At 40.8% G+C, this 461,373-nt stretch carries 413 protein-coding genes, 9 tRNA genes, 3 rRNA genes and 1 other RNA gene (1 of these 426 only partly in view); 219 read left to right on the top strand and 207 right to left on the bottom strand.

Going from position 1 to position 461,373, the window contains the following annotated elements:
- The first annotated feature begins 443 nt into the window (after nucleotides 1–443).
- The 6 genes from PQO01_RS10975 to PQO01_RS11000 all read left to right on the top strand — a co-directional run bounded on the left by PQO01_RS10975 (nucleotide 444) and on the right by PQO01_RS11000 (nucleotide 8,096).
- Nucleotides 444–1,403 carry a hypothetical protein gene (locus PQO01_RS10975; RefSeq protein ID WP_274314073.1) on the top strand — a complete coding sequence of 320 codons (960 nt, stop codon included), beginning with the start codon at nucleotides 444–446 and terminating at the stop codon, nucleotides 1,401–1,403.
- 3 nt (nucleotides 1,404–1,406) lie between these two features.
- The gene (cls, locus tag PQO01_RS10980) at nucleotides 1,407–2,810 is read left to right on the top strand and encodes a cardiolipin synthase (RefSeq protein WP_274314074.1); all 1,404 of its coding nucleotides are present in this window, start codon (nucleotides 1,407–1,409) and stop codon (nucleotides 2,808–2,810) included.
- Nucleotides 2,811–3,066: 256 nt separating this feature from the next.
- Complete coding sequence (locus PQO01_RS10985; protein WP_274314075.1) at nucleotides 3,067–4,896, top strand: vWA domain-containing protein; 1,830 nt, start codon at nucleotides 3,067–3,069, stop codon at nucleotides 4,894–4,896.
- Between the two features lie 149 nt (nucleotides 4,897–5,045).
- A complete protein-coding gene (locus PQO01_RS10990) occupies nucleotides 5,046–5,777 on the top strand; it encodes a glutathione peroxidase (protein ID WP_274314076.1) in 732 nt (243 codons plus the stop codon).
- 57 nt (nucleotides 5,778–5,834) lie between these two features.
- Nucleotides 5,835–7,217 carry a dihydrolipoyl dehydrogenase gene (locus PQO01_RS10995; protein ID WP_274314077.1) on the top strand — a complete coding sequence of 461 codons (1,383 nt, stop codon included), beginning with the start codon at nucleotides 5,835–5,837 and terminating at the stop codon, nucleotides 7,215–7,217.
- Nucleotides 7,218–8,096 (top strand): hydrogen peroxide-inducible genes activator, encoded by an 879-nt coding sequence (locus PQO01_RS11000; RefSeq protein ID WP_274314078.1) that lies wholly within the window; start codon nucleotides 7,218–7,220, stop codon nucleotides 8,094–8,096.
- Nucleotides 8,097–8,139: 43 nt separating this feature from the next.
- On the opposite strand, the gene PQO01_RS11005 is transcribed toward PQO01_RS11000, so the two are convergent.
- Together PQO01_RS11005 and PQO01_RS11010 are read right to left on the bottom strand one after the other, a co-directional pair.
- Nucleotides 8,140–8,727, bottom strand: a complete 588-nt coding sequence (locus PQO01_RS11005; protein ID WP_274314079.1) for a DUF1826 domain-containing protein — start codon at nucleotides 8,725–8,727, stop codon at nucleotides 8,140–8,142.
- Between the two features lie 19 nt (nucleotides 8,728–8,746).
- On the bottom strand, nucleotides 8,747–9,976 hold the full coding sequence (locus PQO01_RS11010) for a GTP-binding protein (RefSeq protein ID WP_274314080.1): 1,230 nt from the start codon (nucleotides 9,974–9,976) through the stop codon (nucleotides 8,747–8,749).
- Nucleotides 9,977–10,159: 183 nt separating this feature from the next.
- Between PQO01_RS11010 and PQO01_RS11015 the strand changes: the two genes are divergently transcribed.
- The 11 genes from PQO01_RS11015 to nadA all read left to right on the top strand — a co-directional run bounded on the left by PQO01_RS11015 (nucleotide 10,160) and on the right by nadA (nucleotide 21,727).
- A complete protein-coding gene (locus PQO01_RS11015; protein ID WP_274314081.1) occupies nucleotides 10,160–10,297 on the top strand; it encodes a hypothetical protein in 138 nt (45 codons plus the stop codon).
- Nucleotides 10,298–10,381: 84 nt separating this feature from the next.
- Entirely contained in the window at nucleotides 10,382–12,127 is a 1,746-nt protein-coding gene (locus PQO01_RS11020; protein ID WP_274314082.1) for a right-handed parallel beta-helix repeat-containing protein, read from the top strand.
- Nucleotides 12,128–12,130: 3 nt separating this feature from the next.
- Nucleotides 12,131–12,778 carry a hypothetical protein gene (locus PQO01_RS11025; protein WP_274314083.1) on the top strand — a complete coding sequence of 216 codons (648 nt, stop codon included), beginning with the start codon at nucleotides 12,131–12,133 and terminating at the stop codon, nucleotides 12,776–12,778.
- Between the two features lie 145 nt (nucleotides 12,779–12,923).
- Entirely contained in the window at nucleotides 12,924–14,477 is a 1,554-nt protein-coding gene (locus tag PQO01_RS11030) for a VRR-NUC domain-containing protein (RefSeq protein WP_337994450.1), read from the top strand.
- A complete protein-coding gene (locus PQO01_RS11035; protein WP_274314085.1) occupies nucleotides 14,461–15,525 on the top strand; it encodes a DEAD/DEAH box helicase in 1,065 nt (354 codons plus the stop codon). Before PQO01_RS11030 ends, PQO01_RS11035 begins: the two co-directional genes overlap by 17 nt.
- Nucleotides 15,526–15,572: 47 nt before the next feature.
- On the top strand, nucleotides 15,573–16,742 hold the full coding sequence (locus PQO01_RS11040) for a helicase C-terminal domain-containing protein (protein WP_274314086.1): 1,170 nt from the start codon (nucleotides 15,573–15,575) through the stop codon (nucleotides 16,740–16,742).
- Entirely contained in the window at nucleotides 16,729–16,878 is a 150-nt protein-coding gene (locus PQO01_RS11045) for a DUF2256 domain-containing protein (protein WP_274314087.1), read from the top strand. Before PQO01_RS11040 ends, PQO01_RS11045 begins: the two co-directional genes overlap by 14 nt.
- Before the next feature lie 53 nt (nucleotides 16,879–16,931).
- A complete protein-coding gene (locus PQO01_RS11050; RefSeq protein WP_274314088.1) occupies nucleotides 16,932–17,342 on the top strand; it encodes a globin domain-containing protein in 411 nt (136 codons plus the stop codon).
- A 12-nt stretch (nucleotides 17,343–17,354) separates the two neighbouring features.
- Nucleotides 17,355–18,029, top strand: coding sequence for an RluA family pseudouridine synthase (locus PQO01_RS11055; RefSeq protein WP_274314089.1), 675 nt, complete (start codon nucleotides 17,355–17,357; stop codon nucleotides 18,027–18,029).
- Between the two features lie 218 nt (nucleotides 18,030–18,247).
- Complete coding sequence (locus PQO01_RS11060; protein ID WP_274314090.1) at nucleotides 18,248–20,695, top strand: glycogen/starch/alpha-glucan phosphorylase; 2,448 nt, start codon at nucleotides 18,248–18,250, stop codon at nucleotides 20,693–20,695.
- Between the two features lie 9 nt (nucleotides 20,696–20,704).
- Nucleotides 20,705–21,727: a quinolinate synthase NadA gene (nadA, locus tag PQO01_RS11065; protein WP_274314091.1), complete on the top strand. Its 1,023-nt coding sequence runs from the start codon at nucleotides 20,705–20,707 to the stop codon at nucleotides 21,725–21,727.
- Between the two features lie 106 nt (nucleotides 21,728–21,833).
- Here the strand turns inward: nadA and PQO01_RS11070 are convergent, their stop codons facing one another.
- A complete protein-coding gene (locus PQO01_RS11070; RefSeq protein ID WP_274314092.1) occupies nucleotides 21,834–23,876 on the bottom strand; it encodes a ComEC/Rec2 family competence protein in 2,043 nt (680 codons plus the stop codon).
- A gap of 86 nt (nucleotides 23,877–23,962) precedes the next feature.
- On the opposite strand from PQO01_RS11070, the gene PQO01_RS11075 reads away from it, so the two are divergent.
- The 5 genes from PQO01_RS11075 to PQO01_RS11095 all read left to right on the top strand — a co-directional run bounded on the left by PQO01_RS11075 (nucleotide 23,963) and on the right by PQO01_RS11095 (nucleotide 30,398).
- Complete coding sequence (locus PQO01_RS11075; RefSeq protein ID WP_274314093.1) at nucleotides 23,963–25,369, top strand: hypothetical protein; 1,407 nt, start codon at nucleotides 23,963–23,965, stop codon at nucleotides 25,367–25,369.
- Between the two features lie 3 nt (nucleotides 25,370–25,372).
- Nucleotides 25,373–26,764: a DEAD/DEAH box helicase family protein gene (locus PQO01_RS11080; RefSeq protein ID WP_274314094.1), complete on the top strand. Its 1,392-nt coding sequence runs from the start codon at nucleotides 25,373–25,375 to the stop codon at nucleotides 26,762–26,764.
- On the top strand, nucleotides 26,742–27,959 hold the full coding sequence (locus tag PQO01_RS11085; RefSeq protein WP_274314095.1) for a DUF790 family protein: 1,218 nt from the start codon (nucleotides 26,742–26,744) through the stop codon (nucleotides 27,957–27,959). Before PQO01_RS11080 ends, PQO01_RS11085 begins: the two co-directional genes overlap by 23 nt.
- A 31-nt stretch (nucleotides 27,960–27,990) precedes the next feature.
- Nucleotides 27,991–28,608: a c-type cytochrome gene (locus tag PQO01_RS11090; RefSeq protein ID WP_274314096.1), complete on the top strand. Its 618-nt coding sequence runs from the start codon at nucleotides 27,991–27,993 to the stop codon at nucleotides 28,606–28,608.
- A 125-nt stretch (nucleotides 28,609–28,733) separates the two neighbouring features.
- The gene (locus PQO01_RS11095; RefSeq protein WP_274314097.1) at nucleotides 28,734–30,398 is read left to right on the top strand and encodes an IS1182 family transposase; all 1,665 of its coding nucleotides are present in this window, start codon (nucleotides 28,734–28,736) and stop codon (nucleotides 30,396–30,398) included.
- Here the strand turns inward: PQO01_RS11095 and asnB (PQO01_RS11100) are convergent.
- The 5 genes from asnB (PQO01_RS11100) to PQO01_RS11120 form a co-directional block, all read right to left on the bottom strand.
- Nucleotides 30,377–32,308, bottom strand: a complete 1,932-nt coding sequence (asnB, locus tag PQO01_RS11100) for an asparagine synthase (glutamine-hydrolyzing) (RefSeq protein ID WP_274314098.1) — start codon at nucleotides 32,306–32,308, stop codon at nucleotides 30,377–30,379. The genes PQO01_RS11095 and asnB (PQO01_RS11100) overlap by 22 nt on opposite strands.
- Nucleotides 32,309–32,461: 153 nt before the next feature.
- Nucleotides 32,462–33,397, bottom strand: a complete 936-nt coding sequence (locus PQO01_RS11105; RefSeq protein ID WP_274314099.1) for a CsgG/HfaB family protein — start codon at nucleotides 33,395–33,397, stop codon at nucleotides 32,462–32,464.
- A gap of 13 nt (nucleotides 33,398–33,410) precedes the next feature.
- The gene (locus PQO01_RS11110; protein ID WP_274314100.1) at nucleotides 33,411–34,076 is read right to left on the bottom strand and encodes a lipoate--protein ligase family protein; all 666 of its coding nucleotides are present in this window, start codon (nucleotides 34,074–34,076) and stop codon (nucleotides 33,411–33,413) included.
- Entirely contained in the window at nucleotides 34,076–34,612 is a 537-nt protein-coding gene (locus PQO01_RS11115; RefSeq protein WP_274314101.1) for a twin-arginine translocation signal domain-containing protein, read from the bottom strand. Before PQO01_RS11115 ends, PQO01_RS11110 begins: the two co-directional genes overlap by 1 nt.
- Before the next feature lie 94 nt (nucleotides 34,613–34,706).
- Nucleotides 34,707–35,462 carry a hypothetical protein gene (locus PQO01_RS11120; RefSeq protein WP_274314102.1) on the bottom strand — a complete coding sequence of 252 codons (756 nt, stop codon included), beginning with the start codon at nucleotides 35,460–35,462 and terminating at the stop codon, nucleotides 34,707–34,709.
- Nucleotides 35,463–35,570: 108 nt separating this feature from the next.
- Here PQO01_RS11120 and PQO01_RS11125 point away from each other — a divergent pair, with 108 nt between their 5' ends.
- Nucleotides 35,571–36,356, top strand: a complete 786-nt coding sequence (locus PQO01_RS11125; RefSeq protein ID WP_274314103.1) for an alpha/beta hydrolase — start codon at nucleotides 35,571–35,573, stop codon at nucleotides 36,354–36,356.
- Between the two features lie 3 nt (nucleotides 36,357–36,359).
- On the opposite strand, the gene PQO01_RS11130 is transcribed toward PQO01_RS11125, so the two are convergent.
- The 9 genes from PQO01_RS11130 to PQO01_RS11170 all read right to left on the bottom strand — a co-directional run bounded on the left by PQO01_RS11130 (nucleotide 36,360) and on the right by PQO01_RS11170 (nucleotide 45,995).
- Entirely contained in the window at nucleotides 36,360–37,562 is a 1,203-nt protein-coding gene (locus tag PQO01_RS11130; protein ID WP_274314104.1) for a carbohydrate ABC transporter permease, read from the bottom strand.
- Entirely contained in the window at nucleotides 37,559–38,398 is an 840-nt protein-coding gene (locus tag PQO01_RS11135) for a carbohydrate ABC transporter permease (protein WP_274314105.1), read from the bottom strand. Before PQO01_RS11135 ends, PQO01_RS11130 begins: the two co-directional genes overlap by 4 nt.
- A gap of 119 nt (nucleotides 38,399–38,517) precedes the next feature.
- Complete coding sequence (locus PQO01_RS11140) at nucleotides 38,518–39,816, bottom strand: ABC transporter substrate-binding protein (RefSeq protein ID WP_274314106.1); 1,299 nt, start codon at nucleotides 39,814–39,816, stop codon at nucleotides 38,518–38,520.
- Nucleotides 39,817–39,944: 128 nt separating this feature from the next.
- Nucleotides 39,945–41,141: a hypothetical protein gene (locus PQO01_RS11145; protein WP_274314107.1), complete on the bottom strand. Its 1,197-nt coding sequence runs from the start codon at nucleotides 41,139–41,141 to the stop codon at nucleotides 39,945–39,947.
- A gap of 127 nt (nucleotides 41,142–41,268) precedes the next feature.
- Nucleotides 41,269–41,340 (bottom strand) — tRNA-Gly (locus tag PQO01_RS11150).
- Nucleotides 41,341–41,478: 138 nt separating this feature from the next.
- Nucleotides 41,479–41,919 carry a hypothetical protein gene (locus tag PQO01_RS11155; RefSeq protein ID WP_274314108.1) on the bottom strand — a complete coding sequence of 147 codons (441 nt, stop codon included), beginning with the start codon at nucleotides 41,917–41,919 and terminating at the stop codon, nucleotides 41,479–41,481.
- 97 nt (nucleotides 41,920–42,016) lie between these two features.
- Nucleotides 42,017–43,057, bottom strand: a complete 1,041-nt coding sequence (arsB, locus tag PQO01_RS11160; RefSeq protein WP_274314109.1) for an ACR3 family arsenite efflux transporter — start codon at nucleotides 43,055–43,057, stop codon at nucleotides 42,017–42,019.
- A gap of 160 nt (nucleotides 43,058–43,217) precedes the next feature.
- Nucleotides 43,218–43,826 (bottom strand): BamJ family beta-barrel-assembly machinery protein, encoded by a 609-nt coding sequence (locus PQO01_RS11165; RefSeq protein WP_274314110.1) that lies wholly within the window; start codon nucleotides 43,824–43,826, stop codon nucleotides 43,218–43,220.
- Nucleotides 43,827–43,922: 96 nt separating this feature from the next.
- Entirely contained in the window at nucleotides 43,923–45,995 is a 2,073-nt protein-coding gene (locus PQO01_RS11170; protein ID WP_274314111.1) for an ornithine cyclodeaminase, nickel-pincer nucleotide-dependent, read from the bottom strand.
- Between the two features lie 138 nt (nucleotides 45,996–46,133).
- On the opposite strand from PQO01_RS11170, the gene PQO01_RS11175 reads away from it, so the two are divergent.
- The 6 genes from PQO01_RS11175 to PQO01_RS11200 all read left to right on the top strand — a co-directional run bounded on the left by PQO01_RS11175 (nucleotide 46,134) and on the right by PQO01_RS11200 (nucleotide 53,393).
- A complete protein-coding gene (locus tag PQO01_RS11175; RefSeq protein WP_274314112.1) occupies nucleotides 46,134–49,712 on the top strand; it encodes a proline dehydrogenase family protein in 3,579 nt (1,192 codons plus the stop codon).
- A 97-nt stretch (nucleotides 49,713–49,809) separates the two neighbouring features.
- Entirely contained in the window at nucleotides 49,810–51,573 is a 1,764-nt protein-coding gene (gene sppA, locus PQO01_RS11180; protein ID WP_274314113.1) for a signal peptide peptidase SppA, read from the top strand.
- 99 nt (nucleotides 51,574–51,672) lie between these two features.
- Nucleotides 51,673–51,749 (top strand) — tRNA-Asp (locus PQO01_RS11185).
- A gap of 34 nt (nucleotides 51,750–51,783) precedes the next feature.
- Nucleotides 51,784–51,860, top strand: a tRNA-Asp gene (locus PQO01_RS11190).
- A gap of 14 nt (nucleotides 51,861–51,874) precedes the next feature.
- A tRNA-Met gene (locus tag PQO01_RS11195) sits at nucleotides 51,875–51,947 on the top strand.
- A 162-nt stretch (nucleotides 51,948–52,109) separates the two neighbouring features.
- Nucleotides 52,110–53,393: an O-acetylhomoserine aminocarboxypropyltransferase/cysteine synthase family protein gene (locus tag PQO01_RS11200; RefSeq protein WP_274314114.1), complete on the top strand. Its 1,284-nt coding sequence runs from the start codon at nucleotides 52,110–52,112 to the stop codon at nucleotides 53,391–53,393.
- A 105-nt stretch (nucleotides 53,394–53,498) separates the two neighbouring features.
- On the opposite strand, the gene PQO01_RS11205 is transcribed toward PQO01_RS11200, so the two are convergent.
- The 7 genes from PQO01_RS11205 to PQO01_RS11235 form a co-directional block, all read right to left on the bottom strand.
- Nucleotides 53,499–55,259: a PAS domain-containing sensor histidine kinase gene (locus PQO01_RS11205; RefSeq protein ID WP_274314115.1), complete on the bottom strand. Its 1,761-nt coding sequence runs from the start codon at nucleotides 55,257–55,259 to the stop codon at nucleotides 53,499–53,501.
- Complete coding sequence (locus PQO01_RS11210) at nucleotides 55,259–55,951, bottom strand: response regulator (protein WP_274314116.1); 693 nt, start codon at nucleotides 55,949–55,951, stop codon at nucleotides 55,259–55,261. Before PQO01_RS11210 ends, PQO01_RS11205 begins: the two co-directional genes overlap by 1 nt.
- Nucleotides 55,952–55,953: 2 nt before the next feature.
- Nucleotides 55,954–56,637: a phosphate signaling complex protein PhoU gene (phoU, locus tag PQO01_RS11215; RefSeq protein WP_274314117.1), complete on the bottom strand. Its 684-nt coding sequence runs from the start codon at nucleotides 56,635–56,637 to the stop codon at nucleotides 55,954–55,956.
- Nucleotides 56,638–56,655: 18 nt separating this feature from the next.
- The gene (gene pstB, locus PQO01_RS11220) at nucleotides 56,656–57,417 is read right to left on the bottom strand and encodes a phosphate ABC transporter ATP-binding protein PstB (protein ID WP_274314118.1); all 762 of its coding nucleotides are present in this window, start codon (nucleotides 57,415–57,417) and stop codon (nucleotides 56,656–56,658) included.
- A gap of 33 nt (nucleotides 57,418–57,450) precedes the next feature.
- On the bottom strand, nucleotides 57,451–59,103 hold the full coding sequence (gene pstA, locus PQO01_RS11225) for a phosphate ABC transporter permease PstA (protein ID WP_274314119.1): 1,653 nt from the start codon (nucleotides 59,101–59,103) through the stop codon (nucleotides 57,451–57,453).
- 5 nt (nucleotides 59,104–59,108) lie between these two features.
- Nucleotides 59,109–61,328 carry an ABC transporter permease subunit gene (locus PQO01_RS11230; RefSeq protein WP_274314120.1) on the bottom strand — a complete coding sequence of 740 codons (2,220 nt, stop codon included), beginning with the start codon at nucleotides 61,326–61,328 and terminating at the stop codon, nucleotides 59,109–59,111.
- 83 nt (nucleotides 61,329–61,411) lie between these two features.
- Nucleotides 61,412–62,371 (bottom strand): PstS family phosphate ABC transporter substrate-binding protein, encoded by a 960-nt coding sequence (locus PQO01_RS11235; protein ID WP_274314121.1) that lies wholly within the window; start codon nucleotides 62,369–62,371, stop codon nucleotides 61,412–61,414.
- A gap of 422 nt (nucleotides 62,372–62,793) precedes the next feature.
- Here PQO01_RS11235 and PQO01_RS11240 point away from each other — a divergent pair, with 422 nt between their 5' ends.
- Nucleotides 62,794–63,615: a mechanosensitive ion channel family protein gene (locus tag PQO01_RS11240; protein ID WP_274314122.1), complete on the top strand. Its 822-nt coding sequence runs from the start codon at nucleotides 62,794–62,796 to the stop codon at nucleotides 63,613–63,615.
- Between the two features lie 246 nt (nucleotides 63,616–63,861).
- Nucleotides 63,862–65,478: a prolyl oligopeptidase family serine peptidase gene (locus PQO01_RS11245; RefSeq protein ID WP_274314123.1), complete on the top strand. Its 1,617-nt coding sequence runs from the start codon at nucleotides 63,862–63,864 to the stop codon at nucleotides 65,476–65,478.
- Nucleotides 65,479–65,803: 325 nt separating this feature from the next.
- Here the strand turns inward: PQO01_RS11245 and PQO01_RS11250 are convergent, their stop codons facing one another.
- The 13 genes from PQO01_RS11250 to creD form a co-directional block, all read right to left on the bottom strand.
- Entirely contained in the window at nucleotides 65,804–67,102 is a 1,299-nt protein-coding gene (locus PQO01_RS11250; protein WP_274316140.1) for a sulfatase family protein, read from the bottom strand.
- A gap of 110 nt (nucleotides 67,103–67,212) precedes the next feature.
- Nucleotides 67,213–69,261, bottom strand: a complete 2,049-nt coding sequence (locus tag PQO01_RS11255) for a right-handed parallel beta-helix repeat-containing protein (RefSeq protein WP_274314124.1) — start codon at nucleotides 69,259–69,261, stop codon at nucleotides 67,213–67,215.
- Between the two features lie 131 nt (nucleotides 69,262–69,392).
- Entirely contained in the window at nucleotides 69,393–69,701 is a 309-nt protein-coding gene (locus tag PQO01_RS11260) for a hypothetical protein (RefSeq protein WP_274314125.1), read from the bottom strand.
- 45 nt (nucleotides 69,702–69,746) lie between these two features.
- Nucleotides 69,747–70,226, bottom strand: coding sequence for a DUF1559 family PulG-like putative transporter (locus tag PQO01_RS11265; protein ID WP_274314126.1), 480 nt, complete (start codon nucleotides 70,224–70,226; stop codon nucleotides 69,747–69,749).
- 36 nt (nucleotides 70,227–70,262) lie between these two features.
- Nucleotides 70,263–72,848, bottom strand: a complete 2,586-nt coding sequence (locus PQO01_RS11270) for a DUF7133 domain-containing protein (RefSeq protein ID WP_274314127.1) — start codon at nucleotides 72,846–72,848, stop codon at nucleotides 70,263–70,265.
- 11 nt (nucleotides 72,849–72,859) lie between these two features.
- Nucleotides 72,860–73,846, bottom strand: a complete 987-nt coding sequence (locus tag PQO01_RS11275) for a ThuA domain-containing protein (protein WP_274314128.1) — start codon at nucleotides 73,844–73,846, stop codon at nucleotides 72,860–72,862.
- A 166-nt stretch (nucleotides 73,847–74,012) separates the two neighbouring features.
- Nucleotides 74,013–74,846 (bottom strand): DUF1559 family PulG-like putative transporter, encoded by an 834-nt coding sequence (locus PQO01_RS11280; protein ID WP_274314129.1) that lies wholly within the window; start codon nucleotides 74,844–74,846, stop codon nucleotides 74,013–74,015.
- A 477-nt stretch (nucleotides 74,847–75,323) separates the two neighbouring features.
- Nucleotides 75,324–76,778: a two-component system sensor histidine kinase CreC gene (creC, locus tag PQO01_RS11285; RefSeq protein ID WP_274314130.1), complete on the bottom strand. Its 1,455-nt coding sequence runs from the start codon at nucleotides 76,776–76,778 to the stop codon at nucleotides 75,324–75,326.
- Nucleotides 76,775–77,458, bottom strand: a complete 684-nt coding sequence (creB, locus tag PQO01_RS11290) for a two-component system response regulator CreB (RefSeq protein ID WP_274314131.1) — start codon at nucleotides 77,456–77,458, stop codon at nucleotides 76,775–76,777. The genes creC and creB overlap by 4 nt, the downstream gene beginning before the upstream one ends.
- Before the next feature lie 63 nt (nucleotides 77,459–77,521).
- Nucleotides 77,522–78,034 (bottom strand): hypothetical protein, encoded by a 513-nt coding sequence (locus tag PQO01_RS11295; protein ID WP_274314132.1) that lies wholly within the window; start codon nucleotides 78,032–78,034, stop codon nucleotides 77,522–77,524.
- Complete coding sequence (locus PQO01_RS11300; RefSeq protein WP_274314133.1) at nucleotides 78,015–78,794, bottom strand: archaeosortase/exosortase family protein; 780 nt, start codon at nucleotides 78,792–78,794, stop codon at nucleotides 78,015–78,017. The genes PQO01_RS11295 and PQO01_RS11300 overlap by 20 nt, the downstream gene beginning before the upstream one ends.
- Complete coding sequence (locus PQO01_RS11305; protein ID WP_274314134.1) at nucleotides 78,794–81,412, bottom strand: VIT domain-containing protein; 2,619 nt, start codon at nucleotides 81,410–81,412, stop codon at nucleotides 78,794–78,796. Before PQO01_RS11305 ends, PQO01_RS11300 begins: the two co-directional genes overlap by 1 nt.
- Nucleotides 81,409–82,722 carry a cell envelope integrity protein CreD gene (gene creD / locus PQO01_RS11310; RefSeq protein WP_274314135.1) on the bottom strand — a complete coding sequence of 438 codons (1,314 nt, stop codon included), beginning with the start codon at nucleotides 82,720–82,722 and terminating at the stop codon, nucleotides 81,409–81,411. Before creD ends, PQO01_RS11305 begins: the two co-directional genes overlap by 4 nt.
- Nucleotides 82,723–82,994: 272 nt before the next feature.
- On the opposite strand from creD, the gene PQO01_RS11315 reads away from it, so the two are divergent.
- The 4 genes from PQO01_RS11315 to PQO01_RS21640 all read left to right on the top strand — a co-directional run bounded on the left by PQO01_RS11315 (nucleotide 82,995) and on the right by PQO01_RS21640 (nucleotide 84,286).
- Nucleotides 82,995–83,375 carry a YchJ family protein gene (locus PQO01_RS11315; RefSeq protein WP_274314136.1) on the top strand — a complete coding sequence of 127 codons (381 nt, stop codon included), beginning with the start codon at nucleotides 82,995–82,997 and terminating at the stop codon, nucleotides 83,373–83,375.
- A 99-nt stretch (nucleotides 83,376–83,474) separates the two neighbouring features.
- Nucleotides 83,475–83,702, top strand: a complete 228-nt coding sequence (locus tag PQO01_RS11320; protein ID WP_274314137.1) for an AbrB/MazE/SpoVT family DNA-binding domain-containing protein — start codon at nucleotides 83,475–83,477, stop codon at nucleotides 83,700–83,702.
- On the top strand, nucleotides 83,699–84,088 hold the full coding sequence (locus PQO01_RS11325; RefSeq protein ID WP_274314138.1) for a type II toxin-antitoxin system death-on-curing family toxin: 390 nt from the start codon (nucleotides 83,699–83,701) through the stop codon (nucleotides 84,086–84,088). Before PQO01_RS11320 ends, PQO01_RS11325 begins: the two co-directional genes overlap by 4 nt.
- 54 nt (nucleotides 84,089–84,142) lie before the next feature.
- Nucleotides 84,143–84,286, top strand: a complete 144-nt coding sequence (locus PQO01_RS21640; RefSeq protein ID WP_420792927.1) for a YchJ family metal-binding protein — start codon at nucleotides 84,143–84,145, stop codon at nucleotides 84,284–84,286.
- A gap of 3 nt (nucleotides 84,287–84,289) precedes the next feature.
- On the opposite strand, the gene PQO01_RS11330 is transcribed toward PQO01_RS21640, so the two are convergent.
- Nucleotides 84,290–84,883, bottom strand: a complete 594-nt coding sequence (locus PQO01_RS11330) for a hypothetical protein (protein WP_274314139.1) — start codon at nucleotides 84,881–84,883, stop codon at nucleotides 84,290–84,292.
- 489 nt (nucleotides 84,884–85,372) lie between these two features.
- Here PQO01_RS11330 and PQO01_RS11335 point away from each other — a divergent pair, with 489 nt between their 5' ends.
- A complete protein-coding gene (locus PQO01_RS11335) occupies nucleotides 85,373–85,831 on the top strand; it encodes a DMT family transporter (RefSeq protein WP_274314140.1) in 459 nt (152 codons plus the stop codon).
- A 99-nt stretch (nucleotides 85,832–85,930) separates the two neighbouring features.
- On the opposite strand, the gene ribD is transcribed toward PQO01_RS11335, so the two are convergent.
- Complete coding sequence (gene ribD / locus PQO01_RS11340) at nucleotides 85,931–86,959, bottom strand: bifunctional diaminohydroxyphosphoribosylaminopyrimidine deaminase/5-amino-6-(5-phosphoribosylamino)uracil reductase RibD (RefSeq protein ID WP_274314141.1); 1,029 nt, start codon at nucleotides 86,957–86,959, stop codon at nucleotides 85,931–85,933.
- An 87-nt stretch (nucleotides 86,960–87,046) separates the two neighbouring features.
- On the opposite strand from ribD, the gene PQO01_RS11345 reads away from it, so the two are divergent.
- The 3 genes from PQO01_RS11345 to PQO01_RS11355 all read left to right on the top strand — a co-directional run bounded on the left by PQO01_RS11345 (nucleotide 87,047) and on the right by PQO01_RS11355 (nucleotide 89,983).
- Complete coding sequence (locus PQO01_RS11345) at nucleotides 87,047–88,165, top strand: cysteine desulfurase family protein (RefSeq protein WP_274314142.1); 1,119 nt, start codon at nucleotides 87,047–87,049, stop codon at nucleotides 88,163–88,165.
- A 617-nt stretch (nucleotides 88,166–88,782) separates the two neighbouring features.
- On the top strand, nucleotides 88,783–89,559 hold the full coding sequence (locus PQO01_RS11350) for a type II secretion system protein (RefSeq protein ID WP_274314143.1): 777 nt from the start codon (nucleotides 88,783–88,785) through the stop codon (nucleotides 89,557–89,559).
- Between the two features lie 253 nt (nucleotides 89,560–89,812).
- Entirely contained in the window at nucleotides 89,813–89,983 is a 171-nt protein-coding gene (locus PQO01_RS11355; RefSeq protein WP_274314144.1) for a hypothetical protein, read from the top strand.
- A gap of 244 nt (nucleotides 89,984–90,227) precedes the next feature.
- Here PQO01_RS11355 and PQO01_RS11360 read toward each other — a convergent pair whose 3' ends face one another.
- From PQO01_RS11360 to PQO01_RS11380, 5 genes are all read right to left on the bottom strand, one after another.
- Entirely contained in the window at nucleotides 90,228–90,869 is a 642-nt protein-coding gene (locus PQO01_RS11360; protein ID WP_274314145.1) for a fumarylacetoacetate hydrolase family protein, read from the bottom strand.
- Nucleotides 90,870–90,931: 62 nt separating this feature from the next.
- Complete coding sequence (locus tag PQO01_RS11365; RefSeq protein WP_274314146.1) at nucleotides 90,932–91,519, bottom strand: hypothetical protein; 588 nt, start codon at nucleotides 91,517–91,519, stop codon at nucleotides 90,932–90,934.
- Nucleotides 91,520–91,739: 220 nt separating this feature from the next.
- Complete coding sequence (locus tag PQO01_RS11370; RefSeq protein WP_274314147.1) at nucleotides 91,740–92,165, bottom strand: RNA methyltransferase; 426 nt, start codon at nucleotides 92,163–92,165, stop codon at nucleotides 91,740–91,742.
- A 43-nt stretch (nucleotides 92,166–92,208) separates the two neighbouring features.
- Nucleotides 92,209–94,362 carry a protein kinase domain-containing protein gene (locus tag PQO01_RS11375; protein WP_274314148.1) on the bottom strand — a complete coding sequence of 718 codons (2,154 nt, stop codon included), beginning with the start codon at nucleotides 94,360–94,362 and terminating at the stop codon, nucleotides 92,209–92,211.
- Nucleotides 94,363–94,367: 5 nt separating this feature from the next.
- Nucleotides 94,368–94,958 carry an RNA polymerase sigma factor gene (locus PQO01_RS11380; protein ID WP_274314149.1) on the bottom strand — a complete coding sequence of 197 codons (591 nt, stop codon included), beginning with the start codon at nucleotides 94,956–94,958 and terminating at the stop codon, nucleotides 94,368–94,370.
- Nucleotides 94,959–95,110: 152 nt separating this feature from the next.
- Between PQO01_RS11380 and PQO01_RS11385 the strand changes: the two genes are divergently transcribed.
- The 3 genes from PQO01_RS11385 (at nucleotide 95,111) to PQO01_RS11395 (ending at nucleotide 98,814) form a co-directional block, all read left to right on the top strand.
- On the top strand, nucleotides 95,111–95,761 hold the full coding sequence (locus PQO01_RS11385) for a type II secretion system protein (protein ID WP_274314150.1): 651 nt from the start codon (nucleotides 95,111–95,113) through the stop codon (nucleotides 95,759–95,761).
- Between the two features lie 71 nt (nucleotides 95,762–95,832).
- Entirely contained in the window at nucleotides 95,833–96,480 is a 648-nt protein-coding gene (locus PQO01_RS11390; protein ID WP_274314151.1) for a type II secretion system protein, read from the top strand.
- A gap of 84 nt (nucleotides 96,481–96,564) precedes the next feature.
- Nucleotides 96,565–98,814 (top strand): glycosyl hydrolase family 95 catalytic domain-containing protein, encoded by a 2,250-nt coding sequence (locus PQO01_RS11395; protein ID WP_274314152.1) that lies wholly within the window; start codon nucleotides 96,565–96,567, stop codon nucleotides 98,812–98,814.
- A gap of 140 nt (nucleotides 98,815–98,954) precedes the next feature.
- Here PQO01_RS11395 and PQO01_RS11400 read toward each other — a convergent pair whose 3' ends face one another.
- Nucleotides 98,955–99,737 carry an endonuclease/exonuclease/phosphatase family protein gene (locus tag PQO01_RS11400; protein ID WP_274314153.1) on the bottom strand — a complete coding sequence of 261 codons (783 nt, stop codon included), beginning with the start codon at nucleotides 99,735–99,737 and terminating at the stop codon, nucleotides 98,955–98,957.
- A gap of 276 nt (nucleotides 99,738–100,013) precedes the next feature.
- Nucleotides 100,014–101,072 carry a glycoside hydrolase family 5 protein gene (locus tag PQO01_RS11405; RefSeq protein WP_274314154.1) on the bottom strand — a complete coding sequence of 353 codons (1,059 nt, stop codon included), beginning with the start codon at nucleotides 101,070–101,072 and terminating at the stop codon, nucleotides 100,014–100,016.
- A gap of 154 nt (nucleotides 101,073–101,226) precedes the next feature.
- Between PQO01_RS11405 and PQO01_RS11410 the strand changes: the two genes are divergently transcribed.
- The 12 genes from PQO01_RS11410 (at nucleotide 101,227) to PQO01_RS11465 (ending at nucleotide 116,774) form a co-directional block, all read left to right on the top strand.
- The gene (locus PQO01_RS11410; RefSeq protein WP_274314155.1) at nucleotides 101,227–102,567 is read left to right on the top strand and encodes a sulfatase-like hydrolase/transferase; all 1,341 of its coding nucleotides are present in this window, start codon (nucleotides 101,227–101,229) and stop codon (nucleotides 102,565–102,567) included.
- Between the two features lie 74 nt (nucleotides 102,568–102,641).
- On the top strand, nucleotides 102,642–104,045 hold the full coding sequence (locus tag PQO01_RS11415) for a sulfatase-like hydrolase/transferase (protein ID WP_274314156.1): 1,404 nt from the start codon (nucleotides 102,642–102,644) through the stop codon (nucleotides 104,043–104,045).
- A gap of 196 nt (nucleotides 104,046–104,241) precedes the next feature.
- Entirely contained in the window at nucleotides 104,242–104,976 is a 735-nt protein-coding gene (locus PQO01_RS11420) for a type II secretion system protein (RefSeq protein WP_274314157.1), read from the top strand.
- Between the two features lie 12 nt (nucleotides 104,977–104,988).
- Nucleotides 104,989–106,437, top strand: a complete 1,449-nt coding sequence (locus tag PQO01_RS11425; protein ID WP_274314158.1) for a sulfatase — start codon at nucleotides 104,989–104,991, stop codon at nucleotides 106,435–106,437.
- 214 nt (nucleotides 106,438–106,651) lie between these two features.
- On the top strand, nucleotides 106,652–107,242 hold the full coding sequence (locus PQO01_RS11430; RefSeq protein WP_274314159.1) for a sulfatase-like hydrolase/transferase: 591 nt from the start codon (nucleotides 106,652–106,654) through the stop codon (nucleotides 107,240–107,242).
- 158 nt (nucleotides 107,243–107,400) lie between these two features.
- Nucleotides 107,401–108,567: an IS256 family transposase gene (locus tag PQO01_RS11435; RefSeq protein ID WP_274312071.1), complete on the top strand. Its 1,167-nt coding sequence runs from the start codon at nucleotides 107,401–107,403 to the stop codon at nucleotides 108,565–108,567.
- Between the two features lie 62 nt (nucleotides 108,568–108,629).
- Nucleotides 108,630–109,619 (top strand): sulfatase-like hydrolase/transferase, encoded by a 990-nt coding sequence (locus PQO01_RS11440; protein ID WP_274314160.1) that lies wholly within the window; start codon nucleotides 108,630–108,632, stop codon nucleotides 109,617–109,619.
- Nucleotides 109,620–109,735: 116 nt separating this feature from the next.
- A complete protein-coding gene (locus PQO01_RS11445) occupies nucleotides 109,736–111,646 on the top strand; it encodes a serine/threonine protein kinase (protein ID WP_274314161.1) in 1,911 nt (636 codons plus the stop codon).
- Between the two features lie 64 nt (nucleotides 111,647–111,710).
- A complete protein-coding gene (locus PQO01_RS11450) occupies nucleotides 111,711–112,391 on the top strand; it encodes a DUF1559 family PulG-like putative transporter (protein WP_274314162.1) in 681 nt (226 codons plus the stop codon).
- 12 nt (nucleotides 112,392–112,403) lie between these two features.
- Nucleotides 112,404–113,894 (top strand): sulfatase-like hydrolase/transferase, encoded by a 1,491-nt coding sequence (locus PQO01_RS11455; protein WP_274314163.1) that lies wholly within the window; start codon nucleotides 112,404–112,406, stop codon nucleotides 113,892–113,894.
- The gene (locus PQO01_RS11460; protein WP_274314164.1) at nucleotides 113,894–115,234 is read left to right on the top strand and encodes a sulfatase family protein; all 1,341 of its coding nucleotides are present in this window, start codon (nucleotides 113,894–113,896) and stop codon (nucleotides 115,232–115,234) included. Before PQO01_RS11455 ends, PQO01_RS11460 begins: the two co-directional genes overlap by 1 nt.
- Before the next feature lie 142 nt (nucleotides 115,235–115,376).
- The gene (locus PQO01_RS11465) at nucleotides 115,377–116,774 is read left to right on the top strand and encodes a sulfatase family protein (RefSeq protein WP_274314165.1); all 1,398 of its coding nucleotides are present in this window, start codon (nucleotides 115,377–115,379) and stop codon (nucleotides 116,772–116,774) included.
- A gap of 251 nt (nucleotides 116,775–117,025) precedes the next feature.
- Here PQO01_RS11465 and PQO01_RS11470 read toward each other — a convergent pair whose 3' ends face one another.
- The 3 genes from PQO01_RS11470 to PQO01_RS11480 all read right to left on the bottom strand — a co-directional run bounded on the left by PQO01_RS11470 (nucleotide 117,026) and on the right by PQO01_RS11480 (nucleotide 119,422).
- Nucleotides 117,026–117,634, bottom strand: a complete 609-nt coding sequence (locus tag PQO01_RS11470; protein WP_274314166.1) for an RNA polymerase sigma factor — start codon at nucleotides 117,632–117,634, stop codon at nucleotides 117,026–117,028.
- A gap of 89 nt (nucleotides 117,635–117,723) precedes the next feature.
- Entirely contained in the window at nucleotides 117,724–117,858 is a 135-nt protein-coding gene (locus PQO01_RS11475; RefSeq protein ID WP_274314167.1) for a hypothetical protein, read from the bottom strand.
- A 52-nt stretch (nucleotides 117,859–117,910) separates the two neighbouring features.
- Nucleotides 117,911–119,422: a DUF1254 domain-containing protein gene (locus PQO01_RS11480; protein WP_274314168.1), complete on the bottom strand. Its 1,512-nt coding sequence runs from the start codon at nucleotides 119,420–119,422 to the stop codon at nucleotides 117,911–117,913.
- Between the two features lie 324 nt (nucleotides 119,423–119,746).
- On the opposite strand from PQO01_RS11480, the gene PQO01_RS11485 reads away from it, so the two are divergent.
- Nucleotides 119,747–120,205 (top strand): YehS family protein, encoded by a 459-nt coding sequence (locus tag PQO01_RS11485; RefSeq protein WP_274314169.1) that lies wholly within the window; start codon nucleotides 119,747–119,749, stop codon nucleotides 120,203–120,205.
- 76 nt (nucleotides 120,206–120,281) lie between these two features.
- On the opposite strand, the gene guaA is transcribed toward PQO01_RS11485, so the two are convergent.
- The 4 genes from guaA to PQO01_RS11505 form a co-directional block, all read right to left on the bottom strand.
- Nucleotides 120,282–122,087 (bottom strand): glutamine-hydrolyzing GMP synthase, encoded by a 1,806-nt coding sequence (gene guaA, locus PQO01_RS11490; RefSeq protein WP_420792928.1) that lies wholly within the window; start codon nucleotides 122,085–122,087, stop codon nucleotides 120,282–120,284.
- 98 nt (nucleotides 122,088–122,185) lie between these two features.
- Nucleotides 122,186–123,181, bottom strand: coding sequence for an agmatine deiminase family protein (locus tag PQO01_RS11495; RefSeq protein ID WP_274314171.1), 996 nt, complete (start codon nucleotides 123,179–123,181; stop codon nucleotides 122,186–122,188).
- The gene (locus PQO01_RS11500; RefSeq protein WP_274314172.1) at nucleotides 123,178–124,038 is read right to left on the bottom strand and encodes a carbon-nitrogen hydrolase; all 861 of its coding nucleotides are present in this window, start codon (nucleotides 124,036–124,038) and stop codon (nucleotides 123,178–123,180) included. Before PQO01_RS11500 ends, PQO01_RS11495 begins: the two co-directional genes overlap by 4 nt.
- Nucleotides 124,039–124,048: 10 nt before the next feature.
- Entirely contained in the window at nucleotides 124,049–124,588 is a 540-nt protein-coding gene (locus PQO01_RS11505; RefSeq protein WP_274314173.1) for a hypothetical protein, read from the bottom strand.
- 181 nt (nucleotides 124,589–124,769) lie between these two features.
- Here PQO01_RS11505 and nusA point away from each other — a divergent pair, with 181 nt between their 5' ends.
- From nusA to PQO01_RS11550, 9 genes are all read left to right on the top strand, one after another.
- On the top strand, nucleotides 124,770–126,011 hold the full coding sequence (nusA, locus tag PQO01_RS11510) for a transcription termination factor NusA (RefSeq protein WP_274314174.1): 1,242 nt from the start codon (nucleotides 124,770–124,772) through the stop codon (nucleotides 126,009–126,011).
- 15 nt (nucleotides 126,012–126,026) lie between these two features.
- Nucleotides 126,027–128,081, top strand: a complete 2,055-nt coding sequence (gene infB, locus PQO01_RS11515) for a translation initiation factor IF-2 (protein ID WP_274314175.1) — start codon at nucleotides 126,027–126,029, stop codon at nucleotides 128,079–128,081.
- A 53-nt stretch (nucleotides 128,082–128,134) separates the two neighbouring features.
- Complete coding sequence (locus tag PQO01_RS11520; protein ID WP_274314176.1) at nucleotides 128,135–128,635, top strand: thioredoxin-like domain-containing protein; 501 nt, start codon at nucleotides 128,135–128,137, stop codon at nucleotides 128,633–128,635.
- A complete protein-coding gene (locus tag PQO01_RS11525) occupies nucleotides 128,635–129,282 on the top strand; it encodes a peptidylprolyl isomerase (RefSeq protein WP_274314177.1) in 648 nt (215 codons plus the stop codon). The genes PQO01_RS11520 and PQO01_RS11525 overlap by 1 nt, the downstream gene beginning before the upstream one ends.
- Nucleotides 129,283–129,292: 10 nt before the next feature.
- The gene (locus PQO01_RS11530) at nucleotides 129,293–129,820 is read left to right on the top strand and encodes a peptidylprolyl isomerase (RefSeq protein WP_274314178.1); all 528 of its coding nucleotides are present in this window, start codon (nucleotides 129,293–129,295) and stop codon (nucleotides 129,818–129,820) included.
- Nucleotides 129,821–130,681: a metallophosphoesterase gene (locus PQO01_RS11535; RefSeq protein ID WP_274314179.1), complete on the top strand. Its 861-nt coding sequence runs from the start codon at nucleotides 129,821–129,823 to the stop codon at nucleotides 130,679–130,681.
- A gap of 1 nt (nucleotide 130,682) precedes the next feature.
- Nucleotides 130,683–131,819: a C39 family peptidase gene (locus PQO01_RS11540; protein ID WP_274314180.1), complete on the top strand. Its 1,137-nt coding sequence runs from the start codon at nucleotides 130,683–130,685 to the stop codon at nucleotides 131,817–131,819.
- 110 nt (nucleotides 131,820–131,929) lie between these two features.
- A complete protein-coding gene (locus PQO01_RS11545) occupies nucleotides 131,930–133,771 on the top strand; it encodes an MlaA family lipoprotein (RefSeq protein WP_274314181.1) in 1,842 nt (613 codons plus the stop codon).
- A gap of 148 nt (nucleotides 133,772–133,919) precedes the next feature.
- Entirely contained in the window at nucleotides 133,920–134,702 is a 783-nt protein-coding gene (locus PQO01_RS11550) for a YiiX/YebB-like N1pC/P60 family cysteine hydrolase (RefSeq protein WP_274314182.1), read from the top strand.
- Nucleotides 134,703–134,706: 4 nt separating this feature from the next.
- Here the strand turns inward: PQO01_RS11550 and PQO01_RS11555 are convergent, their stop codons facing one another.
- The 13 genes from PQO01_RS11555 to PQO01_RS11615 all read right to left on the bottom strand — a co-directional run bounded on the left by PQO01_RS11555 (nucleotide 134,707) and on the right by PQO01_RS11615 (nucleotide 148,707).
- Nucleotides 134,707–135,657 carry a hypothetical protein gene (locus PQO01_RS11555; RefSeq protein ID WP_274314183.1) on the bottom strand — a complete coding sequence of 317 codons (951 nt, stop codon included), beginning with the start codon at nucleotides 135,655–135,657 and terminating at the stop codon, nucleotides 134,707–134,709.
- Nucleotides 135,658–135,663: 6 nt separating this feature from the next.
- The gene (locus PQO01_RS11560; RefSeq protein ID WP_274314184.1) at nucleotides 135,664–136,953 is read right to left on the bottom strand and encodes an AAA family ATPase; all 1,290 of its coding nucleotides are present in this window, start codon (nucleotides 136,951–136,953) and stop codon (nucleotides 135,664–135,666) included.
- Nucleotides 136,953–138,782, bottom strand: a complete 1,830-nt coding sequence (locus tag PQO01_RS11565; RefSeq protein WP_274314185.1) for a hypothetical protein — start codon at nucleotides 138,780–138,782, stop codon at nucleotides 136,953–136,955. The genes PQO01_RS11560 and PQO01_RS11565 overlap by 1 nt, the downstream gene beginning before the upstream one ends.
- A gap of 15 nt (nucleotides 138,783–138,797) precedes the next feature.
- Nucleotides 138,798–139,388, bottom strand: coding sequence for a pyridoxamine 5'-phosphate oxidase (pdxH, locus tag PQO01_RS11570; protein WP_274314186.1), 591 nt, complete (start codon nucleotides 139,386–139,388; stop codon nucleotides 138,798–138,800).
- Nucleotides 139,389–139,426: 38 nt separating this feature from the next.
- Entirely contained in the window at nucleotides 139,427–140,413 is a 987-nt protein-coding gene (gene hemB / locus PQO01_RS11575) for a porphobilinogen synthase (protein WP_274314187.1), read from the bottom strand.
- 16 nt (nucleotides 140,414–140,429) lie between these two features.
- Nucleotides 140,430–140,885 (bottom strand): deoxycytidylate deaminase, encoded by a 456-nt coding sequence (locus PQO01_RS11580; protein WP_274314188.1) that lies wholly within the window; start codon nucleotides 140,883–140,885, stop codon nucleotides 140,430–140,432.
- A gap of 10 nt (nucleotides 140,886–140,895) precedes the next feature.
- Nucleotides 140,896–141,336: a DciA family protein gene (locus PQO01_RS11585; RefSeq protein WP_274314189.1), complete on the bottom strand. Its 441-nt coding sequence runs from the start codon at nucleotides 141,334–141,336 to the stop codon at nucleotides 140,896–140,898.
- 80 nt (nucleotides 141,337–141,416) lie between these two features.
- Entirely contained in the window at nucleotides 141,417–142,886 is a 1,470-nt protein-coding gene (locus PQO01_RS11590; protein ID WP_274314190.1) for an ATP-binding cassette domain-containing protein, read from the bottom strand.
- A complete protein-coding gene (pckA, locus tag PQO01_RS11595; RefSeq protein ID WP_274314191.1) occupies nucleotides 142,873–144,384 on the bottom strand; it encodes a phosphoenolpyruvate carboxykinase (ATP) in 1,512 nt (503 codons plus the stop codon). Before pckA ends, PQO01_RS11590 begins: the two co-directional genes overlap by 14 nt.
- Before the next feature lie 298 nt (nucleotides 144,385–144,682).
- Nucleotides 144,683–145,525 carry a sugar phosphate isomerase/epimerase family protein gene (locus PQO01_RS11600; RefSeq protein ID WP_274314192.1) on the bottom strand — a complete coding sequence of 281 codons (843 nt, stop codon included), beginning with the start codon at nucleotides 145,523–145,525 and terminating at the stop codon, nucleotides 144,683–144,685.
- Nucleotides 145,526–145,671: 146 nt separating this feature from the next.
- Nucleotides 145,672–146,490, bottom strand: coding sequence for a ThuA domain-containing protein (locus tag PQO01_RS11605; protein ID WP_274314193.1), 819 nt, complete (start codon nucleotides 146,488–146,490; stop codon nucleotides 145,672–145,674).
- A gap of 96 nt (nucleotides 146,491–146,586) precedes the next feature.
- Nucleotides 146,587–147,936, bottom strand: a complete 1,350-nt coding sequence (gene gdhA / locus PQO01_RS11610) for an NADP-specific glutamate dehydrogenase (RefSeq protein ID WP_274314194.1) — start codon at nucleotides 147,934–147,936, stop codon at nucleotides 146,587–146,589.
- Between the two features lie 180 nt (nucleotides 147,937–148,116).
- Nucleotides 148,117–148,707, bottom strand: a complete 591-nt coding sequence (locus PQO01_RS11615; protein ID WP_274314195.1) for a type 2 periplasmic-binding domain-containing protein — start codon at nucleotides 148,705–148,707, stop codon at nucleotides 148,117–148,119.
- Between the two features lie 199 nt (nucleotides 148,708–148,906).
- Here PQO01_RS11615 and PQO01_RS11620 point away from each other — a divergent pair, with 199 nt between their 5' ends.
- The gene (locus PQO01_RS11620) at nucleotides 148,907–150,661 is read left to right on the top strand and encodes a PhoX family protein (protein ID WP_274314196.1); all 1,755 of its coding nucleotides are present in this window, start codon (nucleotides 148,907–148,909) and stop codon (nucleotides 150,659–150,661) included.
- A gap of 16 nt (nucleotides 150,662–150,677) precedes the next feature.
- Here the strand turns inward: PQO01_RS11620 and PQO01_RS11625 are convergent, their stop codons facing one another.
- The 3 genes from PQO01_RS11625 to PQO01_RS11635 all read right to left on the bottom strand — a co-directional run bounded on the left by PQO01_RS11625 (nucleotide 150,678) and on the right by PQO01_RS11635 (nucleotide 155,325).
- Complete coding sequence (locus tag PQO01_RS11625; RefSeq protein ID WP_274314197.1) at nucleotides 150,678–151,562, bottom strand: TIM barrel protein; 885 nt, start codon at nucleotides 151,560–151,562, stop codon at nucleotides 150,678–150,680.
- A complete protein-coding gene (locus tag PQO01_RS11630; protein ID WP_274314198.1) occupies nucleotides 151,559–153,103 on the bottom strand; it encodes a sulfatase family protein in 1,545 nt (514 codons plus the stop codon). Before PQO01_RS11630 ends, PQO01_RS11625 begins: the two co-directional genes overlap by 4 nt.
- A 62-nt stretch (nucleotides 153,104–153,165) precedes the next feature.
- Nucleotides 153,166–155,325 (bottom strand): serine/threonine-protein kinase, encoded by a 2,160-nt coding sequence (locus PQO01_RS11635; RefSeq protein WP_274314199.1) that lies wholly within the window; start codon nucleotides 155,323–155,325, stop codon nucleotides 153,166–153,168.
- Between the two features lie 202 nt (nucleotides 155,326–155,527).
- On the opposite strand from PQO01_RS11635, the gene PQO01_RS11640 reads away from it, so the two are divergent.
- Complete coding sequence (locus PQO01_RS11640) at nucleotides 155,528–155,815, top strand: hypothetical protein (protein WP_274314200.1); 288 nt, start codon at nucleotides 155,528–155,530, stop codon at nucleotides 155,813–155,815.
- A 42-nt stretch (nucleotides 155,816–155,857) separates the two neighbouring features.
- Here the strand turns inward: PQO01_RS11640 and PQO01_RS11645 are convergent, their stop codons facing one another.
- From PQO01_RS11645 to PQO01_RS11660, 4 genes are read right to left on the bottom strand one after another with little or no spacing between them, the layout of a single operon-like run.
- The gene (locus tag PQO01_RS11645; RefSeq protein WP_274314201.1) at nucleotides 155,858–156,676 is read right to left on the bottom strand and encodes a DUF2797 domain-containing protein; all 819 of its coding nucleotides are present in this window, start codon (nucleotides 156,674–156,676) and stop codon (nucleotides 155,858–155,860) included.
- Nucleotides 156,677–156,691: 15 nt separating this feature from the next.
- Nucleotides 156,692–157,489, bottom strand: coding sequence for an ATP-dependent sacrificial sulfur transferase LarE (gene larE, locus PQO01_RS11650; protein WP_274314202.1), 798 nt, complete (start codon nucleotides 157,487–157,489; stop codon nucleotides 156,692–156,694).
- Nucleotides 157,482–158,816, bottom strand: coding sequence for a tRNA (N(6)-L-threonylcarbamoyladenosine(37)-C(2))-methylthiotransferase MtaB (gene mtaB / locus PQO01_RS11655; RefSeq protein ID WP_337994451.1), 1,335 nt, complete (start codon nucleotides 158,814–158,816; stop codon nucleotides 157,482–157,484). Before mtaB ends, larE begins: the two co-directional genes overlap by 8 nt.
- Nucleotides 158,792–160,267 carry a leucyl aminopeptidase gene (locus PQO01_RS11660; RefSeq protein ID WP_274314204.1) on the bottom strand — a complete coding sequence of 492 codons (1,476 nt, stop codon included), beginning with the start codon at nucleotides 160,265–160,267 and terminating at the stop codon, nucleotides 158,792–158,794. Before PQO01_RS11660 ends, mtaB begins: the two co-directional genes overlap by 25 nt.
- A gap of 284 nt (nucleotides 160,268–160,551) precedes the next feature.
- Here PQO01_RS11660 and PQO01_RS11665 point away from each other — a divergent pair, with 284 nt between their 5' ends.
- The 11 genes from PQO01_RS11665 to PQO01_RS11715 all read left to right on the top strand — a co-directional run bounded on the left by PQO01_RS11665 (nucleotide 160,552) and on the right by PQO01_RS11715 (nucleotide 170,540).
- Nucleotides 160,552–161,214 carry an HAD family hydrolase gene (locus PQO01_RS11665; RefSeq protein WP_274314205.1) on the top strand — a complete coding sequence of 221 codons (663 nt, stop codon included), beginning with the start codon at nucleotides 160,552–160,554 and terminating at the stop codon, nucleotides 161,212–161,214.
- A 3-nt stretch (nucleotides 161,215–161,217) separates the two neighbouring features.
- Nucleotides 161,218–162,621: an aspartate kinase gene (locus PQO01_RS11670; protein WP_274314206.1), complete on the top strand. Its 1,404-nt coding sequence runs from the start codon at nucleotides 161,218–161,220 to the stop codon at nucleotides 162,619–162,621.
- Nucleotides 162,622–162,624: 3 nt separating this feature from the next.
- The gene (gene hemG / locus PQO01_RS11675; protein WP_274314207.1) at nucleotides 162,625–163,992 is read left to right on the top strand and encodes a protoporphyrinogen oxidase; all 1,368 of its coding nucleotides are present in this window, start codon (nucleotides 162,625–162,627) and stop codon (nucleotides 163,990–163,992) included.
- A complete protein-coding gene (gene ccsA / locus PQO01_RS11680; RefSeq protein WP_274314208.1) occupies nucleotides 163,985–164,794 on the top strand; it encodes a cytochrome c biogenesis protein CcsA in 810 nt (269 codons plus the stop codon). The genes hemG and ccsA overlap by 8 nt, the downstream gene beginning before the upstream one ends.
- Nucleotides 164,791–166,035 (top strand): glutamyl-tRNA reductase, encoded by a 1,245-nt coding sequence (hemA, locus tag PQO01_RS11685; RefSeq protein WP_274314209.1) that lies wholly within the window; start codon nucleotides 164,791–164,793, stop codon nucleotides 166,033–166,035. Before ccsA ends, hemA begins: the two co-directional genes overlap by 4 nt.
- Nucleotides 166,036–166,050: 15 nt before the next feature.
- On the top strand, nucleotides 166,051–166,974 hold the full coding sequence (hemC, locus tag PQO01_RS11690; RefSeq protein WP_274314210.1) for a hydroxymethylbilane synthase: 924 nt from the start codon (nucleotides 166,051–166,053) through the stop codon (nucleotides 166,972–166,974).
- A 15-nt stretch (nucleotides 166,975–166,989) separates the two neighbouring features.
- Entirely contained in the window at nucleotides 166,990–167,919 is a 930-nt protein-coding gene (locus PQO01_RS11695) for an NAD(P)-dependent oxidoreductase (RefSeq protein ID WP_274314211.1), read from the top strand.
- A 62-nt stretch (nucleotides 167,920–167,981) separates the two neighbouring features.
- Entirely contained in the window at nucleotides 167,982–168,629 is a 648-nt protein-coding gene (locus tag PQO01_RS11700; protein WP_274314212.1) for a MotA/TolQ/ExbB proton channel family protein, read from the top strand.
- Entirely contained in the window at nucleotides 168,629–169,096 is a 468-nt protein-coding gene (locus PQO01_RS11705; protein WP_274314213.1) for an ExbD/TolR family protein, read from the top strand. Before PQO01_RS11700 ends, PQO01_RS11705 begins: the two co-directional genes overlap by 1 nt.
- Nucleotides 169,089–169,862 (top strand): hypothetical protein, encoded by a 774-nt coding sequence (locus PQO01_RS11710; protein ID WP_274314214.1) that lies wholly within the window; start codon nucleotides 169,089–169,091, stop codon nucleotides 169,860–169,862. Before PQO01_RS11705 ends, PQO01_RS11710 begins: the two co-directional genes overlap by 8 nt.
- Nucleotides 169,863–169,928: 66 nt before the next feature.
- A complete protein-coding gene (locus tag PQO01_RS11715; RefSeq protein ID WP_274314215.1) occupies nucleotides 169,929–170,540 on the top strand; it encodes a hypothetical protein in 612 nt (203 codons plus the stop codon).
- A gap of 60 nt (nucleotides 170,541–170,600) precedes the next feature.
- On the opposite strand, the gene mnmG is transcribed toward PQO01_RS11715, so the two are convergent.
- The 3 genes from mnmG to PQO01_RS11730 form a co-directional block, all read right to left on the bottom strand.
- Entirely contained in the window at nucleotides 170,601–172,424 is a 1,824-nt protein-coding gene (gene mnmG, locus PQO01_RS11720; RefSeq protein WP_274314216.1) for a tRNA uridine-5-carboxymethylaminomethyl(34) synthesis enzyme MnmG, read from the bottom strand.
- A 154-nt stretch (nucleotides 172,425–172,578) separates the two neighbouring features.
- Nucleotides 172,579–174,300 carry an apolipoprotein N-acyltransferase gene (gene lnt, locus PQO01_RS11725; protein WP_274314217.1) on the bottom strand — a complete coding sequence of 574 codons (1,722 nt, stop codon included), beginning with the start codon at nucleotides 174,298–174,300 and terminating at the stop codon, nucleotides 172,579–172,581.
- A 56-nt stretch (nucleotides 174,301–174,356) separates the two neighbouring features.
- Nucleotides 174,357–176,021 (bottom strand): ABC1 kinase family protein, encoded by a 1,665-nt coding sequence (locus PQO01_RS11730; RefSeq protein ID WP_274314218.1) that lies wholly within the window; start codon nucleotides 176,019–176,021, stop codon nucleotides 174,357–174,359.
- A gap of 261 nt (nucleotides 176,022–176,282) precedes the next feature.
- Here PQO01_RS11730 and PQO01_RS11735 point away from each other — a divergent pair, with 261 nt between their 5' ends.
- Genes PQO01_RS11735 through PQO01_RS11760 form a run of 6 tightly spaced genes read left to right on the top strand, consistent with a single transcriptional unit; the run spans nucleotide 176,283 to nucleotide 182,900 of the window.
- On the top strand, nucleotides 176,283–176,957 hold the full coding sequence (locus PQO01_RS11735; RefSeq protein WP_274314219.1) for an RDD family protein: 675 nt from the start codon (nucleotides 176,283–176,285) through the stop codon (nucleotides 176,955–176,957).
- Nucleotides 176,954–177,919 carry a stage II sporulation protein M gene (locus PQO01_RS11740; protein ID WP_274314220.1) on the top strand — a complete coding sequence of 322 codons (966 nt, stop codon included), beginning with the start codon at nucleotides 176,954–176,956 and terminating at the stop codon, nucleotides 177,917–177,919. Before PQO01_RS11735 ends, PQO01_RS11740 begins: the two co-directional genes overlap by 4 nt.
- Complete coding sequence (locus tag PQO01_RS11745) at nucleotides 177,906–179,420, top strand: hypothetical protein (RefSeq protein WP_274314221.1); 1,515 nt, start codon at nucleotides 177,906–177,908, stop codon at nucleotides 179,418–179,420. The genes PQO01_RS11740 and PQO01_RS11745 overlap by 14 nt, the downstream gene beginning before the upstream one ends.
- Nucleotides 179,417–180,514 (top strand): hypothetical protein, encoded by a 1,098-nt coding sequence (locus tag PQO01_RS11750; RefSeq protein WP_274314222.1) that lies wholly within the window; start codon nucleotides 179,417–179,419, stop codon nucleotides 180,512–180,514. The genes PQO01_RS11745 and PQO01_RS11750 overlap by 4 nt, the downstream gene beginning before the upstream one ends.
- Entirely contained in the window at nucleotides 180,514–181,578 is a 1,065-nt protein-coding gene (locus PQO01_RS11755) for an AAA family ATPase (protein WP_274314223.1), read from the top strand. Before PQO01_RS11750 ends, PQO01_RS11755 begins: the two co-directional genes overlap by 1 nt.
- Complete coding sequence (locus PQO01_RS11760) at nucleotides 181,575–182,900, top strand: DUF58 domain-containing protein (RefSeq protein WP_274314224.1); 1,326 nt, start codon at nucleotides 181,575–181,577, stop codon at nucleotides 182,898–182,900. Before PQO01_RS11755 ends, PQO01_RS11760 begins: the two co-directional genes overlap by 4 nt.
- Here the strand turns inward: PQO01_RS11760 and PQO01_RS11765 are convergent.
- Both PQO01_RS11765 and holA read right to left on the bottom strand, forming a co-directional pair.
- The gene (locus PQO01_RS11765) at nucleotides 182,895–185,582 is read right to left on the bottom strand and encodes a hypothetical protein (protein WP_274314225.1); all 2,688 of its coding nucleotides are present in this window, start codon (nucleotides 185,580–185,582) and stop codon (nucleotides 182,895–182,897) included. The two genes, PQO01_RS11760 and PQO01_RS11765, sit on opposite strands and share 6 nt — an antisense overlap.
- 117 nt (nucleotides 185,583–185,699) lie before the next feature.
- Complete coding sequence (holA, locus tag PQO01_RS11770) at nucleotides 185,700–186,797, bottom strand: DNA polymerase III subunit delta (protein ID WP_274314226.1); 1,098 nt, start codon at nucleotides 186,795–186,797, stop codon at nucleotides 185,700–185,702.
- A gap of 180 nt (nucleotides 186,798–186,977) precedes the next feature.
- Here holA and pheA point away from each other — a divergent pair, with 180 nt between their 5' ends.
- A complete protein-coding gene (gene pheA, locus PQO01_RS11775) occupies nucleotides 186,978–188,060 on the top strand; it encodes a prephenate dehydratase (protein WP_274314227.1) in 1,083 nt (360 codons plus the stop codon).
- Nucleotides 188,061–188,071: 11 nt separating this feature from the next.
- Nucleotides 188,072–190,900, top strand: a complete 2,829-nt coding sequence (locus tag PQO01_RS11780; protein WP_274314228.1) for a metallophosphoesterase family protein — start codon at nucleotides 188,072–188,074, stop codon at nucleotides 190,898–190,900.
- Here PQO01_RS11780 and PQO01_RS11785 read toward each other — a convergent pair whose 3' ends face one another.
- A complete protein-coding gene (locus tag PQO01_RS11785; RefSeq protein ID WP_274314229.1) occupies nucleotides 190,901–191,596 on the bottom strand; it encodes an SDR family NAD(P)-dependent oxidoreductase in 696 nt (231 codons plus the stop codon).
- Nucleotides 191,593–192,168 carry a nitroreductase family protein gene (locus PQO01_RS11790; protein ID WP_274314230.1) on the bottom strand — a complete coding sequence of 192 codons (576 nt, stop codon included), beginning with the start codon at nucleotides 192,166–192,168 and terminating at the stop codon, nucleotides 191,593–191,595. Before PQO01_RS11790 ends, PQO01_RS11785 begins: the two co-directional genes overlap by 4 nt.
- 246 nt (nucleotides 192,169–192,414) lie before the next feature.
- On the opposite strand from PQO01_RS11790, the gene PQO01_RS11795 reads away from it, so the two are divergent.
- From PQO01_RS11795 to PQO01_RS11805, 3 genes are all read left to right on the top strand, one after another.
- Nucleotides 192,415–192,840: an Hsp20/alpha crystallin family protein gene (locus PQO01_RS11795; RefSeq protein WP_274314231.1), complete on the top strand. Its 426-nt coding sequence runs from the start codon at nucleotides 192,415–192,417 to the stop codon at nucleotides 192,838–192,840.
- Entirely contained in the window at nucleotides 192,840–193,163 is a 324-nt protein-coding gene (locus PQO01_RS11800) for an Hsp20/alpha crystallin family protein (RefSeq protein ID WP_274314232.1), read from the top strand. The genes PQO01_RS11795 and PQO01_RS11800 overlap by 1 nt, the downstream gene beginning before the upstream one ends.
- 98 nt (nucleotides 193,164–193,261) lie before the next feature.
- Complete coding sequence (locus PQO01_RS11805) at nucleotides 193,262–194,647, top strand: DegQ family serine endoprotease (protein ID WP_274314233.1); 1,386 nt, start codon at nucleotides 193,262–193,264, stop codon at nucleotides 194,645–194,647.
- Nucleotides 194,648–194,733: 86 nt separating this feature from the next.
- Here the strand turns inward: PQO01_RS11805 and PQO01_RS11810 are convergent, their stop codons facing one another.
- On the bottom strand, nucleotides 194,734–195,429 hold the full coding sequence (locus PQO01_RS11810; RefSeq protein WP_274314234.1) for a type II secretion system protein: 696 nt from the start codon (nucleotides 195,427–195,429) through the stop codon (nucleotides 194,734–194,736).
- Nucleotides 195,430–195,673: 244 nt separating this feature from the next.
- Here PQO01_RS11810 and PQO01_RS11815 point away from each other — a divergent pair, with 244 nt between their 5' ends.
- From PQO01_RS11815 to PQO01_RS11855, 9 genes are all read left to right on the top strand, one after another.
- Nucleotides 195,674–196,654: an AAA family ATPase gene (locus tag PQO01_RS11815; protein ID WP_274314235.1), complete on the top strand. Its 981-nt coding sequence runs from the start codon at nucleotides 195,674–195,676 to the stop codon at nucleotides 196,652–196,654.
- Between the two features lie 4 nt (nucleotides 196,655–196,658).
- A complete protein-coding gene (locus PQO01_RS11820) occupies nucleotides 196,659–197,525 on the top strand; it encodes a DUF58 domain-containing protein (RefSeq protein ID WP_274314236.1) in 867 nt (288 codons plus the stop codon).
- Complete coding sequence (locus tag PQO01_RS11825; protein WP_274314237.1) at nucleotides 197,522–198,280, top strand: hypothetical protein; 759 nt, start codon at nucleotides 197,522–197,524, stop codon at nucleotides 198,278–198,280. The genes PQO01_RS11820 and PQO01_RS11825 overlap by 4 nt, the downstream gene beginning before the upstream one ends.
- Nucleotides 198,277–199,200: a vWA domain-containing protein gene (locus PQO01_RS11830; protein ID WP_274314238.1), complete on the top strand. Its 924-nt coding sequence runs from the start codon at nucleotides 198,277–198,279 to the stop codon at nucleotides 199,198–199,200. Before PQO01_RS11825 ends, PQO01_RS11830 begins: the two co-directional genes overlap by 4 nt.
- Nucleotides 199,201–199,205: 5 nt before the next feature.
- Nucleotides 199,206–200,189, top strand: coding sequence for a vWA domain-containing protein (locus tag PQO01_RS11835; RefSeq protein WP_274314239.1), 984 nt, complete (start codon nucleotides 199,206–199,208; stop codon nucleotides 200,187–200,189).
- A complete protein-coding gene (locus tag PQO01_RS11840; RefSeq protein WP_274314240.1) occupies nucleotides 200,189–200,935 on the top strand; it encodes a hypothetical protein in 747 nt (248 codons plus the stop codon). Before PQO01_RS11835 ends, PQO01_RS11840 begins: the two co-directional genes overlap by 1 nt.
- A gap of 18 nt (nucleotides 200,936–200,953) precedes the next feature.
- A complete protein-coding gene (locus tag PQO01_RS11845) occupies nucleotides 200,954–204,634 on the top strand; it encodes a thioredoxin family protein (protein WP_274314241.1) in 3,681 nt (1,226 codons plus the stop codon).
- A 308-nt stretch (nucleotides 204,635–204,942) separates the two neighbouring features.
- Nucleotides 204,943–207,234 carry a catalase/peroxidase HPI gene (gene katG, locus PQO01_RS11850; RefSeq protein ID WP_420792929.1) on the top strand — a complete coding sequence of 764 codons (2,292 nt, stop codon included), beginning with the start codon at nucleotides 204,943–204,945 and terminating at the stop codon, nucleotides 207,232–207,234.
- 159 nt (nucleotides 207,235–207,393) lie between these two features.
- Nucleotides 207,394–208,749, top strand: coding sequence for a sulfatase (locus tag PQO01_RS11855; protein ID WP_274314243.1), 1,356 nt, complete (start codon nucleotides 207,394–207,396; stop codon nucleotides 208,747–208,749).
- A 4-nt stretch (nucleotides 208,750–208,753) separates the two neighbouring features.
- On the opposite strand, the gene PQO01_RS11860 is transcribed toward PQO01_RS11855, so the two are convergent.
- From PQO01_RS11860 to PQO01_RS11870, 3 genes are read right to left on the bottom strand one after another with little or no spacing between them, the layout of a single operon-like run.
- On the bottom strand, nucleotides 208,754–209,146 hold the full coding sequence (locus PQO01_RS11860; RefSeq protein WP_274314244.1) for a YbaN family protein: 393 nt from the start codon (nucleotides 209,144–209,146) through the stop codon (nucleotides 208,754–208,756).
- Nucleotides 209,147–209,193: 47 nt separating this feature from the next.
- Nucleotides 209,194–210,960, bottom strand: coding sequence for a trypsin-like peptidase domain-containing protein (locus PQO01_RS11865; protein WP_274314245.1), 1,767 nt, complete (start codon nucleotides 210,958–210,960; stop codon nucleotides 209,194–209,196).
- Complete coding sequence (locus PQO01_RS11870) at nucleotides 210,957–212,312, bottom strand: PDZ domain-containing protein (RefSeq protein WP_274314246.1); 1,356 nt, start codon at nucleotides 212,310–212,312, stop codon at nucleotides 210,957–210,959. Before PQO01_RS11870 ends, PQO01_RS11865 begins: the two co-directional genes overlap by 4 nt.
- Before the next feature lie 78 nt (nucleotides 212,313–212,390).
- Between PQO01_RS11870 and PQO01_RS11875 the strand changes: the two genes are divergently transcribed.
- The gene (locus tag PQO01_RS11875) at nucleotides 212,391–212,867 is read left to right on the top strand and encodes a thermonuclease family protein (protein ID WP_274314247.1); all 477 of its coding nucleotides are present in this window, start codon (nucleotides 212,391–212,393) and stop codon (nucleotides 212,865–212,867) included.
- On the opposite strand, the gene PQO01_RS11880 is transcribed toward PQO01_RS11875, so the two are convergent.
- The 5 genes from PQO01_RS11880 to PQO01_RS11900 form a co-directional block, all read right to left on the bottom strand.
- Nucleotides 212,864–213,355, bottom strand: a complete 492-nt coding sequence (locus tag PQO01_RS11880; RefSeq protein WP_274314248.1) for a hypothetical protein — start codon at nucleotides 213,353–213,355, stop codon at nucleotides 212,864–212,866. The two genes, PQO01_RS11875 and PQO01_RS11880, sit on opposite strands and share 4 nt — an antisense overlap.
- An 11-nt stretch (nucleotides 213,356–213,366) precedes the next feature.
- The gene (locus PQO01_RS11885; protein WP_274314249.1) at nucleotides 213,367–214,671 is read right to left on the bottom strand and encodes an RsmB/NOP family class I SAM-dependent RNA methyltransferase; all 1,305 of its coding nucleotides are present in this window, start codon (nucleotides 214,669–214,671) and stop codon (nucleotides 213,367–213,369) included.
- Nucleotides 214,672–214,692: 21 nt separating this feature from the next.
- Complete coding sequence (lpxK, locus tag PQO01_RS11890; RefSeq protein ID WP_274314250.1) at nucleotides 214,693–215,865, bottom strand: tetraacyldisaccharide 4'-kinase; 1,173 nt, start codon at nucleotides 215,863–215,865, stop codon at nucleotides 214,693–214,695.
- Between the two features lie 31 nt (nucleotides 215,866–215,896).
- The gene (gene ndk, locus PQO01_RS11895; protein ID WP_274314251.1) at nucleotides 215,897–216,382 is read right to left on the bottom strand and encodes a nucleoside-diphosphate kinase; all 486 of its coding nucleotides are present in this window, start codon (nucleotides 216,380–216,382) and stop codon (nucleotides 215,897–215,899) included.
- Between the two features lie 119 nt (nucleotides 216,383–216,501).
- Complete coding sequence (locus tag PQO01_RS11900) at nucleotides 216,502–217,368, bottom strand: esterase/lipase family protein (RefSeq protein WP_274314252.1); 867 nt, start codon at nucleotides 217,366–217,368, stop codon at nucleotides 216,502–216,504.
- Nucleotides 217,369–217,533: 165 nt separating this feature from the next.
- On the opposite strand from PQO01_RS11900, the gene folK reads away from it, so the two are divergent.
- The 9 genes from folK to PQO01_RS11945 all read left to right on the top strand — a co-directional run bounded on the left by folK (nucleotide 217,534) and on the right by PQO01_RS11945 (nucleotide 226,308).
- On the top strand, nucleotides 217,534–218,001 hold the full coding sequence (gene folK / locus PQO01_RS11905; RefSeq protein WP_274314253.1) for a 2-amino-4-hydroxy-6-hydroxymethyldihydropteridine diphosphokinase: 468 nt from the start codon (nucleotides 217,534–217,536) through the stop codon (nucleotides 217,999–218,001).
- Nucleotides 217,998–218,684 carry a DOMON domain-containing protein gene (locus PQO01_RS11910; RefSeq protein WP_274314254.1) on the top strand — a complete coding sequence of 229 codons (687 nt, stop codon included), beginning with the start codon at nucleotides 217,998–218,000 and terminating at the stop codon, nucleotides 218,682–218,684. The genes folK and PQO01_RS11910 overlap by 4 nt, the downstream gene beginning before the upstream one ends.
- Nucleotides 218,681–220,078: a HAMP domain-containing sensor histidine kinase gene (locus tag PQO01_RS11915; protein ID WP_274314255.1), complete on the top strand. Its 1,398-nt coding sequence runs from the start codon at nucleotides 218,681–218,683 to the stop codon at nucleotides 220,076–220,078. The genes PQO01_RS11910 and PQO01_RS11915 overlap by 4 nt, the downstream gene beginning before the upstream one ends.
- Nucleotides 220,079–220,080: 2 nt before the next feature.
- Nucleotides 220,081–220,551, top strand: coding sequence for a T6SS immunity protein Tdi1 domain-containing protein (locus PQO01_RS11920; protein ID WP_274314256.1), 471 nt, complete (start codon nucleotides 220,081–220,083; stop codon nucleotides 220,549–220,551).
- Between the two features lie 119 nt (nucleotides 220,552–220,670).
- Nucleotides 220,671–222,011, top strand: a complete 1,341-nt coding sequence (locus PQO01_RS11925; protein WP_274314257.1) for a P-loop NTPase — start codon at nucleotides 220,671–220,673, stop codon at nucleotides 222,009–222,011.
- Nucleotides 222,001–222,678 (top strand): hypothetical protein, encoded by a 678-nt coding sequence (locus tag PQO01_RS11930; RefSeq protein WP_274314258.1) that lies wholly within the window; start codon nucleotides 222,001–222,003, stop codon nucleotides 222,676–222,678. The genes PQO01_RS11925 and PQO01_RS11930 overlap by 11 nt, the downstream gene beginning before the upstream one ends.
- A gap of 14 nt (nucleotides 222,679–222,692) precedes the next feature.
- Nucleotides 222,693–223,802, top strand: a complete 1,110-nt coding sequence (gene ispG, locus PQO01_RS11935; protein WP_274314259.1) for a (E)-4-hydroxy-3-methylbut-2-enyl-diphosphate synthase — start codon at nucleotides 222,693–222,695, stop codon at nucleotides 223,800–223,802.
- Nucleotides 223,802–225,151: a lipopolysaccharide core heptose(II) kinase RfaY gene (locus tag PQO01_RS11940; RefSeq protein ID WP_274314260.1), complete on the top strand. Its 1,350-nt coding sequence runs from the start codon at nucleotides 223,802–223,804 to the stop codon at nucleotides 225,149–225,151. Before ispG ends, PQO01_RS11940 begins: the two co-directional genes overlap by 1 nt.
- A complete protein-coding gene (locus PQO01_RS11945) occupies nucleotides 225,151–226,308 on the top strand; it encodes a class I SAM-dependent methyltransferase (RefSeq protein WP_274314261.1) in 1,158 nt (385 codons plus the stop codon). The genes PQO01_RS11940 and PQO01_RS11945 overlap by 1 nt, the downstream gene beginning before the upstream one ends.
- Here PQO01_RS11945 and PQO01_RS11950 read toward each other — a convergent pair.
- The 7 genes from PQO01_RS11950 to PQO01_RS11980 form a co-directional block, all read right to left on the bottom strand.
- Nucleotides 226,305–229,400 (bottom strand): AsmA family protein, encoded by a 3,096-nt coding sequence (locus PQO01_RS11950; protein WP_274314262.1) that lies wholly within the window; start codon nucleotides 229,398–229,400, stop codon nucleotides 226,305–226,307. The genes PQO01_RS11945 and PQO01_RS11950 overlap by 4 nt on opposite strands.
- Nucleotides 229,401–229,468: 68 nt before the next feature.
- The gene (locus PQO01_RS11955; RefSeq protein ID WP_274314263.1) at nucleotides 229,469–229,735 is read right to left on the bottom strand and encodes an HPr family phosphocarrier protein; all 267 of its coding nucleotides are present in this window, start codon (nucleotides 229,733–229,735) and stop codon (nucleotides 229,469–229,471) included.
- Between the two features lie 132 nt (nucleotides 229,736–229,867).
- Nucleotides 229,868–231,949 (bottom strand): ATP-dependent zinc metalloprotease FtsH, encoded by a 2,082-nt coding sequence (ftsH, locus tag PQO01_RS11960; protein WP_274314264.1) that lies wholly within the window; start codon nucleotides 231,947–231,949, stop codon nucleotides 229,868–229,870.
- Between the two features lie 9 nt (nucleotides 231,950–231,958).
- Complete coding sequence (locus PQO01_RS11965) at nucleotides 231,959–232,465, bottom strand: FHA domain-containing protein (protein ID WP_274314265.1); 507 nt, start codon at nucleotides 232,463–232,465, stop codon at nucleotides 231,959–231,961.
- Nucleotides 232,466–232,553: 88 nt separating this feature from the next.
- Nucleotides 232,554–234,842: a tetratricopeptide repeat protein gene (locus PQO01_RS11970; protein WP_274314266.1), complete on the bottom strand. Its 2,289-nt coding sequence runs from the start codon at nucleotides 234,840–234,842 to the stop codon at nucleotides 232,554–232,556.
- A complete protein-coding gene (locus PQO01_RS11975; protein WP_274314267.1) occupies nucleotides 234,839–235,255 on the bottom strand; it encodes an ExbD/TolR family protein in 417 nt (138 codons plus the stop codon). The genes PQO01_RS11970 and PQO01_RS11975 overlap by 4 nt, the downstream gene beginning before the upstream one ends.
- A 3-nt stretch (nucleotides 235,256–235,258) precedes the next feature.
- Nucleotides 235,259–235,933, bottom strand: coding sequence for a MotA/TolQ/ExbB proton channel family protein (locus PQO01_RS11980; RefSeq protein WP_274314268.1), 675 nt, complete (start codon nucleotides 235,931–235,933; stop codon nucleotides 235,259–235,261).
- A gap of 112 nt (nucleotides 235,934–236,045) precedes the next feature.
- Between PQO01_RS11980 and dapF the strand changes: the two genes are divergently transcribed.
- Nucleotides 236,046–236,885, top strand: coding sequence for a diaminopimelate epimerase (dapF, locus tag PQO01_RS11985; RefSeq protein WP_274314269.1), 840 nt, complete (start codon nucleotides 236,046–236,048; stop codon nucleotides 236,883–236,885).
- Complete coding sequence (cmoA, locus tag PQO01_RS11990; protein WP_274314270.1) at nucleotides 236,885–237,598, top strand: carboxy-S-adenosyl-L-methionine synthase CmoA; 714 nt, start codon at nucleotides 236,885–236,887, stop codon at nucleotides 237,596–237,598. Before dapF ends, cmoA begins: the two co-directional genes overlap by 1 nt.
- A gap of 1 nt (nucleotide 237,599) precedes the next feature.
- Here cmoA and PQO01_RS11995 read toward each other — a convergent pair whose 3' ends face one another.
- The 31 genes from PQO01_RS11995 to PQO01_RS12145 all read right to left on the bottom strand — a co-directional run bounded on the left by PQO01_RS11995 (nucleotide 237,600) and on the right by PQO01_RS12145 (nucleotide 270,027).
- A complete protein-coding gene (locus PQO01_RS11995) occupies nucleotides 237,600–238,295 on the bottom strand; it encodes a lipopolysaccharide kinase InaA family protein (RefSeq protein ID WP_274314271.1) in 696 nt (231 codons plus the stop codon).
- Between the two features lie 74 nt (nucleotides 238,296–238,369).
- Nucleotides 238,370–238,693, bottom strand: a complete 324-nt coding sequence (locus tag PQO01_RS12000; protein WP_274314272.1) for a DUF3392 family protein — start codon at nucleotides 238,691–238,693, stop codon at nucleotides 238,370–238,372.
- 139 nt (nucleotides 238,694–238,832) lie between these two features.
- Nucleotides 238,833–240,380 carry a sulfatase-like hydrolase/transferase gene (locus tag PQO01_RS12005; RefSeq protein ID WP_274314273.1) on the bottom strand — a complete coding sequence of 516 codons (1,548 nt, stop codon included), beginning with the start codon at nucleotides 240,378–240,380 and terminating at the stop codon, nucleotides 238,833–238,835.
- A 118-nt stretch (nucleotides 240,381–240,498) separates the two neighbouring features.
- Nucleotides 240,499–241,077 (bottom strand): type II secretion system protein, encoded by a 579-nt coding sequence (locus PQO01_RS12010; protein ID WP_274314274.1) that lies wholly within the window; start codon nucleotides 241,075–241,077, stop codon nucleotides 240,499–240,501.
- A 92-nt stretch (nucleotides 241,078–241,169) separates the two neighbouring features.
- Complete coding sequence (locus PQO01_RS12015) at nucleotides 241,170–241,811, bottom strand: hypothetical protein (protein ID WP_274314275.1); 642 nt, start codon at nucleotides 241,809–241,811, stop codon at nucleotides 241,170–241,172.
- 6 nt (nucleotides 241,812–241,817) lie between these two features.
- The gene (locus PQO01_RS12020) at nucleotides 241,818–242,381 is read right to left on the bottom strand and encodes a cytochrome C oxidase subunit IV family protein (RefSeq protein ID WP_274314276.1); all 564 of its coding nucleotides are present in this window, start codon (nucleotides 242,379–242,381) and stop codon (nucleotides 241,818–241,820) included.
- 11 nt (nucleotides 242,382–242,392) lie between these two features.
- Entirely contained in the window at nucleotides 242,393–243,052 is a 660-nt protein-coding gene (locus PQO01_RS12025; RefSeq protein WP_274314277.1) for a cytochrome c oxidase subunit 3 family protein, read from the bottom strand.
- Between the two features lie 14 nt (nucleotides 243,053–243,066).
- Entirely contained in the window at nucleotides 243,067–244,686 is a 1,620-nt protein-coding gene (locus PQO01_RS12030; RefSeq protein WP_274314278.1) for a cytochrome c oxidase subunit I, read from the bottom strand.
- Nucleotides 244,687–244,695: 9 nt separating this feature from the next.
- Nucleotides 244,696–245,895 (bottom strand): cytochrome c oxidase subunit II, encoded by a 1,200-nt coding sequence (gene coxB / locus PQO01_RS12035; protein ID WP_274314279.1) that lies wholly within the window; start codon nucleotides 245,893–245,895, stop codon nucleotides 244,696–244,698.
- Nucleotides 245,892–246,749, bottom strand: a complete 858-nt coding sequence (locus PQO01_RS12040) for an SCO family protein (RefSeq protein WP_274314280.1) — start codon at nucleotides 246,747–246,749, stop codon at nucleotides 245,892–245,894. Before PQO01_RS12040 ends, coxB begins: the two co-directional genes overlap by 4 nt.
- Complete coding sequence (locus PQO01_RS12045; RefSeq protein ID WP_274314281.1) at nucleotides 246,749–247,012, bottom strand: hypothetical protein; 264 nt, start codon at nucleotides 247,010–247,012, stop codon at nucleotides 246,749–246,751. The genes PQO01_RS12040 and PQO01_RS12045 overlap by 1 nt, the downstream gene beginning before the upstream one ends.
- A gap of 9 nt (nucleotides 247,013–247,021) precedes the next feature.
- Nucleotides 247,022–248,584, bottom strand: a complete 1,563-nt coding sequence (locus PQO01_RS12050) for a hypothetical protein (RefSeq protein ID WP_274314282.1) — start codon at nucleotides 248,582–248,584, stop codon at nucleotides 247,022–247,024.
- Nucleotides 248,584–249,228, bottom strand: coding sequence for a c-type cytochrome (locus PQO01_RS12055; protein WP_274314283.1), 645 nt, complete (start codon nucleotides 249,226–249,228; stop codon nucleotides 248,584–248,586). The genes PQO01_RS12050 and PQO01_RS12055 overlap by 1 nt, the downstream gene beginning before the upstream one ends.
- Entirely contained in the window at nucleotides 249,206–249,751 is a 546-nt protein-coding gene (locus PQO01_RS12060; RefSeq protein ID WP_274314284.1) for a DUF3341 domain-containing protein, read from the bottom strand. The genes PQO01_RS12055 and PQO01_RS12060 overlap by 23 nt, the downstream gene beginning before the upstream one ends.
- Nucleotides 249,751–251,139 carry an NrfD/PsrC family molybdoenzyme membrane anchor subunit gene (gene nrfD / locus PQO01_RS12065; RefSeq protein WP_274314285.1) on the bottom strand — a complete coding sequence of 463 codons (1,389 nt, stop codon included), beginning with the start codon at nucleotides 251,137–251,139 and terminating at the stop codon, nucleotides 249,751–249,753. The genes PQO01_RS12060 and nrfD overlap by 1 nt, the downstream gene beginning before the upstream one ends.
- Before the next feature lie 12 nt (nucleotides 251,140–251,151).
- The gene (locus PQO01_RS12070; protein ID WP_274314286.1) at nucleotides 251,152–254,298 is read right to left on the bottom strand and encodes a TAT-variant-translocated molybdopterin oxidoreductase; all 3,147 of its coding nucleotides are present in this window, start codon (nucleotides 254,296–254,298) and stop codon (nucleotides 251,152–251,154) included.
- Entirely contained in the window at nucleotides 254,286–255,035 is a 750-nt protein-coding gene (locus PQO01_RS12075; protein WP_274314287.1) for a cytochrome c3 family protein, read from the bottom strand. Before PQO01_RS12075 ends, PQO01_RS12070 begins: the two co-directional genes overlap by 13 nt.
- Before the next feature lie 364 nt (nucleotides 255,036–255,399).
- Nucleotides 255,400–256,524 carry an ISL3 family transposase gene (locus PQO01_RS12080; protein ID WP_274312489.1) on the bottom strand — a complete coding sequence of 375 codons (1,125 nt, stop codon included), beginning with the start codon at nucleotides 256,522–256,524 and terminating at the stop codon, nucleotides 255,400–255,402.
- Nucleotides 256,473–256,616, bottom strand: coding sequence for a hypothetical protein (locus PQO01_RS12085; protein ID WP_274312490.1), 144 nt, complete (start codon nucleotides 256,614–256,616; stop codon nucleotides 256,473–256,475). Before PQO01_RS12085 ends, PQO01_RS12080 begins: the two co-directional genes overlap by 52 nt.
- A 189-nt stretch (nucleotides 256,617–256,805) precedes the next feature.
- Nucleotides 256,806–257,051 (bottom strand): hypothetical protein, encoded by a 246-nt coding sequence (locus PQO01_RS12090; RefSeq protein ID WP_274314288.1) that lies wholly within the window; start codon nucleotides 257,049–257,051, stop codon nucleotides 256,806–256,808.
- A gap of 5 nt (nucleotides 257,052–257,056) precedes the next feature.
- A complete protein-coding gene (gene floA, locus PQO01_RS12095; RefSeq protein WP_274314289.1) occupies nucleotides 257,057–258,082 on the bottom strand; it encodes a flotillin-like protein FloA in 1,026 nt (341 codons plus the stop codon).
- Between the two features lie 187 nt (nucleotides 258,083–258,269).
- Nucleotides 258,270–259,373, bottom strand: a complete 1,104-nt coding sequence (gene ychF, locus PQO01_RS12100; RefSeq protein ID WP_274314290.1) for a redox-regulated ATPase YchF — start codon at nucleotides 259,371–259,373, stop codon at nucleotides 258,270–258,272.
- 97 nt (nucleotides 259,374–259,470) lie between these two features.
- Nucleotides 259,471–260,322 (bottom strand): M48 family metallopeptidase, encoded by an 852-nt coding sequence (locus PQO01_RS12105; protein ID WP_274314291.1) that lies wholly within the window; start codon nucleotides 260,320–260,322, stop codon nucleotides 259,471–259,473.
- On the bottom strand, nucleotides 260,312–261,055 hold the full coding sequence (gene tsaA / locus PQO01_RS12110; RefSeq protein WP_274314292.1) for a tRNA (N6-threonylcarbamoyladenosine(37)-N6)-methyltransferase TrmO: 744 nt from the start codon (nucleotides 261,053–261,055) through the stop codon (nucleotides 260,312–260,314). The genes PQO01_RS12105 and tsaA overlap by 11 nt, the downstream gene beginning before the upstream one ends.
- A complete protein-coding gene (locus tag PQO01_RS12115) occupies nucleotides 261,012–261,950 on the bottom strand; it encodes an RsmD family RNA methyltransferase (RefSeq protein ID WP_274314293.1) in 939 nt (312 codons plus the stop codon). The genes tsaA and PQO01_RS12115 overlap by 44 nt, the downstream gene beginning before the upstream one ends.
- Before the next feature lie 75 nt (nucleotides 261,951–262,025).
- The gene (locus PQO01_RS12120) at nucleotides 262,026–264,248 is read right to left on the bottom strand and encodes a BatD family protein (protein ID WP_274314294.1); all 2,223 of its coding nucleotides are present in this window, start codon (nucleotides 264,246–264,248) and stop codon (nucleotides 262,026–262,028) included.
- A gap of 2 nt (nucleotides 264,249–264,250) precedes the next feature.
- Nucleotides 264,251–266,212: a VWA domain-containing protein gene (locus tag PQO01_RS21710; RefSeq protein WP_274314295.1), complete on the bottom strand. Its 1,962-nt coding sequence runs from the start codon at nucleotides 266,210–266,212 to the stop codon at nucleotides 264,251–264,253.
- Nucleotides 266,212–267,258 (bottom strand): VWA domain-containing protein, encoded by a 1,047-nt coding sequence (locus PQO01_RS12130; protein ID WP_274314296.1) that lies wholly within the window; start codon nucleotides 267,256–267,258, stop codon nucleotides 266,212–266,214. The genes PQO01_RS21710 and PQO01_RS12130 overlap by 1 nt, the downstream gene beginning before the upstream one ends.
- A complete protein-coding gene (locus tag PQO01_RS12135) occupies nucleotides 267,255–268,145 on the bottom strand; it encodes a hypothetical protein (protein WP_274314297.1) in 891 nt (296 codons plus the stop codon). The genes PQO01_RS12130 and PQO01_RS12135 overlap by 4 nt, the downstream gene beginning before the upstream one ends.
- Complete coding sequence (locus PQO01_RS12140; protein WP_274314298.1) at nucleotides 268,142–269,005, bottom strand: DUF58 domain-containing protein; 864 nt, start codon at nucleotides 269,003–269,005, stop codon at nucleotides 268,142–268,144. Before PQO01_RS12140 ends, PQO01_RS12135 begins: the two co-directional genes overlap by 4 nt.
- 2 nt (nucleotides 269,006–269,007) lie before the next feature.
- Nucleotides 269,008–270,027 carry an AAA family ATPase gene (locus PQO01_RS12145; protein WP_274314299.1) on the bottom strand — a complete coding sequence of 340 codons (1,020 nt, stop codon included), beginning with the start codon at nucleotides 270,025–270,027 and terminating at the stop codon, nucleotides 269,008–269,010.
- Between the two features lie 154 nt (nucleotides 270,028–270,181).
- On the opposite strand from PQO01_RS12145, the gene PQO01_RS12150 reads away from it, so the two are divergent.
- On the top strand, nucleotides 270,182–271,192 hold the full coding sequence (locus tag PQO01_RS12150) for a serine/threonine protein kinase (protein ID WP_274314300.1): 1,011 nt from the start codon (nucleotides 270,182–270,184) through the stop codon (nucleotides 271,190–271,192).
- Here PQO01_RS12150 and moaC read toward each other — a convergent pair whose 3' ends face one another.
- Genes moaC through PQO01_RS12170 form a run of 4 tightly spaced genes read right to left on the bottom strand, consistent with a single transcriptional unit; the run spans nucleotide 271,193 to nucleotide 273,473 of the window.
- Nucleotides 271,193–271,645, bottom strand: coding sequence for a cyclic pyranopterin monophosphate synthase MoaC (gene moaC, locus PQO01_RS12155; protein ID WP_274314301.1), 453 nt, complete (start codon nucleotides 271,643–271,645; stop codon nucleotides 271,193–271,195).
- Complete coding sequence (locus PQO01_RS12160; protein ID WP_274314302.1) at nucleotides 271,646–272,098, bottom strand: molybdenum cofactor biosynthesis protein MoaE; 453 nt, start codon at nucleotides 272,096–272,098, stop codon at nucleotides 271,646–271,648.
- Entirely contained in the window at nucleotides 272,099–272,341 is a 243-nt protein-coding gene (locus PQO01_RS12165; protein ID WP_274314303.1) for a MoaD/ThiS family protein, read from the bottom strand.
- A 1-nt stretch (nucleotide 272,342) separates the two neighbouring features.
- Complete coding sequence (locus PQO01_RS12170; protein ID WP_274314304.1) at nucleotides 272,343–273,473, bottom strand: molybdopterin-guanine dinucleotide biosynthesis protein MobB; 1,131 nt, start codon at nucleotides 273,471–273,473, stop codon at nucleotides 272,343–272,345.
- Nucleotides 273,474–273,696: 223 nt separating this feature from the next.
- On the opposite strand from PQO01_RS12170, the gene purK reads away from it, so the two are divergent.
- The 3 genes from purK to PQO01_RS12185 are packed head-to-tail and all read left to right on the top strand — an operon-like array spanning nucleotide 273,697 to nucleotide 276,293.
- Nucleotides 273,697–274,815, top strand: coding sequence for a 5-(carboxyamino)imidazole ribonucleotide synthase (gene purK, locus PQO01_RS12175; RefSeq protein WP_274314305.1), 1,119 nt, complete (start codon nucleotides 273,697–273,699; stop codon nucleotides 274,813–274,815).
- Between the two features lie 3 nt (nucleotides 274,816–274,818).
- Entirely contained in the window at nucleotides 274,819–275,319 is a 501-nt protein-coding gene (gene purE, locus PQO01_RS12180; protein WP_337994452.1) for a 5-(carboxyamino)imidazole ribonucleotide mutase, read from the top strand.
- Nucleotides 275,320–275,324: 5 nt separating this feature from the next.
- Nucleotides 275,325–276,293, top strand: coding sequence for an L-threonylcarbamoyladenylate synthase (locus PQO01_RS12185; RefSeq protein WP_274314306.1), 969 nt, complete (start codon nucleotides 275,325–275,327; stop codon nucleotides 276,291–276,293).
- Between the two features lie 22 nt (nucleotides 276,294–276,315).
- Here PQO01_RS12185 and PQO01_RS12190 read toward each other — a convergent pair whose 3' ends face one another.
- Nucleotides 276,316–276,861 carry a hypothetical protein gene (locus PQO01_RS12190; RefSeq protein WP_274314307.1) on the bottom strand — a complete coding sequence of 182 codons (546 nt, stop codon included), beginning with the start codon at nucleotides 276,859–276,861 and terminating at the stop codon, nucleotides 276,316–276,318.
- Nucleotides 276,862–277,132: 271 nt separating this feature from the next.
- Here PQO01_RS12190 and PQO01_RS12195 point away from each other — a divergent pair, with 271 nt between their 5' ends.
- A complete protein-coding gene (locus PQO01_RS12195) occupies nucleotides 277,133–278,572 on the top strand; it encodes a mannose-1-phosphate guanylyltransferase/mannose-6-phosphate isomerase (RefSeq protein ID WP_274314308.1) in 1,440 nt (479 codons plus the stop codon).
- Between the two features lie 685 nt (nucleotides 278,573–279,257).
- On the opposite strand, the gene PQO01_RS12200 is transcribed toward PQO01_RS12195, so the two are convergent.
- Nucleotides 279,258–279,506 carry a ferredoxin gene (locus PQO01_RS12200; protein ID WP_274314309.1) on the bottom strand — a complete coding sequence of 83 codons (249 nt, stop codon included), beginning with the start codon at nucleotides 279,504–279,506 and terminating at the stop codon, nucleotides 279,258–279,260.
- 265 nt (nucleotides 279,507–279,771) lie between these two features.
- On the opposite strand from PQO01_RS12200, the gene PQO01_RS12205 reads away from it, so the two are divergent.
- From PQO01_RS12205 to asnB (PQO01_RS12370), 34 genes are all read left to right on the top strand, one after another.
- The gene (locus PQO01_RS12205; protein WP_274314310.1) at nucleotides 279,772–280,272 is read left to right on the top strand and encodes a hypothetical protein; all 501 of its coding nucleotides are present in this window, start codon (nucleotides 279,772–279,774) and stop codon (nucleotides 280,270–280,272) included.
- Between the two features lie 476 nt (nucleotides 280,273–280,748).
- Nucleotides 280,749–281,948 (top strand): type II toxin-antitoxin system HipA family toxin, encoded by a 1,200-nt coding sequence (locus PQO01_RS12210; protein WP_274314311.1) that lies wholly within the window; start codon nucleotides 280,749–280,751, stop codon nucleotides 281,946–281,948.
- Between the two features lie 2 nt (nucleotides 281,949–281,950).
- Nucleotides 281,951–282,202 (top strand): helix-turn-helix domain-containing protein, encoded by a 252-nt coding sequence (locus tag PQO01_RS12215; protein ID WP_274314312.1) that lies wholly within the window; start codon nucleotides 281,951–281,953, stop codon nucleotides 282,200–282,202.
- A 691-nt stretch (nucleotides 282,203–282,893) separates the two neighbouring features.
- The gene (locus PQO01_RS12220; protein ID WP_274314313.1) at nucleotides 282,894–283,481 is read left to right on the top strand and encodes a helix-turn-helix domain-containing protein; all 588 of its coding nucleotides are present in this window, start codon (nucleotides 282,894–282,896) and stop codon (nucleotides 283,479–283,481) included.
- Between the two features lie 58 nt (nucleotides 283,482–283,539).
- A complete protein-coding gene (gene lhgO / locus PQO01_RS12225) occupies nucleotides 283,540–284,757 on the top strand; it encodes an L-2-hydroxyglutarate oxidase (RefSeq protein ID WP_274314314.1) in 1,218 nt (405 codons plus the stop codon).
- 1 nt (nucleotide 284,758) lies between these two features.
- A complete protein-coding gene (locus PQO01_RS12230; RefSeq protein WP_274314315.1) occupies nucleotides 284,759–285,316 on the top strand; it encodes an SIS domain-containing protein in 558 nt (185 codons plus the stop codon).
- Nucleotides 285,309–286,295 (top strand): GDP-mannose 4,6-dehydratase, encoded by a 987-nt coding sequence (locus tag PQO01_RS12235; RefSeq protein WP_274314316.1) that lies wholly within the window; start codon nucleotides 285,309–285,311, stop codon nucleotides 286,293–286,295. The genes PQO01_RS12230 and PQO01_RS12235 overlap by 8 nt, the downstream gene beginning before the upstream one ends.
- A gap of 8 nt (nucleotides 286,296–286,303) precedes the next feature.
- Nucleotides 286,304–287,242: an NAD-dependent epimerase/dehydratase family protein gene (locus PQO01_RS12240; RefSeq protein WP_274314317.1), complete on the top strand. Its 939-nt coding sequence runs from the start codon at nucleotides 286,304–286,306 to the stop codon at nucleotides 287,240–287,242.
- Nucleotides 287,242–287,946, top strand: coding sequence for a nucleotidyltransferase family protein (locus PQO01_RS12245; RefSeq protein WP_274314318.1), 705 nt, complete (start codon nucleotides 287,242–287,244; stop codon nucleotides 287,944–287,946). The genes PQO01_RS12240 and PQO01_RS12245 overlap by 1 nt, the downstream gene beginning before the upstream one ends.
- The gene (locus tag PQO01_RS12250; protein ID WP_274314319.1) at nucleotides 287,939–288,751 is read left to right on the top strand and encodes a transketolase; all 813 of its coding nucleotides are present in this window, start codon (nucleotides 287,939–287,941) and stop codon (nucleotides 288,749–288,751) included. Before PQO01_RS12245 ends, PQO01_RS12250 begins: the two co-directional genes overlap by 8 nt.
- Complete coding sequence (locus PQO01_RS12255) at nucleotides 288,748–289,665, top strand: transketolase family protein (RefSeq protein WP_274314320.1); 918 nt, start codon at nucleotides 288,748–288,750, stop codon at nucleotides 289,663–289,665. Before PQO01_RS12250 ends, PQO01_RS12255 begins: the two co-directional genes overlap by 4 nt.
- Complete coding sequence (locus PQO01_RS12260) at nucleotides 289,662–290,246, top strand: hypothetical protein (protein WP_274314321.1); 585 nt, start codon at nucleotides 289,662–289,664, stop codon at nucleotides 290,244–290,246. Before PQO01_RS12255 ends, PQO01_RS12260 begins: the two co-directional genes overlap by 4 nt.
- Complete coding sequence (locus PQO01_RS12265; protein ID WP_274314322.1) at nucleotides 290,243–291,187, top strand: phosphotransferase; 945 nt, start codon at nucleotides 290,243–290,245, stop codon at nucleotides 291,185–291,187. Before PQO01_RS12260 ends, PQO01_RS12265 begins: the two co-directional genes overlap by 4 nt.
- Before the next feature lie 2 nt (nucleotides 291,188–291,189).
- Entirely contained in the window at nucleotides 291,190–291,852 is a 663-nt protein-coding gene (locus PQO01_RS12270) for a class I SAM-dependent methyltransferase (RefSeq protein ID WP_274314323.1), read from the top strand.
- Between the two features lie 7 nt (nucleotides 291,853–291,859).
- Nucleotides 291,860–292,597, top strand: coding sequence for a formyltransferase family protein (locus tag PQO01_RS12275; RefSeq protein ID WP_274314324.1), 738 nt, complete (start codon nucleotides 291,860–291,862; stop codon nucleotides 292,595–292,597).
- A gap of 1 nt (nucleotide 292,598) precedes the next feature.
- Nucleotides 292,599–293,291 carry a class I SAM-dependent methyltransferase gene (locus PQO01_RS12280; protein ID WP_274314325.1) on the top strand — a complete coding sequence of 231 codons (693 nt, stop codon included), beginning with the start codon at nucleotides 292,599–292,601 and terminating at the stop codon, nucleotides 293,289–293,291.
- Nucleotides 293,288–294,376: a DegT/DnrJ/EryC1/StrS family aminotransferase gene (locus PQO01_RS12285; RefSeq protein ID WP_274314326.1), complete on the top strand. Its 1,089-nt coding sequence runs from the start codon at nucleotides 293,288–293,290 to the stop codon at nucleotides 294,374–294,376. The genes PQO01_RS12280 and PQO01_RS12285 overlap by 4 nt, the downstream gene beginning before the upstream one ends.
- Nucleotides 294,354–294,806: a WbuC family cupin fold metalloprotein gene (locus PQO01_RS12290; RefSeq protein WP_274314327.1), complete on the top strand. Its 453-nt coding sequence runs from the start codon at nucleotides 294,354–294,356 to the stop codon at nucleotides 294,804–294,806. The genes PQO01_RS12285 and PQO01_RS12290 overlap by 23 nt, the downstream gene beginning before the upstream one ends.
- Nucleotides 294,803–295,843 (top strand): zinc-binding dehydrogenase, encoded by a 1,041-nt coding sequence (locus tag PQO01_RS12295; RefSeq protein ID WP_274314328.1) that lies wholly within the window; start codon nucleotides 294,803–294,805, stop codon nucleotides 295,841–295,843. The genes PQO01_RS12290 and PQO01_RS12295 overlap by 4 nt, the downstream gene beginning before the upstream one ends.
- Before the next feature lie 10 nt (nucleotides 295,844–295,853).
- Entirely contained in the window at nucleotides 295,854–297,314 is a 1,461-nt protein-coding gene (locus PQO01_RS12300; protein WP_274314329.1) for a PfkB family carbohydrate kinase, read from the top strand.
- Complete coding sequence (locus tag PQO01_RS12305) at nucleotides 297,311–298,675, top strand: lipopolysaccharide biosynthesis protein (protein WP_274314330.1); 1,365 nt, start codon at nucleotides 297,311–297,313, stop codon at nucleotides 298,673–298,675. Before PQO01_RS12300 ends, PQO01_RS12305 begins: the two co-directional genes overlap by 4 nt.
- 37 nt (nucleotides 298,676–298,712) lie before the next feature.
- A complete protein-coding gene (locus PQO01_RS12310; RefSeq protein ID WP_274314331.1) occupies nucleotides 298,713–299,636 on the top strand; it encodes a glycosyltransferase family 2 protein in 924 nt (307 codons plus the stop codon).
- Between the two features lie 16 nt (nucleotides 299,637–299,652).
- Nucleotides 299,653–300,588, top strand: coding sequence for an NAD-dependent epimerase/dehydratase family protein (locus PQO01_RS12315; protein WP_274314332.1), 936 nt, complete (start codon nucleotides 299,653–299,655; stop codon nucleotides 300,586–300,588).
- Nucleotides 300,581–301,288: a nucleotidyltransferase family protein gene (locus PQO01_RS12320; protein WP_274314333.1), complete on the top strand. Its 708-nt coding sequence runs from the start codon at nucleotides 300,581–300,583 to the stop codon at nucleotides 301,286–301,288. The genes PQO01_RS12315 and PQO01_RS12320 overlap by 8 nt, the downstream gene beginning before the upstream one ends.
- Before the next feature lie 9 nt (nucleotides 301,289–301,297).
- Nucleotides 301,298–302,254: an NAD-dependent epimerase/dehydratase family protein gene (locus tag PQO01_RS12325; protein WP_274314334.1), complete on the top strand. Its 957-nt coding sequence runs from the start codon at nucleotides 301,298–301,300 to the stop codon at nucleotides 302,252–302,254.
- Nucleotides 302,255–302,315: 61 nt separating this feature from the next.
- Nucleotides 302,316–303,527 (top strand): class I SAM-dependent methyltransferase, encoded by a 1,212-nt coding sequence (locus PQO01_RS12330; RefSeq protein ID WP_274314335.1) that lies wholly within the window; start codon nucleotides 302,316–302,318, stop codon nucleotides 303,525–303,527.
- A complete protein-coding gene (locus PQO01_RS12335; protein ID WP_274314336.1) occupies nucleotides 303,527–304,462 on the top strand; it encodes an NAD-dependent epimerase/dehydratase family protein in 936 nt (311 codons plus the stop codon). The genes PQO01_RS12330 and PQO01_RS12335 overlap by 1 nt, the downstream gene beginning before the upstream one ends.
- Nucleotides 304,459–305,448 carry a GHMP family kinase ATP-binding protein gene (locus tag PQO01_RS12340; RefSeq protein WP_274314337.1) on the top strand — a complete coding sequence of 330 codons (990 nt, stop codon included), beginning with the start codon at nucleotides 304,459–304,461 and terminating at the stop codon, nucleotides 305,446–305,448. Before PQO01_RS12335 ends, PQO01_RS12340 begins: the two co-directional genes overlap by 4 nt.
- Nucleotides 305,438–306,643 carry a glycosyltransferase family protein gene (locus PQO01_RS12345; protein WP_274314338.1) on the top strand — a complete coding sequence of 402 codons (1,206 nt, stop codon included), beginning with the start codon at nucleotides 305,438–305,440 and terminating at the stop codon, nucleotides 306,641–306,643. Before PQO01_RS12340 ends, PQO01_RS12345 begins: the two co-directional genes overlap by 11 nt.
- Nucleotides 306,640–307,803 (top strand): glycosyltransferase, encoded by a 1,164-nt coding sequence (locus tag PQO01_RS12350; RefSeq protein WP_274314339.1) that lies wholly within the window; start codon nucleotides 306,640–306,642, stop codon nucleotides 307,801–307,803. Before PQO01_RS12345 ends, PQO01_RS12350 begins: the two co-directional genes overlap by 4 nt.
- The gene (locus tag PQO01_RS12355) at nucleotides 307,796–308,638 is read left to right on the top strand and encodes a class I SAM-dependent methyltransferase (protein WP_274314340.1); all 843 of its coding nucleotides are present in this window, start codon (nucleotides 307,796–307,798) and stop codon (nucleotides 308,636–308,638) included. The genes PQO01_RS12350 and PQO01_RS12355 overlap by 8 nt, the downstream gene beginning before the upstream one ends.
- The gene (locus tag PQO01_RS12360; protein ID WP_274314341.1) at nucleotides 308,635–309,441 is read left to right on the top strand and encodes a class I SAM-dependent methyltransferase; all 807 of its coding nucleotides are present in this window, start codon (nucleotides 308,635–308,637) and stop codon (nucleotides 309,439–309,441) included. Before PQO01_RS12355 ends, PQO01_RS12360 begins: the two co-directional genes overlap by 4 nt.
- Nucleotides 309,438–310,505, top strand: coding sequence for a glycosyltransferase (locus PQO01_RS12365; RefSeq protein WP_274314342.1), 1,068 nt, complete (start codon nucleotides 309,438–309,440; stop codon nucleotides 310,503–310,505). The genes PQO01_RS12360 and PQO01_RS12365 overlap by 4 nt, the downstream gene beginning before the upstream one ends.
- Nucleotides 310,506–310,507: 2 nt before the next feature.
- The gene (asnB, locus tag PQO01_RS12370) at nucleotides 310,508–312,358 is read left to right on the top strand and encodes an asparagine synthase (glutamine-hydrolyzing) (protein ID WP_274314343.1); all 1,851 of its coding nucleotides are present in this window, start codon (nucleotides 310,508–310,510) and stop codon (nucleotides 312,356–312,358) included.
- Here the strand turns inward: asnB (PQO01_RS12370) and PQO01_RS12375 are convergent.
- From PQO01_RS12375 to pdhA, 20 genes are all read right to left on the bottom strand, one after another.
- The gene (locus tag PQO01_RS12375) at nucleotides 312,301–313,371 is read right to left on the bottom strand and encodes a hypothetical protein (protein WP_274314344.1); all 1,071 of its coding nucleotides are present in this window, start codon (nucleotides 313,369–313,371) and stop codon (nucleotides 312,301–312,303) included. The genes asnB (PQO01_RS12370) and PQO01_RS12375 overlap by 58 nt on opposite strands.
- 329 nt (nucleotides 313,372–313,700) lie before the next feature.
- Entirely contained in the window at nucleotides 313,701–314,072 is a 372-nt protein-coding gene (locus tag PQO01_RS21655) for a GtrA family protein (protein ID WP_420792920.1), read from the bottom strand.
- Nucleotides 314,069–314,995 carry a glycosyltransferase gene (locus tag PQO01_RS12380; RefSeq protein ID WP_274314345.1) on the bottom strand — a complete coding sequence of 309 codons (927 nt, stop codon included), beginning with the start codon at nucleotides 314,993–314,995 and terminating at the stop codon, nucleotides 314,069–314,071. The genes PQO01_RS21655 and PQO01_RS12380 overlap by 4 nt, the downstream gene beginning before the upstream one ends.
- A gap of 318 nt (nucleotides 314,996–315,313) precedes the next feature.
- Complete coding sequence (locus PQO01_RS12385; protein ID WP_274314346.1) at nucleotides 315,314–315,781, bottom strand: type II secretion system protein; 468 nt, start codon at nucleotides 315,779–315,781, stop codon at nucleotides 315,314–315,316.
- Nucleotides 315,782–316,091: 310 nt separating this feature from the next.
- Nucleotides 316,092–316,601 (bottom strand): type II secretion system protein, encoded by a 510-nt coding sequence (locus PQO01_RS21550; RefSeq protein ID WP_337994453.1) that lies wholly within the window; start codon nucleotides 316,599–316,601, stop codon nucleotides 316,092–316,094.
- Between the two features lie 747 nt (nucleotides 316,602–317,348).
- Nucleotides 317,349–319,229 carry an O-antigen ligase family protein gene (locus PQO01_RS12395; protein ID WP_274314347.1) on the bottom strand — a complete coding sequence of 627 codons (1,881 nt, stop codon included), beginning with the start codon at nucleotides 319,227–319,229 and terminating at the stop codon, nucleotides 317,349–317,351.
- Nucleotides 319,222–320,805 (bottom strand): glycosyltransferase family protein, encoded by a 1,584-nt coding sequence (locus PQO01_RS12400; protein WP_274314348.1) that lies wholly within the window; start codon nucleotides 320,803–320,805, stop codon nucleotides 319,222–319,224. Before PQO01_RS12400 ends, PQO01_RS12395 begins: the two co-directional genes overlap by 8 nt.
- Nucleotides 320,806–322,128, bottom strand: a complete 1,323-nt coding sequence (locus PQO01_RS12405; protein ID WP_274314349.1) for a hypothetical protein — start codon at nucleotides 322,126–322,128, stop codon at nucleotides 320,806–320,808.
- Complete coding sequence (locus PQO01_RS12410) at nucleotides 322,125–323,564, bottom strand: ABC transporter ATP-binding protein (protein WP_274314350.1); 1,440 nt, start codon at nucleotides 323,562–323,564, stop codon at nucleotides 322,125–322,127. Before PQO01_RS12410 ends, PQO01_RS12405 begins: the two co-directional genes overlap by 4 nt.
- Nucleotides 323,557–325,455, bottom strand: coding sequence for a heavy metal translocating P-type ATPase (locus tag PQO01_RS12415; protein WP_274314351.1), 1,899 nt, complete (start codon nucleotides 325,453–325,455; stop codon nucleotides 323,557–323,559). Before PQO01_RS12415 ends, PQO01_RS12410 begins: the two co-directional genes overlap by 8 nt.
- Nucleotides 325,456–325,457: 2 nt before the next feature.
- Nucleotides 325,458–326,474, bottom strand: coding sequence for a protease modulator HflK (gene hflK / locus PQO01_RS12420; protein WP_274314352.1), 1,017 nt, complete (start codon nucleotides 326,472–326,474; stop codon nucleotides 325,458–325,460).
- Between the two features lies 1 nt (nucleotide 326,475).
- Entirely contained in the window at nucleotides 326,476–327,357 is an 882-nt protein-coding gene (locus PQO01_RS12425; RefSeq protein ID WP_274314353.1) for an SPFH domain-containing protein, read from the bottom strand.
- A gap of 4 nt (nucleotides 327,358–327,361) precedes the next feature.
- Complete coding sequence (locus PQO01_RS12430; protein ID WP_274314354.1) at nucleotides 327,362–329,209, bottom strand: SPFH domain-containing protein; 1,848 nt, start codon at nucleotides 329,207–329,209, stop codon at nucleotides 327,362–327,364.
- Nucleotides 329,209–330,159, bottom strand: a complete 951-nt coding sequence (locus PQO01_RS12435; protein WP_274314355.1) for a hypothetical protein — start codon at nucleotides 330,157–330,159, stop codon at nucleotides 329,209–329,211. Before PQO01_RS12435 ends, PQO01_RS12430 begins: the two co-directional genes overlap by 1 nt.
- A gap of 109 nt (nucleotides 330,160–330,268) precedes the next feature.
- Nucleotides 330,269–330,658: a type II toxin-antitoxin system VapC family toxin gene (locus tag PQO01_RS12440; protein WP_274314356.1), complete on the bottom strand. Its 390-nt coding sequence runs from the start codon at nucleotides 330,656–330,658 to the stop codon at nucleotides 330,269–330,271.
- Nucleotides 330,642–330,881, bottom strand: a complete 240-nt coding sequence (locus tag PQO01_RS12445) for a type II toxin-antitoxin system Phd/YefM family antitoxin (RefSeq protein ID WP_274314357.1) — start codon at nucleotides 330,879–330,881, stop codon at nucleotides 330,642–330,644. The genes PQO01_RS12440 and PQO01_RS12445 overlap by 17 nt, the downstream gene beginning before the upstream one ends.
- 130 nt (nucleotides 330,882–331,011) lie before the next feature.
- Complete coding sequence (lpdA, locus tag PQO01_RS12450; RefSeq protein ID WP_274314358.1) at nucleotides 331,012–332,412, bottom strand: dihydrolipoyl dehydrogenase; 1,401 nt, start codon at nucleotides 332,410–332,412, stop codon at nucleotides 331,012–331,014.
- A 10-nt stretch (nucleotides 332,413–332,422) separates the two neighbouring features.
- On the bottom strand, nucleotides 332,423–333,751 hold the full coding sequence (locus PQO01_RS12455; RefSeq protein WP_274314359.1) for a dihydrolipoamide acetyltransferase family protein: 1,329 nt from the start codon (nucleotides 333,749–333,751) through the stop codon (nucleotides 332,423–332,425).
- 9 nt (nucleotides 333,752–333,760) lie between these two features.
- Nucleotides 333,761–334,738, bottom strand: coding sequence for a pyruvate dehydrogenase complex E1 component subunit beta (locus PQO01_RS12460; protein WP_274314360.1), 978 nt, complete (start codon nucleotides 334,736–334,738; stop codon nucleotides 333,761–333,763).
- 8 nt (nucleotides 334,739–334,746) lie between these two features.
- Nucleotides 334,747–335,709 carry a pyruvate dehydrogenase (acetyl-transferring) E1 component subunit alpha gene (gene pdhA / locus PQO01_RS12465; protein ID WP_274314361.1) on the bottom strand — a complete coding sequence of 321 codons (963 nt, stop codon included), beginning with the start codon at nucleotides 335,707–335,709 and terminating at the stop codon, nucleotides 334,747–334,749.
- 232 nt (nucleotides 335,710–335,941) lie between these two features.
- On the opposite strand from pdhA, the gene PQO01_RS12470 reads away from it, so the two are divergent.
- Together PQO01_RS12470 and PQO01_RS12475 are read left to right on the top strand one after the other, a co-directional pair.
- Nucleotides 335,942–336,499 (top strand): Maf family protein, encoded by a 558-nt coding sequence (locus PQO01_RS12470; RefSeq protein ID WP_274314362.1) that lies wholly within the window; start codon nucleotides 335,942–335,944, stop codon nucleotides 336,497–336,499.
- The gene (locus PQO01_RS12475; RefSeq protein ID WP_274314363.1) at nucleotides 336,499–337,497 is read left to right on the top strand and encodes a hypothetical protein; all 999 of its coding nucleotides are present in this window, start codon (nucleotides 336,499–336,501) and stop codon (nucleotides 337,495–337,497) included. Before PQO01_RS12470 ends, PQO01_RS12475 begins: the two co-directional genes overlap by 1 nt.
- On the opposite strand, the gene PQO01_RS12480 is transcribed toward PQO01_RS12475, so the two are convergent.
- Complete coding sequence (locus PQO01_RS12480) at nucleotides 337,498–338,199, bottom strand: type II secretion system protein (protein WP_274314364.1); 702 nt, start codon at nucleotides 338,197–338,199, stop codon at nucleotides 337,498–337,500.
- A 208-nt stretch (nucleotides 338,200–338,407) separates the two neighbouring features.
- Here PQO01_RS12480 and PQO01_RS12485 point away from each other — a divergent pair, with 208 nt between their 5' ends.
- Entirely contained in the window at nucleotides 338,408–339,628 is a 1,221-nt protein-coding gene (locus tag PQO01_RS12485) for a putative porin (protein WP_274314365.1), read from the top strand.
- A 63-nt stretch (nucleotides 339,629–339,691) separates the two neighbouring features.
- Here PQO01_RS12485 and PQO01_RS12490 read toward each other — a convergent pair whose 3' ends face one another.
- Nucleotides 339,692–340,468 carry a TatD family hydrolase gene (locus tag PQO01_RS12490; RefSeq protein WP_274314366.1) on the bottom strand — a complete coding sequence of 259 codons (777 nt, stop codon included), beginning with the start codon at nucleotides 340,466–340,468 and terminating at the stop codon, nucleotides 339,692–339,694.
- Between the two features lie 110 nt (nucleotides 340,469–340,578).
- Here PQO01_RS12490 and PQO01_RS12495 point away from each other — a divergent pair, with 110 nt between their 5' ends.
- The 4 genes from PQO01_RS12495 (at nucleotide 340,579) to PQO01_RS12510 (ending at nucleotide 342,596) form a co-directional block, all read left to right on the top strand.
- Complete coding sequence (locus tag PQO01_RS12495) at nucleotides 340,579–341,133, top strand: heme-binding beta-barrel domain-containing protein (RefSeq protein WP_274314367.1); 555 nt, start codon at nucleotides 340,579–340,581, stop codon at nucleotides 341,131–341,133.
- Nucleotides 341,134–341,559 (top strand): group II truncated hemoglobin, encoded by a 426-nt coding sequence (locus PQO01_RS12500; protein ID WP_274314368.1) that lies wholly within the window; start codon nucleotides 341,134–341,136, stop codon nucleotides 341,557–341,559.
- 93 nt (nucleotides 341,560–341,652) lie between these two features.
- Nucleotides 341,653–341,979: a thioredoxin gene (gene trxA / locus PQO01_RS12505; RefSeq protein WP_274314369.1), complete on the top strand. Its 327-nt coding sequence runs from the start codon at nucleotides 341,653–341,655 to the stop codon at nucleotides 341,977–341,979.
- Between the two features lie 74 nt (nucleotides 341,980–342,053).
- The gene (locus PQO01_RS12510; RefSeq protein WP_274314370.1) at nucleotides 342,054–342,596 is read left to right on the top strand and encodes a DJ-1 family glyoxalase III; all 543 of its coding nucleotides are present in this window, start codon (nucleotides 342,054–342,056) and stop codon (nucleotides 342,594–342,596) included.
- Between the two features lie 5 nt (nucleotides 342,597–342,601).
- Here PQO01_RS12510 and PQO01_RS12515 read toward each other — a convergent pair whose 3' ends face one another.
- The 6 genes from PQO01_RS12515 to PQO01_RS12540 all read right to left on the bottom strand — a co-directional run bounded on the left by PQO01_RS12515 (nucleotide 342,602) and on the right by PQO01_RS12540 (nucleotide 349,335).
- Nucleotides 342,602–344,764 (bottom strand): response regulator, encoded by a 2,163-nt coding sequence (locus PQO01_RS12515; protein WP_274314371.1) that lies wholly within the window; start codon nucleotides 344,762–344,764, stop codon nucleotides 342,602–342,604.
- Entirely contained in the window at nucleotides 344,757–345,944 is a 1,188-nt protein-coding gene (locus PQO01_RS12520) for an ABC transporter substrate-binding protein (protein ID WP_274314372.1), read from the bottom strand. Before PQO01_RS12520 ends, PQO01_RS12515 begins: the two co-directional genes overlap by 8 nt.
- Nucleotides 345,945–346,070: 126 nt before the next feature.
- Nucleotides 346,071–346,556 carry a DoxX family protein gene (locus PQO01_RS12525; RefSeq protein ID WP_274314373.1) on the bottom strand — a complete coding sequence of 162 codons (486 nt, stop codon included), beginning with the start codon at nucleotides 346,554–346,556 and terminating at the stop codon, nucleotides 346,071–346,073.
- An 8-nt stretch (nucleotides 346,557–346,564) separates the two neighbouring features.
- The gene (locus PQO01_RS12530) at nucleotides 346,565–346,942 is read right to left on the bottom strand and encodes an MGMT family protein (RefSeq protein WP_274314374.1); all 378 of its coding nucleotides are present in this window, start codon (nucleotides 346,940–346,942) and stop codon (nucleotides 346,565–346,567) included.
- Complete coding sequence (gene ggt / locus PQO01_RS12535) at nucleotides 346,942–348,648, bottom strand: gamma-glutamyltransferase (protein ID WP_274314375.1); 1,707 nt, start codon at nucleotides 348,646–348,648, stop codon at nucleotides 346,942–346,944. The genes PQO01_RS12530 and ggt overlap by 1 nt, the downstream gene beginning before the upstream one ends.
- Before the next feature lie 3 nt (nucleotides 348,649–348,651).
- Entirely contained in the window at nucleotides 348,652–349,335 is a 684-nt protein-coding gene (locus PQO01_RS12540; protein ID WP_274314376.1) for a phytochelatin synthase family protein, read from the bottom strand.
- A gap of 137 nt (nucleotides 349,336–349,472) precedes the next feature.
- Here PQO01_RS12540 and PQO01_RS12545 point away from each other — a divergent pair, with 137 nt between their 5' ends.
- Entirely contained in the window at nucleotides 349,473–349,685 is a 213-nt protein-coding gene (locus PQO01_RS12545) for a DUF1653 domain-containing protein (RefSeq protein ID WP_274314377.1), read from the top strand.
- Between the two features lie 41 nt (nucleotides 349,686–349,726).
- On the opposite strand, the gene PQO01_RS12550 is transcribed toward PQO01_RS12545, so the two are convergent.
- From PQO01_RS12550 to thrC, 7 genes are all read right to left on the bottom strand, one after another.
- On the bottom strand, nucleotides 349,727–350,176 hold the full coding sequence (locus PQO01_RS12550; RefSeq protein ID WP_274314378.1) for a hypothetical protein: 450 nt from the start codon (nucleotides 350,174–350,176) through the stop codon (nucleotides 349,727–349,729).
- A 19-nt stretch (nucleotides 350,177–350,195) separates the two neighbouring features.
- A complete protein-coding gene (locus PQO01_RS12555) occupies nucleotides 350,196–353,339 on the bottom strand; it encodes an efflux RND transporter permease subunit (protein WP_274314379.1) in 3,144 nt (1,047 codons plus the stop codon).
- Nucleotides 353,340–353,351: 12 nt separating this feature from the next.
- Nucleotides 353,352–355,073 carry an HlyD family efflux transporter periplasmic adaptor subunit gene (locus PQO01_RS12560; protein WP_274314380.1) on the bottom strand — a complete coding sequence of 574 codons (1,722 nt, stop codon included), beginning with the start codon at nucleotides 355,071–355,073 and terminating at the stop codon, nucleotides 353,352–353,354.
- Nucleotides 355,070–356,431, bottom strand: coding sequence for a TolC family protein (locus PQO01_RS12565; RefSeq protein ID WP_274314381.1), 1,362 nt, complete (start codon nucleotides 356,429–356,431; stop codon nucleotides 355,070–355,072). Before PQO01_RS12565 ends, PQO01_RS12560 begins: the two co-directional genes overlap by 4 nt.
- A 102-nt stretch (nucleotides 356,432–356,533) precedes the next feature.
- A complete protein-coding gene (locus PQO01_RS12570) occupies nucleotides 356,534–356,968 on the bottom strand; it encodes a hypothetical protein (protein ID WP_274314382.1) in 435 nt (144 codons plus the stop codon).
- A gap of 126 nt (nucleotides 356,969–357,094) precedes the next feature.
- Complete coding sequence (locus PQO01_RS12575) at nucleotides 357,095–358,390, bottom strand: homoserine dehydrogenase (protein WP_274314383.1); 1,296 nt, start codon at nucleotides 358,388–358,390, stop codon at nucleotides 357,095–357,097.
- Nucleotides 358,391–359,761: a threonine synthase gene (thrC, locus tag PQO01_RS12580; protein WP_274314384.1), complete on the bottom strand. Its 1,371-nt coding sequence runs from the start codon at nucleotides 359,759–359,761 to the stop codon at nucleotides 358,391–358,393.
- Between the two features lie 425 nt (nucleotides 359,762–360,186).
- Here thrC and PQO01_RS12585 point away from each other — a divergent pair, with 425 nt between their 5' ends.
- Nucleotides 360,187–361,242, top strand: a complete 1,056-nt coding sequence (locus PQO01_RS12585) for a protein kinase domain-containing protein (protein WP_274316142.1) — start codon at nucleotides 360,187–360,189, stop codon at nucleotides 361,240–361,242.
- A gap of 127 nt (nucleotides 361,243–361,369) precedes the next feature.
- On the opposite strand, the gene PQO01_RS12590 is transcribed toward PQO01_RS12585, so the two are convergent.
- The 8 genes from PQO01_RS12590 to PQO01_RS12625 all read right to left on the bottom strand — a co-directional run bounded on the left by PQO01_RS12590 (nucleotide 361,370) and on the right by PQO01_RS12625 (nucleotide 372,528).
- Nucleotides 361,370–363,580: an NADP-dependent isocitrate dehydrogenase gene (locus PQO01_RS12590; RefSeq protein ID WP_274314385.1), complete on the bottom strand. Its 2,211-nt coding sequence runs from the start codon at nucleotides 363,578–363,580 to the stop codon at nucleotides 361,370–361,372.
- 20 nt (nucleotides 363,581–363,600) lie between these two features.
- A complete protein-coding gene (dapB, locus tag PQO01_RS12595; protein WP_274314386.1) occupies nucleotides 363,601–364,329 on the bottom strand; it encodes a 4-hydroxy-tetrahydrodipicolinate reductase in 729 nt (242 codons plus the stop codon).
- A 256-nt stretch (nucleotides 364,330–364,585) separates the two neighbouring features.
- Nucleotides 364,586–366,157, bottom strand: a complete 1,572-nt coding sequence (locus tag PQO01_RS12600; RefSeq protein WP_274314387.1) for a prenyltransferase/squalene oxidase repeat-containing protein — start codon at nucleotides 366,155–366,157, stop codon at nucleotides 364,586–364,588.
- Between the two features lie 626 nt (nucleotides 366,158–366,783).
- Entirely contained in the window at nucleotides 366,784–367,260 is a 477-nt protein-coding gene (locus PQO01_RS12605) for an RDD family protein (protein WP_274314388.1), read from the bottom strand.
- A 202-nt stretch (nucleotides 367,261–367,462) separates the two neighbouring features.
- Nucleotides 367,463–367,840 carry a hypothetical protein gene (locus PQO01_RS12610; protein WP_274314389.1) on the bottom strand — a complete coding sequence of 126 codons (378 nt, stop codon included), beginning with the start codon at nucleotides 367,838–367,840 and terminating at the stop codon, nucleotides 367,463–367,465.
- A 217-nt stretch (nucleotides 367,841–368,057) separates the two neighbouring features.
- Complete coding sequence (locus PQO01_RS12615; RefSeq protein WP_274314390.1) at nucleotides 368,058–369,143, bottom strand: type IV pilus twitching motility protein PilT; 1,086 nt, start codon at nucleotides 369,141–369,143, stop codon at nucleotides 368,058–368,060.
- Nucleotides 369,144–369,271: 128 nt separating this feature from the next.
- Complete coding sequence (gene rplU / locus PQO01_RS12620; protein WP_274314391.1) at nucleotides 369,272–369,577, bottom strand: 50S ribosomal protein L21; 306 nt, start codon at nucleotides 369,575–369,577, stop codon at nucleotides 369,272–369,274.
- Nucleotides 369,578–369,720: 143 nt separating this feature from the next.
- Nucleotides 369,721–372,528: an alpha-L-rhamnosidase C-terminal domain-containing protein gene (locus PQO01_RS12625; RefSeq protein WP_274314392.1), complete on the bottom strand. Its 2,808-nt coding sequence runs from the start codon at nucleotides 372,526–372,528 to the stop codon at nucleotides 369,721–369,723.
- 211 nt (nucleotides 372,529–372,739) lie between these two features.
- On the opposite strand from PQO01_RS12625, the gene PQO01_RS12630 reads away from it, so the two are divergent.
- The 24 genes from PQO01_RS12630 to PQO01_RS12745 all read left to right on the top strand — a co-directional run bounded on the left by PQO01_RS12630 (nucleotide 372,740) and on the right by PQO01_RS12745 (nucleotide 394,660).
- Complete coding sequence (locus PQO01_RS12630; protein WP_274314394.1) at nucleotides 372,740–374,419, top strand: 30S ribosomal protein S1; 1,680 nt, start codon at nucleotides 372,740–372,742, stop codon at nucleotides 374,417–374,419.
- 74 nt (nucleotides 374,420–374,493) lie between these two features.
- Nucleotides 374,494–374,569: transfer RNA gene (locus PQO01_RS12635), tRNA-Thr, on the top strand.
- Between the two features lie 33 nt (nucleotides 374,570–374,602).
- Entirely contained in the window at nucleotides 374,603–375,799 is a 1,197-nt protein-coding gene (gene tuf, locus PQO01_RS12640; RefSeq protein WP_274314395.1) for an elongation factor Tu, read from the top strand.
- A gap of 11 nt (nucleotides 375,800–375,810) precedes the next feature.
- Nucleotides 375,811–375,963 (top strand): 50S ribosomal protein L33, encoded by a 153-nt coding sequence (gene rpmG / locus PQO01_RS12645; RefSeq protein ID WP_274153595.1) that lies wholly within the window; start codon nucleotides 375,811–375,813, stop codon nucleotides 375,961–375,963.
- Between the two features lie 13 nt (nucleotides 375,964–375,976).
- A tRNA-Trp gene (locus PQO01_RS12650) sits at nucleotides 375,977–376,052 on the top strand.
- 28 nt (nucleotides 376,053–376,080) lie between these two features.
- Complete coding sequence (gene secE, locus PQO01_RS12655) at nucleotides 376,081–376,269, top strand: preprotein translocase subunit SecE (RefSeq protein ID WP_274314396.1); 189 nt, start codon at nucleotides 376,081–376,083, stop codon at nucleotides 376,267–376,269.
- A 48-nt stretch (nucleotides 376,270–376,317) separates the two neighbouring features.
- Nucleotides 376,318–376,881 carry a transcription termination/antitermination protein NusG gene (gene nusG / locus PQO01_RS12660; RefSeq protein WP_274314397.1) on the top strand — a complete coding sequence of 188 codons (564 nt, stop codon included), beginning with the start codon at nucleotides 376,318–376,320 and terminating at the stop codon, nucleotides 376,879–376,881.
- A gap of 37 nt (nucleotides 376,882–376,918) precedes the next feature.
- Nucleotides 376,919–377,344, top strand: coding sequence for a 50S ribosomal protein L11 (gene rplK, locus PQO01_RS12665; protein WP_274314399.1), 426 nt, complete (start codon nucleotides 376,919–376,921; stop codon nucleotides 377,342–377,344).
- Nucleotides 377,338–378,030 carry a 50S ribosomal protein L1 gene (rplA, locus tag PQO01_RS12670; RefSeq protein ID WP_420792930.1) on the top strand — a complete coding sequence of 231 codons (693 nt, stop codon included), beginning with the start codon at nucleotides 377,338–377,340 and terminating at the stop codon, nucleotides 378,028–378,030. Before rplK ends, rplA begins: the two co-directional genes overlap by 7 nt.
- A gap of 2 nt (nucleotides 378,031–378,032) precedes the next feature.
- A complete protein-coding gene (rplJ, locus tag PQO01_RS12675; RefSeq protein WP_274314401.1) occupies nucleotides 378,033–378,548 on the top strand; it encodes a 50S ribosomal protein L10 in 516 nt (171 codons plus the stop codon).
- A 12-nt stretch (nucleotides 378,549–378,560) separates the two neighbouring features.
- The gene (rplL, locus tag PQO01_RS12680; protein ID WP_274314403.1) at nucleotides 378,561–378,959 is read left to right on the top strand and encodes a 50S ribosomal protein L7/L12; all 399 of its coding nucleotides are present in this window, start codon (nucleotides 378,561–378,563) and stop codon (nucleotides 378,957–378,959) included.
- A 103-nt stretch (nucleotides 378,960–379,062) separates the two neighbouring features.
- Nucleotides 379,063–382,854, top strand: a complete 3,792-nt coding sequence (rpoB, locus tag PQO01_RS12685; protein ID WP_274314406.1) for a DNA-directed RNA polymerase subunit beta — start codon at nucleotides 379,063–379,065, stop codon at nucleotides 382,852–382,854.
- 8 nt (nucleotides 382,855–382,862) lie between these two features.
- Nucleotides 382,863–387,134 (top strand): DNA-directed RNA polymerase subunit beta', encoded by a 4,272-nt coding sequence (gene rpoC, locus PQO01_RS12690; protein ID WP_274314408.1) that lies wholly within the window; start codon nucleotides 382,863–382,865, stop codon nucleotides 387,132–387,134.
- Nucleotides 387,135–387,231: 97 nt separating this feature from the next.
- A complete protein-coding gene (gene rpsL / locus PQO01_RS12695) occupies nucleotides 387,232–387,609 on the top strand; it encodes a 30S ribosomal protein S12 (RefSeq protein ID WP_007279811.1) in 378 nt (125 codons plus the stop codon).
- 5 nt (nucleotides 387,610–387,614) lie between these two features.
- Complete coding sequence (rpsG, locus tag PQO01_RS12700) at nucleotides 387,615–388,085, top strand: 30S ribosomal protein S7 (protein WP_274314410.1); 471 nt, start codon at nucleotides 387,615–387,617, stop codon at nucleotides 388,083–388,085.
- A gap of 41 nt (nucleotides 388,086–388,126) precedes the next feature.
- On the top strand, nucleotides 388,127–390,184 hold the full coding sequence (fusA, locus tag PQO01_RS12705; RefSeq protein ID WP_274314411.1) for an elongation factor G: 2,058 nt from the start codon (nucleotides 388,127–388,129) through the stop codon (nucleotides 390,182–390,184).
- Nucleotides 390,185–390,222: 38 nt separating this feature from the next.
- Entirely contained in the window at nucleotides 390,223–390,531 is a 309-nt protein-coding gene (gene rpsJ, locus PQO01_RS12710; RefSeq protein WP_007279815.1) for a 30S ribosomal protein S10, read from the top strand.
- Nucleotides 390,532–390,543: 12 nt separating this feature from the next.
- Complete coding sequence (gene rplC, locus PQO01_RS12715) at nucleotides 390,544–391,176, top strand: 50S ribosomal protein L3 (RefSeq protein WP_274314412.1); 633 nt, start codon at nucleotides 390,544–390,546, stop codon at nucleotides 391,174–391,176.
- 15 nt (nucleotides 391,177–391,191) lie between these two features.
- Nucleotides 391,192–391,839 (top strand): 50S ribosomal protein L4, encoded by a 648-nt coding sequence (rplD, locus tag PQO01_RS12720; RefSeq protein WP_274314413.1) that lies wholly within the window; start codon nucleotides 391,192–391,194, stop codon nucleotides 391,837–391,839.
- A gap of 1 nt (nucleotide 391,840) precedes the next feature.
- Nucleotides 391,841–392,122, top strand: coding sequence for a 50S ribosomal protein L23 (gene rplW, locus PQO01_RS12725; RefSeq protein WP_274314414.1), 282 nt, complete (start codon nucleotides 391,841–391,843; stop codon nucleotides 392,120–392,122).
- A 13-nt stretch (nucleotides 392,123–392,135) separates the two neighbouring features.
- Nucleotides 392,136–392,963, top strand: coding sequence for a 50S ribosomal protein L2 (gene rplB / locus PQO01_RS12730; protein ID WP_274314415.1), 828 nt, complete (start codon nucleotides 392,136–392,138; stop codon nucleotides 392,961–392,963).
- Nucleotides 392,964–392,966: 3 nt separating this feature from the next.
- The gene (rpsS, locus tag PQO01_RS12735; protein WP_274314417.1) at nucleotides 392,967–393,236 is read left to right on the top strand and encodes a 30S ribosomal protein S19; all 270 of its coding nucleotides are present in this window, start codon (nucleotides 392,967–392,969) and stop codon (nucleotides 393,234–393,236) included.
- A gap of 229 nt (nucleotides 393,237–393,465) precedes the next feature.
- Entirely contained in the window at nucleotides 393,466–394,194 is a 729-nt protein-coding gene (locus PQO01_RS12740) for a DUF3050 domain-containing protein (RefSeq protein WP_274314418.1), read from the top strand.
- A gap of 103 nt (nucleotides 394,195–394,297) precedes the next feature.
- On the top strand, nucleotides 394,298–394,660 hold the full coding sequence (locus PQO01_RS12745) for a hypothetical protein (RefSeq protein WP_274314419.1): 363 nt from the start codon (nucleotides 394,298–394,300) through the stop codon (nucleotides 394,658–394,660).
- Nucleotides 394,661–394,709: 49 nt separating this feature from the next.
- Here the strand turns inward: PQO01_RS12745 and PQO01_RS12750 are convergent, their stop codons facing one another.
- The 5 genes from PQO01_RS12750 to PQO01_RS12770 all read right to left on the bottom strand — a co-directional run bounded on the left by PQO01_RS12750 (nucleotide 394,710) and on the right by PQO01_RS12770 (nucleotide 396,965).
- Entirely contained in the window at nucleotides 394,710–395,114 is a 405-nt protein-coding gene (locus PQO01_RS12750) for a (deoxy)nucleoside triphosphate pyrophosphohydrolase (protein WP_274314420.1), read from the bottom strand.
- 90 nt (nucleotides 395,115–395,204) lie between these two features.
- Nucleotides 395,205–395,492, bottom strand: coding sequence for a BolA family protein (locus PQO01_RS12755; RefSeq protein WP_274314422.1), 288 nt, complete (start codon nucleotides 395,490–395,492; stop codon nucleotides 395,205–395,207).
- Nucleotides 395,431–396,225 carry a 16S rRNA (cytidine(1402)-2'-O)-methyltransferase gene (rsmI, locus tag PQO01_RS12760; RefSeq protein ID WP_274314424.1) on the bottom strand — a complete coding sequence of 265 codons (795 nt, stop codon included), beginning with the start codon at nucleotides 396,223–396,225 and terminating at the stop codon, nucleotides 395,431–395,433. Before rsmI ends, PQO01_RS12755 begins: the two co-directional genes overlap by 62 nt.
- A gap of 31 nt (nucleotides 396,226–396,256) precedes the next feature.
- Nucleotides 396,257–396,622, bottom strand: an RNA gene (gene rnpB, locus PQO01_RS12765) — RNase P RNA component class A.
- 55 nt (nucleotides 396,623–396,677) lie between these two features.
- Nucleotides 396,678–396,965, bottom strand: coding sequence for an Rdx family protein (locus tag PQO01_RS12770; RefSeq protein ID WP_274314425.1), 288 nt, complete (start codon nucleotides 396,963–396,965; stop codon nucleotides 396,678–396,680).
- 379 nt (nucleotides 396,966–397,344) lie between these two features.
- Here PQO01_RS12770 and PQO01_RS12775 point away from each other — a divergent pair, with 379 nt between their 5' ends.
- The 13 genes from PQO01_RS12775 to PQO01_RS12835 all read left to right on the top strand — a co-directional run bounded on the left by PQO01_RS12775 (nucleotide 397,345) and on the right by PQO01_RS12835 (nucleotide 410,710).
- Nucleotides 397,345–397,551: a hypothetical protein gene (locus tag PQO01_RS12775; RefSeq protein ID WP_274314426.1), complete on the top strand. Its 207-nt coding sequence runs from the start codon at nucleotides 397,345–397,347 to the stop codon at nucleotides 397,549–397,551.
- Nucleotides 397,552–397,642: 91 nt separating this feature from the next.
- Complete coding sequence (locus PQO01_RS12780; protein WP_274314428.1) at nucleotides 397,643–397,981, top strand: DUF2288 family protein; 339 nt, start codon at nucleotides 397,643–397,645, stop codon at nucleotides 397,979–397,981.
- A 158-nt stretch (nucleotides 397,982–398,139) separates the two neighbouring features.
- Complete coding sequence (locus tag PQO01_RS12785) at nucleotides 398,140–400,401, top strand: GspE/PulE family protein (RefSeq protein ID WP_274314429.1); 2,262 nt, start codon at nucleotides 398,140–398,142, stop codon at nucleotides 400,399–400,401.
- A gap of 2 nt (nucleotides 400,402–400,403) precedes the next feature.
- Nucleotides 400,404–401,084, top strand: a complete 681-nt coding sequence (gene queC, locus PQO01_RS12790) for a 7-cyano-7-deazaguanine synthase QueC (RefSeq protein ID WP_274314430.1) — start codon at nucleotides 400,404–400,406, stop codon at nucleotides 401,082–401,084.
- 65 nt (nucleotides 401,085–401,149) lie between these two features.
- A tRNA-His gene (locus tag PQO01_RS12795) sits at nucleotides 401,150–401,225 on the top strand.
- 11 nt (nucleotides 401,226–401,236) lie between these two features.
- Nucleotides 401,237–401,312 (top strand) — tRNA-His (locus PQO01_RS12800).
- A 27-nt stretch (nucleotides 401,313–401,339) separates the two neighbouring features.
- On the top strand, nucleotides 401,340–401,903 hold the full coding sequence (locus tag PQO01_RS12805) for a response regulator (protein WP_274314431.1): 564 nt from the start codon (nucleotides 401,340–401,342) through the stop codon (nucleotides 401,901–401,903).
- Nucleotides 401,900–403,786 (top strand): ABC-F family ATP-binding cassette domain-containing protein, encoded by a 1,887-nt coding sequence (locus PQO01_RS12810; protein ID WP_274314432.1) that lies wholly within the window; start codon nucleotides 401,900–401,902, stop codon nucleotides 403,784–403,786. Before PQO01_RS12805 ends, PQO01_RS12810 begins: the two co-directional genes overlap by 4 nt.
- 170 nt (nucleotides 403,787–403,956) lie before the next feature.
- A tRNA-Leu gene (locus PQO01_RS12815) sits at nucleotides 403,957–404,038 on the top strand.
- Nucleotides 404,039–404,497: 459 nt separating this feature from the next.
- Nucleotides 404,498–406,051 (top strand): outer membrane protein assembly factor BamB family protein, encoded by a 1,554-nt coding sequence (locus PQO01_RS12820; protein ID WP_274314433.1) that lies wholly within the window; start codon nucleotides 404,498–404,500, stop codon nucleotides 406,049–406,051.
- Nucleotides 406,041–407,645, top strand: a complete 1,605-nt coding sequence (locus PQO01_RS12825; protein ID WP_274314434.1) for a sulfatase family protein — start codon at nucleotides 406,041–406,043, stop codon at nucleotides 407,643–407,645. The genes PQO01_RS12820 and PQO01_RS12825 overlap by 11 nt, the downstream gene beginning before the upstream one ends.
- Entirely contained in the window at nucleotides 407,645–409,414 is a 1,770-nt protein-coding gene (locus tag PQO01_RS12830; RefSeq protein WP_274314435.1) for a sulfatase-like hydrolase/transferase, read from the top strand. Before PQO01_RS12825 ends, PQO01_RS12830 begins: the two co-directional genes overlap by 1 nt.
- Nucleotides 409,415–409,417: 3 nt before the next feature.
- On the top strand, nucleotides 409,418–410,710 hold the full coding sequence (locus tag PQO01_RS12835; RefSeq protein WP_274314436.1) for a sulfatase-like hydrolase/transferase: 1,293 nt from the start codon (nucleotides 409,418–409,420) through the stop codon (nucleotides 410,708–410,710).
- 472 nt (nucleotides 410,711–411,182) lie between these two features.
- Here PQO01_RS12835 and PQO01_RS12840 read toward each other — a convergent pair whose 3' ends face one another.
- The 6 genes from PQO01_RS12840 to PQO01_RS12865 form a co-directional block, all read right to left on the bottom strand.
- Nucleotides 411,183–411,878, bottom strand: a complete 696-nt coding sequence (locus PQO01_RS12840) for a YqjF family protein (protein ID WP_274314438.1) — start codon at nucleotides 411,876–411,878, stop codon at nucleotides 411,183–411,185.
- A gap of 96 nt (nucleotides 411,879–411,974) precedes the next feature.
- Nucleotides 411,975–412,280, bottom strand: a complete 306-nt coding sequence (locus tag PQO01_RS12845; RefSeq protein WP_274314440.1) for a type II toxin-antitoxin system RelE/ParE family toxin — start codon at nucleotides 412,278–412,280, stop codon at nucleotides 411,975–411,977.
- Complete coding sequence (locus PQO01_RS12850; protein WP_274314442.1) at nucleotides 412,268–412,456, bottom strand: hypothetical protein; 189 nt, start codon at nucleotides 412,454–412,456, stop codon at nucleotides 412,268–412,270. Before PQO01_RS12850 ends, PQO01_RS12845 begins: the two co-directional genes overlap by 13 nt.
- Nucleotides 412,457–412,598: 142 nt before the next feature.
- Nucleotides 412,599–412,862 carry a type II toxin-antitoxin system RelE family toxin gene (locus tag PQO01_RS12855; protein WP_274314444.1) on the bottom strand — a complete coding sequence of 88 codons (264 nt, stop codon included), beginning with the start codon at nucleotides 412,860–412,862 and terminating at the stop codon, nucleotides 412,599–412,601.
- A complete protein-coding gene (locus PQO01_RS12860; RefSeq protein WP_274314446.1) occupies nucleotides 412,855–413,082 on the bottom strand; it encodes a DUF6290 family protein in 228 nt (75 codons plus the stop codon). Before PQO01_RS12860 ends, PQO01_RS12855 begins: the two co-directional genes overlap by 8 nt.
- A 131-nt stretch (nucleotides 413,083–413,213) precedes the next feature.
- Nucleotides 413,214–413,861 (bottom strand): hypothetical protein, encoded by a 648-nt coding sequence (locus tag PQO01_RS12865; protein ID WP_274314448.1) that lies wholly within the window; start codon nucleotides 413,859–413,861, stop codon nucleotides 413,214–413,216.
- Between the two features lie 1,351 nt (nucleotides 413,862–415,212).
- Between PQO01_RS12865 and PQO01_RS12870 the strand changes: the two genes are divergently transcribed.
- From PQO01_RS12870 to PQO01_RS12885, 4 genes are all read left to right on the top strand, one after another.
- Entirely contained in the window at nucleotides 415,213–416,034 is an 822-nt protein-coding gene (locus tag PQO01_RS12870; protein WP_274314450.1) for an LOG family protein, read from the top strand.
- A 162-nt stretch (nucleotides 416,035–416,196) separates the two neighbouring features.
- On the top strand, nucleotides 416,197–417,264 hold the full coding sequence (gene prfA / locus PQO01_RS12875; RefSeq protein ID WP_420792931.1) for a peptide chain release factor 1: 1,068 nt from the start codon (nucleotides 416,197–416,199) through the stop codon (nucleotides 417,262–417,264).
- 21 nt (nucleotides 417,265–417,285) lie between these two features.
- Complete coding sequence (locus tag PQO01_RS12880; RefSeq protein WP_274314453.1) at nucleotides 417,286–419,229, top strand: ABC-F family ATP-binding cassette domain-containing protein; 1,944 nt, start codon at nucleotides 417,286–417,288, stop codon at nucleotides 419,227–419,229.
- Nucleotides 419,226–420,179 carry an AEC family transporter gene (locus PQO01_RS12885; protein ID WP_274314454.1) on the top strand — a complete coding sequence of 318 codons (954 nt, stop codon included), beginning with the start codon at nucleotides 419,226–419,228 and terminating at the stop codon, nucleotides 420,177–420,179. The genes PQO01_RS12880 and PQO01_RS12885 overlap by 4 nt, the downstream gene beginning before the upstream one ends.
- On the opposite strand, the gene PQO01_RS12890 is transcribed toward PQO01_RS12885, so the two are convergent.
- Both PQO01_RS12890 and PQO01_RS12895 read right to left on the bottom strand, forming a co-directional pair.
- On the bottom strand, nucleotides 420,180–421,139 hold the full coding sequence (locus PQO01_RS12890) for an NAD-dependent epimerase/dehydratase family protein (RefSeq protein WP_274314456.1): 960 nt from the start codon (nucleotides 421,137–421,139) through the stop codon (nucleotides 420,180–420,182).
- A 44-nt stretch (nucleotides 421,140–421,183) separates the two neighbouring features.
- Nucleotides 421,184–421,543 carry an arsenate reductase family protein gene (locus PQO01_RS12895; protein ID WP_274314458.1) on the bottom strand — a complete coding sequence of 120 codons (360 nt, stop codon included), beginning with the start codon at nucleotides 421,541–421,543 and terminating at the stop codon, nucleotides 421,184–421,186.
- A 380-nt stretch (nucleotides 421,544–421,923) separates the two neighbouring features.
- Here PQO01_RS12895 and rpsP point away from each other — a divergent pair, with 380 nt between their 5' ends.
- From rpsP to bioA, 6 genes are read left to right on the top strand one after another with little or no spacing between them, the layout of a single operon-like run.
- Nucleotides 421,924–422,262 carry a 30S ribosomal protein S16 gene (rpsP, locus tag PQO01_RS21555; protein ID WP_337994455.1) on the top strand — a complete coding sequence of 113 codons (339 nt, stop codon included), beginning with the start codon at nucleotides 421,924–421,926 and terminating at the stop codon, nucleotides 422,260–422,262.
- Complete coding sequence (locus PQO01_RS12905; protein WP_274314460.1) at nucleotides 422,262–422,579, top strand: KH domain-containing protein; 318 nt, start codon at nucleotides 422,262–422,264, stop codon at nucleotides 422,577–422,579. Before rpsP ends, PQO01_RS12905 begins: the two co-directional genes overlap by 1 nt.
- A 5-nt stretch (nucleotides 422,580–422,584) precedes the next feature.
- Nucleotides 422,585–423,268 (top strand): tRNA (guanosine(37)-N1)-methyltransferase TrmD, encoded by a 684-nt coding sequence (gene trmD / locus PQO01_RS12910; protein ID WP_420792932.1) that lies wholly within the window; start codon nucleotides 422,585–422,587, stop codon nucleotides 423,266–423,268.
- 10 nt (nucleotides 423,269–423,278) lie between these two features.
- Entirely contained in the window at nucleotides 423,279–423,611 is a 333-nt protein-coding gene (rplS, locus tag PQO01_RS12915; protein WP_274316144.1) for a 50S ribosomal protein L19, read from the top strand.
- Nucleotides 423,612–423,641: 30 nt separating this feature from the next.
- Nucleotides 423,642–424,271, top strand: coding sequence for a ribonuclease HII (locus PQO01_RS12920; RefSeq protein ID WP_420792933.1), 630 nt, complete (start codon nucleotides 423,642–423,644; stop codon nucleotides 424,269–424,271).
- Nucleotides 424,258–425,583 (top strand): adenosylmethionine--8-amino-7-oxononanoate transaminase, encoded by a 1,326-nt coding sequence (gene bioA, locus PQO01_RS12925; protein WP_274314463.1) that lies wholly within the window; start codon nucleotides 424,258–424,260, stop codon nucleotides 425,581–425,583. The genes PQO01_RS12920 and bioA overlap by 14 nt, the downstream gene beginning before the upstream one ends.
- On the opposite strand, the gene PQO01_RS12930 is transcribed toward bioA, so the two are convergent.
- From PQO01_RS12930 to PQO01_RS12950, 5 genes are read right to left on the bottom strand one after another with little or no spacing between them, the layout of a single operon-like run.
- Nucleotides 425,558–425,680 (bottom strand): hypothetical protein, encoded by a 123-nt coding sequence (locus PQO01_RS12930; RefSeq protein ID WP_274314464.1) that lies wholly within the window; start codon nucleotides 425,678–425,680, stop codon nucleotides 425,558–425,560. The two genes, bioA and PQO01_RS12930, sit on opposite strands and share 26 nt — an antisense overlap.
- Nucleotides 425,680–426,624: an NAD-dependent epimerase/dehydratase family protein gene (locus tag PQO01_RS12935; protein WP_274314466.1), complete on the bottom strand. Its 945-nt coding sequence runs from the start codon at nucleotides 426,622–426,624 to the stop codon at nucleotides 425,680–425,682. The genes PQO01_RS12930 and PQO01_RS12935 overlap by 1 nt, the downstream gene beginning before the upstream one ends.
- Nucleotides 426,625–426,636: 12 nt before the next feature.
- The gene (locus PQO01_RS12940) at nucleotides 426,637–427,548 is read right to left on the bottom strand and encodes a hypothetical protein (protein ID WP_274314468.1); all 912 of its coding nucleotides are present in this window, start codon (nucleotides 427,546–427,548) and stop codon (nucleotides 426,637–426,639) included.
- Between the two features lie 9 nt (nucleotides 427,549–427,557).
- Nucleotides 427,558–428,124, bottom strand: a complete 567-nt coding sequence (gene pgsA, locus PQO01_RS12945) for a CDP-diacylglycerol--glycerol-3-phosphate 3-phosphatidyltransferase (protein WP_274314469.1) — start codon at nucleotides 428,122–428,124, stop codon at nucleotides 427,558–427,560.
- Nucleotides 428,121–429,002 carry a formyl transferase gene (locus tag PQO01_RS12950; protein WP_274314471.1) on the bottom strand — a complete coding sequence of 294 codons (882 nt, stop codon included), beginning with the start codon at nucleotides 429,000–429,002 and terminating at the stop codon, nucleotides 428,121–428,123. The genes pgsA and PQO01_RS12950 overlap by 4 nt, the downstream gene beginning before the upstream one ends.
- 118 nt (nucleotides 429,003–429,120) lie before the next feature.
- Between PQO01_RS12950 and PQO01_RS12955 the strand changes: the two genes are divergently transcribed.
- The gene (locus PQO01_RS12955) at nucleotides 429,121–429,684 is read left to right on the top strand and encodes a hypothetical protein (protein ID WP_274314472.1); all 564 of its coding nucleotides are present in this window, start codon (nucleotides 429,121–429,123) and stop codon (nucleotides 429,682–429,684) included.
- Nucleotides 429,685–430,467: 783 nt separating this feature from the next.
- Here the strand turns inward: PQO01_RS12955 and PQO01_RS12965 are convergent.
- Nucleotides 430,468–431,661 carry an ISL3 family transposase gene (locus PQO01_RS12965; RefSeq protein WP_274313025.1) on the bottom strand — a complete coding sequence of 398 codons (1,194 nt, stop codon included), beginning with the start codon at nucleotides 431,659–431,661 and terminating at the stop codon, nucleotides 430,468–430,470.
- 300 nt (nucleotides 431,662–431,961) lie between these two features.
- Here PQO01_RS12965 and PQO01_RS12970 point away from each other — a divergent pair, with 300 nt between their 5' ends.
- From PQO01_RS12970 to PQO01_RS12990, 5 genes are all read left to right on the top strand, one after another.
- Complete coding sequence (locus tag PQO01_RS12970; protein ID WP_274314473.1) at nucleotides 431,962–432,864, top strand: LysR family transcriptional regulator; 903 nt, start codon at nucleotides 431,962–431,964, stop codon at nucleotides 432,862–432,864.
- A complete protein-coding gene (gene rnhA / locus PQO01_RS12975) occupies nucleotides 432,861–433,328 on the top strand; it encodes a ribonuclease HI (protein ID WP_274314474.1) in 468 nt (155 codons plus the stop codon). The genes PQO01_RS12970 and rnhA overlap by 4 nt, the downstream gene beginning before the upstream one ends.
- A 2-nt stretch (nucleotides 433,329–433,330) precedes the next feature.
- On the top strand, nucleotides 433,331–434,578 hold the full coding sequence (locus tag PQO01_RS12980; protein WP_274314476.1) for a S41 family peptidase: 1,248 nt from the start codon (nucleotides 433,331–433,333) through the stop codon (nucleotides 434,576–434,578).
- A gap of 455 nt (nucleotides 434,579–435,033) precedes the next feature.
- Complete coding sequence (locus PQO01_RS12985; protein WP_274314477.1) at nucleotides 435,034–435,945, top strand: PTS sugar transporter subunit IIA; 912 nt, start codon at nucleotides 435,034–435,036, stop codon at nucleotides 435,943–435,945.
- Complete coding sequence (locus PQO01_RS12990; protein WP_274314478.1) at nucleotides 435,946–437,328, top strand: ArsB/NhaD family transporter; 1,383 nt, start codon at nucleotides 435,946–435,948, stop codon at nucleotides 437,326–437,328.
- Here PQO01_RS12990 and PQO01_RS12995 read toward each other — a convergent pair.
- The 3 genes from PQO01_RS12995 to PQO01_RS13005 are packed head-to-tail and all read right to left on the bottom strand — an operon-like array spanning nucleotide 437,297 to nucleotide 440,596.
- Complete coding sequence (locus PQO01_RS12995; RefSeq protein WP_274314480.1) at nucleotides 437,297–438,838, bottom strand: formylglycine-generating enzyme family protein; 1,542 nt, start codon at nucleotides 438,836–438,838, stop codon at nucleotides 437,297–437,299. The genes PQO01_RS12990 and PQO01_RS12995 overlap by 32 nt on opposite strands.
- A 2-nt stretch (nucleotides 438,839–438,840) precedes the next feature.
- Nucleotides 438,841–439,917, bottom strand: coding sequence for an LptF/LptG family permease (locus PQO01_RS13000; protein WP_274314481.1), 1,077 nt, complete (start codon nucleotides 439,915–439,917; stop codon nucleotides 438,841–438,843).
- Between the two features lie 7 nt (nucleotides 439,918–439,924).
- On the bottom strand, nucleotides 439,925–440,596 hold the full coding sequence (locus tag PQO01_RS13005; protein WP_274314482.1) for an RDD family protein: 672 nt from the start codon (nucleotides 440,594–440,596) through the stop codon (nucleotides 439,925–439,927).
- A gap of 94 nt (nucleotides 440,597–440,690) precedes the next feature.
- Here PQO01_RS13005 and PQO01_RS13010 point away from each other — a divergent pair, with 94 nt between their 5' ends.
- Nucleotides 440,691–441,299, top strand: a complete 609-nt coding sequence (locus PQO01_RS13010; RefSeq protein WP_274314483.1) for a hypothetical protein — start codon at nucleotides 440,691–440,693, stop codon at nucleotides 441,297–441,299.
- A complete protein-coding gene (gene pyrF / locus PQO01_RS13015; RefSeq protein WP_274314484.1) occupies nucleotides 441,292–441,978 on the top strand; it encodes an orotidine-5'-phosphate decarboxylase in 687 nt (228 codons plus the stop codon). The genes PQO01_RS13010 and pyrF overlap by 8 nt, the downstream gene beginning before the upstream one ends.
- A 3-nt stretch (nucleotides 441,979–441,981) precedes the next feature.
- On the opposite strand, the gene PQO01_RS13020 is transcribed toward pyrF, so the two are convergent.
- The 5 genes from PQO01_RS13020 to recN form a co-directional block, all read right to left on the bottom strand.
- On the bottom strand, nucleotides 441,982–442,749 hold the full coding sequence (locus PQO01_RS13020; RefSeq protein ID WP_274314485.1) for a lipopolysaccharide kinase InaA family protein: 768 nt from the start codon (nucleotides 442,747–442,749) through the stop codon (nucleotides 441,982–441,984).
- Entirely contained in the window at nucleotides 442,742–443,518 is a 777-nt protein-coding gene (gene mazG / locus PQO01_RS13025; RefSeq protein ID WP_274314487.1) for a nucleoside triphosphate pyrophosphohydrolase, read from the bottom strand. The genes PQO01_RS13020 and mazG overlap by 8 nt, the downstream gene beginning before the upstream one ends.
- On the bottom strand, nucleotides 443,515–443,901 hold the full coding sequence (locus PQO01_RS13030) for a hypothetical protein (RefSeq protein ID WP_274314489.1): 387 nt from the start codon (nucleotides 443,899–443,901) through the stop codon (nucleotides 443,515–443,517). The genes mazG and PQO01_RS13030 overlap by 4 nt, the downstream gene beginning before the upstream one ends.
- A gap of 2 nt (nucleotides 443,902–443,903) precedes the next feature.
- Complete coding sequence (locus tag PQO01_RS13035) at nucleotides 443,904–444,836, bottom strand: DUF362 domain-containing protein (RefSeq protein WP_274314491.1); 933 nt, start codon at nucleotides 444,834–444,836, stop codon at nucleotides 443,904–443,906.
- 97 nt (nucleotides 444,837–444,933) lie between these two features.
- Complete coding sequence (recN, locus tag PQO01_RS13040; protein WP_274314493.1) at nucleotides 444,934–446,607, bottom strand: DNA repair protein RecN; 1,674 nt, start codon at nucleotides 446,605–446,607, stop codon at nucleotides 444,934–444,936.
- A gap of 178 nt (nucleotides 446,608–446,785) precedes the next feature.
- Between recN and lpoB the strand changes: the two genes are divergently transcribed.
- On the top strand, nucleotides 446,786–447,379 hold the full coding sequence (lpoB, locus tag PQO01_RS13045; protein ID WP_274314495.1) for a penicillin-binding protein activator LpoB: 594 nt from the start codon (nucleotides 446,786–446,788) through the stop codon (nucleotides 447,377–447,379).
- Nucleotides 447,380–447,472: 93 nt separating this feature from the next.
- Nucleotides 447,473–448,702, top strand: coding sequence for a COG3014 family protein (locus PQO01_RS13050; protein WP_274314496.1), 1,230 nt, complete (start codon nucleotides 447,473–447,475; stop codon nucleotides 448,700–448,702).
- Here the strand turns inward: PQO01_RS13050 and PQO01_RS13055 are convergent.
- From PQO01_RS13055 to pyk, 3 genes are all read right to left on the bottom strand, one after another.
- On the bottom strand, nucleotides 448,681–449,919 hold the full coding sequence (locus PQO01_RS13055; RefSeq protein WP_274314498.1) for a glycosyltransferase family 4 protein: 1,239 nt from the start codon (nucleotides 449,917–449,919) through the stop codon (nucleotides 448,681–448,683). The genes PQO01_RS13050 and PQO01_RS13055 overlap by 22 nt on opposite strands.
- Nucleotides 449,916–450,731, bottom strand: a complete 816-nt coding sequence (locus PQO01_RS13060; protein WP_274314499.1) for an ion transporter — start codon at nucleotides 450,729–450,731, stop codon at nucleotides 449,916–449,918. Before PQO01_RS13060 ends, PQO01_RS13055 begins: the two co-directional genes overlap by 4 nt.
- A 128-nt stretch (nucleotides 450,732–450,859) precedes the next feature.
- Nucleotides 450,860–452,317: a pyruvate kinase gene (pyk, locus tag PQO01_RS13065; RefSeq protein WP_274314501.1), complete on the bottom strand. Its 1,458-nt coding sequence runs from the start codon at nucleotides 452,315–452,317 to the stop codon at nucleotides 450,860–450,862.
- An 859-nt stretch (nucleotides 452,318–453,176) separates the two neighbouring features.
- Between pyk and PQO01_RS13070 the strand changes: the two genes are divergently transcribed.
- The 5 genes from PQO01_RS13070 to PQO01_RS13090 all read left to right on the top strand — a co-directional run bounded on the left by PQO01_RS13070 (nucleotide 453,177) and on the right by PQO01_RS13090 (nucleotide 460,026).
- Nucleotides 453,177–454,692 (top strand): 16S ribosomal RNA (locus PQO01_RS13070).
- Between the two features lie 323 nt (nucleotides 454,693–455,015).
- Nucleotides 455,016–457,932, top strand: a 23S ribosomal RNA gene (locus tag PQO01_RS13075).
- 128 nt (nucleotides 457,933–458,060) lie between these two features.
- Nucleotides 458,061–458,175, top strand: a 5S ribosomal RNA gene (gene rrf / locus PQO01_RS13080).
- The 16S, 23S and 5S rRNA genes sit together here, the layout of an rRNA operon.
- Before the next feature lie 394 nt (nucleotides 458,176–458,569).
- Entirely contained in the window at nucleotides 458,570–459,442 is an 873-nt protein-coding gene (locus PQO01_RS13085; protein ID WP_274314502.1) for a hypothetical protein, read from the top strand.
- Nucleotides 459,443–459,612: 170 nt separating this feature from the next.
- A complete protein-coding gene (locus tag PQO01_RS13090) occupies nucleotides 459,613–460,026 on the top strand; it encodes a hypothetical protein (protein WP_274314503.1) in 414 nt (137 codons plus the stop codon).
- 277 nt (nucleotides 460,027–460,303) lie between these two features.
- Here PQO01_RS13090 and PQO01_RS13095 read toward each other — a convergent pair whose 3' ends face one another.
- Nucleotides 460,304–461,373 carry the 3' portion of a Y-family DNA polymerase gene (locus PQO01_RS13095; protein ID WP_274314504.1) on the bottom strand. Its footprint extends 178 nt past the window's final position, so the window shows 1,070 of its 1,248 coding nt (coding positions 179–1,248); the start codon falls outside the window, past its right edge — the gene reads right to left on this strand; it ends in the stop codon at nucleotides 460,304–460,306.

Consider the following 461,373-nt stretch of genomic DNA (forward strand, 5'->3'; position numbering starts at 1 on the left):
TGAGTAAGAACCGCTACTGTTTCCGGAAAAAGTTATACTTATTAATCGAAGCTACCTAAATAAAGAAATCCGAAAAAAGTTATCATATACTTTTATTGGATTTTGAGTTCAAATAGCTAGAAAGACTACAGGAATGTCAGAAAAAAGTTATAGTAAAAAAATCACGGATAGTCACAAAACACTCATAGTCAATACGATAGAAAAACAGGGCCCTATAAACACTTGTTTATTAGACACTTACAGATATAACAAAAAAGTTATACTTTAAGGAATAAAGTCAGAAAAAAGTTACACTTAGTCAAAAAAAAGTTATACTTTAAAGAAAAAATCAGAAGAAGGTTATATTTAAATATTTAATCACCTTTAAATCAAAGGTTTACAGATCACTAAAAAGGCTATAATAAAGATAGCTATAAAAAATAAAGTAAAAGCAGGCTGCTATTATGATGAAATCAATAATTTGTTTTGCTTTAATGATCGGAGTGTCATTATTTGCAAAAGAGGAAGGCTACAAGTTAAAATACGAAGAACTCCCAGTTCCAGAGAAGAAGTATGCCGAGATTAATGGAAAGAAAATTGAACTAAAGCCTGAACCCTTAGTTAAACGATATTCTTTAGGAATGTCGAACTATACTGAGTTAGCTGAGTTGATAAATATGTCATTAACGGAGAAGGGCAAAGCAACATATATAAGCAGAATGAATTCAGTCTTAGTAATAGACCAGATAGAAGGTCATAATAGAGTTATTAGGATATTAAACGAGAGTCAGGAAGAAGCTTATAATATTCATATTCAGGTAGATTATAGAAACACTAAAAATCTGGAGAAGAAGGGGATCGTTATTAATACTGGTCCCATTATCATAAAAGATGGAGATATTAAAACTCCTAGAGATATAAGAATTGATGGTGGAGTCCACAAACGCACTTCTGATGAAAGTCAAAAAATAACACTTACAACTATGAGCGGATACGCAGCAAAGTTATGGGCCGTAGAGACAGCACATTACACGAGTTCCTTAAATCAATATGTTTGGATCAATCATAGAACAAGAAGACCAGTACAAATAAATGAACACCTTCGTGGAACAACTAATGTCGGGACAGAACTCTACATAAAACCTAAATATCGTGGTAATGGAATTATAGAAGTCGAATTGGTGCCAATGATTAGAGTTAAAAAACCAGGCGGTGGATATGAGAAGTTTGAAGTGAAAACTCTAAATACCAAAGTAACTGCATATCAGGGACGACCAGTAAATTTAGGCGGTGTAAGCCAGTCCACCAATAATTTCTTTGCAAGCTTATTTAATCCGACGGGAGTTGTTAAAGGCGATGGCACAAATTATTTAGATTTCACCTTAACGGCTTGGGCGAAGAAAGTAGGACCTCCAGGCAAATAAATAATGCTCGAAAACCTGAATCACATAATAGTAGTTGGGATTACCTATATACTAGGAACTTTATTAGCGGGAGAGGTCTTATATAAAGGGCGCACCAGCCAAGGTAAAACGGCTTGGATCTTGAGTTTATTGCTTATGCCTCTTTTAGCAGTTCCAGCCTACTTGTTATTTGGTTCACGGAAGTTTCATGGTTACGTAACTGAGCACAAAGAAGGGCAGGAGCCCTTAGATGAGTTATGGAGAAATGCATGTCAGGCAATGGAAAAAAATAAGGCAGTAATTAATGAATTATGTCTTTATGATAAAATATCTAAATTCTTCTTTACTAGTGGTAACCAAATAGAATTACTAAAGAATGGAAAGCAAAAATACACTTGTTTATTTAAAGATTTAGAAAATGCAGAAGAGAGTATATGCATCGAATATTATATCATTCGCAATGATAAAATAGGGCAAAAACTCCAAAAACTTCTCATTGAAAAAGCTAAGCAAGGTTTAGAAGTCTACTTAATTTGTGACTACATAGGTTCCTTGAGTATAAAAAAATCCTACATGAAAGAGTTACAAGACGCTGGAGTGAAAGCGCATTTTTTTAGAACCACTAAGTACGGTAGAAGAGGGCAAATTAACTTTCGCAATCATCGCAAATTAGTGATTATTGATAGTCAGATTATTTATACTGGAGGAATGAATTTAGCAGAAGATTATGAAAGCGAGTTTTGGAGAGATACACACTTACGCATCAAAGGTCCCATGGGACCATCTCTACAATTCACTTATCTTCTGGACTATCAATGGGCGAAAGAGAAAACAGACCCTTTACCACAGTTAGATTTCACAAAACATCAAATTTTTGAACCTTCTTACGAAGCTTTAGCTATCGCAAGTGGCCCAGCGGACGATAGAGAAACTTGTCTGCTTTATTACCTAAATTTAATTAATCAAGCGCAAGAGAGTTTGGATTTGGTGAGTCCATTTTTCGCTCCAGATGACGCCATTATAGCGGCGCTTATTTCCGCAAATTTACGCGGTGTAAGGGTAAGGCTTATCATTCCAAGACGATCAGATAATCATTACCTAGTGGACTTATCAGCTCACGAATACGCCAGCTCTTTGGCAAGGAAAGGTATAGAGGTGTATTTTTATGAAAAGGGGATGATTCATAAGAAAGCCTTGATTGTCGATAAAAACTTAGTCAGCATAGGCACGGCAAATCTGGATAATCGTTCCTTCAGAATAAATTTTGAAATTAGCATATTGGTGAATTCTTCAGAGTTTGCTCAAGAAAACTTACAGTTATTTGAAGAAGATATACAAAACTCTAGCCAAATAAGTGGTTATGAAAAGCAAGCAGTCATTCCTAAATTTTTAGCTAAAGTCAGTCAACTATTTGCCCCATTACAATAAAATAATACTTAATGTATTATTGACTTATTTCATCAGGATTTAAGTAAAGAAAAGGCCAAAATAAGGATTTTACTTCCTTTTATGAATGAATATTTAAGACAAGTAAGGAGTTCTCATTTTGCCAAACACTTTTAAAAAACAGTTAATTAACTTAGCAAACTCCACAAATAATAAGTGATGGATGAAGATAGCTTGTTAACAATCTCGAACTTAAATTGTAGTATATAGAGAATGCAAAACTAAACAGAGGTCAATTATGTTCCGTAAGTCTATATATTCCACAAGCTTAATATTTACAATACTCGCCTCACCAAGTCTGTATTCAGCAAAAATGTTGAGTTCCAAGAATGATACGGCGAATTCGACCGTTGTTAACGCAGTAAAAAGTAAAGCAGATGCATCATCATTTTGGGGAGTCTCATATTTAGTCAGTAGCGATGGTGCAAAAGACCAAGACCTTGTGTCCACCCCAGATGCTTTAAAAGGTCTAAGTGCGTACATAAAATCAAGTGATAATTTTTATAATGCGGCTTTTCTTCTACACCACCGAGCAAATACTGATTTAAATTCAGCACTAGCAAACAGTGAGAATCCAAATTTAGAAGCTTTAGCCGCGGCAAGAATGGCGATGACTGCAGCGGTGCAGTACTACGATTCCCTGATTGAAAGAAATAACTTGAACATTAGTGAAAATGTTGAGGAAGTACCATCAATTAAAGGTTCCAAGAAAAAATCTAAGAAGGGTAAAAAAGGGAAGAAGAACAAATCGACAAATACAGATAGTGGCAGTGCTGTGTCTTTAGACGAAGAATTATTATTGAAATTTGTAAATAGTAAAAATTCTAAAACACAATTCCTAGCTATCCAAGCTGCGGCCTTCGCAAAAGTATCTGGGCTGACCGAAGCGATTAATGGCTTGACACTAAAATCACTAGAATCTCAGTGTGCACGTTTATTTTTCAAAGCTCGCGTAAATGCTTCTTTAGATCAACAAGAAGTCTTAAGTCTCACAAAATTAGCCATGAAAAAGCGATCTTCAGAGAAAGCATTTGTGAACTTTTCTTTGGATACACCGGCCATTTCTTTTATATGTCAGGCCATTGCTGAAGTAAAAGATGAAAATTTATTAAATGTTTTACATACGAGCCTAAACCACTCAGATTTAAGAGGGCAGGTTGATGCAGCTAAAGCGATTGCCAAAATAGCTTCTGCAGAAAGTTTAAGCGCAGTGAGTCAAAAAATTGCCAAAGCACCATGGCCTGTCTTAGTTCACTTATGTTATTACTCGGCCAAAAATCCCAACGCCAAACTTCTTCCCAACTTGATTCAGCGTCTAGCCAAAGAAAAAGGACGTATGAGAATTAATTTAAATTATGCTATAAGCATAATCGCGGGGGGGCAACATGCTTCATCCTATAAAGATTGGGTGACTTGGTATAAATCCAACAAGGGCTTTACCGTTGATCAAGCGGCTTCAACTGAGTTTCGTGATAAGTACATGGTGCAAGTAATGGATGGTGGACCAAATGGTTATTTCTACAGTCTACCCATTTATAGTGATCGCCTCTGTTATGTTGTCGATACCTCAGCATCTATGAAAGGCCCCCGTATTGAATCCTTAGACGAAAATATGGCAATGTCTGTTGAGCAATTACTCAATAAGGCAAAATATAATATCGTAGATTTTGGTGGCGATGTAGAGATCATGGAATCTCGTGGATTAACTGATGACCTGAAAAAAGGTTCAGCACGTGTTAAAGAGTGGGATATGAGCTTAGGAACGCGAAGCTTTTGTGCAATCCGTCAGAGCCTCCTCTTTCCAGGCGTCGACTCAATTTATTTCCTTTCCGATGGTGCACCCGCACGTGATTCGGTGAAAAAATGGGAGGGTATTACCGAAGGAGTTATGATGCTCACCCGTTATATGCCCATAGCCGTTCACTGTATTGACTTTGACCCGAAGGCAGGTAATCAAGCCTACATGATCAACCTTGCCAAGTATAATGAAGGTCGTCACGAATCCATTGAGGTGGGGCCCGGAGCTCCAGATGGTGGTGGAGCGAAGAAAAAGAAGAAAAAGAAATAATTTTTCATAAAAAGGAGTTCTTCGAGCTCCTTTTTATTTGGTTTCTATCATAAGTAAAACTTATTATACTGATATTTATAATAAATTTTATATCACATCCATATGAGTGCATATTCAGACATCTTAAACAACAGAAAAGGAATATACAGATGTTAGCAAATAAAGAAACGCAAAATGTACCTACAGTGACTTTCCGTACCAGAGTAAACAATGATTGGAAAGATCTGACGACTGAAGAAATTTTCAAAAATAAAACGGTGGTAGTTTTTGCTCTACCAGGAGCGTTCACCCCTACTTGTTCATCAACGCACTTACCACGTTATAATCAATTAGCACCAGTTCTTAAAGCCAATGGGGTAGACGATATTTACTGCCTATCAGTTAATGATGCCTTTGTCATGAATGCTTGGGCAGCTGATCAAGATTCAGCCAACATTAAACTTATTCCCGACGGTAATGGTGAATTCTCTGAAGGCATGGGCTTACTTGTTGATAAAAATGATCTAGGCTTCGGCAAGCGTTCTTGGAGATACTCGATGCTCGTCAAAGATGGTGTCATTGAAAAAATGTTCATTGAACCAGACAAGCCGGGTGACCCCTTTGAAGTGAGTGATGCCGACACCATGCTCAATTACATCAACCCCAAGGCAGAGCTTCCAAAGCTTGTAAGTATGATTTCTAAACCAGGCTGCAGTCACTGTCAACGAGCACGTGAAGTTCTTGAAGAGCAGGGCATGCCTTACGAAGAAATTAAACTAGGGCAGGGTGGTATGAGCCTTACAACTCTTAAAGCAGTAAGTGGCAATGCCACTACACCGCAAGTTTTCATCGACGGCCAAGTCATTGGTGGTGCAGATGAACTCGTTAAATACCTAAATTAGTAAGTAATACATTATTGACTCCCTGCTAAGGCAGGGAGTTTTTTAAAGGAGAAAAAGATGAGTCATTATGATGTGATTATAATTGGAGCAGGAACAGCTGGGCTCAATGCTCGCCGTGCAGCTAAAGCCAATGGGGCTACAAAAGTTGTGCTCATTGATGGAGGGCCCCTAGGAACAACTTGTGCTCGTGTGGGCTGCATGCCCAGTAAGCTGCTTATTTCTGCGGCTAACGCAAATTATGGCGTTAAGAAAGCACGAGTATTCGGAATCGAAACTCAAGACCCCGTGGTCAATGATCAAGCTGTTTTAGAGCGTGTACGCTTCGAACGGGATCGCTTTGTGGGCTTTGTTATGGAAGGGATTGATAATGTTCCGCAAGAAGAGCTCATACGCGAGTACGCTGAATTTATCGATGACCATACAGTACAACTCTCTGGTGGACGTCAATTGACCGCAGACAAATTTGTTTTAGCCGTAGGTTCTCGCCCTCGACACATGCCTTTACTCGACGGTGCGGAAGATCTAGTTTTAAGTAGTGATCATATTTTTGAGATAAAAAGCATACCGAAAAAAGTAGCCGTGTTTGGTCCAGGTGTTATTGGTCTTGAACTAGGTCAGGCCTTGAGTCGTTTGGGTGCCGATGTTCGACTCTTTGGACGAAGTGGTTCCATTGGTGGTATTCAAGATCCCGAGATCCGCGAATACGCTACCAAAACCTTTGCCGAAGAATTTTATACCGATACTAAGGCAACAATTCATTCTGTGCGCAAAGAAAATGGTCAGGCGGTCATCGAATACGATCATAAAGAGCAAGGAAAAATTGAAGAAAGCTTCGATTTCATTCTGACGGCTTCCGGCCGAGTCAGCAATACCGATCGTTTGAAATTAGAGAATACTAGCGTGCAAGTTAATGAGCGTGGAACACCCATCTATAATAACCGCACGATGCAATGTGGTGAGAGCCACTTCTTCATTGCGGGAGATGCGAATGATGATATTCCACTGCTCCACGAAGCTTCGGATGAAGGTAAAATTGCCGGGAAGAATGCCGGGACTTACCCGAAAGTAGATCCCGGCCATCGTCGCACTCATTTGGGTATCGTTTTCTCTGAACCAGAAATAGCTTCTATAGGGCAAGGTTATAAAAGCTTCAAGGATTTAGTGATTGGTCGTGTAAGTTTTGAAGGGCAGGGGCGCTCGCGAGTAATGGCAAAAAATAAAGGGCTCATGCACCTCTACGCCGAAAAGGGTGATAGACGTTTGCGAGGAGCGCAAATTTTTGGACCATCAGCTGAACATCTTGGCCACCTTATTTCTTGGGTTGTTCAACAAGAACTTACTGTAGATCAAATTCTCGAACTTCCCTTCTATCATCCTGTGGTTGAAGAAGGTCTGAGAACGGCTTTACAGGATCTTCAGAAAAATCTTGATGAGGCCTAAATGACCATCAAGGACTTAGAGTACTTTGCGATTCTCGCAAAAGAAAAACACTTCGGGCAAGCATCAATACTTGCCGGGGTGAGTCAGCCCGCGCTCTCAATCCAGATTAAAAAACTGGAGGCGGAGCTCGGTGTTTGTCTTTTTGAACGCTCAAATAAACAAGTCGTTTTGAGTTCAGAGGGGGAAACGCTTTTACAAAGAGCCGAATTGATTTTACAGCAAGTTTGCGATTTTCGCACTTGCGCCAAATCATTTGCCGACCCCTACCAAGGACAATTGATCTTGGGAGCTTTCCCCACTTTGGCACCTTACCTCTTCCCACAAGTTTTGGATGAACTCAATCATTCCTATCCTGAAATGAAGTTTTTTATCAAAGAAGAAAAGACAGAGCAGCTCTTAGCGATGCTAAAGCAGGGGAAAGTTGATGCCGCTTTTATTGCTTTACCTCATGAGGATAAATCTCTGGACTCAGAATTTATTTTTTCCGAGGAATTTCTTTTTGCGGCTCCCGCAAATTACTCCGAAAAACTTCCTTCAGAATTATCTAATCAAGATCTCAAGGGGCGAGAATTAATGCTCTTAGACGAAGGTCATTGCTTCCGTGATCAAGCATTAGAATTTTGTAGTTTGAACCACCTGCAAGAAAGAAATGACTTCCGAGCGAGTAGTCTAGAAACCCTTCGCCAAATGGTGGCCGCAGGTCTGGGACTTACACTCATGCCAAAATGTGCTGAAGATGATAGTGGAAAAATCCAATACATCCCTTTTACGGCTCCAGCACCGCAAAGAGATATCGCACTCTTTTGGCGTAAAACTTCTCCTAAAGCAGAAATTTTTCGTGAAATTGCCGATGAATTAAAGAGCGTCCTAAAGAACTAATTATATGACTTTAGCTAAAGTTGGTTTTGTAATTAGATTAAATTTAGTAGTCCATAACAAATACTAGTCGATGGATACCTAGTTTTGAAATTTGAGGTGAGCGGTGTAGAACCTTAGATCTCTTTCCTGGATACAATGAACCTTTGAGTAGGATTGTATCACCTGTTTTCACATGATGGACTTCACAGTTATTTTTAGTCAACTTATATTCAGTTCCAGGACCAATTAAGGTGGTAATAGACCGCATGTGAAGGCTGTCGATATGAAATTTACGACAACTATCGGAATAGATTAGATCCATACGGCATTTCAGATAATTAGTTTTAAACCTTTCAAACATTGTTTCAGCTAGCACCTTTAATTGATGACAGCTTGAAAAGTCATTATAACCTAAGCTCAAAAATGTATTAATAGCAAAAGCATTTACTTCATTGGCACTACGAGCTGTATAGCGGTAACTCTGATCTGTCCGATCTGTCCGATCTGTCCGATCTGTGGGGTTCACAGGGGCATATGCTTCCTTATTGAAGGTAGCTTTACTAGTTACTTCTGTGATATTTTTTTTTGAAAATTTCACCGTATCATGAAGAATTTCATAACCCTTCGACCAAGTATCAATTGTTTTTATCATGTGAGTATTTTCCTTTTAATTATTCCGTAGTTGCCAGTTCAACTCGTTCTTCTTCACTAGTGATCATTTCTAGATTGAACGGACTCTTGAAAGTTTCCCAATATTTTGGACCCTTTGTAAACTCATCATCATTTAACAGGCATGAATTAAGTTTTTGAGTGACGGTCTCTTTATCGAGTTCAATTCCGATAAAAACAATTTCCTGTTTGCGGTCGCCATAGGGGCCTTCGAAAGTTTCTTTCATGTAGTCTGAATATTCGCCAGCAAGCTCGGGTTCTTCTTTGATAACGGCGGCCAACCATTTTCCCTCAACATTATAACTCAGCAATTCGCCAGCTTGCTGTACGCTTATGGCATAATCGTTGACATTAGCCAACCAAAAGGAGCCTTTTGAACGAATGATTCCACTCAATTTATCATTGACTAGATCAAAGAATCTTTGCGGATGGAAAGGACGTTTAGCTGTGTAGCAGAAGGATGAAATATTATATTCGTCCGATTCACTATCCTCTTCACCAATGAGCGTTTTCAACCATAGTGGTGATTTTGAGGCTTTTTCAAAATCAAAGAGTCCTGTATGGATAATCTCTTTAAGTTCAACTTTGCTGTAGTTAGTTTTAATTATTTTTGCATCGGAATTGAGAGAGCGGATAATCTGTTCATTTTGAAATATTTGTTCTTCAGAACAGTCATTGACTTTATTTAAAATGATCACGTTGGCGAACTCAATTTGATCAACCAATAAAGCGGAAATAGGGCGTTGATCGTCTTCATTAAGAAATTCATCGCGATCGGTGAGAATATCGATAGATTTGAAGTCTTTGGAAAAATTATAACTATCTACAACCGTCACCATTGTGTCTAACTGGGCTATGTCCTTAAGAGAGAAACCACTTTCGTCTTCAAAGTCAAAAGTTTCTGCCACTGGCATAGGCTCAGAAATTCCTGTGGACTCGATAATGAGGTAATCAAAGCGATTTTCTTTGGCCAAGTGTTGAACCTCCTCCAGGAGGTCTTCCCGCAGCGTGCAACAGATACAGCCATTTGACATTTCAACGAGCTTTTCATCTTTCTGAGAAAGCGTATCACCATTATTTTTGATTAGCTGAGCATCTATATTAATCTCGGACATATCGTTGACAATGAGTGCAACTTTGAGCCCTTCTTTGTTATTTAAAATGTGATTCAGTAAAGTCGTTTTACCGGAACCTAAAAATCCGGATAAAACCGTTACAGGTAATTTTTTCATTTTTATTATTCCTCAAAGTAATATGCTTGCAGTTGTTATTGATAATTCATTATCAATAACAAAACCCGTCTTGACGAATAGTCAAATCATTATTGATAATTCATTATCAATAATACATAGGAAGGGAAGAAAGGTCTTCAGGTCTGGGACTTACACTCATGCCAAAATGTGCTGAAGAAGATTGTGGGAAAAATTCAATACATCCCTTTTGCGACTCCCGCACCGCACAGAGATATCGCACTCTTTTGGCGTAAAACTTCTCCTAAAGCAGAAATCTTTCGTGAAATTGCCGATGAGCTTCGACCAAAATTAAGTAATTAATCGCTTAGCTAATTTTGTAACAAAGGATCTTTGTCTGCGCTTAAGCTTGATATAAATCATCAATGCAATTAATCAGGAGCGCTCATGAAAATCATCCAATCCTTAAGTCTCTGTCTCGTAGTTTTATGCTATTTTTCGACTCATGCCATTAGTGCAAGCAAAGGTCCGCTTGATCAAGCTAAGACATATTACGTAGCCCAGACTGGGAAAGATAGCAATGAGGGCAGTCAAAGATCTCCATTTCAGTCAATACAGCAGGCGGCTAAAATTGCCAAAGCTGGCGATACCGTACTTATAGGCCAAGGGGTTTATAGAGAAATTCTATCTCCCCGTAACTCAGGGATCGAGTCGAAGCCCATAAGTTTTAAAGCTCTAGGAGATGGTGAAGTTGTTATTTCGGGCAATCAAATTTTACAGAACTGGCAGCCCCTGAGTGATGGCAGTTGGAAAACTAAAATGGATTGGGATTTAGGAAATGAAAACCAGCTATTTTGTCAGGGTAAAATGATGATTTTGGCTCGCTGGCCAAATGATCGAGATGGAAAATTGATGACTGCTGATGGAGCACAAATAGAAGAGGGGAGTACTAATACGCAGATAAAAAATCAATCTTTTCCCGACCAATTCAATTCAAAAGATCTTAAGGGTGCCACTCTTTGGTCCGTGGCGGGTTCGCGTTGGTCTGCTTGGACACGCGTGGTGACGGGATATAATCAAAAAGAAAAGGCAATAGCTATTCCCGAGCTCAAAGGCTTTTGGTTTGGCGAAATTCACTCACCTGCGAGTAAAAAGGGTGGTGAGTTCTACATATCAGGAAAGCGAGCTTTATTAGATAGTCCGGGGGAGTGGTATTATGATCGCAAGGCTCAAGAAATCTATTTCATGCCCCCGCGAGGAAAGGACCCAAATCAACTTAAAATTGAAACTAAAAAGCGCCTATACGGCATAGATTTTCACAATAAAAAACATATCAATTTTGAGGGGATAAAACTCTTTGCTACTGCAGTACGTACGCAAAACATAGAGCATTGTCACTTTTCAAAGATCACCTTGCTTCACCCTACCCATACGGCATACATAAAATCAATGTTTTATCCTATCTCAGGAATAACGCTTTCAGGTCGTCATAATAGCATCAGCAACAGTGAATTGTCGTATTCACTCGATGGAGGTATAAAAGTACAGGGTGACGACAATCAGGTGGTGAATTGTTATATTCATGATTTTAATTATTTTGGTGCCAATGGTCGAGGTATTGAACTTAATGGCGATCGAAATTTAATCAGTCATAATACCCTAAGTCGAGCGGGGCGTTCCAGCATGAAACTCGCTGGTCAAGAAAACCTCATTCAACATAACGACATCTCTCATATGGGACTCATGACTCATGATACAGGTTGTATACATCTCGGTGGTCAAGATGGGCAAAACACCATAATCCGCTACAATATCTTACGTGATACGGGAGGCGAAGAAAACAATACAAATGCCATGTATTTCGATAATTTTTGCCAGAACTTTATTGTGCATGATAATATCAGCTGGAATGTGCCCACCTCACTTCGTTTGAACCGCCCCTCAAATAATATTATGATTTTTAATAATACTTTTGCGGGCATGATCAATAACCTCTATGGCCCCTGGGAACGTCAGAGAGATCAATGGGGAACTATGTTAGTGAATAATGTTGCTTTAAAAGAAACAAAACGAAGAGGTCATAGTACCGAAATTTTGGTTAAAGAAGAAGTCCCCCTAGTGAGTAATTATAAGAATCATAAGGCTACTATTGGCGATTTTTTAAATACCGAGACCCTACAACTCGTGAAGTAGCCATTGATTCAAGAGTCAATTATATCAAAAGGCACAGCAATTGATGGTATAGCGAGTTCTCGAAAGATGAATATTGGAGCTTTAGATTATTCACAAGCACTTTTTAAAGCAGGGCACGACTTTAAGAAGCCACCACGAAAAGTGCATTACCAAAACGCAGATCATATTCATAATCGCAATCATATTATCAATGGCGGTTTCTCAAAAAATGAAAAAAATTGGTTGCCGATCAATGCAAAGCCTGTGAGGTATAAGCTTCATCCGGGTTTTAATAAAAACCCAGGTGCCGCTGAACGTGATTCAATACATGGAGTTAGTGTAACACTCGAAAAATCCGAGTCAGGTATAAAACAGACGATAAAAACGCTCAAACCCAATACAAAATACTACTTCAGTGCCTATGTCAGGCATGGTGAATTATCTGATACACTCTTTTCAGTCCTCAATTCCAAAGCAGAGAAAATAAGCGCTAAACATAGTAGTTCATTCGCTATGAAGAAGGGCTGGCGTTTAGTGATAGTTCCCTTCACAAGTCCGAAGAATGCTCAGGTTACAGTAAGTATTCAAAATACTAAGGACAAAGAAGTGCATGTTGATAATGTCGGCGTCATTCCCGCCATGTTTATTGACTTGAGTAATATTTCGATATAGTCAAAAGCTCTGATATTCGAGATGAAAAAATACATAGATTCAGTTAGAGATGGATCGAAATCATAGATTCAGTTATGAGACAAAAATAGCTACGAGTTTTTAAGATATAAGACTTTTTTTTTCTTACTTTGGCTCATTTTATAATATGCAGAATGTACAATTACCTAACTTTTATTATCTGGATAACTTTACCCAGCTAATTGATCATGTTTTTGATAATCATAAAAGTATTTTGAGGCCCTCAGACTTAGAGGATCATAATTCTTTTTGTTTGCTTAGTCGTAATGCAAAGGCTCTCTATGTCAGGTTTTTAATGCGCAAGGGAACATGCTTTCGTCTTGAGAAAATTTCTTATTCAGAGATTCCCAACTTGATTGATTGCCTCAGTGAATTGGAGCTTTTTAATTTCATTTCTTGGGATTCTACGGTCACAGAAAAAATTAAGCTCTTCTCAAAGGCGGAATTAAGAATACTTTTTCCCAGAGAATTTAATTCAAAATTATCGCGATTTGAGTTAGAGGAAGCTATGCTAATGACTATCTCTGATATTCCTGAAAAAGTCCTTAAAATAAAGAAAGATTTTAAGGTTTTTAACCTACTATATTTTGGAAACCTTCATCAAGATCTAAGCGAGTTTATTCTAAATGATCTTGGAATTTACCGATACGAAAAATATGATCTAAGTCATGGCTTTATAAATTCTATTAGTGAACTTGAAGAGTTTTTAAACTTTTACTCGGTGATTGCTGAATATGATCGTCATAAAGCATTAGAATTTTTCAATAATTATTCAATTATAAAAAGTACTAATGCTGTCTTGAAAAGGCGCTTGGATAAATTTCATTTTTCATTTGCTCGGCAATTGGAACGACAAAAGTTTTTTGAAGAAGCTTTGGAAATTTATTCCTTGAGTAAACGTTCAGGAGAACGTCAAGCAAGAGTTCTTGGAACCCTCAAAAAGTATGATCAACTAGAAACTAAATGTTTGCAAATGTTGGATTTCTCGAAAAATGATCAGGAAAAGGAATTTGCGCAATTTTTTTTGAGTAAGAATTCAAAATTCCTGTCTAAAACCTATGATAAACTTCAAGTATATATACCACCTACAGAGCTCTTAGAGCTCGATAAAACTGACTTATCAGTAGAACGTGCTGCATGTGAATATTACACTCAATTTGGTCACTGTTATCATGCCGAAAACTTGTGGGCTAACGCATTATTTGGATTGTTTTTTTGGCAAGTGATTTTTGCTAATGTACCCGGTGCTTTTAGTCACCCATTTCAACATCGTCCTCATGATTTATATGAACCTGATTTTTATGAAAATCGTAAAACACAAATTACGGAGCTTATGGAAAAACCTTTTACATGGGCTAAAGCAGAAAAAGTTTACCAATCAAAATTTGGTTTGAGCAACCCCTTTGTTAATTGGGGTGCGATTAACAAAGATTACCTTAGGCTAGCACTTGAGAACTTTAATCAAGAACAAATTAAAAGTATTTTTATAGAACTACTCAAAGATCTAAGAAATAAGAAAAAAGGTTTTCCAGATCTCATCTATTTTCCACATCAAGGTGGCGTCGAATTAATTGAAATAAAAGCGCCTGGCGATCGTTTACAAAAACATCAAAATACTTGGTTGAAGTTTTTTGAAGAGAATAAAATTAAAGCGAGAGTGGTAAATGTCTCCTGGAATTAAGATAAAAATCTCAGTTCGAGATCTTGTTAATTTTGCAGCTCGAAAGGGTGATTTAGTGCAAAGGTATCAGAAAAACCCTACGCATTTGGAGGGTATAAAAGGGCACCAACATGTGCAATCTTTAAGGTCTGAGGATTGGGACAAAGAATTAACTTTGAAGCATACTTTTGAATTCCAACCGTATTCTGTCACACTCCATGGTCGAGCTGATCTAGTTAATCAAAAAAACTTTATTGTAGAAGAAATTAAAACAACTTATAATCTCGATATCCCCCAACATAAATTTTCATGTGATTTAGCTCAGGCAAAAGTGTATGCATATATGCTTTGGCAAGATCGTCAAAAAGTTACCACAGTCGTTAATTACTACCACTTAGAAGAAGCTTCGGAAAATAAACGCTTTCATAGCTTCTCATCAATCGAGCTTTTAAATGAAATTAATCAATATCTCAAAATTTATTTAGAATTTTATTCAAAGTATAAAGAGTGTGAAAAAGCCTATTTGAACGAACTGAATTCTGTATCTTTTCCCCATGTGGAATTTCGCCCCTCACAACGTGAAATTGCCAAGGAAGTTTATCGTAATATTCGCGATGGTAAGCAACTTATGTTCGAAGCGCCCACAGGAACGGGAAAAAGTTTGAGTACCTTATTCCCCGCTTGTAAGGCCTTGGGAAAAAAGAAGTCTCGGCAAATTCTCTATTTATCGGCAAAAACCACTGCTCAACAAAGCGCAATAGATGCACTCAAACAAATTACAAAAGATAATTTCTCTTGTCTTCAAATTTCCGCTAGAGACAAGGTTTCTACTTGTTCCGAGGAGGAAGTCAAAAAAGGCTACTTCGATCGCTTACCTCAGGCTCGCTTAGCTGCACTCGACCTTGGCCTGTTAGATCAGCATGGACTTAGTAAAATTGCGCATCAATTTCAAGTATGCCCCTTTGAATTATCACTCGAAATGATGCCATGGCAGAAAATTATTATTGCAGATTTTAATTATTTTTTTGACCCCATGGTAAGTTTTGCTTATTTAGAAAATTCAAGATAGACCTTTTGATAGATGAAGGTCATAACCTTTTGGAAAGGGTTAGGAGTATGTTTTCAGTAAGTTTAGATACGGCTTTTTTAGAAAAAATCAGTAAATTGCTCAAGACAAAAAAAGCTAAATCCGCATGTCGTAAAATAGTTATTTCAATTCAAAGAAAATTCGATGAACTGTCTTTAGGAGAGCATTTGGCGACGTTTGAATTTGTACCCCAATTAATAAGTAATTTCTTAGAATCCTGTTCACAAGAATTGGAAAAGGATCAACAAAATCTTCCCGGCCTTGAAAGTAAAGATGAACTTCAAAATGAGCTTAAGGACCTTTATAGCTTCTTGAAAGTTTATGAAAGTAGTACGCAAGAAGACATTTTTTACATAGACAAGTATCATTTGTCGCGCAACCCTAAACTGAAGCTATACTTATGCTGCTCTCAAGTTCATCGACATCTAGCTTCGAAGTGGAAAACGCTTAATTCACTTTGTGTATTTTCTGCCACTCTCAGCCCTGAGTTTTATTATCAGAAAAGCCTTGCATTACAGCAAGCAAAGTTTTATAAGTTACCTCCTGTTTTCCCGCGAGAAAATCAGCTAAGCCTAGCCTTGAATTACATAGATACTCGCTGGCAAAACCGTCATTCAAGTTTAGGGATTTTATGTGAAAGTATCTTACAAATATACAAAGCATATCCAGGTAAGCATATAGTTTATTTTCCATCATATAAATATTTAGAAATGGCAAAAGAGGTTTTGTATAATCAAGTGCCATGTATCTATCAAGAAAAGTCTGAAGAATCAAGAGAATTCTTTTTAAAAGGTTTTTTTACTGACAAAATCCCTGTGTTAGGTTTAGCTATTTTAGGAGGAGCATTTGCCGAGGGAATTGACTTCAAAGGTGAAGCTCTAAAATCCTGTATAATTATTGGTACAGGTATGGCCCAACCATCGTTTAAAATGAAACAATTAAATCACAGATTATCCAATGATGGTTTTGATGCATTTCTGTTTAATTTTTTAATTCCAGGAATCACTCGTCTCATTCAAACTGCGGGAAGATTAATTCGTACGGAATCTGATAAGGGTATATTAGTCCTTATTGATCCACGTTTTATGCAACAACAGTACCTACAATATTTACCTCACTTTTGGCAGATCAATCAGCTCAATTCTCTTGAGGAGTCATTAAAATTAATTGAAGAGTTTAAAAAAAATGAAAAAAACTGATCTGCCTCAGAAAATTTGCCCTGTCTGTAATCGCCCCTTTACATGGCGTAAAAAGTGGGCGAAAAATTGGTCAGAAGTCAAATACTGCTCAAAACTATGTTCTAGTAATCGCTATACTTTGAAGAGAAAAAACTGACTTGTCTTTTTTTATCGATCAATTAATTTCAGTAAAAAATCAAGGTAATAAAAATGAATGGCCCCCCACAAGTCGATCCCCCCAATCCCGAAATTTATCAGCTCATGGGCGAAGAAAATATGTTTCGCTTACTTCACGATGTTTACGATGAATTTGCCAAGTCCGAAATTAAAGACATGTTCCCGACGGAGGCAGATGAATTAGCAGAAGCAGCCGACAAATCCGCCTGCTTTTTTGTGGGCCTTTGTGGTGGTCCACCGCTTTATCATCAGCGTTATGGCAACCCCATGTTACGACGCCGTCATTTCCCTTTCCCCATTGATATGAACTCTCGTGATGTGTGGTTAGCCTGCTTTTTAAAAGTGTTAAAAAATCACCAAGACTACAACTTCCCTGAGCAGCATCTTGATAGTTTCATTGGCTTTATCGCCGGTTTTTCTCCCTGGATGGTCAACAAAGAGTAGGGTTTTTATATAATGATCACTGATCTTGAACAGCGTATCATATATGAAAAAGATGGTCTATTAGTTGTCGACAAACCCTATGACCTTCCTTCAACGGGGAGACAGCTCGATGATGACGATTGTCTCCAGTATTGGCTAATACAACGTCACGGCTCTATGGTTTGGGCCGTTCACCAACTCGATGCTGATACGAGTGGCGTGAACTTGTTTGTCACGGAGAAGAAACTCGTCAAATATTATAAAGGGCTGCTAGAGCAAACTCAAGCCGACAAACAATACCTTGCACTTGTTCATGGTATTCCAACTTGGGGAAAATGTGAAGAGCGTAGTCGCATAGGCAAACTTGATGAGCGCAATTTAGGTATTCATCCCGAGGGAAAAACAGCTCATAGTCAATTTGAAGCTTTAGGAAGTGCAAACGATTTTAGCCTCATCAAAGCAAAGATATTCACCGGGCGTACACATCAGATTCGTATTCATTTGAGTCACTTAGGTCATCCACTTGTAGGTGAAGAATGGTACTGTGATCCACCTTGCACCACACATAAACGTCAGGCACTCCACTGTTATAAAATTCACTTGCCTCAAACAGGGCAGACTTTCATGGCTTCTTTAGCAGAAGACCTAAAGCAATGGGCTCAGAATCAAGGCTTAAATAAGTACATAGTAGCTTTTTTAGGGTTATGAGTAAAACTCATACCTTGGTGCGGAACTCGCAAAGAGTTGCGGTGCTTGAGCAGGTATAACTTTAAGTGAATTCACTTAGTGTTGTGAGTCATCATTAACTTCATTAGAAATTAACCCATTTCAGTGTCACAGCAAAGCTTCTGAGTTTTGTATTTATTTTCAGAGTCCTCTATCTTAAAGTCGGTGAAAATTTAGACAAAAGACGAGGATACCTGATTATGGCTAGCAAAGTAACAAAAACTGCCGTTAAAAAATTTAAAGAAGCTTTCCAAAAACGTGTGGATATGACTCTTGCAAAAGATTTGTCAGAATGCAATAAGCACGATCTTTATATGGCTCTAGCTTATACTGTGCGCGACCTTCAGGTCGAAGCGTGGAAAAAAACGAATCATAAATTGTCTAGTGCAGATGCCCCCAAGAGAATGTATTACATCTCACTCGAATTCCTCATGGGCCGTACTCTTGGTAATAGTTTAATCAACTGTGGTTTTTTTGACCAAGCTGATAGTGCTCTCAAAGAACTTGGCGTTGAACTCGAAGACTTACTCGATGAAGAAATGGATGCAGGACTCGGTAATGGCGGCCTTGGTCGCTTAGCTGCTTGCTTCCTCGATTCTATTGCTAGCTTAGATCTACCAGGTTTTGGCTCAGGTATTCGTTATGATTATGGTATTTTCCGTCAAAAAATCGATCATGGTCATCAATTAGAAGAGCCAGATAACTGGTTGCGTTTTGGTAATCCATGGGAAGTGGTTCGCCCAGAGCGCAAGCGCGTCGTTAAATTTTATGGTCATGTCGAGTGCTACAAAGATCACGATGGTAAGCAGTGGTGCACTTGGGTAGACACGGAAGATGTCTTGGCAATGCCTTACGACACACCGATCCCGGGGTTCTCTATGGGCACAGTTAATACTTTGCGTCTTTGGTCAGCTCGTTCCATCTTTGGTTTCAACCTCACAGATTTTAACCAAGGTGATTTCATTAACGCCAATATTCAAAAGTCACTTACCGAAAACATTACCAAAGTTCTTTATCCCAATGATAATAACTACGAGGGTAAAGAATTGCGCTTGAAGCAGCAGTACTTCCTCGCATCTGCGACCCTCGCAGATATGATTGAAGATTTCAAAGAGCTCGGCCTGCCCATGAGTGATCTTCCCAAGAAAGCTGTCTGTCAGCTGAATGATACTCACCCAGCCATTGCAGTGCCAGAGCTTATGCGCCTACTCATGGATGATGAAGGCTTAACTTGGGATGAAGCATGGGGCATCTCGCGTCAGGTTTTTGCCTACACAAATCACACTTTACTTGCCGAAGCACTAGAGAAATGGTCTGTAGATTTAATAGAGAATCTCCTCCCGCGTCACATGCAGATTATTTACGAGATCAATTATCACTTCTTGCGTGAAGTAGCGCAAAAATATCCTGGGGATAACGATCGCCAACGCGATATGTCCATCATCCAAGAGGGTGGAGAAAAAATGGTGCGCATGGCTTATCTAGCGATCGTTGGGAGCTTCTCGGTTAATGGTGTTGCAGCAATGCACACGGAGCTTTTGAAGCACGATTTAGTGAGAGAATTCTATGACCTCTACCCTGAGAAATTTAATAATAAAACTAATGGTATCACGCCTCGTCGCTGGTTGCGCAAATGTAACCCAGAACTCTCTGAATTGATCACTTCAAAGATTGGTGATAAGTGGGTGACGGATCTTGATGAATTGCAAAAACTCATTCCTTTTGCCAAAGATAAGGCCTTCCGCAAAGAAATTTCCAAGATTAAGAAGAACAACAAAATTCGCTTGGCTGAATACGTCAAAAATCTCACTGGCGACGAACTCGATGTGAATTCGATTTTCGATATCCAGGTGAAACGACTTCACGAGTACAAACGCCAGCTCCTCAATATTCTGCATGCGATTCATTTGTATCAAAAAATCAAGGCTAATCCCAAGGGACATTACACGCCGCGTACAATCATTATTGCCGGTAAAGCAGCTCCGGGTTATTACATGGCCAAGCTCATTATCAAGATGGTGAATTCAGTGTCGGCAATTGTCAATAATGACCCAGAAGTTAACAAGTTCCTCAAAGTGCTTTTTCTTCCCAACTACAGCGTTAGTATGGCTGAAGTATTGGTGCCAGCAACGGATCTTTCGGAGCAAATCTCTACTGCAGGTAAAGAAGCTTCTGGTACGGGCAATATGAAATTTGCACTCAATGGAGCTTTAACTATCGGTACTCTTGACGGTGCCAATGTCGAAATTAAAGACGCAGTAGGCGATGATAATATCTACATTTTTGGACTCGATGTTGATGGGGTAACTAGCCTCAATCAAAATGGTTATAATCCCCATGATTACATGCCTCAGGGTTCACACTTGAAAAATGCCCTCGATCTGATTTCTTCAGGGTTTTTCTGTCCAGAGGATCCCGAGCTCTTCCGTCCTTTAGTTGACTCACTCACCATTGGTGGAGATCACTATAAATTGGCGGCTGATTTCGAAAGCTATTCTGATTCCCAAGAACTTGTGTCTAATGATTTCATTAAGGAAGACGATTGGGCAAAACGTGCTATTCTCAACATTGCAAATATGGGCGGCTTTTCATCCGACCGCACAATTAAACAATACGCAGAAGAAATTTGGGATATAAAACCCTACTAAGAGAGTAACATGATAACATCAGATCAACTGCATGAGAAACTCAAAAATGTGACGGTTGCGGGTTCTACCTGTAGCTACACAGAAGAGTACTGCGACAAGATCGCTCCTATGATTAATGAGATTAACCGTCTCAAAAAAGAAACGAACACAGTGATTCTCGCTCACTCCTACGTCAATCCAGAGATTGTCTACGGAGTGTCCGACTACACAGGTGATTCCTACCAGCTTAGTCGCAATGCCCTCGAGAGTGGTGCAGACAATATTATTTTTGTCGCCGTAAAATTCATGGCGGAGACCGCAAAAATCCTCAACCCCGAGAAAAATGTCTACGTACCTGCGGCCCTAAATGGCTGCAGTTTAGCCGACTCCATCACTGGTGCGGACGTACGTAAACTCAAGCAAGAAAACCCAGATTATACCTTTGTTTGCTACATCAATACCACTGCAGATGTCAAAGCTCAGTGCGATGTATGTGTGACATCCGGCAATGTCTACAATATTATTGAAGACCTACCAACAGACAAGATTTTCTTTGTGCCCGATAAATTAATGGGCCTCAATATCATCGACGAAATGAAGCGTCGTGGCGTTGAAAAAGATATTAAACTCTGGGATGGCGTTTGTTATGTTCACGAAGAATACGATCCGGATATGATTGATTATATTCGCGGTGAATTTGATGGCGTAAAAGTTTTGGCTCACCCCGAGTGTAGCCCAGGTGTTTTACATCACTCTGACTTCGTTGGTTCAACCGCTCAGCTTCTCAAATTTATGGAGACTTCGGCTGCAGATGATTTCCTCATGCTCACGGAATGCGGACTTTCAGCTCGACTTCAAGTCGAGATGCCAGAGAAGAATTTTGTTGGTTCTTGTTCAGTATGTAAATACATGAAGGCCAACACACTCGAGAATGTTTTGGAATGCTTAAAGAATCCTAAAGCTCAGAACGAGATCCACCTGAGTCAAGAGGATATCGATGGTTCGCGTCGTTGTATCGATGCCATGTTCCACTACGCTGAAAAGCGCAATTAACTATTGCCATAGGGGCGGTAAACTACTGCCGTAGGGGCAGTGATGAACTTTTATCGCAACAAACTCGCTAGTTAAATTAAGGCAGGTGCTATGGTACCTGCCTTTTTTATTGGAGTGGAATGCGTTCAATTTGTGGGTAGTTACTCATCACTAAACTGCGCTCAATTACTTGGGCACCCTTGTGAATTCGAATGTTTACACGACCTAAATCATTATTATCAATGTGAATAAGAAATTGTCGCCATTGGAAACTGCTATCATCAATTTTTTGCACTTTACTCTGGAGCGGAGGATCATAATAAAGCGGGCAATTTAGCTCAAAACTTTGTTGGTGGAGGTATTGTTGAAACTGCGTCGGACGAGAACGGGCTTTTAGAAAGCTAATGGAATGGAGCCTCTGCTTATTAATTAAACTCAGGGCTCCTAAGGACGAACTTTTGCGATTATCGCAAATGACTAAATCAATTTTCTTGAGCGCGCGTTGGTCGAGTTCTTTCGTAAAAAAGCTGGATGCCTGGAAATCGCTACAATTGATTAGAAGGGAATCCCCTTTATCAAAAATAGCGATAGAGACTTGTTCTTGCCCCGCGGAACGAAAAATAATAAGCTCTTCATCCCGGACTTTAAATTGCAGTAAAATAATCAGGCTTAGAATGAGGAGGCTAAGGGCATAAATTTGCCGCTTCATTTTTATTCTGAGTCGTAAAATGAATAAAAAAGCCAGAGAATACAGGGCACAATTAATGCCGGATAAGCTCCCCAGTTTTAAAGAGAATTGAGCACTTAAACTTGCGAGGCCCGCAAAAAATGATGTGAAGGTATCGAGTAGGGGAGTGAGGAAGGGAAATAAACAGCAAATCAGTGCACTTGTTATTAAGGGGGCCGCCAAGAAAATGCATAGGAGATTAACTGCCAAAGAGAAGGGATTGCTATTGGCCGAGAGATAAATATTCATTCCCAAAGAACTCAAATATGCCACCAGAGTAATCCCAAAGGCCTTGATCACTTTGTTTTTTATATGGTGCTTGTGGAAGGAGAATCGTGCACCCCAATAAATTTTTTCATCGAGGATACGACAAAACTCATCTAGATTTTTTATACTCATGAGCAAGGCAAAAATGACGAGAAAAGAAAATTGAAAGCCAGCGAGTAAAATTTGATTGGGATTAATCAGTAAAATGATAAAACCAGCACAATACAGACTATTGAGGCTGATGCTATTTTTCTTTAAACACAAGCCAATGGACCAAATGCTAATCATAATCCAAGCCCGCATAGCGGAAGCAGGAATGCCAGTCATAACCAAATAGGGAATGAGTAAGATTGGCAACAGTGATAAGCGCCACCACACAGGAATAAAAAACAAGCGTAGGGTATACAGCAGAATGAAAGCAACAATGCCCACATGCAGACCCGACACGGCAAAAATATGCATTAACCCTGAACGTCGCAAGGTATCTTTTTGGGTACTATTGAGTTCCTGTTTGAGTCCAAATAACATTGCGGTCAAAACTTGGTAATTGCCTTCATGATCTAAATGTTTCTCTAGTCGACTGAGTAGCTTATCACGTAAAATAAGACAAGATTTTTGTAGGGATGGTGCACTTTCAATCTGTATCTCATCTGGAGAAGAGGGGATGAATTTCCAATAAATCCCCTTGGAATGCAAATGATTTATATAGGCCTGTTCGGAAGATAGCTGACTGCGTAGAGGAACTAAAGAACCGTAAGCGATGATTTGATCATTAAAGTGAAAAGCCCGATCGCGGGGTTTTTGAAAGAGTACTTTAAAATCCTTTAAATGATGTTTTTGGTGATTGATGAATGAACTCACCTGTAGTTCAATACTTTGCCTCTTAGTATGTCCATTAATGATTTGGCTATCGCAGACTTTTGCAGTCAGCTTTCCTCCCATAGCCTTGAAATTACTTGGCTCTCGCTCTTGAAAAAAATGCCCCCATAAGGAGCCAAGAAGTAGGAAAAATATCTGCGCATATAAACGCTTCCATAAAAAAAAGCAGAGAAAAATGAGCAAGAGGCTCAATTGAACCAAAAGACTAGCTTCATGCCAGGAGATAAAAATCATAAGCCCAGCAATAAATGACCAGAAAACCCGTTCCAAGGGGTATGCGTGGCAGTCAATAGACATTTTTGTACCTCTCCTCATTCAATCGGTACAGAAATTTTAGCCTGTCCGATATATATTTCTGCTCTTAAAATAATACTGGGAAGTTTATGAAAAAAATCTTTTGCCTACTAATATCATGTATTTTTGTGCAAAGTGTTTCTGCTGGGACGATAAAATTTCGTTCTGAGCTGGAGGACAAAATTTATCACTACGGTGTGCAACTCGCTTATCATAAGGCTAATACCAATCCAAATGCGAAAGATTTACAGAGTCTTTTGGCCTTTGTGCACTTTATGCGACCCGACTTAGGAGTCTCCCAAAGTATCAAAAAGTCACTGGTCTTTGGCAAGCCACTCTCAGTAAAAGGACGAGACACGACTAAATATTTTGCAGAAAAACTATTGGCTCGATCTCTAGAATTAAAAAATGATAAAGAGATGCGTGAATTTCTCTATATTTATGCACAAATGGCGGAGAAATATACTCAGTTAGATGAGTCAGTTCACTTAGTCATGGATGATGCCCGTGGCTCGGGTTTTAATTTGAATTTAGCACACCTATTTAAAGTAGCTGGCTCGCCAGAAATTTATGATGTCGAAGCCGAAGCCGCTCAATTAGCTTTAGAGGCCGAACGCCAACGCAAAGAGGATGCGGAACATAGACGCATCAGTGGCAGTGAAGATGCTGGCGGAGATATAGAAGAAGACGATTTTAAATCACTCCTACAAAATCACAAAATGACCATTGCCTATTCAGAGGTTTCAGCCATTAGCGCACTCAACGAAATGATCCACGCTATGTATTGGTTGGGAGTTAGCTTTGAGTACGAGGGTATGCGCTTATCGCATTTGGGCGAAATGAAAGCGACCAATGGAGCGGTTTTCTATAAGAGTGTTTTACCTCGCCCAGAGAAAGAAACTTATACTTTAGCCAACAAATCTATTCGTGATATCCTTGAGCACATGATGGAGAACTTGAACCTTCAGTATACTTTTGAAGGCAATACTGTAAAAATTTCCGATGCGCCCCCACCCTTGTTTCCCGAGTGGGGAACTGGTGGAGTTCCCGCTTATGTCTTACAGCAAAAGTTGCGCAATTATAACCGCAGCGAGATTGAGAAATATAAAGGTAAGGAATTTAAAATTAATGGTTATATTCAGAATATGGGAACGGGTAGCAGTCGCAACTATATGATGACGCTTGATTCGGATTTGATCATCATGCAAATCCCTCTCTACAATGTCGACCTCGCTAATTGGAGTGATTTAAACGACAAGTTAAAAACTTGGAAATCCGAGAGTAAAAAGACTAAGAAAGAATCCATGACCAAAAATCGTCGAGACAAGCCAAAAGGAGAATTCGAACGCACGGCTTACGGTACGGATAATGTTTACGTGACGGCCTATGTCACTGCAGAGGGCATTAAGGGCGGTAAACTTTACCTCTCTAACGCCAAAAAAGTGAGCGTCAAAGGCCTAGGTCGTCGAATTACCTTGGATGAAGATAACGATTAATGAATGAGTGATGAACAAGCTATTGTTCTCAGCTTTGATGCAGGAACAATTTTAGTCGATCGACTGGGGGATGAACACCTAGAGCTCTTAAAGGGCTTGCTAACTTACGATGAACGTGTGCGGACTTACCGAGCATTAGCCATGAATTATGCAAAAATTGTCATGGCTTTGCACCGTGCTAAAGTCCCTTTTGTTGATGAAGCTAAAGACTATGAAAAACAAAATTTTGTCTTACAAAATGGTATGAGCCCACGAGCTCACCAAGCTTCTGCTTTCGAGGCTTGGCGCAAAGTCAATTGTCGCGGCTTAGTTGTTTTGCCCACGGGTGCAGGCAAATCATTCTTAGCCTTCATGGGTATTCAGCATTGCCAAAGACCGAGCTTGATTTTGGTTCCCACGATTGATTTAATGCATCAGTGGCAACGCGGTCTCAATGAAGCCTTCGGCTGTACAGTGGGAATGCTTGGCGGTGGTGAAAAAGACGTTCAGCCTATTACCGTGAGTACCTATGATTCGGCACTTCTAATGATGGAATGGCTCGGAGATCGCTTTGGCTTATTGATTTTTGATGAATGTCATCATTTGCCTGGAGATCGCATGCGCCAAGCCGCCTTGATGTCACTGGCACCCTTCCGCATGGGCTTAACTGCTACACCAGAGCGTAGTCACACGGGCTTAAGCGAATATGGCGGATTAACGGGCCCACTCTGTTTTAGAATGGAAATTGGCGAACTCAAAGGCGAAATTTTATCCCCCTATGAGACGCGTCGAGTTGAGCTTGATTTAGATGAAGATGAAGAATTTCTTTATCACGAAGAACGTCAAATTTATTTAGATTTTCTCAAACGCTGCGGAATTAGTTTCTCTAATGGCGATGGCTGGGCACGCTTTATTATGGCTTGTGCCCGTAGTGACGAAGGGCGTCGAGCTTTAAAAGCCTTCTATGCACAGAAAAAAATCGCTAATTGCGGCCGTGCCAAATTTCGCCAAATCTGGCAAATCTTTAAAGATCATTGCGGAGAACGAGTTTTAATTTTCACCGCAGATAATGATACTGCCTATGAAATTGGCCGTCGTTTTTTACTACCCGTTTTGACGCATCATACCAAATCGGCAGAGCGCAAAAAAATGCTCGAGCGTTTTCGTTCGGGGCAACATCCCATCTTAGCCACTTCCAAAGTACTAAATGAGGGCGTCGATGTACCAGAAGCTAGTGTGGGCATTGTCGTTTCTGGTAGTGGAAGCACTCGTGAACACGTTCAGCGACTGGGGCGAATTTTGCGTAAATCGCAAGGTAAACAAGCGGTACTCTACGAATTAATAAGTCGCAACACGAGTGAATTTAACGTATCAGAACGGAGGAGACAGCACAGTGCTTACGAAGGATCTCGTTAAATTTTCTCGACGCAAAGATCGCATATATCCCCATTCCATAAAAACTGATCAGCAAGCCTTACTTGATTTGGCGCAAGATTTAGTTACAATTTATGCTCACGGAGAAGGGAAAAATCGTCAGGAATTGGAAGAGGAATCATCCATTCTTATCAATAGCTTTTCAACGCCCTTGATTGCGCGTGGGCTCAATCGCCTCTGTCTCGATCGCTGCGAATTTACACAATGCCTAGAAGTGGACTTTGCCTCGGCTCGTGAGCAAATTTTTGATTTGAGTGCTCAGCATTTAAAAGAAGCAAACAAATATGATTTTGATGGCTTTCGTGAACATCTAGAGCGGCAAGTACCCAATGATCTGCAAGCCCTTGTTCACGAGGACTTGTACGGAGATTTGCCCCATAGTGATCTCTTGCTCAAATTTAAGAGCCTACGTCCAGTCGATCTCTTACACCGCTATAACTTGGCCCAAGTTCAGTATCACATGTTATTTGCGGGTGATTTGAGCCTGAATTTAAAAAAAGTAGAAGCGGCTGACTTACGCAAAATCTTTAAATACTTGAAGTTTTTCCGACTCTTAGCTCGTATCGAGAGTAAGACAAAGGGCGCTTTGAAAATCACTATCGATGGTCCCTTAAGCCTATTTGAAAACACGCGTAAATATGGACTTCAATTAGCCAATTTTATTCCCGCCTTTGTGGATTGTGCGAATTGGCAATTCGAGGCAAAAATCGACTTGCCACGTTTCAAAAATAAAGTCCTTAAACTCTCGCACAAAGAGGGTTTAAAGAGTCACTACAAAAACTTTTCTGCCTATGTCCCCGAGGAAATACGTCTTTTCCACAAAAGCTTTGCAGACAAGGCAAAAGACTGGCAAATCGTGGGGGACACCCCTTTTGTGGAAATGGGCGAAGAGGGTAAGCAGGAAATTATTTTTCCCGACCTCAGTTTTGCGAAGGACGCAAAACGGGTACACATGGAACTTTTTCACCGTTGGCATGCCGGCGCCCTACGTCGCCGTTTGGATCAGCTTCACACTAAGCCCGATTGCCAGCTACTCATTGGCATTGACCGCAGCTTAGTGCGTTCCTCGAGTTTTAAAGAAGAAGTCGAATCCCACCCCTATTTTGAAAAGCACGGCTTTTTATTTAACGATTTTCCTTCGGTGACAAAAGTAAACTCTTTGTTAAAAGGCTTTTGATGATTCACTGTATACAAAAACTTTTCCGCCAATGAATACCCAGCTTTTTACTTTCATCCTCTTAGTAAGTTTCTTAGTCTCCTGTCAGCGTCAGGTTCCACCCAGTCCTCAGGCGCAAGCGACTTTGAATCAATGCATGCTCTGCCATGATAATAAGGAAATGCAGCGTGGGCCAATTTTGGATGGCCTTCAAGAAGACTACATGCTGAGGCAAATTAGTAAATTCAAATCGGGTCAGCGCGGTGCGCATAAATATGATCATCAGGGTGAGTTAATGGCGACGGCTATTAAGGACTTAGATGCCACTGAAGTCGACGAGGCGGTAGCACTAATGGCACGATTAAAACCTAGGAATTATCTGCGTACAGTCAAGGGCGATATCAAAAGTGGTCAGCAGATCTACCAAAGCCAATGCATCAGCTGTCATGGTGAGCAAGCAGAAGGCTTGAAGCAATTCAAAACGGCAAGTTTAGCCATTTTAGAAGATTGGTACCTCTTGAGTCAATTGCGCAATTATAAATCGGGACGAAGGGGCTACCACGAGCTCGATAGCGATGGTCAGGCAATGCGGGCTATTGTGACTCCTCTCAGTGATCAGCAACTAAAAAATGTTGTGGAATACATCTCCTACATCACACTAGAAGATTAGCTTATTTAGTGACATATTTCTTTCTCGTATGTAGTTCACGATTTAGAGGCTGTGTGAAAAACAAACACAACTTTAATACTAATATATACATGGTATTTTATATTAGTATTAATTAGGAGAACAAAATGAACTTGATACAAGGTGATGATCGGAGAGAAAGTATTTTCTTTCCTCAATGTTTAGATGATTATATTGATTCAAATAGTGAAGTTCGTATAATTGATCAGTTTGTTGACTCTCTCAATTTAATGGAATGTGGTTTTGTATTTCCAAAAGAAGATCCTCTTGGACGAGGTCGAGCAGCTTATGACCCTGCTGATTTATTGAAGCTTTTTATTTATGGTTATTTCAATGGTATTCGTTCTGGCCGTAAACTTGAGAAAAACTGCCATATTAATCTCGAAGTCATTTGGTTGCTTAAGCGCTTGAAGCCAGACTTTAAAACTATCTGCGATTTTCGCAAAAATAACCGCAAAGCCTTTAAGCAAGCAACGACTAAATTCACCTTGTTATGTCAGAAGCTAAAGCTCATTGCGGGTGAAACCATTGCAGTAGATGGAACAATAATTAAAGCGTCAAATAATATTTCTAAAAGTTGGAGTTCAAAAAAGCTGGAGAAGAATTTAAAACAAACTGAAGTTCTGATTGAGCAGTACCTTAATGACCTTGAGGGATTAGATGATGATCCAGCTCCAGAGTCAGGACAACGAAAAGAAGCCCTTAAGCACAAGCTTGATTATGAACAGACAAAGGAAATTCAACTAAATGAAATTAAAAGTGTCTTGGATAAATCTTCTAAGAGTCACCTTTCCTTGACTGACCCAGACAGTAAAACAATAAGTAAACAGGGTAAATCATGCGTGGGTTATAACGTCCAAACTTCCGTAGACAGTTTACATAAACTCATCGTTTGTTGTGAAGTCACCGATAGAATTAACGATTTAGGGCTTCTCACTCCCATGGCTCAAGAAACAAAAAATCTCTTGGAATTGCAAGAACTATGTGACCTTACTGCGGACTCTGGTTACTATACTTTAGATGATTTGAAAGATTGTGAAGATATGGGGATGATTCCTTATTTACCGACAGTTAAAAAGTCATCGAATGTCCAACAAGGTCTATATGGTAAAGGCGCTTTTCTTTACAACTCCAAAGAAGATACATATCTCTGTCCCAATAAAATAACCTTAAAGAAAATCCGGACTACTGAGCAACGAGGAAAACGATTCCATCAATATACCCATAAGAGTGCCTGTGGAAATTGTCCTTTAAAACTCCGCTGTACAAAAGCAAAACAACGGGTGCTATCACGCTGGGAACATGAACAATATCAAGAGCGAGCAACAAAAAGAATTCTCGAAAACAAAGAAATGATGGCAACACGTAAAGGAACAGTGGAGCATCCATATGGGACTATCAAAACTCAGTTTCTTAGCAATGGTTTTTTAGTTCGCGGTAAGGAAATGGTTCAGGCTGAATGTTCTCTTGCACATTTGGCTTACAACTTGAAGCGAGTTTTAAACATTATGAAATTTGATGACTTGATTACAATCCTTGGCTACAGGACGGGACTATACTTCAAAAATGTCGCTATAAATGGGTTAATACGCCTTTGCACAAAGCCTATAGAGCTGAAATATAATAAAGGTAGACCACGATCATTGTGGTATACAAAATTTAAGAGGCTTCACCATGAAAGCTTGTTTTTCACACAGCCTCTTTATCGTGTGGGAGAAACATTCAGGCTAAAGCTTGTACTACGAACTTATTATGATTTTTTCAAATCCTGATGCCATTGAATGAACATGAGGGCGGCCCATAATTTGTGCTGATGATTCGCACTCTTATTGAGGTGCTGCTTAAAAGTCTCTTGTAATTCTTGATGGTAGAAAAAGTCAAAGCTAGCGGAGCTATGAATCAGGTCCTGGGCCCAATCTTTGAGTTCACCACGCAACCATTCGGCAATGGGGATGGCAAAGCCTTGCTTAGGACTCTCTAAATCATAATCAGGCAAGTGACGCCCTAGGAGTGATTTAAGCACGCGTTTTTTCATGTTTTTCTCAGGACCAATCAAGCTATCCATATTCATTGTCCAAGAATGTTCGACAATGCGATGATCGAGTAGGGGAGAGCGTAATTCTAGGCTTGTGGACATGGAAGCACGATCGGCCTTTTGTAAAATATCATCACTGAGGTACATCATTAAGTCGGCAAACATAAATTGACGAATGGGGTTGAGAAAATCGGGCCATTCATCTTCATCAGAAAAGAGGTGAATACCATCTTGACCGTTAGCTACAATATCACTGGGGTGATGCCATAGCGAATGGAGATCGCGATAAAGCTTTCTAGGTTTATTGCGACGTAGAGCCTTGGCAAATTTAGCCGCTTTATCGGCAAAGAGGTGAGGCGCTTTTTTACCTTTGAATTTATAGGCCATCGTCGCGAGCTGATTCAAACTTGAAGGTCGTAAAAAATCGACTCCATGACAGATAGCTTTATTGACAAAATCGGGATACTTCTTGCGCATCTCAAGAATCCTTTCTCCCCATAAATAACGCTCATATCCACAGAAGACTTCATCGCCACCATCACCACCAATGGCAACAGTAACTTGTTTGCGAGCGAGTTGTGAAATGAGGGTGGTGGGCAAAATCGAGGAATCGGCAAAGGGTTCATCACAGATGTGCGGGAGTCGCGGAATGAGTTCTAGGGCATCTTTGGCTTGAACCATGAAAGTCGTGTGATCGGCACCAATCGCTTTAGCAGTTGCTTCCGCCTGCGCAGTTTCATTGTACTGGCTCTCATCAAAGCCAATGGAGAAAGTTTTGAGGGCTTGCGGATGAATTTTTGCGGCCATCGCACAAACGAGTGAAGAGTCAATGCCGCCAGAGAGGAAAGCTCCCACAGGAACGTCGGCATTGAGGCGTAGACGAATACTTTCTTCCAAAAGGCTCTCAGTCTTTTCCACGTTTTCGGCAAAACTGAGTGTTGAAGGTTCATTAACGACAATTTTATGGGGGTCCCACCAAGCTTTAATATTTTTTACAGTGAAGCTTTTGAGTGAAAAAGAAAGGATGTGACCAGGACGTAATTTATAGCAATTTTTGAAGATCGAGTAAGGTGCGGGTACGTAGCCAAATTGCATATACATATGCAGGGCATCGTGGGCGACTTCGGCGTTGAAACTCGGAGCCTTTTTGAGGCTTTTGAGTTCAGAGGCAAACAGAAAGTGATGATGAGAAAAAGCGTAAAACAAGGGTTTTTTTCCGAGGTGATCACGGAATAACTTGAGCTCGTGATTAGCGCGGTCCCATACAGCTGCGACAAACATGCCGTTAAAATGGGTTAGTGCTTCTTCAACACCCCAGTAACTAATAGCGGCTAATATTGTTTCTGTATCAGAATTCCCCTGATAGGGGTAAGGTGTCTTAATTTTCCCACGAATTTCATCTGAGTTAAAGATTTCACCATTGAAAGAAATAACATAACGGCCACAGGCACTATGCATGGGTTGAGCCCCTGCAGGGCTTAATTCAATGATGGAGAGGCGGGTATGACCTAAGGCCATATGGTCATCAAACCAAGTGCCCTCTGCATCGGGACCACGGTGATCGAGCTGGGTGACCATTTCACCCAGAGCATCTTTATCTTCAATACTTATTCCACCTTTACTAAGGAAGCCCGCTATCCCACACATGACAATGTCCTAATACTTTGACAAAATTTACTCTTTGTCAAAAATTTTACACGAAAAGGGCTAGCGGAAGTAGAGCTAAATAGAGCTAATGACACTAAAAAGTGGTAATTTCTTTAAAAATTAAGCAGGAGAAGCCCCTGTCATGGTCGCTAATTACTTCTTTGCGGGGACTTCGGGGATGACTTTCCGTAGAATTTGCCCTTGTTTAAAGCTTCCGCTGACGATCTTTGCGTAGCTAAATTTTTCTTTTACTTCAGTAACTTTAATGCGTCCAATGAGTTGGCTATCTGAGTAGCCTAAAATATCTCCCGTTTCGGGATCTATGAGGGGTGAGCCTTGAAAAAAGGCCGAGTACTCACTCCCCAATTCGATGGCACGATTTTCACCGCCAGAAATAATTAACTTATCGCCTTCGGAGCGAATAACTCGTGGGTACCATTTTTTGTCGGCAATCGTTTTATTTATTTCTATAAGTGCTTCTTGCATAAGTTCTTTACAGGCCTTCCCCAGGGGGGTTCGATAAAAAGAGCCACTGCCAAAACTCATGTTTTTATACTGCCCGGCAACATCAAGAGAAGTGGCATGTGCCTTACCCTCAACTTGCTTAGAAGCAATAATTTCGCCACTCTCAACCTCGATGATATAGAGTGTGACTGTGACTACGGCAATGTGGGTACTAGTAGACAGTCCCCAGTTGCTAAAAAAGGCGGAGGCACCAGTTTTTGCGACATGTGCAAAGTCCGTTACTGAACCTTTGAGTAGGTACTGAACATTTTTAAGGCGCCCACGTGCTACTTTGCCTTCGGGTCGAAAGAGCTTGTCTTGCTGAATATTGAGCTCGCCAATGACGGCATCAATATTTTCACGGGTGAGAACTTTATAGCGTTTGGATTGTACGAGTTCATCAATTAGTGAGTCGCGTATGCCCTCTCCCACATTCCAGCGATAACGGAAATGGCTCTTATCGCCAAATTCGAGTACGGCAATGGTAGGGATTTTTTTATCAATAACATCAGGAGGGAGGCGTTTTGAATTTGTTTGGCATGAGCAAAAAAATAAAACGAGGCTGAGTACAGATAAAACTTTCACGGCGAGCTCCTAATTAATCTTCGTCTTGGGGACCAAGGTACCACTTTTTTTCATAGAGAAAAGTCTCTAGATCACTGATGAAATCGGCAATAGTAAAATCGATATGATTTTCCAATGGCGATAAAAAATCTTCGTGTTTGCGGTCTTCGCGGTAAGCAGGCTGTTTTGAAGGTGGCGTTAGGTACTTAACAATTTTTTCCATGGAATCATTTTGTAGTAAAATCACGCAAGAGTAAACACTCCACTCACGAGGCATGTAGAGCGATGCTCCTAGGAACTTTTTCCCCTGATATGAGAGGTCGTAGTTTTCACGAATTTCTGTCGCCAGACCATAAGTTTCATAGAGAAAAGCTTGGATGGCTTTGGAGCTATGACGCAGGTAACGGTCGATATTGAGCTCTTTTTCTCGTTCATAGCGAATGGCCACGCAAGCACAGCCCTCATCTAAAACGACGCAACCACCGCCACCCATGCGTTTAAAAACTGGGATGGCGTCTTTTTTGGTGTTGTCCAAATGGATTTCTTTGTGGGCTTTTTGTGAGCGACCCAATACAACCACGGGGTGCTTGGGTTGCCAGACCCTAATGGGACGAGCATCTGTATCCAAGACACTTTCTCCCAAGGGTTCTTCGGAGAGAAAGTCTGAATTTTCAGATAATAATGGACGAAACTTCTCCATTAATCCTCAATTTTTGCGTAGTTGACGAAAATGCCATGGGGCTTACAGCAAGCGCGAACGCGAACCCAACCATCTAGGGGCTCAGGAGTTTGAATATAAGCACGGAATTCCGTACCCTCATCGCCATAGAATTCGTCGTATTTTGCAGGTTCAGGAAAAGCAACCGTATGAACATTATTGAGGCGATCAGTAATTTCGACCCATGTCCAGTAGTGACCATTTTTGTGAGGGTGGACTTTATCATTACTACCAAAGCTGATGATAAACTCTTTTTTGTTACCGGCAATTTTTATGATGGGCTTATGTTTATCCATCGCTGTTTCACTGCGTTTTTGACCATCGTAATCTTCGCCATTGAAGCCGTAGTAATCAAAACCTTTTTCGGGCTTGGTTAAAAAGCTTGAGTTTTCTGAGTAGGCAAAAGGGTCTTCGTCTTTGTAAAAATCCTCGGGCTCTTCATTAGATTCACAGGATGCCAAGAGGGCAGTTCCGGAAGCTACGAGTGCTGATTTGATAAAGGTTCTACGGTTGTTCATTTTTAACTCCATTAAGTAGATGACACCGAGCAAGATAAATCACATAAGCAAATGCTCAACGTCTCAAAACTGTTAATTGACTGAGAGCGGAAAATTATTCTTCTTCTTCATCAAATTCTTTTTCGAGTAAATAAGCGCGTAAGGCTGCAAAACCAGCTGCAATGAGGATGCTAAATCCTGTGGCAAAGTAATGAAAGAAAGCAATATCTTTAATTTTTTTTGCTTGAAAATGCTCAAGACAAAGAACATGAAAATCATGAGTAAGATCTCCTTTCCCTTGCATATAATTAGCAAGAAAAGCCGCGTCATTTCTTAGGCTATAGGCAAAATCTATATTTTGATTAAAGATAAAAAAAGCACAGGCAATATATAGGCAGCTTTCAATGTTGTTAACTGACTGACTACCTGTTAAGCCACGGTAGAGAAAAATGGCGGCAAAGGCAATTTCAGTACCATGACCCATGTAGACACGCATGATATCTGCCCCTTCGTTTCTACTAGTAAAAATAAACAGAATGAGAAATCCTATATTACAGATGAGAGGAATGATATTTTTTCTTAGGTAATAAATCCCATAGATGAGCACAGCGTAAGTAAGATAAATAATCTCAATTTTTCTCTGCATATACATAGCGACGCCTCCACCATAGGTGAAGTCAAAAGCGGGAATCGAGGGATAGCCGTATATCCAACCAAAAATAGAGTGACCGAGTTCGTGGATGAGTATAGTGAGGTAGGAAAAGATGAAGCGTGTGAACTGAAAGTTAAAGGCTAAAACACCTAAGATTATCCCCAATACCAAACGGATGATTAACTCTTTATTTTCCTCTTTCATCTTTCTATATCCCATAATTATCCAATTGTGATAAGATAAGGAAAGAATTTTAATTGGAAAAGGTCAAATTAAAAATTAAGGACGTATATTCTTGAGAATTGCGACTTAGGTGAGGTAATCAAATTGAAAAAAACGACAAAAAGACGAATTACTGTTTACATCGCGCTCTATTTTCTGGTGGGTTTACTTCTTTACTGTTTTCAAACGAGTCTCATTTATTACCCCGTCAAGAAAGTTGAGCATAGCTTTTTTGACTTGGTCTTGCGAGATGGTGATGTGGAAATTTCTATCCTGCACGTCAATCGAGATAAAGAAAAGGCTATCATTTACTTTGGTGGCAATGGTGAGAGTGTGGTGGCGCGAGCCTATGAATTATTTCTACAATTCCCTGAGCATACGATTTATTTAATGGAGTACCGAGGTTATGGCGCGAGTACGGGAAGTCCTAGTGAAAAGTCATTTTACAAAGATGCCTTAGCTTTACATGATGCGGTGTCCGCAAATCATCAAAATTTATCTGTCATTGGACGTAGCTTGGGCACAGGAGTGACCACTTATTTAGCCTATCATCGCCAAGTCGATAAAATGGTTTTGATCACCCCATATGATAGTATTCAAAGCATTGCCCAGAGACGTTTTCCCATTTACCCCATGTCAATTTTATTGACGGAGAAATACCCTTCCGTCGATCGCGTGCCCGCATTGGAAATTCCCACACTCATACTCCTAGCCGACAATGATGAAGTCATCCCCATGTCTCATTCGCAAAAGCTAATTGCGGCCTTCGCAAAAGTGAAATCGCAAGTAGCAGTCATCAAAAATTCTGGGCATAATGACCTCTCTGAAAGACAGGAATTTCAAAAGACTTTAAAAGCTTTTTTATCCCCCAGCCTGAAACCTGAAAGCTGAGTTTTAATGCAAATGCAGGTCGGCTAAAGAAGATTTGATGCGGCGGTAGAGTAGGGCAAAGAGGGTGAGGGTTGGCAAGATGGTGAAGGTTGCACCAGCCATGATGACGGCGAGGGGTTCGCCTAAACTTGCACCCATGAGTTGACTAAGGGCTAAAGGTAAGGTTTGTTTGTCGGGGCTCTGAAGCACGATGAGGGGGAGGAGATGCTCATTCCAAGACATGATGAAATCCAAGAGGGCAAAGCTAAGTAAAGCTGAACTAATGAGCGGGAGAGCGTGGACAAAAGTTCTGAGTTCACTAGCGCCCTCGAGACGGCAGATATCTAAGAGGTCATCGGGGACTTGTTTCCAAATTTGTGTAAAAAAGAGCAAGCCGATGGCATTGAGGGCCCCTGGTAAAACAATTCCCGCGTGAGAGTTACTGAGGCCAATGAAGTTGATCCATTCAAAGAGCGGTAGAATCAAGGATTGCTTGGGGATGAGAATAACTAAGATGGCTAAAGTGAAGAAAAATTTCTTGCCCTTGAAGTCAATTTTGGCAAAGACATATCCCGCTGTGGCACTCAAAGTAACGGCACCAAAGCAGTGCAATAAAGCCACTAGGAGTGAATTCGTAAAGACTTTGCGAAAGTCGAAGTATTGGTATTGAGCGAGATGATCGTATTCCGCTTGATAGCGAGCTTTTTCTTGCTCATTAGTCTCTGCCTGGATTTTCCTTTCTAGCTTTTCTAAATGACGCGAATTCGATTTGAGCAAAATATCGAAGTACTGAAAATCTAGATTGCTAATAATCGACCAAAATGATTCTTCTTCTTGAACAGGGACCTTATTTTTCCTTGGTGTCTGAGCGACTTGATCAAGTGTTATTAAGTCTTGTTCAAGATCCCTGAGGGCTTGTGCCTGTTCAGGCTTGGGGGACCTTTGCTGTAGGGCCTCGAGCTCTTTGATTTGAGCACGAATTTTGCGTTTTTCGCGAAATGATTGAGCGCGGTTTTTGACTTTCTTATCATCTTGTATGGCGACTTGCCGAGCTTGGATAAAACTCTTGCTCTGGGGGAGTAATTGACTGGATTGATAGATCTCTTGATTCGTTTTGAAGCTCGAGAAAAACATCCAAATAAAGGGGTAGATGAATACCAATGCAACGCACGTAAGGATCATGGCGGATAAGTAGCTTTTGGCGCGCTTGTGTCTTTTCCAACTCATTGTAGCTCATCCTTTTTTTGTCGCCAAAAGAGCAACCAAATTAAGGAAGCGAGAAAGGGTACGACTGACATACTAATGGCTGCAGCACGGTTAAATTGTTGAAAAGTGAAGCCGGTTTGATAGACGTAGGAAATGAGCAATAAGCCAGCATCATCAGTACCACCGGAGCCTCCGAGCAAACGATAGGAGCCCGCAAACATCGCAATGGAATCCACCATTAAATAAATTATGGCAAACAAGATAACATGAGAGCAAGAGGGGATACGCAAGTGAATGAGTCTCTTAAAAAAACTAGCGCCCTCGAGTTCGATGGCTTCTTCCAAGTTTTTGGGAATGGCTTGCAAAGAACAGAGGAAAAATAAAGTGATAAAGCCGGTCCAACGCCACACGGATTGGAAAATGAGCGCAAACATAATGAAGCGCGGGTCTTTTTGCCAGTTGATATAATCGGGCAAGGATTCGGCCCAAGGAGAATTTAAAGACTTGAGTAGGGCAATGAGCGGGGCGGCAATAAATTGATTGAGAATGCCATTTTCTCCGTGAAAAAAGAGTAAAAATAGAATGGAGAGAACTATGGGAGGGGTGATGCCTGGAACAATGAGAATAAAACTAAATACGGGGCGCAAGAGCTTGTGGCAGGCCAGGAGTAAATGAGCGAGAAAAAAGGAGAAAGGGATGATAATGCCAATTGCCCCAAGTGTGTATACGGTGGTGTTTTTTAGAGCTTTGTGATAAGTCGGATCTTTGATTAAGTCATAGTAGTGCGCTAAACCAATAAAGCTCTCATCACTCATTTGCTGATTGCTGAGGCTAGGATCAGAAGTGAAACTCATCATTAAGCCCTGGCATAAAGGGATGAGCCAGAAGAGGACGAGAAAGATAAAAAAAGGAAATAGCAGCACGGCTGTGCTGCTATTATAGGGTGAATGGGCTTTGTGCAATGCGGGACTAAAGATTACTTATCTTGAGGGCCTTTATCATCAGGACCTTTACCGCCACCCATAGAAGCACCGCTATCGAGTGCACCTTTGAGTTCTTTTAAAGCTTCTTCTGCAGTCTGATAACCCATGAGAACAGAAGCAAAGTATTTTTCACGCATGAGAAAAACGGCCATGCCACGCTTGGCATTCATATTAATCTTGGGAAGTTCTGACGACACACTGAGAATTGTGGCTCCCAATGACTCATTAGCAAAATAAGAATTAGTGGCGAGTAAGCGTGCATCGGTCCACGCTGGCTTGTAGGCCGGGAAACTATTGCGATTGACAAAGCGAGCCACGTTGGCTTCCTTATCAGTCATAACCCATTCCATGAAACCCCATGATTTATCAACGTTTTTACTGCCTTTATAAATCATCAGTCCTTGACCGGCAAAAGTCGCTGATTTATAAGCTTTTTTCGTTTTCTTGTCAGTCCAAGCTGGAAGTGTGGCAATGCCCCATTTCCCTTCGAGTGAGGGGCAAAATGATTGAATCATATCGAGACCATACCAATCAGCACCAATAATGGCGAGGACCTCGTTATTCTCTACGTCACCAGAAAAGAAAACAGGATCAAAAATAGTTCCGCGGTCAGGAAGGCCACCGATTTTATCTTTTTGCATCTTGGCGAGGATCTCGAGTGTGTCGACAGCTAGGTCAAAGTCAGGAAAAGCATTGCCTTTTTTGTCGAAGAGACGACCGCCACGCTGACGGAGTAAAACTTCAAAATAGCTTGGGTCTAAAGGAATGAATTTCTGACCTTCCGCTGCGAGATCGGCACCTAAAGTTTGGAAGTCATCCCAAGTTTGGATGTCGTCTGCAGAGATGCCAAATTCTTCGAAGAGGTCTTTGCGATAGAAAATGACATAGGCACTAATGGATTGGGGTAGGCCATAGATGGCTTGGCCTTGACTGAATAGGTCGAGGCGCTGAGGGTGGAAGTCCTTGGCGATATCAGCTTTTTTAACGCGATCAGCGAGGTCGAGGAAAGGCGCAGGACCACGGAGGAACATGCTATAAACGATTTCGTCTAATTGAACGATATCGGGAGTGCCAATTCCGGTTTTCATGGCGACGCTGAGTTTATCCGGCATTTCCATGAAGCCGAAAGCAGAGATTTCGGCGCTAAAATTGGGATCAATTTTTTTGTAGCGGGCAACCATCTCTTCGTAGTACTGCTTATCTTGTACAGAACTGATCCAGATTTTCACGGGTTCAGCGGCAGTACTGATGAAACTAAAGAGTAGGGCACTGAGAATAATAATGTTTTTCATAGGGGTCTCCAAAAGCTTAGGTAAAATTATCTGCTTAATAGTATGGGATTAAGCAGGGTTTATCAAGTGTAAATTTGAGCTTGGAGAAATAAAGCCGCTCAGAGACTCATCATTTCAAGAAATAAGTCTTATTCAGCGGGGGCACCAATTAAAAATACTAAGGCGCAGATAGCTGCTAATCCCGCAAACATCAGGGCTTTCTTGGACTCTTTGTTCTTTTTAGCTAAGAGCGTCGCTAAACAACTCTGTAGTAAATAAAACAATGCAAAGGCCCGTGAGGCATAGACAATGATCAAATTGACATTGGTTTCCCAAGTTAGCACAATGGTGATCAGCAGAATGAAGGCATAGGCATAAGAAAGAGGAACTCGATGATGAGTGATTTCGCCTATTAGACCGCCAGCTCCGGCATTATCAGCTACGGCGGCACTAAACTGACTACCGATAGCTGCGATCACGAGCAAGGTGGGCAATACCACTGCCACTGGCGTGGTGATTTCGATGATGGCGGTTACATCGGCTCCCATATCTTTGTGAAATAGTACGGTGGCTAAAGAGATGAATAGAACATAGATGATACTAGCCGTAATTTGCGCATATCGCATCGTTTTGACTCGCTCAGCAGGACTGTGCTGATCGCCCAAGTAACGCGAAGTCTCAAATCCTTGAACAACAATTAGGAGCCCGAGGAGGATGCGGATGTCATTGGAATTAATTGAAGAGGAAATTTCTGGTAGAGCCCAAGAACCTTGTGAAGCCAATTTGATATTGTAGTAAGCTAGGGCGAATAAAAGTGAACCAATCATGCCTAAATTGAGCGCTACGGCGTACTTCTCCATTTTTTCGAGCATACCGAGTCCTCGCCAAATGCCAATGAACCCAATCGTTAATAGCAAAGCCGTGGTGATCCAATTGGCCATGAGCGGGTGGGTAATCCCAAAAGATTTAAGTAAGAAAGCCGCGAGTAATTGCAGGTAATAGGTCACGGAAATGAAATAGGCCCCAGCTAAAATGATACGAGATAAAAAGGCAATTTGCTGGGGGTGGCCAGTCTCATTTTCGATGGGTTCGAAATTTAAAATATTATAACGCATCACACTGCCGACACCATAGGCAATAACCAAGAGTATGGCCATACAAAAGACTGCATTCACTCCAACGACGCCACCGAGAAGAGGGGCACTGACCAAGAATCCACTTCCCATGATCGATGCCAAGGGGGTGACCATGGCTTGCCATGAAGAAGATTTCTTAAGCTTGGGGGAAAACGCCAAGTAGGCGCCTAAGCATAAGGCAATGATAATGATGAGCGAGTTGATAAGCATAAGTTCTATAGACTGATTATTTTGATGCCTATTATAATGACTCAAAATGTGAATTAAAAATACTTTAAATCAAGCAAAGGGCATGTGGGAATAAAAAAAGCCCGAAACCTAAGTTTCGGGCTTGAAGAGCGAGTGATGAGACTCGAACTCACAACATTCACCTTGGCAAGGTGATGCTCTACCATTGAGCTACACTCGCGTTGTGTGGCATTGATAATACACATAGTTTTATTTTGATCAAATGACTTTTTACAAAAAAAACAAAGTTTTTCTACAGGGAGCTGAATCCCACATTCGCCTGTATCAGCTTATGCAGGCAGATAAACTGAATAGACCTTTATGTATCTTTATGTTTATTAGCCATTTGTAAGTATTCCTCGCTCATCCCTGGTGTAAGGAGCTCGAGCATGAAGTGATTATCAATCCAAAATTCTACGACTCGGAAAGAACCGCGACGGAACTCGGCGGCATGCCAATCATTTTCTTTGGCAATGGCTAAAATCTCTGGAGTCGAGAGCTGGCAAGAGATTGCCGCGTGGACCGCATTGAATCTTTCGGTGTTGTCATGTTGGAAATGACAAGGCTTAGAAGCATCGCCAGGACGAAGCGTTGTTTCCGCAGGGTAAATTTCTAAAGCCGAACCAAAGTCATCGCCAAACCATAATATGAAGGCATTCGGCGTCGGAGAAAAATCAGTGATCTTACCCGAAAAGATTTTTTGCAGGATCTCAACAGTTCGCTGGGGATTAATTGTGGGGAGAGAAATATGGTGAATCATGTCGAACCTCGATAAGTATGTTGTGAATTAAATTTACAGTAGAGGAGTCACAAATTCTACTGTACGGAAAGAAACTTGCTTTGTAGAGAAGTTTTTCTTATGAGGCTTGTGTAAACTTCCACTTATTAGCAATTTTGACTAGGCTGAGCATAATGGGGACCTCTATGAGGACGCCCACCACTGTGGCAAGAGCAGCTCCAGAATTGAGGCCGAAGAGGGCGATCGCCACGGCCACAGCGAGTTCAAAGAAGTTACTAGCACCAATCATGGCTGCAGGCGAGAGAATACAATGTTCAAGTTTGAGTTTTTTACCGATGAACCAAGAGGTGAAAAAGATAAAATAGGTTTGGATAGTCAAGGGAATAGCAATGATGAGGATACTTAAAGGAGACTCAACAATCTTGTTGCCCTGAAAAGCAAAGAGAAGAACTAGAGTCATGATGAGGGCGATAATTGAGAATGGTTTGAGTTTCTTTAAAAAGGTATCTTTAAACCATGTTTCCCCATATTTTTTTATCAAAATCCGGTTGGAAAGAAAACCTGTAATGAGTGGAACTAGTACAAAAATAATGACACTCATAGTTAAAGTATCCATGGGGATTTCTACTTGATTTACCCCCAGCAAAAACTTAACTATAGGAATGAATGCAATAAGTAAAATGAGGTCATTTACCGATACTTGTACCAAAGTATAAGAAGGGTCCCCATCAGTTAAGTAGGACCACACAAAAACCATCGCGGTACAAGGGGCCGCACCTAATAAAACGGCGCCTGCAAAATACTCCTGAGCTTGTTCAGGGTTCAAAAAGCCTTTAAAAATATTATCAAAAAACAGCCATGCAAAAAAGGCCATAGAAAAGGGCTTGAGCCCCCAGTTAATAAATAAAGTTAGAATCAGACCTTTTGGTTTTTTGCCCGCATTTTTGATAGAACTAAAATCAATTTGTACCATCATTGGGTAGATCATAAACCAAATTAATATGGCGATGGGAATATTGACCTTTGCATAACTTAGCTCACCCAAAGGCTTGATTTCGTCCCCCATGAAGCGGCCAAGTAAAATCCCGACAACTATGCCGAGGCCGACCCATACGCTGAGATACCTTTCAAAGAGGCCTAAATTTTTTGTTTTATCCATAAGCTAGAAATCTCTTTTTTAGTCGACATAGTTAGGTGATTCGTTAATAGCTAGAAACTTAATGGGTCATAAGCTGAAATCAAAAAAGTTAAAAGGGAAGTGGAGCAAAAAAAAGAGCGTCGTTCAAGGAACGACGCTCTTAGTAGTTATGTGACGGAGATTACTTTACAGCAATAAGCTCGATGTCAAAAACTAAAGTTTCGCAAGGACCGATTTTAGGCGGGCTACCAGCTGTACCGTATGCGAGTTCGTAAGGGATGAAAAGTTCCCATTTGTCACCAGCTTTCATGAGCTGAAGAGCTTCCTGCCAGCCTTGGATAACGCCATTCACTGGGAATGAAACGGTTTCGCCACGTTGGTATGAGCTATCGAAAACTTCACCATTTGTAAGGCGACCTTCGTAGTGAGTTTCCACTGTGCATGAAGCTGAAGGAGTTTTCCCTTCGCCACTTTTAACAACGCGGTACTGAAGACCACTTGCAGTTGTGATGATGCCATCTTTTTTAGCGTTTTCAGCAAGAAATTCTTGGCCCGCAGCAGCGAGTTCTTTAGATTGCTCAGCTTGTTTAGCTTGCATGCGCTCTTGGAGTGCACCGAAAATAGCTTGTTCGTCAGCCGCAGTGAAAGGGCTTTCTTTACCTTCAGAAGCTTCGAGGAGGCTAGCTCCGAGTGCTTTGAAATCGAGTTCATCTGCAAGGCCTTGGCCCTTGAGATTATCAAAAATTTGACGGCCAATCATAGCAGACAATTTTTCTTGGTCTGTGCTCATAATAATTCCTTTTGTTTGAGATGGCTTGAGTATAAGGGGAAAAGTTGAGCTTTCAAGTTAAAAAACTGGCGACAAAAACTGCTAGAAATGAATGGTTTAAATATTTAATTCAGAACTGAGGAACTGCAAAAAAAGGCCAACATCGGTGACAATTCCCCGTGCTTCAAGACTGCCACGATCGCACAGTTTACTGACCACCGCGGGGTTAATATCTACACAAATGAGTTGCACTCCAGAGGGAGTCATATTGCCGACGCCGATGGAATGCAGCATGGAGGAGAGCATCAGAATCATCTGACAATCTTTGATGGCTTCGGAGTAACGTTCTTGAGCGACGAGCAAATCCATAATTGTATCGGGAAGTGGGCCATCATCGCGGATGGATCCTGCCAAGACATAATTGACCCCGTGTTGCACACAGGCGTGCATGATCCCTGCTTTTATGAGACCTTGATGGACAGCTGCTTCAATAGAGCCAGCTAAACGGACTCGATTGATGGCTCGTAAATGATGTTGGTGGCCTCCTGCAACTGGAGAACCTCTTTGTAGATCAACACCGAGGGAAGTCTCGAATAATTGATATTCAATATCGTGAACCGCGAGGGCATTACCACTTAACAAAACGTCGATGAAATCAGCACGGATCATTTTTTCAAGGTAATTAGCTGCCCCCGTGTGGACGACGACGGGACCTGCAACCACGGCTATTTTTCCGCCTGCGGTTTTGATTTTCCTGATCTCTTGAGCAATTTCTTTGATTTGACCTTCGGCACGGCGCTCGCTAGAAACTGAACTGCTCATAAAGCTAAAAGCCTCGGCATCATCGCTTTGTTGAGGCGACTCAACCTGGAGTCCCTTTTCACCAATTAAAACCAAATCGCCTTGATCAAGATCACGGATAATCTTGCAAGTAATACTTTGCTGAGCTGGATTAAAGACTATGACTCCATCCATACGGCGATTTTGCAGGTGTAGATTTTTAGAATTTATATAGACTTGCGTGGGGTAAATACTGGTGGTGTAAAAACCTTCTGGTGCGACGCCATCTTTGGGTGCAGGGAAAAACATGGCTTCCTCTCGATCTTCGGTGCATTCCCAACCGCGATCAATCAAAGCTTTCCGGGTATTTTCTAGACGTGTGGAATCGGGGGAGCAGAGTTTGAGCTCGGCATGAGATTTTTGATCCTGACGTAGGGCCGGAGTAAAGTTGGATAAGTTGAAGCTGAGCCCATTGAGTTCGATAAAATTTAAGCTATCCGCCAGTTGCCCCGAATCGAGTAAATGCCCAGAGAATTTTAGTGTCTCGCTGCGGATGGGAGATGATAAACTTTCTTTTTGCGGAGCTCGCACAATGCTTTCTTGCTCGAGTTTCATGGTGAGGCATTTTACACCGCCACCCGCTTTCATGAATTCACTTACTGGGCATAGCTTGATTTGGTAGCCTCTAGCCTCGAGATCTTTTTGCAGAGTCAGACTCATGGCATTGGTGAAAATAAGTCTGTTCACATTGAAGAGGTTACAGCTGAATTGACAGGCATCCTCTTCACTCACCAAAATACGTTTTTTGGGAGGGATACGGCGTTCAATTTCATTTATAGAGTATGAATCGAAAGCATTAGGAAAGTAGATGACTTCACCTCCCTCGAGCGGAGCAAAACAGGTGTCCAGATGATAGAATCGGGGGTCGATTAATCGCAGTGGAACGACGTCGACTTCTAGGTCTTGGAGGATAGACTTTTGAACTTCTAGACCGGAGCGCACGCCATAACCGGTCCACAAGAGGCGCTCATTAGCTTGGAATAAGGCATCACCTTCTCCTTCAAAACTGCATGCGGAACCATAGTCAATGACTTCATAATTGAGCTGGCAAAATGTCTCTTGAAAAATCTTTTCTTCGACTTGGCGTTCCTGCATGCGAAAGCGGGAGAGCAGGACTTTAGTGCCAAGGCTCAAGCCACCATTAGCGGTAAAAACTAAATCGGGCATATTTTCTTGGGGAGCGAGGCAATGAATATCCAGTTGTTCAGCGAGTTGCTCATATAGCCTGTCCCATTGCTGACGAGCTAGGCCTTTGTTAACCAAGCCGATTTGCCCTTTCATCCAAGGATTTATTTCGTAATCCACTCCAAAATAATCTGGAGGACACATAAGAATTCTTTGTTTTTTCATAAGAATTGAACTCCTGCCGTTGTCTTTAATATACATCAAGTTCTGCTTAAAGAGAAAATTATTGTGTGGCCTTAGGATTCCCTTTCCTAGCTTTAGGGTATTTATTAACTAAGAGTTTTGAATTCATCGGGTGAAAAAATGTCTCAAGTCATTAAAGAAATCCGCGAGTTTTTGCGGGCCTTAGAAGCTAAGCGCCAATTAAATACTTTAGAGCGTGGTCACGAAGCCATTCATTTAGCTAAACTCATCCTCAGAGCGGCTCATCAAGTTCAAAAAGCCGATGAAAAGCAGCGCGATACGGAGTTGGCAAAAATGTTTGATGATCAAGCAGGGAAGTCTTTTAGTACGGCCATGCATGATCAATGTTTTCGCAGCGAGAATGCGCTGCGAATTGCCCAGCAAATAAGTTATTTATTAGCTAAATATGGGACGCCGAAATTTTTAGATTTATGGACTCAATTTCAAATCAATATCTTTCGTTTGAGCCCTTTATTTATTCAAGTAAGGCTCATTCCTCTCATAAAAAATATCCTCCGCAAAAAGACCGCAAAAGTTATTTTTCCAGGAGAAGATCAGCGTCTTTATGGACATCTAAACTCAAGGGCAAAGCAGGGGGTGAAAAGCAATGTCAATCGCCTTGGAGAAGCGATCTTAGGTGAGCAAGAAGCAGAAAGGCGTATGCAAACTTATCTAGCGGATTTAAAAGCACAAAAAATTAATTATATGTCGATAAAAATATCGACTCTGTATTCGCAAATCAATACCCTCTCAAGAGAGCAGAGTTTAGAGATTCTAGCCGAGCGTTTGCGGCGACTTTATCGAGCTGCACAAAAATACGTCCTAAATGGGTCAGCCTGTTTTATAAATTTGGATATGGAGGAATATCGCGATGTAGATATGACCTGCGAAGTCTTTAAAACAGTTTTAAATGAAGAGGAATTTTGGTCTTTACGAGCAGGGATAGTCCTTCAGGCTTATTTACCAGATTCCTATGATTTGCTGCTAGATTTAATTGCCTTTGCCAAGCAGCGCATTGAAGGGGGTGGGGTGCCCTTAAAATTGCGTATCGTCAAAGGAGCGAATTTGGCAATGGAAAAATTGGAGGCCTCGCACGGCAGTAGTGTGGCGGCTCCTTTTGAGGACAAGCTATCAGTAGATGCGCATTACAAAAAAATGCTTGAGTTCGCCTTAAAAAAGGAAAATGCAGTGGCTTTAAATATCGGTATTGCCTCACATAACCTATTTGAACTTGCTTATGCTTTTTTATTAATGCATGAAAATGCCGTAGAGCAGTACTGTGAATTTGAAATGCTAGAAGGGATGGCGCCACATATTCACCAGATCATTCAACAATTGAGTCGGAAAACGGTGCTTTATTGTCCCGTTGCGCGTGAAACTGAATTCAATAATGCGATTGCCTACCTCATTCGACGTTTGGATGAACAAAGTGCTGAGGAAAATTTTCTGCGACACTCCTTTAAACTCCACGAAGATGAGGCCTCTTTTGAGCAACAAGGCCAATATTTTCTTCAGGGCCTCAACAAACTTGATCTGATTTCATCTACTTCGCGAAGAAATCAGATTCCCGAACTTAAAAAAAGCTCCGTACAAGATTCATTTGTCAATGAGATGAATAGCGACTTTATCTTGCGTGAAAATGTGGAGCACTTGGAAAAGGCCTATGCAGATTTAGAGAGCGAGCTAAATTCTAAAACTAGCTTGAAAAGCTTGCCCCTCATCATTGGGGGTGAGGAAGTTTTCGGAGCAAGGAAGCAATTGGGGCTTATGCCAGACACAGGACAAGCCTTCTATCAATATAGCTTAGCAGATTTGCAGCAGGTCGAAATGTGTTTACAGACTGCGGTAACAGAGTACCAGCGTATCAATAATGATGATTGGCTACAAAGATCTGAGAGATTATTACTGGTGGCTCAAAAGCTCCGCGAAAATCGTTTTAAATTCACGGCATTGATGATGTGCGAAGTGGGCAAAAGTGCAAGGGAAGCGGATGCAGAAGTATCTGAAGCCATAGATTTTTGTGAATACTACGCACGCTCAATGCTTACTTGGCAAAAATTGAAGAACTTATCTTGGAGTGGTTTAGGAACGGTTTTAGTTTGTTCGCCCTGGAATTTTCCCTTGGCGATTTCTACTGGAGGAATTGCGGCAGCACTAGTCACTGGCAATACTTGTATTTATAAGCCCGCCCCCGAGAGCGTTTTTGTGGCTTATGAATTAGTGAAAATTTTTCATCAGGCAGGCTTTAGTACTAAAGAATTGCAGTTCCTAACTTGCGAGGATGAGCCTGTGGGCTCAGCTCTAGTGAAAGATGATCGTTTAAATGGGCTCGTGCTTACGGGAGCGACTGAGACGGCGCAGACCTTTATGAAAATGCGCCCCACGCTGAATTTGATGGCGGAGACTGGGGGTAAAAATGCGATGATCATCACTGAATTGAGTGATCGTGATCTAGCGATAAAACACTTAGTTGATTCGGCTTTTGCTTATGCTGGGCAAAAATGTTCGGCCTGTTCCGTGGTACTTGTGCATGAATCTCTTTATCGAGACGAAAAATTTCTTGAGACTTTGAAAGATGCGGCTCAGTCACGGTTTGTGGGCTTAGCTCGGAATTTTCAATCCTTTATAACGCCTCTTATCAAAGAGCCTCGAGGCAAATTACTTCGTGCGATGACTCATTTGGAAAAAGGCGAAACTTGGTTGCTTGAACCTCATATAGATCCTCAAAATCCCCATTTAATGTCTCCGGGGATAAAGCTGGGGATCCAAGCCAATTCCGAGAGCTTTAGGACAGAATTTTTTGGTCCCATTTTATCAATCATGTCTTACGATAAACTGGAAGATGCTATTGAGCTTTTGAACAGCAGCACTTATGGATTAACAGGGGGTATTCATAGTCTTGATGAAAGGGAGCAGAAATTATTTTTAGCCAAAATTGAAGTGGGCAATGCCTATGTTTGTCGTGGTATAACTGGTGCCATGGTGCAACGCCAAGCGTTTGGGGGCTATAAGAATTCCGCTTTTGGTAGAGGTCTCAAAGCGGGTGGGCCAAATTACCTCCTGCAGTTTTGCCGGATTAGCGAAACAATAAGCCCTTCGTCGGCTGCTGACTCAGTCCTTCAGCCTGAACTGAGGTCAGGCTTGGAGAAATATCTAAGTAGAGATGATTGGTGCATATGCTTACATTCAATAAAATCATATGAACGAGCTTATGAAGATGAGTTTAGTCAGCCTCACGATTATCAAGAGCTCCTTGGGCAGGCGAATATATTGCGTTACCGCCCCCTCGAGCGACTTCATTTTATCGTCCAAGAAAATGATACTCGCCTTGAGCTTTGCCAGATTTTGACTGCGCTGCGAGTGGCGCGAGTCAAGCAAGTCGTAGTTTTTGCGACATCCGCAAGCATGGAGAGTTTGGAATTAAGCGAACTGCAAAAAACATTTGCTTTTGAACTGTGTTTATTAGAAGAAGGCAATTTAAGTCAGCTATTCCAAGTAGGTGATATGGGTCGCATTCGTGTTATTCATCAGCTTCCAAAAATTTGTCAGGATGAAGCTGCCGAGAAATTCATTCATTTGCAGCCCATGCCCGTTTATTCGGAAGGGCGTCTGGAGTTAGTGAATTATTTCCATTCTCAGTCCTTGAGTATTGATTATCATCGCTATGGGAATGTGGACCAAGGCTTTTCTTTGGATTAGTAAACGCTCTGCTTCATGTGCAGTGGCCTGAACCTTGTAATTCCCTCTTATTAGTATTATTTTCATTTGAATTTAGACTATAATTTTGAGGTGTATTATGAGATTTTTATTAGCGCTATTGTTCTTCTGCGTTCCGGCTTTTTCCAAAGATTTAATTGCAGTTTACCGCCTAGGTCATGTGATGGGTGAGACTTTGCCAGAGCCGGGGATCAATGAAATCCTCGACCCCGAGAAAGTTCGTCCGCTCAATTTTATGCAGATCCTTTCTTGCTTAAATTATTGTGTCAGTAAGGAGGAAGTGAAAGCCGTGGTGCTTTACTCCGAGGGCATGCGTTTGGGCATGGCACAAAAGCAAGAATTATTACGCCGTATTCACGAGATTAAAAAAGCGGGTAAAGAAGTTTACCTCTATGCCTTTAACTTAGATGAATCGACTTTGCCTCTAGCACAAAGCACAAAAATAAGTTTATTCCCTGAGGGAGATGTCAGTTTTCGCGGCTTGGCCATGCAACAGCTCTACTTCAAAGGCTTGCTCGATAAGTTGGGACTAGAAGCGGATATTATTCACATAGGTGATTACAAGAGTGCAGGCGAACCCTTTTATTTAACGGCTCCTAGTGCGGAGGCCGCAAAGCAACAAAAAGATTTAGGCGAAGGGCTTTTTCTTGAAGTCACCAAAGAATGCGCCAAGGGCGGACGAAAAGATCAAGCGGCATACCATGCGTTAATTGACGAGGGTTTATTTTTGAGTCAGCAAGCACTCGAGCACAAGTTGGTAGATAAGCTCGAGTATCACAATGAATTCGTGAAGCGCTTAAAAGGCACTCATGCTAAAGCTGATTTTAAATTAAATTATGGTATGCCAAAAAGTTTTGAGCCACCAAAAATTAATAATATGATGGATGCTCTATCTTTTTTTCAAAAATTGAGTGCGCCCAAAAAGAAATCTAATAACGATATTTTGGCGCTCGTGAATTTAGATGGCACTATTGATGCTCGTATGGGTGAACAATTGCGTCGTTATATTATGCGAGCTTCGCAAAATGATCAAGTGAAAGCGATGGTCTTGCGCATTAACTCTCCTGGGGGTTCGGCTCTGGCGAGTGAGATGATTTGTCAGGCAACTGAAGAATTTAAGAAAACGGGAAAAACATTCGTGGTCTCCATGGGCAATGTTGCCGCTAGTGGCGGTTATTACTCGGCGGTCTTTGGTGAGCCAATATTTGCGGAGTCCGCAACGATCACAGGTTCAATAGGTGTTTTAGGTGGGAAGCTAGTGATGTCAAAAATGCTCGACAAGATCGGTATTAGCACTCACGAGTTCAAGATTGGTAAATATAGCGATATCAATAGCTCCACAAGCTTTTTTAACGAAGAGCAGAGAAATAAAATTACCGAATCCATGAATCACGTTTATGCGGTGTTTAAGGATCGTATTAATCAAGGACGTAAAAGTAAACTCACGGGTGACCTGGAAGCTATGGCAGGTGGACGTGTTTACACGGGGCTACAAGCCAAAGAGCTTGGCCTCGTGGATAAGATTGGCGGTTTGCGTGAGGCAATTAATGAAGCTAAGAAGCAAGCAGGGCTCAAACGCTATAGTTTAGAAACTTTCCCCAAGCAATTAACTTTTGAAGAAATGCTTATGGAGAGCTTTCGCCCCCAAGAAAAAGAGGATGAATTCGTGAGTTATGAGCCAATGATGAAAAAATCATTGAATTCTGAATGGCTCACGGAACTGATGCTCAATATGAAAATTCATCAGCCAAAATTGACCCATGAAATTCATAAGTTCTTCCAATATCTGACTTTGCTTCAAGGAGAAAGTACCCTTGTTTTAGACCCGCGTTGGGCTCGATAAGTCTACTCAAAAAAAATCTTTTAATTTTTTCTGTGAAGACGTTTGCATATGAACAAAGTTTGTGTATTCTCTAAGCACGCTAAACGAAATGTTTGAAGCGGGGTTGTAGCTCAATTGGTTAGAGCGCTGGCCTGTCACGCCAGAGGTTGCGAGTTCAAGTCTCGTCAACCTCGCCACTTCAAGCATTTCATATAGCAACTTTTTTCGAGTGGGGTTGTAGCTCAATTGGTTAGAGCGCTGGCCTGTCACGCCAGAGGTTGCGAGTTCAAGTCTCGTCAACCTCGCCACTCTTAAAACTCATGGTGGAATAGCTCAGTTGGTAGAGCAGCGGAATCATAATCCGCCTGTCGTGGGTTCAAGTCCCTCTTCCACTACTAAGGTCAAAACTTCGGTTTTGACCTTTTTTAGTGCTTAAATTTGTACTTGGATTTGTGTAGCACATTTTTTGAATTATATAGCGAAACATTTCCCTTTAATTTGCAAGCTTTTTCTCCGGGAAGTAGAGTTTGAAGTTTAAAATTAATGAGGATAATTAGATGCAAGACCAAAGTAAAGCTCTCCATAGTTCTTTTAAATTCGACCCAAGTACAAATGCAGTAACCGTACCTATTTATCAGACTTCGAGTTATGCCTTTAATTCTAGCGAGCATGCAGCGAATTTATTTTCTTTGAGTGAGTTCGGCAATATTTATACTCGCCTCATGAATCCTACAACGGATGTGTTCGAAAAGAGAATGGCGGATATAGAAGGAGGAACGGCTGCTTTGGCCTGTGCGAGTGGTATGTCGGCTATTTTCCTCGCGGTGACAACTTTAGCCTCTGCAGGTGATCATATAATCTCATCTGCCTCTCTATATGGAGGTACTGAAACGCTTTTCCGCCATACATTCAAGAAGTTTGGAATTGAAGTGACTTTTTTAGAAGATTTAAGTCCAGAGAATATTCAGGCTTCGATTAAAGAAAACACCAAGCTTGTCTTTGCCGAATCCATTGGCAATCCTCAGGGTGATGTGATTGATTTTGAGAAAATTGCGGAATGCGCACATCAAAGTGGCATAGCCTTTATGGTGGATAATACTTTTGCTCCAGTCTTTTTTAAGCCTTTTGAATACGGTGTTGATATTTCTGTGTATTCCTGTACGAAGTGGATCGGCGGTCATGGCACCAGCATTGGGGGGCTGATTATCGATAGTGGCAATTTTAATTGGGGACAGGGTAGGTATATGGACTTTACTACGCCAGACAAAAGCTATCATGGTCTAGTGTATTGGGAAGCTCTTGGTGATGTGCCAGGTATGGGAAATGTGGCTTACATTATAAAGGCGCGTGTAGAAGGGATGCGCAATATAGGCATGTGCCCCAGTCCCTATAATTCTTTTCAGCTCATTCAGGGCTTGGAGACTTTGCCTTTGAGATTGGAAAGGCATGCCGAGAATGCTATTAAATTGGCTGAGTATTTAGTAAATCACGAGAAAGTGAGTTGGGTTAACTTCACTGGCTTGGATAATCACCCTTCCCATCAGCAAGCAAAAAAATATTTCTCAAAAGGTCATTTTGGTTCTGTCTTTGGCTTCGGTATAAAAGGAGGCATAGAGGCGGCAAAAACTTTTATTGATTCAGTAGAGATGGCCTATCATTTGGCTAATGTGGGAGACTCGCGCACTTTAGTAATACATCCGGCTTCGACGACTCATCAGCAATTGAGTGAAGAGAATCTATTAACAATTGGTATCAAGCCTGATTTCGTCCGCGTTTCAGTAGGGATTGAAAATATTGATGATATTATCGCCGACTTTGATCAGGCTTTAACAAAAATATAATTACGAAATTCTTTTGGATCAGGTTTTTATAAGCGCTGTATTTAGCGGATGAATTTTGAATAATTTTGCGTATTCTGTAAAGAGACGATCTGGAAATTACGTAACTTACTTAGGGATGACTAAGGTAAAGGAAGTGCCTTGGCCAAGAGTGGAATCAACGACAATTGAGCCTTGGTGCAATTGGATAATATGCTTCACAATAGATAAGCCTAGACCCGAACCACCGGTATTGCGATCACGTGATTCATCAATGCGAAAGAAGCGCTGGAAAATGCGTTCATGAAATTGATTTGGTATGCCCGGCCCATTATCAGAAACTTTAATTCTCAGCTCTTTGTCCTTGCGAGTCATCGTAAGCTTAACTTTGGCATTCTCGGGATCACAATAACGAATCGCATTTTCCAATAGATTGCGTATGGCGAGTTCAATAAGACCGTGATTTAGCTTTACTTCATGAGCAAAGATATCGGTTTCTAAATCCACATTGCGCTCTTTAATTTCTTCGGAGACCAAGTCAATGGTGTTATTGAGGGTATTTAAAATATCTTTTTTCTCATAGCCAAAGCGTTTGATTTTCTCTTGAGTTTCCAAGCGTGATAAGGTTAGGAGATCTTGGATGATGTTATTGAGGCGATGGGTGTTTCTTTGAATGATATTAAAGAAATAACGCGCTTGGTCGGGGTCATCTAAGCTTTCTTCAAAGGCTTCTAAGAAGCCGAGTGTTACGGTGATAGGCGTTTTTAGTTCGTGGGAAACATTCGAGACAAAATCTTTTCGAAGTTTTTCGAGTTGGCGAATTCTCGTTATATCATTGATAACAATGATTAGGCCATTCTCTTCCTCATGTTGATTGAGCGAAATTCGCACGAGTTTCACATTTAGATTGAGTTCTTCGCCTTGGCGAATGACCTGGATTTCCGTTTCAGAGAATTCATCTTCGGATTTGATGAAATCATTTGAGAGACGACTCAAGTCAGAATTTTTGTAGGCCGCCATCAAAAAAGCGCCTTTGGGTTTTGAGAGGGCTTTAACGTGAAAGAGCTTGAAGCTGCGCTCATTAGCATTGATGATGCTATTTTCGTGATCGACGAGAATGAGACCTGCAGGAATAGTATTGAAAAACCCTTCCCAGTGTTGGATCTCGGTGTTTAATTGTTCATGATTTTCTTTCGCGTGACGTAAAAAGGAATCTTGGGTTTGTCGGATTTTCATCAACTCCACAATACCAGTGTAATTGGGGTGGGAATCGCCATTTTCATCAATGAAACCATCTTGGATAGCCTGTACCTGAACGGCAATGGGGGCAGCAATAATCCACACATAAAAAATGAGAATAATTGAGCTTATGATAAGTGCTTTCCAAAGCGCAGGTACTAGGGATTTTAGGTAAGGGTTATCTAATTGCAGAGCCTTATCAATAATTAAGAAAGTTGGTTCAGTCGGGAGTTCGGGGCTGAGGTAAGGTAAGTAGCAACGAATAAAGTGTTTGCCAGTGCTATAATCGGTATTGGTGTATACAAAGGTATCTGGATTTAAGGTAAGTTTATCTAAAGTGTTAATATCCGAGAATTGGTGTATGGAAGGGATACTGGAATGAAGCATGAGCCCATGATTATTAACAACATAAACAAAGGCATCATGTTCTTTGGCGAGTGTGCTAATGATTTCGTCACTCGACAGAGGGGATTCGCTGATTTGACTATTGAGAACTAACTTTGCCGCATGGTTCAGCATGGGATCAACATAGTTGATTTCTTTTTTATTTTCTCTTAAGTAAAAAGCATAAAAGAAAATAAACAAGAGGCTGAAGCTTATAAATGCAAGGCGCCAAGTGCTCCAAGTCAATACAGTGCTTTTATTAAACATTAGGCTTTGATTCTATAACCGACGCCACGAATTGTTTCGATAAGTTCTGCTTGATCACCGAGTTTACGACGTAAGGCAAGGATGTGAACATCCACCGTACGCCCCGTGATAATCACATCATCGCCCCGTATCTCTTCGAGAATGCGCTCGCGTGTGTAGACACGGCCGGGTTTGCGACAGAGAAAATAGAGGAGGTTATATTCTACCGTCGTCAGTTGCATGGTCTCATCATTGAGAGTGGCGGAGAAATCGGCACGGTTCATAATGATGCCCGAATGACTAATGATCTCATCTTGATTATCATCTTGACGAATTTTTTCAGATCGACGTAAGATGGCACTGACTTTAGCAATTAAAATTTTCGGACTAAAGGGTTTAGGAATGTAGTCATCGGCACCTAAGCGCAGGCCAATAATTTGGTCGGTTTCATCGCTTCGAGCCGATAACATGATAACGGGGATGTGCATTGTACTTTTGTCATTTTTGAGTTTATAACAAATGTCATTACCATCCATTCCAGGTAGCATACCATCAAGAATGACGAGATTGGGTGCATGCTTTTCCACCATACTAATGGCATCATTGCCGTTGCCTGTGCAGATCACATCGTAACCTTCTTTACCTAGAGTAAATTGAAGGAGTTCACGAATGTCTTTTTCGTCATCTACAACAAGTATGGATTTGGACCCCAAAATTAATCTTCCTCTTCGTCCACTACCATTAAGTCAGGGTTGTGACGTACAATTGAGCCCGACACTTTATAATATATATCCTCACAGATATTTGTGAAGTAATCCGCGGTACGTTCTAAGGTTCTTGTCATTGAAAAAAAGAACATGAGCTGAGTTAAGTTACCATCGTTTTTACTGATGCGATCAGTAAGCTGTGTGATGAGTTCTTTATTGAGCTTATCAACTTCGAGGTCGAGGTTACAGACTTCGATGACAGTTGCGATATTATCATTGTAACAGCAGTCAATAGTAAGGTTCATCATGTGAAGAACCTTGGGGAACATTTCATTGAAGAGTTCTGGTACTTCTACAGGGCCTGCCTTTATGATTTTTTTGAGGTAGCGACAGATATTGACTGATAGATCACCAATGCGTTCGAGGTCATTGTTTATTTTAAGGATACTAATGACTTCACGTAAATCAGAGGCGACTGGTTGATAGAGTGCTAAAATTTTAAGGCAATCCTCTTCAATGTTGATTTCTTCTTCGTCGATAGCATCATCGTGTTTAATAACTTGATTAGCTAAACCCTTATCTTGATCCACAAGGGCTTTATAAGTCATGTTTAAGCTAGAATTGACATCACCCGCAAGCTCTAAGAGGCGATTTTTGAGGATGGTAACTTCGCGTTCCATATGAGTTTTCATAAAATGACTCCTTAGTAATTATCCGAAACGACCACTGATGTAGTCTTCGGTTTGCTTATTGCTGGGATTAGAGAAAATATTTTCAGTTTGATCGAATTCAATGAGCTTACCCATGTAGAAGAATGCCGTTTTATCGGAAACACGGGCGGCTTGGTGCATGTTGTGAGTTACGATAACGATAGTAAAATCTTTTTTAAGTTCGTGGATGAGTTCCTCGATTTTTGTAGTGGCTAGGGGGTCGAGTGCTGAACAGGGTTCATCCATCAAGATGATTTCAGGTTGGCAGGCAATCGTACGAGCAATACAAAGACGCTGTTTTTGACCACCAGATAGACCTAGGGCATTTTTGTCGAGACGGTCTTTAACTTCTTCCCAAAGAGCCGCAGATTTCAAACTGCGCTCAACAATCTCGTCAAGTTCAGCTTTATTATTGCGACCGGCAATACGCAGACCGTAAACGACGTTTTCGTAAATTGATTTGGGGAAGGGATTGGAGTGCTGGAAAACCATACCGACACGACGACGAAGGCCAATGACGTCAGTATCTTTACTATAAATACTCTTGTCACTTATAGTGATATCGCCGCGGTGAGAAATGCCTTCAACAAGGTCATTCATACGGTTCATGTTACGAAGAAGTGTGGATTTACCACAACCAGAAGGACCGATGTATGCAACAACTTGCTTTTCGGGAATATCCATGTTGACGTCAAAGAGAACTTGATTCGTTCCGTAGAGGAAGTCGAAGTTTTTGATCTGAATCAGTTTATCGTTACTCATATTTGTACCTGTGATTTTAAAAACTTATAACTTTTAGAAAGCGCCAGTTGCGTACTTTTTACGGAGACGCTGACGAATAATGATACCTGCGAGGTTAAGTGAGGTAACCGTGAGGATAAGGAAAAGGGTAGTAGCGTAAACCATGGGTTTAGCTGCTTCTGAGTCAGGTGACTGGAAACCCAAGTCGTAGATGTGGAAGCCCAAGTGCATGAATTTTTGATCAAGATGGATAAAGGGTGCCGTCATATCAATCGGTAGGGCGTGAACCACTTTAATTACACCCACAAGCATGAGTGGGGCAACCTCACCAGCACCACGAGCCATGGCTAAGATCATACCAGTAATAATTCCCGGCATAGAGGAAGGCAGGATAATAGTCCAAATACTTTGCCACTTAGTCGCACCACAGCCCATAGCTCCTTCACGAAGTCCGTTTGGAACCGAAGCTAGAGCTTCTTCTGTGGATACAATAACAACTGGCAAGGTCATGAGTGCTAGTGTAAGTGAGGCCCAAATAAGACCACCTGTACCGAAAACGGGTTCGTTGGTGGCGGCTTTCCAGTCAGAGAAGAAAAAGTCATCAATTCCCACGCCAACAGTATAGATCAGGAAACCTAAGCCGAAGGCACCGAAAACGATAGAGGGAACACCAGCGAGGTTATTTATGGCAATGCGAACTGCGCGAGTGAGAAGGTTGTCTTTGGCGTATTCGTGTAAGTAAATTGCCGCAATAACACCGAAGAAAGTAACGGGAATACACATAATCAGTGTCATGACCAATGTACCGATGATAGCGGGAAAGATACCACCTTCAGTGTTGGCCTCACGTGGCCATGAACTAACGTATTCCCAGATATTGTCACAAAAGAGAGCAAATTTTCCACCAGTGCTTAGACGGTTAGGGAAGTTGTAGCGAATGATATTACCAACACTTAAGTCGTAGCTCATGCCAGACTCACTGATTTTTACCACCAGTGTATCTTTATTTTGTTCTTCAAGTAATTTATTTTTTGCCGCAGAGTACTCATCTGCCAGCTTTTGAATACGGGCAATTTCTTTTTCCTCGAGGCTGGTGTCAAGGCCATCGCGTTTTTTAACGAAAAGATCAAGTTGGTAGTCTTTAAGTTCAATATCAAGATCGTGTAGTTCGTCTTGAATATCGCGACCTTGATCACGTTTATCATTAACGTAATCGAGGGCTTTCTCAAGAGCTGAGTTGAACTCAGGTGATTCAGGGAGGTATTCTTTGTCGTCAATGATCAGCTTTACAGGTAGAACCATGGCGCGGGAGTCTGTTTCACGCTCGATAAGCATAACATTTTTGTTGAGCTCGTTTTCAATTGTTAGTTGTTCTTCAAGAACGAAAACAAAGGAACCTCCGTAAGCATGGCGGTTTGCCGTGTAGAATTGAACAGAAACAGGCGCTTTTTCTTCACTTTTTCCGGGGACTTTTTTCTCGACGCGTTTCATTTCGATACCAAGGTAACGATTGCTCGATTTACCACCAGTGTCCTGGATGGCGAGTTCCTGGGGAACGGATACGGTTACAACGTTTTTGGGCCAGAAAACCCGCATGCCGTAGAAGGTGATTAGACCAAGGATAATGATAGTCATGGCCAAACCTAGGGCAAGACCCAAGGCGGTTATCCATACGCGGCTTTCGCCTACAGTAGTTTGTTTATTCATTTAGATTAAACCTTGTACTTGTCACGGAGGCGCTGACGCATGATTTCCGCTACTGTGTTAATAATGAAAGTCATAAGGAAGAGAAGTAGGGCGCCCATAAAGAGTGCTCTGAAAAGGGTTCCGTCTTTTGGTGCTTCCGGCATTTCTGTTGCTAGGTTAACTGCTAGAGTACGCATACCGTTGAAGGGATTGGCTTCCATTATGGGCGTACCACCGCAGCAAAAGAGAACAATCATCGTTTCGCCAACCGCACGACCTAGACCGATCATACAAGCTGAGAAGATACCAGCAGAGGCTGTGGGGAGAACAACCTTAGTGGCTGTTTGCCAGCGACTCGCACCCAAGGCGAGTGAGCCTGAAGTGAGGTTTTTGGGGACATTGGAGAGAGCGTCTTCAGCAATTGTGAAAATGATTGGAATAACTGCAAAGCCCATGGAGAAACCAACGACAATAGCATTTTTAGATTCATATTTCATATTGGCGCTGTGGTGCCACCAGCTTTTGAAGCTACCGTCAAAGAGGATGTTCTCAAGACCCGGCCCCATTTTCCATCCCAGGATGGCACCTATAACCATGATGGGAGCAAGCCAGAAGAATTCGTGTCCGGGACGCGATTTAAAACTATGGCCATGTGCTAGGCTCGATTGAAATTTAGCAAAAAGTAGTGTGACAAGTGGTATGGTTATTATGCACATGATGACTGAAGGGAAAGTGTCCTCCAAACGAGGAGCTAACCAGATAGCGCCAAAGAAACCGATAATTACTGAAGGTAATGAGGCCATGATTTCCATGGCAGGTTTGACGATCTTTTTTAGGTCGGGGTGGAGGAATTGCGAAGTATAAAGAGCGGCAAGGAGTGCCAAAGGCATAGCAAAAAGCATGGCGTAGAAAGTAGCTTTTAATGAACCGTAAACTAAGGGCATCATAGAAAGTTTCATTTCAGCTTCGTCAGTACCGCCTGTTGATTCCCATTTGTACTCCGCTTCAGGTGCGCCTTCATAATGTATTTTACCGAAGAAGGTCTTCCAGCTTGCTTCCGGGTGGGGGTCATTCAGATCGAACTGGTGAAGAACTGACTGATCATCTATAACGAAAATGTTGTCGTATTTTTGTGAGATGAAACTGCTTTTAATATTGTTTTCAAGAGTGTGTTCCCAACGTTTGTGCTCTGTGGTGAAGTTGTAGAGTCTTAGGGTTTTGTTGGAGCTTATTAGGAAGCTTTTGTTACGAACACTGCCGCTGTAGGAGAAGTCTTCTCCCATAGGCATTGATTCCAGTTCGTGCTTAGTTTGATGAAAGAGGAGAGGAGTTTTTGGGTTTTCCTTGTAATAGGTGAGACCCGCAACTGTACCTTTGGCATCAATTGTGATGAGTGATTGATCACCAAGTATAGGCGCCACGAGTTTATTTTCGCTTTCTCCAAGGCTTTTAGTTTGAACGAGCTCAGGATCACCGCCATTGCAGGTGAAAATGATTAGGTCACCCTTTGTGTTAGTGATAGCAACACGGTCTGCCTGGTTAGATACGAGAAGACGACTCATTGTACCGGGGTAGTCAAGTTGGTAAGAGTCTTCGATTTCAAGATCGCCCGCATTTCCGAATAGGTCCATGCTCTGAGAGAGGTATGCGATATGTGTTGAGTTTTTACCGTCTTTTTCTATGAGTGCGGAACAAAGTTTTTGCTCTTCTTGAGCGCCGTAGGAGATTTGTGTGATTTTGCCTTCAATACCAAAATCGAAGGGGCCGAGTGCCTCGGGAGAGGGAGTAGCAACCCATTCGCCGTTTTGTTCTTCACGGGAGAAGTTGAGCGCGATAATGTAAAAGTTACCTTTACTGGTTCCGACAATAAACTGTTGTTTTGATTGATTGTAGGTTGCCGCAGTAACGGTTTCGCCTTCCGAAAGACTTAGGAAATCTTTTAATTTATGTGAACCGGAGACTGAGTCGTCTTTGAGTTTGAGGAAAGTAAGTTCTTCGGCGTTGATAACTGCCGGAGCTGAAGACCATTCGTCGATGGCGAAAGAGAGAATGTTCGGAGTATCGAGTTTAAGTGTTTTAACTGCTGTGACTTTAGCACTTTTACTTAGAGGATAGACTTCGTAGACAATATATAGTAATAGGCACATAACGGCGGCAATAATACCTATGCCGCAGAATTTAATTGCCCCGTTCATGAACTTGTCAATGAGTAGGGTCTTTTTTGATGAGCGCATCAAATCGGACATGTTCTTTTTCTTTACCTTCTTTTTGCAACAAGAGATGAGAACCCGAAGGTGCTCATCTCCCGTTAATTCAGTTTGTCAGGTGCTTACTGGAGCTGCTTAAGGAATTGCTCAGCAGCTTTAGCAGGCAAAGGATAGTAACCATCTTTAGCTACGATTTCCTGACCTTCTTTTGAAAGTACGAACTTTAGGAATTCGAGAGTGATTTTATCCAGTTTCTGACCGGGCTTTTTGTTAACGTAGATGAATAGAGTGCGGGCGAGAGGATACTTGCCAGAGAGACAGTTGTCAAGTGTGGCATCGTAGTATTTACTTCCTTCTTTAGCGAGGGGAAGAACACGTACTTCTGAAGTTTTGTAACCGATACCAGAGTAACCAATACCGCTGAGTTCTTTAGCGATAGAGCTAACAACAGAGCTTGAACCAGGCATCTCTTTAACTGTAGCTTTGTAGTCGCCTTTTTTGAGAGCTGTTTTCTTGAAGAAACCGTAAGTACCGGAAGCAGAGTTACGGCCGTACATTGAGACTGGCGTGTTTCCCCAGTTACCGTCAAGACCAAGCTGGCCCCAAGTTGTGATGTTAGAACCACCGAACTTATAAGTAGAAGAGAAAAGACCGTCAATTTGCTTGAAGTTTAAGCCTTTGATGGGGTTGTCTTTGTGAACGAAAACTGCGAGTGCGTCGATAGCGGCACCAACTGCAACTGGCTTGTAGCCATATTTCTTTTCGAAGGCATCCATTTCAGAAGACTTCATAGCGCGGCTCATGGGAGCGAGCTGAGAAAGACCTTGAGTCAATGCTGGAGGTGCAGTAGAAGAACCTTTGCCTTCAACTTCAAATTTTACGTTTGGGTATTTGCGCTGGAAGCTTTCGCTCCAGAGAGCCATCATATTGTTAAGTGTGTCAGAACCAACTGAGTTGATTTTGCCGGAGAGTGAGCTAACCGGCTGATATTCTTTAAGGTTCTTGTCAACAGTTGAAGCAGTGGCAGTCGCCATTGTGATAGCAGCCGCTGTGAAAGCGATTGTTTTTTTAAGGAGTTTCATATTCGTTCCTGTATTTTGTATTAGTTAGTTTTTGTTTATGATGCTCACAGTTTACTGGATTTGAAAACTTTATCAAAAGTCGATTGGTTTAAGACCAATTAAACTTATGTTAACCTAGTGTTAAGATGGTGGTCGTGTAAGTTTAAAGTATTTGTTATAAGTCACTTAAGTATTAAATAATCTGGTAAAATCTATCCTCTTTTCTAGTGATTCAGGTGTTCTTTTATTTGCTAAAAACAAAGGGGATCATGTTTTGCGCTCTTCGCAGAGCCTATGTAAGCCCCATTTGACGTCATGAACTCTTTCATTTAGTAAGACCAAACACAAATAGCGGGATTTTATTACGATAATAAAATTAGGCGCAGTATAGTTTGTTCTATATAGAAAGAGAATTGAAACTGTAATGAAGGTTTAATGCACTTATGGCTGAATATGTTCACATCCCGATTATTTTATTTTTAGCATGCCTGCTTTCACATTTATGTAAGCGTGGCTTTACGGCTTTAATTGACCGTGGAGTGAAAACGCTAAAAATTGAATCAACAAATTACTATTTCATTAGAAATGGGGTGAGTTTTGTCATCTACATGGTTGCCTTTGCAATCATTTTTAAAAGAACTCCGGGCTTGTCGGGTTTAGGAACAACCATCTTTGCTTCGGCAGGTATTATTGCTGCGGCAGTTGGCTTCGCGGGTAAAGAGGCAATGTCGAACATCGTCAGTGGCATTTTCATCATTATGTTTAAACCCTTTCGAGTGGGGGATTTCCTCGAATTGGATCCACAAACACGCGGAAAAGTCGAGGATATCACCATGCGTCACACGGTCTTAGCAGACATCAATAACCGCCGTATTCTTATTCCGAATTCAGTGATTAGTGCCAATGCAGTGGTGAATTTCGATATTTCAGATGAAAAGATTCGCTACAACTTCAAAGTTTCAGTAGCCTATGAATCTGACTTTGAATTAGCCATGAAAATCATTAAGGATTATCTCGAAAATCGAGATGAGGTGCTGAGCTTACAAGAGCCTCAAGCCGATGGCACGATTCCACCTAAAGTGAATGTTTTTGTTTCAGAGCTAGGTGAATCGGGCATTTTATTAAGAGCTGACTTTTGGACGGAAGACTTTGGCAAAGCTTTAGAAGTCTCCCGAGACTTAAACAAATACGTGCTCTTGAGTTTTAGGGAAAACGACATCGAAATCCCTTATCCACATCGAACGGTCCTAAATAAGCAAGCTTAAACAAATCTTCTTTTCCACAGTTAATAAGCCAAATTTATTTCTTTTTTTTGGGCTTAGGTGGTTTTGTTAAGCTGAGTTCTTCAATGGTGTAGGGTTTAGTTCTACGTTTTGACCAGCCTCTAATTTTTGCGGTTTCCGCAATACTTAGAATTAAGCCCGGCAGTTGATTTATTTATAGAGATTGAATTGAGCGCTATAATTTATTAAGGTATAAGTTTTAATAAGTTTATTTTTAAGGATTTAGTTATGATGATACACAAAAATTATGTTCAGGTTTTGATTTTTTTGTTTTTTCTAACTGACTTCTCAAGAGCTATATACGGTAAAGAACCTTCGTTATTAACAGGTACCTTTAGTGACACGCTTACATTTAATAATGATTTGAGTATGAAGTTCACGGCTCGAGTACCCATGAAACTTCCGAGGGGAAAAATACTTGGCCTCATACTTGTTTTTCATCCACATGGTGGAAACGAAAGCTCGATGATTAATTGGCCAACAAAAACATTTTTGGAACGACAGAAAGTCCTAGATGAATATGTCATTATTGGACTGAAATCGAGCGGTCCCCAAGCCTATAAAGAATATTTAGGAGATTGGGAAGTTGCTGACCATGAGCCATCATATAAAGTCTTTCAGTGGGCTATGAAAAACTACCCAATTGATCCGCGTCGAGTACACATAATGGGTTGGTCTAGAGGTGGTTTCATGGTTACACGTTTTATATGGGATAATCTAAAAGATTTTGCTTCTGTCACTGCATATGCAGGTGCCTATAGTTCAGATTGGACTAAAACGTCCCTTGGAGGGTATCCAAAACAAGATTGGGTCAAACTAAAATGGAAAGACGGTGTAGTCAATGGTGAATGGACAGGGAAAAGATTTGATTATGATATGAGCTTTTTGGATAAGTCATTTAGGAATCATTTACTAAAATACGGTATTCAAAATAAAATTATTATATTGGACTATTTTCCTGAGTTTTACCACGTTCATGGTAGTAGTGACTATGTAATTGACGTAAATCTTTCACGTTGTTACACTGATGAATTGGCGAGTAAAGGAATTAGTTATATTTACCGCGAACTTAAAGATGTAAACCACGCAGGAGTTTTCCAAGGAGAGCCTGTTAATATGCTCGTCAATGATGACGTTTTTAGCAGGATTCATGCTACGCGAAATAAAATCATTCCACTTAATAAAGTTGAATTGGGTAGACTACATTTCATGAAGGCAAATATAAGTGAGATGGATCTTGTTAAAGCTCAAAAATACATTAAAGAAGCCGCTCGTATTGGTGGGCCTCTTGCGGGTGAGGCGCTGATTAAGGCTTTTGACTCCAAAAATGAGAAGGTTAGAATAGCTGCTTTAACGAGCGCTTATTCGACGATTTATGGAGCCGCTTTTATCGAAAAACTTGGAGAAATTATTACGGATAAAGATTCGGTGTGGAGTAAGGATTTCAGGTTTAATGCCTGCCATGTTTTGGGACGTTATGTAAAATGGCGTCAGTTCAATGCCAAAGAAATTTTGATAAATTCAGTTTTAGATAGATCTCTAAGTCAGTACATAAGGTTTCAGTTGATTACGGCATTATCGAAGACATATGAAATGATGACCTTAGGGAACATGTATGACGACCGGGAGGTCGTAGAGACACTAATCAAGCTTCTAGATGATTCAGATCAGGGAGTGCGCGGATATGCTCATATGATTCTTGTGAAAGGTACAGATGGGAAAGGCAGGTTTGGCTATAATGCAGCTGCAAATTCATCTCAGCGTCAGGGAGCTATAAAGCTATGGCAAGATTGGGCCAAGAAAGTTACAGTACCTTTACTTTCCAAAGACTCTGTAAAAAAGTGAAGGTTTATAAAATTTGAATAAGATTCATTCTTTTCAGAACCTAGCAAAAAATGTCTCCCCTTCCAAATCCTCACCACAAAGAGATGAAAGGGGAGACAAAGAGATTTACTTTTTAATTGGTATTTTTTATGCTTAAACTTAGCCAATTTACGATAGTAAACGTTTTAAGTTTTGATCAAACTATCATTTTCGCGGTCTCCGTAATAGCCGCCATTATGGTTAAAGCAACATATGTCTGTTGTGGGTACAGCTGTCCATGTAATCTTTTGAATATTAAGAATTCTGTACCCCAGCTCTAAGTACTAATTAATTATACAGGATTGCCTTATTCACCTCTTGGCCGAGCGTTTTTCTCGATATCAGATTTGAGCTCATCATAGGCCTTCTGGAGTTGGGCAACAACCTCAGGGTATTCTTCAGCCAGATTGACTTTTTCTGAAACATCCGCTGAGAGCTCGTAGAGTTGTACAGGAGCCTTACTTCGGGGGTCACTTTTCTTGAGCGGTCTCTTTTTTGCTTCGGCAGCATTAAAAGGGTAATATTTCCACTTTCCACTGCGTACGCAGCCCTCGTTGTAGAGGAGAACATAGTTATCATATGGTGTCTTCGCGTTTGGTAGAGCTTTCATCAACGGAAGTATATCCTTACCGTCGATCTTGCGATCAGTCGGAACTTTACCTCCTACTATTCCGGCAACAGTTGGCAGGATATCCAAAGTTGTTGCCATCTCGTTACAGGTTTTACCGGCCGGGATAGATTTGGGCCATCGCATGATACACGGTACGCGAATTCCACCTTCATAAGGAGTTCCTTTCATGCCACGCAGGCCACCAGTTGAACCACGGTTTGGGCCGTTATCACTTGTGAAGATCACTAGCGTATTCTCATCCAGTCCAAGCTCCTTTAATGTCTTGAGTATTTCACCAGCAGACCAGTCGATCTCCTCCATAACTTTAGCATAGAGGTCTTTTAGTTCGTTCTTACTATTGGTCAGGTCGGGCTCAAAATCTTTTGATACCGCAATAGGGTTGTGAGGCATGCTGTGTGGCAGGTAGACGAAGAACGGCTCATCTTTGTGCTTACGAATAAATTTTATTGTTTCCTCTGTATAGCGCTTGGTCAAGGTCTTTTGGTTAACGGGAAATTCAATAACTTCCCTGTCACGCATCAGCGGTACTTTGTTCTTGTTATTCTTCTTGCTATAGTTATCGAGCTTCTCCTTTGTCCATCCTTCACGAAGAAGGATGTCTTCGGCCTTAGCCAAATGAGTGTCATAGGTCATATCATTGCTGTAGGGGAGACCATAGTAATAGTCAAAACCCTGATCGATCGGGAGGTATCCCTTGCGGTGTCCAAGATGCCATTTACCGATACAGGCTGTTGCGTAGCCTTCAGCCTTTAGCATCTCGGCTATCGTTGTCTCTGAAGGATGAATACCTCCGCTTTCGTTTGGCCATGAAACTTTTGGCATACTGATGCGTTGATAGTGGCAGCCGGTCATAAGTGCGGCGCGGGAACCGGAGCATTGGGCACAGTTTACGTAGAACTCGGTAAACTTTATTCCTTCGTAAGACATTCGGTCTAGGTGCGGAGTTTTGCCATGCTTAAGCCCAAAGCTACCAATGTCGCCTCAACCCTGGTCATCAGTGAAAATGAGAACGATATTTGGCTTGGAACTATCAGCAAATATTGATGTTACACATAAAATTAAGATTGTGATAAATGTTAGTTTTTTCATAATGTTCTCCTTTTTATATCTGGACCGATTTTCATGCCATCAAGGTGCTTTGTCTTATCACTTTTAGATTTAACCACACCGTTCACTATCTCGATTAGGTCTTCCTTAGTCTTAATGACTTCATTATTTTGAACTGTTCCGTGCTTTGTGACATTGTCATCAATCTGCCACTTTCGAGAGTTCACCAGAACATTGTCGACAACTACATTATGGCGAGGCTCATTTGGAGCATCCTGCTTTAGCGTAAGCAAATACGGAAAGCGGCTTTTCCAAGGCTCTTCTTTATAGGGAACCGCAGCAAGGCGCTTCCACATAATACCATTTGGCTTCTTTAACCATGGACGCTTTTTGAGCGCCCAGCCTGTTCCGCGTGAATCGAATCGAATCGATCTATTATATGCATTAATGAAAAGGTTGCCTTTTACCGTAAGGTTTCTGCCGCCACCAAGCAGGAAACCGGTTTCAGTCTCACTGATATTGTTGGTAATGGTTACCCCCGATGACATATCATCCATATAAATGGCTTGGTTGTGCAGCTTTTTAGACCCACCAAGGTCTTTGATATAATTTCCATGAATGAGGTTCCCGCCATAAGTCCAGTCCCGGCCGCAATAGATCGCGCCAGCATCCGAGGTATCCAGACAAACCCGCTCGATTCTATTGTACATGATATGAATATCATTCCCTCTGAAAAGAATGGCTGCGTGCGGAGCATCATGAATGTGATTATGCTCAGCAGTCAGCCCCACGCCAGTGCAACGCACCGCGGGGTTGTACGTTTTATTCAACCTGCCGAAGTGGTGGATCGTGGAGTTTCGGACATAATGATCGGCAGTTTTCAGCGTTTTGCGGTCTCCTCCAGCAATAAGGACTCCGCTACCGCCAAACATAGACAGTTCGCATGCATTCACACCGCACTTCCTGCCACCGCTGATGCTGATTGCATGACTTGCACCAAAGCGCATGAGACAATCATCTAAAACCACCTCGGTAGAATTCTGGATATCTACGAAAGTAGCCTTGCCATAATCAAAGCTTATTCCCTTAATCACGATATTTTTTGAGTTCTCAATTTTAATGAATGGGGCGCTCAGTGTGGGGATGATCAGTTCTTTTCTTTCAGATGCAGGCAAATAGATGAAAAGTTTGTTGCATTTATAATCGACTACGTACTCGCTCGGCTGATCAAGCTCCTCAATCAGGTTGATCGCGTAGTAGAATCCCCCGGTCATGCCCTTAAGGCCATACTGGGTATTTGAGTCCATCGTGATTGTTTTATTTTCCGTATCAATCTTACGTACCCGAACGATTTCATCAAACCACTTCTCAGCAAAGTAAGCGTTTAAGTATATGCCTTCGCTGTCATCCCAAACCTCGGGTCTGTTTTCGACATACTTAAACGTACCCACGTTGTCGTTCTCTAATTCTTTATCGCCAGTTCTGCTGCTTACCATCCCCCCCATGTCCAGTACTTGCCCTACCTTGGCGTACCCGTTATTTGGCCACCTTGAGAGCTGAAAAGGCTTGCCGCCGACAAATACCTCCGGCCATCCGGCGTAACCTCGAAACCTTTTTTTCCATGATTTAGCGGTGATACCAAACTTGGATAGATCGATCGAAACGACTTTGTCTCGACTGCTCTCCGATAGCCGTTTCAATACCTGAGGATCGGAAACCGGCTTCAAGTTCTCGCTAGTGACCTTTACTCCTCCGGAGAAGTAGACCTCTTCTCCAGGGCACGCCATGATCTGAAGATTCGATACCTTGTTCAGGGAAATACTACGTTCAAAATTATAGGTTCCCGCCCGGAGAATAATTCGTCCAGTCTTCTTGTCTTCTCCAAGTTTCCCAACCTTCACCAAGGCGTCCTGCAAACTTCCAAATGGTGATGCTTTGCTCCCGTTCGCAGAAGTCTTTCCGTCGGGTGAGACGTACAATGTATAGTCCGCCTTGATGAGGCTGCTATCCGGTCCTTTCCTGGCTTCCGCAGCTATTACCCCAGAAAGTGCAGTGGCAACTAACGCTACTGTAAAAATATTTTTCATCTGTTATCACCATATTTTTTTCTATTCTTTGTGAACATCTCGTGATTTGATCAAAATTCTCATTCTTTTTTAGTCAAAGCAATGGCACTTCTGAATGGCACTTTGTGTCTTCATGAGTATAAATTTATCAACTAGTCTTCAACTGCGTTCCACGCAGTATAGATGATGTATTGATTCGGGTAGTTATTACCATCAAAAAACCTTTCTGGATGACTCAAAGTACTGGGAAAGGACTGAGGGCTGACATGTCCGTCGCCATGTAGGTAATTAAGCTTATAGCTTTTTGGGTCATGTGGGAAAAACCCTTTAATTCCACCAAGCAGTCCGTGGGTACTATCTGCATTAGTAGGGCCATATTTCTCGGTGATGTAGCCTAGAGAGAAAGTTCCCTGAGTGCCACCATTACCAAGTTGGTTCCATTGATTTTGAAATTCAGTCATGCTGATGAAGCGTGAAGGTTTGTTTATGTCTGTGACCTTAAGAGACTAAGCTACCTTAGGGGTACTAGCATCTGAGTCATGATTGGTAAAAGCCATCACACCAAGAACTGAAAGGTCATTGCTGTAGTGTCTAGCTACACTGTAAGATTTAAGGACGCGTTTTTCATCAAAATATTGTATATTTGCGGGACATTGGTAGAGCTCATAAGCTTTGTTTAAATTATCATCTTGCTGAAAGCTACTGGCTAACATATCCGCTTCAGTTAAGTTACGACCATCATAAACTCCTAAAAGATCATCCCATGAAACATTATCATTCTCATCTTTTCCTGCTGGAAAGTATCCATTGTTATCTCCCTGATATAGGATAAACGCAAAGCCGATTTGCTTTTGCTGGTTCATGCAGACTGCAGTTCTTGATACTTGTCTCGCTTTTTTTAAGCTTGGAACAAGCAGGGTGAAAAGAATGGCTATAATTGCAATGACCACTAAGAGTTCAATTATGGTGAATGTTTTTTTATTCATGAAAGTTCTCCGCTTATTTATTAGGAAAAAGGTGGCTTACTTTTTCTTATTTTTGGGCTTAGGTGGCTTTGTTAAACTGAGTTCTTCAATGGTGTAGGGTTTAGTTCTACGTTTTGACCAGCCTCTGATTTTTGCGGTTTCCGCAATAGTGACGGGTTCCCCAGTATTGCCAAAGGAACGACGTACATATGTTGAGATGGCAGCTACCCATTCGTCATCATTATTTCCCATGGCAGCCATGGGGCCTGGGTAAGTTTTACCGTCAATGGGACCAGTTAAACCTTTGAGGAGGATTTCTACAAAAGCACGAGGACTCTTATCATTAATTCTTGCTGAGCCAGCTAAGGGTGGAGCCATAGTTTGAGTGCCCCCAGGGATACTTAAACCTTTGGCATCAGCGCCATGACAGCCAATGCAAACACTTCTGTAGATGTTTTGTCCCATCTCATAAAGTTTTAATTCATCAGCCTTGAGGGGACGAAGCGCCGCGCTATTGGCGAATTTGGCTTCTCCAGGCCAGGTTAGGCAAGTCGTGAGAGGGGACAATTCCAAGCTACTTAGCCCAGAATTTTCAATTGTAGCGAGAGATTCTGGTTTCTGTTTGAGTTTAATCAAAGGCAGATTAACGGGTCTCATTTTTGTGCCGATGTGGGAGTTGCCAACACTTAATCCCTTGATCATAGATTGTGCGAATGCGCCTTTGGATTTAGCCAATAAGTTGAGGTAGTCTTCGGCACCTTTGGCTTTGCCCTCGCTCATTACATAGAGACTCAAGTACTGGGGAAGTAATTGGATAGAGGAGTTGAACTTTGGATCATTACTAATTTTCGTCAAGAGCGTGAAGGCTTCGTTGGGCGTTAGAGTGATCAACACGGATTTAGAAACAACTTCGTCCTGAAAGTTTTTAGCAATTGTATTTAAAACCTGCTCGACTATGTCTTCTTTTGTTTGGGCTAAGCTCAAGGTCATGAGTTTCTGAACAGTCACTGCAATGGTGTCATTTCCAGATGCCTGAGTGAGTTGATGAACAAATTTAGGACTTGCCTCTGGGATTAAGGAATCGCAAGCACGCAGTGCGGATAAGCGAACATCTTCACTAGAGTCATTCATCATCGTAAGGGCTAATTCTGGCGTCCAAGCGTCTAGACCTTCTAAGGCCCAAATACTGTGAACTCGGCCAAATTCATTTCGACAGCGTTTGAGGTTTTTCTTGAGTAAAGAAATAGCATCTGGCGCATTTCTAAGAATGAGAAGTTTTTGAGCCTCATCTCGCCACCAGCCATTAGGATTCGAAAGTGCTACAATAAGTTCCGCCGTTGATGCTTGGGAGAATTTTGGGAGTTGACTAGGCTTTATGTTTTTGTTGACTAAGCGATAAATACGACCTTTGCCAGTGAATTTATCCAGCCCTCTTCGTTCAATTTCCTTTCTAAGGTAGGAGCCTTCGCGTGTCCAGTTACCTTGCTGAATAATGCCGCGGTACATATCAGCGAACCAAAGAGTTCCATCTGGAGCGGTATAAGCATTGACGGGACGGAATAAAGGGTCGCGTGAGGCAATGAACTCTGCCTCTTCTTTTTCTAAGATATTTTCTACGTACTGATAGCCATTTTTGTATTCGACTTTAGAGGCACGAATCAGACGACCTACCGGCTCACAGGCCCAGTAAGTGTTTTCCAGTTCTTTGCCTAAGCGGTCACCCCTAAAAAAAGTTTGACCACAAACGGCAGTGAATTTATGCAGGGTAGCTTCTTCAACACGATTGATGCCGCGACCTCCTTGAGTGTCGAGCGTACCGCACACAGGAAAAACTTCTAAATATTTTTTACTTTCTCGAGCCGAACTGAAAATATGTGGATGCTTACGAGCAAATTGACTATCTTGTAAATAATGAGATTTGACGATATCAGAAATTACCGGAACCGTATTGGTTGTATTGAAGCGTTCTCCACGGTTATTTGTTGTGTGGCCCCATTGACCACGGAAAGGAACTTTACCTTCAATGAGTTTACCATCTTTGTAGCGAAAGCGTAGGGATGATTTAGAACAGTAGATCCAGTTGTCTAAAGTCCATTGCAAGCCATTTATATCGTGTTCAACATTTCTTTCTAGGCGACCAAATTCGATATTCATTTTTTCTTTTTTGTCTGCTACGCCATCGCCATTTGTGTCTTCACAAATCCATAAATTCGGCGGCTCACCGATGACTACTTTTTTATCCAAAACCAGTATGGCTCTCGGCAAGGTCAAGTTATCGAGATATACCGTTCTTTTATCCATTTTGCCATCGCCGTTGCTGTCGACCAATTTAATGACTCGTGATCTGGGTGTTTTTTCGTCAGTGGCATCTAGATTAAGCATATAGGTTAACATCTCTGCAACATAGAGTTCACCGTCAGATCCCCAGGCCATGCACACCGGTTCTTCAACCATGGGTTCAGAGGCGACGAGTTCAATTTTATAGTTGCTGGGGACTTCGATTTGTTTTAAAGATTCCTGCGCTTCTAAGTGAACGGGGACGGGATCTTTTATGATATTATCGCGACTCACGCTGCCTAGGTCTGCCATGGCTGAAAATGAACTGGTCATGAGGAGGGGAGTGATAAGTTTTGAAAGTTTCATTTACTCACCTTTTATTTGAGGGGTTTAGGAGTGTCATCTGCTTCCAGGTCACCTAGGGTGTACTGCAAGCCAGAGATGTAATGTTCAACGATTTTTGGATTCCAATAAGTGGATTCATTATGTCCAAAAGTTGTATAAAAAATGCGACCCTCGCCAAATTTTTTGTTCCAGGAGGTCGGGTACTCACGACTTAGATCGAGGTCGACTCTTGGTCCTCTTTTTCCATTGGAATCTTTTTCGCCGGGGACAGTTTTGATGCTACCACTAGGGTTGTGAGTATTTACTTTTTCATTTACATCGATTCGAGTAAGTGTATTGAAGCCACCTTCTTTGTAAGGACCCTTGTGGAGGTAAAGTTCGTCTTTGATGGCAAAGTTTTCACCTTGGAAGCATTTGTTAATTGGGTTGCTGTGATCGCAAACGTCAATCTTCCAAGTACCTGTTTTACCCCATGGATGACAATCAAAATGGCCACCCCACATTTCTGAGTACTCGGGCCACTTATCCTTACCGCCATCAGTGGCTGCATGGATGCCAAAAAGACCACCACCGTTTTCAACGAAGTTGATGAAGGCTTTTTTATTTTCATCTTTTCTAAAGGCATGTTCGAGCCCAGTGGCATTGAGAATACAGATGGCATCGAAGTCTTTTAGGTATTCGTCAGTCCATTCTTCGGGATTGTTATTAATTGTCACTGTAAAAATCTTCAGTTTTTCTTCAATAAGTTTGAGCATTTCTTCTCCGATGAGGCGAGAGTTATGCTTAAAGCCGTGGCTTTGACTATAGACAAGGATTTTTCTTTGCTGCTTTGGAGTTTGAGCTTTAACTGCCATTATAGCATCTTCGACTTTTCCCAATTCTTCAGCACTAGGAGGTACCAGAACTTTAGGTGGCTTAGGCGCTTTCTTTACTTTCTTTTTAGTAGTTTTTTCCTGTGCGTTTGCGAAGATCGCAAAAATTAAAAAAAATGGGATCAGTAAACTGCGTTTAAACTTCATAGTGAGGGCCTGCTTTTTTTATTACTACAAATGATGATTGAATTCATGTTATACTATCGTAAAAAAAAGTCTGATCTAACATTGTGGAGAGGAAAAAAGTTATAATTAATTGAGTTTAATAAATAAAGCCCCGAAATGATCAGGGCTTTTACCTAGGTGTGTGGTTTTAGTAAAGAGAGTTCCAGTCGGATTCAATGAGGTCGCCACTAGTGGTCCAAGTCCCCTCGTAAAAGTTAGCCGAGTTCTCCCCAAGACTATCGGGAATAGATCTGAAAGAAACATGACCATCCCCGTGTAGGACATTAAGCTTGAAGCTTTTTGTACCATGTACGTAAAAGCCTTTAACTCCACCCCTATCTCGACTATGTACTGGTAAGTTTACTGGCGAATAAGATTTACTGAAATCACCGCCACCACTTACGCTCAAGCCTCCGGCAAAGCCAAGGAGATTTCCGTAACTCTGCGCTTCAGTGAGTACGATAAAATTACTGGGGCGAGCGATCTTGGTATATTTAATTGACCAGCCAAACTTGGCGTCAGATGGCCCAGCCCAGCCAGCTATACCGCGAACGGCTTTGTCATGTGTGACATCGGTTTTAGTATGTTCATCATTAATGGTGTATGATTTAAGTACACCAACGTCACGTTCTTGGATATTGGCAGGGCATAAGTAGAGATCGTTATTATAACGCGGATCACTTGTTCTGAAGTTCAAATATTCTTTTTCTTCTTGAGTAATTTCTCTGCCATCGTAATCCCCTAACTGATCATCCCAGGAAACTTGCTCATCAGTACTACTACCGTATATAGGGTAGCGACGTTCATTATCATCATGATAGAGAGCAAAGGCAATGCCGATTTGTTTTTGTTGACTAGAGCAAGCTGCTAACCTAGCAGTGGCTCTAGCTTTAGCTAATGAGGGTAACAATAAGCTGAGAAGTATGGCTATGATGGCCATGACAAGCGCCATTTCAATAAGTGTGATTTTTTTTCTATTCATGAACTATCCTAAAGTGCAAGTTGTTGTAATGCATCTGTATGTAAATCGAATGGCTCGAGGTATTCTAACAAATTTTTCACTGATTTTATTTATCCATAAACGACATATAAATGTCTAATAACGACGATTCATCATATAAATAAGCTTGAGAGTGCATATCTATTCCGGACAAAAATGGCTGTAAGAGGGGGGATGAAGGATTTTTTGGTATATAGCAGCTAAAGGTACCTTATTTTTGTTAAATAAGTAAGACCTCATTGCAGGGCTTTAGCCCGATATAAACTATCCTGTGGCGTGAGCCACAGGATAAACGTTAAGTATTAAGCAGGGCACGCTGGTGAGTCCGGCATAAAGTATCAGACCCAAACGGGGCCTTAGTGAGGCATATTGGCTTGTGTCATCCACCTCATGGTGGACATTACATTCTTTCGGGCGTATGCCCTTATTAAACGAATGTGGGGAATTAATTCAGGCAGCTTAACGAGCAATGGGGAGTGAGATTTGTATTTGGGTTCCTAGTTGATCACCTTTGGAAGTGATGGTGATATCGCCGTGGTGATGGGAGAGGATTTCACGGACAATGGCGAGCCCGAGACCGGAGCTCTTGCGGCCATTATTGGGGCGGGGAAGTGAATAGAAGCGATCAAAAATTTTATCTAAGGCATAATCGGGGATGCCTTGCCCAGGATCGGTAATGGTGAGTTCGAATTGATGGGCATTTTTGGTGGCACTTATTTCGATTATGCTTTCCTCTGGGGAGAATTCTACGGCGTTTTTGACGAGGTTATTGATGGCCACTTGGAGCAAGAAATCATTTCCTAGCACGGGGGCTTTGGAAATAGTGTTGCGATAACGGAATTGATGATGTGGGTAGCGTTCACGACTCTCTGCGAGGATATGTTTAGCGAGGGCACAGAGGTCGATTTCGTTTCTCTCCATGTCTTGTGCTTGGTTTTCGAGGCGACTTAGGAAAAGAATATTTTCGATCATCTTATTCATACGTGTGGTTTCTTTGCGCAAGTTGGAGCAGAGTTTTGCGGCTTGCTCGGGGCTGGCTTCATCCAGTAATTCGAGAGCACCATGCATCGCAGCTAGGGGACTTTTGAGTTCGTGGCTCAAGGTTTGCATATAGCTTTCGACATAGGCCGTACCATCGAGCTTTTTGAGCATTTCTTGCATGGTGTTGGCGAGGATCTTGATCTCGCCATAGGGCGTGGCAGGCAAATTGGGGCGTTGGCCCATGCCGATTTCGTCGGCAAATTCAGTTAAGGCCTCAATGGGTCGCACAATCCGTCGAGTAAAGTAAAAGCACAGTAGAATCAAAAGAGCCAGGGTTAAGAAGGCGGTGCGGACAATCTTTTTACGTGCCAAATTGAGGTAAAGACTGAGGCGCTTGACGGGTTTGACGAGGGTGATGGTGCCCGAAAGTCTTTGCTGATCATCGTAAATGGGCAAAGTGACGTGTAGTACGGAAGTGGATGGATCGTCCTTGTCGGAGCGCGTGGAGCGTGCGCCATAGTCACCAGCTAGAGCTAAACTGATATTGCGCCAATGATTATAAGATTTTCCTAGTTCACCTGGTGATTGACTATGGTAGGTGATATCTCCATCTTTGTCAGTGAGGTAGAGTTGGGTATCGGTACCCCATTTTTCAATGGCATAGATTTTTGCTTTAGGAGTTTGTTTTAAGATGGAGTCTTTTTGTGCGAAGCTAGTTTTCAGAGCCGAGAGCGCCATGGGGTCATCTTCAGTTCGCAGGGCATAGATGAAGGAACGCAGGGTGAAAACTTGATCGTACATGAGTTCTTCACTAGCTTCTAGGTAGTGACGGCGAGAATTGGTATTGAGTGAATCGGTAAAAAGATAAATAGCGAGGGCGGAAATAATTCCGAAAGTCAAAATGATGCGTTGCTTAATGGTGAGTCGCGTCATTGAGGATCCTCTAAGGAGTAGCCGAAGCCACGATGAGTAATGATGAGGTCTTTGCCAATAGTTTTTTTCAGTTTGGCGCGCAGGCTTTTAACGTGAGCATCGACAGTGCGTTCCATGGCAGAATTAGGGTCTTGCCAAGCACGTTCGAGTAATTGGCGACGGCTAAAAACGCGTCCGGGTTGAGCTGCTAAGGCCTCGATCAAATGAAATTCATGAGCAGATAAAGTCAGCTTATCTTCGCCATAATAAGCGGAAAAACTCTGTGAGTCAATTTTTAGTTTTTGGCAAGTTTGAGCTTGGATTTCGCAATCAAAAGAATTTTGCGTTCTTCGCAAAACACTTTTGATTCGGGCGGCGAGTTCGCGGGGACTAAAGGGTTTGGTCACATAATCATCGGCACCAATTTCGAGGCCGACAATGCGGTCCACGTCATCTGAACGAGCCGTGAGCATGATGACGGGGATATTTTGCGAAGTGCGCAATTGGCGACAAAAATCAAAGCCATTGCCATCGGGGAGGCCAATATCGAGGATGATGAGATTGATGGCTCCTTGTGCTAAGAATTCTTCTGCTTTTGCCAAAGTTGAGGCCCAGCAATGTTGGAAGCCTTCTATATCGAGTGCCATGCGAATATTATCCGCAATGGAGGGTTCGTCTTCAACTATTAAAATTTTTGCCATATTGTACTCCTTCTTTAGAAAATAAGTGTTTTAAATTTTTTACCAAGTGATACAGCCTCGGCTTTAGCTTTTGCTAGCAGGAATTTCTTGGATTTTTGTAATGGAGAGCCAAGGACCTTGTGTTTGTTTGAATAAAGCTTTCCAATACCAAGAGGAGGCATCGCTAAGTGTTTTATCTTCGCTATCAATAATGATCTCTGAAACGAGATAAAATTTGCCTTTCCAATGAGCATTGAATTGCGACCATAAACGACCTTGTATATCTTTTTGGAGGGGCAAATAGGTGACTTTTGCGCCATTGGATTTGAGGCAAACTGAAGCGGAATGCAATTTACGACTGGGGCGAGTGACGTAGCGCAGGATATATTCCTTTTCGCCATCGTGAAAACGCCCGACTTTCCCAGGGAAATGGCGTAGAAAAACTTTGTCTTGTTCGCCCATGGGAATTTCTTGTAATGCCTTACCTTCGAGTTCTTGGGGCCAATCAAAATCTTCTGCAGGCATGCAATGGGGAGGCTGATACCCAGAGCTGATGAGGGCAATGAAGAGGCAGAGACTAAGATAGATTTTTTGCATGACTCATCCTTTTTTGTAGGTAGATTAAACTGAATGCGAAGAGGGCAAAGATAAAGAGTCCTAAAGCATTGTGGGCGAAGTGCGGGAGCTCAAGTGGGGTATTTTCCAAGTAAAATAAGGCGGTATTGCGGATGATATTGGCGGCAATAATGATGAGAAAACCAAGGCTAAAGAAGCGAAAGAATTCTTTGCTAGCAAGTTTTTCATGAATAGAAATTATACTGATCAGTAGTAGTCCAGCCCACAAAATATTGATGCCGCTACAAGGGGCATCGACAATAGTTTGTCGACCTTGCCATTCCAAGACAGTGCCATGTGCAGAAACGTGTATACCACCAATTTTTAAGATGAGTGCACTTGCTTGAGTTGCGAATAAACGCAATGGGTAGCCCAAGAAAAACTGCACGCTGGCCATGATGGGTAAAGTTAAGGCTAAAAGAGCAAGGCTTGGCCAATGCCAAGTTTGCTTGAAGATGCAAGAAATAAAGAGGTTGAGATTAATGATGAGGATAAAGCTGATGGCAATAGCAGGGAGGCCATAAAATAAGGCAATGAGGCTGAGTAAATTCAAGGCTAGACTCAGCTTCAGGCTCTGCTGATTAAGTCGTAAATTGGCGGTCTTTTCTCTGAGGCAGAAAAAAACTAAGATGAGCAAGGCGAAGAGGCAGTGACCATCGCTTTCTTGAAAGCGATGGAATAACCACAACAAACTGGGCCAATTGGCGAGTAAGCAAAGCAAAATGGCATGAGAGAGTTTCATTAATACTGTTTCAGCAGGCTAGCTTTTTTAGTGTAGGAATAATAGATGAGCAATAGGCAGAGTATAATGATTAAGGCCCAAGTCTCGGGTTCGGGTACGCTTGGCACGGATGCGGAATCAACGGGTTCAAGTCCGGCGGCATCATACTGAGCTTGGGTCTCCAGAACAACCGCACCAGAGAGGGGCGTGACCAATTGATAACGGGCGGCTTTTGCGGCCATGACATCATAATTTGATTGATCCGAGAAATAACATTGCAGGGCTTCGTCCGCTACCATGAGTCGACAGAGGTGAGAAGATGCCTGATACTCATTTTTGTTGAAGGATTCGGCATCGACATACTCACGTTTGAAGTGAGGCCATTGAGTCGGATTGAGCATACGATCAAATAAATCGATGAGTTCAGTGCGATTGCTAGCAGCTAAATTTGAGTAATGAGGAGAGTTTTTTATTTCTTGCAAAACTTTGTTGGCACCCTCGCTAAATTGAAAGTTATAGATGGGGACGAGACCGCGTCGTTTTTGGTATTGATTTAGCTTTTTACTGGTACTCAATTGGTAGGGTTGGGGACCGTGCAACCAAATAATGGAGTGATGCTGATCCGTGAGTTCTATGACTTGATCGAGGGCATAAAGATTGTCGCGTCCCCCTTCGAAATCAAAGTCGATAAATTGTTCAATACTTTTGATTTCTGTGAGCTCATCTTCGGCAAGGAAAATGCGAAAATTGGGATGCTTGAGAAGTTTTTTTAAGCTGGGGATCAGAGTGTCTTTTTCTTTACTCATACTTGATGAAGCATCGATGAGGACGAGGAATTTTTCTCTTGGGAAAGGGGAGTCATAATGGATTGTTGAGCGGATGATTTTACTCTCGTCGTGATGATCTAAGCCCCAAAATTGATCGATGTCACGTCGGGGTAACTCGGCGCGAAATAGCTGCGTCATTTGCGTATGACTGAGTTTTCCACGTAGAGAAAAATCTTGCTTTTGACTCTGCTCTAAACTCAAGTTTTTGATTGTGGGGCTAGAAATACTCTGCTTGGCTTCTAGCCAGATATCATGATTTAAGTTCTTAGCTAAATGAAAATTGGAAGCCAGGATTTGCGGAGGATAAAAGTATGCTTTCTTTTTGTCTTGACTCAAGGGCATGGGGCTAGTGATTCCCAGTCGAATTTTCATGCGCTCTTGAGGAAGCACGGGAAAGCATTCCACAAAAATACGGTTTTTGGCACTCCAGGTCACGAGTACGGGATCGCGGTTTTGCCTGACAATATTTTTATAAGCACTAATGACTTTTGAATTTTTTGCAAAGGCCGCTTCGCGTTCTTCTCCATTGACCCAAAGTGTGAGCCGACTGAGCACGGCTTGATCTGGGAGTAGGATTTCCATGCGAGCTTCGCGATTTTGAAATTGGTGTTGATTTTCGAATTCCATGATCCATTCGCTATAAGCAATTGCGGGATCCGCATCGAGTTTACTATCGAATTGAGAACTGACGAGGAAGAGTACATCTTGTTTTGCGCCAATTTCTTGGTCACCGATGTCGTTATCTCGACGCCAGCGACGGCTCATTTCACGACTATGACTTCGTCCCATTACAGAGATCTTTTTGATTTGATGGACCATTTCTCCCGTGACCTGGAAATAGAGTTTCTGGAGCACGATTTTTGGAATGTGATTATTGACGGGAAAATCGCCGACGGCCGCAGTGCCAGATCCAAAGCCACGTTGTGCTTTTTTGAGAATATGTTCACTTGAACCCCAACTTCGGATGAAGGAAGCTGCTTGGGCTTCTTCCTTAGGATTAGTCGCCTTGAGGTATTGGCTAATGCCATATTCGGTGATTGCCGTAGAGGTTTTACTGATGATTAGGAGCACAAGAAGAAGGGCAATGGCCTTGAGAAAAGCGCTGAGTTTGGAGGACTTGATTTGGTGCATTTGATAATAACGTTTTCGCAGGCGGTAAACTCCAGAGAAGCTAAAGAGTGGCGAAAGGCTCAAAAATCCCATGCCCATAAAAAGAATTGCCAAGGCACTCAATGGTGAGAGAGGGACAAAGTAGAGGCAATAATAAAATGAGGCTGCTAAAGCTGCATTTTGCAGAGTGATAATTTTGGGATTATAAGCTTTTTTGCTTTTTAATTGAAGGTAAACAATGAGATTATTCAGCGGAGGAAGTGAACAAAGAATAACATGAAGGAAGTCGGGCAAGGGATCAAAAAAACTATCGCTAAAAGGGCGGTAAATTAGTTCAATAATAATGGCGGCGAGGGGTAAGAGCACGGTGAAGAAAATATAGTAACAAGTCTTGCCAGAAGTGAAGTCGCCGGGTCCTAATGAGGCCTTGGTTCTCTTTGCATCAGGTTTAGTTTTTTGCGGATCAGAATAAATCATTTTCCCCGATTTCATGTCCAATGATAAAGCCATATCCTGACTAACTTTGGTGAGCGCAACTTCTAGGGCTTCGAGTGAGATCTCTTCACTAGAGGGCTCCAATAGAGCCTCAATGATATTCCGTAAATCAGCTTGGCGGGCTTCATCGCGACAGAGTTCATGCGATGTAATAAATTCATGGAGGCGCCTTAAAGCCTCGGAACTAAATTTTATGGGCTCTTTCATGCTTCAATCTCCGCTCTTTTGTATGACTTTAAATCTCTGGTGAAGTACATGACGACCGCAAGGGTGATGATTAAACCGATGCTTCCCATGAGTAGGGCGTAGTCCTCGAGTTGAATGGTGCCATATAAGTAGGCATAAAGAGCTCCCGTTGTCAGGGCAATACTGAGGGAGTTTTTCCAGTTACTCAATATGCTTAATGAGTAGAAACTGATCATCAGGGTCGAAGTGCACGAGGCAATTAAGTAAGCATACATGAAGCTGATGTGCTCGGAGATGGAGAGCAGGAGTACGTAAAACATCAGTGAGGCAAAGCCAAAAAGAATGTACTGCAGAGGATGAATGACTTGCTGGCTCAGGCGCTCGCATATAAAGATGGCGGCAAAAGTGAAGCATAAAAATAGCAAGGTATACTTAACCAAGCGGTGAACTTGGCTGTAGCTACCATTGATTTGAATGAGTCTTACGGTACAATGTTCAGCACTCATACTTTGTTCATGATCACGCCAAGAACTGATGAAATTACGTTGTAAATCATGGATCTCCCAATGGGAATCAAATCCATGATCACTGATTTCATATGAGTCAGGTAAGTACTTGCCCTCAAAGCCAGGGTGAGGCCAAGATGATTGCAATTGCACGATTGTTTTCCGTCCATTAGGCGTGAAACTCAATTGCTGACTCCCATTAAATTGTAAGTTGGTGTTCATATTCAAAAGGGCTTGTTGGGGATCCAAAGCAAGGGGAAAATGAAAGCCGTCTTTTAAGCCATTATTTACTGGGATGCTCGGACGAGCATTAATTTGTTTGTCATCAAAATTGAGTGTGATGCTTCGGCTGAGTCCCTTGAGGTCACTGATCCCAAAACTGAGAATAGCTTTGTCGAAGAGGAGTTTTTGCGCAGGGCTGATCTCTTTGAGTGCTTGCAGATCATAAGTGAAGCTGTAGTCGACTTCACTCTTGTAAACGATGGTGCTGAAAATGGATTTTTTACGTTCTTCGGGATGAATCTGCCCCTGAATATCGAGTTCCTCGGGATTGAGATGTAGGTACTGAATGCCTTTCTCGGATTCAAAGGGAATGCTTAGGATAGGGCCATTGATACTTTGAGACCCCCCCCATTTTTGGTGGATAGTATTGATAACTTCTTCACTGCGTTGTTCTCGTTCGGCAATGAGTTCTAAGATGAGGGATTTGGGGATATAGAGGAGCGAAATAATGATGGCGATTATCGCAATTTTGAGTATTAATGAATCCTTGAGAAAATTCAATAATTTGGGGAATTGATTTAGGTAGTTCGGTTCATCACTCATGGCGTCCTCATTGCTTATTTTTAAAATCTTTTATATGATCTTCGAGAGGGACTCTGTCCCCTCGAGCTCCCCAGCAAGGAAATGCCTTTCCTTGACCAGGCGACTCAAGGCTTCGCCCAACTTCAACATATCAATTACTAAAAGTGAGAAATGTGAACTTTATGTGAAAGCTAGATGAACTTTGTGAATTCTTGAGGAAATCTCTTTAATCACTCGCGAAAAGTGGAGTTTCGTTTAGATTGCAATGAGTTAAGAATTTATGAGAGATTATTATGTGCCCATGCGGAAGTGGTCAAATTTATGAGAGTTGCTGTTGGCTTTATCATCAGGGTGCCTACCCCGAATCGGCAGAACAATTAATGCGTTCGCGTTATTGCGCCTTTGTGAAACATAATGTGGATTACCTTTTGCGAACTCAGCATCAGAATTTATCGGGCCCCAATGATCGTCAGGAGATCTTGGACACTTTTCAAAACTGTCAGTGGTTGGAACTCAAAATTCTTTCAAAGAGCAAGGGAGAGAAGAGCGATACGGAAGGTGAAGTGGAGTTTCTTGCGACTTACGCAAATGAAGGCCAAATCTTTGAACATCGTGAAAAATCACATTTCAAAAAAAATGGCCCTCAGTGGCTCTATCATTCGATAATTGCCTAAGCGAGCTTAGGCTGATCTTCGCAAAGATTTTAAGATGAAGTGTTTGCAATTGCAGACAATTTGTGTTATTATTTATGTAATAACATAAGAGGTTTGTAAATGACGACAAGTTTGAAATTAAGAAAAGTAGGAAATTCTACAGGTATGGTTTTTCCTAAAGAATTTTTGCAGCGCCTTCGAGTAGAAAATGGTGACGAACTCTTCTTGATTGAAACACAAAATGGAATCGAGCTCAGTCCTTATGATCCAGATTTTGGACAAGAAATGGATTTGGCAGATCAAATTATGAAAAAGCGCCGCAACGTGCTTAAGAAGCTTGGTGAATGATTGAGCCAAAGTGGCTAAGTGAACGCTTAGTTATATACATTCATAAAGAACAATTACTTGAGCATGGTGGATTACCTGGAGTTCGCGATAAAGGGATGTTTCTTTCAGCCTTAAATAAGGCTAAAAACCTTTTCTTATACGAGGCCCCCACTATCCCGCAATTAGCTGCCGCTTATGCAATTGGCTTTTGTAAAAAGCACCCATTTGTTGATGGCAATAAACGTGTCGCCTTAGTGCTCTGTGAATATTTTCTAGTGTCCAATAATTTTCACTTAAATGCTAGTGATGAAGATGTCTATAAGGTTTTTATGGAGTTAGCATCCAGTAAGATTTCAGACGAAGTTTTTTCAGCATGGATTAGCCAGAATACTCAAGAAATCAACTGACTCCATGGCTATGTGCCCTATGGGCAAGCGGAGGTGGGATAGCCGACACGTTTAATTAAGGTCGCCAAAAACGATTCAGTGGGCGAAGTGGAGTTTATTGCGACTTACGCAAATGAAGGCCAAATCTTTGAACATCGTGAAAAATCACATTTCAAAAAAATTGGCCCTCAGTGGCTCTATCATTCGATAGTAAAATAAATCTTATTTAGAAAGAGTATCTTCTTTTTTAGTTTCGGCTTTTTCCTCGCGACGTTCTTCTTGTCTCTCTAACCAACGCTCACGGCGTTCTTCTTTAGTGAGACGATCTCTGCCTTTCGTTTCTTTTATACCTGTTTGAGCATTTGCCATTTTCTCCTGCCCATTTGTGTTCTTGGCTTCTTGGTGGTCGGCTTTTTTATCGGCGTGATTCTCGTGATCGTGACCCGTTTTTTCGTTATGTTTCTCTAGGTGAAAACCCTTCTCATGATCATGACCAGTTTTTTCGTTGTGGTGGGCAATGCCATCGCCTTTTTCATGTTCGTGCCCAGTTTTTTCGGCGTGCTTAGTCGTTTTTTCAGCACTCTTGTCGGTGGATTTTTCCTTGGCGGCTTTATCCGTGGATTTCTCTTTGGTAGATTTTTCTTTACTTGCTTTCTCTTTTGTCGACTTTTCTTTGCTAGAAGATTTTTTTGATTTGGTGGTTTTCGAACTCGTCGTTTTTTTGCTGCTTCCGCCCTTTTTACCGCCGCCTTTTTTAGCTGCACTGAGGTGGAAAGTCATTCCGAAAATGATTAATAAAACTAGAATTTTTTTCATTATTTACTCCGATGTTAATTTAGAAAGCTTACAAACTAAATCGCAAGAAGAGAAGAGAAACTTTCACGAAAGATAAAAAAAGTATTTAAGTACTTAGTGCGTAGTGCAATAATTATTGCTCGCCAAGTCGCCAAGCAAGTTTTTTATCTGAGTTAGGAACTCCTGTGGATGCTTTCTTTCATCTTAGCTGCAAAAAGTACATGGAATGCGGAGTTTACATCTGAGCTTTACGTAGAGGCTCTAGTTCAATAATATTTGGATCACTTCCTTTGCGTCTTCGCGAGAAAAATTATTTGCGGAATCAATTATAGCTTAATGCTTTTCTGATATGTTTTTATCTCTTGGCAAGTCGCCAAGGAACTAAGTTTTTTATCTGAGTGGATCTGCAAGACTAGATCTACGGATTAATATTTTTTATTTGCCTGTGTGGCAGTTCCTTGATGTGTTGAGCTCTCCATGTAGTATGAAGAAATAGAAAAGGACTTTTTTGTGAATCAGTTAGGTATTATCATTTTTATGTTTTTTGTGGGCAGCCTCATTGCTCTGCAAGGCTCTGTTAACTCAGCTTTAGGCAAGTACTTGGATCATCCGCTGCATGCGGCGATTGTTTCCTTTAGCATTGGGATCATTGTTTTATTGATGGCGAGTGTTTTGCTAAAGGCGGGCTTACCGAATCCATCGAAAGTTTTTGCGGCCCCCAAAACGATTTTAATTGGTGGCGCCTTGGGAGCAGTTTTTGTAACTTCAGTGATTCTTTCAGTACCTAAAGTAGGCGTGGCCAATGTGGTGATGGCGGCCTTGTGTGGTCAGATTATTCTTTCGATTTTACTGGATCATTTCGGCGCTTTCGGAACTGAAGTACGGTCAATTGATTTAAAGAGAATTATTGGAGCGAGCCTAGTCATTATTGGTGTGGTTTTAGTTTCACTCCCTAAAAGCCCTAGTTAGGTTAGGCATTAGTGGGGAGGGGGAATTTACATAGGACTTATGTATCCTTGCCTCCGGCGGTCGGGGAGCCCCCGAAGCCAGACTAAAACTTAATGAAAGTTATTTATACTTTGGCTTGGCGATGACGAGAATATCCTTGCCGCAAACTTTTGTTTTCACGGAGTCCAAATCAATGGCTTCGTCAAGGGAAAGTGGATTGGGACCACTTACGGAACTACGGCTGGACTCACCGCCAAGAATTTTGGGAGCGATGAAGAATTGAACTTCGTCCACAATGCCAGCTGAAAGGGCGGAAGATGCGAGCCATCCACCGCCTTCTAGAAGTAGGGAAGTGATTTCTCGTGAGCCAATTTCTTCAAGGAAGGCATTCCATTCTTCTTCACTCTGTGCATGACAAAATTCGGCTTTGTTATCTTGGGAGAGGACTTTGTAATCGCCCTCGAGTTTATTCCGTGTCCAGATAAAAGGCAGTGGGTGTCGAGGGTTTTCTATTTCACGGACATTAAGAGAAGGATTATCTTGGCGAATGGTTTCGGCTCCCACCATGATGGCATCACATCCTTGACGTAGTTTTTGAACTTCAAAACGAGCTTCGGGACCAGTGATCCATTGGGATTGACCACTCTCGGTAGCAATTTTGCCATCGAGTGTTTGTGCCATTTTGAGAATGACATAGGGCTTTTGTTCATCGATCCATTTAAAGAAGAAGCGATTAATTTCTAGGCATTCTTCTTCTAAGATGGGGCCTTCGATTTCTACGCCTGCTTGCAGGAGGTAATTAAATCCTCGTCCGGCGTGCTCTGGATTCGTATCGGTGCAGCCATAAACGACCTTCGAGATACCAGCTTCCATGATCCATTCGGTACAGGGTTCGGTACGGCCATAAGTGCAGCAGGGCTCCAAAGTGACGTAAATGGTGGAACCATAGAGCTCGTCTTCACGACCAGCTTCACGAGCTTTGGCAATGGCATCTTTTTCAGCGTGATGAGTGCCAGCTTTTTTGTGCCAGCCATCGGCAATGACTTCACCATCTTTGACGATGACGGCCCCGACATGTGGGTTGGGAGAAGTATGGCCCCAAGCTTTTAGGGCATTATCAATTGCGAGTTGCATCCACTTTTCGTGCATGGGAATTCCTTTGAGATATCAGTTTGGCCTTGCGTGGCAATGAACTACGCATAAGTTAAGGGGATTTTAAAACTTAGAAAGTGGAAAATGATGATTTACCTCGATAACAATGCCACGACCCCCTTGGATCCAAGGGTGAAAGAGCGTATGAAACCTTTTTTAGAAGAGGAATTCGGCAATGCTGCTAGTAATCACGCTTTTGGTTGGAAGGCAAAAGACGCTATTACGTGGGCTCGAGGTAAAGTGGCATCCTTATTAAATGTAAAGATTGATGAGATCTATTTTACTTCTGGTGCAACAGAGAGCAATCATTTAGTTATTCAGGGTGTCGTTTTGCATTGTTTATTTCGCGGAGAAATAGATCAATGCCATATCATTACTTCCAATGTTGAGCATAAATGCGTTTTAGGTGCTTTTGAACGAGCTCAGCAATTGGGTGCCCAAGTCACCATTTTAGAAGCTGATTCAGAGGGTTGCATAAGTGCCGAGCAAGTTGAGCAAGCTTTGCGTCCCGAGACGCGTTTAGTGAGCCTGATGTATGCAAATAATGAAGTGGGGAGTATTAATCCCATTGCCGAAATCGCACGTTTATGTCGTGAAAATTCGGTACTATTTCATACTGATGCGGCTCAAGCGGTGGGCAAACTTGATCTAGAACTTGAGCATGTGGATTATTTGTCTTTGTCAGCGCATAAATTTAATGGGCCTAAGGGTGTGGGCGCTTTGTATTGTTGCACGCGTGCCAAGGAGAAATTAGAAGTTTTGATGCCTGGAGGAGGACAAGAAGATGGCTTGCGTTCGGGGACGGTAAATGTCGCTGCAGTTGTGGGCTTAGGTGCCGCTGCGGAGATCGCAAAAAATAAGTCTCACCGCAAAGAAATTGCTGTATTGACGGAGAAATTACTTTGCGGCATTCGCAAACATTGCCCCGATGTTCAGCTCAATGGACCCAAAGAAAATCGCCTCTTGGGTAATTTAAACCTGACATTCCCAAACGTCGAAGTAGATGATTTGGAAATGGAATTAGACGAGATCGCTTATTCCAATAGTTCGGCCTGCAGCTCAGGACAAAAGCAAGGGAGCTATGTATTAAAAGCCTTGGGCTTAAGTGATGACTTAGCCAAAAGAAGTCTACGCTTGGGTGTGGGTACTTTTACTCAGGAAAAAGATATAGACAATGCGCTCAAATTATTTGAGAACCTGTAAACATAAGAAAAATTCACTTTAGCTGTCAATGATAGTATATCGTAAGATTTTTTATATATAACTGAAGTCATTTTTTTTGATTTTTCTGTGCTCATAGATATTTTCTTCTTTGTCCACTATGCAGATGTAAGACATCGATTTGTGCAAGTCAATTCCACAATGATATTTTTTACTGATGTACATTTTTATGGCAATCTCATGTTTATGTTAGTGGTATAACAATTTAGGTTACTGCCTTTTTTGTTTTCAAGTTTTAGATCTAATTTTAGAATCAGGCCATCGGGCTACGCATACTATCAGTTAATAATGTCGGTGCTTTGCACCAGTATAAAATAGCGTACCCCCTAAGGTATATGGTGAGAGAATAAAAGAAAACAAGGGCTCATGCATGTGAGTCCGACAGATTATTTCGGACTCACATGTGTGAGGCCTATTAGTTGAGAGGTCACCTTAGTGTGGCTATCACCACACACTAAAGTCTGTCGGACCAAAGGCCCTTTTCTTTAACAAACTATGTAGGTTTCACAGGCTTATCTAATTAAGCGCCTTTGTTTTTGTCACTTTGTAAATTTTATCCTGTTTTTTTGATATCGTTAAGAAAAACAAAGTGGCTCAAAATGAGTGTATTAAATAAAAAATTCAGTTTAATAGAGGTCTTAGTTGTCGTTGCAATTATAGGTATTTTAGCATCTTTATTCATGCCGGCTTTAAGCAAAGCGCGCGAGTCCGCCCGCACCATTCAATGTGTCAATAATATTAAGCAACATATGACCGGTGCAATGATGTTTACAGGCGATAATGACAACGAATTTTGGCCTCGCAGGGCCTATCACAAGAAATCCGAAGATCCGGCCGAGGGAGGAACTCCTCGTACTTGGGATCGCTATGATTCGGGAATATTTTACGACACCCATGATTTAGATGCCGCTAAGGTGGCATCTGGAAGTAAGTCTTGGGGCTCTTATAAAGTACGCATATGGGATTACTTACCCTCTGATGAAGTTCAAATGTGCCCGAGTCATGATCACGCAGATGCAGATGATAAGCACCGTTATCAGTATTCCTATGGCTTTTCAGGGGCTTATGATGGGGTGAAGCTATCGGCTTTTATCCCTTCTGCATCTGAACTAGGAACGATAACGGATATTGATTACACGACCCATACGGAAGTCATTGCTCGGGCAGGGCAAATTTATGCTCGGCATAAGGCTAAACTCAATATTGCTTTTTTAGATGGACATGTAGAAGCAATGAATGCTTTACCCTTTTTTGATATGAGTGCGCAGTGGAATATTCTAGGTTACAGTGAACCAGGTAATGGAGTAGAGACGGGAGGTAATACGGGCACGAATGCTTCTTGGAGTACTCAACATGGTGACCCAGTTATAGAATGATTAGAACTTTAGTTACATAAATTTTATGAAGCTTTTTTTGTTGATTCCTGTTAATTTTACTAGGTAGGTGGTCATACACTTATTACTAATCAATACACAAGGGAATCCAATGCGCTTTTTACTGATCTTATTTTTCACATTTTGCATCTTAGCTGAAGAACTTAAAGCCAGCCAAAGGTCTGAGTGATGGCTCAAAAGGAGATTGGACTAAAGCCCAAAATGTCTAAGAAATGAGTGAAGAAGAACTAATGAATTGAAGAGGAATCCCATCGATGATATTGCGAAGATCGCAAAAGCCAAAGTTCCACTGTTCTTTGTAATCCACAAAGATGATATGATTGTTCCCAACGCAGAGAATAGCGATGTTTTGGTGACGAAATACCGTGCCGCTGGCGGTGAAGCTCAGGTTCATGTTAACAGGTGAATCCAAGCTTAAGGGTCATCACTTCAAAATCGAAAAAATTGACGAAGCCGTAGAATTTATCTTAGGGAATTCAAAGTAGTTGGCAGCCATCGCCGACCTTTTTTGAGGTATCAATTATTGGCTGACCTCTAGTCTGAATCCGAGTAAATATTATCCACGAGATTTCACAAAATATGGTATAGGAGTCTGAGTCAATCAGGGTCATCTGTGGATGAATTAATTATACGGAAGGTTTCTGTTTTTTTCAGTGACTTTCTGTGGTTGAATTATTCTCTTTTAATACCATTGGCCAGGTCGCTCTTAGTATGAGCTCTGTATCATTATAAAGCTTGCCTTCAAATGCATCTCCTTCTGATATCTTTCCGACACCCTTCGGTGTTCCTGTCATAATGATATCGCCGTCTTCCAAAGTCATGAAAGTTTTGATTTCTTCCAGAATTTCCTGTGGTTTATAGATCATGAGTTCCACTCCGCCAGATTGAATGACTTCACCATTTTTTCTAATTTCCAAAGTGAGTTTTTCGGGACTTTTATCAAAGTGGATAAATTCAGAAAAAATTGCTGAATTATCGAAAGCCTTGGCACGTTCCCAGGGAAGCTGTTTAGCTTTGAGCTCTGATTGCAACTTGCGTTTGGTGAGATCGAGCCCCAGACCGACCCCAGTGATATTCCCCTTTTGAATTAAGAAGCATATTTCACCTTCGTAATGTAGATCATCATCCTTTAAAAGGATATGATCAGAAATGGCAGAGTTGGGTTTTACAAAAATGACGGGGCTCGACGGCATTTCATTATTGAGTTCTTTGATATGATCCACATAGTTCCTGCCAATGCAGACGACTTTACTGGGAGTGATTTCTTGTGAGTCAAAAAGGATAGAATTCATGTTTTAGCCTAAATACTTATAATGATTATAAGTTAAGCTAAGAAAATTCTTTTACTAAATAATTATTTAAGCGAACTGGTGGAAATTACATTTTCCTTTATGCCATCGGGTAGTTTATCGACCTGCTCAAAGAGGGGGTTTTTCATTTCGATTTTTCCCATGTAGGAACCGAGCATGATGTGGAAGCAGTCGTTCTGAACGGAATAGGGGTTTTCTTTGGCAGTGAAGTAGCAGGTGTAACGCGTCCAATCTTTTTCAAAGGACGTTAGTTTGAATCGCAAGCCAAGATTTACTTGCATTTGGCGTTTTGCGACTTCCGCAGCACGAGTTTTTTTATCGAGTCCTTGGACGGTGTTCACCGTGTGCATATAGACCATGCCTTCACCAGCACATTTCATATCAATAGAGAACTTGTAGATTTCCCCAGCGACAGGCTCGACGAAGGTTGCAAAGGAAAAGTAAGGCGGTGAAGAGGAATGATTGAGTTCAGTTTTAAAGATTTTTCGCTTGAATGAATACTTATAATCTTTGTATTCTTGACCAATTCCCATCCACCATTCAGTTTTGTGTTTTTTGAACTCTGGGTCTTTGATAAGGATGTCGGCCGAGAGAAGCGGAGCAAAGAAGAGGATGATAAGTAGAAAACGCATGTGGAAGTCCTTGTTTTTCTATATTAAGGTCCGCTCAGGTCTAATAGTTGACAGTTAAGTGATAAAGTGAATTGGCCGTCTCCGACGACCGCAATACAGTATGTTGTTCTACATCCAGAGCTAATCATATACAGCACCTTCACCGCTGGATTTTAAAAGGTATATTTTATTAAAGAGCTTACAGACAACACCCTCGTAGAGGGCGAACAAGCTTTTATTGTTATTGCGGTAATTCACCACCCAGTTTGGCGATGCGATCGTACATGAGGATGGAGCCAGCAACGGCGACGTTGAGGCTGAAGTTCCCCGGGAGTTGGACAATTCCATGGCAGCGTTTGAGAACTTTTTGCGAGAGGCCTGCTTGTTCATTTCCGAGTAGGTAACAGGCTTGGTTGGGGTGTTCAAAGTCCGCAAGCATGGTGGCTTTTTCATCTAGTTCGACGGCAATAATGCGTGTGGCCGTGGGCTGATTATCATAGAATTCATCAAAATTTTTGTAGTGATAAAGAGGGATCTTTTTCCAGGTCTTGGTAACGTCACTCATTTGGCTTTTGTATTTTTTATCTATGGTGAAGATATAACTCGCCCCCATGATGTAGGCGCTACGCCAGAGAGTACCAATATTGAGGCCATTGACATTGTTCATGATACCGATTCCGAAGAATCCTTGATTTTTATATTTATGTGATTTAACTGCCATGATTATAGTAAGTAATTTTGATGTTTTTATTGAGTTTACTGATTTTATCTTGTGAGTAAACACCGCGGGGTAAGCTTAATTCTTTGAGTGTTTTGATATCGTTCAAACGGTGAAGTGAGGAACAAAACTCATTGATGATTAACTTTCTCAGGGGATATTTATAAACGGCCTCATAATTACCTATTTTGGTTCCTCTAATATTGAGTTCTTCGATATTTAGATCCCAGATTTCATTCAAATGGTTCACGGGTGTAAAGGAGATGTTGAGCTTTTTAAGGGGGGATCCCCAGAGGATGCTGAGGTTTCTAAAATTTGTCCAGCTCATGTTCAAGTCAGAAATTGGCCAGTGACGGATCTCTTCGTAAGGGGCACAACTGCTACCTGCTAAGGAAACTTTATAAGTATCGTCTTCTAGCTTTGCTGCATCTAATTTAAAGCTTTGCCCCTGATTTCTCTTTGACATGGATTCACGAGCATATTTAATACTGGTTTCTATGGAGAATTTTTGGGCTATGCTAGAGTTAATATGCCAAGCGACATAAGTTTTATCGGGATCATAGCCGGAATAAAGAAGCTCTTGGGTCAAAGCAAGTGTCTCTTTCCAGGTATATTTCTTCAATCGACCACTAGCATCGACAAATTTGAGGCAGTTATCACGAATCCACTTCACATCGTTAGAGCCTTTATATTGCTTGAGGTAAGCAAGGGTATTGTGCATTTGAAAGGCACCCATTTCCATGAGAGCAGCATGATATAGGGCTTCCTGGTGAGAAGGGTTGAGTTGTAGTACCATACGAACGGTTGCAGTTGCGTTGAGGTAATTTTTATTTTTCCGAAAGTTGATAAAAGCTTTTGTCATCAGTTCATCTGCGGCTTTAATCTTTAACTCAGAACTAAACTGTTTTTCTGTCTGAAGATCCTCAATTAATTCCAGTGCTTTGAGACGGGAGGCTTCTGTTTCTCTCTGAGCACTGAGGGCGACATTTTCGGATTCCAGTGATTTTAGTGCCATAGCTTCTGCATGTGCCTGTGCGGCTTGTGCAATTTGCTTTTCGTCTTGTAGTTTGTGAATGAAAAAAGTCGTGAGTAACATAGTGATGATCAGTGCTGAAATACTGAGGACAAAGGGAACTTTATTGCGGATAATGAGAAGTTTAACTTCTTTTAAAAAACCTGCTTCTTCTGCTGACGTCGCAAAGCCCTGTAGGTAAGAACGGATATCATCGGAAAGTTTTTTCACACTCGCATAGCGTTCAGAACGTTTGTTTCTCATGGCTTTCATGACGACGGCATTGAGAGCACTGGAGATATGACTTTTCGTCGCGCGTTTGATTGGCGCGATGAAATCTCCATTGATTGTCTGTTTTAGAAGTATATCTACATTTGATCCACTAAAAGGCTCTTTCTCTGTGAGTAAGAAATAAAGCAAGGCACCTAAACTGAAGACATCTGTACCTTGACTACGAGAACCAAAGCGTCGACTAATTTGTTCCGGAGCCATATAACCTGGGGTTCCCTTGATTTTATTATTGTAGCTTAGATTGAGCACTTTGGGAGACATTTCCTGAGTGGATAAATCTTCTGAAATGGTGTCATTATCACTTAAGTCCCGAGCCAAGCCCCAGTCACAAACGAGTACTTGACCAAAATCATCGACTTGTATATTTGAGGGTTTGATATCTAGATGGAGGATATTTTTTGAGTGGGCAAATGAGAGAGCATCACAAACTTTAAGGAAGATCTCGAGTTTATCATTGAGAGATAAAGTCCTGTTGGATTTTTTGATAAGTTCATAGAGGTTGTGACCGCTCAGCTTTTTCATAGTAAAAAATATTTGCCCCTCTTCAACACCGATGTCATAGAGTGGAATAATATTGGGATGCTCTAATTTAGCTGAGATGCGCACTTCACTAATGAAGTTATCCACTTTAGTTTCATCACTTAAAGGGTAGGCGCGAGCGAGCTCACGATCGGTAAATGAATCAAAGGAGCTGACAATTTTTTTCATGCCTCCAGAGCCAATTTCCTCTCCATCCTTATAGCGATGTTTAGCATCGCTGATTTTCTCCAAGAGCTCATCGGATTTATCGGTGAAGGCCTGTTCAAAAGCCATCTTTTTAAACGATTCGTCGAAATCAATCATGTGATTTATGCGAGTTCATCATCTAGGAAGCGTATTTCACGGTTTAAACGCTTAAGGACACGCTGACGATAAACGTGGACACTATTTTTCTGAAGATCGAGTTCGCTACTAATTTCTGTAACATTTTTACCTTGGCTAAAGAGCATAAAAACTTGTTTGTACGAGTCCGAGAGTTCGGGCTCAATGCGTTCCCATGCCAGAGTAAAAATGTGCTTTTTCCACTCAACATCTTCGATGTCCTCCGAACCCTGGTTCGAGTCAGTTTCTAGAGCTCCTTGCTCACTGGCTTTTTGGATTTTATTTTGATAACGTTTATGAGTTCTGAAGTGACCGAGACATTGATTTTTTGTGACGGTGTAGATCCAGTTGCGAAATTTTCCTTGACCAGGGACATATTCAAAACGGGGTAAACTTTTCCAAATTTCGATGAGCGATTTTTGCACGAGATCATCTCGGTCAGACTCTTGTACACCCATGCGAATCAAGACACTATAAATATATGCCTTATATAAATCCGTGAACTCTTCCCAAGATTGATCATTGTGTTGCTCACGAATTTTGGCTATGAGTGTTTGTCTGGTGTTGTATTTATCCATGCTTATTACTTAAGAGATTTGTTTAGCTTATGTTAACACTTAGGAGTAAAAATAACAAAGCTGTTTTTAAAGCAATTAATTTTAAAATAGCAGTCAAGTCTACTTTTGTATCGGTTCTAACTAGCTATAAGTTAATAAACGTAGGTGGCATAATGAAAAGAAAATTCACATTAATAGAGCTCTTGGTTGTAGTGGCTATCATCGGAATCTTAGCCTCTTTTTTATTACCAGCTTTAGGTAAAGCTAGGAAAAGGAGTCAAAGTACAGTCTGTAAAAGCAATACCAAGCAATTGGGTACGGCAATGTTTATGTACCAAGGTGATGCGGACGGTTATTTCATTCACTATAATGGAATGCAAAGTGGCTGGCATACTTGGAAATGGCAACTGGCTCAATATGTGAATGATACGAGTAGTTCTACATGGTGGAATCATCAATACACTCAGGTTTTTGCGTGCCCAGAATATTTAAATCAGAACAATAGCCGACAAGGAATCGCGTATAGTTCTATTGAATTAGGAGGAGCTCCTTTTGGTGGTATAGTTCGTCCCGCTAAGTTGACAGAAATTACGAATGCAAGTGATACCTTAATGTTAGGAGATTCCACAACTGATTATACATATGTCGACAATATGTTACTTCCCCCTTATAATCCATGGGGAATTGATAATGTCTCATTAGGAAGGCATGAATATAAAAGTAATATTCAGTGGGTTGATGGCCATATATCTAGTGAATCTCAGGTTTCATTATTATCTGGAGGAAATGGAGATGTCACTTATTATTGGTTAGTGGAAAAATAGTTCATAATTGAGTCAAGTTTCCTTTATGGTCGGTTCTAACTACATATAAATTAATTTACTTAGGTAAAAAAATGATAAATAAATTCACATTAATCGAACTACTAGTAGTGCTAGCTATCATTGGTATTTTGGCTTCGCTACTTTTGCCGGTTTTGGGAAAAACTCGGGAACGTAGTCGTGAGGCCGTTTGTGTTTCTAATTTGAAGCAACAGGGCTTTGCCATGCAGATGTATGTAGATGATAATGACGGTTATTTTATTGAGAGTGATGGTGCTTCTAGTGGTGGCAGTAGCTTTCACGGGTGGCGTTGGCCTTTGGCTCAATACATACAAAATACTACAGGTAAAACGATGAACCAAACGACTTTGTCTGATGCTTTTTATTGTCCTCTATATGAGTTCAAAAATAATCAAAAAACAGGACATGGCTACAATATTCGTCAGCTAGGTGGTTACTTTAATACGATAGGGAATATTACTGAATTGGATGTCCCATCTGAAACTCAAGTTATAGCGGATGGAACTGATACGGACACTTACACTGACAAATTTACGCTACCCATTGGCTTATTCGGATCTGATGCGGATGTGGGCGATCGTCATCGAGGTGGAATTAATAATCTGTGGGCTGATGGCCATGTTTCTTACATGCAAAAATATGCAATACTCGCGGGGAAAAATAGTTTACCTCATTATTTTTGGATTCGAGTAAAACAATAGTTCACAAAAAAACATTAAAGCCGATCAACTCTGGTGTTTGGGAGGCAATTAGTTAATTAAAGAATAACTAATTGAGTAATCACTATGAAATATATTTTGGCATTTTTGTCTTTCCTTTCCCTAAATCTTTTAGCGGATAATTCCAACTTCGACATGAAGTGGAGCAAAGTTCCTAGCTCCTATATTGAGGGGGCGATTCTCGGCAATGGTGAGCAGGGGACAATGATCTGGGCGCGACCCGAGGAGAGCCTCCATTTTGACGTGGGTGATACGCGAATTTATGATGATCAGGGACGTTTGCCGATAGGTAAGTTTGTCCTGCAAACCAAGGGGAAACGCACAGCTTTTAATATGAGTTTATCCATGACTAAGGGGGAAGCTCATGGGCTAGTAAAAACGGCTAAAGGCTCTGTGAAGTTTTCTGCTCTGACAGTGTCGGGCAAAAATTTAAATCTTGTAAAATTCACTGTCCTTGGTGATGAAGATATTAAAATAAATCTTTTTTCCATTCCAGCAATTACCACGGCTAAATTGAGGAACGAGATCAAGGCAGTGACGGGTAAGCCAACTCATACAATTCTTGATTACAGTAACCCCAAGTATGCCGATGCGATAAAACAGACTATCAATAAACTGAAGCCAAAAGCTGAAATCAATAGAGCAATAAATGCTATTCAATCCCGCTTGGTTCCTTTGAAGCAAGGCAAGGCCTATTCACTGACTTGGGAGTTCAAGAAAGTAGCAGAACAGCAATATCTATTGGCATGGCGTACGGATTATACGAGAGAAAATTTGAAAGCTGCGGAACAGCAAAAATGGGCCGAAGAAAATGTAAAAAAATTGCAGAAATCACTACAGAAACCTTATGCACATTATTTTGCGATTAACGCAAAGTGGTGGAATGCATATTTCCAGAGATCCAATATTTCTCTACCCGACAAAAAGCTTGAAGCTTACTATAAATGGCAGCTCTACAAAGTCGCGGCAGCAACCCATCAGGGCAAGCTTCCCATTGATCTTATGGGGCCTTGGTTTAGAGCGACAAATTGGCCAAAAATTTGGGCGAATCTCAATGTTCAATTAACCTACCTTCCTATGGCAGTGGCTAATCAAAAAGAAATTGGCGATACGCTTTTTGCCTTTATTGATAATAATCCCCATTTATTCATAGAAGCGGCAAAAAACCATAAAGCGGACTCGGCAACACATGCGCGTGCTATTAGCCCATATACACCAGGTGGATTTAGTTGGGAATACGGTAATTTTCTTTGGACACTGCACAATTATTGGCATTTTCTACGCGTTTATCCCGATGACAAACGCATGGTAGAGAAGTTTTATCCCATGCTCAAACGCGGTGCTAATTTTGTTCTGCACAATTGTCGTGAAGATGAAAATGGTGTTTTGCATACACCTAAGGATATTTCTCCCGAATACGAAATGAATCGCATTTTCCCAAAAGTTGAAGACACAACCTATAACCTCGAGTTCCTACGCTGGGCTCTGCGTACGATTATTTTTATTGAAGAAAATCAAAATTTGCAGGATCCGCAAATTAGCAAGTACAAAAGTGCTCTTGAAAAACTAGCGCCAGTTTTATTGGAAGATGAGAGTGGGATAATGATTGGCCAAGGCGTGAAGCTCGAAAAAGCTCATCGTCATTACTCCCATTTAGTAGGGCTCTACCCCATCAAGCAAATGAATCTCAATGATCCTGATAAGTACAAGTTGGCGCAAAAAGCAGTCGATTACTGGATAAACCTACCCATTATCAATAATTGGTCCTACAAAGGCTATAGTCGTACCGGTGCAGCATCTATGTACTCCATGCTCGGACAGGGAGATAAGGCCTATGAGCAAATGCAAATTCTTTTGGATACCTATGGCTCGGCCAATACCATGTACATTGAATCTGGCCCAGTTATCGAAACGCCTATTTCCGCAGCAGCATCCATACACGAAATGCTTTTCCAGTGTAGTTCTCAGGACTGGAAAGTGGATGAGCTCAAGTTCTTCACGGGCGTTCCCAGTAAATGGGCAGATGTGACTTTCCAGAATTTAAAAGCAGAGGGGGGCTACACCTTAAGCGCCAGTCGTAGAGATGGAAAACTGACGGCAGTGAAAATTGAAGCATCCCGTGAAGGAGAGTTGATTGTCCATGGAGTGCCAAGTCTCAAGAGTTCAGTGCAAGGCGATCTTACAGCTGATAGCAAGGGCCAGATTCGAATCAAAACTAAAGCGGGCGAAGTCCTCAGCTTCGGTGAGCAAAGATCTTTCAGCAAAGCCGTCAAAGGCCCTGATGGAAAAGATGGTTTCCACTTCGGACTTAATTAAACATATTCATCCACAGATGATCACGATTTACTCAGATTTTAACAATGCTAATTTAGCTCTGTGCCAATCTGGGGGATCTGTGGATATTCCCGAAGCTTTATAAATCCGCCTATTGGCTATTATTCAGTTGTTCTAAGGAATTACTTTTTACTAACTTTGAAATTAATTTCTGCCCACACGGGCTTGTGGTCAGATAGGGGAGGATTTAATTCAATAATTTCTGCTTTGGTGGCTTTGGCACTGTCTGATTTATAAAAAATATGATCAATCACACCTTCCTTTAAACCGGATTTAGGATTATTGGGGTTCCAAGTAAATGCTTTCTCAAGATTCATGTTTAAGTCTGTCCAGCAAGCTTGGAAACCAGCTTGCTGCAAGCGTGTGAGTGCTGGACTCTCGAGCTTGTCGTTAAAATCACCCAAGACAATAATGTTTTTCTTTTTTTCTTTACTTAGGTATTTTTCACGAAGCATATCGATATGACTTTTTAAGTTTTGTGCCTGACAGACATGCAGTGAATATAGCCTTAATTTGACGCCACGTATTTCAGTGTCGGCGTAAACGGCAGAAGCAGGGTTCCATGAACGCTCACCTTGTAGAGGAACTTCATTTTGATTCTTTAATGGAGTGCGACTGAGAATGGATTTATATTTATCCTTATGATTGGCGGATGAGATTTTTCCCACATAAACATATTTCATGCCTAAAACTTTACCCACACGGGCAGTCCAGTCCCCATCCGGGACTTCATTAAAGCCAATCATGTCCAAATTATAAGGCTTGAACATGGCACCGATTTGCTCAGGGCTCCCCGAAAGTCCATATAATACATTATAAGCGGCAACACGTACTTGCGCATTGAGTGATTGTGAAGATAAAAAGCCTGTCGTCAGTATAAAAAAAAGTAGGGGTAGTTTTTTCATTAGCGTACCTTGTGTTGATGATTTAATCTTAGATACGGAGCTAGATGTTTTTTTTATACACATTAGCTTCGTAAACTTGGTGTTTTTCTGTTTTTAAGGAACGCAATGAGTTTTGTCAGTTAAGTACTTATCACGATTAGGTAGATGACGCCCTCACTTGTTTCTATGTGTGCTTCGCACACGAGGGAGCTCTGCCCCTCGAGCTCCCCGTAAGGACCTGCCGGCCCTTAACCCGGCGAATTGGGTACTTCGCACCCATCTTACTCATTAAGAATTTTATTCTTTATCGTGCAGTAATTTATAGACTAGTTTTCCTGTTTCAGTGATGTTATCGCCTTTAGGGTCGAGGGCCTCGTCAGTCGTCTCACGACTAGAGAACATACTATAGGATGAAGTTCCTGGAGCATAGTTCCAGTAAGTCCATGAGATCTTGTGTTTATTGATGACCTCAAGCCATTTCTCTGTAGACTCCATGTCGTTTGGACTGCCTAAATCCCAGGAACAAGCGGCCCATTCCGTAATGAAAACGGGGACTTTTGAGGCAATGTAATCCAATTTTTCGGGGAATTTATGACCACCCGCGTAGAAGTGAAAAACATAAGCCGTGTTGTGATCTTTAATGGGATCATTGATAACGATGTTCACATCTTTACCTTTGGCAATACCGAAAGAAGACCAGTCGGGTGTTCCCATAAGAACAAGTGACTTGGGAGCCTCTTTTCTGACAAGCGGAATAATTTCATCTGCATAGGCTTTAACTTCTGGCCAGGTGATTCTTTTCTTGGGGTCTTTATAAGTCTTACCAAACTCGTTGGGCTCATTGGCAATTTCCCAGATTAGGTTGGGGTACTCACCGTATTTTTGAGTGTAGTAAGCAAAGAATTTTTTGGCATCTTTTAGATAGAAGTTGGGATCGCCCGGATGATGGATGTGCCAGTCTAAAATGACGTAGACGCCATTTTCGATACAGCTATCAATGATCGATTCGATCATCACGTCGAAATCAGCAGGGTTTAATTCTTTATTGTCTAGGTAACCGCCTTCATAGACATAAACGGAAAGGCGAACGACATCAACCCCCCATGTCACAGCGGCCTGTTTAATCGCATTACCATCTTTATAGAAATCGCCGTACCACTGCAGGCCGTGAGTCGCCACGCCGCGGAGTTGGATTTGTTCGCCATGCTCATTCATGAGCTTGTTGCCCCGAACCTGAATCCAGCCATTTTTAGCAACGGGACTATTTTTGGGTGCATTTACACTGCTACATGAACTGACTATGGTCATGATGATAGATGCAGTGAGTATGGTGAAAAGTTGTTTGAATGGTTTCATGTCATTATCCTTTGAAATCTTTTTATGTATAATGGCTACAATTGTGCAATAGTTGATTGCTGGCGGAGATTTAGTTATAAAAAAATTGCTAATCTTGTCAGATTAAGTTCTCGATGAAGTAATGAGGAGGTAAATTTATATAAGGATGACTTACATGAAATATTTATTACTTCTTTTACTTTCCTGCACCTTGGCTGCAGAAGTGCAAAAACCGAACCTAATTGTTATTATGGCGGATGACCTAGGCTATGCCGACGTGGGGTTCAATGGCAGTAAGCATATTGCAACGCCACATTTAGATGCTTTGGCAGCAAGTGGTGTAGTGTGTACTAATGCCTATACAACTTATTCAGTTTGTGGTCCTAGTAGGGCGGGTTTTATGGTGGGGCGCTATCAGCAAAGATTTGGCTTTGAACGCAATCCAAAGTATGACGTCAATGATCCACTAGCAGGTGTGCCTTTAGATGAAATGACAATTGCGGAGTCACTTTCTCAAGTGGGTTATAAATGTGGCGTCATAGGCAAATGGCATCTCGGTGCGCATGAACAATTTCACCCTTTGAGACGAGGCTTTGATGAATTTTATGGACATTTGGGGGGTGGGCATAAATATTTTCCGAGTGACATCGGAAATAAAACTGATCTTGAAGCAAAGAGTGAACCCGAGAGCTATGTCACTTTAATCAATCGCAATTATCAGCAAGAAAAGACCGAAAAATATCTAACTCACGAATTTTCTGATGAAGCGATACAGTTTGTAGAAAAAAATAAATCAGAGCCATTTTTCTTGTTCCTTTCCTACAATGCACCACATGGTCCCTTGCAGGCTCCACAAGAATATATCGATCGATTTAAACAGATCAAAAATATAAAACGTAGAACTTATGCCGCTATGGTTAGTGCAATGGATGATGGTGTGGGTCGATTGATGCATAAGATCGAAGAGCTCAATCTGAAAGAAAAAACTCTTATCTTTTTTCTGTCTGATAATGGTGGCCCTGAAAACAAAAACTTTTCTTATAATGGCGATCTAAGAGGAGCGAAAAGTTCGCCCTATGAAGGTGGTTTTCGAGTGCCCTTTCTCGTTTCATTGCCCGGGTCACTTCCCAGTGGAGTGAAATACCCAGAGGCAGTGAGTTCTTTGGATATTTTTGCAACAATTAATGCCTTGAGTCAATCGCCAACTAAAAATAAATTGGATGGAGTCAATCTCTTGCCCTATTTGAATAAGACTAACGCGAAGGCTCCCCATAAAAGTATTTATTTGAGAAAGTTCGATCAAGGAGCTTACGTGATTAGGCAAGGAGATTTTAAGTTAGTGATTCCTGGACGTGGTAAAGAAATGGAGCTCTATAATTTAGAAAATGATATTTCAGAAAAGCATGATATCGCTCAAAAACATCCCGAAACCGTTCAGTACCTCAAAAAGGCCTTAGATCAATGGGACTCCGAACTGATTGACCCAGTTTTTAAAGGCTTGAAAGTTCATAAATAGTTTCTTTAATGTATACCTGATGTCATAGAGTGTTTTTAGCTTGCGTATTACTGAGAAACAAGCGAAGGAACTTTATGAAGCAGTTAATCTCATTAGTATTTATTTCATTTTTTGCGGGGGCCGTAGATAGGCCCAATATTATCCTGATTTTTGCCGATGATATGCATTATGGTGCACTAGGCGTGACTGGCTCAGTGATGACCAAGGCTAAGACCCCAGCAATTGATTCAATTTTCAGTGAGGGAGTTCATTTTCCTAATGGCTATGCGAGTCATGCGACTTGTGCGCCGAGCCGTGCGGGTTTATTGACAGGTAGATATCAGGCGCGTTTTGATTTAGAAACCCTGCCGGGTGGAACGGAATCTCGTAAGAAAGTTGGCTATGGGGTGAAAACTTCGGAGATAATGATTCCGGCTTTGATGAAAAAGGGTGGGTATAAGACCTGTGCCATAGGTAAATGGCACTTGGGTTCGAGTGAAGAATTTCAGCCCAATGCGCGTGGTTTTGATCATTGGTTTGGCTATCGTGGTTCCTGTGGCTTTTATCAGTTTAAGAGTCAGGTTCAAGCAGCAAAAAAAGGTAAAGAACTCACCCCTGTCTCCGCCGATGAAAAACCCATTCTCGATGTGGTCCGCAATGGTGAACCGGTAAGAGTTGAGGGGTATTTGACCGATCACTTTGCGAATGAAGCTGCTCATTGGATTAAGGCGAATAAAGACGGTCCTTTCTTTATGTATTTTGCTCCGTATAATGTGCACGCACCAGATACAGTACCCAACAAATACATTCCTAAAGATGGAACGGCCCACGATGGCGTCATAGCCGCTCTCGATGCTTCGGTACAGATGATTTTAGATGCTCTTGATGAGGCCAGGATCTCTGACAACACGCTCGTTGTTTTTAGTAATGATAATGGCGGTAAAAAAGATTATAATCGAACTTTTAAGGGTAATAAAGCCACCTTTTATGAAGGCGGGATTCGTGTGCCATTTGCTATGCGCTGGCCAAAGGGGATTGAAGCTGATGCGAAATACGATGGTGTGGTATCTACCCTCGATTTATTGCCAACTTTTGCGGCTCTCGCAAAAGTAGAACTACCAAATGATCGGGTTTATGATGGGCAAGATATACTTTCCGTTATTGCGAATCCCGCAAAAAATCAACGAGAGGCACACTTTTGGCGCAATGGGTCTTGGCGTTCGGCGCGAGTCGGAGATTGGAAGCTGGTGTGGCAATCAGATAAGAAAAAACAAAAGGCACTCCTAAATAAATTAGGGATTAAACACGTGAAGGGACGTGGTGTGACTTACGCAGAGCGAGCAGATGAACTTTTCTTGGAACCAGAACTCTATAACTTAGCGAATGATTCTAAAGAGGAGCGCAATCTAGCGCAAAGCAATCCTGAAAAACTTCAAGAGATGGTGAAGCTCTATAAGGAATGGGAAGCAACAATTCCGAAATGGAGGGAATCAAATTAGTCAGTTTGTTTTAAGCAATGCAAATTTACCTATCTCCTAGAGACTAAATCATGGCTTCGCAAATAGCCAATTTGTGTGTAAAAAACCTAGCGGCCAGTTATAATAAAAAAAAATCGAAAAAAAAATAAAAAAATTCTCTAATTATTGTCATATTACATTTACGGTGAAGTAATGAGTTGGTAAAAAAGAGAGCATTATGAGAGCTAAAAAAACATTTTCTTTGATAGAACTACTGGTAGTGGTGGCTATTATTGGAATTCTAGTTTCGATAATTTTACCAACTCTAAAGAAGGCAAGGTCTCAAGCAAGAACAGCTAGCTGCGTTAATAATTTGAAGCAAGTGTACCTTGGGGATCAACTCTGGTCTGATGATAATGAAGGCTACATTCTTTATGCGGCTAGAAATGATAATAATTACACATTTGATGATGTTTTAGGTGATTACCTTGGTAGAGAACTAGCTCATTCCTTAAAAAATGATAATGGTCTTGCAATAGGGGCTGTACCAGAGGGTTCTAATAGATATTTTTTATGTCCCGAAGATGATTTAGTTAATAATAGTTATTTGCGAAAAACATACTCGAGAAATTGTGGTCCAAGTTATTTTGATGGAGTTTCTTTTCGGGTAGATGATGAGGAAGAACTCATGGAAAAGCAAGTCGGTTTTACAGATATCGAGCAGGCATCTGGAGTTATTTTAACAACAGAATATCCTATGTCATCTAATCGCCTTGGGCGTATTACTTCAGGAACGAGGATTCGCAAGCCCTCTCAACAATATGCAGGAGGAAAATACGGCCTCCACGGGGCGAATAAATTCGTCTATGGATTTGTTGATGGACATGTTCAAAATCTTTCTTTGTATTCGACTGCCGGCACTGGTGATGTCGATTCTCCCAAGGGCATGTGGACTCGCGATAGTAACGATTAGGAGTTAAGATTTATGAAGCTTAAATTAATATTTTTAATATATTTCGTGGTTCTGCTTAATGTGTCTTCGAAACCTAATGTATTATTCATCATTGCCGATGATTTAATGAAGCAGGTGAGCCTTTATGGGCACAATGAAATAAAGACCCCCGAACTTAATAAATTGGCAGAGACATCCACTTTATTTGATAGGGCTTATTGTCAATACCCGCTTTGCGGACCCTCTCGGGCATCAATGATGCTGAGTAAATACCCCGATAAAACGGGGATAACTTTTAATCAGGCTGGGAAGAACTCAAAAGTTCACGCAAAGGCTCAGGCAATGTCACTCATGACGATGCCTGCTTACTTCAAATCGCATAATTACCTAAGTGTAGGTGGAGGAAAGCTCTATCATAACAATGTACAAGAAGTGGATATTGATTTCGATGAGATTTTAGCTAATTCAGGGCATGACGGAGAAAAGGTAAAAATAAAACAGGTAAATGTCAAAAAAACACAAACTTTGATAGCTGAGATATCTGAAGAAGATCCCTTCAAGCACAAAGATGGCGTCCTCGTGAAAAATGCTATCAATTGGCTCAAGTCTTATGAGAATAAGGGGTCGACAAAACCTTTTTTTATGGCACTTGGATTCAAAAAACCTCACTCACCCTTTTCATGTCCTGAGCAGTTTTGGGATCAGTATGAAGCAGAAGAGATAAAATTAACTGAGGTGCCGAAACCCAATGATATATTGGAAGAGTATTCTTTGTCAGGAGTAAATAGTTTATTAAAAGTTCATCCGGATACAGCCCAGTTCGATGCCTATAATTTACCTATGGAAAAGAAGTTGGAGATCGTTCATGCGTATTCAGCCTGCGTTACTTATATTGACTTTCTGGTGGGTGAAGTCATTACAGGGTTAAAAGCGGCAAATCTTTACGACAATACTATTATTGTTTTCACCTCTGATCATGGCTATAAACTGGGAGAATATGATCGCTGGGCCAAAAATACTCTCCATGAGAAAGACTCAGTAGTGCCACTTTTGATTCACTACCCAGGACAAAGCTCACGGGTGACTAGTAAGGCTGTCGTTGGCTTGGTAGATATATTTCCCACGCTCACAGACTTGTGTTCCCTGCCTACACCAAAAAATATCGATGGCCGTAGTTTTATGAGAAGTTTAAAAGATCCCAATGTTGCGCACCGCGACTATGTACGAACAGTTCTCCCTCGAACTGGTGGAGAAAGCAAAGATAAAGTTTCGGGTGTAAGTATTTTTCATCGTGAGGGGTATCGCTATCATCATTGGTGGCGCGGGGATTATAAACACGTTCCTAAAGCTGAAGAACTGATGGGGATAGAATTATACGATCATTATAAAAATAGTAATAGCGCTTTATCGATTAAAAATATTTACAAGGAAAGTCCTGAATTGACGCAAAAGTTACAAGACTTGACTTTGAAAAACGATTGAAGGTTAAAATGATAAGAACGAAAATCCTCATTCCATATCTAATCGCAAAAGATAAAAATGATCAAGAATCAAATTTAAGGACTTTTTGTCATTCCTTACATTAAGCTTGCGTATTACTTAGAAATTGACAAGGCTTTAGTAAAGAGGCTTTGAATTATAATAAGAAATACAGGGTCCCAGACAATGTCTGACCAGGTAAGTATAAGGAAATAAGATGAAGTGGATAATTAGTTTTTTGGTTGTGACTTTGAGCCTAGCCGCTCAGAAGAAAATGAATGTCGTTCTATTGACTGTGGACGATATGAATGCGGATTCACTGGGAGCGTTTGCTTGTCCAGTAGAAGGGACTTCACCACAATTTGATGCCTTTGCCGCGGATGCGATGCGCTTTAATTATGCTCATGTGCATGCGACTAGTTGCATTCCGTCACGTAATATTATCAGTAGTGGTAAATATCTCTACAATAGTGGCCTAGAGGGTTTCTATCAGCTGCCGGAGGATGAGGTTACTTTTAGGACTTTGCCCGAAGTTCTTCAGGATAATGGTTATTTCACTATGATTCGCGGCAAGGCACATCACTCTTACCCTTACGTGCCTTACAAACGAGCTTTTGACATCATTTTCGATGATGAATTGAAAGCCAAAAAACTTAATATTCGTCAGCCTAAGACCTTCTATGATTATACAAAGAAAGGTGTGGAAGCAGCGAAGAAAGCGGGAAAGCCCTTTTTCTATTCAATGGATATCCACGATCCGCACACTCCTTATTATGGGCTGATCGGTAGTGTCCCAAATTTTCTGTAAATTCTGCTATAGCTCTACTTTAAGAGTTATGAATAGCTTCCGAGACTTCGCGAGAATGGGAACTTTCTCGTCGGAGCGAAATTGAGGAAGTTGTTTGTAACTCGGGGTAAAGAAGATGCAGAGTGGTGTTGCACCAAAACAACCCACAAGGAATTATTATGCACCACTCTACACACGAGAACAGTAGTGTCTTATTAGAAATGATCCACCAAGTCACAGAAAACGGCGAAAGCGGAATGCTTGAAGCTATGAGAGTATTACTAAATGAAGCGATGAAAGTAGAGAGAAGTAATTCTCTTGATGCTGCTCCATATGAACGCAATGAAAATCGCTTAGGTTATGCTAATGGCTATAAAAACAAAACCGTAAACACTCGACTTGGAGCAATGAAGCTCAACATTCCTCAAGTCAGAGGTGAAATCGATTTTTATCCAAGTTCTTTAGAAAAAGGCTTACGAAGTGAGCGAGCTTTGATGACAGCTATGGCCGAGAGTTATATTCAGGGAACTTCGACAAGAAAAGTCACGAAACTTCTAGAGAAAATGTGTGGTCTTTCCGTGAGTAAATCACAGGTGTCACGAGTTGTATCTGAGCTAGATGAAAGCTTAGAAAAGTGGCGTAACCGTCCTTTAGGGAAATATCATTACCTTTTGGTGGATGCGAGATACGAAAAAGTTAGAGTAGATAAGACTGTTCGAGATTGTGCTTTGTTAATTGCTTATGGGATAGATGAATCAGGAAAACGCTCAGTTTTAGGTACAAGTGTCTCTTTAAGTGAAGCTGAGGTTCATTGGAGAAACTTTTTCCTATCATTGAATGCTCGAGGACTTCATGGTCTTAAGATGATCACGAGCGACAGTCATTCGGGACTGAAAGCCGCTTTAACAACTGTCTTTGGGTCAATCCCATGGCAGAGGTGTCAATTTCATTTACAGCAGAATGCGGGGGCTTATGTGCCTAAGAAAGCGATGCGTTCAGAAGTTGCACAAGACATTCGAGATATCTTTAATACCCCTTCAAAACAGGACGCCGAAAGACTTTTAAAGCTTACTTGCTTAAAGTATGAAAACAGTGCTTCTCAATTATCTGAATGGATGGAATCCGCACTTCCTGAAGGCTTTTCTGTATTTGATTTAGATCGTTCTTGTTGGACAAAACTGAGAACCACCAATATGATTGAAAGACAGAATCGAGAAATTCTAAGGCGAACTAGAACCGTGTCTATTTTCCCAAATGAAGCTTCACTGCTTAGATTAGCGTCCGCTATTCTTATGGAATTAGATGAAACCTGGATAGCTACAAAAAGAGTTTATCTGTCTGTTTAACTAAAATTGGTCAACACCAATTTACAGAAACAACGGGACTCTATCGGCTGATCAAAAAGCAATTGACTCCAGGCTTAAATAAAGAGGATCAAAGCAATGCCCCGAGTCGTATTTTCAAACCTGAAGAAATTGTGATTCCAGCTTTTTTGCCACAAACCGATAAAGTTCGCCTCGAAATGGCGGCCTATTATTCTACGGTCCGTCGTGCGGATGACTCTATCGGCAATGTTATTCAGGCGCTTAAAGATAGTGGCGTCTATGATGAGACAATCATCGTTTTCCTCTCCGATCATGGTATCCCCGAGCCCTTTGGTAAAACGACGAATTATTATAATGGCTCGCATACACCTTTAACTGTGCGTTGGCCGGGTCGAACAAAAGCGGGTTCAGTGGATAATGATCACATGATTGGATCTGTAGATATTTTTCCTTCGGTGTTAGAGATCTTGGGGATAGAGCAAGAAAAGGGCTTAGATGGGCGTTCTTTCGCCTCAATTCTCAAGGGTGAAAAGCAGGGGGCGCGCGATTATGTGGTGACTATGTATGAGGAGAATGTGGGTGGAAATCGCCAGCCGACTCGATCAATTATCACTAAGGAATATGGTTACATCTACAACCTTTGGTCGGATGGTGAGCGCAAATTTGCCTCAGCAACAAAAGGAACACTCGCTTACAAAGAGATGGCACGCTTAGCCGCAGAGGGAGATATTCATTGGCAGAAAAGGCTAAATATGTATAATCATCGTCAGTCCGAGGAACTCTATAATTATCATGTGGATCCCCATGCTTTAAAAGACTTGAGTAAAAACCCAGAGTATGCAGAAAAAATAAAGGAATTGCGTGCTACACTCGCAAAATCGATGGAGCATACCGGAGATCCTTTGTTAAAATTATTTAAGGAAAGGGATAATGAGTCGCTTATTCAAGATCATTTAGCAAAAGTGGACGCGGAATCAAATACTCGCAAGCGCAATGCTGTGTATTCCCGCAGTGGTAAAGCGAAGGATGATAAAAAGAAAAAAGCTAAAAGCCCAAAGCAAAAGAAAAAATAGTTATCAATCTGAGAGTTGGATTCAAGACTAGTATTTACAGTGAAAAACTGGCAAAGTAAAAAGAAACTAATTAGAATGGGTAAGCGCGAGTTTACCCATTTTTATTTAAGGCAAGTATGACTGAAGATTCTAAAACTATATTTGATGAGATGATTCCAGATTTGGCGTCTGGAGTTTTGGAAATGGATGAAACCATAGCCGACGTCTACCCCCTCTGTGACGAAATTGCGGAAATCGCAAAACGTTATGAGAATGGCGATCCAATTGGTGAGGGGGGTATGAAAAATATCGTTGATTCAGTCGATAAAATCACTGGTCGTCATGTCGCCATGGCAAGTCTTAAAGGGAGTGAGGATCCCGATCTCATGGAGCATTTTTTCAAGGAAGCGCGATTAACGGCAAGGCTTGAACATCCCAATATTGTGCCTCTTTATGATATGGGTTATGGTGAATCGGGCGAGCCTTATTTTACCATGAAAAAACTTGGTGGGAGGAACCTTACTGAGCTCATTGCGGACTTCGCAAAAGAGAGCGACTATAAATCATTGTTGCCACGCATAGTTGATATAATGATTAAAATTTGTGATGCCATGGCCTTCGCTCATTCCCGTGGGGTTATTCACTTGGATCTCAAACCCGATAATATTCGCATTGGCGACTTTGGTGAAGTTTTAATTTGTGATTGGGGTTTAGCAAAAACTCTCGGCGATGCGGATTATGACCTTGAAGAAGATTTACTTCCAGAAAACTTTAACACAGAAACCTTGAGTGGCGTCGTTAAAGGGACGCCGGGTTATATGGCTCCTGAGCAGATTGAGCCCAAGAGAGGGGAGAAAGATCAAAGGACAGATGTCTATGCTCTCGGTGCCATCCTCTATGAAATGCTTTGTTTTGAAGTCCCTAATAAAGCTGAAACGGTGAGAGAAAGTTTACAAATCACCCTTGATGGTAAACGTAAGGCTCCTAGTCAATTCAAATCCATGGTTCCATCTAGCTTAGAGGCGGTAAGTTTAAAAGCTTTGGGTCTGGAACAAGATGAGCGTTATTCGACAGTACAAGAATTTAGAGATGATCTCTTTAAATGGTTGGGAGGATTTGCTACTAGTGCGGAAGAAGTGGGTTTATTAGGTGCGCTCAAATTATTTGTTTTGCGCCATAAAGTGGCGAGTGTTTTTACGGGTGTTTTTATTGTAGTAGCCCTCCTTTTTACCCTTCGTTTGAGTCAAGAAAAACAAGTCGCGGTGGAAGCCCTCTCTCTTTATCAAAAAGAGCAGAAGCAAAAAGAAATTTTTGGTAAGGAAGCCGCTCCACGTTTGGTGGGCTTGGCCTCTGGAGCACTTAAAAGAAACGATTTTGAAACGGCGGAAGAAATGATTGCCTTAGCGGTAGAAGCAGACCCCAAATTTGATCATGCTTGGGATACTAAGGCAAGGATAGATTTTATTCGGAGTGATTTAGCGGAATCTAGGCGATCGTTAGCAAAATCTTCTTCAGAGCCTGAACACCAAGGGGTGCGTGACTTAGAAACTTTTTTTCAAAATCGAGATCTCAAATTAGGTAATGAATTAACACTTACAGATTATAAAGAATTGGCGAAAAGGGAAAGCTCGAAGTATGATGTTGTCAGTGCGATTACTGCCAATATCGAATCTTTTGAACTAGAAGATCAGGTTCTTTTGGCAGGACTTCTCTTGAGAATGAAAAATGGTGGTAAAGAATTTAAATTTAATTGCGAAGTGAAAGGGGATGAGTTTCATGTGGACCTGTCCGATAATAAGGGCTTGCGCAATATTGATATATTGAGCTTCTTGCCTGTGACGCATCTGAATTTAAGTCGTAATCGTGAACTTAAAATACATGAACTAGGCAAAAGTCCCCTCATAGAAATCAATTTATCGCGAACTAATTTTAGTGACTGGAATACGCTGTTTAAAATTCCGTCTCTGGAAAAGGTTTTAATAAGCAAAGGCATGAAGGCAAACTTGCCTAATGTTCCCCAAAATATCAAATTAGAAATAATTCAATAAATCCTGTCATCCTCTTTATTCAGCTCTCGTATGACTGAATATAAAGAAAAACTGAGGACACAAAATGAAAAAGTTCACGCTTATAGAAATTCTAGTGGTGGTGGCGATTATTGGGGTTTTAGCATCATTGCTTTTGCCGACATTAGGTAAAGCTCGCGAGAGTGCACGCCGAGCTCAATGTATAAATAATCAGAAAAATCATGGGACGGCTCTATTTATGTATTTTGATGACAATGAGCAGTACCATCCTTCTGATAAAATATATCATGCATCTGCGAGTGGAAATACTCGACGCGGCAGTAATTGGTTTGGCAAAGCGGGAACACAAAATACTTCTATCACGGTAGCCATGCGCCCATTGAATCAGTATTTGCAGAAAGTGAGTGAAACTGGTGAAATGCCTGTAGCAAAATGTCCTTCTGAAGGGACGGAAGAATATGCCAAATGGGGCTCATCTTATTACCGTAATAAAGATGCCGCGATGGTGGATAGTTCCGATGGGGACTCACCCTCTTTGAAAATCACTGATATCATCAATCCATCTAAACTAGTTTTACATGGTGAGTTGGGCGGTATTTGGACAATTCCAAATGCCAATCGCGCTACGAAAGAGCAATTTTATAATCATACTGAATTGGGTGATACGCGATGGGTCTTACAGTTTTCTGATGGGCATATAGCGAACACTTACGTTATTCCTGGAGACAAGGGGTCAGCAGGAAATTACCTTTGGTTTAACGAATAATAGGACGATTTTATGAGAAATTTTTACTTTGTAATATTTTTGGCACTTAGTATTTGTCTAGGTGCAGAAGAGCGACCCAATATAGTGCTGATCATGGCGGATGATATGGGGAAAGAAACACTTGGGGCTCATGGTGGACTGGATTACAAAACTCCCGTGCTCGATAAGATTGGCTCTGAAGGTTTAACTTTTGATCATTGCTATTCACTGCCTATTTGTACCCCTTCGAGAGTGAAAATTATGACCGGCAAATATGGCTTCCGTAATTATCGCCAGTTTGGCTTACTACCAACAAGTGAAGTGACCTTTGGCAATGCTTTACAAAAAGCGGGTTATGCCACCTGTATCACAGGTAAGTGGCAGCTTGGCGGAGATCATGATCAACTTAAAAATTTTGGTTGGGATGAATATTGCTTAACTAATGGGGTGAAACCCAAAAATCCTCAAGATAAACCTTTGATACAAGGTAGGGAGCGTTATTGGAGAACAGCAAATGTAATTGCCAATGGCAAATACTATCAGCCAAGTTGTCATTTCTATGGCCCCGACATGGTGAATGAGTATGCCTGTAATTTTATTAAGCGTGAAAAAGATAAGCCTTTTTTCCTTTACTACCCGATGATTCTACCGCATTCTCCTTGGGGGCCTACACCACATTCCAAAGATGGGGATAAGAGTGGTGCCAAGGTCTCTGAAGTGCATTTTTTCAAGGATAATATTGAGTATATCGATCACCTCGTTGGCAATGTGGTAAAAGCTTTAGAAGAGAGTGGCCAGCGGGAAAATACTTTATTGATATTTACTGGTGACAATGGTTCTGGTTACCCTGTACCTGTGACTAAGACAAATGAAGATATGCGTCGTATTGTCTCCTTAAAAGGTTGGGGAGATTATGAGGAAATCATTGTTGAGGCTGGCGAGCAATCGCCAAAAAGTTCAAAAGGTATTCAGGAGGGGCCAATCACAAATACGACTTATGGTGTCGTCCCTGGGCGTAAAAACCTTATGCTTCGTGATGGTACGGGGGTTCCTTGTGTGATGGAGTGGCCTAAGTATAATAAAATTTATGATCAGCATCGCTTAGATGACCTTATCGATTTCTCAGATTTCTTTGCGACTTTCGCAGAGCTTGCTGGAGTAGAAAAAGAATTCCCCAGTGATGGAGTTTCCTTTGCTTCTCGTCTAAAGAACGATGAGAAAAATTCTCGTGAATTTGTTTTCTGTCATTACTGGAAATCGGGGCGAGATCCCTTAGGTGCTCGTGATGCTATCCATAATGGTAAATATAAAATTTATAACAATGGCGACTTTTTTGATTTGGAAAAAGATTCAGATGAGAAGAATGCTATCGCCGTGAGCGAGATGAATGAAGGTCAATTGGCGGAGCGAGGAAAATTGATGAATCAGTATTATGAATTGCGTGGAATGAATTTGCCTGTTAAGCAAGTTTCTGATCAAAAAGCACCACCAAAGAAAAAGAAAAATAACAAGAAGAAAAAATAATGAAGTACTTACTGATCATATTCTTTCTAGTTTTCAGTCTGGCAGCAGCCTCTAAGCCCAATATCATTCTTATTTTTGCCGATGACATGGGCTGGGGTGACGTGGGCTATCACGGAGTCAAAGATGCTCAGACCCCCGCCATTGATTCAATCGCCAAGGAAGGTGTATGGTTCGAGCAGGGCTATGCGGCTGCATCGGTTTGTGGCCCCTCTCGTGCAGGGATTATGACCGGACGTTATCAGCAACTTTTTGGCGTGGTGACTAACGGTGATGCCGATAAGGGAATCCCCAAAAGCCAGAAAAATTTAGCTGAACTTCTCAAGCCTGCGGGATATAGAGCGGGAGCTTTTGGTAAATGGCATTTGGGGAGTCAAAAGGGTCAGTTCCCCAATGCCCGTGGTTTCGATACTTTTTATGGTTTCCATTTTGGAGCGCATGATTATTATCGAGCCGACAAGAAGCTCAATAAAAAGAAAAAGGGCTATGCTCCTATCTACTTCAATCAAGATATTGTGGATTACAAAGAAGGTGATTACCTGACCATAAAGATAACTGATTATGCTGTAGATTTTATCGACGAAAATAAAGAGCAGCCTTTCTTTATGTACGTGGCTTATAATTCGGTTCACTCACCCTGGCAGGTTCCCGATGAATACCTAGAGAGAATCCCCGAGTCAGTGCCGGAATATCGTCGATTGTTCTTAGCGATGGTTTTGGCCATGGACGATGGAGTGGGTAGAATTAAGAATAAGCTCAAGGACTTGGGTCTAGATGAAAATACAATCATTGTTTTTACGACGGATAATGGAAGTCCCAAGATTGGCAACAAAAAGCCAAATGAAGGTAAATACAGCATGTCGCAAAGTCATAATCTTCGTGGCTATAAAGGCGATACGTATGAAGGTGGTATTCGCGTTCCTTTCTGCATGAGCTGGCCTAAAGGTATTGAAGCGGGCATGAAGTATAGTCACCCAGTTATTGCCTACGATCTTGCGCCAACTTTTTTAAGTGCTGCGGGTTTGGGATACAGTAGCGATCAGTTCAGCGGGAAAAACCTTATACCTTATGTGAATGGTGAAAAAGCTGAACGTCCGCATGAGAGTTTGTTCTGGCACCGTCATAGTGGACTAGAGGATTTTGCTGTACGTCACGGCGATTGGAAAATCACCTATAATGACCAAGAGGGAGCCAATAAGGACTTTGTAAAAAAAGCGAATATAAAACTTTTCAATCTTGCAGAAGATCCCTATGAAAAAAATGATTTAGCAAAATCAATGCCCGAAAAACTTCAGCAAGTCAAAAAACTTTACGACGAATGGCATGACACTCATCAAAAGTAATTAGATCGCTCATTTTATTTACGCTAGCTTTAATCTATGAACTGAATATTAAGTAATTTATATAAAAACTTATTTGATCGTCATATAATGATTATTGATAACGTAGTGTATGGAAAGATAATTTTACTAAGGATAAGATCTCATGAGAAAGTTTGCTTTACAGTGCATCTGTTTTGTGTTTGCGTCATTAACTATTCAGGCAGCTAAACCCAATATAATTGTGATTTTGGCGGATGATTTGGGCTATGGTGATGTGAGCTATCACGGAACTTTGAAAGAAACTACGACACCGCATATTGATTCAATTGCACATAATGGGGCATGGTTTCAAAATGGCTATTCAGCAGCACCGGTCTGCGGACCATCACGTGCGGGCTTGTTGTCGGGACGTTATCAGCAACGTTTTGGGTACTACGACAATATTGGCCCCTTTACATTAAATAAAGATGTAGAAGCTGGCTTGCCCTTAACTCAAAAATTAATCCCTGAGATCTTGGTAGAAGAAGGTTATGCAACGGGTATGGTGGGTAAGTGGCACGATGGTGATCAGCATAAATTTTGGCCTTATAATCGTGGTTTTCAGGAGTTTTATGGCTTTAATAATGGAGCGATAAATAACTGGGTGCTTAAGGGAGAGAATCACACAGTCGAAGAATGGGGTGCAGTTCATCGCGGTAATAAACGCGTAGATAATAGTGGCGAGTACATGACGGAAGCTTTTGGTCGTGAAGCAGTTGAATTCATAGATCGTCACAAGGATGAGCCATTTTTTCTTTATCTATCATTCAACGCAGTGCATGGTCCACTTCAAGCTCCTGAGTCTTACACGAATCAGTTTAAGCATATCAAACCTGAGCTTCGTAGCCTATGTTTAGCCATGCTCAAATCGATGGATGATAATATAGGCTTAGTCTTAGAAAAGCTTCGCAAAGAAGGGCTCGAAGAGAATACGATCATAATCTTTACTTCCGATAATGGCGGTAAGTTAAAAGGGAATCATTCCTACAATGGTTCGTATCGAGGTGAAAAAAACACGGTATTTGATGGCGGTTTACACGTGCCCTATGCGATTCAGTGGAAAGCCAAAATCCCTGCGCACGAAGAGGCACTCGAGGCTCCGGTTCACTCTATTGATTTGGCGCATACAATTTTTGCGGCTGCGGGTATTGAAATTAAGCAAGAATACAAATTAGATGGGCTCAATTTACTTCCCTACTTAAAGAATCAATCAGACTTAGAAGAGCGCAACCTTTACTGGGCGAATAATGCTAATGTGGCAATTCGTGATGCAAAATGGAAGCTAGTTAAACAAGGTGGCAAAACATATCTCTTTAATGTGGAGAAAGATCCTTATGAATCAAATAACCTCGTCACTCAATACCCTGAGAAAGCTCAGGATATGCAGAAAAAACATGATGCATGGCAGGCCAATAATGCGCCCCAACTCTTTGGTTGGAATCCCAATAACTGTAAGTACAACGCAGGTTACCGTGGAAGAAAGGGTGGCGAGCACGGTAAGGACAAGAAGCGTAAGAAGTAAGATGAGGATGAATGCTATTTAAGCTGATTTCTACATTTTTCAGTCTGGCCCCGAGGGAACCTCGGCTGCCGGAGGCAAGATAAAGTTGTAATAATATGGGGCTCTGCCCCAAACCCCGCAAAGACTTGCCAGCCTTTGATCCGGCAGATGGTTTAGAGATTAAGTGGGGGTGCTTTGCACACGAGAGGGCCGCTGTCCGCCTCGAGATCCCCTAGCAAGGACGTGCCAGTCCTTGACCAGGCATTCAAGTTTTAGCTCAACTCTCTCTTAAGACGAGAAACTTCGTCTTTCAGCTTGGTCATAACCCGTTTTTTGTATACCGCAATGGTATTGGCGGGGATGTCGAGTTCTTCGCCTAATGCTTTGGGTAAGGATCCCGATGCTAAGCGTTTGAAGATGGTGATGATCTTTTCAGAAAAATGGGGGGATATATTATCGAGCGCCATATTATAGATGTAGTTTTCCCATTCCTTTTCGGCAATTTCTTCGATTTGATGTTCGCTGATTTGATTGCCTAAGTCCCAGAGTTCAGAGTTGCCCGCTTTATCTTGTAATTCTTTACTGCGACTTTGCTTTCGGCAAAAATCACGGACGGTATTTTTGGTGACTAAATAGAGCCAAGAGCGAAAGCGTGAGGTCTTATCGTAATCGAATTCGGGAAGTTTATTCCATAATTTTAGGAGTACAGATTGAGTAATTTCTTCTGCGTCGTGATGAGCAATGTTGAGGCGCCTAGCAATAATGTAAATAAAATGACGGTAATAAAAGACAAATTCTTCCCAAGACTTTTCGTCGTGCTGCAGGCGCACACGTTCCAAGAGCGTGGCGCGGGTCATGTGCTGTGGCTTATCTTCGCTCATTAGTGATCCTAAGTTGTTTTTACTACTACGTTGCTATCTTGCGTTAATTTACAAAGAGCTGAAACACTTGCTACGTTTAGGGTTCTTATTTAGTAAGTGGCTCGCGTAAGGTAGTAGTAAAAAGGTAAAAGACTTAGAAGCAGTAATAATACTAAAGTGATGATAAGAAGGCTTGAGTTTTTACTTCTTTTTTCAGTATGGGGTAATTGAACGATCGTTTTCATAAATCTCTCCTGTTTCGTGTAATGTAAACAGGAGAGGCTGCAAAAGCAAGCTTTATTCTACAAGAGTGGGCTCACCAGGGTACCACTTCTTTTCAAACCAAGGCTCAAGAGGACCATAGAGGCGGAAAAGCATATTCCAGCCTTTGCCTGGGACGGTTTGAATCCAGTTATTCTCCTTACCTTTAGGAGCTTTGGGACCGATATAGATATCGTATGATCCATCCGAGTTCTTGATAATACCTTTTTTGTTATTATCTAAACCGGGGAATTGCTGATCCGTTTGTAGCATGGAGCGAGTTTGATTATCATAGAGCGTGAAGGCCCAAAAATCTTTCATGGGAGGGTTTGGTGGGACGTGTACTTTGTAAGTTTTGTTTCCGTCAAAAGCATTGCCATCTGAATCAAGGTAGGCAACAGCATACTTTGAGCCTTTTCCGATGATCACAGCAGCCATAGCAGGAGTAATGCCAGTGGCGTAAAAGTGGAAAGCAGCACGTGCTTCGAGAAGGTGGGCACCATCAACTAAAAACTCATGGCTACCACCGACGAAGGGGTTGGTCCAGCACTTGCTCTTACCAGGGAATAGGAGGAAGCCTTTGTCACGAGGTTGAGAGATTAAAGTTCGTGCCGTTACAGAGCCGACTTTAGCAGCTTCAGTTAATAAGTTTGTCATGCGCTCATCGGGATTGAAGGCTTTGCCTTTGACGATACCGATGGAGGCAAATTGGCCAAGAATCTCAGGATTTTGTCCATGGCTGGGTTCAGCTTGAACAACTTTATCGATTTCATGGTAGATATCAAAGTCCATACGGTGAGTCGTGTTGGTGTATTTTCCCGACATATTTACAAAATTCATTTTTGGTGGATTATTCTTTTGTGAAAGTGGATAAACACGGAATGTTTTCTTGGTCATTTCCACGGCTGGTTTGGTGGAGCCATCGACTTGGAAACCACGCCAAATCACCCAGTTTCCGTAAGTATTAGTTTTAACTATATGGTAACCGTCGGGTATCTTACCGTCATATCCTGGAGGAATGACAAGGAATTTGCCTCCTTTGCCTTTATCAGGACCGAGGCGTCCGAAGTCAGCTACATACTTAAACCAGTGATCGTCGATGATCCCTAGGACATCTGGTGGCGTTTCAATAACCATGGGTTCATCTTTTAATTCCAACCACATAGAGTTGTAAATCGAAGTCGTATTTGGAGTGAGCCAAAAAGCTTTTGAATCCATAAGGTCTTCAAAAATTTGTACGGTTGTATTGGCGGGTCCAATATCTAGGTGGCCTTGGCGCATGGCTGACATTGAGGCAACTTGGATGCCACTAAGGAAGGCATCTACGCCTCGGTGGAAATCTAGGTTATCATATATTTTCTGAACAGTTTCTTTTGTGGGGACACCATCAACTGATTCAAGAGTTCCAATTTGAGTTTCCATATGGTCGGGTGTGATAATCCCAGCAGGAGTTTTTGTGGTCATTTTCATTTTTGGTGGAGTCGTGCTCGAGCAGGATGCTAAGAGGCTTAGCGCTACTGTAGGTAAAAGAGATTTATAGAACTGCATATGTTTCCTCACTTTATTAATTCAATATCATTAAGTTTAAATTTGTTTTTGTCGAATGGTTCCAATTTCGTGGTGAAATTAATATCAATTAACCACCTTTTTCCTGAGCTAGTGTTTTGAGGGATGTCATTTTCATCAATTTTTTATCCCTAAATATTTAGTGCTTTAAAATACGGCTTTAGTTTTTTTTAAACAAGTTTTGTCTTCATGCGAGCCAATGAATTTAAGCAAGTTATAAGGTTTCTTTAAGCATTTTTTTTGATTTGCAATGTGGAAGATAGCTTTAGAGGCTTTAGGCTGAGGGCAATTAATCAGGAAATTGCTATGACCCATAACGATATTTTACGACGATTGCGCTTTACGCTAAATATTAATAATGAAGCCATTATTGATTTAGTGACGAAAGGAGGCGGGGCCTTATCTATGGATAAGTTAGATAAGTATTTAAAGCGTGAAGATGAAGAAGGCTATGAAGAATGCTCAGCAAAGGATTGCGCGGCTTTTTTGGATGGAGTCATATTGTGGAAGCGTGGGCCACAGGAAGGTGGTGGGCCAAAGAAAAAAATGGATTTTGATAATAATATGATTCTTCGCAAGCTACGTATTGCCTTTGAGTTAAAGGATGTGGATATGTTGGCCATTTTAGACTTAGCGGGGATGCCCATTTCTAAGTCAGAATTGAGTGCCTTTTTTCGTGCGCCAAAGCATCGCAATTACATGCAGGTACAAAGTCAGTTGTTGCGCCGCTTTATGGTGGGTTTAGACAAATACTTACGTCAGTAGCACTTTTTAGCTAGGATTGGAACATAAAAAAAGCAGCCCGAAGAAGCTGCTTTTTTTGTCTAAAGAGGGGCGATGTTTATTCCCACTCAATAGTTCCTGGAGGCTTGTTAGTTACATCGTAAAAAACACCTTCAAGCTCAGCTTTTTTGCGGATTTCGCTAATCATTTCAGTGAGTTGATTTTGCGGAATGCGCGAAAAGCTTGCGGTCATCGCTTCGGTAGAATTGATGGGGCGTAGAACGAGTGATTCACCATTGAGAGTGCGACCAACAGGAAGTAAAGCCACAGGCATTTGCCAAATATCTTCGTAGAGACCTTTGTCGAAAAGGTAGTCGGTCACTACTTGATCTGCTTCGCGTAAACGATCTAGGCGAGATTTATTAGTGTCGCATTTATGGAGTAAGATCTCACCACTCCAATCGTCACCACCAGCATTATAGATAACGCGGTTGACTTCAGGGAAGCGGTTAGTTAGTGAAGTTGAAATTTCTTCGAGAGTTTCCCAGTCAGCTTCACCACTGATGAGGCATGGGTGAGCGTAAGTACGAGCATCGCCTTGAACACCAACAGATTTAACTGGAAGGATGCGACCAGCAACATTGTATTTCTCTAGGAAAGTATTGATACGCCCTTCGGCTTCTGAGTAATCTTCGCTTCCTTCTGTGTCTGAACAGAGGAGACGTACACCAAGCCCAGGTCCAGGGAATGGATGGCGCCAAACGAGTTTGTGTGGGAGGCCAAGTAGTTCGCCGAGCTCGCGGACTTCATCTTTATAAAGTTCAGCAAGGGGCTCAATGACTTTACCTTGATTAATGAGCTCTTGAATGCGGTCAACGCGATTGTGGTGAGTTTTGATGAGGTGTGAGTTTTCTGTCCCACCAGATTCAATTGTGTCTGGGTAGATCGTACCTTGGCCTAGGAGCCAGCTGTCATCAACGAGATCAGAGGCTTCAACCGCTTCACATTTCACATCGAGGAAAGTATCGCCAATGATAACACGCTTAGCTTGGGGTTCACTAACGCCCGCAAGATTTTTGAGGAAAGTATCGCCAGCATCTACCACGTGGAAGTTTGAAAAGCCAGCTTGTTTGAGTTCTTCTTTAACCCAAGCAGATTCATCTTTACGCATGAGACCATTATCAACGTGAAGGCCATAAACATTTTCATCGCCAAGGGCTTTGTTGAGCAGTGCGAAAGCGACGTTAGAATCGACGCCACCACTTACGAGGAGAAAGACTTTTTTACCAGCAAATTCATGACGAATGTTATCAATGCTCTGCTGCATGAAGGCTTTGATGTCCCATTCGAAACTGCAATCACATTGTTTGAGGAAGTTTTTCATTAGTGTAAGACCATTTTCAGAGTGGGTGACCTCTGGGTGGAATTGTAAACCAAAAATTTTCTTCTCGAGGTTTTGAACTGATGCTACTGGGCAGTCAGGAGTTGAGGCGGTGATTTGGAAGCCTTCTGGTATATCTGCAACGGAATCGCCGTGACTCATCCACATAACTTCTGAGTCAGAGAGCCCCTCATAAAGGGGCGATTCGAAAGATTTTGCGACTCGCGCAATGCCGTATTCTTTGACTTCGCCTGGCTTAACTTGACCACCGAGAGTTTGGCAGATGAGTTGATGGCCGTAGCAAATGCCTAAGATAGGTCCATTGAAATTGAGTATATCTTTGTTAAAAGCAGGAGAGTTGTCAGCATAAACACTTGAAGGGCCGCCAGAAAAAATGAGACCCTTATATGAACTGAGGGAACTGAGCTCAGCAGTAGGGGAAACGATTTCTGAGTAAACACCCATTCGACGTACGCGGTTGGCAATAAGGTGAGCGTATTGCCCGCCAAAATCCAAGACACCGATTTTATCCATTGTCGTTATTCCAGGTAGTTAAAATTAAGAAAGTGTGGAAAGTAGTGCGCATGCCCTTAAATACAAGTGATTTATAGGTCTGAATCGAGGCAAAAATAGAATGCTTCTTAAGTGCTGATTTCCTGCTGGCTGAGGCAGTGCAGAGCACCGCCTTCAAGTAGGAATAAACGGCAATCTATTGGAATGATTGTCTTGTTCGGAAAGCAAGCTTGGATGATTTCTTGGGCGCGTAGATCACTTTTCTCTTGGGAAAAGGCAGGTACGAATACGGCTTCGTTTGAGATTAGGAAGTTAGCGTAGGAGGCAGGAAGGATCTCGCCCTCGTAGAAAATGGGCTCAGGTAGAGGCAGTTCGACGATGTCGAGAGCTTTTCCACTAGGGAGGCGGAAGTTTTTGAGTTGTTCAAGGTTTTTGTTGAGTTGACTAAAGTTGGGGTTGCGATGATCGCAAGTGCAGGTCAAAACTCCGTTTGGTGAGAAAAAGCGCGTGATGTTATCGATATGCCCGTCGGTATCGTCGTTGATAAGGCCATCCTCTAAGATAATGAAATCGTCGAGTCCAAAATATTTGTGGATGGCGTTTGTTAATTCTTGGTGTTCATGGTCTGCGTTGCGATTGGTGTTGTAGAGGACGCTCTTGGTAGTTACCCCTAAGCCTTCGCCATTGACATCGATAGCGCCACCCTCAAAAATAAAATTGCTGTCGTGGCATTGCTGTGAAGTTAATCGAGAGAGTTTTTTTGCGACGGCATTGTCTTTTGCGAAGTCCGCAAATTTTCCTCCCCAAGCATTGAATTTCCAGTTAATGATTTCTACTTTTCCATTGGGAGTTTTGACAAAAATGGGGCCAAAATCACGGCACCAGATATCGTCAGTTTCTATGTCGATGAGCTCGAGATTTTTGCAGCTGTCCAAATATTCCATGGCTTGTTTTTGGAAAGCTTTCGCGCACAAGAGTTTAACTTTGGTGTAGTTCGAGAGTGCATAAATGAAGTCAGCAAAGCCAAGAAAAACTTGAGGTCTTGAATGAGGCCAGATTTCTGGCGAACTTGGCCAGGCGAGGTAGATGGCGGATTGCGGATGCCATTCTGCGGGCATTCTCATTTTTCGATACAACGCAATTTGAGTTGATCATAGGCATCGATGCGACGGTCGCGTAAGAATGGCCAAATTTGGCGATGTTCGCGAAGTTTGTCAAGGTCGATATCCGCTAAGAGTATCTCTTCTTTGTCTATGCTTGCTTTAGCAATGCTTTGTCCATAGAAATCGCTAATGAAGGATTGACCCCAGAATTCGATTGGCTTTTCAGTTCCAATGCGATTGACGGCGGCGTAGTAGCAGGCGTTGGCAACGGCATGGCCTGCTTGTACTTGGTGCCATGCGTGAGATTGTGCTTGGCCGAGTTCTTCTTTTTCATCTGGTAGCCAACCAATGGCGGTTGGGACAAGGATGATCTCAGCTCCTGCTAGGCAAGCTAGGCGTGAGGTTTCGGGGAACCATTGATCCCAGCAGATGATAACAGATATTTTGCCATATTTTGTTTCGAAAACAGGTACGCCGAGGTCGCCGGGAGTGAAGTAGAATTTTTCTTCAAAATAGGGGTCTTGGGGGATGTGGAGTTTTCGGTATTTGCCAAGATAGCTGCCGTCGGCATCGATGAGCACAGTGCTGTTATAATAGACGCCGTTTAGAGCTTCTTCGAAAAAGGATAGGGCGAGAACGACTTCTTGTGATTTGGCGATTTCTTGGAAGTCTTCCAAGAAGGTATCGTCAATTTTCTTTGCGTAGGCGAAGTTGTCGGTGTTTTGCTCACGACAAAAGTAGTTACTCAAGAATAGTTCTTGAGTACAGATGATGTGGGCTCCTTCTTTTGCGGCATCCGCAATAAGTTGGAGGTGTTGCGCTTTGTTGATTTCAGGTGAGCCGTAATCGCGGCTTTGTAAGAGGGCTAATTTAGGCATAATGATTTACTTAGCAGCGGAGTTTTGGGCCGGTTTCAATCTGGATTTTTTCTTTGTCTATGATACGAATATGAAGCTCGCCAATGAGTTGTGAAGAAGGAGCGAAAAAGCAAGCTTTTATTTGCTCTTCAAATTCATAGGGATCGGTACATGGATGAAGTTCGTTTTGTTCGTCGAGAATCAGGTAGGAAGAGTTTTTGAAATCTGCTTCAAAACAGTTGTCATCTAATGGTTTTTGAAGGCGTTTTTTTGAAGCCTCACTGAGTGGGGTTTGATCTACAATTTGGGCAAATTTTTTGAGCGATTTAAGTAAGGGGGCTTGCTCATCGGTTACAGTGATGAAGTCGGCGCAATGACTTGGGATTAATTGTGCAGGCATCTGTCCGCTACTAAGTTCGGCCCAGGTGTAACGGTCAAAGGCGATAATGAGTTTTTGTTCACTTAGGTTTTTGAGTTCATCAGCAAAGTTTAAGCTTGCTTGATTTTCTAATTTCCAAAGCGTGACTTGAGGTGCGTAAAAATCGTTAATTTGTCGGTCTTGTAGTATCATGTTGAAAAAGTTCTAGATTACTTAATAAAAGAGCTTGCCTTACATATTATAGGAGTTTGCAAAAAAGTCCTTTTAGATTAACGTACTTACTAGTTTTTTAAACCTGTATTACGCAAGGGGGTTTTTTAACCCCCTTTTTGTATGCTTAGATTTTAATAATTGAATGTTAGGAATATGGAATATGAATAGTGAACTTGTTGCAATGGTTGAATACCTGGAACAGGAAAAATCCATCGATAAGGCAATCCTTTTTGACCTCATTGAAGATGCTATGGCATCGGTCTACGAGAAAGAGGTTGAGGAAGAGTCTGAGATCAAAGTTGAGATCAACCGCCGTACAGGCGACGTAACAATCATCGCTGATGTAACTGTAGTTGAAGAAGTTTTTGATAAGAGAAACGAAATTGATTTGGCCTCAGCTCAAAAAGAGTATGGCGACGAAATCGCTATAGGCGACATCGTAAAATGGACACTTCAGCAGGATCAGATGAGTCGTATTGCGGCTCAAAATACGCGTCAAGCTATTATGCAGCGTCTTCGTACTTTTGAGAAAGATCGCGTTGTTGAAGAGTACTCCGACATGGTCGGCGAACTCATTTCTGGTACAGTGCGTCACTTTGAGAAGAACGAGCTTATCGTTGACTTCGGTCGTGCTCAAGGTGGCTTAGGTAAGATGGATCGAGTACCACGTGAACGTTTTGATAATGGCGATCACATCACAGCCTTACTCAAAGAAATTGATCCTCGTAAATCTGGACCAAGTATTGTTCTCTCTAGAACTGACGCAAAGTTAGTTACTCGACTCTTTGAGCGTGAAGTTACTGAGATCACCAATGGTTTAGTAGAAATTAAGGGTGTAGCTCGTAAAGCTGGTTTCCGTACAAAAATCGCAGTGGCTTCTGACTCTCTTGATCCAGTGGGTGCTTGTATTGGTATTCGCGGTTCTCGTGTAAAAACTATCTGCCAAGAGCTCAACAACGAAAAGCTCGATATTATTGGCTTCAGTGAAGATGTGGAAGAATACGTTCGCGAAGCATTTAAGCCTAACCCAATTGAAGAAGTTGAGATTGATGACGATGGTCGTTTGATCAAACTTCTCGTGAGTGAAGAATCATACAGATCGATTGTAGGCCGTGATGGCGAAAACATTCGTCTCACAGAAGAGCTTATGGATTGGGATATTGAAGTAGAGAAATATGTTTACGATACCGAGATTACTTTCGATGAACATATCCAGGAAGCTTTCCAGACAATGATGAAATTCCCTAGTATGGAAGAAGCAACAGCACGTATGATGATCGATGCTGGTTACCTATCTTTCGAAGGTGTTTCAGAAGCGTCGACAGATGATTTGGTTGAAGTAGGAATTAGTGTTGACCAAGCAGCTGAAATTATTGAATACGCAAAATCAAGACTCCAATAGGAGGTTAAGTAAATTATGGCAAATCAAAGACAAAGACCCCAAGGTGGTCGTCCAGGTGGCGGTCGCGGTAAAGGTGCTCCTCGTAAAAAGGGCGGCAAAGTTACACTTAAGAAGACAGAAGTTATATTAGACGAAAAGTGTACCCTAGCGGTAGCGCGTCGCTTACATTTAGCTCCAGAGAGCGTTATTAGCTTTTTGGCTGAACAAGGTTTTGATGACCTCACTCTAGAAACTGTTCTTGATGATGAGTACATCGAAATTGTTGAAGAACACAAAGATGAAATGGAGCACCGCGATCCTAACGAGATCCACATGAAGCCTCCTTTCATTGTAAAAGATGTAGCTGAAGCGATTGGTGAAAAAGCTAATGTGGTTGTTAGCGAACTCATGAAAATGCGTGTTTTTGCGTCAATTACGCAATCCATTGCAGCAGATAAATGTGAAGCTCTTCTCAAATCACGTGGCTTAAAGCTCGTTGTGGATAAGAGAGAAAAGAAAGAAGAAGCAAAACCAGTTATCAAGCTTTCTGATCCTGAGCAGCCTGAAGATAAAGAAGCTGATCGCGTTTCTCGTCCGCCAATTGTTGCGGTTATGGGTCACGTTGACCACGGTAAAACTTCTTTGTTAGATGCACTTAGAAATACTAATGTCGTTGCTGGTGAAGCTGGTGCGATTACTCAGCACACAGGTGCGAGTATGGTAGAGCGCAATGGTATGAAGGTTACTTTCCTTGATACACCTGGTCACTCAGCTTTCTCGGCTATGAGACAGCGTGGTGCAGATGTAACTGATATCTGTATTTTGATTGTAGCAGCCGATGACGGCGTGAATGCGCAAACAAAAGAAGCTTTAAAAATCATTATGGAATCTGAGCGTCCATTGATTATTGCGATCAATAAAATGGATTTGCCTACAGCTAATCCTGATCGTGTACTTACTGAATTGCAAAACCTTGGTATTCTTACAGAAGAATGGGGCGGTGACTATGGTGTGGTCAAGATTTCAGCTAAAACTGGCGACGGACTTGATGAGCTTATCGAACGTATCCATTTAGAAGCAGAAGTACACGAACTTCAAGGTAATCCTAAATTGCCAGGTAGTTTTGTTGTGATTGAATCGGAACTTGAGCAAGGTATGGGAGCAACGGCAAATGTTGTTGTGAAAAATGGCACGCTTAAAGCGGGTGATGTTGTTCTTTGCGGTGAGTTCTATGGTAAAGTGAAAGCTTTAGTTGATACTAATGGAAAAAGACTTAAGAAAGTCGGTCCTTCTGACGCAGTTAAATTACTCGGCTTAAATGGCCCTCCTGAAGTAGGTGCTAAAGGTTTGACTTGTAAGAACGAACGTGAAGCAAAATCTTTTGCGGATGAGCGTGTACATGCATTGCGTCAGCAAAAACTTGTGAAGCCACGTGTTACTTCTTTAGAGGACTTATTGAGTCAAGTAAGTGAAGAAGAGAAGAAAGTTTACAAAGTACTTATTAAATCTGACACTCGTGGTACTGGTGAAGCAATTGAATCTGAACTAAGAATGATTGAATCTGAAAAGATTAACCTAGAAGTCATTACTAATGCTGTTGGTTCAATTACTAATGCAGATGTTCAGCAGGCTGCAGCAGCGGGCGCAGAGATCATTGGTTTCCACTCACGTGTTAATCCAGGTATCAATAAAGTTGCGAAGCAAGCAAAAGTAGAGATCAAACTCTATTCATTAATTTATGAATTGATTGATGAAGCGCGCGAAGCAATGACGGGCTTACTCGATAAAACTCACAAAGAACAAGCAGTTGGTAAAGCGGAAATCCTTCAAGTATTTGTTGCTCACCAAGGTAAAATTTGTGGTTCGGTTGTTCGTGATGGTAAAGTTAAGCTTGGGGCTCACTGTCGTGTTCACCGTGGTGAAGACCTTATCTATACAGGTACTATCAAGTCTTTACGTCGTTTCCGTGACAATGTTAAAGAAGTCGCAAATGGTGTTGAGTGCGGTATCCTTTTGGATAACTTCAATGACTTTGAGGTCGGCGATCAAATCGAAGTCTTCGATTACGTGGAAGTGGCTGACACACTTTAATTAATTTGACTGCCGCATATTTATTTGCGGCAGTTTTTATTTAAGGATAGCAAATGAGAATTCTACTTTTCACAGTATTGGTTTTGTCGTTCATCTCGTGTTCGACAGATATTCATAATCATGAAGAGAAAAAATTATCTTCACAATTACAAAACATGTTTCCCGATGGTGTGACTTATTGTGATGGCGATGTCGCAGACTTACGTCATTTACAAGATAGAGCATTAGCGATTTATTTTACTTCAGTTAATAACCCCCAATCCCCAGAGTTTGAGAGCCTTTTAAGCGATATGGCGATTAAGTTCGATTATCGTTTGAGTGTAGTTGTGGTAAATTCGGGCCCAAATACTGAAGAGTTTCGTAATGAAATGAGTAAGTATGGGAATGATTTTTATATGGTGACCGATAAGCGTAGTAAAACTTTGACTTCAAAGTTTAAGATCGTTTCAACACCTAGTTTATTAGTCTTCAATGGGAAGGGGGAATTAATTGATGAAGATGGCGTTGATTCACTAGTTAATAATTATCCAAGAATTCCAGTGGGGTGGAAATAATGAATAAAATTCTAAAATTAATCGTTTTGTCCGCTTTTATCTTTTCTTGTCAAAGTAACCAAGATGAGGAAGCGACTCAAGAGAAAAAGTCCGCAGTCACAAAAGAAGCAGCCAAGCCCTATGAACACCCCGTGGTAAAAATCACTACCTCAAAAGGTGTTATGATTGCAGAACTCTATGAAGATAAAGCTCCCAACACAGTGGCTAACTTTGTGAGCTTAGTTGATGAAGGTTTTTACAAAGACATGTATTTTCACCGCGTTATAAAAGGCTTTATGGCTCAAGGTGGATGTCCTCATTCTCGTAAAGATGACAAGACTCGTAAAAGACCTGGTACTGGTGGTCCTGGATACTCCTTCAATAATGAAACTCACCCTCAGTTGCGCCATTCGCAAAAAGGGATTTTGTCCATGGCAAATTCAGGACCTCACACAAATGGTAGTCAGTTTTTTATTCTTTTTAAAGAATCGAGTTTTTTGAATGGCAGTTATAATGTTTTTGGTCGTGTGATTCAAGGTTTAGATGTTTTAGATAGAATTGAAGCCGTTGGTGCACCACGCGATGGTTTCCCACTAAAAGAGAAAGTGACTTTAACAATCACTTTGATTCAAAAGAACGATCACCCCTACAAAGTAAGAAAAAATTAAGGAATAGATTATGTCCAATCCTCGTGTAAAAATCATCACCGATAAGGGTACAATGATTGCAGAGCTTTTTGAAGATAAAGCTCCAAATACAGTAGCAAATATGATTGAATTAGCCGAATCGGGCTTTTACAAAGACCTTCGTTTTCACCGCATTTTAAAAGGCTTCATGGCTCAGGGCGGTTGCCCAAATACTAAGAAGGGTGTCGAAGCAGGTTCACCAGGTACTGGTGGTCCAGGTTATACTTTTGATAACGAACATCATCCAGAAGCTAAGCACGATGCTCGTGGTATTCTTTCTATGGCAAACGCAGGTCCAAATACTAATGGTAGTCAGTTCTTTGTCTGCTTTGGTGCGACGCCATTCTTAGATGGTGGTTACAGCGTTTTCGGTCAAGTAGTTGAAGGTCTCGAAGTCATTGATGCACTCGAAGCTGTTGGTTCTGCTCAAGATCCCATTCCTCCTTCAGAGAAAGTTTTCTTCTCAATTGAAGTGGAGTCCAAAGGTGATAAAGACTACAAAGTGAGTAAAAATTCCTAAATGGACCAAAGCAGTCTTGGAGCTCGAAAGTTACGAGAAGTTAAACAGGCAAAGTCAGGTGATTCATTAAAGAAACGTTTGATTTCTCAGTTTGTTAAATTGACCGGGATAAGCTCAAGAGGCCTGAAAAATGCTCTCGATCTTCAAGTCCGCAAATACAATTGGCGCTTTCCTAATCTACCCAAAGAGGCAGAGGGGATGCGCCTTTTGCATTTAAGTGATACTCACTTAGATGGTGTGCCTGGCTTACTTGAAAACTTATTGAAGAAGTTAGATGAACTCGAGTTTGACCTGGTGGTATGGACGGGTGATTTTCGCTATGATAAAGGTGTTTATGATGCGAAGTGTTTAGAGCCTACTTTTGATTTAGCAAAGTATTTATTAAAACGCAGTCGAGTTTTAGCAGTACCGGGTAATCATGATTGCAGCCAAACTCTAGAGAGTTTAGAGGCTTTGGGAATAGAAGTTTTGTTAAACTCTGGTTTTGAATATAGTCCTGGTTTTTTTATAGGTGGAGTCGATGATCCGCATTACTATAAGACAGATGACCTGGGCTTAGCTCTTTCTAAAAGAAAAGAGAATGACTTCACTCTCTTACTTGCGCATAGTCCTGAAATTATTGCCCAGGCATCACGAGAGAAAGTAGATTTTTATCTATGTGGTCACACCCATGGCGGTCAAGTATGTTTTCCTATTGTCGGCTTAGTTTATTGGGGTGCACGATGTGCGAGAAAACATGCGAGTGGAAAGTTTGAATATCAGCAAATGCAGGGCTACACTCATAGGGGGACGGGTTCATCAAACTCGCCAATTCGCTTTAACTGCCCACCCGAAGTGGTAATTCATCAATTAGGAGGATGAAATGAAAATTATTTTAAGTTTATGTATTTTGTTGTTGAGCGTTGCGAAGGCCGCGGAAATTGAATCGCTCTTCAAGAGTAAAGAAACTGTGAATGTATCGGCGTCACAATTTGTCGAAAAGCATGGTGATTTTCAGTGGGAAGGAGAAAATCAACGAGTAGCGATTTCAAAAAAATCAACTGTCGTAGGTTTTTCAGCCTATGAATCTTTGGCCTACTTCACTGCAACAGGCAAGTTAGTACGCTTAGATAGCTGGCTGTACAATAAAGGCGATCAAGAGAAGATGAGTGTAGATGCTTTTGAAAAAATGTATCTTGATGTCTTACAGAAATTGAGTGCCTACTTTGGTGTAAAGCCAAAAAGATTTGCAAAGGATGGGGCGACTCGTGGTTTGGCTTATAGCTTTATGATCGGCCAGAAACATGAAGTCAGATTGCTCGTGGGGTTTGATAAAAAGAAAAAAGAAGCGAATTACCTAAGTTTAGTTATGCGTAATTACGCAACAAGTGACCGGGTTAACTCTGAAGCAAAAACAAAAGCTTTTCTAGAAAAAACGGCAACGGGTGACGTGTATATAACAAAAATCCCAATGATTGATCAAGGCGATAAAGGTTATTGTGTTCCCGCAACTTTGACGAGGATTGGGCAACATTATGGCGTAGATGTGAGTATGCATGAACTCGCCATGGTAGCGCATTCAAGTAGTGATGGTGGAACGAGTCCCAGTAAGGCTATGGATGCAGTGAAAAAAGGTCGAATAGCTCTGAGTATTCGCGATATAAAAGTCAGTTTTTTCAGTAAAAGTAATCCCTATTTTTTAAGTCCTGGGGAGATCCGTTCAATGGCAAAAGAGATCACCGATAAAGATCGCAATATGGCAAAGTTTGAAAAAGAAATTATTAAACGTATTGACCGTGGACGTATGTTAGCGTGGTCGATGATGGTGGGTGCCTTTCCAGAGAAGGGTGTTCGCGAAGGGACTTGGGGCGGACATATGCGCATGATAGTTGGTTATAATGCCAAGACAAAAGAGGTTCTATATTCGGATTCTTGGGGACGAGGTCATGAAGTGAAACGTTGGCCTTTAAAATATGCTTATTTAGTAACAACACGGCTTTACGAGGTGGTTCCTCGCTAAAACTCCAGTAAAGATAGTAATAAATGCTTTCTTTCGAGCTAGAAAATATGGACTTCAAAATTAGCACAGTTAAATTTGACTAACATTTTATTTATTTGAGGAGTTTGTCTATGAAAAAGTTATTGCCCCTGTTTAGCTTAGCCGCTTTACTGTTTCAATCTTGTAGTTCACAATATAGTGAATGGGAAAAACCTTTGCCTGAAGGTGAAATTGTTCCTGGTGTGGAATTAACTCCTGACCCAATTGAACGTGCTAACCGAGTTAGTTTCTATGTAGATGATAAGCTCATGAACTACATAGTAGAGCCTGCATCAGATGGGTACCGTTATGTAGTACCTGAAGGTGGTCGTACAGGTATAAATAACTTTTTTGAAAATATTCTCTTTCCAAGAAATTTCATCAATAATTTACTCCAAGGAGATTGGGATGGATTAGGAAGAACAACAGATCGTTTTATTCTTAATACTACAATCGGTATTCTTGGTTTTCGTGATGTGGCAGCAGATAAGTATAACTTAAAAGCAGCTAAGCAAGATACCGGTAAAACATTTGCAAAATGGGGTTGGGAAAATAATTTCTATCTCTACATTCCTTTATTGGGACCTAGTTCAGATCGTGATCTAGTTGGTAGAGTGGGGGATTACTTTATGAACCCATTGGTATATAATGATAACACCAAGTTATTGAACTACTTTCTTCTTTTTAACAGAGCAACATTCTTTACAGATGCTTACCGTTCTCTTGTTGAAACTAATTATGATCCCTACGATATACGTCGTCTGATTTACTCAGTAACGCGTCGTTATAGCACGGATCCCTTAAGTTTTTCTAGCGAAGATACTCCTGCGACACAAACATTGAGAGCTGTATACTTACAACCACGTACACAAGATTTTGACGATTGGAAAGAAGAAGGTGAGCTTGTAGTTGAAAGTACGGGTGAAAAAATTGGCTATAATTACTGGCTTCAAGATAAGCCTGCGCCACTAATGTACGTCATCCCAGGTTTAGGTTCACACAGAAGTTCAGGTCAACCGATGTTCTTAGCAGAAATGGCCTACCTCAAGGGTTATAATGTAGTTACTTTTTCTAACTTAATGAATTTTGAGCCAGTGCTCAAATCAAAAGATGCAGTCTATCCGGGATATACTCCTAAAGATGTAGCTAATATTAAAAAATTCATGACGGCTATTGATGCTGATCTAGAGAAAAACTATCAAGGTCAATTTGGTGATAGATCAGTTATGGGCGTCTCTTTAGGTGCGTACTACTTACTTAACTTAGCAGGTAATGAATCTGAAGAAGACACTTTGAAATTCAATAAGTACATTGCTATTGATTCTCCGATTGATCTTATTTATGGTCTGAAGCAACTCGATAAATCTTACAACGCACCACTTGCTTTAGAGACACAAGAGGAGAGAGAAAAATTTGTTCTTGGAACATTAACAAAAGTAGCAGCAATTCTTGCTAACGGTGAGAAAATCCAACACAATCAAGATATGCCATTCACGGATGCAGAAGCTAATTATCTCATTGGCCTAAGTTTCCGTAAGACACTTCGCGATATGCTCTTTATTAGTGCTTACCAAGAAGAAATCATGGCGAATAATGAGTTCACTCCTAAAAATGGTTTGTACGATACCTTGAGTCAGTACTCATGGGAAGATTACTACACACACTTTGTGATGCCCACGCTTCAAGAAACTGGTCTCACAGAAGAGCAGGTGGCTAAAGAAGTTAGTCTCAAGTCTCTTACCGAAAAACTCAAATCTAATGATCGTGTTTATGTATTCACCAACCAAAATGACTTCTTGAATGAAGAAGGCAGTGTGGAATGGATTAAATCTACTTTCGGCGATCGTGCGACTGTTTTCGAAGAAGGTGGCCATTTAGGTAACCTCATCACTGATAAAGTAAGATCAGAAATTGTGGAAGTTCTAGAAAAATAATTTTTTCCTTCAGATTTCGAAAAAAGCCCTTCCGAGGGCTTTTTTTGTGTCTATTTATAAAGCTCTTTAAAAGAGCTTTAAGAAATTATTGCTAATTAGTTTTGTAGGAGCTTTATTGTTATTAGGGTCATAACTATAGGGTTACTTCATGGGTATATTACAAAAAACAGGCGAATCAATTGCCGGCTATTTAGCTCAAGAAAGACGAGGCGGTAAACACATTGCTACTTGCGACCCCAAGCTTTTAGCGGAGACTTTAAAGCCTGGAGATGTCCTATTAGTTGAAGGAAGTAGCCGTTTTAGTTCGGCCATTAAATACATCACGCAATCCACATGGTCACATTCAGCGATATACGTTGGTGATTGTGGTTTAGAAGCTGAGGGTGAGGAAAAGGCTGTTCTTATAGAAGCAGACGTAATAGAAGGGGTTAGAGCAGTACCCATAAGTCAGTACACATCATTTCATACGCGTATTTGTCGCCCCGTTGGCATTACGCCAGATGAATTAGTGGATCTAAAACAATTTCTCATTGATCGTTTGGGCTATCAATATGATTTGAAGAATATCTTTGATTTGGCACGCTATTTTTTACACCCACCTCCCGTACCAACAAAATGGCGTCGGCAATTATTAGCTTTAGGAAGTGGTGATCCAACGCGTGCCATATGTTCATCGCTGATTGCCATGGCTTTTCAGTCGGTTAAATATCCAATTTTACCTGAGCGTTTAAAAGCTTGTGAGGATGAGGAATCAGAAGAAGATTGCAGTGAATTGTATAACATTCGGCACCACAGCTTGTTTGCTCCGCGGGACTTTGACGTATCACCTTATTTTGAGATAGTTAAGCCCACGATCTACCAAGACTTTGATCCGCATGAATTACTATGGGCAACGGATGAGCAACTACGCAAAATGGAATTGCGTTTTTAGGATGTTATAGTTTGATCAAAAGCTTGAATTTTTTTAACTCTAAATGTTGCGCTATCTCATTTTTAAGGCGCTTGTTAACCCTATGCCGTTTGAGAGAGTTAATGATTTTTTCTTTGACTTGATCGAAAGGAAGTTGGTAGCTTTCTATTTTCTCAATAGGTAAGCAGAGGATCGAATCGGTGCTGGTCTCGACTAATTGAAGTTGATGTAGCTTGGCATTTAATAGCGGGTAAAACTTAGATTTCTGAGAGATTTCAGTACTGATGAATTGATCTTTCAAAGTGCTATGAGGATACTTTTTTTGCTGTAAAATTTTCTCAGTGCTCAAGCCTTGTGCCAGTAGGGAGTTAAATGATTGGATCTCTAAAGAAGAAATAGGATTCTCCAATTTATATGCCTTAAATTTGATGCCCGCACTTTGAATGAATTTTTTTGTATTCTCGTGATAATAGAGCATGGCTTCTGCCTCACCAATTAGCTGCTCTTGGAATAGTTTTTTACGATAATTTTGCACGCTTTGCTTTTCGTATATTAAGCGAATTATTTCTTCTTTACTGAGTTTAAGTAGGCTTAATTCCTCAATAAGCTTAGATGGGCTCAGGCGACTCGAATAAGAGTCGTAGAATTTGCGAGCTTCATCTAAATTGGCTGCACACCCCGCATTACGACTTATTTCGTATAAGGCTTTGAAGGCAAAGTATTGCTCGAGTGATGAACGCGTGAAGTTCTTTACAGTGATTGCATCACTTGGCGCACCAGAGTAATAAAGCAGGTATTGCTTTAGAATATTAAGGCTTTGTTTCTTAGAGTATTTCTCTCCATCATATTCAAGGCAAACTTCAGGGAGTAAAGAGCTGTTTAAGTCACTAAGTTTAATGTTTTTTACTTGAGCAAATGTTTGCGTTGTAAAGAATATAAAACTACTTAGAAAAATAGATTTTAAGGCAACCTGCATATAAGCTTAAACAAATTGAGGGATTTCAGGCTCTGGGATCAGGTCTAATAACTTACGAACTAAGTCGTCTTCACTAATCCTTGAGGCTTGTGCTTTAAAACTAGGTGAAATTCTATGGCGTAAAACGGGGATGGCACATTTTTTGATATCTTCACAGCTTGTGAAGCTACGTCCTTCCATGGCGGCAAAGGCTTTTGCACCACGAATTAAGTATTGCCCTGCACGTGGACCTGCACCATATTCGATGAGTTCATTCAATTCCTCAGGGCAATCTTTTGTACCTGGCCTAGTTGCTCTTGTTAGTGCGGTAACATAAGAGATGACCAAGGGTGAAGTCTCGATTCGCTCAATGGCTTTGCGGAAACGAATGATATCACTGGCCTGGAAAATTTGCTTGAGGTGATAGGAGTTCGGAGAACATGTTCTTCTGAGGATTTCCTCTTCTTCCGTTGGCGTTGGATAATCAATGTTAATATTGAACATGAAACGGTCGAGTTGAGCTTCGGGTAAAATATAGGTTCCTTCTTGTTCGACAGGGTTTCTTGTCGCCATAACAATGAAGGGAGCGGGGAGCTCCATAGTATGTTCACCAACCGTGACTTGCTTTTCTTGCATAGCTTCGAGTAAAGCAGCCTGCGTCTTTGGAGGCGTACGGTTTATTTCGTCCGCTAGGAGCAGTTGAGTGAAAATAGGTCCTTTAACAAATTTAAAGGAACGTTTACCATGTTCATCTTCATCCAAAATAGTAGTGCCAGTAATGTCACTAGGCATCAGGTCTGGAGTAAATTGAATGCGTTTGAAGTCAAGGTTTAAGACTTTTGAAATGGAGTTCACAGTAATCGTTTTTGCTAAGCCAGGAACACCAGTGAGCAGGCAGTGACCGCCGCCAAAAATACCAGCTAAGATTTGTGAAACGACATCGTCCTGCCCCACAATTAACTTTTTTATTTCACTGCGTAAAATGGGGATGCGGTTGGAGAAGTCGGTGAGGGTATTTTTGATATCAGAACCACTTATAAAACGAATGAGGATATCGCCAATTAAAAAACTATCTTGATCTTCAATTTTAATTTGCTTATGTTTTTCGCCATTGACTTTGATGCCATTAGTACTATCACAGTCCGAGAGGCTGAGCTCATTATTTCGTAAGTCTAAAGAAGCATGTATTTTAGAGATCGAGGGGTGTGGAATACAAATGTCAGTACTGCTATCGCGACCAATGAATTGAATTCCTTCATTTAGTGCTACGGTTAGGCCAGGCTCAGGACCTTCAATTATTAGTAAATGGGCGCTCATTAATTCTCCACGGAACTTTGCTTCATAAGTGATTCACGTACTTTGACGCTCCGTAGGATAAATTCCAGTAATTTCCTATCCTTTGGATCTTTCACTTGTTCATTAAATACTGGAAAGAGCTCGTCAAGATTATATTTGTGGCAGTACAACGCCATGTTGAGGCTTTTCCTTTTACTATCTTTAATACCAGAAACAAAGTAGTCTGCTAACTGCAGTTCATTGAAAAAGGTGTAGGAAGTTTGGGAGCCATCATCGAGGTCGAAACCGTAGGGATTTATTTTTTTGACTGTTTTATATTGAGGGAAATACCTTGCTAAAAATGCGGTGGCACTTGTTAAGTTTTGTTGTTTGATACAGTCATAAAACAATTGATATTCAGCTTTAGAATAAATTTGCTCACACCTTAATAGTTGGCGCAAGTCGGCATTCTCAGTTTTGTCTTCCTGTACTTTAGCTAAATCATGTATAGCTTTTAAAGTTTTTAACGGCTTAATTAAACGGTTTTTATATTCTGATTTTATGTCTCTTAAGGCAGGGAGATCACGTTCTTTTAATATTTTTTCTTTGGCTGCTTTTTGTTTGAGTTGACCTTTTTTAAAGGTGACAGAAGCTAAGAAGTTTTTGAATTCGCGTTTTTTATTATGTTCGGGGAAGTGCTCATTGAGGTTGTTGACAATCTTTTCTGCACGGTCGTACTCATGATTTTCTAAAGCATCTTCGTATTGCCTGTATGCTTTTGAAAAAATCTCACTTAAATTATTTTCTAGTTCAAAAGTGAAGCTTTGAAAATCGGCGTCTTTTTGATAGAAGGAACGAGAAAGTTGTTGACGTCGTTTTGCCCTTTCCGCAAAGCCGAGTTCGGCTAAATTTACAATCGCTTGTTGTTCATTTTTCAAGGCACTTTCATCGTAATTCCTAGGAGCATTTTTTTGCGTAGTAGTAGATTTTTGAGGCTGAAGGTTGATGGGGTCATAAATCTCGCCGAGCCAAGCTGAGTTTAAAAATTTATCTTTGAAAATAAAGGCAATGATAAATAAACTCACAAAAATGGAGAGGCTAATTTTAATGATTTTGCGGCGTTTTATGGTGCGTAAATATTCCGCTTGAATACTTGATAGAGTGAGATCGCAATTGATGGGGTCAGTCTGAATAGCTTTAAATAACTTTTGCATCTGCAGTGAGAGTGGATGCAATGCTTTGTATTCTACGGGTTTAGCTTTACCACAGACAAGAAAGAGAAAAAGGCGGTTGCGAAAAAAGAAAAATTGTTCACTTGGGCTTAGTTTCATTGAGGGGCAAAGATCAAGTAAATCGGCATCATTTTGACTTATGATTAGCTGATGGACGGGACTAGCACCAGGTGTGCGAAGTTTAATAGAAAGTTCATGTGAGTGTTTAATGACCCTTAAGGCAGGGATCAATGGCGTTAGTGAACTTTCTTTTTCTAATTCACTCTGAGTATTCTCGAGTGCTGAAAAAAGGGCCTCAAAATCTTTGGGATTATGTTCGTGTTGTGAGAAACCAAATTGCGGTACAAGAGCTTGGCTATCTAGCTGTCGGTAGCAAACGATGGAATACTTATCGTGTTTTGCGTAGGCCGCATGAGCTAAGGTGAAAGAGCTTTTAAAATGATGTTCTTGATTAAATTTTTTATCAAAACGATCAAGCATGTCACCATTGATTTCATTGCGAAGGTAGAGTTGGAGCTCAAGATTAACCCCATCTAAGTTTTTCACTAAAGCGACTAAATGATATTCACCCTCATCTAATATTTTTAAGAGCTGAAATTTATGGTGCTCTAAAATATATAAATGAGGGCTGTCGGGCATAGTGGGTCCTAGTTCTTAAGGGTAAAGGCGAACTTCATTCCATTCTTGTGAATTCTCTGGAGTGAAAACTTGACGTTCATGAAGACGGAAATCACGTTTTTGCCAAAACTCTATTTTGCTTGGAGTAATGCGAAATCCTGACCAGAAATCAGGGCGTGGAACTTTCGAGGTCGCAAACTTTAGGCCGTATTTAGCAATGCGTTTTTCAAAGTCCATTTTATTTTCAATTTCACTCGATTGTTTACTGGCCCAAGCACCAATTTGACTCTGCTTAGGCCGCGTCGCAAAATAAGCATCGGCCTCTTCGTCGCTAACTTGAGTAGCATGACCCTCAATGCGAATTTGTTTAGAAATATTATGCCACATGAAGTTTAGGCATACTTGTGGATTTGCTTGGATTTCTTGTGCTTTGCGACTTGTGAGATTGGTATAAAATACGAAGCCTTTTTCATCAAAGGCTTTGAGTAAAACAACTCGAGAAGAGGGGAAGCCTTGCGCGTTGACTGTGGAGAGTGTCATGGCGGTAGGCTCGGGATGACCTTTTTGTCTTGTGGTCTCTAAATCGTTGTTGAAACGAGTAATGATTTCGCTAATGGGGACTGACATGGATTTACCTTAAAAATTATACGATTGATATGACAAAGCTATGCTTCTTTTTGCCAGCTAGCAAATTCTTTAGCATGATAGCTAAGAATTATATCAGCACCCGCACGTTTGAATGACATCAGAGTTTCGCAAACAGTACTGCGATAATCTAACCAGCCCTTTTCAGCAGCAGCTTGTAGCATGGCGTATTCACCTGAAACATTGTAGACAGCAATCGGTAATTGAGAGTTTTGTGCTAGAGTTTGGACCACATCTAGATAAGCGAGACCAGGTTTAACCATGATCATATCAGCGCCTTCCGCAGTGTCTAATTCAGCTTCACGAAGGGCTTCGCGAGTATTTGCCGGATTCATCTGGTAAGTTTTCTTATCTCCAGCTTTTGGAGCAGAATCAAGGGCATCGCGGAAGGGGCCGTAAAAGGCTGAGGCATATTTGGCGGTGTAGGCAAGAATGCCCACATTAGAGTAGCCTGCTTGGTCCAAGGCTTCGCGGATCACACTGACTCGACCATCCATCATGTCGGAGGGAGCAATAATATCAGCGCCAGCTTGTGCTTGTGCGACGGCCATTTTTGCGAGAATGGGCAGGGTTTTATCGTTAATGATTTCGGAGTTTTCTACAAAACCATCGTGGCCATCTGAGCTATAAGGATCCATAGCAACGTCGCAAATGGTGAGCATGTCTGGGCAAGTACTTTTGACGGTTTTAATAGCGCGTTGAAATAAGCCTTCAGGATTGAGTGATTCTGTGGCAATTGAATCCTTCAAGGAATCGTCAATAGCAGGAAACAGAGCTACAGCTTTGATGCCTAAATCCCATAATTCAGAGACTTCTTGAGCAAGAGTATCTAGTGAGAAGCGGTAAATGTTTGGCATTGAAGGGACTTCAATTTTGTGGCCTTCACCTTCGATGACAAAAAGAGGCATGATGAGGTCGTTGACCGATACGTGATTTTCTTGAACGAGGCTTCTCATGGAAGCGTTAATGCGATTTCTACGTGGGCGTATGGGGATATTGTAAGACATGAGTTTAATCCTAAAATTATTCGACGGGTCGCAGAGTTACCCCTGCTTCATTTAAGAGTTGTGAAGAAGTTGAGTCAATGCTATAGCGTTGGTGAAAAATGACTTCTTTAATACCTGCGTTGATAATCATTTTAGCGCAGAGTAAGCAGGGGGAGTAAGTGGTGTAAATAGAGGCATCGTTAATGGAAATGCCGTGACATGCAGCCTGAACTATGGAGTTCTCTTCGGCATGACAACATAAGCATTCATCAAGACCGTGGCCAGAGGCGACATCGGAATTACAGCGCGGGCAGCCTCCATCATCGCAGTTTTTAACACCGCGAGGCGTTCCGTTATAACCTGTGGAAATAACGCGCTTGTCTTTCACGATAACGGCGGCTACATGTCGACGCGAACAGCTACTGCGTTCAGCTGCCACGTGGGCTATATTCATAAAGTATTGATCCCAAGAAGGGCGATCTTTTTTGGTCATTTAACTACCTTTAAGTTTTTGCGGTCACAAAAATAATGCTCTTAATCTGACCAGGAAATCTTTGTTGTAAACGCATTAGGAGCTCACGGGAATAATAGCTTCTGAGCGAATAGGTGTAAGTTGAGTTATCGCCTTCAATAATCATGGCTCCATCTGGACGGAGGAATTTAGGGCGAGAGTGTTCTACTAGTGGGCCGGTAACATATTGGTCCCATTCTTCCTGAAGTATGCGGGCGGGATTGTGGAGTTTCTTTTCAATTTTGTTAACAATTGAATTGAGTGAGCCTTGTATCGGGGCTGAGTTATTGCGGATGAGGTGCGAAGCTTCAGCAGGTCCAAAGTTCGAGCCGAAGAAGTCGATGAGCGATTGTTCGCGCTGACGTTCTTTCCAGCCTAATTTACGCATTTCTCCCGTGCGCCAATTATGTTCTTCTTTAAGCTCGTTACCCATGAATGTGACTTCTATTTAAGTATATCAAAATTTATCAATTAAATTAGCATTTGTCCTCAAAGAATACAGCACGATTAAGATTAAACTTTATGGCTGATAGAAAAAGAGTAGGCTGGATTGTCTTCTGGGATGAATTCGAGGTGAGATTTAATGAAATCAAGTTGGGCCTCAGCTTTATGAGAAACATAGAGGATGGTCATGTCAGTTTCCTTAGCAAGGAAGGCAACGGTATTCATTAAAGCAGTACGATTCCTCTTGTCTAAGCCCTGGCATGGTTCGTCTAAAATAAGGATGTTGGGAGATTTCACCATTGCTCGAGCTAAAAGGACACTTCGTCTTTCACCATAGGATAGCTTCTCAAATGAAATGGATTCTAATTGACTGAGTCCTAAAGTTTTTAACCAGTCGCGGGCAATTTGAATATGGCTCGCATCCGCTTCGCGATAGAGACCTATGGAATCAAAAAAACCAGACACAACCACGTCGAGAGCAAAAATATTCTGATGGTATTCTAATTGTAATTCGGTCGTGACGATGCCGATTCTTTTTTTGATATCCCAAATGGATTCTCCACTGCCTCGTTTACGACCAAATAAATAAAAGTCTTTGCCATAGCCCTGCGGATTGTCTGCGGAAATTAGAGATAGAAGAGTTGTCTTACCCGCACCATTGGGGCCAGAAATACACCAATGTTCACCAGCTTTTACAGACCAAGTAAGTTGATCGATGACAACTTTCTCACCATATTTCACCGACAGATCTCTCATGCGAATAATTTCACTGCCTTTTTCAATGATTTCGGGGCAAGAATAAGAAGCCGGGAGTTGTTGAGGAATAGGGGGAGGTTCTTTAAAGAGGCGTTCAAATTCTCGAGAGTTTTGAACTCGAGATCGCGGTCCAGATTGGATGACTTTGCATTGATCCAAGCATAATAAGTGCGTAGAGCTTTCGGGAATTTGTTCACTATCTTGAACACAATTAATGATTTGGATAGATTGAGAGAGCTCTTCAATGATTTGGCTGATTTGTGCTTTGGACTGTTTATCTAGGCCTTCATAGATTCCATCGAGGATAAGTACTTGCGGATCTCGCACTAAAGCACGTAAAATATGCGCCTTTCGCATTTCCCCATTGGAGATAAATTTAATTCCCGTATCGAGAAATTTTTGCAGATTAAACTGAAGAATTAAGTGTTCGGCGATGGTGTAGCCACCTTCACAAATGAATTCTTTAACTGAGCGACCTTTATCAAAACCACCCTCGATGAACTCGGAGTCATCATTCCAAGCTTCGTAATCTAAGCTTTCTTGAACTGTGGAGAAAGAAACTTCCTGTATTTTTTTCGGATCAAGTAAAAATTGAACTCCTAGGCTTTTGTACCTTTGACTGAGGAGGCCGGCAAGCAATGATTTACCGGCTCCATTGGGGCCAATAAAAGTCCAGTTTTCATGGGTCTTTAATTCCCATGAAAAGTTTTCAAGAAGTTTCTGTTGTTTGAGCTGAAGTTCTGCGTTTTCTAATTTTATTAAACAGCTTTTAATATTTGTCATGGTTGTCTTTAAACAGTTGGGCCAATTTAGCCGCTTCTTCCCTATAGTGTTGGACATTATCCCAAGCTAATTCAGGGTGAATAACTTCATTTGGAATGCCTTCAATTGCATTAGGGATTTCGAGACCAAATGATTGATCGGTAAAATAACCATGCTTTTCAATTGAGCCATCCAAAATGGAATCAATTATTTTTCTAGTTAGCGGTAGACTGATTCGTTCTCCCACACCATAGGGGCCACCAATCCATCCCGTGTTCACTAAGTAAACGCGAGAATTGTGAAGATCAAGCTTTTCTCCCAAGAGCTCCGCATAACGACGTGGATGTAAGGTGAGAAAGGGGCCACCAAAACAGGGAGAGAAATCGGGTTTTGGTTCGTTGATACCTAACTCCGTTCCAGCAACTTTTGCGGTGTAACCGGATATGAAATATTCCATAGCTTGTTCACGATTTAAACGTGAGATAGGCGGAACCACGCCGAAAGCATCACAACAAAGGTAGATAATGACTTCAGGATGATTTCCTCGACTTACTGGGCGGACACGGTTTTCGATATGCTCAATAGGGTAAGAAACGCGTGTATTTTTGGTTTTTGAATCATCATCAAAGTCGACACTATTATCTTTCTTTAGAACAACATTTTCAAGAAGTGCGTTTTCTCGAATAGCAGCGTAGATATCGGGTTCGAACTCCGGGTTTAAGCGAATAGCCTTTGCGTAGCATCCACCCTCGAAGTTAAAGATGCCTTCGTCATCCCAGCCATGTTCATCATCGCCAATAAGTTGCCGTTTGGGGTCTGTGGATAAGGTGGTTTTTCCTGTGCCAGAGAGTCCAAAAAATAGTGCTGTGTGGCCTTCTTTATCCATGTTGGCAGAGCAATGCATAGAGAGAACGCCTTTTTTAGGGAGGAGGTAATGCATAACAGAGAAAATCCCTTTTTTCATCTCTCCGCCATACCAAGTTCCGCCAATGATGGCCATTTTTTCTTTTAAATTAAAAATGACAAAGACAGGTGAGTTCAAACCTAAATCCTGATAATCTTCTGCGGTGATTTTACAGGCATTGATAATCGTGAATTCTGGGTCGAACTTATCGAGCTCTTCCTCGCTGGGACGAATGAACATGTTCTTACAGAAGTGAGCTTGCCAAGCAATTTCAGAAATAATTCTAACTTGTAGTCTATTACTGTTGTCAACGGCGCCTGCATAACAATCACTAAGATAGATATCTTTCCCTTCGTAATGAGCGAGAGCCCGTTCTTTGAGTGTTTCCCAAGTAGATAATGAAACCTCTTGGTTTACTGGACCCACCCATAAATCATCTGTTGGAGTAAAAAATTTATCTTTGGGTGAACGTCCGGTGAATTTTCCCGTATCAACTGTGTAGGCACCTAAACTAGTGACTTGTCCTTCAGAATTGTTGATTTCATGCTCTCTAATTTCTTCATAAGAGAGGTTTCGGTAGATATTTTTTGGGTTGAAACCCAATTCGTTTTTCATGTCTGACTCCTTGATTCTAGGGCTACTCAAACTTATGATTTCATACATGAGAAAACAAGGATATTATTTGCCTATGGAACAAAAAGTTTACTTTTTACTACTCGTGAGAATATCATTTGGATATGCAAAAAAAATAAGAGCTTAAATTTTGAAAAAATTCTTTACATCTTTATGAATGGCAGTGTGTATGCTAAAGGTTGTAGCAAAGCTTACTATGTCAAAAAGTAGTATTTTATTTACTCTATAAAAAAGGGCTTAATCATTTTGATTCAGCCCTTTTTTTGTCTAAGTAATTTATTTACTTGATGAGTTCGCGGGTAAAATCGAGGGATTTTTTAGCGAGCTCAAGCTTATCACCAAAGAGAGGGCGCCAACGATTAGCCCCTTCACGTAAACCTTCTACGTCATCGGCAAAGGCTTCAATTACAATATTGCCATTATAATTCTGTAGACTTTTGACTGCCTTACGAGTAGCTTCCCAATCAACTAAACCTTCACCAAGAATACCACGGTGACTTTCTGAAAAGTGTAGGTGATTGAAATAAGTACCACTTTCTTCAAAAGCGCCTTGGATAGAATATTCTTCGATGTGCGCGTGATGCGTATCATAGAGGATGCCAATGTTAGGTTCGTCAACTAATTTACAGTAGTCCATAGAATCCTTGGAGCAGTTGAGCAAAATAATCTCGAAGCGATTGAGGAACTCTACACCAATATGAATACCTTTTGGCGCTGCATATTGGCAAGCTTCTTTTAGTAATGCGGCGGAACGTTTGAACGATTCTTCAATAGAATCCTCTAATTCGAATTGCTTATGAGCTGCGTAAACGGGGCCAATAAGAGTTTTTGCACCAAGAATTTCCGCTTTATCAATATTATCTTTAAGTTTAGCGAGGCCCTTGGCACGTACTTCTAGGTCACTCGACATGGGATCTTCATCGGGAGCCACAAAAGTTGACGCTGAAGCCATGAGTCCAAGGCGATCAAGCTCAGATTTCATTTTGCGATAATGATCATAGTCGCCGTCCATGACGGGGATTTCGACGCCATCATAGCCCATATTTTTGAGTTCTTCAAAGAGGTAGAATTGGTCTTCGCTGACAAAGGTGGTCCAGAGAAGGAAGTTTAGTGAGACTTTCATGAGAGTCCTTGTTTAGTTAAGTTTGTCAATAATGATAACACTAGAGTATTAGCTGATTAGTCAAAATCTTTTGCTAAAGTAAGTGATTTTTTTCTATATACGCAAAAAAACCGGCCCTTGGGCCGGTTCGCAACAAGTTTATAAAACTATTTTGCTAAATAATTAACCGCGTCTTTGAGAAGGCCTTGGAACTCAGGCTGATTCCACTCACCGATATCGTGACCGAGAGAAAGACCAATAACTTTGCTTTTACCCTGTGGAACTTCCCACATAACTATAGCCTTGTCAGTAACATCTTTTTTGGTTTTCTTGTGTTTGTAAGTTTGAACTCCATTTAGAAGAGGCTTTACATCTTTAGTTACATAAAAGTTATTGTAAAGTTCGGCGCTAGTTGTCGTGTATCCCTCTGCCTTAAGAGATTTAGTCGCATCGTGATCACAGCATTTTTCTACTTTAATAGGAGCTTTAGGGCCATGCTTAGTAGAAGCTACGCCAGTGAAATCACCCCAAATTGGAAATTCTTTACCAGGGTGAGCTTTTTCCCATTTCTCTTTGAGACCATTTTTAATAGTCGCTTTGCCTTGTTCTTTGCCTTTGAAAGTTGCCCAAAAACTATGCATTGAACAGTGAATAACCATAGCTGGCACGCCTTTTTCTTTAGTTTGAGCAATGACGTTGGCGGCAGCTTCTAAGTCTTCTGATTTTGCGAAACAGAAGTTGTAAACCACTGCATCATAACCTTCAGTGAGCTTAGGGTCGCGAAGTTTAAGGATTTGTGGATCGTGATCACCTGTTGAAACCGAAAGTTCCCATCCAGCTTCTTTGGCAACTTTGATGAAGACTTCTTTTTGAGGGGCATATTTATGCCACCTGCCAGGCTCATGTGTGAAATAAAGGATTTTTTTTGCTTCCGCTAAGCTTGATACACTCATGAGAGCTAAAGTTAGAAGGATAAGTTTTTTCATGGTTTCTCCAATTAGTTTTAATAAAAATGTGTTTATCATTTACTACTTGGAAACAAAACAACCTCAACAGAGTTTAATGACAATTTTTTAAAAAACTTAAATAACTCCATAGGCAAGCATGGTGTCAGCTATTTTTGAGAAAGCCGCCACGTTAGCACCTTTGACGTAATCAATATAATCCCCATCATTGCCATACTTCACACATTTGCGATGAATATTTTGCATAATTCCTAGTAAACGTTGATCCACTTCTTCAGCACTCCAATGGATACGCATCGAGTTTTGTGTCATCTCTAAACCAGAAACAGCCACCCCGCCTGCATTGGCGGCTTTGCCGGGGACAAAAGTGACTTTAGCTGCCTGAAGGAGGTCAATAGCCTCTTTAGTTGAAGGCATGTTAGCACCCTCACAGACGGCACGGCAAGAATTGCTAATAAGTGCTTTGGCATCATCGGCCTCAATCTCATTTTGTGTCGCACATGGGAAAGCCAAATTAGCAGGGATTGCCCAAGGACGTTTCCCCTCTAAGTATTCCGCGGAGGGGAATTGTTTTGCGTATTCCACAATTCGACCCCGGCGAGAATTTTTGAGTTCTTTGATCCACATCAACTTGTCTTCATTAATACCATCAGGGTCATAGATTGTGCCCCCTGAATCTGACATAGTTAAAACTCTGGCTCCAAGTTGAATGAGTTTTTCTGCACAAAATTGAGCCACGTTACCAGATCCGGAGACAAGACAAGATTTATTTTCCAAGTCATCACCTTCATGAGAAAGAGCTTCACGCATCATATAAACACAGCCATAACCCGTTGCTTCTGGGCGCATAAGCGAACCGCCGTAATCAAAGCCTTTGCCAGTGATAGCACCCGTGTGGCGATTGTTCAATCGTTTAAATTGTCCGTATAAATAGCCGATTTCACGTGCTCCTACGCCGATGTCACCTGCAGGGATATCAATATCTGCCCCAATATGTCGGGTTAGCTCAGTCATGAATGATTGGCAAAAGCGCATAACTTCACGATCTGATTTACCTTTGGGATTGAAGTTGGCACCACCTTTACCTCCACCTAGAGGCAGAGTGGTGAGACTATTTTTAAAAATTTGCTCAAATCCCAGAAACTTGAGGATACTCAAACTTACCGAAGGGTGAAAGCGTAAGCCACCTTTATATGGCCCGATACAGTTGCTGAATTGAACTCTGTAACCACGATTAACGCGTAAATTGCCTAAATCATCTTCCCAACAGACTCTAAAAATAATGATTCGATCGGGTTCAGTGAGTCGTTCTAAGATGCGTGCTTTGTAATATTTTTCATGATCAAGGATGAAAGGCATGAGGCTCATGGCAACTTCTTCAACAGCCTGATGGAACTCTGCTTCGCCAGGGTTGCGTTTGCGCAGGCCTGACATGAAGTGCTTGAGTTCTGTACTGGCATTATTCATCTGGGCTCTCCTGATTTTTACGATTTATGCAAATATATGTTACGGAAAGTGTAAACCCAATTTTTGGAGGATGAGATCGGTGAATAAGATGGATTTAAATCATGCTGTAAAGAGATGTTGATAAACGAAAAACTCCCCGCCACTTGCGTGACGAGGAGCTCGAGGACAATCTACTATGATTTAATTAGAAGCTTGAGCCTTAGATAAGATATAAGCTTTCTTTTCTTCGATGGATTTACCTTCCATTTCCTGACGGAAAGCTTCATGCTTTTTACGCATTTCATCTTTGAAAGCTTGACGTTCTTCTTCTGGGAGATTTTTCATTTGCTCTCTCATGGATTCTTTTTTAGCTTCGAAGGCTTTCTTCACCATTGTACGCTCTTCTTCAGTCATACTTTCCATGACGTGCTTGCGCTCTTTGTGACGATCTTTCATTTTAGCTTTAAATTCTTCGCGTTCAGATTCTGACATGCTTTCCCATTTTTCTTTCATGGGGCCATGTTGCATTTTTCTGGCTTCGTGTTTTTCACGCATTTCTTTTTTAAAAGCCTCACGCTCTGATTCTGACATGTCTTTCATTTTTTCTTTCATGGCTTCGCGATCTGGGCCATGGCCACCGCGTTTTCCACGTTCGCCTCCTTTGCCTTTCTTGCAGTTTTCGCATTTACCCTTTTTTTCTTTGCCTTCTTGGTCAGCTTTACCGTTCGCATCGAAAGCTGAAGAAGAAAGGATGAAGCCCATGCTGATCATTATTGTTAGGAATTTTTTCATTTTGTGTCTCCGTTATTTTAAATAAGTTTTTGTGGTGCTTAACTACTAATTCGGGAGTTTTTAATACTTTCTTTCACGGAGAAGTGAAAAAACTAAAAAATAATTGTTTATATTTAACTGGAACTGAACTGATTTAAATAAACGAGAAAGATTAATAGGTGTATTGTCTAGTAATGAGAGTAGTTAATTAGGATGTTTTATGAGCCAAGAAAGAGTTAACAAGAGTCAAGTCATATCGATGCAAGAGATGAGCCGCCGCCACTTTATGAAGTTGGGTATGGCGGGTATAGGAGCCGTGAGTTTAGAAGTTTCTGGGAAGGAAGAAACTCCTAAAGGTTTTACCGATTTTGAAGAGTTGCCTGCGCGTCAGGCCTCGGGTTTGCGTTTAGCGCAAGGTTTTGTTTACAAGAACTTATGTGCCTTTGGAGATCCCTTAAAAGCTGGTCTCGAAGATTACGATCCAAAAAAATTAAGTGCACAAGAACAGCAGAACCGTTTTGGTGGGGCTTGTGATTTTATCCACGTTTTTGAAGAAGATGATCAGAATGCTATCATTTGTATTAATAATGAATTTCCTGAACAGGGTCAGTACCCAGATAAAAGTGAACGAAAAAAAGCAGCCTATCATTCTGTGGGTGTTTCGATTGCGGCTGTGAAACGTGATGCTGCTGGTGATTGGCAGGTCAATACCTCTTCACCCTACAATCGTCGTATCACTCCCGATACTAAAGCTGTGATTACTGGACCAGCAGCTGGTCATGAGAGAATGAAATCAAAGGCGAGTCCTGATGGCATCGTTTCTGCAGGAACTTTTGGTAATTGTGCCGGGGGTTATACGCCTTGGGGGACTTACTTAACTGCTGAAGAAAATGTACAAGGCTATTTTTCAGGTCAGATTAACGGTCATAAAGAAGAAGAGAATTTTAAACGTTTTGGCATGAAGAACAAGGGCAATTTTTTTGCAACTATTGACTCGCGTTTTGATTTAGATAGTGACTCTCAGTCGGCCTTACATTTTGGTTTAGTCGTTGAGATAGATCCTAAAAAACCAAATGAGCCGATGAAAAAACACTCCATGCTGGGTCGTTGTCGCCACGAATGTGCCAAAGTCCGAGTTCGCAATGATGGCCATGTGGAAGTGTACACGAGTGATGATCAAGGTTTTGAGTACATTTATAAATTTGTTTCTGAAAAGAAGTATAAGGAAGGCGATCGCAAATATAATAAAAGCTTACTTGAGAACGGTGTTTTACACGTTGCGAAGTTCGCAGAGAATGGCAGTATGCAATGGCTTCCCATGCTTTATGGTCAAGGTCCTTTAAATGAAAAAAATGGCTTCCAATCGCAAGCAGATGTTCAAATTGATTCGAGAAAAGCAGCCGATTTATTGGAAGCCACTCCAATGGACCGCCCAGAAGATATAGATATTCACCCCGAAACGGGCAATGTATTCTTTTTTATGACGGGAAATCGAGGCCGTAGTTCTGAAAAGCTAAATGCGGCTAATAAGGTGGAAGGAGGTGCGGGCCACATTATTGAATTGAATGATCAGGGGAAAGAAGGCAAATGGAACTTTTTTGTGGTTTGTGGAAAATTTAGTGGAGATCCTAGTAATTCGACATTCTCTAAGTCTACGACTCTGCAAGGTTGCTTCGTCTATCCAGATAATGGCGCCTTTGATCAAAATGGGGAATTGTGGGTCTGCTCTGATGGTTATAGTTTTCCAGGTTTTACAGATGGCTTATGGCATTGTCAAAAGTCCGAAGGTGGAGCGGTATCTAAACGTTTTGCTACTCCCCCTAAAGCGGCTGAATTTACGGGTCCATACTTCATGAAAAATGCTAAGGAACTTTTTATCTCTGTTCAGCATCCCGCGACAAATCCATCGGGAAGTTTTCCAGATTTTAATCACTTACCGGCGCGAAGTGCAGTGGTGGTAATAAAAAGAGGCTAAGTACTTGCCTCTATACTCAATGAGTGCGAGGCGTGCAAATTTCAAAGGCCTCTTGAAGACCTAGAAGTGGATCTTTTGTGGGGATGAATTCATGGGTAACATATCCACGATAATCATTGTCGTATAGGGCCTGTATAACGGCGGGGTAATTGATTTCTTGATTATCTCCTAATTCATTTCTGCCAGGACATCCCGCTGTGTGGATATGTCCGATGATATCCATATTTTGATCAATCCGAGTAATTAGGTCCCCTTGCATAACTTGGACATGATAGATATCAAAAAGCAGTTTAAAATTGGGAGAATTAAAATGACGAATGATTTCTCCACAGTACTCAACTCTATCTCCCGCAAAGCCTGGGTGGCCTTTCATTTTTTCACTAACGCGAGAATTGAGAACTTCCATTTGTAGAACGACGCCTTTTTTCTCTGCGTAAGGCAAAATCTTTTCATAGGCTTTAATGCAGTTTTTGATACCTTCTCTGGGACTTATTTTACCACCACCTACGGAAGAGCTGTCATGATAACCGACAAAGCTTATGACTGAAGGGAAATCATATTTTTCGCAAAGGTCGATACGTTCTTTAAGTTTTTGAATGTTGGCATCGTGAAATTTTGGATGATTCATTCCTTTTAAAAATGGGTGAGAGGTGCTCATGGAGCACTCTAGGCCATTATCTTTCAGCTTTGACCAATGCTTTGGGTCAACGAGCTCTATACCGTCGCAGTCAAGTTCTTTCGCTACTTGGATCATTTTGTCAATTGACCAAACATTTCTATATGGCCAGAAACAAAAAGATTTCTTAAACGGGTATGTGGACGCCTTTTTAGTTTGATGGCTAAGGCATGATGGGCTAGAAAGCCCTGCGGCTAAACAAGCTAAAAGTGAGCGTCGGTTCATTTTTTCTTTACTCCCCATTTTAGGTAAGAATTTTCTTTTTCCAAGTTTTTAAATTTTTCAATAAGTTCTTGGTCGGAAGGTACTTTTAGTTGTATTCGCTGGTGAGTTAATTTCTTGCGCATTGTATCCAAAATACTTTTAAACTCTGGGTCTGATGCGCGATTTTGATTTTCTCTAGGGTCCTTTTCCATATCGTAAAGTTCCCATTCATCAGTCGTGTAAAAGTGAATGAGTTTATAACGACCATCAGTGACACCGCAATGTTTTTGAACGAGATGCCAATCGGGATAGCCATAGTAATGGTAATAAAAAGATGATCGCCAGTTCTTAGGTTTTTTATCACGCATGAGAGGCAATAGGCTAGCGCCTTGCATCTCATCGGGTGCCGTAACTCCAGCGACATCGAGAAAAGTTTGTGCAAAGTCAAGGTTCGATACAATGAGTGAATTACTTGATCCCGCTTTGATTTTGCCGGGCCAGCGCATGACAAGTGGTGTGCGGAGAGCTTCTTCATACATGAAGCGCTTATCGAACCAACCATGCTCACCAAGGAAAAAACCCTGATCAGAAGAATAAATGACTAAAGTATTTTCTGCTAAACCACTTTCGTCGAGGTAAGCGAGGACTTCACCAATGGAATCATCAATAGATTGTACGCAGCGAACGTAGTCGCGGATATAGCGTTGGTAATTCCAAGAACGCAATGCTTTACCACTAAGTTTAGCTTTTGCGAAGGCCGCATTCTCATCATCGTAGGCTTCGTGCCAGTTTGCGAGATCCGCACCATCTAGGTACTTCGGTGGGGTGAGCTTGAGATCACCAGGATTCATAGAGTCTTTGATCATCATATCCTGTTTTTTAACGTGGCTGGCTTTGCCTTTATAATTTGTATGAAGATTACTAGGCTCTGGGAATTTTTTGTCTTTGAAGGCATTCATATACTTTGCAGAGGGGAGCCAAGCGCGGTGAGGTGCTTTGTGTTGCATCATGAGCATGAAAGGTTTTGTTGGGTCGCGTTGGTTTTTTAGCCAGTCCATATTCAGCTCTGTAATAATCTCGGTTGTGTAAGCACGATAATTTGTTGGTTTACCATTTTTGTTCATAATTGGGTGATAATATTTCCCTTGACCACCATAGCCAGTGATCACTTCAAAGTGATCAAAACCTGTCGGCAATGTAGCTAGATGCCATTTTCCGATAACCGCAGTTTGGTAGCCTGCTTTACGAAGAAGTTTAGGAAAGGTGACTTGGTCACCGTTGAAATACATATCATTTTTATAAAAGCCATTAAGGTGAGAGTATTTTCCTGTGAGGATGGTGGCTCGACTGGGACCACAGATTGCATTGGTAACGAGGCAGCGATCGAATCGAATTCCTTCATTGGCAATGCGGTCGATATTGGGTGTTGAATTTATTTTTGAGCCGTAGGCACTAATAGCTTGAGTAGCATGGTCATCGGAAAAGATAAAAAAAATATTCGGTTTACTAGCAAAAATACTGAGTGTAAAAAGGAATAAAAAGAGTTGGGAATATTTAGTCATGGAAAATCCTTACTTGTGGCTTTGTCTCAAATAAATAGTTACTCAAAAGGAAGAGGTGACAGCTAATCGACAAAAATGAGTTCAATATCCTCTTTTTTTTGAGCTTTTATTTTGGCTAAAACCTTTTCATTGAATGTGTAACGAGATAAGTAGACCGTGCGCAGACTTTTAATGTCTTTTATGTAATTGAGATCGGACCATTTGTTGTTGAGATGAATGACCTCGAGAGGTGCATCAGTGATATGTTTAAGGTTTCGAATATTTGTTTTCCATATGTTAATTTCTTTAATAGCTTTACCCTCTAGTGGAAGTAGAGAATAGACATGTGTTGAACTAATATTGAGTTTTTCAATGGGCATATTTGCTATGGGGCTTATATCATCTATATCGGTGTTCGAGGCATCGAGTTCAGAAATCGGTAAATTATTTAAAGCTAAGATACTGTGAAGACCTTTGTTATTTGCAAGTGAAAGGCTGTATGTCCCATTTAGTTTCTCTTGAAGGTCAAAAGTGAAGTTAGTAACACACATAGATTTTAGGTAACGTTCAGCAAACACCCAGCGTTGTTCCTCGGGATATACATAAGTTGCTAAGGAGAGAAAGTGGTGATATGTTTTCTGATGTTGTGTGAGGTTCTTAAGTCTTTTAAGAATGATAAAAAAAGTTTCTGAACTAATAAAGTCTTCGTAATTTTCTTTTTGACTCATCAAGCAAAGAGAGCGTAACCAATCTGTCTTGAATGGGCCTTGGTATTTATCGAGCTCACTCATCGCTTGAGAAAATTTGTGAAAACCAAAGAGATAGATCGCATGAAAGTAGCGAGCTTCCATGTAATTGGGGTCTGAAAGGAGCGATTTTTCAACCAATTCCAAAGCATGTTGATAGCTGGCTTTTTTATATTCATTGCGGGCAAAGTCTAGCAGATGAATAGCTGTTTGTTGACGAATATTCATACTGCGAGCATCAGCAGCTTCAGCCTTGAACTGTGCTGCCTCCGCATGTGTCCGAGCTTCTTTTTCAACTTTTTGAGATAGTCGAGCTTGTCCCTCTGCGGCAATGGCCGCCTCACGTTCATTTTTGAGGCTATCCATAAAGCTAGCGGTTATCACAATGATGATAAGAAAAGATGAGAAAATTAATACGCAAAGCTCTTTATGTCGCTTAAAGAGTAATTTGAGCAAAGTAAAAAAACCTGCATGTTCGGCTTCGGTAGCAAAGCCCTGGATGAAGGCTTTGACTTCATTTGCGAGTTCATCTACATTCGCATACCGTTCTTCTGTTTTCGTTGCCATTGCTTTAATAACGACCGCATTTAAACTTTTACTTATTTCCAAGTTAGGTTTACGCTCTATAGGAGGCACGATAGTGCCATTCAAAGTTTTTTGAATGATAGTTTTTAAATTGCCAGAAAGAGGGTTTTCTAGAGTTAATATAGAATAGAGTATGGCACCTAGGCAATAGATATCTGTTTGTGCTGAGCGCCCCCCATAGCTCGAAGTGATTTGCTCTGGAGCCATATAGCCTGGACTACCTTTTAAAACGCCATCTTGAGTAAGTTCAATTGAATCTGTGTGAAGGTTTTGTAGATCAATGTCGTCATCGACTTCATGGTCATCATCTTGGAGTTTGCGTGCCAAGCCCCAGTCACAGAGTAGTACTTCACCAAACTCATTAACTTGAATATTAGCCGGTTTGAGATCGAGGTGTAAAACCGCTTTTGAATGAGCGAAAGCCACGGCATCACAGACTTTTAAAAATATTTCTAAGAGTTCCGTATTCGGGTAGTTCTTTTTGTATTCGGGATTCTCGTCTTTGAGCTGGTCTAGGATATTCTGTAAATTTTCACCATGCAACAATTTCATGGTGAAAAAAGGTTCTGCCTCATTCTCAATACCCAAGTCGTGAACCGGGACAATATTTGGGTGCTCAAGAGATGCGGTAATACGGGCTTCGCGAATAAAGTTTTTCACCGCTTCCTGATCGGCGGTGTCTTTCATTATAGCTTTGGCAATACTTCTTTTGGTCAATTCATCGTAGGTTTCTACAATGTATTTCATGCCACCTTCGTTGACCGTGTTTTGAACTTCGTAGCGTTCATCGCCGATCTCGAGTTCTTCAAGTAGGCGTAGGTACTCTTGCTCGTTTTCATTGAAGGCAGCATCAAAATGATCCATTAGATGAGGGATCATTTTGGGTAATTCATTTGATTTTTTATCATCCATAAAAGACTGACCTAGATTTTTCACGAGTGATTTAATATAGGGGTTCTAAAACGAATAGGAGGAGTATAGGAATGATTTCTGATGGGTTTTGACAAAAATAATTAAGGGAGAACGGCTTCTTTGTCACATTATTATTTTCATAGCGATAAATAGAGTAACTCAAAATAATTTGAGTGAGAATATCTATAAAAGGAAGATAGAGATGAGAAAGGTTTTGATGATGTTGTTTTGCTTAAGTATGACTACGTTGACTTTTGCCAAAGAAGATAAAGTAGAACTAACAAAGCTAGAGCTTAAAGGGAAATTTAAAAAAGTCCCTTATGGTACCCTGTTCATTGATGAAAAAGGTGAGGAATTTATGTTACTCAAAAAACCTCATTCCGAACTTGAGACAGTCCTTGCTGAACAAGTTAGTATGAGGGTGAAAGTTAAGCAGGGTGAAAACCGTAGACAAATCGTCTACATAGCTAGCTATGAAGTTATAGATTAAACTTCTGTGATGAAAGACTTTAGTTCGAGTCGTCCTCGAACTTTAGTCTTCCCATGAAAAAGCGATGTGGTAGCCAGAATGAGCACGAACATTAAAGACTTCATTTGTGTCAAAAATAAGGTACTGCCCTTTGATGGCCATGAGTGTGGCGGTGTAGATCGGTACCTTATCAAGCTTTAATGATTTAACTTTTGTCGGCCACTGCGCATGGGGGTACTCTAATTCAATTCGTTTTGGAGTGTCTAGTAAATATTGTTTTTGTTCATCAGTTAATATCTCTTTGATCTGCTCAATGATGGGAGCAAATTCTGTGTCAGCAATATCATTTTTCAACATTTTTTGCCATCCAGTACGGTCAGAGATACCGCTAGAACTAATGGCTTTTTCAGCAATGCCCACATCTAAACGACTAGGGAAAAGACCGAGCACCAAAGCTTCTGAAGCGCCTTGGTCAGCCCAGCGTGTCAAATGATTGCCTCCGCGAGTAATGCCAATTTTTACTCCAGATGAGCGAGCTAGGTAAAGCGCTTGGTCAGTCATGCAGTGTGTCTCGGCCCATTTTGGTTGACGGCAAGTCCCTTTGGAGTAATGGCATGTTTCAGGTTTCATGATACATAGATCATTACAAGCTAAATTATTAAAGCAGGGCCAACATGAACCTTGTCCAACGGCTTTTTTGGTGCGAGCACCGCAATGGATACAATTGATTTGACCTTGATAAGACCAAGAAACTTTTTTGCCAATGAGAGAATTAAGAGGCAGACGTGCTTCTCCATTCATGGTCAGAGAGTATTCAATTAAGCCACCATCTTCTGGACAGGTAGTTTTCATTTTATCGAGGTTGCCGATGAGTTGGTTCATATTTTTATATCCTAATTAATGGGTTGATCCTGTCCGGTAGCCGGCAAGATCCAAAGTGATGTGTCGATAGCCAATTTTTTTGAGTTGGCTCAAGAGTTGTAAGCGGAAATCTTTGTCAAAAAAGCGCTCGATGGCTGTTTCTTCAACTTCAATTCTCAAGAGGTCGCCGTGATGGCGAGCTCGGTATTGATAGAAGTTTTGCTCTTTGAGAATTTCTTCAGCCATTTCGATTTGAGAGAGTTTTTGAACAGTGACTTTTTCGCCACGTGGAAGTCGAGAAGCAAGGCAAGCAAATGAGGCGCGTGAAGCCGTTGGTAAATTTCGCTCCTTGGAGAGCTCACGAATTTCATCTTTGCTCAAAATCTGTAAAGGGGCAATCACCGCATGTTCTTCAGCCGCTTTTGCACCTGGACGATGATCGCTAAGGTCATCTAAAATGGCGCCATAAGCAAGGGTGCGGATATTCTTTTCACTGGCGTATTTTGACATTTCTGAAAACAGTTCCGATTTGCAATAATAACACCTGTCTCCCGAGTTGGCTTGATAGTCTTTATTATCAATTTCGTTCGTGTAGAGAATTGTTAATTGCCACTTTCTTTCCTCGGCTAAAGCTTTGGCTTCATTGAGTTCAGAGCGGGGGATAGATGGTGAATCGGCGATAATGAGTTCGACTTTGTCAGCAGGCATAAATTCGTATGCCAAGGCTGCCAAAAGACTCGAGTCGACACCACCAGAATAGGCAATAGCGATGTTGTCGAGGCTTTGGAGTTCTTCTTTAACTTGAAGCAGTTTATCCTGCAAAGGTTTATTCATCGACTAATTCTGCCATTGCGAAATCAGCAACTATATGAGTGATTTTAACACGACGAATATGTCGGCTCAAGTTTCCAGGGTATTCAACCGAAACTCGAATGAAGTTCTCGGTGTAGCCCGTCCACAAACCATCATGGCCAGATTCAAAAAGCACATCAAATTCTCTGCCGATATACTCATTGTAGAATTTGAGGCGTTTTCTCTCACTAATAGCTCTCAGTACAGAAGAACGATGAGATTTTTCCTTAGGAGACACTTTCTCATCCATTTTTACTGCTGGAGTACCTTCGCGTTCAGAGAAAGTGAAAACGTGAAAATAATTCACGGGTGATTTAATCAAAAAGTCACAGGTCGATTCAAATTCTTGTTCATCTTCACCACACATTCCCACCATAACATCTGTGCCAATACACAAATCGGGTACGCGTTCAGATGCCATTGTAATAAAATCTAGGAATTCTTGACGCTCATAACGACGTTTCATTATTTTTAAAACTTTATCAGATCCACTCTGGAGTGGAATATGAAGGTAAGGAACTAGAGCATGCTCAGGATCAGCCATGTAATCAAAGATTTTCTCTGGAATGGTAGTGGGCTCAATGGAACTGATTCGAATGCGTTCAATTCCTTCGAGTTCATTTAGGCGATCAATCACATCGAGAAAAGTTCGACCTTGAGAATCGTAAGTCGCAACATTGACACCGGTGATGACAATTTCGCGAAAACCTTGTCCAATTAGAGTGCGAGCTTCTTCCAAGAGGTTATCCATGTCTCTAGAGCGCGAACGTCCGCGTGCCATAGGGATGATACAGAAGGTGCACATGAAGTCGCAGCCATCTTGAATCTTTAAGTTGGCGCGAGTCTTTGAGTCCGATTGGCCCATGGTGTCAATTGTAAAATCTTCTTTGACAATGCGATCACGAATAATTAGTGGCTTTTCGTTTTTGCCCATTTTGACGTAATCGAGTACCGACATTTTATCTTGGTTACCGATAATGAGGTCAACACCCTCAATTTCGGCTAAAGTTTTATAACCCATTTGGGAATAGCAACCAACGACGGCTACAAAGGCGTCGGGGTTTCTACGGATGTATGAACGGATCACATTGCGACAGTCCGAATCGGCACGAGCGGTAACAGTGCAAGTGTTGACGATAGCGAGATTTGATTCTCCCTTGAAGTCAACGAGTTCAAAACCTTGTTCTTTTAGTCCTTGTTCCATGACGGATGATTCCGACTGGTTGAGTCGGCATCCGAGGGTGTATACACTTGCTTTTTTTTGATTTTCTTTACTTGTGGGGGTCATTCTGAGATATTCATGAGCCATTTGGCGAGAAGTCGAGTTCCGAAGCCACTGGCAAGGTTTTCGTTAATATATGAGCAGCCTTTCATTCCCCATGCTGTACCTGCAATATCGAGGTGAGCCCAGCGCGTATCGCCGGTGAAATTAGAAAGGAAACAGGCAGCCGTAACAGTGCCCGCATAGGCAGGGCCAATATTACAGAGGTCGGCATCGTTGCCTTTTAACAGAGCTTTATAATCATCATTGATTGGTAGTGGCCAGAGTCGTTCATGGACTTGAGAACCAGCTTCGATGAGCTCGCTTTTTAGGTCTTCGTCTTCAGTGATGATCGCAGACATTTCATGGCCCAGAGCTACAATGCAGGCACCTGTAAGAGTGGCCACATCAACCATGATATCTGGCTTGTGAGTCTCTGCTGTGTAAGCCATGGCATCGCATAAAAGTAGACGGCCTTCAGCATCGGTGTTGTAGATCTCTACAGTTTTGCCGTTGTAGGCAGTCACAATATCACCAGGTTTTGTCGCTTCACCATTAACGAGGTTTTCTGAACTAGGGACAACACAGATCACATTGATGGCAGCATTGCATTCGCAGATGGCTTTAAAAGCGCCTAAGACGGCAGCAGCACCACACATGTCATACTTCATTTCCTGCATGCCTTTGCCGGGTTTGAGGCTAATGCCACCAGAATCGAAAGTGACGCCTTTACCAACAATAGCAACAGTTTTGTTGGCGCTAGGGTGTGTGTGCTTAAGAGTGATAAGTTGAGCTTCTTCTGATGAACCCGCTGAAACAGAAAGGAGCGCACCCATGCCGAGTTTTTTCATTTCTTTTTCGCCGAGAACTTCAATTTCAGACTCTGTTACTTTGGCGAGTTCACGTGCTTTGTCAGCGAGAATTTTTGGTGTTAGGGCATTGCCTGGAGCATTGCCTAAATCGCGAGCAAAGTTAGCGCATTCGGTAAAAGTTTGGGCGCGATTGGCTTTTCCTTGTTCGATAGTGATTTCTTTGCTCGGGCAGATGTGCACACAAAGGTTATCAACTTTTACTGTTTCAGAAGCTTTGGTCTTAAATGCAGTATGTTCGTATTGCGCTAAGTTTAAGGCCGCGACGAAATGACGAGTCTGAAGATCAGGTGTGTGTTCAAGCTCAAGAAGTAGGTGATGCTTTTTATATTTCTGTAATAGACCAACAGCTTTCCCTGTAGCATTGCGGAATTTATGGCTTAAATCGCCTTCCTTTTTACCTAAGCCTAAAATGAGGATGCCACGGTAGGCACTCATGGGTGTGGGGAGATAGAAAAGGTCTTTGCCCGACATATTGCCACGATCGTTAATGAGGTTGAGCGAAGTTTGGTCTTCTACTGCAATAAGAGAACTGTTGATGGCGACGTGTACCTCATTTTCCCAAGCGGGGATAATTAAGCAGTCAACTTCTGGTTCAATTTCGCAGTTTGTAATAAAATGAATGTCCATAATTGCGTTCCGAAATAGTGTTATAAGATTCAAAAATAGGCGCTAATATGTGTTGTGAGAGTTGATTTGTAAAGTTTTACCAAAATTAAAGCCATGTTTTTCCTAGTGATTTTGGCTATAATCGGCTGTTATTCAGTAGTTTTTGATTAATTTTAATATGCTTCACAATTGGCTTGAAAAGCTATAGAATTAACATATTCCTATTGGGCTTTAAGTATTTACTATTTAAGGCATATTAATTTTTCGCCAAAATAGACTAATAACTAATCTGAACAAAAGATTTTATGAAGCATGTAAAACATATTTTTTGGGACTGGAACGGTACCTTATTAAATGATGTGGATCTCTGTGTACATGTGACTGGGAAATTCTTAAAGGAAAGACATGATAAGTTGTTAGATCGTGAAATGTACCTCAGCGAATTTGGTTTTCCCGTTATAGACTTTTACAAGAAAATTGGCATTGATTTAAAGGATGCCGACTATGGACAGATGTCGATCGACTGGATCGGGGCCTACAATCAATCTTTTGGTGATTTCGCGGAATTACACAGCGAAGTTGGAGAAGTTATTTTGGCCTTGCAAAACTTAGGTTATAAACAATCTATTTTGTCGGCATGCGAAAAAGGTTTACTAGAAACTTTGGTCAAAAAATACCAACTTTGGGATCATTTTGAATCGGTTCACGGAGTCGAAGATTTTAAAGCGCATGGGAAAGTTGATTTAGCACATTCCGCCGTACAGTTAAGCGAACTAAAAGCTGAAGAGTGTGTGCTCATTGGCGATACTATACACGATTATGAAGTAGCTCAAGAAGTGGGGATGCAATGTTTGTTGATTGCAAAAGGTCATCAACATATCGACCGTCTAAAAGCAACGGGCTGTGAAGTACTTGACGATATCAGTCAGGTCGTAGAAAAATTTAAAAATATATTAAGTAAGGATTAATCAATGTCTAAACATACAGTTGAAAAAATTGGTGGCACATCGATGTCTCGTTTTGGCGAGATTGTAGACAATGTCATTTTAGGAACTCGCAAAGAAGACGAAATTTACAATCGCGTCTTTGTCGTAAGCGCATACGGCGGGATCACTAACGCTCTTCTCGAACATAAGAAAACGGGCGAGCCGGGAGTCTATCAATATTTTAAAGATAGTGACCAGAGATGGGAAACATCACTAGATAAAGTGACTCAGCAAATGAAAGATATTAACGCAGAAATGACATCGGCAGGTCTCGACTTGGATGCGGCTAATAATTATGTCGACCAACGTGTCGAAGGTATTCGCAATTGCTTAAGAGATATTTGCCGTATTTGTTCATATGGTCATTTTCATATCGATGAATTCTTAATGGCTGCACGTGAACTTTTAAGTTCAGTTGGTGAAGCTCATTCAGCGTGGAACTCAGTGAACATCCTCAATAACCGTGGGATCAATGCTCTCTTGATCGACCTCACTGGTTGGAAAGATAATGAAGCTAAACCCTTTGCAGAGAAAATAGAGAAAGAGTTTGAGGGCGTGGATTACGCCAACAATATTTGTGTTGCGACTGGATATACCAAGTGTAAAGAAGGCTTGATGCACACTTTTGATCGTGGTTACAGCGAAATCACTTTCTCTAAAATTGCCTGTGTTACAGGCGCACGTGAAGGTGTGATTCACAAAGAATTCCACTTATCATCAGGTGACCCAAATCTAATGGGGCTTGATAAAGTTGAAATTATTGGCCGCACAAACTTTGATGTTGCGGATCAATTGGCAGACTTAGGTATGGAAGCTATTCACCCAAAAGCTTCAAAAGAAATGGAAAACTTAAATATCCCGATCCGTGTTACAAATGCTTTTGAGCCTGAGCACCCAGGCACTTTGATTGATACGGACTTCCGCAGTGATTTTCCTCGAGTAGAAATGGTTACGGGTCGCGATGATATTTTGGCAATTGAAGTGCATGATCCAGATATGGTGGGCGAGAGCGGTTACGATTACAGAATTATGGGTGTTTTTGCCAAGCATAGAGTTAGTTATACGGCAAAGAATACCAATGCGAATACGATTACTCATTTCTTGCCTGAAAAAGATGTGAAAGAACAATTTATTCTTGACCTTAAATCGAACTTTAGTGGTGCAGAAGTCAGCATTAAAGAAGTGGCGATAGTGTCGGCGATTGGTAGCAATATGAATAAGCCAGGTTTTCTCTCTCGTTCAGCAGAAGATTTAGCACAAAATCAAATCAATATTCTGGCGGTCAATCAATGCATGCGCCAAGTTAATATGCAGTTTGTTATCGAGCGCCAAGACTATGAAAAAGCACTAAAGTCCTTACACAAAGGTTTAGTCGAAGAAGAAGGCTAATTTATGTCGGATAAGACTAGTCGCATAGCAGTTGTTGGCGCAGGACTTAGTGGTCTTGCGACGGCGTATTTTTTGGGCAAAGAATTGCCTGATGCTGAGATAACTGTCTATGAAGAAGAGTCTTCTGCAGGAGGTAAAATCCTGAGTAATAGAGATGCCGAGTTCCCTCATGAGATGGGGCCTAATGGCTTCCTGTCAAGCCGCAGAGAGATTTTTGAACTCTGCGAAGAGCTTGGTCTTGATGTTTTGTTTGCCAACACAGATGCAGCAAAGCGTTATTTGTGGATGGGCGACTCTTTGAAACGGATCCCGGAAGGTCCGGTCTCAATGATGACTTGGGGTGAATTGAGTTTGAAGACAAAGCTAAGTCTCTTTGGTGATGTGCTTAAGAAACCACGGACATCAGAAGATGAAAGTCTTTATGACTTCGTGAGTCAGCAGTTTACCGAAGAATTTGCTATGAAAATAGCAGATCCATTTGTGGCAGGAGTGTTTGCGGCGGATCCAAAAAAACTCTCGATGAGATCAGCTTTTCCTGCTGTTTTTGATGCGCAGAGAAAGCATGGCTCAGTAATTAAGGGAATGAAAGCTGCTTACAAAGAGAAAGTTGAGAAGGGCTTAGCACCTGCTAAACGCAAGCGCGGTCGCCTGTGTAGTTTGCGAGGTGGCATGAAGGCTTTGCCAAAAGCATTGAGCGAACGTTTGAAAGTACGCTGTAACACTCAAATAACGACAATCAATGTAGAAGATGAGAAGCCGATCCTTTGTTTTGATGGCAAGCAGCACGAATTTGACGCGGTTGTCTTTGCGACTCCCGCAGATCGAAGCAGTGAGATTTTGACTGCTACAATGCCTGGCTTAGCAGAAAATTTGGTAAATGTTCCTTATACGCCTGTAGGTGTAGCGGTTTGCGGCTTTCGCAAAACTTTAGATATACCACGAGGTTTTGGCTTTTTAGTTCCAAGCACTGAGAAATCACGTGTTTTGGGTGTTTTGTTTTCTTCACAAATCTTTCCTGAAAATCACGCAGAAGGCACAACTCTACGTGTGATGTTTGGGGGAGCTCGTGAACCTGATTTACTTGATTTAGATGAAGCTGAGTTAAAACAAATAGTGGAAGCTGAGCTTAAAGAAAAGTTAGGCATAAGTGATGAGATGGACTTTTTTGAAGTGATTCCCTGGAAACGAGCTATTCCAATGTATGAATTGGGGCATCACAAAAAAGTGGAATATATTCAAAGTGCATTACGAGAGAAATCAATTTTTATTACTGGGACTTCACTGTATGGTGTCTCCATGAATGACTGTATTGTTTCGGGACAAACTTGTGCTGAACAAGTAAGGAATTATTTGAGAACAAAATATGACTAATGTACTTTTTTTCAGTGTTTACGCACTTTTTATGCTTTCGGTGACGGGTTTCTGTACCCATGCACTAAGAAGAGATAAGAAGAGCTTTGTCTTTGGGACTTTGAGTTCACTTTTAGGATTTTTAGGTCTCACAATTTTACTTATCACACAAGTGTTGAACGCGGAAATAGATAATTTATTATTGACGAATTGGTTGATGGCTGTGATTTATTATTACACGGCATACAAAACGAAAAATCGTCTTTTGGGAACGGCTTTTATGCCGATAGTCTTGGTCTTGATGACTTTTGTTGTCTTTAACGATGGGACAAGCCTTCTCACAAAAACGACTTATGATGGACAATTTTTTCTGATTATGCACCAAGCTTTATTGATTGCAGCCTTCGCAATTTTCTTCTTTACTTTTGCCCAAAGCATTACTTACCTCATCAAATTGCGAGCACTGAAAAATCATAATGAAATGGCCTTAGATCAGGAGTTGCCTTCTTTAGATCGCTTGCAGCAGGTCTTTAGTGTTTCTTTCAATCGCGGATGGTCTGCCATGACTGTAGGGATTGCTTTTGCAGTTATTTATTATTTTAAAAAAGATTCGGAAGGTTTTAACGAGCTCAAAGTGATTTGGGGAAGTGTCTTGTGGCTATTTTACACAGTTCTATTCGCCATGTATAACACCAAAAAAATGACCTGCCGTAACTTGGCTAGAGCAGTCAGTATATTGTTTTTAGCGTTCATTATTTTTTACGGCTGTATTAGCACCTTTGGACCAAGTGAAGCATCAGCTTTGACTGAGGTGGTGAAATGACCTCACCTTTTATTTCAATTATAGGTCTAAACCATAAAAGTGCCCCCGTAGAATTGCGTGAGCGCTTATCTTTTGGTGCGGATAAATTAAAAGAAATTCTGTCTTATTGTTGCGATAGTTTGAGTGAATTCGTTTTGATTTCTACCTGTAATCGCACGGAGTTTATCTTTAATGGTGAACAATCAATTCTAGAAAAATATTTGATGGAAGTGGGGTCCTTACAGGAGAGCGATTTCGAGAGTTTCTTTTATCGATATAACGATTATGAGGCTTTGGAGCATCTCTTTAGAGTAGCCTCAGGTTTAGATTCACTTGTCGTGGGCGAAGTACAGATTTTAGGGCAGGTAAAGAGTGCCTTTGAATTGAGCTTTGAACAAAATTATGCGACGGCAAATTTTGCACATATTTATCAACAAATGCTCAAGTGTGCTCGTCAAGTACGCCGTGATACAGAAATTGGTAAAGGTTCTGTGTCGGTTGCATCAATTGCGGTGCAGTTATCGAAAAATATTTTTGATCATCTATCGGGTAAAAAAGTTCTTTTAATTGGTGCAGGCGAAATGTGTGAGTTAGCAGGGGTGCACTTCTTCGAAGCTGGCGTGGATCAAATTATGGTAGCCAACCGCAGTGTAGAAAATGCGGAAAAACTCGCTGATAAATTTAAAGGTAAAGCATTTTCCCTAGATCAATTAGAGGATGCTGTGTGGGATGCCGATATCATTTTGTCTTCAACTGGATCACCAAGCTACGTTTTAGAGAAGGACTTAATTAAGGGTGCGATGTCAAAACGCCGTGAACCGATGTTTTTAATTGATATTGCAGTTCCTAGAGATATTGATCCTAAAATTAATGATCTGACCGACGTTTTTGTGTACAATATTGATGACCTTAATAAAATTGCAGAAGAGAACCGCAAAAAACGTGGTCGAGCTTTTGGTCGAGCGGAAGAAATTGTTGAAACTAAACTCAAAGAATTTCGTGAAGAGCAAGCCTTGTCATCTGTGGGTCCATTGATTAACTCATTCCGTGAACGTTTGCACGGTATTAAAGATGATGAACAAGAAAAATTATTTCGTAAGTTGAGTCATTTAAGTGATTCAGATAAAGATGCAATCAATAAGAGTTTGCATCAGATCGTCAATAAATTATTACACGATCCTATTATTACTTTGAGAGATGAAGTGAAGCGCGATGATTCATCGCGCTTAGTAAAAGTTTTCAAAGATTTATTTAATTTATAAGATTTGGAGTCCAAATTGAAATTGAGAATTGCCACTCGTGGATCTCAGCTGGCACTATGGCAGGCTGAGCATGTAAAAAGTCGTTTGTTGGAACTGGATCCCAGCTTAGATATTGAGTTAAAAATCATTAAAACCCAGGGAGATAAAATCCTTGATGTTTCACTAGCTAAAATTGGTGGTAAAGGTCTTTTTGTAAAAGAGATTGAGCAAGCGATGATGGATGGAGAAGCTGATTTAGCTGTCCATTCAATGAAAGATGTTCCTGCTGAATTGCCAGAGGGCTTGATTTTACAGGCAATTCTCGACAGAGAAGATCCACGCGATGCCTTTGTTTCCAATAAATATAAATCTTTAGATGAACTTCCTGAAGGTGCAGTCGTGGGGACCAGTTCACTCAGACGTGCGAGCCAATTATATAGACAGTATCCGATTAAAACGGAGCTTTTGAGGGGCAATGTCAATACTCGTTTGGCTAAGCTAGATGCGGGTCAGTATGATGCAATTATTCTTGCTGCGGCAGGTTTGATCCGTTTAGAATTTGGAGACCGTATTGCTTCGAGTTTGGATCCGGATAAATTTATTCCAAGCCCTGGACAAGGCGCCGTGGGGATTGAGTGCCGCGAAGATGATGAGGACTTGTGTTTTTTACTCAATAAGTTAAATGACGATGCGACCTCCAAGAGAGTGAAAGTTGAGCGTGAGTTCAATTTAGCTATTGGTGGCTCATGCCAGGTTCCTGCGGGCTGTTTTGCAACTATAGAAGGTGACAAATATCAGCTCAGAGCTTTTGTGGCTTCTCCTCATGGTAAAGAATATTACCGTGAAGATATGTCAGGTGATCTTAAAGATCTTACTGGAAGAGGAACCGAAATTGCCCAAAAGTTGATTGCTCGTGGGGCTGCGGATATTATTCAAGATCTATTAGGTAAAGACATTTAATAGACAAAAGCCTCTATGAAGCTACTCATTAACTTATATAGCCAGGTCCATTCATTTTCGGGACGTCGAGAACATTTCGAGCCTTTATTAAAGTTGTTTGGTGAAGAGGAATGTGTTCTTGTGAAGAGCAAGGACGAGTTTTTATCTTTATTACCGCAAGCAGAATGTGTTTTGTGTTGGAGTTTTTCGCAGGGTCTGTATGCGAACGCAAAAAAGCTAAATTTAGTTTTGACTCCAGCGGCAGGGCGAGATTGGATCGCAGAAGATCCTTCAGGTCGAGTGCGTGTGGAGTTTTCTAGTTTTCACGGACCAATGATTGCCGAGTCATTTTTGGCCATGCTTCTATATTTTAATAATCAATTCCCTCGTCAGCTAGAGTTACAGAAGCAAAAGATTTGGGATCGTAATGCTTGTACGGGGCGTCGCTTGCTCAAAAAACAAAAGTTATTAATTTTGGCTTATGGCAATATCGCTAAATATTGTGCCGATCTAGCTCAAAAATTTGGAATGGAAGTTTGGGGTGCCAATCGTAGTGGAATTGGCGATGCAAGTCATTCAGTCATCAAGATGGATGAAGCTTATGAACGACTCAGTGAGTTTGATCATGTTTTATCTTTGCTTCCAGGAATAAAAGAAAATGACCGCATGCTCGGTAGAAAATTTTTCAGTTCTTTGAAAAATGGGGCGCACTTTTATAACTTTGGGCGAGGCACAGTAGTTAATGAAGATGAGCTAATTGACTTTTTAGAGAGAAATCCAAAATCATTTGCAGGTTTGGATGTGACTTATAATGAACCCTTAGCAATAGATTCAGCTTTGTATAATCATGAGCAGATTTTGCTGACTCCGCATAATTCCTGTACTTATGATGAGTATTTACCCTTGTTTGTAGAAGAAATTAAAAGTCGTTTTGAACTTGGTCAATTTCCGGCTCTGAAGGCTTAAGTAGATTGAAAAGCCTAGTCACGGGGCTAAACTTTGATAGCATTAATTTTGGGATACTTTAGATGATTGATTTTGTATTGAATTTAACTAAACAGGGTGGGCCTTTCGTTTGGTTAATTATGGTTTTGGCAATTATAATTGTCGTGCTCGCAGTAGAGCGTTTTTATTATTTTCACAGTACAGATATTGACCGTACCGATTTTATGCAGGGTATATGCTCCAATTTAAAAAAGGGAAATGTGATTGAATGTGTAAGTCATTGTGATGATACTCCAGGGGCCATTTCGCAAATCATTCGCGTCTCCATACTCCACAGGAAAGATGAGCCAGTTATTTTGGAGGGTGCCATTCAAGAAGCAGCAAGAAATGAACAATTTCTTTTAGAGAAACGTATGGATGTTTTAGCCACTTTAGCTCAAGGTTGCGGCGTCTTAGGGCTTTTGGGTACGGTTGCGAAATTGATTGAGGCTTTTCGCCAGATTGGCCTTGAAGGTAGTTTTGTAAACTTATCGAATTTAGCTCCTTATGTAGGTGGTGCTTTGGTTGCAGCAGCAAGTGGAATGACAGTGTCTTTTGTAGCCTATATGGTTTACAATGTTTATCTTTCTAGAATTCGTTCAATCCTTCGTGATATGGAGAAAACGGCTTATGAAATGATGTACTTCATTCGAAGTGGTGAATTTATAAGTGATGATAGAGAACTGAATTAATGCGTTTTGAAACTAAGTTAGAATATAGAAGTAAACCTGTTTCAACAACGGGAATCCTTTCTGTATTTAGTTTAATTCTATTTTGTTTTCTTGTATCAACTTCGCTGGATTTCCAGCAAGGATTGAAGGCGACAATGCCTAGCTCGAGCAGTTCTGTACTTGTAGCAACAGATAAATTGTCTGTTGCCATTGTCGATCACGAAGGTAAGTACTTACCTTACTTTAATAATAAGCCAGTGGCTTGGGAGAATTTAGAAGAGGAGCTTGTAGAAGTGGTTCAAGCGAAAACTTTAAGTGTTGAAACTCAAGGGCGTTCGATACAGCGTCGACCAGTACTTTCCTTGAAAGCCGATAAAGCCGTTCCCTATGAACATGTCATTACGGTGTTAGATATTGTGAGGCATATGAATATTGAAGTGAATTTAGTTACTAACAATCTTGAGAAAGAAGTCTTGAAGAGTGAGTAAGTCTAGTAAGTCCTTCAAAGTTTCTGCGTTTAGTTTACTCGTGATGGCTTTGTTTATTAGCCCCTTTTTTTTCTTTAATTTTCAAGACTCATTGGAAACACCCAGTTTTGATAAAGAAACCACTGATGAGAAGTTATATTTAATCGATAAAAGTACAGAAGGTGTAGAGGAGCGAGATGAGGACCCTCGCGTCATGTATATGCCAGATTTGGAAGAAGGTTTTGCGACTTGGCTCAATCAAGAAATTGCCCTTCCTTCTTTAGAGTTACCTAATATGGAAATTGCCGAAGCTGATTTCTACCTGGAAGAAGATTTTCCTGCAGCACAAAACTCTCTTAGTTTAAATTTAGAATCACAAATAAGAGCCGAATGGCCTTTGCCTGACTTACAAGAAACTCTTCCCGAACTCGAACTTAAACAAGCTTCAAGAGAATTGTTGATATTTGTCAATGAAAAACCAATTGAAAATATCTACTATGATGACGAGGTCCTCAAGCTCTTATTTACAGATATTGAAGAAGAGAAACTCATTCAGCCATCATTGTTACGTATTCAAGTTGAGAACGATGAGATGCAGGTCGACTTAGTTCATAGCTGTGGAGTTCGAAAATTAGAAAATGATTTTGCAAGACTCATGCTTCGTCAATTCTACAAAGACAAAGTTTTAAGTTCTATAACTCATAAAAAGGGTGATAGAGGAGGAGAACGATCAGCTTTTTATTTAATTGAATGGAGATTCGCTTTTTCCCGTTTAAAAAATGAGTGATTATAAAGGCAAATGATTGTTTTTATATGATCTTCAATTACATTGAGTGAAAAATTACGGTTATGTATGAAAAACACACTTTTTAAAATATTTTTATTCTTTTTTGTCGTGAGCACGGCTTTCGCTCAAAATGTAAGTCCAGAGATGCCTTTTGATGGATCTGGATATGTTGATGACTTGGCACGTGAGCACGCACCTGATATGGGTGAGAAAGTTGAAGAGCCGACACTAAGAGATTTAAAAGCAGTTAAAAAGATACAAAAGAAAAAGAAAGTGGTAGCCGTTGGTCAAGCACAGGCCTTCCAAGGTAAGACTTATAAAGTTGATAAGGGCATGTCCTTACTTACCATCTTGGCAATAGGCGGTGTCGTCCTTCTTCTTATCATAGGTGTCTTAGCTTATTTCTTTGTTGTGAAAAAACCTAAGTTCAAGGTAGAAGAAGAACTTGAAGATTTCGACAAAGATATTGTTCATAAAGATGATGCAATTCCAGTAGCACCAAAGAAAGTTGTTGATCCTAGCTCCACGGTCGTATACTCAAAGCCCTCAATTGGTTCAGATTTAGCGGCCGCAACACGCATTGATGAAATGGGGTGTAACCCATCTGGTATCATTGTTGATGAAGATAAATACTTCGCATCTGGAGATGAATTCGTCGACGAAGATTTACAGCAATAGTTAGAAATACTTTCAAAAAAAAAGCGAAGCAATTCATTGCTTCGCTTTTTTTATTTAAGCTTATAGTTTCTTGCTTTCTTCTAGGCGTTTGATGTGAACTTGTATCAAGCCAATCTCCGCTGGAGTTACACCGTCAATACGAGCTGCTTGACCAAGATCTACGGGGCGGTAGCGACTCAATTTATTTTTCGCTTCATTACCAAGACCTGTGATGGTGAGATAATCGAGATCTTCAGGGATAGGGTTTTTAGCTAAGCGTTTTTGACGCTCAACTTGCTGCTTTTCCCTTTGTATATAACATTCGTATCTCGCATCGATTTGAACTTGTTCTTTGACGTTTTCAGGAAGATGGCTTTCGCCCACAACGGAATCATAAGTATTTTTATGCGAACTCAAATGTTCCCATAAGCTTTTTCCGTGGCTGCGCTCATTTTTGAGGCGTTCAATCTCATCGTTAATTAACTTTTCTTTGTCTTGAGCGATTTTAAATTTTTCGTAAGGCAGGAGGCCATATTCATAGGCGATTTTAGAAAGTCGTCTATCGGCATTATCCTGTCTAAGTAAAAGACGGTATTCAGCACGTGAAGTGAAGAGGCGATAAGGCTCAGAAATATCTTTTGTTACTAAATCATCAATCATAACGCCAATGTAAGCTTGGTCTCGCTCTAAAATAAGAGGTTCTTTCCCCGCGACTAAACCTGCAGCATTGGCACCTGCAATGAGGCCTTGGCCAGCAGCTTCTTCGTAACCGCTAGTACCATTAATCTGTCCTGCGACAAATAGATTAGGCCATGGCTTTAGAGCTAATGAATTTTGTGTCTGGTGGGGTGAGACAACGTCGTACTCCACCGCATAGGCATAACGTGCAATTTCGGCTTTTTCTAAGCCGGGGATACTGTGTACAATTTTATTTTGAATTTGTACTGGTAAAGAAGTTGAAATTCCATTGAGATAATATTCCTCGGTAAAAACCCCTTCGGGCTCAAGGAAAATTTGATGTGATTCTTTATCGCCAAAGCGATGGATTTTATCTTCAATCGAGGGGCAATAGCGCGTGCCGATGGCATCAATCGAACCATTATACATTGGAGAAAGGTGTAAATTATCAGCAATAACTTTCTTTGTTTCGGCACTCGTACGACCGATGTAGCAAGGCATTTGAGGAATGCTGCCACGATCAATTGTTTCATATTCTTTTTCACGAGGCCAGTAAGAAAATTCGCCGAATTCACCATCTTGGCGTTCTAGTTTTTCAAAGTCAATGGTTTTAGCTAAGACGCGAGGGGGAGTGCCCGTTTTAAGGCGCATGAGTTCTAAGCCGAGATCATTTTTTAATGAATCAGAAATGGCATCAGCGGCAGTGTCACCAGTTCTTCCACCTGGAAGTTGTTGCGGGCCAAAGTGCATGAGTCCGCGCATGAAAGTACCACAGCATAGGACGAAAGCTTTAGCTTCAAATTTATCTCCAAACTGAGTTTGAACAGCGATTATTTTTCCTTTCTCAGTGACAAAAGAAAGACCTTCCGCTTGGTGTGTGTGAAGCTTTTCTGTTTTTTCTAATTGCTGCTTCATACGTCGTTGATAAAGGACTTTGTCGCATTGAGCACGAGGTGACCAAACGGCAGGTCCACGTGAGGCATTAAGCATGCGAAACTGGAGAGCTGAGGCATCGGTATTTTGGCCCATTTCACCACCCATGGCATCTATTTCACGAACCACATGACCTTTAGCGATGCCACCGATTGCGGGATTGCAGCTCATTTGTCCGATGTGATCTAAATTTTGCGTTATTAACAGAGTCTCTGCGCCCATTCTAGCCGAAGCTAAAGAGGCTTCTATACCTGCGTGACCACCGCCAATAACGATTACATCATAATTTTTCATTTATATATCCTGTCTATTTGGGGAGGATTGTACTCGAATATGTGGATTTGTCAAGAAAAAAGCAAGTTCTAAGCCTATTCTATTGAAATATGATAGTGATTATAAATGAATGACTTAGGTGTGAAAATGAGTGGAATCAATTAGGTGATTTGATTCATTTGTTGCAGTCATGAGCCTTACCTGCGAGTAGTTTTTTGCGTTTTAGGGATTGAATGACTAAAAAGCTAAGGCTTACAAATGATAATAGGCTAAGGATAAAAGGGGTGAGGTAGGGGAATCGCTTATAGAAAGTGGCTTTGGGATTTTTACAGAAATTCAACTCCGTAAAAAGTACTCCGCGAGTGAAGCGAGAACCATTTTCTGGGTTGAGTAAAAGTTGCTCGACTTTTCCTGTAGGAGAAACCAACATAGTTTCGCATGTGTTACCGCAACGAAGGAAGGGGAGTGCATTTTCAACAGCTCGAAAAATACTATGAGCTGAATGTTGTGCTCCACCAGCCGTTTCTCCAAACCAAGAGTCGTTGGTGATCGTGCAAAGAATATTGGCGCCATTATGAGCAAATCCTCGAGAAATATCCTCAAAAACATCATCGAAACATATGTTAATACCGATGCGACTTTCCTTAGCAAGGGGGTATACTGAGTGCTCTGTACCATGGCTGAGGCTTGGTCCCATTTGGCGAAATTTGTTTAGCTTTTCGTGGAGTTCTGCGCTCATTAAATAACGGCCTGGTAGATACTCTCCGTATGGGACTGTGTGGATCTTATCATAACGAGCTATGATATCTCCTTGTGGGTCACTGATCAGAGCGGAGTTATAATATTTTTTCTGTTCAGGGTTTAAGGGGTCTGTATCAGTCATCCCAGTTCCAAATAAGATGTTGGCTTGAGATTTCTTACTGAGGTAGCGGATGAGTTCAGGGAAGGCGGGGTCTCGTTGAAAGCTAGAGGGCATGGGGGTTTCTGGCCATATGATGAGGTCGGGTTTTTGCAGTATAGCCGCCTCAGTCAAATTCTTGTAAGTTTGGTGGTGGAATTGATATTCCTCGTAGCTGAGGGCTTTGAAATAAGGCTTGAAATTCCCCTGTATCATGGCCACGCGGATACTAGAGTCGGGAGTGTTTTTTACTTGTAGCTTATCGGCAATGATTGTTGAAGATAGCAAAATAATGAGGCATAAAATAGGTAAGCAATAATAATTCTTGAGCTTAGGGAGTCTCTGAGGCAGGTCTTGTTGTTGAGCTTTCTTATGAGTGAGAATTACTTCTAGTAGGACAGCAAGGCTCATGTTAATTAAAGCAATTAAAAAGGCCAAGCCATTGGCGCCAATAAATGAAGCATTTTTGAGGAAATGGAGTTGGTAGACTTGGCTAACTTCAAGACTGTTCCAGGGTAGACCAGTGAATAGCCAGGTGCGCACCCATTCAAAGAAGGACCATAAAGAAGCGGCAGATATGAGTAGAATGAAACTGGAGGATAAACTGAGAATACGCTTGTATGCGGGAGCCGCACAATGTTCTTGCGTGGGGTCAGGGAATAAGAGGTAGTGCCTGATTTTACAAATGAGGTACAGCCAAATTCCTGGTATAGGAGTCCAAATAAGTGCAACTAATAAAGGGCAGAGTAAAAAAATGGGGTAGAGGAAATAGAAAGTTCCTAGGAAGTAGCCGAATCCCCAAGCACAACCTAGATAAAAAGTTCCACGGTCATGTCGACGTATACCCAGGAAGTAGAGAGGTATAAGTGCGAACCAAGCAAGAAAATGCAAGTTGAAGGGTTCGAAACAAAGGTTAACCATCAGACCAGAAATAAAAGCAATAAAGGCTTTTGTCGAGGGATGAATGGAACTTTTGATAGTGGTATTTTCGCTAGGCATAAAGGGTTATCCAAATTGACGATTCAATCTAAAGAGACTGAAGCATAAGTCAAAGCTTATTTGCCGTTAAGATCGCCAGATTTACGGATGGAAAGGAGGAGTTTGATGGTGAGGACAAAAGAAGTGATATAACCCATAAAGCCAAGGATCGAGATTTCAAAGACCATTGGAGGAATTCGTTGGCCAATGAGTTGGGAGGATCCAATGAAAAGGGCGGCAATTATAATGCCATAGACGAGGCGATTTATCACGGCGTCAAGTTTTCGGTGCTCGAGTTTAACGTCGAAAGAGCCTGCTTTCATGTTCTCCACTAAGTGAAGAAGTTCGCGTGGCATCATTTCGATGAGACGATCCCACTCTTTGTATTTCTTCTTCAGCTTTTTGTAAGTACGGATTGGCGAGTGTCGAGCTTTTAATCTTTGGATTTGAAAAGATTTTATGAGTGGGATGAAGTTGAAATTGCGATCTAGGGAACGCGATGTGCCCTCGAGCATAATGAGAGTTTTGATCAGCAAGGAGATGTTGCTAGGTAAAATTATTTTGTAGGTCCTGATGATCCGAGAAACTTCTTTAAGGGCACCACTAAAATCGATATCTTCTAAGTTTTCAACCTGAAATTCATATAGGAATTCGGTGATGTCAGCTTGGAGTTCATCGCGCTTAAGCTTGTCTTGGCATTTGCCGATTCGCAAAACATAATCAGTGATTAATTGAGCATCTTGATCGAGTGCGGCAAAGCCTACATCTTCAATCATTTCGCGATATTCTTCGTCAATAATTCCGATTAGGCCGAAATCGAGAAGACCAATGCGGCCATCATTGAGAATCCAGATGTTACCTGCGTGAGGGTCAGCATGATAAACCCCATCGCGAAGGATCATATTTAAAAATAAAATGGCGCCATTTTTTGCGATTTCCGCAGGACTTACGGGCAAGTGATGGAAAGTTTTTAGTTCAGACACGCTTTTTCCATAGAGGCGTTCCATCGTAATGACTTTTTTCGATGATAGATCTTTGTAAGTGTGGGGTATGTGGACGCTTTTGTCATCGGCAAATTTTTTACCGATCTTATTCATGTTTTGTAGTTCTTTTTCGAAATTCATTTCTCGAAATAAACTCTTCTTGAAGTCCTCTAAGATTTTACAGGGTTGGTAAGAAGCTAAGCTCGAGTCATATTTTTCAGCTAGTTGAAGGATTTTCGAAAAAACGCTGAGGTCTTTAAGAACTTTTTCTTCTATTCCTTGGTGTTGAATTTTAACTACGACATCAGTGCCGTCAAAGAGTTTTGCAAAATGAGCTTGACCGACTGAAGCGGAAGCAAAAGCCTCGAAATCAAATTCGGCATAGAGTTCCTCAACTTTTTTACCAAGTTCGTTTTCTAGTGTTTCGCGAACTTGTTCTGCTTTGTCAGGGTTTGTGGAATCTTGTAATAACTTGAGTTCAGCAGCGAGTTGTTCGCCAATCAAATCTTCTCTTGTACTCAGGATTTGACCAAGTTTAATAAATGTGGGGCCGAGTTCTGTGAAGGCTAAGCGCAAACGACAAGCATGGCTCATGTTTTCAAGGTTGGGGTGTGAGTGGATTTTTTGGCGTAGGTTCTTCATGAACTCGGGTTCATAATTCTCGATCCAATCAATTAAGCCATATTTGATGAATACAGTTATGACCTCACGAAAACGCTTGGTGTCTCGGGTAAATTCTGGGATTGATTGTAAATTCACTTATATCTCCTACATGCTTTAAATATGAGCGGTCTTTAATTGTATGCAAGTCTTATGAGTGGAGAAGTCAGAGTCTTTAAGTGGCTTAACTTATGCGCTTTCTATTAATTGTGTTGAGTACTTAAAGCATTTTTCATTTTGACGAGGGATTAATATCCAAATTCATTATTCCTGCTTTGCATTACTTTAAAAACTCTTTAGCTTAAATGAAGTCAAAAGAAGATGGGTTTTATGGGAGATAAAATAGACACGATTTTTTGGGTGGAAACACCCGAAGGCGTCAACTTGAGTATGCGTTTGGCGAGCCTGCCAATACGAATGACGGCGTTTTTACTAGATCTGATTTTTAGAGTAATTATTTTTATAATTCTCGCGATCATTTTAGGTGTGTTTGGTGATGCTTCACAGGGACTTTTTTTAGTTGCAATCTTTATTCTTTGGTGGTTTTACCCTGTCTTATTTGAAGTTATGCGTGGAGGGATGACTCCGGGCAAGAGTATTATGAAAATTCGCGTCTTACACGGCAATGGAACGCCGGTCGGTTGGCGCGCATCAATGATTCGTAATTTTCTTCGGGTAGCAGATGTGTTTGCGAGTGTTTGGGGGCTCGAATTTATTGCGATGTTCGCAGATAGTCGTAATCGCCGCTTAGGCGATTTAGCGGCAGATACGATTGTAGTTTATGCAGACAGTCAGAGATCAAAAGTATTCCTGCCAGAAGTAGAACCTTTATTACCTCCGGTGCCTTTGAATCCGGAAGAACAGAAAAGTTTTATTGCATTTGGTGAGCGTTATCACTTATTGAGTAAACAACGTCAGGTTGAACTCGCGGAGATTTTAGAGGAAATGCATGGAGAAAAAGGTGCTGTAGCTGTAAAAAAACTCTATGCTTATTCACTGGGGCTAGCAGGTGGCGAGGGAGTGAAAGATTCATGAAACAAAGAGTTTTTGAAGACAAGAATCGCGATTTTTGGAAGCTTCTAGAAGATCTATTTAAGAAGAAAATAAAACGAGATGATGAATTAAATGACAATTTTCCCGCGATGTATCGCAGTTTATGTAGGCAACTTGCCGTCGCACGAGGAAGAAATTACAGCCCTATCCTAATTCAGTATTTAGAAGAATTAGTAGCCTCGGGACATCAGCGCTTATATGGTCGACGTGGTGGCGCAGAGATGAAAATCATACGTTATTTCCAAAGAGATTTTCCTCGTATGGTGCGTAAAGAATGGAAACTCATTTTGTTCTCGCATGTCTTATTTTATTTGCCCCTCGTGAGCATCGCGCTACTAATTCAGTATTATCCCGACTTGGCACATATGCTTTTGCCAAGCGAGATGTTATCACAAATGGAAGAAAGCTATGATCCTGCTAATGGTCATTTTGAAGAAGTTCGCCCTGCAAGTCAAGATTTTATGATGTGGGGGTACTATATCCTCAACAACGTTGGAATAGATTTCCGTTGTTTTGCTGGAGGTTTGTTTGCAGGTGTGGGTTCTATTTTCTTTATGATTTACAATGGCGTGGCTATTGGCGGCGTGGCCGGACACATTACTCATGTCGGCTACGGTGAAACTTTTTGGCCTTTTGTTTGTGGACATAGTGCGCCCGAATTGACTGCAGCGGTTTTTTCTGGAGCTTGTGGGATGAAGTTGGGTTTCTCTTTTATAATGCCAGGACTGAAGAGTCGTTTACAATCGCTAAAAGATTGTGCGGCAGATGCAATGACTCTCTTGTGGGGAACGGCATTTATGACTTTTTTGGCAGCTTTTATCGAGGCTTTCTGGTCATCTTCACCCTTGATTCCAGTCAATGTTAAATACTGGGTGGCCGCTTGTATGTGGTTAGGAATGATATTGTACTTCTTGTTTATGGGGCGCCGCCGTGGATCTGAATAATTTACAGATTGCTTTACGACCAAGAAATAATTGGGAAGCCTTCGACTTAGGTCGTTCTTTGCTCAAGAAAAATTTGCTATCGATCTATAAGCCCTGGTTAGCGCTTACCGTGCCTTATACTTTATTGATGTTTTTACTATTCAAAAACCACCCCTTCTGGGGCTTTTTCGCCTTTTGGTTTTTTCTGCCGATCTTTGAACGCGTGATTATTTTTGATTTGAGTCGCATTATCTTTGGTGAAACACCAAGCACTAAGCAGAGTTTAAAAGAATTCCCCAAGGAGCTGAAAAAAGGTTTTTTCAGTTTGCACTTTATGTGGCGCTTCACTTTTTCGCGTTCCTTTTTAATGCCCATTTGGCAACTAGAAGGCTTGAAGGGGAAGCAGCGTAAGAAGCGTGTTCAAGTTCTGTCAGGATCTAGTACGAGTAGCAACTGCGCATGGAATGGGGTGATGTATTTACATATCGAGCAGTTGGTTGCTGCGGGTTTATTAACCGTTTGCTACCTTTTTATCCCCGTAGAAGTGAAAGGTGATATTCCCAGTAAAATCCTCGATTTAGATAGCTTCGTGTATTGGTTAGAGCAGTTGCCTACCTGGTTGTCCTTTTTTGTTTATGTCGTGACAGCTTTCGCGATGATTTTGATTCGTCCCTTTTATGTTGCTGGAGGTTTCACACTTTATATATGCCGCCGAATGGTTTTAGAGGGTTGGGATATTGAATTACAGTTTCGTAGCCTCGCGGAACGTCTACAAGAGAAAAACCTTTTGGGAAATAAGATCATTTCTTTCTTACTACTCGCTTTCTTTTTTCTTTGTCCTGCACCTGTTCATGCTCAATCGAGTGAAGTCGATCGCGAACTTGAAACCATCATGGCAGAGGAAGAGTTTAACGAATATAAGGATGTTAAAAAACGTCAATTTAAAGATATAGATTCCAGTATGTTTGATTGGTTATTTCGCGATAGCGAACAAGAAGATCGTGAAGAAAGTAATTTTGATTGGATATCAATGGCGGGCTTTTTCAAAGTCCTCTTTATTTGTATGATGGCAGGTGCACTGATTTGGCTTATATGGAAAATTGTCGTTATTGTCATGGAAGAACGAAAGCTCGCTAGAGTGAGTCCTCGAACTAAAAGCGAGGTGGTGAAATTTATGGGCTTGGATGTAAGCGAAGAGACCTTGCCCGATGATATTGCGAGTGATGTCAGAGCTATGTTGCAAGAAGGTGATATACGAGGAGCCATTAGTTTGTTGTATCGAGGCAGTGTCTTTCAACTTCTTGAGGCGGGCCTGAAGTTGCGTTCTTCTGATACTGAATTGGATTGTTTGCGTCGCGTTGAATCTTTTGGCCAAAGTGAGAAAAAATCTTACTTCAAAGACGTAACCAATACATGGTTAAGAGTGGCTTACGCACATGATTTACCCGAGAACTCTTTATGTGAAGACTTGTGTAATCGTTGGGTTACTTTGTTTGAAAGCGAGATTGAGGTGCAATCATGAGCAAGTTCTTAAAAGTTGCCCTCGGTCTTTTGTTTGCGGTGATTATTTACCTGATTTATTGGTTTATTTCCAATACCGAGGAAGTCGAGAGTAGGGAATATGTAGGTTTCCAAGGGGAAGCTAAAATCAAACCTTACCTCGCTTTGCAACGCTTATCCGAACGTCTGATGAATCACACAGATTCTGAGGTTAACCTTTCAAGCTGGGGGCAGTTTTCAAGGGACGAAATCGTGTTTGTTCCCCTTGAGTACATTCCTACAGATATTAGCCTGTTCAGTGATTTAGAGGAGTGGTTAAATCAAGGGGGAGTCCTAATAACTGGGAGTACTCGTAGTAGAAATGATTTTGAAGTGGACTTCTCTCCTATGCATGAGCGCCTATTTGGGCTCAAGAGTATCGAGGGGGAAAATGGTAAACAGTTCAATCATAAACTGGGTGATCACACAGTACAAATGTTGAATGCCTTTTCTTGTGAGCTTAGTGGCTACTCAGAGGAATATAGAAGTGATGATGGGAAGCTGCTGTATGCAGTGAAATCAATGGGCAAAGGCAAAATTTATTTCTTCAACTCTCTACGAGCTTTTGATAATCGTAACTTGCGAGATCAGGATAACGCGGTGTTCTTTTTTAGTCTTTTTGATCGCGAAAAAAATATGGTACTCGCTACTCGACCAGAATATATGGGAGTGTGGTCTTGGATAAAGACTCGCGCTAGAATTACCTTGATCTTACTTATATCTGTGATTGTTGCATGGTTGCTTATGGTATCCAAACGTTTTGGTCCCTTGGCACTGGATAAAAGTGTTAATTCACGAAAAATTATGGAGCACATCAAGGTGAGTGGGGAGTATCAATGGCGAGCCAAGCAGGGTCACCTTTTAGTCGAAGAGTTACGCTTGAATATTCAAGAACTTTTAAAAATGCGACATCCTCAAACCAATCGTTTTTCATCCTCCGAGCAGACACAATATCTTGGCAATTTATGTGCTTTAGAAAGTCAAGATGTTTTCTTGTCAATGACAGAGACTTACAAGACGCCGGAGCAGTTTTATAAAATAGTAATGATTCTTAAAAAAATAAAGGACTCTTTGTAATGGACGAAGATATAAATAAGGACGAACAAGTACCAGATGCGGTGATAGACCTCAATACAGAGAATGATAGCGAAATCCAGGAAGAAAGCAGTGTTGAAGAGGAGGCTTCTTTAGCAATGGAGATGAGTCAAATTCTTCGCATTCGTGATCAGGTTCGTAAAGTAGTTATTGGTCAAGATAAGATTGTTGACCAAGTTTTAGCCGCATTTCTAGCGGCAGGCCACGTTTTGATTGAGGGTGTCCCAGGTTTAGGTAAAACGCTTTTGGTGAAAGCCATTTCTCAAACTTTTTCAGGTGATTTTGCGAGAGTTCAATTTACACCAGATTTAATGCCAGCAGACGTCATGGGTCATGCGATGTTTAACATGAAAAACCAAGAGTTTGTCATTCGCAAGGGACCTGTTTTTTGTAATTTATTGTTAGCTGACGAAATCAACCGTGCGCCTGCTAAGACTCAATCCGCTTTACTAGAGGTTATGCAGGAGAGTCAGGTTACGATTGAGGGTGAATCTCATAGTGTTAAACCACCATTTATGGTTTTGGCAACTCAGAACCCTCTGGAACAAGAAGGAACCTACCCTCTGCCCGAAGCTCAGTTGGACCGTTTTCTAATTAAGGTGAGTGTAGATTACCCTGAGGAGAGTGATGAATTAGAATTAGTTAAATTGGTGACAAAAGGACAAAGCCGAGAAAAGCTTGATGTGAGCTTAGTTGAAAATGTTATCAGCAATGATGAGGCGGAAGAGCTTCGTAAAAAAACTTCTGAAGTCACTGTTGATGAGCAAGTGGTTGAATACGCCGTAGCAATTGTACGTCAAACACGTAATTGGTCGGGGATTTCAGTTGGTGCAGGGACGAGGGGTGCTTTAGCTTTGATTCGTATTGCACGTGCGATGGCTTTGATTTCTGGGAGAAACTTTGTTGTTCCTGCCGATGTTAAAGAAATGGCGCTACCCGTATTACGTCATCGTATCACTTTATCACCTGAGATGGAAATAGAAGGTTTTAGTCACGATCAGGTTTTAGAAGATATGTTAGATAAAGTTGAGGCTCCACGTTTGTGAAAATAAAGAGCTTCAGACCGGCATATAGATTACTTTTTGTCCTATCTGTCGCTTGTGCTTTTAGTGTTGGCCAACTGTTTTATCCAGATTTAAAATGGTTGATGCTCAGCGCCTGTGCCTTTATAATCTTAATTTTTGTTTTTGATTTATTGAGCCTGTGGCGTCAGCCCTTGATCGAGTTTGAACGCAAAGTGGCACATACGATGCCTTTGGGGGTTGCAAGTAAAGTGAAGTTGGCTTTGAAAAACCGTTCCACTCAAAGGTTTGATTTTGATTTAATAGATCATTATCCCACAGAACATGAGGTGAAGGGTTTTCCATTTAAAGTAAGTCTAGATCCAGGGCAAGAAATTGAATTAGATTATGCAATCACACCTCAACAAAGAGGGGATTATGAATTCAAACATTGTGAGTTGCGTTTTAACTCTCTTTTAGGTTTTTGGAATCGCTACTTCAAAATCAATGCCAGCAACTCTGTACGAATTTATCCAAACTATGCAGAAGTCATTCGCTATGGAGTTTTAGCAGCAGAGCAACGCCTCGCTCAGCTAGGTATCATGAAAAAACGTCAAAGAGGTTCAGGTACAGACTTTTTACAATTGCGCGAATTCCGCAAAGGTGATCGTTTAGGGAGTATTGATTGGAAAGCCACTGCACGTATGCAGAAAGTGATCTCGCGTCAGTACCAGGCTGAGCAGGATCAACAAATCTTTTTCATGTTAGATTGCGGTCGTCGCATGCGATCGATGGATGGTCAATTATCTCATTTTGACCACACCCTTAACGCGATGCTTTTGTTGACTTATGTGGCTTCAAGGCAAGGCGATGCCGTTGGTATGATGACCTATGGGACAAAAGAACAGCGACGCTTTTTACCTGTCAAAAAATCGGTTAATAATGTGAACCGCTTCCTAACGGGTCTTTATGATTTACACCCCAGTACGATGGAGGGTGATTCGGCTGCCGCGGTGCAAGAATTGAAGAAAGTCCTAAAGAAGCGAGCCTTGATTATTGTTTTGACCAACATGAGAGATCAACAAGATCCTGAAATGTTGGAGTCTTTGAAAGCCTTGCGGAAATCGCACTTAGTGGTTTTTGTCGCATTACGAGAAGAAGTTTTTGCTGAACAAGAGCAAGCAGATATTAAAGATTTCAAAGAGGCACTTACTTACACAGCACTGAACCAATTTCTCCGTGGTAGAAAAAAAGCTCTCGAATCCATGCAGGGTAATCAAATTATCACTTTAGATGTGTCTCCAACTCAGCTTCACACAAAATTAGTGAATTGTTACCTGGAGATTAAAAATTCTGCAGCTCTATAGAATTAGGCGATAAGAGAAGTACCAAGCTACTAAATCACGTAGACCATGTAGGAATTTAAGTTGATTTGTATTTGGCCATGGAGAGCTATGGATGCAGGTGAAGAATACATTACCTGCAATACTAACTGATAGGCAACTATCACCCAAATAGAATGAGAAGTCGTCGGCTTGATGGATGTTGGTGTTTTCGAGAAATTCTTTTTTCGTGGAGATGAGTTTAGGTATGTAAGCAGCCAACTCTTCTTTGTCGATACTATTTGTCGTGCCGCAGTCAGTGATATTTAAGCCATCTAAAGTCGAGAGCATAATGAAATCAAACTCACACTTGTCTTTCAATTGCTTAATAAAAGTATTTACGGTGGCGTCATTAGTCTCACCCGCAATCGAGAATAAATATGTTTCTTTTTGAATGTGGTATTCTTTAGGGCTCAAGCCAGTGAGAGTCTGATATTCATCGTCACTGAGTTCGGCTTGGTGCTTTAGGCTCTCGAGGCTAGGGTATGGTTCAGTACGGGCGTCTAAAACTTTTTTGGCTAAGCTTTCATCACAGATAAGTAATAATTCTTCAAGTGAGCATTGGTTGATGCGGATCCCGTTTGGCGCTACAGATGATGATTCTTGGACATGTGGATGATTTGACTTTTTTGTGGCTTTGCGTTCGGGTGGCGTAGCGTTGGGGATAGCATGGGGGTTGAGTGATTGCTCACGATTTTCGATGAGGTTATGTAGCTCCATGTCGTATTCATTGGATGCCACAGTTTTTGGCTTAGGAGGTTTACGGAAATGTGGATTTTGTCTACCTTTTCCAGCTTTTTTTCCAACTACATCATCTTCTACCTCAAGGTTGACGAAATCGAGAGATGTGTTTTCCTTAACAAGTGATTCCTGTATGGGAGGAGCTTCTTTAATCTCATCAGCCTTACTTAAGCCAATATGAATAGTTTTGTGTGTCTTGATATCATTACTTAAGCCACTTTTATCTTCCTCAAGTACGGCGGTGTCATGGGGGTTAAGTTCTTCATCTTCGGTGTCGCTTCCTTGGAGGAAACTCATGATAGATGAATTTGCTCCAATAAGATCATCCATTAAACCGCCTTCTTCCTCAGAGGAGTATACGCGTGTTTCATCATCTTGTATAGATGTGCTGATTTTCTCGTGTAGGGGTTCTTCAACAACACTTATTTCGTCAACAGTAGTATTGCTTTCTTCTTCAACTTCGTCTTCAATACTTTCTAGTTGGGGTTCCATGTTGGCTGACTGAGCCAGTTCTTCTATTTGTTCCTCGGTAAAAACATTATCCATTTCAAGAAGAATATTGTCAAGTTCTTGAACTTGATCTTGGACATACCAATCAGTAGGTATGAGTGTTAAGATATCGCTTAAAGGCAGTTCTAAATCGCCTACTTTTTGACTTCCATTTGGAAGGTTCAGAAAACTGTGGATTTTAGCTTGTGGAATCTTGCAAGAACCCTCCTTGATTAAATCGAGTAGGTCCTGTTGAGTGATTTCTAAAAAGTCTTCTGCTTGAAATTCATGAGAGTTTGTATCGATTTTACCTAAGATGTACTCTGCGGTGAATGAGATGCATTGAGCATAAATGACGATGTCTCCTGGGGGACGAGTGTACATGCAGACGGTCTGCTTAGGGTCTTCTAATATAAGTTCTACGGCATCATTAGGGTTCGGTGTCGATAGATCAAAATCAGTTTTCTGATTTCTTGAAGATTTATCATTGGTTTTAGGGGTCAGACACTCTGTGACTTCCTCAATTTGATTAGGTTCAGATTCATCCACTTCAACAACTAAAGTATCTTGCTCCGTTTCTTGAATGTCAAAAATCGAACTAGTTTTGCGCCTTAATTTATTCTGCTCAGGTTGTGTGGAGAAAGCAGGATTTTGCTTAATAGCTTGTGGCTTGGCGGCTTCCCCTTTTTCTTTGTCCCAAAAATCACTTACTGAAAACTGAGCAGTTTCTGGGCATTGAGCTTGAGATGAACTGATGAAATCAGGTGATTTTGGTAATTCCATTTCCTGAGTGATTGCCATGTCGGGATCGTTATTTGTCGGGGGTTTAGGAAGAACAGTAGGCTTAGATAGTTTGTTGTCATCTTGACGTTGTAGTACATTGATCTTAGGAGTTTCTTCCTCTTGAGCAGTGGGGTGTTCTAAGTCAAAGGGGTTATCCATATCGGCAATAGTATCTTCGAGTGCACAAGATTGATATGGATTGATAAGCCAATTTTTTGGGATGACTTCCAAGAGTTCGTCTAAAGGCAGTTCGGTTACGTCTGTAGAATGATAGCCTTCTGAGGTTACGAGAGTATTGGGCAAGAGGCAGGCAAGTGGACCAACGGTAATTTTAAAAGCCCCCTGTTTGAGAACATTGAGGACATCGTCCTTATTAAATGCGGTGGTTGGCTCCGCACTTTCCAATTGATTGTGCCAATTTTGATGAAGGTATTCTTTGGGTAAAGCTTCGATAATCGTCAAAGTGGGTACGCTAAGAGTATCGCCGTTAACCGACATAACGACTTCATGGTGTGGAGGCAAGTCCTGCGGATTAACCTCTTTATTCATGGATTGATTGAAACTTACAGAAGGAGGGGCGTCCGGCATTTTGGTAGTTTTACCACGACGGAGTACGGGGTCGTTGCTGTGTTGATGGTTATTCTTAAATCCCATAGATCATTCCCAAGTTTTCATATTCTTCTAATAGTTTATAGGAACAGAAGAATAAAATCAAGAATTGAAGAGCTTAGGAAGCTCCTTTTAGAACTAATTAAAGATGCAAGGTAGTTCTTAGCTAATTGATTTGGAAATTATACGGTGAGTTAAACTCTCTAGTATGAGTCGCTTGGAGCTGCTGTTTTGGAATAATTTTTGCATCGCAGTGTTGAGTAAATCCATCGCATTCAAGGTTTCCTTATTTGAATAACGTTTCGAATCTTCAACAATGAGTTTGAGGCGATAGGGGTGATAAGTAATGATGGGATATTTTGTTTTGTAATCCTTTATAGTACTTTCATCTAGGGACTTCAAAGCACTTTCGAGCTGACTGCTATTCTTCAGTTTCAAGACTTGCATAATTAATTTGGATTGGACGAAATTATGAAATAGCGTGGAGCCTTGCATAAGTAGTCTAGAAACTAAAGCTTCTGGATCTTTTTCACGACTAAGAAGGATGTTGAGTGAGCTGAGAGCCGATTCTAAATCTCGCTTAGATAAGGCGTTTGAATAGATCCAAGCATCAGCGGCTTCATTGCCGCTGATAACGTTCTGAACTTGCGATAAATTTATGGGGTTTTGGCCGTTGCTATAGCACCATAATGTTTCAAGGGTTGGTTTAACTCTCTGCGTATCGTTTCCTAAGCATGTGACGAGATAGTCTAGTGCTTGAGGGTGGATGGATATTTGCATTTCTTTGGCTTGTGTCTGGACGATATTATTCATCTCTACTTGCCAATTACGGTTCTTTTTTTCGGGTTTATTGAAAAGGTGAACTTCGCCAATTTTTGAGCAGCATTTATACAGTGCTTTGCGTTTATCGCAATCATTACCACTGATAACTAGATTGATGTTTTCAGCAGCGTTTTTGCTTAGAAGTTCAACGAGATTGCGGATTTCAGTGGCAATTGCAGATTTTGAAGTGGCATTCTCTTGCTTAAAAGCTGGGAAGTCATCTAGCCACATGGTCTTTTCACCAAAAAAAGGAGGGGACATATAGGATAAGATTAGGCGCTTTAGCGTCTCGTCTGCAGTTTCAGTTTCTTGACGAGTAATAACTTCTAGAGCAAAAGGGTCAGTTGTGCCACCACTTAGGGTTTCAACTAATTCTTTTGCTTTGAGTTTAATTCGCGCTTCATCGTTTCCGCTAACGAGGTGGATTTTACAAGTCATTCAATTTCCTTTTTGACAAAGTGAGCAACAATATATCTACAATTGAAGTAAAGTTCATCTAGGTGAAGCCAAAAACTCTTAAGTTTTACAGGTGCGGAGCTGAAATTGCACTTTTAGGTTTGAAGGCTCAAGTTTCTGAACTTTATTAGGATCATTATAATGTATATATAAAAAGAATTTATGAAGAAAGATTTGAGTGAGTTACGATCTGAGATTGATCGTTTAGACCGTAGTATTGTGGCGATGATTAACGAACGTTATTCATATGTGCGCCAAGTAGGGGAGTGGAAGCACGCAAATTCGAGTGAGATTTATGTGCCAGAAAGAGAAAAAGCCCTTCTTGAAAAGTTAGAGACCATTAATGATGGCCCCTTGAAAAATGAGACTTTGAGAGCGATTTATCGTGAGATTATGTCTGGTGCCATCGCATTAGAATCACCAGTTAAAATTGCCTTTCTAGGACCAGAAAATACTTTTTCACATCAAGCGGCACTTTCAAAATTTGGTAGAAGCGTTGCGTACCTCGCAAAAAATAGTATTGCAGATGTTTTTGAAGCTGTGGACAGAGGTAAAGCTGATTACGGTGTGGTGCCAATTGAAAACTCCACCGAAGGAGCAGTAACTTATACCTTAGATATGTTCAACCAAGCAGAAGTTAGCATTTGTGCAGAAATTCACTTAGCTGCCCATCAGAATTTGATGGCACGCTGTGCAAAAGAAAATGTACGAGTCATTTACTCGCATCCACAAGCGCTAGCTCAATGTCGTCTTTACCTTCATAATAATTTCCCTTTAGTTCCCCAAGTAGAAGTTCGTTCTACTGCGGAAGCAGCAAAACGCGCGGCTCTAGATGATCATGCAGCAGCAGTAGCGAGTTGTCTCGCAGCAGAGGCAAATGGACTTAATATTTTAGATGGTTCTATTGAAGATAACTCTCGCAACGTCACACGTTTTTTAGTGATTGCTCGCCAAAACCCGAAGCCAACTGGGGATGATAAAACTTCTATTGTTTTTGCTTTGAAAGACAAAGTAGGAGCATTGATGGAATGTTTAGCAGCTTTTGGAGCACAAGGTGTGAATATGAGCATGATTGAATCACGCCCTGCCAAAACTCGTCAGGGGGATTATTTATTCTTTGTGGATTTCAATGGGCATAGAACCGACGAGCGAGTTCTAAGCCTTATCAATGAACTCAATAAACACTGCTTGTACGTAAAAGTACTAGGATCCTATCCTTGTGGTTTGAGCATAACTGCGGACTAGGTGATTAGGGGATGCGCTACGCTATTGTAACAGATATTCACGCTAACTGGCAGTCGTGGGATGTTACTTTAAAAGATATACGCAAGCGTGGTGTTGATAGCATTCTATGTTTAGGCGATGTGGTGGGTTATGGCCCCTCGCCTGTACGAGTACTCGAGAGTACTTATGAGAATTGTGACGGATTTATCTTAGGTAATCACGATGCTGTTATCGGCAATCGTTTGGATTCCGACCTCTTCAATGATCATGCAAAGCATATCATTGAGTGGACCCGTCAACAAATGAGTGAACAAGCGGTCGATTTATTTGCTAACATGTCTCTGAGAATGGAAGGCCCAGGTTTTGAGTGTGCTCATGCCGAATTGGCGGTTCCTGGTCGTTTTGGTTATATATATCAGGCAGAAGATAGTTTGGAGTCTTTTAGTTCGACTAAATCACCATTGATGTTTGTAGGCCATACTCATTTGCCGGGCTATTTCCAATGTGATATTAGGCGCGGTGAAGTTAAAAAATGTGACCCCATCAAGTTTCAGGTACAAGAGGGTTTTCGTTATTTAGTTAATGCGGGCTCAACTGGAGATCCACGTGATGGAAGTCTTAAATCGAGTTATGTAATTTATGATGCGGAAAAGCAAACGGTCGATTTTTGCTATGTCCCATTTGATGTAGAGGCTTATAAACAAGAAGTCTTAAAGGCTTCAATTCCAGCTAGGAATTACTTTTTACAGGTTTACTCGGGCCAGCTCGAAGAGACAGATACCCTACGTGATATGCGTATTTCTACAGAAGGAATGGCAAAAGAAGTCCGTCGTAAATCAGTTAAACTAAACTCAAATTCTTTTAAACGTAAGAATGTGAACTTCCGTAAAGCTGATACTCGACGTGCAGCGCAACGCGCGGCATCTTCAAAAAATTTAGAGGAGGGTTCAAAGCGAAATATTAAGCCTCAAACTGATCCTAGTAAGAAGCAAAACCTAATTCTGATAGGATCAGGTGTAGCAACGGTGTTGATGGTGATTATTTTACTCGTGGTTTATTTTATGGGGGCCGATGAGAAAGATGACGTACTTGCGCAGCAAGGGGCGGCAGAAGAAGCCAATAATCCTGCTCAAGAAATTAATGAAGCTCAAGTTAATGAAAAAGCATTAAAGAATGTCATTAGCGATTCCAAAACAAAAGTTGAAGCTCAGATAGAGGATGACTTTGAAGTAAGAGAAATTCCTGTTGATGAACTCGTACTCAATAAGCGGGGTTACACAAATATTTCTGATTTTGATACGAATAAAGAAGGCTGGCTTGTTCATTCTCCTGTATCTCGTAGAGCTATTTATAGAAGCGAGGAACTAAACCCTACTTTCATTAAATCAGCCAAGTTTAGAAGCTATGATTTATTCCATACGAAAGTGGATGATAGTTATAATAATTCTAAGTTTAGAGTTTACAGCCCTGCTTTTCTTTTAAATAAAAAATTCCTGCATTTTCAGAAAGATTATAAGGGAGACAGCATAAAGCTATATCTTTTAAAAAATGGGGCGACGAACGTTGAATCTATTTTGCCCTATAATGAAGATCAAAAAGCTGTTGCTATTATGAACCTTGATAATTTTGAGAAAATCAGCCACCGTCTTTTAATTGATGGTAATAACGTTGAGGGGTCAGATTACATTCAATTAGATAATCTAGGTCTTTCTAATGAACCATCCAGTAATTTTGTACGAAGGCCTTTATCATCAGGCTCTGGTGTAGGAAGAGATTTTGTCAAATCTTTAATCAAAGAGAATCCAATTGATTCTATTAAAGATATGCAATCTTTAGAAAAAGATTTGTTTGGTGTGAATGCGAAGGTATTGAGGGAGCAGGTTTCAGAGCTCAATCAACTTTACGATGAAGCTTTAGCTTATTTGAAAAGTAAAGATGTTCAAAAGATTGACTTGCAACTGGCTGGTATGACCGAGCCTAAAAAACTCGAAATACGTACTGGGGAATCAGGAAGTGTTTTTACTGTTACAATAGATGGTCATGAATTTAGCTTTTATCCATTTGAACTACATCCACAACAAATTATTAGCCTTTCTGATAAGCAATTAAATATCACTAAGCTAATAAAAAAATATTCTTCCATGAATGACTTCTTTAATAGTGAAGATTTTGCAGCCAATGGCTTATATAAAAAGTTTAATTATCGTGTCTACGCTAATCAAATAAAGCTCAGTAGTAAAAAATTGAATGAAGCCGTGAAGGTGTTGCTCAACTCAAAGTCAGCTAATGCAAGCTTTAAAGCTTCAGGCCAAGGTGACTTTAAAATTAAATTACCTTATTTGATGTCAATTAATGAGATCGATATCGAAGGTCTGGACTCTGGGAAAGTGCTTACTGTGAGCCGTGACTCAAAAGCCTTATGGCATGGCGTTGGCGAACAAAACTCATTTATGGTGACTCAGTATAATTCATTTTTAATGGGTAAAGACATTTCTGCAAAAGCTAAATGGGATGGAAAGAACTTATCTCAAAATGAGGTGTTAAATATTAATAAATCATTTGATGCCGATACTGCATTTTCTCTTAGTTTTGAGCAGGCAAGTCAATCAGATTATGTGCGCCTGCTTTTTTGGTCATCGGTTGGTTTAGAGGATGACAAAACTGTTTACCTAAAAGTACGTCATCTAGAAGATGGGCTTAAGAATAGAAAAACGACTTTCCAGGGTGTGCTTCGCCCCTACAAAGGCCTTAACTACATCACTTTGTCTTTACCGTCTGAGAAACTCAAATCTTTGGAGTTTGAATTTGAGACCGATGATTTGATAGTTATACGTTCTTTGAAGCTCTTTAGAACGAAGTAATTAATTCATTTTACGAATATCAATAAAAGAACCTGATGTATATTCGAGTAATTTCTTAAAGATATTTGGTAGTTTATCAGCAAGTTCATCGGCTGTAGGCATGTTTTCTGTACCTCTGGCATTTTGAATGCGTTGTAAGGATGTGAAGTTATCGGTTTCTGTGATTGAGCAGAGTTGATCTTGCATAGCGGTGTCTACCAAGCCTGGAGCGAAGGCGCAGAAGTGGGTATTTTGAAATTCTTTAGAATAGAGACTCGTCATCATATTGAGAGCGGCTTTTGATAGCGAGTAGCCACTCCAGCCGCGATTACCATTTACTGCGGCACCAGATGAAAGGGTGATGACTTGAGAGCAAGTTCTTTCACCGCAAATATAATCAATCAATTCTTTATTTGCCCAAAGATTAATATCTATCATAGCTTTAAGCTCTTCTAGCTTTGCTGCAGATAAATCTTGGATAGTCCCCAGAACTCCAGCATTGAGAATGGCTAAGTCAATATTTGCATTATGACTTAGAAGTTCATTTAGAGACCCCTTGATAGAGTCGAGATCTTTAAGATCACAGCAAATCCATTTTACTCTACTATCGGGACAAGGGCGGCGACTCAATCCATAAACGTCAGCACCTTGGTCTAAATATTTTTTAGCTAGAGCAAGGCCAATGCCACTACTAACACCACTAATGAATATTTTCACTCTTTGATCCAAGTTACCTTTTCTTCAACAGAAGATTTGCGAAGCCCATCATGAACTTCTTCCGCAGGGTAACCTAAATGGATAAAGCCAATGACTTTATCTTCGGCACCGTCCAGGCCTAAAGCTTTGGGTGTTTCAGAGAGGTGGCTAATAGATGATCCCCAGTATGAACAAATACCATGAGCTTCAGCTGTGATTAACATATTTTGAGTAGCAGAAGCTACAGCACAAAGTTCTTCAATCGCAGGGATCTTACAACCTTCAGTTCTTTTCATGCCGACCGCAATAATGACTTGTGCTGCCAGGGCATTACTTTGCCACTTAATAAGTTTTTCCGGCGGGTATACATCAGGATTTAAGTCAAAGACTTCTTTCAGTAAAGCATGAAACCTATTTTTGCCTTCTCCGCAATAAACGGTGAGACGCCAAGGCTCGGTACGCCCATGGTTTGGTGCCCAGTTGGCGCTTTCTAATATTTCAGTTAAAACGCTAGGTGGAATGGCTTGTTCGGAGAAGTTGCTAGGTTTTACTGTTCTTCTTTTAGATATGATTTTAAATACATCGCTACTCATGATTCTACCTTAAATATTTTGTTTTATATAATCTAGTCTAATTTGAATAGGAGAAAATCGTTCTTGTGTCAAAATATCACTAAAAGAGCGTCAGCTTTGCGTCAGTGTGACAGTATAAGATTTGTTCTATTTAAATATAAAAAGTTGTAAGTTGTTTGTTGGCTTGTGTTTGTTGATCACTTAGGGGCTTCGTGCATTGAGTTTTTTGTGATGTGTTCAACTTAAACAAAAATAAGGAGCAACACAATGCAAAATAGAAAAAGCTTAATGGACCCATGGTCTTCACTAGATAAAATTTTTAATAACTTTAATCATTTTATCCACCAAAATGAAATCGAGACTGGGCCGCGAGTTCACACTCATAAAAGTGAGAATGAATTGATACTTCACTTTGAATTACCAGGAGTAAATCCCGATAAAGTTGAACTCAATTATAAAGATGACACTTTAACCTTAAAAGGTGAGCGTGAACAGCTGGTTAAAGCCAAACAGAATTTACTAAGAAGCGAGAGGCCACATGGTGCTTTTGAAAGAAGTTTTGTTCTACCTTTTAAAATAGATGAGGAAAAAGTGAACGCGCAGTATAAAGATGGGATCCTCACAGTAAATCTTCCTCGCGAAGCTACACAAAGTAGTAAAAAAATTACCATTCAAACTAAAGGAGCCGCATAATGAAAACGAAAATCCAACCATTAGTCGATATTATTGATTTCGAGAAAGCTTTCTATCTCTATTTTGATTTACCTGGAGTTAATGAATCTAATTTAGACGTCGATGTTGAAGCCAATATTCTAAGTGTACATGCTAAGCAAACAATTGGTGATCCAAGTCATCCTGAAACTTACCGTGAAAAGATCTATGAATCGCGATATGAATTAGGAGAAACAATTGATGTTGAAAAGATTAACGCAAAACTCGATCATGGTGTTTTAAAGCTAGATTTACCTAAAATAGCAAAAAAATCACCCTCAAAAATCAAGATTGAAGTTGCTTAGTTATGAAAAATCAAAAAAATGGAACATCTTAATTTATCAATTGCTAGCTCATGCTCTTTTGAGCTAGCTCAAATTATTACTCAATCCATGGAGATAGCATGAAAAAATTTCTTTGTTTCACAGCTATGGCCTTACTTTCAAGTCCAGTTTTAGCTGATGCAGATGTAAAAAATGAAATTACTCAATTAAAACAAACTAGCCGAGCCTTTGCGCATGTCGCGAAAAAAGTTTCGCCCGCAGTTGTACAAATACGTGTTGAAAAAGACGTGGACCGTCGTGGTGGACGAAATAATATGCAAGATGAATTCTTGCGTCGTTTCTTTGGTCAGCAGCCTGAAAGAAATCAACAAGATGAGCAGCCACGGAAAAAAAAGCGTGAAGAAGTTGGCCAAGGTTCCGGTTTTATTATTTCCAAAGATGGTTATGTCTTAACTAATAATCATGTTATTGGGGAAGCCGATCATATTAAAGTGACTTTAAATGATGGTCGTGAATTGGAAGCCAAAATTATTGGTAAGGACCCCAAGTCTGATGTTGCCGTTGTTAAAGTAGCTGCAAAAGATTTGCCCGTCTTAGAATTAGGAGATTCTAGTAAGTTAGATATCGGTGAGTGGGTAATGGCTATTGGTAATCCATTTGGCCTGTCTTCTACGGTTACGGCAGGCATTGTTTCCGCTAAAGGTAGAAATAGCGTAGGTATAACGGATTATGAAAACTTCATACAGACTGATGCAGCCATTAACCCAGGTAATTCTGGTGGACCTCTAGTTGATTTAGATGGTAAAGCTGTAGGAATTAATACAGCAATCTTCAGTCGTAGTGGTGGCTATATGGGCATCGGTTTTGCCATACCTATAAACATGGTGAAGAATATTACTGAACAACTCATTGCCGATGGTGCTGTGACTCGTGGTTTCATAGGTATTTACATGCAGGAATTAACCTCTGAATTAGCGGAAAGTTTTGGCGTGAAGTCAGGGATTCTTATTTCTCAAGTAAGCCCAAGTTCGCCAGCTGAAGAAGCAGGACTGAAATCAGGTGATGTGATTATTGAACTCAAAGGTAAAGCGATTAAAAATTTAGCTGAATTCAGAAATAATATTGCTATGGAAAAACCAGGTGATAAAATCGCTTTAAAAATCATTCGTGAAGACAAAGAAAAATCTATGAAGATTACTGTTGGCTCACGAGAAAAAGTTTTGGCGAAGACCGAAAAATATGGCCTTATAGTTGAAGAATCTTCTAGTGTAGAGGCAAAGAAATTTGGTTCTGATCTGCCAGAGGGCTTAGTGATCACGAATGTTAAAGCAGACTCAATTGCTGAAGATGCTGGTTTGAGATCGGGTATGGTTATTGCTCAAGTTAATCGTCGTTCTGTGACAAATATGAAGCAATATAACGAAGCTTTATCATTGAACCCAGAAAGAGCTTTGCTACTTATTAAAGTTAATGGTGTATCTCGTTATGTACTATTGAAAAAGTAGTACTAAGAAACAGAGAATAAAGAAGAACTGTATTTTTCAATACAGCTCTTTTTTATGGTGCCCGAGGCTTTAAATTCTCATTGAGCTTATTGCTTATTCATAAAAATTTGATAAGTGTTGGCTTGGAGGTGGTATTTTAATCGAGTATCGACGTGCCCATCGACATAGAGGACGTTAAATTTGGTATCTTCATGTGGAGATGTCATGTCAGTGTCGATATCGCTTGTTTTGCCGATTACGCTGTACCAAGTTTTACCTAGATAACTTCCGGCATGACTCCATTCACTTGTCATTAGGCAATCAGCAGGTGAATTTACTTCGTTAAATTTAAAAGGGTCAGGGTTATTGAAATTACGGTTGAGCCCCCAGTCATCAGTCCCCAAATGTGCGCCATTATTAAATGAATAGGATCTACGGACTTTTGTCGCATCAGAAGATGAGATTTCATCAGATGGGCAAAGATAAATATTTGAGTCGGACATATCCGTTGTGCTAATACCCTGAGTTCCTGCAATTACTGCATCACTTAAGTTTCTCTGGTCATAAGTCGCGAGCTGATCGTCCCAGCTTAAATTAGTGACTCCAGCAGGTGCAGGCGGGATGAAATCATTATTGTCATCTGCATACATATAGGTAGTTGCACCGATCTGTTTTAGCTGAGATTTACATACCCCCAACTTAGCTGTTTTTCTTGCCTTTCCTAAAACGGGCAATAATAAACTGGCTAGGATGCCAATGATGGCGATCACAACTAATAATTCAATGAGAGTAAATTTTTTCATGATCAGTCCTTATGTATTTTGCGCTGAGAAATATAAAATCCTTATTAGTTGAATTTCCAGTAATTCTGTATAATTGACACTTTTATCACGAAAGTTGCATTTTTGTACCTTAACTAAAGCCTCCTAGCGCAAAAGCTCAGCTCTGAACTTGTATTAGACTTGAAAAGCCAGCGTCGAAAGTGCCTATTAAACAAAGACTTTCAGTTTATTAGTTTACGGGTGAAATTTAGTTAGGGAGTGTGTTTTGAGTGATAAGTCAGAAGCAATAGATTTTATACAGAGAGTAAGAAGTCAAGTAGGCAAAGTGGTCATCGGTCAAGATGAAGTGGTGGAACGTGTATTGATTGCCTTGTTTACAGGAGGGCACTTACTCCTGGAAGGTTTGCCAGGTTTAGCAAAAACGCTATTAGTCAATACAGTGGCGAAAGCTGTCGATTTAGAATTTAGTCGAGTGCAGTTTACGATTGATATGTTGCCTTCAGATATATTAGGCAGCGAAATTTTAGATCAAAGTAAAGGGAGTTTTTACGTTAACAAAGGTCCAGTTTTCACCAATTTGTTACTCGCCGATGAAATCAACCGTGCCGCGCCAAAAGTTCAGGGAGCACTACTTGAATGTATGCAGGAGCGGAAAGTGACTATAGGTAAAGAAAACTTTAAATTGCCATCACCATTTTTAGTAATCGCGACTCAAAATCCAGTTGAGCAAAGTGGAACCTTTGAACTTCCCGAGGCTCAATTAGACCGCTTTATGATGATGCATCGTCTAGGCTACCCAAAAGAGGCAGATGAATTCAATATTTTGACTCAGCAACTCGGCTTGGGGCTAAGCAAAAATGACAAAGGAGGAGCCGTTCCTCAGAGTGCTTTTGATCTCATTGAAGATAAGTCAGTTGGCGGCTTGGAAGATTTAGTGAAGGTTATGGAAATGATCCAAGGCGTTCATGTAAGTGAAGTTTTTACTCAGCATTGCTTACAACTCGTGAGAAAAACGCGCGATAATCCCCTAATTGAAATGGGCGCAAGTCCACGTGCAGGTTTAGCTTTAGTACAAGCCGCGCGGGCTCGCGCTTTTATTCATGAACGTGATTACGTTATCCCTGAAGATCTTTTTGCTTTAGCAGAAGATGTGGTTCTGCATAGGATACGTCTAACTTATGAAGCTTTGGCGGAAGGGCATAGTGGACGAGAAGTCTTGCAGCAGAGTTTAAATCAACTAGGGTAATTTATTGAACTCCGCATCAACACCCAATGATCATCTCGATGAGAAACAATTTGCTTTAGCAGTTAAACGTTTAGCGGATAGTTTGGCCTATGGTGCGGATAGCTCACCCTTTTTAGGGGGGGGGATAGATTTTGTTCAATCTCGCCAATACAGCCCAGGTGATTCAGTCAAATCAATTGATTGGCGCGTCACAGCACGAACGGGAAAAGTATTTGTTAAAGAATATGAAGCGCCTAAACAAATGCCCATGTACATCATTTTGGATACATCGGCATCAATGTGTGTAAGTTCCTTAAGAATGAGTAAGTATGCTTGGGCCGTGCAAATTGCTTCGAGTTTAGCTTTAGTGGCGCAGAATCGTATGAGTCCAGTAGGGCTTATGGGCTGTGGGGCTAAGGAGCGCGATTTACATTTTCAGCCGAGCTTATCGAAAAGCGTTGTGATGCAATGGGCACATAGCTTGCGACGCTATAATTTGGCAGAAAGCACATCTTTATCGACAAGTTTAAGGCGCTTGTTACCATCTTTGAAGAGTAAAAGTTTGTTGCTCGTTATTTCAGATCTTCATGATGCAGATGCCATGTCGGCATTAAAGCTCGCTAATCAAGAACATGATTGTGCGGTTTTATTGATGCGAGATCCGGCAGAAGAGGGTGAGATAGGTGGCGGCATTTTTCGTGCGCAAGAAGCGGAATCTGGCCATGCATTTATCAGTCATGGGAAAAAAGCTTGGTTTGCAGGCTCAAATTATCAAGATGAACTGACTAGAGCAGGGATTGATAATTTATTACTGAAAACAAATGAAGCCATGATGTCGAAATTACGCCATTTTTTAAAGCATCGTGATGTTTTAGGCAAGAGTCGTTTATGAAATTTCTATTCATCTGTCTTTTTGTTTTAGCGAACACAATTTGTGCCCTAGAACTTGGTGTAGCACATAATAAAAAAATCATTTTGCCAAGCAAGGACTGGAACTTAAAGTTTTTAGCGGATGAAGGTGATCTCGATTTACGCTTACTTTCAATTGAAGAACATGGAGGAAATTTTGAGTATGACTTTGAGGTCATTGCCAATGCTCCTGGTTCGTACAACTTACTGGATTTTTTGCGACCACCGCAAAAAACAACGATTAAAAATTTTGACCCCGTGTTGATGGAGTTTGAGACAGTTTTAGCAGAAGGTTTTAATGGAGAGCTAAGAGGTTATAAACAAAATGAAATTGAATTGTCCTCGTGGTATCAATTAACGACAAAGCTTTTAATAGGCATTTGGTTCTTGGGGCTAATTTTGATTATTTTCATTAAAAAGAAAAAACCAATAATTGTAAATGAACAACAAATTGAGCTCACTTTAGCTCAATACCTCTTATCTCGTTTAGAGAAATTAAATCAAGGTCAATCAAATAAGGAACTATGGCAAGAAGTCGAACTGAGCTGCATTCAGTTTTGTCGTGAGCAATTAAAGCTTCAAGATTTATCTGGTGCAGAAGTATTTGAACATTTAAAAGCAGATGCGGAAATCGCAAATCTAATTTTAAGTTTGGAAAAAGCTTTGCATGCCAATGAAAAAATAAACATGCAGAGCTTACTAAATCAAATCCATCATTTTGCTGAGGTCCGAGCATGAATTTGGAAACGATACACTTTTCATCGAGCATATGGTTTTTGTTGGGTATCTTACCATTAATCTTGATGTTCCAAGTTTTTTTAAGCAAGGGGCATTCTATCACTTTACCGATGGATGGAGGAAAGACTAAAAATCAAAAATACATAAAGTTTTTTTGTGATTTTGCCGGCTTATTTCCAAGTTTGATTCTGCTTGTTGTTATTTGTCTCTTGGCGGGTCCGAAGATCAAAGGGAAGCCAGAAGATGAAAAAATAATTTCCAATATTCAAATTTGCCTGGACTCATCGGGTTCGATGCGCGCAAACTTTGGAGGGAAAAACCGCTATGAAGTTGCGATGTCAGCAGTGAAAAATTTTACAGAGTATCGCAGCGGAGATGCCTTTGGCTTGACAGTTTTTGGATCAGAATACATTAATTGGGTGCCCGTCACTAAGGATACTTCTGCCATTGCTTTGGCAACGCCATTTTTGGCTCCAGATAGGATGAGTAAATGGTTTGGTGGAACCAATATAGCTAAAGCTCTGAAGGGATGTCAGCAACAACTCATGCAACAAGAAGAGGGCGATCGCATGATTATATTATTGTCCGATGGTGTGAGCAATAGTCCTAGCGCTACAGTGGATATGGCACAAGAACTGCGTAATAACAAAATTGTCGTCTATTGCATTTACATTGGTTCTGGAAATGGTAGTCCAGAAATGAATGCATTGGCTTCGATTACAGGGGGACAAGTATTTGGTGTCAATAATCCCAAAGCTTTAGACGAAACTTTTCGCTTTATTGATAAAATGGAAAAAGCTAAATTTGCTAAACGTGAGGCAAAAGAAGAAGATTATTACAAGCCTTTCTCATTGGCAGGATTGAGCCTAGTCAGCATTTACCTTTTGACTCTTTTTGGTTTGAGGTACAACCCATGGTAAGTACAATGATTGCAATACTAGTGGGATTAATCTGTTTTACAGCTGAATGGATTCATACTAAAAGAATTAAACGTCTAGCTAGTTTAAGTTTTGGGCCTGAAGCTAAAGCTCGAAAATGGACCGCCTTTGTACCCCTTGTACGAAGCTTAGCCTTTGTCAGTTTAACTTGGGGCTTGCTCGTTTTGATGGATTATCAGCAAGTGGCATTAGGTGATGAAATTTTGGAAGAAGAAATCCCAGCTGAAAAAGTTGAGCATGTCTTAATTATTTTGGATGTCTCCCCAAGTATGTATTTAAAAGATGCGGGAGTCGCTGGGGATTTACAGCGCAAAGTTCGTGCACGAGAAGTATTAGAATCAATGATGGAACGCATTAAAGATCCCCATGTTAAATATTCAGTGGTGGCGACGTTCACTGATGCCTTGCCAGTTTTAATTGATAGCTCTGACGAAGCAGTGATTGCCAATATTCTTGACCTACCAATGGATCAAGCTTTTACTCCCGGTAAAACAGATCTTTTAAAGGGAGTTGAAAAGGCTTTTGAAGTCGCCAAACCTTGGCGTCCGAATTCTTGCACCTTTTTATTAATCTCGGATGGCGATTCTACCTCTGAGATTGGTATGCCCGAGGCACCAAATTCACTCAAAGAATTTTTAGTAGCCGGAGTTGGAAGCTCGCAAGGTTTATTTATTGACGGTCACCAATCGAGGCAAGATACTTTGAGCTTGAAGCGTATAGCCAAGCGTTTGAGAGGTCAATACCAAGATGTGAATCAAAAACATTTATCAACTCAAGTATTGGGGGACTTAGCAGGTGAGCATGAAGATGGTACTAAAGGTTTTACTCTGCGAGAATGGGCTTTGTTAGCCTGTTTCTTAGGGAGTTTGATCTTAGCTTTGCTTCCATATATTCTCATCAAATTTGCTTTAGATCACAAAGAAAAAACTAATAAGCTCCGAGACTTATACGCATCTAGGAGTACGACTTGATGAAAAAGTATATCTTATTTTTGTGGTTGAGTTTACCAGTGTTTTGGGCCTATTTTCATTATGGAGAAGGACAAAAATATCTTTTGCAAGATCGCATTGCGGAACTGAAACAAGAAGCGGATCTGGCAAATGAAAAAGGTGAATGGCAAGAGGCTTTAACAATTTATGATAAAGCTTTGGATCTTATAGAAAAGCAAGACTTAGATAAAGAATTAGCGGCTTTGCGTTTAGCTAAATCAAAAATCTATCTAAATAATAAACAGATAGTAAAAGCGACCGAAGAAGTTGAGTCCTTGATGGAAATGATTTATGATAAAGAGATTCAATTAAACCAGGAAGAAAAGAATAAAGTCAGAGCATCTTTGGGACATAGTCTTTATTATACGGCATGGCATATGCGTCGCGAGGGTGTGGCAAAACAATATTGGAAGCAGGAACTAGAGAGCGCTCGTCAACATTTGCGTTTTTTAGCTGAAGGTTCTCCATCGAATCACGTGCAGTTATATAATTTGCAAGCGGCGATTGCCATGGGGCGAATGGATAGGAAAACTTTGAACTTAGAGGCTTTACCCGAAAAGGATTCTGGTCGTGGTTCACAAGGTGTCGGAGCAGGCCGTGGTGCAGTGGGTCAACAAGCAGGCCAGGGTCAAGGCGAGGGGTCTGGAGAAGGCCTTGGAGAAGGTGAAGGTCAAGAAGATGCCCGAGGTTCAGGTTTAGGCGAAAGACCGGAAGGTAGCGGGTCATAATTTTATTAAGGAGACAAAATGTATAAAGTAATTTTAGCAATCTTATTTTCTTGTTGGAGCCTGTGCAGTGCAGAGGTTCTGACAGAAGGTGTGCAAGCAGGGCAATGGACAATGGATTATTCCGCGGCAAAAAAATACGCCAAGGATAATAAAAAAGTTTTATTTATCAACTTCACGGGTAGTGATTGGTGCGGTTGGTGTAAGCTCATGGATAAAGCGGTGTTTTCAGATGCAGCATGGTCTGCCTTTGCTAAAAGAGAATTGAGTTTGGCGTATATAGATTTTCCTCAAAATAAAAGCTTAGTGCCAAGCAAGTTTGTTGAACAAAATGATCAGCTCAAAAAAAGTTTTCAAATCAAGGGGTATCCAAGTTATGTACTGATAGCGCCCAATGGTCAGACACTTTTAGGACGTTTAGGCGCCGAACGGAATACCACGGCTCAAACTTTTATTAATAAAGTCAGCGCCATGCTTCCCATCAATAGCGGTGAAGTTGCAGAGATCACTGTGATTAATCGTCAAAGTGAAGTCATCAATGATATCAATCAGAAGTTGCGGGACTTTGCTAAAGGTGATGGCTTTACTAAAAAAATTGTTTACGAAGATACTTATAATAAACTCTTGGAACTCTTAGGTAAAGATCCTGTTTTATTTAGTGCTCTGGATGTAGAAGGATTTGTAGAAATTATGGTCTATGGCGATGCGAGCCAAATGAATAAATTGATTAGCTTAGTGAAGAAAAGCGCCAATGCAGGGGCGCCAGAAGATAGCTTATACAGAGTGATTGATAATAGAGCGAAAGCTGAAAAATTAGACTTAAGTAAAACCTTTCTTTATATGAGTTTTTATTCGAGCTTTGGTCAAAGAGAGAAAGCGATGCAGCTCATGCCAGAAATGGATGAACTTAAAAAGATTACGAGCCTCAAGAAGGCTCAACCGTGGTTAGCCTTGCTCAAATCGATCAATAGCAAAAGTTATTTAGAGCTCTGTTTCACTTTACAAGAAAAAGACTTTCCAATTGATGATAAAGTGGTTCTTGTCAAAAATATTGCCGATCATTGTAGTTCTGCAGATAAAGACTTTATGGATAAATGGTTTAAATCAATTTTTGCCAATGAGGCTTTATTAGAAACACTCAAAAAGCATTTTGATGGTAAGATTGCAACGATTCAAAAGTCAAAAAACTACACTCAAAGAAGCATTGATTTGGCGAGCAATATGAGGGTACTTAATCATTTGTCCTCAGTCGATCTAGATGCAGGACTTTCTCGTACAGCTTTGCGACATTGGCAATTGGAATACGCTCATAGCTTACTTGAACGAAATAAGGAATCTAGGGCACCAGTCAATAATCGCAACAATGCTAAACGTGCGCCTAAATATGTAGCGTTTTCTACTCTTGTTAAAAATGTTCCATCAGGAAAAACTTTGAGTGCTTTAGGTCATGCTGAACAAGAATTATTTTCATTCCAAGAAGCCATTTCGCAATTAAAACAAGGAGTGTACTCAGAAAGTGCTTTCGATCGTTTATTAAGTTTTAAAGACTCATATCCTCAAACTATTGGTAGAATCTGTAATGAAGTTTTTACTGAGTGGGCACGGACGGTTAATCCCAATAGAAATAACATGTCTAGAACCATGCAAGTCCGCGGTCAAATGTTTAGGACAGAGCCCAAGGGCATCCCATTGACACGCTTGCGCCAAATCAAAAATTTAAAAGATTGTCAGGCAATGTTTGGCAAAGTTTTCAAAGCTGGGATTAAAACTGACCCTGCCGCTCAAGTTGCGGCATTTGTTGCATGTTTCAGCCAAGCTGAAGTCATTAGTGAAGATGATGTACGCTTAGTGTTTCAAGATTTAGATCAATTAGATGACAAAACTTTGCTGGTTCTCTGTCGCCATTTATTAGCCTTAGTTCAAAGAGATTGGGTCGATGATAAAAATCGCCAAAGAATTCAGTTGCAGTATCAAACCAATCGCAGTGAATCTGAAGCTCAGCAAGAAGCTCTTAATGCTTATCAAGCAGTGATCAATTTACTGACTGATCGCTTAAAAATTAGTAAAGATGATATACAATTAACAGTCAGTCTGGCTTCAGCTTCATATGACTTCGCGGAATATAAAAATAATAACAAACTATGCACTCCAGAAGAATATAGTGAATTAAGGAATAAAGCTTTTCAGGGCTTTAGAGATTGCGCAAGACTCTACGAGAGCCAACTAAAATCAAGACAATCTGAATACACCATAAATCCTTATACACAGTGGTTCAGCATTATTTTAGGTGCGAGTAATTTGCAGGGTTTGGAAATGAGTTCATCTGTTTCAGATATGCAATTAGATGAGCTCCGGCAACAATTATTTTCAATGGATGAGCAATGGCGCGATCGCCATATTAATATGTTTGGAGAATGGCTGAGTAAAACCTGGCCTCAATTACAGCCTCATGTAAAGCTTCCTTTCATGTCGGCGGCCAAATTTATCATGGGCGATCACCCATCGCTTAGCAAGATTACTTCCCAGCTTCAATTTTACGAAGATTTACTCACAGAAGTTAAACTCAATATAAAATTAGATGGTTCGAGTTCAGTAGGTCACAATAATGAATTTGGTGTTTATCTAAGTCTTCAGCATAGCAAGGAACTCAGTCGGGAATCTGGAGGCTTTGATAAATATGCGATGGGATCGGTAAATATTAATGGTAGAGGGGTTGTCAATTACCGTAAGAAATTGACGGATCAAATAAACAAGGGCCTGCAAACTAAATTTGAATTGGGAAGTATTACTTGGATTGTAGATCGTCCCCAGCCAATGAGTTTGTCCCGGAAACATTGGCAGGAGACTCCTTTAGCGTATTTAACCTTACGCTCCAAAGATGCCTCAGTTGATAAATTGCCAGAGATTATCATAGAAATGGATTTCAACGATGGGCAAGGTCAGGTCGTGCTTCCTGTAAAGTCAAACATCATAAGACTGTCGAGTAAGTCGCCAGAGTATCAATTGCGACCTTACAAAAATGCCAAGTTAGAACTTATACTCGATAGTCGTGGAGCTCATGAAGGCAAGCTGTCGCTGGAAATTCAGATGACTGGAGAGGGTTTATTACCAGATATAAAAGAACTATTGATAATACCAGAAACTTATGGCTTAAAGTTGAGTGCCGAAATAATTGAACCCTTGGTGACTCGTTATGAACAGAAAGATGATCGTACCATTGTGTCTTCAGAATTATCTTTGGATGTACCGCTTGACTGGCAAGGGGAAATGACAAAGTTTATCTTTCCCGAACTTAAGGTAGATGATATTCAGCTAGAATATAAAAAATATCAGGACGCCGATATCGTAGCTGCCAATAAAGAGGAATATTTGAAAGCGAAAGCCGCTAAGTCACCAAGTTTTTATGTGATCTCAACATTACTAGTTCTATTGTGTTTAGTGATCATCCTTAAAATATCCAAGAGTTTTGTCAGTTCCGAAGAACTTGAAAGAGTCATTGAGTTTGAACGACCGCAGCATATTAGTGCGGTTTCAGCGATTGCTTTCCTCAATCAAATTAAAAATTCAAAGCATGACTTATCATCTGATCCAGAATTAGAAGCCAATATAAAATTAATTGAAGAAAGTTACTTTGCTGAAAATAGCTCTCAGCTCGAACCTCAATTAGAAGAGCTCGTAGATAGTTGGTATAAACGCCTTTAAGTATTCGTGAATTTACTCAAGTTATTGGTCAAGGCCGTAAATTGTAACTATTTAACTTAAGGTATACTTAAAATAAGATTAATTTTATTCTTTAGAGAAAGAAGCTCATTTTCTTACAAAATATTTTTTTAATAAATAAAACTTATTATTGTTTATAAGTTTCATTTATTAGCTTTCAAGACCTCCGTCGAATAGGTTTATGTATCATCAAATACTTGAGGTGATACAATATTACAAATAAATAGTATAATCTATATATTAGGAGAAATCGTATGAAGGTGTATGAAACTAAATTTGTTCATTCATTTATGAAGAGAAGAATTGCAAAATGGGTATTTACAGCCTCTTGTGCAGCACTGCTAACTGCATGTAGTTCTAGTTCACATCACAGTTCAGAGTCTTCACAATCAGGTGGGAAATGTCCATTCACTGGAAAGAGCGCAAGTAGTGATGCAACTCCAGTTTCTTCATCTTATATGGCTCTTGATGATTGGTGGCCAAATCAATTGAATCTAAAGATTCTTCATCAAAATAATGTAAAAGGCAATCCACTAGGAGAAGACTTTAATTATGCAGAAGAATTTGAAAAACTCGATATAGAAGAAATTAAAAAAGATCTTCTGGCTTTAATGACGGACTCTCAAGATTGGTGGCCTGCGGATTATGGGCATTATGGACCCTTTTTCATTCGAATGGCTTGGCATAGTGCAGGTACCTATAGGAGTCATGATGGTAGAGGTGGTTCAGGAGATGGGACTTTACGTTTTGCACCTTTAAACAGCTGGCCGGATAATGGCAATCTAGATAAAGCACGTCGCCTTCTTTGGCCTATTAAGCAAAAATACGGGAATAAAATATCCTGGGCCGACCTAATGATTCTGACGGGTAATGTGGCATTAGAATCGACTGGTTTTCAAACATTTGGCTTTGCTGGAGGTAGAGAGGATGTGTGGGAGCCACAGGAAGATGTTTATTGGGGACCAGAACAGGAATGGTTAACGTCGAAACGTTACTCAGATGATGGTAACTTAGAAGAACCCTTAGCAGCTGCTGAAATGGGACTTATTTATGTGAATCCAGAGGGGCCTAACGGGAATCCTGACCCCTTATTGGCTGCGAAAGATATTCGCTTGACATTTGGAAGAATGGGTATGAATGATGAAGAGACGGTCGCACTTATAGCTGGCGGGCATACTCTTGGTAAAGCTCATGGGGCAGCGAGCCCCAAAGGTAACGTTAGTCCAGAGCCAGAAGCAGCACCTCTAGAAGCACAGGGGTTTGGTTGGATCAATTCACATGGTAAAGGTAATGCAGAAGATACCATAACCAGTGGTTTAGAAGGTGCTTGGACAGCAACGCCCGCACAATGGTCGCATATGTATTTTTCTAATCTTTTTGCCTTTGAGTGGGAGTTGACTCAAAGTCCAGCAGGTGCAAAACAATGGAAACCCGTAGGGAATACGGGAGATAATATTGTGCCTGATGCACATATCAAAGGTAAAAGACATGCCCCAATGATGTTTACTACTGACCTTGCTCTTATAAAGGACCCTGCATATCGAAAGGTCTCGGAAAAGTTTCATAAAAATCCAAAAGCTTTTGATGAAGCCTTTGCCAAAGCTTGGTACAAACTTACTCATAGAGATATGGGGCCCCATGCTCGACTGTTAGGTTCTGAAGTGCCAGAAGCACAGTTATGGCAAGATCCGATTCCATCAGTTGATTACAGTGTGGTGAATTCAAGCGATATTAAGTCTTTGAAAGAGAGTATTAGTAAGACAGGTTTATCAAATGCTGAACTAGTGCAAACGGCTTGGGCATCTGCCTCCACTTATAGAGCCTCTGACATGCGTGGTGGAGCCAATGGCGCGCGTATTGCTTTATTACCTCAAAGTAACTGGGAGATTAATAAAACTCAGAATATAAGTAAAGTTATTGATACTTTGAAGAAAGTTAAAAATGACTTTAATGTATCTCAAAGTGATGATAAAAAAGTTTCGCTAGCTGATTTAATTGTGCTAGGAGGATCTCTTGCTATTGAGCGGGCTGCTGAAAAAGCAGGCTTTACTATTGAAGTTCCTTTTACAGCAGGTAGAGCCGATGCGACTCAGGAGATGACTGATGTTGAGTCTTTTGCTTACTTAGAGCCAAAGATAGATGGTTTTAGAAACTTTTCAGGAATTAAGATGAATCGTCCAGCTCCAGAGTATTTAGTTGATAAAGCTAATTTATTGTCATTATCAGCGCCTGAAATGACTGTGTTGATTGGCGGTCTAAGGGTTCTAGAGGCAAATGCTAGTGATCCAAACCTAGGTGTTCTAACAACTACTCCAGGAGTTTTAAACAATCACTACTTTGTTAATTTAATGGATATAAACACCAAGTGGCAAAAGGCTGAAAAAGGCGAACAAATCTATAATGGATACGATCGTTCATCAGGAGCTTTGAAATGGACCGCTAGTTCTGTAGACCTTATTTTTGGTTCGAACTCACAGCTGCGAGCAATCGCAGAAGTTTATGCTAGTGATGACTACAAAGAAAAATTTGTTGATGATTTTGTGAATGCATGGACTAAAGTTATGAATTTAGATCGTTTCTAAAGTTCAAATCACAGGATTACTAAATTGGTTAAGAGCATTGGTTATATAACCAATGCTCTTTTGTTATTATATTCCTTGACAAGAAAGGCTTTAAATTGTATTTATTAGATATGAAGTTATTAATTTCCAGCTTATTTTTTAGTTCTTTTTTGTTTTCTTTTGAAAACAACAAATGTACTTTTTATTATCTCGGATGACCTTAGTGCGACGACTATAGCTTCCTATGGCAATAAAATTTGTAAAACACCAAATATTGATCGTTTAGCGCAAAAAGGAACCTTGTTTACCAGGGTCTATTGCCAAGCGACTTACTGTGGGCCTTCACGTGCGTCTTTTATGTCGGGTTACTACCCAGATGCAACGGGGGTGTTTGGATACGTTAGTGGTCGAAAAGCCATTGGTGACCGTGAGACTTGGGCTGAGTACTTTAAAAACCAGGGATACCATACGGCTCGAGTGAGTAAAATATTTCACATGCCCGTTCCAAAAGGAATTGAGTTGGGTTCCGATGGTTCAGATGATCCACGCTCTTGGACGGAAAAATATAATTGTCAGGGCCCTGAATGGAAAGCTTCAGGTGTAGGGGAAACTCTTGAAGGAAATCCAGATGGTACACGTCCCGTTGTCGGTGGGAATACCTTCGTAAGAGTTGAGGCTGAAGGTGATGATTTAGTTCATTCGGATGGGAAAGCCGCCCAAAAAGCCTGCGAACTTATTCATTCATATAAAAACTTGGATAAGCCATTTTTCTTGGGTGTGGGATTTGTCCGTCCACATGTTCCTTTTGTAGCTCCCAAAGAGTATTACAAAGATTATCCTTGGCAGGAAATTGTTTTACCAAAGAAAATGGAAGGCGACTGGGAAGACATCCCCAAGAAAGGTATTAATTACAAAACCAGTAAAAACATGAAGATGTCTATTGAGCAGCAGAAAAAAGCCGTTAGCGCTTATTATGCCTCTGTAAGTTTCATGGATGCTCAAGTAGGAAAAGTTTTACAAGCCTTAGAGGATTCGGGACAAGCTGATGAGACAATAGTTATTTTTACGAGTGATCATGGTTATCACTTAGGAGAACACGATTTTTGGGCAAAAGTAAGTTTAAAAGATGAGTCTATACGCGTGCCTCTAATTATCTCTGTTCCACAAGGAAAAGCTGCGCGTAGTGATTCCTTAGTCGAATTACTGGACTTGTTTCCCACTACGGCAAAAATGTGTGGTTTAGATATTCCCGAACGCCTTCAAGGTAAGGATATTTCAAAACTTTTGCAAAGTCCGCAAACAGAAGTTCGCGATGCCATTTTTTCTGCTAATAATAAGGGCTGGGTCATTCAAGGAAAACGCTGGTCATATATGAAATATAAAGGACCTCGTCCAAATGAAGAGCTATTTGATTTAAACAAAGACCCTAATCAATTTTTCAATCTAGTCAGCAATCCAGAATACAAAGTTGCATTAGATAAAATGCGTTTAGCGTTTACCAATAAAATGAAAGAGCTAAAAACAAACGATTTGTAATCAATTATTTCTTTTTACTAGGTGCATCGGGCTCTTTAAGTATGAACCAAGACCCGTAGGCGCCGGAGGCAATGAGGATGAGTCTAAGGTAGGGTTGCTGAAGTTTTGCGAAGCTAAAAGTCAGAAAAGTCCACATGCAGACAATCGCAATAATTTTGATTTTACGAGGAATGCCTTTCCCCTCCAAGTAGTCTTTTATGGGAGGACCAAATTTTGGGTGATTTAGGATTTTGTTATAACTAGTCTCGCAACTCTTAGAAAAGCAGAATGCCGCGAGAATTAAAAAGGGGGTGGTAGGCAAGCCTGGAAGAGGAATCCCTGCAATTCCTAGGCCAATGCATATAAATCCAGCTAACTTGAGTAGATTTCGAAGAACTGGATTTTTTACAATTTTCATATTTAAACTGAAGTGATGTGGAGTGGAAACTCCGCGTTAAAGGTGACTTACTTTGCTTGCGAGGCCATCGCCCGGAAAGTGGCAATGAATTGTCGGATAGATTGATTATCAAAGGCATTAGTACTTATCAATTTACCATCAATTTCATTGTCTTTACCAGTGTAAAATAAGTCTGCTTTCAGAGCGATGTCAGATTTCTCTTTATCCATGGTAAACTTTTTAGTTTTATAAAAATCTGGTGCTTGAGTGAGCTGCACAGGCGCATTGCCAACTAAACCAAGAAGAGTTTTGTTTTCAGCGGCTTTTGTCAGAAGAACTTCAATCCCAGGTATAGGGGCAGTTTGCTGTGAGGAAATTATGATGCCATCCCATTCTTTTTCGGTAATGGCCTGGTTTATCATTGAAACTGAAGTGGTCTCAGCACCTGAAAGTTGGATGCGGCGAATGAGTTCTTTATGATATTCATCATTGTTATGCACGAGAAGTATTTTTCGTTTTTTGAGGGGATAATGAACTCGAAGTGGAATACTAAGGGTATCGTTTCCACGCTTGACTTTGAAGATTAAAAATTTCGTTTGCTTTATGAGTTTAGCATCCATGAGGTCTTTAAAGTTCTGATCGTTTTTGATTTTAGTTCCATTGAGCTCAGTTATGAAATCATTGCGGTATAAGCCTGCTTTTGCAGCCGTTTTATTTTTTGTTAAACCGGCAATTCGTACACCATTCATATGGGGGAAATTATAGATGTATTGAACGTATTGAGTTACACGTTGTACAGCCATGCCAACTTCGGGGTAGTTGATCTCTAGGAGTTCGCCAATCTGGTAACCACTTGCAGGCATGGGATCATCTTCTACTAATTGGCATGTAATAGTGATTTTTTTATACGAGCCATCATTTTGACGACGTTGCACGCTAAGACTCGTGTCATCGCCGACTCTTTGGGTAACAAAGTCCCAATTAAAATCAAAGAAAGCTTCTTCGCTTGAGCCGTCAACCTCTTCCCCGTTCATAGCAACAATGATATCGCCCGCTTTAAAGCCAGCTTTTTCAGCAGGTGAATTAGGCGCAACAAAATCAATAAAAAGCCCACGTGGTGACTTCAATACACGGGCGAGTTCCTCTGTCATTGCCTTAGTGAAAATGAGAGGAGTTTCTGCACGCTTAAAATAACCATACTCTTTGAAGTGTTGAACAAGTGTTTTCGCAAAATTAATAGGTATAGAAAAGCCCAAGCCAGAGCCACTTTTCGCATAAGTATTGATTCCAATAACCTCACCATCAATATTGAAGAGTGGGCCACCACTATTGCCGGGATTAATGGCCGCGTCAGTTTGGATGACTTTTGTAAATGTGCCAATGCTAGTTTGAGCTGTGTTTGAAATAATCCCTTTAGTTAAAGTTCTCTTGAGTCCTAGGGGAGCTCCAAAGGCATAACATTCTTGTCCCGTACGGGTCGTTTTAGAATCTGCTAAACTGGCAATACTGAGTTTGTCTTTAGGTTTGATTTTAATAAGAGCCACATCAGGATCTAAAGAGAAACCAATAACTTGAGCTTGGTACTTTGATTCATCGTGAAGAACGACAGTAATTCTTTTGGCAACATCTTTAGGGTTTTCACGGTCCATTAAAGAAATCACATGACCATTGGTAAGGATGTAACCATCTTCTGAGATGATAAAGCCACTACCACCAGCATTTTCATGTTGGATCGAGACAACACAGGCATCGACTTTATCAAATAGCGCTTCGCCTTGGCTAAGAGCTAAAAGGCCATGAGAGAGTAGTAATAAGCAGAGGAGGATTTTTTTCATTTGTCAGCCTTTTTCGTTTTTTGTCCGATTGCTGTATTGAGAGAGACGAATTTGGAAACGCTACCATCGAGGAGTTTGATGAGGACTTCACTCTTTTTAGATAAGCGGATTTCATTGATAATTTTTCGTAGGTCATGTATGTTCGAAATCGTTTGGTGATCAATTTCTAAAATGATGTCTCCAGGGCTGATGAGTGGGCGACCAAAATAAGTAGACGTAGCTGCAGGACTGCCTTTTTCAATTGCGGAAACTAATACACCAGATTTTCTGTGTAGTCGATAAGAGTAGAAGTCCAAAGGCGTGATGTCGTTGATGGTAAGGCCCAACTCATCGACAGAAATACTATCCGGACTTGGTTTTTTGATGAATTTTATCACACCAGTTTTTTCTTTGCCATTTCGTTCAAATGTAATCGGACATTCACGGCCAATTTCAGCATCAAGTAGTTTACGGGCCTGAGATAAAATGGGGCGTCCTTTACGTGTGAAGGGTTTGTTATCAATGGAAGTAATAATATCGCCAGCTCGTAAGCCCGCTTCAGCTGCGGGGGACTCATCGATAACGCGAGTTACTAAAATACTTTGCTGACTAACATTCATAGCTTCGGAAAAATCTTGGTTGATGACTTTGTAGCTAAAACCATCCCATGGGACATCGGAGGGGTCATTGAGATCCTCGCCTTTTTCGACTTTCTCCAAGAGCTTACGGCAACCTTTCTCAAAGCTATCAGACATGATAACTCCATTGCCAACATAAATACCTACGACTTTCCCGTCTAAATTGAGGAAAGGCATGCCTACAGGAGAACTTCCCGCGGCGCGGTGATTGCTAATGCCATTGACGTAAATTAGGTCGCGATTACTTTCAAGGGTGCCTGCGACTGAACAAAGATTAACAAAAGGGACTTGTCCGAAATCGGCATTTGTGGGAGTGACTGAAACGAGGAATTCGCCATTTTTTAGTAGGGTCGGATCGCCAAATACGGCGGGGGTGAGTTTATCAATGGGAGCTTCAGAGTCGAGTTTTAAAATAGTGAAGCCCTTGAACTTGTCTGAATATAAATAAGATGCTTTGTACTCCTGCTCATCAATCCACACGCTACAGCTGACAAAGCGTTTTTGATCGAGGTAAAGAGTCGCAAGGTGCCCTTTCTTATCCATTAATAGACCGGTAATGGGGATGGCTTGAGTTTTGCCCTTGTTAATGTGAGAGATTTCCATGTAAAGGAAAGCTTTGCTACTTTTATCAGCAATGGAATTAACAGTACCTTGGAGCTCGTTTAAGATGTTTATATCTGCTTGCTTAGCGCTGAGTTGTGTTACCAACAGGCAGATGGCTAAAAATAATTTCATGTGTAATTCCCCATAAAGATTGACTTCCTACAAGCTAAGTTCAATTTATAAGATTAAAAGGACGGAAAAAGGAATAAAATGCCTTACTTAATAATCATTTTTGCCTTTCTGGCAATTTGTTCTGGCGAGGAACAAAAGCAAATTAATTTCTTTGCGAGGGCGGGTTTTATACCCGATGGCGATACAGTTTTTGTCAAGGGTGGTAAATATGATGGCAAAGCTCTTCGCCTCAAGGGGATTGATGCACCTGAAAGAACTCAGGCTTTTTCGAAAAAATCGAGGTCGGCTTTGCTTGCGAAAGTCAGTAAAGAAAAATTTAAAGTCATTGTACACGAGAGTGATAAATATGAGCGTTTTTTGGTGACGCTTTATATAGGCGATCGCAATATTAATAAAGAAATGGTGCAAGAGGGTTGGGCATGGGCCTACCGTTATAAAGGTGTGACAGAGCTTTATGAGGACGAAATGAAAAAAGCCCAGCAATTAAAGCTAGGCTTATGGAAAGATTCAAACCCCATGGCGCCATGGGACTTTCGCAAGAAAGGGAAAAATTAACGAACGATTTTCTTGGGCTCTTTTGGGGGGAGGTACTTAAATTTGTCTAATTGCAAAACGTGATCGCCAAGCCCTTCGCCGCGATACATGATTTTTCCTTGTATTAAGACTTCATCGCCACGCTTAAGTTTTTCAGCAATCTTCATATGTTCTTTACGACTGCGCATAGTTAAGTCGGAAATAACCCCTTTGCCACCCGGAAGTTTAATTTTAATTTCTGGAGCGACGGCACTAGTCTTGTTGACCGGGTTAGTTGTCATAGCGAATTCACCTTTCCATCGTACGACAGTACCTTTGATTTTCTCGAAGTTAGCTGCGGCATTAAGATTTTGTTCCCCACAAAATTTGTGGTAGTTTTCCCAACTAAGATTTTTCTTGAGACTAGCTGCCTGAGCATCACTTAGTTTTGGGCTAGAGGCTCTGGTTTTTTCTTCAGAGCATGAAAATAAAAGTAGGCTTGCGAGAAGTAAAATGAGTAATTTTTTCATAATTTGTTCCTTTAAATTTTTCTCCGAAAACGTGCTGCAAACATGGCGTCACAATCTTCTGGTGAAGGCGATATGCGTAAGATACCACCTGTAGACTTCAGAGTCAAAGGATGTGGAAAATCCTCTAAAGAAAAGTCGGGATGGTTTTTGAGAAAGTTTTCAACAATTTCTTCGTTTTCACGAACACTAAAACTACAGGTTGCGTAGACGAGAACACCGCCCGCTTTCACTCCAGGAGCTGATTTTTCTAAAATATCAGTTTGGATTTTAGCCAGTTCTTCACAGTCCTCGGCAGTGCTACTCCATCGAGCATCAGGGTTGCGACGCCAAGTTCCTGTGCAAGAGCAGGGGGCATCGACAAGGACGCCATCATAGGGACGCTTTTTTGATGCTGAGCGTGTTTTCTTTAAATTCTTGGTCGTGATATTAGAGAAGCGGGCACGTTTGGCGCGTTTCTTTAAGTCATCGAGTTTCCATTCGCGAATATCAGTGGAAGTGATTCCGCCCTTGCTCTCCATGTGGTCTGCAAGTAAGAGTGTTTTTCCGCCAGCTCCTGCGCAAACATCCCACCAACGTTGTCCGCTTTGAGCATTGCAGGCAAAGCCAAGACTTTGACTAGCGAGGTCTTGAACTTCAAATTGACCATCGCGAAAGCTTTTGAGTTCGTAGAGATTAACTCGTGGATTAACAATTTTGATAGCTTTTTTCATGATCGCATGAGGGTATATATCAAAATCTCTTTCTTTGAGCTCTCGTAAAGTATTATTTTTGTTCTGTGGTCCCTGTAAACGAATCCACATGGGTGGACGCTTTTGTAGGTCGATAATGAGTTCTTCTAAATTAAAATCTTTAGGTAATTCATCCACAAACCAAGCTGGAACCAAGTCGGAGTTGTTGAGTTTCTTTAAGCCAAAGTGTTTACCCATCCATAGACGTTTATCATCAAGTTTTTCTTTAGGGACTTGTTGAGTGTTGACGCCAGCTAATTGTGAAATGTATTCAGCAACGGGTTCACGGTGGAGATTATCTAAGCAGAGAACTGCGGTGATCGCAGAACAAAACTTTTTGTTTTCACTGGGGATAGCTGGGGCTTGTTCAGGTAAAATATCTTTTACCCAACCAAACCAACGATAAAGGCTGTAGAGAGATTCGGAAATAAAGCGACGATCACGTGAACCGTACTTTTTATTGTTACGGAAAAAACGACGAAGTTCTTGGTCTAAAGGATTGCGAGATTCGCGAACTTCATAAAAGATTTGGGCAATAGCTTCGCAGTAACTACGCGCACGTGCTTGAGTGAGTTTTTGATTATTCATACCTGCAAGATGCGAGGGAATTTAAGAAAAGCAAATACGGCTGATGCACTCATTGAAGCTTTCTTCGCCACTGAGGATGTCGATCTCAACTCTTAAATAGGTAATGTCAATGGAGGAGTTTTTGATTTCAGGGAAGCGGACGGCGTCCTTTTCTGTAGTGACAATGAGCTCGGCACCTGCGGCTTCAGAATTTTTAACAAAAGTTTCTACTTCATCTTGGTAGTACATGTGGTGATCCGCGTAGCGTTCTTTGTAGACGATTTCGGCGCCAAAACCTGTAAGAAAATCCTCAAAACTTTGGGGTACGGCAATTGCGGAGATCGCAGCGATTTTTTTGCCTTTGAGTTCAGCTAAAAGAGATTGCTCTTGCGAAATGAGGCTCTTTAAATATTTGGGCCTGTGTGTGCATTCAATGATCTCCGCTTTAGTATTGTGCTTGCGGATGAATTTTTTTAGGTGGCGTAAGTGATTGCCACCATTGGCTTTTGTGAGGAAAATAAAATGCGCACGACGCATGTTTTTGATGGGTTCACGTAAAAGTCCACGTGGGAGTAAAAAGTGATTGGAGAATGGGTTGGTGCTATCGATAAGTAAAATGTTAATGCGGGGTTTGAGTCGAAGCTGTTGGAAACCATCATCCATTAAAAGGGTGTCGGCTTGATAATTGCGGATGGCAAAGCGTCCACTTTTGACGCGGTCAGGATCGGTAAGGACAATCGCTTCCGGGACATTGCAAGCAAGCATATAGGGTTCATCGCCAGCCATGTGGGGACCGAGTAAAACTTCGTTTTTTCCTTCGGATACAATTCTGGGGGGACTGACGGTTTTTTTGCCGCGAAACTTATCGAGAAGTTTAGTTTTTAAAGGCTTGCTCTTACTGCGGTAACCACGAGATAAAATGGCGACGCGACGGCCTTTCTCAGTGAGGGTGCGAGCAAAAATTTCGGTGACGGGAGTTTTACCGGTTCCACCAGTAGTCAGATTGCCAATAGAGACAACTAAGCAACCTAAAGTGCGGTCGCGAAAAATTCGTTTATCATAAAGGAAATGTCGAGACTTAACGATTGAACGAAAGACTTTAGATAAAACAAAAAGGTTGGATTTTATCAGAGAAGGACCAAAGCCTAGCTTATTCCCATTAATAATGGAAAGTAAATAGTTTTCTGCCTTCTCTGTAAAATCTCTTAAACTCATAGAAAAAGGGCTCTCATGAGCCCTGCTTCACTTAAAAAGCGAGAAGCTCGTCAGTGATTTTTCCGTATTCAATGATTTCGTCATCAGTGAACCAAAGTTTAACTTCAGTTAGAGCTTCTTCTGAAGAACCAGAAGCGTGGATGAGGTTGCGGATAGGCTTGTCATCAGGCTCGCCAGGAGCTGGGTAAGATTGGTGAGCAAAGTCACCACGAATTGTACCAGGAGCTGAAGAAGCAGGCTCAGTTGCACCAACCATTAAACGAATTTTCTTAACTGCGTTAATGCCACCAAGAGCAAAAACGAGAACGGGACCAGAGAGGATATATTCTTCTACTGTGGGGTAGAAACCTTTGTCAACGTGCTCAGAGTAGTGTGCGCGAGCCATTTCTTGTGTGGGTTGAACAAATTTCATTCCGTGAATCTTGAGGCCAGCATTCTCAAAACGAGTGATGATACTGCCAACTAAGCCACGCTGAACGCCGTCAGGCTTGATGATGATAAGTGATTTTTCGTACATGTTTGTATTCCTTAGTTTTAGTGGAGGATTGATTTCGCCTAAGATTAAACAGAGTCTATAGAATACAAGTTTGGAACGCTTCAATACTAGCGAAATTTATGACATAGTTCCTTAGGACTTTATTTGAGCTCAAGAAATTTTTGTATTAGGTCAAAACTTTTGTCGTGGTTCATGATGAAAGTGTGACTTGCATCAAGTTTATGGTGAGCCTTGGCCCCGACTAATCGTGTGCGACTTTCGCAAACGATACCATCACTATTTTCATTGAAGAAAAAACCTAAGGGCCAATTACTGAGTTTTGGAGGGCGATTGCCAGCAATTGTTATAAATTCGCATTGTGGATTAGCTAAGTTTTTCATGAGTTCGCTAGAAGGGTAGAGTTGAGAGCCTGAGGGGCCTAATAAGAAATTGATATTTAAGCTTTGGAGTGTTTCACAAATTGTCGAGCCTTGGTTAGGGGCTGCTAAAAGAATAGCGCGGTCAATGGGAGTAGAAGCCTTACATTTTCTAAGAAGAATGCCGCCAAAACTATGGGTGATAATGTAGTTCTGGCTAGAGGGATGTTCGCTTATGATTTGTTCGATTCGTGTGGCTAAGTTGTCGGGCTTGTTGAGCATGCTTGAGTATTCTAGGTTATGGACAAGGTGGCCTTTGGCTTCGAGTTTATCCTGTAATTTTGCCATGGAATGATGACTTCGACCAAGTCCGTGGATGAGGAAAAACTGTTTGGGGTGGATGTAGGGCGCTAAGAGAGTAAGTTTGGTGCGGCAAAACTCTTCACTTCCCCAATGGTAGCGCAAGTAATTATCTTTGAGTACTCGGCAATGCCCAGTAATTACATTTTGCTGAATCTTGTATTTGCCAGCGACTGAAATGTCATTCCAAAACTGCATGCCACCTAGAGTAGGTACCGCCGCGAAGCTTTGCATATTCAATATAAGAATAAAAAAGAGAGGGATGCGCAAGAGACGAAATCGAGAAATCATAAAAAGCCTTGTTTATAGAGTTGAGCTAGTTTATCATCATCTTGCTGCGTAGCCATTTAATTATAGTGACGCCCTCTATTGATTTAAGTGATATAAAGTCGATCAAGTTGGTTAAATAGTCGAGCTGGGTTTATACTTCTTGATGATAATTTTAGGTTTTAAGAAATGAAGAAAAAAGTAGCTATAGCCTTGGGCTCAAACTTGGGGGATCGTTCGAGTTATTTTGATTTTGCCTTGGGGCGCTTGCAAGAAGAAGGTTTAAGGGATTTGCGAATGGCGCAAGTGCTCGAAAGTGAGCCCGTTGATTGCCCTAAAGGTTCAGAAGTTTACTTGAATTCTGTAGCGATTGCCTACTGGGAAGGTGATGCTATTAGCTTGTTAGAACTTTGTCTTCAGATTGAGAAAGAGGCGGGAAGACAGCGTACGGGTTTGCTTAATGAATCGCGATTTTTGGACTTAGATGTTTTGCTTATAGAGGAGGAAAGTTACGAGCTCCCAAATCTCATAGTGCCTCACCCCCGCATGTGCCAACGGGATTTCGTCTTAGGCCCATTGGCAGAATTACAGCCTGATTGGCGGATTCCAGGGGTAGACTTAACGGTGAGTCAGTGTTTAGAGGAACTCCAGAAATGAGGTTTCTAGGCTTATTACTTTTAAATTTACTCTTATTTATCTCCGTCCTAAGTTCAGCAGAGTTAAAAGTGCAAAGCTTTGATGGTGTGGACTGGAGCAAAGTTTCAGCTACAGAGACAAAAGTAGTGGGCTATGAAAAGCCTTTGAAAGTACAAGTCGCTGTGGACGGGGAGCGTTTGTATGTACGTGTGCGAATTCCGCAAAAAGAGCCCAATTTAAAGCATCGTCCTTGGGTTCTCAAAGATGAAAAGTTTGTCGTGGGCAAACAACTTGAGGATAGCTTGGCATTGCGCTTTTCGCAAAAAGATAAAAAGGTTCAGGATCTATGGTTTTGGGGGGTGAATCGTACTCAATGGGGTTTTGCAGATGATGGTTTTTTTATGGATGAAAAATATTCCCCTGATGTAGGAAAAGGCCCTTGGAAGTTGAACTTAAATTTAGATACTTTACATCAGAATCGCAACCGTTACTTATCACAAGAAGCCTCTGCGAGTCGAGCAGATGTGAAAGTCAGTACTAAATATCTTAATGGTGAATGGCGTCTTGTTTTTTCAAGGTTGTTAAACACGGGCAATGATGATGACTTAAATTTAATGAGCGAGTTTAGTTTGTCTTTGTCCAAAGATCTAAATAGTCCTCAGTCAGAGGCTCTAAGTATATCTGTAAGTGAGCTTAGAAAATGAGTTTTAAATTATTAAAAAACTTTGTTCTCATTGTCTACCTTGCTCTAGGATCCTTGTTTCTGTATATGCAATACAGTGAGTTGGAAGTTCTGAAGAGTGGAGTAGCCGATAATGGGGGATTAAAAGAGTATCACGATTTGAAAAACTTTGAGAAGAGATGGGCTGAAGAGGGTTCATTTGAAGGGGTTCCGAGTTCAATTAAAGGCGATATTCAAGAGTATGAATTTTTAGTTTTAACATTGAAAGAACAGCAGGCTTTTGATGATGCTTCTGAAGAGTTTTTTTTAATTCAAAAAAGTGTTTCCGAAAAGAAAAATAGTATTTCCGATATTGTTCACAATAAAATGTTATCCTATGTTGAATCACATGTGGAGCAAGAGGGGCAGAAAATTGAATCCCTATTATTAGCAGGGGAAAAAAGGTTTTTAGGTTTTCTTACATTTTTTCTTGGCTTTGGGGCGCTGCTTATTTTTCTTATTCGGTCAGTGCGAAAGCCTTTAGACGAGATGGCAGAGGCAATGCGCGAAGTTCGCAAAGAGAATTTCACTTATAGTTTACCGATCGACGAAGAGCGTAGTGATGAATTAACTCAGTTGAAACGAGATTTTAATATCATGATCCGTAAATTAGAAATTCTACATCGACGTACGGAAGAAAATCGTGAACAATTAGAGCACGATGCTAAGCAGTTGAAGGAATCAGTAGTTTCAAAGACGCGCTTTATTCGGCATCTAGGGCACGAATTGCGATCTCCGCTAGCTGCAATTAGTAGTTTCTCTGAGTTGATGTTAGAAGGGATGCATGGTGATATAACCGTTAAGCAAGAAGCGAGTTTGCAAAGGATTATGAGCAATGCTCAAAATCTTTTGGACTTAGTCAACGATCTGGTGGATCAAGCCAAAGCTGAAGCAGGGTCTTTGGAGTTGAAGTTAGAGCCTAAAGAATTAAAACCCTTTTGCGAAGAAGTTCTAGAGAGCGTCAAGATTGAGGCTGAAAAAGGCGGTTTGAAGGTGTCGACAATTTTTGATGATGAAGTCATGATTTGTGAAATCCATGAAATTCGTTTTCGCCAAGTTTTAGTGAATCTAATTAGCAACGCGATTAAATTTAGCAAGCAAGGAGGCAAACTAGAGTTACGTGTGTTGCGCAAAGGAGATTTAGCTTTTGTTGAGATAGAAGACGATGGCGTGGGTATTTCTCTCGCAGATCAGCGCAATATATTTATGGAATTTCATCAAGGAGAAACTTTTCAGAAAGACCGTGGAGCAGGCCTAGGTTTGCACCTCTCGCGGCAAATTGCCCGCCTGCATGGTGGTGATATAACAGTTATAAGTGAACAAGGAAAGGGAAGTGTATTTCGAGTGCAGCTTCCTTTGAGCAAAGAAAAGGTGTAGTTATGGAATTGAGTTTGAATGAATTGTTATGCACTCCGCAAGGGGATGTAGAAAGAGAGGAGATTTTAAATTCTTGGTCATGGCTGACGAATGATCTGCCAGTTCTTTTTACTGCAATGGGGGATGTTTTTGTTCAGGCAGATGATGCGACGGTTTCTTTACTTGATGTTACCGCTGGTGAACTGATTCTTGTGGCAAAAAATGGTGAGGAGTTTCAAGCGCTCTTGACCGATGTTGACTTCTTGACTGAAAAGCTATATGCCGAAGCTGTTGCCAAATACCGAAAAATTGGCAAGCGATTGAATGCGGGTAAATGCTATGGTTACAAGCAACCCTTAGTCTTTGGTGGTGATGAAAAAGCACATAATTTGAAGATTTATAATATTGAAGATTACCTGAGTTTGATGGGTGATATCCATGAGAAAATCAAAGATTTACCTGAGCAATCTGAAGTTGAAATTGATTTGTCTTAGTTAGCTAAAGTTTCTACTTGCGTAGAGTCCTTTAGAGCTATGGAAAACATGTTGACATGAAGGGACTTTAACCTATCTTTGAGCTTATTAAATTTATAAAGTTGAGTTCAAAAAATAAGATGAATAAAGAAGAAGCCGTTTTAGAAGTTTTGTCCGTGATTATCGATCCTGATTTGGGCAAAGATATCGTGAGTTTAGGCTTTATTAAAGATTTGGAAATAACCGACTCAGGTCAAGTGGATTTCTCTATTGAGTTGACCACTCCAGCTTGTCCAGTCAAAGAAGAGTTTCGCAGTCGTGCAACCGCTTTAGTTGAGAGCCTATCTTGGGTGACTGAAGTCAATATTACAATGACAGCACAGCCACAGAAGGATATTAATGCGAATCGCGCAAAAGGCGTTGCCAAGGTAAAGAACATAGTTGCAGTCACAAGTTGTAAGGGTGGCGTGGGTAAATCAACCACAGCAGTTAACCTCGCGTACTCACTTAAACGTACAGGTGCTAAAGTTGGTATTTTAGATGCGGATATTTATGGCCCCAGTTTACCGGTGATGGTTTCGCCTGAAGACACCGACATTTACCAGGGTGGAGGCATGTTGCTTCCTTTGGAATACGAAGGTGTTAAGTTAATGTCTTTTGGCTTTCTCAATACAGATCAAGAAGCGGCTATTATGCGTGGTCCGATGGTGAGTCAAGTCATAGGCCAGATAGGCGGTGGTTGTGATTGGGAAGAACTGGATTATTTAATTGTCGACTTCCCGCCCGGCACAGGTGATATTCAGCTCACCTTATTACAGTCTTTGCCCTTTACGGCAGCAGTCATTGTGACCACACCTCAAAACCTAAGTTTCATCGATGTGATTAAAGGCATCAAGATGTTTGATCAACTTCAAGTCCCAAGCGTGGCTGTCGTTGAAAACATGTCTTACTTTACTTGTGGTAATTGTGATGAGAAGCACCGACCCTACGGCCAGGGGGCTCTGAAGAAATTGGTAGATATGTATGGTTTCCGTCATGCATTTGAGTTGCCCATAGATGTCGACTTGAGTAACGCGGGTGACACGGGGATTCCTCCAGTTCTAGCAGAGCCAAATGGTCAATTGGCGCGCTACTATAGCGACATAGCCTCATCAGTGGCACGCGAAATTAGTCGTATTAAATTCATGGCAAAGGATAAGCCTAAAGTTGAGTTTATCGAAGATCGTGGTGTCGTTCTAAGTCAAGGTGAGCAAGAATTAGTTTTTGAGCCAAGAGAATTGCGTTTGTCTTGTCATTGTGCAGCATGTCGCCATGAATTCACTGGCGAAAAGCTATTAGATGAAAAATCTGTGCCAGCAAACGTTAAGCCAGAAAGCATTCGCCCCATGGGGAATTATGCCGTTTCAGTTATATGGTCAGATGGTCACAGCAGCTCAGTTTATGCCTATGACAAATTGTTTGAGATGAAAGATGAAGTTTGATGACAATATTTGGTATGCGGTTAATCAGACTCGTATTATTTTAGAGCCCGAGAAAGTCTTGGAAACCTTTGGACAAACAAAGATTAAATATCGCATAGTTTGCCCGACAAATGACAGCTTGTGCAAAGTTCGCGAAGGCGTTGTTTTAACAGAGAAGCCATTAATTATGAGCGCTAGTCAATTTGCTCAAAAAGTACTTGAAGGCTTTGGTCAGAAAGCAAGTGAATATGCGGATTGGCTAAAAGGCCATGGTGAATTATTGAATGTGATTCAATATGGTCTACAGATTCGCAAAGAAGAGATTTCCGAGAGTGAAATTCACGAGGGCTTGGAGACGGCGATCAGCAAAGTTGTTGAAGTCGCTGAAAAAGATTCAATGATTAATGTGGTGATTCAGGGAGTGGATGAAATGTGGGAAGTTTCCTTACTCAAATTCATGCAATCCTACATGCAGCGCTCTGCTCCAGTGAACTTTCAAACATTTCAATCCCATCAGATCAATGCCAAAGAGCAAATAGGTCGTGAACAAGACAGCTATATCGAGGACCGCTTTTATGAGGCGCGAGGCAATAAAGCAAAGATTAATGAATTAGGTAGAGAACTACAGAATTTTGGTAGATTTAACGAATTTGAAGACCGCTTTTACGCTTTATTGCGTGAGTGTTAAGTAGGAGAATACAGATGGCAATACGAGAAGTTAAAATTGGAAGTCATACCATAGGAGAAGGTCACCCGGTCCTGATTCAATCTATGGCCGCGACGCGTACACAAGATTTGGAAGCGACGCTCGAACAAGTTTTATTATTGGAAAAAGCAGGTGCAGGCATTGTGCGTGTGGCAGTGGACAACAAGAAAGATGTTGAGGCACTGAAGTGGATTCGAGAGCGCAGTAAGGTTGAGCTTTCAGTGGATTTACAAGAGAACTATCTTTTAGCTGCTGAAGTAGCTCCATTTGTGGCTAAATTCCGTTATAATCCTGGACACTTACATCATCTGCAGCCTTCTAAGACAATAGAAGAAAAAGTGGCGTGGTTAGTGGATGTGGCTAAGGAACATGATTGCGCGATGCGCGTCGGAGTGAATTGTGGTTCTGTGGCGCCTGATTTTTTAGAAAAGTACGATGATAAAGAAGAGGCAATTGTTGCGAGCGCCCTCTATCATGCCAATTTGTTAGATAGCTTGGGTTTCACTCGTTACTGTGTATCCTTAAAGGACTCTGATCCAAAGACAGTCCTTCGCGTCAATCGCAAATTTTATGCTGAAAAGCCTGAGGTACCCTTGCATTTGGGCGTGACTGAAGCAGGGATGCCACCAGCGGGTGTCGTTAAAAGTCGCGAAGCTTTTGAGCCCTTATTAAAAGATGGTATTGGATCAACTTTACGCGTGAGTTTAACTCTGCCTTTTGCAAAGAAAGATGAAGAAATTCGCGTTGGACACAAAATTGTGGAAGATGTTTTAGCCGGTCACTTTTGGAATCAAGAGTATGTGCAAGATGGCTTTAATATTATTTCTTGTCCAAGCTGTTCTCGTGTCGAGAATGAAAAATTTATTCAGCTCGCTGAAAAAGTCCAAGAATTTACTGAGGCACTTCCCAAAGATAAGCCAATGACGATTGCGGTAATGGGATGTCGAGTCAATGGCCCAGGTGAAACGGATGATGCCGATGTTGGCTTGTGGTGTGGCCCAAGACATGTGAATATGAAACGTGGTGGTGAGGAAGTTGGTGCCTTTACCTACGATGAAATCATTCCTAAGTTGAAAGAAGAAATTGATTGTTTCTTAGCTAAGTAATGGACAAATTCTTTATTGAGTCTCTTTCTTTAGACTTACTGGAGGAAGTGAGAGTGCTTCCCGGTAAGCGCTACGTTTGTCGTGCCCAGCATTCACAGAAAGAAGTCTTTGTAAAGTTTTTTTATGGTAAGAATGCGGAGCGTTATTTTAGCCGTGAAAAGGAAGGTTTAGCGCTTTTAGCAAACAATAATTTTTTAGGACCAAATCTTATTCAAGATGGGACGATAGAAGGTGCGCTTTTACCTGATGACTGGGAGCTGTACGGTAAGGCTTTTTATATAATTACGGAGAAAATCGAAGGTCAGAGTCTTTTGGATTTATGGCAAGAGGAAGATTCCGACAAGAATGCATTACTCCAGAAACTCGTTGTACAATTATCGCATTATCACAAATCTGGGATAATGCAGACGGATATACATTTTGGCAACTTTATTATTGTGGAAGGGCAAATTGCTTGCCTAGATGGTGATGGTGTTAAAAAATCGAAATCTCAATTAAAACATTTAGAAAACTTGGCACTCATGTGCGCACAAGCAGGTTTTTACTGCCCCTTATCAAACGAGGAAATCTTAAGTGCTTATGCAATTCCAGTTCAAGAAGAGCAATTTGCTAAGGTGTTTCACGAAAGACGCCGGTGGCGCGTCGAACGCTTATTACTCAAAGTGCAAAGGAATTGTACTGCGGTAAGTGTGCGCAGTAAAAAAACGGATACTTTTTATATAAATAAAAAGTGGGATAGTGGGGATCTACAAGACTTTCTGAAAGCTCCCGATCAAGCATTGGAAGATGGCTCTGCAAAAATGTTAAAAAGTGGTAATACTTGTACCGTTTATCAGATTGAGATCAATGATGAACCCATGGTGATTAAGCGCTATAATCCTCGAAAAGGTTTAAAGGGAAAAATGGACGTTTTACGTGCGGGACGCTCAAAGACTTGTTGGTCTCATAGCTTTGCAATGCGCGATAATTTTCTGAGTACACCAGAATCAGTCGCTTTGCTCATACGTAAGGAAGGTGTGAAAAGGCGCGATTGGTTAGTGACTCGTATGGCGGAAGGTGATTTGTTATCTGATTACGTCCAGGATTTGAGTATGGCTGAAAAAGTACTTTCCGAGGTTCAATCTTTTTTTGATGCAATGAAGCAGGGACGTTTTTCCCATGGTGATTGTAAGGCGACTAATTTCATTGTGAATCCCGATGGGAAACTTCAAATCATCGATTTAGATTCCAGTATTTTTCACAAATGTGGAACTAGTTTTGAAAAAGCTTATAAAAAAGACAAGGCTCGCTTCTTAAGAAATTGGCCCGATGATATCAAGAAATTTTTCACTGAAAAGTTGGTGTTTTGATGGATAAAATCACTGAGTTTATTGATGATTTAAGCGCTCAGCTAGATGTCGAAACACTTTCTAAGTTAAGTTTGAGTATGAAACGAGATAAGAAAGCAGAGCTCAAATCTGTTTTTGTGAAATCAATTATTTTGCGAGATCAGCAAATGCTTTCATTTGTTTATCGCTACCCGACTAATGATCTTACCAAGAATTTCTCAATTGCGGAAGGTTTAGAGAATGTGGAAAAACTACTGAAAGATCAGTTTTATAAAGCGGACCTGATGAGTACAGAGCGAGATGTTTTTTTGACAATCGATAAATCTGGGAAGGGAAAGATTAAGCGCAAGGATTCTAATAAGACAGAACAGAAGACGAATTCAGCTAAGCATGATAAAACCAAGAAGCGATTGATTGATCTGAAGAATAACTATTATTTACAAGCTTTAGACATAGTAGCAGATGGGAAAGTTAAGCGTAATCGTGAGGATAAATTTCGCCAAATCAATAAGTTCGTTGAAATTATGGGGCATGTTTTATCCAATAAATATACCGAGCCTGTAATAGCGGATATGGGTTGCGGTAAGGGCTATCTAACTTTCGCTTTATATGACTACTTAAGTTCACTATCGATGAATCCAAAAGTTGTGGGAGTCGAGCTACGTCCTAAATTAGTTGACTTTTGTAATGAAATAGCGAACAAGGCAAATTTTGATAATTTGAAGTTCGAATCGGGTTATATAGGGCAATGGGAAATTGAAAAGCTCGATGTTCTTATAGCCCTTCACGCATGTGATACAGCGACAGACGATGCGATTTATCAAGGGATTAAATCTGAAGCCAAAGTAATTGTCTGTGCTCCATGTTGTCATCAACAAGTGAGAAAATCACTGCAAACCACTGGTGCTTTAAAAGACATAACGCGTCACGGCATACTTATGGAAAGAGAAGCCGAGATCGTTACTGATAGTTTGCGAGCACTATACTTAGAGGCTAGCGGTTATAAAACAAAGATTATGGAATTTATATCCACTGAGCATACGCCCAAAAATTTACTTATTATTGCTGAGAAGCATGACAGAAAGCTTGATTCCGGTGTATGGGATAGGATTGAGTCCTTAAAGGCCGTATGGGGCTTGAAAGAGCATTATTTAGAGAAGCTGATTAAATCTCTTTAAAAGAGTCCATCAAGCAGGTCTAAAACTTTTTTTGTTTTAGAGTCTTTCTTCTTTTTGCCCTGTTTTTCGCGTTCTAATTGTCGTTCTTCTTCGCGTTGCTTGAAGATGTCTAAGACGCTTTTTGCCGATTGTTTATTGAGTTTGCCTTCACTGAGGTTTTTAGCGGATTCTAGGTAGTCAATATAAGGGCCAAATTTACTTTCTGAATTGAATTGAATCTTAGTAAAAAGAGTACTGAACTTACCGTCTTCAGCACTAGATAAAAGTTCGATAAAGTCATCAAATTCATACCATTTCTTATCTTTGTTATAATCTAAGAAGTCATCAAGTTCATTGATGTTGTCTAAGATCGTTTGCGGAGGAATTAAATGTAGATAATCTGATCCTATGAAGGATGCCCAGGTGAAAAATTGTGAGTTAAGTTGCTTGTTTTTCTGATAGATTTTACCATGTATATCACAGCCCCCTTTTTCTCCCATGAGTTTGAGCTTTTGGAGTTTGATTTGTTGAGGTGAAAAATCCATTTTTAATTCGCCTTGATCAAAATGTAGATCCTCAGGTTTGAAGCCAAGGTTTTTACTAATGAAAGTTTTTTCTTCTTTTTTAAGGTCGAGTTTAAGGTTGCTTATTTGCCAGTCAATATTGCCATTTTCAAGTTTAGTAAAGACTTCTTCAGGCGTTGAACCAGAGCTTTTAAATTTAGTGTTGTTGAAAGTGGCAAGACCTTCAAAATGATTACTAAAATTTGGATTCAGATTTTTGATGATGGAATCAATGTAAGCTAAATCAAGCGTGCCATTGAAATTAGATATTTCGTATAAATCCTTGCTGTATGAAGCGTTGAGGTTTAGTACATGCGGACCTTGAACGAAACTAAAATTCTTGATAGTGAGTGCATTCTTGTCATGATTTATGTTTGTTGCTATAGCAAGTGGGGACATTTTCATTAACTGTAGAGAGGGGAGTTCAATGCGAGAGTTCAGTAAATTGAGTTTTGAGTTTTGGCTCAGATCAATTTTGACTTCGGAACTAAGTGCTTGTTGTTTGAATTTAGGTGGGGTGTTGTTGAGGAGTGTGGCAATTTCTTGAATATCTGGAAGGTTTAGTTTTGGGATACGAACCGTAGTCTTCTGAGTGTCACTTAGGATCTGATGATGTATATCAAGAGAGTTGAATTTTAATAGGGCTTTATTGTGGTTTGATATGCTTACATTGCTCATTGATAAAGCGTGGACTTGGCCTAGTAGGTCGGTATTAAAGTCGAAGGCTCCATCTGAAGATATATCGTTAAAATCTTTGAATCGTGTACCCTTTATCGAGAATTGCGAGTTTGAAGCTAGTCTTTCTTGGCTTTGCGTGAATATAAAATCTTTTAAATCAATAATGATGCTTTGTTTAGGGAAACTGTGTTGTGTTGGAGATTTTAAGATCTTAGCTTCGATTTTCATTAGAGGGGAAGTAAGAGTGTTCTCAGTAAATTTATCACGACTATCAATACTCAATGTTTTTGCGTCTAAATCTACTTTCCCCAGAGCTTTATCGTCAATAGAAAGATTGAAATCAGTTAGTATGGTTTTAAGTGCTTTGTTATTAAATGCAAAGCTTAAGGAACCATTAAGTTCTTGTGGAATTTTTGCGTGTTGAAGTTTAGTGCTAGAAAGAAAAACGGTGCCTAAATAGCTTTCATCTTTTTGCTTTAATGTAAGCTTAGAATTGAGTTGCCCATGTAATTCTTCTTCTTTCTTCAGGAAGCTGTTAAAGAGGCTGAGATCTAGTTTTGACGCCTGTAGATCTCCATTTATAGTCTGCTTATTAACATTAGAATCTAGATGTAGGAAAGTATGTCCTTGTATGTCAGAAGCCTTGAGCTTTAAATTTAAAGCACGAAGGCCACTTTCAGAGGCATCAAGGTCTAGAGTGATATTTGCACTTACTTCATCTTTTAATAGTTGCTTCTTTTTACTTCTAGTCATGGGGATATTACTTACATTGAGTTGGCCTTGACTTAGGAGCTGTTCTTGATTGATTTTGAAAGAAAATTCACCTTTTATATCTGTATTGGTGAAGCCTGTTTTGTGTCCAGCCTGCTTATTATAGGAGAGCCAGCGTGTTAAAGTTTTCGATTTTGGTGCAAGGCTCAAAGTTATGTTGAGCAATGAGGAATCCAGTTTTTTTATCTTGAGTTCGGTGTTGATTTCTGTTGGCTTGACTTCAGCATTTAAATTAAGCTCGGAGTGCCGTACATTTTCATCTTTACATACAATGTAAATTTCATTGAGTTTGAGTACGCCTTGCTTAAGCTCGCTGATGACTTTCATCTCCAAACTTAAGTTATTAATGTTTTTAATTTTACTACTGCTGATCTCTGATATGCTAAGTTTACTTTCTGTTGATGCATTTGTAAGCTCGGGATTAAAATTCCCTGAACTCAGTAGTTTGATATTTTTACATTCGAATTTCTGTTTGTTGATATCCTCATGAAGATAGGATCCATTAAGAGAGATATCGAAGTTTTGAGCTGGTCCTAAGTTATTTATTGCAAATGATTCAATATCGAATTCTTGAAGCGCAGATTTTCCATAACGGTTATCTTTTTTAATTGAAATTGTACTTTCGCTAATGCTTAAGGTATCAAGATGAAATGATGGCAAATCAATTGGTTTGATTTTTTTGTTTATTTGTTGAGGAAGTGAAAATAACTCTTTAAGAAATAGTTCTTGGATTGGTTGTTGTTTGGGCTTGTTAGTAGACGTCTTTTTTTTGCTTACTTTCTCAAGCTTTAAAGTTTTGATTTTTGTGGGGTCCGACTTGAGTTTACCCGTAGCATCGTATGCCAAGTTTATCTTGGCACTATTGAGAGTGATATTGTGAACTTTATAGTTCTCTTTTAAGCAGGCAAATATATCGACCGATACGGTGAATTCTGCTGCTTTAATTGTATTGGGTCCAGAGTAGGCATTAATGCCTTTTAAGGAGATTTTTCCTTTTAGGAGGGAGAGTTCGATAGAGTCAGCTTCAATAGTGAATTGAGTCTTTTCTTCAATTACAGGGAGTATATGTTTTCGGCTGAATGTTTCTGAATTTACATACACAAAAAAAATCCCCAAAATGGCACATGCACTAAGGGGAAGTATGATTAAGAGCTTTTTAGCTTTGGATTTCATTCGCCAAATTTAGATTCGAACAAGTCTTTTATTTTATTAATGGCATCTTCAGAGTCTGGGCCATTGGCTTGTACATCAAGTTCCTGACCGCAAGCGGCAGCCAAAGACATTAGATCAAGGATATTGCGACAATTAGCTTCTTCGGACTCAGTCTTGAGTAGAACCTCGCTTTCAAAGCCTCCAAGAGCACGCACGATCATAGCTGCAGGGCGAGCGTGCAGTCCATATTCGTTTGATACAGTAACTTTTATTTGTCGATTCAAGGTTTTTCCTCAGTTAAAATTGGCTGTGCAATATTAAGCGAGACTTTATATAGTCAATACCAAGTTAGGTAAAAAAGCAAGAACTTCATAAAAATTTAATTCTTGCTTAATAAAGCCTCTTTGTGTAGTTAGCTATGCTTTATTTTCAGAGTCTGGGTCTTCAGCTTTTTCTTCTGAAGCCTCAGAGGTTTCATCATCCTGAGCTGCTGTATCAGTTTCTGAAATCTTCGGAGTGTCCTCACTTTCTGGACTCTGGGGAGCATCATCAAGTAAGTCATTGATGTTTTCTTTAGCCAAAGATTGTTCGAGTTTTTTGTCGAATTCTTCTTCGTCAGCCTCCATCATGTGCTGTAAGTCTAGTAGTTCGTAAACTTCATTGGCACTCATAGTCTCGCGTTCGAGGAGAGTTTCAGAAAGAAGTTTAAGTTGATCTTGGTTTTCTACTAAGATGTCTGTGGCCACTTGATATTGTTCGTCAATTATTTTTCTGACTTCAACATCTAAGCTTTTGCCAACTTCTTCAGAATAATCATTTTTCATTGAATATTCACCGTCACCACTACTGTAATAAATGAAGCCCATTTCACCCATGCCCCAATCACGTACCATTCGGCGAGCAATGTTAGTGGCTTGACGGATGTCGCCGGAAGCTCCATTTGTAATGTCACCAAAAGTGAGTTTTTCAGCAATTTGGCCACCCATAGTAGTTGCGATTTCAGCAAGAAGTTCCGTACGAGTTGTCGTGTATCGGTTGTCTTCAGGGAAATACATTGTAGCACCTAAGTATGCGTTGCCTCTGGGCATGATGGTTACTTTGTGGAGTTTATTCATGCTGCCGGCATGTAGGCTTACTAAGGTGTGGCCAGCCTCATGATAAGCCGTTAAGCGTAGTTCGCGCTCGGACATTTTCATGGATTTTCTTTCTTTACCCCAGCGAACTTTATCGCGAGCTTCTTCCATGTCATTGTGTTCAATCGATTTTTTACCAAGACGTGCAGCAATTAGAGCACCTTCATTAATAACATTTGCTAAGTCAGCACCAGAAAAACCAGGTGTGCCACGAGCAATGAGCTTGAGGTTGACATTTTTGCCGAGTTTAACTTTTTTGGCGTGAACTTTAAGGATTTCTAAGCGACCACCTAAGTCGGGGAGGTCAACATTGATACGGCGATCAAAACGTCCAGGTCGTAATAAGGCTTTGTCGAGTACATCTGCACGGTTAGTGGCAGCAATTAAGATAACACCGTTCTGGTTCTCAAAGCCATCCATTTCAACAAGCAGTGCATTAAGAGTTTGCTCACGTTCATCATGTCCACCGCCTGTACCACTTGAATTACGTGCACGACCGACTGCATCAATTTCATCAATAAATAGAATACATGGCTGATGTTTTTTGGCTTGTTCAAAGAGGTCACGAACACGGCTGGCACCTACGCCAACAAACATTTCAACAAAGTCAGAACCACTCATAGAGAAGAAAGGAACGCCAGCTTCGCCAGCAATGGCTCGTGCCAGTAGAGTTTTACCTGTGCCTGGAGGGCCTACCATTAAACAACCTTTTGGTAGGCGTCCGCCCAAATTACGGTATTTTGCAGGATCTTTAAGGAAATCAACGATTTCTTCCACTTCTTCGCGGGCTTCAGAAACACCAGCAACATCAGAGAAAGTAACTTGTTCAGCATTAGGGGCAAACATTTTAGCTTTGCTTTTACCAAATTGCATAGCACCGCGACCAGCACTTTTAAGTTGACGGGCAAATAAGAAATAAAAGAGGGCGACAATGATGATGAGTGGCAGTATGAAACTGACAATCTCGCCAAACATGGCGTTCTTTTTCTTGTTTTCGTACGGGATGTTATATTTTCTTAGAGCTTCAATTGCGGGCTCAGCAATTAAGATATTAACGGTACGAGATTTATTCTCTGCAGTTACTGTCTTGCCGTCTTCTTTTAATGTAACTTCAAAGTCGACTGCCCGACTCATCCCTTTGTCGTAATGAACAACAACTTCTTTTACTTTGTCAGTTTCAAGTAGTTGATAGAATTTAGATTCTTGAATTGAGTTTCCGACTTCTTTTTTATCGTTTTGATAAATGAGTAGTAAAGGGATAGATACTAAGATTACGATCCATAGCCAGCCAGCCATACCTTTTTTTGGTTCATTTTCTCCATTGTTCGGGGGGCGATTAGGCCCTCCTTGGTCCTTTTCGGGCATCAGTGTTCCTTAAGCTAGCTTTTTGACGAGGAAGAAGATAACGACGCCGAGTACGACGACAAGTGCAGCGATGATGCCAATAATGACTTTGCTAGTACCTTTTCCGGATGTGGAAGCATTAATGCCTCCAGATATATTTTTAAGTTCGCTAGGATCAAAGGCTCCGCCTATATCATCCAAGCTAATGGCAGTTTGAGTTGTTATAGCAGTGGTGTTCCCTTTTTCTTCGCAGTCGAACAAGAGCTCGATACCACCAACTTGTAGTATGTCACTATTGTTAAGGATTTGCTCAGTGATTCTGATACCATTAATGCGAGTGCCGTTAGTGCTACCTTTGTCGCGAGCAGTGTAGATTTCACCATTGCGTTCAATCTCAGCATGGTATGAGCTGATTGTTCCGTCGGGAATACATATTTCTCTTTCATCAGTACGACCAATTGTATAGAGGTCGCCTGTGAGCTCAAAGTTTTTGCCACGCATTATTTCTGATAGGACAATAATTTTAGGTGTTGCCATAATAACCTTTTTCGTCAAATGAAATTATTTATAAGATATGAGCAAATATAGATCGTTTTGTATGTTCTTCAATAAAAAATGCCAAAAGCTAATGCTTAGCAAGGTTTTTTGAGATAAAATTTGCGACATTTGGCCTTTTTATGTAGGCGGGAAAGCGTTTTTTGAGTTCTTTAAGTAGTTTTTCGGCATCTTCAGAACGTTTTAGCTTCTGGGTAGATTGTATGGCGAGAAAGAGGCTGTGTGAGGAGAATTGCCAATCATTAAACAATATATAAGCACGGTTGGCACTCTTCCAACTTTGCTCATAATCGCCTTGGAGATATAGGTGGAGAGCTTTTGTGTAGAGGTAGAGAGGGAAGTCGCCAGGGTGCCACTGATTGATTTTTTTGATAGTTTCGAGGGTGCGATTAGCTTTGTCCATTTTGCCTAGTTTTATCAGTAGAAGTGTTTCTATGGAAGAGTAAGCACATAGGTTTTTTTCGTCTAATTGATCCACGGCAATGTCGTTCAGAGCGGTTTTACATGATTCGTAATCTTCGAGGCGCAGGTAGATACGGGCTCTTTGCAGTGAATAAAAAGTAGGGTCGTGATTTATGCTTTCAGATGCAAGAAGACTAGTTTTTAAATGGTTCTCTAATTCTAATAAGCGACATATATCTTCTTTCTGATTATCGGACCAGTTGAGTTCAAGGTTGAGATTTTTTGTGAAAATAGATTTGTAGATCAATGCAGCTTCACTTTTTAAATCTTGGAGTTGATAAGAGTTGGCCAATAAATTTAGGGTTTGACCTAGAGTTGTTGGGTGTGTGATGAGCTTAGCTGATTTTTCTAAGGAAATGGTAGCTTCCTTTAGGCGGTTCTGTAAATAAAAGGATCTACCTTGGAGCATGTATAGCAAGCCTTGATCTTCCGCTTCAGTAAAGTCTTCAAGAGTAAGTAATATAGTCTCGTGAACTGTGTCCCATTCTTTTTGACTTATTTTAATTTCGACTCCTAGAGTAGCTTTTTTAAACTTCAGATTTGGGCTAGGTTGAGTTCTGACTAAGACTTCTTCAGCGTGCTGGAACTCTTTAGCTAATAAGTAGTTTTCAACGGATTTAAATGAAGCGTGGCTCTTTTCGTCAGCAGTAGAGAGGCTAGCTAGTTTTTGCCACACTTCAGCACTTTCGCAAAAGCGTTTTTCTTGAGCAAGTGTTTGAGCTAAGAGTTGGTGGGCGTTCTTTACGTGTTGCCATGCAGGAAGGTAGGTGTTGAGCGCCGCCTGGAGTTCACTTATCGCAATAGTCTTTTTGTTTTGTTCTAGAGCTAATAAGCTGTTTTTATAATGGAGTTCAGCTCTGAGTGATGAATTTGGATATTTTTTGTCAAAAGCCTGGCTCATTTCTAGGGCTTTATCTAGCTTTTTGAGTTGGATTTGACTGTAAATTAGGTAGGCGGAGGCTTGGGTGGCTTGTTTAAAGCTTTCTGATTCAAGACACTGAGAAAAAGAAGTGATAGCTTCTTGGTAAAAGCCTAATTGGTAATAACAAATCCCGGAAGAATAATGCACCCAAGGTAGCTCTTGGCTTGTAGGTTTTTTGATGGAAGCGATGGCTCCACGAGCCTGATCATATTTATTTTGACGAATGAGTGCTAGTGCATATTGGATAGTTAGTGGATTTAATTCTTGGATCGATGCTTGGTGTTTCTCAAGCTTTTTATAGGCAGCAATTAGTTCAAGATCTCGTTCTTGAGTGGCTAATATTTTGATGAGTAAAACAAAAGCTTGGATTTTTAATGGGTGTTCTTTGCTCATTTCAATTAAAGAATTGAGGTGCTGCTCAGCTAAAGGGAAATCTTCTTGCCCCAAATACAGAGACGCTAAGGCATAGTGAGCGTAAATTCTGACCTCTTTGTCCTCAGCTTTACCTTTCTTACTTAACGCTAGGAAAGTGTTTATGGCTTCTTGGTTTTTTCCTTGTTCAAGCAGGAGTCGGCCGTACTCGTATAAAGTGTGTTCTTGATAATTCGTTTTTGTGGCAATGATTTCTTTGTAAAGTTGCTCAGCCTTGGCGTATTCTTTTTTTTGAATCAGTAAGGCGGCTTTTTTTAGTTGGACGACAACGCGTAAATTCGGATCTTTTTCTACCTCGATATAAAGATCAATATACTTTTCTGGATCTTGCTTAGTTTGTTCACAGCAAGTAATGATTCGTAAGAGCGCATTTTTTTCAAGTTGGCTACCAGAATTAGTAAGTAAACTCTGGTACTCTTGTAGGGCATCTTCATAAAAACCACGTTTATAGAGCCCTTCAGCAAAACTCCATTGTTGCTTTAAGTCATTTTGAGAAAATGCACAAAGACTTGTAAAGAACAAGCCTAGTAGGATTTTTCTCATTGATCTTCTCCAAGAGTGGCAATGCGCACATTTTCGATGGAATGGCTTTTGCAAAGGTCAAAAATCTGCACGTAATTTGAGAAGGCAGCTTGTCCATCACAACGTATGATCACTGGTTGGCCAGTATAGTAAGAAGCAATATCAGCTAAAATGGTATCGATCTCTTCTAGGCTTTTTTCGCTATTATTAATGGTGAACTTCCCCTCTTTATCAACGTTGATAATAACTTCTCCAGGGTAGCGAGCATTGTCTTCGCCAGAGGCGGCCTTTGGGACAATAATAGAAATGTTCCGTTCGAATTGTGAATAGACTGAGGCAACCATAAAAAAGATTAAAGTCAAAAAGAAAATGTCGATCATTGGGGCTAGTTGCGGCCCTTCATTATCGCTTGCTGAAGGTCTTTTGAATTTCATATTCTAAGCCTTTTTCATGAAGCGGCGTAAAACTCTAGCACTTTTTTGTTCAAGAATATCTGTAAGGTGACCAGCGCGTTGGCGCAGTAGAGAATGACAAAACATAGCGATTAAACCAACAATGAGGCCGGCGGCGGTTGTCACCATAGCTTGAGCAATACCATCTGCTAAAGCAATTGGTTTAACGGCACCAAAATCTTGTTTTAAACCCGAGAATGCTTGCATCATACCGAGTACAGTACCGAGTAGTCCAATCATGGGAGCAATTTTAGCAATGTCACTCACGTAAGAAAGTTTGTGATGAATGATACCAATCTGATGAGAACCTTCACTTTCAGCGGCATCTTTAATCATATCATAGCTTGAGTCAGTGTCGGCATGCATTTGTTCAGCTGCAGCTCCAATGATGGCTCCAGCGGGGCTTTGTGAACCTTTGCAGAGTTGTGAGAGCGCTTCCATGTCGCCTTTTTCAGTTAGAGTGGCGGCTTCATTGATGAAATTGTTGGGGATTAAAACTTGTTCACGCAAAGTCATGAATAAGAGTGCAACAAGCGCAATGAGGAAAAGGGATAAGGCAACAAGAACGAGTAGGACAAATCCTCCTTGTGAAAGGATCTCTTTGAAACTGCTAGAGTTTTGTGCGGTCTCTGCTGCACAAAAAAGGGAAGAAAAAAGCATGAAGGACTCCGTAATAAGTTTGCAAAATTTCTATAGTATATTCCCGCTTTTGAAAATATCTCTTTCGGGCTTAAGTTTAGATGAAAATAAGAAAAAATTTAATAGGAAAATAATGATGAGTTCATTTTCGTTTACAAAAATGCATGGCTGTGGTAATGACTTCATAGTTGTTAATAGCTTCAAGGAGACTCTGCCTACAGATTTATCTTCCTTGGCAAGAACAATGTGCACTCGGCGTTTTGCAGTGGGTGCAGATCAGTTTATTATTTTAGGTCCTGCAAAATCGAACGAAGCCGATTTACGTATGGATATCCTCAATGCGGATGGCTCTAAAGTGGAAATGTGTGGTAATGCGCTTCGCTGTGCAACGGTATATGCAAAGAGAGAAAATTTAGTCGAAAGCGATGAAGTGAAAATCGAAACGATGACGGGGCTTTCGACTGCAAGAGTTTTAGATTCAGGTGATGTGCGCATCGCGGTTGCTATACCTTCTACGAAAATTGAAGATGTGGGTATAAATAGTGAACAGCCTCTATTTGGTACTCCTTTGAGTGCGGAGCAATTTACTTTTCCAATGACGGGGGTCTCTATAGGCAATCCTCATGCTGTGACCTATGTCGATGAAGTCGATTTATTGGACTTAAAAAAAATTGGTCCTTTGTTCGAGCATCATGAAGTGTTCAAAAACCGTGCCAATATAGAATTTGTTAAAGTCATTGATGATCATCATGTGAAAATGCGAGTTTGGGAAAGGGGTTCTGGAGAAACTTTAGCTTGTGGCTCTGGAGCATGTGCGGTGGGCGTAGCGAGTATTTTACATGGCATTGCAAAGAGTCCCATGACAGTTTCTTTAAAAGGAGGCGATCTGAAAATTGAATGGGAAGGTCGTGATAGTCTTGTCTATATGTCGGGGCCTGCAAGTTTTGTTTTTGATGCAAATTGGACGACTTAATGCAAGATGAAGTTTTTTTAAAACCGGCTGCAAAAGGCGGTTTTCGATTTAATAAAGAAGTTGCAGATGTCTTTGATGATATGGTGACTCGTTCAGTGCCTATGTACCCAGAGATTACGCGTTTGTGTGCTCGCTTTGCTGCGGATGCCGCAATTGAGGGGACCCGAGTTTACGATTTAGGCTGTTCAACGGCGAGTACTTTATTGGAAGTGAATAAATATCGCGGGAATAAAAAGCTTGAACTAGTGGGCTGTGACCCTTCTCCCGATATGTTGGCGAAGGCAAAAGATAAAGTGGCGGCTTACGATAATTTTATTCTCAAACAAGAAAATGCTCAGCAAGCCGATTTGAGTGATGCCTCTGTAGTCATTATGAATTTCACTCTGCAATTTATCCCAAGAGAAGAACGTCCGGCGATTCTAAAGAAAATTGCCGATGCGCTTCCTGAGGGCGGAGTCTTTGTATTTTCTGAGAAAATAGCGACAGATTTACCTGATAAACTCGATGATTTAGTGACAAAATTATATGATGAGTACAAACAGTTCAATGGCTATGCAGATAGTGAAATTGCCAACAAGCGCAAAGCATTAGAGAATGTCTTAGTACCTGACTCACATACCTGGCATAAAAAAGCTCTTGGAGAAGCAGGGTTTGCGGGATCAGCAATCATTGCTAATTGGCTGAACTTCTCTTGTATGATGGCGTGGAAATAAGTCAGGGATTCTTTAAGAGATAATCTGCTAATTTCTTACTTGCATCAGTCGCTAGGTCATAGCCTTTCACTAGGGGAGTAATTAAACTTGTACGGTCAATGTTTCTCAATTTGAGTAGGCGCCTTAAGTCATCGCGTTTGGAATTTGAGTTAAATGAAGCCTCGCGCACTTTTTCTAAGTCAATGAAAGCACCCTCATAACTTGAGCCAACTTTTTTTAAGAAAAGGTGTTTGGGGTGCAGGCAGCGATGGACTAAACCAGCATCATGCATTTTGCGAATGAGTTCCCCACTTTTAGATAGAAGTGCATCAAATTCGCTTTCTGATGAACTTTTAAGCAGGTCTTCTAATGGAGTGTAACCCTTTAGGTCTTTGGTGATTAAAATGGCTTGGTCTTTACCTTGGGATTTACGTTGTTCGAAAAAAACTGCTTCAACAACGGGGACATTCCTAGACTGAAATTTTTGGATGTTTATATACTCTAAGTCAAAAGTTAAACGCCCTTTGATGGGGTTTAGTAAGGTTTTTTTGTAGTGATTTTCTTGTCTTTTAACGAAAAACCTTTCGATGCTCTTATCTTCATTTTGATGGTCGTAGATGTAGACTCCACTCCAGCCGCCACGGCGTTGGTTAGGTTCTTCGACAACGGGTAAATCCATATTCCAAATGGTCTCAAAATCAGAAAATAACTTATTCAAAATCGTCCTTAGTTTCGTTTTATTGAAGTACAATTATTATAATCTACGTGTAATGCAACTTCATTTATTTTAAGTTAAAGATGTTTATGGCGTTCGGCAATGATGCCAACTAGAACAAAGCCAGAAAAGATTGTCAGTAATAAATAGTTTTGCGGAATACGCAAATAGAGCAATGAAATCAGTTTGGCACAAAAGATTGTGAGGAAACCAATTAAAAAGGCATTTATGCCAATAAAGCCGCTCAGGCGAAGGAAAAAAGATTGCCTGCGCAGCAGTTTACTCATTTTTCTAGATAAGAGATCGCCATAAACAACTAATAGCCCAGTGATCTGGGCTATAGTGATCGTTAGGATGTGCTCGCTGAGCCAGTTATTAATACTATTCCAAAGTTCTTGCATAGTCTCGCTTAAATTTTAAGTAGACAATAATTCTGAAAATGAACTAGGAAAGTTAAGTGATTTATTAATTGAGCACTTTTTGCTCAGTTAATAAATCAAGAACTGATCATAAGCTTTGGAATCATTGAGGGGAGCTAACTTATTTACGTACCTTTCTTCTAGCCGTTTGAGCTGTTGGTGGATTCTGATTGAATTTTGCGACATTAACTTCTTCTGTATTCATATGTCTTAATCGATTCCATGGGCCACCCCACCATTCATTATCAGGTAAGTTATTATCCCAAGCATCAAATTCGTTCTGTAGTTGTTGAGCAAGTTCTGGGTGCTGTTTCACGAGGTTTTTTCGCTCTGCAGGATCATCCTTAATATTAAACAAAGTTATAGTTAGCGGACCATGGGCATCGTTCCACTGCAATTTCCAATCTCCTTTGCGAATGGCATAGTCGGTATCGCGACGCCAGAAGAGTGTGCGATGTGGCGCCTTGTCTCCTTTCTTGCCATTAATGTAAGGAAGGATGTCGACACCATCGTATTCAAAGCCTTTGAGTGGTTTTTGGTTATTGCCTCCAGCAGCTTTAACTAAAGTTGGTTGAAGGTCTAAAGATGAGACGGGGAGTTCATATTTTGTGTTGGGGGTAATTTTTCCAGGCCACTTCATACAGAAAGGAACTCGGATTCCTCCTTCATAAGTGTCACCTTTATAACCATGGAAAATACCTGTAGATGACATAGTGAAGCCACCACGATGACGATTGGGATCTTTTTTAGCATGATCAATTCCTTGGCCTTGTGGTGAGCCATTATCAGTTAAAAATATAAGGATGGTATTATCTGCAATTCCTTTGTCATCGAGTTTTTTCATGATTTTACCAATGCCTTCATCCATTGCATAAACCATGGAGGCAAAAACATGATAATTCTTATCATCTTTTAGGTGATTGGTTTTGTCGAGGGCATGTTGAGTTGTTTGCCACGGGTGGTGAACGGCATTATAAGCCAGGTAGAGGAAGAAGGGCTTTTCTACATTGCGATCAATAAAGCTGACAGCTTCATCAGTGAATAGGTCAGTCAAATAATTCTTGTCGACAACTTTTACACCTTTCTCTTTAAACACGGGCAGATAGGTAGCCTTATTAGCGGGTTCCATTTCTTCATTGCGAAAGATTGGCCAACGAGATTTGCTCTGAGCAAATTCTTGTGTCCATTCGGTATAATCGTGTGAGCCATTGATGAAGCCATAAAAGAAATCATAACCCCGCTGATTGGGACGCAAACTCATGTCAAAGCCCATATGCCATTTACCAATCATGCCATTGGTATAGCCTAAGGCCTTCAGTTCTTCGGAAATCATCGATTGACTTTTGGGCAGACCTGCCATAGGGTATTTCATGTTGTTGGGATAACCAGAACCATTGGGGTTTTCGCCACAGCCAAAGCGCTGTTGATAAACACCGGTAAGAAGTCCTGCTCTTGAAGGCCCGCATACAGAGGCGCTGACGTAGCCTTGACTAAATTGCACGCCTTCTTTGGCAATTGAATCAATATGTGGTGTAAGGATGCGTTTGTTACCGTGATAGCCAACGTCTTCGTAGCCCATATCATCAGCAAAAATTAAAATGATATTTGGTTGAGAATTTGCGAATATCGCAAAACTACTGAGATAAATTAAGGTGAAGAAAAGTTTCATTGATGAGTTCCTTTGTATGGTTTACTTAGTCATACGAATGAGAAAGCTTAACGATGACAGCAATAAACAAAAAAGGCTCCAAGATAGGAGCCTTTCATTAATAAATGATTAGTAAGTATTAGTCATTTTTGAAATCATAGCGATTCGCTTTGTTTGCATTAGATAAGTCAGCACTTGTGAAAGTGAGTGATATAACTGAACCTCCAACATTTACGAAAGGGTAAGTGTTATCCTTTTCGTGCCACTGTTCTGTGATCGATCCTTGATTATAAACTTCTTTAGAAACAAAAAGACTCATCGTTGCGGGACGTTTAACTTTTGAAGATTTTAAGCCTTTGTTACCATCAGTATTTAAATCGGTAGTGATGGAGGATGTAGCAGATGCACGATAGGACTCATCTTCATCGGGGTTACTGGGGCATGTATTAGCATTGTCATAACTACCACCAATATATTCAGAAATGGGGTCATTTGCATTAGCAACCCATGCATTGCCTTCTTGATAGGGGAAGTAATTTTTATTATCTTTTACGTAGACAGCAACCGCTTTGGCTAGTTGGCTTAAATTTCCTTTGCATTCAGTAAGTTCGCCACGCTGCATGCCTTTGATGACTGCGGGAACACCAATAGTAAATAAAAGTATAATAATGCCGACGACGATAAGCATCTCGGTAAGTGAAAGATTGCGCTTTTTCATAAAAACTCCGTTTAATTAATCCATTGAGTCTAACTCAATTAATCAAGAGATGCAAATTCTAAAGGGGAAGGTCGTTGAGTCTAAGTATGGACTTAGTACATCTTTGAGGTGTTTACGGGACGAGATTTATCAATGTGTCCCTTGCTAACGCGCTCTCTGAATTTAGCTAATTCAGGTTCTAGGAATGATTTCCATAATTCAGTTTCTGCAAGTTTATCCTTACTCTGCCATTGATCATAGAGGTCAGCGGGGGGGATGATGGGGAATGCTTTGCCATATTGACCGCGCTCATCATGTAAGGTGAGTAAAAACCAAAAGCGCATGAGCTTCTTATGTTTTTTACCTTTACGTTGATGGTGAGTTAATTCAATATTGTTATAATAAATAACTCTTGGGCGAATGAAAAAGCCTAAGAAACCACTTGGTGAGGCAACGTCATGACCGGTAGTAATATTAATTTCGTCAGAAGGTGGAGCATAAGGAAAAATTAAAACGTGCTGTAAATCGACACGAGGTTCATCCATCCATGTGACCTGAACTAAGGTTTGGTCAGGAGTGGGTGCTTGCACAGTAGTGAATTTTGCGGGATTCACTCTATTGATGGCAATAGTGATTATTGGGGTTAAAGCAGAGATTGCGATGAGGGCAAAAATAAGTTTTAAGCCTGTGCCACGTTTATAAGCAGAAGAGGGGAGCGATTGCTCCCCTGCTTTATCTGTAAGATTATCTGTCACTGATAATTATTCGGCTGCTTTAGCCTCAGGTGTAGCTTCAACTGTAGTGTCAGATTCTTTGAAATCTTCATGACCAGTTGTGCAGTAGTGACAAGGATGAACTTTGTCATCTGTTTTTACACCGTGGTGACAATAGCCAGCCATAGCTTTAACCATGTGTGGCTTGTGAGGGATTTCAGTTAAAGTTTTGAAACTCTCTGGCATGCCTTCACGAAGATAAACTTTATCATCGCGAGTTAAGGTGTCAGCTAAAGTGAAAAGGAAAAATAGAGATAAGAAGAAAATCCCTGAAAGGAAAGTCGCTCTATTTAAAGGCTTATCATAATGTAAATGCATAAAGAAACCACAAACTAAAGCAGCTTTAGTGAAGGCAATGATCAAAGCAATGATGATTGCGATTGTGGGAGTAACTTGCATTTTCGTGAAGTGAAAAATCATTTCAGGCATGAACTTAGCCGTCCATACAGTGAGTGCAGTAAGGACAAAAAGGGCTGTGCCAACCGCAATGTACATAGTCATAGGAAGTACGTGCGGGTGATGGTCACTTTCGGGTCCGTGATGGTCGCTCATAATTCGTATCCTTATTTAGTAAGATAAAGTAATGGGAAGAGGAAAATCCAGATCAAGTCGACCAAGTGCCAGTATAGGCCAACCATTTCAACTGGTGTGTAATAAGCTTCGTAGAATTCACCTTTTGCAGTTCTCCAAGAAACCCAAAGGATCGCAAGAAGACCGAGGATCACGTGAAGTACGTGAGTTGCAGTTGCCATGAAGTAAATACTGAAATAGAGATGCTCATTACTCATGTGATCACCCATGAAGGAGAAGAAATCACCAGGGAAAATACCGAGTTCAAATTTGTGGTTATACTCGAAGTATTTCACCACTAGGAAGCCCATGCCACAAAGAACTGTGAAGAGAAGTAGAGCGAGAGCTCTACCTTTGCGGTTGAGTTGAACTTCTCTTATTGCAACGGCCATCGTCACCGAAGAAGTAATCAGAATAACTGTATTCACAGCACCCATTTTCCAGTCGAGCTTTTCTGCGCCACTTTCAAATGTTTCTGGGTACCAAGTACGGAAAACTACATAGGCAACAAAAATGCCGCCAAAGAGCATGAATTCCGTGAGGAGAAATAACCACATGCCAAGTTTGCATGATTCGAATTCTTGATCCGCATTCGAAAAGTGATGCGAAACGAAACGAGGGATAAATTTATTTGTATCTACCTTAGAGCTCATCTTATAGTCCTTTATTATTCGTACTCGTAGGGAGCTTTTTTCATTACGGGAACATCCTCAGAGAAGTTTTCGAGGACAGGTGGTGACTGAGTTTCCCAGTCCATAGTTGTCGCACCCCAAGGATTGTTAGGAGCCTTACGGTCACTGAAGAGTGAAGCAATAAGGTTAGCAAAAAGGATGAGAACACCAAAACCAAGAATGAAGGCGCCGATAGAACTGAAACCATGCATTTGGCTCCAGAGTTCATTACTTGAATCATATGTAAAGTAACGACGTGGCATACCAGTGTAACCGAGGAAGAACTGAGAGAAGAAAGTTACGTTAAAACCGATGAAAACAATAATACATGCAATTTTACCGACTGTTTCATTGTACATTTTACCAACCATTTTTGGCCAGTAGAAGTGAAGACCAGAGAAGAAGGCAATTACTGTACCACCAAACATTACATAGTGGAAGTGAGCAACTACATAGTAAGTATCGTGTAGAACAATGTCAGTTGAAAGAGTTGCAAGAGGTAAGCCAGTTAAGCCACCGATGGTGAAAAGGAATAGGAAAGAAAGAGCGTAGCACATGGGCGTTTCAAAAGTAATTGAACCTCTGTGCAGAGTTGCAACCCAGTTAAATACTTTAATCGCAGAAGGAATCGCAACGAGGAAAGTCAAGAAAGAGAAGACTAAGCCAGCGTATACTGATTGACCTGAAAGGAACATGTGGTGACCCCATACTAAGAAAGAGATTACCGCAATAGCGATTGAAGAGTTAGCAATAGCTTTATAACCGAAGATGACTTTTCTTGAGAAACAAGAGATAACTTCAGAGATAATACCCATGCCAGGTAGGATCATGATATATACAGCAGGGTGAGAGTAGAACCAGAAGAAGTGCTGGAAAAGTACTGGGTCACCACCTAAGGCTGGATCGAAAATACCAACTTGGAGAGTTCTTTCTGCGATGAGAAGAAGGAGAGTGATACCAAGAACTGGAGTAGCAAGAACCTGAAGGATAGAAGTTGCATAAAGAGCCCATAATAAAAGAGGCATTTTATACCAGCTCATTCCAGGAGCACGTAGTTTGTGAATCGTTACAATAAAGTTGATACCAGTAAATATGGAGGAGAAACCTAAGACAAAGGCGGCAAAGGTCATGGTGATAACCGCACCTGCCGTTTCTTTAGAATAAGGTAGGTAGAAAGTCCAACCAGTTGTTAATGGGCTTTCGCCACCAACAATACCATAAAGCGCGATAGCTGCACCGATTACGTAAAGGTAAAAACTCGCAAGGTTCATTTTCGGGAAGGCTACATCCTTGGCCCCAACCATGAGCGGGAGGATGAAGTTACCTAGAGCTGCGGGAATCGCAGGAATAATGAAGAGGAATACCATGATCACACCGTGAAGTGTGAACCACATGTTATATGTGTCTTTGTATTCCGGAGTCATTGGAAGCATACCACCTGGTGTCGCCAGCTGAGCACGGATCATAAGAGCAAATGCACCACCAGCGAAAAGCGCTAGTGAAGATGCAATAAGGTACATGATACCAATGCGTTTGTGGTCGATAGTGTAGACCCAAGACATAATGCCTTTTTTGGCCTGGTAAAAATTGACGTCGTTTTGTGTAGTTGTACTCATTATAGACTCCTATTTCGCAGCTTCTTCAGATTTCTCTTCTGAAGGCTTGTCTGATAATGTTTTAATAAATTCTATGAGGTTCTTAATTTGAACTTCATTTAAACCCTGTGCAGGCATTGGAACAGCGTAGCCAGGTACAATTTGTTTAGCTGGATCATTAATAGAGTCACTAAGGTATTGGTGATCTGCTATAGCTTTAGTTCCATCAGTAAAAGTTCTTTCACTACCCCAGAGGTTCCACCAGTTTGGACCAATCCCTTTTGGTGCCTTAGGATCGATAGCGTGACATGATTTACAGTTTCTTTCCCAGAGGCGTTCGCCAATTTCAGCAGGAGTTCCACCTTCTTTTGGTTTGATTGACTCTTTGAATTTTGCATATTCTTCTTTAGAAACAACGTTCATCCAACCGACCATGAAAGCGTGGTCAGTACCACACATTTCATTACAAGTGTAGTAGTACACACCCTCTTTAATAGGAGTGAACATAAACTCTCTCTTTTGACCCGGAACGGCATCTCTTTTTACACGCATTGCGGGAATCGCAAATGAGTGTAGAACATCTTTTGAGGTGACTACTAATCGAATAGGTGTATTAATAGGAACGGTCAAAACCTTTGGACTTAAAATAGATTTGCCGTCTTTGCTAAATAAATCCTGATTTTTACTAAAGTAACTAAGATTATTAAACTTTGGATCACTTTCTAATTCAGTGATTCTCTTATCTAAAGCTACAATTTTTTGATCATCGCCCTGTTCAGGAGTAGATTTTTTTTGTAATGCTTTTCTTTGTGCTTTAGCTATTTTGAGTGGACTAAGTTTAACGGAGTCTTGTGAAGAAACTGCACCACCATTGGTGTATTCGAAATCCCATTTCCACATGCTACCAGTTACATAAATGTCTTCTGATTGAGCATAGGGAGCTGGTTGCATTACATTGATAAAAGTTTTGTAACCACGAACAAAGAAAACTAAAATAATAGCTAGGGGAATAACAGACCAAGCAATCTCGAGAATGAGGTTGTGCGAGATGTGTGGTGTCTTTTCATTTTCACTGCGTCGACGATAGCGGATCATGAAGTAAAGCATCAATCCGATGATGAGGACGAAAAAGACAACTGATAGCCAGTTGATCAGCGATCCGACACTATCGACTTCCTTCGCGTGAGCAGAGGCAGCTTCAGAGTATCTGAATATATTATCTAATTTCATAGTTTTTCCGTTTGTGTATTTTTCTTAAAAAATTCTGATTTCCATAGTACACCTAAAAAAGTGCCTAAAATGATGAGTGTTAATAATCCGCCAAGACTCATGACTCGCATGGCGTTTCTAACATATTTTCCCCGTTCTTTATCATACTGAAAGCAAAAAACAAGTACTCGTTCTGCGAAAGAACCAATTTTGCCTTCTCCAGCTTCAGTAATTGCGAACTTATAGTCGCGAGCAGGGAAAGAAATTCCATATAAATAACGTGATATTTTTCCTTCTTCAGTTAGAACATGTGAAACTGAAGGGTGAGAATAATCACCTTGATCAGGGTTTTCTTTACTGGGAACCCATTTGTATTTAAAGCCTAAAGTCTTGGTGATCTCATCAGCAACTTCTTGGCTTGTTGTGAGGAAATGAATACCATTGCCATCGATGCCATATTGTTTAAGATAGTTATCTTTCTTGGCTTGTGCCAAGATGTGGTTTTCTTTAGGTTCAAAAGAAATGTTAAGCATTTCAAAGTGTTCACCTGGTTTCCATTCGAGTTCATTGAGAACCATGAAGGAACCAGTTAGTAAAGCATTACAAGTGCCGCCACAGGAGTAGTAAACCATGTTGATAACTACTGGGCGGCCTTTTTTAAAGTAAGTTCCCAATGCTACTTGCTTGCCAGCCTCATTAGTTACCATGAGATCAAGATTTAAGTGAGCACCAAAATTCTCTTCTACACCAACACCTTTTAGTGCCTCAGGGTCTTTGTCTACATTAGTAGAAACGCCAACGCGAGGTCCATCAATTTCTGCGCTAAGACTTAGCGCAAAAAAACAGATGAAAAGTATGGTGAAGAATTGTTTCATTACTTAGTTTTACCCTGTTCAGCTAAAACTTTATCAATGATAGTCATTTTTGCTTGATTAGCTTCACGCATTTCGTTGAGTTCAACTGTAGGAGCTTGTTCTCTTGCTTCGCGATTCTTCTCGGCGATCATGCTCTCATAGGAGCGTAGGCCGATAATTGAAATAGCGATGAAAACTGCAGTAACGATTAGGATGACATAAACAGCGTTGATTGCTGGTTCATCAACTTCATTTTTGAGTGGATATTGACTTTCGTGACTCATAATGACCCCTTAGAGATTAACAAAGTTAACTGATTCTTTTAAACGCGGATCGCGAACTGGAATCAAGTTTTGGTTCTTGAGATTGAGGAGGAAAGCAGCAACATAAAGTCCAGCCATGCCGAGGAAAATAAGTGCATCAGCAATGCTTGGGCTGAAAGGTGTGGTAATTGGGAAAGTCACCGTAGGCATAACCTGCCAGTAGATGTAGATGAATTCCGCAATGATTAACCAAGCTGCAAAGAAAGCGCAGATATTCTTGTTACGCTTCATGTGACGAGACATGAAGAAAGCGAAAGGAATGAGGAAGTGACTGGCAATAACAATATAGGTTACTGGGAGCCAACCTTCTTTATAGCGGTTGAGGAACCAGATAGTTTCTTCCGGGATGTCAGCATACCAAATAATGAGGTACTGAGAAAGAGCCGTGTAGGTCCAGAAAATCATGAATGCCCACATGAGCTTACCAAGGTCATGGTAGTGCTCTTGATCAACTGCCCCTTGAAGGTAGCCTTTTGATTGAAGAACACGTACAGCAAGAACGGTTGCAGCGTGCATACACATGATGCCACCTGCGAAATAAATAACACCATAGATAGTCGAGAACCAAGCATAATCTAGACTCATCATCCAGTCGAATGAAGCGAAAGTTAATGAGAGAGCATAAAGCATAAGGCCAGGAGCTGAAGCTTTACCCATAAGAATAGTTGTTTGTGGGTTACCGTCCGCATCTTGTGAAGTTGATTTCTTGAACATGAAGAAAGCGAGCGCAATCCAAATGATGAAGTAGATGATAGCACGTTGTGTAAAGGAACTCTGATTCAAGTAAGAATGCTTCACGTGAAGTGAGTGTTCCAAGTGAGCGCGATGACGTCCATGTGCTAAGTCAAAACGACCGCCTTCAGCATGGTGAGCATCATGTGCATCGTGAGCACCTTCAGAATGAGCTTCCTCTTCTTCTTCACCTTCAATATGTGCTTCAGCAGCATCTTGAGCTTCAGAAATTTCTTGAGTTTGTCTTACACGATTCTTTTCGGGATGACCACCAATTTTATCTTTTGGAGCTACAAGTTCTTTTTTGATTACTTCTTTAGGAGCGGCAACTTTATCGTCTTGGCTATGATTATCGTGTACTTCTTCAGCGTGATCGTCGTGACCGTGATGTGCATCTGTGAAATGATAAGTATCTAATTTCAATTCAGCTTCTAAAGTTTTACCGTCACGGCTATCTGCCCATGAGAAAATTTCATTAGCGAAAAATAGGATAGGCAAGAAAAGCAAAGCCATTAACCAAATGTTTTTCATGAAGCCTTCTTGGACACGGCGAATAGTTACAGACCAACCCGCACGTGTTATGTGGTTGATCATGGTGAAACCAAGAGCACCCAAAGTGATGGATAAGAAAAGCATGAAGCTCGTTAAGTACGAGTGCATGAACTGAGCTTTGTTAGGCTGTGTGAAACAAGCGATTGCAATTAATGCAATGCCAGCTAAGCCAAAAATAGCAATAGCTTTGTTCCATTTAGCACCAGGAGCGACTACTGTTTTTTCGTCGAAGTTTTTACCGTGTCCCATTATTTCGCCTCTTTGGAACTTAATGATTTATATTCTTCAGTTGCTGCTGCTTTTTGAAGAACACGCATGTATTCAACAATTGCCCAGCGATCTGAGAGATTTGGAATTTGAACTGCGTAAGGAAGCATGATTTTACTTCTACTTCCGTTTTTGATTGCTGAATAGAGTAAGCCATCAGAAAGTTTTGCGTAATCAGGGAGCAATAGGTTCGCTACGCCAGTGAAGCCGCGCTTTGCTACCATACCTTGACCGTCACCAGTTGAACCGTGGCAAGGAGTACAATAGATTTCATAGCGCTCTTGCCCGCGTTTGAGGTACTCTGCGTAAGATTTCGTCCATCCAGTAGATTTGTAGTCAGGCGCAGTCGTTACAAAGTCACCACTAGCAGTTTTACCGTCGCGAATGACTGGGTCTTGTACGAGTTCACCATAAGGAACAGTTTCTTCTACGATTGGGCGCATAGTACGACCGTCTTCAAAGAAAGGGCTCTCTGAAAGTGCAAGGTATTTTTCTTGCTTATCCATGTTTGGATTTGGGTGGATTGGTGGTTTTGCAGATTCCGCACCTGGTTTACAGGAAGCGAGGAATAAAGCACCGATACTTAAGCTGAGTGTAAGTGGCTTAATCATTGATGACAGTGACATCTTTGCCTCCGATTTTCTCTAAAAATTCAGTTGTTTTTTGAGTGTTATACTTGGGGTCATCAACACTAACGCTGATGAAAAATCCATCGTCAGTTACCTTCTTGAAGGCTTCGTGTTTGAATACCGGGTTATAAAGTTTTGGTAAGCCGTTGATGCCGATCATTCCGAAAACTGCACCAAAAGCAGAGAAAAGGACTGAAAGTTCAAACATAACTGGAAGGAAAGCAACGAGACTACCAACACCATTTGGTTTACCACCAATGATCATGGGATAGAGATCAGCATTTGTGATGACCTGTAAGCCGGTTGCAGTTGCTAAGCCAGTTAAACCGCAAGCGAGGATTAACCAAGGAAGTTTAGTTGCTTTGATGCCCATGGCATCATCCATTCCGTGAATTGGGAAAGGTGTGTAGCATTCGAATTTTTTGAAGCCTGAGTCGCGGAGCTTTTCAGCAGCGTGATAAATATCTTTAGCGCTTTTGAACTCAGTAATGAGGCCCCATTCTTTTTCTTGAGTAGACATTAGTGGTGATCTCCATGATGTGGATCAGCTTCTGGGATGCAATTCTTAACTTCAGAAATTGCAACGATAGGTAAGAAGCGGAGGAACAATAAGAGTAGTGTGAAGAAAAGACCAAAACTACCAACAAATGTACTGACGTCCCAGATTGTTGGAGAATAGTAATCCCAGCTAGAAGGTAAGAAGTCATTATTGAGCGTCATAGTAATAACGAAACGCTCGAACCACATACCGATGTTTACGAAAATTGAGATTATGAACATGAAGACAACATTAGTACGACACCATTTGAACCAGAAGAACTGTGGTGAAATAACGTTACAGCCAATCATAATGAAGTAAGCCCAGCCATATTGACCAAAAGCACGGTTGATGAAAGCATATGATTCAAACTCAACTCCAGAGTACCAAGCGATGAAGAATTCCATTGCGTAAGCGTAACCTACAAGTGTACCAGTTAGAAGAATGATCTTACACATATTTTCTAGGTGGCGAATAGTGATGAGGTTTTCAAGTTTGTAGATATGTCTCACAACAGTCATCAAAGTGATTACCATGGCAAAACCAGAGAATACCGCACCGGCTACAAAGTAGGGAGGGAAGATCGTCGTGTGCCAGCCTGGAAGGTTTGATACAGTGAAGTCAAATGATACGATTGTGTGTACTGAAAGTACGAGTGGAGTTGCTAGTGCTGCGAGGATCGCATAAGCTTTCTCGTAGCGCTGCCAGTGCTTGTTCGCACCAGTCCAACCAAGTGAAAGAACACCATAAGCAATTTTGCGGTACTTAGTTTTTGCACGGTCACGCATAGTCGCAAGGTCAGGAATAAGACCAACGTACCAGAAAAGAAGTGATACCGTAGCATAAGTTGAAACGGCAAATACGTCCCACAATAGCGGTGAGTGGAAGTTAGGCCACAGAGTCATTTGGTTCGGAATTGGGAAAAGCCAGTAAGCTGCCCATACACGACCAATGTGAATACCTGGGAAAACACCAGCGCAGGCTACGGCCATAAGAGTCATGGCTTCTGCGAAACGGTTCACACCCGTACGCCAATCTTGACGAAGCAGGAAGAGAATTGCTGAAATAAGTGTACCCGCGTGGCCGATACCAACCCAGAATACGAAGTTAACAATTGCCCAGCCCCAGTATGTTGGGTTATTTAAGCCCCAAATACCAGTTCCTTCCCAGATGAGGTAAAGGATTGATGTTTTGAGTAGGCCGAGCGTACTTAAAGCAGCTGCCAAGCAAAGGAACCAAATTTTTGGTGTTTTACGCTCAGAGATATCACAAACTGCGTGTGAAACATCTTTGAACCCCATACCACCTTGAACTAGAGGAGTTCTTTGTGCGGGATTATCAGCGTTAGGATCTAGAGTCATATCAATCATAATTAAACCTGATTATCCTAGTTCAGAATTTCTGTTTTTAAGTCTACCGAGGAAGCTCGTACGTGGACGTGCATTAAGCTCGGGGAGGAGAACGTAGTTTCTTGTCTCATCTTGCATCTGGCTAACTTTTGATTCAGCGTTGTTCTGATCGCCAAAAGTTATAGCTTCAGTTGGGCATGATTGAGCACATGCTGCAGTGAATGAGTCAGTTTCAAGCTTGCCACCGTTGTCAACTTTAGCATCAATTTTTGCTTCGTTGATACGCTGAACACAGTAAGTACATTTTTCCATCACACCACGTGAACGAACTGTTACGTTGGGGTTGTGAACCATTTTTTGTACTTCATAGCGCTTGTCTTTGAAATTTTCTTGGTATTGGAAGAAATTGAAACGTCTTACTTTGTAAGGGCAGTTGTTACCGCAGTAACGTGTACCAATACAACGGTTGTAAGCCATGTCGTTCAAGCCTTCCTCATTGTGAACTGTAGCAGCTACTGGGCAAACGAGTTCGCAAGGAGCTTTTTCACAGTGCATACATGGGATTGGTTGGTGATAAGCACCTTCAACTTGTAAGTCTTTCTCGTCGTAGTCGCTTCTAAGTTGATCAGGCATGAATGCGCCTTTCGCAGTATCGTAGCCACTGAAGAAGTAACGGTCCATGCGAATCCAATGCATCTCACGACCCTTAAGCACCCGCTCTTTACCAACAACTGAAATATTGTTTTCAGCTTGGCATGAAATAGTACAAGTACCGCAACCATTACAAGCATTGAGGTCGACAACCATAGCCCATTGATATGAACCTTCTTTGTTCCACTCAGCTCTATCAGCGATGATAGATTCGCCGTTTGGATCAAATTTGTTATCAAAGATCGCAATGTTTTGTTTAAAGTCTGTGATGTTGTCATCTTTAACTAACTCACGGCCTTCCATTGCCCAGTGATCCTGAGTAGATGCAAGCTCGTAGTTTCCAGATGCCTTAGAGATGTCAGCTTTAGTCCAAGTAAGTGAGTTAGCGTTTCTTAGTTCATAAGCATTGAAACCAGTGCCAGTACCAACAGGTCCAGTTGTGCTTCTTCCGTAACCTAAGCTAAGGACAGCGGTTTTGTCTGCAATACCAGGAACGATCCATGATGGAATCTTTTTTCCGTTGATGTTGAGATAGTCGCCATTTTGAACGCCAAGGTCACTAGCAGTTTTGTAGCTAATTAGAGCCGCGTTATCCCAAGTAAGTTTAGTGATGGGGTCAGGGAACTCTTGCATCCAACCATTGTTGTTGTAGCTACCATCTAGAAGGCTGTAGTCTGATTTGAAAACGAGTTCGAAACCATTCTTATATACTTCAACTGCTTCTAGGTTCGCAATCGCTTTGTTAGCTGTGAACTTTACTGTGCTTGTTTTGTAAGCAGTGTTAGGGAGTGTGCTGTCGTGAACGGCTTTTTCCCAAGCTGGACCTTCGAGCTTATACGTAGCTTTTACAAGTTCGATACCCTTGGTTTGCTTACTCTGAATGAGCTTTGCTAAAAGTTCGGCATCACTTACAGCACCAAAAAGTGGAGCAATGAGTGGCTGAATGATATTAGCAGTACCATCTGCAGATCGAGTGTCACCCCAGTATTCAAGGAAGTGAGCTTTTGGAACAGCTACTTTTGAAGCAATGGAAGTTTCGTTGAAATGAGATGTTAAATGAATTGTGTTGATTGAAGCAATTTTCTCAGCAAATTTAAGATCAGCTGGTGCATCATAAGCAGGGTTGCCGCCAAGGATAAGTAGGTCAGCGATCTTGCTTTCAGAAATCATTGAGCTGAGTTGTTCAATAGTGTGATCACTTACTTTTGCAGAGCGCTCACTAAATGTGATTGTTTTACCTTGGTTGCCGAGTGCATCGTTTAGGAGTAACCCTAAGATTTGAACTGCAGAGCTTTGGTCATCGCCAACTAAAATTGCTGAGTTCTTACCAGCTTTTTTAAGTGCAGCTAAATCACTCGCAATTGCAGAGATGAATTCTGAACCAGTTTTCGAAGTAGTTAATGCATCTTTAGCAAAATCGTACTTGCTTACAAAACCTTCGATGAAGTTTGTGATAGAGGCATCGAGTTTGATGTGTTTGCTGAGCTCTTTACTTAAAGCGACCATGAATTCGAATGTTGCGCTTTCCGCAAGGCGGTAGCGGTGATCTGAGTTAGATCCAGTAACAGAGAAGTTGGCTTCTACAGTGTAAAGACGGTTGATGTCAGTTTTGTTTAGAGCATCTTGGTCGCCTTTTTTAACGTAAACGCGACGTGCATCAGCAAACTCTTTTGAGAGTCTGAGTGAATCGCGACCTGACATCATGAAGTCAGCATTTACTGATACAATTGCTTTTGCATCAGTTAAGCTGTAGTTAGCTTGGATGTCGTTAGCTTTTTTGCCAGTTAATACTTTGAGTGCGTGAGTTGCGTTATCTTCATTGAGTACTTCCCAATTAAAGAATTTCGCATTTGAGTATTTTTTGCTGAGTTCTGTACGAACTGATTCTTCACTTGCAGATGTAACTGCTGGAGAGAGGATCGCGAAACCTTCGCCTTTGTTCTTGCTAAGTTTGTCGTCGAGTTTAGCGAGTTCTTCGCCAAGTTTCGTCCAACTATCTTTAATATGCTTTCTATAAACAGGAGTCATTCCTTGTTCTTCGTCAGCGCCATTAAGAACTTTACCATTCTCTACATACTTAACATATTGAAGGCGGAAGGGGTCATAAAGACTGAGGAGATCAGCTTGTGCATGTTTGTCAGTTTTTCCATTGCTGGCAGGATGACCAGGGAGGCCGTCGATCTTAGTAGGGCGACCTTCGTGACTTTTTACCAAAATACCGAGTGAGCCACTTGTGCGTGGAATTGCTGAGGCATAGAATCTTGCTTTGCCTGGGATTAAACCCTCTGGTGCACTTGCGTAGGGGAGGATTTTTTCTTCAGGTCTTCTGCAGCTTGTGAGTCCGCCAGCGCCAGCAAGAGTCATGCTGGCAGCCATGATTTTCATAAAACCACGACGACTGAAGGATCCTAGCTCGGATGCACCTTCCGGAAATTCTCTTTCCAAGTGTTCTTTAAATTCAGGGCTCTCGGCGAGTTCATCTAAACTGCGCCAGTAATGTTTTCCTCGATTGGATTCTATCTGTGACATGCGCTGCATCCCATAATTGGAGGGTTGAGGTTTTTCGTTTCTTTGATTTTTTTCAGCTCAGCCTCTTTGTCGAGATTGGAGTTTTCCCATGTCCATGCTAGGTCAGTTATTTTGACGCTATCAGGGCGGATGTGTTTTTCGTGGTCCTTGTGACAATCAAGGCACCATCCCATGCTGAGTGAGTTGACTTGTTTAACAACTTCCATTTGGTCGATGCGACCGTGGCATTCAACACAACTAACGCCTGCGCGGATGTGTACTGAGTGATCGAAGTATGCATATTCTGGAAGTTTGTGAATTTTGATCCAAGGAATAGCAGCACCTTTTTTGCTGTTCTCTACTAGCTCTTCAATGACCTTCGGTGCTTTTTTGTCGAACTTGTGATCGACGATATTCTTTTTGACAATAGTGTCTTTCTGAATACTAGCTAAAAGTTCAAGCTTGGGGCTATCAGTTTTTACTTTGCTGTGGCAATTCCAGCAGATGTCAGAGTGAGGAACTGATGCGTGCGGGGATTTTTCCACATTGATGTGGCAGTAACGGCAATCCATGCCCATTTCGCCTGCGTGCAGTTTGTGTGAAAATGGGATGGGCTGTTCTGGACGGTAACCAACACTTAGGTTTTTGTCCGTAAAGTAGAAGTTAACTATGAGTGCAATAGTGACAATAGTTAAACCAGCTGTTAAAAAAATAACAGGTTTGATTTTGTCGATGCCCTTAGGGAATATGGTCTTCAATGGGTAATTCCTTACGCTATTTGTGATGTTTTGAAAATTTTGACGCCTAATCTAAAAGAAGTCTTTTTTTTGTCAATGCTATTTTTGTGTTAATATTAAGGCTCATACGATTTAGCTTTGCTTAAAACAGTATTTAAAATATATGCTTGGCGGAGAGTTTTCTTGTTTTTGCAGTTGAGACTATGTCTCTTCTTCCTTTTGGGTTTTGTAAGATCCTGATGTTTAAATGTTTGTAGATTTTCTTTATGAACAGTTCTGTATGTGTCTGTAAGGTTGTTTATATTATTTTCAAAAACTGGCAGGGGAGTCTGATTATTTTCTAAAGGTATATTTTTTTTGCCTCTTCGCACTTATCTGTAAAAGTTCACAAAATCTGCCGAGTTTTTAGATTAGGCAAATCAAATATTTTGAGTATGAGATATTCTTCATCTCGGTAACCATATGCCTGCCTTGTTAACCAGCCGATTTTATTATTAAATCCTTCCATAATGGCCGACGTTATTTTTGTTTTCCAAAAAGCTAAAATCCCCGTGGCATGCTTGCGGATTGTTTTTGCCATAGAAATTAGTTCAGGAACTTCACTGCAGTCAGCTTTTTCACACCAATATTGCAATGCATTTTCAACGAAAACCAAATCTTTGATACGATAAATCCTTCTCAACGCTTCTTTTAAAGCGTATGTAATACCCAGCTCTGAAAACAAGCTGCAACATTGTTTTATTTCAGCTTGAGCGGTTTCTTCAAGGTCTTCATTATTTCTGTTAAACTTCCATCTCAGGCCTTTGATTTCACCCCTGTCTTCATCTTCCAGTTCTCTGGAAATTCTTCTTCGAACTTTATTCAGCCTCTCATTCATAAGTTTGATGACATGAAAGTGATCATAAACAATTATAGAATGAGGTAAATTAGCCTTAATCCATGCTGTAAAAGATGGAGCTAGATCCACAGCGACAAACTCAATGTTCGCTTTACTGGATTTTAGTTTTTTCATAAAACCATCTAGGCACTCCCCCTTTTTTCCTTTGCCTACAAATAACGTAGCCCCACTTTTTAGATCTCGGACAATTGTCAAATAGCCTTTGTCGCCAATTCGTTTTCCCATATGGATTTCATCGATACCAATAGAACTGATATGTTTCAACGGGACTTTACTGTATTTCTTACTCAGATATGTTTTTTCAACCGCTTTAACTGTATGCCAATTTAGCTTGAAATATTTAGCTAAACTTTGAATACACATGTGCGCTCGTAGCTCTATGATATGCCTTTCTAATACTTTTGTGATTCTACTTTTAGAACTTGAAATGAACGAAAGCTTCTCCATTAAATATGAATCACAATCATGACAACGGACTCTATGCATTTGTACACAAAACAAAGTCTTTTTTGTGCCCACGGGTAATGATTTTATAAAACGAATACCTGTGGCAGTTGCGGTCACATCGGCACTGTTGCATTTGGAACAGTTAAAGGTCTTTTTTTTCGACATATATGAATAATCAGTTCATTGCCTTTGTATTCAAAGCGCTTGTGCTCGTATCCAATAATTCCGTGTGTATGTTGATGTAGACTGCTTGACATGTTTTCTCCTTTTTGTAGTAATTAAAGAGAGATGTGCAAGCAGTTTTTTGTATTTGAAACCTTTGGTTTCTGCCCGCTGGCGAAGCATTACGCCAGTAAAGCAACTGAAGATCAAATCTTTATCCGTATAAATAACGAGCTTGCGAGTGGCTTTATGCCGGAGCAAAGGTTTGAACGAAGGCGGTAGTTTTACAGATTTCTACGAAGAACCTTTTTTTTGATATTTTCTGTTTTTGGAACACTTACGGTACTTTTCTTTTTTGTTTCAGGCGGATTTGGTGGTGTTGGAGGGGTGTTTTGTGGCGCGCTTTCAACCTCTTCTAACCATTCGGATAGGTCGGTATCTTCTGCGCGTTTGGCATCTTGGTTCTGCGTCATTTTGTTATAAACAAAACTTATGACTGCAAAAATAATAAGACCAACAATGCCGTCCATAATTATTACTCCGCGCTTTCGTCGTCTTTGGCGATCATTTCACGCATAGTTGTGTCGGCTTTGAGGTTCTCTAAGCGATAGTAATCAAGAATACCTAGGTTGCCATCGCGCATAGCTGCGGACATTGCAACCGGAACTTGAGCTTCAGCTTCGACAACTTTCGCTTGCATCTCTTGTACTTTTGCAATCATTTCTTGTTCGAGTGCTACGGCAGCGGCACGACGCATTTCAGCTTGAGCTTGGGCAACACGCTTGTCGGCTTCAGCTTGGTCAGCTTGTAGACGAGCACCAATGTTTTCTCCGACGTCAATGTCGGCAATGTCAATTGATAAGATTTCAAAAGCAGTTCCGCTATCTAAGCCTTTGCTGAGTACGGTTTTTGAAATTGAGTCAGGATTCTCTAGTACCAGTTTGTGACTGGCTGCCGAACCGATTGTGGTCACAATACCTTCACCAACACGTGCAATAATTGTGTCTTCTACAGCGCCACCAATGAGTTTCTCAATGCTCGCTTTCACTGTGACACGAGCTTTGACTCGAAGTTGGATACCGTCTTTGGCAACGGCGTCAATTGTGGTACGACCAAAGGCAGGGTCAGGACAGTCAATAACTTTTGGCATAACAGACATTTTTACAGCTTCGAAAACATCGCGGCCTGCAAGGTCAATTGCACAAGCTTTTTTGTAGTCAATTTTAATGCCAGCATTATTAGCTGCGATCAGAGAATTGACAACATTTATGACGTCGCCACCAGATAGGTAGTGAGTTTCCAATTTATCGACAGTGATTCCTTCAAGGTGTGCACGGCGTGATTGAATATAGGCCATGGTGATGAGTTTAGGATTGATACTTCTTAATCTCATCATGACGAGATTCACTGGGCTGATGTAAGCGCCAGATGACCAGGCTTGTATATAGAGATTAAAGAATGAGAAGAGGAAAAAAGCTAAAACGAGTAAAACGAGTAGAGCTATAACAGACAAAGCTATAGTAATGGTATTGCTCGCGGCAAAAATGGTGTAGATATTCATTGGCACTCCTGAAATTTATGTAAGACTATTATATATAGTTTCTTGTAAAGCATCTAGGGGGGAAATTGAATCCCTAAACAAAATTCATTATTTTTTTATTTGTAATAAATGCTAGTATTTTTTCATTAAAAATAAAAAGCATCATTTTTTTTTGTAAAATGATGCTTTCTAAATTCTTGAAGTCAGTTTATTTTGTGTTTGTTAGAAAGAGGATGACATCGCCATCTTGAACGAGGTAATCTTTACCTTCGACGCGAACTTTACCTGCTTCTTTAGCGCCTTGGCGACCACCGTGTTCAATAACATCATCAAAGGCGATAACTTCTGCTCTAATAAATCCTTTTTCAAAATCAGTGTGAATGACCGCAGCAGCTTGTGGTGCTGGACAATTCATGGGGATAGTCCAAGCGCGAACTTCAATTTCACCGGCAGTTAAGTAGGTGCTCAAACCTAAAGTTTGGAAACTCTTGTGGATGAGTTTATCGAGACCTGATTCAGTAAGTCCCACATCAGTTAAAAATTCTGCAGCTTCTTCTTTGTCTAATTGAGCAATTTCTTGTTCAATTTGAGCACAGATAGTAACGACACCAGCGTTTTCCGCTGTTGCGTAATTACGCACTTGTTGAACGTATTCGTTTTCCATTTCAGGAAGATCGTCTTCTGACACATTACAGCAATAGATCATCTCTTTCACAGTGATGAACATGTAGTGCTTGATAAGCTTTTTTTCGTCATCGTTTAAGTCGACAGAGCGAATAGCTTTACCCTCATTGAGTGCTGGCTGAATTTTTTGGAGAACTTCAACTGTTTTTACAGCGTCTTTATCGCCACTGCGAACTTTTTTGCCGAGACGTTCAATATTGCGATTAACCTTTTCTAGGTCAGCAAGAGCGAGTTCGAGGTTGATAGTTTCGATATCAGAAATGGGATCAACTTTTCCGTCGACGTGAACAACGTCATCGTTGTCAAAGCAGCGAACGACTTGTACGATGGCATCTGTATGTTGAATGTTTTCTAAGAACTGATTACCGCGACCCTCTCCAGAAGATGCTCCGCGAACAAGTCCAGCAATATCAACAAATTCGATAGTGGCATACTGGATTTTATTGGGCTTAACAATTTCCGCCAGATCATCAACGCGCTTATCGGGTACGGGTACAATGCCCACGTTAGGTTCAATAGTACAAAAAGGGTAGTTGGCAGCTTCTGCGCCAGCACGAGTAATCGCATTGAAAAGAGTTGATTTGCCGACATTTGGTAGTCCGACAATACCGCAAGCTAAATTAGACATAGCAAGGTTCCTAAATTTAAATTCAAAAATGTTCTCCCTCTTAGTACTTTAAGAAAGTTTTTTTGCAATGATGGATAGGAAAAAAGACTTTTTGTATTTACTGATTTGGAAGTAACTTTTTTCTTTCGAGTTCTTGGTATTGAGGCGTCTGCCTGTAGTAATACATTGCTTTTGGGAGATACTTTTTGATCTCGTCAATGCGACGATTATCTTCTGGGTGTGTGGATAAAAATTCTGGTGGTTTTTTGCCTTTTCCGGCTTTCGACATGTCCTGCCAGAAAGTGATCGCACGCTCGGGATTGTAGCCAGCTTTGGCCATGAAAACGAGCCCCATATAATCCGCTTCGAGCTCTTGTGTACGTGAATTTGGTAAGGCAACTCCCACACTGGCTAAACCACCCGCACCGATGAGGATGGCTTTGCCAATATCGTCATCAACGGCATCGGAAGTCTCAAGGCCAATGGCGGCGGCCATCAAACCGCCGTTAATAAGCATCGCTTGACTCATGCGTTCATTACCGTGTTCAGCTACGGCGTGGGCAATCTCATGGCCCATAACGACTGCCATGCCATCATCATCTTTTGTGACGGGTAAAATGCCAGTGTAGAAAGCAATTTTCCCGCCGGGCATACACCATGCGTTAACCTGTTTATCGTCGATGAGATTAAATTCCCATTTGAAGTTGTTTTCCAGTCGATTTTCTTTTAAGTAATCATCCACGGCTTTGGAAATTCTTTTGCCGACGCGCTGCAGGCGTTCTTTTTCCTGTGCACTTTTCGAAATTTTGGATTCTTTCAAGACTTTTGCATACTGCTCTTCGGAAAGGTTGAGCATTTTGTCACTGGAATAAAGAACCATCTGGCTCCGTCCCGTCATGGGATTGGTTTGGCATGAGAAGTAAAATAAGCTTGAGCAAATTAGGAATGCAAATCTGAGTTTATTTTTCATTTTTAACCTTCAGTGGAGTTATTTTTGCGACGCGAATATGAGTTTCATTAATTGTTTCAAAAGATATATCAAAATCCCTGAACTGGAAAGTGTAAACCTTCCCTTCGTTTTTCTTTTGGTAGGCAGGACGAGGGTCTTGGCAGAGGATTTCTGTGAGCCCATCTTCAATTTGGTTTTTGTCTAAAATAGCTCGAGCCTGAGCCGAGTAAGAGACTTCGAGAATAGGCCAGTCTTCATCGGCCCAGCCAGCAGAACTTTCATCAATAGCATCTGCATAGGGTATGTAGGGTTTTATATCAATAACGGGTGTGCCATGAACTAAATCACAACCGTTGATCTCGATATGGATCTTATTTTTTTTGATAACAATGCCCTTGAGGGAGCAAGCAGAGATACTGATGGGATTGGGGCGATAGGGGGAACGAGTCGAGAAAACGCCTACTTTAGTATTACCGCCTAATCGAGGAGGACGTACCAATGATCGCGCTTTCATGTCTTTGTTTTTATGGAACCAAGCGAGTATCCACAAGTGAGAGCAGTTTTCAAGACCTGTTATCGCTTCGCGATTAAAGGCTGAGTTTTCTAGGATAATGCTACTGACCACAGAAGGACAGAGTCCCGGCTGACGCGGGGTGCCAAACTTTTCTTTGAGATCGCTATTGATAAAACCTATGGCTTCTATAGAAAAGCTAGGTTCTTCCGGCGATGGCGTGGATGATGTGTCTAGTGACATTCGGGTACTTCATAACTTTATGATTAACAATCTGGTAACCGATTGCCTCCATTTGTGGACGTAAATCGGTTGATGAGAAAAATACACTCTGATAAACAAGTGGAAAGAGCAAACTTAAATTTTGCAGTTCATCTTCTTCATCTCTTGTACAAGAAAATCCATAGGGGAAGTCAATGACGGCTGAATCATGCTTGCTAGTCCAATCTTTTAGTTCTTTGTTGTGGACTTCAGCGCTGTAATTGAAGTGCTTTAAGTTTTCGCTAGTCATAGAAATGGCTTGCGCTGATCGATCAATAGCGGTGGTCTTAAGCCCTGAGTAACAAGCTTCTAGGGTGAGGCTGCCTGATCCGCAGCCACAATCTAAGAATTCTGGGCCAGCACTTTTAAGGATGTTAATGGCAACGCGAGCACTGATTGAATTAAGAGCAGATGAAAAGGTCGCAGGTTTTTTACTATGTTCGAACATGCGGTTCAATTTCTCGGTGAAAATTTTGACAAAATACCAATTCTCGTGATCGCGGCAAATAGCGTAGCGCTCTTTGGGTTGGCTTAAATTAAAGGTGCCTTCTATGTATTCTAGGACTTCGAAAAGAACATCTTTTTTGATTTTTGGGTGCTTACCTGCAGAGGGGGTTTCGATGCGGGCATCGCAAACTTGAACCTGGGCATTTTTGAGTGCCTCGAGGTAAGCCTCGAAATTACTTTCTTGGATAATGATCTCTCCACCCCAATCGAAGAAAGCCGAATCGCTGATGTCGACTTGTTCATTGCTGAAAACGAAGCGTTGATCGCTGGAGATTTCAAAGCCAAAAAAGCTTTGGCTTTCCAATTCAGCGAGAGGTAAATAGAACTCTTGAAGTTTGAGGAAATAGATGTTTTTGGCAGGGCTAGTCATAAGGCTTTGTGTTTTATATCAAAAAGTCACAATGACCTAGCTCTTAAAATTTTCTAGCTCTGCTGTAATTAGGCTCTACCAAATTCTAAATAGGTCTTGGCGATCTACCCATATTTTGCTCGTCTCGTTTTTGACAAGTATTCGCTGCGAACTAAACGCTAGTGCCTCGTACATGGCTAGTTTAGGAAGTGATCTTTCGCTACTCTTGCTATTGACCTGTGCATAGGCTTTGACGTCTTTATTAATGACAAGATACTGATGACTATGCCAATAAGTTCGCTTCAGTTGATAGGAATAAATAGTGCTGAGTAAAGCAACGAATAAAAGTGTAAAAGTGATAGCTTTTGGACATTTGCGAAAAACGCAAAGTATCGTGAAAGCTATGATCCACAAAGTAATGGCAATGGACCATAGTTCATCAGGACGAAGAAGAGGAGGTGAGGTCACTTTGATTTTGAGCGTTTTACAAAGTGCTTGCTCTAATGCTTTATGTTTTTCTAAGCGAGGAGCCATTCGTGAGAGTTTTTGGCAATATGCATAAGCTAAAGCGTACTGTTTTTCTTCCTTGAGTGCAAAAGCGGCGTTTAAAGTGTGTTGGATACTTTCTGGTTCGCTTTCAAGTAACTGGATATATTCTTGACTCATTTTTAAGTTTTGGTCTTGAGCTTGATTGCTTAAAGAGAAAGAGAAGATGAAAAGAAAGCTGAGGCCTTTGAGAGCGCGACTGAGGTTTTTGCCGCTGATCTTCTTGCTACTATCAGCCTGAAAGCGTTGGTTTTCATAATCTAATAAAATCTTTTGTAGATCATTCTTAGAGATCTTCTCTATGAGTTGTGAGTTACTATCACCTAAGGGAAGTGAATAGATTTTCTTGAGAAGTGGGATGAGGTGATCTTTGTAGATCATTTGAGTTTTTTCGGGGGAAGCTTTTTTTAGGAGTCGTCGAATTTGGCGGATTTTCTTTTGGTTTTGCGCACGAGGACTCAGTTGGATGTGTGTATAGCTTTTGAGGAAATAGGCTAAGCTCAATAAGCTTGCTAGGACAAAGAGAATGGGGTGCAGATTGCTAACTAGTGGAAGTTTAACTTCCTTATCGAGTAGCACTTCTTTTGGGGCGCTTTCTTTGTCCTTAGTATTCCTTGGTCTTATGGGAGGAGCTTTTTTTTCTGTAAACTTATTACCGATGAATTTGATGGCAGGTAACTCAGCTTTGTGGATGTCGTATTGCTCTTTTATAGGGTTGAAAGTAGCAAATTTAATTTCTGGGATTTTTACATCGCTACCAAGAGCGGCGAGTACAAAAGTTTTTGTCGCCGATAAGTTGTCGAGTGATTCATCTTTAATTTTGCGATCTTCGCTCAAAAGGCGAAAATATTTAAAGCTTTGTTGGCTTATGTTGAAGCGCTCAGGGTCGCCATCATTGCCCCTAAAAGTGAACTTCAAGGTGAAGGGAGTTCCCACTTTACTTTCTTTTTTGTCTAAAGAAGTACTCAATTTCCACTCACCAACCAAGCTGGTATTGATGGAGTCTAGTGGTGCAGGAGGCAAAGGCTTAATTTTGATCTTTGCTAACTTACTTTGGCGCTGGAGCACGACGGCACGATTGGCTCCAGGGGTGCCCGAGCGCTTGATGAGTCGGATATTATGATCAACTGTTAGATCGTATTCACCATTAATCAGTGAGCTGGCCACATAACTTAAGCTGATGCGATGAAATGTCTTTCCTTTGATCTCTACTTCTTTTTGTTCAACATCTTCAATGTGTTGGTTATGAGTACTACGGTTGGCAAAACTACGAAATTTCAGCCCTTTTGAGCTGAGTTCAGGTGTGATAAAGTCCCCTTGAGAGGCGTAGTTTGTATCAATATAAATGTCCACTTTAATGCGAAAGTGCTGGCCGGGATAGAGTGATTCACTCTCTTTATCAATGTTCGTTTTGATGAAGTAAGCTTCGTCATAAGGGCTGGCTTCGACTTTAAAATCTATTGCGGGAATGGTATGACTTCCAAGCTTAAATGAAGGGATGATAAACTTACCAGTTTTGAGGACTTTGAAAGGTACTCGAAGGCTACTGGAATCTGAGCGTCTACCATTGATGATTTGTGTCTGCCTTGAAATAGAAGGACTTCCCCATAGTAAGCCATCGAGTTTAGGGAGAGTGGGAGTCCCTAAATCTTCATTACTATTGATATAAAGTTGGCCCAGTTCATCAGTATTATTAGGTAGGGTGTACTGATGGCGAATCTCTGCCGAGAGAAGACAGGTGAAAAAGACTAAGATTAAAGTGAGTGCTTTCATTCTTACTTGTCCTGTTCTGGATTAAAGTATTGCCTTTTATTGCGCTGTTCGCGATTGCGGCGTATGAGGTCACGTAATTGTTGCTGACGTTTGAGCTCGTCTTGGAAAGCAGCGTTGGCTTCATCCTGCGTCATTTTTGCGGGCTGTTCTTGCTTTTGTTTACTTTGCTCTTTGTCATTAGCGCCTTGTTCGTTAGGGTCAACTTTTTGATCTTTATTCTGCTGATCTTTATTCTGCTGATCTTTATTCTGCTGATCTTTATTCTGCTGATCTTTATTCTGCTGATCTTTATTCTGCTGATCTTTATTCTGCTGATCTTTATTCTGCTGATCTTTATTCTGCTGATCTTTATTCTGCTGATCTTTATTCTGCTGATCTTTATTCTGCTGATCTTTATTCTGCTGATCTTTATTCTGCTGATCTTTATTCTGCTGATCTTTATTCTGCTGATCTTTATTCTGCTGATCTTTATTCTGCTGATCTAGTTTTTGCTTTTGTTGGATAGCTAGGTCTAAATTCTCCTGTACTTGAGAGCTGTCTGGGTATTGTGAGATTAGGTCGATGTAATCATCGATGACCTTTTCTAATGCTTGACTTTGTTGTGCGGGTTCGCCTTGCATAGCCTTGCGGTGACGAAAAGCAAGCAGGTTTGCGGTAGCCGCTAAGTGGAGTTCGGGGTGTTTTGCCGCACTTTGGTAATGCTTTTCAACATGTTCAGCAATAATGTTAGGGTGCTCTTGGAATTGCTCTTCTATTTTTAGGGCGCGCTTATAGGATTGGAGTTCAATGATGGGGTCTTGGATTTCTGTTTCAAGTCTAAGGATTTCTTGCTTTATCGCTTCTGGATCCACTTGTGGTGCTGGAGTGGGAGCAATTTGCGGGAGCTGGGCTTGCGCATCAAGGTTCATGTTGAAACTAAAGAAGATAATGAACAGCAGCAGTTTTCCTGATTCAGAGGCGTTTTTGGTTTCAGATAAACAAAGACGAATGCAAAGCAGTAAAATGGCTAGGGGAAGGAAAAAGAAGTAGAGTTCTTCACGAACTTTAACTTGCTCTTTTTTGCTTTCGTCAAATTCGAGTTCTCTAATGAGGCTTTCAATCGTGCTGTGACCGGATTCAAGAGGAGCTTCTGGATCCCAAGGGATATAAGTCCCCCCAGTTTCATCTGCGATTTGTTTAAGAGTGCTCGTGTCACTTAGGCTCATGACATAATTGCCTTTTGAATTGCGAATGGGATGGCCCTTTTCATCGAGTACTAAACCTTTACGATCGGGATCACCGAGGCCAATGACATTGACAGGGATCTTTTTCTTTTGAAGTGCATCTAAGGATTCGCGCCATTTATCGCCATCAGTTTCACCATCACTCAAGAGGACGACGACTCGACTGTCGCGTTCATTTTCTTTGAACTGCTTTTGCGCATGGTCTAAGGCTGCAGCTATGTTAGTTCCACCACCTGGAAGTAAAGAGCTATTGAGATCAGAGAGGTAGAGTAAAACCATTTCGGGATCAGACGTCAAAGGGCATTCGATATTGGCAATCTTCGAGAAAGTGATTAAGCCAAAGCGATCGCCAGGTATGTCGTTCATTAATTTTTTGGCCCACCATTTGGAATACTCTAAACGGCTTTGTTCATTCATGTCTTTTACGTTCATACTCTTAGAGATATCCACTAAAAATAAAATTGATCGGCTTGAGCTCTCTTTTTCTTGAGCAACTTCTTTACCTTGGGGGCGAAGTAGGCAAAAGCATAAAATGGCCGTGCTTAGCAATAACAAGACATAGCGAATGCGGCGACGAGACTGTGATAAAAGACTCATTTTAACTAAATCAAAACCATAGTCTTTTTTCAGGAGCTTAATGACTTTGCGGCGGTGACTATTACCAAAAATTAAACATAGCAATACAAAAACTAAAATGGCAATTAAATAAGTGGATAGCTCAAGGTTTTTAAAGTGGATCATTATGGATACCTCATGAATAGGGAATGAGATAAGAAGGTGGCAATAACTAAACAAACAAGCGAGGCCCAAATAAAGGGGGCAAAGTGCTCGGCGTATTTGATGTTGTGAAAATGTTTGAGTTCTACTTTCTCTAAGGCGTCAATTTTCTTTAAGACTTCCTCCATTTGGTCGGCTTGTCGCACAGAGAAGTATAGGCCGCCAGTTTTTTTGGCAATTTCCTTCAAAAGTTCCTCGTCAAAGTCGGAGTTGCTGGCATTTAAACGAGATGAGCCAAAGAAGTTTTCAACAGTCCAGGCCAATTCATTGCCAACGCCAATGGTGTAAATGATCGCATCGGATTTTTCTGCGGCTTTGGCAGCCATTCGTGGTGTTAAGTCAGTGCTTGCGGTGTGACTGCCATCAGTGACAAGAATGATGATTTTTTTCGGCGCAGCGGATTTTCTGAGTCGAGCTAGACCGCCGCTTATGGCTGCGGTGATATTGGTCTGACGATTGTAATCCCCTAAATATTCTGTGCTGATTTCTTTGAGTCGAGCTTGGAGGTATTCATGGTCGTTAGTGGGGGGGCAGACACTGTAGGCTTCGGCTCCAAACACGACGAGGCCAAGGCGATCAGATTTACGTTTGTCAATGAAATCTGAAATAGCTTTTTTTGCATAGTGCAAACGCGGGTGGAGTTCATTGTTATTGATGGCCTCTGCAACGGCGCGTCGATCTTTGGGGATGTTATCAGGTTGGTCGTATGAACTCATACTGCCAGAGATGTCTAAGGAAAAAACGATATCGACGCCATCTTTATAGCTATAAGAGTTTTCTTCTCCTGTGCGAGGACGGGCAAAGGCAATGATCATTAGTGTGAGAGCTAAGAACTCAAAGAAAATGGGGATGAGAAAACGGGAAAAAGGCCGGTGTTCACTGCCGTGTTTTCCGGTAAAATGTGGGAGTGATGAAACTTTGACGGCAGGTGGCTTAAGTCGAAGTTGTCTCCAAAATAAAGGTATGAGGACAATGAGTAAAAGTAGGAGCCATGGGTACTGAAAACTCATTTTTCACCCTCGTCTTTTATGTTTTGAGCCCAAGTAATGAGCTTCTTGACCATGTCCTGGAATTCGTCTTTGGGAATTTTTTCTTGATGAAAACGTGCTGTGAAAATACGATCCAAATAAGATCGCAGCATTTGGGTGTCGTTTTCACTAAGTTTATCCCAGGGGAGTGTTTCGATGGGGGCATGAAGAAAGTTTTCGTCGTAGCGATGAGCAAGCAGTGAACGGGTGTGGTCTTGGACGGAGACCAAGGGTGCACTGGTGGAATTTTCGTCATAGAGCAAGATTTTTTGCATCGCTTGAATAAAAGCTTCTTTTGCAGAAAGTGTTTTTGCGGGAAGTTTTTTGAGAAATGCTAAAGTGAAGATCAAACTTAAAGCAATGATGATGCTAAGTGTGATAGCAACAGATAGGCCTTTTTGTTTGGGCTCCAAAGTGATTTCCGCAAAACTTTTGGCTTGTGATTGGAGATCTAGTTCACGTGCGCTGATTTTGAACTCGGGATAATTTATGGTGAGCTTTTGACTGCCTTGGGCACTGTTGATTATAATGGTGCGTTGAAGGTTTTTGTAAGTGCCTGGCTTAATGGCAAACAAGCTTTCATTTAGACTTACTTTATTGATAGAATCACGTATGAAAGAGGTGCCCGTCTCATGTTCTTTTAGGCCTTCTTCAAGCTCATAGTTTTCTACATCGTAATAGCATTGTATGGGAAGATTGATCTCACTTTTAATACGAATGTTTTCTCCAATAAAATAAGATGTTTTATCGCTTGTGCTTGAGATGACTTTGGCTTGAAAGCGCGATTGCCACCTAATCCAATAAAAGAGTGAAGCTGTGAGCAAGACAACAGAACAGCTAATGAGGGAGAGGAGTCCAAGCTTTTTCATTTGCGCTGATTCCTACGGCCGAAAAATTTCATTAATTCAGTAGTCGGGTCACTAGTGTTTTTTAAGAGCATCCAGTCCGCACCTGCTTCGATACAAATCCTTTTATTGCGCTCAATAAACTGTTGTGCCGAAGTATGAATTTTTGCATTGGGCTTAAAGAAGTCGAGCAGGCCAGATTCAGCATCTTGCATTAGCAAAGGAGGAAGGCGCTTCGGAATATTAATTTCAAATTCGTCAAGAATATTTACGACAATGAGGTCGTGTTTTTTTCCGACTGCACGCAAACTCTTTTCATAATTGCTGTCCATGAGATCTGAGATGAGGAATACGACAGATTTTTTCTTCTGGGTTTGCATCAAGCGATCAAGTAGCTGTTTGATGTTTGTCTTGCGACTTTTCCTTTGGTGGACAATGAGTTCTCTAGCTAGGCGCAGGATGTGTTGCTTACCGCGTTTGGCGCGCAAGTGTAATTCTTCTTCGTCACTATGAAGCATGAGTCCCACGCGATCGCGATTGCGAATGGCGCTAAAAGCAATAAGCATGGCGATTTCAATGGCATTTTGCATACGTGTTTTATTGCCACCAAAATCAGCAGAGGCAGAAATGTCCACTAAAAGATTGATAGTGAGTTCGCGCTCTTCAGTAAATTGTTTGACATAAGGATGGCCCGCACGTGCAGTGACATTCCAGTCAATGGTACGTACATCGTCCCCAGGGGAATATTCGCGAACATCGCAAAATTCCATGCCTCGACCTTTGAAGACCGAGTGGTAAGCGCCGCCAGTGAGCTCATCAACGTTTTTTCGCGTTTTGATTTCCAGTTTTTTAACGGCGGAAATGAGTTCCCGTGGATTAAGCATGCCTAGGGTGCGCGCAGTTCGCTGAGGATGAGTTGAATTAATTTGTCACTACTAAGGCCTTCGGCTTCAGCTTCGTAAGAAGGGATAATACGATGGCGAAGCACGTCGGGAGCTAAGGCAAGGATATCATCGGGGAGGATGTAATTGCGGCCCTGGCAAAAAGCATGGGTCTTTGCTGCTAAGGTCAGGCTCAGAGTGGCTCGAGGAGAAGCACCACATGCGACTAAGTCGGGGAGTGATTTTAGATTCGCCTGTTGCTGACGCTGGGAAAGTTGGTCGCTCATTCCAGGGCGAGTAGCCATGATGATATCGACTATATATTCCTGTAAGCTCTCATCGATAAAAACTTTGTCCAGCATGTTGCGCGCGCGGAGGATATCATCGGTGCTGCAAACAGCTTCAGCTTTTATAGAAACTTTTGGTGTGGCCATGTTTTTGAGTATGTTAAGTTCGTTATGGCGATCTGGGTAATCGACGAGGACTTTCATCATGAAACGGTCCATTTGCGCTTCAGGAAGGGGGTAGGTGCCTTCTTGGTCAAGTGGATTTTGAGTCGCCATTACCATGAAAGTTTCGGGGAGTTGAAAACTTTCGTTACCGATTGTGACTTGCTTTTCTTGCATACATTCAAGTAGAGCTGACTGAACTTTTGCAGGGGCACGGTTGATTTCGTCGGCCAGTACGAGGTTGGCAAAGATGGGGCCTTTCTTGACTGAGAAGCTATGTTCGCGTGGATCGTAAATAGAGGTGCCCACTATATCTGCGGGGAGCAGGTCCGGAGTGAACTGTAAGCGGCTAGCATCGGCGGTGATAGCTTGAGCTAGAGTGTTAATTGTAAGGGTCTTTGCTAAGCCAGGGACGCCTTCGACTAATAAGTGGCCAGAGCTGATGAGGCCTATGATGAGTCGGTCTATTAGTTTTTCTTGTCCAGAGATGACTTTTGCGATTTCATTTTTTAGAGGTTTGATGAAGGCGGAAGCAACATCAATTTCATCTTGTGTTTCTGTGTCTCGATTATCCATAGTCACTTAAAATTTGTACAATTAATTAAAGTTAAGAATTGAATGTCTAATTTATGTTAAATTTGATCACTAATCAGCCCCGAAAATACAATTCATATTGATGATTGCAAAGTCTCAAGCCATATTAAGCTTCGTACAAAAGCTGGGAAATTGAATGAAAATAAAAAAGAAGTCCTATAATAGAGCCTCACCGATAGAGAAAGCAGTTGGTCTTTTTATGCCATTCCATTGCGATTCCTGTCTTCACAAACTGCGTGTTTCGCAAGAAAATTATGGCTACGGGATGGTTTGTCCTTATTGTAAAACGGGAGTTATTTGCCCAGCTCCATCTTTTCATGCAGGTGAACAAGTTGGTCCTTATTTAATCGATGGTTGGTTAGCGAAAGGTGCCATGGGGGAAGTTTATTATGGGCATTCCCTAAAAACGGAACGAGTAGTAGCCTTAAAAATTCTCAATACTGATATAGATAGTCAATATGCTTTTAGGCTTTTTGAGCAAGAGGCTTATATCATGGATCACTTTGAGCATGAATGCCTACCTCGACTTGCGGGCTTTAATGAGCATCATAATTATTATTATTTAGCCATGAATTATGTCGAGGGAGAAGGTTTGGATACCCTCTTGTTACGAAAGGTAGTTTTAGATCAAATTTATGTTCTGGATTTGATTATTCGTTTGGCAGATTTGTTAGATCACGTCTGGAGAAAGTTTGGAGCGATTCATCGCGATATTAAGCCTGCCAATATTATGGCGACAGAAGATGATAAAATTGTATTGATTGACTGGGGTTTAGCGCACATTTATAATCATCCAATTGAAAATGATACAGATATTACTTTTGGCACACCTGAGTATATATGTCCCGTAATAGTAAGTGGAGAAAGCAACCCAGACTATAGGACAGATATTTATTCTTTGGGAGCCACTTGTTTTCATTTAGTGACGGGGCAATTCCCCTTCCATAGTGAAAATGCAGAAGAAGTGATTGATTTAGTGCTCCATGGTAAAGTTCCCTGTGCGCATGAAGTCAATAAGGATGTGAGCCCTGAGTTTTCAAAAATCTTAGCAAAAATGATGCAGCGCGATTACGACGATCGCTATCAGAATTGGGCTCACTTAGTTGAGGATGTAGAAAAGTTGAAGATGTTTTTATCTTTTAGCTGATTAAAGATCTTCTTTAGTTTTTTCGAGAAGCTGGACCTCAGAAATGATCATCTCTTTGTCAACGGCTTTGCACATATCATAAATAGTGAGTAGGGCTATAGAAACTGCCGTTAGAGCTTCCATTTCTACACCGGTTTGGCCATTGCAGCGTGCTAGGGCTTCAACTTTAACGCCATCTTCAGTGAGCTTTGTGTCTACAGATACTTTATTAAGAAGTAGGGTGTGACAGAGAGGGATCAGGTCGGAGCACTGCTTAGCAGCTTGAATACCTGCTATTCTAGCCGTGGTTAAAACATCACCTTTTTTCATCGAGTTATCTTTAATCTTAGTCAAGGTTTCGCTATTTAGGCTTATGTGGCCACTAGCTATGGCAACGCGTTTTTGTATGCTTTTGTCACCGACATCAACCATATTGACTTTGCCTTCTTTATCGACATGTGAAAATTCTGACATTTATGACTCCTTGTGATGATGGGCATGTTTTGAGCATTCGTGACATTCCACCCAACCGCTAGAGCCGTCAGTGTAATGCTCGTTTTTCCAAATCGGAACGCGAATTTTGAGTTCGTCTATAATGAACTCGCAAGCATCAAAGGCTGTGCCACGATGCTTGGCGCTGACAATTAGCCTGACTGCTGAGTCTCCAATCTGAAGATCACCAGTGCGATGTACGCAAAAAACTTTATGAATATTAAATTTTTCAAAGGCCTCTGCAATAATGCGTTCGCCTTCTTTAACTGCTAGAGCTTCGTAAGCTTGATACTGTAAATGAGTCACATCGCGATTTTCATTGTGGTCGCGAACACGTCCATCAAAAATAACGTAGCCACCTGACTGACGAGTAGAGACTTTTTCTACGATGTCAATATCTTCAATTGCTTTTGCTGAGATCAAGAAGTTGGACATTTAACCACCTGCCACTGGTGGGATGAAGACAATATTATCGCCATCGTTTAAGACACTATTCCATTCGCCGAATTCATCATTGATGGCAACTCGGAAATTATCTTTGCCGTGAGAAAATGAATAGAGGGCTTCAATTTCAGCATAAAGCTCTGAGGGGGTACTCGCTTTACTAGTCAGAGTTTCGCAACTCTTTTTTGTAAAGTCCCCGAGTAGGCTGAAGTATTGAAGGTGATAAGTGTTCATCTTAATCTCTAAGTAATTGTTCTTGGATGCGTTCGACGTCTTCCGGAGTATTAGCATTGTCTAGGTAATTATACTCGCCTTGTTCCAAAAGTTCTATAGATGAATTGAGCAAAACTTTTCTTGGGCATAAACGGTTGGTGGCAAGGAATTGATAAAAACGATTTTGAGCCTTGGGTTCATAAATTGCCAGAAGAGGTTCGGGCATGCTGTCTGATTTAGATTTAAAGCAAGTTGCATAGCGCTGAGAATTTCTACCTTCGTAAAGTTTTTCGAGAGTTTCAGAAGTAACTAAGGGGAGGTCACATCCCATTACCGTCCAGGCACTGGAAGAGTCTTGCTTAAAGGCAGACAAAATACCGCCGGTAGGGCCCATGTCTCTGAGTTGATCTGTAATGATGGGGAGTCCCTGACAGTCTTCTGGAAGGCTCTGTTGCTCATCGCGCACGGAGAGGTAAACCTCGTCACATTTTTCCTTTAGTAAGTCATAGGCCTGGCGTGCCATAGATTTCTCAGTAAACTTCATGTTCGCCTTATCTTTGCCCATGCGGCGACTTTGGCCACCAATAAGGACTAAGCCTTTAGTTTTTGGGACTCGGGAAGCAAAAGTTTTGAGGATGAGTTCTTTGATGGCAGCAATATTGTCGCGATGGAAATAGGGAATTTCGGTAGGTAGGCCACTAGGACGTTCACTCGCTGGGCCAGTAAAAGCGATGACGTTTTCTAGGTCTTTATCGGCAATTTCTTCGAGCATCTTGTCGTTGACGAGCAGGATGCGGGGCGATTGAGTGTGGTTTTTGTAGCCCTCGACAAAAACGATGTCGTATTCAAGGAGATTGAGGCTTCGCCAGATTTCATTAGCAGGGCGTTTTTCTAGTTTAGCGCGCGCTTCTGGATTGTTAATAACGACGGCTTGAGCACCAGCCATTTGTGCTTGGTGTGTGTCTTTGCGTGGTTTATCCATTTCAAAACGATGAGCATCTGATTTTGCATAAGCAATATCATAATCTTGGTGCATTTCGTTGATTAATCGACAAATTAAAGTGGTTTTTCCAGAGCCCGAGTAGGCACTGAATTTTATTTCAAAGGGGTTGAAAAGCCATGGTAGGCCGCCGCGATGATGGTTTTTGCTCATTAAAATATCTTCCTGGGATTATTTGCGCCAAGATGGTTGTCAAAAATGATTTGTCCACAAAAAAAATACGAAAATCCCAAGAGAAATTTTTAATAAATGGAGTTTGTGTGAGTTCTTGCCTTACTCATTGATAGAAAAACTTTTCAGCTAAATCGTTTACACTTTTGAAGAAAAGAGAAAGTCCATTATTTTGGAGCAAAAAATTTAATGTTGAGAAATGAATATGAAAACAATTGGTATCATTGGTGGCGGTCAACTTGGTCGTATGATGACTCAAGCAGCCAAAAAGATGGGCTTTCATGTTATTGTGCTAGATCCAGGAGAGAATTCTCCTGCAGCGCAAGTAGCTGATTCACAAATTATCGGTTCTTGGAATGATTCAGAGAGTTTGAGGAAAATCGTTGAGGCATGTGATGTCTGCACCTATGATCTTGAGCATGTGGATACAAAAACTTTAATAGAGCTTTCTGACGAAGGTCATGAAATCCATCCGGATCCTCGTGTCTTGTCAGTGATACAAGATAAGCTTCTGCAAAAGCAATGTATAGAAGAAGCGGGTTTGAGTACTCCGGCGTTTATCGAGCTCAAAGAAGATGCGGACTTCGCAAATTTTGGTTTCCCCTTAGTTCAGAAAACTCGTAAGGGTGGTTATGATGGGAAGGGTGTCTTGGTCATGAAAAATGAAGATGCTCTTGCAGAAAAGTTGTCTGGGGATTGTATGCTCGAGAAGATGGTCGATCTTGAGATGGAGCTCGGCCTTATGGTGGCGCGAGGAATTGATGGAGAGATTATCTCCTATCCAGTGACTGAAATGACTTTTGATGATCGTTCCAATATTCTCGATCTCTGTATTGTGCCAGCAAGAATTTCTCAAGAACTTGAAAAGAAAGCGCGCGAATTAGCTGAAAAGACAATTGAAGCACTCGGTGGCGTAGGGATTTACGGCGTTGAGATGTTTGTTGACAAAGCTGGAGATGTCTTCGTTAATGAAGTCGCACCACGTCCGCATAATTCGGGTCACTACACAATTGAAGCTTGTGTGACGAGTCAATATGAACAGCATATACGCGCAGTGGCGGGTTTGCCTCTAGGTTCACCCGATCAAATGCGCCCATGTGTGATGTATAACCTTTTGGGTGAGCCGGGTCACAATGGAGAGCCTATTTTGGATGGCTTAGAAGTTTGTCTTCACATCCCCGGAGTTTCATTGCATATGTACGGAAAAGCAGAGACTCGCGGATTTCGCAAAATGGGGCACGTGACTGTGACTTCAGAAAGTTTAGAAGAGGCCTTAGAAAAGGCTTTGATCGTTAAGAAAAATTTAAAAGTTATCTCGGAGTAAATTATGTCGAAGCCACTTGTTGGAATTATCATGGGTAGTGATTCAGATCTGCCAGTTATGGATGCTGCACGCGAAATCATGAAAGAATTTGATGTGCCATATGAAATCACCATTGTTTCAGCACACAGAACGCCAGATAAGCTCTATAAATACTCAGAATCAGCCCTTGAGCGTGGTTTAGAAGTGATTATTGCGGGTGCAGGTGGTGCAGCTCACTTGCCAGGTATGGTAGCGGCTATTTCTCCTCTCCCAGTTGTTGGTGTGCCAGTGCGCAGCTCAAATTTACAAGGCCTTGATTCATTGCTCTCTATCGTCCAAATGCCCGGCGGAGTTCCCGTTGCGAGTGTCGCAATCAATAATGCCAAAAATGCAGGTCTCTTAGCAGTCCAGATGCTTGGTGGTAAATTTCCAGAGTATCGCGAAAAAATGATTGCCTACAAAAAAGGCATGGATGAAATGGTTCTCGAAAAAGCAGCCAAGATGGAAGCTGAGGATAAAGCTTAAGATTCATGGCGATTTTCCGTGGTACAGAGGAGAATATAAAAAAAGCTGCTGAGCATTTAAACAATGATAACTTAGTAGCTTTTGCAACAGAGACTGTCTATGGTCTTGGCGCAAATGCTCTCTCGCCACAGGCTTGTGAAAAAATTTTCCAAGCTAAAAAACGTCCCAAATATGATCCGCTCATTGTTCACATAGCAGAGATGGGTCAACTGAATGATTTAGTTCAAGAGATTCCGAAAGTGGCTTTGGATTTAGCTGAAGCTTACTGGCCAGGGCCTTTAACTCTTGTTTTTAAGAAAAAAGAGATTATTCCAGATTTGATTACATCTGGGATGGATACTGTTGCCATTCGCATGCCAGCACACCCTTTGGCTCTAGCACTCTTAAGTACAGCTAAGATACCTGTTGCAGCACCAAGTGCCAATCCCTTTGGCTATTTGTCTCCGACGACTGCGGAGCATGTTAATGCCCAGTTGGGAGAAGAAGTCGAGATTGTCTTAGATGGTGGCGAATGTGATTGGGGGATTGAGTCGACAATTGTTGACTGCAGCCAGGGTGAAGCTGTGTTATTGCGACAAGGCGGAATTAGTGCCGAGGATATTCGCCGTGTGACTGCCGAAGTGAAATTCGGTAAAGCAGTTCTTGAAAGACCATTGGCACCAGGCCAACTCGCTAGCCATTATGCGCCGAATACAAAATTAATTGTTTTAAAGAAAGGTGAGCAGCCACTAGAGTCACAATCAAAGAGTGTGGGTTTTTTACAAATTGGGGCCGCAGTCATTGATGCCGATGAAGTAGAAGTTCTAAGCCGCGATGATAAAGATTTTAAAACGATTGCTCACAAGCTATTTTCTGCCTTACATCGCCTCGATTCTTTAGGCCTTGATGTGATTTATGTTTATGAACTCGAGGGTGAAGATCTAGCCGCAGCCATTATGGATCGCTTATTAAAAGCTGCAGCGAAAAGATCTTAGTGCTGAATAGCTTGCGGCCATTTTAATGGACGTGAGGTTTTAACTCAAATGTATTACTTTGATAAACTTGACCTTCATGAGTGAAGTTAAGTTGAACTTGGGCAGAAAAATCTTTGCCAATTAAAAAGCTGCTATCTTCTTTTCTGTCTCCAGGAAAAATAAAGTAATTAGTTTTTCCTTTTCTTATATTGCCTATGCCATCTTCATCTTCATTATTCTTTGTGTTTCTAACTTGAAGTTGAACTTCTTTCTTATTCAAATAAATGAAGGTAACTGTGATTTTTGTGTCTAGAGCTAAATCGAGTGGCGAGTGAGCGGAGTCGTGATTTGTTAACCAAAGTTCAAGGTCGCCTTTGTCGTCGTGCAGCTTTAATTCAATAATGCCCGCGAATTGTTTTTTAGAATATAGTTTAGCCTCAATTCCATGGTGAGGAGTATGTGTGTGATGGTGAATGTGCTGTTCTTTATTTGGCTTAGTTGTCTCAAGTTCAGTAGGCTTGTTGCTATTTGAGCATCCAAGGGCTAAAAAAAGAATTGAAGAAAAGCAGATGAGTCGATTGAAAAGCATGTTGGATTCCTTTATTGATAATTGCTTAGAAGATAATATTTGCTTAATGACGGGATACAATAATTCTGATGTGAACTTATGATTAGATTGCGGTCAACTTTATTGAATTATGGCTGTTTCATTTAGTTTGTGTTTTATGTACTCAAGATGAGTAATCTTTTTTGTCGTACGATTCTGATGGAAATACAATGATTTTTTAGTCGCTTCTTAAGACTTAAACTTGCGTATTTGGCTTAGATCAATTAGGATATTAAAAATCCAAAGGAGTGTCATGAATAAATCAAATAATCACAATTTAGTTCCCGTTATTTTAGCAGGTGGTTCTGGAACGCGTCTCTGGCCCATGTCTAGATCAATGTACCCCAAGCAATTTTTACCTCTTTTGGAGGCTGAAGAAAGTATGCTGCAGTTGACGCTTCAGCGCCTGGAGGGCTTGGCGAGTTTAGATAAGCCCATTTTGCTTTGCAATGATGAACACCGTTTTTTGGCTGAAGAACAATTACGTCAAATCAACCTTAAATCTCAAGGCTTAATTCTAGAGCCTGTGGGGCGAAATACGGCTCCTGCTATTGCGGCATCAGCTTTTCATGCGCTGAAATCATCGGAAGATGCTTTGTTGCTAGTTTTAGCTGCTGATCATGATATTAAAAATATTCCAGTTTTTCATCAAGCCATTGATAAAGCAGTTGCTTTGGCTGAACAAGGCAAATTAGTTACTTTTGGGATTGTTGCCTCTCATCCTGAGACGGGCTATGGCTACATTCAACAAGGTGAAGCTCTTGGAGATGGCACTTATTCCATAAATGAATTTAGAGAAAAGCCTGACTTGGAAACGGCTAAATCATACTTGGCAAGCGGAGATTACCTGTGGAATAGTGGGATGTTCGTTTTCAAGGCTTCTACTTATTTGAGTGAGCTCGAAAAATTCCGACCCGAACTCTATGAGGCGAGTCGTTTGGCATACGAAGCTTCAGCACAAGATTTAAACTTTATTCGTCTCAATGAAAAACTTTTTAGTGCTTGCCCCTCTGAATCAATTGATTATGCTGTCATGGAAAACACGACAAATTCAGCTGTGGTTAGTTTAGATGCGGGATGGAATGATCTCGGTTCATGGGAATCCGTGTATAAGGATGCTAGTGTAGATGGTGATGGCAATGCATTGACGGCTTCAACGGATGCCGTTTGCGTCGATACAAAAAACTCTTATATCCAAGGTGATTCACGCTTAATCACGACTCTCGGAGTGGAGAATTTGATTATTATTGACACACCAAGCGCTTTGCTTATTGCTGACCGCTCCAAAATTGATTCTATTAAGCAGTTGTTGATTAAGTTAAAGGGCAGAGAAGAGCTCGATCTACATAGTACGGTTCATAGACCGTGGGGTAATTATACGACAATAGACGAGGGAGCTCGGTATAAAGTTAAGAGGATTGTTGTAAAACAGGGGGCAAAGCTCTCGACACAATTACATCATCATCGTGCGGAGCACTGGGTCGTTGTCTGTGGTACAGCCAAAGTTCTGGTAGGCGATAAGGAAATTTTTCTTCACGAAAATGAATCAGTTTATATCCCTAAAGGTACGGTTCACTATCTCGAAAATCCTGGTAAAGTTGAATTAGATATTATCGAGATTCAGTCAGGTGAATACCTCGGAGAGGATGATATTATTCGTCTTGAAGATAAATACGGCCGCTCAGATAAATAGTTAACGCGCTTCGCGCTGAGAATGCGGCCTTCGGCCTGAGTTAACGCGCTTCGCGCTGAGAATGCGGCCTTCGGCCTGAGTTAACGCGCTTCGCGCTGAGAAACCAGCCTTCGGCCTAACGCGCTACGCGCTGAGAAACCGGCCTTCGGCCTAACGCGCTACGCGCTGAGAAACCGGCCTTCGGCCTAACGCGCTACGCGCTGAGAAACCGGCCTTCGGCCTAACGCGCTACGCGCTGAGAATGCGGCCTTCGGCCTAACGCGCTCCGCGCTGAGAATGCGGCCTTCGGCCTAACGCGCTCCGCGCTGAGAATGCGGCCTTCGGCCTAACGCGCTCCGCGCTGAGAATGCGGCCTTCGGCCTAACGCGCTCCGCGCTGAGAATGCGGCCTTCGGCCTAACGCGCTCCGCGCTGAGAATGCGGCCTTCGGCCTAACGCGCTCCGCGCTGAGTTGTTTGCTCTCTGTGTTCGGTGCTTTAGGTACTATAATTTTAGCTTTTTCTTCAGCTCATGAAGTGAGCGATCTGCAGTGAGCTTGCGAACGATCTACAGTGTAGCGATCTTGATACTTCATTTACCTCTTGCCTTTTACCTGAAACATGTGTCCTTTAATAAAAGTTCATATTTAAAAAGCACAAAAAAAGCCCGCCGAAAAGCGAGCTTTTTTAATTCAACGATGAGTTGAATTAACCATCGTTACCGATTGAGTCAACGGGGCAATCTTCCAGTTGTTCTTGGCAGAGTGCAACTTCGTCATCCGATTCTGGTTGTTTGAAGATATAAGCGTTGCCTGCATCATCTTCTTGGAAAAATTCTGGGGCAGCTCCGTAGCAGAGGCCGCAAGCGATGCAACCTTCTCCATTATCATCATCCGGATCCGTGCAGTAAAAAGCACCTGGGATGTTGTCAGCATGTTTAGCTTCAATATTAGCCATTGTATACTTGTCCTGATTATCTAGTGTTTGTTATAAGTTCGCAAAAATACGCCATAAGTCAAAAAATAAAAGTTCTTTTGCAAAAATCTATTTTAAAAGCTGCTTCGGAGTTAACGCTCTTTGTAGAGGAGCTCACTTCATGCTTGGGGATTTTTTTGTTCTATATTTAATCCAAAATCCAAAGTTGCCCTCTTTGGCTAAGTTATTCGACTCATGTTTTGTTAATTAATCTTTCTTTTTACTTTAGTAGTTATATTTTATCTCTATGAATTCCAAAGAATACATTTTAGAGATTTTAACTGGCTTGTGTCGAGCGAAAATAGATTTTGTCGTATGCGGTGGAGTAGCGGCGGTTTTACACGGCGTGGAACGTTTGACAATGGATATTGATATTGCACTCAATTTTGATAGAGCAAATGTCCAAAAATTTCTCGGTATCATGAATGATTTAAGTATGCAGCCTCGTGCACCAATTTCGCCTGAGTCTTTACTGAATCACGAAATAAGAGAGCTCTTAATTAAAGAAAAGAATGCCGTCGTTTTCACTTTTATTGATATAGATAACCCATTTAAGCAAATTGATGTGTTTCTTGAAGATTTATACGATTGTTTAATTGAGACTTCTGATGAATATGAAATCACTGCTAATGAGGTTCTGAAGGTAGTTGATATTCGAGCCTTGATTAAGATGAAAGAAGAAGTTAAGCCTGTTCGTGATAAGGATCAAAGAGATATATTAGAACTTAAGAGATTGATCAATGAATAAGCAAGACATATTAAAAAAATGCTCTGAGAAAGATTTTGATGGTCACACAGACTTTAAAAAAATGACACCCAAGCAAAAGCTGCTTTGGCTCTCCAATACCGCTTACTTTGTTTATCAAACCACGTCTAAAAAGCTGAAGTAAGTTAACGCACTTAGTGCGTATGTATTTCTTCGTGTTAATCTATTAAATTCGTGGATCACATTCTTTTCTTCATTCAAAATTTAGAATTCACAATTTAAAATCTTCGCCAACTCTTCCGTGTATTTCCGTGCACTCCGTGGTTCCATTCTTTAGTTTTTCTTTGTTTCCATTAAAAATTTAGAATTGAAAATCGCTCTTCCAAAATTCTATGTTCTTGATATACTAAAATATTAGTATATAATTATATATGTCGATATTATTTAACCCATTATATTAGTATCTTATGATTTACGAAGTTTACATTTTTGACAATGCACAACAAAAGTATAGGCTTATGGCAAATATCGAAAAAACTGATCATGCCGTATTGCTAGAATATGATATGGACTATGTTTTTGAATATATCGATAATAGCGCTGAAAATCGTCTAAGTTTGTCTTTAGATTGTAGTTTTGAATTTTATAAATTTGAAGACTGGCCTGCATTCATCTTGGATTTAATGCCTTCGGGTAATGGTAAGCGGTTTTTACTTGAGAAATATGGGCGTGGTGATGATGACTTCTTACTTCAAGTTGGTGCATGGAATCCCATTGGAAATTTGCGTATAAGTGGAGAATTGACAAAAGATTTTCTTAGCAGTATTGCTGATCAACAAATTATAGCTTTTTCAGAAGAGGATATAATTAAAAAAAACGAAAATTTTCTTAATTATGCAAAGCTGTGTGGGGTTCAAATTGATGGTGCCACGGATGTTCAAGGCGATGCTCCGAAGTTTTTAGTTCTGAAAGATTTTGAGGGGCGTTTTTACGTTGATTCAGGTCTGGTTCCCGTGGATAAAATCCAACAACATTACATTGTTAAATTTCCGCGAGGCAAAAGCCAAGCCGATTTTGATGTCTTGAAAAACGAGGCCGCTTATTATGAGGTAGCTCGTTGTTTAGGATTAAATGTGGGCGAAGAGCTCTACTTTAAGGAAGGTGCGCTTTTTATTTCTCGTTTTGATCGTGAAGTGAAAGAGGGGGAAGTTTATTACTATGGCCTAGAGTCTCTCTATTCTATCGCAGGAATAAGTCAGCGGGGACAGATGTCTGATAATTTCCTCTTCTGTGAAATGATTGCCAAGTACTCGACCTCACCGAGTGAGGACGTTTTAGAGTTTTTGAAACGTGATGTACTCAATATTTTATTAGGCAATCCTGATAATCACGGAAGAAATTCAGCTATGATCAAGAAGGACGGTGAAGTTCGGCTCTCAGCACTTTATGATTTTGCGCCCATGTTTTATGACCCCAATGATATTTTTATGCGTCGCTCGATTTGGTTTGGGCATGAAGTGAGTGGAAAACCTTCTTGGGGCTGTATTGTCCAAAAACTTTCAATTTATGTTGTAAGTATTACGGATGAATTCAGAGGCTTTGTAAAGGCTTTAAGAGATTTGATGCAAATCTTGAGAGCTAGTCATGTGGATGAATTTATCATTGAGAGACGCCTAGCAATAATTGAAAGTGAAATGAAAAAATTAGAGGAGCTCTAAAAATGCCAAAAGATCGAAAGGCAATCATTGACGACCTCCAGAATGATTTAATTAATAATCGCTGTGAGATTGGTGAAGCAATAAAAACTATGCGCAAAAGTATAGGCCTTAATCAGAAAGATTTTGCGATGCTCTTTGGTTTAACAGTCAATGCACTCAGTTTACTGGAAAATGATAAGTCCAACCCAACACTCAAAACGCTTAATAAAATCGGCTCAAAATTTGGCTTCAAGATTAATTTCACTCCAAAATAAGCGCTATTAATCCGGCAATGAATTAGATCAAGATTTTTGATGCTCTGGAAAAACTCCATTTATCTTTGTCCTTCTATTTATAAATTGTGCTAAAGTCTTGCTTGATTTGATTTTGTAGTTACGAAGTACCGATAGACAAGAGCGTCCACCGTGAGGTGGATGATTATAATATTTAAATTAACCAAGGGTCCAAATTTGGATCCGACATACGACATTTCGGACTCACAAGTGAGCCCTCACATTAATATTCATACTGACGTGTGGCTCACGCCGCACTCTATTTTATTTCGGGTTAAAACCCTCGTGGATGACATTCTTTTCTTCATTCAAAATTTAGAATTCACAATTTAAAATTATCGCCAACTCTTCCGTGTATTTCCGTGTACTTCGTGGTTTGATCTTTTTCTTCAAAATTCACAATTGCCCCTCCAGCCTTCGTTCCGATTAAGAATTACTTATCTGTACTCAGCTCGTTCTCAATTAGTGTCTATCAGTGAAGATTAGTGGTGCAAAGACATTTTATTTCAGGGATTATTCTTGTTAGCTCTTGATTAGTATCGTTTTTTTAATTATCTTTACCAAAAGAAACGATAATCAATGCTGTGTCCAAGAAAGACAGTTTTGATGCGGAGCCTGTCTAGCTCCTATCTTAGTTCATTTTTTGAGCTAACTCAATAGGCTTCCTTTAAAAATGATGATAGAAAAAAAAGAACTCCAAGAACTCGAAATCCTTAAACACGTGGAAGAAACTCCCTGTTTGAGCAATCGAATTGCAGCCGAAAAACTTGGCTGTAGTATTAAGTTGGCGCATGAAGTGTTAAAGAAGATGGCAGGGCGCGGCTTACTTCACATCAAGAAAGTTCACTCGCGGCGCTGGGATTACTTCCTAACACCCAAAGGTATAGCCGAGAAAGCTCGCCTAACTATGGGCTTCTTAAATTTCTCTATGTATTTCTACCATGAAGCACGCAAGTTGAGTTCTCAGGTTTGTCGCGACCTTGCCGAATCCGGAGTAAAAGAAGTCTCATTCCTTGGTGCAGGGGATCTCGCCGAGATCGTTTATCTTGGTGTCAAAGAATGGGGTATGGAATTAAAGTCAGTTTACGATGATGAGCATGAAAGATTTCTTGGACATCAAGTTTATTCTTTGAAGAGTTTTAATAGTCAATTATCTGATAAGATTTTGGTGTGTATGTATGACCCCGTACAGCCGACGCAAAATAAGTATTTACCAAGAGGTTTAGAAGCAAATGAATCCTTTTACTGGATATTTAACTAAATGTGTATTATGGCGTTTCATAGTGCCGAGTGTTGTTAAGGAGCTTTGATTAGGTTTTATGGTTAATTGTGATTATTTAATTGTGGGTGCTGGAATAATAGGTTTGACTTTGGCGTACAAATTGAATCTTAAGTTTCCAGATGCAAAGATTATACTTTTAGAAAAAGAAAGTCAGCTTGGATTGCACAGTAGTGGCAGGAATAGTGGGGTGCTTCACTCGGGTATTTATTATCCTGAAGAAAGTCTGAAAGCTCGTTTTTGCGCCGATGGAGCCAAGCAGATGAAGCAATTCTGTGAAGAAAATAAGGTTCCATGTGAAGCAATAGGTAAAGTTATTATCCCAAAGGTAGCTGAAGATATTGATTATCTAGATGTTTTATGTGAACGCGGTAAAAATAATGGAGCAGAAGTTGAGTTGATTAATGGATGCGAATTGGCAAAAATTGAACCTGAAGCTAATGCTCAATTTGATACTGCACTTTATTCCCCAAATACGTCAGTAGTTAATCCTAAAAAGGTCCTAGAGGAGCTGAGTGCAAAATTAAGCTCAAATGGGGTGATGATTTTTTGCAATAGCGAAGTTCAAGTAGTAGATCCAGATAAATCTACAGTAGAATCTGTGGGTGGAAATAAATATAAATATGGTTTTTTATTTAACACAAGCGGTTTTTCAGTCGATAAAGTTGCTTACCCCTTTGGGTTAGTTAATGATTATGAGATGTTGCCTTTTAAGGGGAATTATTATAAGCTCTCCAAGGCTTGTGAGCTTAAGTTTAATGGGCTGATATACCCAGTTCCAGATCTGAATGTGCCATTTTTGGGGATTCATTCTGTTAAAGATATTCAGGGAAATATTTATTTTGGGCCATCAGCAGTTCCCGCTTTTGGGAGATTAAATTATCAAGGTTTGAATGGTTTTAGTTTTAGTGAATCATTTAAATCGTTGAGTATTATTAGTAGACAGTATCTAAATAATATTCAAGGCTTTAGAGTATATGCACATAATGAAGCTCTGCAATTCTTCAAGAGTGAGTTTATAAAAGCAGCGCAAGTATTGGCACCTAATTTACGTACTTACGATTTAGAAAAGTGTGATAAAGTGGGGATCAGAACACAGTTATTTAATAAAAAAGAACAGCGATTGGAGATGGATTTCATTATTAAGTCAACAGAAAATACTATGCATGTTCTAAATACCGTTTCTCCAGGGTTTACAAGCTCTTTTGCAGTGGCAGATTATTTAATTAAAAATTTACCTAAGGCTTTTAAGATATAAAATGAATTCTTATAAAGAGTACATGAAAGTGCTGGCAGAAGTGTTAGATGCGTGTGACACTAATTTTTTGAATCAACTGTATGTGGAGTTAGAACAAGCATGGCATAAACGTAGTCAAGTCTTTATCTGTGGCAATGGTGGTAGTTCAGCCAATGCTATGCATATCGCTAATGATTTTATTTATGGTGTATGCCCAGTAAAAGGACTTAATGTTAATGCTCTTTCTAGTAATTCAGCTGTGTTGACATGCTTAGCAAATGATACTGGTTATGAGAATATTTATTCAAACCAAATTAAAAGTTTAGCGCAGGCGGGAGATCTATTGATTGTTTTGTCTGGTAGTGGAAATTCACAGAATCTAATTAACGCTATTAAAGCCGCAAAAGAAACGGGCCTTAAGACTTGTGGTATACTAGGTTTTGATGGGGGGATTTGCAAAGCGCTTGTAGATATTCCCATTCATTTTGATGTTAATGATATGCAGATTTCTGAAGATTGCCAAACAATTGTAGGCCATATGTTAATGCAAAAATTAAATGAGAGTTTAAAAGATGTTTGAAAAAATCGCAGTCATTGGAAGTAATTCATTTTCAGGATCTAATTTCATTGATTACTGCTTGAAGCAAAGTTGTGAAGTTATTGGCTTAAGTCGTTCAGAGGAAGCACACCCAGTTTTCCTGCCGTATAAGAACAATATAAACAATACCGTTTTTTATCAACGTGATCTAAACCATCACTTGAATGAACTTATTGATACGTTAAATGATTTTAAACCAGATTATGTTGTGAATTTTGCTGCGCAAGGCATGGTTGCACAAAGTTGGGAAAACCCAGGTCACTGGTTTAAGACGAATACATTGTCAAATGTGTTGTTTCATGACCGCTTAAGGAAGTTAGATTTTTTAAAAAAATATGTCCACGTTTCAACTCCAGAAGTCTATGGAAGTTGCGAAGGTTATGTTAGCGAAAATCATGCAATGAATCCCAGCACACCTTATGCCGTTTCACGCGCAGCTGCAGATATGAGCTTGCGGAGCTTTTATAATGCTTATAAGTTCCCGGTTTCCTTTACTCGGTCTGCAAATGTTTATGGCGCGGGTCAACAGTTATATCGTATTATCCCACGTACAATAATGTGTATATTAACAGGGGAGAAACTTCAGCTTCACGGTGGAGGAACTTCGGTGCGATCTTTTATTCATATCGATGATGTTTCAGCAGGAACCCTTAAAGTTGCTCAGGAACCAAATGCTGGTGAAATATATCACTTTTCAACTGATCATGCAGTGTCAATTCGAGAGTTAGTCGAGTTGATCTGTAACCGCTTGGGAGCCGATTTCAACGAATGTGTTGAAGTTGTTGGTGATCGCCTGGGCAAAGATGGTTTTTATCTGTTGGATAATGCCAAGGCGAAAAGTAACTTGGGGTGGAGTGCTCAGGTCACTTTAAATGAAGGAATAGATAAAACTATTGAATGGGTCAAGAATAACTTAGAAACATTAAAAAAATTACCACAAAATTATATCCATAAGGAATAGAAGTTATTATGAAAATTTTAGTTACAGGTGGCTGCGGTTACATTGGAAGCGTGTTAGTCCCTAAATTATTGGATCAAGGCCATGAAGTTATCGTTGTCGACATAATGTGGTTTGGAAATGTGTTGCAAAAGCATGACAAACTTAATGTTATAGAAATGGACGTGCAAGATGTAGATAATTTACCGATGACAGGAGTCGATGTCATTATTAATTTGGCTAATATCGCCAACGATCCTTGTGGTGATTTAAACTCTAAACTTTCATGGGAAGTTAATGTACTTACAGCCATGAAGATGACAGAGAGAGCTATTGAATTAGGTGTTAAACAGATCCTTCATTCTAGTAGTGGTAGTGTGTATGGTCTTAAGGAAGAAGATCAAGTGACAGAAGACTTGAGTTTGGTTCCCCTATCAGACTACAATAAAACTAAAATGATTGCGGAACGAGTATTTATGAGCTACCAAGATCAAATTACGGTCCACATGATTCGTCCCGCAACGGTCTGCGGTTATTCTCCAAGGACACGTCTAGATGTTGCTGTGAACATGCTGACGATGCAAGCATGTGTAAATCAACGTATTACAGTTTTTGGAGGGGATCAAACTCGTCCCAATATTCATATTCAGGATATCACTGATGTGTTTATTTATTTTTTAGGCAAAGGCCCTGAAACTGCTGGAGTGTATAATGCTGGTTTTGAAAATATTTCGATTTTAGAGATAGCTGAACGAGCAAATGAAAAAATACCTTCTGAAATTGTAGTAACTGAATCAAATGATCCCCGCTCTTACCGTTTGAACTCTGATAAATTACTTGCTACAGGATTTAAACCAAAATATAATGTAGCATACGCTATCGAGGAAATTATCGAGGCATATCAATCTGGGAAATTGATTGATAATGATAACTGCTACAATATTAGGACGATGAAAAAGCTCAATATTTAATGAAAGCTCTATTGCTAGCAGCAGGCTTTGGGACGCGCTTAAAGCCTTACACAGATCACACACCGAAAGTCTTGATGCCTATCTGTGGGAAGCCCTTACTTGATTATTGGTTGCATGACCTCACGGCTGCGGGTATTAGCGATATTTTGGTCAATACCCACTATTTGTACGAAAAAGTTTATAATTTTTTAGACCAATCGGACTATGAAGTGAAAGTCTTTCACGAAGAGGTACTACTAGGTACTGGTGGGACTCTACTAGCAAATAAAGATTTTTTTGCCAATGATTCAATCATGTTAGTGCATGCCGATAATCTTTCGCATTTTGATGTAGATGCCTTTATGAGTGCACATGAGAATCGTCCATCAGATTGCCATATCACTATGATGAGCTTTGCGACAGATACTCCTGAGAGCTGTGGCATTCTCGAACTAGATGAAAATAATATCGTCGTCGAGTTTCATGAGAAAGTGGCGAACCCACCGGGTAACCGCGCCAACGCTGCAGTTTATATTCTCGATGAGAGCGTTATGGGATTTTTAAGGAGCCTTGGTAAGGAGGAGATCGATTTCAGTACGGAAGTGATTCCACATTATATGGGGCGCATACTGGAATGGCACAATGATGTTTACCATCGTGATATAGGCACGCCCGAGAGCTATGAGAAAGCAAACAAAGAATTTGGAGAGCTATTAAATGGATAAGGTAAAAGTCTTAGAGAGGACTGCCGCTGAGGTTAGAGGCAGGATTTTAGAAGTCTCGCATCGTAACCGTATTCCTCACCTGGCTAGTTCAATGTCTTGTGTAGATTTACTAGTGGTTCTTTATGGTGAGCAGATGAAGTATCGCAGTGATGAACCACTTTGGGATCAGCGAGACCGTTTTATTTTAAGTAAAGGGCATGCGGCATCGGCACTATATACGGTACTATCGAAATATGTTTTTTTTCCTGATGAAGCCTTAGATACGCATGGTAAACCAGGATCAAGACTGGAGGAGCACCCGAGTCGAAATTGTGTCCCAGGGGTGGAAGTGGCGACCGGGACACTAGGGCATGGCTTACCCGTAGCAAATGGAATGGCGCTAGCGGCTAAAATCAAAAATGAATCTTATCACACCTACGTTATTTTAGGAGATGGAGAATGCAATGAGGGGACTATTTGGGAAGGAGCAATGTTTGCGGCGGGGCATAAGTTGGGGAATCTCACCGTTTTTGTAGATTTTAATAAATGGCAGGCGACAGATCGTTCCTGTGATGTCCTTCATTTGGAATGTCTGTGTGAAAAGTTTAAAGCTTTTGGTTGGAATGTCTGTCGGGTTAATGGCAACTCAATTAGATCGATATTAGAAGGTCTACAAACTAAATTTGATAATGATAAACCCACGGCCTTTATTGCCGATACAACGAAAGGAGCTGGGATTTCATTTGCAGAAGATGACAACAATTGGCATTACCGTATTCCTTCTGAGGAAGAAGTAGCGCAAGGAACAAAGGAGCTAGGCTTGTGAGGAATGCATTTGCAGCAGAGTTACTAGAACAAGCGGGCCTTCACGAAAACCTCGTATTTTTATCAGGGGATATTGGGAACAGAATGTTTGACTCTTACAAAGAAAAATTTGGAGAGCGCTTTTTTAATTGTGGTATTGCAGAAGCCAATATGACAGGCGTGGCCGCTGGACTCGCACTTTCTGGAATGAGGCCGGTGACTTATACAATCACTCCCTTTAACACAGCGCGCTGTTATGAACAAATCAAAATTGATGTTTGTTATAATAATGTGCCCGTGATTATTGTTGGAGTGGGTGGCGGTCTATCCTATGCTTCCTTGGGTGCGACCCATCAATCCTTGGACGAAATTGCCTTTATGAAGAATTTACCTAATATGAACGTCTTTTGCCCGGGAGATGCTATGGAGGTACGAGCGTGTCTGCGGGAAGCGTTAAGGCTCAATGAGCCCGTATATATTAGGCTAGGGAAAAAGAATGAACCCGTTTATAACGAAGAGATTCCCTTGCTGACAGCAGGAAAAATGCATAGACATAAAAAGGGTGAAAAAATTTGTTTAGTTAGCACAGGTAATATTTTGCCCGTGGCTTATGATTGTTTAGATTTACTGGCGGAACAAAATTTGTCTACAGAGCTGGTGAGCTGTTTTTCAGTGAAACCGCTTGATGAAGGGTACTTGGAAGAGGCATTTGAAAAGTTTGATTTAGTTATTTCCATAGAGGAACATGGTGTAGGTGGTCTCTCCTCGGCAATCTTAGATGTGGTACATGATAAAGGTTTAGATGTGAAAAAATATCTAAAAGTTCATACCGGCGATCAATTCTATTCCTATAGTGGCGGTCAGCAGAATGCGCGAGTTCAAGCAGGTTTAGAAGCCAATCAGATTATCAAGCGAGTATTGGATCGTCTATCATGAAGGTTGGAATTGATCTCGACAACACAATTATTAATTATACGGGAGTCTTTTATCATGCCGCCTTGGAAAAAGGATTTATTCCGGTAGAAACGGGTGAATCGAAAGTAGCAGTAAAAGAATATTTATGCTCACAGGGGCAAGAAGATCTCTGGACTAAATTACAGGGATATGTCTATGGTGCAAGGCTTGAACTAGCATCTGTGTACAAAGGCTTTTTTTCTTGTCTAAAGATGTTCAAGGATAATAAAATAGATTATTGTATTATTAGTCATAAGACAAAAAAACCTTTTAAAGGGCCCCGTTATGATCTCCATGCACAAGCAAGTCAATGGATCAAGTCGCAGTTAGTGCCTCATATAGGAGATATAGAATACACATTTTGCGAAACCATAGAAGAAAAGCTGGCTACAATTGAGAGCAAAGCGTGCGATTATTTTATTGATGATTTAGTGATGGTGTTAAATCATACCGGCTTTCCAACTCAGGTTTCCCCTTTGCTCTTTAATGGCCTCATTGATTATGATGGTGAGCGTTTCACAGAGTGGCGAGAAATTGAAGAGTTCTTTAAGAGAAAGCAATGATGTTCTTAGCACCATTTGAGGCCATAGACCAAGGTTTAGTCGAGCTGAAACCTGTAAAAGATGGTGCGAATAATAGTGTGGCTTCCTTTAAATATGGAGCTAAGCAATATTTTTTGAAAAATTATTACCCTGGGAAAGCAGGAGACAAGAGCCGTTTTGATCGTGAAATCCATTTTTATGAGTTTCTTCATGAAGTGGGATCTAAGCAAGTTCCAAAATTATTAAAAAAAGATCATTTGCGAGATAGGGCACTTTTTGAATTTATTTCCGGTTCAAAACTTATGGGTCAAGTTAAGTGGCCTGAAATTCAGCAGTGTCTAGATTTTTTTCTGGAAATAAATTGTGCAAAAAATAAGGGCATAAAACTGGCCGATGCAGCAGATACATCGCGTTCACCTCAGCAATTCGTCGATAATATTGAGCATCGCCTCAAGCGTTTTGAATCAGCCGAATTGAATGCAGAGTTGAAGAACTTCACAGTGAAATTACGTGATAAGTTCAATCTCTTGAAGAGTCGTATAAAGCTTTCGGCAAAGATCCTAGGCGACAACAACCTTTGCTTAAGCCCATCGGATTTTGGCTTTCATAATGCCATTGAGAAAGATGGGGAGTTTTACTTTTTTGATTTTGAGTATGCGGGTTGGGATGATCCGGTGAAGTTCATTTGCGATTTTTTCTGTCAGCCACAAAACCCCGTAGATGAGAAATATTTATCGAGGTTTACCGAGGGGGTGTCATCGGCGTTCCCCAGCTACACAGAAATGAAAAACTATGTTGAAATATTAATGCCGTTCTGCCGTATTAAATGGTGCTGTATTATACTCAATAGTTTTCTACAGGAAGAAAAAGAAAGAAGAAAATTTGCCGGTAAGGCTGGTTTTGATCACTTTAATGGCCAGCTTAATAAGGCCAAAGATTATTATAAAAAACATTTGGAGTAAGTATGTCAGAAGTCGATTTCATTTCATTAGTTCACAAATCAACCAAAAGAGATTATATCGCTCGTGTACTTGAGCGCCCCAAAGAGGAAGTGGCAGAGCTTGCAAAAAAGTTTGCCTATGATTATTGGGATGGTGATCGTACCACGGGTTATGGCGGATATAATTATGATGGACGCTGGGAAAAAGTGGCTCGTGCAATGGTGGAGCACTATGGCATCAAGCCCGGAGATAAGATTCTTGATGTTGGCTGCGGAAAAGGATTCCTACTCTTTGACTTCACTAAAGTCGTGCCTGGCGTTGAAGTGACAGGAATAGATATTTCAGAATACGCCATTGAGCATGGTAAGGAAGAAGTACGTGATCGCATGCAGGTATGCGATGCAGCCGAATTACCTTTTGAAGATAATAGCTTTGATTTAGTGATATCAATTAATGCCCTGCACAACCTCTATGTTCAGGATTTTTATAAAGCAATGAAGGAGATTGAGCGAGTCGGCAAGGGCGCTAAGTATATTTGCGTAGAAGCGTATCGCAATGAGGCAGAAAAAGTAAACCTTATGTATTGGCAGTTGACCTGTGAAATGTTTTGTACACCAGCAGAATGGGATTGGTGGTTTAAGCATACAGGTTACACTGGTGATGCCTCTTTTATTTATTTTGAATAATGATAGTATGAAAGATTTATTAGTTTTTGCGTCAAAAGATGTAGGTTTCGCCTGTGTAAAGAATATTTACGAAACAGTAGGAAGCATTGAACTTTTGGTAGTGGCGGAATCTGATACAGATATCTATGACTTTGCTGCAAAGCATGATATTAAGACAAAGTTTTATAATGAGAAACTACAAGATGAAATTGTACGTGATTGTGGCCAATATAATTGGTTGGTAAATTTATGGTCATCACATATTTTGTCTGATTCAATACTGTCAAAAGCTATGCATAGCCTGAATGTACACCCCAGTCTAGTTCCTTTCTGCAGGGGAAATGATAATGCAGCTTGGACCATTCGGACTCAATCACCAGGCGGAGTATCAATTATTGAAATGACACAAGTCGTGGATGGAGGTGACGTTTATTGTCAGCGAAAAGTTGATTATAAATTTCCCGAAACAGGGAAAGCTTACCACGAAAGGTTAAAACGGGAATTGATCTCTCTTTTCCAGGCAAGTTGGGAGAGCATTTATATGGAAGAGATCCAACCACAAAGACAAATAGGGGAAATTTCTTCTTATAAAAGAAATCAGACTAATACAGATCGTGTACGTGCAGGGGGAGCGAAGTTTTTAGATTTGGAGGAAGTTATTAACTGGGTTTTAGCCCATGATTTTTCTCCAGGTACGAAAGCCGAGGTGATCGTCGATGGTGAGGTCTATGAATTAAGTTTGAAGATAAAAAAAAAGGTGAGATAGAATGGATGTAGGTAAATATCATGAAAATGAAATGGAATACAAAAAACTCCTGGCCGATATGTATAATAAATATGGTGAAGTGACCCTGTCGCCAGAATATGGTCAATTTGTTCAGGAAGATTTATTGAGATTACTCATTCGCCTGGCCCGGTACAAGTTTGTCGCCCGCCTAGTGAGTAAAAAAGATCATGTACTCGAGGTTGGTTGTGGTTCCGGCTTGGGGTCAATTTTTATGGGGCAGCATGCAGGCCAAGTAACCGGGCTGGACGTCAAACAGTATGAGCTTGATGAAGCAGAACGTTTAAACAAACGTTCTAATGTGAATTTTATTCGTGAAGATTTTTTTGAATTTTCGGAAGATCAAAAGTTTGATGTATTAGTTTCTTTAGATGTGATAGAACACTTTACACCGGAAATGGGGGAGGCGTTTGTGAAGCAAATGACTAAGCATCTAAAGCCAGGTGGTATGGTAATTATCGGTTCTCCCAGCCTTTATTCTTACCAATATCAAAGTCGGATAAGTCAAGTTTCTCATATAAAATGCTATGATCAACAGGAGCTTAGGGATTTGATGGAGAAATATTTTGGTCGGGTCTTGCCTTTTTCCATGAATGATGAGATCGTTCATACCGGTTATCATAAAATGGCGTGGTACTACTTTATGGTTGCAACGGTTCCCTTGGAAGATAAATGAAAGTTCCATTCTTAGATTTAAGTATCCACGATGAAGAGCAATTACAAAACTATCTTGGAGTTTGTGAGCGAGTATTTCGCCATGGTCGTCTAGTAATGGGGCCGGAAGTATCACAATTTGAAAGTGATATAGCAATTTATTGCAAGACAAAACGTGCTGTAGCTGTGAGTTCTGGAACGGATGCTCTTTTTTTAACCTTAAAGTTACTCGGCATAGGTCCTGGCGATGAAGTTATAATTCCCGCTATGAGTTTTGTTGCAACAGCAAACGCAGTTAGGCTTAACGGAGCTGATGTTGTAGTTGCTGATGTGGAAGATGATTTTAATATATCTCCAAAGTCAATGGAGAAGCTGATAACGGCAAGAACTAAGGCAGTGATTCCAGTGCACTATGGGGGGAAAATTGCTAAGATGAGCAAGATTCTGTCAATTGCTCAGGCATATGGTTTGGAGGTGATAGAAGATGCTTCTCAAGCATTTGGTGCAAAACAAGATGAAAAGATTGCAGGGACTCTTGCACCGATCGGATGCATTAGTTTAAATCCGATGAAAATCTTAGGAGCTTTTGGTGAAATGGGTGTCATAGTTACAAATAACGACAAATGGGCTGATCACCTTGAAGCATTAAGGTACAATGGTGTTCACCAACAGAAATCTTGCATTGAGGTGAGCTCAAATTGCAAGCCGGATACCCTGCAGGCCGCCTTGCTGATTGAGAAGTTGAAGCTCGTGGATCAAATAATCAACCAACGAAGAGCTAATGCGGAATTTTTAAGAAACGCGTTACATGAATATTGTATTTGTCCTTATGATGATGAGGGGGCGAGTGATGTTTACTATACCTTTACAGTTTTAATAGAAAAAAGAGATGAATTACAAAGCTTTCTTCAAGACCGAAATATAGAGAGTAAAGTGTATCATCCGGTACTAACCAATGAGCCAGCATATTCTAAGGTGATAGGCGAGTACGAAAATGCTATGAAATTGACACGAAGCAAACTGGCGTTACCAGTTAATGAGACAGTAAGCAAAGAACAACTAGAGTATATAACGGAGTCGGTGATTGAATTCTTTAAAGAAACATGATGGCTGGTTTTCCTTTGATGGGAATGACCCTTTTGTTATTTTGTCTCCGCAAGATATAGAGGTTCTCAAAGAAGAAGCCTATAAGAGTCAATTAAAACGTTTTAGATATTGTTTGCATCAATCTGAACAGGATGTGGTTCAGGAAATGGTAATAGCCTTCCATAAAAGCACCGAAATACCTATTCATAAACATCGAAATAAATCCGAATCGTTTTTTATCTATGAGGGGATAGTAAAGGTTAATTTTTATACTGAAGATAAAAAAGTGTTAAAACAAATAACCTTGGGTCAAAATGGAAGTGGTTATCCATGTTTTTACCGCTTAAATAGTGATTTATGGCATAACTTGGAGTTGGTAACTGAATATGCCGTTATACATGAAATTACGACAGGACCTTTTGTGAGAAATGAAACGGAGATTTTAAAATGAAGTTTAAAGCTGCGATCTTAGTACAGCAAGGGAAAGAATTGGTCATCGATGAGGTAACATGCCCAGAATCACTCGCCTATGGTCAGGTTTTAGTGAAAATTCATTACAGCGGGATTTGTGGCTCGCAACTGGGCGAAATTGATGGAGTCAAGGGGCCGGATAAATTTTTGCCTCACCTGCTCGGACACGAAGGTTCAGGTGAAGTCATCGAGGTAGGACCTGAAGTTACACGTGTTAAAGTCGGTGATAAAGTAGTTTTACATTGGCGTAAAGCTTCGGGAATTGAAGCCCCTTTGCCAAAGTATAATTGGAATGGGAAAGTGGTCAATTCAGGCTGGGTGACGACATTCAGCGAATATTCAGTGGTATCGGAAAATAGATTAACTCCTATACCAGATGATTTCGATATGAAGTTGGCCGCGCTATATGGATGCGCGGTGACTACAGGCTTTGGTGTGGTAACGAATGATGCGAAACTGACACTAGGTCAGTCGATCATTATCTTTGGTGCTGGAGGGGTGGGCCTTAATATGATTCAGGCAGCTAGCATGAGTTCGGCTTATCCGATCATTGCTATTGATTTATTTGATACGCGACTCGATTTAGCCAAGGAATTGGGCGCAGATTTTGTTATTAATAGTACAAAGACAGATGTTCAAGAAGAGTTACAAAAAATTCTCCCACAGGGTGCAGATGTCACTGTAGATAATACAGGTAAACCTACCATTATAGAGTTGTGTTATGAGCTGACTAAAAATTCTGGAACGACTGTTTTAGTTGGTGTTCCGAAAAAAGGGGATAAAGCTCAAGTCTACACTCTACCTCTTCATTTTGGGAAAAATCTTAAAGGCTCTTGTGGAGGTGGCTGTGAGCCAGAGTCTGATATACCTAAATTCATTCAGCTTTTTAAGGCAGGGAAATACTCTTTAGAGCCTTTGATTACTAACGAATACAGGCTTGATGACATCAATCAGGCCATGGCGGATATGCGCTCGGGTAAAGTGGCTGGTAGATGCTTAATTGATATGGATATGTAAATTGAACGATATGGGGAAATTACTTAGGGAACGAAATCAAGCCGAAAAGCTTGTTTTCGTGTCGGGTAACTTTAATATTTTACATCCAGGTCATCAACGCTTACTTAAATTTGCGGCAGATTGTGGTGAAAAGCTAATAGTTGGAGTTAATAATGACCAATCAGAAGGAGCTCATATCCCAGAGGATTTGAGGCTTGAAGGGGTGCGAGCCATTAGTTGGGTAGATGAAGCTTTTATTATTCAAGGTAGCTTAGATCAGGTTATTTTGTCTTTGCAACCCGATGTCGTGGTTAAGGGTAAAGAGCACGAGCAAAACCTCAATATTGAAGAATCAATAGTCTCTAGTTATGGGGGAAAATTAGTTTTTTCATCAGGTGAAACCAGATTTACATCCTTAGATTTAATTCGCAATGAATTTTTAGAGGCTGATTTCAGTTCCATTAAATTGCCAGAAAAGTATTTAAAGAGACATGAATTTTCCCATACTGATCTTTTAGAATCATTAACTAAGATTGCGAATGTACCTGCACTCGTTATAGGAGATATTATTCTTGATGAATATATAAGTTGTGAACCTTTAGGGATGTCTCAGGAAGACCCTACAATCGTAGTGAGTCCACTATCAAATCAAGTGTTTTTAGGGGGAGCAGGAATAGTCGCTGCCCATGCTAAAGGTTTAGGTGCAAAAGTAACCTTTTTATCAGTTGTGGGAAGTGATCCAACTTCGAAAAAACTTGAAGAATTATTAGAAGAGTACGGCGTCGATAGTCAGCTATTTACTGATGAATCTAGGCCTACAACTCTGAAGCAACGCTTTCGTGCAGATTCAAAAACTTTGCTACGAGTCAATCATTTAAAGCAACACGATATTCCAAAGGAAATTCAAGAGCAAATTTACTCCTATATTGAAGAGCATATAAAGGAATTGAAGTTATTAATTTTTTCTGATTTTAATTATGGTTGTTTGCCACAGACATTAGTTGACCAGATATCAAAGTTATGTCTTGATCACGATGTCATGATGGTGGCAGATAGCCAATCTTCATCACAAATTGGTGATATATCTCGTTTTCATAATATGAATTTGATTACACCAACAGAGCGTGAAGCTCGCTTAGCTGTTAAGGATAGTAATTCAGGTTTGGTGGTTTTAGCGGAGAAACTACGAACAATATCTAAAGCAGAAAATGTTTTATTAACTTTAGGTCGAGAGGGGGTTTTAGTACAATCTAAGAGTGAAGATAACTTTGGTTTAAAGACTGATAAAGTACCAGCGATGAATACCTCACCCAAAGATAATGCTGGAGCAGGAGATTCTTTATTGACTTGTTGTTCTTTAGTAATGGCAGCTGGGGTGGATATTTGGCAGGCAGCTTATTTAGGTTCAGTAGCCGCCGCCTGCCAAGTTGGCCGGATTGGTAATAAGCCCTTAAGCTTAAATGAACTCGTAAAAGAAATTACAAATAGTTGAAAGAATTGATTAAAGGCTTGTTGTCTAGAGCAGAAGTTGACAGGGCGGTAATGTATGGTCTTAGCAATAAGTTATGGTTGCTATTATCAGGCCCACTGACCATAGCGTTAATTGTCAGTTATTTCTCACCAGAATTACAGGGCTTTTATTATACGTTTTTTAGTATACTGGCATTTAAAGTTTTTATAGAACTTGGACTTGGTAATGTAACTATACAGTTTGCAAGTCATGAGTGGAGTCGCTTATCTTATGACGATGATGGTCATGTAAAAGGAGATAAAGATGCACATTCTCGCTTAATTAGTCTGGGAAGATACGTTTTTTGCTGGTTTGCTTGGGGCTCAATCATTTATGTTTTAGCTTTGATCTGCCTGGGGTTTTTGTTTTTTCATGGTGTTGACTATGGCATTGATTGGAAATCGCCCTGGTTCGTACTTTCCCTGCTTTGTGGCCTCGAGATCTTAACGATTCCTGCAATGGCCTTATTAGAGGGCTGCGGTAAATTGGCGGAAGTTTATCGCATACGCTTTATTGATGCGCTAATTAGCCGGGCGGCATCCTGGGTTGTTATTCTCTGTGGTGGCGGTTTATGGGCCGTGATTACTTACGTTGGCTGCAATGTAATTATCTTATGGTGTTTGATTTTTAAAGAGAGGCATTTTTTTTGGATTTTCACTGAGAAACCCACCGGAACCTGCCTGGATTGGAAAAAAGATATTGGACCCATGCAATGGCGTATAGGGGTGAGTTCCCTCTGTGGATTCGTGGTGTTTTCTTTGTTGAATCCGATAGCCTTTAAATTTTTTGGACCCGTCACGGCCGGTCAGCTGGGCCTCACCTTGAACTTAATAAATATGCTGACTTCCATGGTGGCAATTTGGGTGAACGTCAAGATCCCGGAGTTCGGCAAATTTATCGCGCTCAGAGAGTTTGATAAACTTGATGAGCTTTTTTTTAGGGTCTACAAAGTTTTTATTTTAGTCCTTCTAAGCAGTTCAGCATTATTTGTTCTGGCGGTCGCCGGAGTGAAGTACCTCTCTGCCGATTTTGAGTTGCTGGAACGCCTGGGATCCAGGTTTTTAAGCCTGCCATCCCTCGTGCTCTTTACTTGCGGCTTCGTGTTTATGTCGATTGGATGGCCTTTTTCAGTTTATTTACGAGCTCATAAAAAAGAACCCCTGCTGGCTTTGTCAATTATCGGCGCAGTATTAATGGGGCTAGCATGCTTTTTATCCGGTTTATTTGGAGATGTTTTTATAATGTCAATTTGTTATTGTATAATTAATGTTTTGTTATTGCCTTTCGTTTTTAAAGTATGGAAGGTTTGTTGTACTCAATGGCATGGTAAAGTGACCAACTAGAAATAATTATTCAGTTGTTTAATAAATAGAGATGTGAATGTTACCAAAAATTTCAGTTATAATGAGTAACTATAATTATGAAAATTTTTTAGAAAGAGCTCTGAAAGCAATTTGTGATCAAATCGATTATATATATGAGTTTATTATCATTGATGATGGATCCACCGATAATAGCAGGGAAATCATTGCCAAATATACTGATTTAAGCCCTAAAATTAAGTATTATTATGATGGATGTAATAAAGGTATTGTATCTAGATTAGAAGAATTGAACTCTCTGGCAGAGGGTGATTATATCTACGGTGCCGCATCTGATGATTATGTGTTGCCAGATTTTTTTAAGAAAGTTTCAGAGCAATTAACTCAAAATCCAAATGCTTTACTTGTCTGTGCGGAGGCAGTTTTTGAAGATGAAGAAAGTGGCCGAAAAGTTAGTTCATCGTTAGGTTTTGCTGATCAGAGTGCCTACATTTCGTGTGGAGATGTATGTAGAAAACTCAAAGGAAAAATTCTTCCAGGGCATACATCTATTCTAAGAAAAAGTGCTGTGGATCAATTTGGAGGCTATCACCTCGAATTGAAGTGGTATTGCGATTGGTATTTAAACTTGAATATTGCTCTTAAAGAAGGCTTTTTGTATATAGTAGAAGTAGGAGCGGTTATGAGGACCTCGACCGAAACGTATTCCGGGAAGAAGCCTTGGAGTGAACTCTGTGACGTTTTTGAATTTCTTATGGTAAGACTAAAAAAAGATTTATTATACGAAGATTTCGTAAGATGTAAGGCCTTTAATAATTTAGGGGGTGCTTTTCTCCTTTTTTTAATTATTAGGCCAAAGTTTTGGGATTTTCTTACGTTAGTAATCATTAAAGACATATGCTGGCTTTATATGAAGCATTACATTAAAATTTGTATTTTTTATGATAAGTGGAAGCTTTCTATGAAACCTAATAAACAATAATTGAATAAGGGATGTTATGAAGAGAGTATTAATTACCGGCGGAGCAGGGTACTTGGGTTCGATTATGGTACCGTATTTTTTAGAGCAGGGTTATGCCGTTACGGTCTTAGACAACTTACAATATAGGCAAAATTCATTGATGAATGTGTGTATTAACCCCAACTTTAACTTTGTACGTGGGGATGCGCGTGATGAGCGGTTGATTAGTGAATTGCTTAAAGATCATGATATTATCATTCCCCTGGCAGCATTAGTTGGAGCCCCCCTTTGTAAGCAGGATCCTTGGACTACAGAAAGCTTAAATCGTGATGCAGTCATCATGGTTAATAAATTAAGATCGAAAGATCAGAAATTATTATTACCTATAACTAACTCTGGATATGGTATTGGTGAAAAAGGTAAGTTCTGTACGGAAGAGTCTCCCTTGAGACCAATCTCTTTATACGGAACGACAAAAGTTGAGGCGGAAGCATCCGTGCTTGAAAAAGGAAATGCTATAAGTTTTCGCTTGGCAACGGTGTTTGGTGCTGGCGCACGAATGAGAACCGACCTTTTAGTTAATGACTTTGTTTATCGTGCAGTAAATGACAAAGCGGTTATTCTGTTCGAGGCTGACTTTAAACGCAATTATATACATATACGTGACGTTGCAAGAGTTTTCTTACATGGAATAGAGAACTATGAATCGATGAAAGGACTCCCCTATAATGTGGGGCTATCTGATGCGAATCTTTCAAAGAGAGAGCTTTGCGAGAAGATCCAAAAATATGTCCCTGATTTTGTTTATTTAGAATCTGAAATCGGGCAGGATCCTGATAAACGTGATTACATTGTTAGTAATGAAAGAATAGAATCGACAGGGTGGAAGCCAGTTTATTCCTTGGATGATGGTATTGAGGAGCTATTAAAGGCTTATAGAATCATTAAAAATAATCAGTATGGCAATGTCTGATCCTGTAAAACCCTCAGTTCTCATTCTTGCAGGAGGTTTAGGGACACGCTTAAGGTCTGTCGTTTCTGATCGACCTAAAGTTATGGCTGATGTAGATGGTAAGCCTTTCCTAGAACATCTTTTAACTTATCTATACGGTTTTGGTTTCCGGCACTTTGTGATATCGACGGGCTACATGGCGGATTTAATTAAAGATTTAGGTGTGAGTTTAAAAGGTATTAGTATTGAGTATTGCCATGAAGGTAAGCCTATGGGAACAGGTGGAGCTATCCGCTTAGCTTTACCTTATTTTAAAAGTGAAACTGTTTTAGTTATGAATGGCGATTCTTTTTGTAGTCTTGACTATAATAAATTTCTTGAGTCTTACCATTTAAGAGGTAGGGTTGATTCTTTGGTTATTACTGAAGTTGAAGATGTATCGCGTTATGGTTTTGTTGAACTAAGCACATGTGATAGAGTGAAATCATTTGAGGAAAAGGGGCAGGGAAGTGGAGTTGGTTTTATCAATGCAGGGATTTATTTACTAAATAAAACGACAATCGAATCCTTGCCACAAGAGGTTAATATCTCTTTAGAGAAAGAGGTATTTCCTAATATGAGTAACTTACATGCCTTTAAAACCTCTGGGCCTTTTATAGATATTGGCACACCGGAATCATATGATAGAGCAGGTCAATTTTTTAATAATTTACGAGATTAGTTTGATATTATGTCTGTTTTTTTAGTTACAGGGGTAGCTGGGTTCATAGGGTCTTTTGTAGCAAAACGCCTTTTAGATCAAGGGCATCAAGTTGTTGGAGTTGATAACTTGAATGATTATTACTCTGTGGATCTTAAAAAGCACCGATTAGAAATGCTGGCGGACCATGATAATTTTGATTTTTTTAAGCTTGATATAGCTGATGACCAACAATTAGAGCTGGTTTTTCAATCATATAATTTTTCCAAAGTAATACATTTGGCAGCACAAGCAGGTGTTAGATATTCCATTGAGAACCCGAAGGTTTATACTGAATCTAATTTACTTGGTTTCGCTAATATTTTAGAGTGTTGTCGAAATTATAAAGTTGATCATTTACTTTTTGCTTCAAGCTCTTCCGTTTATGGAAATGATTGTAAAGTACCTTTTTCTACAAAGGCCAAGTTAGACAACCCTGTTTCATATTATGCTGCGACTAAAAAAGCTAATGAACTTATGGCGGCATCATACGTAAATTTATATAAACTAAAATGTACGGCGATGCGTTTTTTTACAGTTTATGGACCCATGGGGCGACCTGATATGGCTATGATGATTTTTGCTAATGCCATGAAAGAACATAAGAGTATAAAGGTGTTTAATAATGGTGATTTGAGTAGAGACTTTACTTACATCGATGATGTTGTCGAATGTGTAATTAAATTAATGAATAATGCCCCTGCAGGATATGAAGTATTTAATGTAGGGCGGGGTGCGCCAACAAAATTATTAGATTTTATTAATGAACTTGAACAATGCTTTGGGTATGAGGCTAAAAAAGAATTTTTAGATATGCAGGCTGGTGATGTCTATCGCACTTATGCAGACACATCGCATTTAGAAAAGATAATAAAATTTAAACCTCAAACTAGTTTGAATGATGGTGTTAGAAAGTTTTTTCAATGGTTTATGAGTTATTATCAATGAATAAAGATCTATATAGTTATTAAACTAAAATCAAAAGATTATGTAATCAATTGGAGGCTTTATGAGTTTCAAGTGTCGAGTGTGTGATTCTGTCAATATGGAACCCGTTATTGATTTGGGTATTCAACCTTGGTGTAATGATTTTTTGACTCCTGAACAAGTGGGCAAAGAACCTTCCTACCCTTTAAATGTGGTTTATTGCCATCAGTGTACAACGGCTCAGCTGGATTATACAGTCCCTAAAGAGGTCATGTTTGGCGACCACACATACCTTTCGGGAATCACCAAGTCATTGAGTGATCATTTCAAGAAAATGGCGATTGAAGCTAATGATCGTTTTTGTGAGAATAAAGATGAGAAATCAGTGCTTGATATCGGTTCAAATGATGGAACACAGTTACAACATTATAAAAAACTCGGTTTCGATATCCTCGGGGTCGAAAGCTCTGTGGGGACCGCCACGATTGCGAATGAGCGAGGTCTCAAGACGATAAATGCTTTTTATAATCTAGAGACAGCGAAAGAGATGGGTAAAAAATTTGATATCATCAATGCCTCTGGAGTTTTCTTTCACTTAGAAGAGTTACACTCAGTTGTTAAAGCAGTAAAATTTAATCTTAATGAGGACGGTGTGCTCATAGTACAATTTCTCTACATGAAATCAATTGTAGAGAATTGTGCCTTTGATCAAATCTATCATGAGCATCTTTTGTATTATAGCCTTAAAACTCTAAAAACTTTACTTAATCGCCATGGGCTCGATATTTTTGATGCTTATTTAGCGCCTATTCATGGAGGCTCAGTAATGGCTTTTGTGTCTCATACGGAATCAAATCGCCCAAAGACAGAGCGTTATCAAGCTATGGTTCAAGAAGAAGAAGAATGTGATTTTAATTCTATTAAAACGTATAAAGATTTTAATCGTCGCATTCAGGCGATGAAACAGGAAAACTTAGCTTTCTTAAGAAGTCGTAAAGCGGAAGGGAAGAAAATCTTTGGTCTTGGCGCCCCGGTAAAAGGTAATACAATGCTGAACTTTTTTGGTGTTAACACGGATTTACTTGATTGCCTAACTGAAAAAAATAAACTTCGAGATGGGCTTTATTCGCCGGGGATGCATATCCCCATTGTTATGGAAGATGAACACTTAGTTCACCCAGATGTTTATTATGTCTTAGCGTGGAACTTTAAGAAAGAAATCCTTAAAAATAATCAAAATCTTATTGATCAGGGGATCGAGTTTTTCTTTCCTGTTGATCCTGAGGAATTATAATGAAATACTTTATCACTGGAGCAACGGGGTATTTAGGACAGCATTTAGTCGCCGCCTTACGAACTAAGGGACATGAAATTACTGCAGTTGGTTCAAAAGATTGTGATTTAAGTCACGAGCAGAGACTCGATAAATTTTCAGAAACAACATATGATGAAATCATTCATTTAGCGGCATGGACACAGGCAGGTGATTTTTGCTTATATCACCCAGGAGAGCAATGGTTAATAAACCAGAGAATCAATACTAATATTTTGGCTTGGTGGCAAGGAGCACAACCACAAGCTCGTTTAACTTGTATGGGTACGAGTTGCGCTTATTCCCCTGACTTTCCTCTTGAAGAAAAATATTATATGGCTGGAGAGCCGATTGATAGTTTATATACTTATGCGATGACAAAGCGCATGCTCTACAGTGGACTTAAAGCCTTAAATAAACAATATGGCTTGAGGTATATGTGCTTTGTTCCTTCAACGTTATATGGGCCTGGATATCACACAGATGGTCGACAAATGCATTTTATTTTCGATTTAATTCGAAAAATCATTCGTGGAAAACTCTATGGCGAAACAGTGACGCTGTGGGGAGATGGCCATCAAAAACGCGAGTTAGTATATGTGGGAGACTACATTCGTGCGATGTGCCAATTGATGAATCAGTGTGACAATCAACTCATTAACATTGGAGCTGGTGCGGAGCATAGTATACGTGAGTTTGCATCATTAATTTGTGATAAGGTTGGTTACGATTTTGATGATATCCAATTTGATACAAGTAAATATGTTGGTGCAAAATCTAAGTTTCTGGATACAAGAAAATTAGATGAGACCATTCCAGATTTTCAAAGAACTTCATTACGAGATGGGCTAAATATGACCATTGATTGGTTCATTGATCATAAAGACACAATCTTTAATAATATGGCTGATTCATGATTATTTCACAAACCCCTTTACGTATCAGTTTTCTTGGTGGAGGAACTGATTATCCACCTTATTTCAAGCGTCATGGTGGCGCGACATTGTCAACTACTATTGATAAATATGTGTATGTGACGGTGAATACTTTAACGAGGTTTTTCGAACATAAGCTTGGTGTTCATTATGGTAATGTTGAAAAAGTTATTGATATTGATGACTTAGAACATCCTGCAGTTCGTGAATGTTTAAAATATCTAGGTATGGATCAAGGGTTAGAAATTCATATTATGAGTGACCTTCCTGCGCGTACAGGGCTAGGATCTTCATCTAGTTTCACCGTCGGTCTACTCAATGCACTTTATACGATGAAGCAAGATCCTCGCGACGCTGTGACTTTGGCGATGAAATCTATTCATGTTGAGCAGGAATTAATTGGTGAACGAGTCGGTAATCAGGATCAATGTGCAGCGGCATTTGGTGGGTTTAATAAAACTGTGTTTAATAAAGATGGAACTTGTGAAGTTCAAGTAGTCCAAATGACGGAGCAAAGAAAAGCTAAGTTGAACTCGCGTTTATTGATGTTTTATACGGGTATTCAGCGTTATGCAGATGATGTTTTAGATGAACAGATCAAACGAACTCAAGAAAAAGAAATGGATGATGTTTTACAAGAAATGATGACTTTAGTGGATAAAGGCTTAGGAATTCTTGAAGATGAAAATAGAAATCTTGATGAATTTGGGTCATTACTCCATCAAGGGTGGGTACTCAAAAAGCAATGTTCTTCAAAAATCACTAATCTTCTGATTGACGAGTATTATGACAAGGCTTGTCAGGCAGGTGCTCTAGGTGGTAAATTGCTCGGTGCCGGAGGAGGGGGTTTTTTACTCATGTATGTACCTGAAGGTAAAGAAGAAAGTGTGAAGCAAGCTTGCCAAGATTTGCAAATGGTATCCTTTAACTTTGAATCTCGTGGTTCGAATATAATATATGAAGATTAACAATATTATAATCGCAGAAAATAGTCTAGAAAATTTTTCAGGCCATTTTTTTGAGTATACTAATGCTTTATGGGAGTATTTACGTCGTTCTTCATGCGTAGAGGTTTTGGCCAATAAAAATGTAAGCGCAGAGATTCAAAATCAAGTGGGAGCTCGACCTCATTTTAGTGAGAGGTTCTGGTTCGATCCCACTCTACCCGATTCCATTCCTCGAAAGTTACGTCGCTTTTATAAGTATCATACACTTGCCAAACAAACAGCAATTGAACTCGAAGAATTAAGTCAACAAAATGAAGTTGATTCGGACACATTAATAATTTTTCCAACAGCAGTCCATAATACCGTAAAAGCTATCTGCCATTGGCTGATAGGAATTAAGTATGAAAAGCGTCCAAAGGTGGTAGTGGTTTTTCACTTTGCTCTTAAAGACGGGGACAAATTCAATCCTACGACTCGCTATTATAAAAAAGCTCTGAAGATGATTTCTCAATTCGGTCTCGACAAAAATGTGTATCTTTTTACGGATAGTTACTTCTTAAAAGCTGAATATGAATTGATCACTAATTTATCCCTAAGAGTTTTACCAATACCACATACGCATTGGTCTGAATCACCACGACGAGATCTTAATTCCCTGAATATTGTTTATTTGGGTAATGCTCGCTTAGAAAAAGGTTTTTGTTTATTATCTGATGCCATTAGTTATATACTAAAGAATAGCAAACAAAATATAGGCTTTGAAATTCAAGCAGGTAATTTCTCGGGGGGGGCAAATTGTCCGATTAGAAAAGAAGTGGATAAATTAGAGTCAATTTCCCAAGTAAGCATTCATGATAAGGCTCTTTCTAGTGAAGCTTATGAAGATCTTTTAGCGCGAGCGGATATCGTTCTCTTACCCTATGTTGGTAATCAATATAAAAGTGGCACGTCGGGTATTTGTTGCGAAGCGATTGCTTCTGCAAAGGCTATTGTTGTCCCTGCAAACACCTGGCTAGAAGCTCAGTTGCATGAATTCGGAGAAGGTGAATCATTCAATGAATATAGTGCAATAGGAATTGCACAAGCAACTTGTAAATTAATCGAGAACTATGAAGCACTTGAGAATAGGCTAGCTATAAAAGCTGAGGCCTATAGGAAGTACCATAGTGTTGAGAATTATTTTACGATCATGATGCAGGAAATTGACGAAACATGAAAAAAATAGCAGTAGTTTTACCTTCAATGCAGGGAGGAGGCTGTGAACGAGCCGTGTCCTTATTATTACCTGTGTTAGTGAAGCGTTTTCAAATAAGCTTGATCTTGCATGAAGCGAGAATTAATTATGAGATTCCTTCAGAGGTTGAAATCATAGATTTGAAAGGAGATATTTCTGCTGAGCATTCAATTTTATTTAAAATCAAACGCTTTTTTAATAGGATTTTTATTCTCAGGAAGGTTTTGAAAGAAAGATCTTTTGATCTCGTCTTTTCTTTTATAGACCTAAATAATGTGACCTCATATATAGCCTGGCGTTTAGCGGGATCTCAATGCAAATTCTGTTGTACAGAACAAACGCTTTGCAAAGAGTTTTTTGATAATAATCAAATGGCGAACAATAAGCAATACCTTATGAAGTTGTTAATTTCTTATGTGTATAAAAGAGCCAGCCGTGTAGTTCTTCTCTCGCATTCGATGGAAAGTTATTTGAGCAGTGAATTTAACATAAAGAGAGATTTTGATGTTATCTACAATGGTATTGATAAAGAAGTATTTAATAGAGTTGGCGAGACAGAACTAGGGCTTACTCTAGAAGAGATTTTCATGAAAGCCCCAATGCGATTTATCAATATTGGGCGCCTTGATGTTTGCCAAAAGAATCAAGAGTTTCTCATTAGACTTTTTCCAAAAATTAAAGAAACTTACCCTGAAGTCCAGCTATTCTTTCTTGGGGAAGGTGAAAATCGTCCCGTTTTGGAGGACTTAATAAGTGAGTTGAATCTGGATGAGACTGTCCATTTGCTGGGGTGGAAAAATGATTTAGCAGCTTATATGCGTCATGCTGATCTGCTTCTCCACTGTGCCTATTATGAAACCTTTGGGAATGTCCTCATAGAGACGATAGCCACGGGGACTCCAGTAGTGACGACAAATTGTAATGCTGTGATCCCTGAGATCCTTCAAAAGGGAGAGTATGGATATATCGTTGAATCTTACGATGAGCTTGAATATTTGAATGCAATAAATGCCGCCATGAAAAAGAAGGATGATGAGAACTACAGCCAAAAAATATCTGATTATGCGCGTACTAAATTTGCCATTGAGCATATCCAAGCCGAATATTTGAAGCTGTGTAATGAAGTGATATATCGTGAATGAAAATACAATCGACTGTCCTCTTTGTGGTTCGGAGGTCGAAACTGCGATTATAGTTTTAAACTCATTCCTTTCTACTGAAGGTGAGCATGAGCTTAAGTCTTGTAAGAGCTGTGGATTTGCCTTTCGTGTTCAATTGCCTAATCAATCGAGTAAAGATGTGGATATGAATAAGTTGGGTTTAGTTTACGGAGATTACACGGCAGGGACAGATACGATAAATGAGCGCATGATGAAGCGGGTAAAAAATATAGCCAAATTATATGGGCCTGAACCACGCTTGTTAGATGTGGGGTGTGGTTCAGGACAACTTATTCAATTTGCCAATGATAATGGCTGGCAGGCCTGCGGGACGGAATTGAATGGTCAATCGACGGATGAACGAATTTTCCCTGTCGATATTTGCACTGCAGATTTACCTGGTCATAGCCGCGCCAGCTTTGATTTGGTTCATTGTCATCATGTGCTTGAGCATGTATCGGACCCAAAAGCTTTTTTAATCGCCCTCGCTTCTTATGTAAAGCCCGGTGGGTATCTATGTGTTGAAGTTCCCAATGAATTGGAGTCATTGGCTTCACAAATTAAGCGTTTACTAGGAAAGAAATATAATGGTGCCACAGCTTATTTTGAGCATTTAAATTTTTTCTCTCCCACAACATTTCAATATTTAATGGGGGCTCTCCCAGGCTTTGATACTACTTATTTAAGAACTCCATTTATTGGCTACGGTTATTCCTTTGCGCATGCTTTCTTTGATCGTTTTCAGGTTTTGATAAGTAAAGGTGCAGTTATTGAATTTTTAACCCAGAAAGAGTTTGAATTGGATGGTGAAAAATGACACGCTTATGCCCTTTATGTGAATGTTCCACCTATCAAGATTTTAAGGTTTTGGATCATCGTGTAATAGTAAAATGCCAGGCCTGCGAATTTGTCTATACCAATTCATACTCTAGTAAGGCATTAAAAGAACATTATAAAAAACGATATTACAGCTCTAGTACAGACCCGCGAATTGAACAATGGATTAATGATAAAGAACGCACATTTAAAGGCTTAGTAATTTCCGTTGTGAAAGCCTTTGCGAAAGACATTACATCTCTCCTTGATATAGGCTGTGGAACAGGTGGGTTTTTGATGTCTTTTAGTAAGCAGTCACCTAAAACTCAGCTTTTTGCTCTTGAGCAATCTAACGATGCGATTGAATCTCTTAAAAGGAGAATGCCATCACTTATTTTTAAGGGAGCACATTCGAATGATTTAAAAGGAGATGATCAATTATACGATGTAATTACCTTACTTCAGTGCTTAGAACACGTAGAGAATCCACAAAGTTTATGTGATGATATATACAACTCACTAAAACCTAATGGAATGTTATTTGTTACTGTTCCAAATAGGAAGTCTTATAAAGTTTTTTTAGAAGGTTTAGAGAAAGAAGATATGTGTTATGGTGATGAAACACATTTACAATTTTTCACTAAAAAGCATATAAGGCAGGTTTTACAAAATTCAGGTTTTAGTAAAATAGTTTGCCTTAGAGATTTTGGTAGGTCCGAGAGTCGGGGAATAATGTCTTTAATCCAGTTTGTATTTAGATTATTAGGTATTTCCACAGAGTTAAGGTTTGTTGCGTTTAAATGAAAATCTTTTATTTAATTACAGAGCTCTATGAGGGAGGGGCTGAAAATTCCCTCTTTCAGACCGCTTGTGAACTCAAAAAGTGCGGCCATGAGCTTCAGGTGGCCTGCCTCTTTGGCGGCGATGGCGCGGTGGCGGAGAAATTGCGCCAGGCGCAAATACCAGTTTATTGCCTCGAGGTGAACTCACTAACGAGTCTGGTAAAAATGTTTGGCTTGAAGAAATTGATTCGTCAGTTTCAGCCTGATCTGGTCCACTCCTGGCTCTTTCACGCGAATTTTATTTCGCGTCTCATGGTGCCGGCAAAAATCCCCCTCTGTTGCGGGATCCGTGTACTCGAGCCGCGCGAGTCGCATAAAGTGCTCGATCGCCGCCTGCAGCAGCGCATCAATCGTGTTTTCTGTGTCTCGCCTGCGATTCGCAATTTCGCCGTGCAGGAACTTCTCTTCGATCCCCAAAAATGCTTTTATATCGGCAATGGAATAAGTTTGGTGGATTACGATCAAGCTCGTTCAGCTCAGAGGTTTTCAGACAACCTACTGCGCGGTATTTGCATCGCCCGAAAAGTAGAGCAAAAAGGACTCGATATCTTACTCGAGGCCCTCGGGCAGCTGCCTCACTCATTAAAATGGCATTGGACTTTTATCGGTGATAATCCCGATCCTGAGCACGAAGCGCAGTTAAAAGAGTTAATTGCGAAATACTCTTTAGAGGGAAAAGTCACCTGGTTGCCGGGCTTACAACGAAATGAAGTTACTCAGCACTTGGCTAAGGCAGATGTGATGGCGCTGCCATCTCGCTGGGAAGGACAGGCGAATGTCGTTTTGGAGTGCATGGCGGCCGGGGTACCGGTGTTGGCCTCAGAGAATTCGGGTTATGAGGAAAGCGACCCGTTCATGCTGGTCAGGCCGAATTTTGCAGAGAATTGGAGGCAGGCGCTGATTTCGATAATTGAGAATAAAAACTCACTTGGCGATCTGCAGAAGAAAGCAAATTTCTGGGTCAAGCAACGCTCCTGGCAGGGGATAGCCGATGCCTACCTCAAGCATTATGAGGACTTAGTTTAGTTATGTGCGGAATTGCCGGCATGTACTCTGCCTCAGGTGTAGACCCGCAACAGCTGGAGGCGATGGCCGAGGCTATACTTCACCGCGGTCCTGATGGACGCGGCTTTCATCATGAAGCCCCCGTCGGTCTGGTTCACACCCGTTTATCGATCATCGATTTAGAGGGCGGTGCCCAGCCTATCTATAATGAAGACCGTAGTTTGGCATTGGTATGCAATGGAGAGATCTATGATTTCGAGCGTATACGTCAGGAACTCCAGCAAGGCGGTCACAGTTTCTCAACTTCGAGTGATTCAGAAGTGATTCTCCATCTATATGAAGAAAAAGGTGCTGAATGTGTAAAGGAGCTCAATGGAATGTTTGCATTCGCAATTGTTCACCTTGACTCGGGAGAGATTTTTATGGCACGAGATCGCATGGGCCAAAAACCTTTATTTTACGCTCGAGCAGGTAATAAATTCGCCTTTGCGTCCGGACCGCGCGCATTGAAATGCTTGTCCTGGGTTGATGATTCACTTGATGACACCAGCCTAAGTCATTTTCTTGAGTTTGCCTATGTACCCCAACCCGATTCCATCTATAAGGGAATAAAAAAACTCCCCGCTGGTCAGTGGATGCGCTGGGCTAAGGAAGAATTATGCTTTGGTACATATTGGGATTACACACTGAATGAGACCTATTCAGGTTCTTATGAGGAAGCCTGTGATGAGATGAGACAACTTTTTAGCCGTTCAGTAGAGCGCCGTTTAGTGGCCGATGTACCACTGGGGGTATTTTTGTCCGGTGGGGTAGATTCAAGTTTGGTCGCGGCTGCGGCAGCACATGAGGGACGTAAAATTAAAACTTTTTCAATTGGGTTCCCTGAAAAGAAATTTGATGAACGGGATTATGCCTTAAAAGTTTCAAAACACCTCAATACCGATCACCATTTTCTTGAAGTTAAAGCAGATAGCTTTGATCAATTTGCAAAAATTGTTCGAGAATTCGAAGAACCCTTTGCTGATGTCTCTATGATTCCTACATATTTACTTTGTGCTTTCGCTCGTGAACAGGTGACCGTATGTTTGAGTGGAGATGGGGCCGATGAACTCTTTGGTGGTTATCAAACCTATCAGCGCATGCATAGTTTGCGGCGCTTAAATGCGTTGCCTCCAGGGTTGAGGAAGTTTGGGGCGAGTCTCTTGAAGAAGTTTTTACCACCAAGACTTGAAGAGCGCACCGTCAGTGGAAAGCTACATCGCCTTTGTGACTTAGCTCCTTATTCTGGTTTGGGTCAGTATCGTAGATTAATTTCTCGTTGCTCGCCAGATCTTAAAAACGACCTGCTAAAAGCCCCCGTGGGATCAGTGATTGATTCGTCGGAGGCTGTTCTGAGTCGCTATTTTCGCGGCGATGGCTTATTGGCACATAGGCTCATGGAACTGGATTGCAAGACATATATGGCCGACGATATCCTCGTCAAAGTCGATCGCGCTTCTATGGCAAATTCACTGGAAGTTCGCAGTCCCTTTTTAGACCCGGAAATACTTGAATTTTCACGGGCGATCCCCTTTCATTTCAAGCAAGGGGGCGGTGTACGTAAACGCATCCTTTGTGATACCTTCGTAGATTGGCTTCCACGCGATATCTTTTATCGCACCAAAATGGGGTTCGGCATGCCGGTTGCCCGTTGGTTACGTTCTGAGTGGCGGGAGCCTATGCATGAGGTGCTACTAAACAGTCCATTTATCAAAGAGTACTTTAATATTTCAAGCGTTGAGAGGCTTATGGATGAACATTGTGAAAGTCGTGCTGATCATAGTTCATTGTTATTTTCTTTATTAGTCTTGTCACTGTGGTCAGTGGAAAGGTAATTATTTGTTTTAGTAACTAGAGGATAAATGAGGCAAAAAAGATTTATAATGAGAAAGGGGGTAAGAATTAAAGTGTATCGCAGTGTAGCTATACCAATCATAGATATAATTATACTGTGACCAATACAGCAGGATGAAAAAAAGCCGGCAAGGAGAAAGTAATTGTTCTTTTTACCGGTTTTTTTTAGGATTTGAAAAAAAGCTAATAGCGGAGCAATTAAAACTGAAATGAGTAAAACTAATAGTGACCAACGCAAGAAAGATAATGGAAAAGTTCGCCGTTTTTTTACTAAAGTATCATTCCAGCGATATTGATCAATAAAATCGGGCTTTTTCCAATTTTTACTTTGTTCCCAAAAAGAGTTTGATTCATTAATGGAAAAGACTTCAAAACCTGTCCACAGGTGAAAGAAATGTAAAGCTGTTATTTTACAATATGCCATTTTATGGTTTCTTATAAGTTCTTTGCCAACTTTGAAGCGTTGTTCATCATTGAGTTTATGGTTGATTTGGTGTTGGTACATTACTTCAGTCCGAGTTCGAGCAAGGTGGCGAATGTTAAATCCATCTAAAGCGTTAATTTTATTATTTAATTCGATTATTACAGGAGCTTTGTCTTTAAGTGTTGGAGGCAGTGTCACAATATCACTCTCTTGCATTAAAGTTAAGCCGCGTCCAAATAGGTGGGCAGGCAGGAGACTTAGTTTTTTATGGTGATAGGACTTATAAATTATCGAGCTCGTGAATAATATCAGAAGAACTGGTACAGTTAGTGCTAATACTTTTTCATAAGATAAGAGCTTGATCTTTGGTTGATATAGTAAAACTAAAATAATTATGCTAATTATGTAAAAATACCCTGCAGGACGAACGCTTATAGATAATGCTACACAAGAGGATATTAGTGCTAAATATGGCCAAGCATAGCCACGCCGAACATATTTCATCGATCCACTAATGATAATAATAGATAAAGTGATGTATAAACTCTCCGTTAAGATTTTAATATTCATCAAATACATAATGGGATTGAGTATGAAACATGTCCAAATAAGCCAAGACCACTTTAAGCTTTTTGTCCATTGGAATACTTCATGGCTCAAATAGAGGGAGGCGAATGTACTTAAAAGGATTTGTACAGCCGCATAGAATTTATAGTTTTCACTGAATAATTGCAGGAAGTTCAGAAATATGGGGTAGCCGCTCGAGCGTATCGCATGAAAATTAAGATATCCCGGAGTGTCAGGTTCAAAGCATATGTTAGTGCCAGGAATTAAGTAAATATAAATAATATTGAGAAATAAACTGCTGTATATCATGGGTTTAAAGCTTAGTTTATCTTTCATTTTCCTTCCTTAAAAACAAGATATTTAGCTCCTAGAAAGTTCCAGATTAAGGCCGAGGCTGATGCAATGGCGAGTGCAAAAAATGGAAGTAATTCCTTGTAGATAAAGAATGAATATATAGCCAAATTGATGACAAAACCAGTGCTCTGTACAGAGAGATAAGCACAGGCTTCATTTCGGGTATTTTTTTTCTTTTTAAAGACGTATAAGCGGTTCAAACTCCATGTACCTAAGACAGCAATAAAAAAAGAAAGTAGTCTAGCATAATATGGGCCTAGAAACTTAAGGAAAATTTGTAGGATAGTTGCATCAATCAAAAAACCAATAGCACCAACAATAATGAATTTGCTAAATTGTCGTATGATCATTCTATGTGGATATTTAAAGCTTTATGCTCAAGGTATTTTAATCGTTTATTTTCTCCAGCAGCTTCTTTAACAGCATCGAGAATTAAGCCACAGACCAAGAAAATGAAGGATATGATCATCAAGCCACTTGCAAGAACGGCAGTAGGGAGTCTTGGGACCAAGCCTGTTTGTAGAAAATCTATGATAATTGGTATACCTAAAATGATTGAAACTATACTTAAAAGTAGACTAAAACTTCCATAAAAAAATAATGGACGATGAATTCGAGTAAATTGAATGATTTTCAAGAGGATTTTACATGCATCTGTGTAAGTATTTAGCTTAGAATGCGATCCTTCGGGTCTTGCACCATATTTAGTTTCAATTTCTTGAGTTGGTAGACGTAATTGAAGTGAGTGGACGGACAGCTCAGTTTCAATTTCAAATTCTTTAGAAATAGCAGGGAAAGTTTTGACAAAGCGGCGTGACATGACTCGGTAACCTGAAAATATGTCTTTGAAACCATTACCAAAAATATTTCTGACAATACTGTTAAATAATTTGTTGCCAAATTGGTGTCCTATTCGGTATGCTGACTGTCCTTGGCTCATACGTATACCAACAACCATGTCAAGTTGATCCTTAAGTAAGTGGTCGATCATTTTATTTACAGCAGAGCTTTCATAAGTCCCGTCACCGTCAGCCATGACGTATATGTCGCTTTCAATTTCAGCAAAGGCGCGACGGACAGCATTACCTTTTCCCTTATTTTTTTCAAAAATAACTTGAGCCCCTGCGTGATGCGATAATTCGGCGGTCTTATCACTAGAGTTATTGTCTATAACATAAATTGTTGCATGTGGAAGCTGTTTTTGAAAGTCCTGTATAACTTGAACAATAGCGACTTCTTCATTGTAACATGGAAGGATGATAGCAGTCTTCATGAAAGATTTTACCTAGCAGAGATTAATGATCGACATAAGAATATGCTATTATAGAAGCCTTATTGTTGCTCTGCTAGTATGATAAGGTATATAAATACAAGATCTAGATAGATATAAGATATTTTCATGTAAAACACCTAGGAATACAGGATGCTTAATAGTCCCCTTTCTAATAATTGATCAATATCGCAATACGCAATTTAGTACTACAGTAGGAGGAGTTTATTTTCTGAAAAAAATGTTACTTTGATAAAGGACTTTGTATATCATATGAAATATTAGTTACAGCTATTATACAACAATTCATGCTGTGCAAACTTATGGGCTAGCTTCACCAGATTCAACATGACCATCTGGGTAGAGCTTGTTAACTTCTTTACCAAATTTATGAACATCAGCATCTTCGATTAAGATTGTGTTGTCATCTGTTAAAATATCTCCCCATTGCCAATTGTTTCCAGTAGTTATATTATGGAAACTATCAGAGTCGTTGCCTTCTTTACTTGCTGGGCAAGATAAAAATTGATTCTCAAACCCGATGGTGGTGGTCCATAAGTGACTTGAATTAATTTCTGTTTTGGCGTTAACAAAAGGCATAACGTCATCAGGGCTATCAGAAAAATAGATGCGGAAAGAATTGCCTAGATTCCTGATGTTACTCTTACAGTTTGTTTGTTTAGCTTTATCACGAGCTTTTGCCAAATTAGGTAAAATCATGGAGGCTAGGATGCCAATAATAGCAACGACTACAAGGAGTTCTATAAGTGTAAATTTTATATTTTTCATAGGTTGATTTTACTAAAGATGTAGGCCATTGTCAATGGTCTCCTCATCTTATTAATTAAAAATTAATAAACCCTATTGATTTAGTATTGAAGGCTGCTTTACGCATTGATCACCGCTTTCATAAGTGATAATTTATGGGTTTAGTCTCAATAAAGCTTTCTGAGATGTCAGATTGGAACCACTTATTTCCGCTGATTACCCCTGAATTTCAATAAGTAGTGCTCAGAGGAAGAGGTTAGTCCGAAGATAAAAAAAGCCTGCCTCCGAAGAGACAAGCTTTTTAAAACTTAAGTTCTAAATTAGTTTAGAATTAGAGTTCGCCAGCAAGTTGACCGATGCGATCAGTAGCAGCTTCCACGTGGCCATCACCAGCAAGTACATTTGCTTTACCGCCAGATTTATGGTAATCTGAAGTGCCGTTCGCAGATGCGTCTGTTGCAATACGAGTTTGAGGGTCTTCTACAGCGGCAAAAGTGTTCGCGCTAACATCTGTGCAGATGGAATAGATTTTAGCTGTTGCAGCTTGGGCTGTATTACGCTTAGCGTTACAAGATAGAGCACCATATTCAAGCTCCCAAAGTAAGCCTGGTGAGCCAGCAGTTGCGCTCTCTTGGAAATATGTGGTGAAAGTTGGAATGTTGGTTTCTGAACCATCTGAGAAGTACATGATCATAGCTGTACCAATTTGCTTGAGGTTGTTAGTACAAGTTTTTTGCTGTGCTTTATCACGTGCAGTACCAAGAGCTGGAAGGATCATGGCTGCAAGAATACCGATGATGGCAACAACAACGAGGAGTTCGATAAGAGTGAATTTTTTCATTTTGTTTTTTCCTTTTTATGTTTTGGATTATTTAGGACATTTCCATTCTAGGAAAAAAAAAGGCTCAGCGCAAGGGGCTAAATATCTTTTTTTTAAAAAAAGTTAAGTTTTCTTTGTTTTAAGGGTGAAAAGGGGGCAGAAGTTGGGATAATTTTGAATGAGAAGAGGTGAACCAGGGATCGAGCAGGCAGGAGGTTGGGGATGATTTTGAATTTTGAATGAGAAAAGAAGAGAAGGGGGGAACCACGGATCGAGCAGATAGGACAGATATGGGAGAAATAATTTTTAATTTTGAATTATAAAGAAAAGTATTAAGACACTGAGTAGACGGGAAGGCATAGAGTGAAGTTTAAAGATCGCTACGCTGCAAGATCGTTCGCAGGCTCCCTGCAGATCACTCACTAGGTGAGCTGCAGAACAAGAAAAGCTACGTGGCGGGAAATCGAGGAGAGCAGAAGGGATGATTGTGAATTGTGAATTGTGAATGGGGCAAGGTACTAGGGACGAAAATAAATGATCTGTTTTATCTGTGGTAGTCATTTTTTTAAAGATAAAATAGTTATCCACGGATTAGCACTAATTAACTGAGAGGGAGATGGTGGAGGAAGGCGTCAACTCAGGCTCCCGGCCGTTAACTCAGGTCGCAGACCGTTAACTTAGCGAAGCGTCCTGTTAGGCCCTCGGCCGTCAACTCAGCACCGCGCCAACTCAGCGAAGCGTCAACTCAGGTCGTAGACCGTCACCTTATTACTTAAGCGAATCTAAATAAAATTTTTGCCAGTGGGGGTCCTTGGGTAGTTTGAAGCCGTTAATTAAGGTCTGGAGTGTCTGTTTTATTTCGTGATCATTGTTATTTTCACATGCTTGGAGATAATGATTCAAGAGGATAGAGGTCTTTGTGTGGTATTGATCTCTGTAGTGCTGTTTTTCGCGTAAGCGCTCTAAGGCCAAAGTTTTATATTTTTGTTCAGATTCTGGGAAATATTTTTGTGATAGGGAAATGATTGTGGGGTAACGCTTCAGGTCCCAAGAGCGATTTAGGCAACTACTTTCATAACTTATATAAGCTTGTTTGAGTACGTGCTTACGGCTAGCTTCATCATTTTGTTGATAAGCGAGTTTCTCGAATAATTTACCTTGCTCATGGAGTGTCATGTTGTAATAGGGGTAGGAATTAACTATGGGCTCTAATTTATTCCATGCCTCGTGGAGTTTACCCAGATGGATCTCTAAGCGTGCACAGTGATAGGCGTAAGATATTTCCTGGGGATCTAACTCATGAGCTTTTTGTAAGTGGTATAATGCTTGTTGAAGTTTTTCGGGTTCGGCAGTATGTGAATGATCATCTGCTTTTTTGAAATGCCAGGAGGCGAGTGTTTTTTGACTGAGAGGGAAAAGGAAGCCAGTCAGTAATGCAAAAGCTAAAAGGAACTGCCACTTTTTTATCGATCTACTTGATGTTTGTTTTATGGCAATGAACTCTTTGATACTTTGAGCAAGGAATATGAAAAATAGGAGTAGTGATGCTCCATGATGCAGGGTTTTATCTAGGAGACCTAGAGTGAATAAGATTAGGCATAGACCTAAAGGGAGTGAGAATCGCTTTTCTTTAAGCGAAGTGAACAAGATTAATATCAAGAGAGCTAGAAATAGAAGTGTTAATGGAATGCCTCCCTGACTTGCCATATGAAAAATTTCATTGTGGGGGTGCTCATAAATAGGAGCACTATCGAGGCGGATGTTCAGCTCATCGCTGGGGTAATTCGAAAACTTTGTAATGAACTGTCCTGGGCCATGACCCAGAATAGGAGCATCGCTGATCATCTTAGCTGTGTCTTTAAGTAGGGGTAGGCGGATGTCTTTGAGGCTGAGGCGCTGAAGTTTATCCTGAAAAGTAAAAAACAGAGCGAAGAATGATAAAAGGGATAAAAAGCAAAGTTGAAGACGCTGTTTTGGAAAGCGACACAGTAGGAAGTAAAAGATAAAAAATGCAAAGGCAGGGATAAGTGCGCGGGTTTGGGTTTTGTAAAGAATTAAAATACAAATGCTAAGTATGAAGATTATAGTAAGACTGAGGATGAGTTTTCTATTTTTCGAGTCTGCTTTTTTAAGCAGGGCAATAGTGTAAGCGCTTAAGTAAATAGAAGAGCTGGCAATAACGGCACTAAGCCAATTTTGGTTACCGTGAATCCCTACTTTCTGATTAAAGAAAAAGCAGGTGAAGGTATTAATGATTACTAAAAAGCAAAGTGGAATCCACAAAGGGAATCTTGGTGATTGCTTAAAAGCAGAACAAAGTGCTATGGGACAAATGAAATAGGAGAAAAGATGCAAGGATGGCAGGAGTTGGGAGCCATTAAGATAGGAGGAAAGGCAAATTAGTAAGAAGGAGCTTACTAAGAAAATCTGTATTTTTTTATTCTTTGGTGGGTACAAGACTAAGTATGAGAGGCTCAATAAGGCACATGCAGATGAGGTGAAAAACTCAAAAGAATGAACTTTATCGCCCATTTCTGAACCATAAGGTGAAATTAAGGCTAAGGGGAATTGAAGAAATAAAAGTCCAGAAATAGAGACAAGTAAAGTGAGGGTGATTTTATGTGGGACTTGTGATTCAGTCTTAATCATTCTTATCTACTTCAATAATGGCACAATCGGTAGAAACTTTTGTCACCTTTTGTTGAGTTGTCGCTTTTAAGAAAGTTTCCAAGCTATCAAGTTTTTTAGTGTCCTTACCATATAGACTAATTTTTGCCGACTTTTCTATATCTGTGAATTTTGGAAGTTTAGCAGAGGAATTCCCATACTCTTTTTGATAAAGTCGATACATTAGCATAGCTCTATTTCGTAAGCCCATGGACATTTCATGATTGAGAGCCTCTGCAGATTTATAACTTTTAACTAATAGCGATTCTATAAGTGCACGTGTTTCCTTAAAGGTGCTCGATTTTAAAGTTTTAAGCATAGAACCCAAGATGAATTCTTCGAAAGTTAAATCTGGCTGTCCACTAAAACTTTTATAAATTGAAAATAATTCACGTGAGGCCTGTGCCTGGTTCATATTATAGCAGATGCCTATGGCACGTGTGATAAAAGTATCATGAGATTTACGTGTTTTGCGGTCAGGTTTTGATATTAGTAGCTTGTCATAGTAATGGTGGATAGTGGGTAGGGCTTGGATATTTGTCGTACGAATAAATGAATCATTTTCTTGATTGTAGATAATTTTTCCTTCGTAAAAATTATCAATCATTAATCCAACCGACATACTTGTGTAGTTGATATTTCCTGTTATGTAATCTTGAAAAATATCTTCAGATCCCCAGTACAGAGCTGTGGCAATATGAGAGCGCCAATCAAAGGGACCAAGTTCTTCATCAATTTCAATCATGCGTAAAATATCAAATTTAAGGTCCTGCTCAATTTTATTTCTTTTATAATAGTAATACAAATTAGTAACAGCTGAAGTGACTGTGGGCATCTGTTCTTCAGCAGGTGCTTTGCCTCCAAAAAGGTAGCCAACATAATTGATATTTAGTTGTGGCGGATTTTCTTTAAAATCGTAAAGGTTTATACCATTAGTTTTTGCGACTTCAGCAAGTTGGTCGAGGTAGGGGCGCGTTTTTAATTCGGCTAATGAGCTAGCAGCTTTACGTAAACGTTGTAATTCAGAATAATCACCATCATCAAAATAATTTAGCATTAATTTTGTCCATTCATTTTTCATGAATAATGAATTTTGATCAGATTGTTGAATTTTATGACTGATGGTGCGCATGATTTCGTGACGAATTTCAGCATTATCTGGATTGTACTTTAAGCCATCATCACGCATGAGTTCTATACCTCGTAAAATCCATTGCCAACGTTCCTCGGGACGAGTGTAGGAGGCTGCGACATTGAAAGATAGGGTGAAACCCTGGAAAGTCCAAATGGAAGGGTAGCGCGGCTGTATAGCGGTTATCATACGGGAAAGTTGATATGATTCCATATATTCTTTTTTATCTTCTTTTTCCATGGCGCGCCATAAGAGGCCAGAGCTTATGACTCCTTTGAGAGGCCCTAGAGCTATACTTGTAAGAGCAAGAGTGGGGGGGAGGTCCTCATTGAGGATGACCATTTCTTGTTCATTTTGTTTCCTTTCCAAGTAAGTTTGATTGAAAAAAAGTCCAAAAAGAAAGATGAGTGAGAAAAATTTCTTCATTTAAACCTCTAAAATGGAAAGTTCTTTTTTATTAAAGAGGTAGATGCCTAAGATACTGACAATAATACCGTATATGATTGTAGCAGGTAACCAATTGCCCCACAGAGTTTCGTTCTCAATAAGGCGATGGTATGCGAGGTTTTCAATTACTGGTGGAGCTTGAAGACCTTTAGCGAGCCATAATAAAATTTCAATCGTTTTGGAGGCAATGATGGTGCTCATGGGAGGTTCATATATAAATAGCATGTCCTTAGCAATATTTTCAAAAAACATATGTGAAAGTGAAATGAGGAAAAGAGCAAAGCTTGTAAAAGTTGCAGTCGCAAAAGTTAGGGCGGTACCACAAGTCATGCCCAAAAGAATAAATACCGAGAGGTGAAGGTTATGAGAAAGAAAGGCTTTATATAAATTATTTTTATAGTTTGAACTTGAGTAAAAACAATGAATACCATTGCTTCGCTGTATTTTCACAGTGCCATTATGTAGGTTAGTAATTTTGATAAAGAACTGCCCATTGGGCGGTATGGCCGAACTGGGGATTTCGAGGTAGGTTTTCCTTGCTTGAGAACTTTCATCCTTGAGTGAAAAGTTTGCGGGAGCATTTACTTCGGGAAGGATGTCAATTTGAAAATTAGCTTTTTTACCGCTAAAAAAGGGACGGAAATAGAAAGTGAAAAATTCTATGTTTGGGCGCATACCAAAGTTGAATTCATAGATTTTAAATTTTTGGCTAGAAATATTTTGAGCCTCATTGATGACTTTTAGGTGAATGGCATTCCATATTTCGGGAGGCATGCCCGCTTGCAGTTTGCCGCCCCGCTCCTTAACTGCTTTTATAATAAGATCGTAATCACTGAGGAATTCAGGTTTAACTTCTTTTATTGGAGTTTGGGCTTGTTCGTAGAGGGTATTCTTTTCTTCAATTGAGAAATCTTTTTGGTAGAAATAAGAAGCACCGATAATACTTAGGTACAAAATCGAAAGTAGGGAGAAGGCAATGAGAAAAAGGGCAAGGGCTTGGCCTAGCCAGATGTTAAGTCGACTCAAGGGGAGTGAGCAGAGTTGATGGATATTTCGCGAATCGATTTGTCGACGTATGGTGAAGCAGGTTAAGGCAATGACGGCAATACTCAGGAAGGTGTAAGTGATACTGAATGAGTAGAGAACACGTACCTTGAGTTCATCAATTAAAACACCATTGTGTTTTGTTGAAAAAAAAGCAAAGAGGCTAATGGCGATGATCAGGGCAGCTAGTCCTTTGATACTGCCATTTCTCAATAACAAACGCAAACAGAGTTTACAAACTGTTAAAGTTTTTTTCATGCGCGATGAATATACTTATTTATTTTTTTCATTTTGATGGAGATTTGCTCGTTTTCGCTGAGGTTTAACTTAGGGACGGGAGGGAGTTTAGTCTGAGCGGAAGTGTTTTTTATTTGTTTTTTGGGCTCAGACAATTTTGAATTTTGAATGTTTAATTCTGAATGGCTTTTAGTCGCCCCTGCACTTGAACCTGAGTTGGCAGTTGGCAGTTGGCAGTTGGCAGGTTTTTTGGTCTTGTCTTTGGCTGGGAGCGCAGGCGTCCCGCCTGTATTTTCTTGAGTTGTCTTGTGATCCGAATGGAATTCGGTGCTCCCAGGCTTTTCTAATTTTGAATTTTTAATGTTTAATTCTGAATTATTAGCTAGATCAATTTTTTCTACATTTTCTTGTGGGATTTGTGATTCAGCTTTTTGTTCTTTTGAATCAGTCTGTGTTTCATTTAAAATTGAAAATTCATCATTATCAATTGCTTCACCTGACTCCTGACTTCTGACTCCTGACCCCTGTGTTTCCTCTTCATCCCTTAGGTACTCTGCTACACCTGAGCCTGCGGCTGCACCTGAAGTTGAATCACCTTTAGCAGTAGACGTACGGACGAGGTTAAGGAAATAATCTTCGAGGCTTTGATTGGGTGATGTGATATTGATGCTGGCACTCGGCAGTTCTGACTTTAATGAAGCCAAAGTTTTTTGAAGAGTTGCTTTACTTACATTGGGGAATTCAAGACGAGTTTTATCTTGATCCTGGAGGAGCTGATTTGCTTTACCACTGGATTGAACGGTACCACCAAAAATCATTAGTAGATCATCGGCGACGTCTTCGACATCTGCGAGCAGGTGGCTTGTAAGTAAAACAGTTTTGCCACGCTGGCCAAGAGTGAGGATGAGGTCTTTGACTTCACGGCAGCCTACGGGGTCGAGGCCCGCGGTGGGTTCATCGAGAATGAGGAGTTCGGGATCGTTGAGAAGGGCTTGCGCTAAGCCCATGCGTCTAGTCATGCCATGAGAGAATTGTCCAACTTGACGATGGATGGCATTTTTTAAGCCTACCATCTCGAGAAGTTGTTCTGTGCGAGTTTTAATTTGCTTTTTGTCGAGTCCTAAGATCTCACCAAAATAATGCAAGGTTTCAGTAGCAGTCAAATTTTTGTAAAGGTAGGAGCGCTCAGGTAAGTAGCCCATTTTTTGTTTAATACTGACATCGCGTGGGTCTTTGCCTAAAACTTGGATACGGCCTGCTGTGGGGTAGAGATGGCCAAGGATGATTTTTAGAAGGGTTGATTTGCCGGCACCATTAGGGCCGAGTAAGCCAAAGATACTTCCCTTTGGAACAGTGATATCAATATTTTGAATGGCTTTAACTTTGGGGCGCCCCCAAAAATCTTTAAAAGTCTTTTGTAAGCCTGCACCCTTGATTAGAAAATCTTCATTACTCATGGCTATCTCCAGATAAATTTTCACCTTGGCGTACGAGACGTGCTGAATTCATAACCACAGCAAGTGAGCCAACAACCTGAAATGCTGCCGCAATAACGGGTTGCAACATACCCATGGCGGCGAGGATCATGCCTCCCAAAATAATAAAAATACCGAGGGCAAGGTTTTGTAAAACGACTGAGCGCATGGCGCGAGAAAGTTGTGTAAGGAACGGCAAGCGGTTGAGGTTATTATTCATCAAAGCAATAGAGGCGGACTCCACGGCAATGTCACTACCAGCGGCACCCATGGCAATACCTATGTCGGCAGTTGCGAGGGCAGGGCCATCATTAACACCATCACCCACGAAAACGACATGGTAGCCTTTTTCCTTAAGGGCTGTTAAATGTTTAACTTTGTCTTCTGGGGAACATCCACCATTGCGCCCATTGAGGGCAAGTTTCGATCCTACGTGATCAACTACTGATTGACGATCACCTGAAACAATACCTAGGTAGCGAATGCCGCGATTTCTGAGATCCTCTAAAGTGTCGGCTGAATCAGGGCGTAAAGAGTCTGAGAGACCGAGCCATCCAGTGGGAATACCATCAATACTGATATAAAGCAAACTCATGCTTAGGGCAATATCATCCAGGGCAGCATCGAAGTATTCGGTGTTGATATTATTATCTTCCATCCATTTTAGATTACCGGCAAGAATAGTGTGACCATCCCATTCGGCACGCATACCGCGGCCGGGTTCTTCGTGGAGGTGATCGGGGTGAACTTCTTCAAAACCTGCGTCTTCCGCAAAACGTCTAACCGCACGTGCAACGGGGTGTGAGCTTGCGGACTCCGCAATAGCGGCGGCTTTTATGAGTGAGATTTCATCGCCTTCTTGAAGGGGAGCGACGAGCTCTACAGAAAGTGTTCCCGAAGTGAGTGTACCCGTTTTGTCGAACATGAAAGCATCGGCGCGAGCCATAGATTCGATATGATTGATATCTTTGATGAGGATGCCTGAACGTGCAGCAGCTGAGAGTGAAGCTACAATAGCCGTAGGTGTAGCCAAAATAAGAGCGACGGGACAGGCGATAACTAAAGCAGCAGTTACTCGCATGAGGGTGTCGCTCGCATGTGGGTTAAAGTAAAGGATAAGAGCAGTAGCAGTGAGGATAATGGGGACATAAAAGCGCACGTATTCATCGATCATACGGACAAAGGGGAGTTTAGTTTGCTCAGCATTCATGATAAGTTCACGTACTTTGCCAATGGTGGTGTCTTTACCTGCACGAGTAACGCGAATTTCTAAAAGACCATTGAGGTTGACTGTACCCGCAAAAACGGCGTCGCCTTCTTGTTTATCAACGGGAAGTGATTCACCTGAAATGTTGGCTTCATTGATGGAACTTTTACCTTTTGTGATATCACCGTCAGCAAGAATGTTCTCGCCAGGGGGGATGCGAATGATGTCGCCTTCGCTCAGTTCAGTTGGTTCAACTTCAGTGACTTTGCCCTCTTTATCCAAGCGCATCGCTTTGCCTGGTACGAGTTTGGCTAATTTTTCGAGAGAAGCTTTGACGCCTGAGGCCGTTTTGTTTTCAATGACGAGGGAAATAAGTAAAAAGAAGGCGATGGCTGCCGGAGTAGTGAAGTCTTCAGAGCCCACACAGCTTGCGAGGACCGCAATGATCGCGAGCTCATGCATTTTTCGATCGCCAGCTTTAAAGTCTTTGAAGACAGTTGCTACCAAAGGGATAAGCATAATGATCGTGGCAATGAGCCCACTGAGAGAAGCTAAAAAGAGTTGGTCTTGCACGAAATAACGGAAAACTTGCGCATTGATGATGAAAAGTAAGCCTGCACCTGCCCAGATGAGGTAGCGGTAAGATGAATTTTCTTTTTTAGACATGATTATTTCTTGAGCTCCCCTTTTTTCTGGAGTGGACGGCGAGGCATAGATAGTCGTAATTCCGTATCATTTGGATTCGTGAAGTAAACCGCTTCGAGGTCGGGCATTATCGAGGCTATTTTTTCTCGGAGTAATAATTCTCGGGTCATTTCAGGAGCTTTATCATAGAGGCTCTTGAGTTCGAGAAAAGTTTTGAGCAGCGCATCCGATCTGGCTTCAAGTCCAGTTGTGTCAATATCAGCTTTGGACACGATGTTAGCCGCTTGGCTTTCTCCTTGGTTGATTGTTTGACTAGCATAAGTTTCGGCTTCGTTAATGAGTTTGGAGGCTTGGTTGGAAGCTTGGCTCAAGGCGTTGGTCTCCTTTCTAATTTGTAGAGGGAAGGAGGGTTTGAGTTCGAGTGAGAGGATTTCGATGCCGAGGTGCATTTCGGTAATGCGTTTATTAATGAGTGATAGTGTACTTTGTGAAAGGTCTTTTTGCTTGCGAGCTTCAGTGATGTTACGTACTGAAACGGTCTTTAAAAGAGCGTTGTCTAAGAGTTGATGTAGTAGTTTTTCTAGGTCCTCATTATCAAAAAGGTACTTGGGCAAGTCATTGATCGTGTAGCGCAAAGTGGATTCACAGTGCAGGATATTCATGTCAGCCGTGAGCAAGTAGCCATCTTTGCCGGGAATGAGGGCTTTGTTAGGTGTACTTTGAATGATTTTATCAGCTTCATTTATTTCTGGGCTGAAAGTATTTGATTTGATACTACGTGAACTCGATGTCTTAATTTTAATGACGGAATCAAAGGGGTAGGGCCAAGCAAAGACAAAGCTGGAGTTATTTTCTGTGGTTGATTTGAGCTTGCCAAACTGCAAGACCACAGCCTTTTCATTTTTATCAATACTTTCGACCCCACTAAAAATGAAGCCGATGACGAGTAAAAACATCGTGATGCGAATAAAGATAAAAGTTGTCTTTAAGGCATCTTGCAGGGAGGATAGGCCTCCTTTCTCTGTGTTTTCTTCGGACATTCTATTTAGACTCAGCTTTTTGTGGTGCTTTTAAGACATCGTAGATAGGAGTGTTGGGATCGATGAAAAGGGTGGTGTCGTAACGAGAGACCTCTCCAAGGGCATCTAGTTTTTTAAGGAAAAGGATGAAGTCGCTATATTCTAGATGTTTTTCATATTGCTCGGTGATACTGACTAGACTAGTGCCTCTCTTGCGGCGGGCTTCAGCTTCTGCAGATGCAAGGAGTTTAGCTTTTTTAGTGTCAGCCTGATCGCGCATAACTTTAGCCTCAGACTCTGCTTTAGAAAGTATGAGTGAGGCTTCTTTATTACGCTCTTCTTTCATTCTGGCTAAAATGCTTTCTGAGTTACTGGCAGGGATATTGAAACTGGTGATTCCGACAAAGTCAAAAGTGATACCATAGTTACTTTGAGTTTTGTTGTTAAGCGCTTGAAGAAGTTCTTTTTCACTTGAGCTCATGCCTTTGGTTGAGAATAATTCTTGGCGTGTTTTCGAACGAAGAGTACTTTCCTGATTAGTTTCAATGAGGGACTTGAGAGTGCTTTTGGCTTCGGTGAGACTGCCCAATGAGTTGCGGAAAGCCAATGGGTCAGTGACTCTCCAAGTGGCGGCAACTTGAGAGGAGAGTAGGATGTCATCACTTGTGGGGATGTCTCTTGCAGAGCCGGAAAAGATTTGTCGCTTGGTGTTGATGATGCTGGTCTTGGCCATGGGCCATGGTAGTTTGAAGTGTAATCCGGGCTTGTTTTCGAGCTCTTGTTTTCCCATAGCAGTAATGACTGCCGCTTCGCTTTGCCCAACGCTGTAAGAGCACATAGCGACAAGCATAACAAGGCATATGATGAGGGAGAGAATAAGAGGAGTTTTTGAGGATGTTTTCATGAGTTTACTCCGTGATGTCGAGGATATTGGGTTGCGGTTTTTTTAAATCGAGGTCAGCAATTTTCTTTTGTTCTTTAGTGAACACGACTTTGCGAACTCCGCTAAGGTGTTTAGTGAGGACTTCGATGTATTCAAATTGTGTGTAAAGATCTTTGTATTTTCTAAAGGCAGCAAGGCGTGTTTCAAAAATTTCACTATCCGCTTTACTGAGGGCCTCGCTCATTAAAAATTTGGACGTGGATTTATTAATGATGTCACTTTCTTCACTAATGGCACTGAATTCAGAGGTCTGAGCGTAGGTTTTGGCCTTGTCGAGTTCGAGACGTGCCTTTTCTTGGGCGTCGAGTTTCTGGTTCCAAGCTTCAGCAATAGCTGGATGCGGTTGGAAATTCAATACCTCAATGCTGATGATATCAACTCCTAATGGGCTATTACTATTATTCATGGTTTTGAGAATCGCCGCTTGCAGTTCTTGTGCGAGTTCAGTTCTAGAAAGTTTATAGAGTGCAGAGAAGTTTCTATCTAATAAAGTGCGTGTTAGTGCCCTGCTAGCCATGGTTTTGAGCTGTTCTTGAGGGTTTTCGAATTGAGCCCAGTGCAATACTTTTTTCGAATTGATTTTGTAATTGATTTGGGCATTGAGAACTACCAAACCTGTAGTGTTAGAACCCTGTCCTCCTGTTAAGAAGACGCTAGCTTGATAATCTGTATTGCTCCAAGATTTGTCTTCGAGGAAGGCGCGTTTTGCTTTTTCTTTATCGCTACGGATATCGGGACCCATGGTGAAGTTGAGTTGATGGATTTTTGAAGTTTCGAATCTCTCAACTGAGGATAGGGGATAGGGAAGTGTGAAGTGTAGGCCTGAGGTGCGAGTCTCAGTTTTTCCTGAACCACTAATGATGGCTGTTTGCCCTGGGGCTACGTAACTTAAAGAGGAAAATAGGATTAGTAAAATGATTTGTAGACTGGCAAAAGGGATGAGAATTTTGAAGAGGAAGCCTTTGATGATTTCTTCGGATATGCGGAAGCCGAATTGGTACTCCATGACATCGGAAAGGTTGCCGATGAAGCCGCTTGGGCGACTGAAGATTGATAAGAGGCGGCTCTCATATACAGGGGATTCATCTTCGTTGGCTTCGCGAGGTCTATACATATCGAGCACCCACAGTAAGAGGCGTTCAAAGGCTAGGATGAAAATGACGATAGCTAAAGTTTTGTTAGCATGGTCAATCCACTGGAGGTGATTGTAGTTGGCTAGTAGTGATGCGGATCCCGCAACTAAGCAAGCAAAAGAGAGGAATAAAAGTCGCCCAGATGATGGACGTATGAGGCTGGCTTTTTCTCCGTAGGCAACGCCCGCAAGGTATTTGCCTGTGGCAAAGAAAATGAAAGCTAAGCCAAAGAGCAAAAAGCTATTGAGTAAAAAGGGGTTAGAGCCTTGTTCAGGGAGTTTGAGGTTTTCTGGGACAGTTAAATTGAAAAAATAAATGGCGCCAGTGAACTCAATAGCAGAAATGATGATTAGGAAGAGTGGGATGATGAGCTTGCGGAATGACTCCAAGTTTTTTTGCTGGGGTCCAGTAAATTCTTCTTCGTCATCAGAGAAAATATTGTCTTCTACGGGGCGGTTCTCTAAATCTTGCTTCTCTATCTCCGCTCGTGAGCAAGATCCGGCGTGAAAGTAAGCCAAGAATGAGATGAGTGCAGTCGAAAGTAATGCGAGACCTGTTTGAAATACGGGTCCAAAAGAATCTTCAGGTGACTTATTGATAAGCAAAGCAACAACACTGAGGAGAAAGAAGCTGCCAAGTGCGGAGAAAAGAGCAAGTTTTTGTTGGCGTTTATAGGTCATTAGCTATTTCCATTAATTTCGCGTTTCTCAAAAATACCTATGGCTAAGCAAAGGTAAAGGCCACAAAGCAGGAGGGATTGGCTTAAGCAGGATAAAATGTACTGAATATTGATTTTGCCTTTGAGGGCTAAGTGATCTAGGATCCAGTAATTCTGCCAGTTCGGAACGACGCTGAGGCTAAGAGTTTTGAGTTTTTCGTAGGGGATGATGCTTTCTATTGCGTAGGCACTGAAGAGGCCTAAGAAAAAAATGAGAGCTCCGGAGAGAAGAACAATGGGGGTGTCAAAGCGTACGGCGCTAGGAAGTAGGATCCCAGAGAATGCGAGGGTTGCAAAAAAGAGTAGGAGCAGGGCTTGGAGGCCGAGGAAATCCATGTCGCCAGGGTATCCAAATACAAGTCGTAGAATTAAACCAATTACCATGGCTGCAGGAATGGCTAGAGAGGTAAAAAAGGGGAAGCTCTTATTGAAGAAAGCTTGGCGAAAGGCGCCAATGGCGGGGCCCGCAATAACAGCAATCACGTATAAAGCCAGACTCGAGTAAAGGATGTCGGCGCTATAGTGAACGATTTCGCTAATCCAAAGATAAGCAGCTGAGAGAGAAATAAAGAATAAAAATTGCGAGAAGATTAGGCCGCAGAGTTTGCCAAGTAAAAAAGTGTTGGCAGAAATGGGGCGGCTCATCATGATGTCACCCGCACCGCGTTGGATGTCGTCAGTGACAGTTTTGATTGTTGAGAAAACGACCCCAAGACAGCCAGCAATAAAAACGAAGCTAAGGCATTGGTCACGAACGAAGCGAACATGGGAAGCTTCGCTGAGACTGGGTAGGCAGGCAAGCACGAGCATGACTAAAAGGGAGCCAATCTGTAGGACTAAGTAAAAGGGGTCCGAAGCAGCATTTTTTGCTGAGTTAAAAGTAACTGATTTGATTTGCTTAAGGCTGAGCATAAAAAGCGTGTTTTATTCCTGTAGAATTCGAGTTCGCTTATTATACTTAAGTTTGACACAAGCTTCAATAGAAAAAGTTGATTTGTTTGATAAATCTTAGTGAAAATAATCACCAAATAATATCGACTTCTTTGTAAAGTAAAAATTTTTCATCGCAGGAAATGATTTTCATTTTTTCTGAAGAGGCCGATGAAATGATTAATCTATCAAAGGGGTCATTGTGATGAAGTTTTAAATTTTGATAGTTTAAAATGTAATTCAGTTCGATGTCGAGAATTTTGATATTATTTTTGATAGCGGATGAAATCAATGATTCTAAAGGTTTTTGTAAGTGTAGTTTGCCAATATTGATTTTTATTGCCATCTCCCATATACTTGCTTTGCTTAAATAGATTTCATTATTTAGATCTAAAAAAGATGTGATTGCAAGTTCACTTAATTTGTCCATACGATTCGTGCCGAACCAAATGAAAGCATGAGTATCAAGAAGGATATTCATTTTGTTCTTCGGCTACAAGATAATCATCCATTCCTGGGATTGGGTCGTCGAAATGCTCCATCTGGACGTCACATTCGAAAAATCCCAAGGATCTACTGTTTTTGAGAGGGCTGAGTTTGGCAATAGGTTCGCCTTTTCTGGCAATGATGATTTCCTTACCTTGTTCACAAAGTTTTAGTAACTTTGAGAGCTGAGTTTTTGCCTCGTGTATATTTACATTCATATTTAGAGAACTTAGTCTGTTTACTTAGCTAAGTATACAGCCCATTCGGAGTTTAAGCAAATTTTTATTGTCTGGGTAATAAAAAAGCCTCTCGGTGAGGAGAGGCTTTTTTGAAGACTGTATAATAAGTCTAGATGTGGATGGCTTTGCCTTGTGAATCCATGGCGCACTCCATAACCGCTTCGGAAAGAGTTGGGTGAGCATGTACAGTGTGAGCAATTTCTTCCCAAGTAGCTTCGAGCTTCATAGCGAGTCCGAGTTCAGCAATCATTTCGGTGGCGTCGTAGCCAACAATGTGAGCACCAAGCAATTGATCTGTACTTGCTTCGAAGATGAGTTTAACCATGCCTTCAGGGTGACCAACACCGTGAGCTTTACCCGATGCAGTGAAAGGGAAGCGACCGATCTTGATATCTTTGCCCGCAGCTTTAGCCGCTTTTTCAGTAAGTCCAACGCCAGCAACTTGTGGTTGGCAGTAAGTACAGCCAGGAATTTGGCCGTAGTCAACACCGTGTTTAGCTTTGCCAGCAATATGATCGACAGCGACTTCGCCTTCGGCAGAAGCTTTGTGTGCGAGCATTTGACGGCCAGCGCAGTCACCGATGGCGTAGATGTTTTCGTTAGAAGTCTGTTGGAATTCGTTAACGAGAATATTGCCACGTTCATCGAGTTTTACACCAGCGCCTTCAAGACCAAGGCCGGAGGTATTTGCACTCATGCCAACGGCAACGAGAACGCGATCTACTTCTAGTTCAATTTCTTTGCCTTTGGCAGTTTCAAGGATAGCTTTAACTTTACCTTTTTTGATAACTTCAAGTGACTTAGTTTTCGTCTTAGTGTAAGCGTTGATACCTTGTTTCTTGAATTCAGCTTCTAGAACTTTTGCGGAGTCCGCATCTTCTACCGGGAGAAGCTGATCAGCCATTTCCACTAAGTGAATTTCTGTGCCGATTGCATTAAAGAAATAAGAGAATTCTACACCAATTGCACCAGCACCAATAACAAGCATTTTTTTAGGTTGCTTAGTTTGCTCTAGAGCTTGGCGGTAAGTGATGATGTTTTCGCCATCGACAGGGAAGATTGGGATCTTAACTGGAGAAGCACCAGTAGATACAATCACTTTGTCAGTTTCGATGTGGCGTGAACCTTCTTCATCAGTGACTTGGATAAGGTTGGAAGCAATAATTTCAGCAGTGCCTTTAATGTGTGTAACTTTGTTTTTCTTGAAAAGAAATTCAATGCCACTTACCATTGTGCTGGAAACGCCGCGCGAGCGTTTAACAATGGCTTCGAGACTAGCTTTTGCATTTGAGCAGGAAAGACCAAAGTCTTCTGCGTGCTTCATTGATTGGAAAACTTCAGCAGATTTTAAGAATGCTTTTGTAGGAATGCAGCCCCAGTTTAAGCAAATGCCGCCGAGTTCAGCTTTGTCGATACAGGCAACTTTGAGTCCTGCTTGGCCTGCTTTAATGGCAGCAACATAACCGCCAGGTCCTGCACCGATGATAACTACGTCAAATTTTTCAGACATTTGGATCTCCTTAAACGATGAGTTTGGCTGGGGTTTCAAGATAGTCTTTCAAGGCATTCATGAATTCAGCTGCAAGAGCACCATCAATAACGCGGTGATCGCAAGTGATAGTCATTTTACAAACTTTAGCAGATTTAACTTCGCCGTTGACGAGTTTGAGTTCTTCTTGAGTTCCGGCTACTGCGAGGATCGCAGACTGAGGTGGGTTGAGTATAGCTGTGAAGCTATCGACCGCACCAAACATACCAAGATTTGAGATTGTGAAAGAACCGCCTTGGTATTCTTCTGGGCTCAAGCTGTTTGAGCGTGCTTTGCCAACGAGTGATTTAACATCTTTAGAAATTGATGCGAGACCTTTGCTGTCAGCTGAGCGGACAATTGGAGTGATGAGACCATCTGGGATGGAAACAGCAACAGAAATATCCACGTCATTGAATTGAACAATTTTGTCGCCTTGGAAAGCTCCGTTCATAGCGGGAAACTTAGCGAGTGAGAGGCCACAGGCTTTAACAATGAAGTCATTGATAGAGATACGCACGCCTTCCATTGAATTGATTTGAGCGCGTAGATCCATGAGGCGATCCATCTCGATCTTAGTGGTGAGATAGATGACCGGAACACCAGCAGAAGCCTGAACCATGCGGTTAGCAATTGCTTGACGCATCTGTGTGAGTGGAATATCAGTAAGTGATTCACTAGCACGGTTAACGTAACCGACTAATCCAGAGCCACTCTGAGCTTCAGATGCACCATAGCCATTAGGAAGTGTTTCGATGTCATTGAGGACAATGCGATCACCAGTAGTTGCAGGTTTTACAGCTGCGAGATTGATGCGCTTAGCTTCAGCGAGTTTACGAGCTGCAGGAGATACTTTGATATCTTGAGCAGAAGGACTAAGTGAGCCGACGCCAGGGATTTCAGCAGGGGGAGCAGAAACAGGAACAATTGTTGCTGTGACAGCACCGCCACTCACAGGAGCTTTTGGCGCAGAGCTTGCAGTTGTTGTGTCTGAAGATTCTTCTTGAGCTTCTTCTTCGGGTTCTGCAGCAGTTTCTTCGGCAAGTGCAGCTTCAAGGTCCGCTGAGTAATCTTCGTCAGCTTCTTCAGTAAAGACAGCAATAACTTTACCTACAGGACCAGCGCCACCAGCTTCGAGGATGATTTCACGGAGGAAACCTTCTTCGAGGGATTCATAGTCAACAGTAGATTTGTCAGTTGCGATACTCGCAATAACCTGACCAGATTCGATTTCGTCGCCTGGCTTAACTTTCCATTCTGCAATGGTGCCTTCAGTCATTGTCGGGCTTAAGCTAGGGAGGGTAATCATGATAGTAGACATGTCTTACTCCTATTTATAAAGTGATTTTTTTGCAGCGGCAACGATGTCTTGGACATCAGGAAGTGAAGCTGCTTCAATATTTTTCGCGTAAGGAAGTGGGTTTTCGCCCTGGCTTACTCGAATAACGGGGTGATCTAAGTCGTCGAAGCACATCTCGTGAATGAGTGCGGATACTTCCGAGCCAAATCCACAGAATTTGTGGCCTTCTTCGGCAACAACAAGACGCTTAGTTTTGCGAACTGAGTCAGCGATGAGATCAATGTCGAGAGGCTTGATTGTACGGGGATCAACAACTTCAGCACTAATGCCTTCTTTAGCTAAGATCTCTGCAGCTTCAAGTGCAAAGCCGACTTGACGGAGGTGAGCACAGATTGTTACGTCAGTACCTTCGCGTTTGATGTCGCCTTTGCCGATTTCGATGAGGTATTCCTCTTCAGGAACTTCGCCCATGTCGCCATAAAGCATTTCATTTTCGAGGAAAATGACGGGGTTGTCATTGCGAATGGCTGCTTTGAGTAAGCCTTTTGCATCATAAGGAGTTGATGGCGCCATAACAATGAGACCGGGGATATGAGCATAAAAACTTTCGAGATTGTGTGAGTGCTGGCAAGAAACTTGAGCGGCCGCACCAGAGGCGCCACGCATGACGATTGGCACAGAAAATTGTCCGCCCGTCATGTAGTACATCTTGGCTGCATTCGAGATGATTTGGTCAATGGCGACAAGAGAAAAGTTCCAGCTCATGTATTCTACGACAGGGCGTAAACCCATCATGGCAGAACCAATGCCGAGGCCAGTGAAGCCAGCTTCAGTAATTGGAGTGTCGCGAACACGTTTCTCGCCAAATTTGTCGAGTAAACCTTTCGTTACTTTGTAAGCACCATTGTATTCGGCAACTTCTTCACCCATGATGTAAACTTTTTCATCACGGATCATTTCTTCTTCGAGAGCTTGATTTAAAGCTTGTCTAAATTCAGTAATTGGCATGTTTTACCTCAAGCGTAAACGTGGTTAGTGAGTTCGTCCATTGGAGGCCATGGAGATTCTTTAGCGAATTCGAGAGCGTCTTTTACTTCCGCTTTCATTTCTTTGTCGAGTGCTTTGTAACCTTCTTCGTCAATCCAACCCTGTTCTTCCATAGATTTATAGAAGCTGTTGATGGGATCTTTTTCTTTCCAGCACTTAACTTCGTCTTTAGTACGGTAGAGGCCGGCATCAGAAACTGAGTGGCCTTGGTAGCGGTAAGTTGTAACGTTTACGAGTGCAGGACGACTGTTCTTTTTGCAATCGGCAATGATTTCGCCAAAAGCTTTGTAGGATGACTCAAGGTTCATGCCGTCGACTTCGTAACCTTTCATTTTGTAGGCAGCTGCGAAGTCAGATACTTGTGGATTAGCTAGGGCGCGATCATTGGCCGTGCCCATGCCGTATTGGTTGTTTTCGCAGATGAAAATCACCGGAACATCCCAGAGAGATGCGAGGTTTAAGCTTTCGTGGAAAGTTCCTTGCATGGATGCACCATCGCCAAAGAAAGTAAGAGCAACGCCTTCCTTTTCTTCATATTTCAGAGCAAAAGCAGCGCCGAGTCCGATGGGGATTTGTCCGCCAACGATACCGTGACCGCCAAGGTAGTTATTTTTCTTTGAGAAAACGTGCATTGAACCACCTTTACCGCGAACGCAACCAGTGATTTTGCCAAACATTTCCGCCATAACTTCTCTTGAAGTCAGTCCGCCGATGAGGCCTTGGGCGTGGCAACGGTAGGAAGTGATGTATGCATCGGTTGGAGTGAGGTGCGCCATGGCGCCAACTGCAACAGCTTCTTGACCGATATATGTATGGCAGAAACCTGTGATGAACTTCTGCTGGTAGGATTTAAGGCAGCCTTCTTCAAAACGACGCACACGAATCATTTGTTCGAGCATCTGAAGGGCTTTTTCCTTGCCAATATTTTTCATATTTGACCCTATTACTATTTTTTAAAAGTTTTTAGCTGTTTATGACACTGCTTGAAGCTAGACATAAACCTATTTTACAGCATCTTATATACTCTGAGTTTAATGAATTTCAATCCCCTCATCCGTTTATGTAAATGAATTGATTGCTTTTACAATTTTGTATGAAAAATTCTAAGTGTTTTACCCAATTTTGATGATTTAATTATAGTTTTGATAAGTTAAGGACTTTTTAGTGGAAAGAAAAAAAATCATTTTAGCATCATCTTCACCGCGTCGTGCAGATATTCTTAGAAAAGCGGGTTTTGATATTGAAATCGTCGCAGCGGATGTTGATGAGTTATCTGAGGGGGAGCCTGTCGAGACAGCTGCATTTAATGCAAAACTTAAAGCTCAAGCAATAGCAAGTCAGTATAAAGATGAGTTGATTATTGCGGCCGATACGGTGGTGTGTTTTAAAGGACAGCTGATGGGGAAGCCTAAAAGTTTAAACGAAGCAAAAAAAGGCTTGTTGAATTTGTCGGGAGAAACACATGAAGTCTACACAGCTGTTTGCCTATCTTGTGGTGATCGCATTGATCAGTTTACGGGATTAAGTCAAGTGAAGTTTAAAGATTTTACCGAGACAGTTGTTAATCAATATTATTCTTTAGTTAATCCTTTGGATAAAGCAGGAGGATATAATATAGATGAGAGTGGGGATTTGATTATTGAGTCCTTTGATGGGGAATATGAAAATATCATGGGCTTACCCATAGAGCAATTGAAAAGGCATCTCAAGGAATTCCCTTAATGAAAAAATCATTGATATATATATTAGTATTTGTTATGTTTGTGTCGTGCAAGCAAGAAGAAGTCAGTAGCGAATTGCCCAAAACAAATGCAGATGTAAATGAAGAAGCAGCAGGTGATGAAGAAAGTGTAAAGCTACAAAAGTTTTATGAACAAGTCTTACTCGGTAAAAGAGAGCAGGCTTTACTCACTCTAAATTCAATTTATTTGGCCACAGATTTTGAAGTCAAGGAACCGACGTACTTGAATTTATTTGAAGAGTTTTCTTTAGGTAAGGCTTTTTATGAAGATCCTAAGTTTAATGATTTGGATTACTTTTATTGGGCTCAAAGTCTGCTGTTTAAAAGATTGAGTGAGGAAGTTAAGTCTAAGCTAAAAGAGGGAGAGGATCCCATAAAGGCATTGTATAATTTGGTCAATATACAGGTGAAAGCCAAAGGGGATGGTCCAGATAGGGCAGCTTTTCCTATGCAAATATGGCAACGCGGTTTTGGCGTTTGTGACCGTCAAAGCTGGGCAATGTGTGAACTAGCTTACCAGCTAGGTGCAGATGTGTATATAATCTACTTTATTGAGGAAGACACGGGGATATCAAAGCATACAATTTGTCAAATCACCTATGAGGGGCGTGACTATTTAGTGGACCCCTTATATCAAAAGTTTTTACCTGACTTTCATTGGAATGATCTAACAGAAGGAAAAGCAGCTGAAATTTGGCATGATCATGTGTACCTTGCAGATGATATTAAAAAGGCGGAAATTCTTTTGCCATCAATGCCACATGATTTTTGTGTGCGCCAGCAAGTATTGGCTAAGAAATTAAAACCTCTCCTATCAGAAGATATTTTGTTTCGTTTTGGGGAATCACCCAGGGAGCGCGCCAAGCGCTGGCCTTATAAACAGGGACAAGATTATTTTTACTGGGATTACCCCCATCGTTTGATGACGGGTATGACTGCATTTCGACAGCTTTATCCGAAGAACTCTACGAAAAAATAACTACTGTTGAGTATTCCATTGTTCAGGACTAGACCGTTCGATCGTTCTAACACTACCGTCGCCAAAAATGGCATTATAATTTCCGTCGTGCTGAATACCCACTCTACGTACATTGCCTAGAGGAGGTAATAGTAATTCTCCCCAATCACTTTTTGAGAAAGCGTTAATGCCAATATGAGAATTGCTTAATTCAGCAATGACATCAGTGATATATATTGTATTCGAAGGTCGACTAACATCATTTATATTTATTGGTGTTTCAGGATCGTAGCACCAGCCCATGCCTTCTATGGTAATGGGAGAAGAGTTCCAGGCATCGCTGGGGATAATATTCATAATGTACGATGCTTTAGTATAGATATTCCCAGTTTGGGGATCATGGCCCGAGGGATCAAAATATTCGTCTTTATCTAAAGATGAGCATTGAAGGATCTTTTCATCCATACCTATGTGGGTGATGAAGTTTGCCCAGTGATGTAACCTTCCCTCATTACTATTTCCAAAATCGGCAGGGATGACTAAACCTTTGTGATCATCGGTGTAAATTGAGTTGACGATAGCAATATTTTTAAGATTGTTTTTACAGGAACTTTGATAGGCCTGTTGACGTGTTTGACTAATACTTGGCAATATAAGTGAAGTGATTATTGATATGACTGTCAGTGAAGTCATTAATTCAATGAGTGTAAAATGCTTGCACACAAGATCTTTTTCCTTTCCATCTTTCCATTTCCTTGTGTAATAAAAGAGCTGTAGACTATGTTGGACAAGTTTTATTTTTAATAATTTCAAAAATTAACAAGAGTTTAACAAAAGCACAAAGCTGATTTAACATGGTCGCTTTATTATCTAAGGCATACAGGAAAAATGTGCATCTGTACAAACGTAAACAAAACAAGGTAATATCATTATGTTAGTAAAAAAGATCGTTGCTGCGTCTCTTATGACGGCAGCGCTTTCAGCCACAGCGGCTGATGATGTGTCAGCTCAATTAGAAGAGCTCAAGAATGCTTATATTAAGCAGCAGCAAGAGATGCAGGCTATGCGCCAGCAGATTAAAGACGTGGAATCAGTTCACAATGAAGCTATTCACAAATATATCAAAGATGAAATTAAATCAGAAGTTAGCAAGCAGTCTTCATTGCTCTCTTTAAGTAGCCATGTTGAAGGCCTCAAAGTGAAAGGTGATTTAAGACTTCGCTACCAATCGGAAGACAACAAGAAAGGGAAGGGTGGCGGTTCTCGTGATCGTTTCCGTGAGCGCGTACGTATTGGTGCTGAATGGAAGACTTCTGAAGGATGGGATATCGGCATTGGTGTTGCTACTGGAGATGCTGGTGGAAGTTCAACGAACGATACCTACGGTGATGAAGGAACATGGGATACTGGTGATCTGCGTTTAGATTATGCTTATGCCAAGCATAGCTGGGATTTACAAGATGGAAAGCAAACGGTAATTCTCGGTAAAATGAAAAACCCATTCTTTACTTCAAAAGCATTCTTTGATGGCGACTACAGACCTACTGGTATTGCTTACCAAGTTGATATGGGGACAGTATTTGCAACTGCGGGTGCTTTCACTGTACAACAAAATAACAGTGGACGTAATGAAAACGATACAATGCTTTATGCAGCTCAAGTGGGTATGAAAACTGAGCTATTTAAAGCTGCGGTTGCTTACTACCACTACAACAATACAGACTATGATAATAGTGCTTCCGATGGTGATTTCATCGAGGTCGATGACCACGAAGTACAACTCATCGATGTTGTTGCAGATGTATACCTCAATGTGGGTGATGTTCAAGTTGTTCCTTATGGTCAGTATTCTTACAACAACAAAGCGGATGACGAAGAAATCGCCTACATGATTGGTTCAAGAGTCGTCTTAGGTAATTTTTCTCTTAGCTATGACTGGCGTCATATGGAAGAGAATGCAGTTCCATCTATGATTATGGACTCTGATTACATTGGTGGTGCCGGTTACGAAGGTCACGTTATTGCAGCTAAGTACAAGCTCACGAAAAACTTGACTCTTCAAGGTAAGTACTACATGACAGAGAGAATCAATTCTCAAGACGAAGATAACAAGCGCGATCTTGCTCAGTTGGACCTTGTTTACAAGTTCTAATACCTTTCGTTTAGTTTGATTTAGGAAAGCCTCTACTCAATACGAGTTGAGGCTTTTTCTGTCTTATGCTAAGTCATAAAAGCTTTTACTTGTTTTCTCTGTTTGTTTGGCGATTTCAGCAAATGGAAGTTGGTAAATTTCACTAAGTTGATGAACAATATGAGGAAGAAAGGCGGGTTCATTACGTGAAGGGCGCGGTTTCATGGTGCGTGGAACCAAATACGGAGCATCTGTTTCAATCATTAAGCGATTTAAGGGTATTTGCGTAATGAATTCATGCATGTGAAAGCCTCTGCGTTCATCGCAAATCCATCCGGTTAGACCGATATGCAGGTCGAGTTCTAGGTAATCGTTTAACTCGTTTTCGGTTCCCGTAAAGCAATGGACAACTCCTTTAGTCAGCTGATTCCTTTTACTCTTGAGGCATTCGATAAAAGCTTCATGGGCATCGCGTTGATGCATGAATAGAGGTTTTTGATATTTGATGGCCAGATCAATTTGTTCTTGGAAAGCATGAAGCTGTTCTTCTGGAGTGGAGAAATTTCGATTGAAATCTAGACCACATTCACCAACAGCTCGAACTTGAGGAAGTTGAATAAGTTTTTCGAGAGAATTTTTACAGCTTTGATCCCAGGTGGATGCGTAATGAGGGTGGATGCCGGCTGTGGCCGAGAAAACTTCCGGTAATTCTTTAGCTAGTTCAGCGGACTGAATACTATTTTCTAAAGTAGAGCCCGTAGAAAATAAATGTGTGACACCTGCTTCTTTTGCTCGGGAGAGAATTTGTTCTTGATCATTCTTAAAGGCTGGTTTAAACCAGTTGACGCATATGTCTATCATAATAAGCTTTGTTTTTTATTTTACTTTAGACATTTATACGGACTTTTACAGATCTCGAATTGAGAAAAAGGGCAGGGCTTTTATTTTGAAAGAAAAATAAGGAGATGATTATGACTAAGCAAGAAGTCGATTACGGACCATTAACAAATTTTATTGGTGTTTGGGAAGGTGAGTCAGGTGTAGATAGAGCGCCAAAACCTCAAGGAGATAAAACGACAGAATTTTATGAAAAGATTACCTTCAGTCCGGTCGGAGATGTGGATAATGCTGAAGAACAGGACTTAGTGGTGCTCCATTATCACCAAGTTGTGACTCGAAAGAATGATGGTAAAATATACCACAATCAGACGGGGTATTGGATGTGGGATAAGGGAACTGATGAAGTTATGTTTTCGATTGCGATCCCTCGTGGAGTTTGCGTTCTCGCCAATGGTACTTATGAAGAGAATGATGGTGTTAAGTTCAAGGTGAAAGCAGAACTTGATGACTCTGCCTATTCTATTTTACAGTCAAAATTCATGTTAGAGAAAGCAAAAACTGAAGCTTTTGAAATTGACTTAAGTTTAAGCGAAAATTCTTTGTCTTATGCACAAACAACTTTTTTAGATATTTACGGCCGTAAATTCGAGCATACAGATAAGAGTACATTAACTAAGCAATCATAGATGGAGATTCAACACTCTAAGTACGGTCAAGGTGATGCGACTTATAGAGCAGTGGGTGAATCCACAGGCTTAAGAAAATTAGTCGTCGAATTTTATCGTCAGATGTGCGAGCTTGATGAGGCTAAGATCATTCGTAATATGCACCCAGACGATTTAAGTGTGAGTGAAGATAAGCTTTACTGTTTCTTGAGTGGGTGGATGGGTGGCCCTCGTCTTTATACAGAAAAATACGGTTCTATCGCTATCCCGAGAGCCCACGCTCATTTGAAAATCACTTCTACAGAAGGCAACGCTTGGTTGCTTTGTATGGAAAAGGCCCTTGGTGAATTAAATTACCCAGATGATTTTTGTGAGTACTTGCTGATGCAATTGGCAGTTCCAGCAGAGCGTATTCGTTTGGCATCTTTGAATCACCAAAAAAATTAGCTTAGCGAAAAGTTTTGTTTAAGATGGATTTCCCAATTTAGAGGAATAGATTTCACCATCTTAATTATAAACTCTAAAATAAGGAGATTAACCATGGCATCAGATCAAGTACTTAATCTAGATGATAACTCTTTCGAATCAACTGTATCAGAGGGTGTGACGCTCGTAGATTTCTGGGCTCCCTGGTGTGGTCCTTGTCGTATGCTTGCACCTGTTATTGACAAAGTTGCAGGTCGTCTTGATGGAAAGGCAAAAGTAGCTAAAGTTAATACTGACGAAGCTAATGCAAGCGCAGTAAAATTCGGCGTTAACTCAATTCCCACTATCATGATTTTCAAGGACGGCGAGCTCCAAGACACTCTCATGGGTGCAGCTCAGCGTGAAGATGACCTAGTTTCTAAGGTTGAATCTTACCTTTAGTTCATAGCTCATTTAGAATAATTAGGCAGTGATTTATTTCACTGCCTTTTTTGGTATTGATTAAGGAGAAGAAAATGTCAAAATTAGCGGTGATATTTGCAGAAGGCTTCGAAGAAATTGAAGCTATTAGTGTCGTAGATATTTTGCGAAGAGCGCAAGTTACAGTGGATATGTTAGGAGTAGGTGCACTGTCAATTACAGGATCGCATGGAATTGAAGTTGCGGTGGATAAACTTTTAAGTGCAGTGAAAGCAGCTGACTATGATGGGGTTGTTTTGCCAGGAGGTTTGCCTGGATCTTTTGTACTGCGTGATGACACCTTAGTTCAAGAATTTATCATTGCCTGTAAGGGGAAGCTGCAAGCAGCTATCTGTGCGGCTCCTATAGCTTTAAAACAAGCAGGTTCTCTAGATGGGAGATTGCTTACAAGTCACCCATCAATGGAAAGTGAATTTGATTCAAAATATTACCTTGAGAAGAATGTAGTGATTGATGGCAAAGTAGTGACTTCGCGCGGGGCAGGAACAAGCTTTGACTTTGTTGCAGGGATTTTAGAAGTCTTAGGTATTGAAAGCAAAGTGCATGAATTACGTCAGGCGATGTTGTATCCCAAGTAAAATATTTAAGAAGAAAGCTTCTTCTCATTCAGCCATTCAAATATTTTAGTTAAAAAAGTATGTTTATCAAATGGTTTTACGATGTAGTCATTCATGCCGACTTTATAACATTCATCAATGTTATCTTGAAAGGCATTTGCGCTAAAGGCAATAATGGGGATGTCGACCCCCTGAGACCTTAATTTATCCGTGGCTTCAAAACCGTCCATTTGAGGCATTTGGCAATCCATCAAGATCAAATCAGTTTCATTTGATTGAATGAAATCTAAGGCTGCTTGTCCACTATTTTTCAAATGGCAGTTCAAAGGTAAATCTTTTAAGCAATCCTTTACCAGTTCAAGATTGATACGGTTATCATCAACTACTAGGATGTTTGGTTTGAAGCCTAAGCTACTGAAATCTATTGGTTTTTCTGCAGCAACAACTGGTTGAATAATTTTTTCTAGTGCCAAATCAAACTCACATGTGCAACCTGCATTTTCTTCCGACTGAATGGTGAGTTGAGAATCCATTTGTTGGAGTAAGTCTTGACAAATTCCTAGACCTAAACCGTAGTTATTCTGTGTAGATTGTGTTTTTTCCTTGCGTTTACTCAAAAGAGTACCTAAGTGAGTTTTGGAAATTCCTTTCCCTGAATCTTTTACTTTTACATTGATGAGAGTTTTGTCATTTTTGTCATGAGATGTACAGATTATTTCTACCGAGCCTTTAGATGTGAATTTAATTGAATTACTGATGAGGTTGACTAAGACTTGTCGAATGCGATCTTTGTCGCCTTTAACCCATATATTAGACTTATCGAGTAAGTTGAATTTTAATTTCAAAGATTTTTCCTCACATGAACGCGTGTATAACTTTTCGAGGCTTTTTAATAATTCATTGAAATTGAAAACACGAAGGTTGAGCTCACTCTTTTCTTCAATGATTTTGGCGAAATCTAGGACTTCATTAATAATCATAAGCAAGCTTTTTGTGGAGTGATATATAGAATTAGAATAATTTTTCGCATCTTCATCAAGGTCGAGTTCGCGAAGTAACTCAGCATAGCCATGAATTGCATTCATAGGAGTTCTAATATCATGACTCATATTGGCAAAAAATTGAGATTTGAATTGGCTCATTTTTTGTAATTCATGAATTTTACAAGTGAGTTCTTTAGTTCTTAAGTGAACGAGTTGTTCCATTTCAGAATTCAGGTTCTCTAAGTGTTTTGAACGGTTTTGTAAGACTGAAGTGAGTTGATCAAAAAGAATTTTTAAATTATAAAACTCCTGAACAAAAACTTCTTGCTTGGCTTTTTTAGTCGGCTTGAGTTGGCATTGACTAATATGTGCCTCTAGGCAACTCAGCGGCTTTACAAATAAATAATTTATCAGAAGAAAACCAATGGTAGAAATAATGACACTTCCGATAAAAGCAATGAGTAAATAGTGAGCTAAGGCCTGATTACGAGTTTTTATGAAGGGTCCATAGTCAAAATAAATATTTGCCCAAAAACCTTTACCTAATTCGATACGTTGTTCAAAAGCTTTAGGGATATTTGGACCAATATATGTTAATTCATCGTTATTATGAAAGATCTGAAGACCTTCATTTTGGCCTAGTAAGGCAGCCATGTTTTGATAGACTTCAATTAGTGGTAGTTCGCTAATAAGAGCTCCTTCTGTATTACCATTGTGTTTAACCGCAGCACTTAAACGAACACGAGGGTTAGGTTCCTGTTTAATTAAATCAATATTATGATCAAGTTCCTCTCTGAGTATAGCCTTAATAGTCGGGCTAATGACAAAAACTTTGTTAGCATTTTTACTGCTGCGAATTAACTGTCCTTCAAAATCGACTAAATAGAGCGGGTATGTTTCGCCGAGGAGTTTCCAAGAGTTCATCAGACTATGGGCCTCTTCGGCACTTTGTTCTGGTTGTAGGACTGCTTGAGAAAATACTTGTAGTTCAGCGAGGTCATGAAGTAGCTTTGTGTGTTGAATCAAGTATGTCGTTATTTCTTTTTGCAACTGTTGGCTGCGAATATCAGCCATACTCTTAAAGCTTTGATGACTATAGTTAGTTAGCTTATTACTGATTATATAAGCTGTGGAAATCATGACAATAATACCTATAAATATCATGACACTAATACTTGTTTTATAAGCTGATAGAGGCTTAATCATGAGGGGTGTTCCTATGATTAATTTGCCCCTTTTCATTGTAAAAAGCTAAGCGATAATCTGAAATCCTTAATGCTTCGTGACTAAAGGGAGTGTTAATGGTGTAGGGAGAGAATGGCGCTTGATATTTTTTTAATAAACCATGAACGGGAGAGTTCATTTGTTCGAGTTGGATTTTAATGGCTTCACGAAGGTCGACACGGCGTTTGTCGAGTTGGTCTTTCCCAGCTTCAAGTAAGAGCGAAGTTAAATCGTAGGCATGAACAAAACCACTGGGAGCCTTAATGTAAGTTCCATCAAAATCATTTGGGAATAATTTTGCACAGTTTTGAAGAGTTTTGTTATTAATATTTTTTGATAGATCAAAAGATGATTGAATGAATAATAAGGGGTAATTTTGCGCTTTTGGAGTAAGTGATTTATAAAAGTCACCTCCAGTAATTCCCCAATGAGAAACAATGGGTAAATTTAGTTTGCTTTCACTAATGGCATTGACTATTTTAGAACTTTCATTGGCATTACCAACTAGAATGATACTATCAGCATCAGATTGTTTTAGGTTTAAAAGTATTTCGTTAATCGCATGATCCGAGAGGTTCCATTTGAACCATGAAACGCCAGAATTTCCAATGTTTAATTGATTAGTAGCTGCAGAAAGTGTTTTCCAATTATTTTTCCCCCATGCAGTATCCTCTAACAGAAAGTAGGGTTTCTTGGCAGAGTGAACGTTCGCTACACTTTGAATAAGAAATTTTCCAACAGTGGAATCATCTAAAGAAAGGCGAAAAATATAATTCTCATCGGACTGGCTGCGAGTGATAGGCGCTGCAGCCGCCCAAGGGTTTAGTAATAGAATTTTGTTGTCATTGATGAATTTTTGATTGGCAAGCACTGGAGGTGAATGCATCCCACAAAAAACAGCCAGTGTATTGGGTTCCGCAGCGGCAATTTTCAGATTTTTGAGACTACGCCGATTATTTCCTCGATGATCGAGGCGAATGACTTCAATAGTATTATTAGATAGTTTATGCTTGTTAATATGTAATGAGGATAGTATGCCAACTTCAATGGAACGACTTGATTCATAGTAATTTGAGAAATCAGCATCAATATAAATTTTCAACTTTTCAGCATGGGCTGAAAAGCCTAAGAAACATATTAATAAAATTCCTACAAGCCGCATATCTTCTCCAAAATCATCTACTTAGATTATTACAGGAAGAATTTAAAAGCAAGTCTTTTCTGGATAACTTTGAGATCTCAAAATTGATATAGTAGAAATTAAGTTCGAAGAATGAATGTAATTAATCTACTTTTTTTTGGAGCTGGTGTTTTCTTTCTTTTTACTGGATGATTTCTTTTGAGCACGTTTCTCAGAGATGACCGCGTCCAACGAAACTCTTCCAGGTCCAAGAATCATGAGAATTACAAAAACCATAAGATAGATGAAAGCAAGCTCTGCGCTGGGTTTACCTGGGCTGTCAAAAAGTTGTCGCTGAAAAATAAATAGATTGACATAGACTCCTACAGACATGGTGACTATTAATTGGGACAATGCAAAGCGACTAGTAAGTCCGAGGATCAACAAAATAGCACAAAAGACTTCGGCAAAGATCGCAAGTCCAAGGCATGTACTTGAGCTAAGTCCAAATAAAGAAGGGAACTTTTCACTAATTGTACTGAAATTAGCGAGCTTTGGCCAACCATGGGCCCAGAGCATAGCTCCGCCAAAGGTGATTCGCGCCAATAAAAGAGCCATGTCAGTACTTAATTTCTGTTCATTACTTTGAGTCATGATTTCTCCTAGTCAAAATTATAAATTGTGATAGCTGCAATGAGTTTGCCTCCATTATCAAATGTCACACCTTCTGCTTTTAAAAGCTTGATTTTTTTAGTGATTTGATCGCCACTGCGTTGACCGAAAAAACCTCCAATACTGCGATCGCTTTTAATGACTCGGTGACAAGGAGCAAGTGGGGCCCAAGGGTTTGCTTTTAAAGCTTGTCCAATGGCTTGAGAAGATCGGCAGTTGATTGATTTGGCGAGTTTAGCATAAGTAGTGACTTCCCCTTTTGGGATTTTTAATAACTGACTCAAAACGCTAAGGCGAAAGATAGTGAGTTTCCCACTTTTTTGAGCAACCTGCATTTCGCTAAATATTTCTTGAAGCTGGGGACTCATTATTTACCTAATGCTTTACCATCAATTCTTCTAGGATCAGCAAAGCCGTGTTTACCGTCGTAGCGCATCATAATAGTTTCAGCACAGCCAAAGGGGAAAACTTCTTTTGTAGTATGGCCTTTTTTCTGGAGACTCTCGACAACTTCTTCGTCGAGGCCAGTTTCGAACTCAAGTTGATCCGGTAGCCATTGATGATGGATTCTTGGACGTAAAGTGGCTTCTCTTAGGTCCATGTTAAACTCGACAATGTTGAGTAGTACTTGTAAAACAGTACTAATGATCCGGCTTCCACCAGGGCTTCCGGTACATAGGAAGGGTTCATCTTTCTTAAACACAATAGTGGGAGTCATTGAACTCAATGGGCGTTTATTGCTTTTTACGAAGTTGGCTTTGGCTCCGAGTAAACCATAAGAATTGGGGACTCCTTCTAAAATAGCAAAGTCATCCATTTCGTTATTTAAGAAAAAACCAAGGCCAGGGATAATGATGCCACTACCAAAGCTATAGTTGATAGTGTAGGTGAAACTGAGGACGTTTCCTTGTCGATCGCTAACCGAGAAATGAGTTGTGTCATTACTCTCTTTGAAGAAAAACTTGCCATGGGAAATTTCATTTGCAGGACGTGCACGCTCTAAATTGATCTTACGGTTTAATTTTTTGGCATACTTTTTTGAAGTGATTTCTTTTTGGGGGATATAATTAAAATCAGGATCGCCGGGGTAGTGACTGCGATCCGCATATGCGAGCTTCATTGTTTCAGCCAATAAGTGAAGGTATTGATCTTTTGGCATATTTTTGAGATCATGATTTTCTAAAATATTGAGCATTTGAATTAAGTGCATTCCGCCAGAGCTGGGAGCGGGCATAGATGCAATTTTGAGATCTTTGTATTTGCCGAAGACCGGTTCGCGCTCAATTACCTTGTATTTTTTAAGGTCAGTTTGGCTTATGAGACCACCGTTTTCTTTGTGCCAATTGACAAATTCTTTACCAAGGTGACTATTGTAAAAATAACTGGGTCCATATTTTTTTAAGCGTTTCAGAGTTTTCGCTAAATCTTCCTGCACGAGAATATCACCTTTTTGCAAGGTTTTGCCTTCGGGATAAAAAATCCGTTTGGCTTCTGCATTTTTCTCAAGAAATTCTTGCTTAGTTTGGAGGTCATAGGCAAGTCCTGCGGAGATTTCAAAGCCATCCTCAGCTAGAAAAATAGCAGGCTCAATGACAGTTTTATGCTTGAGCATGCCAAATTTTTTATTGATATATTCTATGCCAGCCAGAGTACCTGGGACGGCGCACGCTTTAGGCGAAAAACGCAGAGCATCTTTATCTACAGTCCCATCAGCTTTTAAGAAGTCTTCTTTTTTTACTGCAGAAGGAGCACGTTCACGAAAGTCAATGGCGGTCGTTTTTTTACTTTCAGCATCATAATAGAGAGCAAAACCACCACCACCAATATTGCCGGCTTTGGGTTGTGTGACAGCCAGTGCGTAGGCAATCGCAACACCAGCATCGGCTGCATTTCCACCAGCTTCAATAATTTCTAAACCGATTTGAGCTGCTTTATCATCCTGACAGACAATCATGACGTTTTTTGAGCGGACAACAGAAGTGTTTTTTAAGTCAATTTGAGGGATACGGATAATGGGATCCGCAATGACTAGAGAAGAGCAAAAAAGAATGAAATATAATAAATAAGAGGGCATGTTCTACTCCTTTGTTAATCGAAGCCATCCACGTGGGATTTTACTCACGGGGTCTTCGGCTAGCATGGCATAATAAAGGTCTTTATCTTGAACCCAAAAGGATTCACGACTTCCTTGAACTTCTAAAATTAGAACGCGTCCTGTTTCTGGGTCATAGGAAGTAAGAAGAGAAAAATGTCCCGAGCGCATACCATCGCCACTCAGTGATTGACGTGAAAAGTTGACGATAATTTGTGTGTCTTGGGTGAGGCTTTTGATTTGTTGACGGAAAAGATCTAAACCGGCATGGTGAGCATAAAAAGCTTCAATATGGAATTTAGGTAGGATACGTTGACTAGCTTCTTTTAATTCTCTTAGAGTCATCCCCATGCGCGAGACCATGGCAGGACTAATAACTTCTTCAGCAACTTTATGCTCAAAAAAGTTGTCTTGGTTAATGGTTTTAGTGTTATTGAGTGTGTTGCCAGCAATCGTTAAGGAGCATACTCCACAATAATTTTTTCTTTGTGGTTCCCAGAACTTTTTAGTCTTTGTGTAGAGTGAGGAGTCACTACGCTTGAGGATTTGTTGACCTTGGCTTGACGACAGCGTGTAAACATCTTTGGAGATTGAATGAATATCAGTTCTTGTATCGTGAAAACAGCTCCATAAAAACAAGAGCAAAATAAAATTGAAATATTTAAGCATGTACTTCTCTTTAGGCTGATTGATAATGAATTCCTTAAATATGAAGCATCTTGTGGGACTTACAATAATTCGAGTCTTGCTTAGCTTAAATCATTAACTTATCTTGGGGGAAATTAATTGTAAACTAAAGGTTTAAGATGAAAAAAGGTATTTATCGCCATTACAAAGGCAATTTTTATGAGCTTGTGGATGTGGCTAAACATAGCGAAACGGAAGAAGAATTTGTCATTTACCGCCCCATGTACGGAGAAGGAGCTCTGTGGATTAGACCTTTGATTATGTTTGATGAGGAAGTCGAGCACGATGGTGGAACAGTGAAACGCTTTGCGTTTCATGCAGATAAAAAATAAAACCCACAAGTGTTAACTTATGGGTTTTATAAACACTGAGTTCAGTGATCAATAAGGTTTAGCATGTATGATTTGCCATCAACTTTAATTGAAATTTGACCGTGAATATGAGCTTTGAGTAAATCGTCCTGTAGTTCAAAAGTAGATGTTTTTCCTTCTGAATCGGCATTCGTGGCAAGAAATTTAAGTTGCTTGCGACCCGATTTTAGTGCTAGATTTAAACGTGGGACTTTCTCAATGAGCTTTGGTGACTTTCCATCGGCATTAAAAAGAACAATTTTAAACTTACCAGTTTTTTCCATGTGAGCATACCAAAGTAAGGCAGATGTTCCGACCTTCAGCACTTCTCCACCATGACCTGGGTGTGGCTCGTGATCGCCATGGCCATGATCAGCATGTTTGCTATGATCATGTCCTTTGTGTGAATCTTCTGCAAAAGAAGTATTTGCGATAGTCGCAAGGGTCATAAGACCTGTCAGTAATTTTTTCATATGTATTTCCTTTATGTGCTTAGTTTAAATTGATTTGTTCTGGGGTTTTTCTGCTTTCTGCTGCTTTTTTACCAAATAACCAGAAGGCAGCTGGGCTGACGATGAATTCTAAAATTGTACTAGAAATGAGTCCGCCAATGATGACGGTGGCGACGGGATAGAGGATTTCTTTCCCTGGTTGCCCAGGAGCTAGAGCCAAGGGGATTAGAGCAATGCCACTCGTTAAAGCCGTCATGATCACAGGAACCATGCGTTCTTGACCCGCTTTAATTATGAGTTCAGGGGTGAACTTGACCTTTTCTTTACGATGGAGGTATATGTAGTGATCGAGGAGTAAGATGGCGTTGCGGGCAGCGATACCACCAAGAGAGATAAGGCCAACTAAAGTAGCGACAGATAGGGTTTGTTGACTCAAAACTATATAGGCGACGGCACCAATAAACGCCATGGGTATACTGATCATAACCTGCAAACTTAAATTGATTGATTTGAAGTGCATATACAGAATCAAAACCATGCACAAGAGAGATACAATACTCAGTAATAGAATGCGCTTGGTCGCTTTTCTTTGCGCTTCAAACTGACCGCTGATTTTTAAGGAATAGCCCTGTAAATCTGCCATGCGTTCACGAATAGGATTTAAAGCTAAATCAACATCGTGTACCACCTCACCTAAAGATCGGCCTGCGACATTATGTTGAACAATAATGCGACGTCCCACGTTTTCGTGTTTAATATTATTTGAACTCAAAGTTTGACTTACGTCGGCGAGGTCTGAGAGGCGGATGAGCGCACCATTTGCCTTGTGGACATAAAGATTGCGAATGTCATCTAATGATTTGCGGTTCTCTTCTTTTAAACCAAGTGTAATAGGATAAGTGAATTGCCCTTGAATGAATCGAGATATAGTTTCTCCACCTAAGGCGAGCTCAACTGTTTTTCCAAGATCTTCGACAGAAAGGCTGTGTAAAGCTAAGCGATCTCGTTTCGGTGTAATCGAAATGTTTGGGATCAAGACTTGCGGTTCAACAATGAGGTCTTTAACACCATTGATAGGACTAAGAGCCTGTTCCGCATCTTTGGCAAGGGATCTTAGTATATTGAGGTCTGGGCCGTAGATTTTGACGGCGACTTGAGCTTTGACACCAGAAAGCATAGCGGATAACAAGTGAGCCAGGGGTTGGTCAATAGAGTAGGCCACACCAGGAAATTCTGCATCGACTTCTTCTCTGACTTCAGCAATGATCTCTTCTGGGCTACGTTCAGTCTCCGGATCAAAACTCAGTATGACTTCAGAAGTATTGACTCCTTCAGCATGTTCATCACCTTCGGAGCGGCCCGTTCGTCGAGTTACATTTTTGATGCCTTGAATTTTTGTCAATAAATTTTCTAGGCGCAATCCATATGCATTGGAAGTTTCTAATCCGGTATCAGGAGGAAGAACTAAGTTGACTTGAGCCACGCCTTCATTAAATGGAGGTAGGAACTGTGTGCCGCGAGTCAATAAAAGACTGATGCTGATTCCTAAGGCAATGACGAGCACGACTAAAACAGCTTTGGCATGCTTCACACTTAGTACAATGATTTTGGCGACAAAGACTTTTAAATTTCGAACGACAAAAGTTTCTTTGTGCGGGTTCTTCGACAGTGAATTGGGCAATAAAAAATAACACAAGACGGGAGTGACGGTTAAAGAAACAAATAAAGATGCGAGTACCGAGATGATGTAAGAAACACCAATGGGAGTAAAGAGCTTGCCTTCCATTCCAGTTAAGAAAAAGAGTGGGAAGTACACAACCATGACTAGCAGGGTACCAATTACAATAGGCTTGCGCACTTCGGATGAGGCTTTGAATATGACGACTAAAACATTCTCACGTAAGTTAGCCTCTTTTTGGAAGTTCTCTTTTAAACGTTTAAAAACATTTTCTACATCGACAATGGCATCGTCAACTAAGGCTCCGATGGCAACGGCAATCCCGCCAAGAGTCATAGTGTTGATGGAGACATCAAAAATGGAGAAGACGATTACGGTTAAGGCCATCGAAAGTGGTATAGCCGTCAAAGTGATGAAGGTTATTCTCCAGTTCATGAGGAAAATGAAGAGAATGATAATGACCATGAATCCACCATCTCTAACGGCCTCCATAACATTATCAATAGCACGCTCAATAAAAATAGATTGCTTGAATAATTCCGTATTAATTTCAAGGTCACTATCTAAGCTAGATGAGAGGCTTTGTAAACGTTCTTCAACTTGTTTCGTGAGTTGAACTGTATCGTACCCAGGCTGTTTCATAATAACCATTAAAATGCCAGGTGAGCCATTGATACCTGCTTCTCCTATTTTTATCGAAGAAGGACCAAATTGAACTTTGGCTACATCTTTTAGAAGAACGGGTCGCAAATTATCAGCTTTGACGACGACTTTTTCTAGATCTTCTTTACTTTGGATTAAACCACGCACAGTGATGGCGGGAGCTTTGCTACCAAGATTAATAAATGCGCCACTGCTGTTGCCATTGTTTTTCTTAATCGCTGCTTCGATTTGCTGAATACTCACTCCAAAGCTACGGAGTTTATCAGCATCAATAATAGCTTGAAGTTGCTTGGCCGAGCCTCCACCTATAATTACTTTGGAGACACCAGGAATAGAGAGTAGGTCATATTTGATTTGGTATTCGGCTAGGGAGCGAATATCAGAAGGGGAGAACTTACCACTTTTACTATTGACCCCAATGATCTGTATTTGTCCCATGATTGATGAAACCGGGGCCATGACAGGTTCAATTCCTTCAGGTAAGCGCGCTTTTGCCAAAGGAAGTTTTTCCATCACAATCTGACGATTTCGATAAATATCGGTGCCCCAAGCAAATTGAATCTTGATAACTGAAAGGCCGAGGCCAGAAGTCGACATGACATTTTCTACACCAGTCGCTCCATTTAGAATCTGTTCAAGAGGCAAAGTGACCAACTGCTCCACATCCTCTGGGATCATTGCATGAGCTTCTGTCATGATAACGATAGTGGGTCGGTTGAGATCAGGTAGTACATCGACAGGCATTTCTTTGGCAAGAAAAAAACCAACCAGTGAAATGACTAAAGCTAAGCCGATGACTAAAAGCCTGTTTTTTAGGGAAAAGGAAATGATATTATTAAGCATAATGATTATCCCTTAGTGGTTATGCCCGGCATGTGGATCAACTGCTTGGGGAGTCCCGGCTATCAAGGCCAACTGTAGAGCAAAAGCTCCATTAGTAACCATAGCTTCCTCAGGAAGAAGTTCCGAGCCTTCGCCAATGACAGCAACATCATTGTTTTGATAAACGACAATGACTTTTCGGCGGATGAATTTTTCATTCTCTCTTACAAAGACAACTTTATCGGAGCTGTGGTCAATGATGGCTTTTGAGGGTAAAACAATGACGTCTTCAAGTTTTTTGACTGGTACTTTCAAGGTGTACTTTAATCCCTTGCGTAAATTCCAGTTACGATACTTCGTGCCATTCACACTATGTTCACTCAAAATACTATTTTCACTAGGGAGCAATACGAGAGTTCGACCTTGTTCTTGACCTGTGATCTTAGATATTTTTAGATCTTTCAATTCGATAGAACTATTCTTAATTAATGGAGTGGCATCAATTAAGAATTGTTTTTGAATAGCATTGTTGATGAGTCCATATTCAGAGCCCGTGGGTTCTGCAGTCAGTAACATTTTACTGGGGTCAAGAAGTGTAAACAGCACATCGCCACGAGCGACTACTTGACCAGCTTTAATATTGATTTCCTTTAAATCCCATGAATTTTTATTTATAGGAGCCTTTATTTTTATAATGCTTTCCAGGGCACCTAAAGCATAAAGGTTTTCTACATCGGTCAAACTATGACCTTGTTGAAGCAGGCTAGCAATTTCTAGAAAAGATTTCAATGCGCTTGTATTTTTTGTGAAAAAATCGACCAAGTTTTTGTCGACAATTTCTTCGGCAGAGAGTTCACCAATACTCGCAATAACCCAACGGTTTTTTTGTTGCTCTTTAGTCATGAGTGAAAAGATGTTCTCAGAGGACTTAGTCCAAATATTATTCTGTTTTAAAGCATTGAGCCAAAGCCTTGGACTTTGGACTAGTTCTTTACCCTGTTCAATTTTTTGAATTTCAGAGGCACTTAATCCGTGAAGTTTGAGCTTGGCTCTATTGTTCTCGAGTTCTTGTGTTGATTTAGAGATTTCGTAGCGAAGTTCAATGAGGTCTTTTTGTGGTACAATGGAAAGTCCCTCGCTTTCGGTTTTAAAGTCCTTTAATCTGTTAAGTTCACTATTAAGAACTTTCAAATTACGGACAGAAGAACGCAAGGCGGCGATTGAAGTATGGTATTCCTCTGATGCGGGGCGCAGTATATCTTGAACTAAGTTAAGTTGAGGGCGCTTAATGGGGTCGCGAATGATTTCGAGTAAAACGGAGTTAGATTCAATAACTTGGCCTGGTTCAAGAGTAAAGCTTTTTATGCGACCTGCGAGTGGAGCGTAAATAGGTCGAGTATTAAGCGGGTGATCACTCACGAAAGCTGGGATAGGACTGAAAATTGTATAAGTACTGGAATCAATCTCCTCAATTGTAACTTTCATATTTTTCAGGGCTTGTTCAGAGATTTCTTGGCTCTCTTCAGTGGCGCCATGGTCATCGTCACATGTAACATCCTTATGACTGCCGTGATCGTCATGTCCGCCGTGTTCGTCATGATCATCATTACATGTAGCATCGTCATGTCCGCCGTGATCGTCATGATTGTGACCGTCGTGGTTTTTATGAGCTTGGTGGTTCTTGGGTAGAGTGGTTTTGTTATCGCAGGAAAAAAAGATGCCTGCAAAGATAAAAATGATTATGATCTGTTTCATTTTTGAAGTTCCATTTTCTTGATTTTGAGTGTGTCGATATTAGCGTTTGTCGTTTCTTTAAGGGGGATGCCACAGAGTTTTTCCACTTGGATAGTTTTTACCCACGTATTGATCTCTAACTGGACTTCTTGCAGGAGTAGTTCTTGGTGGTCCTTAATCATGTCCATGTAACGCAAGGCATCTATAGTTCCCAATTCTAAGGCGCGTTTGGCATCTTCTAAGTTGGATTTTGAGAGAGGCATGAGGACCTCACGCATGATTTTTAACTTTCGTTGATTTAAGAGTTGTTGTGTATAAGTTTTTTTGAGCTCAGTTATTTTTGCGTTCAAGACTTCTTTATAATTTAATAGTTGCTGTTCACGTTCACTCTGAGCAATTACAATGCTTTGCTGATTGCGATCAAAAATAGGGAGCTCTATGGAGAAAGGTACAGAGTAAGTGCGTTTGCGCTCTCCAACTTCTTGCTCAGCATCAAAGCCTACGCTTAGGTCGGGATATTGTTTAGCTAATTCAAGACGTAGTGTTGCGTCGGCAAGGTGAAAATCCATTTCAGCACGAGCTAAATCGGGATTATTGAGGATGAACTTTTCTTTGAGGGAGTCAAATTTAACTTTCTCTTCGGGGAGCTGAATTGTTTCGAGTTGGACTTGCTCTAAGAGCTTTTCATCAATCACGAGTAATGAAGATAAGTCGGCTAAAGATTGTTTTGACTGACTCATTTGGTCAAACTTATCGAGCTTTAGTTCACCTTGTTGAAGTTTGACTTCAGTAAGGCTCAGCTTGCTAGTTGAACCTAATTCAAAGAGTTTTTTTGTTGCCTTTTGAGTAGTTGTTAATGTCGCTTCAATATCCTTGTGAAGTTGAATAGATTTTTGTGATAAAGCAAAGGAGATATATGATTCTCGTAAACTGAAATAGAGTTCGCGGTGACTCAAAACTTGTTCGTTAAAAGCAGCGAGGGCACTGAGTTCATTGAGTTCATCATTACGACGTAAACGTGGACCTAAAGGAATATTAAAGGCTATTCCCACAAAACCTTGTGTAGAGCTAGAAGTAGTCTCTTCTAGACGTGAACCTTTTGCGGGTCCCGCAGTAATTGTGGGATTGGCCCAAGGTGTTTTTATGTTGGCGACTTCTTGAAGTCCTTGGTATTTTTGACGGATTTGCTGAAGGCGCAAATTATTTTGATTCATGGCTTTTGCGGCTTCAGCAAAAGTGAACGTTTCTTGCTCAATCTTACGGGAACGCTGAGCTTCTATTTCATTTAAAATTTCTTGGGGTTCTAGTTCTATGGGCTTGTAACTTTGACATGAAACGAAAGTTATTAGCACCACTGAGAAGAATAGGTTTTTTTTCATAATTAATACCGATTAATCTTGCATATTGATGGATTAACTCACCAAAGTTTAAGGTGAATACAATGATGTTTAAGCTAAAAAAGCTTAATAGATTAAAGGGGATTAAATAAGTAGCTGAGTAATAGCTATAGTCCGCAATTGCGGAGGAGGGAGACTAGGTTTTGATAGAGGCCAAAACGCTTTTTTTGTGATAAGAGGATAGGTGTGAGTGTCTAAATTGAAGTCAAAGAGACTGAGTGTTTTATAAGAAGAGAAGTCGAGGGAGTGACTACGTAGGTCAGATTCAAAAGACTCAATTTCTGAGTCTGAACAATCATCAGATTTAATTTCTACAAAGGAACATGCGCTATCTTCGCAGGTATTGTGCTCTATGTGTTCACTGCTTTCCTCTTCACAATCACAGGAACCATTAAAGCCAAGTTCGAGCTTGATCTTACCTGAATCAGAGACACAAATTATCGCATTTGCGGGCATCGCACCGACAAAGCTAATCATCAAGCTACAGAGTAGTAATATGAATTTGTGTGTTAGGTTCATGTAGATTTCACTTCTAAGTTTGAACTAATAATAATTCGATTAGCCTCTCGAATCAAATCTTTTGCATGGATTTTTAAGGCTTGCTAGATCAGCTTTCGCTTATGCGAAAGCTGATTCTAAGAATTTCTAAGCTTTAATTGGATAGAGTACAACTTGTTCGTGGACATATTCAGATGCTTGGATTTCCGCTACAGCTTGATTCATGGCTTCTACAGAGACTTCATGAGTTTGAATGACAACGGGTTTTACTCCATCAGCGCTAGCTTCTGATTTTTGATTTACTGAATCCATGGAAATGCCATAGTTCCCCAAAATGAGGGCAACTTTACCGAAAACAGCAGGGCAATCTTCAAGCATTAATCTAAGATAAAAGGGTGAGCTTTGTTCTTCTTGTGAGATGAAAGCAGCTTTGTCACGGAAAATCATTTTTTGCTGCTGGCCAAGAGTGTCATTGCAGAATTGGCTAGCGGCTTCAATTAGATCGGCAAAGACTGAACTTGCAGTTGGTTTTTGACCAGCACCTTGACCGTAAAGCATTCCAGGACCGAGTAAATCTCCTTCGAGCTCGACTGCATTAAATGCACCTTTTACATTGCCAAGCATACTATCTTCGCGAACAAGTGTACATTCCGTTGAAAGAGCAACAGCACCTTTTTCGTTGAGAGTATAGGAGCCAAGAAGTTTAATGCTATAGCCAGATTCTTTGGCATATTGGATGTCGCTTAGACTGATTCCGCGAATACCTTTAATATCAATAGCATCAGTACCAAACCAAGTGCCATAAGCTAAACTTGCGAGGATCGCAGTCTTTTGAGCAGTGTCGTCGCCATCAATATCGAGTGAGGGATCGGCTTCAGCATAACCAAGGTCAGTGGCACCTTGAAGGGCGTCATCAAAAGATTGGTCATTTTCCTGCATTTGAGTGAGGATGTAGTTACATGTACCATTGAGGATACCAGAGATAGAGGTGACGTGATTACCTGCAAGGCTTTCTTTAAGGGCTTTGATAATGGGGATGCCACCTGCCACTGCTGCTTCAAAAAAGATGGCGGTGTTATTTTGTTCAGCTAATTGAAAGAGTTCTTCGCCATGTGCTGCTATCAGAGCTTTATTGGCTGAAACGACTGCTTTACCATTCTCGAGGGCTTTTTTAACGAGATCATAAGCTAAAGTGGTTCCACCAATTAACTCGAGGACAATATCAACATCGGGATTATTGACGACTGAGAAAGTATCAGTTGTTAGGATTGAGCTATCGACTTCGCAGGCGCGTGTCGCATTGAGGTAACGAACTGCAATTCCAGCAATGCTGAGTGAGTAATTATTTCTTTTCGCGAGAAGATCTTTTGTGTCGGCAATGGCGTTAACAAGTCCACTTGCCACTGTGCCTAAGCCCAGGAGGCCAATTTTGATTTCTTTCATCTATGCTTCCTCGAGGGTTTTTACGATGATTGATTTAATTGTTTCGGTGTGTGCATCAGCTACTTGATATTTCATGTCATCCTCGCTGAGTGCATCTAAAATGGGGTGATTGCCAAGAGCTTCACCACAGGCAAGCTTTATTGATTCAGGGAATTTTCCTGAGTGAGCAGTTGCGAGACAAACAATTTGTTCATCTGGTGCCAGTAAGTCTGCTACATAAACGCCTGTCGCCGTGTGCGGGTCTAAGACATAATCATTTTCGTGGCTATACTTTTTGATGGTCGCTAGAGTTGAGTCTGTGTCACAGCGTTTGGCTTCAATGAGGTCACAGCTGATGTCGTAGTGTAGCTCACCATTCGCTTTGAACTCTTCCATGAGTTCTCTAAGTTTATTAGCATCTTGACCACAACTATAGAAAAGGTAACGTTCAAAGTTACTGGCAAGCTGTATGTCCATTGAGGGACTTACGCTGTGGTGTACAGTTCCTTTCTTGTAAATGCCTGTATCAAATGCACGGCAAAGAACATCATTTTCATTTGTAGCTAAATAAAGCTTTTTGATTGGGAGTCCCATTTTTGCAGCTAGGTAACCAGCAAAAATGTCGCCAAAATTACCTGTAGGAATAGAGAAGCTTAATTTGTCTTGATTACTTTCAGTCGCACGGAAATAAGCATAGAAGTAATAAACAGTTTGGGCGAGCAAGCGACCCCAGTTTACTGAGTTCACAGCACCTAGGTCATGTTGCTTTTTAAAGTCGAGTTGATTGAAGATATCCTTCATCATTCCCTGGCAATCGTCAAAACTACCTTCAACGGCAATGTTGTGGATGTTTTTCTGATTGACTGTGCACATTTGCATAGCTTGGATTTTACTAGTGCGATTGTGCGGGTGCATCACAAAGACGTGAACGCGTTCAGAGTCTTTGAGCCCGTAAATGGCCGCACTACCCGTATCGCCAGAAGTTGCGGCGAGGACATTAAGTTTTAAGTCACGCTTTTCTAAAATATAATCAAAGAGGCGGCCTAAAAACTGCAGAGCAATATCCTTGAAAGCAAGTGTTGGCCCGTGAAAGAGCTCTAATATCAAGTTTTTGCCTGCAGGTGCGAGAGGACTCACATCTTCATGACGAAATGAACTATAAGCTTTTTCGATAATTTCTTTAAGGTCATTTTCTGGGATGTCGTTAGCGAAAACTGACATAATTTCGAACGCGAGTTCGGTATAGCTGAGGTCTCTCCAGTTATCGAGTTTATCTGAGAAATCGGGAAGCTCAGTGGGTAAGAATAAACCACCGTCAGGAGCTTGGCCGGTGAGGATGGCATCCATGAATGGGAGCTCATCAGTTTGACCACGTGTACTTCTGTACTTCATCAAAAAATCCTTCTTTGTTCTCGAGCTCAAAAATCGGCTCAAGCTTTTGTAAGTTGTGGGGCCTTAGCTAGCTATCTAATTTGGGCCTAAAAATTAATCTACCTATTCTAAAGAACTATTGTTTTTTTTCCAGTTCAAGTAGGAAACATTCAAACAACTTGCTTAGTTCTGTACATAAGAAAAGAAGATATGCTCAAAAGTCGAAATCATTAAGTGAGAAGTCTTGTGACTTAAGGTCTAGTTCTTGGTCCAAGTTCGATCTAGTTATTTCAGTTCAATTTTAACTATTTCAGTAAATGATTTTAAAAAATTAGCAAAAAACGTATCAGCTGTGAATTCTTTTGGTTATATATTACTAAGGATCATGGTTTTGTGGGGATGTTTTACATTAGATATATACCAAGATACGGAGAAAATTTTTGGTGATGACCCAACAAAAATCAATAGTGTTAGAGAGCCTGAAAAGTGCTTTTGAAGCAAATTTAAATCTGCCAAATTGTGAGCCGACTAATACGAGTGAAACCAGTCGTTTGGATGGTGAACTTATTGATCAAGATACTCTTTTGACAGAGTTGGATTCATTAGAAGAAGAGGCTGTAGAACACCATGCCAATATGCTTTGTCCCTCCTGTAAAGAAACGAGTATATTTAGCTTTCGCTCGATGTTTGAGAAGGTGACTTGTAGCGAATGTCGATCGAGTTTTCGTGTTCCTGTTGGGACTGAAGAATTTATTTACGATAAACACGTTTTGAAGCTTCCTAAGCTTAATATTTTTCGAGCATACAATAAAGAAAATGATTTCTATGGTGAAACCCTTGTCTACGAAAAGTCAGGGTCTCAAGTGTATGATCTTGATGAAATTGTGAATCTTGTTCGAGCCTATTCGCAAATGAACTTAGTGGGCTATGTAAAACCTAAGTATTTTCAGGTGGATGACATGGCTTATTATTTATCGAGACCTCAAGCACCTTATCAGATGCAACTCTATTTAGATAATAATGAAGAGACTTCAAAAAATGAGCTCGCAACTATTCTGGATCAAACAACAGTTATGTTGATCGCCTTAAGCAAAAGAAATGTTTTTGGAGATGTTTTGCCTTCGGACGTTTGTTTAAATAGTGAGGGTAATGTTGAGATCTGCGATTATGGCTTGAGAGAGGCGCTTTGTTCGCAATTGGGAACTCCATTACCTTGTCCATATTTGGCACCTGAAATTATTGGAGGAGGCGAGCGCAATGAAGCTTCTGTAGTGTATTCATTAGGTATTCTTGCGGCTAAGCTTTTTAGTGGTCAAGAGGTATTCCAAGAACTTGATCCATCAGAAGTGAATGCCGAACGAGAAGCTTATATCGAAAATTTTAAAGATACTAAATTGCCGAGTTTTATTAAACTCTTGTTGAATGTAAACCCTAATAAACGCCCCCCGCTTATGCAGGTTCGCGACTTTTTCTTACGCCTTTCTCGACAAAGAAGTAAATAGAGGGGAGATCACTTTAATAGGATCTACTAGTATGAAGAATCCTAAAGATGCTCAACTTATCTCTCTAGGATATAAAAAAGCCCCATGAATAAAATTCACGGGGCTTTTTATTGAAGCGAATTAAGCTCTAGAGGCTAGCGAGTGCAGCGTTGAGTGTTGCGCTTGGGCGCATGGCTTCAGAAGCTTTAGCATCATTTGGCTTAAAGTAGCCGCCGATATCCATAGCTACACCTTGGGCATTATTAAGTTCACTCACAATCGTTTCTTCTTTGTCTGCGAGATCACTTGCGAGGGCCGCAAACTGAGACTTAAGTTCTGCGTCCTTGTCTTGAGCAGCAAGTTCTTGAGCCCAATAAAGAGCGAGGTAGAAGTGACTGCCACGATTGTCGAGTTCATTCACTTTACGTGAAGGAGACTTATCGTTAAGGAGGAACTTAGAGGTTGCTGCATCGAGAGTCTCTGCGAGAACTTGTGCTTTAGCGTTATCAAAGTTAGCTGCTAGGTGCTCGAGAGAAACTGCAGTTGCAAGAAATTCACCAAGTGAGTCCCAACGCAAATGGTTTTCTTTTTCGAATTGTTGAACGTGCTTAGGAGCAGAGCCACCAGCACCAGTTTCGAAGAGGCCACCACCATTCATGAGAGGAACGATAGAGAGCATTTTTGCAGAAGTACCGAGCTCGAGGATTGGGAAAAGGTCAGTAAGGTAGTCACGGAGAACGTTACCAGTTACTGAAATTGTATCTTCGCCAGCTTTAGTTCTTTCGAGTGTGTACTCAGTAGCTTGAACAGGAGCAAGAATTTTAATAGTGAGACCGTTTGTGTCGTGATCGCCGAGGTAAGCTTCAACCTTCTGGATGAGTTGAGCATCGTGAGCACGATTTTCGTCGAGCCAGAAGATAGCAGGTGAACCTGTTGCACGAGCACGGTTAACAGCGAGTTTTACCCAGTCGCGGATAGGTGCATCTTTTACCTGGCACATGCGGAAGATGTCGCCAGCTTCAACAGTTTGCTCGAGAAGAACTGTGCCATCAGCATCAATTGCTGAAACAGTACCAGCTGCAGCCATTTGGAAAGTCTTGTCGTGTGAGCCATACTCTTCTGCTTTTTGAGCCATGAGACCAACGTTAGGAACACTACCCATAGTAGTAGGGTCGAAAGCGCCATTCTTTTTACAGAAATCAATAGTTGCTTGGTAGACACCAGCGTAACAACGATCAGGAATAACGGCTTTTGCGTCTTGTGCATTGCCTTCGGCATTCCACATTTGACCAGAAGTACGGATCATTGCGGGCATTGAAGCGTCGATGATCACGTCTGAAGGAACGTGGAGGTTTGTGATACCGCGATCAGAATCAACCATGGCAAGTGCAGGTGAGTCAGCGTAAACAGCTTCAATTGCCGCTTTAACTTCAGCTTCTTGAGCGTGGCCTGCGATTTTCGCATAAACGTCGCCAAGACCATTCTTTGTATCAACGCCTAGTTCAGCGAAGAGTTCGCCATACTTAGCAAAAACGTCTTTGTAGAAAACTTCTACAACGGCACCGAAAATGATCGGATCAGAAACTTTCATCATAGTAGCTTTCATGTGAAGTGAAAAGAGAATGCCCTGCTCTTTCGCATCGGCAATTTCTTTTGCTACAAAAGACTGAAGTGCAGCCATGTTCATAACTGAGGAGTCGAGGATTTCGCCTTCTTGAAGTCCAAGACCATCTTTTAAAATAGTTTCTGAACCATCAGCGCCGTTGAAAACGATTTTTGCGCTAGTCGCAGCTGGTATAGTTGTTGAAGTCTCACTGCCATAGAAATCTTTTTCACTCATACTTGCAACGTGTGATTTTGAATCAGCTGACCAAGCACCCATGCGGTGAGGGTTAGCTTTGGCATAGTTTTTAACAGCTTTTGGAGCACGACGGTCAGAGTTACCTTCACGTAAAACAGGATTTACTGCCGAACCGAGAACTTTTGCGTAACGAGCTTTAATAGCAGCTTCTTCGTCATTTGCTGGTTCTTCTGGGAAGTCTGGGATATCGTAGCCTTGACCCTGAAGCTCAGCGATTGTTGCTTTGAGCTGAGGGATTGATGCGGAGATATTGGGAAGCTTAATGATATTAGCTTCAGGAGTTTTTGCGAGGTCACCGAGTTCTGCAAGAGCATCACTAATTTTTTGATCAGCAGTGAGCTTCTCTGGGAAGTTGGCAAGAACGCGGCCAGATAGAGAAATGTCGCGAGTTTCAACTTCAACACCAGCTTTGCCAGTGTAGGCTTGGATAATAGGGAGTAGGGAGTGCGTCGCTAAAGCCGGCGCTTCATCAGTTATCGTATAGATAATTTTAGACATGTTAGTTTCCTGTTTTTTATTTAAAGTATGTGTTCTAGACCATAGACCAGTTCTGCACGGTCTTTTATGTGCTTGGCTGCCATGTAGACGCCAGGCATGTAACTAGTGCGTTCAATACTATCGTGACGAATAGTGAGATACTGGCCTGGGGCACCGAGGATAACTTCTTGGGACGCAACAAAGCCAGGCATACGAACAGCGTGAAGTTTAATGCCTTCAAAATCGCCGCCACGAGCACCTTCTACATTAGCTACTTGGTCATTAGTTTTTGGGTTGAATGTTTTGTTATTCTCGCACATGAGTTCCGCGGTTTTTACAGCAGTCCCCGAAGGGAAGTCCACTTTGTTTTCGTGGTGGTACTCAATAATTTCAGCATAGTCATAGTACTCAGCTGCCTTTTGGGCAAACTGTTGCATGAGTACATTGCCAATAATAAAATTGGGAGCGATGAAGCATCCTTTTCCTGTTTCTTTGATCCAAGCTTTAATTTGCTCTAAGTCATCTGGGGTGAAACCAGTGGTTCCAACTACGGCAGCTGCTCCGCCAAAAAGTATGGTGCGTACAGTTTCCATTCTGACTTCGGGGCGAGTGAAATCTACCACTACATCAGCTGGGTTAGAAGCGAGCGAGTCGGCGAGCGAGTCGCCCATATCGATACTTCCAGCAAGAGTTAGATCGTCTTTCGCCTTAACGAAATCAACGACAGTCGCTCCCATTTTTCCCATGGAACCATTAACAGTTACACGCATGGTCTAGTTCCTTAATTAAATTGTATTTCTAAAGTCGCACCCAACACTAAATGTCAATCGCTCTTTGTCAATAACTTATGTATGACACATAAGGGGAATCAAGGGAGTTTTTTGTTGTAAAACGGAATTATTGCATGCAAAGTATTTTTTACATACAATAAGCCCAGCTAGGGAGGTTAGCTAACGGCACGATAATTGAATATTAATTTGATCGAAAAACCTTTGCCGACATAAGCCTAAAGTTAACAGGAAAAAATTAAAAAATATCTATATCCTCTTCTCCGGCAGCTTTCTTAGGCGTAGCGGCCTTTTTATTCCCAGATGATTTTTTGATCACCGAAGATGGGAGGTAGCGGTAATAGACTGTGAGCTGCAGTGCGCAAAGTGTGGTGGAATAAACTTTGTTATCAATCTCGCGCATGGCGTTACGGTCGGTTTCAATACCTTTTGTAGCAGGGCTCAACCAATAACCATCAGGATGTTGATTTTCAATGAGTTGTTTTTGGAAAATTTTATTCCATTTATTCCAATCACTGCCCCCGCGTTGAAAAACAGCTTGAGTTGCGTAATACATCCAGTAGAGGTAGAATCCAGCAGGAGCACTATGCTTGCCATGTTCCTCCCATCTGAGGAGGTTTATATCCTCTTTGACAATGAGATCGCCAAGCCTGCGACATGCAGGGTCATCTTGAGCTCCTAAAAGCTGCATACAGAGAACGCCTACGGCACGCATCGAGGGGTCTCGTTTCCCTTTGTTTTCTAAGCGATAGTAGAAACCTGTTGACGTAGCCGATTTTTTCATGTGTGCTACTGATTTTTCAATGGCTGCGGGGAGTTCGGGTACATCGCAACCAGCTACTTTTGCTGCTTTCATTGACTGCCAGTTCCAGCAGGCATTAGAGAAGTTTGAATCACCTCTGGTTTTATATCCATACATGAAGGCGCCATTTTCATGTTGGTTATTGCAGATGAATCTAATGGTGTTATTCATAGGCGTTTTTAAGTTGAAATTACCAGTCATCGCATAAGCTTCTGATAATGCATAGGCAACAAGAGCGTGTTCATAGACATTTCGCTCCTTTGCGTTTCCTAAAGGGAATGAGCTGGTGCTATTTCCCCATTTTGCGAGGTTCGTTATGCCTTTTGAGACAACTGAACCATAGCGCTTGGATTTACCTGTTTCACCATGAGCGAGATAAGTTAAGATCGCTAAGCTGGTCATGGAGTGGGGGTGGCCATTTCCCCAGGTTCCATCGGGGTTTTGGTTTTTCGCTAGCCAATCGAGGGCTTTGCCAAGTGATTGTTGAGCAACAGCTGAGCCACCATATTTGCGTATGGCGGTAGCTTTGGCATTTGGTGAGCGAGCACTAAACATTTTAGCTGATTGGAGTGGTGAAGTTGAGGGTTTGACGTCAGAAATCAATTCCATGTCATCCATAATGTCTGCTGCAGGTGGCTCGTCACTGATCTCTTCAATTTCGGTCGAGACATCTTCTACTTCGATTGTTTCGGTGACTTCTGGGTTGACGGTTTCGGTCTCGGTTTCCATATCCGGCTCTGGTGGCGGAGGCGGTGGAGGTGGTGGAGGTGGTGGTTCTTCAACAATCTCTTCCATCTTTTGTGTGACTTCAACATTGGCATTACTTGCTTTTGTTTCGCCTTTGAACAAAGAAGCTAACAAAATAAGTAAGATGTGACAGAAGGTAGAAATAACGGGACCAATTAAAGTTTCTTTAAGTTTCGTTTTTCTATATTCTTCTTGTATCCTGAGTAATTCCTCTTGGGAGAGAACCCCAGTGTAATTATCATCTTCAAAATCTTCTGACATTTATGTTTAATCCTAAAGTTGTTTTTACTTATTAGCGATGACTTACAAAACCTTTCAGCTAAAACTAATAATTTGGCGTTTACTTAGCAGTAAATTGTCGTTCGTGAGTCATAATTCTTTTTGTGTTACGCTTAGTGAATAGCGAAAGTATTCATTATATTACGAAATTTTAGCTTTTGTGATATGGCTAATGCTTGAAGTTTTATGAGCATCAGTATGTTTTTTAGTGATATAGCAGTCTTAGTTGATACTTCCTTTTATCCTTGAGTTTTTTATATATACACAGGCCAATGAGAAAAACTGACACTTGATAACAGAAAAAATTCTATTTCTTTATGTGTGAACTCTCTATAATTATTGTAGTGCCTTATTTATTTATGACAGAAAGATATTTAAATTTTCATTAAAGCCTCGTTCTTTGGGGGTCTATCATATCCTTTAATACGACAGAGTAGTTGATTCTTGACTCTTATTTTGAGAAATTTTAAAATACTTTAAGCTTTCTGTGTAAACAAAAGAAAAACGGGAGTCTTTGCCCTAGGGGTAAGGATCATCAATTTGTGAATTTCCAGAACGTAAAAAGCCCAATCACTTAATGATTGGGCTTTATGAAAAAAACTTCTAGTTTAGCGCGTTAGAACAACCTTTGTTTTTGATAGGCGGTCATGCCAGCCTTTTGTTCCGTCGGCATAGAGAAAGCTGAAGGATTCAAAGGGGATGAAGCGGCAAAAGGTTCTAAGCAGGATGGTTCCTGCTTTTGGTTTATTGCCTTCTAAATCTACGACTTTGGTTCCTAAAATCATTTTGCCAACAGTTTTACCTAAAAGTATTTCTTGTGGGAAATAATATGAAGTGACAAGGAAAAGGCCGAATAAGAAGTTCGGTATGGGTTGAGAAATGGTCTCGAGTACTTGCATGGAGTCGGTCATTGCGAGTATTACCCCAAGGATAGCTCCAAACATAACTGAATAGATAAGATAAAAAACGGTGTCTAGAATCAGGGTGAGAAAACGCTTGCCTTGCGGGGCTAGCTGAAACTCTTCTTCAGATATATCGACTTCAAGTTCGGTTTGCGGTGCTTCGTATATATTGCTCTGTTCCATAGTGGCTCTCCTGTGACTAATTATTAACTCCTGCATAGGTTCTTTAAGATCTTAGATAATCAATATATGTCCAGTGCTAAAATGAGGGAGAAGAGATTTAGCTATGGTTTTTCTTGTTAGAAATATCAAATTAACTTATGAGCTAACTTTAAAGGGGTCTTGTTAGCTTTGAAAATTTTTGAATTAGAGGCGTGTCGAAAGCTTAAGTGTTTTTAGGCTTAAGGTTCTCTAAATCTAATGTTGTTTTGCAATGACCGCATTGTTCTGTCTTGAGTTGATTTAAGTCTTCCGATTTTTTATAAGATGCAATGAGGGAGATTGGCGTGTCGCAGGAGGCACAGTTAAGGGCGTATTTTTTCATGGCAATTTTTTTGAATACAAATAGATAGACGGGATATAGTAGCCATAGACCCAACAAAAAACGTTCATTCATGTTGGAGTCAGCGCCTACATATTTCCCTTTATTAAGGATGAAAAAGGTGATGAAAACAATTGAAAAAATCACCAACTTAAAGTTGATGATCGCTCTTTCGCGAGCTTGGTGATTTTGATTTCGGAGAAATTCTATTTCGCTTATCATTTTGAACCTAGGAAGTTTGTTATTTGTGGCAGATAATTAGCTCCTAAATATGAAATGGTCAATCACTTATAATGGATAAAGCACTTATACATAATGAGTGTAGGCTAATCGTTTGATCTTGTCGCTAAATATGAGTTCCCAATTCATGGCTTTAATGAATCTGTTCATCATACTTGGCGACAGTCAAAGAGTTGTTCAAATGTCTTAAGCAGGCTTTTTAATCCGCAGAAAGGAAAATGCCTTTGAGGTTCATTTGCAGTGCTTCTGGGTTGTTTGCGAATCCCATGGCAGCTTCTTCGGTGATATCGCCAGAGTTGACGAGTTGTAGAAGGCGTTGGTCAAATGTAAACATGCCATATTCACTACCTTTAGAGATGGCACCAGAAATTTGGTCTACTTTATCGTCGAGGATGAGTTTTTTGATGAAGGCAGTGTTTATCATGACTTCATTACAAGGGATCATTCCTCGGCCTGAGGCGCGGGGGACAAGGCGTTGGCAGACAATAGCGGCAACATTTTCTGCGAGAGATTTACGCAGGGCTTCACGTGCAGTGGCAGGGAAGGTGTCAAGTAAGCGGTTGATTGATTGGCCAGCGTTGGCTGTGTGTAATGTGGATATAACCATGTGGCCAGTATCGGCGGCATGAAGAGCGGATTCAATTGAGGTGACGTCTCGCATCTCACCAACAACAATTACGTCTGGGTCTTGGCGCAAAGCGTATTTTAAAGCGGCTTCGAATGAGACTGTGTCAATACCAACTTCCCTTTGTTCAAAGATGCAGTTTTTGTCTTTGAAGTTGTATTCGATGGGGTCTTCAACAGTTATGATGTGACGATTCATATTGGTGTTCATGTGTTCGAGCATACAGGCCATTGTTGTCGATTTACCTGAGCCAGTCGTACCCGTTACGAGTATGATACCTCGTTCGTATTCGGCAATTTTTAAAATGATTTCGGGGAGGCCTAGGGCTTCAAGAGGGGGCACATCACTTTTTACGTGACGAAAGGTCATGGAGAGGAGGCCACGTTGGCGGTGGATGTTGGCACGGAAGCGTCCAGCATTATCTTCGTCAAAAGCGAAATCGGCATCACCTGTTTCAAGATAGAGGTCTAGGACTTTCTGACCAGCGATTTCAACAATGGCAGAACTAAGGAATTCATAGTCGGGTACGAATCCGTCAGAAATTTCGTAAAGGCCGCCATGGACTCGAAGTGCAATGGGGCTGTTCTCACGTATGTGCCAGTCAGAGGCGCCTTCCTGAACACCCGTTACGAGTACAGAGTTTAGTTTTGACGTAGGCATGGTTTTTACTCCTAAGGTAATTGTAAAAAATAATGATATGTAAAAATTACCGCTTAGAGCTTAAGTTTAAAAACAAAAAAGCCGAGTTTACCTAAGTAAACACGGCTTTTTTAGCAAGGTTCAATGCCTTAGGCGTTGATACCAGTGATTTTCACTTCTGTAAACCACTGACGGTGACCTTGAGTCTTCTTATATCTTTTACGACGTTTCTTCTTAAAGACGATAAGTTTTTTACCTTTAGCTTCATCAACAACTTCAGCGTTTACGCTTGCGCCATCAACTAATGGTGTTCCAAATTTAGCGTCGTCTCCGCCGATGGCGAGAACTTTATCGAAAGTATATGCAGCGCCTTCAGCTTTGAGGCGTTCTACGCGGATGACATCACCTTCACGAACGGTGTATTGTTTACCGCCTGTCTCAATAATTGCGTACATCTTAAAATTCCTTAAAAAATTATATTTAGTCTAGTTACAGTTAAATCGGGACTGTCTTCTGACAAAAGAGTGCTGAATATAGTGCAGAGTCAATTCCTTGCAAGTACTTATTGTTACTTTATTGGATAAGAATATGCTAGATCCTAATTTCTGCCAATAATACTTATATTCTCACTGAGGTGAAAAGATGAATTATCGGCAATTTCCTGTTTGAGTTGTGGGATCATGTCAACAGGATATGCTGATTCAATAGTAACGTCTATCCCGCCTTCAGGGTTTTTGAGCCACTCAACTTTTATGTGTCCGTGGATAGTTTTTATACGAGCGCGAGCCCAGTCTTGTTTATCGATGATCGGATTGAAGTAAATTTGTTCGTATCCTGGTGCGGCAGGGCGAATTCCGGCAACTTCATTGATGAAAAACTGTGCTGGACCAGAGCCAATGGCATGGCAGAGGCTGGTGTTTTCTTTTGAGAAATCTAGATCTGGATCATAGAATTCCGGCCAGGTGCTCAATTCCTTGTCTACCATCGAGCCCCAGTAGTATTTGATGAGATCGTAAGCCCAAGATCTTAGGTTGATATTAGTGGCTGCTTGGGTGACGATGTCGAAGAGGTAGGGTGATTTGTCGTGTAAAAACTCGAGTTTAAGGAAAGGAGCTTCTTGAATGGTGGCTTGCACTAAGAAGTCATTAATCGAGCTGCTTGGGATGATGCCAGCGTTCATTGCTAAGAAGTTGCATTCTGCAGAGTATGTATTGCTAAGTTGACCATTGGAGCTCCAGTCCGCGAAAAGATGCTTGTCTTTATTCCAGCAAAGTGAGCGAAGTTTCTTGCTTATGAATAGCATTTTTTCTTGGGTTTTCTCTTGGTCTTCTTTAAGTTCAAGGAATGAGTAGACCCAAGATGTGGCAGAGAGCATCCTGAGGTATAGGCAATTGAATGAAGTGAATATGGTGTTGGGTGTCATTGGGGCGTCGTCAGGGATTTGTGAAGAAAGGATGGCGACGCTGCCTGTAAGTAGTTTGTCTTCGTTTTCGAAAAAGCAGTAGTAGTTAACGATTTCCTTTAAAGTAGGTAGAAGTATTTCGGCTGTTTCGGTGTCGTTTGTGTGGAGTAGGTATTGTTGTAGCCATATTACCCAGTACATGCTGGATTCACCGACGGTGTATAAGTAGGAGCTCGGGTAAACAGAGGGTAGCTCTCCGGTCTCGTATTGTCCTCGTGAAAATTCTATAAGTGAGGTTTTGGCCTGTTCGTATTGTCCGGTTGCGGTCATGGAATAAATGGATTGTAGTGCAGAGTCACGAAGGAATTGAGCTCGTCTTCCGGTTGGTGAATCCATGTAGCTATATTCTGAGCATGAATTTAGCGTACTTAACGAGCGCTTCCAGACTTCATTTATGTTTGTGTCGGGGCCTTCGAAATTAGTGCCTGTGGATTCTGCTTTTTGTAAAGCAAGTAATTGGACGTCGTTTATGTTGATGTCAAAATTGGCGGCTGATAAAATGAATACATAGCGTAGGCCGACAGGAAAGAAATCTTCCCAGTTATTTCTGCCAGCCTTTAGCTTCACATGCACTGCTCTACGGCCGTGGAGTGGGTGTAGAGAGCGTGGGATGCCGTCGTTGAAGCTCTCTGCAAAAACTAAAAAGATATCGCTATCTTGTGGCGTGTCGATAGAGAGCTTGACGCAGCCTGAGCGAATTTGTTCTAAATCGTAGCAAAGGTATTGGTTTGGAGCAAGGGTAATTGTTTTTGAGCCGTCTTCAATAAAAGATTCAGCCTTGTAGGTGCAGGCTTGTAGAAATATTGAGATATCAGAAAAGGAGTTAAGTGGCGCAGGAGTGAAATCTAAGAGGTTGAAATTTAATGAGCCAGCTAGATTAGTGAAAGGGATGTTGAGAGGGCCGGCTAATAAATGACCGCGTTCAGAGTTTTCGTCCCTTTGTATATGGGGTATTGCTTCACCTAAAGAGAGGCTAATGAAGTTAAGTGCTAGGCGTTGACTGTGTTGATCACAATAAGAGAGGATGCGTAGTGAATTCCAGCCTTGTTTAAGAGTGGCGGCACACATGGGGTGTAGGTCGCCACGTTCCATGGAGGACATTTCTTGGTGCCAGCTGGGGTCCGCGTCGTTGATAAAGGTTTGTGTTCCTTGTTCATTGATAAGGAAGCCGTTTACGAAGATCTTGAAAGCACTATCAGAAAAGGTGAGGATCTCGGTTTTGACTTCTTCTTCAATATAGAAGTAGGAAGTAGCGACGTAGGCGCCTGGTTTGGTGTAAATCGATGTGAAGTCAACGTGCATAGAGGGGAGGACTTGATCGTAGAGGCCGAGTGCACGGATTTTAGGAAATGGGGTGGAGGAACTTTCTCGTAGATTTTGACTAAATGGATTGAATTGACTAGCTTCGGCTTTGTGGAGTAGTAAAGCTTGATGGTTAATGTCGGATTTGCCAGAAAAGAACTCTTGTAGATTGTGAGCGCGGAGGTCGAATGATTGCACGGGAAGGGCGCCTGAAGATCGGCGTGGAGCGGCGTCAATAATGTGTTCGGCGGGGCCTGCTTTCCAGTCGGGTCCGGTGGCAAAGTGTTCATTCTCATCGATGAGTATTTGGGCCCAGAAACCCTTTGGCATTTTTGGGCGACTGTAGAGGGATAGGTCTGGGGCACTGGCAAGTACAGTGATGTTGTTACGTCCTGATTGGAGTAAGAAAGTTATGTCTAGGTAGTTAATACTATATAAATCGCCGTTGCCAGCGTGTGGGCCATAAGTGAGGTGCATGCCGTTAACGTAGATATGTGCAAATTCTCCTGCAGCAAACCAGAAGTCAGCCGACATTGGTATTTGCTTTAAATAAAACTCGTAGCTTAAGACGCACTTATTTGATGCGTCAGATTCCCAAATCCAGCTTCCTTCGAAATTTTTGGGGTAGGGGGTAAGTTTCATAGACACTCCAAGATTGTTAATTGTAGCTCAATATACTGTTTGAGGAAAAATATAAATCCTTGAAAATAAAGATTTTTTAAGAAAATCACTTGAACAACAAGTAAACTTATGTATTTTTCCCGTCCTTTTGCCGGATACTCCGGTATTAAGAGATATTGTTAACTATTAAACCCAACGAAGGTTAGTAAGTTTTGATCTTCGAGAATCGTATATGGAATTCATAAACATTGATAATATGCCAAGCATGGAAGAATTGTTTGGCTCAGTAGAGACTAGCACTAAAAATTACCAAGAAGGTAAACTTATCAAAGGCGTAGTCGTTGATAAGAGAGATAATGGTGCATTAATTGACATCAACTATAAAGCAGAAGGTTTTGTTCCTTCAGACGAGTTTAAAGACTGGGATGCTTTAAAAGTAGGTGACGAGCTAGAGGTGTATCTCGAAGCTCTAGAAGATGAAAATAGCATGCCAGAAATTTCTGTTGCCCGTGCAGAGCTTGAGAAAGCTTGGTCTAACCTCCTCGAGAATACTAACGAAGGTGACCTTATTAAAGGTCTAGTTAAGTACCGTGTTAAAGGTGGTTTAATTGTTGATGTTGGTGTAGAGGCTTTCCTCCCAGGTTCACATATCGATATTGGTCCAGTTCGCAATTTAGATGATTTCCTCAATCAAGAGTACGAATTTAAAGTACTTAAGATTAACCAAGATAAAAATAACATCATTATTTCACGTCGTGAACTTCTTGAAGAAGCACGTGAAGAGCAAAAAGATGCACTTCTTAAAGTGATCAAAATTGGTGATATTCTTCCTGGTACAGTTAAAAACATTACAGACTTCGGTGCTTTCGTTGACTTAAACGGAATGGATGGCCTTCTTCATATCACTGATATGAGCTGGGGTCGTATTGCTCACCCATCAGAGATGCTCGCTATTGGCGACACAACTGAAGTAATGATCCTTGACATCGACGAAGAGAAGAAGCGTGTTTCTTTAGGTCTTAAGCAGAAGAGCTCAGATCCATGGAAAGATATCGCTGGTCGTTACCCACTCGGTAAAAAGATCTCTGGTAAAGTTGTTAACATCATGCCTTACGGCGCATTCATCGAGTTAGAAGATGGTATCGAAGGTCTTATCCACGTTAGTGAGATGAGTTGGACTAAGCGTATTACTCGCGCTAGTGATGTTCTAATGATTGGTGAAGAAGTAGAAGCTATCATCTTGGACATCCAAGAAGATACAAGAAAAATTTCACTTGGTCTCCGTCAGACACAAGATAACCCTTGGGAAGTAATCGCAAAGGATTACCCAATTGGTTCAATTGTTAAAGGTAAAGTTCGCAACCTCACTACTTACGGTGCGTTTGTTGAAATTAAAGACGATATCGATGGTATGATTCATATCTCTGATATGTCTTGGACTAAGAAAGTTAATAATCCAGCTGAAGTTCTTAAGAAGGGTGACGAAGTTGAGGCAAAAGTTCTCGATATCGATCCTAACGAACAGCGCATCTCTCTTGGTATCAAGCAACTTGGTTCTGATCCTTGGGATGATATTGAATCTGTATTCCAGATCAATTCAACTACTAAAGGTATCGTAACTAAAATTACTGCATACGGTGCTTTTGTTGAACTTGACAATCAGATTGATGGCTTGATTCACATTACTCAACTTAGCGATAGCAAAGTAGAGAAAGTAAAAGATGTAATCAGCGTTGGTCAAGAAGTTGAAGCAAAGGTTATTAAGATTGATCAGGACGAGCGCCGTATCGGCTTAAGTCTAAGATCTAAGCCAGTTAGAGTTCCTGTTCAGCAAACTGAGACACAGGGTAACTTCGGTGGCGTTGGTGACATCTTTGATTCAGCTTTAGAAGGCCTTGATTCAGATAAGTAAAATAAATTAATATATAAATTGAGTGGACCGTTTGCAAAAAATTTGCAATCAAGTATTATTGGTTCGCTCAATAAGCCTTCGTAGCTCAGTTGGTAGAGCGCATCCTTGGTAAGGATGAGGTCGGCGGTTCAAATCCGCTCGAAGGCTCCACTTGAAAAAAACATTAGGTAAGGAAAACTTATAATGGCTAAAGAAACATTCGAAAGAACAAAGCCACACCTTAATATTGGTACAATTGGTCACGTTGACCATGGTAAAACAACTTTAACTGCTGCTATCTGCACTGTCCTTGCTCACGCAGGTGGTGGTGAAGCTAAGGATTACGCAGCTATCGATAACGCTCCAGAAGAGAAGGCTCGTGGTATCACTATCAACACTTCTCACGTTGAGTACGAAACTGCAAACCGTCACTATGCACACGTTGACTGTCCAGGTCACGCTGACTATGTTAAAAACATGATCACTGGTGCCGCACAAATGGACGGCGCTATCCTAGTAATCGCTGCAACAGATGGTCCTATGGCTCAGACTCGTGAGCACATCCTTCTTGCACGTCAGGTTGGTGTACCTTACATCGTAGTATTCGTTAACAAAGCTGACCAAGTTGATTACGACGAAGAGATGCTTGAGCTCGTAGAAATGGAAGTTCGTGAACTTCTTTCTGAGTACAAATTCCCTGGTGATGATCTCCCAGTAATTCCTGGTTCTGCTCTTAAAGCACTTGAGTCTGCTGACTCAACTTCTGATGACGCAAAATGCATCATGGACCTAATGGCTGCTGTTGATGAATACATCCAAGAGCCAGAGCGCGCTGCTGACAAGCCTTTCCTTATGCCAATTGAAGACGTGTTCTCAATTGAAGGTCGTGGTACTGTTGTTACTGGCCGTGTAGAGCGTGGTATCATCAAAGTGAATGACACTGCTGACATCGTTGGTCTTGCTGACACTACTCAAACTACTATTACTGGTATCGAAATGTTCCGTAAGCTTCTCGACGAAGGTCGTGCAGGTGAAAACGTTGGTGCACTTCTTCGTGGTATCAAGAAAGAAGATGTACAGCGCGGTCAGATCCTTTGTAAGCCTGGTTCAGTGACTCCTCACACAAAATTCGAAGGTCAAGTATATATCCTCTCTAAAGACGAGGGTGGCCGTCATAAGCCTTTCTTCGCTGGTTACCGTCCTCAGTTCTACTTCAGAACAACTGACGTAACAGGTGTTATCAATCTCGAAGAAGGTCGCGACATGGTTATGCCTGGTGATGACCTCACAATTACAGCTGAGCTCATCCAGCCTATCGCTATGGAAGAGCAGCTTCGTTTCGCTATCCGTGAAGGTGGTAGAACTGTTGGCGCAGGTGCTGTTACAAAAATCATCGAATAGGTCGGTATACAATGGCACGCGAAATTGTAACTCTACAGTGTACTGAAACTGGCGAGAGAACTTACTCAACTACTAAGAACAAGACCAATACTCCTGGTCGTCTTGAGAAGAAGAAGTTTAATCCCAAAGTACGCAGACACACACTGTATAGAGAGACCAAGTAAAAATCAAAACTGCAGGAGAGTAGCTCAGCTGGTAGAGCATCGGTCTCCAAAACCGAGGGTCGCAGGTTCGAACCCTGTCTCTCTTGCCAGTTTTTTTAAGTTAATCTGAGGAATAAAATGTCTAATCCAATTAGAAAAGTAAGTAAGTATACAATCGACGTCGTTGAAGAGCTCAAGCGCTGTTCATGGCCTGGTAAGTCAGAGTTAGTTCAATCTAGCATCCTGGTTCTTATTACATGTATTTTGCTCGCAATATTTGTTCAGTTTGCTGATCAGATTCTTCAGACGCTTATTGAATCAATCTAAACCGTCTTTTTCATCGGTAACTTAGGTAATAAAGGAATCATATAAAAAATGGAAAAGCTCGGTCAATGGTATACACTGCAAGCTCTCTCTGGAAAAGAAAATAAAGCTCGTCAAGACTTGGAACGTCGTATTGAACAAGATTCAATGCAAGATTCAGTCTTAGAGGTTTTACTTCCAACCGAGAAAGTTACTACAGTGCGCCAGGGTAAGAAAATTACCCAAAATAGAAAGTTCTATCCCGGTTACCTATTTGTCAATGTTGACCTAATTGACGAAAACGGGATTATGAAAGAAGATGTCTGGCATTTTGTCAAAGATACATACGGCATTATAAACTTCCTAGGTGGAGATAATCCAGTAGCTCTTTCTGATGAAGAGATACAAGATATCAAGCGTCAGCTTGAGAAAACCGAAGATGTGGCTAAGCCGAAAATTGAATACACTGTTGGTGAGATCATCAAAATTAAGGAAGGTCCATTCGAAAGCTTCGAAGGGACCGTTACTGAAGTTGATATCGAGCGCGGCAAGCTTCAGGTATCTGTTGTAATATTTGGTCGTTCAACTCCAGTAGAAGTTGAATATGATCAAGTAGAAAAAAATGACTTCGACTAGGTCCATTAGTCAATTTATTATCTGTTAAGGGAAGGATATGGCTAAAAAAGTAAAAGGATACATAAGACTCCAAATTCCAGCTGGTAAGGCGAACCCGGCTCCGCCAGTGGGACCTGCGCTTGGTGCACAGGGTGTGAACATTATGGAATTCTGTAAAGCATTTAACGCTCAAACTCAGAGCGAAGCAGGAATGATTATTCCTGTTGTGATTACAGTTTTTCAAGATCGTTCTTTCACATTCATCACCAAATCGCCTCCCGCTCCTGTACTTATTAAAAAGTACGCTGGCTTAGCTTCCGGTTCACAAAAACCTGGCACTGGATTTGTAGGAAAAATCTCTGTAGATCAACTCAAAGAAATCTACGAGATCAAGAAGAAAGATATGAAAGCTAACACAGAAGAAGCAGCCATTAGAATGCTAGAAGGCACTTGCCGCAGCATGGGTGTGGAGGTTGTATCATGAAGCGTTCAAAACTTTATAATGCAAGACTCGAAAAAGTAGATATCAACAAAGCTTACAACTTTAAAGAAGCATTTGAGACTCTCAAATCACTTCCAGCTGTAAAATTTGATGAATCAGTTGATATCGCTTTCAAATTGGGTATTGATACCAGACAACCAGAACAGAACGTTCGTGGAGCTCTTTCGCTTCCTAACGGTACTGGTAAAAACGTAACAGTTGTAGTTATCGCAGACGGTAATAGCGCAGACGAAGCAAAAGCTGCTGGTGCTGACTATGCTGGTTTCGACGATATGGTTGCGAAAATTAAAGATGGTTGGTTAGACTTTGACGTTCTTATTGCTACTCCTGCAGCAATGAGTAAAGTACGTACTTTAGGTCGTGTTTTAGGCCCACGTGGTTTAATGCCGAATCCTAAGACGGGTACAGTTACAGATGATGTAGCTGCAGCTGTTAAAGCATCTAAAGGTGGTCGTGTTGAGTACCGTGCAGACAAAGGTGGAGCTACTCACGTTCTCGTTGGAAAACTTTCCTTCGATGCAGAAAAGCTTACTGAAAATGCACAAGCAATTGTTGACGCAATCGTTAAAGCTCGCCCATCAGCTACAAAAGGCACTTACGTAGTAAGCTGCAGTGTAAGTAGCACAATGAGCCCTGGTCTAAAAATTGATCTTAAGGACTTAGCGTAACCATGAGACAAGAAAAAACTATTCTAGTTGACCATATCCAAACTATTTTGGATGAGTCTAATAATTTCTTTCTTATCTCGTATATGGGACTTAATGTTTCACAACTCGAAGAACTCAAGATTGAGTTAAAAGGAAGTGAAGCAACTCTCCAGGTTCATAAAAATACGCTCATTAAGAAAGCCGCTGAAGGAAAACCTTACAGTGAACTTACTAATTTAGAACTAACTGGTGGCACAGCAATCGTATGTGGTTCAGGAGAACCCGCTGATGTAGCCAAAACTATCAAAAAGTTTGCTAAAGACAACGAAGCCGTATCATTCAAGGCAGCTTTTGTAGATGGTGAAGTATTAGATGCAGACACATCCCTATCAGTAGCGGATATGCTCACTAAAGATCAAGCCCGTGCTCAATTGCTCGGTCTTCTTAATCAAGTGCCTACAAGCCTTGTTAGAGTTCTTGATCAGAAAGCAGCTAGTATTGTATACGTTCTTAACGCAATTGTCGAAAAAAATAAATAAAGGATTAATAAAATGTCTGAAGTTGTATTATCAGAAGCACATGAAGCTCTCGTTTCTTCTATCGAAGGAATGACAGTACTCGAACTTACTAACCTCGTTAAAGCTCTTGAAGATCGCCTCGGCGTATCTGCAGCTGCTCCTGTTGCTGTTGCAGCAGCTGGTGCTGGTGCTGCTCCTGCAGAAGCTGCAGAAGAAAAGACTGAGTTTGACGTAGTACTTGCAGCATACCCTGCTGACAAGAAAATCGCTGTAATTAAAGTTGTACGCGCTGCAACTGGTCTTGGTCTTAAAGACGCAAAAGATCTAGTTGAAGGTGCTCCTAAGACTCTTAAAGAAGCTGCAGCTAAAGATGAAGCTGACAAAATCAAAAAAGATCTTGAGGAAGCAGGTGCAACTGTTGAACTTAAATAATTTAAGTTTACATATAGCATAAAAAACTCACAGTAGGGACCGGTCTAATCCGGTTCCTACTTTTCTTATTTTAATCCTTTAAGCCCGTGCAAGGTTACAACTTATGGCAATTCGTCAAAACTTTGGAAAACTTGAAGAAGTTATCGATACTCCAGATTTGATTTCTGTTCAGCTTGAATCATTCAAAGAATTTTTACAGGAAACGACTAATCCGGAAAGTCGCGAAAAAAGAGGTCTCCAAGAGGCTTTCAGCGAAATTTTCCCAATTAAGAGCTTCGATGAAAACTGTATTTTAAATTTTGTCAAATATGAAATTGGCATCCCAAATGTAAACATGTATGATTGCCTAAAGGATGGCGAAAGCTACCAAGCTGGACTTCACGTTACATTCGAATTAGAAATTAAAGATGAAAACGGTAAATCCGAACTTTTTGAAGAACGCGTATTTATGGGTGATATCCCCGTAATGACGCCCCGCGCAACTTTCATCATTAATGGCGCAGAACGTGTAATCATTAGTCAGCTTCATAGAACGCCTGGCATCTGCTTTGAAGCAGGTAAATCTACAAGTAACAAAACTCTTTATTCTTTCAGAATTATTCCAGATCGCGGTTCTTGGATGGAAGTCCAGTATGATAACCACGACCTAATTTATATTTTCATGGATCGTCGTCGTAGACGTCGTAAATTCCTAATCAGTACTTTCCTACGCGCTGTGTATAGCGAAAGTAACTACGATCTTCTAGATTGTGTGTATGGCGTACAAAACGTAACAGTTGCATCGCTCGCAAAAGACGAAAGCACTCTAGCAGAAAAAATTCTTGTCGATGACATTACAGATGAATCTGGTACTCTAATTGCTAAAACTTTAGAGCCACTTTCGTCTTCAATCTTAGACCTCGTAAAAGATGCTGGCGTTAAAAAGCTAGATATCGTTGATACTGCTGAACTCGGTACAACTTTCATTACGAATCTTGAAAAAGACCCAACAACTAATCGTGAAGATGCACTTAAGTACATCTACAAAAAAATGCGTCCTGGTGATCCTGCAAGTATTGAAAATGCTCAGGGTTTACTCAACCGTTTATTCTTCGACCTCAAATCTTACGATTTAGGTAAAGTTGGTCGTTACAAGATTCAGCAACGTTTACGTAATGCTTTTGATGGTGATCAGTTTAAATCAAAAGATTTACCTTTGCCAACTGATGAGCGTACTTTAACTCCATCAGACATGGTAGCAGCAACTATTACTCTAATGAAAATCAAAAACACTCATGGTAGAGTTGATGATATTGATCATTTGGGTAGTCGTCGTGTGCGTACTGTTGGCGAGTTGGTGCAAAATCAATTCCGTTCAGGTCTTAGCCGCACAGAGCGTCTTATTCGTGAGCGTATGACTCTTTATGATAAGAACAGCACGACAATTATGCCGTCTAAGCTTATCAATCCAAAAGCACTCCAAAGTGTAGTCCGCGATTTCTTTGGTCGTTCACAACTTTCTCAGTTCATGGATCAAACAAACCCACTCGCAGAACTTACTGCTAAGCGTCGTCTTTCAGCCTTAGGCCCAGGTGGTTTAAGTCGTGAGCGTGCTGGTTTTGAAGTTCGAGATGTTCACTCATCACACTATGGTAGAATCTGTCCTATTGAGACTCCAGAGGGTCCAAATATTGGTCTTATTTCTTCACTTGCGTGTTACGCAAAAATCAACCCCTACGGTTTCATCGAGACACCTTACCGTAAAGTTATTGACGGTAAAGTAACTGAAGAGATTGAATACGTTACAGGTGATATTGAAGAAGATTTCGTTGTAGCTCAGGCAAACACAGTTCTTAATGACGACAAGACTCTTGCAGAAGAATATGTTCTTGCTCGTACTGAAGGTGACTCGGTTGAATCTGAAAAAGATACAGTGACTCACATGGACGTTAGTCCTAAACAGTTGATTTCTCCTGCAACAGGTTGTATTCCCTTTATTGAACACGATGATGCGAACCGCGCACTGATGGGTTCGAACATGCAACGTCAAGCTGTACCACTTCTCAAGCCTGATTCACCACTTGTTGGTACAGGTATGGAAGCACTCGTTGCTAAAGGTTCCAGAGCGGTACTTACATCACAAATTGATGGCATTGTAGCAAGTTCTGTTTCTGATAAGATCATTATCACAAAAGACGGTGTTCTTAAAGATGAAGAAGATTTAAAACCTGAGAACATCTACCCACTTTATAAGTTCATGAGATCAAACTCATCTACTTGCATGAACCAGAAGCCACTTGTTAAAGCTGGCGATGTAGTTAAAGCTGGCGATGTAATTGCAGATGGTTTCGGTACTGATAACGGTGAGCTTGCTCTCGGTCAAAATGTACTCGTAGCATTCATGCCTTGGTGTGGTTATAACTTTGAGGATGCGATTATTATCTCTGAACGCCTTGTTCAAGATGACGTCTTCACTTCAATTCACATTGCAGAAGCAAGCATCCAAGCACGTGATACTAAATTAGGTCCAGAAGAAATTACTCGCGACACACCAAATGTTGGTGAAGAAGCACTTCGTAACCTCGGTCCAGAAGGTGTAATCCGTCTTGGTTCTGAAGTTGGCCCTGGTGATATCCTTGTTGGTAAAATCACTCCTAAGTCTGAAACTGAACTTGCTCCAGAAGAACGTCTTCTCCGCGCAATTTTCGGTGACAAAGCTGCTGATGTAAAAGATTCGTCGCTTTATGTTCCTTCTAGTACTTCTGGTATTGTAATGGATATTCGCGTAGATCGCAAAATCGATCCAACTAAAGCTGCAGTAACTAAGAGTGACCTCAAGCGTAAGCGTAAAGAAATCGATGCTGAATACAAAGTTCAGTACAACGAATTCCTCGAAGACCTCGCTGAAAAACTCGGTGCTATCCTCCTAGGTTCTAAGCTTTCAAACGACATAGTATCTAAAGATGGTAAAGAAACTATTATTGTTCCAGCAAATCGTAAAATCACGAAAGTACTTCTTAGAAAACTTTCTGCTCAGCACGATAACTACACAATGATTGATTCTCCAGCTAAATCGCAAATCGATGAAGTTATGGACAACTTCAAACCACGTCTCAACGATATTCGTCTTCGTAATTCCGAAAAAATCGATCAACTCGATGACGAAAATGGTCAAGAGCGCGGCGTAATCAAATCAGTGAAAGTTTATATCGCTTCTAAGCGTAAGATTTCTGTTGGTGATAAAATGGCTGGCCGTCACGGTAACAAAGGTATTATCTCTAATATCGTACCAAAGTCAGACATGCCATTCATGAAAGACGGTACAGTTGTTGATATTATCCTTAACCCACTCGGTGTACCATCACGTATGAACGTTGGTCAGATTCTCGAGACTCACTTGGGTATGGCAGCAAACCGCATGGGTATCAAAATTGCTACTCCTGTATTCGATGGTTGCCCAGAGTCAAAAATCAACGACATGTTAGAAGAAGTTGGCTATGATCGCGACGGTAAGGCTCGTCTTTATGATGGTCGTACTGGTAACTCATTTGATCAGCGTATCACAGTTGGTATGATCTACATGCTTAAACTTGATCACCTTGTCGTTAACAAAATTCACGCACGTGCGGTTGGTCCTTACTCATTGGTTACACAACAGCCTCTTGGTGGTAAAGCTCAACACGGTGGTCAGCGTTTCGGTGAAATGGAAGTATGGGCACTCGAAGCTTATGGTGCCGCTTATACACTTCAGGAAATGCTCACAGTTAAATCCGATGACGTTGAAGGTAGAACTCGTATCTATGAGTCAATTGTTCGCGGTGACAACACTTTAGTAGCCGGCTTGCCGGAATCATTTAATGTATTGATGAAAGAGATGATGAGTCTCTGTCTTGATATTCGTCTTAGAAAGGAATAGGAAATAATATGGAAAACGACATTCGTAGAAAATTATTCGCTGATGCCGGATCACGTGGTGGAACAAACTTCTCCCAAGTGACAATTAACTTGGCCAATCCGGACACCATTACTTCCTGGAGTAAAGGCGAAGTAAAAAACCCTGAGACAATTAACTACAGAACTTTCAAACCTGAAAAGGGTGGTTTGTTCTGTGAGAAAATTTTTGGTCCAACTAAGGACTGGGAATGCTCATGCGGTAAATTTAAACGTATTAAACACAAAGGCATTATCTGTGACCGTTGTGGCGTTGAAGTAACAAAAGCTCGCGTTCGTCGTGAGCGTATGGGTCACATCGATCTCGCTGTGCCTGTAACACACATTTGGTTCTTCAAATGTATGCCTTCACGTCTCGGTATGGTTCTTGATATGACTGCACGTAACCTCGAAAAAATTATTTATTACGAGGATTACATTGTAACTAACCCAGGCGATACTCCACTTCTCCCTAAGCAGATTCTTACTGACGCGGAATACCGTGAAAGTAAAGAGCTCTATGGCGATGATTTTGAAGCTTCTATGGGTGCATCTGCAGTTAAAGAACTTCTTTCACAAATCGTGCCAGAAGATCTTCTTGAGCAACTTAAAGGTGAAATGGCTGCGACTCGTTCAAAAGCTAATCACAAGAAGATTGCTAAGCGTATGCGTCTTATGGAAGGTTTCATTGCTAATAATTCTCGTCCTGAATGGATGATTATTGAGACTCTCCCAGTAATTCCACCAGATTTACGTCCTCTCGTGCCACTCGATGGTGGTCGTTTTGCGACTTCTGATTTAAATGACCTTTACCGTCGTGTTATCAACCGTAACAACCGTTTGAAAAACCTTCTTCACTTGCGTACTCCGGATGTTATCGTCCGTAACGAGAAACGTATGTTGCAGGAAGCGGTTGACTCACTCCTTGATAATGGTCGTCATGGTCGTGCTGTAACAGGTGCTTCTAACCGTCAGCTTAAATCACTCTCTGATATGCTCAAAGGTAAGCAGGGTCGTTTCCGTCAGAACTTACTTGGTAAGCGTGTTGACTACTCTGGTCGTTCTGTAATTGTTGTTGGCCCTGAGCTTAAACTTCACCAGTGCGGTATTCCTAAGCAAATGGCGATGGTTCTTTTCGAGCCTTTCATTATCCGTAAGCTTAAAGATAACGGCGTTGCTCACACAGTTCGTGCTGCTAAGAAGATGATCGAGCGCGGTGCTCCTGAAGTATGGGATGTACTTGAATCGGTGACTAAAGGTCACCCAGTCATGCTTAACCGTGCTCCTACTCTTCACAGACTTTCTATTCAGGCTTTTGACCCTGTGTTGATTGAAGGTAAAGCACTTCGTATTCACCCACTCGTTTGTACTGCATATAATGCCGACTTCGATGGTGACCAAATGGCTGTTCACGTTCCTTTATCAAACGAAGCTCAGCTCGAGTGTAAACTCTTGCTTCTTTCGCCTAACAATATTCTATCACCTGCAAATGGTAAGCCGCTCTGTACTCCAACACAAGATATGACTCTTGGTTGTTACTACGTTTCTTACTTATCTAAAGCTGAAGAAATGCGTGCAACGCATCTCAGAACTTTTGATGAGACGGCAAAAGCTTACTATGCTGCTCCAAAACACACTAAAAAAGAAAAGAGAATCTTTGACGAGTTCCTCGCTGACATGAGAACTGTTAGATATTTCGAAAAATTTAGTGACGTTCTTTGGGCACTTGAAAAAGGTAATATCAAATTACAAGAAATCATCAAGTTCAAAAATCCTGACTACGGTAAAGAAACTACTTGGGGTAACAAGGATCTTAAATTCCTTATCACAACTCCTGGTCGTGCAATTTTCCACCAGATCTGGGCAGACGAACTCGGTTTCCTCAATAAGACTGTGACTAAAAAGACACTTTCTGACATTATTAATGACGCATTCGAAATCATTGGCCGTGCAAAAACTGTTGAAGTTATTGACGAACTCAAAAAAGCTGGTTTCAAATATGCAACTCAATCTGGTTTCTCAGTAGCGACTGACGACATGATTATCCCTGGCGAAAAGCAAGGTATGGTTGATGAAGCTATGGGCGAAGTTGAAGAAGTACGTCAGCAGTATAAGAAAGGTGTTATCACTAATAACGAACGTTATAACAAGATTATTGATATCTGGACACACTGTAACTCGCAAGTTGCAAAGAAACTTTTCCAAACTATCGAACTGAATAATGGTCAAGACGAAATCAACTCTGTTTTCGCAATGATGGATTCTGGCGCTCGTGGTTCTAAAGACCAAATCCGTCAGCTAGCAGGTATGCGTGGTCTTATGGCTAAGCCATCAGGCGAAATTATTGAACGTCCAATTCTTTCAAGTTTCCGTGAAGGTTTAACTGTACTAGAATACTTCATCTCTTCTCACGGTGCTCGTAAAGGTCTTGCCGATACTGCACTTAAAACTGCTGACTCGGGTTATATGACTCGTAAGCTTGTTGACGTATCTCAAGATGTTGTTATTTACGAACACGATTGTGGTACCGCAAAAGGTATTCAGGTTTCAGCAATTCGCGTAGGTGATGAAGTTAAGGTTTCTCTCTTTGATCGTATTGTTGGTCGCGTATCAGTTGACGATATTCACGATCCGCTCGCTGAAGGTGATATGGATGCTTACCTCGTTCGCTCAGGTGAAGTTATTGATAAGCACATCGCTAAAGCCCTTGAAGATCGCGGTATTGAAGACGTTAAAATTCGCTCAGTACTGACTTGTGAATCTGATCGTGGTGTTTGTTCAAACTGCTACGGTATCCTCCTCGCGAGTAACAAAATTGCTCAAAAAGGTGATGCTGTCGGTATCATTGCTGCTCAATCAATTGGTGAGCCTGGTACACAGCTTACTATGCGTACTTTCCACGTTGGTGGTACAGCTTCGACTGCCTATAAACAGCCAATGATTAAGCCTAAGTCTATTGGTACAGTTACATATATTGACGCACGTTTAGTTGGCCAAGAAGATGGTAGCCAAGTTGTAGTGAATAAAAATGGTAAACTCGCAATTGTTAACGCTAATGGCGTTTACGAAGAAGAGCACCAACTCGTCCCTGGTACGCAAGTATTCAAGAAAGAGGGTGAAACTGTTAAAGTTGACGAAATGATCGCTCAGTGGGACCCCTACAACGTACCGATTATCACAGAGACTAAAGGTCGCGTACACTTCATTGACCTAGTTGATGGTGTAACTCTGAAGCGCGAAATTAACGCAGCTTCTGGTGAAGAAGAAAACGTTGTTCTTGAACACCGTGATGACCTTCACCCACAATTATCTATTGTTGACGAAGAAGGCAATATGCTTGCCCACTACTCAATGCCTAACGGTGCACACATTATCGTTGAAGAAGGTTTTGAAGTTGTAGCTGGTGAAGTACTTGCTAAGATTCCTCGTCAATCTGCTAAAACGAAAGATATTACTGGTGGTTTACCACGTGTTGCAGAAATCTTTGAAGCTCGTCTTCCTAAGAATCCTGCGATTATCGCAAGTATCGATGGTTACATCGAATTTGGTCGCGTGAGTAAAGGTAAGCAGCAGCTTACTATTAACGATCCAGAGAATAACCTTTCAGAATCTGTATTGATTCCTACTACTAAACGTATCATCGTTCACAATGGTGAATTTGTACGCAAAGGTTCCACTATCACTGATGGTTCTGTTGTATTACAAGATATGCTTGAGGTATGTGGTGCTCAAGAACTTCAGGAATACCTCGTTAACGAAGTTCAAGATGTATACCGTGCTCAAGGTGTAGAGATCAATGACAAACACGTTGAAATTGTCGTTCGTCAAATGCTTAGAAAAATCCGTATTGCTGATTCTGGAAGTACTGCTTTCCTCGCTGGTGAACAGGTTGACAAAAAAGCTTTCGAAAAAGAGAACGAACGCGTTCTTGCCGAAGGTGGACAGCCTGCTGAAGGTGTACCGGTATTACTCGGTGTTACCAAAGCATCTCTCGAAACCGATAGTTTCATTTCTGCCGCATCCTTCCAGGATACAACTCGTATCTTAACTGATGCAGCAACTCTCGGTAAAGTAGATACTTTAGAGGGCTTTAAAGAAAACGTTATCATGGGTCACCTCATTCCAGCAGGTACTGGTATTGAGCAAGCTCGCGACATCAAAGTTGTTAAAACTGGTCAAGTTGAAATCGTAGCTGATATTGATGAAGATGACCAAGATGAGTTCAGCCTTTTACAGTCAACAAACGAGATGCTCAGCCTCGACTAATTAATTATGGGAGTCGGCTTGCAAAAGCCGACTCCTACGCTAACCTATCGAACTTTTTTTTGAAAAATAAGTTTAAATACGAATTAAGGAATTGTTAATGCCTACTATTAACCAACTTGTAAGAAAAGGGCGTAAACGTAAAGTTACTAAAAGTACTTCACGCGCTCTTGATAACTGCCCTCAGCGTAGGGGAGTTTGCGTTCAGGTTATGACCAGAACGCCTAAGAAGCCTAACTCGGCTTTACGTAAAGTAGCTCGTGTACGTCTCACTAATGGTGAAGAAGTTTCTGCATATATCGGTGGTGAAGGCCACAACCTCCAAGAGCACAGTGTTGTACTTGTTCGCGGTGGTCGTGTTCGTGACCTTCCAGGTGTACGTTATCACGTAGTTCGTGGTGCTCTTGACTGTCTCGGTGTAGACAAACGTGGTCAAGGTCGTTCTAAATATGGCGCTAAGAAGCCTAAGAAAGGATAAGATTAATGAGAAAAAATCGCGCACCTAAGCGTCCAGTAACTCCTGACGCAAAGTACAATAGTGAACTTCTTTCTCGCCTCATCAACATGGTGATGCAAGACGGTAAAAAATCTACTGCTCAAGCAGTTGTATACAAAGCTCTCGCTACTGTAACTTCAAAAGTTAAAGATTCTGATGCAATCGAAGTTTTCTTCGCTGCAATCGAAAACATCAAGCCACAAGTAATGGTAAAAAGCCGCCGTGTTGGTGGTGCTAACTACCAAGTACCTGTAGAAGTTGCTCCTGACCGTCAAGTATCACTAGCTATGCGCTGGATGATCACGTTTGCCCAAAACAAAAAGGGTAAGCCAATGGATCAAGCACTTGCGTCTGAAATCATCGATGCTTTCAACAACACTGGTAGTGCTGTTAAAAAGAAAGATGAAGTTCACCGCATGGCAGCAGCTAACAAAGCTTTTGCTCACTACCGCTGGTAGTCTGTAGCCTATAGATCGAACCTTAGAACAGTGAGTTTTTTATGAGCGGCACTAAGTCAAGTAGTATTAACTCTCTTTCCAAGGTTCGAAATATCGGCATCATGGCTCACATTGATGCTGGTAAGACGACCACCACAGAGAGAGTACTCTTTTACACCGGTAAGAATTATAAAATCGGTGAAGTCCACGATGGTAACACTACCATGGACTGGATGCAGCAGGAACAAGAGCGCGGAATTACAATTACCTCGGCCGCCACTACCTGCTTTTGGAATGATCACAAGATCAATATTATCGACACCCCTGGGCACGTTGACTTCACTGTAGAAGTTGAACGTGCTCTTCGCGTTTTGGACGGTGCTGTTGCAGTATATTGCGCAGTAGGAGCTGTCCAGCCACAGTCTGAGACTGTTTGGCGTCAAGCACGTAAATATAACGTGCCCACAATCGCTTTTGTAAATAAAATGGACCGCATTGGTGCGGACTTCGCAAACGTAGTTAGCGAACTTCGCGAAAAGCTAGAAGCTAATGCCGTACCTATTCAGTTGCCAATCGGTGCTGAAGCGGAATTTTCAGGAATTATAGATTTAATCAAAATGAAAGCCTTCACCTATAATGGTGACAAAGGCGAAGAAGTCGTTGAAGCAGATATTCCTGCGGAACTCGCAGATGATGCTGAGTCAGCACGTGCTGAAATGATTGATTCACTTTCTGAGTTTAGCGATGATATTGCAGAACTCTACTTAGAAGAACAAGAGATTCCAGAAGAGCTCATTATTTCAGTTCTTCGCGAGCATACAATTAAGAATGAAGTTGTCCCAGTGCTTTGTGGTACAGCCTTCAAGAACAAAGGTGTTCAAAATCTCCTAGATACAGTTTTAGCAATCTTGCCAGCTCCTAATGAGCTGCCTGATAAAGAAGCTTTAAACCCAAAGAAAGATGAAACTGTAATTGTTTCAGCTGACCCTAAAGGTCCTTTGGTAGCACTTGTTTTCAAGATCATGACTGATGCTTACGTAGGTCGTATCACTTATGCAAGAATTTATTCAGGTGTTCTTTCAAAAGGTGATAAGGTTGAGAACTTCCGTAATAACAAGAATGAAAAAGTTTCTCGCCTCCTGCAGATGCATGCTAACTCACAAGAAGATATTAAATCTGCGCAAGCAGGTGATATCGTTGCAATCGTGGGCGCACGTTTTTGTACCACTGGTGATACGCTCTCCACAAAAGATTTCCCTTGTGTGCTCGAGGAAATGACTTTCCCAGACACAGTGATTTCAATGGTAATTGAACCTAAGTCAAGTTCTGAAAAAGATAAATTAGAGCTCGCATTGAAAGCACTTTCAGACGAGGATCCTACTTTTAATATTTCCTTCAATGAAGAGACGGCTCAAACGCTTATTTCCGGTATGGGTGAACTTCACTTAGAGATCATTGCAGATCGTCTGATTCGTGAGTTCAAAGTAAATGCAAATACTGGTAACCCTCAGGTTTCATATCGTGAAGCAGTGGTTAACGCCGCTGACTTTACCGAGACCTTTGTTCGTGAAACTCCCAATGGCAACCTTTTTGCTGAAGTTTCACTCAAAGTTGAACCGCTCGAAAGAGGCAAAGGTTTTGTGCTCGACAATAAACTTTCTAAGGGAATTATCCCCGAAGAGTTTGAAAATTCTATAATTGAGGGTATAAACGAATCTTCTCGAACCGGTGTTGAACACGGTTACCCCTTGACGGACACGAAAGTTTCTATCGTCGGAGCAGCTCATCATTCGACTGACTCAAGCGACATTGCTTTCAAAGCCGCGGCTTCAATTGCCCTGCGCAATGCAGCACTCAAGGCGCAACTTGTTAAACTCGAACCGATGATGAAACTGGAAATTGATACACCTGAAGAAAATACAGGCGATGTCATTGGCGATATTTCATCTCGAAGAGGTTCAGTACTCAACATGGAAAGTGTTGGTAACTTCTCGAAAGTTTCCGCTCACGTTCCACTAGCAAAGCTTTTCCGTTACACCACGGACTTGCGTTCGCTCACTAAAGGTCGCGCATCTGCGTCGATTGAGCTTTCGCACTTCACTGAGGTAGCAGAAAATTAAATAATAATAACTTAACTTAATAAGTAAGGTAAAAACATATGGCTAAGCAAACCATTAGAATAAGATTGCAATCTTACGACCACGCCGTGCTTGATACATCTGCTTCAGATATCGTCAAGACTGTAAAACGTGCTGGTGCTCGTGTTGCCGGTCCTATTCCTCTGCCCACAAGAGTTGAGCGTTTCACTGTAAACCGCTCTCCCCACGTGAACAAAAAGGCAATGGATCAATTCGAAATCAGAACTCACAAGCGTCTTCTTGACATTGTGGAGCCTACACCCAAATGCGTTGACGAGCTCAAGAAGCTCAATCTCCCCGCTGGTGTAGACATCGCAGTTAAGATATAATAGGAGTTTGTTATGACTGGTATTATTGGTAAAAAATTGGGTATGACTCAGGTATACGACGACAAAGGTCGCCTCGTTCCTGTTACAGTTATTGAAGCTGGTCCTTGCCCAGTACTCGACGTTAAAACTAACGAAAAAGATTCTTACTCTGCACTTCAAATCGGTTTCGGTTCTAAGCGCGCTAAGAATGTCTCTAAAGCTGTTCTCGGACATCTTGCTAAATCTAACAACCAAGAGAATCCTCCTGCTCTTATCAAAGAAATCCGCCTCGAAGCTGATTCTGATAAAGAAGTTGGTTCAGTTCTCACTGTCGAAGAATTCAGCGAGATTGCATACGTTGATGTTATCGGTACGACTAAAGGTCGTGGTTTCCAGGGCGTTGTAAAACGTTGGAACTTCGGTGGCGGTCGTGCATCTCACGGTGGTGACTGGGAACGTAAGGGTGGTTCTATCGGTATGTGTAACTGGCCTGGCCGTGTTTTCAAAGGCAAAAAAATGCCTGGTCACATGGGTAGTGTTCAGCGTACTTCACAAGGACTCAAAGTTATTCAGGTTCGTCCTGAAGAAAACATCCTTATGGTTAAAGGTGCGGTTCCTGGTTTTAATGGCGGCGTTGTCGTTGTTAAGAAAGCAATCAAGAAGTAATCGGAGTATTGAATCATGACTAAAGTAAATACTGTAGACTCAAAGGGTCAAGCTTCCGGTGAATTAGAAATCAATTCCAAGTGGCTTGAATTCGAAAAAGGTGAACAAGCTGTACACGAATCTGTTGTAGCTTTCCTCGCTAGCCTCCGTTCTGGTAGTGCTAATACTAAAACTCGCTCTGAAAAGCGTGGTGGCGGTAAGAAGCCTTGGCGTCAAAAAGGTACTGGTAACGCTCGTGCAGGCTCTAGCCGCTCTCCCATCTGGACTGGTGGTGGTGTAGCTTTCGGTCCTAAGCCGCGTTCTTATGCTAAGAATGTTAACAAAAAAGTTCGTCGTTTAGCTGTACGTCGTGCACTCGCTGAGCGCATCCAAGCCGAAGAACTTATCGTTGTTGACTCATTCGCATTCGACAAACCTTCAACTAAAACTGCTGTTGCTTTCCTCGAAAGCGTTAATGCTGCTGATCGTCCGGTAATCATCCTTAGCGATGACCTTGCTGTGAACATCGAGAACCTTGAAAATACTGCAAAGTCTTTCAATAATGTTTCTCTTGTTATGACGGCTTCAGAAGTTAATGCTTACGATATCCTTTCTGGTAAGAAAGTAATCATCACCAAAGCTGCTCTCGAGCAACTTGGTCAGCGTATTTCTGCGGAGGCTTAAGATGAGCAATTATAAAGTAATTAAAACTGTTGTTCTCACTGAGAAATCTTCCGCTGCAATGGAAGATCAAAACAAGTACACTTTCAAAGTGGCCAAAACTGCTAATAAGATCGAGATTGCAACTGCAATTCAGCAGATCTTTAATGTGAAAGTACAATCTGTCAACACTATGAACTACACTGGTAAGAAGAAGCGTCAGCGCACTGCCATGGCTGGTAAAAAAGCCAACTGGAAGAAAGCTATCGTGACTCTCAAATCTGGTGAGATTATTAACCTCTACTAGGAGACAGTGACACATGGCTATTAAAACATATAAACCAACAACTCCTTCTCTCCGTAATATGGTGACTGTAATTGACGAGACTATTACTCGTTCAAATTCAGAGAAATCACTTACTAAAGGTAAGAAGAGTACTGGTGGTCGTAATAACGCTGGTCGTATTACTACTCGTTTCCGCGGTGGTGGTGTTAAGCGTAAGTTCCGTACTATCGACTTCAAACGTAACAAAGTAGATATTCCTGCTAAAGTTGCAGAGATCGAATACGATCCTAACCGTACTGCGAATATCGCACTTCTTCACTATGCAGATGGTGAGAAGCGCTACATCCTCGCACCTGTAGGTCTTGAAAAAGGCGACACAGTTATGAGTGGTGAAAAAGCTGAGTTTAAGCCTGGTAACGCGCTTAAAATAAAAGATATCCCAGTGGGTGTTATCATTCACAACCTCGAGCTTGAGCCTGGTAAAGGTGCAGTTATGGTTCGTTCAGCTGGCCAACAGGCTATCTTGCGTTCTAAAGAAACTGACTTTGCACAGATCAAACTTCCTTCTGGTGAAGTTCGTCTCGTAAATCTTAACTGCATGGCTACTATCGGCGTTGTCGGTAACGTAGATCACCGTAAAGCTAAGATTGGTAAAGCTGGTAAGAAGCGTTTCCAAGGTAAGCGTCCTCACGTTCGCGGTGTTGCTATGAACCCGGTCGATCACCCAATGGGTGGTGGTGAAGGTCGTACTTCTGGTGGTTCTCACCCAGTATCACCTTGGGGTCAACTTTCGAAAGGTTACAAAACTCGTAATCCTCGTAAGAACTCTTCTAAATTCATTATCGAAAAAAGGAAGAAATAAGCTATGCCACGTTCAATTAAAAAAGGTCCATTTGTTGATGCACACCTAACTGCAAAAGTTGAAAAAGCTATTGCATCAGGTGATCACAAAGTGATCAAAACTTGGTCGCGCCGTTCTATGATTCTTCCTACTTTCGTAGGTTTGAATTTCGAAGTGCACAATGGTAAAGAGTTTATTCCCGTATATGTAACTGACAATATGGTTGGTCACAAACTCGGTGAATTCGCACTTACTCGTGCTTTCAGAACTCACGGTGTTATGTCCGGTAAATAATCTGATCCTTTTCAGTTATTTATAAAAAAGAGAGTCTTCGGACTCTCTTTTTTTTTTGCTCGCAAAGGGTTATTTGTGGGCTGTTATTGTTGTTTTCAGATGGATTATATTTCGTACATATATAGCAGGGCGCAATTTTTCGATTAATTGCTCTTTTTATAACTTGCTAAATCCTTAGTAATGAATACACTTAGGCAAAAAATAAAAGATGAGTCCGATGATTTTAGAAATGAATAAAAAGCTATCAGAGCATAGTTTATATAAAGAGGTTTGGTCTGCGCAGGGGATTCGAGTATTTATGCAGTATCATGTATTCTGTGTTTGGGATTTCCAGAGTTTAGCAAAAAAAATCCAACAAATCTGTTCTCCGCCTGAGTTCCCATGGATGCCCCATAAATCACCTGAGTTAAGAAGGTTGATTAATGAGGTGATATTAGAAGAAGAAACAGATACAGATCCTACAACAAACTCCTATTGTTCTCATTATGAACTCTATCTAAAGGCTATGGAGCAGTGTGGGGCAGATATCTCATTACATAATAACTACATGCTAAATTTACAGAAGGGTGAAAACCTGTTTTCACTTAATGAATATTTACCAGGGCCTTTACGTGAATTTTTAGATTTCAGTTTTGAACTCATCTTTAAAGGAAAAGATCATGAACTTTGTGCGGTATTCGCAAAAGGACGTGAATCTTTGATTCCGGATATGTTCTCATCTTTGGTTTCTGAGTTGGATGGTGAATGTCCAGATGATTGGAGTCTATTTCATTATTACCTTCAGAGGCATATCGAAGTTGATGGTGGAGATCATGGGCCGGCTTCTGAGAAGCTTTATAAGTATTTTTGTGATACACCTCAAAAAGAAATGGAAGCTCAAGTTGCTGTAGCTAAAGCCTTACAGTTACGAGATAAACTTTGGTCTTATATATTGAAAGAAATCACAAAGAAGAATTAACCTTACAAAGTCACAGAAAAGAATGACTAAGTATTTCACAAATGAATTCGAGCCTTTATATTTTTAAACGACATTGTGTCATTAAACATAAGAGGAATATAAAATGAAAAAAATCATTTCAGTTTTATTAATTGCACTTTTCATGAGTGCGTGTGCGAGTAAAGCGACTTGGGACAATATGTCCGAAGAAACAATTGCAGCCTGGAAAGCTCAAGGTGTTGAAGCAGCCCTAGCTAATGAGTATACAGATAATGCTATTACTCCAGAGAAGTATGGTGAGTGGAAAGCGCTTAAAATTACAGATTCAGAAACTATCATTGCTTGGAATGAAAGTAAATTTAGCGCAGATGCAGCTAAAAACTGGATGTCTGGTGGTTTTACTTTGGACGAAGCAGTTGAGAACCGTGCGAAAGGTTTATCTCCTGTAAAGAAAGAGGAAAAAGCTGAGCCTGCAGCAGCAGAGTAATTTCGCTCAATAGCGTAAATTTATCTAGCTTTATTTAGAGTCGGTGTATTCACCGGCTCTTTTTTTGTCTAATGAGTTTCTCCATAACTGGTAAGTCTGCAGGTAACAGTTTATAAAAAGGAGCTTCTTCTGCGGTGATCCAAACTGCTTGAGTATGGGTGTGGCAATGAATTTCACCACTAAAACTATTTATTATATAGCAATGAAGGTTTAGTTGTTTATTCTTTTCGTATTTAAACAGGATTGATTGAAAGTGTGGTCCTATTTCGCAGCTAATCCCTAACTCCTCTTTGAGCTCACGTTTTAAAGCTTCTTGATGGCTTTCCTTAGCTTCGACTTTTCCTCCTGGGAATTCCCAAGCACCTTTGTGTTTTTCTTCCTTTCTTTGACAGAGTAAAAACTTATTCTTATCTATAATGATTCCGGCACAAACTTGAAGGGGAAGAAGGGGCATATTCAAACGATTTTAAGCATACCGTAAACTAATCCTGCCAAAATTAAAAGCACTAGAACAGTAGTGATTGCGGTTTTTTTCCATTCGTAGTCATCCATGATTTACTTTCTCCCATTGCTGCGTGTTGTAGGTTTTTAAAGCGAGGGCATGTAAACCTGAATTAAGCTCATCTTTTAAGCATTCGTTTATCGAACGATGTTGTTTAATCTTGCTAAGTTCGTTAAAATACTCTGAGCAGATTGTTATACGTAGATGGGTGATCTCACCAATGACTGCGCCGCTATGTCCCGCGTGAGCTTGGCTTTCATCATCAATTTCAAGGAAGAGGGGGGAGAAGGTTTGCTGGATTTTCTGTTTTATTTGTGCTAAATCGATCATAGTTTTTTTTATTTTTCTTTGGTTCGTCTACAACAATATTATCCGCTTCTCTCATATTTACAGCTACGACAAATTCGCCTCGCCACTTTTTTTCTTTCCCTAGCTCGATGAGTTCACTCACAGAGCCACGAATCGTTTCTTCGTAAAGTTTAGTCGCCTCACGTGTTAAGGCTACCGGCGTGTTGGGGCCACAGACATTATTAATGTCAGCCAATAGTTTATCGATTTTAAACGGTGATTCATAGAAAAACGTACATAGCCCATGGCTTAAGTACTTTTCTAGGAGAGATTTTCTCTTTCCTGATTTTGCCGGCAGAAATCCAGCAAATGTAAATGAGTCAAGTGGGAAGGCGCAGGCAACAGCTGCAAAAGTAAGGGCCGAGACACCTGGAATAATATCGGGTTCAATACCTTCTTCAACGGCATCGCGTACGACGAGAAAACCTGGATCTGAAATCACGGGGGTGCCAGCGTCAGATAAAACAACAACTTTTTTGCCTTCTTTCACCTGCCTGATGAGGTAAGAAGTTTTTTCTTTTTCATTATGCATGTGATAAGAGGTTGTTTTACACTTAATATCAAAATGTTTGAGTAGTATGCCTGCACGTCTGGTGTCTTCCGCAGCGATGAGGTCCGCTTTTTGCAAGGTTTTGACTGCTCTGAAACTCATGTCATCTAAGTTGCCGATGGGGGTGGCAAGTAGGAAGAGTTGGCCTTGTGATTCTTGACTCATAATGATGTGTAACTCACAACTAAAGTTAAAAAAGTGCAACCGGCTGTAAGCCAGATCCTGTCTTTTGCGAAAATCGCAAATGGACGGTCATTTGACTATGCGATCAGAACCCGGAACTATAATTCAATAAAGAATCACGATACGAGCCGCATCTTTGTTCCCTATTTGATCTTGCACCGGACGGGGTTTGCCATGCTGCTCCGCTCTCGCTAAAAGCACGGTGAGCTCTTACTTCACCATTTCACCCTTACCTCACGAATGAGGCGGTATCATTTCTGTGGCACTTTCCTTCCTGTGACTTTATGGGTCACAGTATCCTTCTTTGCAAAAGGACATCCTGCTCTGCGGTGTCTGGACTTTCCTCTATGGCGAGCCATAGCGACCGTCAACCGGTTGCGCCGACTAATCTACTTTGTAATTGTTCCTGCGCAATCTGCTTAAGTTAATAAGCTTTATTTATTTTGCTGGTCGGAATGGCCTAGATCTTTTTGTGGACATATAAGATTACGTATTTCTTGTTTCAAGATCTTAAGTTCAGGAAAGCCATTCTGTTGTTTTCGGCAATGAATAAGTCTGTTATTTACGAAAACTTGAAAAGTCCCGGCTTTTTCGGAGGGACAGAGGGAGACTTCGCTGATTTCTTTTTCAAAAGTAATCAATAATTCCTGGCTGATCCATGAAGCTCTAGTGAGCCATCTACATCCAGGGCAATAGATTATGCTTATTTTATGTCTTGTCATTATTGTTGTGCCTTCTTTACGAATTATGATTTGAATGATCTCTGTTTTTTAAAAATTTAATTGAATCTATAATAAAATATCTATTTTTTATAAAATTAGATGGTGTTTTTTTTGAAATAAGCCAAAAAAAATGAATTTCACCAGATTTATAAAAACTCATTTTACGAAATACGTAAAAAGGGGTGGTGCCACTTCTTGTATATCGTAGTTTTTTTATGACATTAGTGCTGATTATATGAAAAAATATAAAAGTACTATGAAAAGTACTTCTTAAATATACTAAGATGTTTAAGTTAGCGTTGAAATTGGCAGTGCAATAAAAGAAAAAGTTTACTGTCGATTAATTGAAACTGTTTGTAATACTTTAAGGAAGTCAATTATGATAGAAGCTGAATTAGCTATTAGAACAGATGAAGCGAATGACAATCATCACTTGTGGAATAACAATGGTACATGGTTTATCCATTACACTGTTTATCCAACGGCTGTGACAAAAAAACGTATTAGACGCTCATTAAAGACGAAGTCACTTAATGAAGCGCGCCGTTTAAGGGATGATATATTTCTTTCATTTGAAGTGAAATAAACTTCGTTTTTTTTTGTAAAGACGTATGAGGAAGTGAAACGCTGTGTAAAGTGTTTCACTTTTTTTTATTTTATACAGGAGACGAATCATTATGAATGAAAAATTATTAAAAGAAGCCGATTGGTGTGAATGGGCAGATCTTCATGACTCTTTCATCCGGGATATGCTTTTTGCGGTTGAGGAAGGTGGCGATATTTTTTCGCTGGCCGAAGCTATTGCTAGTAATGACACTGAAATAATTGGCAAAGCCATTGAGACTGGCCGGGTTTTTCGTCCTGACGGCTACCAAGTTGAGCAATGGAGGAAAGATAAGCTTCGTTTCCTGACTTTGATTGTCTCACCGTTTGTCATTATTCAAGAGATGGATATGGCGTCTTATGCAAAGATTCTTAAGCAGCAAGCGGAAGTGTTGAAAAAGGATCAGCTCTAGATCCATAAAAACAACTTGATCGAAGTATAAACGAATGAGCTCTCAAGGAAACGCTATAAAATCGGATTTTGTGTTTATGAAGTCGGCTTTTGGGAGTTGTAAAGATTCCGAGCTAGTGAAATATTATCTTAAATTGAAATTTAGATTAAGGTAAACTTATGGATACTAACGAAGAACTCGAGTTGCGTTTCAAAGAAGTTGTCGAACGATTACAAGAAGCTGATAAGCTTGAAGATACACTTTGGGAAATTGAAGCCGACTTATTAGATATATTTGGTGCTGAAAGATTCACGATTTTCCAAAAAGATGAAAATGATAAAGAGATTGTTTCTTGGTACAGGACTTCTTCAGATTCTGTAGACGAAATTCGTCTTTATACATCACCATCATCTTTAGCTGGTTATGTGGCCATGACACGTCAAGCTTTGATGGTCGATGATGCCTATGATTCAGAATATCTAGAAAGTGTACACCCCGACCTTCGATTTGATGATGCGTATGATAGATCTTCGGGTTACATGTCGGAAGCGATGATCATGGTGCCAATTATCCACAAGGATAAACTCTACGGTGTTTTCCAAGTTATCAATAATATTGATGGCGGTGCTTTCCCGGATGAGACTTACTTCCGTACTGTAGAATTTGCAAAAGTTGTTTCAGAGAACTTCCGCTATGAATTGAAAAGTAGTCGTGGTGCTTTTGACCAATTAGTTGAAGCAGGTGTGATTAGTGTAGAAACTTTTGAAGAAGCCGAAGAAATTGCCAATGACGAAGGTACTCCACTAGCATCTGTCTTAAAGAATAAATTTAGTGTTAATGCCGCCGACTTAGGTAATGCACTATCGGATTTTTATCAAGTTCCCTACCACCCCTTTGATCCTAGCTTTGAGTTGGATCCATCCTTAATTGAGAACTTGAATGTTGGGTTTTTAGCAAGTAATAGCTGGGTTCCGATTATGAATGATGGCGAACACGCCGTTGTCTTAATGGCTGACCCAGCCAATGAAGAGTTGATAATGGAAATTCAAAACATTGTCAAAGCAGTTTATTACGATTTCCACGTTGCCTTTAGAGAAGATATTGATCAGTATTTAGGCTTGAGTTCCAAGGAAGAAGAGCGTTTAAAAGCTTTTGGTCAGCTCGATGATATCATGGAAGGGGAGACAACTTCAGTTGCCTCAGATGAGTTAGCGGATGAAGATGACGGTGATATTCTTGACTCGAAAGAAGAATCCAAGATCATTCAGCTCGTAAATAAAATTATTGTTAGAGCGACAATGGATGGCTGTTCGGATATCCATATTGAGCCACATAAAGGTAAGCGCCCTGGTGAAGTTCGTTTCCGTATTGACGGTGTTTGCCGAAAAGTTTTCGATATCCCTGCACAGCTAATGGGTGCGGTTTTATCTCGTATTAAGATTTTATCCAATCTGGATATCGCTGAAAAAAGAAAGCCTCAGGATGGTAAGATGGGCTTGCGTTTCCAAGGCTCAACTCTTGAACTTCGTGTCGCGACTTTGCCAGTGGTAAATGGTGAATCGGCAGTTTTACGTATTTTGGCACAGGGTGAACCTTTACCGTTTGACAAATTGATGCTCTCTAAGAAAAATGAAAGTACTCTTATTGATCTACTTAAAAACCCCCACGGTATTATGCTGGTGGTAGGTCCGACGGGTTCTGGTAAAACAACAACTCTTCACGCGGTTTTAGGTACTCTAAATGATGAAGAGCGCAAGATTTTGACTGCGGAAGACCCGGTGGAGATTACTCAGGCGGGCTTGCAACAGGTTCAGATGCAACCTCGTAAAGGTTTGACCTTCGCCATTGCTTTACGTGCATTCTTACGATGTGACCCCGATATTATTCTCATTGGTGAAATGCGAGATGCTGAAACGGCAGAAGCGGGTGTTGAAGCATCGCTCACTGGTCACTTGGTATTCTCCACACTTCACACCAACTCGGCACCTGAGACTGTTATTCGTCTCCTAGATATTGGTTTAGATCCAATGAACTTTGCCGATGCCTTAGTTGGTGTACTTGCCCAGCGTTTAATGCGTACACTTTGTGGCAATTGTAAGCAGCCAGTAAAACCTGATGAAGAATATTTAGAAAAGCTTATCCATTTCTATGGAGAGGAATTTATTGATGAGCTCGGTTATGACTTTGATACACATGAAATTATGGAAGCTCGTGGTTGCGATAAATGTAGTGAAACAGGTTATAGAGGTCGTGTCGGTATTCACGAACTCATGGAAGCGACTCCAGCCTTAAAGAAATTAGTGGCAAAAGCTTCCCCTGTGGCAGAACTGAAAACTCAAGCAGTAGAAGATGGCATGCGTACACTGATGCAGGATGGTGTTTGGAAAGTATTTGAAGGTGTTTCTGACCTATCCCAGCTAAGAAGGGTACAAGCACACTAATAATGAAGAAAGCAGCTGTATTAATATCTGGTGGTCTCGATTCGACCACCTTATTACATCATGTTATTAAAAGTTTAGGTTACGATGAAGTTTACGCCTTGTCCTTTGATTATGGACAAAAGCATTCTCGTGAATTGCTCGTGGCAAAAGCTCAGTGTGATAGTCTTGATGAAGTGAAAGAGCATAATGTTCTCGATATTTCTTATATGGGTGATTTCTTGGGTTCGAGTTCTGCCTTAGTTAAAGGAGGAGTCGATGTCCCCGATTTAAAAGATATTTCAGAAAATGATTTAGATCAGCCAGTAACGTATGTTCCTAATCGCAATATGATGCTTTTATCTATCGCGGCATCATTTGCAGAAAGTCGTGATTGTCGTCAGCTCTACTACGGAGCTCAAGCCCAAGATGAATATGGTTATTGGGATTGTACAGAAGACTTTTTAGCGCGCATGAATGATGTGTTTTCTCTCAATCGTCGCACAGGCGTAAGAGTTGAGGCGCCTTTTGTTAATATGAGCAAAGGTCACGTCGCCAAGATTGGCTTGGCACTCGGTATCGATTACGCTCAAACTTGGACTTGTTATCGCGGTGGAGAAGTTCCCTGTGAGGTTTGCCCCTCTTGTGCAGAACGTGCCTTGGCATTCAAAGAATGTGGAATTGACGATCCTTTATTAAAAAAGTAAAAAAATCACTAAAAATTGGTTTTGCATTTTTTATCTGTGCATGTACTATTCAGGCCTATTAGGTGGTGGCTATAGCTCAGTTGGTAGAGCACCGGATTGTGATTCCGGCTGTCGCCGGTTCAAGTCCGGTTAGCCACCCCACCTTTTTTATGGTGGCTATAGCTCAGTTGGTAGAGCACCGGATTGTGATTCCGGCTGTCGCCGGTTCAAGTCCGGTTAGCCACCCCATTAAAACCTTATTCCCCATGTGTATCTATGAAAAAACATGCTCTGACAACCAATGAAGCTGCAGACTTGTTAGGCTTTGCTCGCACTAGTGTTATTAACTGGGTTGAAAAAGGTGAACTCAAGTCATTTTTAACTCCTGGCGGTCATCGTCGTTTTGAGATGGAAGACATTCACGCCTTCGCTCAAAAACGCGGAATTCAATTGGAAGGTGTCGCAGAGAGTAAACTTGAACTCAGTCGTGTTTTAGTCGTTGATGATGATCAGGATTTTCGCCAATTTTCTTTAGAGACTCTCGAGCTGGCAGGAAATTTTGAAGTTAAAGAAGCCGTCAATGGTATTGAAGCCGCACTGATTACGGGTTCATGGAAGCCAAATATTATTTTACTCGATTTACATATGCCTCAGATGAATGGTTATGAATTTATTGATCAGCTGCGAAAAGATGAGCAGTTCAAAGGGATTAAGATCATTGTCTTAACTGCTTATGCCGATGAAGAAACACGTGCAAAAGTTGGTGATGTTCACGACTTGATTTGTAAGCCAATCGGGATCAAAGATTTCGTTAGCAAGCTTCGCGATTTATCTAAATGAAAGAACGTGGAATCCCATTATTAGATGCGATTGATTTAACTTATGCCATAGGGCATAGAATGTTACTCGATCACGTATCTTTTACAATTCACAATAAAGATCGTGTCGGTTTAATTGGCCGCAATGGTACGGGTAAATCAACACTCCTAAAGATTTTGTCCAAGAAGTTGGAACCCTTTGAGGTTTCTGAAATTCGTTTTAGTAAAGGTTTAAAAGTTTCCTACCTCTCGCAAGATTTTGATATAAACCCAGATTTGACTGTAATCGAAAACATCCGTGAGGGTGCTGGCTACATATACGAACTTCTTAAGCAATACGAAAGTGGTGATCACGATTCTGATGAAATGTTTCGTATTCAAGATCAGATTACGGCTTTGGATGCCTGGGATTTGGACGCCTATATTTTGGAATTGATTTCGCGCTTATCTTGCCCGAGTCCAGAGACTTCTTGTAAAGAGCTTTCTGGTGGTGAAAAACGTCGTATTAATTTGGCAAAAGTTCTCGTTTCCAAACCCGACTTACTGATTTTAGATGAACCAACTAACCACTTGGACTCAGATGCGGTAGAGTGGCTCGAAAAATGGTTAGAGACTTATTCAGGTGCATTGATTATGGTTACTCACGATCGCTGCTTCTTAGATAGCGTCTGCAATCGAATTCTTGAGCTGCGTGAAGGCCAAGCTGACTTTTTCCCGGGTAATTACTCGGTATACTTAGAGCAAAGTGCGGCTCGCGATGAAGCCTTACTACGAGCTGATAATAAACGCCATCAATTTTTGAAAAAAGAATTAGAATGGGTACGTCGAAGCCCTAAGGCACGTACGACAAAATCTCAGAGTCGAGTTGATCGCTTCAATGAACTCAATGACAAAGAAAATTATTCGATTCAAGCTGATGCTGAATTAGTTTTACCCCCAGCCAAAGTTATTGGCAATGTCAGTATTAGTTTAGAGCATGTGAGCAAAAGCTTCGGTGATAAGCAGTTGTTCAAAGATTTAAGTTTTGAGCTCGAGCCCGGAAGTCGCATTGCCCTTATGGGTGGTAATGGCATGGGGAAAACAACTTTACTCAAAATGATTATCGATCAAGAAGAGCCTGATTCAGGAACAATTATTCGCGGGGCAAGCCTAGATTATAATTATGTTGACCAAAGTCGTAGCCAACTTAATGAAGAAAATACTGTTTTTAAAGAAGTTGCGGAAGGCGCAGAATCGGTTCGTTTAGGAGACATCACTTTAACGACTCGTTCTTATTTAAGGCGCTTCCTCTTCACCGATGATCGCATCAATACCAAAGTCAGTAAGCTTTCTGGCGGTGAGCGCAATCGCCTCTTATTGGCACGTTTATTGCGTAAGCCCTGTAACCTTTTGATACTGGATGAACCCACCAATGATTTAGACTTATCAACGCTACAGGTGTTAGAAGAAGCTTTAGTAGCTTGGAAGGGTACGCTCCTACTCGTTTCTCACGATAGATGGTTTGTTAACCGTGTCTGTAATGGGATTCTTGGTTTTGAAGGTAATGGCCAAGTTTATTATCAAGATGGCGACTACGATTATTACCTTGAGAAAAAGGCAGAACGCGATGAGCGAGCGAGCCAGGTAGTTGTCCCCGTTAAAGAAGTCGAAGAAAAAGTTGAAGCCCCCAAAAAAGCGACAAAAAAACTGACTTGGAAAGAAGAGCGTGAGCTCGAGGGTATGGAGGATCTAGTTATGCAATTAGATGAAGGAATCTCTGAAATAGAGAACGCTATGCACGAACCCAGTTTTTTTCAGCAAGAAGCCGAGATTATTCAGGAACGTACTAATGAACTTGAAGCCCTAAGAGAAAAACTCGACCAAGCCTATGCTCGTTGGGAAGAATTGGAAGCTAAGCAATCCTAATTTTTTAGCTCAATTTTCTGCTAAAAAAGCACTCCTTTCTCAAAGTTTTTATAAAAAAATAAAAAACCTTAGTAAAAAATTCTTTTCCTCAATATTATTGGCTTGAAGCCATGTAAAAGCTAGCTATGTTCAGCTCACTAATTCATCTTATGATGACTTAGATGCCAAATGCTCGAGTGGTGGAATTGGCAGACACGACGGACTTAAAATCCGTTGCTTCACGGCGTGCCGGTTCAAGTCCGGCCTCGAGTACTAAAAAGCCTCAGAACTTAGTTCTGAGGCTTTTTTCTTTTAATCCAGTAAAGCTGACTTAGATATCAACTTGTGAAGTGAGTGGATCTGCAGCTACTGGAGGCACTATGTTATGATCTTTCTTGAGTGCTGAAAAGTCCGCAAATGTGACGTAAATTAGTCCCACCATAATAGTGAGTATTATGCCTACTGCTTTACCGTGCTTCCAGGGGGGGCATATCAACGGCTTTAACATCTTCTTGGATAAAGTCAGTCTCTCGTGGTTTTAAAGCGCCAATGAGGAGCATGATTTCTTTGATTAGTGGCATTTTTTTATTCTTAAAAGACGAATGGCGAAGAATCACTAGACCATATTTTTTTAGTTAGTTTATTTTAAAAATGAAATAAAATCTGACTGGCCTCAAGATTTACTATTTTGTGGAGTACCACTAGTTACGATATAAAAATATGGATTGATATATGAGCTTTAGTAAAGTTGTTGTTTTTCTTAGTTTAGGACTAAGTACACTTGCGCAAAACTGGCCACAGGCTTCGGGCCCCAATGGGGATTACCAGGTAGAAGGCCAGGCTCCAATAGAGTGGAGTGCCGTACGCAATGAAAATATTAAATGGCGTACACCCATGCCAGAGGCTGGGCAGGCCGCAGTAACAGTTTGGGGAGATAAGTTATTTACGACCGTTCATAAACCAATTGAATCGGAAGATCAAAAGGGGCAGGTGAAGGATATTATTGCCCTTTGTCTAGATGCTGAGTCGGGGAAAATCCTCTGGCAGAAAGAAATGCCCGGGGCCATTGCCATAGATTTGGCGAATGGCTTTTCGGACGGTACGGTTTTTTCACCTTTATGCGATGGTGAAAAGGTATGGTTCTTTAATCGCTGTGGGCAAATGGCCTGCTTTGATCTGGATGGGAACGAAATTTGGAAAAGAGATTTTGTTCCCCGTTATATGCACGCCAATCGTCAGGCGGAACCTAGCTTTGTGGGCGATACAATTCTCTATGTAGAAATTGCTGAGAAGAAGAAAGAATTCATCAATGGAGTTAGGAAGGATTCGAAAGTCAAAAATAAATATGCCAATGACAAAGGTTTTTGGACTTACATTCATGGCCTCGATAAAAATACTGGTGAAGTACTTTGGCGAGAAGAAAATGGAACTGTAATTCATTGTAATCCTATGGTAGGAAAACGAGAAAACGGAGCGCAAGCACTGCTGCAAGTACGCGGTGGAGGTCATGCACCAGTTGAAACTCCCTATGGTTTTAACCTGATGAGTTTGGAGTCCGGCAAAGAGGGGCAAGTAATTTGGCAAAAGCCTTTGAAGGGAATTATGACGTCAGCAAATTTGTGTTGGAATGAAAAATATGTTCCTTTATTTGTTGGTGCGGAACATCAGATTTATCATACTGAATCCGGTGAGCTTTTTAAGAAAATTGATTTACTGAATGATGTCCAGGTGCATAAGAAAGGGCAAGCTAGCGAGCAAGTGACGATTAAGGGTAAGAAAGGAAAAGCTTTAACTTACTTTACCAATATCCTCGTCGGGGATGCTCATTACTTCCTATCGCATAGTGCACCTTATTTGGGTAAAGTAAATATGGAAACAGGCAAGCTGGAGTATTTAGAGTTGCCGGGTCAGCTTATACCAGGTAAAAACTCTGCATCTGAAGATATATATATCCATGAACTGAAAAAAATAAAAAATGACCCCGTGAATCAAAATAATCTTCATGTTGGTAATAAAGGCCATAATGGTTCTGGTTTTGGGCATATTAGCTCTGCAAGCCCCATTTTAGTTGGTAAGCATTTAATTATTCCTGTTGTAACAGGTACGGTCTACGTAATTGATACAACAAAACCTTTTAAAAACGGTGAAGCACTTGTGGCTGTTAATGATTTAGGAGAAGCAGGAAAAACCTGGACTTTGAGTTCCTTCTCATATTCCGAAGGGAAATTATATGCTCATACTATGAAAGAACTTATTTGTATTAAAGGAAAAGATAATGAAAATTAATAGTGTTTTAGCGCTGACTTTCGGTTTAGTTTGTGGACTTTTCGCAGCGGAAAAGCCCAATGTGATATATGTACTCATGGATGATATGGGACAGGGAGATGTGAGTTGTTTCAATCCCTCTTCTAAAATTCATACTCCCAATATAGACTCCTTGGCGGCAAGTGGAATGATGTTTACCGATGCGCACACGAATTCATCGGTTTGTACGCCCACCCGTTATGGGATTTTGACCGGGCGTTATTCCTGGCGAACTCATTTAAAGAAGAGTGTGATTGGCGGGACTTCGCCATCACTCATCAAGCCGGGGAGAATGACTCTGGCTTCATTTTTAAAAGACAATGCGTATAACACCGGTATGATCGGCAAATGGCACCTCGGCTGGGATTTCGCTTTTCATCCTGATAGCGTTGAGATCGACCCCTTATATTGGGGTTATACACCTGGAACCAAGATCGATTACGTCAAAGGCGTGAAAAATGGTCCAGATGTCCATGGCTTTGATTATTATTACGCGATTCCAAGTTCATTAGACATTCCTCCATATCTTTATGTCGAAAATGGCAAAGTTACGAATTTAGAAATGACCGAACGCGAAGGTGAAGAGGGCAAACGTCTTTGGCGTGGTGGCCCCATGTCAGCTGATTTTGATATCGTGGACTGCACACCAAACTTTTTTAGAAGAGCCAATAAATTTATTGCGAAGAACGCAAAAGCTGATAAACCTTTTTTCCTTTATCTTCCACTGCCGTCACCCCACACGCCCATCCTGCCAACAAAAGACTTTTTAGGAAAAAGCGGTATCAACGAATATGCTGATTTCGTTCTGCAGATTGATCATCATATGGGAGAGCTAATTAAGGTATTAAAAGAGCAGGGCATTTATGATAAGACTATGTTGGTATTTACTACAGACAATGGAACCTCACCTCGTGCGGACATCACAGAAATTAATAATGCGGGACATTTTCCCAGTAACGGCTATCGCGGTCGTAAGGCAGATATCTATGAGGGTGGGCACCGAGTTCCCTATATCGTCAGCTGGCCCAATGGCGGTGTGAAAGCGGGCTCAGTATCGGATCAGACGATTTGTACGACGGATATGCTAGCAACACTCGCGGATATTCTCGGGAAAAAGCTTCCTGATAATGCAGGAGAGGATTCTTATTCCACACTTCCTTTGCTTCATGGTAAGCCCTATGAATTTGCGAGACCCGCAACTGTACACCACTCTATTAATGGTTCTTTTGCCATTCGTCAGGGTGATTGGAAGTTGATTTTTTGTGCGGCTTCGGGCGGTTGGCCCAAGAGTGATTTAACGCCAGATATGGCTAAAGCTCATGGGCTTCCAGTTATTCAACTATATAATCTAAAGTCCGATCCGGCGGAGACGGTCAATCTTTATGCCAAGTTCCCGCATATTGTCGACAGACTGACTGCTCTCATGCAAAAATATATTGATGAGGGGCGCAGTAATCCTGGTAAGCGGCAGAAGAATACTGGCGAGACACCATTTCTTCCCGAGGGTTTTGCCGAGCTCTCAGCGAAACTTCCTCGCAAAGTAGAAACGAATGTTAAGGTCGACGGGATTAAATAATGAAGAAGCTGTGTTTGGCCTTGATGGCGCTATGTTTTTGTGTTTCAGCTAAACAGTCGCCTAATATTCTACTCATCATGGTGGATGATACCGGTAGAGGATTTTATAACACTTATGGGTCACAAGAAAACTTAACACCTCAGCTGAGCCGTTTTGCTCAGGAGGCAGTTGTTTTTAATAATTGTGAGTCGACCCCCATTTGCACTCCATCCCGAGTGAAAATCATGACGGGTCAGCATACTTTTGCCAATTACACTCAATTTGGTAGGCTCGATAAAGGTAGCCTCACTTTTGCTCACCTACTCAAGGAGCAAGGCTACCGAACGGGTGTTTTTGGTAAATGGCAGTTGAGTTCTGATAAGGGCAGTGTCGAAGATTTTGGTTTCGATGAACATTGCCTGCACAATTATTTGGAAGACAAATCTCTAGGGAAAAGTCGTTTTTGGGAACCGACCCTTACGGTCAATGATGAGCTCAAAAAATATCCTGAGAAGGCTTATGGGCCAGATATTATTAATCAGCATTTACTGGAATTTATAAGTCAAAAGAGTGACAAGCCTTTCCTTGCTTATTACCCCATGGTTTTAGCTCACTTTCCTTTTGTCCCCACACCGGATAGTCGCAATCTTGAGTGCCGAGATTGGGACAGTAATTTTCGAGATATGGTAGCTTATACGGACAAGTTGGTGGGTAAAGTTATTGATCATTTAAAAGCGCAAGGTCAATACGATAATACACTCATTATTTTTACGGCTGACAATGGAACTTACCCTGGACTAATGAATACGCTAAGGAATGGCGAGCAAGTTTACGGTGGCAAGAGTATGGGGAATAAACGCGATTCCAACTGGGTGCCTCTCATTGCTAGATTAGGAGCTCAATCTACCGGGGTATGTGATCGCTTGGTCGACTTTACCGATATGTTACCTACACTTGCGGAGAGCGCAAAAATGGATGTTCCCGCAAAGTACGATAATCATGGCGTCAGTTTCCTAGGTGATTTACAGGGGCGCGAAACGATTAAGTCCTACCAGTTGGCCTTTTACCCATCTGTGAGCATGAGAATTGATAATGCCTCACTCTATGTACGTGATAAAGATTATAAGTTTTATCCAGACAATTATTTGATTGATTTAGAAAATGACCCTGAAGAATTAAATCCTATTTATCCACATGAAGATAATAAAAAAACAGCTGAGGTCAGATCTAAATTAAAATTGGCCCTAGAGAAAAGTTTGCTTAAATTCCCAAAATTAAAAGATAAGTGGTCGAGTATTCGCCAGGCTTTCAAGGGTAAGTACATAGGTGGATGGGATTCCGACGAAGTGAAGTTCCACAAAAAAGTAAGAATGAGTCAAGATGTAACTGCCTTTGTGAAAAATAAATCTCCGCGTTTTGAGATTTTTCATCGTCGTGGTTACGCCATGGCCCAAGTCGATAATGTCCGTCTTCTAAAAAACGGCAAGGAAGTTGCGAGAGATAAACATATTTCTCAATCAGCTATGGCTATTTTTGATCGCTCACCGGGAGCGGATTACGTCTATTTTAACCTTAAAAATAAATGTATTTTTGATTTGAGTTTTGATCATTACGAAGAGGTTGAATATACTTTGCACTACGATGTTTTGATTCTGCCAGTGGAAGAATACAAGGCAGTAATTGACATTCCTTTAGGCATGTTTTTAAAATCTGAAAAACACAAAAAAATTGAAAATAAAGAAGGCACGGTACTATATCGTAGTTCCGGAGCTATACGGGTAATGGATTAAATGATGAGACTATTATTAAGCTTTTTTATGGTGCTTGGCCTACAAGCCATCGAACGACCGAATATTATTTTAATCATGGCCGATGATATGGGCTATGGTGAGCTGGGTTGTACGGGTCACCCAACTTTTAAAACTCCAGTCCTAGATCAAATGGCAAAAGATGGTGTTCTACTCACCGACTTCCATTCCAATGGTGCCGTATGCTCGCCGACGCGTGCAGCATTAATGACGGGCAGGTATCAAAACCGCTCGGGAATTGAGGGAGTGGTGACCGCTGTTGGTCATCGTCATACGGGGCTGGATTTAAGTGAGTGGACCATGGCGGAAGCGCTGAAAGAGAGTGGTTATCGAACGGCGATGTTTGGCAAATGGCACTTGGGTTATCAGCCTTCTTTTAGCCCAGTTCATCAGGGTTTTGATAAATTTAAGGGCTTTGTCAGTGGCAATATAGATTTCTTCAGTCACATCGATCAGGTTGGGCATGAAGACTGGTGGGTCAGAGATGAAAAAGTAAAAGAAGAGGGCTATCTAACAAAAATCATCACCGATTACAGTATTGATTTTATCAAGGAAACTTCAGATAAACCCTTCTTCCTTTACCTCTCTCATGGTGCACCTCACTATCCCTATCAGGGACCCAATGATGGTGCCTACAGAACGCCCGGTAATCCGGAGCCCATTTTAGGAGCAGTGGAAGATAAAGATCGTGCTTACAAAGAAATGATGGAGTACCTGGATGCTGAAATTGGCCGCCTGCTCAGTTATCTTAAAAATCAGGGCTTAGAAAAAAATACTTTGATCATCTTTTGTTCAGATAATGGCGGCACTGGAACTTATGGTTCCTCCAACAAACCCTATCGAGCAACAAAGGGGACTTTCTATGAAGGTGGACATCGCGTTCCCGCTATCGTAAAGTGGCCAGGTAAAATAAAATCAGGCCAACTTATGGATGCTCCCACAATGACAATGGATTTTATGCCGACCTTTTTGAGTCTGAATAATCAGCCAAGCAAAGTTGAATTTGATGGGCTTGATTTAAGTGGTCTCTTACTAAAAGGAGAAGCTCTAGCGCAACGTCAGCTCTTTTGGCGCAAAGCGAAGGAGTTTGCCGTCAGAGATGGTGAATGGAAGTTGCTGAAGACCAAAAAAGGTGACTTAGAACTGTATAATTTAGCTCAGGATAAATCAGAAGAACATAATCTGATTAAATCTGAACCCAATCGCGTGAAGTCAATGCTCAAAACCTATGAAGAATGGCTGAAAGACGTTAGCTCAGGAGTTAAAAAAAGAAGTTAAAAAAAACTTCTTTTATATCAATTTAGTTCAAGGTTTTATGAGATGAAAATTACTTGAATTGGTCTAAATCACTTTAGATCCACGTCTATAATGCCCCCAATTAACTGTTGAATACAATATTATTTACCTACGTCAGATCGAATTAATAAGTCAGAGCCATTAGGTCTTGTGTACACAGCGCCTTCGGGGATTGTATAAACGTACTCCCATAATGAGTAGTTATTATTCTCTTTAAAATTTATTCCCAAGTGAAAATTTCTCGTTATCGTGATCCCACTTAAACCTAAAGGCGATTCAGTGTGTTTGCTGATTTTTGATTTGGCGTGATTAATAGTTAATAATACTATCAAAGTATTCACTATTAATAGGGATGTTATTAGCAAGATGATTGTTTGTTTTTTACTCATGTGATTTTGATGACTCGAAATTAAGTAGGCTGGAGTAAAACGAAAAATTCTGCTCTAGTGTCGACTTAAGTTCTTATTTTCTTTCCATAATTCACTTCAATATATGACCCTTTTGAGAAACATATATTGTCTGCTTTCTTATCGTTTAAAATTCCAAATATTGATCCATAATTTTTCTCGAAATCAACATTGACTTCATATGAATTTATATCACAGACTTCCCATTGATCATGTTTCACTTCATATTCTAAAGTATTTGTATTTGCCTTGGTATATCCCCAATAATGTTCTGTGATAAATTCTTGAATACTGCCCGCTTTTGGGATATAAAAATTATCTGTACTGGTGACTTTAATGGAATTATCTACACCCTTATTTAACCATGAATAAGAATAATCATTCCCGTTGAAATGATGATCCATTTTGGTGGTGAAATAATTTTCGTAAAATAGCGAATTAGCAATGACTTCAATTGCTTTTTTTGGGACAATTTCTTTTATGAAAACCACCGATCTTTTTGTAGGATCATATTTGGGTCTGACATAAAACCTTAGATTTACTTCTTCAAAATTTATATGTCCTGGAATAGCTAAGTTACATATTCTTGTGTCATGGAACATGAAAGCCACTAAGCTCACATAACAGTCTCCATCATGAAAATCCAATTCCGTGCCAAATGGTATGAATGCTTCAAGTGATTTGGGATCGATTTTGTACGAGGCCAAAATTAAGTTGTTCCAATGTGCGTGTAAAAATTTCATAGTTTATTTATAGCTAAGGAATGAATCTACTCAAGTCCTTTTATCTGACTTTCGTGATTCTCGAGCATTCACTGCGACTCTTGCGTATAGCTTTTTTTATTCAAAATCGCTTAAACGAGATCTAAATAATTGCGATGAATGATGAATAGTTAATATCTCTACAGCATCTTTGTTTAGTCTGTAGATAATTCGATAATTGCCTAAAATTATTTCTCTAACAGTTTTTACATTAAATTCAGGTACAACTCTTCCTGACTCAGGGAAACTTTCTAGTCTCTCAGTTGTTTTGAATATTTCTTTAATGACGAGAGTCGCATAATGCTCGGAGTCTCTAGAGATAAAATCAAATATTAATTCAAGATCCTTGGCTGATTGCTCAGTCCATCGAATTATTCTAACCATTTAGAGAATTTACCTTTAACCTCATCATGACTTAATAATTCCCCAGATTCAGCTTGCTGAATACCTGTTTTAATTTTAGAGACTAGATAGAGTCTCTCTATCGCTTCTTCAATGCTAGTCTCTTCAGGTAATCCTTGAACTGCATTCAATATTTCAGATTTATTAACTGCTGTCATTTTGGTGAATCCTAATTTCTTATTTATTTAATATAATTCAGTTATTTAATAAATCATATTCATAATAGATTCTTATTTTTGCTATAGCGACTAAAGCAAGTAGACTTCGAGCCTTAGCGAGAATTGCTACTTCAGTGCCATGTTAGTTTTTTCTGTAGACTTCTTTTCTATGCTTTATTTTGACTACATTCACAACTAGTATTTCGTCTATGATTTCATATAATACTCTGTAGTCACCAAGCCTGATTCGGAATTTATCTTCATTAGTTAGTTTTATACTATTAAAAGGTCTAGGATCTGTAGAAAGTTCATTGACTTTCAACATGATTTTTTTTGCTTCAGATTTGTTTATTTTTTTTAATTCTTTTACTGCGGATTTTTTAAACTCAATTTTGTAATTAGACATTTAAATTTAACTCAGCTAAGACGTCTTCATATGAAACGGTTTCCTCATTAGCTCTTTCTTCAAATGCTTTTAAATCTTCTGCATCTTCAGCAAGTTCATGCAGTAAAGCTTCGTTAATCACTTCAGAAATAGATCTGTGGGATAGATGAGCTTTAGTTCTTAAAACATTATGAACCGCTGGATTAAAATACACTGTAGCTCTTTTAGTTAATGTAGACATAATTGCCCCCGTTTTTAGTATTGTATATATAGCACTATAACGTCACAACGTTGTTATTTCAATTTTATTCTAACGTCTGAGTTTACATGAATTCGAGGAACGAGAATTTCAGGTGCGACTTATTGTTATGTTTATAACTTTTCTTTCAATATTGAATGTGATTTTGTTCCAAGATCTGTTAAAGTTGATTTCATTTCTCCTCCATTTACAACATATTTTGTTGATGCTTTCCAATCATCTTGATCTTCTACTGTAACTTCTTCTACGTATGACTCTGTTATACCTAAACTTGAATATTCAAAATCTTCTATATCTTTTTTTATAAATTCATGAAGTTCATTTATTGATAACCGTTCAATAACACTAACCATTTTTAAAAACTGTTCATAGTTAATGTGTTCCTGTAAAAACTTGAGGAATAAATAGCCTGTTAATTCAGCTTTTTCATGATCTTCACATCTATCTAGTATATATAAAATTTTCTCTCCAACAGAAATTTTATATTTTTCTGAATGATTAATTTGTGAAATTTCTTTATAACGTTCATTGATCGATATATTTGAAAACTCATTTAAAAAAGAACACATTTTTTTTATAAAAAGGTGATCTTTAATAGATGTTCCAATGTTATAAGTTTTAATAAATGTCCCCAAAATTGGAATGTCTTTTAAAACTCCATCAGATAGATTCTTATCTAACAAGATTTCTCCAAAATCACTGGTGACGTTTATGAGTTCTGAGTTTGTTAGAACCTCGTCAAATATATTATTTTTTTTCATAATTATTTACAACATAACATGGTATTATACGATCTGAGTGGAGCGTGTGATCGGGTCGCCATTTATGGTTGGGTTGATTGTTTTTGTTGTTTTCATTTATGATGCCACTGATGTGTAGTTATTTAATTAGTTGTCTTATTTGTGAAATTCAAGGTGTATGATTGCGTCAACTGAGTCGAATATTCACGCCATTATCTCAGATTACCCTGAATGAGATTACAAATCATTTGTTTTGATGAAAAATGTGTTATACGCACTTGCTGACTTAGGGGAAGGCTAATATGTGTGAGTGACTCCTACCTCCAAGTAAATATCAATATTTTAATAGAGCGGGACTTTGCGACTTATGCAAAAGACAAAGTGAGGGGGAGGAGTGAATTTTAAATTCTTAATTTTAAATTTTGAATGATTAGACAGCCAGGGGTCTAGAGAAAGGTTTTTTACTCTGCCATGTGGATTCTCAAAACAGGATAAAAAGCCGATATTTCTCGCGAAGTCGCCAAGAGAGTCTAAGAGCAATTTTGAATGATTAAAGAGCTTTTGTGCTGTGAGCTGAAATCTGAGATATACGAGCCCCTAGGAATTAATGTTTTTAAAACTTTGCGCCTTGGCGCCTCTGCGTGAGTTTTTGTTTTATTCAGCAAGGAAGTGTCGCTTAGGGAATAAAAATCCAGCTATCTACAGATCCCACGGATTGACTCATATAAATCCAAATTCAAAATCATAATTTTTCACGCCAAGGCGCAAAGAGAGAAGGGAGATGAATTTTAAATTCTTAACTTTAAATTTTGAATGATTAAAGAACTAGAGTGTGTCGCTTAACAGCGGGTTGCGGTTGCCACCGCGGGCGGTAAGGAGGAGCTACTCTTAGGTGAGATGAGGCAGGCGAGACGCCTACGATCACCAAGGTGAGGCGGATGAGGATACTTTTTCCTGCAAGCTGAAACCTGTACCTGCGTATCCCTAGCAACTAATGTTTTTAAAACTTAGCGCCTTAGCGCCTCTGCGTGAGTTTTTGTTTTATTCAGCAAGGAAGTGTCGCTTAGGAAATAAAAATCCAGCTATCCACAGGTTCAACGGATTGACTCAGATAAGTCCAAATTCAAAATCATAATATTTCTCGCGAAGACGCAAAGAGGACCTAAGAGCAACTTTGAATGATTAAAGAACTAGGATGAGTTTATAAATCATTGGTAAAGACTTATGAGAAGGTCAGTAATTTAGGGACGCTGTCCTCTTCCCAGCAAGGCTTGCCAGCCATCGACGGGCGGTTGCGGTGAGCAAAAATTTGCCTTTCGTCGCGTGGTGCATAAGTTTAAATATAACCACAAAGACAAATAGGAGATTTATTATGGGTTTACACGGTCGCGGTAAAAAGCCAGTTAAGGCTTATGAGAATATGGATTTTATCAATTCTTCGGATGGTCGACTTTTGCGAATAATGTCAGAAATGATAGAGCCAAAAAGACGATTCTCTAAAAACCAAGTCAGAGATAGTATTGCTTTCTTTGGGTCGGCGCGTTTGTTGTCTAATGAAGATGCAGGCATCATGTTAGAGCGTGCTGAACTCACTGGTGATGAAGGCAAAATTAAAAAAGCTAAAGCAGCTGTCAAAATGTCACGTTACTATGAAGAGGGTGCTGAGCTGGCGGAGATGTTGACGAAATGGTCGATTGATAATGATTTTGGTTATTACATTTGCTCTGGTGGTGGTCCAGGGATTATGGAAGCAGCAAATCTGGGTGCATCTCGAGTTAAGGATGGCCAATCAATAGGTTTGAATATTGCATTGCCGTTTGAGCAAGAACCAAATCCTTACATTAGTCCTGAGTTAAACTTTGAGTTCAATTACTTTTTTATTCGTAAGTTTTGGTTCACTTATTTAGCCAAAGCAATTGTCGTTTTTCCAGGTGGCTTTGGTACCTTCGATGAGTTCTTTGAAATTCTGACTCTGATACAAACGGGGAAAACGACCAAGACTATTCCTATTGTTCTATACGGAAAAGAGTTTTGGAGCAATATGGTGAATTTTGATTACTTGGTGGAAGCAGGTGTGATTTGTGAAAAGGATTTAGATCTTTTTATATGGGCAGACACCCCACAGGAAGTATTTGATTACTTAACGGCAGAACTCAAACTTCAACGTCGTTTACATTCAGAATTTTATCAATAAGAAAATTAAATTCGATGAAGCCCCTTAGTCTTGAAACTGAGGGGCTTTTGTCTTTTATGAGCAAGCAAAGGATGAGGACTTTGAGCTCTCGGCTTGCAAAGTTTCAAAGGGGGTTTTAATTCTCACGAATTAAAGAATAATTTTAGGTTAAAAATGATTGATATTAGTGAACGTGTTGAGCGCTTGAGAATGCGCTTCAAGCAGGTCGAAAGTGAATTGTCTGATCCCTCGGTTTTTGAAGATAAGGATCGCTTCCAAGATTTGAGTAAAGAGCACCAGCGTTTGTCGGCATTGGTTCAGTGTTACGATCGTTTAGAAGCGGTTAAATCTGAACTTCAAGAAAATAAAGAAATGCTAAGTGCCGAATCCGACGAAGAATTAAAAGAAATGATTCGTTTGGATCTTTCTAGTTTAGAGGAAGAACTTCCTGAATTAGAGAAAAAATTGATGATCTTGATTGTTCCACCGGATCCCAATGATTCACGTAACTGTATTGTAGAAATTCGCCCTGCGGCGGGTGGTGATGAAGCTGCACTATTTGCGGAAGAATTAATGCGCATGTATCAAATCTATAGTGGTAGTAAGGGATGGAAAGTTGATGTCCTTGAATATACGCCGAGTGATTTAGGTGGTTTGAAAGCAACAGTATTTAGCGTTAAAGGCGAAGATGTTTTTCGTGAGTTGAACTTCGAGAGTGGCGTTCACCGAGTGCAAAGAATTCCAAAGACCGAGACACAGGGACGAGTTCATACTTCAACAGTCACAGTGGCGGTTCTTCCAGAAGCGGAAGAAGTTGACTTCCATTTAGATCCCAAAGATTTGAAAATCGATACCTATCGTTCAAGTGGTGCGGGTGGTCAGTGTGTAAATACAACTGACTCTGCCGTTCGTGTTACTCACGTGCCGTCGGGTATAGCTTGTTACTCTCAGCAAGAGAGATCTCAGCATTTAAATAAAGATATTGCGATGCAATTATTGCGTTCGAAGTTACTCGATGAAAAAATTCGTGAAGAAAAGCAAAAGATGTCTGATGAACGTCGTGGCCAAATTGGTACTGGCGATCGTTCCGAGCGTATTCGTACTTACAATTATCCACAAAGTCGAATTACGGATCACCGTTTTGGCGTGACACTCTATAATTTACCAGATGTAATGGCGGGTAAGTTTGGTGATGTTATGGATAAAATTCTTGCCATAGATGCTGAGCAGCGTCTGGCTGAAGAAATTTAATAAAGCCTAAAAGAATTTTTTATGTTTCGTTTCGATAATATTCGTAAAGCCTATGCTGGGCGCATGGTCTTGGATGATACGAGTTTTCACGTTCACCCTGGTGAGCGTGCTGGTTTAGTTGGCCCCAATGGGGCAGGTAAGAGTACGATTTTCCGTATCCTTACGGGTCAAGAGAGCTCTGACAAAGGTGATGTGAAATTACGCAAAAATATTCGCATAGGTTGGTTGAGACAGAATATTCCCGATGAATTGAAACACTTGCCTCTTTTGGAGTTTGCCTGTAAGGCGCGTCCTGATTTGGATGCGATACAAGAGAAAATCATTGAATTGGAACAAGGCTTTTCTCAGGCAGCCGACCAAGAAAAATTATTAAGTCAGATAGGTGATTTGCAGCACGAGTTTGAAGCCGGTGGTGGTTACCTAATTGAAACAGCGGCGCGAACCTGTCTATCTGGTTTAGGTTTTAGTGATGAAGAGCTAGAAAAGCCCATCTGCGAATTCTCAGGTGGTTGGCAGATGCGTGCGGAATTGGTGCGCGTGGTGATTTCCGATCCCGACCTCCTTTTACTGGATGAGCCGACGAACTACCTGGACGTACCAGCGGTAGAATGGCTACGAGAATTCATGGTAAATTTTCGAGGTACATTGCTTTTGATCTCGCACGACCGTTACTTACTGAATGAGTTAACAGACGTGACTTACGAAGTTTATGGTGGGCAAGTGACTCGTTACCCAGGTAACTATGATCAGTATAAAAAAGTTCGCGATGAACGCATGGATCGTTTGGAGTTAGAGTCCGAAAAACTTGAACGTAAAAAAGAAAAACTTGAAGGTTTTGTGAACCGTTTTAAAGCAAAAGCAAGTAAAGCGACACAAGCTAAGAGCCGAATGAAACAGCTCGAAAAGCTCGAGAGTGTGGAAACGATGGTGAAGGTGTCTAGCGTTGATTTGCGTTTGGGCACCCCCCCTCCAGGAAGCCCCGTTCCAGTAGAGCTCGAAGATATGAGCAAAACTTATGATGGTGAACGCTACATTTATCAAAACCTATCTATGGCGATACAAGATGGTGAGAAAATTGCTGTTGTGGGTTCTAATGGTATGGGTAAATCGACTCTATTGAAGATCCTAGCGAATAAGCTTCCCATTGAAGAGGGGAAAGTTAGTTTTGGTCACAAGACAACAATTGGTTATCACGCACAGGAATTAACGGAAAACTTTAATAATTCCCTCAATCTTATTGAGCAGTGTAAGTCTTTTGCAGCGGATACAAGTGAAGGACGTTGTCGACAATTGCTCGGTAGCTTTGGTTTTAATGGTGATGATGTCTTTAAGCTGACGGGAGTACTTTCCGGCGGTGAAAAAATTCGCTTGTCTTTACTTAAGTTATTGCTAGCTCCGCAAAACCTCTTGTTACTGGATGAGCCCACAACTCACTTGGATATTCAGGCAGTTGAGTCATTACAGGATTCACTCAAAGAGTTTCCTGGAACAGTATGTTTTGTGAGTCATGATATTGAGTTCATACGTGGTGTGGCAGATACGATCTTTGAGGTGACGCCCAGTGGCTTTAGGAAATTTCATGGTGATTATGACTACTACATGTCTAAAATTAAAGATGAAGTTGAGCTCGAAGTCAAGCAAGAAAAGGCTCAGGTTCAGGAGTCTTCGGGGCTCAATCGCAAAGAGCAACGCCGCAAAGATGCGGAAGAACGTAAGTTGCTTAAGAAAAAGCGTGGTCCCTTAGAGAAACGGACGCAAGTTTTGGAGCAATTGATTGCGGATTTAGAGGCAGAGGAAGCCGGCTTAGTCGAAGAATTTTATCAAGATCCCCCTGCAGATCGCGTTCAGGTGATGAATAATCGTTTGGATGAGATATCTCAAGAGAAAGAATCGGCTGAAAGTGAATGGGAAGAAAAATCTAATGAGCTCGAGTTGGTCTTATCTCAGATAGAGGACGGCAATTGAGTCCTGCGATCCACGCATCGCTTTTAGTTGTAGTGATTTCTGCTGCGGGTTTTATTGCTCATCGAAAAGAGGTGATCAAACAGGGGCATAGCTCAAGTCTGACGAATTTGCTTATCAAGATTCTTATGCCCGCATTGATTTTTTCTTCGATTACTCAAAATGAAGACTTTTTAAGTTCAAATATGGTTTTTATGGCGCCGATTATGGGCTTTTCTTTTGTGAGCTTGAGTTTTATCGTGAGCTTTGTTTTTGCAAAAATCTTTTTGCGCGGCAAGGATTTACGTGATTCAGAAAACATAAGAAGTTTTGTGGCTGCTTGTGGTGTCCAAAACTATGGTTTTGTTGCTATCCCAGTTATTGTGACATTGTTTCCCAATGAAGATCTAATAGGTCCCTTACTGATGCATAATGTCGGAGTGGAAATTGCTATGTGGACAATAGCATGCTCAACTTTGCGAGGAAGTTTTGATCGAAAATCATTGAGTCAAATATTAAATATGCCTTTTATTACGGTTATGTTTTCTTTGATCGTCTTATTTTCTGGGATGTACAGATATATACCAGATTTCTTTGCCGATGCCACAAAAGCGGTGGGGCAAACGGCGATACCGATTGGCTTGATTTTAGTGGGAGCAACTTTGAGTGAACTCATTAAAGAAGGCTTGTTTGAAGGAAAGACTTCACGTGTTGTAAAGCTGTTGGGCTTAGGTCTGCTCAATCGTCAAATTTTATTGCCAGCCATTTGGTTTGTCTTCATCGCAATGATTCCCTTGGATGCGGACTTAAAAAAGATTATGTATGTGCAGGCGGCAATGCCAGCAGCTTTTTTGACAATTGTATTGGCAAAACATTTTGGAGGCAACGTCCGTACTGTAGCTTGCGTCTCTGTGACCTCATTTATTGTCTCACCAATTTCAATTAGTATTTGGCTGAGTTTGGCGCCGAGTTAATTACTCTTCGCCAAAACGGATTTGCTTATAGAAGTAATTGTTGTGGTAATCCGCAAGGGCACGCTCGAGTGAGCGGTAGTTGTGGCGGAAACCAGTTTTCTTGAGACGGTCCATGTTAAGGCTAGCGGGTAGGACTTTGTAGTGATGGGCTAAGTCAATTTCAGGATCGAGTAGGTGTTCATCTTTACCGCAAGCTTTGAGGCAAAGCTTTGAGATTTGGCTTAGAGAGAATGATGTGCCCGTGCCAGCGTTGTAAAGGCCATTGAGTTCAGGGTTGTCCATTAAAAACAAGAGGATCTCGACCGCATCTTTTACATAAATTAAGTCGATGACATAATCTTTGTCTTCATCTTCAGCGCAGTAAACATTTTGGCCGTGATCAATGGCGTTAAAATTATTGGTAATTAGGCTCGGTGCTTCAGTTTTGTGGTATTCATTAGGTCCAAAGACATGTGAGAACTTGAGGCCACTGATGCGGTTGAGAATTTGATTCTTATGAGCCCACATATCAAACATCTGCTTTGAGTAAGCGAGTGGCGTGGTAGGGCGCAGAGCTTCAATTTTCTCTTCACTATCGTTGAGGGAAGCTTGTCCTTTACCGTAGGTGATTGCGGAAGACGCATAAATGAAGCGAATATGTTTATTTAAACAATAGCTCGCGAGTGCCTGAGAAAACTTAAAGTTACTCTCAGTCAAATAAGACTTGTTTTGCTCCAAGGGGTCGGTACAGGCACCGAGATGAATGACTGAGGTGATGTTGTCGGGTAAAGCATCGCTACTCATAGCTTGGAGAAAAGAGTCTTTCTCTATGTAGTCAATGTAACTGAGTGGAACAAGGTTGCGCCACTTTTCGGATTCACCCAAATGATCGACGATGAGAATATTTGAGCGATTGCGACAATTTAATGCCCATATAAGTGCGCTGCCAATAAAGCCTGCGCCACCAGTTACAACAATCATAATGAACCTTTAGATAAAATTTTTAGAAATAAAGTCTCTGGGATTTATAAGGAAAAGAATTCTTGCCATATTTCTTCTTTGAAACCAACTATAGCTTTGTCGCCATGTAAAACGAAGGGGCGTTTAACGAGGTTGCCGTTCCCCATGAGTAGCTCAAGCTGTTCGTCCAATGTGAGGTAGGCAAGTTTTTTTCCCAAACCAAGAGCGCGGTAGTCTTGTCCAGAGGTGTTGAAGAGTTTTTTGATGTTGCCATCATAAGCATCGAGCATCTTTAGGAGTTCATCTTTGCTAGGGGCCTGTTCGCGGATGGGTATGGAGTCGTAGCTCAGATTATTAGCTTCTAGGAATTTAATGGCTTTAACGCAAGTTCCACAGCGTTTGTATTGGTAGATTTTAACTGACATGATTTGATTCTTCTTTATTTATATCGAATAAAAATAATTTACTCTATCCCACAGGTCTTTGTATAGATTAAGCAGAAAAAAAGCTTGTTTTTTTACGGTGAAATTCATGTGATCTTGTGAAGTGGTGGAGGGTGTTTATGAGATGATAAAAATGCAGATAAGCGTATGGTGGTTTAAGTGAGTTATTATTAGGGGCTTATAAATATAGACTTGTGTGGAACAAAAGACTTAAAGCTATTTGCTCTTTTTGCATCTTCGGTTACTTTACCCGTCTCCGAAATCCTTAGGGGTTAATAGAGGCTGATAATTCTTTACTTTTAATGAAAGTTGAGGTAGGTCTCTAAAAAATAACAGCAGAAAGCTAAACAAGGAAAATACATATGGTCAAAATCAGACTGACAAGAACGGGTAAAAAGAATGCCCCCAGTTACAGAATTGTAGTTGCAGATGCACGTGTAAGACGTGATGGCGCATACATCGAGAAACTAGGTCACTATGCACCGCTTAGAGACGAAGAAGTAGTTAATGTTGAAAGAGCAGAATACTGGATCGCTCGTGGTGCTCAGCCGAGCTCTACAGTTGCAGACATTATTAGAAGAGCAAAAACTGGCGAAGCTACTCGCGGTCTGAAAGGCCAGAAAAAGAGTGAAGAGCCAAAAGCTGAAGTTAAAGAAGAAGTAGCAGAACAAGTAGAAGAGGCTGCTGAGGCGGCTGAGTAATGCTAGGTTTTCTAAAAAAACTTTTAGGTCTTGACTCATCTAATGCTGGTGATTTTTACCCTCAGCCTGTAGGCGGAGATGAAGATTTGGTACAATTGGTGAAATTCATGGTTGTTCGTATGGTTGATGAACCTCAAGCAGTTCAGGTTCGCGGCGAAAACAACGATAAAGGATTTCAGATTACTGTAAAATGTAACCAATCTGATATCGGTAAAATTATTGGCAAAGCTGGTAAGAATATTCAAGCTTTACGTGCCCTAGTCAGCGGAGCTGGCGTTCGTGGTAGCCGTAGAGTAAGCGTTGAAATAGAGGATTAATTCCCATACTTCATATAGATATCATTAGCCTATTTCCGGAAGTTTTTACTGAGCCGATGTCGAGTTCCATTATCGGGCGGGCAGTTGAAAGTGATTTGGTAAAAATTTCGATCCACAACCTACGTGAGTATAGCATAGATAAGCATCGTAGAGTGGATGATCGCCCCTACGGAGGTGGCCCGGGAATGATAATGTCTTGTGAAACGATTTTTAGAGCTGTTGAAGATTTAAAAACGCCCACAAGTAAAGTTATCTACATGAGTCCAAGTGGCGAAGTGTTTAATCAACGCTTAGCTGAAGAACTTGTAGAAGAAGAGCATTTGATTCTTCTTTGCGGTCACTACGAAGGAGTTGATCAGCGAGTTTTGGACGGAATTGTCGATAGAGAAATATCTATTGGGGATTACATACTCAGCAACGGAAATCTTGCCGCAATGGTTATAAGCGATGCCGTCATCCGTTTGATTCCAGGAGCCCTAGGTTGCAGTGAATCGGCAGTAGACGAATCCTTTAACCAAGAGGATGGACTGTTGGAACATCCACAGTACACAAGACCCGAAGAATTTAGACACATGCGTGTTCCAGAAGTTCTCTTATCTGGAAACCATAAAAAAATTAAAGAATGGCGTAGTGAGCAATCCTACAAGAAGACACTCACTCGCCGACCTGATTTATTAAAGGAGAAATAAAGTGAATAAGATGCAACAAATTGCTCGCGAAAACGAGCGTACTGATCTTCCTGCTTTCAACGTAGGCGATACTTTGAAAGTTCAATATCGTATTGTTGACGGCGCTAACAGCCGTTTACAGGCATTCCAAGGTAGTGTTATCGCTATTAAAAATAGTGGTAATAGCAAGACTTTCACACTTCGTCGTGTGACAGCTGGCCAAGGTGTAGAAAGAACTTTCCCTTTCAACTCACCAAACCTTGATTCTCTTACAGTAGAAAGAAAAGGACGCGTTCGTCGTTCTAAGCTTTACTACCTCAGAGAGAAAATTGGTAAATCTGCACGTATCAAGGAAGCTAAGTAGTAGCTTAAGTCCTTGGACGAATTATTTACCATGCCGGAGCCGGATATGTTCTTTTTTGAAGAGCATTACCGGCTTCTTGGTTTTAAGGCTATAGGGGGTGTTGACGAAGTCGGCAGAGGGCCTTTGGCTGGTCCAGTAGTGGCAGCCTGTTGTATAATTGGGGAAGGAGTCGTTTTACCTGAAGGGGTGGATGATTCAAAAAAATTGAGTCGCAAGAAGCGTCGACTCATATATGATCAACTGCGTGAAATGAGCGGAATTAAGTACGCCTTAGGTATAGTAGAGGCGCAGAAGATCGACGAAATTAATATTTTACAAGCAAGTCATTTGGCAATGCGCCAAGCAGTTGAAGCCATGACGAGTGAACCAGATTTTCTTTTAATTGATGGCTTACCCGTACCAGGCTTTAAGCAGGGTAATCGAAGCATTGTCAAAGGCGATTCGCGATCCGTATCAATTGCCGCGGCCAGTATTTTAGCAAAAGAGTTCCGTGATGATTTAATGACGGAGTATTCAGAAAAATATCCCGAGTATGGTTTTGAAAAGCATATGGGATATGGAACCAAGTTGCACATGGAAGCTTTAAAGAAGTATGGACCATGTCCGCTTCACCGTTGTTCCTTTGCACCAGTGAGAAAGGCAGAAAATGAGTTTAAGTGATTTACAGAAAAGAGATTTAAAGCATTTATGGCACCCTTGTGCTCAAATGAAGGATTATGAGAGTTTTCCTCCAATGGAAATAACTTCTGCGAAGGGTTCTTTACTGAAGACTGCTCATGATGGTGACTTGATCGATATCATCAGTTCTTGGTGGTGTAAAAGTTTAGGTCACGGCCATCCTGATATTCAAAAATCAGTTAAAGATCAAATGGAAAAATTTGAGCATGTGATTTTAGCCAATACTTCCAATGAACTCATTGTGAACTTGTGTGAAAAAATGATTGCTTTGAATCCTGGCTATGATAAAATCTTCTTTGCAGATAGTGGTTCAGATGGCGTTGAAGTGGCGGTTAAGATGTCCTTGCAGTATCAGCAACAAAATGGTCAAGAGCAGCGCAAAAAGTTTATGTCTTTACAGAACGCTTATCACGGTGAAACCATTCTTACACTTGCATTAGGTGACTGTGGTTTATACTCTGCGCCTTATGCGGCTTTAATGCCTGAAGTTAAAAAGGTTTTAGATATTCCCTATGTTACTGGACGTGTAGAGGAGTTAGGGGAAGAAGATTTTTCAGAATTATTAAAGCCTCTTGAGCAATATCAGGATGAGCTAGCGGGCATAGTAATTGAGCCTGTCTTACAGGGCGCTGGCGGTATGTTGTTTTATCATCCGAGCTTTATTAAAGCTTTGCGTGATTGGACCGCTGAGCGTGGGATTCATTTGATTGCAGATGAGATTCTGACAGGTATTGGTAGATTGGGGAGAGCTCGGGCTTGTGAATTCGCCAATGCACTTCCTGATTTTTCGGTTTTTTCAAAAAGTATGACCGCGGGTTTTACTCCCATGAGTTGTGTGTTGACGACTAATGAAATTTTTGATGGCTTCTATGATGAGTATGATAGTGGGCGAGCATTTATGCATTCCAATACTTACACAGGGAATGCGATTTCAGCTGCAGCTGCAGTGGCAGCAATTGACTATTATGATAAGGAGCAGGTTTTTGCGAGAGTCGCAAAGGATTCAGCTTATATGCATGAGCTCTTTGAAGATGTAGCTAAAGAGACTGGAGCTTTATTAAATGTGAGAAGTTGTGGTTTTGTTGCCGCGGCAGATCTAGATGTAAGTCTTCAGGGTTTAAATAAAAATCGTTGTGGCTATGAGTTATACAAGAAGGCAGTGAAAAAGGGCTTGTTACTAAGGCCTTTAGGTAATACGGTTTATTTTTTGCCGCCTTTAAATACGAGTAATGATTTACTTGCGAAGTCCGCAGATATAATGAAAGAACTTATTTTTGCGGAGCTTCGTTCTTAGTTTCGCTTGGGCAACTATCATCTTGGTCTGAGCAGCAGGGGCCATTGTGAACCTGCTCAATCCACGCCTCGATTTCTTCAGGGGTCAATTTTGACATTATGATTCCTGTGAGGCGTACCAAGCAGCGGCTTTTCTGAGGCCATCAACTAAATGAGTTTGAGGTTCATATCCTAAATACTTTTTAGCACTAGAGATATCGGCGACGTAGTGGGTGACTTCGCCAACTCTTGAGGGCTCAAAACTTAAGTCGGCTTTGACTCCAAGTTCTTCTTGGAAGACATCTGCAACAGTGCGTAGAGGGTTGCCTGAGCCAAAAGCTAGGTTAAAGGTTTTGTTGGTGACTTCTCTAGTCAAAATTTTATCTACACCAGAAGAGATTCCCGCCACGCAATCATCGACATAAGTGAAGTCGAGTACTTTGTCTTCGCCATAGATCGTTATGGGCTCGCCTTTCTTTATTTTATTATAAAAGAGGGGTATGACTCGTTCCATTCGTTCAATGTCATTATCATATCTGCCGTAGACATTGCTAAAGCGATAGCAAATGTAGGGGATGTCGTAGCATTTTGAGTAGGAATAAAGGAAGGCTTCACCAGAGATTTTGCTCGCTGAGTAAGGACTCTCAGTTGTGTGGAAACTGGCGTCGGCCTCGTTAGTTACGTAGCGTTGAATATCGCCGTAGACTTCACGAGTAGAAGAATAAATGATAGGAACATTATTGTTGCGGCAATATTCGATCATGTTGAAAGTCATCATAAAGTTGTCTAGAGCGCGAGTGGGATACTCAACGAGCTCGTGGACTTTCGCATTGGCGGCAAGGTGAATGACTAAGTCAACTTTTCCGTAATCAAGGCAACCCAAGCCATTTTCAAAGTTGTCGTAACGGCTAGCAAGGTCTTGGTGTATAGTGTATAAATCATCGGTCCAAGTGTTTTTGCGTTTGTCAATCCCGAAAACCTCATAGCCCTTGGCGATAAGGTTGTAAGCTAGGTTTGTGCCGATTTGTCCGCTGATACCTGTGATTAGAATTCGTTTGCTCAATTTATTTCTCTCTTAAAATTCAAAGTCGTAGTATTTTGCGCCAGGGTGCTTGGCCAAAGGTGAGTTGGAGATGCTGATGTTTTTTGATGACATTAAGTTTTCTAGATCTACAATCGAAAGCTCGTTGGGGCTATAGTCGAAGTCGCTAGGATTGAAATTGATTTTTGGGTGCTTCCATTTGTTTGCGGTGAGGACATAGCCATTTTCTTTGTAGATACCTGCTGCGATTTCTTTGCGCTTGACTGGGAGGGCAATTTGGATTGCTTGTTTGCGTAAGCCCTCGGCTAGAGTTTTAGTGGGCATCCATTTGTTACGGTATAGTGAGATTCCGTGCTTTAAATAAATGTCTTTACGAATGGTATCTTTAATTGCGGTTATTTGGTTTTTCTTTTTGAAGTTATAATCGTGTTCCAGGCCATTGGCGTAGTTTTTGATGAGTTGAGTGGCTTTTTCGGGGAAGAAACGAGCGACATCTCGTTTGCTGATGTCGATAACGGGGACTCGTAAGCTACCAATTTTGATGAGCCCATAGGAGTCAATTCCGTAAAACTTACCTTCGACTCTTGGGTTGCTGCCAAGTGCTTTGGTTTTGTAAATCGTGATCTTTGTTCCTTTTTTGTAGGGAGCGTAGTATTCTTGTGCTTCTTTTTGGAAGTCTGAGGAAGTTTTTGCATCGTGTTTGCGTGCGTACTCTTTTTCGGCGGCAGCAACTACTAACTTTTCTGTGTCCGCAATGCTTTGTGCTTCAGGTGCAGGCCAAGCAATCTTATTTTGTGCGGCTACTTTTTCTATAGTGATCTCTTCTTTGAGGGCGTTGGCTGCTATATCTCTTGCTTGTGTGAGTATCTCTTGATTAGAGAGTATTGTTTGATCTTGTGCTTGAAGAAGAAAAACAAAAAAGAATGATAAGTAAAAGAATTTCACAGAAGCTCCCTAAATATTTTTATTAAATAGTTTTTTGTTGTTGGCAAAGTACCTGTAGCCAGATGTTAAAGTGATGTATGCAGTGGCTAGCATCAATATGTTTATAAATAGTGCTAAGTTTTTGTGCTCGATTACCTGAGTGTTGCCTTTGATTGTCCAAAAGAGGGCGACAATCCCCAAATATGTGAATTGAAGAATTGTTTTAATTTTCCCAAACTTATCTGCTTGTATAATAATGTTGTTGCTTGCGGCGATTTGGCGCAGGCCAGTGACTGCGAATTCCCTAGTGACAATGATGATGGCAAACCAATCTGGAATGATGCTTTTTTTGCATAAGACGAAAAAGGCGGCAGCCACTAAGATTTTATCAGCTAAAGGATCCATCAACTTGCCAAAATCAGTGATGAGTTTGTGTTTTCTTGCTAAGTAACCATCTAAAAAATCGGATAGTGCCGCAGCGATAGCGACAATTAAAGCAGAGCACCTAAAAAAGGCGTTTTGATCAAATTGGGCCAAGACGACAAAGATTAGGGTTAGACCAAATCGACTGACGGTGATTTTGTTAGCTATATTCATTCTGAGAAAACAATTTCCTTTTGGTTTTGACTGTACTCAATATATTCAATGGGAAGATAATTGCCATTGGTATCAAGGTGGAGTTGACCTTTTTCATCGATAGCAAAGCGTCCAGAGGCGAAATCATTGACTGATGGAGGGAATACAATCCAATCACCATCAACTTTAAGGGCTTCTTGGTTTTCGTTGGCCATGTCTCGGAGTTGGTCGTTGACTTTGCCTTGACGTTGATTGTAGATGTCTTTGTAGTAGCTACTTTCTTGTTTTTGAAAGTCAATATCGACTTCTGGTGAGAGTCCGATGATAGCGCCTTCATCCATGCCCGCGCCTGAGCTACTATAGGCACTCGCGACAATGACTGTGGTGCGCATGTGATCGATATCGTTAATTACAGCTAGTTCGATGGGGATGGCATGGAGGCCAACTAAAAGGCGTTGGTTATTTTTGTCTAGAACAGTGAGGTCGCCAGGGTGAACGTTTAGGCAAGGTAGCTTTTCCGTGATATTACACAAGGGGATGAAGCCCGCGAAGATCGCAAATTCTAATGGGTAGTTTTCTAGCTTCTGGATCAAACCCTGGGTCCATTCGGCGCGAGCCTCTCGTCCAGCCTCACTAGCAAGGGAAATGCTTTTGAGTCCTTTAGATTTGTAGAAGCTGAAAATATCATGCTCTATAATAGGTATGTTGAATTGCTGCGCGATGTCTCTTGCGTTACAGCGTTCGGGTCTATCGGTGACGATGCATGAAGGAATGAAATGGCATTTTTCGGGATCGTTCTGCCAAAATTCGAGGATTTTAATGGCGTTGGTGCCAGAGCCACTGATAAAAATTGCTGTTCGGGCTTTGCCATTGGGAGGGATTTCAAAGAATTTTTTCATACAGACCTTGGTGGAGCTTGTTTTCAGATTTTATTTATAGGGATCAATACTATATTGTAATTGCATTTGCCTCAAGTAGGCAGGGAAAATAAAGATTAAATTTAAGGTTCGATTTTTCATGAGGAATTTATTAAAAGTTTCGGCTTTGTTCGTTTTTACGTTATTGTTTGTTGTTCGTCCTCAAGCTGAGGCTGCAATCGAAAATAAAGTGGGTGATGTAAGTACATTGATTGTTACAGGTTATTCACTCCATTCACGTCTCCTAGCAGATTTATTGCAGTTTCACACAAAGCAGCCCGTTATTTTTATTACTAGCCCAGATGCAAAAGAAGTTTTGTTTGTCGCCGCACAAAGAAAAGATGTGCCACCACAAAAACCTCTAAAAGTTTCGGCTTCTGAGTTTCATAATTTTGTGAACTTCGCACATCCCAAGCAAGTTGTTCTTTTAGGGGAAGAGAAATTTATTCCTAAGCATTATCGCGAAGTTCTCAATCCAAGTATACAGACTTACGCACTTACAGATAAAGATTGGAAGATTATTGCAACACAATGTGAAGAGCTTTTTGGTATCAGTGGCTTAGCAGCCAAGTATCAAGCTGAGCTTGATCGTCTTGCAAGAGGTGGAGCTAATGTTGGGACACAACAAGCTCGTGAACCGCAAATCGTTTTACCCAAGAAGTAATTTCATTTGCACAATATTTTCCACATTGCTCGTGGAGCTTTTTTAGAAAGCCTTAGAGATCCTGCTGTAATAGTGATTTTTTTTGTTACAGCACTCATTAATATTGTTCTGCCCGTAACAGCGCTTTTTGTTTTTAGAGAGCAATTCCGCATGATCGTAGATAATTTTATGGCGACCATTTTGCTGGGTGGCTTAATTTTATCTGTGTTTAGTGCTGACCGAGTCATGGGAAGAGAAATCTCTCAAGGAACGGCTGGGTTTATTTTCTCTAAGCCGGTTAGTCGTAGCGAATATGTTTTAGGGAAACTCTGTGGCGTCATATGCGTCATGGTATTTTATGCCCTTTGTAGCTCAATGGAATTGTTAATTTCCTTACGTTGTGCGGGTGACCAATTTCGATTGGAGTGGGGGATTTACGCCTTACTTATTTGTGCGAGTTTAGTTATTCCTTATTTAGCCGCGGCCTTACGCAATTATTTGAAAGGATCAAATTTCTGCCAGTCCAGCATGTTCATGCTGTTTGTTAGTTTGCTTATAGCCACTGTCATTGCGCAGTTTCTGCCTGGGCACTCTAAAGGCGAAGAGGGTTTGAATGGTCAAGTTGCCATCGGTTTTATGATCCTTAGTTTTGGTCTTGCCTTGATGGGGAGCTTGTCGGTGACTCTTATGACTCGCCTTCGAGTTACAGGGACTTTTATCATGATTTTTTTAGTTTTCTTAGGTGGAGCCACTGCAGATTATTTTTTCGGTATTGCAGCAGATAAGGGCAATATTTTAGGTTCTTCACGGTTTTCCGGGAAAGGCGTCCCTAATTTTCAAGAAAAAGTATGTACTATCTCTGTAACCGTATGCCATTCTTTTGATTACTTTGATTTTATTATTCATACCTTCAAGAACACTTGTGTTTAATGGAAACTTAGAGGATGCTAAAATGCCTCGTACGTAGGGTCTTAATTTTCTCGCAAAATTTTCAAGAGGTTTTATTCCCGATTCTTTCACTTGCTTAAACCAATACCTCCAGTTATTAAAGGCTTCTTTAACTGTAGGACAAAACCATATATTTTTTAAGGCCTGCTTCATCATGTAAACAACAGCGAGAGGCTTATTGGCTTGTAGTAATTCTTGAAGTTTAATTTCTTGAGAACCGCGAAGATTAGAGTTATTTTTCAGTAATAACCAGCGTCCTTGCTTGACTACTTTTCTCGCTTTGTTGTCCTCTTTCAACTCATTAGCTCGATCTACACGAACTCGATCAATAACTTCACGCCCATATTTTGCTATTACATGAAAAAGATCATAAACGACCTCGGCGTGTGGACAGTGTTCTTTCACTTCCAAATCAAAAGATGTATTCATATCCATTGCGACTGCTTCAATATTCTGACAGTACTCACCGAGTTCTTCAAAGAAAGGTCGAATATTTTTCCTGGACCTCCCTTCTCCAATCCATAGAACCTGCTGTGTATTTGCATCAGCAATCACAGTTGCGTAACGATGACCTTTGTGTAGAGCGAATTCATCCATTACAAGCTGCCTGATTCTACTATAATCTGGCTCTGTAACTTCACGAATTAAACGGCCCTTATCAATATCCTTTACCGTTGTCCAATGTAATCCTAAAAGGTTCGAGACATGACTTATGGGAAGAATGCGGCACAAAGCTTCAGTATAATTCTTCAATCGTTTTGTCACCCTAGAATAAGGTGCTAGCCACGGTATGTGCTCAGTTCTTACTCCACATACTAAGCAGTTAACTCTACGTACTTGTATTATTAGATATGTTTTATATTCGAAACATGATAAATCACGTACCTTACGTTCGCTTATATCATGAATAGAATTGCCCATGAGGCCACAACGTCCGCAGCAAGCCGTTTTATGAGGGATAAGCTTAACTCTAAGTTTATCTCTATCTATATAAAAATCTTCAACTGCGAAACCTTGCCAAAAATTTGAAAGGAAGTTATCTGTTAACATAAGTCGTTCTCTTTATTTTGTTTAATTGTGGTAAATCAAACTTAATCATGAGAACGACTTTTTTACTAATTATTGCAAATCACGCAAATCCGTGAAGAACCATATTTTAGCGCGTATGATGTATTTGATCTTACCAAACTGGCAATCCTTTTGGCAAGCGGAAGCCCTAGCAATCAAAATTGATATTCCTGGAGCTTATGTTCTGTGGTCTTTTATTTATATGTTTACGATGATTTGTTTCTTCTCTTCTTTAGCCTGTTTATTATTTCAAGGTCGAGAGTTACATGGAGAGATTAATTAATGAATATTAACTTACATCATTTAGAGCTTTTTTATTATGTGGCCGAAGCGGAAGGTATTTCTAATGCAGTTAAAGTCATGCCCTACGCTATTCAGCAACCAGCTATTAGTCAACAGATTGTTAGCTTGGAAAAACATCTAGGGGTGAAGCTATTTGAACGACGCCCCTTTTGCTTGACTGATGCGGGCCGAGTATTAATCGCAGTTGTGGCTCCTTTTATGGAGAAGTTGGCGACTATAGAAGATGAATTACGAGACCTAGATAAACAACGCTTACGTTTGGGTTGTGCTTCCTTAATTGCGGAGCATTACATTCCTCAAATCCTTCCAAATTTAATGTCTGAATTCCCTCGTTTGATGCCAGTTATTAATGAAATTGAAGGGCGTTCTCCCTATCGTGAATTAATTAGTGGTGATTTAGACGTTGTCATTTCTTCTGAGCCTTTACCGCGCAGTAAAAAATTTAATTATGAAACATTATTGACGATCCCCTATAGAGTGATTGTTAAAAAAGATAGTCCTTTGGTGGAGAGCTTTCAGTGGTCTGAGCAATGCTTAGACTCAATGAATTGGGTAGCATTGCAAGAAGATAGTTTTAGTATGAATCTACTTAAACAAGAAATGAAAAAGCATGGTTGCGCTCCCGTCTATGGGGCTTTGACAAATACAATTTCAACGGCACTTAAATATATTCAATTGGGTTTAGGTGCAGGTTTCATGATTACACCGCCAAAATTTCTTTTAGAGAGTCATGGCTTAGTAGCTTTGAATACTGATTTTTTTGCAGAAGCTGAGATAGGCTTGGCGTGGAGAGAGAAAGAAGAATTAAAGGAAATTTTAGAATCCTTTAGATCGCTTGCACGTGAGTTGATTATGGCTCGCCGTGGTGACTTTATCTCATGAAAAAAGAGATTTTACTCGTGACAGACGGGGCTTGTAAAGGTAATCCTGGTCCAGGTGGCTATGGAACAATTTTAATTTATAATCAACACCGTAAAGAGTTTGCCGAAGGTTTTAGGTTGACTACCAATAATAGGATGGAAATGTTGGCGGTTATTAAAGGTTTACAGGCTTTGAAAGAAACATGCCGAGTCAAAGTTCTTAGTGATAGTAAATACATTGTCGATAACATTAAAGGTGGTCACCCATGGAAATGGAAGGCTCGTGGCTGGGTTCTTGCCAGTAAAAAGCCTGCGAAAAATGCTGATTTATGGGGAGACTTACTAGATCTGCTGGATAAACACGAAGTCAATTTTGAGTGGGTGAAAGGCCATAGCGGTCATGAATTAAATGATCGAGCCGATGAGCTGGCGTCAGATGCGGCTGAGCAAAGTGTGTTAATCGAAGATTATGGTTTTGAGAAGTAGTTATGGCCAAAAAATTTATAGTTGTTGTAATGTTCTTGAATTTAGTTTTTGCTTTATTTTTTTATAAAAATAAACAGAATAAGAACCCGCGTTTTAGTGATAATTTTTACTTGTTAGAAGAGGCGAGTGATAAATTAAAAAGTTCTTATGTAGATGAAGCTAAAGTGGATAATGATAATCTCACTAAGGGAGCACTTAAAGGGATGTTGAAGAACTTAGATCCCTATTCAACGTATTACACACCATCACAGAATAAAGAGCAAGAAGAAGACCTGAAAGGCAAATTTGCTGGGGTTGGAGTTCTATTTCGTGTCGAGGATGAGGGTGTTTTTGTACGCAAAGTTTATGAAGACTCACCTGCTGAAAAAGCTGGTGTCAATGGAGGGGATTATATTATTAGAGCTAATGATGTAAGTCTTATCGGTCTAGATAGCAGAGGTGTTGTTGGTGAACTTAAAGGTAAGCCGGGTTCTGAGCTTGAGATTGCCGTTATCAGAGATGAAGAAGAGTTAAGCTTAGTGCTTGAACGTGGTTATGTTTCTGTGCCAACTATAAAGATGTCAAAAATGCTAGACAATGAAATAGGTTATATTTATATATCGCAGTTTGGCGCAACAACTGCGGGTGAATTTAACACACATATGAAAAAGATGAATGAAGCAGGAATGAAAGGCTTGATTATTGACCTGAGATTTAACGGGGGAGGTTACTTGAATTCCGCGGTAGATATTTGTTCAACCTTTCTAGAATATGGATCTTTAGTGGCCTACAAAGAAGGTAGAAATGCTGACAGAGAGGATCTTCTCGATCAAACTGACGAGGCAAGGGATGATATTCCTTTGGTTATTTTAGTGAATGAGGATAGTGCTTCTGCTTCTGAAGTGACAGCATCCTGCCTTAGGGATTATAAACGTTGTGTATTGGTTGGGAAAAAAACTTATGGTAAGGGATCGGTTCAAGTTATTAGTCAATTGACTAATGGTGGAAGTATTCGCTTTACAATTGCCAAGTATTTTACTCCAGGTGGTTATGTGATTCACGATCGAGGCTTAGAACCTGATATTGAGGTGGATTTGAATTCTGATGAAATAAAAGCCTTAAGGGAGCAGGTGTCCAATTATGAAACTGTGGAGTCGAAAGATCCTTCAGATAAGCAATTCTTAAAAGCATACGAAGCACTGCAGGCAGAGCTCTTGTCTCCGAGGAAAGTCGCACCATTTTTTGTTGAGTTATTGACTGATGACAAATGAGGAAACGCCAGTAGTTATAGAGGAGGATTCTCGACCTCGGCCCAAGTTTATGAGTTGCATTTATAGTGCGACACTGTTTTCCGCTAGTATGCTTGTGAGTTCAGTCATCTATGCCTTGTTTGTTATATATTTTGTGCCGACTGAAATCCTTGAAAACGAACAGTGGTCAGTGTTTTTAGCCTTTGAACATTTGGGTGTAATTATGATGGTTAGTATGATTGTTATGCCATTTGTTGTTCTGTTTCAATTGATTACAGGCGTGTGTTTGGCTAAGAAACGATTCTTGATTGAGTGTATTGCCTTACTGTTAAGTGTTTTGTTTTGTGCACTTTTTTTCTGGCCAGGGATATTTATTTAGACTTAATCCTTGACTTTGGCCTGTCTTCGTGAGATATAAGCTTTTATTTGAAAATATCAGGGTATAAATTGCTTACCAAATTAAGGTGAGTGACAATATGAATTTTGCAGATTTACTTAATCCAAAATTGATTTTATGTGATCTTAAGTCTGATAGTCATGAAATGGTTTATTTAGAAATGCTAGAAGCATTGAAAGGCCAATGTAAAGATGTATCAGAGCCACGTGAGATTTTAAAAGATATTTTGGAACATGAAAAATTGGTGGAAATGCCCTATGATGCGGGTTTCGCAATTCCACATACACGTTCCGCAGGTGTTAATGACTTACATCTTGTGTTAGGGATTCACAAAGAAGGGATCCAATTGCAAGAACATGACCTCGAGAAGAGTAAAATTATTATCATGTTCTTAGTTTCGAAAGAAACTTCAAAAATCTATTTATTAATTCTAAAGGCATTAGCGCGATACTTTGCGAATCCAGGCAAAAGTGACAAACTAGCTGGTTGTAACACAGCTAATGAAGTAATCTCACTATTTCAAGATGAGCAGGTGGAGATTAACCACAGCATTAAAGCTGAAGACATTATGGGTGAATCTATGGAGTGTATGCCCGAGTCAGGAATGTTGAAATCTGCCATAGATGTTTTAGCCCAAACTAAACGACTCCACATACCGATAGTTGATGGTGAAGGGCGCTTAATAGGGGACTTTAATATAGATTCAATCTTAGAGGGCTCAGTGCCAGATTATATTAAGATGATGGATAACCTTAACTTCTTACCTGAGTTTGAGCCTTTTGATAAAATCTTGAAAAATGAAGATAAGACTCCTGTTAATAAATTCATTGATCATGAGCCGAATGTGTGTAAGCGAGAGACTGCTTTGATGGATATAGTGATTCGATTCATAAAGGATAAAGTTAATTGCCTTTATGTGGTAGATGAGTCAAGGCGCTTAGAAGGTGTGATTACTAAGCATGAACTAATAAACAATTTATTGAGGTCATAAATGTTCTGGTTAGGAACTCTGATATTCATCGGGACATATATTGTAATTGCTAGCGAAAAAGTACATAAAAGTGCTGCTGCCATGGGCGGCGCAATGCTCATGCTTCTCTTTATTCTTGAAGGACCAAGTCATGGCCAGCATGGCGATCCACAGTTAGATAGTGATGGTCAATATGTGGAGCAGACTGTTCAGCACACGGAGCCTTTGGTCTCGCAGCTAGATTCATTTGCACAAAATATAAATTTTGACGTGATTTTCACTTTGGCTGGTATGATGGTTTTAGTGAATATTTTAAGTGAGACGGGTCTATTTCAGTACGTTGCCATTAAATCGGCAAAAATAGCCAAAGGGTCCCCTTTAAATACGCTTTTACTTTTAGTTTTTGCGACGGCGATTTTATCTGCATTTTTGGATAATGTGACGACAATCTTGCTGATTGCCCCTGTGACTTTGGTGGTCGCGGCAGAATTGGAGGTTCCTCCCATTCCATTTCTATTATGCGAGACGATGGCATCTAATATAGGTGGGTCGGCAACTTTGATTGGTGATCCACCCAACTTAATCATTGGCTCCTACGCGGGTTTATCATTTAGTGCATTTATGATTAATTTATCTCCCTTTATCGTTGTGGCCTTACTCATTTATATGTTTGTATTGTGGTTTTATTATAAGGATAAAATGAAAGTGACGATTGAAAAAAGAGCTCGTATCATGGCTTTTAATGAGAAAGAAGCCATAACGGATAAGGATAAATTGCGCAAGGGTGGAGTTATAATGATTTGTACTCTGATTGGCTTTTTACTCCATGGGATGTTGCATCTCGAGCCTTCTGTGGTGGCAATGGCCGGGGCCACTTGTGGCCTTATACTTTGTTGTGATAACGTAGATCATGCCTTGGAGAAAATTGAGTGGGGAACTTTATTTTTCTTCATGGGCTTATTTGTTTTAGTAAAAGGAGCCGAAAAAGCTGGCCTAATGAATGAGCTAGGGAAATTATTGGTATATATGGATGGATGGCACCCTTTAGCAATAATTTTGACGATAATGTGGGTAGGAGGTGTGTGTGCAGCCATTATGAATAATGTTTCATTCACTGCGGCTGCGGTTATCATTATTGGGCAATTTATGTCAACGCATGAGTTTTTCGAAGTTCGTCTTCATGAAGAATTACTTTGGTGGGCATTGGCATTAGGCGTGTGTTTGGGTGGTAATGGTTCTGCAGTAGGTGCGGCAGCTAATATGTGTACAATTGGTATAGCAGAGAAAAATGGCCATAAAATCTCATTTAAAGATTTCTTAGTTTACGGCGTGCCAGTAACTATTGTTTCTTTGATTGCTGCGAGTGTTTATATCACTCTGCGTTTTTATCAGTTGGATCTGTAGACTTATAGAAGGCATCCCAAGCTTCGCGATTTTTAGATTGCTGTTCAAGCGGGAGTTCTTTTAAGGTGAATAATGGACGAGAGGCTCTCATGCCCAAATAAGAGCCTGTGTCGTTATTAGAATGGGTAAAGCGCATTGCGGACCTAGAAAACTTTAATTCTAGAGGCCATGCACCACCGCGAACAATTTGGTAGCCGCTTTTATAGCGTTTCCATTCATTATAGCCCCAGATTTCTTCTCCAGGACTCCAAGAAAAGTCTTTATTCTTGTCATGGTAGTACAAATTACCCGTGATTCCACGTAGCCCATCAAATTGATTGAGGTCTCTTTCTCTGTCTTGATCACCTCTCCATATTAAAGTGTCTCGATCTTTTTTGTAGGTGGGGTCTAGTGGGTCTTTTGCGGACCAAATAAACTCGCTATTAGTCCAAAGACCATCGTTATTGGCATCATGAAAATAAAGCCCTGTTTGGCGACCAGTAGTTCTAGTCTCTACATTAAAGTTATTACGAGGTAAATTGATGTCTTCTGGGTGGTCGCCATCGTAAATTTTAAAATCCCAAGAATGGGCATATTGATCTTTATCGCATTGATAGATGAAAAAAGGTGAGCGAGTAAATTCCTGCATATTGCCGTGAGTATTAAAAAGGCCAAAGGCGTTGGGTAATAAATAACCTTTTTCATAGCGAGGATCAGCATTGTATTTAGAGATGACGTAGGCTGGTGCTAGACTTGTGTCATTGCCAAAATGCCATGGTGTATGAGATCCTGCTCGCGTGGCGTACTCCCATTCTTTTTCAGAAGGTAGGGTGTAACTATGTTGAGGAAGGTCCAGTTTTGTATTGAGTTCTTGGAAGAACCTGAGGCAATCATTGAAACTGACGTCCTGAATGGGGAAGTTAAGTTTAACTTCTTTTGCAGGTTTATTGCCCGTTACCGTGAACCAAGTGTTTTGACTTGTTTCAAATTTTTGTAGGTAAAAAGGGTATTTTATTTCGCTTTCATGTAAGAGTTCGGTGTGAGTGCGGTCGGCCTCATTTTTGGGGCTGCCCATTAAGAATTGGCCAGGAGGTATAAGGCGAAATTTCATACCAAATTCATTTTCGACTTCAAGAGGTAGGCCGTATTTAATGATGCATTCACGTTGAAGAATGAGTGTTTCGGGCATTTCCGATGAATTAAGTGGAGGCTGAACGGAAGTGTATTCCTCAGATGCCTTAAGGTCTTTTGGGAGCTGGGAATAAGGTGGGGTGAAATTAGCTTTGTTCGTATATGAAATTAGCTTACTTTTATCTATCTGTTGGACTTGGGCGACTTTTGAGCTGCCATCTAAGAAAGATAAGGCTAGTGCGAGAACGACAAGGAGTAAGGCTGCGAGAATAAAAATAGTTTTATTACTCGACTTCTTAGACGTTTTTAATTGAACGCTGAGTTGTTGTTCAACTAATTTCACCTTTAAATCTTTCGCTAGCTTAAGTTGTTCTTTGCTTAAGTTACTCTTTTTACTCATGTTTAATCCTTTAAGCTGGCTGCGAGTCCTAAGCTAACAAATATAACAGTAGCAAGACTTGCGGCAATGAATGGAGGAAGAATATCATTGCGCCCGAGGTTAGTGAAAAGGCTATTAATGATATAAAAAATAAGCATGATACCAATAGCGCGAGATGCAGAGCTCATTCCAGCGGAGCGTTGGTTGCTAGTGGCTAAAGGAATACCAAGAAGTACGCCTATAAGACATGAAAATGGTGTGAATATTAAAGAGTACTGTCGTGTCTCTAGGAAAGCTTGTCGCTTTTTGTCGACAGGACGGCCTGAGTTGAGTTCGCGTTTAATTTGCGCAATGGATGGCGTGCCTTTCAATTCATCAATATTACTCAGTAAAATGGGGTCATCTTTGATGTCTGGACGAGAATAGGATTCGTGTTTTTCGATCTTTTTGATACGGCGTTCTGGAGAGAATTCAGCAATACTCACTTCTTCAAATTGCCAGCCAAGCTCTTTGCTGAATTGGCCTGAAAGAGCTTCGATTTCTCTAGTTAAAAAATTATTTTCATCGTACTCTAAGAGTTGTATCCCCGTGAAGTTTTTATCTTCATCGGAGCTAAGAGCCCACTTTCTAGTTGAATTATTGTCGATAGCCGTGAAAACGTGGAAGTCATGGTTTTTATCCATCGAATCGGCTCGAGTGCTTAATTCAAAGGTTTTGAGTCTACAGTAGGGTTCGATATACTGGCTAGATACATATAAGCCGATGCCAACTAAAATAGAAAATACATAAATAGGGGCACTTAATTTTGTGAGCGAGAGTCCTGCACTTCTCATGGCAATAATTTCGTGATTACGATTAAGGCTTGAGAAGCAATATATGGTTGCAAGCAATAGCGACATGGGTGCAATATAGGTGAATTTATCGGGAATGAGCAAGAAGTAATAGCTTATAATATCTGTGGTACTATCTAGTTTGAGCATATCAGATAAATCGTCTTGGACATTGGCAATGAAAAAGACGAAAATAAAGCCGCAAATACAGCATATGAAGGGGAGTAGCATACTGCGCATGATGTAGCGCGAGAGGATGGAAAAGAACATTTTTTACTTAGCCGAACCTTACATTGACTATTTTGGTTCCCGACAAAATTTCATGTAGACTTTTATTGGTGATGTAAACAACAAAAGGTTCGATGGGAAGTAATAAAATAAAATAAAAGGAATAGAAGAATGATTTCTGTAGCATCACAGGTTCATTTTCGGAGCTAACTGCCATGATTCCGTAGCAACGTTGGCCTGGAGTTTGTGCAAAAAAACCGATGTTGATTGTGTAGTACAGAACAAAGATGAAATAAATGCCAGCAAAGAGCATGGCTGCAGTTGAGCCATAAGCTTCGGAAGCTTGGGCAGTATCTCGACTTAAATTAAGAGATGAGAGTTGTTCATTTAAAAAGAAAGAAAGACAATAAATGATTCCGTAAATGAAAGCAAGGTCAATCACAAAAGCAGTGAGTCTATGTTTTTTACAGGCAAGTCTTATGGATTTTTCAGTACGATTCAGAGGCTTCATGACGATCTTTTCGTCAGTAGAGCCACTTTCTTCCTCTTTTAAAAATTCTTTTAAAAATGGGAGTTTTTTCGCTTCTTGTGTTCTTTTCATTAAAGAGTTGCGGATCAGAGTTGTCGCAAGAACATCGCCACTTTTGGCCATATCAATTAGAACCTCTTCAGGATAAGGTCCCAGTTCGGTATTTTTATCTTTGACTATGAAGAAATTCATTTAAATCACTTGGCTTATTTTTTTGTGTGTCTAATGTGGATTAGTAATACTCTTAAGATAACTCTGAAAAATCAAAAAGAAAGAATCTCGAGCCGTGGATAACAATAAAAATCACTTAGTAATCTATCTTCAAAGCACTTTAATTGTTTTGGTGATTCTTTGTGCGACGTCAATTGAGGCGATTTATTTCAATTCTTATTCCATGTACATCCTGCTAACTGTTTTTCTTTTACAGGCAATTTCCTCAAAAATTTATCTATCCCATAACAAAGAATCTGGCTACCCATTTTTATTGTGGCTGGGATGTGCCTTTTTAATTCCTTTTTCAAAATTTTATAGTGACTATTCAGGTGATCTTTACTTTTTAGTTATGAATTGTCTTGCGGGCATTGGAATCGGTCGACTCTTAGCAACTTTTTGCAGGGGAATGGCAGAGAACTTTAGCTCACTTAACGAAGATCATTTAGCTAGTGAATCACGAGTTTTAGCTAAAGCACTAGAAATGATACCCGCAGCCTTTGTACTGATTTTGATTTATTTACTGATGAGTTTGCAGAATGGACTCAATGGTTTACTTCTCGTAGGTGATTTGACCTTAGTAGCAAAGTTTCCAATCATTATGTTAATTGGAGCAATATTTCCAATAATACTCATTGTTAGAGCCTTGAAAATAATTTATAGAAGAGAACAAAGTAATGACTAAATTGATTGTAGCGCTAGATGTTGATTCTTTAGCTGATGCAGAACTCGCTGTTGACAAATTGGGAGGTAAGGTTGAATGGTTTAAAGTCGGTAAGCAATTATTTACCGCAGAAGGACCTGCCATTGTAAGTATGTTAAAGCAGCGTGGTTTTAAAGTCTTTTTGGATTTAAAGTTTCATGATATTCCAAATACAGTAGCTCAGGCGGTTAAGTCAGCCTTGTCAATAGGTGCTGATATGGTGAACTTTCACGCAACAGGTGGAAGTGAAATGATTCGTGTAGCAGTAGAAAAAAATAGACCAAACTTCCCAACAGCAGAGCTTATTGCCGTGACTGTCTTGACGAGTAGTGGTCAGTCAGTTTTAGATGAGTTGCAGATTGCAGGGACTCCTGCAGACGCCGTTTTACGTTTTGCGGGCTTGGCAAAAAATGCAGGAGCCGATGGTGTTGTTTGTTCTGCGTGGGAAATTGAAGACCTCAAAAAAACTTATGGATCAGAGTTTAAAGTTGTTGTTCCAGGAATTCGCCCTAAAGGCAGTGCAGTGGATGATCAAAAAAGAATTATGACTCCCAGACAAGCTGCAGACTTAGGTGCAGACTACATAGTTGTAGGGCGCCCAATAATGAAAGCAGATGACCCGGTAGCTGCAGCTGAAGCAGTCTTGGCAGAGCTCAAGTAATAATTACTTCTGAATAGCCTTTAATTGTTTTATGTAGTCACGCACTTTTTGCGTGACTTTTTTTGCGCCCAAATAAGTGATTAAAAAGCAAAGTCTATCAGTTTGACTCCAGTTTTTTGTACGACGGTCAAAAATTTCAATGTCCTTTAAAGAGCTGTCCTTGTCGAAATAACTGATTCTAGCACGCTCTAAATCAATGAATTTACAGGGTAGATCTTTAGATCCTTGATAATCTTTCTTCACTAATGATTTGTGAACGAAAACATGTTTGGAATAAAGGCTTTGGATTTTAATTTTCTTCTCATGAGTTAGGGAAATGAGCTTGGCACAGTGAATAATAATCTCTCTTTTTTGGTGCTGGCTTAGTTCTTTGGAACTCAAGTTCTTTTCAATAACACTTAAAGGCAGATAGCTCGAGAGAGATTTTGTAATCAAAATGGCGTAGTGATTGCCTTTAGATTTCTCCATTCCAAAGAAAGCGACATCTAAACTGGGGATCTTAAACTTTTTAAATAAAGTGATATTTTTAAATTCTTTATGTGCTAAGTTTTCTCCAAAGGGATGAAGTAAGTTAGCTTTTTTATAGTTTTTTTGCTTCTTTATAAAGAAGTCTTGTCCCTCAAGAGTGATTTTTGATACACCACTCCAGGAGTTTTTATTCTTTCCTTCATTGGGTGCTTCAAACCAATCTGTTTTATTGTCCCAAAGTTGTCTAAAACTTCCTAGTTGATTACGTGTAAATAGATCGGCTATTGTGGGATCACTAAACATTATTTTCCTTTATTCGATTCCAAATCGAATCGAGTTCTTCCAAACTGTATTCTTGCCATTCTTTATCTGATTGCTTAACTTGTTTTTCCACCTGTCGGAAGCGCTTATCAAATTTGTTATTGGCATATTGAAGCGCTTCGTCGGCCTCAAATTTTAAGCTTCTTGCTAAATTGGCCATTGAGAACATGAGGTCGCCAAACTCTTCTTTGGCTTTCGTTAAATTATTTTGTTCTATTTCTACTTTGAGCTCATCTAACTCTTCATAGATTTTATCAAAACTACCCCGCCAATCTTCCCAGTCAAAACCGACTTTTGCTGCACGTTTTTGAATGGTTTGCGCCTTTCGCAAATTGGGAAGGTGTTTTGGGACTCCATCTAAAATTGAATCTTTTTTGCCCTTTTCTTTTTCTTTGACTTCTTGCCAAATGCGATCGACATCTTCAGAATGTTCTGCGTTTTCATCTGCAAAGACATGGGGGTGACGTCGGATCATTTTTTCAGAAATATTTCGGGCTACATCATGAATGTTAAATTCATTATTTTCTTGAGCGATTTGGGCATGGAAAAAAATGTTCATGAGCAAGTCGCCGAGCTCGTCTTTTAATTCTTCGGGGTCTTTGTTGTCAATAGCATCAAGAACTTCTGAGCACTCTTCAATCAAATATTTTTTTAAGGTATTATGATCTTGTTCTCGGTCCCAAGGGCAACCATCAGGTGCACGTAATTGAACCATGATTTTCTCGAGTTCTAACAACCAGTTTTGTGTCATGATTCTTCGCTTCCTTTACCAAAAATTTTTTCATGGAGTTTTGTGTAAAATTCATCAGATAACTCCTTGCTACCATCAGGGCTGACGTAGTAAGAGATTATGGTGTCCCAAAAATAATGCTGTGTAAAGCGTACTCTGGCACGCTGTTCTTTGTTGATTTTAAACCAGACTTCCGCGTAGTGGCCATCTTCATTGACGATGACTCCAGAATAATCCATTTCTTCGATAATTTGCTTTGTCGATAACAAGGCAACTTCCTTAGTACAACTGAAAGTTTGATAATACTCGCCATTTGATTGCGCTAACTTTTGGTCAATCCAGGAACAAGAACAGCAAATTGCTAAGCTCGCAAACAAAAGAAATCTGATGAGGAGGGTTTTCATTATTAGATTTTCCCTGAGAGTTTAAACTTTAAGGATCTTATGCCGGACCGAATAAGTTTTGGCGGACTAAAACTAATGTCATTTAAGTAACTATGAGTGAAGTTTTGTGCATAGCTAAAATTATCACTCTGAATAGCTTCGGAGTACGCTTCTTTAACTTGTTCGAAAACGGTATTAGGTAAGGCCGCAAATAAGGGAGTCTCTTTGTGTGTGAAGTTTGCCATCTCTGCAAAAACATAATCTAATTGTAACGGGTTATCGCTAATAATGACTTTGCCAAAGGGGTGCGCTTCGCCACCACGTGGGCCTTTGACATGCATGGCTTGTACGCCATCGGCAATATGAAGTATGGCTTGTGCTTGTTTGGCATTCGCTAAAATCATTTCAGCAAATTTCACGGGCTCATTTTTACAGATATTATGAAGTAGGATTTTCTTTTTTCCGGCGACACAACCATAAAGGTTCTTGCAGGCTCCCGTGAAGTGCATTTGTTGGTGCACTTTTAACTTTGGTAGGTTTACAAGTAAGTCCCATTCATCAATTTGTTTACAAATACTGAGTTTCGCGTAAGAACTATTCTTAATTCCTTCATAACTTTGATTATTGGAAAATTCGACGATCTCAATATCTTTTTGCATAACTTCATCGTAAACTTCATGAGTTTTGAGAGCTTTCGTGCAGGATCCAAAAGCGGGAGATTCGCCTATGCCAACGCGATGGCCTTTTTGAAGGAATATGTCAGCAACAGCCATGTAAAAATCAGGGTGTGTGCAAGAGGGGTCTTCTTTTGGGGAAGGCATGACAAAATTGGGTTTCAGCAGGATGGATTTATCCTTGGAGATATGAGAAAAAAAATCACAGTCGTCGAGTTGAGCTTTAATTTCTTTTGTAATTAGCTCACGATTGTATTCTTGTATGGATAGTATCTTAATCATATTTTCTCATTCTAGTTCATCCGAACACAATAGCTCTCTCTAGCAAAAATCAATTTAATTTAGAAAATAATTTTAGACTTGAGCTAGGGAGTAAGCTTTAGTTTTGGAAAGAAGATTGGAGTTCTTTTGCGTGATCAAAAACCAGAGCTCCGCTACTTTTTCCGCCAAGCATTCGGCCGATTTCTTGAGTTTTTTCTGCGTGGCTCAAAGGCATTATTTTACTAATACTACGCTCGTTAAGCTCCGTTTTACTTACCAGAAAATGGTTGTCTCCTGCAGCAGCAACTTGGGGGAGGTGTGTTACACAAAATAACTGCCTGTTTTGACCTAGTTTCTTGAGTTTATGAGCTACTTTGGATGCAGTGATTCCTCCAATGTTCGCATCGATTTCATCGAAAATAAGCATGGGGATTGAATCGACTTTAGCTAAGATGCTTTTGACGGCCAACATAACGCGGGAAATTTCGCCACTGGAAGCAATGTCACTTAAAAGTTTCGCTGGTTCACCTTTGTTTGGGGAAAACCTGAATTCGATCAAGTCGATGCCCTTTGAGCTGGCTTTATTTTCTTTTATTTGAATATCAAATTCTGAGTTGAGGAATTCTAGTTCTTGTAGTTCTAGAGAAATGTCTTTGGCTAATTTCTTTGCCGCGCTTGCTCGAGAGGAACTAAGTTTCTTTGCCAGTTTATAGTAATTAGCTTTTATGGTTTCTATCTCTTGTTCGAGCTTCTGGTATTCACTGTCAAAATTATCGGCAAGATTAATTTTGTCGGAGATTTCCTTTAGGTAATTGAGGACTTCTTCGAGCTCTGTTCCGTACTTGCGTTTTATCAAGTTGTAGGTTTGCATCCTATCTTCTAAGAACTGCAATTCCTGGGGGTCTAAGACGATTTTGTTAGAGTAGTTTTCAAAATCCATGTGAATGTCACAGAGCTCTGCTAGTAAGGACTCGATCCTTTCGGCGAATTCACTTGCTTCATTAGAGTCTAAGCGGGCTAAGTCTTGTGCAGATTGTAAAGTGAGGCGTAATGAGTTGATGGTGCCTGAATTATCGTCATTATCTAAAGAGAGACTTAGTCGTTGAGTAAGTTCAAGTCGTTCTTGGCCTGACGCAGCATTCGAATACTTTTCATAAAGTTCACTTTCTTCTTCGGCATTGAGCTTGGCTTCAAGAATCTCATTTTGCTGATAGCGCAAAATCTCCAGCTCGCCTTTAGAAGGGAATTGCTGAGACATTTCATGTAGTTGTTTCTCGAGTGCTTGCCACTCTAAGTACGCTTCTTTAGTTGCGATAATTTCTTTTTTATTACCCATGAATCTATCAAGTATAGAGAGTTGTTGTGCACTATCTGCTAGGCTGTGTTGTTCTCCAGCTGAAAAAATATCGATAAATTTTTCACCAATTTTCTTGAGGATTTGTAGAGGTACTGGTGTTGAGTTGATGAAGTTTCGACTGCTGCCGTGGGAAATGACTCTTCGGAGCAGGATTTCTTGCTCATCTTCGATTTCAATTTCTTGATCGCTTAAAATAGAATGGATTTCGTCCTGGATATTTGTCGGTATAGACAGAATGGCACTCAACTCTGCTTTTTTTTCTCCACTACGGATGATGCTTTTTTCTGCTCGTTGACCCATTAAAAGCTTCATAGACCCCATGATCACAGATTTACCTGCGCCTGTTTCACCAGTGATGATATTCAGGCCCTGTTCAAAATCGATGTTTTGTTGTTCAACTAAGGCTATGTTTTTTATGTAGAGGTTTCTTAGCATGGAGAATGGCTTCTAATTTAATTTATGATCAAAGACTATAATTGGTGGAGTCAATTTTGAAAAGATTAAAATACTGAGTATTTCTACTGTTTTTCTATTGTGTAAATAGCTAATTTACTTGTTTTCAATTTGGGAGTGGACTACTATGGAGAAGTGTAAAATTAAAAAGGATAGAAAGATGAAATTTTCAGTACTTGTTTTAGTAGGTTTAATGTTAGCTTCTTGTGGGCCAGATACCAAAAATATCGATATGAATGATGATAGAGCTGATGCCGTTATGGCTTTGGATCATCGTGACTTCACGAAAGCAGCAGATACAATGATAAAATCGATGCTTAATTCAAATGCATTGAATAAAGCTGACGGATCTCGTTTTGTCGTTGCTTTGAGCACAATAAAAAATGATACCATGCAAAGAATTGATACGTCTCAACTGACGGCAAAAATCCGTAGAGATTTATTGAACTCAGGTAGATGTATAATGACAACTGCAGTTGGAACTCAACAAGACGCCTTGAATATTGAAGCTAGGAAACTTCGTGAATCAGCTGAGTTTAATCAGGAAACTGTACAGGAACAGGGACAACTGGTTGCTCCCGACTTGAGTTTAGCAGGTAAGATTTTTCAACGTAACATTAGGTTGGATAATGGCGACCAACAGGTTGAATATTATTTCACATTGATGATGACGGACCTCAAAACGGGCTTAGCTATTTGGGAAGATGAAGTTACTATGGGTAAACGTGGTAGCGGTAAATCAGCAACTTGGTAGGGTCTTTAAAGAGCTGTGTGTTACACAGCTCTTAATTTTTGTATGAAAACTCTTTTATATTTTATTAGTGCCCTGTTTGTCTTAACGGGGTGTATGTCTAGTAAGTTAGATAAATTCGATGATAAGATGTCTAGCGGGGAATATCTGGATGCTAAAGATTATGCATTAAAGGAAAAGAAAGACCTTTTATGGACTCTGCAAGCCGCCGCTGCCACTAACGCAGCTGGAGAATATAAAGAGAGTAATGAGCTTTTTGATAAAGCTGAAGATATGTACATAGCAGCTCGTAGCAAGAGTAATGCTTCGGATAAAATGAGTACACTAGCGACAGTCTTAGTCAATGACAATGCGGTTGCTTACAAAGGTGAGGTCTATGACGGTATCCTGATCAATACCTATAAAGCGCTAAATTTTATGTTTTTACAGAATTGGGATTTAGCTCGTGTCGAGTTGAATAGAGCCTATGACCGGCAGCGACGAGCAGCTGATTTTTATGCGAAAGAAATTCAAGAACAGGAAGAAGAGGCCCGTAAAAAAGGTTTTGGTATTGACGTTTCAAAAGTCATGAAAAGGCCTGAGTTACAAAGGATGAGCGGAATAGAAGCCTATGCGGATTACGTTAATCCTTTAGTTAATCTAATAGAAGTTATCTACTTGAAGCATAAGGGGGATATTGGGGATTCTGAACGTTTGCGACAGACGCAAAACCGACTCTTGGCAATGACTCATTCGAAGCACCTTCAAAAAGATTTATCTACTCAAGATGCTTGGACTTGGGTTCTGATTGAAAATGGTCAAATGCCTAGGAGAGTTGAATGGCGTCTTGATTTTCCTGTGGGGATATTTTCAGGGCTCATTCGAGAAATGGATAACCTATCTATAGTAAGTATTGCTATACCAAAATTACAAGATATACCTGCTGCCTATAATCAGTTTGTGGTCAATGGAGAAAACGTTGATTTGGTATCTGATATGGATAAAATTATTCATGCGGAATACAGTCGTTCACTACCGGGGATTCTTACGAAAGCGCTTGTGTCAATGGCGATTAAAACTATCGTTCAATATCAAATTGGTCGAGCAAAAGGTCATACGACGGCTTTTTTTGTCGGCCTGCTTCAGGCGGCCTCAACTCAAGCTGATGTGCGTACATGGTCTGCTATTCCTAAAAATTATCATTTAGCTATTGTTCCTAGTGGAACGGTGAAGCTGACTAGTCGTGGTAGCTTATTGGGTTCAGCAGAAACAAAAGGTAATAGTTTTTTGTTTTTCAAAGTTTCTCGTGGGGGTCACGTGAGCTCTCATGCCTTAGTCTTAGACTGATTTTTTTCCTCAATCCATTTACTCATGAACTTTGTGCTGCGATGGTTATTGTAATTAAGGACTTTCCCGAGGAAGTTAGCGGATCTATGTTGTTCTAGTTGATTCCCGATTTCTTTAATAGTGCGATAGAAGTTTTCAGCGAAGAGATCTTTTTGAAACCTATTTTCTAAGATTTCGTATCCGAGTTTCTGTTTTTCTTCCCACAGTGATTGATCAGCATAAACTTCAACAGCACTCGTAGCAAAGTCACCTGGAGTATCATAGATAGCTCCAGACCATGCGCAAGTGCCATTCATTCCTTCAGCCCCAATCTTACTAGTGATACTCGGAGTTCCACATTCCATTGCTTCGAGGAGTTTTCCTTTCAGGCCGGCTCCAAAGCGGAGTGGGGCAAGGCAAATTCTTGCGGATTCCATGACAGCTTTTGCATCCGGTACTTTGCCTAGGACCAAAAAACCCTCGCTTTCATTGTGTAGTTGTTTGGCTTTCGGAGGACAGTAAGCTCCATAAATTTTCATTTTAGCATCGGGAAGCTCCTGACGAATGAGGGGCCAAATATTTTCTTTTAAATTCCTAACAGAATCCCAGTTTGGCTTATGTAAGAAGTTGCCGATACTAACGAAATCACTGCGCTGTGCGTATGTTTGTGCAGAGACTTCACTTCTCTCTTTAATTAAAAAGGGTAAGTAATGAATGATCTGGTCGGGCACATTAAAAATGTCACGTAAAACTTCCATTTCATATTCGGAAATCATTAGAGTTAAATCACATCGCATTATCGCCGAGATCTCTCTTAGGCTAGCTTCTGATTCACGTAAAGAATTTAAATTAAACTCAAGTCCTTGCTTAAAGGCTTCTTCCCTTGCATAGCGTAGGCAATGAAGATCTTCCGTATCTAGGATCTTTATGGCTTGCGGACAGCTATCGTGAACTCTCCATGAGTACTGTTCTTCAGTCATGAAGCGATCAAATAGAACGATATCTGGTTTTAGCTCTTCAATGAAAGTATTGAAAGTTTGGGAGTTAAGCTCTATCTGTTTTTCTCCGATAGAGTAATCGGGGAAATGAATAGCATTATCACTAGGGTTTGCGTGACTCGCAAAAGTCACTTGGTAATTCATGTCTTGGAATAAATCAATGATTTGAAGCATTCTGCGTCCTGCAGCAGAGGAGCTAGGCTCAGGCCAAACAGAGCCAATAACTAGGAGTTTATTCACAAGTTATGGCCACAGATTTTACAGTGAATAGCGTCGTTTTCATGTGAATCATGAGCACAGTTAGGGCAGTGTTTTGTGTTCATGAATTGATTTTTAACGGCTAGTGTCAACTCAGAGGTGACAATTCCGCTTGGAACAGCAATGATGGCATAGCCGAGCAACATGACGATAGCAGCAATAAAACGACCTAGGCCTGTTACAGGTGCCATGTCACCATATCCAACAGTTGTAATTGTAACGATTGCCCAATATATGCTATGAGGAATGCTTTTGAACACCGGATTGGTCGGGCTCTCTACAATGTACATGATCGATCCAAGTATCGTGACCAGTACGATTACGGTGCAGAAGAAAACGAATATTTTCCTTTTACTCGCATGTAGTGCAGTGATTAAAATACTGGCCTCCTTCAGATATTGAGCAAGCTTAAGGATGCGAAAAATTCGTAAGACCCTTAATAACCTCACAATAGCTAAATAGTGTCCCTGGCCAGTGATCAAGAGGCCGAGATAAGTTGGAATGATGGAGAGTAGGTCAATGATGCCCAGAAAACTAAAAATGTATGAGGCCGGGCGTTTAATGGAGATGATTCGTAAGATGTACTCAATGGTAAAGGTGATGGTAAAAGCCCATTCAATTTTGTAGAGTAAGGAGCCGTGAAGGGCGTTGATCGATGGTATACTGTCGAGCATAATTGCGAAGACAGAGAGGATGATACTAGCAATCAATGCTAAGTCAAAAAGTTTCCCTGCAGGCGTATCGGCCTCATATATAATTTCGTGGATTTTATCTTTCCAGCTCTCTGTACCCATTATGTTTACCTTTGACTTCCATCTTATGTTGTGGCTCAATATAGTCTTGGTCTAGATTATTTAAACAAAAAAATCTCTAGTGAATATCACTAGAGATTTTTTGTTAGGAAAACTTTTAGAAAAAGGGCTTAGTTGCTCTTTTTACTTAAAAGCATGCTGTCTTTACCAATTGTGTGAAGTTTGATAAGGTTAGTGTTACTAGACTTATCGAATGGTAGGGCTGCAGCTAAAATCACTTGGTCGCCATTATCGAGGAATGGGTGGCGGTCAAGAGCTTCTTCCATTTGTGTGAGAGTGCTTTCATCATAAGTTAAGTCTTTGAGAGGCATTGGCACCACTGCTTTAGGAAGTGAAAGTTTTCTCAAAACATTATTTTCATGAGATGCGAAAGCAAAGATCGGACATGCTGGACGGAAACGTGCAATTCTTAGCGCAGTTCTACCTGTGTTAGTGATACAGATGATCCCTTTTACGTTAAGAGTCTCGGAAAGATCGACAATCGATTTACAAAGTGCATCTACATCATTGCGACTTTCAGGTTGCTCATAACCCCACATGCCAGGTTTAGTCATGAAGTTCTTTTCTGTTTCACGGATGATTTTAGTCATCATTTGAACAGCTTCGACAGGGTAAGAACCACTTGCAGTTTCACCAGAAAGCATAACTGCAGATGCACCATCAAGTACTGCGTTCGCTACATCAGAAGCTTCGGCACGAGTTGGGCGTGGGTTGCGGATCATTGAGTCGAGCATTTGAGTCGCAACAATACAGGGCTTGCCTTGTTCAATACATTTGCGAATCATTGTTTTTTGTGCAACGGGAACCTTTTCTGAGGGGATTTCTACACCGAGATCACCACGTGCAACCATGAGAGCATCAGATTTTTCGATGATGGCATCTATGTCAACGAGTGCAGAAGGCTTTTCGATTTTAGAAATAACTGGCTTTCTTTTACCAATTTGATCCATAGCAGCATGGATGATGTCAAGGTCTTCGCCTTTACGTACGAAGGAAAGTGCAACAAAATCAATCTCAGGGTGTTCGATAATGAACTTAAGATCTCTTTCGTCTTTTTCAGTTAAGGCAGGGCTCTTGATATCAGTTTCAGGAAGGTTGATGCCTTTGTTAGAAGTGAGTTTGCCCGCAACGAGCATTTTACAAAAAACTTCATTGCCTTCTACTCTTTCTACAACAGCTTCGAGTAGACCATCATCCATGAGGATGGGGTCGCCAACTTTTACTTCCTGAGGTAATGCTTGGAAAACAGTAGAAATACGACTTCCTTCACCTAGGATCTCATCAGTTGTGATGATGAGTTCTTGTCCCGCTTCAAGTTGAATGCCGCCTTCAATGATTTTACCGCAACGGATCTTTGGTCCTTGTAAGTCGCCAAGGATACCTACTGTACGCTTAAGCTCAGTCGCAGCGCTAATAACTTCTTGGATTCTTTCTGCATGTTCTTCGTGAGAACCGTGGGAAAAGTTAAGGCGAAAAACGTCTACACCTTCGTTGATAAGTTCTTTGAGACGGCCTTTTGTAGTTGGGCCTAAAGTTGAAACAATCTTAGTTCTACTAAGTTCTCTCATGTATTTCTCCGTATATGTTAATAATATTGAATGATCTGATTATAATTGCTCAAGATTAGAATGCGACACTGCATTAAATCAGTTTGTCTTCTTTTCGTGTCACCTCTAAGTTATATACTTTACTCGTGTAAATTATTCCTGTTACTTTTAGCTCTTTATGAGATTGAACAAGTTTATGATCAAGTACGCATGAGCATTAATGTTCTTGACAAACTTTGCATATATATAGTAGTGGCAACTGATTTTTGACAAGGTGTACAAATCCAGAATCCAGAATCCAGAATCCAGAAGCCAGAAGCCAGAAGCCAGAAGCCAGAATCCAGAAGCCAGAAGACAGAAGACAGAAGACAGAAGACAGAAGACAGAAGACAGAAGACAGAAGACAGAAGACAGAAGACAGAAGACAGAAGACAGAAGACAGAAGATTGCGCAATTTTTTGAGCTTAGGATAATCAAATCTACCGTGAAATGAGCTTAGCCTGAGATAAACTGAGCAGGACTAGCGAAACTTGAGTAAAAAAATGAAAAACTTCTAATCTACCTAAGTTATTGCTAATCAACAAAAGCACCTAATTGAGAGCTTAGCTGAAGCGCTAAAATCAAGAAAAAGTTAAGAAAAGATTCAAAAGCGGTTTGCGGAAAAAAGAACTGGGGATAACCTAAGGGCCTCGTCAGAAACGACGGGGACAAAACGAAGCCGAAAGCGCGCTTTACGAGCAAGAAAAAGAAGATGTTTGATAGTTGAATTATATGATAGTAACGGGCTCCTAAATCAGAGATGGTTTAAGAGTTAATTTTTTCGAGAGAAAACTCAATAGAAATATTTTAAGTAATTAAGTCGGATACAAACACAATCAATTGATTGGAGAGTTTGATCCTGGCTCAGAATGAATGCTGGCGGCATGGATTAGGCATGCAAGTTGAACGAGAAATTCACTTCGGTGAATGGAAAGTGGCGAAAGGGTGAGTAACGCGTGAATAATCTGCCCCTAAGTTTGGAACAACAGTTGGAAACGACTGCTAAAACCGGATGTGAATATAAGATCGCATGATCTAATATTTAAAGGTTACGCTTAGGGATGAGTTCGCGTGCCATTATGCTAGTTGGTAAGGTAAAAGCTTACCAAGGCTATGACGGCTAGGTGGTCTGAGAGGACGATCACCCACACTGGGACTGAGACACTGCCCAGACTCCTGCGGGAGGCTGCAGTCGAGAATCTTCCGCAATGCGCGAAAGCGTGACGGAGCAATGCCGCGTGATCGAAGACGGCCTTCGGGTTGTAAAGATCTGTCAGGGGGGAAAAACGATGATGGTACCCCCAGAGGAAGCCACGGCTAACTACGTGCCAGCAGCCGCGGTAATACGTAGGTGGCGAGCATTATTCGGAATTACTGGGCGTAAAGGGTCCGCAGGTGGTTTACTAAGTCAGATGTGAAATTTCAGTGCTTAACACTGAACCTGCATTTGAAACTGGTAGACTAGAGTATGTGAGAGGTAAGCGGAATTTGTGGTGTAGCGGTGGAATGCGTAGATATCACAAGGAAGACCAAAGGCGAAGGCAGCTTACTGGCACAATACTGACACTCATGGACGAAGGCTAAGGTAGCGAAAAGGATTAGATACCCTTGTAGTCTTAGCAGTAAACGTTGTACACTCGATGTTGGTCTGGTTAGTCGGATCAGTGTCTAAGCTAACGCGATAAGTGTACCGCCTGGGAAGTACGGTCGCAAGACTAAAACTCAAAGGAATTGACGGGGGCCCGCACAAGCGGTGGAGCACGTGGCTTAATTCGAGGCAACGCGAAGAACCTTACCCGGGTTTGACATTGAGCGACGTTCGGTGAAAGTCGAATTCCCTTCGGGGCGCAAAAACAGGTGCTGCATGGCTGTCGTCAGCTCGTGCTGTGAAGTGTTCGGTTAAGTCCGGCAACGAGCGCAACCCATATCCTTACTTGCTAACAGGTAATGCTGAGAACCTTAAGGAGACTGCCCGTGTTAAGCGGGAGGAAGGTGTGGACGACGTCAAGTCAGTATGGCCCTTACACCCGGGGCTGCACACGTGCTACAATGGCCGGTACAAAGGGCAGCGACCTAGTGATAGGAAGCGAATCCCCAAAACCGGTCTCAGTACGGATTGGAGTCTGCAACTCGACTCCATGAAGATGGAATCGCTAGTAAATGGGCATCAGCTACGGCTCATTGAATACGTTCCCGGGCCTTGTACACACCGCCCGTCACATCATGGGAGCTGAGTTCACCCGAAGTCGTTGCGCCAACCTGCTTGCAGGAGGCAGACGCCGAAGGTGGGCTTAGTGACTGGGATGAAGTCGTAACAAGGTAGCCGTTGGGGAACCAGCGGCTGGATCACCTCCTTTTTAAGGAATGAAAAAGACTAACCTCGACTCAAGATTTACTTCTTGATTAGAGTACTTTTTTACAAGACTTATTACCCCGTTACTATCGTATAATTCAAATATCAAGCGGCGAGAACGCCACTTCGATATAAGATCTTTGAAAGGAAGAAAACAATAGAATGAAAGAGTCAAAGTATAATTGAGGTCTTTTAATTATTTATAATTGAAAGAACAAACCAAAAAACAATTTATACCAAGATCGCAAACCAAAAGAATACAAGACAAAGAAAGACTTAGTAAGAATTAGGTGTGTCGCTGAAGATATTATTTTTAATATTTTTGGTGGACAAGCTAGTAAGGGTGTATGATGGATGCCTTGGCACTAACAGGCGATGAAGGACGCGTTAAGCTGCGAAAATCCTCGGGGAGCTGCAAAAAAGCTTTGATCCGGGGGTATCCGAATGGGGAAACCCAGCTGGAGTTATGTCCAGTTATCCCTGACTGAATAAATAGGTCAGGGAGGCGAACCTAGGGAAGTGAAACATCTCAGTACCTAGAGGAAAAGAAATCAACCGAGATTGCGCTAGTAGCGGCGAGCGAACGCGCAAGAGCCTAAACCTAAAAGCATGCTTTTAGGGGTTGCGGGACCTGCAACATTGTATTGAAGAAATAGTAGAATCGTTTGGAAAATCGAACCACAGAGGGTGATAGTCCCGTAGATGAAATTTCTTTAATATATAGCGGGTATCCCAAGTAGGGCCGGACACGTGAAACCCGGTCTGAATCAGGGAGGGCCACCTTCCAAGGCTAAATACTCGTTAGTGACCGATAGTGAACCAGTACCGTGAGGGAAAGGCGAAAAGAACCCCGTAAGGGGAGTGAAATAGAACCTGAAATCATACATCTACAAAGTGTGGGTCATCTTTATATGATGTACCGCATGCCTTTTGCATAATGAGTCTGCGACTTACTGTATACGGCAAGGTTAAGTTATTAAACGGAGCCGAAGCGAAAGCGAGTACGAATAGTGCGATTTAAGTCGTATGCAGTAGACCCGAAACTGAGTGATCTATCCATGAGCAGGTTGAAGCCCGAGTAACATCGGGTGGAGGACCGAACCATTGCGTGCTGAAAAACGCTTGGATGACTTGTGGATAGGGGTGAAAGGCCAATCAAACTCAGTGATAGCTGGTTCTCTCCGAAATAGCTTTAGGGCTAGCCTTGAGTGCTTCTTTACGGGGGTAGAGCTACTGATTTTTCGCGGGCCCTTACCGGGGTACCAACAAATATCAAACTCCGAATACCGTAAATTTATGAGCTCAGGAGTCAGTCTATGTGGGACAAGCCGCATAGACAAAAGGGAAACAGCCCAGATCGCCGTCTAAGGCCCCCAAGATGGGCTAAGTGGAATTAAGGATGTGGAGTTGCTTGGACAATCAGGATGTTGGCTTAGAGGCAGCCACCATTTAAAGAGTGCGTAATAGCTCACTGATCGAGTGATTCTGCGCCGAAAATAATCGGGACTAAAGCCCATTGCCGAAGACGCGACCCAGCTTGCTGGGGGTAGGAGAGCGTTCTATGCAGGAGTGAAGCTTGATGGAAACAACAGGTGGACCGCATAGAAGTGAGAATGCAGACATAAGTAACGAAAAACCAGGTGAGAATCCTGGTCACCGAAATCCGAAGGTTTCCTGGGCAAGGTTCGTCCCCCCAGGGTTAGTCGGACCCTAAGGCGAGGCCCAACGGCGTAGTCGATGGACAACAGGTTAATATTCCTGTACTAGCTAAGTTTAGTGATGAAGGGACGCGGAAGGAAAATGTTAATGACTGATGGATTAGTCATACCAAGCAGGCAATTCGTAGAGTAGGAAAATCCGCTTTACATAAGAACCAACTGTGATGGGGCGAAGAAACCCTCGGGTGGAACCGTCTAACATGGAACCATGCTGCCAAGAAAAGCTTCTAAGCGTTTGAAGCTTAGTTATCCGTACTAAAACCGACACAGGTAGGAAGGTCGAGTAGACTAAGGTGCGCGAGAGAAACCACGTTAAGGAACTCGGCAAATTAGCCCCGTAACTTCGGGAGAAGGGGTGCCCCCTCAGGGGGGTCGCAGTTAAGAGGTCTGGGCGACTGTTTAGCAAAAACATAGCACTCTGCAAACTCGAAAGAGGAAGTATAGGGTGTGACACGTGACCAATGCCAAAAGGTCAAATGGAGAGGTTAGCCTTCGGGCAAAGCTTCGAAATGAAGCCCTGGTGAATGTCGGCCGTAACTATAACGGTCCTAAGGTAGCGAAATTCCTTGTCGGGTAAGTTCCGACCTGCACGAATCGTGTAACGATCCAGACACTGTCTCAACGTGGATCTCGGTGAAATTGTAGTTCCGGTGAAAATGCCGGATACCCGCAGATGGACGGAAAGACCCCATGAACCTTTACTGTAATCTGATATTGTTGTTCGGGCAGATATGTGTAGCATAAGTGGGAGACTGTGAACTTGCGTCGTCAGGCGTTTGTGAGTCGTCAGTGAAATACCACCCTTATCTGTCTGGGCATCTAACCCCACGTCCGTGAATCCGGATGGGGGACAGTTTCAGAGGGTCAGTTTGACTGGGGCGGTTTCCTCCTAAAATGTAACGGAGGAGCTCGAAGGTCTACTCAGTATGGTCGGCAATCATACGTAGAGCGTAAGGGTAGAAGTAGGCTTTACTGTAACACCGACAGGTGGAGCAGTTGCGAAAGCAGGACCTAGTGATCCAGCGGTGGAAAGTGGTATCGCCGTTGCTCATCGGATAAAAGGTACTCTGGGGATAACAGGCTTATCGCACCCAAGCGTCCATAGCGACGGTGCGGTTTGGCACCTCGATGTCGGCTCATCACATCCTGGGGCTGAAGAAGGTCCCAAGGGTCCGGCTGTTCGCCGGTTAAAGTGGTACGCGAGCTGGGTTCAGAACGTCGTGAGACAGTTCGGTCCTTATCCTCTGCGGGCGTAGGATATTTGATAGGAGCATTCCCTAGTACGAGAGGACCGGGAATGAGTGACCTCTGGTGTTCCAGTTGTACCGCCAGGTGCATTGCTGGGTAGCTAAGTCGCGAAAGGATAAGCGCTGAAAGCATCTAAGCGCCAAGCCCCCCTAAAGATGAGATATCCCAGGATTTATCCTCTAAAGGCTACAGGAAGACTACCTGTTCGATAGGCTGGAGATGTAAGCATAGCAATATGTTCAGTTGACCAGTACTAATCAGCCGTGAGGCTTGTCCACCTCTTTTTTAGTTGTCATCAGCTCGATGCCACCTAAAAAAGATAATAAGCACACAAGTAACTAACTCTACTAAGTTAGGTCTTGCGATCTTATCTTTCACAACTAAGTTTTCTTCCCAACATTTTCCGGCTGGTAACCACAGCGGAGGAGCCACACCCGATCCCATCCCGAACTCGGTAGTTAAGACCTCCAGCGCCGATGGTACTGCAGTTAAGACTGTGGGAGAGCAGGTCGTTGCCAGCCTTTTTTTTCGAAGCACTGAATAATTTATTATTCAGTGCTTTTTTTTGTGCTGCCGCACGGGCGGATGAGGCTGTTAAATAGAAATCATTTACTTACCTTGTATAATTATGCCAGAAGCTGACCGTAAAGCTTTCCATAAAATTTTAAGCAAATATATTCCTTACGATAAAGGTAAACAAAAGCAGTTACGTAATTTTTTGGATACCACCTATTATACCCAAGAAAAAAAGAATTAGTACATGGTTATAGCGATGAAAAGATCTTATAGAGAGTTTGCAGAAACGGATAATTCATTAGAGCATTATATTACATTCATGGATCAAATTGAGGAGAAATTACGGACTAAAACCAATATACCTGACACACTTGGTGATATTACATTGGAGATTTACTAATGAGGTTGAAGTATTGTATTGATGCAAATTTCAATGTAAAATTTAAAACTCAAATTAATGAGCTAGTTCAGGATATTAATAAATCCTTTAAAGTTATGGATTTGCCCAACGATGGGGTGTTTTTTAAAACAATTTATGATCTAACAGATTTAAACAGCTTAGTTGAGGTTTTTAAAAAATTACACTTCTCTAGTGATAAACATGAAAGTGAAAATTATTTTTATGTATCATCGCAATTAGATTTTGACGAACTCGATAAATATTCAGCTGCTTATATTAGTCTATATGGCGCTACGGAGTATGATTCAAATGAAAACCATGTTGAAATCATAAATAATGATTTAATAATGGAGAAGAAAATGCTTGGAAACTTCAAAAATTGGCAAGTTAATGTTTTAGCAGGTGATAACTCGAATTTTGGTCAATATTACCTTTTAGTAAAAAAGAAATTCATCCATTTCGTTGAAGAGCACGAATTAACAGGTGTAAGTTTTAAACCGGTTCAGGTGAAAAATCTGACTGGAGAAATAAAGCCAAGTCGATCAGTATATTGGGCCATATTTGATCAAGAATTCTGTGAAGGCAAGAATGTTTTTAGAGAGCATCTTTGGGATAAATTTAAGCAGCCAATTCCCAAGTCAATTAATCCAAATTTCATTCAAAAAATAGAAGGCCTGGATATTTTCTGTGATCATGATGGGGGGATTTTTATTACACAAAATATGTTTAGGCTTCTCGAAAAAAATGACTTATTACTGGATTTAGATGGGCCGTATTATTGGGATGTGGGCTATTATGGTGGTGAAGCGAGTAGCAAGTTAAAACAACAACTCATCGAACAAGGGCGCTTTGACGAAGCCTTTGAGGAATAACTTAAATAAAGCTTAATTACTTCCAGGCTGATTTAGATTACCTTGGCTGGAACCCTGTTCCAAATGCGGTTTGCGACCTCACGGGTGAGAAAGGCATTTGCCTACGTCCAAAACTTTCTGACTATGATGAATCTTACAAACTCGATTTAAGCTTGGAAGAGCTCAAAAACTTGGTAGAAAAAAATCATGCAAGCGACAATTTTTTCTACGTAAGCTTAAAAGCTATCGCTGATGGTAAACTAAAAGTCATTCATTACATAGACGAAGACTTTCAGGACGGCTTAAATGATAAGATTTTGGACAAACTTAGCCGTACACCACCGTATGATGGCGAAGGCCCATGGTTTATGTCAGATGGCGATATTTTGCCCTTTATGGGCATCTGGTATTCCGACGATGTGGAAGAGTACTTCGATACAGAAGAAGAACAGCACACCTTCATTAAATCAATCAACGGGCAATATCAGGAAACCCCACTGACCCTCGATACCATGAACCTAGAGGGCCGCACCATCGTTTTCCAAAACCCCAAAGACCAATCCCTCTTCGCAGTCTACGAATACCAAGGCCCCGGCTCTTTTTAATTCAGCTATCCCTCAGTTCTCTTCTAAAAAATATATAACTTTAACGCAAACCGTAACTTGTAAATGCCTTCTCATGGAAGCGTACGGCGTGAGCCACACGTACGGGGGAACAGTTTTTATCCGCCCGTATGGCAATACCTCGCGGATGTGAGTCCAGCATAAAGTGTCGGACCCAAGTTTGGGCCCTAGATTAATTCGAACCCATTTTTATGCTCCTTACGGAGCAAGCTATATTCTAGCGGATTCACTCGGAGTCCTCACGCACGGATAGTTGAGACTATTTGACTAATGCGAGGTCGTTCCAGGAGGTGGTGTAGCGTGGAGAGAGGCGAGTGCCGCGTGGGAATTCTCGTTTTCCTGAGCTGAGGAATCGTAGGCTTCCTTGCCCAAATTTTTGATTGATAGCATCGAACTCTTGCATGAGAGTGTTTTGTTTATGATGATCGCGAGGCTTAGAAAAGAATTCTTGTTGCCAAGCCTCTTTAGAAGAGAAACGATGTAATGTGACACCTGCTTTTCGTATTTCCTGACGAGAAAAAAGCCGTCGTCCAGCCTCTTCTGTGGCAGCAAGAAAATCGGGCGTATAATCCGATGGTTCATCGAGGTAGCAACGCAGTGAGGAATGTTTTCTTGTTGGGTAGGGACCCTCAATGAAAACATCGATATAGAGTGCCTTCTCTTGTTCTTGACGGAGTTTTTGGCAGGCTCGTTCAGCAAAAAAACTTAATTCTTGTAAGAGTGCCGAAAGCGTGGTCACAATTTTTGGGAAAGTCCGCGATACACGAATACTTTGCTTGGGGTTTTGTTGGCTCTCTAGAACTAAGCTAGGAATTCCTCGTAATTCATGGCACGTACGCAGTACGCAAACGCCAAAACGTTTGAGAAGCCATTGATCATCACAAGAATATAAATCCCAGGCATAATGAATGCCGTAGCCCATTAAGCGCTTTGTTAGACGACGTCCAATGCCCCAAACATCCTGGATAGGCTGATGGCGTAAGACTTGCTCTTGATTAGAAGTTTCAAGCAAAAAGGCACCTGAGGATTTTTTAGCTTGGGCAGCAGCGACTTTGGCTAAGGTTTTGGTCTTGGCTAAACCAATAGAAATAGGGACGCCGGTACATTGCCTGACTTGTTTGCGGATAGCATGACAATAAGTGAGGGGAGAATCTAAGGGAGGCAAAGTGAAGAAGGCTTCATCAATTGAATAGATTTCGATTTCTTTTGCATGAGATTCTAAAAGGTGCATGACGCGAGCTGAGAGGTCGCCATAGAGGGGGAAATTAGAGGAGTAGGCAAAGACACCATATTCTTGGACGAGTTGGCGTATTTCAAAAAAAGGCACAC

Source organism: Lentisphaera marina (assembly GCF_028745505.1).
Taxonomy (GTDB): Bacteria; Verrucomicrobiota; Lentisphaeria; order Lentisphaerales; family Lentisphaeraceae; genus Lentisphaera; species Lentisphaera marina.

What these genes read in the sequence shown, in the direction of transcription:
- PQO01_RS10975 (WP_274314073.1), top strand. Translation starts at nt 444, where the DNA reads ATGATGAAATCAATAATTTGTTTTGCTTTAATGATCGGAGTGTCATTA.
- cls (WP_274314074.1), top strand. Translation starts at nt 1,407, where the DNA reads ATGCTCGAAAACCTGAATCACATAATAGTAGTTGGGATTACCTATATA.
- PQO01_RS10985 (WP_274314075.1), top strand. Translation starts at nt 3,067, where the DNA reads ATGTTCCGTAAGTCTATATATTCCACAAGCTTAATATTTACAATACTC.
- PQO01_RS10990 (WP_274314076.1), top strand. Translation starts at nt 5,046, where the DNA reads ATGTTAGCAAATAAAGAAACGCAAAATGTACCTACAGTGACTTTCCGT.
- PQO01_RS10995 (WP_274314077.1), top strand. Translation starts at nt 5,835, where the DNA reads ATGAGTCATTATGATGTGATTATAATTGGAGCAGGAACAGCTGGGCTC.
- PQO01_RS11000 (WP_274314078.1), top strand. Translation starts at nt 7,218, where the DNA reads ATGACCATCAAGGACTTAGAGTACTTTGCGATTCTCGCAAAAGAAAAA.
- PQO01_RS11005 (WP_274314079.1), bottom strand. Translation starts at nt 8,727, where the DNA reads ATGATAAAAACAATTGATACTTGGTCGAAGGGTTATGAAATTCTTCAT.
- PQO01_RS11010 (WP_274314080.1), bottom strand. Translation starts at nt 9,976, where the DNA reads ATGAAAAAATTACCTGTAACGGTTTTATCCGGATTTTTAGGTTCCGGT.
- PQO01_RS11020 (WP_274314082.1), top strand. Translation starts at nt 10,382, where the DNA reads ATGAAAATCATCCAATCCTTAAGTCTCTGTCTCGTAGTTTTATGCTAT.
- PQO01_RS11030 (WP_337994450.1), top strand. Translation starts at nt 12,924, where the DNA reads ATGCAGAATGTACAATTACCTAACTTTTATTATCTGGATAACTTTACC.
- PQO01_RS11035 (WP_274314085.1), top strand. Translation starts at nt 14,461, where the DNA reads ATGTCTCCTGGAATTAAGATAAAAATCTCAGTTCGAGATCTTGTTAAT.
- PQO01_RS11040 (WP_274314086.1), top strand. Translation starts at nt 15,573, where the DNA reads ATGTTTTCAGTAAGTTTAGATACGGCTTTTTTAGAAAAAATCAGTAAA.
- PQO01_RS11045 (WP_274314087.1), top strand. Translation starts at nt 16,729, where the DNA reads ATGAAAAAAACTGATCTGCCTCAGAAAATTTGCCCTGTCTGTAATCGC.
- PQO01_RS11050 (WP_274314088.1), top strand. Translation starts at nt 16,932, where the DNA reads ATGAATGGCCCCCCACAAGTCGATCCCCCCAATCCCGAAATTTATCAG.
- PQO01_RS11055 (WP_274314089.1), top strand. Translation starts at nt 17,355, where the DNA reads ATGATCACTGATCTTGAACAGCGTATCATATATGAAAAAGATGGTCTA.
- PQO01_RS11060 (WP_274314090.1), top strand. Translation starts at nt 18,248, where the DNA reads ATGGCTAGCAAAGTAACAAAAACTGCCGTTAAAAAATTTAAAGAAGCT.
- nadA (WP_274314091.1), top strand. Translation starts at nt 20,705, where the DNA reads ATGATAACATCAGATCAACTGCATGAGAAACTCAAAAATGTGACGGTT.
- PQO01_RS11070 (WP_274314092.1), bottom strand. Translation starts at nt 23,876, where the DNA reads ATGTCTATTGACTGCCACGCATACCCCTTGGAACGGGTTTTCTGGTCA.
- PQO01_RS11075 (WP_274314093.1), top strand. Translation starts at nt 23,963, where the DNA reads ATGAAAAAAATCTTTTGCCTACTAATATCATGTATTTTTGTGCAAAGT.
- PQO01_RS11080 (WP_274314094.1), top strand. Translation starts at nt 25,373, where the DNA reads ATGAGTGATGAACAAGCTATTGTTCTCAGCTTTGATGCAGGAACAATT.
- PQO01_RS11090 (WP_274314096.1), top strand. Translation starts at nt 27,991, where the DNA reads ATGAATACCCAGCTTTTTACTTTCATCCTCTTAGTAAGTTTCTTAGTC.
- PQO01_RS11095 (WP_274314097.1), top strand. Translation starts at nt 28,734, where the DNA reads ATGAACTTGATACAAGGTGATGATCGGAGAGAAAGTATTTTCTTTCCT.
- asnB (WP_274314098.1), bottom strand. Translation starts at nt 32,308, where the DNA reads ATGTGTGGGATAGCGGGCTTCCTTAGTAAAGGTGGAATAAGTATTGAA.
- PQO01_RS11110 (WP_274314100.1), bottom strand. Translation starts at nt 34,076, where the DNA reads ATGGAGAAGTTTCGTCCATTATTATCTGAAAATTCAGACTTTCTCTCC.
- PQO01_RS11115 (WP_274314101.1), bottom strand. Translation starts at nt 34,612, where the DNA reads ATGAACAACCGTAGAACCTTTATCAAATCAGCACTCGTAGCTTCCGGA.
- PQO01_RS11120 (WP_274314102.1), bottom strand. Translation starts at nt 35,462, where the DNA reads ATGGGATATAGAAAGATGAAAGAGGAAAATAAAGAGTTAATCATCCGT.
- PQO01_RS11130 (WP_274314104.1), bottom strand. Translation starts at nt 37,562, where the DNA reads ATGAGTTGGAAAAGACACAAGCGCGCCAAAAGCTACTTATCCGCCATG.
- PQO01_RS11135 (WP_274314105.1), bottom strand. Translation starts at nt 38,398, where the DNA reads ATGATGAGTTTCACTTCTGATCCTAGCCTCAGCAATCAGCAAATGAGT.
- PQO01_RS11140 (WP_274314106.1), bottom strand. Translation starts at nt 39,816, where the DNA reads ATGAAAAACATTATTATTCTCAGTGCCCTACTCTTTAGTTTCATCAGT.
- PQO01_RS11145 (WP_274314107.1), bottom strand. Translation starts at nt 41,141, where the DNA reads ATGCTTATCAACTCGCTCATCATTATCATTGCCTTATGCTTAGGCGCC.
- PQO01_RS11155 (WP_274314108.1), bottom strand. Translation starts at nt 41,919, where the DNA reads ATGATTCACCATATTTCTCTCCCCACAATTAATCCCCAGCGAACTGTT.
- arsB (WP_274314109.1), bottom strand. Translation starts at nt 43,057, where the DNA reads ATGGATAAAACAAAAAATTTAGGCCTCTTTGAAAGGTATCTCAGCGTA.
- PQO01_RS11165 (WP_274314110.1), bottom strand. Translation starts at nt 43,826, where the DNA reads ATGAGCACAGACCAAGAAAAATTGTCTGCTATGATTGGCCGTCAAATT.
- PQO01_RS11170 (WP_274314111.1), bottom strand. Translation starts at nt 45,995, where the DNA reads ATGAAAAAACAAAGAATTCTTATGTGTCCTCCAGATTATTTTGGAGTG.
- PQO01_RS11175 (WP_274314112.1), top strand. Translation starts at nt 46,134, where the DNA reads ATGTCTCAAGTCATTAAAGAAATCCGCGAGTTTTTGCGGGCCTTAGAA.
- sppA (WP_274314113.1), top strand. Translation starts at nt 49,810, where the DNA reads ATGAGATTTTTATTAGCGCTATTGTTCTTCTGCGTTCCGGCTTTTTCC.
- PQO01_RS11200 (WP_274314114.1), top strand. Translation starts at nt 52,110, where the DNA reads ATGCAAGACCAAAGTAAAGCTCTCCATAGTTCTTTTAAATTCGACCCA.
- PQO01_RS11205 (WP_274314115.1), bottom strand. Translation starts at nt 55,259, where the DNA reads ATGTTTAATAAAAGCACTGTATTGACTTGGAGCACTTGGCGCCTTGCA.
- phoU (WP_274314117.1), bottom strand. Translation starts at nt 56,637, where the DNA reads ATGAAAACTCATATGGAACGCGAAGTTACCATCCTCAAAAATCGCCTC.
- pstB (WP_274314118.1), bottom strand. Translation starts at nt 57,417, where the DNA reads ATGAGTAACGATAAACTGATTCAGATCAAAAACTTCGACTTCCTCTAC.
- pstA (WP_274314119.1), bottom strand. Translation starts at nt 59,103, where the DNA reads ATGAATAAACAAACTACTGTAGGCGAAAGCCGCGTATGGATAACCGCC.
- PQO01_RS11230 (WP_274314120.1), bottom strand. Translation starts at nt 61,328, where the DNA reads ATGTCCGATTTGATGCGCTCATCAAAAAAGACCCTACTCATTGACAAG.
- PQO01_RS11235 (WP_274314121.1), bottom strand. Translation starts at nt 62,371, where the DNA reads ATGAAACTCCTTAAAAAAACAATCGCTTTCACAGCGGCTGCTATCACA.
- PQO01_RS11240 (WP_274314122.1), top strand. Translation starts at nt 62,794, where the DNA reads ATGGCTGAATATGTTCACATCCCGATTATTTTATTTTTAGCATGCCTG.
- PQO01_RS11245 (WP_274314123.1), top strand. Translation starts at nt 63,862, where the DNA reads ATGATGATACACAAAAATTATGTTCAGGTTTTGATTTTTTTGTTTTTT.
- PQO01_RS11255 (WP_274314124.1), bottom strand. Translation starts at nt 69,261, where the DNA reads ATGAAAAATATTTTTACAGTAGCGTTAGTTGCCACTGCACTTTCTGGG.
- PQO01_RS11260 (WP_274314125.1), bottom strand. Translation starts at nt 69,701, where the DNA reads ATGACTGAATTTCAAAATCAATGGAACCAACTTGGTAATGGTGGCACT.
- PQO01_RS11265 (WP_274314126.1), bottom strand. Translation starts at nt 70,226, where the DNA reads ATGAATAAAAAAACATTCACCATAATTGAACTCTTAGTGGTCATTGCA.
- PQO01_RS11270 (WP_274314127.1), bottom strand. Translation starts at nt 72,848, where the DNA reads ATGAAACTTTCAAAACTTATCACTCCCCTCCTCATGACCAGTTCATTT.
- PQO01_RS11275 (WP_274314128.1), bottom strand. Translation starts at nt 73,846, where the DNA reads ATGAAGTTTAAACGCAGTTTACTGATCCCATTTTTTTTAATTTTTGCG.
- PQO01_RS11280 (WP_274314129.1), bottom strand. Translation starts at nt 74,846, where the DNA reads ATGAATAGAAAAAAAATCACACTTATTGAAATGGCGCTTGTCATGGCC.
- creC (WP_274314130.1), bottom strand. Translation starts at nt 76,778, where the DNA reads ATGACGCGACTCACCATTAAGCAACGCATCATTTTGACTTTCGGAATT.
- creB (WP_274314131.1), bottom strand. Translation starts at nt 77,458, where the DNA reads ATGGCAAAAATTTTAATAGTTGAAGACGAACCCTCCATTGCGGATAAT.
- PQO01_RS11295 (WP_274314132.1), bottom strand. Translation starts at nt 78,034, where the DNA reads ATGCAAAAAATCTATCTTAGTCTCTGCCTCTTCATTGCCCTCATCAGC.
- PQO01_RS11300 (WP_274314133.1), bottom strand. Translation starts at nt 78,794, where the DNA reads ATGAAACTCTCTCATGCCATTTTGCTTTGCTTACTCGCCAATTGGCCC.
- PQO01_RS11305 (WP_274314134.1), bottom strand. Translation starts at nt 81,412, where the DNA reads ATGAAAGAGCCCATAAAATTTAGTTCCGAGGCTTTAAGGCGCCTCCAT.
- creD (WP_274314135.1), bottom strand. Translation starts at nt 82,722, where the DNA reads ATGAGTGATGAACCGAACTACCTAAATCAATTCCCCAAATTATTGAAT.
- PQO01_RS11315 (WP_274314136.1), top strand. Translation starts at nt 82,995, where the DNA reads ATGTGCCCATGCGGAAGTGGTCAAATTTATGAGAGTTGCTGTTGGCTT.
- PQO01_RS11320 (WP_274314137.1), top strand. Translation starts at nt 83,475, where the DNA reads ATGACGACAAGTTTGAAATTAAGAAAAGTAGGAAATTCTACAGGTATG.
- PQO01_RS11325 (WP_274314138.1), top strand. Translation starts at nt 83,699, where the DNA reads ATGATTGAGCCAAAGTGGCTAAGTGAACGCTTAGTTATATACATTCAT.
- PQO01_RS11330 (WP_274314139.1), bottom strand. Translation starts at nt 84,883, where the DNA reads ATGAAAAAAATTCTAGTTTTATTAATCATTTTCGGAATGACTTTCCAC.
- ribD (WP_274314141.1), bottom strand. Translation starts at nt 86,959, where the DNA reads ATGCACGAAAAGTGGATGCAACTCGCAATTGATAATGCCCTAAAAGCT.
- PQO01_RS11345 (WP_274314142.1), top strand. Translation starts at nt 87,047, where the DNA reads ATGATGATTTACCTCGATAACAATGCCACGACCCCCTTGGATCCAAGG.
- PQO01_RS11350 (WP_274314143.1), top strand. Translation starts at nt 88,783, where the DNA reads ATGAGTGTATTAAATAAAAAATTCAGTTTAATAGAGGTCTTAGTTGTC.
- PQO01_RS11360 (WP_274314145.1), bottom strand. Translation starts at nt 90,869, where the DNA reads ATGAATTCTATCCTTTTTGACTCACAAGAAATCACTCCCAGTAAAGTC.
- PQO01_RS11365 (WP_274314146.1), bottom strand. Translation starts at nt 91,519, where the DNA reads ATGCGTTTTCTACTTATCATCCTCTTCTTTGCTCCGCTTCTCTCGGCC.
- PQO01_RS11370 (WP_274314147.1), bottom strand. Translation starts at nt 92,165, where the DNA reads ATGAACAATGTCAATGGCCTCAATATTGGTACTCTCTGGCGTAGCGCC.
- PQO01_RS11375 (WP_274314148.1), bottom strand. Translation starts at nt 94,362, where the DNA reads ATGATTGATTTCGACGAATCGTTTAAAAAGATGGCTTTTGAACAGGCC.
- PQO01_RS11380 (WP_274314149.1), bottom strand. Translation starts at nt 94,958, where the DNA reads ATGGATAAATACAACACCAGACAAACACTCATAGCCAAAATTCGTGAG.
- PQO01_RS11385 (WP_274314150.1), top strand. Translation starts at nt 95,111, where the DNA reads ATGAAAAGAAAATTCACATTAATAGAGCTCTTGGTTGTAGTGGCTATC.
- PQO01_RS11390 (WP_274314151.1), top strand. Translation starts at nt 95,833, where the DNA reads ATGATAAATAAATTCACATTAATCGAACTACTAGTAGTGCTAGCTATC.
- PQO01_RS11395 (WP_274314152.1), top strand. Translation starts at nt 96,565, where the DNA reads ATGAAATATATTTTGGCATTTTTGTCTTTCCTTTCCCTAAATCTTTTA.
- PQO01_RS11400 (WP_274314153.1), bottom strand. Translation starts at nt 99,737, where the DNA reads ATGAAAAAACTACCCCTACTTTTTTTTATACTGACGACAGGCTTTTTA.
- PQO01_RS11405 (WP_274314154.1), bottom strand. Translation starts at nt 101,072, where the DNA reads ATGAAACCATTCAAACAACTTTTCACCATACTCACTGCATCTATCATC.
- PQO01_RS11410 (WP_274314155.1), top strand. Translation starts at nt 101,227, where the DNA reads ATGAAATATTTATTACTTCTTTTACTTTCCTGCACCTTGGCTGCAGAA.
- PQO01_RS11415 (WP_274314156.1), top strand. Translation starts at nt 102,642, where the DNA reads ATGAAGCAGTTAATCTCATTAGTATTTATTTCATTTTTTGCGGGGGCC.
- PQO01_RS11420 (WP_274314157.1), top strand. Translation starts at nt 104,242, where the DNA reads ATGAGAGCTAAAAAAACATTTTCTTTGATAGAACTACTGGTAGTGGTG.
- PQO01_RS11425 (WP_274314158.1), top strand. Translation starts at nt 104,989, where the DNA reads ATGAAGCTTAAATTAATATTTTTAATATATTTCGTGGTTCTGCTTAAT.
- PQO01_RS11430 (WP_274314159.1), top strand. Translation starts at nt 106,652, where the DNA reads ATGAAGTGGATAATTAGTTTTTTGGTTGTGACTTTGAGCCTAGCCGCT.
- PQO01_RS11435 (WP_274312071.1), top strand. Translation starts at nt 107,401, where the DNA reads ATGCACCACTCTACACACGAGAACAGTAGTGTCTTATTAGAAATGATC.
- PQO01_RS11445 (WP_274314161.1), top strand. Translation starts at nt 109,736, where the DNA reads ATGACTGAAGATTCTAAAACTATATTTGATGAGATGATTCCAGATTTG.
- PQO01_RS11450 (WP_274314162.1), top strand. Translation starts at nt 111,711, where the DNA reads ATGAAAAAGTTCACGCTTATAGAAATTCTAGTGGTGGTGGCGATTATT.
- PQO01_RS11455 (WP_274314163.1), top strand. Translation starts at nt 112,404, where the DNA reads ATGAGAAATTTTTACTTTGTAATATTTTTGGCACTTAGTATTTGTCTA.
- PQO01_RS11460 (WP_274314164.1), top strand. Translation starts at nt 113,894, where the DNA reads ATGAAGTACTTACTGATCATATTCTTTCTAGTTTTCAGTCTGGCAGCA.
- PQO01_RS11465 (WP_274314165.1), top strand. Translation starts at nt 115,377, where the DNA reads ATGAGAAAGTTTGCTTTACAGTGCATCTGTTTTGTGTTTGCGTCATTA.
- PQO01_RS11470 (WP_274314166.1), bottom strand. Translation starts at nt 117,634, where the DNA reads ATGAGCGAAGATAAGCCACAGCACATGACCCGCGCCACGCTCTTGGAA.
- PQO01_RS11475 (WP_274314167.1), bottom strand. Translation starts at nt 117,858, where the DNA reads ATGAAAACGATCGTTCAATTACCCCATACTGAAAAAAGAAGTAAAAAC.
- PQO01_RS11480 (WP_274314168.1), bottom strand. Translation starts at nt 119,422, where the DNA reads ATGCAGTTCTATAAATCTCTTTTACCTACAGTAGCGCTAAGCCTCTTA.
- PQO01_RS11485 (WP_274314169.1), top strand. Translation starts at nt 119,747, where the DNA reads ATGACCCATAACGATATTTTACGACGATTGCGCTTTACGCTAAATATT.
- PQO01_RS11495 (WP_274314171.1), bottom strand. Translation starts at nt 123,181, where the DNA reads ATGAGAATGCCCGCAGAATGGCATCCGCAATCCGCCATCTACCTCGCC.
- PQO01_RS11500 (WP_274314172.1), bottom strand. Translation starts at nt 124,038, where the DNA reads ATGCCTAAATTAGCCCTCTTACAAAGCCGCGATTACGGCTCACCTGAA.
- PQO01_RS11505 (WP_274314173.1), bottom strand. Translation starts at nt 124,588, where the DNA reads ATGATACTACAAGACCGACAAATTAACGATTTTTACGCACCTCAAGTC.
- nusA (WP_274314174.1), top strand. Translation starts at nt 124,770, where the DNA reads ATGAATAGTGAACTTGTTGCAATGGTTGAATACCTGGAACAGGAAAAA.
- infB (WP_274314175.1), top strand. Translation starts at nt 126,027, where the DNA reads ATGGCAAATCAAAGACAAAGACCCCAAGGTGGTCGTCCAGGTGGCGGT.
- PQO01_RS11520 (WP_274314176.1), top strand. Translation starts at nt 128,135, where the DNA reads ATGAGAATTCTACTTTTCACAGTATTGGTTTTGTCGTTCATCTCGTGT.
- PQO01_RS11525 (WP_274314177.1), top strand. Translation starts at nt 128,635, where the DNA reads ATGAATAAAATTCTAAAATTAATCGTTTTGTCCGCTTTTATCTTTTCT.
- PQO01_RS11530 (WP_274314178.1), top strand. Translation starts at nt 129,293, where the DNA reads ATGTCCAATCCTCGTGTAAAAATCATCACCGATAAGGGTACAATGATT.
- PQO01_RS11535 (WP_274314179.1), top strand. Translation starts at nt 129,821, where the DNA reads ATGGACCAAAGCAGTCTTGGAGCTCGAAAGTTACGAGAAGTTAAACAG.
- PQO01_RS11540 (WP_274314180.1), top strand. Translation starts at nt 130,683, where the DNA reads ATGAAAATTATTTTAAGTTTATGTATTTTGTTGTTGAGCGTTGCGAAG.
- PQO01_RS11545 (WP_274314181.1), top strand. Translation starts at nt 131,930, where the DNA reads ATGAAAAAGTTATTGCCCCTGTTTAGCTTAGCCGCTTTACTGTTTCAA.
- PQO01_RS11550 (WP_274314182.1), top strand. Translation starts at nt 133,920, where the DNA reads ATGGGTATATTACAAAAAACAGGCGAATCAATTGCCGGCTATTTAGCT.
- PQO01_RS11555 (WP_274314183.1), bottom strand. Translation starts at nt 135,657, where the DNA reads ATGCAGGTTGCCTTAAAATCTATTTTTCTAAGTAGTTTTATATTCTTT.
- PQO01_RS11560 (WP_274314184.1), bottom strand. Translation starts at nt 136,953, where the DNA reads ATGAGCGCCCATTTACTAATAATTGAAGGTCCTGAGCCTGGCCTAACC.
- PQO01_RS11565 (WP_274314185.1), bottom strand. Translation starts at nt 138,782, where the DNA reads ATGCCCGACAGCCCTCATTTATATATTTTAGAGCACCATAAATTTCAG.
- pdxH (WP_274314186.1), bottom strand. Translation starts at nt 139,388, where the DNA reads ATGTCAGTCCCCATTAGCGAAATCATTACTCGTTTCAACAACGATTTA.
- hemB (WP_274314187.1), bottom strand. Translation starts at nt 140,413, where the DNA reads ATGTCTTACAATATCCCCATACGCCCACGTAGAAATCGCATTAACGCT.
- PQO01_RS11580 (WP_274314188.1), bottom strand. Translation starts at nt 140,885, where the DNA reads ATGACCAAAAAAGATCGCCCTTCTTGGGATCAATACTTTATGAATATA.
- PQO01_RS11585 (WP_274314189.1), bottom strand. Translation starts at nt 141,336, where the DNA reads ATGGGTAACGAGCTTAAAGAAGAACATAATTGGCGCACGGGAGAAATG.
- PQO01_RS11590 (WP_274314190.1), bottom strand. Translation starts at nt 142,886, where the DNA reads ATGACAAATATTAAAAGCTGTTTAATAAAATTAGAAAACGCAGAACTT.
- pckA (WP_274314191.1), bottom strand. Translation starts at nt 144,384, where the DNA reads ATGAAAAACGAATTGGGTTTCAACCCAAAAAATATCTACCGAAACCTC.
- PQO01_RS11600 (WP_274314192.1), bottom strand. Translation starts at nt 145,525, where the DNA reads ATGAAAGTCTCACTAAACTTCCTTCTCTGGACCACCTTTGTCAGCGAA.
- PQO01_RS11605 (WP_274314193.1), bottom strand. Translation starts at nt 146,490, where the DNA reads ATGAAAAAACTTATCCTTCTAACTTTAGCTCTCATGAGTGTATCAAGC.
- gdhA (WP_274314194.1), bottom strand. Translation starts at nt 147,936, where the DNA reads ATGAATAATGCCAGTACAGAACTCAAGCACTTCATGTCAGGCCTGCGC.
- PQO01_RS11615 (WP_274314195.1), bottom strand. Translation starts at nt 148,707, where the DNA reads ATGAAAAAATTCCTAACAATAATGATCAGCATGGGCTTCATCCTTTCT.
- PQO01_RS11620 (WP_274314196.1), top strand. Translation starts at nt 148,907, where the DNA reads ATGAGCCAAGAAAGAGTTAACAAGAGTCAAGTCATATCGATGCAAGAG.
- PQO01_RS11625 (WP_274314197.1), bottom strand. Translation starts at nt 151,562, where the DNA reads ATGAACCGACGCTCACTTTTAGCTTGTTTAGCCGCAGGGCTTTCTAGC.
- PQO01_RS11630 (WP_274314198.1), bottom strand. Translation starts at nt 153,103, where the DNA reads ATGACTAAATATTCCCAACTCTTTTTATTCCTTTTTACACTCAGTATT.
- PQO01_RS11635 (WP_274314199.1), bottom strand. Translation starts at nt 155,325, where the DNA reads ATGGATGATAAAAAATCAAATGAATTACCCAAAATGATCCCTCATCTA.
- PQO01_RS11640 (WP_274314200.1), top strand. Translation starts at nt 155,528, where the DNA reads ATGAGAAAGGTTTTGATGATGTTGTTTTGCTTAAGTATGACTACGTTG.
- PQO01_RS11645 (WP_274314201.1), bottom strand. Translation starts at nt 156,676, where the DNA reads ATGAACCAACTCATCGGCAACCTCGATAAAATGAAAACTACCTGTCCA.
- larE (WP_274314202.1), bottom strand. Translation starts at nt 157,489, where the DNA reads ATGAATAAACCTTTGCAGGATAAACTGCTTCAAGTTAAAGAAGAACTC.
- mtaB (WP_337994451.1), bottom strand. Translation starts at nt 158,816, where the DNA reads ATGGCTCATGAATATCTCAGAATGACCCCCACAAGTAAAGAAAATCAA.
- PQO01_RS11660 (WP_274314204.1), bottom strand. Translation starts at nt 160,267, where the DNA reads ATGGACATTCATTTTATTACAAACTGCGAAATTGAACCAGAAGTTGAC.
- PQO01_RS11665 (WP_274314205.1), top strand. Translation starts at nt 160,552, where the DNA reads ATGAAGCATGTAAAACATATTTTTTGGGACTGGAACGGTACCTTATTA.
- PQO01_RS11670 (WP_274314206.1), top strand. Translation starts at nt 161,218, where the DNA reads ATGTCTAAACATACAGTTGAAAAAATTGGTGGCACATCGATGTCTCGT.
- hemG (WP_274314207.1), top strand. Translation starts at nt 162,625, where the DNA reads ATGTCGGATAAGACTAGTCGCATAGCAGTTGTTGGCGCAGGACTTAGT.
- ccsA (WP_274314208.1), top strand. Translation starts at nt 163,985, where the DNA reads ATGACTAATGTACTTTTTTTCAGTGTTTACGCACTTTTTATGCTTTCG.
- hemA (WP_274314209.1), top strand. Translation starts at nt 164,791, where the DNA reads ATGACCTCACCTTTTATTTCAATTATAGGTCTAAACCATAAAAGTGCC.
- PQO01_RS11695 (WP_274314211.1), top strand. Translation starts at nt 166,990, where the DNA reads ATGAAGCTACTCATTAACTTATATAGCCAGGTCCATTCATTTTCGGGA.
- PQO01_RS11700 (WP_274314212.1), top strand. Translation starts at nt 167,982, where the DNA reads ATGATTGATTTTGTATTGAATTTAACTAAACAGGGTGGGCCTTTCGTT.
- PQO01_RS11705 (WP_274314213.1), top strand. Translation starts at nt 168,629, where the DNA reads ATGCGTTTTGAAACTAAGTTAGAATATAGAAGTAAACCTGTTTCAACA.
- PQO01_RS11715 (WP_274314215.1), top strand. Translation starts at nt 169,929, where the DNA reads ATGAAAAACACACTTTTTAAAATATTTTTATTCTTTTTTGTCGTGAGC.
- mnmG (WP_274314216.1), bottom strand. Translation starts at nt 172,424, where the DNA reads ATGAAAAATTATGATGTAATCGTTATTGGCGGTGGTCACGCAGGTATA.
- lnt (WP_274314217.1), bottom strand. Translation starts at nt 174,300, where the DNA reads ATGCCTAGCGAAAATACCACTATCAAAAGTTCCATTCATCCCTCGACA.
- PQO01_RS11740 (WP_274314220.1), top strand. Translation starts at nt 176,954, where the DNA reads ATGAAACAAAGAGTTTTTGAAGACAAGAATCGCGATTTTTGGAAGCTT.
- PQO01_RS11750 (WP_274314222.1), top strand. Translation starts at nt 179,417, where the DNA reads ATGAGCAAGTTCTTAAAAGTTGCCCTCGGTCTTTTGTTTGCGGTGATT.
- PQO01_RS11755 (WP_274314223.1), top strand. Translation starts at nt 180,514, where the DNA reads ATGGACGAAGATATAAATAAGGACGAACAAGTACCAGATGCGGTGATA.
- PQO01_RS11765 (WP_274314225.1), bottom strand. Translation starts at nt 185,582, where the DNA reads ATGGGATTTAAGAATAACCATCAACACAGCAACGACCCCGTACTCCGT.
- holA (WP_274314226.1), bottom strand. Translation starts at nt 186,797, where the DNA reads ATGACTTGTAAAATCCACCTCGTTAGCGGAAACGATGAAGCGCGAATT.
- pheA (WP_274314227.1), top strand. Translation starts at nt 186,978, where the DNA reads ATGAAGAAAGATTTGAGTGAGTTACGATCTGAGATTGATCGTTTAGAC.
- PQO01_RS11780 (WP_274314228.1), top strand. Translation starts at nt 188,072, where the DNA reads ATGCGCTACGCTATTGTAACAGATATTCACGCTAACTGGCAGTCGTGG.
- PQO01_RS11790 (WP_274314230.1), bottom strand. Translation starts at nt 192,168, where the DNA reads ATGAGTAGCGATGTATTTAAAATCATATCTAAAAGAAGAACAGTAAAA.
- PQO01_RS11795 (WP_274314231.1), top strand. Translation starts at nt 192,415, where the DNA reads ATGCAAAATAGAAAAAGCTTAATGGACCCATGGTCTTCACTAGATAAA.
- PQO01_RS11800 (WP_274314232.1), top strand. Translation starts at nt 192,840, where the DNA reads ATGAAAACGAAAATCCAACCATTAGTCGATATTATTGATTTCGAGAAA.
- PQO01_RS11805 (WP_274314233.1), top strand. Translation starts at nt 193,262, where the DNA reads ATGAAAAAATTTCTTTGTTTCACAGCTATGGCCTTACTTTCAAGTCCA.
- PQO01_RS11810 (WP_274314234.1), bottom strand. Translation starts at nt 195,429, where the DNA reads ATGAAAAAATTTACTCTCATTGAATTATTAGTTGTGATCGCCATCATT.
- PQO01_RS11825 (WP_274314237.1), top strand. Translation starts at nt 197,522, where the DNA reads ATGAAATTTCTATTCATCTGTCTTTTTGTTTTAGCGAACACAATTTGT.
- PQO01_RS11830 (WP_274314238.1), top strand. Translation starts at nt 198,277, where the DNA reads ATGAATTTGGAAACGATACACTTTTCATCGAGCATATGGTTTTTGTTG.
- PQO01_RS11835 (WP_274314239.1), top strand. Translation starts at nt 199,206, where the DNA reads ATGATTGCAATACTAGTGGGATTAATCTGTTTTACAGCTGAATGGATT.
- PQO01_RS11840 (WP_274314240.1), top strand. Translation starts at nt 200,189, where the DNA reads ATGAAAAAGTATATCTTATTTTTGTGGTTGAGTTTACCAGTGTTTTGG.
- PQO01_RS11845 (WP_274314241.1), top strand. Translation starts at nt 200,954, where the DNA reads ATGTATAAAGTAATTTTAGCAATCTTATTTTCTTGTTGGAGCCTGTGC.
- katG (WP_420792929.1), top strand. Translation starts at nt 204,943, where the DNA reads ATGAAGAGAAGAATTGCAAAATGGGTATTTACAGCCTCTTGTGCAGCA.
- PQO01_RS11860 (WP_274314244.1), bottom strand. Translation starts at nt 209,146, where the DNA reads ATGAAAATTGTAAAAAATCCAGTTCTTCGAAATCTACTCAAGTTAGCT.
- PQO01_RS11865 (WP_274314245.1), bottom strand. Translation starts at nt 210,960, where the DNA reads ATGAAAAAAATCCTCCTCTGCTTATTACTACTCTCTCATGGCCTTTTA.
- PQO01_RS11870 (WP_274314246.1), bottom strand. Translation starts at nt 212,312, where the DNA reads ATGAAATTATTTTTAGCCATCTGCCTGTTGGTAACACAACTCAGCGCT.
- PQO01_RS11875 (WP_274314247.1), top strand. Translation starts at nt 212,391, where the DNA reads ATGCCTTACTTAATAATCATTTTTGCCTTTCTGGCAATTTGTTCTGGC.
- PQO01_RS11880 (WP_274314248.1), bottom strand. Translation starts at nt 213,355, where the DNA reads ATGAAAAAATTACTCATTTTACTTCTCGCAAGCCTACTTTTATTTTCA.
- PQO01_RS11885 (WP_274314249.1), bottom strand. Translation starts at nt 214,671, where the DNA reads ATGAATAATCAAAAACTCACTCAAGCACGTGCGCGTAGTTACTGCGAA.
- lpxK (WP_274314250.1), bottom strand. Translation starts at nt 215,865, where the DNA reads ATGAGTTTAAGAGATTTTACAGAGAAGGCAGAAAACTATTTACTTTCC.
- ndk (WP_274314251.1), bottom strand. Translation starts at nt 216,382, where the DNA reads ATGTACGAAAAATCACTTATCATCATCAAGCCTGACGGCGTTCAGCGT.
- PQO01_RS11900 (WP_274314252.1), bottom strand. Translation starts at nt 217,368, where the DNA reads ATGATTTCTCGATTTCGTCTCTTGCGCATCCCTCTCTTTTTTATTCTT.
- folK (WP_274314253.1), top strand. Translation starts at nt 217,534, where the DNA reads ATGAAGAAAAAAGTAGCTATAGCCTTGGGCTCAAACTTGGGGGATCGT.
- PQO01_RS11910 (WP_274314254.1), top strand. Translation starts at nt 217,998, where the DNA reads ATGAGGTTTCTAGGCTTATTACTTTTAAATTTACTCTTATTTATCTCC.
- PQO01_RS11915 (WP_274314255.1), top strand. Translation starts at nt 218,681, where the DNA reads ATGAGTTTTAAATTATTAAAAAACTTTGTTCTCATTGTCTACCTTGCT.
- PQO01_RS11920 (WP_274314256.1), top strand. Translation starts at nt 220,081, where the DNA reads ATGGAATTGAGTTTGAATGAATTGTTATGCACTCCGCAAGGGGATGTA.
- PQO01_RS11925 (WP_274314257.1), top strand. Translation starts at nt 220,671, where the DNA reads ATGAATAAAGAAGAAGCCGTTTTAGAAGTTTTGTCCGTGATTATCGAT.
- PQO01_RS11930 (WP_274314258.1), top strand. Translation starts at nt 222,001, where the DNA reads ATGAAGTTTGATGACAATATTTGGTATGCGGTTAATCAGACTCGTATT.
- ispG (WP_274314259.1), top strand. Translation starts at nt 222,693, where the DNA reads ATGGCAATACGAGAAGTTAAAATTGGAAGTCATACCATAGGAGAAGGT.
- PQO01_RS11940 (WP_274314260.1), top strand. Translation starts at nt 223,802, where the DNA reads ATGGACAAATTCTTTATTGAGTCTCTTTCTTTAGACTTACTGGAGGAA.
- PQO01_RS11945 (WP_274314261.1), top strand. Translation starts at nt 225,151, where the DNA reads ATGGATAAAATCACTGAGTTTATTGATGATTTAAGCGCTCAGCTAGAT.
- ftsH (WP_274314264.1), bottom strand. Translation starts at nt 231,949, where the DNA reads ATGCCCGAAAAGGACCAAGGAGGGCCTAATCGCCCCCCGAACAATGGA.
- PQO01_RS11965 (WP_274314265.1), bottom strand. Translation starts at nt 232,465, where the DNA reads ATGGCAACACCTAAAATTATTGTCCTATCAGAAATAATGCGTGGCAAA.
- PQO01_RS11970 (WP_274314266.1), bottom strand. Translation starts at nt 234,842, where the DNA reads ATGAGAAAAATCCTACTAGGCTTGTTCTTTACAAGTCTTTGTGCATTT.
- PQO01_RS11975 (WP_274314267.1), bottom strand. Translation starts at nt 235,255, where the DNA reads ATGAAATTCAAAAGACCTTCAGCAAGCGATAATGAAGGGCCGCAACTA.
- PQO01_RS11980 (WP_274314268.1), bottom strand. Translation starts at nt 235,933, where the DNA reads ATGCTTTTTTCTTCCCTTTTTTGTGCAGCAGAGACCGCACAAAACTCT.
- dapF (WP_274314269.1), top strand. Translation starts at nt 236,046, where the DNA reads ATGATGAGTTCATTTTCGTTTACAAAAATGCATGGCTGTGGTAATGAC.
- cmoA (WP_274314270.1), top strand. Translation starts at nt 236,885, where the DNA reads ATGCAAGATGAAGTTTTTTTAAAACCGGCTGCAAAAGGCGGTTTTCGA.
- PQO01_RS12000 (WP_274314272.1), bottom strand. Translation starts at nt 238,693, where the DNA reads ATGCAAGAACTTTGGAATAGTATTAATAACTGGCTCAGCGAGCACATC.
- PQO01_RS12005 (WP_274314273.1), bottom strand. Translation starts at nt 240,380, where the DNA reads ATGAAACTTTTCTTCACCTTAATTTATCTCAGTAGTTTTGCGATATTC.
- PQO01_RS12010 (WP_274314274.1), bottom strand. Translation starts at nt 241,077, where the DNA reads ATGAAAAAGCGCAATCTTTCACTTACCGAGATGCTTATCGTCGTCGGC.
- PQO01_RS12020 (WP_274314276.1), bottom strand. Translation starts at nt 242,381, where the DNA reads ATGAGCGACCATCACGGACCCGAAAGTGACCATCACCCGCACGTACTT.
- PQO01_RS12025 (WP_274314277.1), bottom strand. Translation starts at nt 243,052, where the DNA reads ATGAGCTCTAAGGTAGATACAAATAAATTTATCCCTCGTTTCGTTTCG.
- PQO01_RS12030 (WP_274314278.1), bottom strand. Translation starts at nt 244,686, where the DNA reads ATGAGTACAACTACACAAAACGACGTCAATTTTTACCAGGCCAAAAAA.
- coxB (WP_274314279.1), bottom strand. Translation starts at nt 245,895, where the DNA reads ATGAAATTAGATAATATATTCAGATACTCTGAAGCTGCCTCTGCTCAC.
- PQO01_RS12040 (WP_274314280.1), bottom strand. Translation starts at nt 246,749, where the DNA reads ATGAAACAATTCTTCACCATACTTTTCATCTGTTTTTTTGCGCTAAGT.
- PQO01_RS12045 (WP_274314281.1), bottom strand. Translation starts at nt 247,012, where the DNA reads ATGAGTCACGAAAGTCAATATCCACTCAAAAATGAAGTTGATGAACCA.
- PQO01_RS12050 (WP_274314282.1), bottom strand. Translation starts at nt 248,584, where the DNA reads ATGGGACACGGTAAAAACTTCGACGAAAAAACAGTAGTCGCTCCTGGT.
- PQO01_RS12055 (WP_274314283.1), bottom strand. Translation starts at nt 249,228, where the DNA reads ATGTCACTGTCATCAATGATTAAGCCACTTACACTCAGCTTAAGTATC.
- PQO01_RS12060 (WP_274314284.1), bottom strand. Translation starts at nt 249,751, where the DNA reads ATGTCTACTCAAGAAAAAGAATGGGGCCTCATTACTGAGTTCAAAAGC.
- nrfD (WP_274314285.1), bottom strand. Translation starts at nt 251,139, where the DNA reads ATGATTGATATGACTCTAGATCCTAACGCTGATAATCCCGCACAAAGA.
- PQO01_RS12070 (WP_274314286.1), bottom strand. Translation starts at nt 254,298, where the DNA reads ATGTCACAGATAGAATCCAATCGAGGAAAACATTACTGGCGCAGTTTA.
- PQO01_RS12080 (WP_274312489.1), bottom strand. Translation starts at nt 256,524, where the DNA reads ATGTCGAAAAAAAAGACCTTTAACTGTTCCAAATGCAACAGTGCCGAT.
- PQO01_RS12085 (WP_274312490.1), bottom strand. Translation starts at nt 256,616, where the DNA reads ATGTCAAGCAGTCTACATCAACATACACACGGAATTATTGGATACGAG.
- PQO01_RS12090 (WP_274314288.1), bottom strand. Translation starts at nt 257,051, where the DNA reads ATGGACGGCATTGTTGGTCTTATTATTTTTGCAGTCATAAGTTTTGTT.
- floA (WP_274314289.1), bottom strand. Translation starts at nt 258,082, where the DNA reads ATGAATATCTACACCATTTTTGCCGCGAGCAATACCATTACTATAGCT.
- ychF (WP_274314290.1), bottom strand. Translation starts at nt 259,373, where the DNA reads ATGTCTAATTTAGCTTGCGGTATTGTCGGACTACCAAATGTCGGCAAA.
- PQO01_RS12105 (WP_274314291.1), bottom strand. Translation starts at nt 260,322, where the DNA reads ATGAAAAATAAACTCAGATTTGCATTCCTAATTTGCTCAAGCTTATTT.
- tsaA (WP_274314292.1), bottom strand. Translation starts at nt 261,055, where the DNA reads ATGTCACTAGACACATCATCCACGCCATCGCCGGAAGAACCTAGCTTT.
- PQO01_RS12115 (WP_274314293.1), bottom strand. Translation starts at nt 261,950, where the DNA reads ATGACTAGCCCTGCCAAAAACATCTATTTCCTCAAACTTCAAGAGTTC.
- PQO01_RS12120 (WP_274314294.1), bottom strand. Translation starts at nt 264,248, where the DNA reads ATGAAAGCACTCACTTTAATCTTAGTCTTTTTCACCTGTCTTCTCTCG.
- PQO01_RS21710 (WP_274314295.1), bottom strand. Translation starts at nt 266,212, where the DNA reads ATGATCCACTTTAAAAACCTTGAGCTATCCACTTATTTAATTGCCATT.
- PQO01_RS12130 (WP_274314296.1), bottom strand. Translation starts at nt 267,258, where the DNA reads ATGAGTTTTCAGTACCCATGGCTCCTACTTTTACTCATTGTCCTCATA.
- PQO01_RS12135 (WP_274314297.1), bottom strand. Translation starts at nt 268,145, where the DNA reads ATGAAAAAGCTTGGACTCCTCTCCCTCATTAGCTGTTCTGTTGTCTTG.
- PQO01_RS12140 (WP_274314298.1), bottom strand. Translation starts at nt 269,005, where the DNA reads ATGCTTAATCCACGGGAACTCATTTCCGCCGTTAAAAAACTGGAAATC.
- PQO01_RS12145 (WP_274314299.1), bottom strand. Translation starts at nt 270,027, where the DNA reads ATGGATAATCGAGACACAGAAACACAAGATGAAATTGATGTTGCTTCC.
- PQO01_RS12150 (WP_274314300.1), top strand. Translation starts at nt 270,182, where the DNA reads ATGAAAATAAAAAAGAAGTCCTATAATAGAGCCTCACCGATAGAGAAA.
- moaC (WP_274314301.1), bottom strand. Translation starts at nt 271,645, where the DNA reads ATGTCAGAATTTTCACATGTCGATAAAGAAGGCAAAGTCAATATGGTT.
- PQO01_RS12160 (WP_274314302.1), bottom strand. Translation starts at nt 272,098, where the DNA reads ATGTCCAACTTCTTGATCTCAGCAAAAGCAATTGAAGATATTGACATC.
- PQO01_RS12165 (WP_274314303.1), bottom strand. Translation starts at nt 272,341, where the DNA reads ATGAACACTTATCACCTTCAATACTTCAGCCTACTCGGGGACTTTACA.
- PQO01_RS12170 (WP_274314304.1), bottom strand. Translation starts at nt 273,473, where the DNA reads ATGAGCAAAAACCATCATCGCGGCGGCCTACCATGGCTTTTCAACCCC.
- purK (WP_274314305.1), top strand. Translation starts at nt 273,697, where the DNA reads ATGAAAACAATTGGTATCATTGGTGGCGGTCAACTTGGTCGTATGATG.
- purE (WP_337994452.1), top strand. Translation starts at nt 274,819, where the DNA reads ATGTCGAAGCCACTTGTTGGAATTATCATGGGTAGTGATTCAGATCTG.
- PQO01_RS12185 (WP_274314306.1), top strand. Translation starts at nt 275,325, where the DNA reads ATGGCGATTTTCCGTGGTACAGAGGAGAATATAAAAAAAGCTGCTGAG.
- PQO01_RS12190 (WP_274314307.1), bottom strand. Translation starts at nt 276,861, where the DNA reads ATGCTTTTCAATCGACTCATCTGCTTTTCTTCAATTCTTTTTTTAGCC.
- PQO01_RS12195 (WP_274314308.1), top strand. Translation starts at nt 277,133, where the DNA reads ATGAATAAATCAAATAATCACAATTTAGTTCCCGTTATTTTAGCAGGT.
- PQO01_RS12200 (WP_274314309.1), bottom strand. Translation starts at nt 279,506, where the DNA reads ATGGCTAATATTGAAGCTAAACATGCTGACAACATCCCAGGTGCTTTT.
- PQO01_RS12205 (WP_274314310.1), top strand. Translation starts at nt 279,772, where the DNA reads ATGAATTCCAAAGAATACATTTTAGAGATTTTAACTGGCTTGTGTCGA.
- PQO01_RS12210 (WP_274314311.1), top strand. Translation starts at nt 280,749, where the DNA reads ATGGCAAATATCGAAAAAACTGATCATGCCGTATTGCTAGAATATGAT.
- PQO01_RS12215 (WP_274314312.1), top strand. Translation starts at nt 281,951, where the DNA reads ATGCCAAAAGATCGAAAGGCAATCATTGACGACCTCCAGAATGATTTA.
- PQO01_RS12220 (WP_274314313.1), top strand. Translation starts at nt 282,894, where the DNA reads ATGATGATAGAAAAAAAAGAACTCCAAGAACTCGAAATCCTTAAACAC.
- lhgO (WP_274314314.1), top strand. Translation starts at nt 283,540, where the DNA reads ATGGTTAATTGTGATTATTTAATTGTGGGTGCTGGAATAATAGGTTTG.
- PQO01_RS12230 (WP_274314315.1), top strand. Translation starts at nt 284,759, where the DNA reads ATGAATTCTTATAAAGAGTACATGAAAGTGCTGGCAGAAGTGTTAGAT.
- PQO01_RS12235 (WP_274314316.1), top strand. Translation starts at nt 285,309, where the DNA reads ATGTTTGAAAAAATCGCAGTCATTGGAAGTAATTCATTTTCAGGATCT.
- PQO01_RS12240 (WP_274314317.1), top strand. Translation starts at nt 286,304, where the DNA reads ATGAAAATTTTAGTTACAGGTGGCTGCGGTTACATTGGAAGCGTGTTA.
- PQO01_RS12245 (WP_274314318.1), top strand. Translation starts at nt 287,242, where the DNA reads ATGAAAGCTCTATTGCTAGCAGCAGGCTTTGGGACGCGCTTAAAGCCT.
- PQO01_RS12250 (WP_274314319.1), top strand. Translation starts at nt 287,939, where the DNA reads ATGGATAAGGTAAAAGTCTTAGAGAGGACTGCCGCTGAGGTTAGAGGC.
- PQO01_RS12260 (WP_274314321.1), top strand. Translation starts at nt 289,662, where the DNA reads ATGAAGGTTGGAATTGATCTCGACAACACAATTATTAATTATACGGGA.
- PQO01_RS12265 (WP_274314322.1), top strand. Translation starts at nt 290,243, where the DNA reads ATGATGTTCTTAGCACCATTTGAGGCCATAGACCAAGGTTTAGTCGAG.
- PQO01_RS12270 (WP_274314323.1), top strand. Translation starts at nt 291,190, where the DNA reads ATGTCAGAAGTCGATTTCATTTCATTAGTTCACAAATCAACCAAAAGA.
- PQO01_RS12275 (WP_274314324.1), top strand. Translation starts at nt 291,860, where the DNA reads ATGAAAGATTTATTAGTTTTTGCGTCAAAAGATGTAGGTTTCGCCTGT.
- PQO01_RS12280 (WP_274314325.1), top strand. Translation starts at nt 292,599, where the DNA reads ATGGATGTAGGTAAATATCATGAAAATGAAATGGAATACAAAAAACTC.
- PQO01_RS12285 (WP_274314326.1), top strand. Translation starts at nt 293,288, where the DNA reads ATGAAAGTTCCATTCTTAGATTTAAGTATCCACGATGAAGAGCAATTA.
- PQO01_RS12295 (WP_274314328.1), top strand. Translation starts at nt 294,803, where the DNA reads ATGAAGTTTAAAGCTGCGATCTTAGTACAGCAAGGGAAAGAATTGGTC.
- PQO01_RS12300 (WP_274314329.1), top strand. Translation starts at nt 295,854, where the DNA reads ATGGGGAAATTACTTAGGGAACGAAATCAAGCCGAAAAGCTTGTTTTC.
- PQO01_RS12310 (WP_274314331.1), top strand. Translation starts at nt 298,713, where the DNA reads ATGTTACCAAAAATTTCAGTTATAATGAGTAACTATAATTATGAAAAT.
- PQO01_RS12315 (WP_274314332.1), top strand. Translation starts at nt 299,653, where the DNA reads ATGAAGAGAGTATTAATTACCGGCGGAGCAGGGTACTTGGGTTCGATT.
- PQO01_RS12320 (WP_274314333.1), top strand. Translation starts at nt 300,581, where the DNA reads ATGTCTGATCCTGTAAAACCCTCAGTTCTCATTCTTGCAGGAGGTTTA.
- PQO01_RS12325 (WP_274314334.1), top strand. Translation starts at nt 301,298, where the DNA reads ATGTCTGTTTTTTTAGTTACAGGGGTAGCTGGGTTCATAGGGTCTTTT.
- PQO01_RS12330 (WP_274314335.1), top strand. Translation starts at nt 302,316, where the DNA reads ATGAGTTTCAAGTGTCGAGTGTGTGATTCTGTCAATATGGAACCCGTT.
- PQO01_RS12335 (WP_274314336.1), top strand. Translation starts at nt 303,527, where the DNA reads ATGAAATACTTTATCACTGGAGCAACGGGGTATTTAGGACAGCATTTA.
- PQO01_RS12340 (WP_274314337.1), top strand. Translation starts at nt 304,459, where the DNA reads ATGATTATTTCACAAACCCCTTTACGTATCAGTTTTCTTGGTGGAGGA.
- PQO01_RS12345 (WP_274314338.1), top strand. Translation starts at nt 305,438, where the DNA reads ATGAAGATTAACAATATTATAATCGCAGAAAATAGTCTAGAAAATTTT.
- PQO01_RS12350 (WP_274314339.1), top strand. Translation starts at nt 306,640, where the DNA reads ATGAAAAAAATAGCAGTAGTTTTACCTTCAATGCAGGGAGGAGGCTGT.
- PQO01_RS12360 (WP_274314341.1), top strand. Translation starts at nt 308,635, where the DNA reads ATGACACGCTTATGCCCTTTATGTGAATGTTCCACCTATCAAGATTTT.
- PQO01_RS12365 (WP_274314342.1), top strand. Translation starts at nt 309,438, where the DNA reads ATGAAAATCTTTTATTTAATTACAGAGCTCTATGAGGGAGGGGCTGAA.
- asnB (WP_274314343.1), top strand. Translation starts at nt 310,508, where the DNA reads ATGTGCGGAATTGCCGGCATGTACTCTGCCTCAGGTGTAGACCCGCAA.
- PQO01_RS12375 (WP_274314344.1), bottom strand. Translation starts at nt 313,371, where the DNA reads ATGAATATTAAAATCTTAACGGAGAGTTTATACATCACTTTATCTATT.
- PQO01_RS21655 (WP_420792920.1), bottom strand. Translation starts at nt 314,072, where the DNA reads ATGATCATACGACAATTTAGCAAATTCATTATTGTTGGTGCTATTGGT.
- PQO01_RS12380 (WP_274314345.1), bottom strand. Translation starts at nt 314,995, where the DNA reads ATGAAGACTGCTATCATCCTTCCATGTTACAATGAAGAAGTCGCTATT.
- PQO01_RS12385 (WP_274314346.1), bottom strand. Translation starts at nt 315,781, where the DNA reads ATGAAAAATATAAAATTTACACTTATAGAACTCCTTGTAGTCGTTGCT.
- PQO01_RS21550 (WP_337994453.1), bottom strand. Translation starts at nt 316,601, where the DNA reads ATGAAAAAATTCACTCTTATCGAACTCCTCGTTGTTGTTGCCATCATC.
- PQO01_RS12395 (WP_274314347.1), bottom strand. Translation starts at nt 319,229, where the DNA reads ATGATTAAGACTGAATCACAAGTCCCACATAAAATCACCCTCACTTTA.
- PQO01_RS12400 (WP_274314348.1), bottom strand. Translation starts at nt 320,805, where the DNA reads ATGAAGAAATTTTTCTCACTCATCTTTCTTTTTGGACTTTTTTTCAAT.
- PQO01_RS12405 (WP_274314349.1), bottom strand. Translation starts at nt 322,128, where the DNA reads ATGAAAAAAACTTTAACAGTTTGTAAACTCTGTTTGCGTTTGTTATTG.
- PQO01_RS12410 (WP_274314350.1), bottom strand. Translation starts at nt 323,564, where the DNA reads ATGAGTAATGAAGATTTTCTAATCAAGGGTGCAGGCTTACAAAAGACT.
- PQO01_RS12415 (WP_274314351.1), bottom strand. Translation starts at nt 325,455, where the DNA reads ATGTCTAAAAAAGAAAATTCATCTTACCGCTACCTCATCTGGGCAGGT.
- hflK (WP_274314352.1), bottom strand. Translation starts at nt 326,474, where the DNA reads ATGTCCGAAGAAAACACAGAGAAAGGAGGCCTATCCTCCCTGCAAGAT.
- PQO01_RS12425 (WP_274314353.1), bottom strand. Translation starts at nt 327,357, where the DNA reads ATGAAAACATCCTCAAAAACTCCTCTTATTCTCTCCCTCATCATATGC.
- PQO01_RS12430 (WP_274314354.1), bottom strand. Translation starts at nt 329,209, where the DNA reads ATGACCTATAAACGCCAACAAAAACTTGCTCTTTTCTCCGCACTTGGC.
- PQO01_RS12435 (WP_274314355.1), bottom strand. Translation starts at nt 330,159, where the DNA reads ATGCTCAGCCTTAAGCAAATCAAATCAGTTACTTTTAACTCAGCAAAA.
- PQO01_RS12440 (WP_274314356.1), bottom strand. Translation starts at nt 330,658, where the DNA reads ATGAATATCCTTCTTGATACTCATGCTTTCATTTGGTTCGGCACGAAT.
- PQO01_RS12445 (WP_274314357.1), bottom strand. Translation starts at nt 330,881, where the DNA reads ATGAATGTAAATATACACGAGGCAAAAACTCAGCTCTCAAAGTTACTA.
- lpdA (WP_274314358.1), bottom strand. Translation starts at nt 332,412, where the DNA reads ATGTCTGAAAAATTTGACGTAGTTATCATCGGTGCAGGACCTGGCGGT.
- PQO01_RS12455 (WP_274314359.1), bottom strand. Translation starts at nt 333,751, where the DNA reads ATGTCTACTATCATGATTACCCTCCCTAGCTTAAGCCCGACAATGACT.
- PQO01_RS12460 (WP_274314360.1), bottom strand. Translation starts at nt 334,738, where the DNA reads ATGCCAATTACTGAATTTAGACAAGCTTTAAATCAAGCTCTCGAAGAA.
- pdhA (WP_274314361.1), bottom strand. Translation starts at nt 335,709, where the DNA reads ATGAAAAATATTGGCAAGGAAAAAGCCCTTCAGATGCTCGAACAAATG.
- PQO01_RS12475 (WP_274314363.1), top strand. Translation starts at nt 336,499, where the DNA reads ATGAAAAAATCATTGATATATATATTAGTATTTGTTATGTTTGTGTCG.
- PQO01_RS12485 (WP_274314365.1), top strand. Translation starts at nt 338,408, where the DNA reads ATGTTAGTAAAAAAGATCGTTGCTGCGTCTCTTATGACGGCAGCGCTT.
- PQO01_RS12490 (WP_274314366.1), bottom strand. Translation starts at nt 340,468, where the DNA reads ATGATAGACATATGCGTCAACTGGTTTAAACCAGCCTTTAAGAATGAT.
- PQO01_RS12495 (WP_274314367.1), top strand. Translation starts at nt 340,579, where the DNA reads ATGACTAAGCAAGAAGTCGATTACGGACCATTAACAAATTTTATTGGT.
- PQO01_RS12500 (WP_274314368.1), top strand. Translation starts at nt 341,134, where the DNA reads ATGGAGATTCAACACTCTAAGTACGGTCAAGGTGATGCGACTTATAGA.
- trxA (WP_274314369.1), top strand. Translation starts at nt 341,653, where the DNA reads ATGGCATCAGATCAAGTACTTAATCTAGATGATAACTCTTTCGAATCA.
- PQO01_RS12510 (WP_274314370.1), top strand. Translation starts at nt 342,054, where the DNA reads ATGTCAAAATTAGCGGTGATATTTGCAGAAGGCTTCGAAGAAATTGAA.
- PQO01_RS12515 (WP_274314371.1), bottom strand. Translation starts at nt 344,764, where the DNA reads ATGATTAAGCCTCTATCAGCTTATAAAACAAGTATTAGTGTCATGATA.
- PQO01_RS12520 (WP_274314372.1), bottom strand. Translation starts at nt 345,944, where the DNA reads ATGCGGCTTGTAGGAATTTTATTAATATGTTTCTTAGGCTTTTCAGCC.
- PQO01_RS12525 (WP_274314373.1), bottom strand. Translation starts at nt 346,556, where the DNA reads ATGACTCAAAGTAATGAACAGAAATTAAGTACTGACATGGCTCTTTTA.
- PQO01_RS12530 (WP_274314374.1), bottom strand. Translation starts at nt 346,942, where the DNA reads ATGAGTCCCCAGCTTCAAGAAATATTTAGCGAAATGCAGGTTGCTCAA.
- ggt (WP_274314375.1), bottom strand. Translation starts at nt 348,648, where the DNA reads ATGCCCTCTTATTTATTATATTTCATTCTTTTTTGCTCTTCTCTAGTC.
- PQO01_RS12540 (WP_274314376.1), bottom strand. Translation starts at nt 349,335, where the DNA reads ATGCTTAAATATTTCAATTTTATTTTGCTCTTGTTTTTATGGAGCTGT.
- PQO01_RS12545 (WP_274314377.1), top strand. Translation starts at nt 349,473, where the DNA reads ATGAAAAAAGGTATTTATCGCCATTACAAAGGCAATTTTTATGAGCTT.
- PQO01_RS12550 (WP_274314378.1), bottom strand. Translation starts at nt 350,176, where the DNA reads ATGAAAAAATTACTGACAGGTCTTATGACCCTTGCGACTATCGCAAAT.
- PQO01_RS12555 (WP_274314379.1), bottom strand. Translation starts at nt 353,339, where the DNA reads ATGCTTAATAATATCATTTCCTTTTCCCTAAAAAACAGGCTTTTAGTC.
- PQO01_RS12560 (WP_274314380.1), bottom strand. Translation starts at nt 355,073, where the DNA reads ATGAAACAGATCATAATCATTTTTATCTTTGCAGGCATCTTTTTTTCC.
- PQO01_RS12565 (WP_274314381.1), bottom strand. Translation starts at nt 356,431, where the DNA reads ATGAAAAAAAACCTATTCTTCTCAGTGGTGCTAATAACTTTCGTTTCA.
- PQO01_RS12570 (WP_274314382.1), bottom strand. Translation starts at nt 356,968, where the DNA reads ATGAACCTAACACACAAATTCATATTACTACTCTGTAGCTTGATGATT.
- PQO01_RS12575 (WP_274314383.1), bottom strand. Translation starts at nt 358,390, where the DNA reads ATGAAAGAAATCAAAATTGGCCTCCTGGGCTTAGGCACAGTGGCAAGT.
- thrC (WP_274314384.1), bottom strand. Translation starts at nt 359,761, where the DNA reads ATGAAGTACAGAAGTACACGTGGTCAAACTGATGAGCTCCCATTCATG.
- PQO01_RS12585 (WP_274316142.1), top strand. Translation starts at nt 360,187, where the DNA reads ATGACCCAACAAAAATCAATAGTGTTAGAGAGCCTGAAAAGTGCTTTT.
- PQO01_RS12590 (WP_274314385.1), bottom strand. Translation starts at nt 363,580, where the DNA reads ATGTCTAAAATTATCTATACGATAACTGATGAAGCGCCGGCTTTAGCG.
- dapB (WP_274314386.1), bottom strand. Translation starts at nt 364,329, where the DNA reads ATGCGTGTAACTGTTAATGGTTCCATGGGAAAAATGGGAGCGACTGTC.
- PQO01_RS12600 (WP_274314387.1), bottom strand. Translation starts at nt 366,157, where the DNA reads ATGTCAGAAGATTTTGAAGATGATAATTACACTGGGGTTCTCTCCCAA.
- PQO01_RS12605 (WP_274314388.1), bottom strand. Translation starts at nt 367,260, where the DNA reads ATGGAACAGAGCAATATATACGAAGCACCGCAAACCGAACTTGAAGTC.
- PQO01_RS12610 (WP_274314389.1), bottom strand. Translation starts at nt 367,840, where the DNA reads ATGATAAGCGAAATAGAATTTCTCCGAAATCAAAATCACCAAGCTCGC.
- PQO01_RS12615 (WP_274314390.1), bottom strand. Translation starts at nt 369,143, where the DNA reads ATGCCTACGTCAAAACTAAACTCTGTACTCGTAACGGGTGTTCAGGAA.
- rplU (WP_274314391.1), bottom strand. Translation starts at nt 369,577, where the DNA reads ATGTACGCAATTATTGAGACAGGCGGTAAACAATACACCGTTCGTGAA.
- PQO01_RS12625 (WP_274314392.1), bottom strand. Translation starts at nt 372,528, where the DNA reads ATGAAACTTACCCCCTACCCCAAAAATTTCGAAGGAAGCTGGATTTGG.
- PQO01_RS12630 (WP_274314394.1), top strand. Translation starts at nt 372,740, where the DNA reads ATGGAATTCATAAACATTGATAATATGCCAAGCATGGAAGAATTGTTT.
- tuf (WP_274314395.1), top strand. Translation starts at nt 374,603, where the DNA reads ATGGCTAAAGAAACATTCGAAAGAACAAAGCCACACCTTAATATTGGT.
- rpmG (WP_274153595.1), top strand. Translation starts at nt 375,811, where the DNA reads ATGGCACGCGAAATTGTAACTCTACAGTGTACTGAAACTGGCGAGAGA.
- secE (WP_274314396.1), top strand. Translation starts at nt 376,081, where the DNA reads ATGTCTAATCCAATTAGAAAAGTAAGTAAGTATACAATCGACGTCGTT.
- nusG (WP_274314397.1), top strand. Translation starts at nt 376,318, where the DNA reads ATGGAAAAGCTCGGTCAATGGTATACACTGCAAGCTCTCTCTGGAAAA.
- rplK (WP_274314399.1), top strand. Translation starts at nt 376,919, where the DNA reads ATGGCTAAAAAAGTAAAAGGATACATAAGACTCCAAATTCCAGCTGGT.
- rplJ (WP_274314401.1), top strand. Translation starts at nt 378,033, where the DNA reads ATGAGACAAGAAAAAACTATTCTAGTTGACCATATCCAAACTATTTTG.
- rplL (WP_274314403.1), top strand. Translation starts at nt 378,561, where the DNA reads ATGTCTGAAGTTGTATTATCAGAAGCACATGAAGCTCTCGTTTCTTCT.
- rpoB (WP_274314406.1), top strand. Translation starts at nt 379,063, where the DNA reads ATGGCAATTCGTCAAAACTTTGGAAAACTTGAAGAAGTTATCGATACT.
- rpoC (WP_274314408.1), top strand. Translation starts at nt 382,863, where the DNA reads ATGGAAAACGACATTCGTAGAAAATTATTCGCTGATGCCGGATCACGT.
- rpsL (WP_007279811.1), top strand. Translation starts at nt 387,232, where the DNA reads ATGCCTACTATTAACCAACTTGTAAGAAAAGGGCGTAAACGTAAAGTT.
- rpsG (WP_274314410.1), top strand. Translation starts at nt 387,615, where the DNA reads ATGAGAAAAAATCGCGCACCTAAGCGTCCAGTAACTCCTGACGCAAAG.
- fusA (WP_274314411.1), top strand. Translation starts at nt 388,127, where the DNA reads ATGAGCGGCACTAAGTCAAGTAGTATTAACTCTCTTTCCAAGGTTCGA.
- rpsJ (WP_007279815.1), top strand. Translation starts at nt 390,223, where the DNA reads ATGGCTAAGCAAACCATTAGAATAAGATTGCAATCTTACGACCACGCC.
- rplC (WP_274314412.1), top strand. Translation starts at nt 390,544, where the DNA reads ATGACTGGTATTATTGGTAAAAAATTGGGTATGACTCAGGTATACGAC.
- rplD (WP_274314413.1), top strand. Translation starts at nt 391,192, where the DNA reads ATGACTAAAGTAAATACTGTAGACTCAAAGGGTCAAGCTTCCGGTGAA.
- rplW (WP_274314414.1), top strand. Translation starts at nt 391,841, where the DNA reads ATGAGCAATTATAAAGTAATTAAAACTGTTGTTCTCACTGAGAAATCT.
- rplB (WP_274314415.1), top strand. Translation starts at nt 392,136, where the DNA reads ATGGCTATTAAAACATATAAACCAACAACTCCTTCTCTCCGTAATATG.
- rpsS (WP_274314417.1), top strand. Translation starts at nt 392,967, where the DNA reads ATGCCACGTTCAATTAAAAAAGGTCCATTTGTTGATGCACACCTAACT.
- PQO01_RS12740 (WP_274314418.1), top strand. Translation starts at nt 393,466, where the DNA reads ATGAATAAAAAGCTATCAGAGCATAGTTTATATAAAGAGGTTTGGTCT.
- PQO01_RS12745 (WP_274314419.1), top strand. Translation starts at nt 394,298, where the DNA reads ATGAAAAAAATCATTTCAGTTTTATTAATTGCACTTTTCATGAGTGCG.
- PQO01_RS12750 (WP_274314420.1), bottom strand. Translation starts at nt 395,114, where the DNA reads ATGCCCCTTCTTCCCCTTCAAGTTTGTGCCGGAATCATTATAGATAAG.
- PQO01_RS12755 (WP_274314422.1), bottom strand. Translation starts at nt 395,492, where the DNA reads ATGATCGATTTAGCACAAATAAAACAGAAAATCCAGCAAACCTTCTCC.
- rsmI (WP_274314424.1), bottom strand. Translation starts at nt 396,225, where the DNA reads ATGAGTCAAGAATCACAAGGCCAACTCTTCCTACTTGCCACCCCCATC.
- PQO01_RS12770 (WP_274314425.1), bottom strand. Translation starts at nt 396,965, where the DNA reads ATGACAAGACATAAAATAAGCATAATCTATTGCCCTGGATGTAGATGG.
- PQO01_RS12775 (WP_274314426.1), top strand. Translation starts at nt 397,345, where the DNA reads ATGATAGAAGCTGAATTAGCTATTAGAACAGATGAAGCGAATGACAAT.
- PQO01_RS12780 (WP_274314428.1), top strand. Translation starts at nt 397,643, where the DNA reads ATGAATGAAAAATTATTAAAAGAAGCCGATTGGTGTGAATGGGCAGAT.
- PQO01_RS12785 (WP_274314429.1), top strand. Translation starts at nt 398,140, where the DNA reads ATGGATACTAACGAAGAACTCGAGTTGCGTTTCAAAGAAGTTGTCGAA.
- queC (WP_274314430.1), top strand. Translation starts at nt 400,404, where the DNA reads ATGAAGAAAGCAGCTGTATTAATATCTGGTGGTCTCGATTCGACCACC.
- PQO01_RS12805 (WP_274314431.1), top strand. Translation starts at nt 401,340, where the DNA reads ATGAAAAAACATGCTCTGACAACCAATGAAGCTGCAGACTTGTTAGGC.
- PQO01_RS12810 (WP_274314432.1), top strand. Translation starts at nt 401,900, where the DNA reads ATGAAAGAACGTGGAATCCCATTATTAGATGCGATTGATTTAACTTAT.
- PQO01_RS12820 (WP_274314433.1), top strand. Translation starts at nt 404,498, where the DNA reads ATGAGCTTTAGTAAAGTTGTTGTTTTTCTTAGTTTAGGACTAAGTACA.
- PQO01_RS12825 (WP_274314434.1), top strand. Translation starts at nt 406,041, where the DNA reads ATGAAAATTAATAGTGTTTTAGCGCTGACTTTCGGTTTAGTTTGTGGA.
- PQO01_RS12830 (WP_274314435.1), top strand. Translation starts at nt 407,645, where the DNA reads ATGAAGAAGCTGTGTTTGGCCTTGATGGCGCTATGTTTTTGTGTTTCA.
- PQO01_RS12835 (WP_274314436.1), top strand. Translation starts at nt 409,418, where the DNA reads ATGAGACTATTATTAAGCTTTTTTATGGTGCTTGGCCTACAAGCCATC.
- PQO01_RS12840 (WP_274314438.1), bottom strand. Translation starts at nt 411,878, where the DNA reads ATGAAATTTTTACACGCACATTGGAACAACTTAATTTTGGCCTCGTAC.
- PQO01_RS12845 (WP_274314440.1), bottom strand. Translation starts at nt 412,280, where the DNA reads ATGGTTAGAATAATTCGATGGACTGAGCAATCAGCCAAGGATCTTGAA.
- PQO01_RS12850 (WP_274314442.1), bottom strand. Translation starts at nt 412,456, where the DNA reads ATGACAGCAGTTAATAAATCTGAAATATTGAATGCAGTTCAAGGATTA.
- PQO01_RS12855 (WP_274314444.1), bottom strand. Translation starts at nt 412,862, where the DNA reads ATGTCTAATTACAAAATTGAGTTTAAAAAATCCGCAGTAAAAGAATTA.
- PQO01_RS12860 (WP_274314446.1), bottom strand. Translation starts at nt 413,082, where the DNA reads ATGTCTACATTAACTAAAAGAGCTACAGTGTATTTTAATCCAGCGGTT.
- PQO01_RS12865 (WP_274314448.1), bottom strand. Translation starts at nt 413,861, where the DNA reads ATGAAAAAAAATAATATATTTGACGAGGTTCTAACAAACTCAGAACTC.
- PQO01_RS12870 (WP_274314450.1), top strand. Translation starts at nt 415,213, where the DNA reads ATGGGTTTACACGGTCGCGGTAAAAAGCCAGTTAAGGCTTATGAGAAT.
- PQO01_RS12880 (WP_274314453.1), top strand. Translation starts at nt 417,286, where the DNA reads ATGTTTCGTTTCGATAATATTCGTAAAGCCTATGCTGGGCGCATGGTC.
- PQO01_RS12890 (WP_274314456.1), bottom strand. Translation starts at nt 421,139, where the DNA reads ATGATTGTTGTAACTGGTGGCGCAGGCTTTATTGGCAGCGCACTTATA.
- PQO01_RS12895 (WP_274314458.1), bottom strand. Translation starts at nt 421,543, where the DNA reads ATGTCAGTTAAAATCTACCAATACAAACGCTGTGGAACTTGCGTTAAA.
- rpsP (WP_337994455.1), top strand. Translation starts at nt 421,924, where the DNA reads ATGGTCAAAATCAGACTGACAAGAACGGGTAAAAAGAATGCCCCCAGT.
- PQO01_RS12905 (WP_274314460.1), top strand. Translation starts at nt 422,262, where the DNA reads ATGCTAGGTTTTCTAAAAAAACTTTTAGGTCTTGACTCATCTAATGCT.
- rplS (WP_274316144.1), top strand. Translation starts at nt 423,279, where the DNA reads ATGCAACAAATTGCTCGCGAAAACGAGCGTACTGATCTTCCTGCTTTC.
- PQO01_RS12920 (WP_420792933.1), top strand. Translation starts at nt 423,642, where the DNA reads ATGCCGGAGCCGGATATGTTCTTTTTTGAAGAGCATTACCGGCTTCTT.
- bioA (WP_274314463.1), top strand. Translation starts at nt 424,258, where the DNA reads ATGAGTTTAAGTGATTTACAGAAAAGAGATTTAAAGCATTTATGGCAC.
- PQO01_RS12930 (WP_274314464.1), bottom strand. Translation starts at nt 425,680, where the DNA reads ATGTCAAAATTGACCCCTGAAGAAATCGAGGCGTGGATTGAGCAGGTT.
- pgsA (WP_274314469.1), bottom strand. Translation starts at nt 428,124, where the DNA reads ATGAATATAGCTAACAAAATCACCGTCAGTCGATTTGGTCTAACCCTA.
- PQO01_RS12950 (WP_274314471.1), bottom strand. Translation starts at nt 429,002, where the DNA reads ATGAAAAAATTCTTTGAAATCCCTCCCAATGGCAAAGCCCGAACAGCA.
- PQO01_RS12955 (WP_274314472.1), top strand. Translation starts at nt 429,121, where the DNA reads ATGAGGAATTTATTAAAAGTTTCGGCTTTGTTCGTTTTTACGTTATTG.
- PQO01_RS12965 (WP_274313025.1), bottom strand. Translation starts at nt 431,661, where the DNA reads ATGTTAACAGATAACTTCCTTTCAAATTTTTGGCAAGGTTTCGCAGTT.
- PQO01_RS12970 (WP_274314473.1), top strand. Translation starts at nt 431,962, where the DNA reads ATGAATATTAACTTACATCATTTAGAGCTTTTTTATTATGTGGCCGAA.
- rnhA (WP_274314474.1), top strand. Translation starts at nt 432,861, where the DNA reads ATGAAAAAAGAGATTTTACTCGTGACAGACGGGGCTTGTAAAGGTAAT.
- PQO01_RS12980 (WP_274314476.1), top strand. Translation starts at nt 433,331, where the DNA reads ATGGCCAAAAAATTTATAGTTGTTGTAATGTTCTTGAATTTAGTTTTT.
- PQO01_RS12985 (WP_274314477.1), top strand. Translation starts at nt 435,034, where the DNA reads ATGAATTTTGCAGATTTACTTAATCCAAAATTGATTTTATGTGATCTT.
- PQO01_RS12990 (WP_274314478.1), top strand. Translation starts at nt 435,946, where the DNA reads ATGTTCTGGTTAGGAACTCTGATATTCATCGGGACATATATTGTAATT.
- PQO01_RS12995 (WP_274314480.1), bottom strand. Translation starts at nt 438,838, where the DNA reads ATGAGTAAAAAGAGTAACTTAAGCAAAGAACAACTTAAGCTAGCGAAA.
- PQO01_RS13000 (WP_274314481.1), bottom strand. Translation starts at nt 439,917, where the DNA reads ATGTTCTTTTCCATCCTCTCGCGCTACATCATGCGCAGTATGCTACTC.
- PQO01_RS13005 (WP_274314482.1), bottom strand. Translation starts at nt 440,596, where the DNA reads ATGAATTTCTTCATAGTCAAAGATAAAAATACCGAACTGGGACCTTAT.
- pyrF (WP_274314484.1), top strand. Translation starts at nt 441,292, where the DNA reads ATGACTAAATTGATTGTAGCGCTAGATGTTGATTCTTTAGCTGATGCA.
- PQO01_RS13020 (WP_274314485.1), bottom strand. Translation starts at nt 442,749, where the DNA reads ATGTTTAGTGATCCCACAATAGCCGATCTATTTACACGTAATCAACTA.
- mazG (WP_274314487.1), bottom strand. Translation starts at nt 443,518, where the DNA reads ATGACACAAAACTGGTTGTTAGAACTCGAGAAAATCATGGTTCAATTA.
- PQO01_RS13030 (WP_274314489.1), bottom strand. Translation starts at nt 443,901, where the DNA reads ATGAAAACCCTCCTCATCAGATTTCTTTTGTTTGCGAGCTTAGCAATT.
- PQO01_RS13035 (WP_274314491.1), bottom strand. Translation starts at nt 444,836, where the DNA reads ATGATTAAGATACTATCCATACAAGAATACAATCGTGAGCTAATTACA.
- recN (WP_274314493.1), bottom strand. Translation starts at nt 446,607, where the DNA reads ATGCTAAGAAACCTCTACATAAAAAACATAGCCTTAGTTGAACAACAA.
- lpoB (WP_274314495.1), top strand. Translation starts at nt 446,786, where the DNA reads ATGAAATTTTCAGTACTTGTTTTAGTAGGTTTAATGTTAGCTTCTTGT.
- PQO01_RS13050 (WP_274314496.1), top strand. Translation starts at nt 447,473, where the DNA reads ATGTCTAGTAAGTTAGATAAATTCGATGATAAGATGTCTAGCGGGGAA.
- PQO01_RS13060 (WP_274314499.1), bottom strand. Translation starts at nt 450,731, where the DNA reads ATGGGTACAGAGAGCTGGAAAGATAAAATCCACGAAATTATATATGAG.
- pyk (WP_274314501.1), bottom strand. Translation starts at nt 452,317, where the DNA reads ATGAGAGAACTTAGTAGAACTAAGATTGTTTCAACTTTAGGCCCAACT.
- PQO01_RS13085 (WP_274314502.1), top strand. Translation starts at nt 458,570, where the DNA reads ATGAGGTTGAAGTATTGTATTGATGCAAATTTCAATGTAAAATTTAAA.